429 protein-coding genes, 1 tRNA gene, 1 other RNA gene and 2 pseudogenes (1 of these 433 only partly in view) are annotated in these 458439 nt (G+C 63.5%); 206 read left to right on the forward strand and 227 right to left on the reverse strand.

Annotated features, from left to right (window positions below; genetic code table 11):
• The 4 genes from G0P99_RS24465 to G0P99_RS06550 all read left to right on the forward strand — a co-directional run.
• A partial coding sequence (locus tag G0P99_RS24465) for a hypothetical protein (protein ID WP_203583006.1) occupies positions 1-209 on the forward strand: 209 nt, incomplete at its 5' end.
• Positions 210-347: 138 nt separating this feature from the next.
• Positions 348-596, forward strand: coding sequence for a ParB N-terminal domain-containing protein (locus G0P99_RS06540; protein WP_164128594.1), 249 nt, complete (start codon positions 348-350; stop codon positions 594-596).
• 244 nt (positions 597-840) lie between these two features.
• Positions 841-1902: a DUF1214 domain-containing protein gene (locus G0P99_RS06545; protein ID WP_164128595.1), complete on the forward strand. Its 1062-nt coding sequence runs from the start codon at positions 841-843 to the stop codon at positions 1900-1902.
• A gap of 18 nt (positions 1903-1920) precedes the next feature.
• Positions 1921-2442 carry a hypothetical protein gene (locus G0P99_RS06550; protein WP_164128596.1) on the forward strand — a complete coding sequence of 174 codons (522 nt, stop codon included), beginning with the start codon at positions 1921-1923 and terminating at the stop codon, positions 2440-2442.
• A gap of 961 nt (positions 2443-3403) precedes the next feature.
• Here the strand turns inward: G0P99_RS06550 and G0P99_RS06555 are convergent.
• Positions 3404-4846, reverse strand: coding sequence for a DUF1254 domain-containing protein (locus G0P99_RS06555; protein ID WP_164128597.1), 1443 nt, complete (start codon positions 4844-4846; stop codon positions 3404-3406).
• Between the two features lie 193 nt (positions 4847-5039).
• On the opposite strand from G0P99_RS06555, the gene G0P99_RS06560 reads away from it, so the two are divergent.
• Positions 5040-6059, forward strand: a complete 1020-nt coding sequence (locus G0P99_RS06560) for an AraC family transcriptional regulator (RefSeq protein WP_164128598.1) — start codon at positions 5040-5042, stop codon at positions 6057-6059.
• A gap of 30 nt (positions 6060-6089) precedes the next feature.
• Here the strand turns inward: G0P99_RS06560 and G0P99_RS06565 are convergent, their stop codons facing one another.
• Entirely contained in the window at positions 6090-7124 is a 1035-nt protein-coding gene (locus G0P99_RS06565) for an AraC family transcriptional regulator (RefSeq protein WP_164128599.1), read from the reverse strand.
• Between the two features lie 268 nt (positions 7125-7392).
• Here G0P99_RS06565 and G0P99_RS06570 point away from each other — a divergent pair, with 268 nt between their 5' ends.
• From G0P99_RS06570 to G0P99_RS06580, 3 genes are all read left to right on the forward strand, one after another.
• The gene (locus G0P99_RS06570; protein ID WP_164128600.1) at positions 7393-8799 is read left to right on the forward strand and encodes a DUF1254 domain-containing protein; all 1407 of its coding nucleotides are present in this window, start codon (positions 7393-7395) and stop codon (positions 8797-8799) included.
• Positions 8800-8984: 185 nt separating this feature from the next.
• On the forward strand, positions 8985-9716 hold the full coding sequence (locus tag G0P99_RS06575; RefSeq protein ID WP_164128601.1) for an outer membrane protein: 732 nt from the start codon (positions 8985-8987) through the stop codon (positions 9714-9716).
• Positions 9717-9865: 149 nt separating this feature from the next.
• Positions 9866-11149, forward strand: a complete 1284-nt coding sequence (locus tag G0P99_RS06580) for a mechanosensitive ion channel family protein (protein ID WP_203583007.1) — start codon at positions 9866-9868, stop codon at positions 11147-11149.
• A gap of 433 nt (positions 11150-11582) precedes the next feature.
• Here the strand turns inward: G0P99_RS06580 and G0P99_RS06585 are convergent, their stop codons facing one another.
• Positions 11583-12026, reverse strand: a complete 444-nt coding sequence (locus G0P99_RS06585) for a hypothetical protein (protein WP_164128602.1) — start codon at positions 12024-12026, stop codon at positions 11583-11585.
• Positions 12027-12369: 343 nt separating this feature from the next.
• Between G0P99_RS06585 and G0P99_RS06590 the strand changes: the two genes are divergently transcribed.
• The gene (locus G0P99_RS06590; RefSeq protein ID WP_164128603.1) at positions 12370-13641 is read left to right on the forward strand and encodes a site-specific integrase; all 1272 of its coding nucleotides are present in this window, start codon (positions 12370-12372) and stop codon (positions 13639-13641) included.
• Between the two features lie 3 nt (positions 13642-13644).
• On the opposite strand, the gene G0P99_RS06595 is transcribed toward G0P99_RS06590, so the two are convergent.
• Positions 13645-14247, reverse strand: coding sequence for a hypothetical protein (locus G0P99_RS06595; protein ID WP_164128604.1), 603 nt, complete (start codon positions 14245-14247; stop codon positions 13645-13647).
• A 626-nt stretch (positions 14248-14873) separates the two neighbouring features.
• Between G0P99_RS06595 and G0P99_RS06600 the strand changes: the two genes are divergently transcribed.
• The 5 genes from G0P99_RS06600 to G0P99_RS06620 are packed head-to-tail and all read left to right on the forward strand — an operon-like array spanning position 14874 to position 17443.
• Positions 14874-15122: an AlpA family transcriptional regulator gene (locus G0P99_RS06600; protein WP_164128605.1), complete on the forward strand. Its 249-nt coding sequence runs from the start codon at positions 14874-14876 to the stop codon at positions 15120-15122.
• Positions 15119-15358: a hypothetical protein gene (locus tag G0P99_RS06605; RefSeq protein ID WP_164128606.1), complete on the forward strand. Its 240-nt coding sequence runs from the start codon at positions 15119-15121 to the stop codon at positions 15356-15358. Before G0P99_RS06600 ends, G0P99_RS06605 begins: the two co-directional genes overlap by 4 nt.
• The gene (locus G0P99_RS06610; RefSeq protein WP_164128607.1) at positions 15355-15750 is read left to right on the forward strand and encodes a VRR-NUC domain-containing protein; all 396 of its coding nucleotides are present in this window, start codon (positions 15355-15357) and stop codon (positions 15748-15750) included. Before G0P99_RS06605 ends, G0P99_RS06610 begins: the two co-directional genes overlap by 4 nt.
• Positions 15747-16757, forward strand: a complete 1011-nt coding sequence (locus G0P99_RS06615) for a helix-turn-helix domain-containing protein (protein ID WP_164128608.1) — start codon at positions 15747-15749, stop codon at positions 16755-16757. Before G0P99_RS06610 ends, G0P99_RS06615 begins: the two co-directional genes overlap by 4 nt.
• Positions 16758-16783: 26 nt before the next feature.
• Positions 16784-17443: a hypothetical protein gene (locus G0P99_RS06620; RefSeq protein ID WP_164128609.1), complete on the forward strand. Its 660-nt coding sequence runs from the start codon at positions 16784-16786 to the stop codon at positions 17441-17443.
• Positions 17444-17685: 242 nt separating this feature from the next.
• Here the strand turns inward: G0P99_RS06620 and G0P99_RS06625 are convergent, their stop codons facing one another.
• Positions 17686-18705: an AraC family transcriptional regulator gene (locus G0P99_RS06625; RefSeq protein ID WP_164128610.1), complete on the reverse strand. Its 1020-nt coding sequence runs from the start codon at positions 18703-18705 to the stop codon at positions 17686-17688.
• A gap of 103 nt (positions 18706-18808) precedes the next feature.
• Here G0P99_RS06625 and G0P99_RS06630 point away from each other — a divergent pair, with 103 nt between their 5' ends.
• Positions 18809-20713: a DUF3604 domain-containing protein gene (locus G0P99_RS06630; protein ID WP_164128611.1), complete on the forward strand. Its 1905-nt coding sequence runs from the start codon at positions 18809-18811 to the stop codon at positions 20711-20713.
• Positions 20714-21180: 467 nt separating this feature from the next.
• The gene (locus G0P99_RS06635; protein WP_164128612.1) at positions 21181-22452 is read left to right on the forward strand and encodes a site-specific DNA-methyltransferase; all 1272 of its coding nucleotides are present in this window, start codon (positions 21181-21183) and stop codon (positions 22450-22452) included.
• A gap of 55 nt (positions 22453-22507) precedes the next feature.
• Here G0P99_RS06635 and G0P99_RS06640 read toward each other — a convergent pair whose 3' ends face one another.
• Together G0P99_RS06640 and G0P99_RS06645 are read right to left on the reverse strand one after the other, a co-directional pair.
• Positions 22508-23074: a DUF3489 domain-containing protein gene (locus G0P99_RS06640; protein WP_164128613.1), complete on the reverse strand. Its 567-nt coding sequence runs from the start codon at positions 23072-23074 to the stop codon at positions 22508-22510.
• Between the two features lie 96 nt (positions 23075-23170).
• Entirely contained in the window at positions 23171-23401 is a 231-nt protein-coding gene (locus G0P99_RS06645) for a hypothetical protein (protein WP_164128614.1), read from the reverse strand.
• Between the two features lie 117 nt (positions 23402-23518).
• On the opposite strand from G0P99_RS06645, the gene G0P99_RS06650 reads away from it, so the two are divergent.
• From G0P99_RS06650 to G0P99_RS06690, 9 genes and pseudogenes are all read left to right on the forward strand, one after another.
• Positions 23519-24055 carry a hypothetical protein gene (locus G0P99_RS06650; protein WP_164128615.1) on the forward strand — a complete coding sequence of 179 codons (537 nt, stop codon included), beginning with the start codon at positions 23519-23521 and terminating at the stop codon, positions 24053-24055.
• Complete coding sequence (locus G0P99_RS06655; RefSeq protein WP_164128616.1) at positions 24003-26057, forward strand: phage terminase large subunit family protein; 2055 nt, start codon at positions 24003-24005, stop codon at positions 26055-26057. Before G0P99_RS06650 ends, G0P99_RS06655 begins: the two co-directional genes overlap by 53 nt.
• On the forward strand, positions 26057-26269 hold the full coding sequence (locus G0P99_RS06660) for a phage head-tail joining protein (RefSeq protein WP_164129224.1): 213 nt from the start codon (positions 26057-26059) through the stop codon (positions 26267-26269). Before G0P99_RS06655 ends, G0P99_RS06660 begins: the two co-directional genes overlap by 1 nt.
• 3 nt (positions 26270-26272) lie before the next feature.
• Positions 26273-27784, forward strand: coding sequence for a phage portal protein (locus tag G0P99_RS06665; protein WP_164128617.1), 1512 nt, complete (start codon positions 26273-26275; stop codon positions 27782-27784).
• Entirely contained in the window at positions 27784-29109 is a 1326-nt protein-coding gene (locus G0P99_RS06670; protein WP_164129226.1) for a S49 family peptidase, read from the forward strand. Before G0P99_RS06665 ends, G0P99_RS06670 begins: the two co-directional genes overlap by 1 nt.
• A gap of 30 nt (positions 29110-29139) precedes the next feature.
• Positions 29140-29520, forward strand: a complete 381-nt coding sequence (locus G0P99_RS06675) for a head decoration protein (RefSeq protein WP_164128618.1) — start codon at positions 29140-29142, stop codon at positions 29518-29520.
• Positions 29521-29546: 26 nt separating this feature from the next.
• Positions 29547-30569, forward strand: a complete 1023-nt coding sequence (locus G0P99_RS06680; protein WP_164128619.1) for a major capsid protein — start codon at positions 29547-29549, stop codon at positions 30567-30569.
• 4 nt (positions 30570-30573) lie between these two features.
• On the forward strand, positions 30574-30888 hold the full coding sequence (locus G0P99_RS06685; protein ID WP_164128620.1) for a hypothetical protein: 315 nt from the start codon (positions 30574-30576) through the stop codon (positions 30886-30888).
• A pseudogene (locus G0P99_RS06690) lies at positions 30885-31542 on the forward strand (DUF6441 family protein). Before G0P99_RS06685 ends, G0P99_RS06690 begins: the two are co-directional and overlap by 4 nt.
• A gap of 66 nt (positions 31543-31608) precedes the next feature.
• On the opposite strand, the gene G0P99_RS06695 reads toward G0P99_RS06690, so the two are convergent.
• The 4 genes from G0P99_RS06695 to G0P99_RS06710 all read right to left on the reverse strand — a co-directional run bounded on the left by G0P99_RS06695 (position 31609) and on the right by G0P99_RS06710 (position 34855).
• On the reverse strand, positions 31609-32004 hold the full coding sequence (locus G0P99_RS06695; RefSeq protein ID WP_164128621.1) for a RidA family protein: 396 nt from the start codon (positions 32002-32004) through the stop codon (positions 31609-31611).
• A 198-nt stretch (positions 32005-32202) separates the two neighbouring features.
• Positions 32203-32505 carry an SH3 domain-containing protein gene (locus tag G0P99_RS06700; protein ID WP_164128622.1) on the reverse strand — a complete coding sequence of 101 codons (303 nt, stop codon included), beginning with the start codon at positions 32503-32505 and terminating at the stop codon, positions 32203-32205.
• Between the two features lie 238 nt (positions 32506-32743).
• Positions 32744-33535 carry an ATP-binding protein gene (locus tag G0P99_RS06705; protein ID WP_164128623.1) on the reverse strand — a complete coding sequence of 264 codons (792 nt, stop codon included), beginning with the start codon at positions 33533-33535 and terminating at the stop codon, positions 32744-32746.
• Between the two features lie 150 nt (positions 33536-33685).
• A complete protein-coding gene (locus G0P99_RS06710) occupies positions 33686-34855 on the reverse strand; it encodes an MFS transporter (protein WP_164128624.1) in 1170 nt (389 codons plus the stop codon).
• A gap of 184 nt (positions 34856-35039) precedes the next feature.
• On the opposite strand from G0P99_RS06710, the gene G0P99_RS06715 reads away from it, so the two are divergent.
• On the forward strand, positions 35040-35459 hold the full coding sequence (locus G0P99_RS06715) for an acyl-CoA transferase (protein ID WP_164128625.1): 420 nt from the start codon (positions 35040-35042) through the stop codon (positions 35457-35459).
• A 13-nt stretch (positions 35460-35472) separates the two neighbouring features.
• Here the strand turns inward: G0P99_RS06715 and G0P99_RS06720 are convergent, their stop codons facing one another.
• The gene (locus G0P99_RS06720; protein ID WP_370462723.1) at positions 35473-35901 is read right to left on the reverse strand and encodes a polymer-forming cytoskeletal protein; all 429 of its coding nucleotides are present in this window, start codon (positions 35899-35901) and stop codon (positions 35473-35475) included.
• Positions 35902-35968: 67 nt separating this feature from the next.
• Here G0P99_RS06720 and G0P99_RS06725 point away from each other — a divergent pair, with 67 nt between their 5' ends.
• From G0P99_RS06725 to G0P99_RS06750, 6 genes are read left to right on the forward strand one after another with little or no spacing between them, the layout of a single operon-like run.
• Entirely contained in the window at positions 35969-36907 is a 939-nt protein-coding gene (locus G0P99_RS06725; RefSeq protein WP_164128627.1) for a phage tail tube protein, read from the forward strand.
• Positions 36908-36909: 2 nt separating this feature from the next.
• The gene (locus G0P99_RS06730; protein ID WP_164128628.1) at positions 36910-37365 is read left to right on the forward strand and encodes a hypothetical protein; all 456 of its coding nucleotides are present in this window, start codon (positions 36910-36912) and stop codon (positions 37363-37365) included.
• A gap of 41 nt (positions 37366-37406) precedes the next feature.
• Positions 37407-37592, forward strand: a complete 186-nt coding sequence (locus G0P99_RS06735) for a hypothetical protein (protein ID WP_238906384.1) — start codon at positions 37407-37409, stop codon at positions 37590-37592.
• Positions 37585-40065 carry a phage tail tape measure protein gene (locus tag G0P99_RS06740; RefSeq protein ID WP_164128629.1) on the forward strand — a complete coding sequence of 827 codons (2481 nt, stop codon included), beginning with the start codon at positions 37585-37587 and terminating at the stop codon, positions 40063-40065. Before G0P99_RS06735 ends, G0P99_RS06740 begins: the two co-directional genes overlap by 8 nt.
• Positions 40058-41740 carry a VWA domain-containing protein gene (locus G0P99_RS06745; RefSeq protein ID WP_164128630.1) on the forward strand — a complete coding sequence of 561 codons (1683 nt, stop codon included), beginning with the start codon at positions 40058-40060 and terminating at the stop codon, positions 41738-41740. Before G0P99_RS06740 ends, G0P99_RS06745 begins: the two co-directional genes overlap by 8 nt.
• Entirely contained in the window at positions 41737-42585 is an 849-nt protein-coding gene (locus tag G0P99_RS06750) for a phage BR0599 family protein (RefSeq protein ID WP_164128631.1), read from the forward strand. Before G0P99_RS06745 ends, G0P99_RS06750 begins: the two co-directional genes overlap by 4 nt.
• Positions 42586-42616: 31 nt before the next feature.
• On the opposite strand, the gene G0P99_RS06755 is transcribed toward G0P99_RS06750, so the two are convergent.
• The gene (locus G0P99_RS06755) at positions 42617-43105 is read right to left on the reverse strand and encodes a thermonuclease family protein (RefSeq protein ID WP_164128632.1); all 489 of its coding nucleotides are present in this window, start codon (positions 43103-43105) and stop codon (positions 42617-42619) included.
• A gap of 86 nt (positions 43106-43191) precedes the next feature.
• Complete coding sequence (locus G0P99_RS06760) at positions 43192-44049, reverse strand: OST-HTH/LOTUS domain-containing protein (protein WP_239059716.1); 858 nt, start codon at positions 44047-44049, stop codon at positions 43192-43194.
• Between the two features lie 206 nt (positions 44050-44255).
• Here G0P99_RS06760 and G0P99_RS06765 point away from each other — a divergent pair, with 206 nt between their 5' ends.
• From G0P99_RS06765 to G0P99_RS06795, 7 genes are all read left to right on the forward strand, one after another.
• Positions 44256-44504, forward strand: a complete 249-nt coding sequence (locus G0P99_RS06765) for a hypothetical protein (protein WP_164128633.1) — start codon at positions 44256-44258, stop codon at positions 44502-44504.
• A complete protein-coding gene (locus tag G0P99_RS06770) occupies positions 44501-44722 on the forward strand; it encodes a hypothetical protein (RefSeq protein ID WP_164128634.1) in 222 nt (73 codons plus the stop codon). The genes G0P99_RS06765 and G0P99_RS06770 overlap by 4 nt, the downstream gene beginning before the upstream one ends.
• Entirely contained in the window at positions 44715-47456 is a 2742-nt protein-coding gene (locus G0P99_RS06775; RefSeq protein WP_164128635.1) for a phage tail protein, read from the forward strand. Before G0P99_RS06770 ends, G0P99_RS06775 begins: the two co-directional genes overlap by 8 nt.
• 22 nt (positions 47457-47478) lie before the next feature.
• The gene (locus G0P99_RS06780) at positions 47479-48471 is read left to right on the forward strand and encodes a hypothetical protein (RefSeq protein WP_164128636.1); all 993 of its coding nucleotides are present in this window, start codon (positions 47479-47481) and stop codon (positions 48469-48471) included.
• Between the two features lie 44 nt (positions 48472-48515).
• On the forward strand, positions 48516-48806 hold the full coding sequence (locus G0P99_RS06785) for a DUF6127 family protein (protein WP_164128637.1): 291 nt from the start codon (positions 48516-48518) through the stop codon (positions 48804-48806).
• Positions 48807-48915: 109 nt separating this feature from the next.
• Complete coding sequence (locus tag G0P99_RS06790; RefSeq protein WP_164128638.1) at positions 48916-49590, forward strand: D-Ala-D-Ala carboxypeptidase family metallohydrolase; 675 nt, start codon at positions 48916-48918, stop codon at positions 49588-49590.
• A 35-nt stretch (positions 49591-49625) separates the two neighbouring features.
• Positions 49626-49844, forward strand: a complete 219-nt coding sequence (locus tag G0P99_RS06795) for a hypothetical protein (RefSeq protein WP_164129232.1) — start codon at positions 49626-49628, stop codon at positions 49842-49844.
• A 375-nt stretch (positions 49845-50219) separates the two neighbouring features.
• Here the strand turns inward: G0P99_RS06795 and G0P99_RS06800 are convergent, their stop codons facing one another.
• The 5 genes from G0P99_RS06800 to G0P99_RS06820 all read right to left on the reverse strand — a co-directional run bounded on the left by G0P99_RS06800 (position 50220) and on the right by G0P99_RS06820 (position 56295).
• A complete protein-coding gene (locus G0P99_RS06800; protein ID WP_164128639.1) occupies positions 50220-51107 on the reverse strand; it encodes a thioesterase domain-containing protein in 888 nt (295 codons plus the stop codon).
• A gap of 232 nt (positions 51108-51339) precedes the next feature.
• Positions 51340-51897, reverse strand: coding sequence for a hypothetical protein (locus G0P99_RS06805; protein WP_203583008.1), 558 nt, complete (start codon positions 51895-51897; stop codon positions 51340-51342).
• A gap of 365 nt (positions 51898-52262) precedes the next feature.
• Entirely contained in the window at positions 52263-52790 is a 528-nt protein-coding gene (locus tag G0P99_RS06810; protein WP_164128640.1) for a hypothetical protein, read from the reverse strand.
• A gap of 180 nt (positions 52791-52970) precedes the next feature.
• On the reverse strand, positions 52971-55475 hold the full coding sequence (locus G0P99_RS06815; protein ID WP_164128641.1) for an arylsulfatase: 2505 nt from the start codon (positions 55473-55475) through the stop codon (positions 52971-52973).
• Positions 55476-55554: 79 nt separating this feature from the next.
• Positions 55555-56295: a porin family protein gene (locus G0P99_RS06820; protein WP_239059717.1), complete on the reverse strand. Its 741-nt coding sequence runs from the start codon at positions 56293-56295 to the stop codon at positions 55555-55557.
• A gap of 137 nt (positions 56296-56432) precedes the next feature.
• Here G0P99_RS06820 and G0P99_RS06825 point away from each other — a divergent pair, with 137 nt between their 5' ends.
• Positions 56433-57563 (forward strand): AraC family transcriptional regulator, encoded by a 1131-nt coding sequence (locus tag G0P99_RS06825; protein ID WP_164128642.1) that lies wholly within the window; start codon positions 56433-56435, stop codon positions 57561-57563.
• Here the strand turns inward: G0P99_RS06825 and G0P99_RS06830 are convergent.
• Complete coding sequence (locus G0P99_RS06830; protein ID WP_239059737.1) at positions 57481-58035, reverse strand: DUF2092 domain-containing protein; 555 nt, start codon at positions 58033-58035, stop codon at positions 57481-57483. The two genes, G0P99_RS06825 and G0P99_RS06830, sit on opposite strands and share 83 nt — an antisense overlap.
• Before the next feature lie 276 nt (positions 58036-58311).
• Between G0P99_RS06830 and G0P99_RS06835 the strand changes: the two genes are divergently transcribed.
• Positions 58312-59340 carry a mechanosensitive ion channel family protein gene (locus G0P99_RS06835; protein WP_164128644.1) on the forward strand — a complete coding sequence of 343 codons (1029 nt, stop codon included), beginning with the start codon at positions 58312-58314 and terminating at the stop codon, positions 59338-59340.
• Between the two features lie 496 nt (positions 59341-59836).
• Here the strand turns inward: G0P99_RS06835 and terL (G0P99_RS24710) are convergent, their stop codons facing one another.
• Complete coding sequence (gene terL, locus G0P99_RS24710; protein WP_164128645.1) at positions 59837-60721, reverse strand: phage terminase large subunit; 885 nt, start codon at positions 60719-60721, stop codon at positions 59837-59839.
• Positions 60722-60820: 99 nt separating this feature from the next.
• Positions 60821-61528, reverse strand: coding sequence for an IS6 family transposase (locus tag G0P99_RS06845; protein WP_164128646.1), 708 nt, complete (start codon positions 61526-61528; stop codon positions 60821-60823).
• A gap of 95 nt (positions 61529-61623) precedes the next feature.
• Between G0P99_RS06845 and G0P99_RS06850 the strand changes: the two genes are divergently transcribed.
• Complete coding sequence (locus tag G0P99_RS06850) at positions 61624-62199, forward strand: hypothetical protein (RefSeq protein WP_203583009.1); 576 nt, start codon at positions 61624-61626, stop codon at positions 62197-62199.
• 450 nt (positions 62200-62649) lie between these two features.
• Here G0P99_RS06850 and G0P99_RS06855 read toward each other — a convergent pair whose 3' ends face one another.
• Positions 62650-63459, reverse strand: coding sequence for a class I SAM-dependent methyltransferase (locus G0P99_RS06855; protein ID WP_164128648.1), 810 nt, complete (start codon positions 63457-63459; stop codon positions 62650-62652).
• 126 nt (positions 63460-63585) lie between these two features.
• Between G0P99_RS06855 and G0P99_RS06860 the strand changes: the two genes are divergently transcribed.
• On the forward strand, positions 63586-64620 hold the full coding sequence (locus tag G0P99_RS06860) for a GlxA family transcriptional regulator (RefSeq protein WP_093038096.1): 1035 nt from the start codon (positions 63586-63588) through the stop codon (positions 64618-64620).
• Between the two features lie 387 nt (positions 64621-65007).
• Here the strand turns inward: G0P99_RS06860 and terL (G0P99_RS06865) are convergent, their stop codons facing one another.
• From terL (G0P99_RS06865) to G0P99_RS06875, 3 genes are read right to left on the reverse strand one after another with little or no spacing between them, the layout of a single operon-like run.
• Positions 65008-66420: a phage terminase large subunit gene (gene terL, locus G0P99_RS06865; protein WP_164128649.1), complete on the reverse strand. Its 1413-nt coding sequence runs from the start codon at positions 66418-66420 to the stop codon at positions 65008-65010.
• Positions 66413-66838 (reverse strand): DUF5681 domain-containing protein, encoded by a 426-nt coding sequence (locus tag G0P99_RS06870; protein ID WP_164128650.1) that lies wholly within the window; start codon positions 66836-66838, stop codon positions 66413-66415. Before G0P99_RS06870 ends, terL (G0P99_RS06865) begins: the two co-directional genes overlap by 8 nt.
• Positions 66835-68148, reverse strand: coding sequence for a DNA methyltransferase (locus G0P99_RS06875; protein WP_239059718.1), 1314 nt, complete (start codon positions 68146-68148; stop codon positions 66835-66837). The genes G0P99_RS06870 and G0P99_RS06875 overlap by 4 nt, the downstream gene beginning before the upstream one ends.
• A gap of 575 nt (positions 68149-68723) precedes the next feature.
• Here G0P99_RS06875 and G0P99_RS06880 point away from each other — a divergent pair.
• Genes G0P99_RS06880 through G0P99_RS06890 form a run of 3 tightly spaced genes read left to right on the forward strand, consistent with a single transcriptional unit; the run spans position 68724 to position 71040 of the window.
• Positions 68724-68951 (forward strand): DUF3489 domain-containing protein, encoded by a 228-nt coding sequence (locus G0P99_RS06880; protein ID WP_164128652.1) that lies wholly within the window; start codon positions 68724-68726, stop codon positions 68949-68951.
• The gene (locus G0P99_RS06885; protein WP_164128653.1) at positions 68951-69367 is read left to right on the forward strand and encodes a DUF2924 domain-containing protein; all 417 of its coding nucleotides are present in this window, start codon (positions 68951-68953) and stop codon (positions 69365-69367) included. The genes G0P99_RS06880 and G0P99_RS06885 overlap by 1 nt, the downstream gene beginning before the upstream one ends.
• The gene (locus tag G0P99_RS06890) at positions 69364-71040 is read left to right on the forward strand and encodes a recombinase family protein (protein WP_164128654.1); all 1677 of its coding nucleotides are present in this window, start codon (positions 69364-69366) and stop codon (positions 71038-71040) included. The genes G0P99_RS06885 and G0P99_RS06890 overlap by 4 nt, the downstream gene beginning before the upstream one ends.
• 375 nt (positions 71041-71415) lie before the next feature.
• On the opposite strand, the gene G0P99_RS06895 is transcribed toward G0P99_RS06890, so the two are convergent.
• Positions 71416-71505, reverse strand: a tRNA-Ser gene (locus G0P99_RS06895).
• A 208-nt stretch (positions 71506-71713) separates the two neighbouring features.
• Between G0P99_RS06895 and G0P99_RS06900 the strand changes: the two genes are divergently transcribed.
• The 8 genes from G0P99_RS06900 (at position 71714) to G0P99_RS06935 (ending at position 78890) form a co-directional block, all read left to right on the forward strand.
• Positions 71714-72583 (forward strand): SPOR domain-containing protein, encoded by an 870-nt coding sequence (locus G0P99_RS06900; RefSeq protein ID WP_164128655.1) that lies wholly within the window; start codon positions 71714-71716, stop codon positions 72581-72583.
• A 17-nt stretch (positions 72584-72600) separates the two neighbouring features.
• Complete coding sequence (locus G0P99_RS06905; protein WP_164128656.1) at positions 72601-73767, forward strand: D-alanyl-D-alanine carboxypeptidase family protein; 1167 nt, start codon at positions 72601-72603, stop codon at positions 73765-73767.
• The gene (gene tmk, locus G0P99_RS06910; protein ID WP_164128657.1) at positions 73764-74399 is read left to right on the forward strand and encodes a dTMP kinase; all 636 of its coding nucleotides are present in this window, start codon (positions 73764-73766) and stop codon (positions 74397-74399) included. The genes G0P99_RS06905 and tmk overlap by 4 nt, the downstream gene beginning before the upstream one ends.
• Positions 74396-75517, forward strand: a complete 1122-nt coding sequence (locus tag G0P99_RS06915; protein ID WP_164128658.1) for a DNA polymerase III subunit delta' — start codon at positions 74396-74398, stop codon at positions 75515-75517. Before tmk ends, G0P99_RS06915 begins: the two co-directional genes overlap by 4 nt.
• Complete coding sequence (locus tag G0P99_RS06920) at positions 75514-76329, forward strand: TatD family hydrolase (RefSeq protein WP_164128659.1); 816 nt, start codon at positions 75514-75516, stop codon at positions 76327-76329. The genes G0P99_RS06915 and G0P99_RS06920 overlap by 4 nt, the downstream gene beginning before the upstream one ends.
• Positions 76326-77126 (forward strand): MBL fold metallo-hydrolase, encoded by an 801-nt coding sequence (locus G0P99_RS06925; RefSeq protein WP_164128660.1) that lies wholly within the window; start codon positions 76326-76328, stop codon positions 77124-77126. Before G0P99_RS06920 ends, G0P99_RS06925 begins: the two co-directional genes overlap by 4 nt.
• 71 nt (positions 77127-77197) lie before the next feature.
• Positions 77198-78142, forward strand: coding sequence for an AEC family transporter (locus G0P99_RS06930; protein ID WP_164128661.1), 945 nt, complete (start codon positions 77198-77200; stop codon positions 78140-78142).
• A gap of 1 nt (position 78143) precedes the next feature.
• A complete protein-coding gene (locus G0P99_RS06935; RefSeq protein WP_239059719.1) occupies positions 78144-78890 on the forward strand; it encodes a CbiX/SirB N-terminal domain-containing protein in 747 nt (248 codons plus the stop codon).
• Positions 78891-78910: 20 nt separating this feature from the next.
• Here the strand turns inward: G0P99_RS06935 and G0P99_RS06940 are convergent, their stop codons facing one another.
• From G0P99_RS06940 to G0P99_RS06970, 7 genes are all read right to left on the reverse strand, one after another.
• Positions 78911-80188 carry a peptidoglycan-binding protein gene (locus G0P99_RS06940; RefSeq protein ID WP_164128663.1) on the reverse strand — a complete coding sequence of 426 codons (1278 nt, stop codon included), beginning with the start codon at positions 80186-80188 and terminating at the stop codon, positions 78911-78913.
• Positions 80189-80575: 387 nt separating this feature from the next.
• The gene (locus tag G0P99_RS06945; RefSeq protein ID WP_164128664.1) at positions 80576-81658 is read right to left on the reverse strand and encodes a GGDEF domain-containing protein; all 1083 of its coding nucleotides are present in this window, start codon (positions 81656-81658) and stop codon (positions 80576-80578) included.
• Entirely contained in the window at positions 81655-82242 is a 588-nt protein-coding gene (locus tag G0P99_RS06950; protein ID WP_164128665.1) for a heme NO-binding domain-containing protein, read from the reverse strand. Before G0P99_RS06950 ends, G0P99_RS06945 begins: the two co-directional genes overlap by 4 nt.
• A gap of 85 nt (positions 82243-82327) precedes the next feature.
• Positions 82328-84106 carry a DUF4153 domain-containing protein gene (locus G0P99_RS06955; protein WP_164128666.1) on the reverse strand — a complete coding sequence of 593 codons (1779 nt, stop codon included), beginning with the start codon at positions 84104-84106 and terminating at the stop codon, positions 82328-82330.
• 92 nt (positions 84107-84198) lie between these two features.
• A complete protein-coding gene (locus G0P99_RS06960; protein ID WP_164128667.1) occupies positions 84199-85758 on the reverse strand; it encodes a trimethylamine methyltransferase family protein in 1560 nt (519 codons plus the stop codon).
• 118 nt (positions 85759-85876) lie between these two features.
• Positions 85877-86566, reverse strand: a complete 690-nt coding sequence (locus tag G0P99_RS06965) for an HAD family hydrolase (protein ID WP_164128668.1) — start codon at positions 86564-86566, stop codon at positions 85877-85879.
• Positions 86567-86590: 24 nt separating this feature from the next.
• On the reverse strand, positions 86591-86872 hold the full coding sequence (locus G0P99_RS06970) for a DUF3572 domain-containing protein (RefSeq protein ID WP_164129239.1): 282 nt from the start codon (positions 86870-86872) through the stop codon (positions 86591-86593).
• 31 nt (positions 86873-86903) lie between these two features.
• Between G0P99_RS06970 and G0P99_RS06975 the strand changes: the two genes are divergently transcribed.
• Positions 86904-88394 (forward strand): diguanylate cyclase, encoded by a 1491-nt coding sequence (locus tag G0P99_RS06975; protein WP_239059720.1) that lies wholly within the window; start codon positions 86904-86906, stop codon positions 88392-88394.
• On the opposite strand, the gene G0P99_RS06980 is transcribed toward G0P99_RS06975, so the two are convergent.
• From G0P99_RS06980 to G0P99_RS06995, 4 genes are all read right to left on the reverse strand, one after another.
• Positions 88368-88772, reverse strand: a complete 405-nt coding sequence (locus G0P99_RS06980) for a periplasmic heavy metal sensor (protein WP_164128669.1) — start codon at positions 88770-88772, stop codon at positions 88368-88370. The two genes, G0P99_RS06975 and G0P99_RS06980, sit on opposite strands and share 27 nt — an antisense overlap.
• Before the next feature lie 63 nt (positions 88773-88835).
• Positions 88836-89201 carry a hypothetical protein gene (locus tag G0P99_RS06985; RefSeq protein ID WP_164128670.1) on the reverse strand — a complete coding sequence of 122 codons (366 nt, stop codon included), beginning with the start codon at positions 89199-89201 and terminating at the stop codon, positions 88836-88838.
• A complete protein-coding gene (locus tag G0P99_RS06990; protein WP_370462724.1) occupies positions 89191-89799 on the reverse strand; it encodes an RNA polymerase sigma factor in 609 nt (202 codons plus the stop codon). Before G0P99_RS06990 ends, G0P99_RS06985 begins: the two co-directional genes overlap by 11 nt.
• A 14-nt stretch (positions 89800-89813) precedes the next feature.
• Positions 89814-90284: an EF-hand domain-containing protein gene (locus G0P99_RS06995; protein WP_164128672.1), complete on the reverse strand. Its 471-nt coding sequence runs from the start codon at positions 90282-90284 to the stop codon at positions 89814-89816.
• 222 nt (positions 90285-90506) lie between these two features.
• On the opposite strand from G0P99_RS06995, the gene G0P99_RS07000 reads away from it, so the two are divergent.
• Both G0P99_RS07000 and G0P99_RS07005 read left to right on the forward strand, forming a co-directional pair.
• The gene (locus tag G0P99_RS07000; RefSeq protein WP_164128673.1) at positions 90507-90899 is read left to right on the forward strand and encodes a DUF983 domain-containing protein; all 393 of its coding nucleotides are present in this window, start codon (positions 90507-90509) and stop codon (positions 90897-90899) included.
• Between the two features lie 22 nt (positions 90900-90921).
• Complete coding sequence (locus G0P99_RS07005; protein WP_164128674.1) at positions 90922-91623, forward strand: NUDIX hydrolase; 702 nt, start codon at positions 90922-90924, stop codon at positions 91621-91623.
• 82 nt (positions 91624-91705) lie between these two features.
• Here G0P99_RS07005 and G0P99_RS07010 read toward each other — a convergent pair whose 3' ends face one another.
• From G0P99_RS07010 to G0P99_RS07155, 32 genes are all read right to left on the reverse strand, one after another.
• On the reverse strand, positions 91706-93373 hold the full coding sequence (locus tag G0P99_RS07010) for a ribonuclease J (protein WP_164128675.1): 1668 nt from the start codon (positions 93371-93373) through the stop codon (positions 91706-91708).
• Complete coding sequence (locus G0P99_RS07015; protein WP_164128676.1) at positions 93370-94149, reverse strand: type III pantothenate kinase; 780 nt, start codon at positions 94147-94149, stop codon at positions 93370-93372. Before G0P99_RS07015 ends, G0P99_RS07010 begins: the two co-directional genes overlap by 4 nt.
• A 12-nt stretch (positions 94150-94161) precedes the next feature.
• Positions 94162-94911, reverse strand: a complete 750-nt coding sequence (locus G0P99_RS07020; RefSeq protein WP_164128677.1) for a biotin--[acetyl-CoA-carboxylase] ligase — start codon at positions 94909-94911, stop codon at positions 94162-94164.
• A 57-nt stretch (positions 94912-94968) separates the two neighbouring features.
• Positions 94969-96411 carry an NADH-quinone oxidoreductase subunit NuoN gene (nuoN, locus tag G0P99_RS07025; protein WP_164128678.1) on the reverse strand — a complete coding sequence of 481 codons (1443 nt, stop codon included), beginning with the start codon at positions 96409-96411 and terminating at the stop codon, positions 94969-94971.
• 15 nt (positions 96412-96426) lie between these two features.
• A complete protein-coding gene (locus tag G0P99_RS07030) occupies positions 96427-97968 on the reverse strand; it encodes an NADH-quinone oxidoreductase subunit M (protein WP_164128679.1) in 1542 nt (513 codons plus the stop codon).
• Complete coding sequence (nuoL, locus tag G0P99_RS07035; protein ID WP_164128680.1) at positions 97968-100112, reverse strand: NADH-quinone oxidoreductase subunit L; 2145 nt, start codon at positions 100110-100112, stop codon at positions 97968-97970. Before nuoL ends, G0P99_RS07030 begins: the two co-directional genes overlap by 1 nt.
• Before the next feature lie 6 nt (positions 100113-100118).
• Entirely contained in the window at positions 100119-100424 is a 306-nt protein-coding gene (gene nuoK, locus G0P99_RS07040; RefSeq protein ID WP_011048465.1) for an NADH-quinone oxidoreductase subunit NuoK, read from the reverse strand.
• Positions 100421-100708, reverse strand: a complete 288-nt coding sequence (locus tag G0P99_RS07045) for a hypothetical protein (protein ID WP_164128681.1) — start codon at positions 100706-100708, stop codon at positions 100421-100423. Before G0P99_RS07045 ends, nuoK begins: the two co-directional genes overlap by 4 nt.
• Positions 100709-101311 (reverse strand): NADH-quinone oxidoreductase subunit J, encoded by a 603-nt coding sequence (locus G0P99_RS07050; RefSeq protein WP_164128682.1) that lies wholly within the window; start codon positions 101309-101311, stop codon positions 100709-100711.
• The gene (locus G0P99_RS07055) at positions 101308-101730 is read right to left on the reverse strand and encodes a carboxymuconolactone decarboxylase family protein (protein WP_164128683.1); all 423 of its coding nucleotides are present in this window, start codon (positions 101728-101730) and stop codon (positions 101308-101310) included. Before G0P99_RS07055 ends, G0P99_RS07050 begins: the two co-directional genes overlap by 4 nt.
• Positions 101727-102221 carry an NADH-quinone oxidoreductase subunit NuoI gene (gene nuoI, locus G0P99_RS07060; RefSeq protein WP_164128684.1) on the reverse strand — a complete coding sequence of 165 codons (495 nt, stop codon included), beginning with the start codon at positions 102219-102221 and terminating at the stop codon, positions 101727-101729. The genes G0P99_RS07055 and nuoI overlap by 4 nt, the downstream gene beginning before the upstream one ends.
• Positions 102222-102223: 2 nt before the next feature.
• Positions 102224-103261 (reverse strand): NADH-quinone oxidoreductase subunit NuoH, encoded by a 1038-nt coding sequence (gene nuoH / locus G0P99_RS07065; protein WP_164128685.1) that lies wholly within the window; start codon positions 103259-103261, stop codon positions 102224-102226.
• A 6-nt stretch (positions 103262-103267) separates the two neighbouring features.
• On the reverse strand, positions 103268-103654 hold the full coding sequence (locus G0P99_RS07070) for a hypothetical protein (protein WP_164128686.1): 387 nt from the start codon (positions 103652-103654) through the stop codon (positions 103268-103270).
• Entirely contained in the window at positions 103651-105675 is a 2025-nt protein-coding gene (nuoG, locus tag G0P99_RS07075; protein ID WP_164128687.1) for an NADH-quinone oxidoreductase subunit NuoG, read from the reverse strand. The genes G0P99_RS07070 and nuoG overlap by 4 nt, the downstream gene beginning before the upstream one ends.
• 3 nt (positions 105676-105678) lie before the next feature.
• Positions 105679-106089 (reverse strand): DUF5333 domain-containing protein, encoded by a 411-nt coding sequence (locus G0P99_RS07080; RefSeq protein ID WP_164128688.1) that lies wholly within the window; start codon positions 106087-106089, stop codon positions 105679-105681.
• A 98-nt stretch (positions 106090-106187) separates the two neighbouring features.
• Positions 106188-106547, reverse strand: coding sequence for a hypothetical protein (locus G0P99_RS07085; protein ID WP_164128689.1), 360 nt, complete (start codon positions 106545-106547; stop codon positions 106188-106190).
• A 26-nt stretch (positions 106548-106573) separates the two neighbouring features.
• Positions 106574-107872, reverse strand: coding sequence for an NADH-quinone oxidoreductase subunit NuoF (gene nuoF, locus G0P99_RS07090; RefSeq protein ID WP_164128690.1), 1299 nt, complete (start codon positions 107870-107872; stop codon positions 106574-106576).
• Between the two features lie 9 nt (positions 107873-107881).
• Positions 107882-108109 (reverse strand): DUF5337 domain-containing protein, encoded by a 228-nt coding sequence (locus G0P99_RS07095; RefSeq protein WP_164129243.1) that lies wholly within the window; start codon positions 108107-108109, stop codon positions 107882-107884.
• 21 nt (positions 108110-108130) lie between these two features.
• Positions 108131-108538, reverse strand: a complete 408-nt coding sequence (locus tag G0P99_RS24470) for a hypothetical protein (RefSeq protein ID WP_203583010.1) — start codon at positions 108536-108538, stop codon at positions 108131-108133.
• Between the two features lie 22 nt (positions 108539-108560).
• Positions 108561-109793, reverse strand: coding sequence for an NADH-quinone oxidoreductase subunit E (locus G0P99_RS07105; RefSeq protein WP_164128691.1), 1233 nt, complete (start codon positions 109791-109793; stop codon positions 108561-108563).
• Positions 109793-111007, reverse strand: a complete 1215-nt coding sequence (locus G0P99_RS07110) for an NADH-quinone oxidoreductase subunit D (RefSeq protein ID WP_203583038.1) — start codon at positions 111005-111007, stop codon at positions 109793-109795. Before G0P99_RS07110 ends, G0P99_RS07105 begins: the two co-directional genes overlap by 1 nt.
• A 72-nt stretch (positions 111008-111079) precedes the next feature.
• Positions 111080-111211, reverse strand: a complete 132-nt coding sequence (locus tag G0P99_RS24925) for a hypothetical protein (RefSeq protein WP_255455762.1) — start codon at positions 111209-111211, stop codon at positions 111080-111082.
• 1 nt (position 111212) lies between these two features.
• Positions 111213-111386, reverse strand: coding sequence for a hypothetical protein (locus tag G0P99_RS24475; protein WP_203583011.1), 174 nt, complete (start codon positions 111384-111386; stop codon positions 111213-111215).
• The gene (locus G0P99_RS07115; protein ID WP_164128693.1) at positions 111386-111991 is read right to left on the reverse strand and encodes an NADH-quinone oxidoreductase subunit C; all 606 of its coding nucleotides are present in this window, start codon (positions 111989-111991) and stop codon (positions 111386-111388) included. Before G0P99_RS07115 ends, G0P99_RS24475 begins: the two co-directional genes overlap by 1 nt.
• Positions 111992-112002: 11 nt before the next feature.
• Positions 112003-112536, reverse strand: a complete 534-nt coding sequence (locus tag G0P99_RS07120; RefSeq protein WP_304621497.1) for an NADH-quinone oxidoreductase subunit B family protein — start codon at positions 112534-112536, stop codon at positions 112003-112005.
• Entirely contained in the window at positions 112527-112892 is a 366-nt protein-coding gene (locus tag G0P99_RS07125; protein WP_164128694.1) for an NADH-quinone oxidoreductase subunit A, read from the reverse strand. Before G0P99_RS07125 ends, G0P99_RS07120 begins: the two co-directional genes overlap by 10 nt.
• Before the next feature lie 186 nt (positions 112893-113078).
• Positions 113079-113867 (reverse strand): crotonase/enoyl-CoA hydratase family protein, encoded by a 789-nt coding sequence (locus G0P99_RS07130; protein WP_164128695.1) that lies wholly within the window; start codon positions 113865-113867, stop codon positions 113079-113081.
• 59 nt (positions 113868-113926) lie between these two features.
• A complete protein-coding gene (locus G0P99_RS07135; RefSeq protein WP_164128696.1) occupies positions 113927-114781 on the reverse strand; it encodes a hydroxymethylglutaryl-CoA lyase in 855 nt (284 codons plus the stop codon).
• 66 nt (positions 114782-114847) lie between these two features.
• Positions 114848-116794: an acetyl/propionyl/methylcrotonyl-CoA carboxylase subunit alpha gene (locus G0P99_RS07140; RefSeq protein ID WP_164128697.1), complete on the reverse strand. Its 1947-nt coding sequence runs from the start codon at positions 116792-116794 to the stop codon at positions 114848-114850.
• Positions 116795-117766: a nitronate monooxygenase family protein gene (locus G0P99_RS07145; RefSeq protein WP_164128698.1), complete on the reverse strand. Its 972-nt coding sequence runs from the start codon at positions 117764-117766 to the stop codon at positions 116795-116797. It lies immediately after the preceding gene.
• Between the two features lie 115 nt (positions 117767-117881).
• Positions 117882-119486 carry a carboxyl transferase domain-containing protein gene (locus tag G0P99_RS07150; RefSeq protein ID WP_164128699.1) on the reverse strand — a complete coding sequence of 535 codons (1605 nt, stop codon included), beginning with the start codon at positions 119484-119486 and terminating at the stop codon, positions 117882-117884.
• Positions 119483-121015, reverse strand: coding sequence for an AMP-binding protein (locus G0P99_RS07155; protein WP_164128700.1), 1533 nt, complete (start codon positions 121013-121015; stop codon positions 119483-119485). Before G0P99_RS07155 ends, G0P99_RS07150 begins: the two co-directional genes overlap by 4 nt.
• Positions 121016-121182: 167 nt before the next feature.
• Between G0P99_RS07155 and G0P99_RS07160 the strand changes: the two genes are divergently transcribed.
• Positions 121183-121788, forward strand: a complete 606-nt coding sequence (locus G0P99_RS07160; RefSeq protein ID WP_164128701.1) for an OmpW family protein — start codon at positions 121183-121185, stop codon at positions 121786-121788.
• A gap of 59 nt (positions 121789-121847) precedes the next feature.
• On the opposite strand, the gene G0P99_RS07165 is transcribed toward G0P99_RS07160, so the two are convergent.
• The 4 genes from G0P99_RS07165 to G0P99_RS07180 all read right to left on the reverse strand — a co-directional run bounded on the left by G0P99_RS07165 (position 121848) and on the right by G0P99_RS07180 (position 125935).
• Entirely contained in the window at positions 121848-123011 is a 1164-nt protein-coding gene (locus G0P99_RS07165) for an isovaleryl-CoA dehydrogenase (RefSeq protein WP_164128702.1), read from the reverse strand.
• 168 nt (positions 123012-123179) lie between these two features.
• Entirely contained in the window at positions 123180-123842 is a 663-nt protein-coding gene (locus G0P99_RS07170) for a DUF1236 domain-containing protein (RefSeq protein ID WP_164128703.1), read from the reverse strand.
• A 163-nt stretch (positions 123843-124005) separates the two neighbouring features.
• Entirely contained in the window at positions 124006-125199 is a 1194-nt protein-coding gene (locus G0P99_RS07175; protein ID WP_164128704.1) for a DegT/DnrJ/EryC1/StrS aminotransferase family protein, read from the reverse strand.
• 73 nt (positions 125200-125272) lie between these two features.
• Positions 125273-125935 (reverse strand): HAD-IA family hydrolase, encoded by a 663-nt coding sequence (locus G0P99_RS07180; RefSeq protein ID WP_164128705.1) that lies wholly within the window; start codon positions 125933-125935, stop codon positions 125273-125275.
• A 129-nt stretch (positions 125936-126064) separates the two neighbouring features.
• Between G0P99_RS07180 and glmU the strand changes: the two genes are divergently transcribed.
• Genes glmU through G0P99_RS07200 form a run of 4 tightly spaced genes read left to right on the forward strand, consistent with a single transcriptional unit; the run spans position 126065 to position 130500 of the window.
• Positions 126065-127417, forward strand: a complete 1353-nt coding sequence (gene glmU / locus G0P99_RS07185; protein ID WP_164128706.1) for a bifunctional UDP-N-acetylglucosamine diphosphorylase/glucosamine-1-phosphate N-acetyltransferase GlmU — start codon at positions 126065-126067, stop codon at positions 127415-127417.
• Between the two features lie 2 nt (positions 127418-127419).
• Positions 127420-129243 carry a glutamine--fructose-6-phosphate transaminase (isomerizing) gene (gene glmS / locus G0P99_RS07190; RefSeq protein ID WP_164128707.1) on the forward strand — a complete coding sequence of 608 codons (1824 nt, stop codon included), beginning with the start codon at positions 127420-127422 and terminating at the stop codon, positions 129241-129243.
• A 4-nt stretch (positions 129244-129247) separates the two neighbouring features.
• Complete coding sequence (locus tag G0P99_RS07195) at positions 129248-129790, forward strand: pyridoxamine 5'-phosphate oxidase family protein (RefSeq protein ID WP_164128708.1); 543 nt, start codon at positions 129248-129250, stop codon at positions 129788-129790.
• A gap of 23 nt (positions 129791-129813) precedes the next feature.
• Positions 129814-130500, forward strand: coding sequence for a DNA alkylation repair protein (locus G0P99_RS07200; RefSeq protein WP_164128709.1), 687 nt, complete (start codon positions 129814-129816; stop codon positions 130498-130500).
• Here G0P99_RS07200 and G0P99_RS07205 read toward each other — a convergent pair.
• Positions 130488-130940 carry a hypothetical protein gene (locus tag G0P99_RS07205; RefSeq protein WP_164128710.1) on the reverse strand — a complete coding sequence of 151 codons (453 nt, stop codon included), beginning with the start codon at positions 130938-130940 and terminating at the stop codon, positions 130488-130490. The two genes, G0P99_RS07200 and G0P99_RS07205, sit on opposite strands and share 13 nt — an antisense overlap.
• Before the next feature lie 92 nt (positions 130941-131032).
• Here G0P99_RS07205 and moaA point away from each other — a divergent pair, with 92 nt between their 5' ends.
• From moaA to G0P99_RS07220, 3 genes are read left to right on the forward strand one after another with little or no spacing between them, the layout of a single operon-like run.
• Complete coding sequence (moaA, locus tag G0P99_RS07210; protein WP_164129248.1) at positions 131033-132040, forward strand: GTP 3',8-cyclase MoaA; 1008 nt, start codon at positions 131033-131035, stop codon at positions 132038-132040.
• 2 nt (positions 132041-132042) lie between these two features.
• Positions 132043-133341: a 3-deoxy-D-manno-octulosonic acid transferase gene (locus G0P99_RS07215; protein ID WP_164128711.1), complete on the forward strand. Its 1299-nt coding sequence runs from the start codon at positions 132043-132045 to the stop codon at positions 133339-133341.
• Positions 133341-134384 carry a glycosyltransferase family 4 protein gene (locus tag G0P99_RS07220; protein WP_164128712.1) on the forward strand — a complete coding sequence of 348 codons (1044 nt, stop codon included), beginning with the start codon at positions 133341-133343 and terminating at the stop codon, positions 134382-134384. Before G0P99_RS07215 ends, G0P99_RS07220 begins: the two co-directional genes overlap by 1 nt.
• A gap of 87 nt (positions 134385-134471) precedes the next feature.
• Here G0P99_RS07220 and G0P99_RS07225 read toward each other — a convergent pair whose 3' ends face one another.
• The 6 genes from G0P99_RS07225 to G0P99_RS07250 are packed head-to-tail and all read right to left on the reverse strand — an operon-like array spanning position 134472 to position 142233.
• Positions 134472-135635: a M20 aminoacylase family protein gene (locus G0P99_RS07225; protein WP_164128713.1), complete on the reverse strand. Its 1164-nt coding sequence runs from the start codon at positions 135633-135635 to the stop codon at positions 134472-134474.
• Positions 135636-135658: 23 nt separating this feature from the next.
• Entirely contained in the window at positions 135659-136828 is a 1170-nt protein-coding gene (locus G0P99_RS07230; RefSeq protein WP_164128714.1) for an amidohydrolase, read from the reverse strand.
• Between the two features lie 14 nt (positions 136829-136842).
• Entirely contained in the window at positions 136843-138006 is a 1164-nt protein-coding gene (locus tag G0P99_RS07235; RefSeq protein WP_164128715.1) for a M20 aminoacylase family protein, read from the reverse strand.
• A gap of 28 nt (positions 138007-138034) precedes the next feature.
• Positions 138035-139201, reverse strand: a complete 1167-nt coding sequence (locus G0P99_RS07240; RefSeq protein WP_164128716.1) for a M20 aminoacylase family protein — start codon at positions 139199-139201, stop codon at positions 138035-138037.
• A gap of 31 nt (positions 139202-139232) precedes the next feature.
• Positions 139233-140399 carry an acetylornithine deacetylase gene (argE, locus tag G0P99_RS07245; protein WP_164128717.1) on the reverse strand — a complete coding sequence of 389 codons (1167 nt, stop codon included), beginning with the start codon at positions 140397-140399 and terminating at the stop codon, positions 139233-139235.
• Positions 140400-140412: 13 nt separating this feature from the next.
• Positions 140413-142233 carry an ABC transporter ATP-binding protein gene (locus G0P99_RS07250; RefSeq protein ID WP_164128718.1) on the reverse strand — a complete coding sequence of 607 codons (1821 nt, stop codon included), beginning with the start codon at positions 142231-142233 and terminating at the stop codon, positions 140413-140415.
• 285 nt (positions 142234-142518) lie between these two features.
• Between G0P99_RS07250 and G0P99_RS07255 the strand changes: the two genes are divergently transcribed.
• From G0P99_RS07255 to G0P99_RS07270, 4 genes are all read left to right on the forward strand, one after another.
• A complete protein-coding gene (locus G0P99_RS07255) occupies positions 142519-144219 on the forward strand; it encodes a peptide ABC transporter substrate-binding protein (RefSeq protein ID WP_164128719.1) in 1701 nt (566 codons plus the stop codon).
• Positions 144220-144314: 95 nt separating this feature from the next.
• The gene (locus G0P99_RS07260; RefSeq protein WP_164128720.1) at positions 144315-145322 is read left to right on the forward strand and encodes an ABC transporter permease; all 1008 of its coding nucleotides are present in this window, start codon (positions 144315-144317) and stop codon (positions 145320-145322) included.
• Positions 145315-146226, forward strand: coding sequence for an ABC transporter permease (locus G0P99_RS07265; protein WP_164128721.1), 912 nt, complete (start codon positions 145315-145317; stop codon positions 146224-146226). Before G0P99_RS07260 ends, G0P99_RS07265 begins: the two co-directional genes overlap by 8 nt.
• 209 nt (positions 146227-146435) lie before the next feature.
• Positions 146436-147506 (forward strand): YeeE/YedE family protein, encoded by a 1071-nt coding sequence (locus tag G0P99_RS07270; protein ID WP_164128722.1) that lies wholly within the window; start codon positions 146436-146438, stop codon positions 147504-147506.
• Here G0P99_RS07270 and G0P99_RS07275 read toward each other — a convergent pair.
• From G0P99_RS07275 to G0P99_RS07295, 5 genes are all read right to left on the reverse strand, one after another.
• Positions 147442-148719, reverse strand: coding sequence for a DUF3422 family protein (locus G0P99_RS07275; protein ID WP_164128723.1), 1278 nt, complete (start codon positions 148717-148719; stop codon positions 147442-147444). The two genes, G0P99_RS07270 and G0P99_RS07275, sit on opposite strands and share 65 nt — an antisense overlap.
• Positions 148720-148909: 190 nt before the next feature.
• Positions 148910-150343, reverse strand: coding sequence for an NAD(P)(+) transhydrogenase (Re/Si-specific) subunit beta (locus tag G0P99_RS07280; protein ID WP_164128724.1), 1434 nt, complete (start codon positions 150341-150343; stop codon positions 148910-148912).
• 13 nt (positions 150344-150356) lie between these two features.
• Positions 150357-151928, reverse strand: coding sequence for a Re/Si-specific NAD(P)(+) transhydrogenase subunit alpha (locus G0P99_RS07285; protein ID WP_164128725.1), 1572 nt, complete (start codon positions 151926-151928; stop codon positions 150357-150359).
• 130 nt (positions 151929-152058) lie between these two features.
• Positions 152059-152508: an isoprenylcysteine carboxylmethyltransferase family protein gene (locus tag G0P99_RS07290; RefSeq protein WP_164128726.1), complete on the reverse strand. Its 450-nt coding sequence runs from the start codon at positions 152506-152508 to the stop codon at positions 152059-152061.
• Between the two features lie 188 nt (positions 152509-152696).
• Positions 152697-153644 carry an MBL fold metallo-hydrolase gene (locus G0P99_RS07295; protein ID WP_164128727.1) on the reverse strand — a complete coding sequence of 316 codons (948 nt, stop codon included), beginning with the start codon at positions 153642-153644 and terminating at the stop codon, positions 152697-152699.
• Between the two features lie 119 nt (positions 153645-153763).
• On the opposite strand from G0P99_RS07295, the gene G0P99_RS07300 reads away from it, so the two are divergent.
• The gene (locus tag G0P99_RS07300; protein WP_164128728.1) at positions 153764-154516 is read left to right on the forward strand and encodes an SDR family NAD(P)-dependent oxidoreductase; all 753 of its coding nucleotides are present in this window, start codon (positions 153764-153766) and stop codon (positions 154514-154516) included.
• Between the two features lie 222 nt (positions 154517-154738).
• Positions 154739-155932 (forward strand): kynureninase, encoded by a 1194-nt coding sequence (kynU, locus tag G0P99_RS07305; RefSeq protein WP_164128729.1) that lies wholly within the window; start codon positions 154739-154741, stop codon positions 155930-155932.
• Here the strand turns inward: kynU and G0P99_RS07310 are convergent.
• Positions 155929-156546 (reverse strand): TetR/AcrR family transcriptional regulator, encoded by a 618-nt coding sequence (locus tag G0P99_RS07310; protein WP_239059721.1) that lies wholly within the window; start codon positions 156544-156546, stop codon positions 155929-155931. The two genes, kynU and G0P99_RS07310, sit on opposite strands and share 4 nt — an antisense overlap.
• Before the next feature lie 53 nt (positions 156547-156599).
• Here G0P99_RS07310 and G0P99_RS07315 point away from each other — a divergent pair, with 53 nt between their 5' ends.
• From G0P99_RS07315 to G0P99_RS07325, 3 genes are all read left to right on the forward strand, one after another.
• Positions 156600-157064 carry a (2Fe-2S)-binding protein gene (locus G0P99_RS07315; RefSeq protein ID WP_164128730.1) on the forward strand — a complete coding sequence of 155 codons (465 nt, stop codon included), beginning with the start codon at positions 156600-156602 and terminating at the stop codon, positions 157062-157064.
• Between the two features lie 3 nt (positions 157065-157067).
• Entirely contained in the window at positions 157068-159308 is a 2241-nt protein-coding gene (locus G0P99_RS07320; RefSeq protein WP_164128731.1) for a xanthine dehydrogenase family protein molybdopterin-binding subunit, read from the forward strand.
• A gap of 199 nt (positions 159309-159507) precedes the next feature.
• A complete protein-coding gene (locus tag G0P99_RS07325) occupies positions 159508-161586 on the forward strand; it encodes a Hint domain-containing protein (RefSeq protein WP_164128732.1) in 2079 nt (692 codons plus the stop codon).
• 9 nt (positions 161587-161595) lie between these two features.
• Here G0P99_RS07325 and G0P99_RS07330 read toward each other — a convergent pair whose 3' ends face one another.
• The 3 genes from G0P99_RS07330 to G0P99_RS07340 all read right to left on the reverse strand — a co-directional run bounded on the left by G0P99_RS07330 (position 161596) and on the right by G0P99_RS07340 (position 165157).
• Entirely contained in the window at positions 161596-162375 is a 780-nt protein-coding gene (locus G0P99_RS07330; protein WP_164128733.1) for a gamma-glutamyl-gamma-aminobutyrate hydrolase family protein, read from the reverse strand.
• 122 nt (positions 162376-162497) lie between these two features.
• Positions 162498-162923 (reverse strand): heme-binding protein, encoded by a 426-nt coding sequence (locus tag G0P99_RS07335; RefSeq protein ID WP_164128734.1) that lies wholly within the window; start codon positions 162921-162923, stop codon positions 162498-162500.
• 86 nt (positions 162924-163009) lie between these two features.
• A complete protein-coding gene (locus G0P99_RS07340; protein ID WP_164128735.1) occupies positions 163010-165157 on the reverse strand; it encodes a malate synthase G in 2148 nt (715 codons plus the stop codon).
• A 222-nt stretch (positions 165158-165379) separates the two neighbouring features.
• Here G0P99_RS07340 and pepN point away from each other — a divergent pair, with 222 nt between their 5' ends.
• The 4 genes from pepN to G0P99_RS07360 all read left to right on the forward strand — a co-directional run bounded on the left by pepN (position 165380) and on the right by G0P99_RS07360 (position 170509).
• On the forward strand, positions 165380-167932 hold the full coding sequence (gene pepN, locus G0P99_RS07345; protein WP_164128736.1) for an aminopeptidase N: 2553 nt from the start codon (positions 165380-165382) through the stop codon (positions 167930-167932).
• A gap of 3 nt (positions 167933-167935) precedes the next feature.
• Positions 167936-168676, forward strand: a complete 741-nt coding sequence (locus G0P99_RS07350; RefSeq protein ID WP_164128737.1) for an SDR family oxidoreductase — start codon at positions 167936-167938, stop codon at positions 168674-168676.
• Positions 168673-169104 carry a hypothetical protein gene (locus tag G0P99_RS07355; protein WP_164128738.1) on the forward strand — a complete coding sequence of 144 codons (432 nt, stop codon included), beginning with the start codon at positions 168673-168675 and terminating at the stop codon, positions 169102-169104. Before G0P99_RS07350 ends, G0P99_RS07355 begins: the two co-directional genes overlap by 4 nt.
• A 139-nt stretch (positions 169105-169243) precedes the next feature.
• Positions 169244-170509, forward strand: a complete 1266-nt coding sequence (locus G0P99_RS07360; protein ID WP_164128739.1) for a hypothetical protein — start codon at positions 169244-169246, stop codon at positions 170507-170509.
• 12 nt (positions 170510-170521) lie between these two features.
• Here the strand turns inward: G0P99_RS07360 and G0P99_RS07365 are convergent, their stop codons facing one another.
• Entirely contained in the window at positions 170522-171364 is an 843-nt protein-coding gene (locus tag G0P99_RS07365) for an NAD-dependent epimerase/dehydratase family protein (RefSeq protein ID WP_164128740.1), read from the reverse strand.
• Between the two features lie 141 nt (positions 171365-171505).
• Between G0P99_RS07365 and gatB the strand changes: the two genes are divergently transcribed.
• The gene (gatB, locus tag G0P99_RS07370; protein WP_164128741.1) at positions 171506-173017 is read left to right on the forward strand and encodes an Asp-tRNA(Asn)/Glu-tRNA(Gln) amidotransferase subunit GatB; all 1512 of its coding nucleotides are present in this window, start codon (positions 171506-171508) and stop codon (positions 173015-173017) included.
• A 259-nt stretch (positions 173018-173276) separates the two neighbouring features.
• The gene (locus tag G0P99_RS07375) at positions 173277-173732 is read left to right on the forward strand and encodes a DUF4177 domain-containing protein (RefSeq protein ID WP_164128742.1); all 456 of its coding nucleotides are present in this window, start codon (positions 173277-173279) and stop codon (positions 173730-173732) included.
• A gap of 9 nt (positions 173733-173741) precedes the next feature.
• On the opposite strand, the gene G0P99_RS07380 is transcribed toward G0P99_RS07375, so the two are convergent.
• On the reverse strand, positions 173742-173996 hold the full coding sequence (locus tag G0P99_RS07380; protein ID WP_164128743.1) for a BolA family transcriptional regulator: 255 nt from the start codon (positions 173994-173996) through the stop codon (positions 173742-173744).
• Between the two features lie 144 nt (positions 173997-174140).
• Here G0P99_RS07380 and G0P99_RS07385 point away from each other — a divergent pair, with 144 nt between their 5' ends.
• Together G0P99_RS07385 and G0P99_RS07390 are read left to right on the forward strand one after the other, a co-directional pair.
• Positions 174141-174764, forward strand: coding sequence for a DnaJ domain-containing protein (locus G0P99_RS07385; RefSeq protein ID WP_164128744.1), 624 nt, complete (start codon positions 174141-174143; stop codon positions 174762-174764).
• Positions 174765-174787: 23 nt separating this feature from the next.
• Positions 174788-175588, forward strand: coding sequence for a hypothetical protein (locus G0P99_RS07390; protein WP_164128745.1), 801 nt, complete (start codon positions 174788-174790; stop codon positions 175586-175588).
• A 223-nt stretch (positions 175589-175811) separates the two neighbouring features.
• Here the strand turns inward: G0P99_RS07390 and betC are convergent, their stop codons facing one another.
• Positions 175812-177266 carry a choline-sulfatase gene (betC, locus tag G0P99_RS07395; protein WP_164128746.1) on the reverse strand — a complete coding sequence of 485 codons (1455 nt, stop codon included), beginning with the start codon at positions 177264-177266 and terminating at the stop codon, positions 175812-175814.
• A 189-nt stretch (positions 177267-177455) separates the two neighbouring features.
• On the opposite strand from betC, the gene G0P99_RS07400 reads away from it, so the two are divergent.
• Positions 177456-178064, forward strand: a complete 609-nt coding sequence (locus tag G0P99_RS07400; RefSeq protein ID WP_239059722.1) for an isoprenylcysteine carboxylmethyltransferase family protein — start codon at positions 177456-177458, stop codon at positions 178062-178064.
• Between the two features lie 71 nt (positions 178065-178135).
• Here the strand turns inward: G0P99_RS07400 and G0P99_RS07405 are convergent, their stop codons facing one another.
• Entirely contained in the window at positions 178136-179626 is a 1491-nt protein-coding gene (locus G0P99_RS07405) for an arylsulfatase (RefSeq protein WP_203583012.1), read from the reverse strand.
• Positions 179627-179853: 227 nt separating this feature from the next.
• On the opposite strand from G0P99_RS07405, the gene G0P99_RS07410 reads away from it, so the two are divergent.
• From G0P99_RS07410 to G0P99_RS07420, 3 genes are all read left to right on the forward strand, one after another.
• On the forward strand, positions 179854-180864 hold the full coding sequence (locus G0P99_RS07410; protein WP_164128748.1) for an AraC family transcriptional regulator: 1011 nt from the start codon (positions 179854-179856) through the stop codon (positions 180862-180864).
• Positions 180865-181020: 156 nt separating this feature from the next.
• Complete coding sequence (gene cobS, locus G0P99_RS07415; RefSeq protein ID WP_164128749.1) at positions 181021-182007, forward strand: cobaltochelatase subunit CobS; 987 nt, start codon at positions 181021-181023, stop codon at positions 182005-182007.
• A 12-nt stretch (positions 182008-182019) separates the two neighbouring features.
• Positions 182020-182721 carry an aspartate/glutamate racemase family protein gene (locus tag G0P99_RS07420; protein WP_164128750.1) on the forward strand — a complete coding sequence of 234 codons (702 nt, stop codon included), beginning with the start codon at positions 182020-182022 and terminating at the stop codon, positions 182719-182721.
• Positions 182722-182725: 4 nt separating this feature from the next.
• On the opposite strand, the gene G0P99_RS07425 is transcribed toward G0P99_RS07420, so the two are convergent.
• The gene (locus G0P99_RS07425; protein WP_164128751.1) at positions 182726-183931 is read right to left on the reverse strand and encodes a chloride channel protein; all 1206 of its coding nucleotides are present in this window, start codon (positions 183929-183931) and stop codon (positions 182726-182728) included.
• Between the two features lie 177 nt (positions 183932-184108).
• On the opposite strand from G0P99_RS07425, the gene cobT reads away from it, so the two are divergent.
• Complete coding sequence (gene cobT / locus G0P99_RS07430; RefSeq protein ID WP_164128752.1) at positions 184109-185986, forward strand: cobaltochelatase subunit CobT; 1878 nt, start codon at positions 184109-184111, stop codon at positions 185984-185986.
• A 142-nt stretch (positions 185987-186128) separates the two neighbouring features.
• On the opposite strand, the gene G0P99_RS07435 is transcribed toward cobT, so the two are convergent.
• Positions 186129-186305, reverse strand: coding sequence for a hypothetical protein (locus tag G0P99_RS07435; RefSeq protein WP_164128753.1), 177 nt, complete (start codon positions 186303-186305; stop codon positions 186129-186131).
• A gap of 138 nt (positions 186306-186443) precedes the next feature.
• Here G0P99_RS07435 and G0P99_RS07440 point away from each other — a divergent pair, with 138 nt between their 5' ends.
• Entirely contained in the window at positions 186444-187634 is a 1191-nt protein-coding gene (locus G0P99_RS07440) for an alpha/beta fold hydrolase (protein WP_164128754.1), read from the forward strand.
• Positions 187635-187640: 6 nt separating this feature from the next.
• On the forward strand, positions 187641-188810 hold the full coding sequence (locus G0P99_RS07445; RefSeq protein ID WP_164128755.1) for an alpha/beta fold hydrolase: 1170 nt from the start codon (positions 187641-187643) through the stop codon (positions 188808-188810).
• Between the two features lie 3 nt (positions 188811-188813).
• Here the strand turns inward: G0P99_RS07445 and G0P99_RS07450 are convergent, their stop codons facing one another.
• Positions 188814-189182, reverse strand: coding sequence for a hypothetical protein (locus G0P99_RS07450; RefSeq protein ID WP_164128591.1), 369 nt, complete (start codon positions 189180-189182; stop codon positions 188814-188816).
• Between the two features lie 110 nt (positions 189183-189292).
• Between G0P99_RS07450 and G0P99_RS07455 the strand changes: the two genes are divergently transcribed.
• A complete protein-coding gene (locus G0P99_RS07455) occupies positions 189293-191083 on the forward strand; it encodes an aminopeptidase P family protein (protein ID WP_164128756.1) in 1791 nt (596 codons plus the stop codon).
• Positions 191084-191153: 70 nt separating this feature from the next.
• On the forward strand, positions 191154-191498 hold the full coding sequence (locus G0P99_RS07460; RefSeq protein WP_164128757.1) for a DUF427 domain-containing protein: 345 nt from the start codon (positions 191154-191156) through the stop codon (positions 191496-191498).
• Positions 191499-191525: 27 nt separating this feature from the next.
• Here G0P99_RS07460 and G0P99_RS07465 read toward each other — a convergent pair whose 3' ends face one another.
• The gene (locus G0P99_RS07465) at positions 191526-191921 is read right to left on the reverse strand and encodes a RidA family protein (protein WP_176828106.1); all 396 of its coding nucleotides are present in this window, start codon (positions 191919-191921) and stop codon (positions 191526-191528) included.
• Between the two features lie 151 nt (positions 191922-192072).
• On the opposite strand from G0P99_RS07465, the gene G0P99_RS07470 reads away from it, so the two are divergent.
• Positions 192073-193743: a sulfatase-like hydrolase/transferase gene (locus tag G0P99_RS07470; protein ID WP_164128758.1), complete on the forward strand. Its 1671-nt coding sequence runs from the start codon at positions 192073-192075 to the stop codon at positions 193741-193743.
• 93 nt (positions 193744-193836) lie between these two features.
• Positions 193837-194469 carry a sulfotransferase family protein gene (locus tag G0P99_RS07475; protein ID WP_164128759.1) on the forward strand — a complete coding sequence of 211 codons (633 nt, stop codon included), beginning with the start codon at positions 193837-193839 and terminating at the stop codon, positions 194467-194469.
• A gap of 19 nt (positions 194470-194488) precedes the next feature.
• Here the strand turns inward: G0P99_RS07475 and G0P99_RS07480 are convergent, their stop codons facing one another.
• The 3 genes from G0P99_RS07480 to G0P99_RS07490 all read right to left on the reverse strand — a co-directional run bounded on the left by G0P99_RS07480 (position 194489) and on the right by G0P99_RS07490 (position 197118).
• The gene (locus G0P99_RS07480; RefSeq protein ID WP_164128760.1) at positions 194489-195493 is read right to left on the reverse strand and encodes a DUF1036 domain-containing protein; all 1005 of its coding nucleotides are present in this window, start codon (positions 195491-195493) and stop codon (positions 194489-194491) included.
• 40 nt (positions 195494-195533) lie between these two features.
• Entirely contained in the window at positions 195534-196445 is a 912-nt protein-coding gene (locus tag G0P99_RS07485; RefSeq protein WP_164128761.1) for a DMT family transporter, read from the reverse strand.
• Between the two features lie 67 nt (positions 196446-196512).
• Positions 196513-197118, reverse strand: coding sequence for a LysE/ArgO family amino acid transporter (locus tag G0P99_RS07490; RefSeq protein WP_164128762.1), 606 nt, complete (start codon positions 197116-197118; stop codon positions 196513-196515).
• 91 nt (positions 197119-197209) lie between these two features.
• On the opposite strand from G0P99_RS07490, the gene G0P99_RS07495 reads away from it, so the two are divergent.
• Both G0P99_RS07495 and G0P99_RS07500 read left to right on the forward strand, forming a co-directional pair.
• Positions 197210-198094: a LysR family transcriptional regulator ArgP gene (locus tag G0P99_RS07495; protein ID WP_164128763.1), complete on the forward strand. Its 885-nt coding sequence runs from the start codon at positions 197210-197212 to the stop codon at positions 198092-198094.
• 40 nt (positions 198095-198134) lie between these two features.
• Positions 198135-198827 carry a nitroreductase family protein gene (locus G0P99_RS07500; RefSeq protein WP_164128764.1) on the forward strand — a complete coding sequence of 231 codons (693 nt, stop codon included), beginning with the start codon at positions 198135-198137 and terminating at the stop codon, positions 198825-198827.
• Between the two features lie 3 nt (positions 198828-198830).
• Here the strand turns inward: G0P99_RS07500 and G0P99_RS07505 are convergent, their stop codons facing one another.
• From G0P99_RS07505 to G0P99_RS07520, 4 genes are read right to left on the reverse strand one after another with little or no spacing between them, the layout of a single operon-like run.
• Entirely contained in the window at positions 198831-200606 is a 1776-nt protein-coding gene (locus G0P99_RS07505; RefSeq protein WP_164128765.1) for an SLC13 family permease, read from the reverse strand.
• 59 nt (positions 200607-200665) lie between these two features.
• Positions 200666-202171: a tripartite tricarboxylate transporter permease gene (locus G0P99_RS07510; protein WP_164128766.1), complete on the reverse strand. Its 1506-nt coding sequence runs from the start codon at positions 202169-202171 to the stop codon at positions 200666-200668.
• Between the two features lie 27 nt (positions 202172-202198).
• Positions 202199-202627, reverse strand: a complete 429-nt coding sequence (locus G0P99_RS07515; protein WP_164128767.1) for a tripartite tricarboxylate transporter TctB family protein — start codon at positions 202625-202627, stop codon at positions 202199-202201.
• Between the two features lie 10 nt (positions 202628-202637).
• Positions 202638-203582, reverse strand: a complete 945-nt coding sequence (locus tag G0P99_RS07520) for a tripartite tricarboxylate transporter substrate binding protein (RefSeq protein ID WP_164128768.1) — start codon at positions 203580-203582, stop codon at positions 202638-202640.
• Between the two features lie 203 nt (positions 203583-203785).
• On the opposite strand from G0P99_RS07520, the gene G0P99_RS07525 reads away from it, so the two are divergent.
• The 3 genes from G0P99_RS07525 (at position 203786) to G0P99_RS07535 (ending at position 207190) form a co-directional block, all read left to right on the forward strand.
• Positions 203786-204526, forward strand: a complete 741-nt coding sequence (locus G0P99_RS07525) for a YebC/PmpR family DNA-binding transcriptional regulator (RefSeq protein WP_164128769.1) — start codon at positions 203786-203788, stop codon at positions 204524-204526.
• 199 nt (positions 204527-204725) lie between these two features.
• Complete coding sequence (locus G0P99_RS07530) at positions 204726-205460, forward strand: glutamine amidotransferase (protein ID WP_164128770.1); 735 nt, start codon at positions 204726-204728, stop codon at positions 205458-205460.
• 68 nt (positions 205461-205528) lie between these two features.
• Complete coding sequence (locus tag G0P99_RS07535) at positions 205529-207190, forward strand: FAD-binding dehydrogenase (RefSeq protein ID WP_164128771.1); 1662 nt, start codon at positions 205529-205531, stop codon at positions 207188-207190.
• Positions 207191-207231: 41 nt separating this feature from the next.
• Here G0P99_RS07535 and G0P99_RS07540 read toward each other — a convergent pair whose 3' ends face one another.
• The 8 genes from G0P99_RS07540 to mgtE all read right to left on the reverse strand — a co-directional run bounded on the left by G0P99_RS07540 (position 207232) and on the right by mgtE (position 215594).
• Positions 207232-207657: an ester cyclase gene (locus G0P99_RS07540; RefSeq protein ID WP_164128772.1), complete on the reverse strand. Its 426-nt coding sequence runs from the start codon at positions 207655-207657 to the stop codon at positions 207232-207234.
• 155 nt (positions 207658-207812) lie between these two features.
• Positions 207813-209003, reverse strand: a complete 1191-nt coding sequence (locus tag G0P99_RS07545; RefSeq protein WP_164128773.1) for a YgcG family protein — start codon at positions 209001-209003, stop codon at positions 207813-207815.
• Between the two features lie 57 nt (positions 209004-209060).
• On the reverse strand, positions 209061-209795 hold the full coding sequence (locus G0P99_RS07550) for a YbaY family lipoprotein (RefSeq protein ID WP_164128774.1): 735 nt from the start codon (positions 209793-209795) through the stop codon (positions 209061-209063).
• 103 nt (positions 209796-209898) lie between these two features.
• Complete coding sequence (locus G0P99_RS07555) at positions 209899-211677, reverse strand: SLC13 family permease (RefSeq protein WP_164128775.1); 1779 nt, start codon at positions 211675-211677, stop codon at positions 209899-209901.
• A gap of 44 nt (positions 211678-211721) precedes the next feature.
• Positions 211722-212645 carry a DMT family transporter gene (locus G0P99_RS07560; protein ID WP_164128776.1) on the reverse strand — a complete coding sequence of 308 codons (924 nt, stop codon included), beginning with the start codon at positions 212643-212645 and terminating at the stop codon, positions 211722-211724.
• A complete protein-coding gene (locus G0P99_RS07565) occupies positions 212642-213454 on the reverse strand; it encodes a TIGR00282 family metallophosphoesterase (protein ID WP_164128777.1) in 813 nt (270 codons plus the stop codon). The genes G0P99_RS07560 and G0P99_RS07565 overlap by 4 nt, the downstream gene beginning before the upstream one ends.
• Positions 213455-213631: 177 nt before the next feature.
• On the reverse strand, positions 213632-214189 hold the full coding sequence (locus G0P99_RS07570; RefSeq protein WP_164128778.1) for a 5-formyltetrahydrofolate cyclo-ligase: 558 nt from the start codon (positions 214187-214189) through the stop codon (positions 213632-213634).
• 10 nt (positions 214190-214199) lie between these two features.
• Positions 214200-215594, reverse strand: coding sequence for a magnesium transporter (gene mgtE / locus G0P99_RS07575; RefSeq protein ID WP_164128779.1), 1395 nt, complete (start codon positions 215592-215594; stop codon positions 214200-214202).
• A 137-nt stretch (positions 215595-215731) separates the two neighbouring features.
• Between mgtE and guaD the strand changes: the two genes are divergently transcribed.
• Positions 215732-217015, forward strand: a complete 1284-nt coding sequence (guaD, locus tag G0P99_RS07580) for a guanine deaminase (RefSeq protein ID WP_164128780.1) — start codon at positions 215732-215734, stop codon at positions 217013-217015.
• A 52-nt stretch (positions 217016-217067) separates the two neighbouring features.
• Here the strand turns inward: guaD and G0P99_RS07585 are convergent, their stop codons facing one another.
• The 3 genes from G0P99_RS07585 to G0P99_RS07595 form a co-directional block, all read right to left on the reverse strand.
• Positions 217068-218402 carry an 8-oxoguanine deaminase gene (locus G0P99_RS07585; protein WP_164128781.1) on the reverse strand — a complete coding sequence of 445 codons (1335 nt, stop codon included), beginning with the start codon at positions 218400-218402 and terminating at the stop codon, positions 217068-217070.
• Between the two features lie 117 nt (positions 218403-218519).
• Positions 218520-219311 carry a histidinol-phosphatase gene (gene hisN / locus G0P99_RS07590; RefSeq protein WP_164128782.1) on the reverse strand — a complete coding sequence of 264 codons (792 nt, stop codon included), beginning with the start codon at positions 219309-219311 and terminating at the stop codon, positions 218520-218522.
• 49 nt (positions 219312-219360) lie between these two features.
• Positions 219361-219732, reverse strand: coding sequence for a helix-turn-helix domain-containing protein (locus G0P99_RS07595; protein WP_164128783.1), 372 nt, complete (start codon positions 219730-219732; stop codon positions 219361-219363).
• Positions 219733-220080: 348 nt separating this feature from the next.
• On the opposite strand from G0P99_RS07595, the gene G0P99_RS07600 reads away from it, so the two are divergent.
• Entirely contained in the window at positions 220081-221037 is a 957-nt protein-coding gene (locus G0P99_RS07600; RefSeq protein ID WP_164128784.1) for an NADPH:quinone oxidoreductase family protein, read from the forward strand.
• Positions 221038-221190: 153 nt separating this feature from the next.
• On the opposite strand, the gene G0P99_RS07605 is transcribed toward G0P99_RS07600, so the two are convergent.
• The gene (locus G0P99_RS07605) at positions 221191-222069 is read right to left on the reverse strand and encodes a LysR family transcriptional regulator (protein WP_203583013.1); all 879 of its coding nucleotides are present in this window, start codon (positions 222067-222069) and stop codon (positions 221191-221193) included.
• 120 nt (positions 222070-222189) lie between these two features.
• Here G0P99_RS07605 and G0P99_RS07610 point away from each other — a divergent pair, with 120 nt between their 5' ends.
• Positions 222190-222399: a DUF1127 domain-containing protein gene (locus G0P99_RS07610; RefSeq protein WP_164128785.1), complete on the forward strand. Its 210-nt coding sequence runs from the start codon at positions 222190-222192 to the stop codon at positions 222397-222399.
• Between the two features lie 217 nt (positions 222400-222616).
• Positions 222617-223393 (forward strand): Bax inhibitor-1/YccA family protein, encoded by a 777-nt coding sequence (locus tag G0P99_RS07615; RefSeq protein ID WP_164128786.1) that lies wholly within the window; start codon positions 222617-222619, stop codon positions 223391-223393.
• A 92-nt stretch (positions 223394-223485) separates the two neighbouring features.
• Here the strand turns inward: G0P99_RS07615 and G0P99_RS07620 are convergent, their stop codons facing one another.
• Both G0P99_RS07620 and rpmG read right to left on the reverse strand, forming a co-directional pair.
• Positions 223486-223995 carry a hypothetical protein gene (locus G0P99_RS07620; RefSeq protein WP_164128787.1) on the reverse strand — a complete coding sequence of 170 codons (510 nt, stop codon included), beginning with the start codon at positions 223993-223995 and terminating at the stop codon, positions 223486-223488.
• Between the two features lie 171 nt (positions 223996-224166).
• The gene (gene rpmG / locus G0P99_RS07625) at positions 224167-224334 is read right to left on the reverse strand and encodes a 50S ribosomal protein L33 (protein ID WP_007799108.1); all 168 of its coding nucleotides are present in this window, start codon (positions 224332-224334) and stop codon (positions 224167-224169) included.
• A 527-nt stretch (positions 224335-224861) separates the two neighbouring features.
• Here rpmG and G0P99_RS07630 point away from each other — a divergent pair.
• The gene (locus G0P99_RS07630) at positions 224862-225191 is read left to right on the forward strand and encodes a GYD domain-containing protein (RefSeq protein WP_164128788.1); all 330 of its coding nucleotides are present in this window, start codon (positions 224862-224864) and stop codon (positions 225189-225191) included.
• 9 nt (positions 225192-225200) lie between these two features.
• On the opposite strand, the gene rnpB is transcribed toward G0P99_RS07630, so the two are convergent.
• From rnpB to G0P99_RS07670, 8 genes are all read right to left on the reverse strand, one after another.
• An RNA gene (gene rnpB / locus G0P99_RS07635) (RNase P RNA component class A) lies at positions 225201-225595 on the reverse strand.
• A 181-nt stretch (positions 225596-225776) separates the two neighbouring features.
• Positions 225777-226442, reverse strand: coding sequence for an N-acetylmuramoyl-L-alanine amidase (locus tag G0P99_RS07640; protein WP_164128789.1), 666 nt, complete (start codon positions 226440-226442; stop codon positions 225777-225779).
• Between the two features lie 6 nt (positions 226443-226448).
• The gene (locus G0P99_RS07645; RefSeq protein WP_164128790.1) at positions 226449-227240 is read right to left on the reverse strand and encodes a hypothetical protein; all 792 of its coding nucleotides are present in this window, start codon (positions 227238-227240) and stop codon (positions 226449-226451) included.
• A 41-nt stretch (positions 227241-227281) separates the two neighbouring features.
• Positions 227282-228769 carry an Asp-tRNA(Asn)/Glu-tRNA(Gln) amidotransferase subunit GatA gene (gene gatA, locus G0P99_RS07650; protein ID WP_164128791.1) on the reverse strand — a complete coding sequence of 496 codons (1488 nt, stop codon included), beginning with the start codon at positions 228767-228769 and terminating at the stop codon, positions 227282-227284.
• A 3-nt stretch (positions 228770-228772) separates the two neighbouring features.
• Complete coding sequence (gene gatC / locus G0P99_RS07655; protein WP_164128792.1) at positions 228773-229060, reverse strand: Asp-tRNA(Asn)/Glu-tRNA(Gln) amidotransferase subunit GatC; 288 nt, start codon at positions 229058-229060, stop codon at positions 228773-228775.
• A 76-nt stretch (positions 229061-229136) separates the two neighbouring features.
• Entirely contained in the window at positions 229137-230291 is a 1155-nt protein-coding gene (locus G0P99_RS07660; RefSeq protein WP_164128793.1) for an MFS transporter, read from the reverse strand.
• Positions 230292-230406: 115 nt separating this feature from the next.
• Positions 230407-230889, reverse strand: coding sequence for a YHS domain-containing (seleno)protein (locus tag G0P99_RS07665; RefSeq protein ID WP_164128794.1), 483 nt, complete (start codon positions 230887-230889; stop codon positions 230407-230409).
• A gap of 181 nt (positions 230890-231070) precedes the next feature.
• Complete coding sequence (locus tag G0P99_RS07670) at positions 231071-232390, reverse strand: FAD-dependent oxidoreductase (RefSeq protein ID WP_164128795.1); 1320 nt, start codon at positions 232388-232390, stop codon at positions 231071-231073.
• Positions 232391-232562: 172 nt separating this feature from the next.
• On the opposite strand from G0P99_RS07670, the gene G0P99_RS07675 reads away from it, so the two are divergent.
• Genes G0P99_RS07675 through G0P99_RS07695 form a run of 5 tightly spaced genes read left to right on the forward strand, consistent with a single transcriptional unit; the run spans position 232563 to position 237123 of the window.
• The gene (locus G0P99_RS07675; RefSeq protein ID WP_164128796.1) at positions 232563-233255 is read left to right on the forward strand and encodes a metal-dependent hydrolase; all 693 of its coding nucleotides are present in this window, start codon (positions 232563-232565) and stop codon (positions 233253-233255) included.
• Positions 233256-233259: 4 nt separating this feature from the next.
• Complete coding sequence (locus G0P99_RS25025) at positions 233260-234231, forward strand: adenylate/guanylate cyclase domain-containing protein (protein ID WP_164128797.1); 972 nt, start codon at positions 233260-233262, stop codon at positions 234229-234231.
• Entirely contained in the window at positions 234228-235202 is a 975-nt protein-coding gene (locus tag G0P99_RS07685) for an adenylate/guanylate cyclase domain-containing protein (RefSeq protein ID WP_164128798.1), read from the forward strand. Before G0P99_RS25025 ends, G0P99_RS07685 begins: the two co-directional genes overlap by 4 nt.
• Positions 235199-236167, forward strand: a complete 969-nt coding sequence (locus tag G0P99_RS07690) for an adenylate/guanylate cyclase domain-containing protein (RefSeq protein WP_164128799.1) — start codon at positions 235199-235201, stop codon at positions 236165-236167. Before G0P99_RS07685 ends, G0P99_RS07690 begins: the two co-directional genes overlap by 4 nt.
• Entirely contained in the window at positions 236164-237123 is a 960-nt protein-coding gene (locus G0P99_RS07695; RefSeq protein WP_164128800.1) for a nuclear transport factor 2 family protein, read from the forward strand. Before G0P99_RS07690 ends, G0P99_RS07695 begins: the two co-directional genes overlap by 4 nt.
• 159 nt (positions 237124-237282) lie before the next feature.
• Here the strand turns inward: G0P99_RS07695 and tsaA are convergent, their stop codons facing one another.
• Together tsaA and G0P99_RS07705 are read right to left on the reverse strand one after the other, a co-directional pair.
• Positions 237283-237762: a tRNA (N6-threonylcarbamoyladenosine(37)-N6)-methyltransferase TrmO gene (gene tsaA, locus G0P99_RS07700; protein ID WP_164128801.1), complete on the reverse strand. Its 480-nt coding sequence runs from the start codon at positions 237760-237762 to the stop codon at positions 237283-237285.
• A gap of 1 nt (position 237763) precedes the next feature.
• Positions 237764-238228 (reverse strand): nucleoside deaminase, encoded by a 465-nt coding sequence (locus G0P99_RS07705; RefSeq protein WP_164128802.1) that lies wholly within the window; start codon positions 238226-238228, stop codon positions 237764-237766.
• A 61-nt stretch (positions 238229-238289) separates the two neighbouring features.
• Here G0P99_RS07705 and G0P99_RS07710 point away from each other — a divergent pair, with 61 nt between their 5' ends.
• From G0P99_RS07710 to G0P99_RS07745, 8 genes are all read left to right on the forward strand, one after another.
• Positions 238290-239357: a pseudouridine synthase gene (locus G0P99_RS07710; RefSeq protein WP_370462744.1), complete on the forward strand. Its 1068-nt coding sequence runs from the start codon at positions 238290-238292 to the stop codon at positions 239355-239357.
• A gap of 176 nt (positions 239358-239533) precedes the next feature.
• Positions 239534-240439 carry a 5-bromo-4-chloroindolyl phosphate hydrolysis family protein gene (locus tag G0P99_RS07715; protein WP_164128804.1) on the forward strand — a complete coding sequence of 302 codons (906 nt, stop codon included), beginning with the start codon at positions 239534-239536 and terminating at the stop codon, positions 240437-240439.
• 28 nt (positions 240440-240467) lie between these two features.
• Positions 240468-241658: a toxic anion resistance protein gene (locus G0P99_RS07720; RefSeq protein WP_164128805.1), complete on the forward strand. Its 1191-nt coding sequence runs from the start codon at positions 240468-240470 to the stop codon at positions 241656-241658.
• Between the two features lie 73 nt (positions 241659-241731).
• Positions 241732-242619: a DUF2927 domain-containing protein gene (locus G0P99_RS07725; protein ID WP_239059744.1), complete on the forward strand. Its 888-nt coding sequence runs from the start codon at positions 241732-241734 to the stop codon at positions 242617-242619.
• A gap of 29 nt (positions 242620-242648) precedes the next feature.
• Positions 242649-243767: an SPFH domain-containing protein gene (locus G0P99_RS07730; RefSeq protein WP_164128807.1), complete on the forward strand. Its 1119-nt coding sequence runs from the start codon at positions 242649-242651 to the stop codon at positions 243765-243767.
• A 68-nt stretch (positions 243768-243835) separates the two neighbouring features.
• Positions 243836-244324 (forward strand): cytochrome b, encoded by a 489-nt coding sequence (locus G0P99_RS07735; RefSeq protein ID WP_164128808.1) that lies wholly within the window; start codon positions 243836-243838, stop codon positions 244322-244324.
• Positions 244325-244327: 3 nt separating this feature from the next.
• The gene (locus tag G0P99_RS07740) at positions 244328-245455 is read left to right on the forward strand and encodes a TFIIB-type zinc finger domain-containing protein (RefSeq protein WP_164128809.1); all 1128 of its coding nucleotides are present in this window, start codon (positions 244328-244330) and stop codon (positions 245453-245455) included.
• 34 nt (positions 245456-245489) lie between these two features.
• The gene (locus G0P99_RS07745) at positions 245490-245678 is read left to right on the forward strand and encodes a hypothetical protein (protein WP_164128810.1); all 189 of its coding nucleotides are present in this window, start codon (positions 245490-245492) and stop codon (positions 245676-245678) included.
• A 108-nt stretch (positions 245679-245786) separates the two neighbouring features.
• Here G0P99_RS07745 and G0P99_RS07750 read toward each other — a convergent pair whose 3' ends face one another.
• On the reverse strand, positions 245787-246692 hold the full coding sequence (locus G0P99_RS07750; RefSeq protein ID WP_164128811.1) for a LysR family transcriptional regulator: 906 nt from the start codon (positions 246690-246692) through the stop codon (positions 245787-245789).
• 106 nt (positions 246693-246798) lie between these two features.
• Here G0P99_RS07750 and metF point away from each other — a divergent pair, with 106 nt between their 5' ends.
• On the forward strand, positions 246799-247665 hold the full coding sequence (gene metF / locus G0P99_RS07755; RefSeq protein WP_164128812.1) for a methylenetetrahydrofolate reductase [NAD(P)H]: 867 nt from the start codon (positions 246799-246801) through the stop codon (positions 247663-247665).
• 61 nt (positions 247666-247726) lie between these two features.
• On the forward strand, positions 247727-248212 hold the full coding sequence (locus G0P99_RS07760) for a PaaI family thioesterase (RefSeq protein WP_164128813.1): 486 nt from the start codon (positions 247727-247729) through the stop codon (positions 248210-248212).
• 214 nt (positions 248213-248426) lie between these two features.
• Here the strand turns inward: G0P99_RS07760 and G0P99_RS07765 are convergent, their stop codons facing one another.
• Complete coding sequence (locus G0P99_RS07765) at positions 248427-249506, reverse strand: DUF2235 domain-containing protein (protein ID WP_370462730.1); 1080 nt, start codon at positions 249504-249506, stop codon at positions 248427-248429.
• On the reverse strand, positions 249481-251772 hold the full coding sequence (locus G0P99_RS07770; RefSeq protein ID WP_164128814.1) for a xanthine dehydrogenase family protein molybdopterin-binding subunit: 2292 nt from the start codon (positions 251770-251772) through the stop codon (positions 249481-249483). The genes G0P99_RS07765 and G0P99_RS07770 overlap by 26 nt, the downstream gene beginning before the upstream one ends.
• A gap of 160 nt (positions 251773-251932) precedes the next feature.
• Here G0P99_RS07770 and G0P99_RS07775 point away from each other — a divergent pair, with 160 nt between their 5' ends.
• The 3 genes from G0P99_RS07775 to G0P99_RS07785 all read left to right on the forward strand — a co-directional run bounded on the left by G0P99_RS07775 (position 251933) and on the right by G0P99_RS07785 (position 256528).
• Positions 251933-252661 carry a dienelactone hydrolase family protein gene (locus G0P99_RS07775; protein ID WP_164128815.1) on the forward strand — a complete coding sequence of 243 codons (729 nt, stop codon included), beginning with the start codon at positions 251933-251935 and terminating at the stop codon, positions 252659-252661.
• A gap of 87 nt (positions 252662-252748) precedes the next feature.
• Positions 252749-253063, forward strand: coding sequence for a hypothetical protein (locus G0P99_RS07780; RefSeq protein WP_164128816.1), 315 nt, complete (start codon positions 252749-252751; stop codon positions 253061-253063).
• A gap of 357 nt (positions 253064-253420) precedes the next feature.
• A complete protein-coding gene (locus tag G0P99_RS07785; RefSeq protein WP_164129257.1) occupies positions 253421-256528 on the forward strand; it encodes a valine--tRNA ligase in 3108 nt (1035 codons plus the stop codon).
• Positions 256529-256686: 158 nt separating this feature from the next.
• Here G0P99_RS07785 and G0P99_RS07790 read toward each other — a convergent pair whose 3' ends face one another.
• On the reverse strand, positions 256687-257469 hold the full coding sequence (locus G0P99_RS07790) for a crotonase/enoyl-CoA hydratase family protein (RefSeq protein WP_164128817.1): 783 nt from the start codon (positions 257467-257469) through the stop codon (positions 256687-256689).
• 73 nt (positions 257470-257542) lie between these two features.
• A complete protein-coding gene (locus G0P99_RS07795; protein WP_164128818.1) occupies positions 257543-258613 on the reverse strand; it encodes an SMP-30/gluconolactonase/LRE family protein in 1071 nt (356 codons plus the stop codon).
• Positions 258614-258705: 92 nt separating this feature from the next.
• Here G0P99_RS07795 and G0P99_RS07800 point away from each other — a divergent pair, with 92 nt between their 5' ends.
• Both G0P99_RS07800 and G0P99_RS07805 read left to right on the forward strand, forming a co-directional pair.
• Complete coding sequence (locus G0P99_RS07800) at positions 258706-259812, forward strand: pyridoxal phosphate-dependent aminotransferase (RefSeq protein WP_164128819.1); 1107 nt, start codon at positions 258706-258708, stop codon at positions 259810-259812.
• A gap of 50 nt (positions 259813-259862) precedes the next feature.
• Complete coding sequence (locus G0P99_RS07805; protein WP_164128820.1) at positions 259863-260042, forward strand: hypothetical protein; 180 nt, start codon at positions 259863-259865, stop codon at positions 260040-260042.
• Between the two features lies 1 nt (position 260043).
• On the opposite strand, the gene G0P99_RS07810 is transcribed toward G0P99_RS07805, so the two are convergent.
• Positions 260044-261249: an alanine--glyoxylate aminotransferase family protein gene (locus G0P99_RS07810; protein ID WP_164128821.1), complete on the reverse strand. Its 1206-nt coding sequence runs from the start codon at positions 261247-261249 to the stop codon at positions 260044-260046.
• A gap of 52 nt (positions 261250-261301) precedes the next feature.
• A complete protein-coding gene (gene speB / locus G0P99_RS07815) occupies positions 261302-262279 on the reverse strand; it encodes an agmatinase (protein ID WP_164128822.1) in 978 nt (325 codons plus the stop codon).
• A 158-nt stretch (positions 262280-262437) separates the two neighbouring features.
• On the opposite strand from speB, the gene G0P99_RS07820 reads away from it, so the two are divergent.
• On the forward strand, positions 262438-264303 hold the full coding sequence (locus tag G0P99_RS07820) for an ABC transporter ATP-binding protein (protein ID WP_239059723.1): 1866 nt from the start codon (positions 262438-262440) through the stop codon (positions 264301-264303).
• A 3-nt stretch (positions 264304-264306) separates the two neighbouring features.
• Here G0P99_RS07820 and eda read toward each other — a convergent pair whose 3' ends face one another.
• The 5 genes from eda to G0P99_RS07845 all read right to left on the reverse strand — a co-directional run bounded on the left by eda (position 264307) and on the right by G0P99_RS07845 (position 272529).
• Positions 264307-264942: a bifunctional 4-hydroxy-2-oxoglutarate aldolase/2-dehydro-3-deoxy-phosphogluconate aldolase gene (gene eda / locus G0P99_RS07825; protein WP_164128823.1), complete on the reverse strand. Its 636-nt coding sequence runs from the start codon at positions 264940-264942 to the stop codon at positions 264307-264309.
• 4 nt (positions 264943-264946) lie between these two features.
• Positions 264947-266752 (reverse strand): phosphogluconate dehydratase, encoded by a 1806-nt coding sequence (edd, locus tag G0P99_RS07830; protein ID WP_164128824.1) that lies wholly within the window; start codon positions 266750-266752, stop codon positions 264947-264949.
• A gap of 2 nt (positions 266753-266754) precedes the next feature.
• Positions 266755-268206, reverse strand: a complete 1452-nt coding sequence (gene zwf, locus G0P99_RS07835; protein ID WP_164128825.1) for a glucose-6-phosphate dehydrogenase — start codon at positions 268204-268206, stop codon at positions 266755-266757.
• 793 nt (positions 268207-268999) lie between these two features.
• A complete protein-coding gene (gene ptsP, locus G0P99_RS07840; RefSeq protein WP_164128826.1) occupies positions 269000-271243 on the reverse strand; it encodes a phosphoenolpyruvate--protein phosphotransferase in 2244 nt (747 codons plus the stop codon).
• Positions 271244-271290: 47 nt separating this feature from the next.
• Positions 271291-272529, reverse strand: a complete 1239-nt coding sequence (locus tag G0P99_RS07845; RefSeq protein WP_164128827.1) for an aspartate kinase — start codon at positions 272527-272529, stop codon at positions 271291-271293.
• Between the two features lie 182 nt (positions 272530-272711).
• Between G0P99_RS07845 and G0P99_RS07850 the strand changes: the two genes are divergently transcribed.
• On the forward strand, positions 272712-273065 hold the full coding sequence (locus G0P99_RS07850) for a hypothetical protein (RefSeq protein ID WP_164128828.1): 354 nt from the start codon (positions 272712-272714) through the stop codon (positions 273063-273065).
• Here the strand turns inward: G0P99_RS07850 and G0P99_RS07855 are convergent.
• The 5 genes from G0P99_RS07855 to G0P99_RS07875 all read right to left on the reverse strand — a co-directional run bounded on the left by G0P99_RS07855 (position 273059) and on the right by G0P99_RS07875 (position 276110).
• Positions 273059-273697, reverse strand: a complete 639-nt coding sequence (locus tag G0P99_RS07855; RefSeq protein WP_164128829.1) for an SDR family NAD(P)-dependent oxidoreductase — start codon at positions 273695-273697, stop codon at positions 273059-273061. The genes G0P99_RS07850 and G0P99_RS07855 overlap by 7 nt on opposite strands.
• Before the next feature lies 1 nt (position 273698).
• Positions 273699-274136, reverse strand: a complete 438-nt coding sequence (locus tag G0P99_RS07860) for a DUF1178 family protein (RefSeq protein WP_164129261.1) — start codon at positions 274134-274136, stop codon at positions 273699-273701.
• 77 nt (positions 274137-274213) lie between these two features.
• On the reverse strand, positions 274214-274705 hold the full coding sequence (locus G0P99_RS07865; RefSeq protein ID WP_239059724.1) for an NUDIX hydrolase: 492 nt from the start codon (positions 274703-274705) through the stop codon (positions 274214-274216).
• Between the two features lie 101 nt (positions 274706-274806).
• Positions 274807-275565: an EcsC family protein gene (locus G0P99_RS07870; protein WP_164128830.1), complete on the reverse strand. Its 759-nt coding sequence runs from the start codon at positions 275563-275565 to the stop codon at positions 274807-274809.
• 56 nt (positions 275566-275621) lie between these two features.
• Positions 275622-276110, reverse strand: a complete 489-nt coding sequence (locus G0P99_RS07875; protein WP_164128831.1) for a GNAT family N-acetyltransferase — start codon at positions 276108-276110, stop codon at positions 275622-275624.
• Between the two features lie 82 nt (positions 276111-276192).
• Here G0P99_RS07875 and G0P99_RS07880 point away from each other — a divergent pair, with 82 nt between their 5' ends.
• Entirely contained in the window at positions 276193-276798 is a 606-nt protein-coding gene (locus G0P99_RS07880) for a flavin reductase family protein (RefSeq protein WP_164128832.1), read from the forward strand.
• Positions 276798-277436, forward strand: coding sequence for a CatB-related O-acetyltransferase (locus G0P99_RS07885; RefSeq protein WP_164128833.1), 639 nt, complete (start codon positions 276798-276800; stop codon positions 277434-277436). Before G0P99_RS07880 ends, G0P99_RS07885 begins: the two co-directional genes overlap by 1 nt.
• Before the next feature lie 118 nt (positions 277437-277554).
• Here G0P99_RS07885 and G0P99_RS07890 read toward each other — a convergent pair whose 3' ends face one another.
• The gene (locus tag G0P99_RS07890) at positions 277555-279189 is read right to left on the reverse strand and encodes a SulP family inorganic anion transporter (protein WP_164128834.1); all 1635 of its coding nucleotides are present in this window, start codon (positions 279187-279189) and stop codon (positions 277555-277557) included.
• Positions 279190-279351: 162 nt separating this feature from the next.
• On the opposite strand from G0P99_RS07890, the gene G0P99_RS07895 reads away from it, so the two are divergent.
• The 5 genes from G0P99_RS07895 (at position 279352) to G0P99_RS07915 (ending at position 282853) form a co-directional block, all read left to right on the forward strand.
• On the forward strand, positions 279352-279933 hold the full coding sequence (locus tag G0P99_RS07895; protein WP_164128835.1) for a hypothetical protein: 582 nt from the start codon (positions 279352-279354) through the stop codon (positions 279931-279933).
• Positions 279934-280008: 75 nt separating this feature from the next.
• The gene (locus G0P99_RS07900) at positions 280009-280881 is read left to right on the forward strand and encodes an S-methyl-5'-thioadenosine phosphorylase (RefSeq protein WP_164128836.1); all 873 of its coding nucleotides are present in this window, start codon (positions 280009-280011) and stop codon (positions 280879-280881) included.
• A 74-nt stretch (positions 280882-280955) separates the two neighbouring features.
• Entirely contained in the window at positions 280956-281585 is a 630-nt protein-coding gene (locus G0P99_RS07905) for a LysE family translocator (RefSeq protein ID WP_164128837.1), read from the forward strand.
• A 77-nt stretch (positions 281586-281662) separates the two neighbouring features.
• A complete protein-coding gene (locus tag G0P99_RS07910) occupies positions 281663-282202 on the forward strand; it encodes an adenine phosphoribosyltransferase (protein WP_164128838.1) in 540 nt (179 codons plus the stop codon).
• 168 nt (positions 282203-282370) lie between these two features.
• Positions 282371-282853, forward strand: a complete 483-nt coding sequence (locus tag G0P99_RS07915; RefSeq protein ID WP_164128839.1) for a fasciclin domain-containing protein — start codon at positions 282371-282373, stop codon at positions 282851-282853.
• A 42-nt stretch (positions 282854-282895) separates the two neighbouring features.
• Here the strand turns inward: G0P99_RS07915 and G0P99_RS07920 are convergent, their stop codons facing one another.
• From G0P99_RS07920 to coxB, 13 genes are all read right to left on the reverse strand, one after another.
• A complete protein-coding gene (locus G0P99_RS07920; protein WP_164128840.1) occupies positions 282896-283330 on the reverse strand; it encodes a DsrE family protein in 435 nt (144 codons plus the stop codon).
• A 185-nt stretch (positions 283331-283515) separates the two neighbouring features.
• A complete protein-coding gene (locus G0P99_RS07925) occupies positions 283516-284931 on the reverse strand; it encodes an FAD-binding oxidoreductase (protein WP_164128841.1) in 1416 nt (471 codons plus the stop codon).
• Positions 284932-284970: 39 nt separating this feature from the next.
• Positions 284971-285795, reverse strand: coding sequence for an MBL fold metallo-hydrolase (locus G0P99_RS07930; protein WP_164128842.1), 825 nt, complete (start codon positions 285793-285795; stop codon positions 284971-284973).
• Positions 285796-285849: 54 nt separating this feature from the next.
• Positions 285850-287016 (reverse strand): acyl-CoA dehydrogenase family protein, encoded by a 1167-nt coding sequence (locus G0P99_RS07935; protein ID WP_203583015.1) that lies wholly within the window; start codon positions 287014-287016, stop codon positions 285850-285852.
• Between the two features lie 102 nt (positions 287017-287118).
• Positions 287119-287703: a GNAT family N-acetyltransferase gene (locus G0P99_RS07940; RefSeq protein ID WP_164128843.1), complete on the reverse strand. Its 585-nt coding sequence runs from the start codon at positions 287701-287703 to the stop codon at positions 287119-287121.
• Positions 287703-288965, reverse strand: a complete 1263-nt coding sequence (locus G0P99_RS07945) for a pitrilysin family protein (RefSeq protein WP_164128844.1) — start codon at positions 288963-288965, stop codon at positions 287703-287705. The genes G0P99_RS07940 and G0P99_RS07945 overlap by 1 nt, the downstream gene beginning before the upstream one ends.
• A complete protein-coding gene (gene thrC, locus G0P99_RS07950; RefSeq protein ID WP_164128845.1) occupies positions 288962-290353 on the reverse strand; it encodes a threonine synthase in 1392 nt (463 codons plus the stop codon). Before thrC ends, G0P99_RS07945 begins: the two co-directional genes overlap by 4 nt.
• Complete coding sequence (locus tag G0P99_RS07955) at positions 290350-291030, reverse strand: SURF1 family protein (RefSeq protein WP_164128846.1); 681 nt, start codon at positions 291028-291030, stop codon at positions 290350-290352. Before G0P99_RS07955 ends, thrC begins: the two co-directional genes overlap by 4 nt.
• A gap of 170 nt (positions 291031-291200) precedes the next feature.
• A complete protein-coding gene (locus tag G0P99_RS07960) occupies positions 291201-292016 on the reverse strand; it encodes a cytochrome c oxidase subunit 3 (protein ID WP_164128847.1) in 816 nt (271 codons plus the stop codon).
• Positions 292017-292038: 22 nt separating this feature from the next.
• Positions 292039-292614 carry a cytochrome c oxidase assembly protein gene (locus G0P99_RS07965; RefSeq protein ID WP_164128848.1) on the reverse strand — a complete coding sequence of 192 codons (576 nt, stop codon included), beginning with the start codon at positions 292612-292614 and terminating at the stop codon, positions 292039-292041.
• Positions 292614-292781 carry a hypothetical protein gene (locus G0P99_RS24480; RefSeq protein ID WP_203583016.1) on the reverse strand — a complete coding sequence of 56 codons (168 nt, stop codon included), beginning with the start codon at positions 292779-292781 and terminating at the stop codon, positions 292614-292616. Before G0P99_RS24480 ends, G0P99_RS07965 begins: the two co-directional genes overlap by 1 nt.
• Positions 292778-293734, reverse strand: coding sequence for a heme o synthase (gene cyoE / locus G0P99_RS07970; protein ID WP_164128849.1), 957 nt, complete (start codon positions 293732-293734; stop codon positions 292778-292780). Before cyoE ends, G0P99_RS24480 begins: the two co-directional genes overlap by 4 nt.
• Positions 293735-293819: 85 nt before the next feature.
• A complete protein-coding gene (gene coxB, locus G0P99_RS07975) occupies positions 293820-294656 on the reverse strand; it encodes a cytochrome c oxidase subunit II (RefSeq protein ID WP_164128850.1) in 837 nt (278 codons plus the stop codon).
• Positions 294657-294833: 177 nt separating this feature from the next.
• Between coxB and tldD the strand changes: the two genes are divergently transcribed.
• The 5 genes from tldD (at position 294834) to G0P99_RS08000 (ending at position 301889) form a co-directional block, all read left to right on the forward strand.
• Complete coding sequence (gene tldD / locus G0P99_RS07980; RefSeq protein WP_164128851.1) at positions 294834-296255, forward strand: metalloprotease TldD; 1422 nt, start codon at positions 294834-294836, stop codon at positions 296253-296255.
• 236 nt (positions 296256-296491) lie between these two features.
• Positions 296492-297640 (forward strand): DNA-processing protein DprA, encoded by a 1149-nt coding sequence (gene dprA, locus G0P99_RS07985; protein ID WP_164128852.1) that lies wholly within the window; start codon positions 296492-296494, stop codon positions 297638-297640.
• A gap of 163 nt (positions 297641-297803) precedes the next feature.
• Positions 297804-300425 (forward strand): type I DNA topoisomerase, encoded by a 2622-nt coding sequence (topA, locus tag G0P99_RS07990; RefSeq protein ID WP_164128853.1) that lies wholly within the window; start codon positions 297804-297806, stop codon positions 300423-300425.
• 130 nt (positions 300426-300555) lie between these two features.
• The gene (locus G0P99_RS07995; protein WP_164128854.1) at positions 300556-301260 is read left to right on the forward strand and encodes a CoA transferase subunit A; all 705 of its coding nucleotides are present in this window, start codon (positions 300556-300558) and stop codon (positions 301258-301260) included.
• Entirely contained in the window at positions 301260-301889 is a 630-nt protein-coding gene (locus tag G0P99_RS08000; protein WP_164128855.1) for a CoA transferase subunit B, read from the forward strand. The genes G0P99_RS07995 and G0P99_RS08000 overlap by 1 nt, the downstream gene beginning before the upstream one ends.
• Before the next feature lie 46 nt (positions 301890-301935).
• On the opposite strand, the gene G0P99_RS08005 is transcribed toward G0P99_RS08000, so the two are convergent.
• The gene (locus G0P99_RS08005) at positions 301936-302781 is read right to left on the reverse strand and encodes a lytic transglycosylase domain-containing protein (protein WP_164128856.1); all 846 of its coding nucleotides are present in this window, start codon (positions 302779-302781) and stop codon (positions 301936-301938) included.
• Between the two features lie 352 nt (positions 302782-303133).
• Between G0P99_RS08005 and G0P99_RS08010 the strand changes: the two genes are divergently transcribed.
• From G0P99_RS08010 to pdeM, 16 genes are all read left to right on the forward strand, one after another.
• Positions 303134-303358: a hypothetical protein gene (locus G0P99_RS08010; protein ID WP_164128857.1), complete on the forward strand. Its 225-nt coding sequence runs from the start codon at positions 303134-303136 to the stop codon at positions 303356-303358.
• A gap of 89 nt (positions 303359-303447) precedes the next feature.
• Complete coding sequence (locus tag G0P99_RS08015; protein WP_164128858.1) at positions 303448-303636, forward strand: DUF1345 domain-containing protein; 189 nt, start codon at positions 303448-303450, stop codon at positions 303634-303636.
• Between the two features lie 170 nt (positions 303637-303806).
• Positions 303807-304664 (forward strand): Flp pilus assembly protein CpaB, encoded by an 858-nt coding sequence (gene cpaB, locus G0P99_RS08020; RefSeq protein ID WP_164129267.1) that lies wholly within the window; start codon positions 303807-303809, stop codon positions 304662-304664.
• Between the two features lie 187 nt (positions 304665-304851).
• Positions 304852-306258, forward strand: a complete 1407-nt coding sequence (locus tag G0P99_RS08025) for a type II and III secretion system protein family protein (protein WP_164129269.1) — start codon at positions 304852-304854, stop codon at positions 306256-306258.
• Positions 306259-306274: 16 nt separating this feature from the next.
• Positions 306275-306901: an OmpA family protein gene (locus tag G0P99_RS08030; protein WP_164128859.1), complete on the forward strand. Its 627-nt coding sequence runs from the start codon at positions 306275-306277 to the stop codon at positions 306899-306901.
• 194 nt (positions 306902-307095) lie between these two features.
• On the forward strand, positions 307096-308334 hold the full coding sequence (locus G0P99_RS08035) for an AAA family ATPase (RefSeq protein WP_164128860.1): 1239 nt from the start codon (positions 307096-307098) through the stop codon (positions 308332-308334).
• Positions 308335-308358: 24 nt separating this feature from the next.
• Entirely contained in the window at positions 308359-309798 is a 1440-nt protein-coding gene (locus G0P99_RS08040; RefSeq protein ID WP_164128861.1) for a CpaF family protein, read from the forward strand.
• 11 nt (positions 309799-309809) lie between these two features.
• A complete protein-coding gene (locus G0P99_RS08045; RefSeq protein ID WP_164128862.1) occupies positions 309810-310778 on the forward strand; it encodes a type II secretion system F family protein in 969 nt (322 codons plus the stop codon).
• A gap of 10 nt (positions 310779-310788) precedes the next feature.
• Complete coding sequence (locus tag G0P99_RS08050) at positions 310789-311769, forward strand: type II secretion system F family protein (protein WP_164128863.1); 981 nt, start codon at positions 310789-310791, stop codon at positions 311767-311769.
• Between the two features lie 52 nt (positions 311770-311821).
• The gene (locus G0P99_RS08055) at positions 311822-312364 is read left to right on the forward strand and encodes a tetratricopeptide repeat protein (RefSeq protein ID WP_239059725.1); all 543 of its coding nucleotides are present in this window, start codon (positions 311822-311824) and stop codon (positions 312362-312364) included.
• Positions 312365-312394: 30 nt separating this feature from the next.
• Complete coding sequence (locus G0P99_RS08060) at positions 312395-313243, forward strand: lipopolysaccharide assembly protein LapB (protein WP_164128865.1); 849 nt, start codon at positions 312395-312397, stop codon at positions 313241-313243.
• 4 nt (positions 313244-313247) lie between these two features.
• A complete protein-coding gene (locus G0P99_RS08065; protein ID WP_164129271.1) occupies positions 313248-313793 on the forward strand; it encodes a prepilin peptidase in 546 nt (181 codons plus the stop codon).
• Positions 313794-313903: 110 nt separating this feature from the next.
• The gene (locus tag G0P99_RS08070; RefSeq protein WP_164128866.1) at positions 313904-315211 is read left to right on the forward strand and encodes an ATPase; all 1308 of its coding nucleotides are present in this window, start codon (positions 313904-313906) and stop codon (positions 315209-315211) included.
• The gene (locus tag G0P99_RS08075; protein ID WP_164128867.1) at positions 315208-316017 is read left to right on the forward strand and encodes an NAD(P)-dependent oxidoreductase; all 810 of its coding nucleotides are present in this window, start codon (positions 315208-315210) and stop codon (positions 316015-316017) included. Before G0P99_RS08070 ends, G0P99_RS08075 begins: the two co-directional genes overlap by 4 nt.
• A gap of 84 nt (positions 316018-316101) precedes the next feature.
• On the forward strand, positions 316102-318510 hold the full coding sequence (locus tag G0P99_RS08080) for a ligase-associated DNA damage response DEXH box helicase (RefSeq protein ID WP_164128868.1): 2409 nt from the start codon (positions 316102-316104) through the stop codon (positions 318508-318510).
• A gap of 41 nt (positions 318511-318551) precedes the next feature.
• Positions 318552-319214 carry a ligase-associated DNA damage response endonuclease PdeM gene (pdeM, locus tag G0P99_RS08085; RefSeq protein ID WP_164128869.1) on the forward strand — a complete coding sequence of 221 codons (663 nt, stop codon included), beginning with the start codon at positions 318552-318554 and terminating at the stop codon, positions 319212-319214.
• 8 nt (positions 319215-319222) lie between these two features.
• Here the strand turns inward: pdeM and G0P99_RS08090 are convergent, their stop codons facing one another.
• The 19 genes from G0P99_RS08090 to ruvC all read right to left on the reverse strand — a co-directional run bounded on the left by G0P99_RS08090 (position 319223) and on the right by ruvC (position 336378).
• The gene (locus G0P99_RS08090) at positions 319223-319903 is read right to left on the reverse strand and encodes a LytTR family DNA-binding domain-containing protein (RefSeq protein ID WP_203583017.1); all 681 of its coding nucleotides are present in this window, start codon (positions 319901-319903) and stop codon (positions 319223-319225) included.
• A 322-nt stretch (positions 319904-320225) separates the two neighbouring features.
• The gene (folD, locus tag G0P99_RS08095) at positions 320226-321116 is read right to left on the reverse strand and encodes a bifunctional methylenetetrahydrofolate dehydrogenase/methenyltetrahydrofolate cyclohydrolase FolD (protein WP_164128871.1); all 891 of its coding nucleotides are present in this window, start codon (positions 321114-321116) and stop codon (positions 320226-320228) included.
• 43 nt (positions 321117-321159) lie between these two features.
• On the reverse strand, positions 321160-321465 hold the full coding sequence (locus G0P99_RS08100) for a chorismate mutase (protein WP_203583018.1): 306 nt from the start codon (positions 321463-321465) through the stop codon (positions 321160-321162).
• A 56-nt stretch (positions 321466-321521) separates the two neighbouring features.
• Positions 321522-323198 carry a formate--tetrahydrofolate ligase gene (locus G0P99_RS08105; protein ID WP_164128872.1) on the reverse strand — a complete coding sequence of 559 codons (1677 nt, stop codon included), beginning with the start codon at positions 323196-323198 and terminating at the stop codon, positions 321522-321524.
• Positions 323199-323363: 165 nt separating this feature from the next.
• Positions 323364-323939, reverse strand: a complete 576-nt coding sequence (locus tag G0P99_RS08110) for a sulfurase (protein WP_164128873.1) — start codon at positions 323937-323939, stop codon at positions 323364-323366.
• 103 nt (positions 323940-324042) lie between these two features.
• Positions 324043-325956 carry an ATP-dependent zinc metalloprotease FtsH gene (ftsH, locus tag G0P99_RS08115; protein ID WP_164128874.1) on the reverse strand — a complete coding sequence of 638 codons (1914 nt, stop codon included), beginning with the start codon at positions 325954-325956 and terminating at the stop codon, positions 324043-324045.
• Between the two features lie 78 nt (positions 325957-326034).
• Complete coding sequence (tilS, locus tag G0P99_RS08120) at positions 326035-327294, reverse strand: tRNA lysidine(34) synthetase TilS (protein WP_164128875.1); 1260 nt, start codon at positions 327292-327294, stop codon at positions 326035-326037.
• Positions 327285-328100 carry a tol-pal system protein YbgF gene (ybgF, locus tag G0P99_RS08125; protein ID WP_164128876.1) on the reverse strand — a complete coding sequence of 272 codons (816 nt, stop codon included), beginning with the start codon at positions 328098-328100 and terminating at the stop codon, positions 327285-327287. Before ybgF ends, tilS begins: the two co-directional genes overlap by 10 nt.
• Positions 328101-328104: 4 nt before the next feature.
• Complete coding sequence (gene pal, locus G0P99_RS08130; RefSeq protein ID WP_164128877.1) at positions 328105-328611, reverse strand: peptidoglycan-associated lipoprotein Pal; 507 nt, start codon at positions 328609-328611, stop codon at positions 328105-328107.
• A 91-nt stretch (positions 328612-328702) separates the two neighbouring features.
• On the reverse strand, positions 328703-330022 hold the full coding sequence (gene tolB, locus G0P99_RS08135; RefSeq protein ID WP_164128878.1) for a Tol-Pal system beta propeller repeat protein TolB: 1320 nt from the start codon (positions 330020-330022) through the stop codon (positions 328703-328705).
• On the reverse strand, positions 330019-331173 hold the full coding sequence (locus G0P99_RS08140) for an energy transducer TonB (RefSeq protein ID WP_164128879.1): 1155 nt from the start codon (positions 331171-331173) through the stop codon (positions 330019-330021). The genes tolB and G0P99_RS08140 overlap by 4 nt, the downstream gene beginning before the upstream one ends.
• A gap of 9 nt (positions 331174-331182) precedes the next feature.
• Positions 331183-331659 carry a protein TolR gene (gene tolR / locus G0P99_RS08145; protein ID WP_093030886.1) on the reverse strand — a complete coding sequence of 159 codons (477 nt, stop codon included), beginning with the start codon at positions 331657-331659 and terminating at the stop codon, positions 331183-331185.
• Positions 331660-331662: 3 nt separating this feature from the next.
• On the reverse strand, positions 331663-332358 hold the full coding sequence (gene tolQ, locus G0P99_RS08150; protein ID WP_164128880.1) for a protein TolQ: 696 nt from the start codon (positions 332356-332358) through the stop codon (positions 331663-331665).
• Positions 332359-332465: 107 nt separating this feature from the next.
• A complete protein-coding gene (gene ybgC / locus G0P99_RS08155; protein WP_164128881.1) occupies positions 332466-332849 on the reverse strand; it encodes a tol-pal system-associated acyl-CoA thioesterase in 384 nt (127 codons plus the stop codon).
• Positions 332846-333469 (reverse strand): hypothetical protein, encoded by a 624-nt coding sequence (locus G0P99_RS08160; protein ID WP_164128882.1) that lies wholly within the window; start codon positions 333467-333469, stop codon positions 332846-332848. The genes ybgC and G0P99_RS08160 overlap by 4 nt, the downstream gene beginning before the upstream one ends.
• A gap of 27 nt (positions 333470-333496) precedes the next feature.
• Positions 333497-334120 (reverse strand): TIGR02466 family protein, encoded by a 624-nt coding sequence (locus G0P99_RS08165; RefSeq protein ID WP_164128883.1) that lies wholly within the window; start codon positions 334118-334120, stop codon positions 333497-333499.
• 41 nt (positions 334121-334161) lie between these two features.
• A complete protein-coding gene (ruvB, locus tag G0P99_RS08170; RefSeq protein WP_164128884.1) occupies positions 334162-335184 on the reverse strand; it encodes a Holliday junction branch migration DNA helicase RuvB in 1023 nt (340 codons plus the stop codon).
• A gap of 25 nt (positions 335185-335209) precedes the next feature.
• The gene (gene ruvA, locus G0P99_RS08175) at positions 335210-335884 is read right to left on the reverse strand and encodes a Holliday junction branch migration protein RuvA (protein WP_164128885.1); all 675 of its coding nucleotides are present in this window, start codon (positions 335882-335884) and stop codon (positions 335210-335212) included.
• Positions 335881-336378 (reverse strand): crossover junction endodeoxyribonuclease RuvC, encoded by a 498-nt coding sequence (gene ruvC / locus G0P99_RS08180; protein ID WP_164128886.1) that lies wholly within the window; start codon positions 336376-336378, stop codon positions 335881-335883. The genes ruvA and ruvC overlap by 4 nt, the downstream gene beginning before the upstream one ends.
• Before the next feature lie 332 nt (positions 336379-336710).
• On the opposite strand from ruvC, the gene G0P99_RS08185 reads away from it, so the two are divergent.
• Complete coding sequence (locus G0P99_RS08185; RefSeq protein WP_164128887.1) at positions 336711-336929, forward strand: DUF1127 domain-containing protein; 219 nt, start codon at positions 336711-336713, stop codon at positions 336927-336929.
• An 87-nt stretch (positions 336930-337016) separates the two neighbouring features.
• On the opposite strand, the gene G0P99_RS08190 is transcribed toward G0P99_RS08185, so the two are convergent.
• From G0P99_RS08190 to G0P99_RS08205, 4 genes are all read right to left on the reverse strand, one after another.
• The gene (locus G0P99_RS08190) at positions 337017-337361 is read right to left on the reverse strand and encodes a hypothetical protein (protein ID WP_239059727.1); all 345 of its coding nucleotides are present in this window, start codon (positions 337359-337361) and stop codon (positions 337017-337019) included.
• A 99-nt stretch (positions 337362-337460) separates the two neighbouring features.
• Positions 337461-338339 carry a 50S ribosomal protein L11 methyltransferase gene (locus tag G0P99_RS08195; protein ID WP_164128889.1) on the reverse strand — a complete coding sequence of 293 codons (879 nt, stop codon included), beginning with the start codon at positions 338337-338339 and terminating at the stop codon, positions 337461-337463.
• Positions 338339-339733, reverse strand: coding sequence for an MATE family efflux transporter (locus G0P99_RS08200; RefSeq protein ID WP_203583020.1), 1395 nt, complete (start codon positions 339731-339733; stop codon positions 338339-338341). The genes G0P99_RS08195 and G0P99_RS08200 overlap by 1 nt, the downstream gene beginning before the upstream one ends.
• Before the next feature lie 6 nt (positions 339734-339739).
• Positions 339740-340972, reverse strand: a complete 1233-nt coding sequence (locus G0P99_RS08205; protein ID WP_164128890.1) for an MFS transporter — start codon at positions 340970-340972, stop codon at positions 339740-339742.
• Between the two features lie 235 nt (positions 340973-341207).
• On the opposite strand from G0P99_RS08205, the gene G0P99_RS08210 reads away from it, so the two are divergent.
• The 4 genes from G0P99_RS08210 to G0P99_RS08225 all read left to right on the forward strand — a co-directional run bounded on the left by G0P99_RS08210 (position 341208) and on the right by G0P99_RS08225 (position 344049).
• Complete coding sequence (locus G0P99_RS08210) at positions 341208-342272, forward strand: YeeE/YedE family protein (RefSeq protein WP_164128891.1); 1065 nt, start codon at positions 341208-341210, stop codon at positions 342270-342272.
• Positions 342273-342382: 110 nt separating this feature from the next.
• Positions 342383-342763: a hypothetical protein gene (locus tag G0P99_RS08215; RefSeq protein WP_239059728.1), complete on the forward strand. Its 381-nt coding sequence runs from the start codon at positions 342383-342385 to the stop codon at positions 342761-342763.
• A gap of 15 nt (positions 342764-342778) precedes the next feature.
• Positions 342779-343297 carry a sigma-70 family RNA polymerase sigma factor gene (locus tag G0P99_RS08220; RefSeq protein ID WP_164128893.1) on the forward strand — a complete coding sequence of 173 codons (519 nt, stop codon included), beginning with the start codon at positions 342779-342781 and terminating at the stop codon, positions 343295-343297.
• Positions 343294-344049, forward strand: coding sequence for an anti-sigma factor (locus G0P99_RS08225; RefSeq protein ID WP_164128894.1), 756 nt, complete (start codon positions 343294-343296; stop codon positions 344047-344049). The genes G0P99_RS08220 and G0P99_RS08225 overlap by 4 nt, the downstream gene beginning before the upstream one ends.
• Before the next feature lie 144 nt (positions 344050-344193).
• On the opposite strand, the gene G0P99_RS08230 is transcribed toward G0P99_RS08225, so the two are convergent.
• Positions 344194-346389: a primosomal protein N' gene (locus G0P99_RS08230; RefSeq protein WP_164128895.1), complete on the reverse strand. Its 2196-nt coding sequence runs from the start codon at positions 346387-346389 to the stop codon at positions 344194-344196.
• 103 nt (positions 346390-346492) lie between these two features.
• On the opposite strand from G0P99_RS08230, the gene G0P99_RS08235 reads away from it, so the two are divergent.
• From G0P99_RS08235 to G0P99_RS08260, 6 genes are all read left to right on the forward strand, one after another.
• The gene (locus G0P99_RS08235; RefSeq protein WP_164128896.1) at positions 346493-347152 is read left to right on the forward strand and encodes a helix-turn-helix transcriptional regulator; all 660 of its coding nucleotides are present in this window, start codon (positions 346493-346495) and stop codon (positions 347150-347152) included.
• A gap of 153 nt (positions 347153-347305) precedes the next feature.
• Positions 347306-348343, forward strand: a complete 1038-nt coding sequence (locus tag G0P99_RS08240; RefSeq protein ID WP_164128897.1) for a calcium-binding protein — start codon at positions 347306-347308, stop codon at positions 348341-348343.
• Between the two features lie 144 nt (positions 348344-348487).
• Positions 348488-349141: a fructose-6-phosphate aldolase gene (gene fsa / locus G0P99_RS08245; RefSeq protein WP_164128898.1), complete on the forward strand. Its 654-nt coding sequence runs from the start codon at positions 348488-348490 to the stop codon at positions 349139-349141.
• Between the two features lie 242 nt (positions 349142-349383).
• Positions 349384-350091, forward strand: coding sequence for a DUF484 family protein (locus G0P99_RS08250; RefSeq protein ID WP_164128899.1), 708 nt, complete (start codon positions 349384-349386; stop codon positions 350089-350091).
• Positions 350088-351008 (forward strand): tyrosine recombinase XerC, encoded by a 921-nt coding sequence (locus tag G0P99_RS08255; protein WP_164128900.1) that lies wholly within the window; start codon positions 350088-350090, stop codon positions 351006-351008. Before G0P99_RS08250 ends, G0P99_RS08255 begins: the two co-directional genes overlap by 4 nt.
• A gap of 65 nt (positions 351009-351073) precedes the next feature.
• On the forward strand, positions 351074-351781 hold the full coding sequence (locus tag G0P99_RS08260) for a phosphatidylcholine/phosphatidylserine synthase (RefSeq protein WP_164128901.1): 708 nt from the start codon (positions 351074-351076) through the stop codon (positions 351779-351781).
• Here the strand turns inward: G0P99_RS08260 and G0P99_RS08265 are convergent.
• The 5 genes from G0P99_RS08265 to ileS all read right to left on the reverse strand — a co-directional run bounded on the left by G0P99_RS08265 (position 351747) and on the right by ileS (position 357393).
• Positions 351747-352367 carry a bifunctional 2-polyprenyl-6-hydroxyphenol methylase/3-demethylubiquinol 3-O-methyltransferase UbiG gene (locus tag G0P99_RS08265; RefSeq protein ID WP_164128902.1) on the reverse strand — a complete coding sequence of 207 codons (621 nt, stop codon included), beginning with the start codon at positions 352365-352367 and terminating at the stop codon, positions 351747-351749. The two genes, G0P99_RS08260 and G0P99_RS08265, sit on opposite strands and share 35 nt — an antisense overlap.
• Positions 352357-352815: a hypothetical protein gene (locus tag G0P99_RS08270; protein WP_164128903.1), complete on the reverse strand. Its 459-nt coding sequence runs from the start codon at positions 352813-352815 to the stop codon at positions 352357-352359. The genes G0P99_RS08265 and G0P99_RS08270 overlap by 11 nt, the downstream gene beginning before the upstream one ends.
• A 68-nt stretch (positions 352816-352883) precedes the next feature.
• The gene (locus G0P99_RS08275) at positions 352884-353336 is read right to left on the reverse strand and encodes a methylated-DNA--[protein]-cysteine S-methyltransferase (RefSeq protein WP_164128904.1); all 453 of its coding nucleotides are present in this window, start codon (positions 353334-353336) and stop codon (positions 352884-352886) included.
• A gap of 141 nt (positions 353337-353477) precedes the next feature.
• Positions 353478-354500 carry a P1 family peptidase gene (locus G0P99_RS08280; protein WP_239059729.1) on the reverse strand — a complete coding sequence of 341 codons (1023 nt, stop codon included), beginning with the start codon at positions 354498-354500 and terminating at the stop codon, positions 353478-353480.
• Positions 354442-357393: an isoleucine--tRNA ligase gene (gene ileS, locus G0P99_RS08285; protein WP_164128906.1), complete on the reverse strand. Its 2952-nt coding sequence runs from the start codon at positions 357391-357393 to the stop codon at positions 354442-354444. Before ileS ends, G0P99_RS08280 begins: the two co-directional genes overlap by 59 nt.
• A 296-nt stretch (positions 357394-357689) precedes the next feature.
• On the opposite strand from ileS, the gene G0P99_RS08290 reads away from it, so the two are divergent.
• Positions 357690-358214, forward strand: a complete 525-nt coding sequence (locus G0P99_RS08290) for a hypothetical protein (RefSeq protein ID WP_203583021.1) — start codon at positions 357690-357692, stop codon at positions 358212-358214.
• A 17-nt stretch (positions 358215-358231) separates the two neighbouring features.
• Here the strand turns inward: G0P99_RS08290 and G0P99_RS08295 are convergent, their stop codons facing one another.
• Positions 358232-358942, reverse strand: a complete 711-nt coding sequence (locus tag G0P99_RS08295) for a VIT1/CCC1 transporter family protein (RefSeq protein WP_164128907.1) — start codon at positions 358940-358942, stop codon at positions 358232-358234.
• A 132-nt stretch (positions 358943-359074) separates the two neighbouring features.
• Between G0P99_RS08295 and G0P99_RS08300 the strand changes: the two genes are divergently transcribed.
• Positions 359075-359488, forward strand: coding sequence for a group III truncated hemoglobin (locus tag G0P99_RS08300; RefSeq protein WP_164128908.1), 414 nt, complete (start codon positions 359075-359077; stop codon positions 359486-359488).
• Positions 359489-359563: 75 nt separating this feature from the next.
• Here G0P99_RS08300 and G0P99_RS08305 read toward each other — a convergent pair whose 3' ends face one another.
• From G0P99_RS08305 to G0P99_RS08315, 3 genes are read right to left on the reverse strand one after another with little or no spacing between them, the layout of a single operon-like run.
• Positions 359564-360559: a YcjF family protein gene (locus G0P99_RS08305; RefSeq protein WP_164128909.1), complete on the reverse strand. Its 996-nt coding sequence runs from the start codon at positions 360557-360559 to the stop codon at positions 359564-359566.
• Positions 360556-360996, reverse strand: coding sequence for a GNAT family N-acetyltransferase (locus G0P99_RS08310; RefSeq protein ID WP_164128910.1), 441 nt, complete (start codon positions 360994-360996; stop codon positions 360556-360558). Before G0P99_RS08310 ends, G0P99_RS08305 begins: the two co-directional genes overlap by 4 nt.
• Positions 360993-362408 carry a YcjX family protein gene (locus tag G0P99_RS08315; RefSeq protein WP_164128911.1) on the reverse strand — a complete coding sequence of 472 codons (1416 nt, stop codon included), beginning with the start codon at positions 362406-362408 and terminating at the stop codon, positions 360993-360995. The genes G0P99_RS08310 and G0P99_RS08315 overlap by 4 nt, the downstream gene beginning before the upstream one ends.
• A gap of 180 nt (positions 362409-362588) precedes the next feature.
• Between G0P99_RS08315 and gcvH the strand changes: the two genes are divergently transcribed.
• The 3 genes from gcvH to G0P99_RS08330 all read left to right on the forward strand — a co-directional run bounded on the left by gcvH (position 362589) and on the right by G0P99_RS08330 (position 364751).
• A complete protein-coding gene (gene gcvH / locus G0P99_RS08320; protein ID WP_164128912.1) occupies positions 362589-362948 on the forward strand; it encodes a glycine cleavage system protein GcvH in 360 nt (119 codons plus the stop codon).
• Positions 362949-363024: 76 nt separating this feature from the next.
• The gene (yghX, locus tag G0P99_RS08325) at positions 363025-363921 is read left to right on the forward strand and encodes a YghX family hydrolase (protein WP_164128913.1); all 897 of its coding nucleotides are present in this window, start codon (positions 363025-363027) and stop codon (positions 363919-363921) included.
• 72 nt (positions 363922-363993) lie between these two features.
• Positions 363994-364751, forward strand: a protein-coding gene (locus G0P99_RS08330) for an IS5 family transposase (protein ID WP_164128914.1) whose coding sequence is annotated in 2 segments (ribosomal slippage) — positions 363994-364312 and positions 364312-364751 — 759 coding nt in all. Because the reading frame shifts where the segments join, the coding sequence is not laid out codon by codon here.
• Positions 364752-365173: 422 nt separating this feature from the next.
• Here the strand turns inward: G0P99_RS08330 and G0P99_RS08335 are convergent.
• Entirely contained in the window at positions 365174-366109 is a 936-nt protein-coding gene (locus G0P99_RS08335) for a glyoxylate/hydroxypyruvate reductase A (RefSeq protein ID WP_164128915.1), read from the reverse strand.
• 132 nt (positions 366110-366241) lie between these two features.
• Between G0P99_RS08335 and G0P99_RS08340 the strand changes: the two genes are divergently transcribed.
• The 4 genes from G0P99_RS08340 to G0P99_RS08355 are packed head-to-tail and all read left to right on the forward strand — an operon-like array spanning position 366242 to position 369885.
• The gene (locus G0P99_RS08340) at positions 366242-367477 is read left to right on the forward strand and encodes an acyl-CoA dehydrogenase family protein (protein WP_164129277.1); all 1236 of its coding nucleotides are present in this window, start codon (positions 366242-366244) and stop codon (positions 367475-367477) included.
• 5 nt (positions 367478-367482) lie between these two features.
• Positions 367483-368274: a thioesterase family protein gene (locus G0P99_RS08345; RefSeq protein WP_164128916.1), complete on the forward strand. Its 792-nt coding sequence runs from the start codon at positions 367483-367485 to the stop codon at positions 368272-368274.
• Between the two features lie 58 nt (positions 368275-368332).
• The gene (locus G0P99_RS08350; protein ID WP_164128917.1) at positions 368333-368983 is read left to right on the forward strand and encodes a DUF1007 family protein; all 651 of its coding nucleotides are present in this window, start codon (positions 368333-368335) and stop codon (positions 368981-368983) included.
• Positions 368968-369885: a nickel/cobalt transporter gene (locus G0P99_RS08355; RefSeq protein WP_164128918.1), complete on the forward strand. Its 918-nt coding sequence runs from the start codon at positions 368968-368970 to the stop codon at positions 369883-369885. Before G0P99_RS08350 ends, G0P99_RS08355 begins: the two co-directional genes overlap by 16 nt.
• 43 nt (positions 369886-369928) lie before the next feature.
• On the opposite strand, the gene G0P99_RS08360 is transcribed toward G0P99_RS08355, so the two are convergent.
• Positions 369929-370318, reverse strand: coding sequence for a VOC family protein (locus G0P99_RS08360; RefSeq protein WP_164128919.1), 390 nt, complete (start codon positions 370316-370318; stop codon positions 369929-369931).
• A gap of 478 nt (positions 370319-370796) precedes the next feature.
• On the opposite strand from G0P99_RS08360, the gene G0P99_RS08365 reads away from it, so the two are divergent.
• Positions 370797-371339, forward strand: a complete 543-nt coding sequence (locus G0P99_RS08365; RefSeq protein WP_164128920.1) for a carboxymuconolactone decarboxylase family protein — start codon at positions 370797-370799, stop codon at positions 371337-371339.
• Between the two features lie 58 nt (positions 371340-371397).
• Here G0P99_RS08365 and truA read toward each other — a convergent pair whose 3' ends face one another.
• The 3 genes from truA to G0P99_RS08380 form a co-directional block, all read right to left on the reverse strand.
• Positions 371398-372183 (reverse strand): tRNA pseudouridine(38-40) synthase TruA, encoded by a 786-nt coding sequence (gene truA, locus G0P99_RS08370; protein ID WP_164128921.1) that lies wholly within the window; start codon positions 372181-372183, stop codon positions 371398-371400.
• Between the two features lie 450 nt (positions 372184-372633).
• On the reverse strand, positions 372634-373029 hold the full coding sequence (locus G0P99_RS08375) for a cupin domain-containing protein (RefSeq protein WP_164128922.1): 396 nt from the start codon (positions 373027-373029) through the stop codon (positions 372634-372636).
• A gap of 274 nt (positions 373030-373303) precedes the next feature.
• Positions 373304-373657, reverse strand: a complete 354-nt coding sequence (locus G0P99_RS08380) for a hypothetical protein (protein ID WP_164128923.1) — start codon at positions 373655-373657, stop codon at positions 373304-373306.
• A gap of 180 nt (positions 373658-373837) precedes the next feature.
• On the opposite strand from G0P99_RS08380, the gene G0P99_RS08385 reads away from it, so the two are divergent.
• Both G0P99_RS08385 and G0P99_RS08390 read left to right on the forward strand, forming a co-directional pair.
• On the forward strand, positions 373838-374665 hold the full coding sequence (locus G0P99_RS08385) for a bifunctional allantoicase/(S)-ureidoglycine aminohydrolase (RefSeq protein WP_164128924.1): 828 nt from the start codon (positions 373838-373840) through the stop codon (positions 374663-374665).
• Positions 374666-374789: 124 nt separating this feature from the next.
• A complete protein-coding gene (locus G0P99_RS08390; RefSeq protein ID WP_164128925.1) occupies positions 374790-376118 on the forward strand; it encodes an adenylate/guanylate cyclase domain-containing protein in 1329 nt (442 codons plus the stop codon).
• A 63-nt stretch (positions 376119-376181) separates the two neighbouring features.
• Here G0P99_RS08390 and G0P99_RS08395 read toward each other — a convergent pair whose 3' ends face one another.
• Positions 376182-377093, reverse strand: coding sequence for an AraC family transcriptional regulator (locus G0P99_RS08395; protein ID WP_164128926.1), 912 nt, complete (start codon positions 377091-377093; stop codon positions 376182-376184).
• Positions 377094-377282: 189 nt separating this feature from the next.
• Between G0P99_RS08395 and G0P99_RS08400 the strand changes: the two genes are divergently transcribed.
• From G0P99_RS08400 to G0P99_RS08410, 3 genes are all read left to right on the forward strand, one after another.
• Positions 377283-378206 (forward strand): aldo/keto reductase, encoded by a 924-nt coding sequence (locus tag G0P99_RS08400; protein WP_164128927.1) that lies wholly within the window; start codon positions 377283-377285, stop codon positions 378204-378206.
• A gap of 166 nt (positions 378207-378372) precedes the next feature.
• Positions 378373-378696 carry a hypothetical protein gene (locus G0P99_RS08405; RefSeq protein WP_203583022.1) on the forward strand — a complete coding sequence of 108 codons (324 nt, stop codon included), beginning with the start codon at positions 378373-378375 and terminating at the stop codon, positions 378694-378696.
• Between the two features lie 54 nt (positions 378697-378750).
• Positions 378751-379734 (forward strand): type I glyceraldehyde-3-phosphate dehydrogenase, encoded by a 984-nt coding sequence (locus G0P99_RS08410; protein WP_164128928.1) that lies wholly within the window; start codon positions 378751-378753, stop codon positions 379732-379734.
• Positions 379735-379842: 108 nt separating this feature from the next.
• Here the strand turns inward: G0P99_RS08410 and G0P99_RS08415 are convergent, their stop codons facing one another.
• The 3 genes from G0P99_RS08415 to puuE all read right to left on the reverse strand — a co-directional run bounded on the left by G0P99_RS08415 (position 379843) and on the right by puuE (position 383223).
• Positions 379843-381255, reverse strand: a complete 1413-nt coding sequence (locus G0P99_RS08415; RefSeq protein WP_164128929.1) for a nucleobase:cation symporter-2 family protein — start codon at positions 381253-381255, stop codon at positions 379843-379845.
• A gap of 67 nt (positions 381256-381322) precedes the next feature.
• Positions 381323-381811 (reverse strand): ureidoglycolate lyase, encoded by a 489-nt coding sequence (locus G0P99_RS08420; protein ID WP_164128930.1) that lies wholly within the window; start codon positions 381809-381811, stop codon positions 381323-381325.
• Positions 381808-383223: an allantoinase PuuE gene (gene puuE, locus G0P99_RS08425; RefSeq protein ID WP_164128931.1), complete on the reverse strand. Its 1416-nt coding sequence runs from the start codon at positions 383221-383223 to the stop codon at positions 381808-381810. Before puuE ends, G0P99_RS08420 begins: the two co-directional genes overlap by 4 nt.
• A gap of 230 nt (positions 383224-383453) precedes the next feature.
• Here puuE and uraH point away from each other — a divergent pair, with 230 nt between their 5' ends.
• On the forward strand, positions 383454-383810 hold the full coding sequence (uraH, locus tag G0P99_RS08430; protein ID WP_164128932.1) for a hydroxyisourate hydrolase: 357 nt from the start codon (positions 383454-383456) through the stop codon (positions 383808-383810).
• 190 nt (positions 383811-384000) lie between these two features.
• Here uraH and G0P99_RS08435 read toward each other — a convergent pair whose 3' ends face one another.
• Positions 384001-384924, reverse strand: a complete 924-nt coding sequence (locus G0P99_RS08435) for a LysR family transcriptional regulator (protein ID WP_164128933.1) — start codon at positions 384922-384924, stop codon at positions 384001-384003.
• 95 nt (positions 384925-385019) lie between these two features.
• Between G0P99_RS08435 and G0P99_RS08440 the strand changes: the two genes are divergently transcribed.
• From G0P99_RS08440 to G0P99_RS08455, 4 genes are all read left to right on the forward strand, one after another.
• On the forward strand, positions 385020-386249 hold the full coding sequence (locus tag G0P99_RS08440; protein WP_164128934.1) for a urate hydroxylase PuuD: 1230 nt from the start codon (positions 385020-385022) through the stop codon (positions 386247-386249).
• Positions 386250-386416: 167 nt separating this feature from the next.
• Positions 386417-388222 carry an autotransporter assembly complex family protein gene (locus tag G0P99_RS08445; protein WP_164128935.1) on the forward strand — a complete coding sequence of 602 codons (1806 nt, stop codon included), beginning with the start codon at positions 386417-386419 and terminating at the stop codon, positions 388220-388222.
• A complete protein-coding gene (locus G0P99_RS08450; protein ID WP_164128936.1) occupies positions 388222-392313 on the forward strand; it encodes a translocation/assembly module TamB domain-containing protein in 4092 nt (1363 codons plus the stop codon). The genes G0P99_RS08445 and G0P99_RS08450 overlap by 1 nt, the downstream gene beginning before the upstream one ends.
• A gap of 4 nt (positions 392314-392317) precedes the next feature.
• On the forward strand, positions 392318-394108 hold the full coding sequence (locus tag G0P99_RS08455) for a gamma-glutamyltransferase family protein (RefSeq protein ID WP_164128937.1): 1791 nt from the start codon (positions 392318-392320) through the stop codon (positions 394106-394108).
• Positions 394109-394174: 66 nt separating this feature from the next.
• Here G0P99_RS08455 and G0P99_RS08460 read toward each other — a convergent pair whose 3' ends face one another.
• From G0P99_RS08460 to xylF, 5 genes are all read right to left on the reverse strand, one after another.
• Positions 394175-395164: a Gfo/Idh/MocA family protein gene (locus G0P99_RS08460; protein ID WP_164128938.1), complete on the reverse strand. Its 990-nt coding sequence runs from the start codon at positions 395162-395164 to the stop codon at positions 394175-394177.
• Entirely contained in the window at positions 395161-396084 is a 924-nt protein-coding gene (locus tag G0P99_RS08465; protein WP_164128939.1) for a glucokinase, read from the reverse strand. The genes G0P99_RS08460 and G0P99_RS08465 overlap by 4 nt, the downstream gene beginning before the upstream one ends.
• A gap of 2 nt (positions 396085-396086) precedes the next feature.
• Positions 396087-396866 (reverse strand): ATP-binding cassette domain-containing protein, encoded by a 780-nt coding sequence (locus tag G0P99_RS08470; RefSeq protein WP_164128940.1) that lies wholly within the window; start codon positions 396864-396866, stop codon positions 396087-396089.
• Between the two features lie 34 nt (positions 396867-396900).
• Entirely contained in the window at positions 396901-398199 is a 1299-nt protein-coding gene (locus G0P99_RS08475) for a sugar ABC transporter permease (RefSeq protein WP_164128941.1), read from the reverse strand.
• A 66-nt stretch (positions 398200-398265) separates the two neighbouring features.
• The gene (gene xylF / locus G0P99_RS08480; protein WP_164128942.1) at positions 398266-399294 is read right to left on the reverse strand and encodes a D-xylose ABC transporter substrate-binding protein; all 1029 of its coding nucleotides are present in this window, start codon (positions 399292-399294) and stop codon (positions 398266-398268) included.
• 217 nt (positions 399295-399511) lie between these two features.
• Here xylF and G0P99_RS25030 point away from each other — a divergent pair.
• The 3 genes and pseudogenes from G0P99_RS25030 to G0P99_RS08490 form a co-directional block, all read left to right on the forward strand.
• Positions 399512-399601, forward strand: a pseudogene (locus tag G0P99_RS25030) (hypothetical protein); the annotation flags it as partial.
• Between the two features lie 153 nt (positions 399602-399754).
• Positions 399755-400708 carry an ROK family protein gene (locus G0P99_RS08485; protein ID WP_370462746.1) on the forward strand — a complete coding sequence of 318 codons (954 nt, stop codon included), beginning with the start codon at positions 399755-399757 and terminating at the stop codon, positions 400706-400708.
• Positions 400698-402260 (forward strand): CRTAC1 family protein, encoded by a 1563-nt coding sequence (locus tag G0P99_RS08490; protein ID WP_164128943.1) that lies wholly within the window; start codon positions 400698-400700, stop codon positions 402258-402260. The genes G0P99_RS08485 and G0P99_RS08490 overlap by 11 nt, the downstream gene beginning before the upstream one ends.
• Positions 402261-402318: 58 nt before the next feature.
• Here G0P99_RS08490 and G0P99_RS08495 read toward each other — a convergent pair whose 3' ends face one another.
• Genes G0P99_RS08495 through xylB form a run of 4 tightly spaced genes read right to left on the reverse strand, consistent with a single transcriptional unit; the run spans position 402319 to position 407321 of the window.
• The gene (locus tag G0P99_RS08495; RefSeq protein ID WP_164128944.1) at positions 402319-403617 is read right to left on the reverse strand and encodes a cytochrome-c peroxidase; all 1299 of its coding nucleotides are present in this window, start codon (positions 403615-403617) and stop codon (positions 402319-402321) included.
• Positions 403614-404579, reverse strand: a complete 966-nt coding sequence (locus G0P99_RS08500; RefSeq protein ID WP_164128945.1) for an aldose epimerase family protein — start codon at positions 404577-404579, stop codon at positions 403614-403616. Before G0P99_RS08500 ends, G0P99_RS08495 begins: the two co-directional genes overlap by 4 nt.
• Positions 404572-405876: a xylose isomerase gene (xylA, locus tag G0P99_RS08505; protein WP_164128946.1), complete on the reverse strand. Its 1305-nt coding sequence runs from the start codon at positions 405874-405876 to the stop codon at positions 404572-404574. The genes G0P99_RS08500 and xylA overlap by 8 nt, the downstream gene beginning before the upstream one ends.
• The gene (gene xylB / locus G0P99_RS08510) at positions 405873-407321 is read right to left on the reverse strand and encodes a xylulokinase (protein WP_164128947.1); all 1449 of its coding nucleotides are present in this window, start codon (positions 407319-407321) and stop codon (positions 405873-405875) included. The genes xylA and xylB overlap by 4 nt, the downstream gene beginning before the upstream one ends.
• Positions 407322-407536: 215 nt before the next feature.
• On the opposite strand from xylB, the gene G0P99_RS08515 reads away from it, so the two are divergent.
• From G0P99_RS08515 to G0P99_RS08525, 3 genes are read left to right on the forward strand one after another with little or no spacing between them, the layout of a single operon-like run.
• On the forward strand, positions 407537-408613 hold the full coding sequence (locus G0P99_RS08515; protein WP_164128948.1) for a glycosyltransferase family 4 protein: 1077 nt from the start codon (positions 407537-407539) through the stop codon (positions 408611-408613).
• Positions 408610-409581: a glycosyltransferase family 2 protein gene (locus G0P99_RS08520; RefSeq protein ID WP_164128949.1), complete on the forward strand. Its 972-nt coding sequence runs from the start codon at positions 408610-408612 to the stop codon at positions 409579-409581. The genes G0P99_RS08515 and G0P99_RS08520 overlap by 4 nt, the downstream gene beginning before the upstream one ends.
• Before the next feature lie 7 nt (positions 409582-409588).
• Positions 409589-411688 (forward strand): NAD-dependent epimerase/dehydratase family protein, encoded by a 2100-nt coding sequence (locus G0P99_RS08525; RefSeq protein ID WP_164128950.1) that lies wholly within the window; start codon positions 409589-409591, stop codon positions 411686-411688.
• Here G0P99_RS08525 and G0P99_RS08530 read toward each other — a convergent pair whose 3' ends face one another.
• Positions 411689-412447: a WecB/TagA/CpsF family glycosyltransferase gene (locus G0P99_RS08530; RefSeq protein WP_164128951.1), complete on the reverse strand. Its 759-nt coding sequence runs from the start codon at positions 412445-412447 to the stop codon at positions 411689-411691. It abuts the gene before it with no gap.
• 184 nt (positions 412448-412631) lie between these two features.
• Here G0P99_RS08530 and G0P99_RS08535 point away from each other — a divergent pair, with 184 nt between their 5' ends.
• The 8 genes from G0P99_RS08535 to G0P99_RS08570 all read left to right on the forward strand — a co-directional run bounded on the left by G0P99_RS08535 (position 412632) and on the right by G0P99_RS08570 (position 431414).
• Positions 412632-414095 (forward strand): hypothetical protein, encoded by a 1464-nt coding sequence (locus G0P99_RS08535; RefSeq protein WP_164128952.1) that lies wholly within the window; start codon positions 412632-412634, stop codon positions 414093-414095.
• A gap of 263 nt (positions 414096-414358) precedes the next feature.
• Positions 414359-420793, forward strand: a complete 6435-nt coding sequence (locus tag G0P99_RS08540; RefSeq protein ID WP_164128953.1) for a type I polyketide synthase — start codon at positions 414359-414361, stop codon at positions 420791-420793.
• A 4-nt stretch (positions 420794-420797) separates the two neighbouring features.
• Positions 420798-421805 (forward strand): glycosyltransferase family 2 protein, encoded by a 1008-nt coding sequence (locus G0P99_RS08545; protein WP_164128954.1) that lies wholly within the window; start codon positions 420798-420800, stop codon positions 421803-421805.
• The gene (locus G0P99_RS08550; RefSeq protein ID WP_164128955.1) at positions 421802-426400 is read left to right on the forward strand and encodes a MupA/Atu3671 family FMN-dependent luciferase-like monooxygenase; all 4599 of its coding nucleotides are present in this window, start codon (positions 421802-421804) and stop codon (positions 426398-426400) included. Before G0P99_RS08545 ends, G0P99_RS08550 begins: the two co-directional genes overlap by 4 nt.
• On the forward strand, positions 426397-427068 hold the full coding sequence (locus G0P99_RS08555) for a 4'-phosphopantetheinyl transferase superfamily protein (RefSeq protein ID WP_164128956.1): 672 nt from the start codon (positions 426397-426399) through the stop codon (positions 427066-427068). The genes G0P99_RS08550 and G0P99_RS08555 overlap by 4 nt, the downstream gene beginning before the upstream one ends.
• Positions 427069-427099: 31 nt before the next feature.
• Positions 427100-428047, forward strand: a complete 948-nt coding sequence (locus tag G0P99_RS08560; protein WP_164128957.1) for a hypothetical protein — start codon at positions 427100-427102, stop codon at positions 428045-428047.
• Positions 428044-430572 (forward strand): hypothetical protein, encoded by a 2529-nt coding sequence (locus tag G0P99_RS08565; protein WP_164128958.1) that lies wholly within the window; start codon positions 428044-428046, stop codon positions 430570-430572. Before G0P99_RS08560 ends, G0P99_RS08565 begins: the two co-directional genes overlap by 4 nt.
• Complete coding sequence (locus tag G0P99_RS08570; RefSeq protein WP_164128959.1) at positions 430569-431414, forward strand: glycosyltransferase; 846 nt, start codon at positions 430569-430571, stop codon at positions 431412-431414. The genes G0P99_RS08565 and G0P99_RS08570 overlap by 4 nt, the downstream gene beginning before the upstream one ends.
• Before the next feature lie 8 nt (positions 431415-431422).
• On the opposite strand, the gene G0P99_RS08575 is transcribed toward G0P99_RS08570, so the two are convergent.
• Positions 431423-432622 carry a glycosyltransferase family 4 protein gene (locus tag G0P99_RS08575; protein WP_164128960.1) on the reverse strand — a complete coding sequence of 400 codons (1200 nt, stop codon included), beginning with the start codon at positions 432620-432622 and terminating at the stop codon, positions 431423-431425.
• Between the two features lie 201 nt (positions 432623-432823).
• Here G0P99_RS08575 and G0P99_RS08580 point away from each other — a divergent pair, with 201 nt between their 5' ends.
• Positions 432824-434182 (forward strand): oligosaccharide flippase family protein, encoded by a 1359-nt coding sequence (locus G0P99_RS08580; RefSeq protein WP_164128961.1) that lies wholly within the window; start codon positions 432824-432826, stop codon positions 434180-434182.
• A gap of 18 nt (positions 434183-434200) precedes the next feature.
• Here the strand turns inward: G0P99_RS08580 and G0P99_RS08585 are convergent, their stop codons facing one another.
• From G0P99_RS08585 to G0P99_RS08600, 4 genes are all read right to left on the reverse strand, one after another.
• A complete protein-coding gene (locus G0P99_RS08585) occupies positions 434201-435475 on the reverse strand; it encodes a DUF874 domain-containing protein (protein ID WP_164128962.1) in 1275 nt (424 codons plus the stop codon).
• 96 nt (positions 435476-435571) lie between these two features.
• Positions 435572-436516: a CpsD/CapB family tyrosine-protein kinase gene (locus tag G0P99_RS08590; protein WP_164128963.1), complete on the reverse strand. Its 945-nt coding sequence runs from the start codon at positions 436514-436516 to the stop codon at positions 435572-435574.
• Positions 436517-436558: 42 nt separating this feature from the next.
• Positions 436559-437323, reverse strand: coding sequence for a sugar transferase (locus G0P99_RS08595; protein WP_164128964.1), 765 nt, complete (start codon positions 437321-437323; stop codon positions 436559-436561).
• A 443-nt stretch (positions 437324-437766) separates the two neighbouring features.
• Complete coding sequence (locus tag G0P99_RS08600) at positions 437767-438777, reverse strand: AraC family transcriptional regulator (protein WP_164128965.1); 1011 nt, start codon at positions 438775-438777, stop codon at positions 437767-437769.
• Between the two features lie 267 nt (positions 438778-439044).
• On the opposite strand from G0P99_RS08600, the gene G0P99_RS08605 reads away from it, so the two are divergent.
• Positions 439045-439941, forward strand: a complete 897-nt coding sequence (locus tag G0P99_RS08605) for a LysR family transcriptional regulator (RefSeq protein ID WP_164128966.1) — start codon at positions 439045-439047, stop codon at positions 439939-439941.
• A 28-nt stretch (positions 439942-439969) separates the two neighbouring features.
• Here the strand turns inward: G0P99_RS08605 and G0P99_RS08610 are convergent, their stop codons facing one another.
• Entirely contained in the window at positions 439970-441193 is a 1224-nt protein-coding gene (locus tag G0P99_RS08610; protein ID WP_164128967.1) for a GNAT family N-acetyltransferase, read from the reverse strand.
• Positions 441194-441195: 2 nt separating this feature from the next.
• The gene (locus G0P99_RS08615) at positions 441196-442230 is read right to left on the reverse strand and encodes a hypothetical protein (protein ID WP_164128968.1); all 1035 of its coding nucleotides are present in this window, start codon (positions 442228-442230) and stop codon (positions 441196-441198) included.
• Between the two features lie 352 nt (positions 442231-442582).
• On the opposite strand from G0P99_RS08615, the gene G0P99_RS24725 reads away from it, so the two are divergent.
• On the forward strand, positions 442583-444322 hold the full coding sequence (locus tag G0P99_RS24725) for a hypothetical protein (RefSeq protein ID WP_239059731.1): 1740 nt from the start codon (positions 442583-442585) through the stop codon (positions 444320-444322).
• Between the two features lie 54 nt (positions 444323-444376).
• On the opposite strand, the gene G0P99_RS08630 is transcribed toward G0P99_RS24725, so the two are convergent.
• The 6 genes from G0P99_RS08630 to G0P99_RS08655 form a co-directional block, all read right to left on the reverse strand.
• A complete protein-coding gene (locus G0P99_RS08630) occupies positions 444377-444895 on the reverse strand; it encodes a thioesterase family protein (RefSeq protein WP_164128971.1) in 519 nt (172 codons plus the stop codon).
• A gap of 5 nt (positions 444896-444900) precedes the next feature.
• Positions 444901-445677: a cyclase family protein gene (locus G0P99_RS08635; RefSeq protein WP_164128972.1), complete on the reverse strand. Its 777-nt coding sequence runs from the start codon at positions 445675-445677 to the stop codon at positions 444901-444903.
• A 196-nt stretch (positions 445678-445873) separates the two neighbouring features.
• Complete coding sequence (fdhF, locus tag G0P99_RS08640) at positions 445874-448651, reverse strand: formate dehydrogenase subunit alpha (protein ID WP_164128973.1); 2778 nt, start codon at positions 448649-448651, stop codon at positions 445874-445876.
• A 13-nt stretch (positions 448652-448664) separates the two neighbouring features.
• On the reverse strand, positions 448665-449195 hold the full coding sequence (locus tag G0P99_RS08645) for a periplasmic heavy metal sensor (RefSeq protein ID WP_164128974.1): 531 nt from the start codon (positions 449193-449195) through the stop codon (positions 448665-448667).
• Positions 449195-450898: an NAD(P)H-dependent oxidoreductase subunit E gene (locus G0P99_RS08650; RefSeq protein ID WP_164128975.1), complete on the reverse strand. Its 1704-nt coding sequence runs from the start codon at positions 450896-450898 to the stop codon at positions 449195-449197. Before G0P99_RS08650 ends, G0P99_RS08645 begins: the two co-directional genes overlap by 1 nt.
• 85 nt (positions 450899-450983) lie before the next feature.
• A complete protein-coding gene (locus tag G0P99_RS08655; RefSeq protein ID WP_164128976.1) occupies positions 450984-451865 on the reverse strand; it encodes a LysR family transcriptional regulator in 882 nt (293 codons plus the stop codon).
• Between the two features lie 178 nt (positions 451866-452043).
• Between G0P99_RS08655 and G0P99_RS08660 the strand changes: the two genes are divergently transcribed.
• The 5 genes in view from G0P99_RS08660 to G0P99_RS08680 are tightly spaced (each overlapping or abutting the next) and all read left to right on the forward strand, a layout consistent with a single transcriptional unit that may run on beyond the window.
• Complete coding sequence (locus G0P99_RS08660; protein ID WP_164128977.1) at positions 452044-452871, forward strand: xanthine dehydrogenase family protein subunit M; 828 nt, start codon at positions 452044-452046, stop codon at positions 452869-452871.
• Positions 452871-455615, forward strand: coding sequence for a molybdopterin cofactor-binding domain-containing protein (locus G0P99_RS08665; protein ID WP_164128978.1), 2745 nt, complete (start codon positions 452871-452873; stop codon positions 455613-455615). Before G0P99_RS08660 ends, G0P99_RS08665 begins: the two co-directional genes overlap by 1 nt.
• Complete coding sequence (locus tag G0P99_RS08670) at positions 455608-457101, forward strand: 6-hydroxynicotinate reductase (protein WP_164128979.1); 1494 nt, start codon at positions 455608-455610, stop codon at positions 457099-457101. Before G0P99_RS08665 ends, G0P99_RS08670 begins: the two co-directional genes overlap by 8 nt.
• Positions 457098-457973 (forward strand): UPF0280 family protein, encoded by an 876-nt coding sequence (locus tag G0P99_RS08675; RefSeq protein ID WP_164128980.1) that lies wholly within the window; start codon positions 457098-457100, stop codon positions 457971-457973. The genes G0P99_RS08670 and G0P99_RS08675 overlap by 4 nt, the downstream gene beginning before the upstream one ends.
• Positions 457966-458439, forward strand: the 5' portion of a protein-coding gene (locus G0P99_RS08680) for an amino acid synthesis family protein (protein WP_164128981.1). 108 nt of this gene lie beyond the right edge of the window; the window shows 474 of its 582 coding nt (coding positions 1-474); it begins with the start codon at positions 457966-457968; the stop codon falls past the right edge of the window. The genes G0P99_RS08675 and G0P99_RS08680 overlap by 8 nt, the downstream gene beginning before the upstream one ends.

The following is a 458439-nucleotide window of genomic DNA, read 5'->3' on the forward strand; positions in this document are numbered from 1 at the left end:
AACTCTACGAACAGAGAGGTTTTCGGCCGTTAATCCGCCTGAACATTAAGAGCGATCGGCTGCTTCGGGCTCGAAGCCGTCGTTCCATCACCGTTCGTCTAACAACCGCTTCCAACCGCCGAATGTCCGGGCATCGGGTCACGCCGCTGAAATCGTTGAAACATCTGCATTTCGGGAACGGCGGCTTTCGGGACGTGGTTCAAACTTGACCCTCTGTACCGCCGCAAGACCGTTTCGAGCCCAACCCCGCCGTCCGAGACCGCATCACACTAGTACTTGGTACCAAATAGTTCGTTGATCCTCACAAATAACTGGCTTGTCACGGGGAAGTGGAGCAAGCTTGACCCATGTTGGACAAGCATACTGTTGCGATCGCCGATATCCGTGTTCCTCTCAAACGAAGAAAGACACTGATAGAGATTAAGGTGCAAGAAATCGCGGAAAGCATCATCGAAAATGGACAAACCACTCCGATACAGGTGCGCGTAGATGGTGACGGTTTTGTACTGGTTGAGGGGCTCCACAGGCTTGAAGCTCTTCGCGCGTTGGGGGAGAGCTCAGTCGACGCCTACTTCGTAAAAGCTCGACTGCACTAACATCTAGTGGTGACTTACTTTGGTTATTTCGGCGTCGCTTCGTAAGACCATTTGTAGCCTCGAGCCGCTCCGGCAAATCAGTGATCGCGCAGAAAGAAGTGCGCAGCGGAGCCTCGCGATCAACCTTGTTTGATGTGCATCAATGTTGTTTCGCACGAAGCGTGACAAGACCACAGTCAGAATTTGTAAGGATCGCAAACACAGCGATCATAATATTTGAAAGCCGAATTCAGGAGCATGCTCGATGTGCAAAAACCTCAAATATGTCGCCGCTGTTACCGCAGTCACTGCCCTGCTGCCACTCAAGGCTTTGGCTGTCGATCCTGCAGATAGTTTGGCCAAGCATCTCCAGAACACGGCCGTTCCGGTAACTGTGAACAACTACGTAAGGGCAGAGACCGCGGGGCAATTTGATCGCATTCTCAAAATGACTGGCGGCATCAACAAGCTGATGAGCTTTCGAGGCCCAACTCCGCTAGACAAACAGTCCGTCATCCGAATGAACCGCGATACGCTGTACAGCTTCGCGATTGTCAACATCAGCGAAGGTGCAACGTTGACAATGCCGGAAACCGATGGGCGGTACAATTCGGCGATGATTGTAAACGAGGATGAATACATCAACAAGGTATTCTACGAACCCGGCGCACACCAATTGACTAAAGACGATTTTGATACGGATTACGTGCTTGTTGCTTTCCGAACTCTTGTAGATTCCAGTAACCCCGAGGATATCAGGAAAGCCAACGCGCTTCAGGATCAATTCAAGATCGAGGCAGCATCGTCTGCCACCTACACGCATCCCAATTATGATGAAACAAGCTACAAGGCATTGCGTGAACTGTTGTTGGGGGTCTCGAAATACCTACCGGACTCTAGCGGAGCCTTCGGTAACAAGGAAAATACGAAACAAGTTCCGCATCTTCTTGGGGCCGCTTTCGGTTGGGGTGGGCTTCCTTCGGAAGATGCCTTCTACCTTAATGTGAACCCAAAACTACCAGTAGGCAGCTACCATATTGACGTACCCAATGATGTACCGGTCAAGGCTTTCTGGTCCGTCAGCGTCTATAATAAGGACGGATATTTTCAGCAGAATGACAAAGGCGTCTACAACATCAACAGCCAATCGGGAACAGCCAACGCCGACGGTTCGATGACCGTTAATCTGGGCGGTTGTGATGATGCCTCTCGCATGAACTGCATACCGCTGACCGACGGTTGGAATTACGTGGTGCGCATGTATCGGCCAGATGAGTCAATAATCGACGGAACCTGGACCTTCCCCGCCGTGCAAAAGTCAGAATAGAACAAAGCAGAAATGCACATGACGACCGGATCGGCGACCATAAAAGCAATCGGACACGAGCTTCGCGAGATGCTTCCGCCCGTAGTTTTCTTCGGTGTTGGGTTCAACGCTCTGGTGCAAACACTACAGGTCATGTCAGAAGACAGCGGCACTCAGCCAACAAGTCATCTGACTGCCAGTCTCGGAGCGCTTTTGGTAGCAAAAGCTATCCTTATCGCTGACCTTCTGCCATTCCTGAACCGGTTCAGACATCGCGCTCGGATCTTTGAAGTAATTTGGAAGGGCGGCATTTATTACATTTCAACGGCACTGCTGCATGTTCTTGAACGTCTTGTCAGCGCCGCTCGTGCGGAAGGCACGTTCGCCTCGGGTCTTGATAAGGCTTTACAAGCATTTGACTGGTCACATTTCGCGATTGTGCAGATGTGGCTGGCGATCTTGTTGTTCTCTTTCACTGCTCTGATGTTGATGGTTCGTGACCTTGGCCACGAAAGTCTTTTCGAGGCCTTTTTCTCGGAGGGTCCGCGCAGAAGAAATTGAGTTTTTATCAATCTAGCAGTGATGCGCCTATCCAAGCATGTCAAATGGCGGCATTGGGCTGTTCAGTGCCATTCGCGCAAATGGATCGCACGACAGCTTCGTCCGCATCTGAGGCATAGGAACCTGGTGCAGCGAACGGCCGGTTAGAATTCCTGCTTGTTCGACTGTGCTCAATGACAATTCCGGAGAAGGAACGCGCTGCAATGCCGCGTCGGGTTCAATGCTCTTAGGCGGACAAGCTTTTGCCAGCACCAGGAAGCAACGATGATCCGTGGCGCCAATTTTCGCTGCAATATGAGGGACTTCGCTCCCTCTTGCTTCCACAGTGCTTCCACGGGGACCATCAACGAAAACGCCGCCCCACTGGGGCGGCGTCTAAGCGTTTGATTTAGCGCTGAATTTTGGTTGCGGGAGTAGGATTTGAACCTACGACCTTCAGGTTATGAGCCGAAACCTTCGGATTCTATCGCCCCAATGATTTCAATGACTTACAGCACAAGCCTTTGAAATGGCGCCTCCTTTGACCCGCTCCTAACCTTTTTCGCTGTCTTTCGCCGGAGCAGATCGTTCTCCAGACCGCGTTCACGGGTTGACCAGACGTTGACAAGAAGATGGACACCAAGCTCACAACTATGATCGCGTGCATCATAGATAGCACGTACGCTTCCGAACCAATATCGACACAGAGGGCGGAAAGTGTGAATTCGCTGCTGGTGCGCGTCGACAGTGCTACGAACTCGGAAGCCGACATTCCTGGAGCCATTAAATCGAGTTTCTCTCTCTCAACTGCTGCATGACCGCTCTGAGCGCGATTCAGAAGTTAAATTTGTCATATCATGTCACTTCCCGGCGAACTTGGGCAGCGGCACGTTGCTCAGACTATTTCAAGGCCCGCAACGTGCATAAAATCCAGAACTCTTTGGAACGACAAACAGACGTACTTAAGATTACCATTGGTGAATTAGCCTACCTTTTTAGCGGGTGGAATGACCCAAGAACCGTCGAGGATCGAAGGGTTACCTTCCTTCGGCCAGTACAGACGCATCATCAAAATAAACTTGTCCTTTGGCGCAGGAAGCCAATTAGATTCTTTATCTTTTCCGGGCGACTCATTCTGGATGTAAATGTCGACTGACCCGTCCGGATTTGCCTGAAGGTTCTGCCGAGCGCTGATCGAATATCGGTTCAGCGGATTGTCGACGAAGAAGTACTTTGAATTGTACATCGTGATCGACCAGAAGCCATTCGCCGGGGGCAGTTGGTCTTTCGGAAATGTCAGCACATATTTCTCTGACCCGTCATAGGCGCGGTGGATCAGTCCGCTCGCCGACTTGGTGCTGGTCGGATAAATCGCATCCTGCGGACGGTTCGCGCCAAGACCGATGGCCGTTACGAGCGCACGCTGAATGTAGTTGGTGCCGTAAAGCCCTGTCTTGGTGGTGTAGGCCCAGCCGTTGATGTCCGTAATGTCCCCGCCGCTGTCCTTGAAATGGAGCATGATACGAGCAAAAGCGATCTGCGGAACGCGACTTTGCAGCGCCACATCCAGTTTCCTGGCGTCGAAATCCTGGCCCGGGACAATCCCGATCGCTGCCATCTTCTCGATCATGGGCGCATCCGCCGCAGCCGGTGGGTTGGTCTTCATCAGCTCGCAGAAAAGCGTGAAGTACTCGACCGCTGTCAGCGCATTGACCTGATCGCGCACGGCGGTCTTCATGTCGACCGTAGCATCGACCGTGCCGACCGGTGGCGTGTAATCCGTACCGTAGGCACTTAGCGGCAACAGCGAGACGGCATCCTGAATCTTGTGAACCTCGGCATAGTCTTCCTTTGTCCCGGTGCAGTAGATTCGCCCGAGCAGCCAGACCATGCCAGTGGGCGACTTGTACTCCGTCACGCCTTCGGGCAGCGTCCCTGACCAACCTGGGCCAGTCACCGCAAAGGTCTGTGCCTTGGTTCCGGATGTACGCTTCCCAGGCACATCGAAAACATCCGTCCATCCGCTCAGCATCGGAAACAGCGCATAGCGGTCGTTCATGTCCGGCACGCTGACAACATAGGGTTCTTTTGTGACGTCGAAAAACGCGTATGTGTAGAGCGTGTCGGCATTGGGCGCGGTGACGTCCGTGAAAGAAGCATCCGGATATGCGCGCAGACGCCCAATTTGACCCATTGGGGCCTTCGTTCCCTTTGCCTCGGCGACATTTGTCATGACCCGGCGCGTGTATTCCATGGTGACCAGCGGATATGCGAATGTATACGCCTCCAGAGCGATCCAGAAGTCGACCCGGTCGAGCAGTTCGTCGCTGATCTTGGATTCTGTGGCCCGTGCCTGACCGCCCAGAAGTGCCGTCGCTGTGAGCCCGAAAGCTCCGGCCGACAATGCGCGTCGCGTGATTTTCATGTTGATGTCCTTTTCAAAGTCCCTGCCGCTCAAATCGTCGCGACTGTCAAATTGGCGAGGACGCGGACATCCCGGGTTTCACCGGTACGGATCATGCAGGTACCAAAGCGCGCCCGCGTTCCAGACAATAAGGGATGATTAAAACAGAATTTGTGGCTACGCTTCGGTTTGGGCGACAAAAGGATCAGACCAGTTGGAAATTGAAATGACGCAGAGGGCCGGGGTTCTTTGCGAACTGCCACAGGTTCTGTGTGACTTGGGAGTGGACGTTGCCACCGTGTTCCGTGGCAGCGGGGTCGATCCAAGCGAGATTAACCCGAATACCCGCGTCCCGTTCAATAGGTTGCTGAATTTGTTGCACGGGGCCGAGCAGGCAACCAATTGCCCTCACTTGGGGCTGCTGATTGGGCTCCGCTTCACCTTCGACATTCACGGACCCATTGGGCAGCTTATGTTGAGCGCAGCAACCGTTCGCGACGCCTTCAGCGATTTCGTGATATGGCAGCCAGGGTATTCAAGCGGTGCCATCGTTTATTTGAACCGGTACGGGGATGAGTATGCCATCGGCTATGGCAGTATTGCCGCTTCCTCCCCCGGCAGTAAGGTGCTTTACGATGCAATTATCGGGGTTGGCGTTCAAATGCTTCGAAAGATGACGAATGGAGCCGTAAAACCAGTGGAAATTCATTTCTCTCACCTTCCACCCGAACGTCCGTCAGACTACGCGAGGCTGCTCAAGGTTCCTGTCCGGTACAACCAGCATCGCACCTGTCTGATCCTGGACGAGGCGGGAATGCGAACGCCGCTTCCAAGCGCGGATTCAGCGGCACGGCGCGATATCCTCGCCGGGATCAGGAAGGTTGCATTTCAGACACCACCGGATGTTTCGACGAGGACAAGACAAGCAATCAGGCGAGTGATGCTTATCGCCAAACCGACATTGTCTGCAGTGGCCTTTCAAATGGGAACCCATCCGCGCACTTTGGAACGAAGACTGTCGAAAGAAGGGCAGACTTTCGGAATTATGCGCGATGCAGTGCGTTTTTCGGCGGCCAAAGAACTTCTCGAATTGACGGACATCCCTGTAAGCGACATCGCTTCACATCTCTGGTACGCGTCTCCGGGAGTGTTCTCCAGCGCATTTCGGCGCCTGAGCGGGACCACACCTTCGGCATGGCGTGCTGCAACCCCAGGGATCAAGCCGTCTGTTTGACCCGGCCGAAACATCCCCGGCAACCATTCTTCAAAGTACCGACCTAGAAGTCAATGTGTGTCGCCGCCAGGTCAAAGGCGATAGCCCGGACCACCGCCGAAACGCTGTGCTGAACACGCCAGGGGAAGCAAAGGCAAGAAAGTCACTGATTTCAGCGACCGGAACTTTTGTGAGCTCGAGCATTTCCCGTGCGACCGCGTATCGGACGGTATCGCGGAGCGCTTCGAAGGTGTTTCCCTCATCAGCCAGACGGCGTCGCAGCGTCCGGGGATGAATTGCCAGCTTGCTCGCTACTGTCGTCATCGTTGGCCCATCGTAATGCAACGAGTGTCTTATCGCGTGGCTAACTTTTTCCGATAAGCTGGGCTTGCGGTCCCAGATCCGATGTTCGATGACACCAATCAATTTTTCTCGTGCTTCGGCATTGGCGTGAGGTGGAATGATACGCATCGCCGATTTATCCACGATGATGCACGTTCTATTCTGGTTGAAAAAGACCGGTAATTTCAAAAGTCTTCTGTAGGTCGTGGGGTCGGTATCCTGGCTGTGCGCGAAATGTGCCTCTATGGGTTTGACCGTGCCATTCGAAAGTTCATGCACCATGCGCAATGCAATGCAGACGATGACATCATAGAGAACCCTGGTGCCCGGTGCGGACACCTCATATGTCCCGTACCCGACCGCGTACTCGTCGCCGAGGTTGTTCAGGTAGACAATCGCACCGCTGGAATACCCCAGTTGCCACGTCACGCAATCGACGAGAGCTTGTTTGAGGGTCGGCGCGGTGTGCATGAGCTCGCCGATGAGACCGTGGTGTTTGACGACCTCGAAACGCGCCCCGAACAAAAGCCCCAAGTGAGGACAGCCGGACATCCTTGCCGCCCGGTCCAGCAGTTTCAGCAGATCCGGAAACGGCATTCGCAGATCCGGCGTGATCGCGTCGGGATCAATCCCGCTCCCTTCGAAAATCGCTTCGACGTCCGCGCCGAGATCGCGCAGGACGCCCGGAAGTTCGGAAAGAGGACCCACGCGTTGCGTCGTTACCTGCTGAGAAACCGCGTGCATTTTGTCCTCTAAAGTGAAGCGCGTGGAATATGCTTAGAGTACCCTTCGACAACAGGCCATACAGAATTGACGCCCTGGGGAGGTCGCGCCAAGAACTTTGGGAGCCTTCGGAAGCTGCGCGACGGCGCTGGTATCCGGAATGTCGTGCCTGACGTGGCATCGGTATCTCGATTGTCTGCGAGCCTTTGCCGTTTTGCTGCCCGGCGATCTTATATGGCCGTCTTGCCAGCATTGTTTTACGGCCCTTTTGACGGAGAAATTGAACAAGATGACCAAGATAGGAATATTTGCCGGGGCGTTTGCAAGTGTTGCAATTGTCCATGGAGCGGCTGTTTTTGCTGAAAGCGGCCTGACAGCAGATGAAATCAGCGAAATTGCCAAGGACGCGACCACTTACGCGTTGCCCATGCTGATGAATTACGGAATCATGTATGAATACGCGGTCGACGTGGGCGGCAAACAATACAAAGCGCCATTCAACAGCCTTTACAGCGAGGCGAACGTCTTTACGTATAAAGATAGAGCAGTTGTAACGCCCAATAGCGATACGCCTTATTCTTTTGTGTGGATGGACCTGCGGGCTGAGCCGATGGTGCTGTGCGTGCCTGAGGTCGAAAAATCCCGGTATTATTCGGTACAGCTCATCTCGCAATACACTTACAATTTCGGCTATATTGGCAGCCGTTCGACCGGAAACGAGGCAGGCTGTTATGCGGTTGCCGGTCCGGAGTGGAGTGGCGACACGCCCAAAGGCATCGAAAAGGTCTTTCAGTCCGGGACTCAGTTTGCTCTGGGTCTTTTCAGGACCCAGTTGTTCGCAGCTTCTGATATCGACAAAGTTCGGGCTATCCAGGCGAAATACAGCGCCCAACCGCTGTCGAAGTTCCTGGGAACAGACGCACCGACCGCACCGACCGCCATCGACTGGCCCAAGATCGACAAGGATCTCGCCAAGCACGATCCATTTGGATATCTGTCTTTCCTACTTCAATTCGCACCGGCTGTCGGGATTTTCGAGGATGAGAAACCGCTGCGCGCCAAATTCGCCAGTGTTGGCATCGAACCGGCGGCACCGTTCCCGTCCAAACCGCTTACGGACGAGGAAATCGCGGGTATGAAAGCCGCGGCAGCGGAGGTGCAAAAAGAAGTCGCCTCGCTGGGCAAACTGGTGAATGGCTGGCAGATTTCCGAAGGCTTGTTTGGCGACCGTAAGATGATGGGCGACAATTATACCCTGCGGGCCGCAGCCGCAGTGGCCGGTATTTACGGGAATGATTCAGTCGAGGCGCTCTACCCGCTGGCAAAGCAGGACGCGGATGGAAAACCGCTTGACGGCAGCACAGGCAAATACACGCTGACCTTTCCGGCGGGTGAACTTCCTCCCGTGAACGCGTTTTGGTCAGTCACGATGTATGACGGCAAGACCCAACTGCTGATCGAGAACCCGATTGGCAGGTATCTGATCAACTCGCCCATGTTGCCTGATCTGAAGACAGGACAGGACGGTTCGCTGACCCTGTACATTCAGCACGACGAGCCTTCCGACCCTGACCAGAAAGCAAACTGGCTGCCGGCGCCCGATGGCCCGATTTACATGGTGATGCGCCTCTACTGGCCCAAGAAAGAAGCGTTGAGCGGCACTTGGTCGCCGCCCGCAGTGACAAAAGTGCAATAAGGCATCCTATGCTTTCCGGTCTCCCATAGTCTGATTTGTTGTGATCGACCTGTGCTCCGCCGGGGACCTTAACGAAAGAATGTCTGGCGAGACCGGAAAACCATGGAAATGATCCGCCCGTTTCATGAGGTCGACGATTGGCGTGTCACGATTGAAATCTGGACCAATGACATCAAGGAAACAACGTGAGAAATTCAACTTTCGCAGCCATGCTGGTTGCTGCGATTCCGACGGTCGGCCATGCCGAAAAGTGGGAAAAAGTCATCACGCTCTACGGGTGGGTACCCGGAATGGACACTTCGATTGCCACCGAATTTGGCGATATTGAATCCAACCCATCCGGCAGCGATGTGCTGTCTGACCTCGAAATGGTTTTCATGGGGACCTTCGAAGCCCACCGGGGACGTTGGGGTATCATCAAGGATATCATCTACGTCGACCTTTCCGACACACAAGACACGCCTTTCGGAAGGCTCTTCTCTGAAGGAACGACCGATATCACCGCTTGGGTGATGAGCGGATATCTGAGCTACCAATTGGCTGAAAGCAGTACTGCAAGATACGAAGTTTTAGGGGGCTTTCGCTACTTCGACCTCGACACCTCGGTTTCTCTCAGCGAAGGCACCCGTCCTTCTCAAAGCCGGTCATTGAACGACAACTGGTTCGATCCCGTCATCGGCGTGCGAGCGCATTGGAAGCTATCGGAAAAATGGTCCGCCAGCGGTTTCGCCGACTATGGAGGATTCTCTGATTCCAGCACCACCTGGCAAGTTGTGGGAACGCTGGACTACGACATAACCGAAGGCTTGTCTGCCCGCTTTGGCTACCGGCACATGGACATCAGAAAGACGATCAAGGGGTCAGACGTCGCCATTGGGTTATCTGGTCCGATTTTTGGCCTGACCTATCGGTTCTGACCTCTGGTCGGGCCAAGTGGGGGGATTATTCTTGAAAATTGGAACAGGTTTCCGGCCAGAGAGGATGGTTACCGAACGTCGGGCTTCGACCAATCCTAACGACGCGATTTTGATCATTGCGCAGGTTGCTGTCTGTTGTGGAGCATAGCTTGAGGATTGCCTGTCTCTTCTATTATTTGATCGCCGGACTTCTTCTTTCTCTTGCTGCGTTAAATCCGACCCCTACGCTGGCGCAGGGAAGCCCCGATAGCTACCTAACGCAACTGCGAAACCCGTACCTGACTCGGGAAGACCTTCAGGTGCTCGTCAAGCCTCTGTCAGAGGCGGAGCTTGGCCAGGTAGCTGAAATCTGGCGGGGCTACCTGCAGTCCAATCTTGAACAAATGGCCCAAACGGGTCTTGCTTCTAACCAGGGGGCAAACTCGACGCAAGAACAGCGCGGCGCCCTGCTGGACGCACAAAGATCGCTTGAACTGAAGTACCGCGATGCTCTCGCCGAATGGCGGGAAAAGGGTGCCGATGCAGCAGCGTTGAGACCGCATGAACTCTATCTGAAATCGGCATTGAAAAGCACGCTTCGGTCGTTTAACCCTCTGGAGCTCATTCGTAGTCTGGAGCGTTGGTTGTTTTCGCCGGATGGCGGAATTCAGGTTCTTTACAGTTTGATCGGCTTCTGCGTGGCTGCTTGGGCGCTTTTCCTTTGGGCCGGTTTTTCGACGCGATTGGCAGAGCGTGCGCTTGCGAAAATCTCCACCGTGTCGCGCATCCTCAAGAAGTTTCTTCTGAAGATGGTCTACTGGGTGACTTTCGTGTTGGGAGGCTTAATCCTACTCAGCTTCCTCGGAGTGAACATCACACCGTTCTTCGCAATATTCGGAGGTGTCTCGTTCATTCTCGGTTTTGCCTTGCAGCAAACGATCGGGAATCTGGCCAGCGGTTTGATGATGATGATTCTGAAACCCTTTGATACTGGAGATACGGTTCGCGTGGCGGGAGTCTCTGGTCAGGTTGACGAAATGTCGGTTGTCTCCGCTCAAATCAGAACATTCGACAACCAGATTGTTACCATTCCCAACAGCATTATTTGGGGCGACGTCATTACCAATGTGAGCGCCTCAGAAACGCGCCGGGTCGATCTTTTGTTTTCCATCTCCTATTCCGACAGCGCTGCGCAAGCGATCCAGGTTCTAGAAGACCTTGTGAGCAAAAACGAAAAGTGTCTCCAAGTCCCCGCTCCACAAATATTCGTGGGTGAGTTGGGGGAGAGCTCAGTCAACATCTATTGTCGACCATGGGTCAAACGCGAGGACTACTGGGAGGTCTTTTGGGGTCTAACCGGGGCCGCAAAGGAGTGTTTCGATGCAGAAGGTATCTCCATCCCATTTCCGCAGCGGGACATCCATATTAAATCCGAACAGGCTAAACGCTCCTGAAAAACTTACGTAATCGAGTTTTAAAGTCTCATTCCGTCCATGCAGCGAAGTTGTATCGCATTCGCTAGTTGGATCAATTCGGACGAAAGTGAATAGCGCTCTTCAGCGGTCATGAAACCGCTCTGTGGCGTGCGGCGGCTTCTTCCGGATTGTGTTGAAAAACTCGACCCGCCGAAAATCACATCCAAAATGTGGAACAATATTCTTCCGGAACGCTTACCAGAATACGATGCTTGTGAAGGACGGATTGCGAGGGAGAAAGTTCTCGTGGTTTGGTTATTCTTAGCAGGACATCGACTTTTTCAATACAATCTCGGCATACTTCCAGCTCGTCGGGCACGCAATTTCGCGCCTGCAGCGAATGGCAGGTTCGACGGGCCGCACTGTAGCGACAGAGCACCGAGGTGGGCGGCGCTATGGGCCGTTCGAGCCTTCACCGGCCCTTCGGCGTCACATCCTTCACCTCTTTCTGCAACAGCAGCGCCACCTGTTCAGCGGTGAACTTGTACCCCTGCCCATCGGGGATGCGCTCCGCAGAGATCGGGTACTTCGGCCTGCGGGGATCGATTCCCGTGATCCTGAAGGTGTCGCGGCCGGTGCTGAACTGTCGGCCAAAGTCGGCCGGCGACAGCCCGAAGGCTGCAGCGAGGGCTTCAAATCGCAACCTTTCGGGATCGAGCGCGCTCCCATCTGGGAGCGGAATGGATACGCGGAACCCTAGATCGAAACCCCAGCGCAGATCGACGCCCGAGATCTCTTTGGCTTCGACCACCAAGCCGTTGCGCGCGGCCACATCCTGGCAGGCTTGCAGCATCTCGTCCTGAAGCCGCTGGCAGAGGCCGGGTGTCAGGTTTCGGGGTGGCTTGGAGTTCGGCACGGCGCTGGGTTCCGGAAGGCAGGGGCAGACTGGTTATGCCGAAAGTGGTAATGCATCTGCCAGGTGTCATCAAACCCACCAGATGAATTCACACCGGATCTGTCGCTGCGTCCTGCAGTCGATACCGGAATTACTGCGCTCAATCTTGATCTGAGATCATCGATCCCGTTTCACGATCATAGGACGCGCTCGGCGCCGTCTTCCAGCCCCTTGATCCGATTGACCGGAACGCCTCTCCCCGCCCCAGTTCCACCTTCCGCCTGTATTCCGGTCCCTGCCTTGTGATCCGACTTGATCGTGGCGCGGGTCTACGCCTGTGTCGGGTAACAAGGAGGTGAGTTGCATGGTCAAGAGGCTGAAACTGAATGAGAAAACCCTGCGCGAGGCCGAGCCGAGGCCGGGCGCAAGCTATCAGATCTTCGACACCGAGGTGATCGGCTTTGCCGCCCGGGTCCAGGCCTCAGGCGCGCGGACCTTCACCATCGACTATCGCCATGCCGGACGGCAGCGGCGGATGACAATCGGCCGCTGGCCCGAATGGAGCGTGACGGCCGCCCGCGAACGCGCCAAGGAGTTGCGTCGTGCCATCGACGAGGGGCAGGATCCACTGGCATCGCGGGAGGAAATCCGCGGCGCCCCGCGCGTCACGGACATGATCGATCGCTACATCGCCGAACATCTGCCGAAGCTGTCCAAGACCAACGCGGGCGATCAGATCTCGATGCTGAAGAAGATGGTCGAACCTGCCTGGGGCACCAAGCTCGTGACGGAGATTACCAAGTCCGAGGTCGCGCGGTTCCTCGATATCGTGGCAGAGGGCCGTCCCCGCCCCTGCAAGCAGAAACCCAACAACCGGGCGCGCAAGCTGCAGGGCCACAAACCCACCCCGATCCGCGCCAACCGCATGGGCGAAGTGCTGCGCAAGATGTTTACGCTGGCGATGGAATGGGAGTGGCGGCTGGATAATCCGGCACAAGGTTTTCATCGGCGTATCGAGCATGCTCGTGAACGCTTCCTCTCCCCCGAGGAACTGATCCGTCTGGCAACCGTGCTCGACAACGCCGAGGATCAGCGCGCAGCCGCGATCATCCGCATCTGCATGCTGACCGGCGCCCGGGTCGGTGAGGTCCGGACAGCGCGGTTCGAACAGTTCAACCTCGACTATGCGATCTGGTCGAAACCGGCCTCGACGACGAAACAGCGCAAGATCCATCGCGTGCCGGTCTCGCAGGAAGTGGTGGCCATCGTGCGCCAGCGCCAGCTTGTCGTGCCGCGTGGCAATCCCTGGCTCTTCCCCGGCGACACTGTCGGCCAGCCGGTGCGGGAAATCCGTCGGTTCTGGGCGAGGGTCCAGAAAGATGCCGGGCTGGCCGACGTCCGCATCCACGACCTGCGCCATACCTTCGCTTCGCTGCTGGTCAGCGGTGGGTCTTCCCTGGAAATGATCGGCAAGCTGCTGGGTCACAGCCAGATGCAAACCACCCAGCGCTATGCGCATCTGATGGATTCCCCATTGCGCGCTGGTGTTGACACGGTGGCCAGCCTCCTGCGCCCGCGGCCGCGCCTCATACATGACGCCGCGCTGGGCGAGGCCGATCTCCCGAAATCGGCCTGACTATCACGCTGGCTCCTCGCCCCGCAACCGGTACCAGAGCGAGGTCAGGCGCTTGCGAATGGTGCTTTCATCCGGCACCTCGCCGGACTTCGAGTTCTGCACGAACCAGTCCTGCACCAGAACGACCAGAGCGGTCTTTGTATCGGGAATCCCCTTCTCGTAGAGAAACCAGGTCAGCCAGGCATACATCGCATCCCATTCATAGCGCGGGCTGGCTCCGGTGCTCACGGCCGGGCGGCGTAAAAGGTCCCGTTCTTCTTCGAAGTGCTGCAACGACCCTGCGGCCAAAAGCAGGTCCGACGACCGGATCGGTAATCCCTCAGACGGATCTGTTATCTGCATCCAAATCGAGCTTCCCGGTGGCAAAATCCGCCTCAGGCGTGCCTGATCCTCGCTCGGTCCATACCGGCGAAACATCGGCATCAGTTCCGCCATCGGCACTGCAACCAGCCCGGCGATTGTCTCCTCGCCGCAGCTGACCGGAGGGATGCCCGCCAGAACCTGCAAATGTCCCGCCGCGGCCCAGCCTGCAACATCGGCCGGATGGCACCCCCAGCGAACAGCGATCTCGTAAATGGAATAGAAGGCAATGGGCGGCAGGGGCATGCGGAAACTCCATTTGGGCATGCGGCATCCCGCGGCCCGAGCCGCCGGCATGCAGGTTACAAAAACCCGCTGTGCCAGGCACGCGGGCGGATTTGGGGTGCGGAGCTGGTGTTCGAGAATATCCGGCGCCAAACCAGAGCTGCCCCAAGGGGAGTGCAAGCTGCTGGCATGGTTCGTGTTTTTGATTCTGTTCGACTGCTCGCCGGGACGCTACGCAACTTCAGGATGCGTCTCAAGACTGCAGGTGGTGACATGCCGCGCGGTCAACTCCAACCCAGCGCTACGCCGCCGAATGTCGGCGGAACACGACCGGAATAACCCTTTCCGGCAATTCCGGTCCCTGTAAATCCCGCCAATCCGTCTGAATACCGGCCAATCGGCCCAACTTTGATGAGGCGGCGCCATTCGCGTGGTCGTCGCTACCTTGAAACGGCTCAAGCCTGCGCTTCAAAATGGTCGTGACCTCTCCCGTTCGCACTGCCCCACACCACGAAACCCCAATGAAACATGGGGCGGAATTGGGGGGCGGACTTCAATTCCACCTTCCGCCTGTCTTCCGCCCCCAAGGCTCTGCTTCGCTGACCCCGCGCCCCGAGTATCGGGGCGGATGTTGAACGGAGCAGATCATGAACGACCCCCTTCCGGATACCCCAGAGGATATCCCCGACCTTCTGGCCGACTGGATCAGTCGCGAGCAGCTGGCCCGCGCGCTCAGCCTCACCACGGATACGCTTTCCCGGTGGGAGGCACGTCGCAAGGGGCCGCCCTGCACCCGCATAGGCAGAAAGGTATTCTATCGCCGGGCCGCCGTGCAGGACTGGATCCGGGCACAGGAACAGGCGCATCCGGTCCGCAAATCACGGGGGCGGGCATGACAGCCCAGCCCCACAGCTCCGCCTGGCCGGCCGAGCGCCTTGCCGAGGCCCGCGCCGTCCTTGCCGATGTCGCCCATCATTCCGATCCCCTGATCCGGATCGCCTGTGACGTGCTGATCCGGCATGGCGAGACAGCGGACGAGCGTGCGGCCGCACAGCGTCTCCGCGTAGTTATCGACGCCCGGCGACCCGTTCAGCGCGCCCAGCGCGAAGATGGCGGGAGGGTGCGCTCATGAAGCGCCGTGGCACACCCGAAGCTGATCTGCAGCGGGCCGTGGTACAGGCGCTACGCTTCGTCCTGCCCCGATCTGCAATCATCCATCACTGCGCCAGCGAGGTGACCGAGGCCGGTCCCCGTGGCGCCAGGCGGCAGGCGATCCTGGTCGGCATGGGCGTTCATGCCGGCTTTGCGGACCTGATGGTGCTCTGCGAGGGTCGCGTGCTGTTCCTGGAACTGAAGTCGGTCAAGGGCAGGCTCAGCCTGACACAGGTGGCGTTTCGGGATGCGGTGCTAGCACAGGGTTTTGGCTGGGCGCTGGTCCGCAGTCTGGATGACGCGCTGGGCGCGCTGGCTGATCAAGGATTCACCACCCGCATCGCAGTACCTGTAGGAAGGACCGCGCCATGAGCCACGAGGCGACGAACTGGGCAATCCGGCAGCGCGGGTTGAAACCCACCACCAAGATCGTGCTCTGGCATCTCTGCGACCGGTTCAACCCGGACTACGGATGTTTTCCATCGCAGGCCCGGCTGGCACAGGATTGCGAGATCAGTCGCTCCACGCTGAACGATCATCTCGATCGGCTCGAGGCCGCAGGGCTGTTGCGTCGCGTGCCGCGGATCGATCCGGCAACAAAGCGCCAGTTGCCCACCCGCTACATCTTGGGGTTTGAGCCGGGCTTCACGCCGTCGGATGGGACCCCGCGTCCGAAAACCGGACACGGCGGAGAGTCTTTTTTCGATACCCCTGATGAGAGGGATTGCCTGCCCTTCGATGAGGTCATCGCCAGCCTGCCGTGCCCGGATTTCGGACATGGGATTGAGGTAAAAGCCGTGTCCGGTTTTCCGACAAAGCCGTGTCCGGAAAATCGCGAAAGCCGTGTCCGAATTCCGGACACTAACCTTGTAAGAGAACCACTAAGTAAACCAGTAAAGGAGGAGGAGGGCGCGCAAGCGCGCGCGGAAATCTCTGATCGGTTTTTTTGGGAGCTGCTCCAGGCGCTGGGCCTCGACCCTGCCGCCCTGCCCGGCTGGTGGCAGGGCTGGCCGCCCCGGCAACACGTTCAGCGCTGGCGCGACGCGTTGGGCCTCACCGAGGCCGAGATCGTCGCCACTGCCCAGGCCACCCGCCAGGACCACCCCGAACCACCAGATGGGCCGAAGGCGCTCGACCGCGCCATGCAGCGCGCCGCCCAGCGCAAGGCGGACAACGCCAGCAGGAAACGCAGACGAGGAAAACCTGGAATGTCGAAACCAGCGGCAACGCCCAGCGCCGACGTGCCGGCCTTCTATGCCGCCTGGGTGAACTCCGACAGCCATCTGCCAACCTGCGTCATCAGCAACACCATGCGCAACGCGATACTGGCCCGCGGGCTCGTGACCGCGGACCGGATGCGGGAACGCGGGGTTCTGTGAATGACCAAACTCGAGGGACCAAAACCATGAGTTACCAGGGACGGATCAACCGCACGGGCGGCACGAGGGTGAAACGGGCGCTGGGCGTGCAGGCGGCGCTGGAATGGGCCTTTCGGGTCGAGAAGGCGCAGCTCGAGCTGCCAGTGCTACAGGACGCAAACGAAGGGGGATTTGGCTTCGGCCTCGAATATGTCCTGCTGCACCGCGCGGCGCTAGGCTGCAAGATCGACGGCGGTCGACACAAGATCGGCACCTACATCCACGAGGATGCCGAGGTAATCGCCGCAACAGTGGCCGGGATGCCGGACAAGCTCGGTGGCAAGCGCATGGCGATCCGCGTGGCAGAGTTGGCGCGGGCTGGACTCACCCCCGACTGGATGCCCGGTGCTGTCCCGCGCTGCGTCCCGGTGGAGGTGAAGCGCAATCAGCATGGGGAGCGGGCAACAACGGTCGTCGTCGGGACCGAGCGCGTTCTGTCCCGCGGCAAGTGGCGCACGGTGGATGTGCTGGCTTGCCCGGTCACATACGTTCCGCATCCGCAGCAGATCGAGGCGGCGCGGCGTGCCTACGCGGACTGGTGGCAGGCGCTGGGCTGGATCCGGGATGGGCTGATCGACGGGGGTATGCTTCGCACGGTCGAGGTGACAGAGGCGATGCCGAAGGTAAGGCCGTGGAACCACAGGTGACGAGTGGAAATACCAGCACGCAGCTGTTCTTCGCGCCCGGCACCAGCGCCAGCGGGACTGACTCTTCGGACCTTTGTCCGAGTTTTCCAGATCGCCGAGATGGTCCCTCAGAAAAGCCGCAACCTCCAAACAGCGGACATCGTTGAACCAGGATGCGGTTTATGCCCTAAACAGCCCGGGGTCGGTGCGCTGCATTCTGATTCTTAACTCTTCATGCGTGCAGGCGCTCACTATGGCGAGCGTCATACTCGGCCTCGCCCCGAGGCGCGGAATTCAGACGGTGAGAGGCCGAACCGGCCCTTGAACGCACGGCGAAAACTGTTCGGCTCGATATAGCCGAGATGCCGGGAGATCGCTTCGATCGTCAGATCGGTTCCTGCCAGGAGCGCGCTGGCGCGGTCTTCAACGAACCTCGCCTTGACCTCCCGAAACGTCGTGCCTTCGTCTTTCAGGAGGCGCTGCAGGGTCCGAGTGCCCATGGCTAGCCGATTTGCGATCACGTCCTCGGAGAGGTCTCGCGACACAAGCTGGGCAAATAGCATTTCGCGAACGACATCTTCAAACGTGCGCGGGGGGGAGACGCCCATCAGCACCGGCAACTCTCGGAAGACCAGCGCGTTTTTCGCTTTGAGCGGCGTCGGGTTTGGCGCAGAGAGGCTGCGCACACCGACCGCGACGGCAGGCATCGCGCGCCCCATTTGCACCGGAGTGCCGATCGCATTCTCGAGGAACGCCCGACGGTCGGCCTCCCGCCCGGGAATCTCGATCCACGACGGCCGCCACCCGCCGCCAAGAAAGTGCCGGACGACATGTATGATTATGAACAGCGCCGCATCTTCGAGGTGCCTTCGGCCGATAACCGCGTGAAGTCCGGTCTGACGACCGATGAGCAGGTGCTCTCCGGCCTTCTGCAGGACGAGCGCCGAACCGGGGCTGATCAGCGGAAAGGCTCGCCGTCCTCGCCTTAGACCGTCGCCAAGGTTGCGTGCCCCCAGGACGTACCGGGCATAGGCCGTGTAGGCGGCATAGTCGAATTGGCCGCTAAGACGTGCCCCAAGGTGATCATCTCCCATCGCCCGTGCCACGTGCTCGAGGACCACGGCTTCCAGCCGATACGGAAGATATCCGGTTCTCTGTTCGATAGCCCTTCTGTCTAGGTCAGCTGCCGCAAGCGCGCGGTTCACCACGGCAGGCGACGCGGCCCGGTCGAGGATCGACACCATCTGCGAGAACTCGACGACGTTCACCATCGGAATGTTCATGGCGCATTCTGTCGTAAAATGATTGCCCGGGACAAGTCGGAACTATGATAGTTTCGGATCCGCGAACAGGACATTCAGAATCCTACACAAGGGAAGCCGATCGATGAAGCAATCCACCTATGCAGGTGCCTGGATCTTTCTGCTCTGGCCGGTCGCACTGACGGCTCAGACCTACGTCGGCGACGTGGCTATCCAGGAAGACGACGTCGAACTTGGGGCGCGCCACTATTCGCCCTATCTCGACCAGTCCTACCCCAATCGGGTATTCTTTGGCGATACGCACCTGCATACGTCCTATTCGACCGATGCCGGCATGATCGGGAACGTGCTGGGGCCTGACGATGCCTTTCGCTTCGCGCGCGGCGAGAAGGTGCGCGCTTCAATGGGTACATGGGCACAACTCGTCCGGCCACTCGACTTCCTAGTGGTCGCAGATCATGCCGAGAACCTCGGCCTCGCGCCGATGATCGCGGAGTCGAACACTGGTCTGCTGGCGAACGACTGGGGACGCAAGCTGCATGACATGGTCAAGGGCGGCGATCCGATCGCGGCCTATGTCGAATGGGGGGCCGCGCTCAACGAAGCGGCCGACATGATCCAGGACGACAACCTGCAGCGCACGATGTGGAACCGGATCGTCGACAGCGCCGAGCGGTTCAACGAACCCGGCGTCTTCACCGCGTTGCACGGGTTTGAGTGGTCTTCGGGACCGGACGCGAACAACCTCCACCGGGTGGTGATGTTCCGCGACGATGCCGATAAGGTCGAGGACCTCGTCCCCTTCTCCACCTATGACAGCACGGATCCCGAGGATCTCTGGGACTGGCTCGAGGCCTACGAGGAGAACACGGGCGGACAGGTCATGGCCTTCGCCCACAACGGCAACCTGTCGAACGGCCTGATGTTCGATGACGTGCGGATGAACGGTGAACCGCTCGATATTGCGTATGCCGAGCGGCGGGCGCGATGGGAGCCGGTCTACGAAGTCACACAGATGAAAGGCGACGGCGAGACCCACCCGATGCTTAGCCCCAACGACGAGTTCTCCGACTACTACACCTGGGACCGCGGCAACTTCGGCACCGAGCTGAAGACGCCGGAGATGCTGCCCCGGGAATACGCCCGTCAGGCTCTGGCGCGCGGCTTGAAATACGAGGAAGAGATCGGTGCCAACCCGTTCAAGTTCGGCATGATCGGGGCGACCGACAGCCACACCTCTCTCGCCACGACGCGCGAGGACAATTTCTTCGGCAAGGCGAGTATCGTGGAGCCGGGCACCGGCGCGGCCCGCTACGAGGACTTCATCGTCCAGCCAGTTATCCTTGGCGAAGCAATTGCGGTCAGGCACTATGAGGCGCTGGCCTCCGGTCTCGCTGCCGTCTGGGCGCGAGAGAACACGCGCGAGGCGATCTGGGATGCCTTCAAGCGGAAGGAGGTCTATGCCACCACCGGTTCGCGTATGACCGTGCGTGTTTTTGCCGGATGGGACTTCCAGGAACACGAAGTGCATCGCCCCGACTTCGCGGCGACGGGCTATGCCCGCGGCGTGCCGATGGGGGCGGACCTTTTCGCGGGGCCTGTGGGGGCCGCGCCCACCTTTATGGTTCGCGCCCTGCGCGATCCGGACGGCGCCAACCTCGACCGCGTCCAGATCGTGAAGGGCTGGCTCGGCGATGCCGGAGAGCCGCAGACAAAGGTCTTCGACGTTGCGTGGTCCGGCGACCGCGAACCGGACGCCGAGGGTAAACTTCCTCCGGTGGGAAGCACGGTCGACGGCGCCGACTTCACCAACACGATCGGCGCGGCGGCACTCGGCGGCTACTGGGTCGACCCGGAATTCGACCCGTCACAACGCGCCTACTACTACGTCCGCGTGCTCGAAATCCCGACGCCATCGTGGCTCGCCCACGACGAGGCGTTCTACGGCCCGCTCAACCTTCTCGAGGACGCCGTGATGGTCCAGCAGGACCGAGCCTACACTTCACCCGTCTGGTACGCGCCGGGGTAGGACTTCATCACCGGTGCTGAGGTCCGCTCAGGGCGCGTTCCAGCTGTTGGCTGCAAAATGCACGAAAGTCTGCTGTGCAACAAACGCCGCCCCCCCTCCTCTGGTTCCTCCCCGGCTCCAAACCTATGCGGGGGGGCTCAGCGCAGAGGTTTGCTAGCGACTGGATTCCTCACCGGGGAATCCACCTGGAAGCCACCCTGCAGGTGCCGGCCGGAAATTCGACTCCAAATCAAAGGCTTACAAAATCATGAACTGGCAGGGTGGATTCCCGGCCGGAATCCAGGGAATCCACCTTCGGGGAATCCTCCCCGGCCGGAAGCCACCCTTCTTGGAAGGCTTTGAATCCACGTCACTTTTCAGATTGACAAAGCTGCCCCCCTTGACCTACCCATCGATCATCGAAGAATAGCGCCCGGAGGAAACCCCTCTCGGGCGCTTTCGTTTTTCCCACATCCGAGACCTGCCCCATGGACCTCGTCTTCGCGCCGAGCCAGATCGAAACCTGGCCGATCGATCGACTGCGCCCCTATGCCCGCAATGCCAAGATGCACAGCGAGGACCAGGTGGCGAAGATCGCCGCCAGCATGGCCAGGTTCGGCTGGACGGTGCCCTGCATGGTGGCCGAGGATGGCGAACTGATCGCCGGCCACGGTCGGGTGCTGGCCGCCACGGCGCTGGGGCTGACCGAGGTGCCCGTGATCCGGCTCGGCCACCTCGATGATGCCGAGCGCCGGGCCTACCGGATCGCCGACAACAAGCTGACGGAACTCGGCGATTGGGACGAGGTCCTGTTGCGCGACGAAATCGCGGGACTGCTGGCCGAGGATTTCGACCTCGATGTTCTCGGCATCTGTGACGAAGAACTGGATGCCCTGCTGCGCGACCCCGAGGCGCTGGGCGGCGATGGCCCGGTCGAGGGTGAGAACGATGTACCCGATTTGCCGGTCACTCCGGTGTCGGCGCTGGGCGATCTCTGGCAGCTCGGACCGCATCGTCTGATCTGTGGCGACAGCACGAGCGCCGATGTGGTCGGGCGACTGCTGGGCGATGTACGACCGCTTCTGATGGTCACCGACCCACCCTATGGTGTGGAATATGACCCGTCCTGGCGCAATCAAGCCGGCGCGGCAAAGACCAAGCGAACGGGAAAGGTGCTGAACGACGACCGAGCCGACTGGCGCGAGGCATGGGCGCTGTTTCCCGGCGATGTCGCCTATGTCTGGCACGGAGCGTTGCATGCCACGACGGTGGCCGAGAGCCTGCAAGCCGCGGGTTTTGCCATCCGGTCACAGATCATCTGGGCAAAGGATCGTCTGGTACTGAGCCGTGGAGATTATCACTGGCAGCACGAACCCTGTTGGTATGCAGTGCGTGCCAAGGGCAAGGGCCACTGGGCTGGCGATCGCAAACAGACCACCCTCTGGCAGATCGCCAACCGGGATCAGGACGCCGATACGGTGCACGGCACCCAGAAGCCGGTGGAATGCATGCGGCGGCCGATCCTGAACAACTCGAGCCCCGGCCAGGCGGTCTATGAGCCGTTCATGGGATCTGGCACCACGCTGATCGCGGCCGAGACCACCGGTCGAGTCTGCTTCGGCGTGGAACTGAACCCGGCCTATGTCGATGTTGCCATCGAACGCTGGCAATTGTTCACCGGGGAAGAGGCAGTGCTGGCGGAAACCGACGAGAGTTTTTCAGCCCTCAAGAACAGCAGAGCCCGCTCTCCGGTAAGCTGACTTTCCGCCATTCCGGGGGATCGAGTTTCGGAGCCGCCAAAACGATACCGATAAGTCAGTTTGTGGATGGTATGGCCACGAGGTCAATCCGGTACACGGTCCCCCGGCCCTCGACCTTCTCAGCGGTGATGGGCAGGCCCAGTTTCTTCTTGAGCGCGCCCGAGATCATCCCCCGCACCGTGTGTGCCCGCCAAGAAGTCACCTCGACAATCTCCGCTACCGTCGCGCCCTCAGCCCTCTGCAACAACGCAATAACCTGAGCTTGCTTCGTGCCGGTGCGCCCAGAGGTCGGCGGAACCTCGAACGTCGCGCCCTGCTCCACCTTCGCCTTCCGCGCCCGGGCGACCGCACCCGCCGCCACCGGATCGATCCCGATGGCTGCGAGCCCGGCCTCGGTGGCAATGAGCGTCGTACCTTGCCCATCGCCAGTTTCGCGCCACAGGGGCTCGCCCCGGCGCAGGTTGGCGTCGACCTCCTCGAGCCAACCACGGGACATCATCTTTCCGACGACCGACTTGGCGGCGGCGCCATGCAGCCTGTCGGGCAGCGGAAGGGCCAGGTTCCCCGGCCGGGCTGCGGCACGGGACAGAATGATGGATTGGGTATCGGTGGGATTTGACATTGGGACCTCCGGGGTTCCGGCACGCGGCCTCGCGCACCTTCTACGGAGGCAAGCCCCGCCAGATGGCGGGGTGGGTTTCGCGCGGCCGCAGGCGCCTCAGGCGGCGTGTTCGCCCTCGCCAAAAAGGAAGTCGGTGATCTTGCGCAGATCGGCGGCGACAGAGTTGATCGATCCGACGGCACCCCAGTTGATGGCGTCCGGATCGAACTCGAAGTGGTCGGCGCTGAGGGCTGTCAGCCGCTCCAGCATGGTATCGATCTCAGCCTTGGCGGCAATGAAGGCGCTCAGGGCCTCGTCGTTGTTCCGGGTCTTGCGGCGGGGGATCATGGCAGGGTCATCCTTGGGTGAGTTGCATCGCTTTCTTGCGATCAGCGTCGCTCTGTCCCGCCGATCTATCAACTCAAATCCAAATGATATCATCGGTTTGAGCGGAGTATTCCGGCCATGCAAGGAATGAGCGAGCGGGACTATGCCGCCCATTCCGGCCTGTCGCGTGGCGGCGTGCAGAAGGCCCGCCGGAACGGGCGGCTGGTACTCTTCGACGATGGCTCGATCGATGCGGATGGCTCGGATGCGCGGCGTGCAGAAATGACCGATCCCGACCAGCAGCGCCGATCCCTGAGCGGGGACGGATTGATCAGCGGTCCGGGTGAGACCTCGTCTTATCTGAAGGCACGCACGGCGCTGACGGTCTACCAGGCGCAGGAACGCCAGCTTGCGATCCAGAAGAAGAAAGGCACGCTGGTCGATCGGGCGCGGGCGGAGACGCTGGTGTTTCGCCTTGCGCGGCAAGAGCGGGATGTCTGGGTCACCTGGCCCGGACGGGTGGCGGCCCTGATGGCGGCGCAGATCTCGGCGGAGGTGGAACGACAGACGGGGGCATCGGTCACGATCGAAACCGCGATCCTGCAGAGGGTGCGGGAAGCCCATGTCCGAGACCAGCTCGACGCCCTCGCCGATCTCCGGGTCTCCCTCGGATGATGGTGTTCTGACCGACAACGACCTGACCAAAGGTCTCGACCTCACCTTCGATGGGGCGGCGGACATCCTGCACAGCTGGGCCAGGGGTTTGCGGCCCGACCCGAACCTGACGGTGTCGGAATGGGCAGATCAGCACCGCTGGCTCAGCTCCCGGGCCTCGGCCGAGCCGGGGCGGTACCGAACGGCGCGCACGCCCTATCTGCGGGCCATCATGGATGCGCTGAGCCCGGGCCATCCGGCGCAGCGCATCAGCTTCATGAAGGCGGCACAGGTCGGGGCGACTGAGGCCGGCAACAACTGGATCGGCTTTGTCATCCATCACGCACCCGGCCCGATGCTGGCGGTGCTGCCAACCGTCGAGATGGCCAAGCGCTCCTCTCGCGGCCGGATCGACCCGCTCATCGCCGACAGCCCGGCGCTGCGCGAACGGGTCAACCCGGCCCGGTCGCGCGATGCCGGCAATTCGATGCTGTCGAAGGAGTTTCCGGGTGGCATCCTGGTGCTGACCGGCGCGAACAGTGCGACAGGCCTGCGCTCCATGCCCGCGCGCTATGTCTTCCTCGATGAGGTGGATGCCTATCCCGCCTCGGCCGACGAGGAGGGCGATCCGGTCACCCTGGCCGAAGCCCGCACCACCACCTTTGCGCATCGGCGCAAGGTGTTCATGGTCTCGACGCCCACGATCCGGGGGTTTTCCCGTATCGAGCGCGAGTTCGAAGCCAGCGACCAGCGGCGCTACTTCGTGCCCTGCCCGCATTGTGGGGCGATGCAATGGCTGCAGTTCGAGCGGTTGCGCTGGGCGAAGGGCCGGCCGGAAACGGCGATCTATACCTGCGCGGGCTGCGAGCGTCCCATCGCCGAACACCACAAGACGGAGATGCTCGCGCGGGGTGAATGGCGGGCCACGGCGGTTGGGAGTGATCCCAACGCGATCGGCTTTCACCTCTCTGCACTCTATTCCCCGTTGGGCTGGAAAAGCTGGGCCGACATCGCGCGGGACTGGCTGGCGGCGCAAGGCTCCGAGGACATGCTGCGCGCCGCGCGTAACACGCTTCTTGGCGAGACCTGGGTCGAGAGCGGTGATGCGCCGGAATGGCAGCGACTGGCGGATCGCCGGGAGGCCTGGAAAGCCGGCACGGTACCGGCGCGCGGACTCTTCCTCACCGCCGGGGCCGATGTACAGAAAGACCGGATCGAGGTCGATGTCTGGGCCTGGGGCCGGGGGCTGGAAAGCTGGCTCATCGATCACATTGTCATCCCCGGCGGCCCGGACGACCCGGAATGCTGGGACGCGCTTTCAGCCCTGCTGGGGCGCAGCTGGCAACATGCCGGTGGCGCTTACATGACGGTGGCGCGGCTTGGCCTCGACACCGGCTACGAGGCCGCGGCTGTCTATGCCTGGTCGCGCAAGGCGGGCTTTGACCAGGTGGCACCTCTGAAGGGCCTCGAAGGGTTCAATCGTTCGGCCCCGGTCTCGGGCCCGACCTTCGTCGATGCCACGGTGGGCGGCCGCCGTCTGCGCCGCGGTGCCCGGCTCTGGTCGGTGGCGACGGCAACGTTCAAGACCGAGACCTACCGCTTTTTGCGGATCGAGCGGCCGAGCGACGAAGACAGGGCGCTGGGCGTCGTGGATCCTGCGGGCACGATTCACCTGCCTGGCTGGGCTGACACCGAATGGCTGAAGCAGCTTGTCGCCGAGCAGCTCGTGACCATCCGCAACAAGCGCGGCTATGCCCGGCAGGAATGGCAGAAAATGCGCGAGCGCAACGAGGCGCTGGACTGCCGCGTCTACGCCCGCGCCGCGGCCTGGATTCTCGGCGCCGATCGCTGGGACGAGGCCACCTGGCGGCGACTTGAGGCGCAGGCCGGTGTGGAAACCCACCTGCCCGTCGCCGTGCCGACGGACGCAACACCGACAGACCCGGGCCAGCCCCGCGCCGGAACCCTGGTGACCCCGCGCCGGAAACGGCGGGTCTATACACCAAACTTCATGAGGGATTGATGGAACTCGACCGGATGGTGGCCCTTCTGGCTGCCCTGGAGGAAGCCCGCTACGCCGGGCTGCGCAGCGTCAGCTATGACGGCAAGACCGTGACCTATGGCTCGGACGCAGAACTGGCCTCCGCCATTCGCGATCTCGAGGGACGGATCGCCACCGCCTCTGCCACACCCCGCCGCCGGCGCTGGGGCACGGTGGCGACAAAGGGGCTCTGAGCCATGGCCTTCGACGCCTTCCGCCAGCGGCTTGGCGCCATCATCGGCGGGTTTGATGCGGCGCAATCCCATCGCCGCATGCGGGGCTTTCGGGCGAGCCGCGCGCATGTGAACACGCTGATCGCTGCCTCGGGCGAGACCATCACCGCCCGCGCCCGCTGGCTGGTCAGGAACAATGGCTATGCCGCCAATGCCGTGGATGCCTTTGCCAACCATGTGGTGGGAGACGGGATCAAGCCCTCGTCCAAGATTAGTGATGCGACACAGAAAGAAGAATTGCAGAAGCTGTGGCTCGCATGGACTGACGAGGCCGATGCCGAGGGGCTGACCGACTTCTTCGGGCTCCAGCGCCGGGCGGCGCGCGAGGTGTTTCTGGCGGGCGAGGTTTTCCTGCGGATCCGCAGCCGGCGGGCGGAAGATGGGCTCACCGTGCCGATGCAGCTGCAGATACTGCCCTCGGAGATGTTGCCCCTCGACCTGACCCGCCCGATGCCCGGGACCGGCTCCATCCGTCAGGGTATCGAGTTCGACGGGATCGGGCGCCGTGTCGCTTATCACTTCCTGCGCCGTCATCCCGGCGATCTGACCGACCCGGGGCTGGTGGGCGAGACGGTACGTGTGCCGGCGTCGGAGGTGATCCACATCCTCGACCCCGTCGAGGCCGGACAACTGCGTGGCGTGTCCCGCTTTGCAGCAGCGATCGTGAAGCTCTTTACCCTCGATCTCTATGACGACGCGGAACTCGAGCGGAAGAAGACCGCGGCAATGTTTGCAATGTTCATCACCTCGCCCGCCCCGGAAACCGCGCTGGAACCGGCAGAGGAGGATCTGGAGGTCGAGCCCGGTCAGGTGGTCCGGCTCGATCCCGGCGAAGATGTCTCTACGCCGGCCACCCCGGATTCCGGTTCCACCTATGAGCCCTTCCAGTACCGGACACTTCTGCAGATCGCTGCGGCGCTGGGCGTGCCCTATGGCTATCTCACCGGTGACACGGCAAAGGGCAATTTCTCGAACACAAGGATTGCGCTGGTCGACTTTCGCCGCCGCATCTCGGCCTTCCAGCATTCGGTGATGGTCTACCAGCTTTGCCGGGCAGTCTGGACGCGCTGGATGGACATGGCTGTGCTGGCGGGGGCCATCGACCTGCCGGGTTATGCCGCCGATCGCCGGGACTTCCTCGCCTGCGACTGGCTGCCCACGAAATGGGACTGGATCGATCCGGCCAAGGATGCCGCCGCGGAAATCCTGCAGATTGAAGCCGGTCTCAAGTCCCGGACGCAAGCGATCGCCGAGCGCGGCTATGACGCCGAACAGGTTGACCGGGAAATTGCAGCTGAGCGCCAGCGCGAGGCGGAGCTCGGTCTGGATTTCCGGAGACCGGGATCGCCCGCCCAGGCCGCCGACAAGACCGGCGACGCGGATCAGAACTCCGGAACCGACGCTGACGAGCAGGACCGGAACGAAGACGAAGATGACGGCGAGGACCGGGAACCGCGTCCGGGGGAAGATCGATGATGCACCACATCCAGATCGCCCAGCGTGTCTTCAACACGCCGCTGATGGTCGATCCCACCAAGGCGCTGGCCTTCCTTGCCGGTCTCGGTCCCCGTATCACAGGTCGCGAGATCAGCGTCGAAGGGCTGGAATTGCCACCAGTGGATCCGGCAGACGTCACCCTGCCCGCCCGCGCTTCACTCTTCGGCGAGGGTCTCGCCCGCCACGGGGCCAGCACCGGCGGTCCACCTTATGCGGTGGTCGAGGGAATCGCAGTGATCGGGATCACCGGAACCCTCGTCCATCGCGGTGCCTGGATCGGCCAATCCTCGGGACTGACGTCTTATGAGGGGATCGCAGCCCAGCTTCAAGCAGCGCTTGAAGATCCCGCCATCCGCGGCATCGCCCTCGACATCGATAGTTTTGGCGGTGAGGTCGCCGGCGCCTTTGATCTCGCTGATCGCATTCGCGCGGCGCGGCAGGTCAAACCCGTGCAGGCTTTTGTCGCCGATCACGCGCTCTCTGCAGGGTATGTACTCGCCTCACAGGCTGACCGGATCATACTGTCCCGCACCGGCGCGATCGGCAGCATCGGCGTGGTGGCCATGCACAGCGACATGAGCGGAGCGCTCGATCAGAAGGGCATCGCCGTCACCCTGATCAATGCCGGCGCCCGCAAGGTCGATGCCAATCCCTACCAGCCCCTGCCCGAGACCGTCCGCGCCCGGATTGCCGGCGAACTCGAGGAACTCCGTCAGCTCTTTGCCGAAACCGTCGCCGAAGGCCGTGGCAATCGCCTCGACGCGGCAAGCGCGCTCAGCACCGAAGCCGGCGTGTTCCGCGGCGAGGCGGCGGTCTTTGCCGGTCTCGCGGACGAGGTCGCCGATCCCGTCACCGCCTTCCGTGCCTTTGCCGCCGCGCCCCACGGCACCAATCCCACCAGCAGAAAGGGTCCACTGATGATCACTTCACTCACCGATGCTCCGAACCCGGCCTCGGTCGCAAACCCGCCGGAGGCAACCAACACCTCCGCGCCGCCTAACGTCGCCAGTCTTGTTCCGCCCCCATCGGCAGAAAGCCCAGACGCACTCTCGCCGGAAGCCATCCGCGCCGAGGCGGCAGAAGTGGCGCAGGTCTGCGCCCAGGCCGCCCGGCTCGGCGTGCAGATCGACGCCGCTGACGCCGTCGCCCGCGGCCTCAAGCCCGAAGCCCTGCGCGCAAAGGTGCTCGCAGAACTGGCCACCCGCAGCGATACCGCGGGCATTGTGGCTGCCGCACCAGCGGCCAGCGCAAAGGAAAGCCCCATCATCGCGGCCGCCAGGAAATCGGCCGCCGCCTCGCGCTGATCGCCTCCCCAACATCCCGGAGACTGAACCATGCCCGTTCTGACGCAACCGCCCAGCATGGGCGATGTCCTCAAATATGAGCTCAACCCGAACTACACCCGCGAGGTGGTGACCCTGGCCGCCGGGATGCCCTTCCCGGTCGGCTCCGTCCTCGGAAAGATCACCGCCAGCGGCAAACACACGCTCTCATCTGACGCAGGCAGCGATGGGGCGGAGACCGCCAGCGGCGTTCTGCTCTATGCCGTGGATGCAACCCTGGCCGACGCCGTGGGCATTGTCATCGCCCGCGGACCCGCCATCGTCTCGCGGGCAGAGCTTGCCTATGACGGCAGTGTCGATGATGCCGCCAAGATCACCGCCAAGCTCGACCAGCTTGCCGCTCTCGGCATCATCGCCCGCGACGGCGTCTGATCCTCCCTGTCCCCCGGAGCACTCCCATGACCCTGATCCGCAATCCTTTTGACGCCGGCGGCTATTCGCTGGCCGAGATGACGCAGGCCATCAACATCCTGCCCAATCTCTACACCCGCCTCGCCCAGATCGGCCTCTTCCGCTTCGAAGGTGTGAGCCAGCGCTCGGTGATCATCGAACAGCACGAAGGCGTCCTGAGCCTTTTGCCCTCGGTCTCCTTGGGCGGCCCGGCCACCGTCGGCACCCGCGAGGGCCGCGCGATGCGCAGCTTTGCCCTGCCCTGGATCCCGCATGACGATGTGCTCCTGCCGGCCGATATCCAGGGTCAACCAGCCCCCGGGACCTTTGATGCTGCCGATACACTGGTCGAGGTGATGAACCGCAAGCTTCTCTTCATGCGGCGCAAACATGCCCAGACCCGCGAATACATGGAGATGAATGCGCTCCGCGGCATCGTGAAGGATGGCGCAGGAACCACCCTTTACAATTACTTCACCGAATTTGGTCTGGCGCAGATCTCGGTCGACTTCCTGCTCGGCACAGCCGGCACCAATGTGCAGGGCAAGGTGCGCGAGGTGCTGCGGGCCATCGAGGACAATCTGCTGGGTGAGGCGATGACCAGCGTGCATGCCCTTGTCAGCCGCGAGTTCTTCGACAAGTTGATCAGCCACCCGAAGACCGAAGAGGCCTACAAGTTCTATGCCGCCACCGGCGCCCAGCCCTTGCGCGAGGATGTCCGCCGCAACTTCCCCTTCGGCGGAATCCTCTTCGAAGAATATGCCGGCACCGTCACCCTCTCGACCAAGGCCATCGAACGGCTGGTTCCAGCCAACGAGGGGATCGCCTTCCCCATGGGCACGATGGACACCTTCACCACCTATGGCGGCCCGGCAAACCTGCTGGAGACCGCAAACACCATCGGCCTGCCACTCTATGCCCGCCAGCATCTAGACGCGAAGGGGCGCTGGGTCGATCTGATGACCGAGGCCTCGATCCTGCCGGTCAACAAGCGACCCCGTCTTGCGATCCGGATCCACAGTTCGAACTGACATCATGTCTGCCTTTGCCGCCGCCATGGACCGCATCTTCGCCAATGCCTCCATGGCGGCCCCGGCCCTCTGGATCTCAGCCACCACCTCGGAGGAACGTCCGATCCGGGTGATTGTCCGCGCCCCGGACCGCATTACCGACTTCGGCGCGGGGCGCTTGGTCAGCGACACGACGATGGTGGACGTCCGGGCTGCCGACCTGCCGACCCCGCGTCCGGGCGATCTGATCGTCATCGGCGCCGACAGCCATGTGATCCAGGGCGAACCAATCCGGGATCGCGAGCGGCTGATCTGGACCCTGGATCTGCGGCCCGCATGAAGCTGAAGCTCGACATTGATCCTGACATCGTCACGATGATGGCGGCCGAGGTGAAGGCCGGCGAAAGGGCTGTGACCTCGGCCATGCGCGAGGCGGGCACCGGGCTCAAGACCGCCTGGCGCGGTCAGATCGCGCAAGCAGGGCTCGGGGGACGGCTCGCCAACTCGATCCGAAGCCAGACGTTCCCCAAGGCGGGTGAGAGCCTCAACGCCGCGGCGCTGGTCTGGTCGAAGGCGCCAGTCATTGTCAGCGCTCATGACACCGGGCCGCTGATCCGTTCGAAGGACGGGTTTTGGCTCGCGATCCCGCTGCCCGCCGCAGGCAAATCCCTGCGCGGTGGGCGGATCACGCCGGGCGAATGGGAACAGCGGCGCGGGCTAAGGTTGCGGTTTGTCTATCGGCGCCGGGGGCCGAGCCTGCTCGTCGCCGAAGGACGGCTGAACAGCCGGGGTCTTGGCGTGGCATCACGGTCGAAGACGGGCCGTGGGCGCGCGACGGTGCCGATTTTCCTGCTGGTGCCTCAGGTCAGGCTGCCGAAGCGGCTGGATCTCGGGCGGGATGCCGAAGCGGCTGGATCTCGGGCGGGATGCCGAGCGGGCGCTCGACAGCGTGCCGGGGTTGATTGTGGTGAGGTGGGTGAAAGATCGGTTTTAATTGGCGGAAGCTCAAACCAGCCCAGAGACCAGAAGACCAAATTGCCGGACCCAAAGGGTCAGTCTTTCAGCTGCCACTGCCAACGATTGCAATTGCCTCTACCTCGACCAGGAGTTCTGGCTTGATCAGTGCAGTCGTAGCATAGGCCGCACTGGCTGGAACGCCTTTTGGGAATGCCTCTGTTCGAGCTCGGCCAAAGTCCCGGTAACCAGCCATGTCGGTAAGAAACGTGGTGATCTTGACCACATCAACCATGGAGGAACCGGCACTGATGAGCGCTTCTTCGATATTCTTGAAGATCTGTTTGGCCTGAGCGTAGACGTCACCCTCTCCGACAACGTTGCCATCTTTGTCGAAAGCGACCGTCCCAGAGAGATAGATCGTGTCGCCGACTTTGACGCCGGCGGAAATATTGAGCGCCTTTGCCCAAGCCCAACCCGGGTCGATACGTTGCTGATCCATGGCTTGCTCCCTTGTTCGCCAAAACCGCCGGTCTGAAGACTGTTCTGCGAATTCCATCAAAAAGCAAACAAACCCTTCGATGCCCACCTTCCGCGCAACCATTCACGCCAAGCTCTGTGCACAGCTGTCACTGCTATTCAAGCGCGTTCCGGCCAACGGCCTGCTTGTCTTGCGCGAAGGTGAGCCGGAGGCTTTCGGTCACAGTTTCCGGAGGTATGCCCAGGATACATACCCCTGGAGCCCACGTGCTTGCTCCAGGGACACGCGGCACCAGCGCGTGCCTCCGGTTTGCTCGCATGTGTGGACGCGCAGCACGGTACCGTTCGGCAGACCAAGGATCACGCGGTACCCGGTTCCTGGGCCTGCACGCATCTTGAGCATGTCATCTCCTTCGACGCCGGAAACCTCGAAGCGTCCGAGCGACCCGGCCGTTGCAGGGTTGGAACTCAGGAGAGTTCCGATAAAAACCGCTGCAATTGCGACGAAAATGGCTTTGCGCATCGTCTTCTCCTGTAATCTGCCTCGATGAGGATCGTAGTTCGTCGGCCGGATGAAAGAAACATCGACACAATGGCAGGGTTGGACTTCTAACAACAATCTGACTGCCAAACCCACTGGATCTCGAACGCCAAGTCGAGCGGGCGCTCGATTGCGTACCGGGGTTGATTGTGGTGAACTGGGCGGAGGGCAAAATCCGGTGACGTCGGCTTTGCGGGACACGTCAGCCACCGCAGACAGATCACATTCGATACCAGTTTTCGACCGCTCGGGCGGCGGCTTCGGAGTCCATGACAGCTTCGATCGCTGCTATCGCGTCCTCTACTTCTCCGGGTGTCGCGAAGATTTCCGAAACACCACCCTGAATATCGTGGGGTGATCCGCTGCTTGTATAGAACATGTCCACATCCAGAGCCCGCGCGTTCCGGTGCTGCAGCAGATGGTCGAAGAACCGGCGATACACTGCCGTGTCATATGCGGGCGTGCTTTCGGCGTCCGCCGCTTGGACTAATCCGAGTTCGATGGACTTCTTGCAGGTCAGCTTCCAGGCCATGTCCATGGTGGCGGGAGGAGCATCCCTGGCCTCATCCGGATGCCTTGGGTTCGCGAAGGTCTCTCTCCGAAGGGCTTCCAGCTTTCCCCGCATCTCCCTGGTCGGCACTGGATAAACAAAAGCCGTCTCCTGCGATGCCAAGGTGGCCTCAACCTCATCGGGAAGCACTTTCACCAACTCGGAAAACCTGTTCCCGACGATGGGGACCTCTCCGACGAGAAGGTCCGCGTGATCCGGATGCATGTCCAGCCAGCGCGCAACGGCCTGCCGTCCCCATAATCCCGCGGCCTTTCGGACGATCGGGTGGCTTCCGTCCGCGACATCCGGGTAGCGTGCCAGGATTTCATCCGTCTGAAACGAGGCGAGGCCCGCATCCCATCGCATCAGATGGACGCGGCGCCCGGCACCCCCTGCAATCGAGAGAAGCGCACGCAGAAAGAACGATTTGCCGGACGCTGGCAGCCCGGTGAAAAAGATCATGCGACAGTTTCGGGCCATCCCGGCCAGGATCCTGCCATTCTCGGTCTCTGCGAAACCACGGTCCGTCATAGCCTTTCCTCTCAGGCCGTCATTGATCAGGCCAGGCCTGTGAGCCACGCGGCTTTGTCTTCGTCTGTCGCGATGGCCGGATCATGATCCCGCGACCTGCGGCGGAGAGGCTGTTTGCCGAAATGCCCAATGCGCAAGAATCGCGAGCAGCATCATCCCGGCGCCCAGAACGAAGGCGACGCTGACATCGCCGACGAAATCGGCAAGGGCGCCCGCCAAAGCCGGTGCGATCATCATCAGCACATAGTAGATGGAGTAGAATACGCCGGTCCCGAAGGCGCGCATGTCAGGCGTAAGAATAAGGCCGGGCATGGCGACCACGGGCCCTGGCGCCAGCCCGGCCAGCAGGCCGCCCAGCACAAGTACGGCGAGCAAGAAGCTGTTTGGCAGATAAAGAACAGCTGGAAATACGAGCATGCCGCCAATCAGACTGACGAGGATGATCCGATCGGGCTGTCCGGTCCGATCCGCCAGCCATCCTCCGACCGGAATCGATATCGCGCCGGCAATGATGTAGAAGCTGATCGCGGAACTGGCCGCGATGACCGGCATGCCGCGCTCAGCGAGAACAAGGGTGCCGAAGCTGAAGATCATCGCGAATGCGCAATTGTAGAGGCCCCACAGAATTGCGGCGAATGCCAGTGGCGTCCAGGGCAGAGCAGAGAAGCTGATCCGCGGGTTACCGGCTACCGCGCCGGGAGGCAACTTGTAGACGAAGGCGAAGAGCAGAAGCGCCGCCACGGTGAGGATCGTCAGGGCCATCCAGGCTGTCCGCAAATCCGCATTGGCAGCGATTGGTGGCAGTATCAGCAGACCAAGCGCGATCCCGACGGGCCAGGAGCTGATGAAGATCGCCAGGGCCGTTGAAACATTCCTCCCGGCGAACCAGTCGATCACCATCTTGGTCATCAGAACGTTGAGAACCAGCCCACCGACGGCTGAGATGATCCGACCGGCAACAGCCCATGCAAGAGTCGTCGTTGTCGTGAAGATCGCTGCGCCGACGACCATGAGCACCAGACTTGCGATGACGGTCCGCTTGTCGCCAAACCAGCTTGCAACCGCACCGCCCGCAACCGCGACAATGATACCGGGTCCCGAGAAGAGGCCGATCAGGATCCCTATCTCCGTCAGCGTTATCGCGAGGCTGTCCATGATGAACGGAGACAGTGCTGCCACGGACTGAAACTGGATGGCCATGACCGTTCGGGCGAAAAACAGCACAAACAGAACAACCCATCGTTTCGGCACGAGAGAAATCCTCCAAGACAACGATGCGATGTGACGTGATCTGCGGCGTGTCTCAGCCACGCTAAGTCCAAAGTCGAGAACCATGCAAGCATTTTGGCCTCGCGCACGATTGAGGCTGAGTTCCCATAGGTCCGCTTCAGCCTCCACCCCGACATTTTGTGTTTCTGCTGGTTAGCGAACAATCATGCCCACCTCCCGCGAAACCATCCTCACCGCGCTGCACGCGCGGATCTCAGTGCTGCCCGCCACCGCGCTGCGCGGCGAGGTGCTTCCCGAGCGCGTGCCGGCCGCAGGCCTGCTGATCCTGCGCGATGGCGAGCCGGGCGCGCCCGATGTGACTCTGTCGCCGCTGGCCTACCACTATCAGCACCGCGCCGAGATCGAGGCTGTGGTTCAGGGCACCGACCGTGACAGTTCCTTCGACACGCTGACCGCCAGCATCGGCGCGGCGCTCGCCGCCGACCGCACGTTGGGCGGGCTATGTGACTGGGTCGAGGCGGAAGCGCCGCGACCGGTCGATCTGGCCGTAGAGGGCGCAGCGAGCCTGAAGGCGGCCGTGATCCCGGTCGTCCTGCACTACACCACGGCCGACCCGCTGACCTGACCGAAATTGGAGGTCAGGCGCTGGCCTGCGATGCCCGGGAACAGGCCGCATTCACTTCGGCCCCGGCCTCGATGACGAGCTTGGCGTAGGTGATTTCTCCGGACACGCGGGCGCCGGATTGCAGTCGGACGTCACCGCCGACGATCCGGCCTTCGAAACTACCCTTGATCGCGATGCTTCCGGCCCGCAGCTCGCCGACAACCGACCCGCCTTCCTCGATCACGATGCCGTCGGCGACAATCGTGCCATCGGCATGTCCAAGCAGTTCCATGAGACCCGGTACAGTGAGATCGCCCGAAAGTTTCGTGCCTGCGGCGAGATGCGATCGACCACCGCGTTGGCCGGTCGGTGTTTGAGAATGCGATGATGGGTCGGTTTGCGACATGGTCTGTAATCCTCGAACGGCCTGCTGGCATGGCCAGCATCGCCGAAGTAACGGCATTCGGAGACCTTAGCGGCCTCCGTCCCCCGAAAGATAGACCAAAACATTCCTGAATAAGGAGACTACGATGGCACGAGCCCAAGGGGCGCGGGCGCAGATGGCGCTTGCGTTCGAGACCGTCTATGGCACACCGCCTGCTGGCGGTTTCACGAAGATGCCGTTTGCCAGCACCACGCTTGGCGCGGAGCAGCCGCTCTTGAACTCCGAGCTTCTCGGCTATGGCCGCGATCCGCTGGCGCCGATCAAGGATGCGGTGACGGCGGACGGCGATGTCGTCGTGCCGCTCGACGCGGAGGCCTTCGGCTTCTGGCTGAAGGCGGCCTTCGGCGCACCGACGACCACGGGCACAGGCCCCTGGACGCATGCGTTCCAGTCCGGATCCTGGACGCTGCCGAGCCTCTCCATCGAGACCGGCATGCCGGAGGTGCCGCGCTATGCGATGTACTCGGGCTGCGTGCTCGACCAACTCAGTTGGCAGATGCAGCGGTCGGGGCTGCTAACGGCGACCGTGCGGCTGGTGGCACAGGGCGAGACGGTGGGCACGGCGTCTAGTGCCGGTGCGCTGGCAGACATTGCCTTGAAGCGGTTCGGCCATTTCAACGGACAGGTCACCCGCAACGGCTCGGCGCTCGGCAATGTCGTCTCCGCGGACATCACCTATGCCAACAACCTCGACCGGATCGAGACCATTCGCAGCGACGGGCGGATCGACGGCGCGGACCCGTCCATTGCGGCGCTGACCGGCTCCATCGAGGTGCGCTTTGCAGACAGCACGCTGGTGACGCAGGCGATCAACGGTGAGGCTTGCGAGATGGAGTTCGCCTATGTGCTGCCCTCGGGCGAGAGTTTCACCTTTACCGTGCACGCTGTCTACCTGCCGCGGCCACGGATCGAGATTTCCGGGCCGCAGGGCGTGCAGGCCACATTCGACTGGCAGGCCGCCCGCGACGGCGCCGTCGGCCGGATGTGCACCGCAACATTGATCAACGACATCGAGGTATATTGAGAATGCTGACGCTCGACCTGACCAACGCGCCGCGCTGGCATGACCTCGCGCCTGGCGTCCGGCTGCAGCTGCGCCCGCTGACCACCGCGCTGATGGTCGCGACGCGAAGCGATCGGTTGGTGGAGGTGGTGCCAGAGGAGGCCTCCGACGAGGAACGTGCTGTTGCCTTCGCCAAGGCGCTGGCGCGGCGGGCGGTGCTTGCCTGGGAAGGCATCGGCGATGCGGAGGGCAAACCCATCGACCCGAGCCCCGAGGCCATCGACGCACTGCTCGACATCTGGCCGATCTTCGAGGCCTTCCAGCTGACCTACGTGTCCAAGGGCCTGTTGCTGGAGCAGGAAAAAAACGCCTCCGCGCTCTCGCCGAATGGTCCTTCGGCGGGGGCGAGCGCTACTGCGAGGGTTGCGAACCCTGCGGCGCCGGCGCGCAAGCGTGCGAAGACTGCCCGACGCGGCTGAACCAGCCGCTGACCCTCGAAGGCTGGCAAGTCTGGGACCTGGTGGGTCGCATCGGCGGCCAGCTGCGCGTCCTTCCCGGCGCGGTGATCGGCTGGGATCTGACCGCGGCACTGGCACTGAGTAATGCCCTCGGCATCCCGCCTCTGGCCACAGCCGAACTCCTCCCCGTCATCGAAGCGGTGATGGTCGCCAAATACAACGAACAGATGGAACGTTCCGATGGCTGAGAAGAGGGTCGCTGTCCGCCTTGCCGCGGTCGGTGGACGGCAGGTGCGCGCCGAACTGGAAGGCGTGGGCGAGGCCGGCGCCCGCGGCTTCGGCCGCCTCAGCCGCGAGATGGAAGCGGCGAACGCCCGGCTCGCGGGTTTTGCCCGCCGCGTGAAGGTGGCTGCGGCTGCCGCCGTCGCCGCTGCCATGGCGGCTGGTGTGACCATGGTCCGGTCCGGGCTGGAAACCGTCGATGCGCAGGCCAAGCTTGCGCAGTCCCTCGGCACCACCGTTGCCTCGATCCAGACGCTGGAGCGCGCGGGCGAACTGGCCGGCGTGTCGATGTCCGGCATCGAACAGGCGACCAAGGATCTGACGCGCCGTCTAAGTCAGGCAGCTACCGGGACCGGCCCGGCCGCCGACGCGCTAAACCGGCTCGGGCTGTCCGCCAACGACCTGATCGCGCTGCCGCTGGAGCAGCGCGTGGGCGCGATCAACGCCGCCATCGAGAGCTTTGTACCGGCCGCAGAGCGCGCCGCTGTCGCGGGCCAGCTTTTCGGCGAGGAAGGCTCCATCGCCATGAGCCGGATCGACACTGCAACGCTGCGCCAGGCGACGGAAGACGTGCGCGCCTTCGGGGTCGTCGTCTCCGAACAGGATGCCGACCAGATCGAGCGCACGAACGATGCGATCTCCCGGTTGGGCCTCATCTGGCGCGGGCTCTCGAACCAGCTTGCCGTCGCCGCGGCACCCGCGCTGGAAGCTGTGGCCAACGCCATGGCGGCAGTCGCCAGCCGCACCGGGCCATTGGGACAAGCCATCACCGGGCTCTTCGACAATATCGGCCGACTCACTACTTATGCCGCCACCTTTGCCGCCTTCCTCGCAGGCCGTTGGGTCGCTGGTCTGACGGCAGCAGCCCTCTCCATCCGCGGTCTCGCCACGGCGCTCGTTGTCCTGCGCGGCGCGTTTATCCGGACCGGCATCGGGGCGCTCATCGTCGGCGCGGGCGAACTCGTGTTTCAGTTCACGCGCCTCGTCTCGGGTGCGGGCGGGTTCGGCAACGCGATGGCTTTGCTTGGCGATCTCGCATCCGAGGTCTGGGAACGGATTGGGCTCGGCTTGGCGAGTGTAGTTGCAGCCTTCGAGGCCGGGTTTGCCGGGTTTGAGGCCGACGCCGCGTCCGCGCTGCAGGGGGCGCTTGAGGGGGTCGTGGGTTTTTCCAATACGGTCGTGAACAGCTTCGAAGGCACCTTCGAAGCGATCAAGGCGATCTGGGGCCTGTTGCCCGCCGCGATCGGCGATATCGCCTTCCAGGCCGCCAACAGCCTGATTGCCGGCGTCGAGGCGATGCTGAACGGTGTCGTTGCCCGGATCAACGGGTTCATCTCCGGCGTCAATGCCGGGCTTGAAGCGCTCGGCGTCGAACGCCGCATCCCGGTCGTGCCCGATCTCGACCTTGGCCAGATCGAAAACCGCTTCGAAGGCGCCGCGTCAAATGCCGCAGGTGTGACTCAAGCCGCCTTCGACCGCGCCTTTGCCGACAATCCGCTCACCGTGCCCGATCTTGGGCTGGTTGCTGCCGCCGATGCCGCGCGCGGTCGGGCCAACGCGGCGCAGGCCACGTCCCTCGATCTTGCAGGCCAGGCCACGGCACCGCTCACCGCACTGGATGTCTTGCGCGCGGCCGTCTCCGGGTCTGGCCAGAATGGCGACGAAACTGCCGAGGCCACAGCCGCTACAGAACGGCTGAACGCGGCCCTCAGCGAGACCGAAGCCGCACTGGGGCGGGCGCGATCTGCCGCCGGTGGCGCGGGCGGGGCGCTGAAGCAGGCGGCAGAGGCCGGGAGCAAGGCCTGGGATGGGGCGAAGAGTGCCATCGAACGCACGAAGGAGCTGGCCAAGGGTCTGGCAGAGGACATCACCGGTCCGCTGAAAGAGGCGCTCAAGTCCGGCGAGCTCAGCTGGCGCAGCTTTGCGCAGGCGGTATCCGGTATTGCTCAGAACCTCGCCAACCGCCTGATCGACTCGGCCTTCAAGCCAATCGAGGATGCGCTCTTCCGCGCCTTCTCCGGTGGCGGGGCAGGAGCGTCCGGCGGCGGTTTCTTTGGCTGGATCACCAAGGCCATCGGCGGGCTCTTCGGCGGCGGCTTTGCCAGGGGCGGTGTCTTTGCGCACTCGGGCCAGATCACCGCCTTTGCTCGCGGTGGGGTTCTGGGGAGCGGCATTGTGGATCGCCCGACCGTGTTTCCCTTTGCTCGTGGCATCGGTCTCATGGGCGAGGCCGGGCCGGAAGCAATCCTGCCACTGCGCCGGGGACCCGGCGGACGGCTGGGGGTGGAAGCCGGGACAACGCAACCCGCGCCGCAGATCGCGCCCCGGATCATCAACGTGCTCGATCCCGGGCTGGTGGGCGACTATCTCGCAACCCCGGCCGGCGAACGGGCCATCCTCAACGTGATCCGCCGCAACAGAGGGGCTTTTGATGGCTGATCTCCTCTGGCCCTTTGCCGCACATGGCCCGGCGACCGAAGTCCTGGACTGGCGCACGGATGTTTTGCAGAGCGAGGCCGGTGAACAGCGGCTTTCGCTCAGAGATGCCCCGCGCGAGGTGCTGACCCTGCGCCACCGGCTCGACGGCCCCGGTCTTGCCGAGGCCCTCGCACTGGCCCGCCGGGGTCTGGCGGGCGAGTGGATCGTTCCGCTCTGGCACATGGCCGACCGCAGTGGTGATGACATCACATTGGGAGAGACTAGCCTGAGCATCGCGGCGCGTTACGCCGATTTCCGGGCACCGGGCTTTGCCGTTGCCGCCAGCAATGGCGGGGATGCCTATCTGCTTACTCTTGCCGCGGTACATCCGGACGGAATTGACCTGACAGCTACAGCCGGGGTCGCTCTCACCCGGCCGGTGATCGCACCTGCGCAGCGGGCCCGCTTGCTGGCGCCGCTCGAGATCGAACACCGGCACGCAGATCTCGGCTTTGTCACCGCACGGTTCCTGCTGCAGGAAAGTGCCGATCTTTCCGGGCTGCGGGGAACAGCCCTCTACATTGCCGTGGATACCAGCACGTCCATGTCCGGGGCCAAGATCACCGCGGCCATGGCAGCGGTGCGGGCCCTGGTCGATGAACTGGCCGGCAGCGTGCCACCCGCCTTGCGCAACGACATCTGCATCCTGCTCTGGAACGAAACGGTCGCCGACATGCAGGTGCGCCGCGACGCCGATCGCCAGGATCTCACGTACCTGTCGGACTGGCTGGCCCAGCCGCCGGTGCTGCGGGGCGGTACGGATTTTGCCATGGCACTCAGCGAAGCCCAGGGCTTCTTTGCCGGCGGTGGAGCCAAGCGACGGATCATCCTGTTTCTGACCGATGGGGAGCCCTATCCGTTGAGTTCCGCCACCGCGGCCGTGGCCCTGCTGGAGACGATCGCAGATGTCGAAGTCTACGGGTTCAACATCGGGCTCACCAATACCAGCTGGACCGCGATGCTGGACAACACCCCGTCCGATGGCGTGCCGGTGATTGCGCCGGGTGATACCGACAGCCTGCGCGACACGCTGCTTGGGACGCTCTTCGGCAGTCCGCGCTACCGCGGCCGGGATGTGCTGATGGACCCGAGTGTCCTGCGCCAGCCTTTGGCCCAGACCCTGTCGCAGAGCTTCGAAGGTGTCGACAGCGGGCTGGGCCCGGTCGTGTTCGAACCCCTGCGTGATTTGGTGGAACATGGGTCCGTTCTGACGTTGAAGGACATGGGCCCCGCAAATACATGGTCTCGGCGGCGCTGGCTGCATCACCTGCGCGGGCGCGCCCGGGCGTTCTGGCTCCCCACCTGGGGACGGGAACTTGCCCTGCAGCAGGAGGCGCTTGCCGGCGACGATGCCCTGATCGGGACGCCGCACCTTGAGCCCTCCGACTGGATTGGCCGGCATGTGCTGCTGGACCTGCCGGGACAGCCGATCTTCCGCGTGATCACCAGCGCCAGCCTCGATCCGCTGGGCCTGCGCTTCGGGATCGACCCGCTCGACCGGGATGTGCCGATCACCACGCCGGGGCATCTCCTGACCCTGGTGCGGCTCGACACCGACCGGATCGAGATCGAGCATCGGCCTGCAGGCACAGAAGTCAGCTTTCCCGTTCTGGAAATCCCGGATCCGGCCCCATGACCTATGATGATCTCGAGATCTCGACCGCGGAAGGGCGACCGCTCTTTCTCTATCGCTTTGCCGAAGGCCCGCAGACCTGGCGCTTTGCCAGCCGGTCCTCGGACTGGGTGGTGCCCGGCGGCACGCTTTCTGACGAGCCAGAGGATACAACCTGGTCTGCCTCCGCGCTCGCACATGGCAATGTCGTCCAGAGCGGCGATCCGCGCCGGGTCGATCTGAGCCTCACCTTTCCGCTGTCTGATCCCTTCGCCCGCCGCTGGCTCGGGCCAAGGGGATCATCTGTCACCACGCTGACCATCTTCCGCGGCCATGAACAGGTGCCGGGCGAGTTGGTCGCGCACTGGAAGGGGCGCATTGTCTCGGCCCGGATGGAAGGGGTCCGGATCGTTCTCAGGTCCGAGTCGCTCTTCACCGCCATGCGCCGCCAGGGCGTGCGCGCCCGCTATCAGCGGCTCTGCCGTCATGTTCTCTATGCCGGTGGCTGCCGGCTCGATATCGAGAACTTCCTGGTGCCCGCGACAGCGACGACCCGATCCGGCCAACAGATCATCGTACCCGAGGCGGCCGCGCAACCCGACGGCTGGTATCGCGGCGGCGTGTTACGCCACGCAGGCCTTCCGGGCTTCATCACCGGGCACACCGGTGTCACCCTGACGCTCTCAGGCCGCATGCCTGCACTCGAGGCGGAAATCGACGATCCCGACGTCACCGCCAACATCCAGATCGCCCCCGGCTGCGATCTGCGCCGCGACACCTGTGCGAACCGATTTGGCAACCTTCTGAACTTCGGCGGGTTCCCGGATATTCCGGGCAGGAACCCGTTCGGGGGGACGAGTATCATTTGAGGGCGTGTTCGGACCTGAACCGCTTCTTGGGTCACCGCCAGCGGCCGCAGACCCCTTCGGCGATCAGCACCGCGCCAATGTCCTGGCCGTCCGGCAAGGCACAGGTTCCGACGACGCGATCATAGGACCGTTTCCCGGACAAGGAACAGGTCAGGGTTTCCGATCGGGCGAGCTCTTTCATCCGTGCGGTTGCCCTGTTTCCGGCCAGAGAACCCTTTTCGGCGCAGTCGAGATTGGCGATACGGATCGGGGTGCCGGAGACTTCGATCGTGTCGCCATCCCGTACATGGGTAACGGGCCCGGTCAGGCTACGCGCGCCAGAGCCAGACTGCGGACGGATGCCGGTGCTGGCGTTTCCACCGTTCAGGATACGAACAGTATTGCGTTCCGTAGATTTGAAGCTGCTGAACGGGTCATCGATCTCTACATCGAAAAGGACCAGGGCGCCCAAGGACACGAACATCGCAAACACCATGGCGTTTCGGCGGTAGTACCGCTTGTATCTGATGCTTCTGCCCATGATCCACGACTAGCCCGCGCGCGTGGCGAAAATTGGGCGAACGCCGGAAGAGGTGGTCGTTTGGGCTCGAGACGAAGCAAGACCCTTCAGTGGCTGCGCCTCTCCCGATACCAGGCAGAGCGTTGACCGTCTGTTTCGAAGTATCGGATCTCGAAGATGCGCGCCTCATGCAAAACATGTCGCCAACTGCGGCAGCCATATGCCCCGGGCAGTTGATCGGGATAGTGTTGGGCGATCCATGCGGCAGCTTCCTCCACGGAAACCCAACCCTCGACGGCGAGTACACCGACGGCTTGCTTCAGCGCACGCACAATGCCTGCGTCAGGCCAGTACACTGTGCCATTTGGGTAGATGCCGTTGACGATAAAGTTCCTGAATTCGTCGGACCGGAAGTACACCGCTGCCTGCTGATGAAGCTGAACCAGATCATTGCCCCATTCATTCAGCTGTCTCAGGTGATGATCGATCCGGGTCTGGTCATCGACCAGGACATTGCGCGCGTCATGACAACCGTCCAGCGTTCCAAGGTCATGCTGCTCGATGAAATGGTGCACCAGGGTGTTGCGTAGAACCACCAGATCTTTCAGATCGCTGGTCAATTGCGCGAACTCCGTATCCGTCAGATTCAACTGGAAGCCCATACGGATTGATAATGTGGTACCGGTTAAAGCGGGGGTCGGTTCAGCTGGACTCTCTGTTCCATTGGTCACGATCCCTGAGCCAAGCAGTTCTCCCACCAGAAGACCCAGTGTCTTGCGAGCGGTGTCGGCTATCCTGGCCTCCCGGTCCGCCCTTAGGGGCTCAGTGGACACCAAAACGGCGTGATGCGCCACGATCCACTTGAGCTGTCGTTCATAGTGCTGAAGCCGCAGCAGACAGCGCCCCAGCAAGCGCTGGACGTCGTCCTGAAGACTTTGAAGTGGCGTGTCAGACATTGCAGTCATGATGGAACTCGGTATCCAAATCCTTCGCGCCAGCCCTGCAATGGTCCAAGGCGCCGCCCGACCTGAGACCTAGCCCGCCCAAATGGCAAGAATGGGGCGAGCGCAGCGGCGCTGGGCCTTAAACATGCACAACTCCACCGAGGTTCGGCCGCGAACGGATCGGCCTGACCTGTTAACCCCTCCCAACCCCCGAAAGACTCTCTCCCATGGTCTGGAACTTTGTCGTCCAGATTGTCGCCAGCCTTGTGCTGACGGCGATCTCTTATGTGCTGGCGCCGCGTCCGAAGACGGCGCCGCCGAAGGCTGCGGGGCTCGACGCGTTCGACCTGCCCACGGCGGAGGAAGGCCGGCCGATCCCGGTGGTGTTCGGCACGGTGCTGCTGCGCGGGCCCAACGTGGTCTGGGCGGGCGATCTGAAGGTCGACCCGATCCGCAAGTCCGGAGGCAAGAAGTGACACGCGTGCTTGTCCGGGACCTGCGCGCCGCCCGGCTCTGTCTGCAGGGCGCGCGCGGCTGGTTTGCCCGCCACGGGCTCGACTGGCAGGCCTTCCTGCGCGAGGGCGTGGACGCGGAGGTGCTGGCCGCCACCGGCGATGCGCTTGCGCTGCGGGCCATTGCCGAGGCCGAACGGCGGATGGCGCGGGAGCGGGAACAGGAGCAGAGCCATGGGTAGTTCGGTGATCGTCGGCTATCGCTATGCGCTGGGGGCGCACCTGGCGCTCTGCCATGGGCCGGTGGATGTGATCCGCGAGATCCGCGTCGACGACCGCACCGCCTGGTCGCTGGCCGATGGCACAGTCTCCGGCAGTGGCGAGGGTGTCGGCGCGGTCACCACGCTGTTGGCCAATGCCACTGCCGCGGCCTTTCCGGCCGGCGAGCAAGGCACTACCGCCGCGCTCAACATCTACGGCGCGAACAGCATTCCCGGCCTCTCCCTCGGGCAGGCGCTCGATCTGACCCTGCTGGGCAGCGGCACCTCCCACCGGATCATCCTGCGCGGCATCGCCTTTGACGAGCGCGAACACCTGACCTGGATGCAGGTCGAGCCAAAGACGCTCTCCTTTGCCTTCCAACCCGTGAGCCTCAGCACCGTGCCCGGCAGCGGATCGTCCAGGGACGAGGGAGACATACCCGCGCCGGGCACCCGCATCCGTATCGACAAGCCCGAGCTCTTCGGGGGTGAAAGCCGCGAGGGCGGCATCGTCGGCGATATCGACATCCTGATGGGGGCCCCCGACCAGGGACCCAACAGCTACCTCGCCGCCCGGGCCGGAACAGACGTGCCCGGCTTCCGCGGGCTCTACAGCCTCGTGCTGCGCCAGGTCTACATGGGACTCAACCCCTATCTGAAGCCCTGGGCCGTCCGGGTGACCCGGATCCTCACCGCCGAGGATGGCGCGCCGCAATGGTATCCGGAGACGGCCCAGATCGGTGCGGTGGATCCGGAGAGTGATCCGACTTCCGACCCGGGCCCGGACATGAACCCGGCCCATATCATCCGCGAATGCCTCACCAACCGGACCTGGGGTCTTGGCTACGGGGCGGCAGATATCGGTCCCAGCTTTACAGGCGCTGCAGACCGGCTCTTTGCCGAGAGCTTTGGCCTGTCGCTGCTCTGGCAGAGCGATGCCAGTCTCGAGGAATTCCTCGGAGACATCCTGCATCACATCGACGCCCAGCTCTATGTCGACCGCCGCACCGGCCGCTGGGAGCTGAAGCTCATCCGCGATGATTACGACCCCGAGGCCGTGCCGGTCTTCGATGCCAGCAACGTGGTCGACTGGGGCGAGCTGGGTCGGCGCGAAGCGGTCGATCTCGTCAACAGTCTCACCGTCACCTTCTCGGACCTGCGCACCGACCAGCCCGGATCGGTCAGTGTCACCGACACCGCCCGGGTGCAGCTGATGGGACAGGTGATCTCCACCACGGTCGACTATCCCGGTGTCCGGCGCGAGGACCTGGCCGTACGCCTGGCCGAACGCGACCTGCGGGCCCTCTCGGCACCGCTTCTCTCCGGCGAGATCACCGTGAACCGGCAGGGCGCCGATCTCGATCCCGGCGATGTCATCCGGCTCGTCAATCCCCGCCGGGGTCTCGAAGGCGCGCTGCTGCGCGTGGTCGAGATCGATCACGGCGACGGGCGTGACAACCGGGTCCGGCTCCGGCTCGTGGAAGATGCCTTTGCCCTGGGCACAACCGCCCTTGTCGGCGGCGAGGTTGCAAGCCCGCCCACATCCTTCCTGTCTGTGCCACGCCCGTTGTCGCGCCGGCTGGTACGGGAATCCCCGTATTGGCTGCTGGTGCAGGAGTTGGGACATGCGCAGGCCGATGCGGAGCTTGCCGCGGATCCTGACGCGGGCCTCCTCATGGCCGTGGGCGAGCGGCCCTCTGCCGATGCGCTCGACGCCCTGGTCTGGGTCGATACCGGACCCGGCTATGCCAGTGACGGCGCCACCAGCTTTGCGCCAACCGCGATCCTCGATGCCGATCTCGGCGATGATCCGGAGGACGTCTTGCTGACCCTGCGGGACTGGACCGGTCTCTCGGGTCTCACCACCGGCACGCTCGCCGCCATCGGCGACGAGTTCGTCCGGGTCGATGGCCTCTCGACAAGCGCGATCACCGTCGGCCGCGGCTGTCTCGACACCGTGCCCCTGGCCCATCCGGCCGGCACCCCGGTGATCTTCTGGCAGGGCCATGCGGAGACGACGTCCGGGCGCTTTGTCGCCGGCGAGAGCCTTCCGGTCCGGATCCTGCCGCGCACCGGGCTTGGCACCCTGCCGCTGGCGCAGGCGCCGACCGACAGTGTTACGTTTGCCGCCCGCGCGATCCGCCCCCTGCCGCCGGGCAATCTCCGGGGCGATGGAGGCTTCGTGTCGCCTCTGGCCAGTCCCGAGGCCACGCTGACCTGGGCACATCGGGACCGGCTCTCCCAGACCAGTTCCGTCTTCGACAGCTACCTTGCCGGTGATATCGGCCCGGAACCCGGGGTCACCTACCAGGTCCGCATTCACTGGGTCGATCCTGACACCGGCGAGACCCTGGAGCCGGCCGCCGCGGTAATCGAGGCCGGCACCGCCACCAGCTGGACGCTGGCCGAGGCGGATTATCCCGAACCGCCGCCCGGTATCGAACAGGCAGACCTGCGGGTACGCGCCGTGCGGGGGTCTTACGAGGACCGGACCTTCCGCGCCTATCGCGTGACCCTCGGCGGCAAGGTGCAGGTCTCGGCGCAGGAGCTGACACTCATCTGTTCCGGCATCGGCATCGACGTAGTTGCACAGGATCTGATCCTGACCTGCGCCGGCCCGGGTCTCGACATTGTCGAGCAGCAGCTGGTGCTCGATCTCCGGCCGCCCGGGCTGGGCGTGACCCAGCAGGAGCTGATCGTTGAGCTCACCCCCTGATCTTCAACCACGGGACTTCATCATGACCGATTACCTGATCACCAACAGCGCAGCCCTCCTGGGCGGTGTCGAGGACGCCTCCGTGCCGGGGAGCTACAACCCGGTGTTTGCCTCCCATGCGCTGCGCTTCGAGGCCGAACAGGCCGCAAGCATCTCGCTGCCCGGTGTCACCGACATCTGGATCCGGGCGGATTGCTATTATGATGACTTCAACCGCACCACCTCGGGGGACGGGTTCTTTGCCTCTGTAGGCCTGCCCACAGTCGATATCGCCCGGATCGATCTCAACAACGGGGCGATGACCTTCGACTATGCCAACCTCAGCAACTCTGTGCCCAACCTGACCGGTGCGCCGGTCACAGGCTTCCCCGATGCCACGCTCTTCACCTTCGACATCCATATCGAGACCGGCGCTGCGGTGGCGGGCAATGTCGATGACTACAGGGTCACGGCCTATGTCGATCTGAGCCAGGTCGGGCAGGTTCTGGGCAAGGCGGACAAGGTCAATGGCGCAGGCGCGGTGCGGTTCGACTTCGGCGGCACTAATTTCCTCGATGGCAATGGCCGGTTCTTTCTCTCCAATGTGCTGGTCTCGGACCAGGACACCCGCGGCCGGCGCTTCCGCATCCTGCGGCCCAGCGGGCCGGGGGCGCTCGCCACTGCCGTGGGCGGACATGCTGAACTGGGCGATGGCGATCCCGCCACCTTTGCCTATGCCCGGGCGGCCGGGGATGCGGTGACCTCCACCCTCACGCCCGGGGCCACCCCGCCCGGTACCATCGGCCGGGTGATCCTGGCAAGCCACGCCCGCAATGCCTCGACCAACCCCAATCCGGGCCAGGTCATCAACCGCCTGCGCATCGCTGGCACCAACCATGATGCCGCCGGACAGGCCCCGGCCGGGGCGTCGCTCGAGGCCCTCACGTCCGAATGGGCGGTCAACCCTGATACCGGCCTGCCCTGGACCTGGGCCGATCTTGCGGGACTCGAGATCGGCTTTGCCGGCGGCAGCTGAGCCGGGTCAAGCAACCGGACCATCAGACGAGAGGAACACTGCCCATGTCACCGCCCCTGCGTGAGACCGGGAACCTGCGCATTCCCGAGGCCGAGTTCCAGGCCATGCTGGCCCGCGCCGCGGAAGAAGGCGCCCGGCGCGCGCTGGCCGATGTCGGGCTCGAGGGCGAGACCGCCGCGCTCGACATCCGCGACCTGCGCTCTTTGCTCGACTGCATCCGCTTCGTGCGCCGCACCGCCGTGCAGACCACCGTGCATCTCATCACCACCGGTCTCATCCTCGCCCTGCTGGCCGGCACCGTGATCAAGCTCCGGCTCTTTGGCGGCGAGCCGTAGGGCGGGCGGTGATCCGCAGGGTACGCTTCCGGCACTCCCGACATTCCGAACCAACCCCCACGTATCCGCCGCCCTCCGAGGCGGCGTTTCTGTTTCTGGAGACACCCCAATGACCACGACATTTTATGCCCACTGGCGCGATGTGCCGGAGGCCGCCTGGCGCTGGCCAAACTTCTCGCCTGCGGAAATCGCCTGCCGTGGGACGGGCAAGCTGCTGATCAACGAGGTCGCGCTCGACAGGCTGCAGGCGCTGCGGGACCGGCTGGGCAAGCCACTTATCGTACGCTCGGCCTATCGCAGCCCGGAGCACAACCGCGCCGTTGGTGGCGCGATGCGTTCCAAGCACATGGACGGTGCGGCCTTCGATATCGCCATGTCGAACCATAATCCGGCGGCCTTCGAGGCGGCGGCGCGGGAGGTCGGGTTTCTTGGGTTCGGCTTCTATCCGCGCTCGGGATTCATGCATGTCGATCTCGGGCCGGCGCGGCAGTGGGGGGAACGGTTCCCGGTGCAGGCGACTGCCTTCGCTGAAGAAACGCCGCCCGCGCGCGAAGTGCTGGCCGACAGCCGTACCATGAAGGGTGGTGGCGCGGCCGGTGTGGCCACGCTCGGCGCGGCCGGTGTCGAGGTGGCCCAACAGGTGCTGGCCGAGACCCAGGAGGCAATCCTGCCGCTGGTGCTGTATCTCGATGCTCTCCGCTGGCTGTTCATCGCCGTGGCGCTCGGCGGTATCGCGGTCACGATCTATGCGCGGCTGGATGATTGGCGAAAGGGGCAGCGGTGATTGGACGGGTCGTCGCGTGGATCGCGGGAAACGCGATGGGGCGCAGGGCGTTGCGCTACGGCATCACCGCGCTGGCGATCCTTCTGTTCCTGCTGGCGCTGCGCCGCTCCGGTGAGCGAACCGGGCGGATGGCGGAAAAGCTCGAGACGATGGAGAAGGCAAATGACGTACAAAGGCGCATGCTCGAGGCGGGGGCGCGTCGGCCTCGCTCTCGCGATGAGCTTGCTCAGCGGCTGCGCGACGGGCGGTTTTGATGGGGGTGGGGTTGGGGTGTGTCCGCCGGTTGTCGAGTACAGCGAGGACTTCCAGGAATCGGCGGCAGAGGAGCTGACTCTGCTGCCGGAGGCCTCTGCGATAGTGGAGATGCTGAGCGACTATGCCCTGATGCGGGAGCAGGCGCGGGGGTGTGGGTGAAAGTATAGCATGACGCTGAAGTAAAAGCTCGCCACACAACACGAGGCGGGAATCATCGTGCGGACCAACCGGACTGTCATACATTAAGCCAAAACTGATGCTACCGGCCACCAAATGGACTTTTGTCGCCTTGCTCAGCGTCGCAGTGTGGCTCCAGTACAACTGACGTTCGCCTGTCAAGCTGCATTCCCAGAAAGGCAATTACTTTGTGGCGTCTAATTTATCCCTACTACAGCTTTAGTTTCCCTCTTGAATAGATATGGAATCTGCCTGGATCCTATTTCAGCCTTTCCTTTGATGTTGGAAAGGTAATCGTCCATGTGGTGCTCCTTGAGCGAAAAATCAGTGATGTTTCGCCAAAAATCTCCAACAGAGATACGTTTTGCGTCGTGTTCGTCCAGAAATACGAAATCAGATCCATCGCGTAGAATTATTTCGGAGGAAAAGTGCTCGTATGGACGCGCAAGAGTGTGGGGTGGGATCATAGGTACAACATCTAAATCGTTGACGACGCGCGTCGTCACAGAAAGAACCTTTTCCGGTGGCGGCTCCGACGTGAATTTAGGCTGTCCGAAAGTGACCAAACGTGCCACCTTATAGCCTCGTTTATCGTAGTATGCGGCCAGTATCATAGCGACGGCCCCTCCTAGCGAATGGCCAGTTATGTGCAGTGGCATATCCTTACGAATATGAGAAATCGAATCATCAAAAATCGCAGTTGCATCCCTCTGAAATCCACGATGCAAAGGAATGCCAAGAATACTGTCCGGAACCAAGGTAGTTTCGATATCCTCCCAAACGTTCTGTTTCACAGCAGTGCCGCGCACAGTTAGTGTTTGTCTATTATTGATAAGATCGGTCTCAATGAAGTATCGGACGTTTACGGATTTTATTGTAACGGCATGAGTTGTCAGAGGAAATGCCCTACGAATGTCATCAATCGGATCATAAGCGGATTTGGAACGAATTGCATAGTAATTAATTTCAGCGAAATCTATCCTTTGTGGGGTGATTATGGTGAGCGATTGCTCGAAGCTCTGTGAAAGATCGCCAGCGCACCCCGACATAAGCATGAAGCAAAGATACAATTTTGATACGATCATACCAATTGATCGGCTAGTCAGTGGTGATTTCCCAAAGTGACTACCGCACTGCGCGGACATACGAATTCATCCTTCCCCCGGGTGATGTCAATGATAACCAATTCGAGACGGGTAGCGCGGATTTGTATCTTTGTTCCTAGACCAAAAGAACCCCCCTCAATGCTTGAAGTCTAGCCAAATTTCTTCCGCTTGGAAGTAATTATAGTTTGATCTTAACACACCGCACCACCGTTCAGTAGAGTGCTGCTCGCCGGAAGGCCCGACGGTCTGCGCCAGCGAAAGAGAGCGGAGTGCGTGGCATGCCGATGACATCGATAAAAATGGACACATTTTCGCCAAGCACTGGCATTTCTCCGCCGATGATCCGGACTGTATAGTGAAGGTTGCTTCCATCCAGAACCGGATCTTTCAGCACTACAACAGCCTGGAGCAACCTACCCTTTTCGAGGACCGAGACATCGGCATTTGGCGGGTCCGAAAGAAAGCTATCCTTGCCTTCGCTCCAGAAGGGTATGAAACGCTCGGTCGCCATGTTGCCGGCGATCCTATCAGGGCGATCCGAGAAAAACAGCGTAACCGGACTTACGCCTCGTAAGGTCAATCGGTTTGCACCAGCCGCGAAGGCCATAGCATCCGCAGTTTGCACAAAAAGGAAATCTGCTTCGGGCTTGTCAGCATTCTGCGCGGCCGAAGTCGTTGCCGAAGCCACCGCCATCACCGCTGCGGAACCTGCACAAACCTGTCGCCGGGTGAGGCGAGCATTCTTGTTTCCGAGTACTGCTGCTTTCATAATCGATTACTCCTTTCCATGAGCTGTGCGAGGTGCCCTGTAAATGGCGAGCCCCAAAAATGTTCCGGAAGCCTATTTTCAAATTTATCTTGACTAATTCACCAGTAATCCTGTCGCCGGTAAGGTCGACCGCGAACATGTTGGTCCTTTCCGCGAACCAAATGCATGCACTGGGCAACCTGAGCCACGTATACCCCCGACATAACGGCCTTCCGAAAACGTTTCTGCCAAAGTATTTCGGCCCGGATTTGTACTTTCGGTTACCTCAAAAGTATCTCATGGGGTCCACCGTTGTTAGTGGCCACCATGAGACACCCACTATCAATTTTTTTCGGCCAGGTTCACCTGACGTACACGCATCGCTGTTAACCAGAAGTTTCCATGTTGCATTTCCGCGTTTCTTCAATCGCGCGTTTTGTGCCGCTTAGGTCGACAACGAAAGCTCCGGTTTTTTGAGGAAATGCGACCAATTCATGCCCTTCTTCAATCGCTTTGATAAAGTCTGGATTATTGGCAAGGATATAGCCACCTTTATAGTCGCCTACGAGTTTCTTGCTCTTGATACCGTGGCTCTCTCCGGTAAAGACACTTCCATCAATGGCAATTGAAACATCCTGCTTTGACTTGATTTTCACATCTGCTGTGGTGAAAACGCCGATGTAACCATAGCCGTGATCTTTAGTCAGTCCCATCTGAAGAACGTTGCCTTCACCGTCGGCACGCTCCGCCAGGCATGTTCCTGTTGTTGCATCAGAATAGATCGTCCAGTTTTCAACTTCGCTATACGCTGTGAAGGCATCCCCACTTGAGGGCAGAACTTCGCTGGCCAGTACTTCTGCGCTGAAAAGCGTAGTTGCCGCCACAAAAGCTCCAAACATTTGCGTTGCTTTCATTTATTAATTCCTTTCGTAGGGTTGTTTGTTTTTGATGATTTTTTGGGGGGGGGAGCATTGAATTCGCCCGCATCTGAGTGCGAGCTATTGAAAAATTGCATTTATCGGCTTCCCATTCACCCGAACTTGGTTCTCGTCGGCCGGACCATGAAAATACTGGCCCGGCCAAGATGTTTTTGGTCAGTCACTCGCTTTGAGCATTGCCTCCTCAAGTCTTTTCTTGTCGGTAGCGGAAAGCTCTGGCCGGTCGATCTTGATCGACAACTTGTTCAGCTTCGCGGTCAGTGCGAACGGAGGCATATAGTCCGCATCGTTGACACCAGTCAGAGTGTCGGACCCGATGTCGAAAGCTTCGTCCCATTGCAGGATCATCGGCAGGGTGTTTTTCATCTCCTGCGATTGGATGTCTTTCCCGTCCACCCGCAGAATGCCGGTCCCGCCACGCCCAACGCCGCTGAAATCATTGAAGGCCAGCGTGCCCGAACCAAGCCCGTCGTATTTGAATTCGAACTCGACGACGTGTTTTCCGGCACTCAGCGGCTCGGACCCTTCCCACTTGATCCGCTCGAGGTCGACCATGTTCCAAAGGAATACCGGCACACCGCCCTTGAGATAGAAGCCGTAGCCGCCGAACCGGCCGCCCGAGGTGAGTATCATGCCCTCGGCGCCGCCTTCGGGCACTTCGATATCCGCCGTGATCACATACGAGGTGTTAAGCAAAAGCGGCGAGTCGCCCTGCGGCAGTCCCGTCATCGGCCGTGTGTATACGAATTCGGTACGCCCGGCGGTGATGTTTGGACGCGGCGCGACGATCCTCGCAGCAACAGAGGCATCCATCGGGAAGACCTGATATTTGTCTGCCTCCTCGATGAACTTCGCCTTCAGTTCCGCGACTTTTTCGGGATGTTCCTTCGCCAGATCACGGGTCTGGTTCATATCCCTCGACAGATCATAGAGCTGGAGGACCTGGTTGTTCAGCGGATCCTTGTTGGCCGGCCCAAAGGCATCCCATGGCGCGCGGTTGACCTCAGTGCTCAACAACCAGCCGTCGTGGTACAGCGCCCACTGGCCCATCATCTCGAAATACTGGGTCTCATGCCGCGTCGGCGCATCTGCATTCGCGGCGTCAAAAGTATAGGCAAAACTGGTGCCTTCGATCGGAGATTGCTTTATGCCATCCACTACCTCGGGTGCCTTGATGCCGGTAACTTCGAGGATCGTCGGCACCACGTCGATGACATGCATGAACTGATCACGCCGACCTCCCTTGTCCTTGATGCCATTCGGCCAACTGACGACCATGTTCTGCCGGATGCCACCCAAACGCGAAGCGTTCTGCTTGAACCAGTCGAAAGGCGTGTCAAAGGCCCATGACCAGCCAGCGGACATGTGGTTGTACGTCTGTTCGGTGCCCCAGACGTCATACCATTTCAGTTGCGTCTCGGCCGGTATCTTGTTCAACCCGTTGAAGAAAGCGACCTCATTCGGAGTCCCAAGCGGGCCGCCTTCGGCGCTGGTTCCGTTGTCTCCGTTAATGTAGATGACCATGGTGTTGTCGAGTTCACCAATGTCGGAAATCGCCTGAATCACCCGTCCTATCTCATGGTCCGAATAGGCCGCATAGGCCGCAAAAACCTCTACCTGTTTGACAAACAACTTCTTTTCGTCATCCGAGAGTTTGTCCCAAGGTGAAATCACCTTGTCCGGCCAGGGCGCAAGCGTGGCATCTTGCGGGACCAAACCCATTTTCTTCTGGTTCTCGAATATGGTCTGACGCAAGGCCTCGTATCCACCTTCGAACAGGTCCATCGCGTTGATCTTATCGACCCATTCCTTTGTCGGGTGGTGCGGCGCATGCGTCGCGCCGGGCGCGTATTTTACAAAGAACGGCTTGTTCGGTGCAATTTGGTGCAAGTTGGTAATGTGGGCAATCGCATCATCGGCCATTCCCGTCACAAGGTTCCAGCCTGGCTTCCCATCAAAGGGATATATTTGTGTGGTGTTTCGGAACAGGTTTGGCTGCCATTGATTGGCGTCGCCACCAACAAAGCCATAGAAATACTCAAAACCCATGCCAGTGGGCCACAGATCGAACGGCCCGGCCTGGCTTGCCTGGAATGCAGGGGTGTTGTGGTCTTTTCCGAACCAAGCTGTCGAATACCCGTTGTCGAGCAGGATACGACCGATCGTGGCCTTGTCCTTTTCGATAACGCTGTTGTAGCCGGGAAAGCCGGTCGATTGCTCGGAAATGACACCGAAACCTACGGAATGGTGGTTTCGCCCGGTGATCAGTGCAGCGCGCGTAGGCGAACACAGCGCCGTCGAATGAATGTTGGTATAGCTCAACCCCTCAGCGGCGAGCCGGTCCATGGTAGGCGTCGGGATAACGCCGCCAAAGGTGCTGGGCACACCAAAACCTGCATCATCGGTAATGATCAGCAAAACGTTGGGCGCGTCCTCAGGTGGTACAATGCGCGGCGCCCACCATGGGGTGGACTGAAGGGCTCCGTGTTCGATCTTACCGCCAAATTCCATCTGCGGCGCAGGCAACTGCTTTCCATCGATAGTCGTAGTCGCGTTTGGTGCCCCCAATGTGCCGGTGACTTGTGCGTGGGCAAATACCGGAAACACCAGCGCCAGGAGGCCGGAGACCAACGTCATCTTCACTGAGTTATTGACTATCATTTGAACCTCTTTCTAATACCTCGGGTGACCTAAGTTGGTTGTGGAGGCAATCCTCCAACGGCATGGGCCGCAGGACGGCCTAAAAGCGATACGTCGCGCCAAAGATTGGCCCAGACTGAGTAAACGAAAACTCGTTCGTTCCGAGCGTGTGATCGACGGTTATGTATCGATAACCGCCGCGCAGCACCCAGTTGTCGTTGATCGCGTAGTCGGCGGTCAGCAATGCTTGCCACGTTTCCTCCCCACTCTGGAAACCGCCATAATCGAAGAAAGTCGTTGCCGCCCAACGGTCAGACATCTTAAAACGGGCCCGCACCCCAATCACCGGGTTTGTCCAACTGTCGTCGACCGTATTGGAACCGCCGGGCGGTATCGGCTGCAGGGTGATCGTGGACCGCGTATCGAACCATCGAAAACCGGCAGCCACATCGAGCTGGACAGAGGGTTCCTCATAGACCCGATAAGCGACGTACCCATTGAGGACTTGAGTTTTTAGCGCTGTATCAACGCTTGAGAACACAGGTCCGGGCGGCGGGTTACCAAAGGACAGGTCCGTGAACATGTAATCCAGATACAGGCTCCAGCGTCCGTTGCTCGCACCGAACGCTCCCATAAAAGCGAAATCGAGATTTGAAAAAGCGTCGCTGAAACTGAGTTTGCTTTCGACGGTACGGGCCGGCGTTGCGATCGAGGTGGTCGTTTCGGGCGCAAAGAGGTAGATTGTACCTTCATACTCCCAGTCGCTTTGCTGGGCGATTGCCGGGGTTGTCAGCAACGAAACGGTCAAAAGGTGAAGCGTCCATTCAGCTTTGAACTGCAATTCCCGTTTCCCCCGTTATTATGTAAGCGTGCGGTTCAACAATCTTTGACATTGGCCGCACGAGAGCATCTTGCTCTACAACCTACCTGAAAAAATTCTTCGCTTCAGCGTCACACCCGAAACTACAATCCGTACCGATGTGGCCAGAATTCAACTGCGATCTCAAACCCTTCTACATGGACTCGGATACTAACTGGATTCGTTTTGATTGGTTTGCTTTTTGGGGACATAATCGAACAATGAACACAAAGAATTTTCCGTTTCGCCAGCGGGCTACCATTCTGGCCCACCTGCCTCCTCTTCTCGCCGAACTCGGTGTGCCTCTGGGGCAGGTATTTGAAGGAACCGGAATAGCCCCTGACGATCTGGTCCCGAACGCCTTTCTCCCCTACGCCGGAGTAACAGCGATGCTCGATCGTGCGACAGAGGTTTCAGGCCGTGAGGATCTTAGCGTGCTCCTAGCTCAGCGCCAAACTCTTGCCGCGCTTGGGCCAGCAGGTCAGGTCATGTGCCATGCGGCAACACTCGGCGAAGCGTTGAACGACTACGCCCAGTTCCAGATATGGAATTCGACTGGTGCGGCTGCTTACGTGTACCAAACCCCAGATGACTTCGTCTTTGGTTACGGTATCTACGATCCCGACGGGGTGGATGCGATTCATATCCACGATCTGGTCTTGGCGGCTGGGTGTATGTTGGTGTTCCTATTAACAGAACGCCAAGTGCAACCGATCGAGATTTGGTCGATGCGCCCGCCGCCAAAAGATCCGAAACCGTTCGAGAGATTTGCCGGCTGCCCGGTCTTTTACGGTCGGGATCAAAGCTGCATCTTACTATCACCCGCCGCCGCCGGCTTCCAACTCGCAGATGCTGATAGTAAGGCACATAGCGTAACATTGGCGCAGCTCGCAGCGCGTACAACCTCAGGTTCCTGGGGCACGACCGGTGCGGTGCGCCATGCCTTGAGGGCGGCGATCACAACCGGGCGCATCGGCATGCCCGAGATTGCCGCCCGGCTCCAACAACATCCGCGCAGTCTGCGTCGGGCACTCGAAAGGGAGGGAACGTCCTTCACCGCTCAGCGGAACGAGGTTCGCTATATCGTCGCCCGAGAGCTTTTGTCTTTGACTGCGCTTCCCATTGGAGATGTCGCGCTGGCATTGAATTTCGCGGATATCAGCGCCTTCACCCATGCTTTTCGGATGTGGTCCGGGACATCGCCGACAGAATGGCGGCGTATACACAACGAAACTCTTCGAGAGGGGTGACGGAAAGGGGGGAGCCGTTCAGCGCCACTTGGCGAGAGCGGGAGCACGATTGGTCGAAGTCAGGCAGGGGTCTGGCAAAATCATCCCTCAGCGTGTCGATCAAATGGTCAAGCGTGCCGGGTAGCGCGTGCCGGGCAAACAGCCCGGCGTCGGAATCTGTCAGCGACAGGGTCTGGCCATCGAAGGCCAGATCGGTGTCCGTGTACCCGGTTCTGCGCAGCACGCGGATTTTGTCTGGCCCGACCAATGCAACCGATCCGGATGCGGCAAGCCCCAGTCTTTCACCATCGCCGGTGACGATTTCATGATATTCCTCGAAATCGAAGGAAATGGCGTCGAGAGATGACACATACTCGGTCATCGACCCCAGGATCTTGCGTGCATCGGCTTCTTCGCCAACTGTTGCCCCCGCCGTGCCAAACAATAGGCTACCGGCCAGTAATGCAGTTTTGAGAAGTGATGAATTCGACATTTCCTTCACGTGACTACCTCCATGAAATCAAATGCAATTCTTCGATAGCTCTCTAAGATATTTTTGAATGGTTCAGTAAACTCGACTCAAGTCACACGAGTCGGCCGCCAGCACCCTCGTCCTGTCCATGATCGAGCATCGAACAGTAAAGCGCTGCTTTTGGTATTGATGTGGATCGAGTACGCTCTTTGCAGTTCAGATATTGGCTGGGTGTTTCGACATATTGATGTATCGCGTGCACGGATTTAGAAACCAACAGAAAGCTGGAGGACGACTTTGCAGAAACCAAAGGGACTGTACTGGTGGTTTTTGGGGTTCATCTCAGTAACTCTGTTCGGCTTGGAACTGGTGTTCGACGATGTTCTTTTGACCAGTAAAACCGACGAAATCACTTCGACAACCAAGGTCCTGATTGTACTGCTTGGCGGCAGTATCGTCGTCTTGATAGTGCTGACACTATTGCGCCGCTACCTTCTATGGCAACAAATTGAAAGATCTACGCTGGAGGGCACTGACCGCATCCAGTCCTCCCGCGCATTAAGTGTTGTTCCCCTGGTCCGAGCGATCCTGATCAGCTTTACCGTTGTAATTGCTGGTCTGACGGCACTGTCGGAAGCCGGTGTGAATATCGGGCCGATGCTCGCAGGGGCGGGGATCGTAGGCATCGTCCTTGGTATGGGTGCACAAAGCCTTCTAAGAGACATTCTTGCTGGTCTGTTCTTTGTCTTCGATGATGCTTTTCGTATCGGCGAATATGTTGAGATCGGTGAAAGGCGCGGGACCGTCGAAAACATTTCGCTTCGCTCCATGCAGATCAGACACCATCGCGGCGCCCTGCAGACCATTCCCTATGGCAAGATCGATGCTGTCTCAAACTTGAGCCGTGATTGGACGGTCACGAAGCTGAATTTTCATCTGCCGCAAGACACTAACATCATGAAGGTCAAGGAGATCGTAAAACGAGTCTCGGCGGAACTCATGAAGCATGAGGAGTTGGGACCAACATTCATCGCGCCTTTGAAGTTCCAAGGCATCTACGACATTGATCTTTATGGTTTAACGGTCCGTGTCAAATTCACCTCCATCCCAGGCGAACAATTCACTGCAAGGCGAGAAATCTATAGTCGTCTCAAGGAAGCGTTTGCCGAGAACGGTATCGAGTTTGCCCGACGCTCGGTTGCGATCGAAGGATCGCACTTGTCCGACGAACCCTCAATTCGTGTTGCCGCAGCTGCCGAAGACACCGAAAATAGTGTGGAAAGTTTCCCCAGCGTCAGCAGCGCCGCGCGCAATAGCGGCGAATAAGCAAGCTCAGGATAACCATCTGCCAGAGTACAAAACACGGCGGTCATGGCGTGATGCTGCCACAGTGAATTTCCCGCGGCCAGACGCAAAAAATGCTCCCGCGCAGAGGGCCTCGCTGAATGTTGACTGAGCGTTGACAAGAATTTCGCAAATACAAAAGCGCCCCGGAAGGTGACACATAAGTCTTTGATATTTTGTGATAAAATGGTTGCGGGAGTAGGATTTGAACCTACGACCTTCAGGTTATGAGCCTGAAGCCGCAATCGAACGCCGCACCCAGCCTAAAGGAGGTCAGGACATCCATGGTCAGCCTCAAACCCCGCGCGTTCCCTCACTTGGGGATTAACCACATAGTCGTCATCTTCGGCGTGCTGAGCCGGTCAAGAAACTGCGGCAGGCTTTCGACCTTATGGAACCGCTGCATTGTCAACATCGGCACGGCTGGCCTTCTGAACCGGATTCCTTCAGTCGCCCCTCCATGCTTGATTGATCAATTTCACGCAAACCGCATCCTGTCTTCCCGCCGAGGGCGCTCCCGATGAATTTGTCCCATGCGGCGCCCGGAATGCGGATCTGTGTCCAAGTAAGCGATCTGAGACCGACGCATGTACTCCACAAACTGGGTGAGTGCATCGACCTGGTCGTCATAACTGGCATCCGGGAATAACAGAAGCTCACGTCGGAACGTGTCAAACCAAGGCTTGTTGATGGGGATCGCAAGCTTACCGGACTTGATCCAATCGGTATGAGGGATGAACCGGTCCAGTTTGCTGTGAACCACGTTTATCGGTTGAAAGACTCCGTTCGTCTCGCGCCGGAACTCCTGAAGCAGCGCGTTGCCCATAGCGGACGCCTCGATCAAAACCTTGTCCGCGACCCAACGCTCGCGCCATCGGCGGATTGTTGACTTGAGTTCGGTGTAGTCGAGCCGTCCGCGAATGACGTCGATAAGATACCAGCGCATTTCCTGGTCATGCCAACCAAAGGTCATTCCGACCGAATAGTCACACCGAGGACCGTCCTTGGCCGCCGTATCCCAACTCTGTACGCGCCGCGTGAACAAAATTTCGTTCGGGAGGGTGTCGACCAGATGCAGATCCGACATCGACAGGAATGCGCTCTCACCGTCGGACGGGTTCTGTTGGTATTGTGCCTGGAACGCGAAGGTCCCGATATCGGCTTTGATCCTGGCGAGAACCTCCTGAGGTTCCCGTTCCGGGTTCAGGACATCCCCGGGCCGCCGCCTGAACACGCGATTGTTGTAAAGCCGGAGTTCTTCCGGGAGTTCGGCGATCGACGGCAAACACAGGTGATCAAAGGTCTCCTTCTCGAGAAGATACGCCGAAAAATCGTCGGGATGCAGGCGCTGCTGGATCGACACGATACGATCTTTTCGCTTGTCGTTCAGACGAGAGAACAAGGTCTGAGGGGCTGTCAGACGGATGAGAACCGGTCTCCGCAAGGGCAGAACCTCTGTTCCTTACGCCGCGCAGAGACCGCGCCACTCGGCGAGAGCGGCGGCGCGGTTCATCTTGAAATTCGCTCTGGAGGTGAGACTGCGTTCCGAGTTGAAATGGTTGAAGACCGAGGCATGGACGGAGGCAAACATCTGCAAACTTCGCATCCTGCGAAAGCGGAGCATCGCGCGCTCCCGTCGTCGGAATGGCAGGTGTGAATTCTCCGCCCGATTGTTCATCCAGCGGCCGGTTTCCTGCTTGTCGGCATTGCCGATGTCTTTCATCGCCGCGCCGTAGGACCTCAGCTGGTCGGTCACCAGGACATGCGGCCGACCGTGGCGCCTCATCGTTTTCTTCAGGAATTTCAATGCCGCCTTCTTGTCTCGTGTCTTCGTCACGAAGCTCTCCAGGACCTCACCTTCGTGATCTACAGCCCGCCACAGATAGTGCCGCTCGCCGTTGATCTTCACGAACATCTCGTCCAAATGCCAGCGCCACTGTGGCCAGGATCGCATCCGCTCAACTCGTTTCTTGCGGATTTCGGCAGCAAACAACAGGCCAAAACGTTGCCACCAGAACCGTACCGACTCGTGGCTCACATCGATCCCGCGCTCATGCAGGAGATCCTCGACGTTGCGGAGCGACAGCGGGAAGCGGATGTACATCATGACCGCCAGCTGGATGATCTCGCGGCTGGTTCGGAAGTATCGGAATGGGTTCGGATTCGTCATTCCCAGAGGCTACGTGCCCGCCCTGCCCCGCTCAAGCCCATCGCCTTGACAGGTCCCTGATCTGGTGTGCAGCCGAGTTGGGGCGGTTCGAAGAAGTGAAATTCGAGGTGCTCGATTGCCAGAACGATCTGGCGCATGATCGCCCGCCGTTTTTCCGGATCCTTTCAGGTGTTGCCACCGGGTTGTTTTGGCTGCGGTTCGGCCACACCGAGCTGGCTGCCGAGACGCTGCAATCGGTCCTGTCGCTGACGAAGGAGGATGAGAACCACGCCTGGTTCCATTCCGTTGCCTCCCCGCTTGGTCTCGCATTGATCCGGATGAACCGCGCGGAGGAGGCGTTACCACTTTTGCAGCAGTCGGTGGCGATGGAATCCAGCGGAGGCAGTAGCCGCGGAACGCAGGCCGTGCACCTTGCCGCTTGCTGGGCTGCTTTGGGCGACACTCGAAAAGGCGAAGACCAGGCTCGCATCGCCGTCGCCCGAGCCCGCCAGAACGGAGACCAAGGCGTATTGGCATATGCACTCCATACGCTTGGCGCGGTACTGAATCAAACCGGGCAACACAAGGTATCCCAAGTCTGCCTCAGCGAAGCTCTCGACATTGCCGAAAGTTGCAAGATGCGTCCGCTCGTCGAACAGATTTCCAAGGATGTGGCGGGTGGTAGTTCCTAAGCGTCCGGCCTGACGTTCTGCCGCGAGGGGATATAGGTGGGTATGAGTGCGCCATCCCGACGTATTGGACAGACCGTTGTCTATTCTTGGGACATATTCAGAGCGGTAATCATTTCCGTCGTATCGCCAAGATCGCCAAATCAAAATTCTGTTTGGAAGGGTAGCCCCGGAGAAAGGGCAAGATGCGCCTCTGGGAAGACCTCCGGGGCTAGTTGGTGGACAAAGTCCACGGGGAGGTAAAGGGGTCAGTGGAACAGGTCGACACGGCTTTGCATCTTGGCGCACTGCTGAAATGCACGCACCAATGTGTCAAAAATACTGGCGGGTTTTGTCGATGAAATGGTCATGGGAACCTCCACTGTATGGCCTCAGGCTAACGTGAGTCGTGGCAGGGATCTGTAATCTGCGTCACGCAACCTCTCGAACATTCATCAAAGGCTGTGCTTCGACCTAAAGTCTACGGACGGCAGAAACAGCTATGGCTGGCATCGGAACATGGTATTCCCCGTCGACTAGGAAGTCCTGCAACTGAGTTTCCCAAGTGGCATAGATTTCCGCCAGAATATCTTCAGTCTGCTTGTCCAGAATAACCGCAGCCCTTGCGGCGAAAACCCTGAAGTGTTTGGCGAATTGGCCTTTGGGCGCCTTGAAGACGAGCGGTAGCCGGACACTCGACACCTCGCGGAAGCCCGCCGGCTCGAGGGCCTCTCGCATGGAGTCTTCGGAAGAAAGCGCGAAAGGAGGCGGGGAAGGTGGTACGACCGACATGTCTGCATGCCGCTGCATCGTGCCAAAGACGATCCGGAAAAGCGGCGACTCCGGAGGACCGATCCAATGGCTCAGTGCAACTCGACCTCCAGGTTTCAGAACGCGTGCAATCTCGTTGAACATGGCCTCGGGGCTGCCGACATGCATGACCCCGAAGGAGCAAATCACGGCATCGTACGTGCCATCGCGTTTCGGGATCGCTTCAGCATCGCCCGTTTCAAAGCTCACGGATGGGAAAGCGCTCCGAGCTGCCTCGACCATCGCTGCGGAGACATCGATCCCGTCAGATTGGGCGCCAAGTGCACTTGCTGCGCCGGCAGCCCGCCCAGTGCCGCAGCAAAGGTCGAGAATGCGCTTACTAGGGGCCGTTTCGGCCATTGCTAGAAGCGTGGGAATTGCAGCCGTTGTCACCTGCCCCGTGTAGTCGTTGTAAGCAGCTGCGCGCGCGTCCCAGCCCGCTTTTTCGTCGAATTTGAAGGCCTCATAGGTCATGGTTTTCCTCGCATAATTTTTTGGGTTACTCCAAACTGATGCAGGAAGATCGATCGCGTCAGGGTCGAACTGGCCACAAGAGGGCCAATTCGGCCACCGGTCCAACAGAGGAGGTCCCGTGAATTGATGACCAGGGATTTCACCGCTGATCCTTTGCGGATCGACGTTCTGGCTGCCGAGAGTTGCAGGGGCGCCATTCTCTACGGCCTCTACGACCTGCTGACTTCGGTGGGTTCGGCGTGGTCGTATCTGACCGAAGGCACGCCCACCCCGCCCATGACACGCGTGAGGATTGTTGCGCGCACGAAAGAGCCATTCCGCTGTATCAGCGGCGTACCGGTGATGCCCGATGCGACTCTAGAGGAGGCGAATGACGCCGAGATCATCTGTCTACCCAACTTCAGGATCGGCATGCTGACCCCTCCGAAGGAAGTTTTGGGTTCGGAAATAGCGTGGGTCGTCGAGCGCCACGCGGCCGGTGCCCGTCTTGCAACAGCTTGCTCTGGCTCGGCGCTTTTGGCGGACGCCGGGCTGCTCGACGGTGAAGAGGCAACGGCGCATTGGTCGATGGCAGAAGTCTTTGAGAAGCGGTACCCACAGGTGGCTTTTTGTCCGGACCGTACGTTGACCTTCGCAGGCGAAGGTGCCTCGATCGTCATGTCGGGCGGGATGGCGTCCTGGCAGGATCTCGCGCTCTACCTGATCGCGCGATACATCGGACCTGAACACGCTGCGAAATCTGCTCGTTTCTATTGCGTGGATCCAAAGCCCGACGGCCAGCGGCATTATGCAGCCCCCATGAGACGCTTGCAGAGTGAGGACGCCGTCATTCAGGAGTGCCAGGCTTGGCTTGCCAACGCCTACAGCGAAGGCGACGCAGTGGGGCGCATGATCTCCCGCTGTGGCCTTCCGCGGCGCACATTCGACCGACGCTTCCGCGCCGCGACCGGATATAGTCCAAAAGACTATGTGCAGTCGCTCCGGATCGAAGAGGCCAAGCAGTTTCTTGAGATGGACGTTAAGAACGTTGATGCGATTTCGGAAGCCGTCGGGTATTCGGACCCGCGTGCATTCCGCCGGTTATTCAAGAAGATGACGGGGCTTAGTCCAGCCGAGTACCGACGGCGCTTTTCCAGCAGGGGCTTCCTATCAGCTCGTTGAGGCTGATCTTTGCAGCTTTGGGCTTGGACTCCGAACTGCCGATAGGTTCCGGCGGACCCGAACGCCCGGTCTTCGCGCAATTAGAAACATACCCCGTTTGGAATGCTGGTCTCAAATTGCCGACCGCTGCCTGCGATTGCAGACATACGCATACCGGTGCGGTTTTTCTGTTTTGGTGTTGATGTGGCGTTGATGTAAACGCAGGAAGGTCGACGGTATGGGAATACCATCGACTTATATATTTGATAATGCGATATAATTTGGTTGCGGGAGTAGGATTTGAACCTACGACCTTCAGGTTATGAGCCTGAAGCCGCGATCGAACTCTGCGCGCGGCCCCAAGGAGGTCAGGACATCCGTGATCAGCCTTAGACCCCGCGCTTTGCCTTACTTGGGGATTGACCACATAGCTGTCATCTTCGGCGTGCTGAGCCAGTCAAGAAACTGCGACAGGCTGTCGACCTGGTCATCGTGTTTGCCATTCGGGAAGAGGGTGATCTCGCGCTGGAATTCGGCGAGCCATGGAGCATTCTCGGGGATGGCAATGCGTCCGCCCTCGATCATGGGGGAAACCCCGAGGAGCCGCGTGGCCTTGTCGCCTTGAGGCGTTCGCCCGATGATATTCAGCCGGGAATTACGCTTGAGATCCTGGATCAGCTGAATGCCGGAGCCCGCGGCCTCGATCAACACGGTCCCCGCACCGTGACGATGCGCCTCTTGCTCGATCCGACGTCGCAGCTCCGGGAATTCCAGCCGCACCCGATGCACATCGAGCAGCCAGGCATGCCCGTTTCGAACGAGCCAGGTGGTACAGACCGAGAAATCGTTAGCCTCGTCCGCCTTGGAGGCGGTATCCCAACTCTGAACAATCCTGTCCCCGGGCCCCCGAGACGGCGCTTGAACATACTGTTTGAACCAGGCCCACTTGACGATACCGCCTCCAAGGGGCGCCGGGCGTTGCTGGTATTGCGCCGCAAATACATAGGACCCCAATTCGGCGCGGCGACGGTCCAGCAGGTCCTGCGGCAGGCGATCCGGGTAGAGCAAGTCGCCAGGTCGGAACGAGATCATCCCCCGCCGTCCCAGATCAATCTGCATCGGCTCTTCGGCAATCGCCGGGAGGTCAAGATGATCCCAGCCCCCCTGCGCGAGCAACATGCCCGCCAGGTCGTCCTCGTGAACCCGCTGCTGAATCAATACGATCGGCCCGGATCGGGGATCGTTGAGCCGGCTCAGAAGGGTGGAGCGATACCAGCTCTGAACGGCCTTTCGCTTGACCTCGGAGCTTGCGTCCTCCGGCTTGTGCGGATCGTCCAGCAGGATGATGTCGCCCCCCCGACCCGTGAGCGTACCGCCGGTCGACGTTGAGAACCGTCCGCCCCCTTTCGTCGTCCCGAAATCACCGCGCGCGCCCCTTCCACGTGCGATCCGGGTGCCCGGAAAGCAGGCCTTGTACCAGCTGGATTCGGTCACACGAAGACAATCAAGGGCCAGCTTTTCGGAGAGCCCTTCGCCATAGGAGACAGCCAGGATACGCAGCTTCGGGTTTATGCCAAGCATCCAGGCTGGGAAGGCCACCGAGGCCGAAATCGACTTCAGCGATCTCGGCGGCATCGTAATGATCAGCCGGGTGATCTCTCCCCTCGCAACCAGCTCAAGCTTGTGGGCGATCGCATCGATATGCCAATTGTGCAGATAGCGGCTCCCCGGATCGACCTCGGCGAAGACCCGCTCGATGAAACTCGACAGGTCGGTTCTCAGTCGCGCGTTCAGCACATTTATCAGATCTGTCTCATCCATTCTCGGGCGCCTCCTCATCCTTATCCGGCTGCTCTTTTGCATTGGCTTGTGCCAGCACTTCTTCTTCGAAACGCAGGAGGATCGCTGCTTCGCTCTGGCTCAGGTTCCGCCCTGCGGACTGTGCGTCCTTCTCTTCCGATCGTGTCTGCGCAAGGGCAAGGAATTGTTCCAAAGCGCGAGTATGCCCGTTGAGTGCCTTTTCTCGCAGCCTTTGCAATGCGGCTGCCCGGCTGGTGACCTTCCTTGTCTTGCCGTTTTCCGTGACCGTCACCCTCTTGCCCAGGACCTCGTCCAGGTCCGTGTTGAAATTCTGGCTCCCCTTTTTCCGGCCCCCGGGATTGCCCGATTGACCCTTCTGGAACCGGCTGTGTTTGGGAGGCCGGCCATATCCGATCTCATAATCGTCGCCGCCGCTCATTGACCTGTCTCCTTGCTCACTGCCGTTTCCAGCGATGCCAAGGTTTGCCCATCCAGGGCCCGGACCGGCTCCTGGCCGGTTGCTTCCCGCCAGCGCCGCAGGACGACGTCAACGTAGAGCGGGTCAATCTCCATGCCGTAAGCAACTCTTCTGGCTATCTCTGCTGCAATCAGCGTCGCGCCAGCTCCCAGAAACGGATCCAGCACGGTCTCGCCCGGCTTTGTGACATCTAGGATCGCGTCTTGTATCATCGCCACGGGCTTTGCCGTCGGGTGCGCCCGAAGCTCTTCCATGCGCCCCGGCCGGAACGTGTTTACCCCCGCGTAGGTCCAGACATTTGACCGGTTGCGACCGCACTTGCCGAGCTGAATATTGTTGCGATGGCCACGTTCACTCTTGCCGAACACGCAGATCAACTCATGCTGGGAGCGATAGAGGCCGCCCATGCCTGCGTTCGTTTTGCACCAGACGCATAGGTTGATCCACTTGGCGAACACCCCCGTGCAGGCCGCGTGCAACTCCGGAAGGTGCCGCCAGTCGATACACCAGTAGGAGGTTGCATTGTCCTGGCTGTACCTGGCGCTGAGGGTCGCGGCTTGCCGAAGGAACGAAACGAACTCCACGGAAGTCATTTCGCCGGAGGCCTCCACAAACTCCCGGTGTTGAACCTGGCCATTGCCGCAAACGTGACCGTTGATCGGAACGTTATAGGGTGGGTCCGCAAAGACCATATGCGCCAGGTCGTCCCCCATGAGGGTTGCGTAGTCATCCGCGTTGCGGGCGTTTCCACAGAGCACGCGATGCTTTCCGAGCAGCCAGAGATCCCCGGCTCGAGCCACTTGCGGAAGATCCGGATCAGGGAGCGGCGCGGTTTCCGGCTCGAGCCCCTCCTGCCCGCCCGCCGATCCAATCATGATATCGATCTCTCCTACCTCGAACCCGGTCACCTCGAGATCGAAATCAAGCTCCATGCTGCTGAGGTCCGCCAGTTCCGATGCCAGGATCTCCATGTTCCAGCCGGCCTTCTCGGCAATCCGGTTGTCAGCGATCCGCAATGCTCTCTTCTGCGCGTCGCTGAGATGCGTGATCCGGATTGCCGGAACCTCCTTCAACCCAAGAACTTGCGCGGCGGCCAGACGGCCGTGCCCTGCAATCAGAACATTGGCCTCGTCGATCAGAACAGGATTGCTGAAGCCAAACTGCTCAATGCTCGCGGCTATCTGCCGGATCTGTTTCCGGTCATGCGTTCGCGCGTTTCGGGGCGACGGAACGAGATCGCCGGTGGCGATCACTTCGTATGTGGCGGTCATTGCCCACTCCATGTCTGGACGTTCCGCGGCCAACCCGCTGTGGGTCAGTCGAAAGGGGCACGCAGCCCGACAGTCGCGGAACGAAAGTGTTGAAGATTGAACCGGCAGTCCATTCCAAGACATGCCGCTGCCCTTTCCAGAGCGCACCGCCACAAGCACATCCGTCTCGTGGACTTTCGCCAGAACTAGGCTCGGTTTCCTCCGAACGATCCGGGACACTGGCAGCCGTCGGATCGAAGACCCTTTTGAAAAGCTACATTAAGTCGAGGGCAATCTCAAGGTGGGGCACACAATGTGAGCCGATTTTTTTGCCAAGAAATCAAAATTTATGCCACATTATTAGTGCGTTATCGCAAATAGCGATAGTTGAGACCGGATTCTCCCTCCGCCTTCACGAAAACTATCGCAAATAGCGATATTAGATACCTGAAATCTGCCTCCAGAGAATCGCCAACCCTGAAAGGACTGGACTGACACCGCAAACCACGCATCACTGGACCCAGGCCCGACGCATTCGGGCTCTCCTCGGTACCGGGGCTGGCCTGTCGCCTCCCCCTAAGCTCGAGGAACCAGACATGTCGAAAACCAAACAGACAAAGATCGACAAGGTAACGGCGATGTTGCGACGGCCGGCCGGAGCCACGCTGGAGGCGCTCTGCAAGGCCACCGGGTGGCAACCCCATTCGGCAAGGGCGGCTCTCAGTACCTTGCGCAAGAAGGGGGCAGAGATTGAGCGGCGCCCATCGGAAAACAGGGGCTGCCCTTCGACCTACCATCTTGTTTCGGGTCCGGAGGCGAACTGATGTCAAAGTGGGTCGAGATCGCCAACCTCGAAGCCATGGGCCGCTCCCAGCTACTTGATCTTTGGCAGGAGATTTTTGAAGAGCCGGCCCCCAAGATGCTGAGCCAGCCCTTCCTGCGCCGCTTTCTGGCCTTTGAACTGCAGTCCCGCCGTCAGGGTGGGCTGTCGCAGCGTGTGCGTAGTGCCCTCGATAAGGGCCGACCCCAAAAACCGACCCCGACAAGCCCGGCGATGAAACCAGGCGGGCGCCTGCTCCGGGAATGGAACGGTGTGACCCATGTGGTCGATGTCTCAGATTCCGGGTTCAGCTGGAACGGGCGGAGCTGGCGGTCGCTCTCGGCCATTGCCCGGGAAATCACCGGGGCACACTGGTCAGGACCGCGCTTCTTTGGCCTCGGCGGAAAGGCCGCGAAATGACCGGACGCCCGAAAATCCGCTGTGCCATCTACACCCGCAAATCCTCCGAGGATGGTCTCGAACTGGAGTTCAACTCGCTTGATGCGCAATACGAAGCCTGCGCGGCTTATGTCGCCAGCCAGCGTCACGAAGGCTGGAAGCTACTTCCAGAGCGCTATGACGATGGCGGCCTTTCAGGCGGAACCCTGGAACGCCCTGCCCTTCAGCGGTTGCTGGACGAGATCGATGCCGGGCGCATCGACATGGTCGTGGTCTACAAGATCGACAGGTTGACCCGGTCGCTCGCCGACTTCTCCAAGCTGGTTGAACGGTTGGAAAAGGCAAACTGCTCATTCGTCTCGGTCACCCAGGCTTTCAACACCTCGTCCTCGATGGGGCGACTGACCTTGAACGTGCTTTTGTCCTTTGCCCAGTTTGAACGCGAAGTCACCGCTGAGCGGATCCGCGACAAGATCGCGGCCTCCAAGAAAAAGGGGCTCTGGATGGGCGGAAACCTGCCACTGGGCTATGACAGGCATCCCGATCAAACCACCAGGACCCTGGTCATCAACAAGGACGAGGCATCAACCGTGTTGCGCCTCTTTACGCTCTATGCCGAGCATGGCTGTCTTCGCCGGGTGGCGGACATAGCCGCCGCAGAGGGATTGCGATCCAAACGCCGGGTGTGTGCGAACGGGACCATCTCGGGCGACCGGCCACTGTCCCGCGGACAGATCTATTACCTGCTCCGCAACCCGGTCTACCTTGGACAGATCCGCCACAAGGACAAGATCTGGCCCGGCCAGCACCCGGCGATCATTGAGGATGATCTCTGGAACCGGGTTCAGAGCCGGATGCGGACCGCATCAACCCGGGGACGCGGTTCAAGCAACGAACCCGGTGCCGTCAATGATATCGGGGCCTGGCTGACTGGAAAGTTGCGCGACGAAACCGGTGACAAGCTGACCCCAACCCACACGACCCGGGTCGGTCGCAGGCTGCGCTATTACGTATCGAACCGGCTGATCTCGGGCGGCAAGGATCCCGCCGGCTGGCGCTTGCCTGCACCCCTGCTGGAAAAGACTGTGCTCGATGTCATGGCAAGGCACCTGACCAAAGCAGCCCATGCGCATTGGGTGCTGCTGGAGCCCGATGCAAGCACAACCGAAGCGACGAACCTGTTGGTCCTGGACCTTGTTGCGCGTTTGGCAACCAAAGGCGGCAGCCTCGGCGCCGAACTTCTCTTCTCAGGCGTCCTGTCACGCGGTCGCATCGAGCTCGACCTCGATGGCGCAACCCTTGCCCGGCTGCTCGGCGTTCCCGCTGACCTATTGCTGCCCGACCTGCTGCAGGTGACAGCCCCGTTCGATCTTCGCCGACGCGGGGTCGAGACGAAGATCATCGTCGGCGATGCGCACCCGGACCCCGACCCCCATCTCCATGCCATGCTGATCCGCGCCCATGGCTGGGCCCGGGAATTGAAATCCGGTGTCCAGCTGTCCGACATCGCGCATCGCGAAAAGGTTCCTGGTTCCTTTATCCGCAACCGCACTCAACTCGCCTTCCTGTCGCCCAAAATCCAGGCGGCCATCCTCGAAGGCACTCAGCCGCCCGAGCTGACCCTCAAGCGTCTCGTCAGCATCACACATCCGCTCGATTGGGCCGAACAGGAACGCCTCTTCGGGTTCTCCTGACACCCAATACCAGCTTTCCCTGCTGTCGGATTCCATTTCCCTGATCCCCGTTTGAACATTCCCTGCTCGCGTCAGAAAATTCCCTGTTCCATCTTTTAGGGAAATCAAATCCAAAGCCTTTGATAACCCCAAAAGAATCTTTGGCAGAAGAAGCGAAACACCCGCCAAAATGACAAAATTCCCTGCAGATTCCCTGCAAACAGGGAAATCTCGGCCAAAGCGCACCCGCCCAAAACCCGTACTGAGACTTCAAGGAAAATCCACGCCACAACTTGCTTCCACCACCGTCTCAGTTGAGGAGATGGCCGCGCAACCCACGGGAATTGTGGAAGAATTTCGACGCAGAAAGCACAGGGAAAATGAGACTCGGGTGGCTGGCGGGGAGACAGGGATTCGAACCCTGGGATGGCTCTCACCATCAACGGTTTTCAAGACCGCCGCATTCGACCGCTCTGCCACCTCCCCGACAGGTTGACGTCTAAGATCTCCGCAAAGCCGAGGCAAGTCCCTCTTCTTGTCAAAACTTGCCGAGTACGATGCAGCGGGCTTTCAAAGCCAAAGCCCTCAGGTTATGATCCGCACGACGCGGGACACCCCACCCGCAATAGCGCAATGACCGGAAAACCGGCACCGGGACAAGAATTGTCCCGAAACAGGCAAGGAAGTAGTCGACATGCAAGTTGAAATGGCGAAGGCAGGCCCCCGTATCCGCATTCTCGCCCTGGGTTTTAGCCTTGTCTTTCTTGCGGCATGCGAAGACGGCGCAGGTGTGCCTTTTCTTCAGCCGAAGGACAATGAGGCCACGACCGAGACGCGCAGCACCAAGCTGGTCGAACGCGATGTCGAGGCGCCGGATGTGTTCCAGGTGACAGAGGCCGGACTTTGGGATGGTCGCCCCTCGCTGGGCGGTGTGTGGGTCGCTCATCCAGATGTCAAGGAGCCCGAACGCGTCATCATTCGAAACGCCAGCAACGACAAATTCGTGATCGGTGCGCTGTTTCGGCGCGAGCGCGACATTCCCGGACCGAGAATCCAGGCCTCTTCCGATGCCGCGGCAGCACTCGGGATGCTCGCCGGCGCTCCGGTCCAGTTGAACGTGACGGCCTTGCGCCGCGAAGAGGTTCAGGAAGAGCCTGTGGTCGATCCGGCAACGGCTGATACTGCGTCACTTGAGGAATTGCCTGAGGTCTCGGAAACACCGCTTGATCCGGTCGCAGGCGCCGCCGCCGCGATCGAAGCTTCTGCTCCGGCCACACAGCAACCCGCCACGCCTGCACCGTCCACGGCCCCGAAGCCGAAGACTTCGAGCCTCGACAAACCCTATATCCAGATCGGCATCTTCAGTGTCGAGGCGAATGCCAAGCGTGCCGCCGACCAGATGCGTGCGGCGGGCATGGTGCCGACAGTCCGGCAGGAATCGACAAACGGCAAGCCGTTCTGGCGTGTCGTTGTCGGCCCCGCCCAATCCAAATCCGAGCGCACGGCGTTGTTGGACCAGGTCAAGTCCACCGGGTTCTCCGATGCCTATGCGGTCAAGAAGTAAGACGGAGGTTCATTCCGGTGTTGAGTTCGTTTCGTTACGCCGCCCTGGCCCTGGGGCTCGCGCTGACCGCTATACCGGCCCACGCATTCGATACGTCTGCGCGCGCGGCATATGTGCTGGATCAAAGCACCGGAACCGTGCTGCTGGCCAAAAATGCCGACGAGGCGCTGCCGCCTGCATCGATGTCAAAGCTGATGACGCTTTATGTCGCCTTCGAGGCCCTGCGTGACGGACGCCTGTCCCTGGACGAGCGCCTGCCGGTTTCTCAGAACGCGATGAGCTATGGTGGCTCGACCATGTTCCTGAACACGACCGACCGCGTCCGGGTCGAGGATCTGCTGCGGGGCATCATCGTTTTGAGCGGCAATGACGCCTGCGCGGTGATCGCCGAAGCGCTGAGCCCGGACGGCACCGAGGCCGGTTTCGCTCGGTTCATGACCAAACGCGCCAAACTGATGGGCATGACCCAGTCAACCTTCGCCAATTCCAATGGCTGGCCGGCAGCCGGGCATCTGATGTCGGTCCATGACCTTGCCATTCTCGCCAGTCGGCTCATTGCCGACTTTCCCGAGTACTACCCCTTGTTTGCCGAAACCGAATTCGCCTTTGACGGACGGGCGCCGTCTAACACGCGCAACCGTAACCCGTTGCTGCGCCTTGATATCGGGGCCGATGGATTGAAGACCGGACATACTGCCGAGGCCGGCTATGGCCTGGTGGGTTCAGCCAAACAGGGTGATCGTCGGGTGATCTTTGTCATCACCGGGCTCGAGAGCGAAACCCGTCGCGCAGAGGAGGCGGAGGCGATCGTGAACTGGTCCTTTCGCCACTTTGCCACCAAGACCGTTGCCCGAGCCGACACTCCGGTCGCCCAAGCCGAAGTCTGGATGGGAGCGAAACAATCGGTAGGTCTGGTTCCGGCAGAGGATCTGGACCTTTTGCTGCCAGTGCTGTCGGACAAGCGAATCGAGGCCGAGGTGGTCTATGACGGCCCCATCAATGCACCGATTGCCAAGGGTCAGAAGATTGCCGAACTGGTCATCAAGCCCGAAGAACTGCCTGAAATCCGCCGCCCCTTGGTGGCGTCCGAGGATGTGGCCGCTGGCGGCTTCGTTGTACGGATGAAAACAGCCGCAACAATGCTGCTGCAACAGTTCGGCAGCGGCGCGCCGGAGGCGATGTGACTGGCAAGGGGCTGTTCCTGACGTTCGAAGGGATCGACGGCTCGGGGAAATCCACTCAAGCCAGGCGGTTGGCCAAAGCTCTGACCAACCTTGGGCACCAGGTTGTTCTGACCCGCGAACCGGGTGGTTCACCCGGTGCCGAGGAAATCCGGCGTCTTGTGCTTGAAGGCGAGCCGGATCGCTGGTCGGCAGAGACGGAGATTTTGCTTTTTACCGCCGCCCGTCGCGACCATCTGGAACGCACGATCCTGCCGGCGCTGGAGGCGGGCAAGATTGTCATCTGTGATCGGTTCGCCGACAGCACCCGCATGTACCAGGGGCTTTCACGCGGCGATCTTCGACAACTGGTCGACCAGTTGCACAAGCTGATGATCGGGCGTGAACCCGATATCACCTTGTTGATCGACATGGATCCCGAGACCGGCCTGTCCCGCGCCAAGGGGCGCCAGGGAACCGAGGAAAGGTTCGAGGATTTCGGACCAGAGTTGCAACGGAAAATGCGCGCCGGGTTCCTGGAACTTGCGCAGGAGTTCCCGAACCGGTTTCATGTCGTGGACGGCAATCGTGACGCGGACAGGGTCGCCCAGGACGTATCGAACATCGTTCTGCGCGAACTGCGGTCGATGCCATGAGCGACGAGGTTCCAGCCCCGGATCAGGTTCCCGGCGCCCCGCATCCGCGTGAGACGGCGTGCCTGTTCGGGCAAGATGCGGCCGAACAAGCTTTTCTGGACGCCTATTGTTCTGGTCGGCTGCACCACGGCTGGCTGCTGACCGGTCCGCAAGGGGTTGGCAAGGCAACCTTGGCCTGGCGCATTGCCCGGTTCTTGCTGGCAACCCCACCTATGACAGACGGTGGGTTGTTTGGCGCCCCGCCGCCGCCCGACACGCTGGACATCGCACCGGACCACCCTGTATCGCACCGCATTTTGGCAGGAGCCGAACCCGGACTGGCGGCGATCACCCGGTCGGTGAACGATCAGGGACGGCTGCGATCAGAGATCGTGGTCGATGATGTCCGCAAGCTTGGCCGGTTCTTTGGCCTTAGCGCAGCAGATGGCGGACGCCGTGTCGTCATTGTCGACAGCGCGGACGAGATGAACACCAGCGCGGCCAACGCACTCTTGAAGATGCTCGAAGAGCCGCCCGCGCGGACCACTCTGCTGTTGGTCTCGCATCAACCCTCGCACCTGTTGCCAACGATCCGGTCCCGCTGTCGGACCCTTCGGCTGTCGCCGCTGAAACCCGAAGCGTTGCAAGCGGCCTTGGATCAGGCAGGAGCAGGAATGCCGGAAGAGATCGCAGATCTGGCCGTCCTGGCCAGCGGCTCGGTCGGCGCGGCGCTGCGACTGATCGAACTGGACGGTCTCAAACTTTATGGTGAGCTCCTTGCAATTCTGGCCAGCCTGCCCCGGCTGGATCGGCAGCGCGCCCTTGCTCTGGCCGAAGCAGCGGCGGGCCGGGACGCTGCGCAACGGTTCGATCTCTTGTTGAAGCTGATCGAAATCGTGCTGGCGCGGCTGGCCCGCACAGGTGCGACCGGACGGCCGCCGGAACCAGAGGTTAGACAGGGAGAGGCGAAAGTACTGGCGGGTCTCGCCCCCGATCCCGAAAGCGGTCGGCGCTGGGCCGAAATCGCCGCGACGATCTCTGCCCGGGCCCGCCATGGTCAGGCGGTCAACCTTGACCCCGCTGCGCTTGTCCTAGATACGGTATTCAAAATGCAGGATACCGCCAGTTGGAGCCAATGAGCGCAACCGAAACGACACCGGAAATCACCGACAGCCATTGCCATCTCGACTTTCCCGATTTCGAAGGGCAACTCGATGATATCGTGGCCCGCGCGTGTCGCGCGGGTGTAACGCGAATGGTGACGATCTGCACCCGTCTCAGGAATGAACCGGCTGTTCGTGCCATCGCGGAAGCCCACCCACCGGTTTTCTATGCGGCTGGCACCCACCCGATGAGCGCCGCAACAGAACCCATGGCCACGGTCGAGGAATTGACCGTGCTCAGCAAGCACCCGAAATTCGTGGGCATTGGCGAGACCGGGCTGGATTATCACTATACTGCCGACAGCGCCGAGGTTCAGAAACAATCCTTGCGTATCCACATCCAGGCCGCGCAGACAACCGGGCTTCCGCTGATCGTTCACGCCCGCGCGGCAGACGATGACATGGCCCGTATCCTGTCGGAAGAGTATCGCAACGCTCCCTACTCCTGCGTGATGCATTGTTTCTCTTCGTCGGCAGAGCTGGCCCGAGCCGCATTGGATTTAGGGTTTTATCTATCCATGTCGGGGATTGCGGCCTTTCCCAAAAGTCAGGACCTGAGAAACATTTTTGCCGCCGCGCCTCTGGACCGCATTCTAGTGGAGACCGACGCGCCCTATCTTGCCCCGCCCCCGCATCGCGGCAAACGGAACGAACCCGCCTATACCGCGCATACCGCGCGAAAGGGCGCCGAAGTCTTTGGCATCGACTACTCTGAATTTGCGGCGCAAACACAAGCCAACTTCGACCGGCTGTTCGCCAAGGTCGTTCGTTTCAGGGCTGCGGCATGACGATGGAACTGCGTTTCACCATATTGGGCTGCGGGTCTTCCGGCGGTGTACCGCGACTGGGTGGGCATTGGGGCGATTGCGATCCGTCAAATCCCAAGAACCGCCGCCAGCGGTGTTCCATGCTGGTCGAGCGCGAAGGCCCGGATGGGACCACGACGGTTCTGATCGACACCACGCCGGACATGCGCAACCAGCTTCTGGAGGCGGGAACAGGGCGTCTGGACGCTGTTGTCTACACCCATTCCCATGCCGACCATGTGCACGGGATCGACGATCTTCGCATGATCGTTTTCAACATGCGTGCGCGGGTTCCGGTGTGGGCCGATGGCGACACTCAAAACGCATTGCTGTCCCGGTTTGGCTATGCTTTTGTCCAACCCGAAGGCTCACCTTACCCGCCCATCCTTGAAATGAAGACAATCTCCGGGCCATTCGAGATCGATGGTCCCGGCGGCCCCATTCCCTTTCGTCCGTTTCGGGTTGGGCACGGTTCGATCGACAGTTTGGGATTCCGGATTCACGATCTGGCCTATCTGCCGGATGTGGCCGAGATTTACGAAGAGTCCTGGCAAGACTTACAAGGGCTGGATTGCTGGATTCTGGATGCCTTGCGGCGCACGCCGCATCCAACCCACGCGCACTTGGAAAAATCCCTGCACTGGATCGCCAAGGCAGCACCCCGTCGCGCGGTGCTGACGAACATGCATATCGACCTTGATCATGCCACCGTTTCAGCAGAAACGCCGGACCATATTGAACCTGCTTATGACGGCATGGTTATTCGGTATCCGCTTTGACAGATGAGAGTTATCCCAGCGGATATCCCGATTGACTGCTTCGCAACACGTCGACACGGATAAGGACACACATGTTTCAGGCCCTGATCGACGTCATCTTACCTGTTTTTCTGGTTATTGGTGCAGGGTACGGAGCCACTCTCGCGGGCTATTTCAAGCCTGAACACATCGACGGGCTGATGAGATTTACACAGGGCTTTGCAATACCCTGCCTGTTGTTTCGCGCAATTGCCAATCTTGATCTGAACGCCAGTTTCGACCCCGCGCTTCTCGGCAGCTTTTATGCCGGCGCCACCCTTTGTTTTGCCGCCGGGTTGTTTGGGGCCCGGTACATCTTTGGGCGCGAATGGGAGGACAGCGTTGTCATCGGGTTCTGCTGCCTCTTCTCCAACTCAGTGCTTTTGGGGCTGGCCATCACCGAACGCGCCTATGGACCCGAGAATTTGACCGGGAACTATGCGATCATCGCGATCCACTCGCCGTTCTGCTATGGCCTTGGGATCACCGTGATGGAGGTGATCCGCAACCGCGGCCGGGGTGGACGGAAGACGGCCAGTTCGGTTCTTTCGGCCATGTTCCGAAATGTGCTGATCCTGGGCATTGCCATGGGCTTCGCCGTAAACCTGAGCGGTTTCGGGCTGCCACAGATCCTGGACGACGGCCTGTCTCTGATCACACGCGCCGCCCTGCCCGGCGCTTTGTTCGCCTTGGGCGGCGTACTGGTGCAATACCGGCCCGAAGGGGATCTGCGCGTCATTGCATATGTTTGCGTGATATCCCTTATGGCCCACCCGGCGCTGGTCTGGCTTTTCGGATCGGCCCTGTCGGTGGAACAGGGCTTGTTCCGGTCCGGCGTGTTGAATGCGGCCATGGCCCCCGGTTTCAACGCCTATATCTTTGCCAATATCTACGGCAGGGCAAAGCGCGTCGCGGCCTCGTCAGTCCTGATCGCAACCGGGGCGTCCATTTTCACCGTATGGGCTTGGTTGACCCTTTTGGGCAGTTCAGCACCTTGACTTGGGAAAAGGCAGCAACACAACTCTTTCCATGATCAATTCAAAACACGCCTTGCTGGTGGCCCACGGGCAACCCTCTGATCCGAATCCCGCCGAGGATGACTTGGCGGAGATCGCAAACCAGATTCAAACCAATGTACCAGAGGTGACGGTTCATTCGGCAACACTGGCCTCTTGCGGGTATCTTGAAACCGTTTTGGACCGGCTGCCTGCATCAACCCCGATCTATCCTCTGTTCACTTCCGATGGGTGGTTTGTCACCACCGCGTTGCCGCGCAGGCTCGGGTCACGAGTGAATCCGATCATGCCGCCGATCGGCATAGACCCTGATCTGCCACAGGCAGTTGCACAGCATTTGCGCGATGCGCTGAGTGCGCGGGGCTGGCAAGCCAGGGACACTGAACTGGTTGTGGCAGCGCATGGATCGGGGCGCAGCCTGAATCCGGCGATCGCCGCGCAACGTTTTGCGGATGCACTTCAATCGTTGGCAGGCTTCGCCAGGATCAACGTTGGCTATGTCGAACAAGCGCCATCAATTGCCGATGCTGCCCGGCACTGTGGCAATCAGGTCCTGTGCTTGCCATTTTTCGCCTGTGCGGGCGGCCATGTTCAGGACGACATACCATTGGCCCTGACCGAAGCGAGCTTTCAAGGGGACACTCTGCCTGTGCTGGGCTATATCCCGTCTGTGACGTCTCTGATAGCGCGCAGGATATCCGAGTATTCAGATACCGCGGCGGGTGACTGACCCGCCGCGATACACCCCATTCAATTCCCGCTTGTCGAGACCGAGAACACCGGAAGACCGGGTGCCGCCGGAGCAGTGGACGCCTGGGACAGAACCGCGATCCGCTCCGGGTTCTGGCCAAGCACGCTGGAACCGCTTTGCGCTGCATTCAGCGCCAGACGCATCCATTCGCCTGCCCGCGCCATTCCGATGGGCGCACCGAACCCTTGCCGCAACTGGTGGCTGATAATCTCGCCATACCCAAGCTGCCCGGCAGAGGCGAGCAGCGTCGCCGATGCCAGGGTCATTTCGGCATCGTCGATCCTGTACCCCACCCCAAGACATACCTTGCCACCGGAAATCAGGCTCGGCATCTGTTGGCCCGAGTTTTGCAGGAACGTCGACGTCGAAGCCACAACTTCGGATGGCGCCTTGGTGTCGATACCCACCATTTGCGGTGCCATCGCTTGCGTCAGACCTTCGCATTGTTGCTCGATCTGAACGGATGTCATGTTCGGTATCGTCACTTCGATCTGGCTTGCCTCGACCATCGCCTGACTGCGCGCCTGACAGAACTGTTCGTTAAGCGCGAAGACGGGCTCGCGAACCTGCCCCGAACGACTCAGGCCGCCGTTCGACGTGGTCAGCAGATTGACCTCATTGCAATGCGCATTGATCGACTTCGTACCCTGTTGCGCAAACCCGAAATTCGGCAGCGCCGCTCCCGTGTCAGCACGTGCAGCCAGGGTGGGCGCGGTGGTCAGCGGCTGAGACGTCGTCGCCATATGGGTTTGAGGCTGACCCGGCTGCACAGCCTGCGGGGTTTGAATGCCCAGCTGTTCATTGCGATAGGTGCGCAACAGACCCGCCTGCCCCTGGCTTGCCAGAATCTGGTTGTACGGCGCCACATGCCCGCTGGCCAAGGCACGCTGGTGCGACGTCAGCAAGAAACCCAATTCGTGCTGATCGAGGTAGCCGTCGGTCACAAACCCCATGTCCGCCTGATACTGGGCAATCGCGCCACGGCTCCGGCGCCCAAGAGATCCGTCAACAGCCCCGGCATTGTACCCGAAATAGTTAAGAGCCGACTGTACTTCGCGGTTTTCCTGCCGCTGGGCAGAGGACGTGCCCGAACTTCGGGGTGTAGTACGGGCGGCCTGCTGTTGGCGCTGCTTGTTCTTGTGAACTTCGTTGACGATCAGACCCCCAAGCAGGGCGCCGCCAATCAGGGCGGCTGCTTCATCGGCCATGGCCCGCTGTACGGGCACAACGACCATGCTGGCCGCAACGACCGAGGCACAAAGGCGTGCTTTTGTCATCTCAATCACCTTTCTCCATGGTTTTCCAATGCGCAAGGCGAGCAGGAAAACCGGCTACGAAAATGAATTAATCTGTACTGAATGGCACCAAACCCGCAGGTGTTTGTCAAGGTTGTTGGACGGTGAAGGCGAGGCGCCTGTTTACGAACCGGAAAGGGCAATGCCTCAGGCCGGAAATGTCACCCGATCCATCTGAGCATCATGTGAAATTTTCGGTGGTCACCCGATTTCTCACCTGCATGCATCAGCCTCGATGGCGTCAAACCCTGCCCGATGATCTTTCCGGTCGTGCATTGACGAGCACTTCCATTGTGTAATGCGCGTATGCCAATCTGAGGTGTCTCCCGCAGGTCGCAACGCTTGCCTTGTTTCCCGCCGATGCCTCTCTTATCCTGGCTGCGCATCCTGTCCAGGGCGTCGTTCGGTCGCTTCACTGAAATCGTTGCCTGCGCTGCCACCATCTGGCGGCCCGTCTTCGGCCACCACCGGAAGCGTCAGGTTTCTGTTGTAGAACCTGTATGTCGCCCGGCCCTTTCGTTTTGCTGCATACAAAGCCAGATCGGCAGCATGGATGAGCTTGGACGCTTCGGGCGACACAAACTGTGTGGACAAAACAATACCGATGCTTGCCGAAATCTGGCATTTCTCTCCGTTGAAAAGGATGGGTTCCTCCAAGCGGTCGATCAATCGGCGGGCAATTCTTTCCAGCTTTTCCTTGTCCTGCAAGTGATTGAAAATCAGAATGAACTCGTCACCACCGATGCGCGCAACGGTGTCGTCTCCACGGGTTTCTTCCACCATTATCCTGGCAACCTGCTGCAACACGTGATCGCCTGCGGCATGCCCCAGCGTGTCATTGACGGACTTGAAGTAGTCAAGATCCAGATGCATCAGGCTGAAAGGCGTCACGCCATTGGTCAACCGGGCCAGGATGTGATCCATTGCACGGCGGTTCTTCAACCCGGTCAATGTATCGGTATAAGCCTGTTCCTCGGCGGCGATCATCGCCCCCTGAAGACGCAGATTCAATGTGCGTGAAGCTTCCATCGCGGCCGATTTCGCTTCGACCAGATAAAGCAGTTCGATCGCCAAGTCGGTTCCCGAAAAATCGGCGCTTGTGAGGGCATAGTCACGCACCGCGTCAAGGATAGATATCCCGAACGAAAGGTTGATGACGGCGCCCTCGTCTCCAGGGAGCGGAACGATGACGCCCTTCAAGGCCGTTCGGGGGGTGTCCCGGAACCGAAGGTGCAGTTTTGCACCTGAACTTGCGATAGCCTGCATGCTGGCCACCGACCGTGGTCGCAACAACTCGAAAACTTCCAGGAAAAGTTTTCCGACCATCTCCATTTCAGGACGCAGCTTCTGCAAGGTCGGACCGGCACTGGCTATCCTGCCCGCAGCATCAAGCAGAACAAACATCGGGCACAGTTTTTCCAGCAGGTAAGCAAGATTTTCCCTGTCTTTCATCTGGCTCGGGCCCCGAGTTCGAAGGTGCGGCCTTCGGCAAAATCCGTTTCGATCAGCGTGATCTCTATCATTTCACACTCATTGACCTGGCCCGCGTGCTCCAGCATCACCAGCGCCCCGTAGTCATCGGCCATTGCCCGAAGAATCCCCAGCAGCACATAAGAAAAGCCTCGCAACCCGCTGTGGCATGCCAGGGTGAACCGCCCGCCTGTTGATTCTGTCAACTCGAGTGCCGGCAAGTCCAAATCGGATACCGCCAGACGTGCGCGGTCAGGGAGATCATCCAGCGAATGCAGGAATTCGACATAACTCACTCCGCCAAAGCGGAGCAGTCTGCGCAAGGCTTCGGTATTCGGATTGGACACCAGGTAGGTACCAACGTCTTCGAGCACTTCCCGCTCCGGTCGCCCCAACTCGCGGCACAATTCGTCCAACACCCTGCGAGACACCTCGTCGTCATAGACAAGCATCGCCTCGAACTCGACAAACCCTAGATGCGCCGCCTCTGTCACGCGGATCCAACGGCTTTTGCCATAGGTGTTACATACAAAGGACTGTATCGCCTTGTTGATGAGGCCATGCATGAAGGATCCTCGTTACGTTCGCCACAGTCTCGCACCGGAAACATTAACAAAGCTCCAACGGGGCATCAGAGAATGATCAAAGCTCCTATTCTCTCGGAGCAATCACCTTTCCCGCGACGTCCAGGGCCTTCTGACCCGAAGGTACGATGGCAAACTGCCCACTCTGCGCCTGCATCAAGACCTCGATCGGAAACGTTTCATTTTCGTTTTCCGCTGGGGCCCCGGCGGCCCGAAGCCGTAAATCACCATTGGAACTGCGCAACAGGTGGGTGACACGCACAAATCCATCCGCATCCAGATACAACACGAACGCTTGCCCATCGGCATCTGCAACCGGACTAAAGGCGCCACGCAGGAAAAGGCAGCCCGGACGACCGTTCGGCAAGACCCGCTGGCATCCATCGTGCCAGGTTTCAAGCTGGTGTGCCGGGACATCCGTCAGATCGTTGGCATCCAATGGCCTCCGCTCCCCTGCCACCGGCATTTTTGCCAACAGCTCTGGTACAATCTCATCGGACGGCAGAAAGAAATCGGGTTCGCTGAACTGATATCGGCTCTCGATCCGGCGGGCCCGGTCGATCGTGCGCAACAGCTCCTGGTCATTGCGAACCCGTGCCATTGTCGCCAGTTGCTCAAGCCCTTGGTCGCCGGCCTTTCCCCAATCATGCGCCATTTCCCAGATCGGAAGTTCGTCAGGGCCAGCGGTAGCGGCATCATAGCGTGACACCTGGCTCGCCGTCGAAATGCGATAACCATCCAACACAGGTGTCAGCCAGATCGCCGCCAGACCGAGAAGCAGGATCGCAAAGCCCACGTTGCATCGCCGCAAACGGCTTTGCCAGTTCTCACCGACAAGAGCCAATCCGGCATAGCCGGTTGCGTAGACCGAAAGAAGTCCGGCAATCACTGCAGCCAGCATCCGGTCCGGCGTCCAACCATAGCTTGAGACACGAACCGCCAGAGCCCAGATGGCCAGACCGACCAGAATTGGCAACAGTATGGCGAGCATACGGGTCGCCCGTACGATTCCAGCGGTCTGAATGGCATGTGCGTCGTCACGGTCGACTGCCGTGGAAATAAGCGCGATCGCCGCAGACGCCGTCACCATCAGGATAGCGGCGGACGAAAGATCGCCAAACAACCCGGTCAAACCGCGCAACGGAAGGGCAATCAAGAATATGGAAACGACCCCCAACATCACCGGCACCAACAGGCGAAGCAACCGAAGCAGCGGAAACGGTGCCACTTTTTCCCTGACTTCGTGAATAACGGCCAGACCGAAGCCAATTACCGCTCCGCTCAACCCAAATGCCAACCAAGCCGTACGCATGACGATGTCGACCAATCCGATTTTGACCAGGTCAAGCAGGGCATCGGACAGAAACAGAACCAGCCAGACCATGGCCAGGAACAGCCAAACCAAAAGAAAACGGGTCGTGATCTCCCAGGCGGTCTCAAACAGGAGGCTGTAGTCGTTCCAGCGCTTCGTGTCCTTCAACCAGACAGCCAGGAATGGGGTCGCGACAAAGACCAGCGTGCTCATTGCCGAAACCAGGTTCGGGTGGTCAAGCGCATTGGTGGCCACATCGAACCGTGAGCCAACAGACAGAGCCAAAACCGTGGCCGGGACCGAGACCAGGAAAGCCCCGACCAGAGACCGCAGCAAATCCACAGTTCCCGACATGGTCAGTGATACGCCCGCATGCACCAAGACAAAAGTCAGCAGCCCAAGCCGCGCCATGTCTGGAAAAGTTGAGACTGACCATGTCTCTGCCAACGCCCAAAGCGCCAGCGCGGCCATAAAACCAGCAACAGCCTGACTCAGCCGGGCGCGGACTTCGGGCGTAAGGCGATTGTCGGGCATGGTGTCTTCCCTGCTCAGTCCATGTTCAAATGAGCCTAACCGCCAAGGCGACGGGACTCCATGGGGAGCAGCACGCTCTAGCCTGTCCCGGATCAGAAATCAGTGGGTGCGCCCCCTTCGGATTTGCGTCTGGCGACAAACTCGGCCAGTTCCTCCCGGATCGCTTCGTCGAGCGGGGGAGCTTCGAAACTGCCGATGATTTCCTTGAACATGTGATGCGCGCGTTCCGGCGTCCAGACGGCACCCGCTGCCTCCCAGCCCTCGTAGTTCTTCCAGTCGCTCAGGAACGGCTGGTAAAAGGCGGTGGTGTAACGGTCCTGCGTGTGCTGGATGCCAAAGAAATGCCCGTCATTGCCGACCGCGCGGATCGCGTCCAACGCAATATCATCGGGTGTGGTGGCATAGGTGGCGGGCTCCATGTAGCGCTGGATCTGCTGGAGCACCTCGCAATCCATGATAAACTTCTCGGGACTGGCGATCAGCCCGCCCTCCAGCCAGCCTGCGGCGTGATAGACCATGTTGGTGCCCGACTGCACCGCCGCCCAGAGCGAGTTCGACGTCTCCCACATGGCCTGGCCATCGGGCACGTTGGCGGCGCAGACCCCGGACGAGCGCACGGGCAGGCCGTAGAACCGGGCCATCTGGCCGGTCATCTGGGTGGCGCGCATGTATTCCGGCGTGCCAAAGGCAGGCGCGCCCGATTTCATGTCCACGTTCGAGGTAAACGTGCCGATCACACAGGGAATGCCCGGTCGCACATATTGGAACAGCGCGATGGCACACAGCGCCTCGGCCAGCGATTGCGCCACCGCCCCCGCCATGGTCACCGGCGCCATCGCGCCCGCCAGCGTAAAGGGCGTCACCACGATCGCCTGCCCGCGCCGGGCCAGCCGCAGACAACCGTCGATCATCGGATGGTCATGTTTCAGCGGCGAAGTCGAGTTGATGTTGGTGTACATCCGCGGCGTCGCCTCGAACTCCTCGTCACTGAGGCCCCCGGCGATGCGCACCATCTCCATCACGTCCTCGACCCGCTCCTTGCCCAGGCTATAGGCATGCATGACCTTGTCCGAGATCGTGAGCTTGTCATAAAGCACGTCGAGATGCCGAACCGAAGCATGGATATCCACAGGTTCCACCGGATAGCCGCCGGCGAAATGGATGCAGTTGAAATACTGGGTCAGTTTCAGCAGGTTCCGGCATTGCTCGCGATTGCCCGGCACCTTGCGGCCGATCTCCATGTCCCAATAGTTTGGCGGCGAAGAGACATTGCCGAACAGGATCACATTGCCGCCGATCTTGAGCGTTCTTTCAGGGTTCCGAGGTGTGATTGTGAATTCACGGGGCGCCTTGGATACCATCTCCATGACCCAGTCGCGCCCCATGCGCACCACGTCACCGTCCACCTTGCACCCGGCTTGCCGGAACAAGGCCAGCGCTTCTTCGTTGAAAAAGGCGATACCGATCTCTTCGAGAATGCGCATGGCGCCGTCGTGAATGGCCTCGACACCCTCCTGATCCAGCGGTTCGGTCGGTCTGTCGACGTTGACGGGCAAGCGCCAGGGCATTTGCTCGATCACAGCCTTGCCTCTGCGGGCGGCGGCACCAGCCCGGCCACCGCCACGACGTTTGCGGGTATCAGTGTCAGCCATGGAACCCTCCTGATCTGGACGGTTCAAAACTCTCATGTCTTGGGGACCATGCCGCCCTGACACCGACACCATATGTCGTTTTTTTCTGTTTTACTGCCGCCCTAACCGATTTTTGTGGTCAAGAGGCCAGCCAATCCCGGATATGGCCAATGTTGGGCAGGACAACATCCGCATGCGGGGCCAGTTCGTCATGTTTTGCAAGGCCGGTCAGAACGGCAACCGTTACCATCCCTGCGGCGCGACCTGCCAGCATGTCATGCGTGCTGTCGCCCACCATGGCAACTTGCGCCGGGTCCATGCCAACTGTCTTGGCAAAGGCCAACATCTGGCCCGGTCCGGGTTTGGCGCCGTGGCCGCTGTCGAAACCCGCGATGAAATCGAACTTGTCGGCCACCCCGACAGATCCCAGATGCGCCCGCGCCGGGGCCTCGCCATCATTGGTGGCAACACCCAGCTTAAGACCACGACCGCGCATTTCATCCAGAAATCCGGCCAGCGGCACCGCCTGAACCTGTGGAGCGCGGGCGCTTTCCTCGTTGATCATCGCGACCAGTTCCGCATGAGCGAAGCCGTTCAGCTCTGGCAGCAGGGCCTCGGCGATCTCGCCCGGAGTACCCGCAATCACGATACTGTCGCGCGCATACTGCCCTTGGTCAAAATCAAATCCGATCATGGCCCCCAGTTGCGCCGCACGCCCTGCGTCGCCGCCGCCGACACGGGTCAAAAATGACCGGCCGAACGCACCCCAAGTCGCCGCAAAATCGAACAAGGTTCCATCCTTATCGAACAACAAGGCGTCAATTGGCATCTGTTATGGCTCCGGTTTGAAATGTCAGGTCCAGTGCACCTTGGCTCCGGCCAGTGCAGTAAGTGCCTGCATAGGATAGTCATACGCCAAGCCCTCTGCATCGCAAAACGCGACAACCCAAGCATCGTCCATGGTGAGAAACTCCAATACCGACGCCAGGAAAGCGCGCTCGGTGGCGCGTTCCTTCATTTCGGCGGGATCAGCACCTGTCGAACCCAGAAAAACAGGCAATAGATCATCATTCCCCAACAGCCAGACCAGAGCTTTCAGGGCGATAGTTTCGGCGGCATCGGCGGAAATCGGCATAGCCATAGGGGCGGTAACGCTCGGAAAGGGTTTGTTAACCAGTCTCATAAACACTTTGACAAGAATTGAAAGCAATAGTCGAAGGACTGGTGCGGTGCATGGAACGATACTGATACTGGACGGCGTGTCCACGAACCGGATCATGCTCAAGGTCCAGTTGTCGGCGGCATGGTATCATGTTGTACAGAGCGACCGGTTGGACGGGGTGCTCGGGATCATACGCAGGGTCCGGCCAGACCTGATCCTGTGCGCATATTCGCTACCGGACGGGAATGCGCTGGATCTCAAAAGATGTCTGACCGGTACTCCGGATTGCTCCGACATCCCCTTGATCGCGATTGCACCGCAGAATGACCATTCGACGCGCCGCAAGGCGTTGGCCGCAGGCATTGACGACGTACTGAGCCAGCCGTGCGACGATGTCATTCTGCTGGCCCGGATCCGGAGTCTGATCCGCGCGCACTCCAGAGCGCTGGAGCTGCGCGAACAAAGTGGATCGCATATTATGGAACTCGATGAAAGCCCGGTCGAATACATCGGGCCGCGTCGCTTGCCCAACATCGCGATTGTAACCCAGACACCGGGAACCGGAGCAATCTGGCGCTCCCGGCTCAAGGGCCTGATGGCCTGCGACATGGATCTGCATCGGATCGAAGACGCCCAGAACCTGCTCAACGAACGGGCAACGGATGCAATCGTGGTCGAATTGAACGATGGGACGACCGGCATGCGCCTGCTCGCCGACTTGCGGGCCAGGACCATCACCCGAAATGCGGCGATCCTTGGTGTTCCAAATCCGGCCAACCCTCACTTGGCCGCCGATGCCCTGGACCGGGGGGCAGACGATGTTATGCCGGCCGGATTCGAAGTACACGAACTGGCGTTGCGTCTCGAAACTCAGCTCAAGCGCAAGGCGCGGGCGGACAGGTATCGCGACTCCCTTCGCGCCCGCGTCGAGGCCGCGATGATTGATCCGATGACCGGCCTTTACAACAGGCGCTTTGCCATGCCCGAATTGCAGAGGCTAGCGGGACTGATGGCCGATACAGGCAAACCCCTTGCCGTCTTGCTGGCGGATCTCGATCACTTCAAGACAATTAACGACCGGTTTGGTCACCCCGCCGGCGACGCGGTTCTGATCGAAACGGCGATACGTCTCAAATCCCAGCTTCGCCCGACTGACTTGTTGGCGCGAATTGGCGGCGAAGAGTTCCTGATCGTGTTGCCGGGAACAAGAGAAGACGAAGCCCTGCAAGTGGCAAACAGGCTATGTGCGCATGTCAGCCGTTCCACTTTCGCGATTTCAGACAGTGGCAGACATGTCTCGGCAAGCCTGAGCATTGGCCTGTTTGCTGCAACGGCATCGGACTTGCGTGATTTTCAACGCAATCAACTTGCAACCAAATTGATCGACCGCGCCGACCAGGCGCTTTATGCCGCCAAGGAAGAGGGCCGCAACCGGGTCTCGAAGGTAACAGTGGCACCGCTGCCCCTGTCAGTCCCGCCAGGGTTTGTGGCGTGATTTTCCGGCAAGCGATGTAAGCCGATCCGCATATTCTACGCGCTCGTCTTCGCTCATGGCCGCGATACGGCTCAACATCTCTTGCTGCATCCTGGCCAGTCTTTGACCGCGCATCGCTTCTTGTGCCTGCAAGTGAGCCGCAAAACGATCAGGGTCGAACGGGCGGGCTTTCAGCAACTCGACAATGGCCGCCATGGAATGGCTGCCACGTTCACCGGCCTCTCTTGCGCCTTGATGGGAAGCGTCCCGCAGGATTTTGCGATCCTGCTCCGGCAAGGCAAGAAAAAGGGCAATTGCCGTTGGCGGCGGCCTGTGATCCCGCCCCGGTCCATGCCTCCAGGCAATGCCGATCCCCAATCCGATCACCAGCAGGTTCAAGGCAAGGGACGTCACCAGCAGGATTCGGATGGGCCACCCGATTTTCTTTGTCGTTTCGCTCATTTACCCCTCCTCGCCCAAGACATCGACCAACCCGTAGTAGCCAAGAAATTCGCCATCGCCTTGCGTTTGATAAACCAGGTCCGAAGGATCTGGCAGGATATCCGGCGGGAACATCCCGATCCAAACCCCGGTGGCACACGCAGCGGCCATTCCGCCCAACCCCGGCCAACCGCCGAGATTGATCAGAAGGTGTCGCCAAAGGCCCGGCTCCCGTCTTTTTGCAACAGCGCGCTGACCGGTATATCTGTCCGTCTGAATCCGATCGGCGTCTGTCAGAATGCGCCCGACGAGGTCATCCGGGATGTCCTGCCGGGAATACCGCGCGGCCGCCAACAATTCGTCCAGTCTCGTCGTTTCATCCGCCATCTTGATATCCCAATTCATCTTTCCGATCAGCCAGAACAGCGGCAAGTGTCCGTTTGCCGCGCGCGGTCAGGCTTTCAACCGCTTCCACTCCGATTTCCATGATCCCGGCGATCTCAGGGTTTGAAAGCTCTTCGATATGACGAAGAACCACGGCCTGCCGCTGCCGGACCGGCAATCTCATCAAAGCATCCTGAAGCGCATCGACGCGTGCCACATGCAGCAACTGCTCCATCGCCGCAGGGCTGCCGTCTTCGGGTTCTGGAATGCCGTCGAGGTCCAATGTCTGCGTACGTCGGCGCAGATCGAGGCACAGGTTCATCACCACCCGATAAAGCCAGGTGCTGACCTTGGCCCGGCCACTCTGCCACTCTGGCGCAATCCGCCACAGGCGCAGCATCGCTTCTTGCGTGACATCTTCCGCCTCGGCCCGGTTGCCCAGAACCCGCAAGGCCACAGAGTAAGCCCGGGGGCCAAGCAGCCCGACCAGTTCACGCGCGGCCTCGGCATCCCCATTGGCATAGAGGCGGAGAAGCGTCTCCTCCGCTACAGGTTCCGCGGCAGAAGCTCCGCCGCGGTCTATAGAGCCTTTGGAGGCCATGTCCTCCATCCAGATCAGTGCTTCTTTTTCTCGCCAAAGCCATGATGCCCATGGCGCTCTGACATCCGCTGCTGCATCTGCGCAAATTCCTCTTCCGAGATCGCTCCGTCACCATCCGCATCCATCCGGCCAAAGAAACGTCCCATATTCTTGCGCGGCTCGGGCATTTCATCCTGACTCAACTGGCCGTCCTTGTTGCTGTCAAGGCGCTCAAGCATACGGGTGACATGTTCAGACGCGCGCGCTTGCGCTTCGGCCTCCAGCTCGGACCGGCTCAGCATTCCGTTTCCATCGGTGTCAGCGCCGGAGAAACGCGCGGCCCGGTGCCCCTGCATTTCCTCCATCGTGATCTTGCCATCGCCATTGACATCCAGTTCCGAGAAGCTGTGACGCGGTCCCGCGCCCGGCCCCATGGCCCAAACCGTAGAAGCGGTTGCCGCAGCCGTTACCAGTACAAATCCCGCGACCAAGCCTGCAAGTTTCATGTCGGTCATCCTTTACCTTCGGCGGCACCTTACCGCCGTTCATGATACTCAAACGCGGCAACCGCGCTTGTCCGTCGCAGGTTTCGACATTTCCTGTGGCGCTTCACGAATTGGTGAGGGCGAGATGCTTTTTTTGCGACATCCGGACGCAAGACCGCTCAGCACCCTTTCCGTCGTCGGCAAAGACAGTCAGATTGGCGCAAACACATGGATGATAAAAACATGACCGATCAGACCGCCTGCGCAGGCACCGACCGCCCGACATGGCCCGCCCTCTTTGCCGGGTTCCGCGGCAAGTGCCCCAATTGCGGCGAAGGCAAGCTGCTGCATTCCTACCTCAAGGTAAACGACTGCTGCGCAAACTGCGGGGAAGAATTCTCTCATCACCGCGCGGACGATGGGCCTGCCTATCTGACCATTCTGATTGTCGGGCACCTGATGGCCCCCTTGCTGCTGGTGGTTTTCGAAACCTGGCGACCCAGCCCGATGACCCTGTTCAGCGTCTTTGGCCTTGGCTGCGTTGCTTTATCGCTCTACCTTCTGCCGCGATTGAAGGGGACCGTCGTGGCCTATCAATGGGCGCGGCGCATGCATGGATTTGACAGTTCCATCTGACCCCGGACTGGCAGGAGGGGATATGGAGCAAGACAAATCGGCAATTCGCAACGCGGCCACGGTGATCGTCTTGCGTGACCGGGCAAGCGATCCGGCGATCCTCATGGGGCAACGGGGCGCCAAGGCGGCATTCATGCCGAACAAGTTCGTCTTTCCTGGCGGGGCCGTGGACAAGGCTGACGCAGGCATTCCGCTGGCGGCCCCCTTGCCGCAGGTCTGTGCCGATCGTCTGACCGAGCAGGCTGCCGAAGACCTGGGGCATGCTCTGGCGGTGGCTGCCGTGCGCGAGCTTTGGGAAGAGACCGGGCTGATCCTGGGCAAGCCAGGACACTGGCCCGGCGCGGTGCCCGACGATTGGACAAGCTTCGCGGCCACGGGACATCTGCCAGCCGCCGATGCCTTGCAGTTTGTTTTCCGTGCGCTCACGCCTCCCGGGAGGCCCCGTCGCTTCGATGCCAGGTTCTTTTTGGTCGACGCCGTCGAGATCTCGGGCGATCTCGACGACTTCACCCATGCCTCTGATGAGCTGTCGCATTTGCAGTGGATCCCGCTCAAAGATGCGCGCCGGTTCGACCTGCCGTTTATCACCGAGGTCGTATTGGCCGAAGTCGCGGGCCGGGTCGATGACCCAACGCCCCCGGAGTCGGTGCCCTATTTTCACAACAATGACGAAGCAAGCCTGTTTCTGCGATTGCGCGGCTATCCGATGCCTGAGGCAGGCTGACCCGGCCGGGGGAGCGCGCGACAAGATTTGAACTCAAATCTTGTCCACAAGGTCTTTCTCAAGACCTTGTCCAGCGCCCGGTTCAACGCATCCGGCTGATCACCACCGTCACCTCGGGCTTCTTGCCGATCTCTGTTTGGGCCGATTGCCGGGCGATCCGCCGCAGCGCTTCCTCCAGCCGGTCATCATCGCGCAACGTTTTCTGATTCGAGCGCATGAGAAACTGGTTCAGGTCCTCTTCCAGCACATCGACCAGCGGTGCCTTGGAGCTGCCGATCTCGGGCAGGCCGATGATGTCGCACCAGGGTTCACCCAGCGGCTCATCCTCTTCGTCCATGATCACCGTGACTGTCACGTGCCCATTCAGCGCCATTCGGATCCGGTTGCGGATCACGCCATCCAGCGCCCCGACTTGCACCGTACCGTCCAGATAGGTGCGCCCCGTCTCGACATGAGCGGCCACCACCGGCGCGTTTCCGCTGAGGTCCAGCATGGTACCATTCACCGCCACCACGCCCTGGCGCCCGCCCGCCTCGGCCAGGCGCGCATGCTCGCGCAAATGCCGGTGCTCGCCATGCATCGGGATCACCATCTGCGGGTCGATCAGCGCATGTACCCGCTCCAGATCAGGGCGATTGGCATGGCCAGAGACATGATACCGGCCGGAGCTGTCGTCGACCACATCAACGCCCTTCTCGCTGAGCTGGTTGATGATGCGGATCACTTCCTTTTCGTTGCCCGGGATGGTCTTGGACGAGAACAGGAACAGATCCCCCTCGGACAGTTCCAGCCCGCGATACTTGCCGCGCGCCAGCTGCGCGCTGGCGGCGCGGCGTTCGCCCTGGCTGCCGGTCACGATCAGCATCAGATGATCGCGCGGGATGTCCTGCGCCTCCTCAGGGCTGATCACGGGCGGAAACTCGGTCAGCACGCCGGTCTCCATCGACGCCTCGATCATCCGCCGCATGGCGCGGCCCAGCAGAACCACCGACCGCCCGGCGCGGGCGCCTGCTTCGGCCAGAGTCCGCACCCGCGCCACGTTCGACGCGAAAGTGGTTGCCACCACCATGCCGGTGGCGCCCGCCACCAGTTTCTCGATCTCGGGGCCGACCTCGGATTCCGAGCGGCCCGGATTGGGCGAGAACACATTGGTCGAGTCGCAGACCAGCGCCCGCACCCCGCCCTTGCCGACCGAGGCCCACAGTTCGGGGTCAAAGGCCTCGCCCACCACCGGGTTGGCGTCCAGCTTGAAATCGCCGCTATGCACGATCCGCCCCCCCGGCGTGTCGATGACCAACGCGGCGCTTTCCGGGATCGAGTGCGATACCGGCAGGAATCCCACGGTAAAGGGACCGGCCTGCACCTGCTCGGGCCAGGCGGAAACCGTCTGCACCGCATCCTCGGGCAGGCCCAGTTCGGCCATCTTGCGCCGCGCGATATTGGCGGTAAAGGCGCGCGCATGGATCGGTTTGCGCAGCTGGTCATAGGTATGGGCAACCGCGCCCACGTGATCCTCATGCGCGTGGGTGATGAACACCGCCTCCAGCCGGTCGGCATTCTCCCTCAGCCACGAGATGTCGGCCCAGATCAGATCCACCCCCGGCGTCGTATCCATGTCCGAGAAGGCCACGCCGATATCGACCAGGATCAGCCGTTCCTTGCCCGGCAGGCCATAGCCATAAACATAGGCGTTCATGCCGATCTCGCCGGCGCCCCCCAAAGGAAGGTAGATCAATCTCTCGCGGCTCATACGGTCCCGTTTTCCTTGTTATATCGATGGATCACGGTCAGCCCGTGCATCGTAAGATCGTCTTCGAAGATATCGAACAGAATTTCGCTTTGCTGGAACAGCGCCGCCAGCCCGCCGGTGGCGATCACCTGCATGTCACGGTCGCGTTCCGCCTTGATACGGGCGCAGATCTCCTTAACCAGCCCGACATAGCCCCAGAACACGCCAGACTGCATGCAGGCCACGGTATTGGTGCCGATCACCGCCTGCGGCTTGGCGATATCCACATGCGGCAGCGCTGCCGCCGCCATGTGCAGCGCCTCGAGGCTCAGGTTTACACCGGGCGCGATCACGCCGCCCACATAGGCGCCATCGTCATCGACCACGTCGAACGTGGTGGCGGTGCCGAAATCAACCACGATCTTGTTGCCGCCATGCCGGTCATAAGCACCGGCGGTATTGACTAGTCGGTCAGGGCCGACCGCCGTTCCGGCATCGACACGTGCCTGGACCGGTAGCAGGCAGTCGGGTTTGCCCACCACGAGCGGACGGCAGCCAAAGAAGCGGTCAGCAAAGACGCGCAGGTTGAACACCACGCGCGGCACGGTGGACGAGATGATCACATCGGTGATGTCGGTCTCGATCCCGTAATGCTTGATCAGGGTCGAGTACCAGGTGAAATAGGCATCCGCCGTGCGCGCGTGATGGGTCGAGGTCCTGAGCGTGCACAGGAACTTCTCGCCATCCCAGATCGAGAAGACGGTATTGGTGTTGCCGCAATCAATGGCCAGAAGCATGGCCCTGTCTCCCTAGAAATAGACGTCCGCTGCCGGGATTCTGACCCGGCCTTGGGCGGTGTTTAGGACAAGGTTGCCGTCTGCGTCCACCGTTTCAAAGGTACCGGTGGTTTCCGACGTTGCGGTGCGGGCGGTCACGACCTCTCCCAGACGGGCAGCGCGGGCCAGCCAGGCGCTGCGGATCGGCGCAAAACCATAGGTCAGAAACTGCGCTTCATACCGGGCAAAGGCCGCCGCCAGTTCGGTCAGAAAGAACTCCGGTTCCACCTGGGCGCCGGTTTCCGACAGCAGCGAGACCGGTCGCACCGCACCCGGCTCGACCGCGTCGGCGCTGGGGGCATCGGCCAGATTCACACCGATGCCGATGGCCAGATGGGCCACTCCGCCGCCATGTCCGGTGCTTTCCAGCAGGATACCGGCCAGCTTGCCACCGTTCAGCAACACGTCATTTGGCCATTTCAGCGCCAGCCCCTCGGCCCGCCCGGTCACCGCCACGCAGGCATCGAACAGCGCCAGCGCGGCGACAAAGCTGCGCAGCGCTGCCTGCTTGGCCTCGCCTACCGGGCGCATCACCAGCGTTGCGGCCAGGTTTCCCTCGGGTTGGGACCAGGCCCTGCCGCGCCGACCACGCGCGGCGGTCTGGCGCCGCGCCATGATCCATTCCGGACCGGACAGGGTCGATGCAATCCGGCCCGCCTCATTCAGGGTGCTGTCAACCTCGTCCAGCACCCGCTTTCCAAAGCCTTGTGGCCAATCACTCATAGCGCAAAAAGGCCCGGTCCTAGGACCGAGCCCCCCTTTGTTGGTTGTATTACGGGATCAGTTGACAAGCGTCGCCGCTGCGGCGGCTGCCGCTCCTTCGACCCCGAACTGATAGAACAGACCCACCAGCATCATTGCCGCCGACCCCATCAGCGCCGCCCAGAGCACGGGCGAGGAGCGGGTTTCGATCGGCTCTTCGTTCTCGGCCCCGAAATACATGTAGAAAACAATACGCAGATAGTAGAAGGCACCGATGACCGAGGCGATGGCCGAGGCCACGACCAGCCCCATCAGCCCGGCGTCGATACCGGCCTGCCACACGCCCAGCTTGGCAAAGAAGCCCAGCATCGGCGGCACGCCCGCCAGACTGAACATCAGGATCAGAACCGCCAGCGCCTTGCCCGGATCGCGGCGCGAATATTGGCGCAGCGCGTCGATATCGACAACCGGCTGGCCGTCCCGCTCCATCATCAGGATAAAGGCAAAGGTGCCCACGTTCATGGTGACGTAGATCGCCAGATAGATCAGCATCGCCTGCACGCCCGCCTGGGTACCAGCCGCGAGACCGATCAGGGCATAGCCCATATGCGCGATGGACGAGAACGCCATCAGTCGCTTGATGTTGCGCTGGCCGATCGCGGCCACCGCGCCCAGGAACATGCTGAGCACCGAGAGCACCACCAGAACCTGCTGCCAGTCGCTGACCGCGTTGCCGAAGGCATCGAACATCAACCGGGCAAAGAGACCCATCGCTGCCACTTTCGGCGCAGTGGCAAAAAAGGCGGTAATCGGGGTGGGCGAGCCTTCGTAAACGTCCGGCGTCCACATGTGGAACGGCACCGCCGAGACCTTGAACGCCAGACCCGAGATCAGGAAGATCAGACCAAAGAGCAGGCCCAGCGAGACCTCGCCATGATGGGCACTGACCAGGATGCCCGAGAACAGCGTGGTGCCGGTATAGCCATAGACCAGAGACGCGCCATAAAGCAGCAGACCGGAACTCAGCGCGCCCAGCACGAAGTATTTCAGGCCCGCCTCGGTCGATTTCGCACTGTCGCGGCGCAGCGAGGCCACGACATAGAGCGCCAGCGATTGCAGTTCGAGCCCCATATAGAGGGACATCAGGTCACCGGCGCTGACCATCATCATCATGCCGACGGCGGCCAGTGCCACCAGCAAGGGATATTCGAACCGCAACAGCCCGCGCCGGGCCATGTAATCCTGGCTCATCAACAGGACAGCACCGGCCGACAGCAGGATCGCTACCTTGGCAAAACGCGCGAATGCGTCATCGACGAACATGCCGCCAAAGGCCACGCGGGTGCCGCTGTCCTGGGTCGCGATCCAGATCGCCAGCACCGCCATCAGCGCCGCTGTGGTCCAGACTAGAACCGGGCCCATCCCGTCCTTGGTGGTATAGACCGCCCCCAGAAGCGCCGCCATCGCATAGAGCGCCAGAACGATCTCGGGCAGGATAATGTACAGATCAGCCTGGATCATGTTCCCAAAGCTCCCTTAATGCGATGCGACCTGGGTCGCGGTCTCGGCCGCGGCCAGGGCCGTGTCAAAGTTCGAAATCAGCGCGGCGGTCGAGGGGCCGATGATATCGGTGACCAGTGCGGGATAGATCCCGAGCAGGATGGTCATCACGATCAACGGCGCAAAGATGGCGCGCTCGCGCGAGGTCATGTCGGTGATCGCCTTCAGGCTTTCCTTGATCAGGTCCCCGAACACCACCCGGCGATAGAGCCACAGCGCATAGCCCGCCGAGAAGATCACACCCGAGGCGGCAACCGCCGCGACCCAGGTGTTCTTCTGGAAGGTACCCATCAGGGTCAGGAATTCACCGATGAACCCGCTGGTGCCCGGCAGGCCGACATTGGCCATGGTGAACAGCATGAACACGCGGGCATAGGTCGGCATCCGGTTCACCAGACCGCCATAGGCGTCGATGTCGCGGGTATGCATCCGGTCATAGATGACGCCGACGCACAGGAACAGCGCCGCCGAGATGAAGCCGTGGCTGAGCATCTGGAAGATGGCCCCGTCGACACCCTGCTGGTTGGCGGCAAAGATGCCCATGGTGACAAAGCCCATATGCGCGACCGAGGAATAGGCGATCAGCTTCTTCATGTCCTCCTGCACCATCGCCACCAGCGAGGTGTAGACAACCGCGATGGCCGACAGCCACAGGATCAGGTCTGTCATCACCTCTGCCCCCACCGGGAACATTGGCAGCGAGAAGCGCAGGAAGCCGTAACCGCCCATCTTCAACAGGATCGCGGCCAGCACCACCGAACCGGCGGTCGGCGCCTGCACGTGGGCATCGGGCAACCAGGTATGCACCGGCCACATCGGCATCTTGACCGCGAAGCTGGCGAAGAAGGCAAGAAACATAAGGGTCTGCGCCCCGCCCAGCACATGCACGCCCAGCAAGCTGAAGCTCTCGGACGAGAACTGGTGCTTCAGCAGGAGGGCGATATCGGTGGTGCCGGCATCCACATACATGGACACCATCGCCACCAACATCAGCACCGAGCCGAGAAAGGTATAGAGGAAGAACTTGAAGCTGGCATAGATCCGTTCCTTGCCGCCCCAGATGCCGATGATCAGGAACATCGGGATCAGGCCCGCCTCGAAGAACAGGTAGAACAGCACCAAGTCGAGCGCCATGAACACGCCCAGCATGAGCGTTTCCAAGAGCAGGAAGGCGATCATGTATTCCTTGACGCGGGTCGTCACCTCCCAACTGGCCAGGATGGTCAGCGGCATGATGAAGGTGGTCAGCAGCACGAAGAGAACGCTGATCCCGTCAACGCCCATCTTGTATTTCAGACCCATCAGCCATTCACCCTCTTCCACCATCTGGAAGCCGGTGTCAGCCGGATCAAAGCCGGTATAGATACCGATGGACACAAGGAAGGTCACGGTTGTCGCAAACAGCGCTACCCATTTGGCATTGCGCTGCGCAGCCGCATCCTCACCCCGCAGGAACACGGCCAGGATCGCCGCGGCCAGGGCCGGGATGAAGGTGACAATGGAAAGAATGTTGTCCATCAGTGTGCGCCCCCGCCGATCGACATCCAGGTGACCAGGGCAGCAATGCCCAAGACCATCCAGAAAGCGTAAGTAAAGATGTAGCCGGATTGAGCCTTGCCCGCGAGGCGGGTGAAATAGGGCACCACGCCCATGGCCACGCCGTTCAGGAAGCCATCGATCGTGCCGCCATCACCGCGTTTCCACAGGAACCGGCCCAGGGCCAGCGCCGGGCGGACAAAGATGGCGTCGTAGATCTCGTCGAAATACCACTTGTTCTTGAAGAACAGGTAGAGCGGACGCTGGTTGGCCGCCAGCCGCTTGGGCAGTTCGGGATTGACGATATAGAACAGATAGGCCAGCGCCAGACCCAGCACCATGGCGATGAAGGGCGAGACCTTGACCCATTTCGGAGCCGCGTGTGCATCGTCCAGCACGTGGTTGTCCGGGCCGAAATAGAGTGCGCCCTCGCCCGGAGCACCTGCAAAGCCCGCGTGATGCTCTCCCTCGGCCTTGCCATCCGTTGGCTCGGCGCCGTGACCGGTATCGGTGCTGCCATGGCCAGCCTCGCTGGTGGTTACAGTATCGGTGTCCGTGGCGCCATGGGCCGCGTTCTGACCACCCGCCGCAGCCTCGGCCACCGGGATGCCATAGAACTTGCCCACCTGATCGGCGTGGCCAAAGAAGTTGCCGTACCAGATCATGCCCGCAAACACCGCGCCCAGGCTAAGCACGCCCAGCGGCACCAGCATCACCTTGGGGCTTTCATGGGCGTGATCATGAGTATGCTTGTCGCCCCGCGCCTCGCCATAGAAGGTCAGGAACATCAGCCGCCAGCTGTAGAACGAAGTCATGAACGCCGCGATCACCAGCAACCAGAACCCATAGGCGGAGCCGCCCGCATAGGCGCTTTCGATGATCGCATCCTTGGACAGGAACCCGGCAAAACCGATGGTGGTCAGCGGGATGCCGACGCCGGTGATGGCCAGCGTGCCGATCATCATCGCCCAGAAAGTATAGGGGATCTTCTTGCGCAGCGCGCCATAGTTCATCATGTCCTGCTCGTGATGCATCGCATGGATGACCGAGCCTGCGCCAAGAAACAGAAGCGCCTTGAAGAAAGCATGGGTGAACAGATGGAACATCGCCGCCGAGTACATGCCCACGCCTGCGGCCACGAACATATAGCCCAGTTGCGAACAGGTCGAATAGGCGATCACCCGCTTGATATCGGTCTGCACCAGACCCACGGTTGCGGCGAAAAACGCGGTGGAGGCGCCCAGCACGGTGATGAACCCGGCCGCACCTGGCGCGAATTCATAGAGCGGCGACATCCGGCAGACCAGGAACACGCCTGCGGTCACCATGGTGGCCGCATGGATCAGCGCCGACACTGGCGTCGGGCCTTCCATCGCGTCCGGCAACCAAGTGTGCAGGATCAGCTGCGCCGATTTTCCCATCGCGCCGATGAAGAGCAGCACGCCGATCACCTCGGCCGCGTTCCATTCGCGCCACAGGAAGGTCAGCTGCGTTTCGGCCAGCGTCGGCACGGCGGCGAAGATGTCCGAGAAGTTGATGCTGTCGACCAGGAAGAACAGGGCAAAGATACCCAGGGCAAAGCCGAAATCGCCCACCCGGTTGACGATGAAGGCCTTCATCGCCGCCGCATTGGCGCTGGGTTTGCGATAGTAGAACCCGATCAACAGGTACGAGGCGACGCCCACGCCCTCCCAGCCAAAGAACATCTGCACCAGGTTATCCGCCGTCACCAGCATCAGCATGGCGAAGGTGAAGAAGGACAGATAGGCAAAGAAACGCGGCTTGTAGCTTTCGCCGGTACGCCATTGCGGATCGTGATCCATATAGCCAAAGCTGTAAAGGTGTACGAGCGCCGAGACGGTGGTGACAACGATCAGCATGATCGCGGTCAGCCGGTCAAGGCGGATCGACCACGAGGTCGAGAGCGAGCCGCTCTCGATCCAGCGCAGAATCTCGATCTGCTGGGTATGGCCGTCAAAGCCCAGGAACACGATCCAGCTGAGCGCACAGGCCAGGAACAAAAGGCCCGTGGCGGTCCACATGGCGGCCTTCTCGCCGATGAACTTCCAGCCGAACCCGCAGAGGATGGCGCCCACAAGCGGGGCAAAGAGGATGGTTGTTTCCATGATCCCTTACCCCTTCATCACGTTGACGTCTTCGACGTCGATGGTGCCGCGGTTGCGGAAGAAACAGACGAGTATGGCCAGACCGATGGCGGCCTCGGCGGCAGCGACAGTCAGCACGAAGAGCGTGAAGACCTGCCCGACCAGATCGCCCAGAAAGGACGAGAAAGCCACCAGGTTGATATTCACCGCCAGAAGCATCAGTTCGATGCTCATCAGCAGGACGATCACGTTCTTGCGGTTCAGGAAGAGACCGAAGATGCCGATGACGAACAGCGTCGCCGCGACCGTAAGATAGTGTTCAAGTCCGATCATCGGGCCGCCTCGTAGATTGAAAGTACTTCTCCGGCTGTATTTGCAGCGATGTAAACGCGGTCCCGGAGGTAGGTGCTATGAGCTGGATCTCCGCCCAATCCGGAGACCGTTTCCTCCGGCCAGATTTCAGCGATCAGGTGTTCATCAACCTTGTGCCCAGCCGAGTGAAGAGCCACCAGACATTCATTCAATCTCCTTTCATCAAGCGGATGCAGGATGGAGGGGTTGGCGCAAGCTACAAAGTTTTTGAACTGTTCGATTAGTTCTTGGCTAACTTCTGACATTCACAGCCCCTGCCCCGGTTTCACGTCCTTGAGTTCCATCGCCTTGGCCGGGTCGCGCATCATCTGTGCGACGATGTCCTGGCGCTTGACGTCCTGACGGTGGCGCAGGGTCAGCACGATGGCTCCGATCATCGCCACCAGCAGGATCAGACCGGCAAGCTGGAACAGAAGGAAATACTGATCATAAATGATGAGGCCAAGCGCCTCGGTATTGTGGCGATCCGCCGGTACCGGCTGGGCCAGATGCCCGGCGGCACCCTCGGCGGTTTCCCAGGCGCCATAGGCCATGACAAACTGCATCAGGATCACCAGCCCGATCAGCAGCGCCAGCGGCATATAGCGCGCCATCTCGGCCTTCAACTCGGCAAAATCCACGTCCAGCATCATCACGACGAACAGGAACAGAACCGCGACCGCGCCCACATAGACGATGACCAGCAGCATGGCCACAAACTCGGCCCCCAGGAGCACAAAGAGGCCCGCCGACGAGATGAAGGCCAGGATCAGCCACAGTACCGAATGCACCGGCTGGCGGCTGATCACGGTGAACAGCCCGCCGGTGATGGCGCTGATGGCAAAGAGGTAAAAGGCAAACACGCTCATTGATCATCGTCCCCATTATCGCCCATGACCTCTTGCGCCAGGTTCAGCGCACGGGTCATGGCCGGAATGCCGGCAAAGACCGACATCTGTCCGATCGTTTCCACGATCTCTTGTTTTCTTGCCCCCGCTTCCAGCGCGTGGCGCACGGTCTGGCGCACGGCGGTATCGGCCTGAGCCCCCTGACAGGTGAGCCCCGCCAGCGTCAGCAGCAGCCGGGTCCTGGCATCCAGCCCGTCCTTGTTGACGGTGTTGCCGAACATCAGCTCCATGACCTCTTTGGGCATGGTGGGCCACATCGCCTCGAACCCCTTGAAGGCCTCGGAGGGCGAGAAGTTCTCCAATGCCGGATTGAACGCCTTGGCCATGTCATGGGCCTGGGCGAGCATCATCTCGAACGGGTTTTTGGGCGCATCGGTCATCGGTAGGGCGCATCCAGTTCCAGGTTACGGGCAATCTCGGCTTCCCAGCGCTCGCCGTTCGACAGGAGTTTTTCCTTGTCATAGAACAGCTCTTCGCGGGTCTCCGTGGCGAATTCGAAATTCGGGCCTTCGACAATGGCATCGACCGGACAGGCTTCCTGGCAGAAGCCGCAATAGATGCATTTCGTCATGTCGATGTCATAACGCGTGGTACGGCGGCTGCCGTCCTCGCGCGGTTCGGCGTCGATGGTGATGGCCTGCGCCGGGCAGATTGCCTCGCAGAGCTTGCAGGCGATGCAGCGTTCTTCGCCATTGGGATAACGGCGCAGCGCGTGTTCGCCGCGGAAACGAGGGGAAAGCGGCCCCTTTTCATGCGGATAGTTGATGGTCGCCTTGGGGGCGAAGAAATACTTCAGCCCCAGCTTCATGCCGCCCCAGAAATCCTGAAGCAGGAAGTATTTGGCGGCGCGGGTATAGTCGATATTCGCCATGATCAGCCCCCCACGGTCCAGCGGGCGAAGAGGCCCCAGAACCAGTCGAATTTCGCCGCAAAGGCCACGAACACCACCCAGACCAGCGAGAACGGCAGGAAGACTTTCCAGCCCAGCCGCATCAACTGGTCATACCGGTAGCGGGGCGTGATCGCCTTGACCATTGCAAAGAGGAAGAAGAAGAACGCCATCTTGGCGACCATCCACAGCACCCCGTCGGGCAGGCCGGGAATGGGCGACAGCCAGCCGCCGAAGAACAAAAGCGAGGTGAGCGCGCACATCAGGAAGATGGCGATATATTCACCGGCCATGAACAGCAGGAAGGGCGTGGCGGAATATTCCACCTGATAGCCGGCCACCAGCTCCGATTCCGCTTCGGGCAGGTCAAAGGGCGGGCGGTTGGTTTCGGCCAGAGCCGAGATGAAGAACAGGAAGACCATCGGGAAATGCGGCAGCCAGTACCAGCCGAAAAAGCCCCAGCCGGTATCCTGCGCCCGCACGATATCGCCAAAGTTCATCGAGCCGGTCGACAGGATCACCCCGATGATAATGAGGCCGATCGAGACCTCGTAAGAGATCATCTGCGCGGCCGACCGAAGCGAGCCCAGGAACGGGTATTTCGAGTTCGAGGCCCAGCCGCCCATGATCACGCCGTAAACCTCGAGCGAGGAGACGGCAAAGACATAAAGGATGGCGACGTTGATGTCGCTCAGCACCCAGCCGTCGTTGAACGGGATCACCGCCCAGGCGATCATCGCAAGGACGAAGGAGGTCATCGGAGCCAGGATGAACACCGCCCGGTCGGCACCTGCGGGAATGACCACTTCCTTGACCACGTATTTCAGCGCATCGGCCACCGATTGCAGCAAACCATAGACGCCCACCACGTTGGGGCCCCGGCGCATCTGGACCGCTGCCCAGATCTTGCGGTCGCCATAGACGAGGAAGAGAAGCGAGATCATCACAAAGGCAACAACTGCAAGCACTTGTGCCAGGATGATCAGGGCTATGCCGCCTGGGGTGTTAAAGAATTCAGCCATAGGTCCTCACACCGTGGGTATTCCATTTTCGGCGCAGTGCGCGACCACGACTTCGGCGTCGATGGTCTTTGCCCCGCGCGGCAGGGATGGCGAGATGGTGTAAACAGCATCCGCCGCCCACACGCCACCCTTTTCATTCACATTCGTGCGCAAATGACGCGCAAAGCCGTAGCCCCGGATCAGGGCATATTGGGCCGCCGCGCATTCGGCATAGTCGTCAAGGTCGGCGGCGCTGCGCGCGCCGCTCATCCGCACCCCGAATTGCACCAGATCACCTTCCAGCAGCGCGGTTTCGACACCCATGTATTGGGGCGCGAAACGCGACACCTGATCCTGCGCCGGTTCGGCACAGGCCATGAGGGCCAGGGGCGATATGAGTGCTAGGCGGGTCATTCGGCGGCAATCTTCTCCGCCCGGCGCGCCTTGGCGGCGGCCGACAGTTCCGCCATCAGGGCGCTGGCCCGGGCAATCGGGTTCGACAGATAGAAATCGTCCACCGCATTGCGGAAGCTGGCCGCGCCCAGCGGGCCCTGTTCCAGGGCCTCGGCCACGTTCGCAGGCACGCTGTCGATCTGCGCCAGATGCGGCACCTCGGCCACCAGCGCCTGACGCAGCTGCGCCAGCGAATCGAACGGCAGCGTCGCGCCCAGCTCGGCACTCAACGCCCGCAGGATGGCCCAGTTCTCTTTCGCCTCGCCGGGGGCAAAGCCCGCGCGCATCGCCAATTGCGGCCGCCCTTCGGTGTTGACGAACAGGCCGTTTTCCTCGGTATAGGCCGCACCGGGCAGGATCACGTCGGCACGATGCGCACCCCGATCACCATGGCTACCCTGATAGATGACAAAGGCGCCCGCGTCGATTTCGACCTCGTCGGCACCCAGGTTATAGATCACCTCGGCCCCGTCGATGGCAGCCTCGATGCCGCCCTCGGTCACTGCGCCGATATCCATGGCACCCACACGACCCGCCGCGCTGTGCAGCACCAGCAGGCCCGAGCCCGAGATTTCGGCCATCTTCTGGGCCGCCGCCAGAACCGCCAGACCGTCGGCCTCGCGCAGGGCGCCCTGCCCCACGATAACCAGCGATTTCTTGTTCTCGCGGGTCTCGTCCGAAACGCCGTCGGCGATCATGCCGGCCAGCGTCTGACGGTCGGTCCCGGCATGGTAATAGTCATAGGTCAGATCGACGACGGGCCCGATCAGCGCCACTTCGGCGCCACGGGTCCAGGCCTTGCGGATACGCGCATTCAGCACCGGCGCCTCGTCGCGCGGGTTGGTGCCGATCAGCAGGATCATATCCGCATCGTCGATATCCTCGATGGCGGCGGTACCGACATAGGCGCCCCGGTTACCGATCGGCAGGCGGGCATTGTCGACGCGGCATTCCACCTTGCCGCCCTGCCCCTCGACCAGCTGTTTCAGGGCGAATGCGGCCTCGACCGGAACCAGATCGCCGATCAGGCCGGCGAGTTTCTTGCCCTTCATCGCAGTCGCGGCAGCCGACAGCGCCTCGGGCCAGGTTGTGGGCTTCAGCTTGCCATCGACGCGCACATAAGGCCGGTCCAGCCGCTGGCGGCGCAGCCCGTCCCAGACAAAGCGGGTCTTGTCGCTGATCCACTCTTCGTTCACGCCGTCATGGTTGCGCGGCAGGATACGCATCACTTCGCGTCCCTTGGTATCGACCCGGATGTTCGACCCCAGCGCATCCATCACATCGATGCTCTCGGTCTTGGTCAGCTCCCAGGGACGGGCGGTGAACGCATAGGGTTTCGAAGTCAGCGCACCCACCGGGCAGAGGTCGATGATATTGCCTTGAAGGTTCGAATCCAGCGTCTGGTTCAGATAGCTGGTGATCTCGGCATCCTCGCCTCGGCCGGTCTGGCCCATCTGGGTGATGCCTGCCACCTCGGTGGTGAAGCGCACGCAGCGGGTACAGGAAATGCAGCGGGTCATCGCGGTCGACACAAGCGGGCCGAGGTTCAGATCGTCCACCGCGCGCTTGGCCTCGCGATAGCGGCTGAAATCGACGCCATAAGCCATCGCCTGATCTTGCAGATCGCATTCCCCACCCTGGTCGCAGATCGGGCAATCCAACGGGTGGTTGATCAGCAGGAACTCCATCACGCCTTCGCGCGCCTTCTTGACCATGGGCGAATTGGTCTTGACCACCGGCGGTTGGCCTTCCGGCCCCGGGCGCAGATCGCGCACCTGCATCGCGCAAGAGGCCGCCGGTTTCGGCGGGCCGCCCACGACCTCGACCAGGCACATCCGGCAATTGCCCGCGATCGACAGACGCTCGTGATAGCAGAAGCGCGGCACCTCGATCCCGGCCACTTCGCAGGCCTGGATCAGGGTCATTGCGCCCTCGACTTCGATCTCGTGCCCGTCGATGTTGATCTTGCGGAGGTCAGACATGATCTAATTCGCCCTCAGTAGCGCGCCGATTGCGCTTTTGTTCGAAATTTCCAGCCGGCCCAGTCGGCACAGGTCGCCCGGCGTGTCATAGTTGAGGCCCAGCTCGGCCATATAGACGCGGCCTCTGGCCCGCATCCGTTCTTTTTCGTCATCCGAGTCCAGCACCGCGCGGATTTCGTCGTCCGAATAGCCAAGTTCATTGGCCCTTGCCCGCAGCCGACGGATCTCGCCGATCCCTTTGAAAATCCGACCGTCGATATCGTCGCATTTCTTGCGGATTTCGTTCGCCACCACGATGGTGAAAATCCCGTCTGCGATCTCGGGCACTTCGCGCAGCGGCGGCTTGGCTGCGGCCGCAGCCGCCGCGCCGAGACAGAGGGCAGTCGCGAAAGCTGCAATTACACGTTTTGGCATGGAATATCCCTTCGATTTGGAAACACCAAATCGAGGCAGTCCAGGGACGTTATTCAATAACGCCACGCCGGATCGGCAAGGATATGCCACAAACCGCATCATGGCCGTTGGCAAGTCCCGCTTAAGGTCAGCTTGTCATCGACAATTCGCAACTGTGCCGGATCACTGTCCGGGCCAAGCGACCATTCGATCTCGGACGTGCCATAGTTGCCGATGCAATACACCGTACCACCGTGCCGCCCCGCCTCGCGCGCGTCGTCAGGCGACTGGCTGGCCTTGTCCACGGTCACCGTGAAATTGGCCAGGCTGACCTTCTTGTCGACGGCTTTGGCCTTGATCGGAAAGTAGTGCCCCCCGAACAGCAAGCGGTTTTCGCGTTTTTGCAACGAACAGCCCGAGGTAACCGCCAGTGCAGCGACAAGCCCGGCAAGACCTACCCGTCCTATCAGTCTGGACATGGAAAAATGCTGACCGCTCATGTTGTTCACTCCGCCGCCATCGCGCCCATGCGGCCCGATTTCTGCGCCTTGATGCGATCCTCGATCTCGTCGCGGAAGTTGCGGATCAGGCCCTGGATCGGCCAGGCCGCCGCATCGCCCAGGGCGCAGATGGTGTGGCCCTCGACCTGCTTGGTCACGTCCCACAGCATGTCGATCTCTTCCGGTTCCGCCTCGCCGCGCACCAGACGGTCCATCACCCGCATCATCCAGCCGGTGCCTTCGCGGCAGGGGGTGCACTGGCCGCAGCTTTCATGCTTGTAGAACTTGCTGAGCCGCCAGATCGCCTTCACGATATCGGTGGATTTGTCCATCACGATCACCGCCGCCGTGCCCAGGCCCGAGCCCAGTTCGCCGCGCAGGTAATCGAAATCCATGATCGCGTCCTTCATCTTTTCCCCACGCACGCAGGGAACCGAGGAGCCGCCCGGGATCACGGCCAGCAGGTTGTCCCAGCCGCCGCGAATGCCGCCGCAATGGGTCTCGATCAGTTCCTGAAACGAGATCGACATCGCCTCTTCGACCACGCAGGGGTTGTTCACATGGCCCGAAATGGCAAACAGCTTGGTGCCCGCGTTGTTCTGGCGACCAAAGCCTGCAAACCATTCCGGCCCGCGCCGCAGGATGGTCGGCACAACCGCGATGGACTCGACGTTGTTGACCGTGGTCGGACAACCATAAAGCCCCGCGCCCGCCGGGAATGGCGGTTTCATCCGGGGCATGCCCTTCTTGCCTTCGAGGCTTTCGATCAGGGCTGTTTCCTCGCCACAGATATAGGCGCCCGCGCCGTGATGCAGGTAAAGGTCGAAATCCCAGCCCGACTTGGCCGCGTTCTTGCCTAACAGGCCCGCGTCATAAGCCTCGTCAATCGCGGCCTGCAGCGCCTCTCGCTCGCGGATGTATTCGCCGCGAATGTAGATGTAACAGGCGTTTGCATTCATCGCGAAACTGGCGATCAGGCAGCCCTCGATCAGGGTATGCGGATCGTGGCGCATGATCTCGCGGTCCTTGCAGGTGCCCGGCTCGGATTCGTCGGCATTGACCACCAGATAGGAGGGGCGGCCATCGCTTTCCTTGGGCATGAAGGACCATTTCAGACCGGTGGGAAAGCCCGCGCCGCCGCGCCCGCGCAGCCCGCTGTCCTTCATCTGCTGGATGATCCAGTCCCGCCCCTTGGCGATGATGCCGGCGGTTCCGTCCCAATGGCCGCGTGCCATCGCGCCTTTCAGCGTGCGGTCGTGCATCCCGTAGAGATTGGTAAAGATCCGGTCCTGATCCTTCAGCATGCTTCCTGCCTACCTTTGGCTGTCCTGACGCAGGCGCCAGAGTTGAAAAATGTTGATCACCGCATAGATGAAACCGGCAAGTGCTGCGAAATCGAAGAGCAGCGCATACCGGCCCGGCAGCCCCAGCGCCGGACCGATGAACATCGACAGGACAAGCCACAGCACCATGGTCACGGCAATGACCAAGGCGATATGGCGTCCCTTGCGGGCAATGTCCTGTTCCAGTTTCTCGTCCATGTTTCCAGTGCGCGCCACGGATCACGCCGTGGCACTGTTTCCTTCATATCGCCACGTGCCCTTGCGCGCGGCCAGTTCAGCTTCGCCCGGCAAGGCCTTGGACGGTTGAACCAATTTCGTTTCTTCTTCGGCCTCGACCGCTGTCGCGACCGGCTCGGGTTCCGCGACCGCGCTCGCGGCCACCGGTTCCGCCACCGGCGACGGAGCGCTTCGGGCCACATCGGTCCGCTCCTCGGCCTCTTGCACCGCGTCAGACATCCGGCTGCCGAGGTAACCGCCCGCGGCAAAGGCGAGCACACCGGCCACAGCAGCGGTCATGACACTTGTCTGACCAAACACCAGGATCACCCCAGCGACCACGAGCCCACCATAGGCCGCCCGTTTCCAGACACGTGCCGTGTCCGCCGTTTTATCCTTTGAGGTCGTCATGGTGTGGTCTCCCTGCTGTCAGTTAATCGTCGTAAATTCCGTCCTTCTTCGCCCGTTTGGCAAATTCCGTTTCCTCACCCGCCGCCAGTTGGCGAGCCTGTTCGATCCAGCCGTCGCGTTCGATCCGGCCCTTGAACTTCAGCCGTGTATCGACCCAGGCCACCTGCGCCGGGGTCCAGGCCGCGATCTGGTCGAAATGATAAAAGCCCAGCTCGTTCAAAACGCCTTCGAGTTTCGGTCCGACGCCCTTGAGCAGCTTGAGGTCATCGGCCCCGCCCTCGCGCGCGGCGCTCAGGGTTGGGGGTTGTTGCTCGCCCACCTCTTCGGTGACTGCCTCGGTCCCCTCGGCCTCGTAGCGCCAGGTGCCCTTGCGGCTGGCCAGTTCCTCCTGCCCCGGCAGTGGGGTCGAGGGTTTGAGAACAGGGTCGGCTTCAGGCTTGGGCGCGGGTTTCGACTCGGCCTTGGGGGTCTGCTTGACCGCCGGTTTCGGCGCTGCGGGTGCGGGCGGCGGGCTGACCTTGCCCGCACGGCTGGCAACCGTGCCATCCTTGCCGATCCAAGGCGTCAGCAGCGGCACCTCGGTGCCGTCGATCCGCTTCACGGTGTCACCGATATCGGTGGCCAGCTGCACGCTGGCATTATAGCGGGTCTTGCCGCTGTCATACTCGGTGAGACTGGTCAGGCCCTTAAGCGGCTCTGACGCGTAACGCCCGTTCTGGGGACCGGGCACCGGCACCTTGCCTGCGGCCAGTTCATCGAGGATTTCGCCGAACCGCTTGGCGGTCAGATCTTCGTAATAATCCTTGCCGATCTGGGCCATGGGTGCGTTGGTACAAGACCCGAGGCATTCCACCTCTTCCCAGCTGAACTTGCCATCGGCAGACAGGGTATGTGGCTTGTCGGCGATCTTTTCCTTGCAGACCGCGATCAGGTCCTCGGCGCCGCAGATCATGCAGGAGGTGGTACCGCAGATCTGGATATGCGCAACACTTCCAACCGGTTGCAGCTGGAACATGAAATAGAACGAGGCCACTTCCAGAACCCGGATGTAGGCCATGCCAAGCATATCGGCGATGGTTTCGATGGCGGGCCGGGTCAGCCAGCCCTCCTGCTCCTGCGCGCGCCACAGAAGCGGGATAACCGCGCTGGCCTGGCGGCCGTCGGGAAACTTGGTGACCTGCGCCTGCGCCCAGGCCAGGTTGGCGGGGGTAAAGGCGAAGCTGTCGGGCTGTTCGGGATGCAGACGGCGGAGCATTAGCGGTCGATCTCTCCAAAAACGATGTCCATCGTGCCGATAATGGCGGCGACGTCGGCCAGCTGGTGGCCCTTGGCGACATGGTCCATCGCCTGAAGATGCAGATAGCCCGGCGCCCGGATCTTTGACCGGTAGGGCTTGTTGGTGCCATCGGCAACCAGATAGACGCCAAACTCGCCCTTGGGCGCCTCGACGGCGGCATAGACCTCGCCCGCGGGCACATGGAACCCTTCGGTATAAAGCTTGAAGTGATGGATCAGGCTTTCCATCGAGGTTTTCATGTCGCCGCGTTTCGGAGGCGTCAGCTTGCCTCGCGCCAGAACGTCGCCGGGGCAATCGCGCAGCTTGGCAATGGCCTGACGGATGATCGAGATCGACTGGCGCATCTCCTCCATCCGGCAGAGATAACGGTCGTAGCAGTCGCCGTTCTTGCCCACCGGCACCTGGAACTCGAATTCGTCATAGCACTCATAGGGCTGCGCCCGGCGCAAATCCCAGGCCAGACCCGAGCCGCGCACCATCACGCCGGAAAAGCCGTATTGCAGGATCTCTTCCTCGGTCACAACGCCGATATCGCAGTTGCGCTGCTTGAAGATGCGGTTCTCGGTCAACAGACCGTCGATGTCATCGAGCACCTTGGGGAAACTGTGGCTCCACGCCTCGATATCGTCCAACAGCGCGTCGGGCAGATCCTGATGCACGCCACCGGGCCGGAAATAAGCCGCGTGCAGGCGCGCACCACAGGCCCGCTCGTAAAACACCATCAGCTTTTCACGCTCTTCAAAGCCCCAGAGCGGCGGGGTCAGCGCGCCCACGTCCATCGCCTGGGTGGTCACGTTCAAGAGGTGGTTCAGGATACGGCCGATCTCGGAATAGAGCACCCGGATCAGGCTGCCCCGGCGCGGCACCTCGACGCCCGTCAGCCGCTCGATCGCCAGACACCAGGCATGTTCCTGGTTCATCGGCGCCACGTAATCGAGTCGGTCGAAATACGGCAGGTTTTGCAGATAGGTACGGCTTTCCATCAGCTTTTCGGTGCCGCGATGCAACAGCCCGATATGCGGGTCGCAACGCTCGACGATCTCGCCGTCAAGCTCCAGTACCAGACGCAGCACGCCATGAGCCGCAGGGTGCTGCGGCCCGAAGTTGATGTTGAAGTTGCGGATCTTCTGCTCGCCCGTCAGCGCGTCCTCGAAGCCCTTGCCGCCATCCATCATCTGTCTCTCCTGTCCGGGCAATCCCGGATCACAATTCGCCCCAGAGCCTCGGCCCCAACGCTGGCGCGGTCAGCGCCGCTGGTTCTTTTTCGCCCCTGCCCGGATCCGGACGCGGTGCGTTTCGGCTGCCTTGATCGCGGCCCCAGCAAGGATCACCCCGAGTGCCGCCAGTGCTGCCATTTCCCCCAGGATCGCCGCCATCTTATCTGCGCTCCAACTCTTGCAGCTTCACCGCCATCCACCAGAGCAGCCCAATCGCCCCGATCGGGACCACGCAGACCGCCGCCCAGTATTTGTCGATCCCAAAGTGCGGCAGCAGCTTCAACATTGGCACGATGGTCGCAACGGTCCACACGAGCCAGAAGAGGAATTCCATCACTTGGCCTCCTTCTTCTCATCCCCCGGAAGAATGTAGTTTGCGCCCTCCCAGGGAGACATGAAATCGAACTGGCGATACTCTTGCACCAGGCTCACGGGCTCGTAAACGACACGTTTTTCCGCCTCGTCAAACCGCACCTCGGTATAGCCGGTGGTCGGAAAATCCTTGCGCAGCGGATAACCGCGGAAGCCGTAATCCGTCAGGATCCGACGCAGATCGGGGTGACCGGTGAACAGGATGCCGAACATGTCGAACACCTCGCGTTCGAACCAGTTGGCCGAGGGGTGCACTCCCACAATGGACGGAACCATGTCCTCTTCACGGATCGATACCCGCAGCCGGATGCGCTGGTTCTGATACATGCTGAGGAAATGGTAGACCACATCGAACCGCTTGGCGCGGTCGGGGTAATCGACAGCGGTGATATCGACCAGCGTCGAGAACCGGCAGGATTGGTTCGATTTCAGGAAATCGACAAATTCGACCAGGTTCGACGGTGCCACATCGACATTCAACTCGCCAAACGCGATGTCCCAAGACAACACGCAATCGGCGCGCTTGAGCTCAAGATGGGTACCCAGTTCTGTCAGTGCTTCACTCATCCCCAATCCCCTCAGCGCACGATGGTGCCGGTACGGCGGATCTTGCGTTGCAGCTGCAACAGACCATAAAGCAGCGCCTCGGCGGTCGGCGGGCAGCCCGGCACATAAATGTCGACCGGCACGATCCGGTCACAGCCACGCACAACGCTGTAGCTGTAGTGATAGTAACCGCCGCCATTGGCGCAGGAGCCCATCGAGATCACGTAACGCGGTTCGGGCATCTGGTCATAGACCTTGCGCAGCGCCGGCGCCATCTTGTTGGTGAGCGTGCCGGCCACAATCATCACGTCCGACTGGCGCGGAGAGGCGCGCGGCGCGATGCCAAAACGTTCGGCATCATAGCGCGGCATCGAGGTATGCATCATCTCGACCGCACAGCAGGCCAGACCGAATGTCATCCAGTGCAGCGACCCGGTGCGCGCCCAGTTGATGATGTCCTCGGTCGAGGTCAGCAGGAACCCCTTGTCCTGCAACTCGGCGTTCAGGACCTGGGTGGCGACTTCCTTGTCGACGCCCGCGGTGTTGGCACCCGTCATCACTGCCATTCCAGCGCCCCTTTCTTCCATTCATAGGCAAAGCCGATGGTCAGCACGCCCAGGAAAACCATCATCGACCAGAAGCCCACATCGCTCATGTCCTTGAAGCCGACGGCCCAGGGGAACAGGAAGGCGATCTCGAGGTCGAAGATGATGAACAGGATCGACACCAGATAGAACCGGACGTCGAATTTCATCCGCGCGTCATCGAATGCGTTGAACCCGCATTCATAAGCGCTGACCTTTTCGGGATCGGGATTGCGAACGGCCAGGACCACCGCAGCGAGAATCAGAACTATGCCAAGACCGGCTGCAACGACCAGAAACACGAGGATCGGGAGGTACTCCCGCAACAGCTCTTCCACGAGTGGCTCCTTTCCTGCGCGTCCCGTTTGGACGCGCCGTCAATTGGCGTGTTGACTCGACCTTCTCTAACCGCGCCCGCGCAGAGGGTCAACTGAACGAAAGCTCGCAGCGACGCATATTTCGACGCAGGCAAACATAGATTTTCGTGAATGTTTTCAGTCGGGAATCCCGGGCACGACCGGGTCCTAAATCTGAGTATTCCATGCAGGTTTCCGTTTATCAAAGAAGGCGCCGATTCCCTCATGCGCCTCTTCGGTTTCCCATCGGTCCACCAGCGCCTGAATTGTCCGGTCGATCGCGGCATCGTCGATCCGTGGGCCCAGATCGCGGATCAGCGCCTTGGCCGAGGCAACCGCACCGGGCGCACAGGCGAGATACGGGGCAACCTCCGCCTCGACGGCAGCCGAGAGTTCTTCGGCCGGGACCGCTCTGGCCAAAAGGCCCAGTTCAACCGCCTCAGACGCGCCAAAAATCCTGCCCGACATGAACACACGGCGGGCCCGCGCCTCGCCCATGCGGGCAATGACATAGGGGCCGATGGTGGCCGGGATGATACCTAGGCGGGTTTCCGTCAGACCCATTTTCAGGCTGTCCACCCCGATAGCGATATCGCAGACGCTGGCCATCCCCACCCCGCCACCAAAGGCATTTCCCTGTACCGCGCCGATCAGCGGCTTGGGCAGGGTGTTGAGGGCCTGAAGCATCTCGGCCAGTTTGCGCGCCTCGACAAAGCGGGTGGCGGCATCCGCTGCCATCTGCGCCTGCATCCAGGCCAGATCGCCCCCGGCGCAGAATGTCTTGCCCGCGCCGGTCAGAACCACGACGCGCACAGCCTCATCCACCGCCAGTTCCCCGGCGGCCCGGGTCAGGTCCGCCAGCATCTGTGCCGACATCGCATTATGCTTGTCCACCCGGCTCAGGGTAAGCGTTGCAACGCCGCGCGGGTCGGTCTCGATTGTGATGGTCTGATACATGGTCACTCCTCAACAGCCGCCTTGCGGCAGGGAAATCAGGGATAAACTGACAGTCTGGTTCAGGCGGCCCGCATGTTGCGGGCCATCTCTGCCGCTTCCTCGATCACGCCCATATCAAGCCCGGTCCGATAGCCGAGACGTTCCAGATGGGCGGCGACCGCCTCGGTCGCGACGTTGCCCGCAGCGCCCGGAGCATAAGGACAGCCCCCCAGCCCGCCAACTGCCGCATCGAACACACGCACGCCCAGCGCCAGCGAGGCGTCGATATTGGCCAGCGCCCGGCCTGCGGTGTCGTGGTAGTGCCCGGCCAGTCGCGTAACAGGAACCCTTTCGCGCACCGCCAACAGCATCCGCGCGATCTTGTCGGGCGTTGCCTGCCCGATGGTGTCCCCCAGCGAAATCTCGTAGCAGCCCAGCGAGAACAAACGGTCGGCCACCTCGGCCACCTTTTCCGGCGGCGTCGGCCCGTCATAGGGGCAATCCGTCACGCAAGAGACATAGCCGCGCACCGGCAGGTCGATATGACGCGCAGCCTTCAGGATCGGCTTGAACCGCTCGATGCTCTCTTCGATCGTGGCATTGATGTTGGCCTTCGAAAACCCCTCGGATGCCGAGGCGAACACCGCGATTTCATCCGCCTTGGCCGCCAGTGCGTCCTCGTATCCCCGCATGTTGGGGGTCAGCGCGGCATATCTGATACCCTCACCGCGCGTGATGCCTGCCAACACCTCGGCCGAGCCCGCCATCTGCGGCACCCACTTGGGCGACACGAAACTCGCCACTTCGATCCGGTTGAACCCTGCCCGGCTCAGGCAGTCCACCAGGGCGACCTTGTCCTTTACAGGGATCTCGCGCTTTTCGTTTTGCAGCCCGTCGCGCGGACCCACTTCGAAAACCTCGACAAAATCGCCCATCTGCGTACTCCTGCTTCGTTCTGGTTCAGGACACCATTAGCACGACGGAAATGAACCGTCGTGCGCTCATTCGTCCTCGGGTTCCAACCGGACCAGAGCGGCCCCGGCCTCGACCTGCGATCCGGCCTCGGCCAGCACTTCGGCCACCACGCCGTCCCGCGCGGCCAGCAGCGAATGCTCCATCTTCATCGCTTCGAGAATGGCCAGCCTGTCGCCCTCCCGTACCTCCTGTCCCGCAGTGGCAAAGACCGCCTTTACCAGACCGGGCATCGGCGCAAGGATCACGTTGGTATCGCCACCCGCGCTGCTTTCGCGCGCCAGCGGATCGACCAGACCAAAGCGATAACCATTGCCCCAGAACACGGTCAGTTCATCCCGTCCCCGGGCAACCCGCGCCTGTACCCGCGTGGCATCGACCCACCACAGGCCGCCCTTGTGTTCGACGCGGTGTCGCTCGCCGTCGCCAAGCGCCACATCGAACTGCCCTGGACCGCTGACCAGAACGCGGGCCGAGAACTCCTCGTCATGGTGGGTCAGGGTCACATCCCAACCCAGCGGTCCCCACAGCGTGAAGCCGCCCAATTCACCCGCGCCCTCGTGAAGGCCCAGCGCCGCGAGTGCCGCGATCGAGCGCGCCTTGGTACAGGCCACCGGCGCGGCGGTCAGGCTGTCGGCCTCGCGCCCGATCAGCCCGGTGTCGACATCGCCCCGGACAAAATCCGGCTGACAGGCCAAAAGCCGTAGGAACGACACGTTAGTGACGGTGCCGCCGATATCGGTCCAGCGCAGCGCCCGTTCAAGCTGGCGCAGTGCCGCGCCACGGGTCGGGCCATGCACGGTGATCTTGGCGATCATCGGGTCATACCAGGGGCTGATCGTATCGCCCGCGCGCACGCCGCTGTCGATACGGGCGCCCGCCGGAAACTCCAGATGGCTGAGCGTGCCGGTGGCGGGCAGGAACCCTTTCGGCACATCCTCGGCATAGATCCGCGCCTCGAACGCATGACCGTTGATCGACAGATCCGCCTGCCGGACAGGCAGGCTCTCGCCCGCCGCGACGCGCAACTGCCATTCCACCAGATCGACACCGGTGATCGCCTCGGTCACCGGATGTTCCACCTGAAGACGGGTGTTCATTTCCATGAACCAGAACCGGTCAGCGCGCAGCCCTTCCGAGGCGTCCACGATGAATTCAACCGTCCCGGCACCCTTGTACCCGATGGCCTCGGCGGCGCGCACGCCCGCCTGGCCCATCGCCGCGCGCATCTCCGCGGTCATGCCGGGCGCGGGTGCTTCCTCGATCACCTTCTGATGGCGCCGTTGCAGTGAGCAGTCGCGTTCGAACAGATGCACCGCATGGGTGCCGTCTCCAAACACCTGCACCTCGATATGGCGCGGCTTCGAGACATATTTCTCGATCAGCACGGCATCGTTGCCAAAGGCCGTCTTCGCCTCGCCCCGCGCGCTGTCGAGCGCCGCTGCAAAGTCCTGCGGCCGCTCTACCAGACGCATCCCCTTGCCGCCGCCGCCCGCGACCGCCTTGATCAGAACCGGATAGCCGATGGTATCGGCCGCCCCCGACAGGTGCTCGGGGTCCTGGTTGGCCCCATGATAGCCGGGCACGACCGGCACGCCCGCCTCCTGCATCAGTGCCTTGGCGGCATCCTTCAGCCCCATGGCGCGGATCGCCCTGGCCGACGGGCCGATAAAGGTCAGGCCCGCCGCCTCGACCGCATCCACGAAATCAGGGTTCTCGGACAGAAAGCCGTATCCGGGGTGGATGGCCTGAGCACCGGTATTCAGCGCCGCCTGAATGATCACGTCGCCCTTCAGATAACTGTCCGCCGGGGCCGCGCCGCCGATGTGGACAGCCTGGTCCGCCATCGCCACATGTTTGGCCCCGGCATCGGCATCGGAGTAAACCGCAACGCAAGCCACGCCCAGGCGCTGCGCCGTTTCCATCACTCGGCAGGCGATCTCGCCCCGGTTCGCAATCATAATCTTGTCGAACATCTAGCTCTTCCTTCTGTCCCAGCCGCCCGCAAGAAGGGCCTCGGCCTCGTGGGCCATCTGTTTCATGATTTCCGCCGCAGGGGCGCTGCCCTTGACCAGCCCGATCCCTTCGCCCAGCACCGGGTTGGCAACCGATGGGTCACCCGCCGCCAGCGCCGCGCCCCAGGCCGCGTGTTGCGCGGGATCGGCGCGAAGCCCGTCCAGATCATCCTGCCAGCGCGCGGTGAATGCGTTGTCGAGCACGCGGATACGGAACCGCTCGGGCCAGTCGTAGCCACGCACGATATCGACCACCTTGGTGGCAACCGTCTGATCCCCGCTGGCAGCAATACCCGCCTGCTGAAATTGCGGCGGGATCAACGCCTCGTCGCTCAGACAGAACCGCGTCCCCACCAGCACCCCGTCCGCGCCCAGCATCAAGGCCGCAGCTAGGCCCCGCCCATCGGCTATTCCCCCCGCCGCCAGCAGCAGTGTTTCAGGAGAACCCGTCCGCAACAGATCCGCCACTTCGGGCACCAGCGTCATAGTCGCCCGGTTGGCGCCATGGCCACCGGCCTCGCCACCCTGAGCGACGATCACGCGCGCCCCGGCCTCGACCGCCTCGCGCGCATCACCCAGCGTCTGCACCTGACAGATCAGCGCCGCTCCGGCCGCATGGATCCGTTCGGCAAAGGGCCGAGGGTCGCCAAAGGACAGAAACACCGCCCGCGATCCGTGATCCAGCGCCGCATCCAGCACCTGTGGCGCCTCGGCCAACCGCCAGGTGATGAAGCCGCAGCCAACCGCAGTATTCCCGGCATTGGCAAACTCGGTCTCGATCCACTCGGCCTCGCAATAGCCGCCGCCGATCAGACCCAAACCGCCCGCCCGCGACACCGCCGCGGCCAGTCGCCCGCCAGCCACCTTGGCCATGGGAGCCGACACGATCGGATAGTCTAGACCGAAGGTATCGGTAAGCCTTGTTCGTATCATGGCATCTCTCTCTTGCCGGTCTTGCCCGCTTCGACCCCGTTGGCCTGACGACAGACGACTGTCGCACCGGGGGCTCTGCCCCCGGACCCCCGGTGTATTTTTCGCGAGATGAAGCTCACATCCGGAACACGCCGAAACGTGTCTCCTCGATGGGCGCATTCAGAGCGGCGCTGAGCGACAGCGCCAGCACATCGCGGCTCTTGCGGGGGTCGATGATGCCATCATCCCAAAGCCGGGCGCTGGCATAGAGCGGATGCGACTGGCGCTCGAACATCTCAAGCGTCGGGCGTTTGAACTCGGCCTCTTCCTCGGCCGACCAGCTGCCGCCCGCGCGTTCGATCCCGTCGCGCTTGACAGTGGCCAGAACGCCGGCCGCCTGTTCGCCGCCCATGACCGAGATCCGGCTGTTGGGCCAGGTCCACAGGAAGCGTGGCTGATAGGCGCGGCCCGCCATGCCATAGTTGCCAGCACCGAACGAGCCGCCCACCAGCATGGTGATCTTGGGTACGGCTGTGGTGGCGACGGCCGTCACCATCTTGGCGCCATGGCGCGCGATGCCTTCGTTTTCGTATTTGCGGCCCACCATGAAGCCGGTGATGTTTTGCAGGAACACCAGCGGGATCTTGCGCTGGCTGCACAGTTCCACGAAATGCGCGGCCTTCTGCGCCGCCTCGCTGAAGATCACGCCATTATTGGCGATGATGCCGATCGGGCAGCCCTTGAGATGGGCAAAGCCGCAGACGATGGTCTCGCCAAAGCGCGGCTTGAACTCGTCAAAGCGCGAGCCGTCGACCAGCCGCGCGATCACCTCGCGGATGTCATAGGGGGTTTTCAGATCGGCGGGTACCACGCCCAGAATTTCCTCGGGGTCATAGGCCGGTTCCTCGGGGCTGGCCCAGTCCACCGTCAGCGGTTTGCGGCGGTTGAGCGAGCGCACCGCGCGGCGCGCCAGCGCCAGCGCATGGGCGTCATCCTCGGCCAGGTAATCGGCCACGCCCGAAAGGCGCGTATGGACGTCGCCGCCTCCCAGATCCTCGGCGCTGACCACCTCGCCCGTCGCAGCCTTGACCAGCGGCGGGCCAGCGAGAAAGATGGTGCCCTGTTCCTTGACGATGATGGTGACGTCGGACATGGCCGGAACATAAGCGCCGCCTGCGGTGCAGGAGCCCATCACAACCGCGATCTGCGGGATGCCCTTGGCGCTCATCCGCGCCTGATTATAGAAGATGCGGCCAAAGTGGTCGCGATCCGGGAACACTTCGTCCTGATTGGGCAGGTTGGCGCCGCCGCTGTCCACCAGATAGATGCAAGGCAGGTTGTTTTCCTCGGCGATCTCCTGCGCGCGCAGATGCTTCTTGACCGTCATCGGGTAATAGGTGCCGCCCTTTACCGTGGCGTCGTTGCAGACGACCATGACCTCCTGCCCCTCGACCCGGCCGATCCCGGCGACGACACCGGCCGCAGGTGCCGCGTTGTCATACATGTCAAAAGCTGCGGTGGCGCCGATTTCCAGGAAAGGAGAGCCCGGATCGAGCAGGTTGGCCACCCGGCGGCGCGGCAGCATCTTGCCCCGGCTTTCGTGGCGGGCCCGCGATTTTTCACCGCCGCCCAGACGCGCGGCCTCGGCCGCCGCCCCGATCTGCGCCAGCGCCTCCAGATGCGCGGCGCGGTTCGCCTTGAAGCCCTCGGAGGCGGGCATGGCCTTGGATGTGAGTTTCATGGATTGGCCTCCAGTTCTGCCGCAGCGCGGCGCTTCAATTCCTTGCGGATCACTTTGCCTGTCACCGTCATCGGCAGCGCGTCCAAAAACGCCACCTCGCGCGGGTAAGAATATTGGGCGAGCCGGTCTTTGACCCAGGCCTGCAGCTCTTCGGCGCTGGCCCGGGCGCCCGGTTTCAGCACTACATAGGCCTTGACGATCTCGGTCCTGAGCGGGTCGAGCTTGCCCACCACGCCCACGGTTGCGACGCCCGGATGGGTCAGCAGGCAATCCTCGATCTCCGCCGGGCCGATGCGGTAGCCGGCCGAGGTGATCACGTCATCCTCGCGCCCGACAAAGCGGAGGTAGTCGCCCTCCCACACGCCCCGGTCGCCGGTCACCAGCCAATCGCCACGAAACTTCTCGGCGGTGGCCGCCGGGTTGCGCCAGTATTCCAGCAGCATCGAGGCCGAGCCGCGCCGCACGGCGACATCGCCCTCTCCCGTCGTGGGCTGGCCCGCACCGTCGATCACCGCCACCTCGTGCCCCGGCACCGGTTTGCCGATACAGCCCGGACGCACCGGGAAATCGGCAGCACAGGACGACACGGTCATGTTGCACTCGGTCTGGCCGTAGAATTCATTGATCGTGAGGCCAAATGCGCCCTCGCCCCAGGCCAGCATCTCGGCCCCCAGCGGCTCGCCGCCCGAGGCGACCGAGCGCAGGCCGGGAATGGCCTGATCCGCGGCCTTGAGCATGCGGAGCGCGGTGGGCGGAAAGAACACGTTCCTGACCCCGCCGCGCGCAATCACATCGGCGCAGGCTCCTGCGCTGAACTTGTCCAGCCGCGCGGCCACCACCGGAATGCCCAGCGCCAGCCCCGGCATCAGCACGTCGAACAGACCGCCAATCCAGGCCCAGTCGGCGGGCGTCCACAGGCAATCGCCCGGGCGCAGGTGATTATGGCTGATCGAGACGCCCGGCAAATGGCCGGTCAGCACCCGGTGGCCATGCAGCGCGCCCTTGGCCCGGCCCGTAGTGCCCGAAGTATAGATCAGCACCGCCGGATCCTCGGGCCTTGTATCGGCCTGCGGCACCGGCTCGCCCGGCATCCCGATCTCGGCCGCCATCAGCGGGGTCGCCAGATCGCCCAGCAGGGTCGCGCCCTCGGCATCGGTCAGCACCAGACGCGCGCCGGAATCCTCCAGACGGCTGCGCAATGCTTCCTGTTGGAACAGCTTGAACAGCGGCACCGAAATGGCACCGATATGCCAGAGCGCCAGATGCGCGGCCGCGCACCAGGGCGACTGGCTGAGCAGCACGCCGACCCGGTCGCCCGGCGCCACGCGCGGCAGCAACACCCGCGCCAACCCCTGCACCATTTCGCTCAGGTCGCCATGGGTGACGTCACGCCGCCCGGGCCCGGTCAGGTCGATGATGGCCAGCGCATCGGCAGGTTGCGACAGGCATTGCCGTGCCATGTTCAGACGCTCGGACAAATCCCAGCCCCCATCAGGACGCAAACCCGGTATGCGTACCGCAAATGTCATTGGAACACCCTGCCGAAAGGCCCTTGTCCAGAAGGGATTTCAAACGTGTTTTTCAAATAAACATAATTGGTTACGCGGGGAAACTTCACTGGCTTTTGATCCAGATCAGAGAATCTGCATATGACCGGGCGCAGAACCGGGGCGTCAACTAAACCAAAGGTACTCAAATGACTCGTATCGCTGCTGCCCTGGCGCTTTCCACTGCCCTTGCCACCCTGGCCGGACCGCTCGCGGCTCAATCGCAGGGCGATTGGACCGTCGGTGTCGGTGTGGGCTATGTGAACCCCAAATCCAACAATGGCACCATGGCCGGCGGTACAGCCACCGTGGATGACAACACCCAGGCAATCTTTACCGTCGAGTATTTCATCCGCGACAATCTGGGCATCGAGCTGCTGGCCGCAACGCCGTTCAAGCATGACGTCTCGATCAGTGGCATCGGCTATGCCGGTACCGTCAAACAGCTGCCGCCCACCGTGTCGCTGAACTATCACTTCCCGACCAACTCGTCCTGGAAACCCTATATCGGCCTCGGTGTGAACTACACCACCTTCTTCGAGGAAAGCTCGCCGCTCGGCACCCTGAAACTGGACGACAGCTTTGGTGTCGCCGTGAACGCAGGCCTCGACTATCAGATCAGCGACCGGGGCGCGCTGCGTCTGAACGCGCGCTGGATCAGCATCGAATCCGACGCCACCCTGAACGGCGCCGCCATCGGCACGGCCGAGATCGACCCGCTGGTGATCGGCGTCCAGTACGTGCATCGGTTCTGATCCCTCCTCGGTAAGACAGCGGCCCGCAAGTTCCCTCGGCTTGTGGGCCGTTTGCGTTTTCAGAGCACCGTGTTCATCAGCTCGCGGCCGATCAGCATGCGGCGGATCTCCGAGGTGCCGGCACCGATCTCCATCAGCTTGGCATCGCGGAAGATACGGCTGACCGCGCTGTCCGACAGGAACCCGGCACCGCCCATTGCCTGCACCGCCTGATGCGCCTGCACCATCGCCTGTTCACTGGCATAAAGACAGCAGGCGGCGGCATCCTGACGGGTCACGTCTCCGCGATCACAGGCCTTGGCCACTTCATAGATATAGGCGCGGGCCGAATTCATCGCGGTATACATGTCGGCGATCTTGCCCTGCATCAGCTGGAAGCTGCCGATCGGTTTGCCGAACTGCTTGCGCTCGGCCATATAGGGCATGATCTCGTCCAGACAGGCGGCCATGATGCCGGTGCCGATCCCGGCCAGCACCACGCGTTCGTAATCGAGACCCGACATCAGCACGGCAACGCCGCGCCCCTCCTGGCCCAGCACGTTCTCAAACGGCACTTCGACATCCTCAAAGACCAGCTCGGCCGTGTTCGAGCCGCGCATGCCCAGCTTGTCGAAATGTTTGGACGTCGAGAAGCCCTTCATCGACTTTTCGATCAGAAAGGCGGTGATGCCCTTGCTGCCCGCCTCGGGGTCGGTCTTGGCATACACCACCAGCGTATCGGCATCGGGGCCGTTGGTGATCCAGTACTTGTTGCCGTTCAGGCGGTAATGGTCGTTGCGCTTTTCGGCGCGCAGCTTCATCGACACCACGTCAGATCCGGCACCCGCCTCGGACATGGCCAGCGCGCCCACATGTTCGCCAGACACCAGGCCCGGAAGGTATTTGCGCTTTTGCTCGTCGTTGCCGTTCAGCTTGATCTGGTTGACGCAGAGGTTGGAATGCGCGCCATAGCTGAGGCTGACCGAAGCACTGGCGCGCGCGATCTCTTCGACCGCGACCACATGCGCCAGGTAAGACATGCCCGCACCGCCGAACTCCTCGGGCACGGTGATGCCCAACAGGCCCAGATCGCCCATCTCGCGCCACAGCGCGTTGGGAAACTCGTTGGTCTGGTCGATCTCGGCGGCCATCGGGCGGACCCGCTCCTGCGCCCAGCGATGCACCATATCGCGCAGTGCGTTCACATCCTCGCCCAGATCGAATTGCATGGTAGCTGCGAACATCGCGCTCTCCTCTCCGCATTAATGAACAACTGTTCAATAATGCGATAGCAGCGTTGGTGATTCCCGTCAATCGTTCTGCGCGACCCGGGTAAAAACCGGTGTGGCAGATACGGAAACGGGCGGCCCGAAGGCCGCCCGCCGTGATCAGGATACCCCTGCGCGCGTCGTTCAGCGCAGGATGTGAATGACAATCCGGCTTTCGGGATTCACCATAACCGGCAGACCGTTCACATGGGCGAATTCGTATTTCGACTCGGGGATCGGCTGCAACTCGACCACATCGGGCAGCAGCGCGCCGGGCACAACTTCGCCCTCAAGATAGATCGGCTCCGGCATGTTGGCGCGCACAAAGGTCACTTCTTCCTCGCGCGGCTCAGGTTCCGCCGCGATGCCAAGCGCGCCACCGGCAACCGCACCGGCCACGGCGCCACCCGGGCCGCCGATCAAGCCGCCAGCAATAGCGCCCATGACGCTGCCGCCGACTACCGCACCGCTATTTGTCTCGTCCTCATAGGTCACGCTCTGATATTCCAACGAGTTGTCGGGCGAGATCACGGGAACCCAGACGGTTTTGCCAGGATCGACGAGGTATTCGCCATAGGCCCAGCCATCGGTGCCCTCGTAAGAGACCTTGCACCACTGGCTGTCCTTGATGCAGCCGACGACTTCGGTCTGTGCGTCCTTGTCGATCACGCCAATGACCGAATGGTGCGGGCCAGGGCCCGAACGCATATTCAGGTCGGTCACCGCCATTGCAGTCGGACCAGCCAGCAGCGGGGTTGCCGCAATTGCCAGAACGGATGCCGTCAGGGTCAGAACATTGGTTTTCATCGTCTTCTCCTCAGTCTCGTGCGAGATACAAGCGCCTACTCGCGCTCTTGTCTCGTCACAACCAACCGACCCGGAGTTTGGTTCCCAATATTTTTTCCGCCGCCGACGATCCGCCTGGCATGCGCTTCCCGCAGGATTGAGGAGAAAGGACGATGAACTCGGATTATCCGTTTTGCCAGACTGCCCCCACCTCGGCCCGGATGATGCGCGCGATCAGCTCGCAATCCTCCAGGCTAAAGGTCAGCGGCACCCGCATGTCGATGATCCCCGCCAGCACCCGGTCGCTGGCTGGCATCGGCGCGCTCTCGGCATAGCGCCAGCTGTCATAGCGCGAGGTAAAGCCCACAGGTTCGGGCGTGCCGAACCATTTCAGCTCGACCCCGCGCGCAGCGCAGCGGCGCAGTGCCTCCTGGACCTTGTCCGCCGCCCAGTCGAGCAGCAGGAACTGGATGGAAGAGCCGACATAGGTCTCGGCCTCGGGCCGTTCGATCACACTCAGGCCCGGCGTACCGCGCAACCCCGCCTCGATCCGTTGATAGCGCTCGTTCCAGCGTGCCACCTGTGTTGAGAGCGCGCGCAGCTGCGGCCGCAGGATAGCGGCGCGCAGATTGTCCATCCGGCCCGAGATATTGGGGGTGTGATACTTGATCCGCTCGAACACCTCAGGCCCCGGCGCCGCCAGGTGGCGTTCATAGAGCATGTAAGAGCCCGACAGCATCACTGCCCGCGCCGCAATCTCCTCGTCATCGGTGACCAGCAGACCACCCTCGCCCGAGTTCACGTGCTTGTAGGTCTGGCATGAATAACAGCCGACCGCGCCCTGCCGCCCCGAAGCCACCCCGTTCCAAGCCGCGCCCATTGTATGGGCGCAATCCTCGATCACGATGATCCCGGCCGCGTCGCAGATCTGCATCAGCCGGTCCATGTCGCACAGATGTCCGCGCATATGGCTCAGCATCAGCACCCGCGCCGCGCCCGCCTTGGCCTCCAGATCGTCAAGGTCGATGGTCAGGCTCTCGGTCACCCCCACAAACACGGGCCGCGCGCCAACCGAGGCGATGGCACCGGGCACCGGCGCCAGCGTAAAGGCGTTGGTCAGCACCGCATCCCCCGGCCCCACCCCCACAGCGCGCAACGCGGTGGCCAGCGCATAGCCGCCCGAGGCCACCGCCAGGCAATAGCGGGCGCCGGTCTGGGCGGCGAATTCCTGCTCCAGCAGGGCTGTTTCGCCCAACTCGCCTTTGGCAAGGTTATAGCGATGCAGCCGCCCGTGGCGCAGCACCGCCAGTGCCGCCTCAATCGCCTCGTCCGGAATGGGTTCCTGCTGGGTGAAACTACCCGAGAAAGTCTCTGTCATGACGATGTTTCTGAGGTCGGTCCGCCCGCCGGTCAAGAGGTCGCTTGCCGATTTGGAAAATCGAAACCCAACCTCATCCGATCAGATGTTTCACGATGCCCGGCAAGTCCTCGAAACGATCCAACAGCGCCTCGGGCTGCAAGGCGGCCATATCCGCCCCGGACGGCCCAAAGGTAACCAGAATCGAAGGCACGCCCGCCGCGCGCGCCGTATTGCGGTCGGTGTCGCTGTCGCCCACCAGCACACAGGCCGCCGGGTCCCCCCCCGCCGCCCGTGCCGCCGCGCGCAACGGCTCGGGGTCCGGTTTGCGGACCGGCAGCGTATCGGCCCCGATCATCGACGCAAACGCCCCCCGCACCCCCAGGCGCTGCAACAGCAATTCGGCCAGGGCCTCGGGTTTGTTGGTACAGATCCCCACGCCATAGCCTTGGGTCCGCAACGCCTCCACCGCATCCATCGCGCCGGGATAGACAAAGGTGTGGTGGTCGATCGCCCCTCGATAAGCCTCCAGCAAGACGGGATAGTACCGGTCGACGGTGGCATCCTCATAGGCCCCTACCCGCTCCAGCCCGCGCCGCAGCATCATGCGCCCGCCCCGCAAGGCAATGCCCGCATCCTGTCCAGGGATCAGGACATCGCCATACCCCATCTCTCGAAAACAATGATTTGCCGCCGCCAAAAGATCGCCCGACGTATCCGCCAATGTGCCATCAAGATCGAAAATCACTGTTCGCATGCTGCCTCCTTCGGCGGCTTTCCGCCTTGGCCTGTTGCAAGCCGCAATCTAGTTTGATCGCGCTAACGCTTGCGCCTTTGTTCCCAGCGGATAAAACGGGCGGCAGCAAAACAAAAGAGAAAACGCCATATGAGCACCGCATTGATCATCCTGGCCGCAGGCAAGGGCACACGGATGAACTCGGACATTCCCAAGGTTCTGCATCCAATCGCGCAGGTCCCGATGCTGGTCCATGCCATGCGGACCGGGGCCGCGCTGGCGCCCGAACACACGGTGGTCGTCGCGGGGCATGGCGCCGATGCCGTGCGGGCCGCCACGCAGGACGAAGACGAAACCGCCACTGTCGTTCTGCAAGAGGAACAACTGGGCACCGCCCACGCGGTCGATCAGGCCCGGCAGGCTTTAGAGGGTTTTCCCGGCGATGCAGTGGTTCTCTATGCCGATACGCCGTTTCTGCAACCGGGCACGCTGGAACGGATGGTCGAGGCCCGCGCCAAATACGACCTTGTCATTCTTGGGTTCCACGCCGCCGACCCGGCACGCTATGGCCGCCTGGTGATGCAGGGCGACAGCCTTGAGAAGATCGTCGAGTTCAAGGATGCCAATGACACCGAGCGCGCAATTTCCTTTTGCAACTCGGGCCTGTTAGCCTGCAAGGCCGACACCCTCTTTTCCCTGATCGCCGAAGTGGGCAACGCAAATGCCGCCGGTGAGTATTATCTGACCGATGTCGTCGAGATCGCTCGCAAACGCGGTCTCAAGGTCACCGCCGTCTCCTGCGATGAAAGCGAGACCTTGGGCGTGAACTCACGTGCCGATCTGGCCGCGGCCGATGCCGTGTTCCAGACCCGCGCCCGCGCCGAGCTGCTCGATCTAGGGGTCACCCTGATGGCCCCCGAGACGGTCTATCTGGCTGCCGACACCGTGATCGGACGCGATACGGTGATCGAACCGAACGTGGTCTTCGGCCCCGGTGTCACCGTGGAAAGCGGCGCGACCATACGCGCCTTCTCACATCTCGAAGGCTGCCATGTCAGCCAGGGATCGGTGGTCGGCCCCTATGCGCGGCTGCGCCCGGGCACCGAACTGGCCGAGAACACCCGCATCGGCAATTTTGTCGAGATCAAGAACGCCGAGATTGGCGAGGGCGCCAAGGTCAACCACCTGTCCTACATCGGCGACGCCAGCGTGGGTGCCGAGACCAACATCGGGGCGGGAACCATCACCTGCAACTATGACGGCGTGATGAAACACCGCACCACCATTGGCGCCAATGTCTTTATCGGGTCCAACACGATGCTGGTGGCGCCGGTGACACTGGGCGATGGCGCGATGACCGCCACCGGCACCGTCGTCACGCAAGACGTGGAACCCGACGCTCTGGCCATCGCGCGCGCCGTGCAGGAAAACAAGCCGGGCTATGCACGCAAGCTGTTCCAGATGTTGCGCGCCAAGAAAGCCCGAAAGCAAAAGGAAGCCTGAGCATGTGCGGTATTGTCGGCGTTCTGGGGGATCACGAGGTTGCCCCAATCCTGGTCGAAGCGCTCAAACGGCTGGAATACCGAGGCTATGACAGCGCGGGCATCGCCACGGTCAACAACGGGGTACTGGATCGCCGCCGGGCCGTGGGCAAGCTGGTCAACCTCAGCGACCTTCTGGTCCACGAACCGCTTGCCGGAAAATCCGGCATCGGCCACACCCGCTGGGCCACCCATGGCGCACCGACGGTCAGCAATGCCCACCCCCACCGCGCCGGCGCGGTCGCCGTGGTCCACAACGGGATTGTCGAGAATTACCGCGAGTTGCGAGCCGAACTGGCCGAGCTTGGTATCACCTTTGCCACCGAGACCGACACCGAAACCGTGGCGCTGATGACCGAGCGCTACATGCGCGAGGGGCTGGGCCCGGTCGAGGCGGCCTATCGCACGCTTGACAAGCTCGAAGGCGCCTTTGCCCTGGCCTTCCTCTTCGATGGCGAGGAAGACCTCATCGTTGCTGCCCGCAAGGGCAGCCCGCTGGCCATCGGCCACGGGGACGGAGAGATGTTCGTCGGCTCGGACGCCATTGCGCTCGCCCCGCTGACCGACAGGATCACCTATCTGGAGGAAGGCGACCGCGCGACCGTCACCCGCAAGGGGGCCGAAATCCGGGATGCGCATGGCAAGCTGGCCAACCGCCAGATGCGCACCATCCGCCTCGACAGCACGCGCGTCGACAAAGGCGGCTACAAGCATTTCATGGCCAAGGAGATCGCGGAACAACCGACCGTCATCGCCGAGGCGATCCGTTCGTACCTGCCAACCGGATCGGACAGCGTTCAACTGCCCGGTGAAACGATTGACTTTGCCGCTATCGACCGGCTGACCATGGTCGCCTGCGGCACCGCATATTACGCCTGTCTGACGGCAAAATACTGGTTCGAACAACTGGCTCGGCTACCGGTCGAAGTGGATGTCGCCAGCGAATTCCGCTATCGCGAGCCGCCGATCCCGGCGCGCACATTGGCCGTTTTTGTCAGCCAGTCCGGCGAGACAGCCGACACTCTGGCGGCCCTGCGGTATTGCCGGGACAAGGCGGACAACATCCTTTCCGTGGTCAATGTACCCGAAAGCTCGATCGCCCGCGAAAGCGATCTGGCGCTGCCCATCCATGCGGGTGTCGAGGTCGGCGTCGCCTCGACCAAGGCTTTCACCTGCCAACTGAGCGTGCTGCTGATGCTGGCGCTCAAGGCGGCATGTGACCGGGGAATGCTCTCTCCCACGGCGATGGCCGACCATGCCGCGGCGCTGCGTGGTCTGCCATCGGCGCTTAACGCGGCGCTGGACCAGAACGATACCGTACGGGCCGCCGCGCAGAAACTGAGCGAAGCCCGCGACGTGCTGTTCCTGGGCCGTGGCCTGATGTATCCGCTGGCCCTGGAAGGGGCCCTGAAACTCAAGGAAATCAGCTATATCCACGCCGAAGCCTACGCGTCGGGAGAGCTGAAGCACGGACCCATCGCATTGATCGACCAGCAGATGCCCGTGGTCGTCCTGGCGCCGCGCGATGCGCTGTTCGACAAGACCGTTTCGAACATGCAAGAGGTCATGGCCCGCAAGGGCAAGGTGATGCTGATCTCGGATGCGGATGGTCTGTCCGAGGCCCGCGAGGGCGTCTGGTCCACCATTCAGATGCCGCATGTGCATCCGTCGCTGACCCCCATCCTTTATGCGGTTCCGGCGCAATTGCTGGCCTATCACACCGCCGTGGCCAAGGGGACCGACGTGGACCAGCCCCGCAACCTGGCAAAATCGGTGACGGTGGAGTGACAAGATGGCCAAGCAGTTTCCCCGGATAGACGAGGCGCATCGCGCCTTCATCGAAGAGCAGCACATGTTCTTCACCGGTTCGGCCGGCCCCGAGGGTCGCGTCAACATCTCGCCAAAGGGGATGGATTCGCTGCGCGTCCTTGGGCCGAACCGCATCGTCTGGATGAACATCACCGGCAGCGGCAATGAAACCGCCGGGCATCTGCTCGAAAACAACCGGATGACCCTGATGTGGTGTTCTTTCACCACCCGGCCCCTGATCCTGCGCTGCTACGGAACCGCCAGCACCCTGCATGCCGGTGATCCGGGCTGGGACAGCCTTGCGCCGCTCTTCCCCGCCCATCGCAGCGCGCGCCAGATCTTCGATGTCTCGGTCGATCTGGTGCAGACCTCCTGCGGCTATGCCGTGCCGTTCATGGAATACACATCAGAACGTGACACGATGCAGAAATGGGTCGATGCAAAATCGGATGACGACATCCGCGCCTATTGGGTCGAAAAGAACCAGACGACCATCGACGGCAAACCCACCGGCGTACCGGTCTGAGACCGGCACCAGAGGACACCCCGATGCTAGCACACTATCTGGACCAGATCGGCGCCCATGCCGACCCTGAGCGCGCCATCGAAATGGCCGCCTATCACAAGGTTCCGCGCCGGTATCTGGGGGTCTCGAATCCCGTGCTGAACGACCTGACCAAAGCGTGGCGGCAGGATCTCGACCTGCCCGACCGTGTCGCCCTGGCCGACGCGCTCTGGCAGACCGACATTCACGAGGCCCGGTTGGCAGCGGCAAAACTCCTGACGCAGGCGCGGATCAGACCGGATGGAGAGGTCTGGGCACTGCTCACCTCATGGCTGCCGGATTTCGATGCATGGGCCGTCGCCGACCATGCCGCGATGGCAATGCAGAAACGTCTGGTTGCCGATCCGTCCCGTCTGAACGAGGTCGAAGACTGGACCCGGTCGGATCACATGTGGACCCGGCGCGCGGCACTTGTTGCCACCCTGCCCTGGGCCAAGATGAGCAACCCCAAACCCGCCGATACCGCGGCGCGCGACCGTATCCTGGGCTGGGCGGCAAACTATGTGCCCGACCGCGACTGGTTCATGCAAAAGGTCGTCGCCTGGTGGCTGCGCGACCATTCCAAACACGATCCCGAGGCGGTGCGCGCCTTTTTGGCCGAACATGGCCCGGCAATGAAACCCTTTGCCCGCAAGGAAGCGGGCAAATACCTCGGCGATCAGTTGGAATAGACGTCAAGTTCGACCAACTCGTCGATCGGTGCCAGGAGCGCGCGCATCGCCTCCAGCGACAACCGGCTGCCCGCTCCCGGATCCCCCGCGACCGGGATCAGGGTGACATGTGCCGTCGCCCCGGTCTTGCGCACCACCACGCGCCCGTTGCGTTCCTGACTGACCAGCGTTGTCTCCATCCAGCGTCCCGGAACCGTAGGATCGCCCAACCCCGCGATGGTCTGCCTTGCGCCGACCCAACCGGGCTGAATATCGGCCGCCTCCTGAACCGGCTCGGCGACCGCCTCGGGTTCTTCCGGCGCTTCGGTTTCGGATGCTTCGGTTTCCGGTGCTGCGGTCTGCGCAACCGGCTCGGAACGGTTGAACAGCTTGTCGGTGGTCGAGCGGACCCGGTCACAACCGGCCACAAGGATCAGGGAAATCAGCAAAACGTATCTCATATCGCTACCCTAATCATTGGCACCGGTGACTCGCCAGCCCTAACCCATAAGGACACTTGCCGCAGGCGGTGTGCCGCTTTACCTATGTGGCCATGACAGCTCCACTGATCGACCCTTTCGCGCGTGCCATCACCTATCTGCGTGTCTCCGTCACGGACCGCTGCGATTTTCGCTGCGTCTATTGCATGTCGGAAAACATGACCTTTCTGCCCAAGAAAGATCTGCTGACGCTGGAAGAGCTGGACCGCATGTGCTCGACCTTTGTCCGCATGGGGGTGGAGAAGTTGCGCATCACCGGCGGCGAGCCGCTGGTGCGCCGGGATATCATGACCTTTTTCAACGGCATGACCCGACATCTGGACAGCGGCGCGCTGAAAGAACTGACGCTGACCACCAATGGCTCGCAGCTGGAACGCTTTGCCGATCAGCTTTATGCCGCAGGCGTGCGCCGGGTGAATGTCTCGCTCGATACGCTGGACGATCAGAAGTTCGCCGACATCACTCGCTGGGGCCGGTTGCCACAGGTGCTGCGCGGCATCGACGCGGCCCAGCGCGCGGGGCTGAGAATCAAGATCAACGCGGTGGCGCTCAAAGGCTTCAACGAGGAGGAACTGCCGCGCATCACCGAATGGTGCGCCGAGCGCGACATGGACCTGACCTGGATCGAAGTCATGCCGATGGGCGATATCGGCAACGAGAACCGGCTGGACCAGTACTGGTCTCTCAAGGACGTGCGCGCCCGCTACACCGAACATTACACCGTCACCGATCTGGCCGAGCGCAGCGGCGGCCCCGCGCGCTATGTGCGGCTGGAAGAGACCGGGCAAAAGATCGGCTTCATCACTCCGCTCAGCCATAATTTCTGCGAAAGCTGCAACCGGGTGCGCCTGACCTGCACGGGCGAGCTGTATATGTGCCTCGGGCAAGAGGACATGGCCGACCTGCGCAAACCCCTGCGCGATCATCCGGGCAGCGAGGAACCGCTGGAACAGGCAATCCGCGCCGCCATCGGGTTGAAACCCAAGGGCCATGATTTCGACTATTCCCGCCAGCAGGTCGACGGCAGGATGTCCCGGCATATGAGCCACACGGGCGGCTGAGCATGTCCGGCCCCGGCCTGTCGCCGACCCCGCTCTATCACCTGTATCGCGCGGCCTCAGCTGTGCTGGTGCCTTTCGCCTGGCGCACGGTCCGCAAGAAACTGCGCCGCGCCGATGTGCCGCTGGAGCGTCAACACGAACGGCTGGGCCATGCCAGCCTGCCACGCCCGCCCGGGCGGATCGTGTGGTTCCATGCCGCCAGCGTCGGCGAAAGCCTGTCGGTGCTGCGGCTGATCACCCGCATGGGCGAGCGGATGCCAAACCTCGAATTCCTGATCACCTCGGGTACGCCCACCTCGGCCGATCTGATCGCGCGGCGGATGCCGCCGCGCTGTCGCCACCAGTTCGCGCCGCTCGACGGGCCGGGCCCGGTGGCGCGGTTCTATCGCCACTGGCGCCCCGACGCGGCGGTCTTTGTCGAAAGCGAGCTTTGGCCGCGCATGATCGTCGAGGGTGCTCGCGCGGGCGTGCCGCTGGCCCTTCTCAACGCCCGCCTGTCGGAAAAATCGGTGCGCGGCTGGCAACGCTTCCCGGATACCGCGCGCTTCCTGCTGGACCGTTTCCGCCTGTTCCTGACCCAGAACCAGCAGACCGCCGACAACCTCATAGCCATGGGTGCCGACCCGGCACGGGTCACGCCCGGAACCAACCTCAAGGCAATGGCCGGACCTCTGCCGGTCGATGCCGCCCTGCTGGAAGACATGCGCGCCGCCATCGGCCCCCGCCCGGTCTGGGTGGCCAGTTCCACCCATCCGGGCGAGGAAGAGGTGGTGCTGGAAGCCCATCGCCAAATGCTGGCCGACCATCCCGACCTCTTGCTGCTGCTGATCCCGCGCCACCCCGAACGGGGAACCGAGGTGTCGGCCCTGATAACAGGTGCCGGGCTCACCTCCGCCCGCCGCAGCAGCGGCGAGACCATCACCCCCGGCACGCAGGTCTATCTGGCCGACACGCTGGGCGAGACCGGCACCTGGTACGCGCTTTGCCCGCTGGTCTTCCTCGGCGGCTCGCTGCGCGAGATCGGCGGCCACAACCCGTTCGAACCGGCCCAGGCGGGCGCGGCGGTGATCACCGGACCGGGCTATTTCAACTTTGCCGAAACCTATCAGCCATTGATCGCCAGCGGCGGCGCGATAGAGGTGACGGACGCCGCTCCGCTGGCCCACGCCGTGCGTCACTGGCTGGACGACAAGCCGGCGTTCGACACCGCCCGCACCCAGGCCCGCGCACTGGTCGCCGCGCAGGAAACCGCGCTGGAGGGTGTCATCGACACCCTGACAACCCGGTTGGAGCTTGGCTGATGCCCGATCTCTTCGTCACCAATTTCAACCGTAATTTCACCGGCGTCTCGGCCACGGCGGCAAATGTGATCCGCCAACAGGTCGCGACCCACGATCTGGCACTGGTGGGCCACGCCCTGCCCGGCTGCCCCACACCGATCAGCGCCCGCGCCGCCCGCGCGCTGTCACGCACGCCACCGCCGGGCAAACCCTTTGCCATCTGGCACGTGCGCCGCAACCCCGAAATGCAGACCGCGCTCTGGGCGCGCGATGTGCTGCGCCTGCCGATCCGCATCGTCTTTACCTCGGCCGCGATCCGGCGGCATTCGGCCTTTCCGCGCTGGCTGATCAGCCGCATGGACGCGGTGGTGGCCACATCCGACGCGGCGGCAAGCTTTGTCCCGCATGTGCGCGCGGTGGTGCCGCATGGCGTCGATACAGATCGCTTCACCCCCGCCCCCGACCGCCCCGCCGCCTGGGCGGCGCAGGGCTATGGCGGCACATTCGGCATTGCCACCATCGGTCGGGTGCGCCCGGAAAAGGGCACCGATCTCTTTGTCGAGGCGATGCTGCGCCTCTTGCCCGAGATGCCGGGCGCGGTGGCGCTGGTGGTGGGCCGCGCCACCAAGGAACATCAGAAATTCGCCCTCACCCTCAAGGACAAGGTGCAGCGCGCCGGCATGATCAACCGCATCCGCTTTATCGACGAGGTGCCGCCCGACCGCCTGCCGGACCTGATGCGCGCCCTGTCGCTGGTGGTGCAACTACCGCGATACGAGGGCTACGGCATGGTCCCGCTCGAAGCGATGGCCTCAGGCGTACCCTTTGTCGGCTCGGATACCGGCTTCTTTCGCGAATTCTCGGCCCAGGGCCGGACCGGGCGGGTGGTACCGCTGGAAAACGCAGGCCTCGGGGCCGAGGCCGCCCATGCCCTGCTGGCTGACGCGGATGTCCATGGTGCCGCCGCGCTAGCGGCCCGTGATCTGGCGGTGGACAGCTTCAGCGCCGCGCGCGAGGCCGCAGGCATCGAAGCGGTCTATCGGCACCTCTGGTCACAGGGCTGACTGCCGCTTCTTTCTGGTCGCAAATACTCTCGGGGGTGAATTGGCCTGAAAGGCCAAGAGGGGGCAGACGCCCCCTCCTCCTCTTCCTCAGGCCGCAGGCATCCGCTGTTCGACGATCCCGGCCCACCAGCTGCATCCCGCCGGAATGGCCTCGTCGTTGAAGTTGTATTCGGGGTGATGCACCATCGCCGTGTCGCCATTGCCAACCAAGATATAGGCCCCTGGGCGTTCCTCCAGCATATAGGCGAAATCCTCGCCCCCCATGACCAGCGCCGCCTCCTCGCAGCCCCCCGAGACGTCGCGCGCCACCTTGGCGGCGAACTCGGTCTGCTCGTCCGAGTTCACCATCACCGGATAGCCCCGGATATAGCGTATATCGGCCGAGCCACCAAAGGTGGCCGCGATGCCCGAACATATCTCGTGAATGCGCTTCTCGGCCAGGTCGCGCATCTCCTTGGACATGGTGCGCACGGTGCCCTTGATCTGCACCCGCTGCGGGATCACGTTGAACGCCTTGGACGAGGTCTCGAACGAGGTGACCGAGACCACCACCTGATCGATCGGATCGGCATTTCGGCTGGCGATGGTTTGCAGCGCCAGCACCGCCTGCGCGGTCATCACCGTGGTATCGACCGTCTCATGCGGCTTGGCCGCATGGCCACCGCGCCCCTCAAACGTGATGTCGAACTGATCGGTGGCGGCAAAGAAGGCACCGGGACGAATCGCGAAACTGCCCACGGGCGCGCCGGGCCAGTTGTGCATGCCGTAAACCTCCTGGATGTTCCAGCGGTCCATCATGCCATCCTCGCACATCTCTCGGCCGCCGCCGCCGCCCTCTTCGGCAGGCTGGAAGATCACCACCACGGTACCGTCGAAATTGCGGGTCTCGGCCAGGTACTTGGCAGCGCCCAAGAGCATCGCGGTATGGCCGTCATGGCCACAGGCATGCATCGCGTTCGGCGTCTTCGAGGCATAGTCGAGCCCGGTCTGCTCATGGATCGGCAGCGCGTCCATGTCGGCGCGCAGTCCGATCACCTTGCCCTTGCTGTCGTTCTTGCCCTTGATGACACCGACCACACCGGTGCGGCCGATGCCGGTCACAACCTCGTCACAGCCGAACTCTTGCAGCTTTTCGGCAACCAGCGCACTGGTCCGGTGGGTTTCGAACAGGATTTCCGGGTTTTCATGGATATCCCGGCGCCATTCGGTGATCTCGGCCTGCAATTCTGCAAAGCGGTTCTTGACGGGCATAGTGTATTTCCTCTTGCGTCACATCAGGGGTTAAGCGGCATCCGCTGCTCGGCCAGCGTGGCGAACCAGCTGCACCCGGCGGGGATGGCCGCGTCGTTGAATTCATAGGCGGGATGGTGCAGATCGGCGCTGTCGCCATTGCCCAGAAAGATGAAGGCACCGGGGCGTTCGGCCAGCATGTCGGCGAAGTCCTCGCCGCCCATCACCGGGTCGATGTCGGTTCTGATCCGGCCACCGACCTCCTGTGCCGCCGCCGCCGCATATGCCATATGGGTCGGCGGGTTTATCGTCGCCGGCACCAGCTCCATATAGTTCAGCTCCGCACGCGCGCCATGCGCCTCGGCGGTGGCGGTGGCGACCGCTTCGATCCGGCTGCGGATCAGGCTTTGCACCTCGGGGTGCAGGTAACGCACCGTGCCCTTGATCAGCGCATTGTCGGCGATGACGTTATGGGCGTCACTGTCTGTGCGCAGCGAACACACCGACAAGACCGCCGGTTTCAGCGGATCGACATTGCGCGCCACCACCTGTTGCAGGGCCACGGTCAGCTGTGCAGCGGCCAGCGTGGCATCTGCCGTCAGATGCGGCATCGCCCCGTGACCGCCCCGGCCCTGCACCCGGATTTCAAAGAAATCCGTGGCCGCCATCAACGGGCCTTCGCGCAGGGCGAACTCTCCGACCGGCAGGCCCGGCCAGTTGTGCAGACCATAGACCTCGCTCACGCCGTACCGGTCCATCACCCCATCGGCCAGCATCGCCTTGGCGCCGCCGCCGCCCTCTTCGGCGGGTTGGAACAGCAGCACCACGGTGCCATCGAAATTGCGGGTCTCGGCCAGGTATTGTGCAGCCCCCAACAGCATCGCAGTATGGCCGTCATGGCCGCAGGCATGCATCTTGCCCGCATGGGTCGAGGCATGCGGCAGCCCGGTCGCCTCGGCAATCGGCAGCGCATCCATATCGGCGCGGAACGCCATCACCCGGCCCGAACCGCTTTCGCGCCCGTGAATGACACCCACAACTCCGGTCTGCCCGACCCCGGTTTCCACCATGTCGCAACCAAAGGCGCGCAGCCGCTCGGCCACCAGCGCACTGGTGCGGTGTTCCTCGAACCGGATCTCGGGATGGGCATGTATATCGCGGCGCCATTCGGCGATCTGATCCTGCAATTCGGCAAATCGGTTCTTGACCGGCATAGTCTCAGTCCTTCTCAGGCAGCGGGCATGCGGCGTTCGACCATTTCGGCGAACCAACTGCATCCGGCGGGTATGATCTCGTCGTTGAAATTGTATTCGGGGTGGTGCAGCCCGGCGCTTGGCCCGTTGCCGATCATGATGAACGCCCCCGGGCGCGCCTCTAGCATGAAGGAGAAATCCTCGCCCCCCATCACCATCGCCGCCTCACCACAGCCGCCCGAGACCAGCTCGGCCACCTCGGCGGCATGGCGGGTCTGTTCCTCGGCATTCACCGTCACCGGCACGCCGCGTTCGTAATTCACCTCGGCCTTGCCGCCAAAGGTGGCGGCAATCCCCTGAACCACCTCGCCAAGACGCCGTTCGATCAAATCGCGCATCTCCCCCGAATGGGTGCGCACCGTGCCCCGAAGGGTGGCCGCCTGCGGGATCACGTTGAACGCCTTCGACGAGGTCTCGACCGAGGTCACCGACAGAACCGCTTGCAGGATCGGGTCGGTATTGCGCGACACCACCGTTTGCAGCGCCACGATCATCTGCGACAGCATCACCGTGGTATCGACCGTATCGTGTGGCTTGGCCGCATGGCCGCCGCGTCCTTCGAGATGGATCTCGAACGTATCCGCCGCAGCCAGCAGCGGCCCCGGGCGGATCTTGAAATGACCGGCGGCCAGGCCCGGATTGTTGTGCATGGCATAGACCTCCTGCACCCCGAACCGGTCCATCATGCCGTCCTTGACCATTGCCTCGGCGCCATTGCCGCCTTCTTCGGCGGGCTGAAAGATCACCACCGCCGTGCCGTCGAAGTTCCGGGTCTCGGCCAGATACTTGGCCGCGCCCAGCAGCATCGCGGTATGGCCGTCGTGACCACAAGCATGCATGGCACCGGGAATGCCCGAGGCATAATCGAGCCCCGTCTGTTCCTGCATCGGCAGCGCGTCCATATCGGCGCGCAATCCCACGACGCGGCCCGCCGTGTCGCTCTTGCCCCGGATCACACCGACAACGCCAGTACGCCCGATGCCGGTCACCACCTCGTCACAGCCAAACGACCGCAGCTTGTCCGCCACCATGGCAGAGGTCCGGTGCGTCTCGTACAGGATCTCCGGGTGCCTGTGGATGTCGCGCCGCCATTCGGTGATTTCGGCATGCATTTCGGCAAGGCGGTTCTTGATCGGCATCCTGTGTCTTCCTGTCTGTTCGGCCCGCTCAGGCGGCGGGCATGCGTCGTTCGACGATCTCGGCAAACCAGCTGCACCCGACCGGGATCGCCTCGTCATCAAAGTTATAGGCCGGGTGATGGCATTGCGCGGTGTCGCCATTACCAAGGAACATATAGGCGCCGGGCCGCTCTTCCAGCATGTAAGAGAAATCTTCGCTGGGCATGATCGGCGGCGTATCCTCGTCGACATTGCCAGCCACCGCGCGCGCGGCCTCGATTGCGTGTTGGGTTTCGGCGTCCGAGTTTATCGTGACCGGATAGCCGGGTGCCCAGTTCACCACCGCCGTTGCCCCATAGGCGCTGGCGATGTCGGTTGCCACACGGCGCACCCGGTCCTCGGCGATGGCGCGGTATTCGCTGTCCAGCGTCCGCACCGTGCCCGTCATCCGCACCGTATGCGCAATGATGTTCGACGCGTCGCTATCGGTCTTGAACGTCCCCACGGTCAGAACCACCGATTTCAACGGGTCGATATTGCGCGACACGATGGAATGCAGCGACACCACGATCTGCGAGGCGACAAGCGTCGTGTCAATGGCATCATGGGGCGAGGCGGCATGCCCACCCTTGCCCGTCACCACAATCTCGAAATCATCGGACGAGGCCATCAGCGGCCCGGGCCGGATGGCGAAAGTCCCCACAGGAATTCCGGGCGCATTGTGCATGCCATAGACTTCCTGGATGCCCCAACGGTCCATCAACCCGTCGTCGCACATCGCCTTGCCGCCCGCGCCGCCCTCTTCGGCCGGCTGAAAGATCAGCACGACCGTGCCATCGAAGTTGCGCGTCTCGGCCAGGTACTTGGCCGCCCCCAAAAGCATCGCCGTATGCCCATCATGGCCGCAGGCATGCATCTTGCCCGGTACGGTCGAGGCATAGTCAAGCCCGGTGATCTCGGTGATCGGCAGCGCATCCATGTCGGCGCGCAGGCCAATCACCCGCCCCTTGCTGTCGCTTTTGCCCTTGATCGTCGCCACCACGCCGGTCTTGCCTACCCCTGTGGTGATGTCGTCGATCCCGAACTCCTTCAGGCGTTCGACAACGAAACCCGCGGTTTCATGCACATCGTACATAAGCTCGGGGTTCGCATGCAGATGACGCCGCCATCCGGTGATCTCGGGATGCAGATCGGCAAGTCGGTTCTTTATCGGCATATCTGTCTCTCCTGCTGTTCTGCGACAAGCATCATGCGGCCAAACGGTCGATCAGGCGGCGCATGAACGCATGTCCGGCTTCGAACTGCGCCACGGATATGAACTCGTTCGCCTGATGCGCCTGGGCGATGTCGCCCGGCCCACAGACCACGGCGGAATATCCCGCTTCCTGGAACTGACCCGCCTCGGTGCCATAGCTGACCACATGGCCGGCGTTGTCACCGGTCAGGGCGCGGGCAAGCCCCTCGGCCTCGCCTTCTTGCTCGGGCACCAGCCCCGGCACACCAAACCGGGTTTCCACATCAATGCGGGTCTCCGGGTGAATGGCCTGCATCGCCTGCTCCACCTCGGAGATACGGCCCAGGATGCGGCTCCGCCAGTCTTCATGCGGCTGGTCGGGGACCGCCCGGAACCCCAGATCGAACCGGCACTGGCGCGCGGTGATGTTCTGCGCGGTGCCGCCCTCGATCAATCCCGTGTGCAAGGTGGTAAACGGCGGATCGAACATCGCCGCCACATCCGACGGCGCGCGCGAGGCTTCCGCCGCGTTCACCTCGTTGGCCCATTGGATTACCCGCGCGGCCTCCATCACCGCGCTGACGCCGGTATGCATGATCGAGCTATGCACTTCGTGCCCCCAGACCTCGATGCGAAAGGTCTGTCCGCCCTTGTGACCGGTCACCGCCTGCATCATCGACGGCTCGCCCACGATCACCGCGCTGCCCTTGGGCAGCAGCTTCTGCATCTCGGCAATCATCGGCGGCGCCCCGGTGCAGCCAAGCTCCTCGTCGAAACTCAGCGCCAGCTGCAACGGGCGCTGCAACCCTCGATGGTGCCCCTCGACCAGCGCCCAGATCGCCAGCGCGTCAAAGCCCTTCATATCGCAGGTGCCGCGCCCGAAATACTTGCCGTCCCGCTCGACCACGGTGAACGGGTCGCCGTCCCAGTCCTGCCCGTCGACCGGCACCACGTCGCTATGCCCCGACAGAACAACCGCCCCCTCGACACGGGGGCCGGCATGCGCCATCAGCGCGGCCTTGTGCGGCTGTTCAGGGTCAATCCAGCGGTGGGTCTCGATCCCATGGCCCGTAAGATAGTCCTCAAGCCAATCCACCAGCGGCAGATTGGTGTCCCGGCTGACGGTCGGGAAAGACACAAGCTTGGTCATGATCGCCAGCGGTGATAATCGCGCGGCCATTTTCTTCACCCAATCAGTAACCGCTGTCCGTGGTCAGCACATAGTGACCCGGCTCGACCTCGTCATAACGCGACGGTTCCGGCACATAGCCGATCGGGTGGATCGGCGACGGGATCGGCTTGAAGTTCAGATCCTTCTCCGACTTCCGCTTTCTGGGATCGGCAATGGGAACCGCCTTCATCAAGGCCTGCGTATAGGGATGCTGCGGGTTCTCGAACACCCGCTCGCGCGTGCCAAGCTCGACGATACGACCCAGATACATGACGCCCACATTGTGGCTGACCCGTTCCACCACCGCCATATCATGGCTGATGAACAGATAGCTGAGGCCAAGATCGGCCTGCAATTCCATCATCAGGTTCAGAACCTGTGCCTGCACCGACACATCGAGCGCCGACACCGCCTCGTCCGCGACGATCAGCTTGGGGTTCAGCGCCAGCGCCCGGGCGATTGCGATCCGCTGCCGCTGACCGCCCGACATCTCGTGCGGATAGCGGCGCATGAAACTGCGCGGCAACTGCACCCGGTCGAACAGCGAGGCAACCCGGTCCACCAGCTCCGACCCGCTGGCAACACCATAGTTGCGCATCGGTTCGGCCACCTGCTCCAGCAACTGCATCTGAGGGTTCAACGACGCGAACGGGTCCTGGAAGATCATCTGCATGTCCAGCCGCGCCTTGCGCAGCCCCGACTGGTCGAGCTTCACCACATCGACGCCGTCCAGATTGATCTCGCCCGCCATGGGTTCGACCAGACGCAAAATGGATCGCCCGGCGGATGATTTACCACAGCCCGATTCGCCCACAAGGCTCAGCGTCTGCCCCTTGTTGAGGGTAAAGGACACGTCCTCGACCGCGTGAACATTGGCAATCGTGCGGCGAAAGAATCCCCCTTTGACCGCGAAGCGCGTCGTCAGCCCCTTGACCCGCAGCAGCGGCTTGTCGGTGCCCATTATCGGTTCGATCTTCTGATCCGCGACCCCCATCAGCTTCATTGGCTCGGGCGCGGCCTTGCCCCGCATTTCCCCCAGCTTCGGCACCGCCGCCAGCAGCGCCTTGGTATACTCGTGCTGCGGGTTCTCGAAGATTTCCTCGACGGTGCCTTCCTCGACCTTGTTGCCCCTGAACATGACGACCACGCGGTCCGCCATCTGGGCAACCACCGCCATGTCATGGGTAATGAACATCACCGCCGTCCCGGTCTCGCGCTTGAGCCGGTCCATCAATGCCAGGATCTCAGCCTGGATGGTCACGTCCAGCGCAGTCGTGGGTTCATCCGCGATCAAAAGGCGCGGCCGGCACGCCATCGCCATCGCGATCACCACCCGTTGGCGCATCCCGCCGCTGAGTTCGTGCGGATACTGCTTCAGACGCCGCTCGGGTTCCGGGATCCGAACCTCTCGCAACAGTTCCAGCGCCCGCGCCTCGGCCTGCGCCTGGCTGAGGCCGCGATGCACCCGCAGCCCCTCGGTCAGTTGTCGGCCCACCGTAAAAACAGGGTTCAGCGCCGTCATCGGCTCCTGAAAGATCATTCCGATCTCGTTGCCCCGGATGTCGCGCATCAGGTCCTGGTCGACCCTGGCCAGATCCACTTCGCCACCGTCACGGCGATCAAACAAAAGCTGTCCACCGGCGATATCACCCCCGCCGAATTCGACAAGCCGCATCAGCGACAGCGACGAGACGGATTTGCCGGACCCTGATTCGCCTACAATGCACACGGTCTCGCCGGGACGCACCTCGAACGACACGTCTTCGACCCCCACGACCGGACCATCCTTGGTCTGGAATTCGACTCTCAGTTTCTTGATCTGGGCAATAGGCTGATCCAGCACGCGCGCGCTCCCTTTGGTCGCCTTATGTTTTTGTTTGGCAAACGCTACGGCTGTCGCTGGCAAAGAGTCAAACGCATTGACCGTTTTCCCAACGGCAAGGCTTGCATTTTTTCAAAACTCTGTTTCGATACGCGACGTAACCGTTGTGGGGGAAGCAAACGACATTCGCGTAACGCGAGCTGTTTTTGGAATAACTTCCAATATCTTACGCCCGGAACGGCAACACTAGAACCGCAGTACATGCGGAAAAATCATGACACATCCGTGTCCAACAAGGAGTGTAAAATGAAAATCAGAACCCTACTCATGGGTGCGATTGCCTGTACCGCATTGGCCCCGGCGGCCTTTGCAGAGCGCGGCAAGGACGGCAATGTCAGCATCATCTACTGGCAGGCACCCTCGATCCTGAACCCGTTCCTGTCGGGCGGCACCAAGGACGTTGAATCGGCGTCGCTGGTCATCGAACCGCTGGCCCGCTACGACGAAAATGGCGGCATGGTGCCCTTCCTGGCATCCGAGATTCCCACCGTCGAGAACGGCGGCGTCAGCGCCGATCTGACCTCGATCACCTGGAAGATCGCGCCCGGCATCAAGTGGTCGGACGGCAGCGCCTTTACCGCCCATGACGTGAAATTCACCGCCGACTACTGCATGCATCCCGAAGGCGGCTGCGCGCAGCTCACCAAGTTCGAGGGCGTGACCTCGGTCGAGGCGCTCGATGACATGACCGTCAAGGTCACCTTCGACAAGCCGACCCCGTTCCCCTATGGCCCGTTCGTGGGTGGCGAAAGCCCGATCATCCAGAAGGCCCAGTTCGAGAACTGCATGGGCGCCAAGGCCCCCGAATGCACCACCGAGAACTTTGGCCCGATCGGCACCGGCCCGTTTGTCGTCACCGAGTTCAAGCCGAACGACGTGATCACCATGAAGGCCAACGACAACTATCGTGACCCGAACAAGCCGGCCTTTGCCACGCTGACCTTCAAGGGTGGCGGCGATGCCACCGCGGCCGGTCGCGCCGTGATGGAAACCGGCGAGTTCGACTATGCCTGGAACCTGCAACTGGCACCCGAGGTGATCCAGCAGATGCAGGCCGGTGGCAAGGGTACCCCGGTCGCGGGCTTTGGTCCGCTGGTCGAGCGTATCATGCTGAACCAGACCAACCCCTCGCCCGACCTGCCCGAAGGCGAACGTTCGACCGCCAAGCATCCGCATCCCTTCCTTCAGGACCCGGCTGTCTACAAGGCAATGTCGATGGCCATCGACCGGCCGCTGCTGGTTGAGATCGGCTATGGTCAGGCCGGCAAGGTCACCTGCAACTGGGTTCCGGCGCCTGCTGCCGTGAACTCCGACACCTTCTCCTGCGACACCCAGGACATCGAAGGCGCCAAGAAGCTGCTGGATGATGCCGGCATCGTCGACAGCGATGGCGACGGCGTGCGCGAAAAGGATGGCGTGCCGCTGAAAGTGGTCTACCAGACCTCGACCAACGCCGTGCGTCAGGACTTCCAGGCCCTGATCAAGGAGTGGTGGGCCGAGATCGGTATCGAAAGCGAACTGCGCAACATCAACGCATCGGTGTTCTTCGGTGGTGACCCGGGCTCGCCCGACACCTTCCAGAAGTTCTATGCCGACGTGGAAATGTACGCCAACACCTTCAACGGCACCGACCCGCAGTCGTACCTGGCCAACGGCCTGTGCGACAAGGCGCCCAAGCCGGAAAGCCAGTGGCAGGGTGAGAACATCAGCCGCTTCTGCAACGAAGAGTACGACGCACTGCATGCCGAGCTGACCAAGACCGCCGGTGCCGATGCACGCGCGGAAATTGCCAAGCGCCTGAACGACATCATGGTCGAAAACGGCGGCATGATCCCGCTGGTGCACCGTGGCCGTCTGTCGGCTCATTCCAACACGCTGGGCGGCGTCGTCCTGAACGTGTGGGACAGCGAGCTGTGGAACGTAGCCGACTGGCACCGCATCAAGTAAGGCCAACACATTCCTGCCGCGTCCCGATCCATGATCGGGGCGCGGCAATTGGCATCTGACCCAACAAAAAGACTCGTAAACAAAGGCGCACCTGAATGCTGACCTTCACCATCCGTCGCTTGGTTCTCGCAATCCCGACGCTTTTGTTCATTAGTCTTGTGATCTTCCTGCTGCTGGAACTCGCCCCGGGCGACCCGATGGCACAGGTGCCGCTGACGGTTCCGCCCGAGGTCAAGGAAAAGATGCGCGAGGCGCTGGGTCTCGGCCAGCCGATGCATATCCGGTTCTGGAAATGGATCGTGCAGTTCTTCTGGATCGAGCCGCAGGTGCTGATCGACTATTACTTCGGCACATCCTTCTCCGAGGGCAAGCTGCGGGTGATCTCGTGGCAGACCCGCTCGCCGGTGATGGATATCGTGGTGCAGCGCATCCCGCAGACCCTTTGGGTGGTCGGCACCGCCTATGTGGTGGCCATCATCATCGCCCTGCCTATCGGCATCTATTCCGCCTACCGGCAATACAGCTGGTTCGACCAGCTCGGCACCTTTGTCTCGATGGTGGGCTTCTCGGTGCCGCCTTTCTTCTCGGGCGTGCTGGTGATCGTGATCTTCTCGGTACAGCTGGGCTGGTTCCCGTCGATCTATGACACCACCCATGTGGTCAACAGTTGGGACAGTTTCGTATATCAGCTCAAACAGATGATCATGCCGGTGATGGTGCTGGCGCTCCAGATCACCGCGCAGCTTTCCCGCTTCATGCGCGCCTCGATGCTGGACAACCTGAACCAGGACTATGTCCGCACCGCCCGCGCCAAAGGGCTCAGCGAATATGTCGTCGTGATGGTTCACGTGCTGCGGAACTCGATGATCCCGGTGGTGACCGTGATCGCGCTGGGCATCCCGTCGATCTTTGGCGGCGCCATCATCACCGAGCAGGTGTTCAAGGTGAACGGCATCGGCCAGCTGCTGATCGGCGCGCTCCAGGCCAATGACCTGCCGATGGTTCAGACCCTGACCTTTATCTTTGCCGTGCTGATCGTCCTCTTCAACCTGATCGCCGACGTTCTTTACGGCATCCTTGACCCGCGGATCCGCTATGACTGAGTTGAGCCAACCCCAACCCACCAAACCGCCGCGCAGCCAGTGGTTCGACGTGTGGGACCAGTTCAAGCACCACAAGGGTGCCATGATAGGGGCGACCCTGTTCTTCCTGATCGTGGCCGCTGTGTATCTTGGTCCTTACCTTTGGGATATCGACCCAACCAAGACCGCGATCCGGGAACGCAACCAAGGGCCCAGCCTGGCCCATCCCTTTGGCACCGATCAGCTGGGGCGCGACCTGCTGGCCCGGATGATGGCGGGCGGCGCGACCTCGGTTTCGGTGGGGATCACCGCGATGTTGCTGTCGTTGTTCCTCGGCTCGTTCGTGGGTGTCCTAGCCGGGTTTTTCCGCAAGCTCGACGGGCCGCTGATGCGCCTGACCGACCTGTTCCTCGCCCTGCCCCTGCTGCCGCTGCTGCTGGTCATGATGCTGCTGTTCCGCGAGCCGTTGAACGCGGCCTTCGGCCTGGAGCGGGGGATATTCATCCTTATCGTGTCGGCCATCGGCATTACCTCATGGATGCCCACCGCGCGGATCGTGCGCGGCGATGTGCTGGCGCTGAAAGAGCGTGAATTCGTGCTCGCGGCCCGCTCGATCGGCACCACGAACACGCGTCTGATCACTCGGCATATTCTGCCCAACGTGCTGTCGCCGATCATGGTGTCGGCCACGCTGGGCATCGCCACCGCGATCATCACCGAAAGCGCGCTCAGCTTCCTGGGCCTGGGCTTCCCGCCCGACTTCCCGACCTGGGGGCGGTTGTTGTTCGATGGCGTCGACTATCTGCAACAATTCCCCGAACGGGTGATCTGGCCCGGTATGGCGATCTCGCTGACCGTGCTCAGCGTCAACTATCTGGGCGATGGTCTGCGCGACGCGCTCGACCCGCGCATCCGGGGCCGCTGAGGCGAAAAAAGAACAAAGAACAGGCCGCTCCGATCAGGAGCGGCCTTTTTGTTTCGCCCAACCAGAATGGCCGGAATAGCATCTTCGATGCCCCCCTTCATTCAGGACAGTATCCCGCCCCTGAACACCAGAACACATTCGGATACTCTTGATTGTCACCGCTTACCGCTTCATCTGGGAAAATATTCTCAATTCCCCGTGAGGCTTCCATGTTCGAGTTCCTTGGTTTCGAAGAGACCACCGCAAAAGAGGTCAGCGTTCTTCTGGGCCTGACCCTGGGCGTCCTGTTTGGCCTCCTGGCCGAGCGGACGCGGTTCTGTTTCCGCCGCGCCGTAGTGGGCGAGGATGCGCGTCAGGCCGCCGGTGTCTGGTTCACCGCACTCGCCGTTGCGATCCTGGGTACTCAGGCCGCCGTGGCGGCCGAGCTGATCGGCTTTGCCGACCATCGCCTGCTCGCCTCGGACCTGCCGATTCTGGCGGTGGTGCTCGGCGGGCTGATGTTCGGCGCCGGCATGGTGCTGACACGCGGCTGCGTCTCGCGTCTGACCGTGCTGGGCGGCACCGGCAACCTGCGGGCGCTGACGGTGCTTTTGGTCTTTTCCGTGGTGGCCCATGCGATGCTCAAGGGCGTGCTGGCGCCGCTGCGCACCAGCCTTGGCGCTGTGACCGTCGATCTGGGCGAGACCGTATCGCTGGCCGCCCTGCCCGGTGGCGCGGCGCTCTGGACCGCCGCGCTGGCGCTGGCCGCGCTGCTGGTCGCCGCGCGCTCGGGCAATCGGGCGCTTCCCTTGCTGGGCGCGGCCCTGATCGGCCTGTTGGTGCCGCTGGGCTGGGTCGGCACCGGCTATGTCCTGTTTGACGAGTTCGACCCCATCGCGATGGAGAGCCTCTCCTTCACCGCCCCTGCCGCCGACACGCTGTTCTACACCATCGCCTCGACCTCGATCACCCCCGGTTTCGGCACCGGGCTGGTGGGCGGCGTGCTGCTGGGCGCGTTGGCCGCGGCGCTGCTCTTTGGCAGCTTCCGCTGGCAGAGCTTCGACAGCCCGCGCCAGACTGGTCGCTATCTGGCCGGGGCCGCGTTGATGGGCATGGGCGGCGTTCTGGCGGGCGGCTGTACCCTGGGCGCCGGTCTGGCCGGTGTCCCCACGCTCAGCCTTGCCGCAATCCTTGCGCTCGCCTCCGTCGCGCTCGGGGCCAGGCTGACCGATGCCTTTATTCGAGACGGCGCCGGATTCGCCGCACCGACCACCACACGCCCGCCACAACCGGCAGAGTGACGGCAGCGGTCAGCATCCCCTTGCTGACCCCCAAGCCAGTCAACGGATAGAGCAGGTACCCCGCCAGCGACACCGCGTAATAGCTGATCGCCACCACCGACAGCCCCTCGACCGTGTGTTGCAGCCGCAGGGCCATATCGGCGCGGCGGTCCATGCTCTCCAGCAGCGCCTGGTTCTGGGCGCTGCGTTCCACATCGACCCGGGTGCGCAGCAGGTCGCCTGCCCGGATCGCCCGGTCCGACAGCCGCTTCAACCGCTGTTCGGTGGATTTCACCGTCCGCATCGCGGGCTCGTACCGGCGCAGCATGAAATCGGCGAAAGTCTGGCGCCCGCCAAACCGCTCCTCTCGCAGCGACTGGATGCGCTGCCCGACAATCGCCTCATAAGCCCCGGTCGCGCCAAAGCGGAACTCGGACCGCGCCGCCATGGTTTCCAGCTCGGCCGAGGTCGACAGAAGCTGTGGCAACAGCTCCTCGGCCCGGTGGTTGTCATCTGACATCTCAACCGTCAGCTCGGTCAGCCGCGCGTCAAGCTGGCCCAGCTGCGGCGCCAGATCCTTGATCCGGGCAAACCCCAGCATCGACATCGCCTTATAGGTCTCGATCTCGCACAACCGCTGGATCACCCGCCCGATCCGGCGTTCGCCGGTCTCCGGTGCAACAAAGATGGCAAAGCGCATATGCCCCGCCGGGTCGATGCGAAAATCGCCCGCCGCGACCGCCGCACGATCCAGAACATGCGCCACGGCCAGGCTTTCGGGCACGAACCAGTCGGCCAGATGCTCGCGGATCTCATCCTCCGATGGCCTTTCGACCACCCGCACCAGCGCCGATGTCACCCGCTGCCCCGGTGCGGCATGCAGCCAATCGGGCGGAAACACCTCGAAATCCACCGGGTTGAACGCCCGCTCGCTGACCCCCGTGGCAAAGGCGGTATAGGTCACGAACTCGGTATGGCTTTCCCATTTCAGCCAATGCCGCCCGATCTGCCCGGCATAATGGGTCGCATCGGGCTGCGGGTGCGGCGCACCATGACGGTCCAGCAGGTCGATCAGATGCGCCCGGTCCAGGCTGCGGTCCCGTGCGGCGGCGACGCCCGGTTGCTTGATGGCCAGATAGGCAACGGTACAGGGCGCGTCCGAGACGGGAAAGGGGCGTGCATGCAACTCGTTGGCCAGCGCAAAGCGCAAGGGATGGTCCTGAATGGGCGTCATAGGGGGCTCCGGTTTCCGCGCACTATATCCGCTCACCGCTCCACGGCAAATATTTATTTATTTCAGTTGGTTACGGGATACTGTCGCATACATCCGGCCGTTCGGGCGCAAAACCCGCCACGCCGCGCAACCCAGAAACGAAAAAGGGGCGCCTGCATGGGCGCCCCTTAACCGAACTGTTTCAGTTAGATCAGTCGATCATCGGCAACAGCTTGTCCAGCGACTGCTTGGCGTCGCCATAGAACATGCGCGTGTTCTCCTTGTAGAACAGCGGGTTCTCGATGCCCGAATAGCCGGTGCCCTGCCCGCGTTTGGAGACAAACACCTGTTTCGCCTTCCAGCATTCCAGAACCGGCATGCCGGCGATGGGGCTGTTGGGGTCTTCCTGCGCGGCCGGGTTCACGATGTCGTTCGAACCGATCACGATGGCCACATCGGTATCGGGGAAGTCCTCGTTGATCTCGTCCATCTCCAGCACGATGTCATAAGGCACCTTGGCTTCAGCCAAGAGCACGTTCATGTGTCCGGGCAGACGACCCGCCACCGGGTGGATGGCGAACCGTACGTTCTTGCCCTTGGCGCGCAGCTTGCGGGTCAGTTCGCTGACCGATTGCTGCGCCTGCGCCACCGCCATGCCATAGCCGGGGATGATGACGACACTGTCGGCATCGTTCAGCGCCGCGGCCACGCCCTCGGCGTCGATGGCGATCTGTTCGCCCTCGACCTCCATCGCCGGGCCCGTAGTGCCGCCAAAGCCGCCCAGGATCACCGAGATGAACGAGCGGTTCATCGCCTTGCACATGATATAGGACAGGATCGCACCGCTTGAGCCCACCAGCGCGCCGACCACGATCAACAGGTCGTTGCCGAGGCTGAAACCGATGGCCGCCGCCGCCCAGCCCGAATAGCTGTTCAGCATCGACACCACCACCGGCATGTCGGCGCCGCCGATGCCCATGATCAGGTGATAGCCGATGAAGAAGGCCGCCAGCGTCATGATCAGGAGCGGCAGGAAACCACCCGAGTTGAAGTACCAGATCAGACAGATCAGCGACAGCGCCGCCGCACCGGCGTTCAGCATATGACCGCCCGGCAGCTTGGTCGCGGCCGAGGTGACCTTGCCCGCCAGCTTGCCATAGGCGACCACCGAACCGGTAAAGGTCACCGCCCCGATGAAGATGCCCAGGAACAGCTCGACCCGCAGAATGTTCTGCTCGACCGGGCTCTTATGCGCCAATAGCGCGGCAAAGCCTTCCAGACCGTGACGCGCCTCTTCGCTCATCGACAGGACATTGACCAGTTCGAAATGCGCGTTGAAGCCCACGAACACGGCGGCCAGACCGACTAGGCTGTGCATCGCGGCGACCAGCTGCGGCATCTCGGTCATCTGTACGCGCTTGGCGACATAAGTGCCGATGATGCCGCCCGCCGCGATCAGGACCAGCGACAGCAGCCACAGGCCCGCACCGGGGCCGATCAGCGTGGCGAAAACCGCCAGGCCCATACCGGCGATGCCGTACCAGACGGCGCGCTTGGCGCTTTCCTGGCCCGACAGGCCGCCCAGCGAAAGGATGAAGAGAACAGCCGCAACGACATAGGCGGCAGTGGTGAATCCGAATTCCATTGCCCGCTACTCCTTACGATTTCTGGAACATGGCGAGCATGCGCCGGGTGACGAGGAAGCCGCCGAAGATGTTGATCCCGGCCATGAAGACCGACAGACCGGCCAGCAGGATCACCAGGAACGACCCCGACCCGATCTGCATCAGCGCGCCCAGGATGATGATCGACGAAATGGCGTTGGTCACGGCCATCAGCGGCGTGTGCAGCGAGTGCGAGACGTTCCAGATCACCTGGAAGCCCACGAACACCGCCAGCACAAAGACGATGAAGTGCTGCATGAAGCTGGCCGGAGCGACAAGGCCCACCAGCAGCAGCAACAGACCGCCCACGGTCAGCAGCGTCACCTGGTTCTTGGTCTGCGCCTTGAAGGCCGCAACCTCCTGCGCGCGCTTCTCCTCGGGGGTCAGCTCTTTCGGCTTTTCCTTGGACTTGGCCGCAATCGCCTGAACCTTTGGCGGCGGCGGTGGGAAGGTGATGTCACCTTCAAACGTCACCGTGGCGCCCCGGATCACATCGTCTTCCATGTTGTGGTTGATCTGGCCGTCCTTTTCGGGGGTCAGATCGGTCATCATGTGACGGATGTTGGTGGCATAAAGCGTCGAGGCCTGCGCCGCCATGCGGCTGGGGAAATCGGTATAACCGATGATAGTGACGCCGTTCTCGGTGACAATCTTCTCGTCCTTGACGGTCAGCTTGCAGTTGCCGCCCTTTTCCGCCGCAAGGTCCACGATGACCGAGCCGGGCTTCATCGCCGCGACCATGTCCTCGGTCCACAGCTCCGGTGCCTCGCGGTTGGGGATCAGCGCGGTGGTGATGACGATGTCCATCTCAGGCGCCAGCTCGCGGAACTTGGCCAGCTGAGCGGCGGCGAATTCCGGGGACGAGACCGAGGCATAACCGCCGGTGGCCGCGCCATCCTGCTGCTCTTCCTCGAAATCGAGATAGACGAACTCGGCGCCCATCGACTCGACCTGTTCGGCCACTTCGGGCCGCACATCAAAGGCGTATGTGATCGCGCCCAGCGAGGTCGAGGTGCCGATAGCGGCCAGACCAGCCACACCGGCGCCGACGATCAGCACCTTGGCTGGCGGCACCTTGCCCGCCGCCGTCACCTGCCCGGTGAAGAAGCGGCCAAAGTTGTTGCCCGCCTCGATCACCGCGCGGTAGCCCGCGATATTGGCCATCGACGACAGCGCATCCATCTTCTGGGCACGGCTGATGCGCGGCACCATCTCCATGGCGATCACATTGGCGCCCTTGGACTTGGCCGCCGCCATCCCCTCTTCGTTCCCGGCCGGGTTGAAGAAAGAGATCAGCGTCTTGCCCTTACTCAGCCGCTTCAGCTCGGTCGCATCGGGCTGGCGTACCTTGGCGACGATATCGACCTCTTTCCACAGCGCCGCCGCGGTCTTGATGATCTGAACGCCCGCCGCCTCATACAGCGCGTCCGAGAAGCCGGCAGCCGCACCGGCCCCGCTCTCGATCGCACAGTCATAGCCCAGCTTCTGCAACTGCACAGCGGAATCCGGTGTCATCGCGACGCGGTTCTCGCCCTCGAAAATTTCCTTTGGTGTACCTATTTTCACCAGTCAGGTCCCCCTATTCGGCCCGGAGATCGGACGCGTCACGGTTAGGTTTGCAAAGCAAACATGTATCTTGCGCAATTTTATTTCGCAAGCGCAGCATGCGCGACGTTAGGTCCAGTCCTGTCATGTCCTATATCCAACGCCGCGTTTTCTGTTCGTATCGGGCAAAATCCGCCCGGAATTGCCGTCGGAGGCGATTTTCCTCTGGCACAATGAAGCGTTTTTCCAGCAGCCAGACAAAGACCGGCACCAGAACCAGCGAGAGCACCGCGTCGAGATGCAGAATCACACCGGTCAGAATCAGCACGTCACCCAGATAGATCGGGTTGCGGCTGCGCTTGTAGATGCCGCTCTGCACCATGGCCGAAGGCGCGCGATGGGGGATGATGGTGGTGCGGTGGCGGCGGAACTCGGCCGCCGCCAGCAACAAGAGCACCACCCCGCCCCCGATCAGCAGACCGGCGATCAGGTCGGCGAGGCCGCTGTCCAAAGACAGGCCAAATGAGAAATAGCGCTGCTGAACCCAGGCCACGCCAATGAAGGCCGCCAGCCATATCGGCGGCAGGTCAATGCGTTGCATGGCCGTTCCTTTCCGGGCATCCGCCCGAATATCCCCAAGCGTTCATGGCGCACCTCTACCCGGTTGCGACAGGATTTGCAAAAAAACCGACCATGCTGCGACAATAAGGGATGGGGCGGCGGCAGTCCTGCCACAGCCCAGGTCAATGTTCCCGTTTTTGTGCCATATCGGAACGATTGTTCCGCCCCTTACTCCCATTCCATCTCGGCAAAGACGCGGCCCGCATTCTTGGTCGCCAGTTCCTCGAACGTGTCCAGGTTGCGCCAGCGTTCCTGATCCACGTAATAGGCGCCCGCCAGGTCGCCGCCCTCTTCGATATGGGCGCCGATCTTTTCGCGCAGGTCGGTCAGATAGTCATAGGTATAGCGCCTCACCTGATCCAGGTTGGTCGGATGGCCATGGCCCGGGATCACATAGGTGGGGGCCAACGGCTCCATCTTGGTCTCCCAGGTCTCCAGCCAGCAACTGGTGCAGGTATGTTCAAAGATCGGCAGCATCCGCTCGTGAAAGGCGATGTCGCCCGCGATCAGGATCTTCCATTCGGGGATCCAGACCTGGATATCGCCCGGATCATGCGCCGGGCCCATATGCATCACCTCGATCGCCACACCGCCCAGTGTCAGGTCGTACCGATCCTCGAATGTCACATTCGCATGTTCCACCCGCGTGCCCTCGGCCCGGTCACCATTGTACCGCTCCATCCCCATCAGGATGAAATCGCCGTTCTGGGTGGTTTCCTCGACCGCGTCCACATGGGCCAGAACATCGACCCCCAGATCGCGCCAATAGCTGTTGCCCAGCATGGCATGGCCCTGCCCGTTCTCGTTGATGACCAGAACCACGGGCTGATCGGTGACCTTCTTGATCTCGTCATGCAAGGCGGCGGCCAGTCGGGCCGAGGCCCCGGCATTGATCACCACCACGCCCTCATCCGTCACGATAAAGGACAGGTTGTTGTTGTGCCCGGCATTCTCATAGGTCGGCGGCGCGGTGGCGCCGATGGCCGAAAACACATGCGGGATGACCTCGACCGGTTTCGAATAAAGTTCGGATTGCGGGTACTGATCGGCGATATCCTCGCTCGCTCCGGCGGCACCGGCCGCCAGAATAAACAACACTCCCGAAATTCTCTGCATGGCAATCTCCTCCGCATGATTCATTCATATTTGTGCATAAGACGAAACGGAACGATACGGAACGTCTTGTCACAGGGCTGCGCGGAATTAGTCTGACGTTAAAACAGGGAGAACGCACAATGAGCTTGCAGGGAAAACATGCGCTGGTCACCGGCGGCGGCACCGGGATCGGTCTGGCGATTGCCCGCGCGCTCGCGGATCAAGGGGCGGTCGTCACGATCACCGGACGGCGGGCCGAGGTGCTGGATCAGGTAGCAGGCGACCGGATGTTCGGACTTGCAATGGATGTGCGTCACGAAGAAGAGGTCGTCACCGGCATCGCCCGCGCAGTCGAAGCGCGCGGCCCGGTGCAGATCTGCGTCGCCAATGCCGGTATCGCGGTCGGCAGGACCCTGCAAAAGACCGATATGGATTTCTGGCGCGATATCATGGCGACCAATCTCGATGGTGCCTTTCTGACCATCCGCGAAAGCCTGCGCTCGATGCTGGAAACCGATTGGGGCCGGGTGATCTCCGTCGCCTCCATCGCCGGTTTGCGCGGCGCACCCGGCGCGGGCGCCTATTCCGCCTCGAAACACGGCATGATCGGTCTGACGCGAACCTATTCCGAGGAGTTCATGGGAACCCCCTATACGTTCAACGCGCTTTGCCCGGGTTATGTCGACACACCCATCGTCGAGCGCAACACCGCCTCTATCTCGCAGCGCACCGGCCTCGGGGCCGAGGACGCGTTGAAACTGATGGTGAACCAGAACCGCCACAAACGTCTCATCGAACCCGAAGAGGTCGCCGCAGCGGCCCTCTGGCTGGTCGGTCCGGGATCGCAAAGCATCAACGGCCAATGCATCGAAATCGCGGGCGGCCAGACCTGACCGGGTTATCAATTATTGTGATGCCGCGCATCGGATTCCCGATAGCAACCGGTGCGCGGCGGCCAAATGTACAAAGAAAACAAGGTCGCCGCAGGTTTGTACAAAACGGTCAATCCCCCTGCTGGCGGGTGTCCGATTTAAACAAAAGCTGGACTTGCGGCGGTACAAGACGTATCTCCTCACAAATATGCTTTAGGCTTAAAATATCTACGTGAGGCCACCATGACCGACTTTGCCGCCACCAAAGCGATGTTCGACCTGCCCGAGGGCGTCCTCTATCTCGACGGCAATTCCCTGGGCCCCCTGCCCAAAGCAGCCGCCGACAAGGTCAGCGACATGATGACCGCCGAATGGGGTCAGATGCTGATCACCGGCTGGAACAAGGCCGGATGGATGGCCCTGCCGACCGAGCTGGGCGACCGGATCGGCCGCCTCATCGGTGCGGAACCCGGCCATGTGGTGATGGGTGACACGCTTTCTATCAAGGTTTATCAAGCAGTTGCCTCGGCCCTGGAGCTGAACCCCGGACGCAGGGTGGTGCTCTCCGACAACGGCAACTTCCCCACCGATCTCTACATGGTCGACGGGTTGCTGCGCTCGCTGGGCGACGGATATGAGCTGCGCGTGGTCGACCCCGAAGCGGTCGAGGACGCCATCACCGAAGAGGTCGCGGTCCTGATGCTGACCGAGGTCGACTATCGCACCGGCCGCAAGCACGACATGAAAGCGCTGACCGCCAAGGCCCATGCCAAGGGCGTCCTGACAGTCTGGGACCTCGCCCATTCCGCCGGCGCCCTCCCCGTCGATCTGGCCGGTTGCAACGCCGATTTCGCGGTTGGCTGCACGTACAAATACCTCAACGGCGGCCCCGGCGCCCCCGCCTTCATCTATGTCGCGCCCCGTCACGCAGACACCGCGCGACCGGCGCTGTCCGGCTGGCTGGGGCACGCCGCACCGTTTGCCTTTGACCTCGATTACCGCCCGGGCTCGGGGATCGAGCGGATGCGGGTCGGCACCCCGCCAGTGATCCAGCTGACGGCGCTTTCCGCCGCGATGGACATCTGGGACATGGCGGAAATGGCAGATATCCGCAGAAAATCGGTTGAACTGACCGAACTTTTCATCGCCGAGGTCGAAGCCGCCTGTCCCGATCTGACGCTCGCCAGCCCTCGTGATGCCGACCTGCGCGGCAGCCAGGTCTCGTTCCGCTTTGCCGATGGCTATGCCGCGATGCAGGCCCTGATCGCACGCGGCGTGATCGGCGATTTCCGCGCGCCCGATATCATGCGGTTCGGCTTCACACCGCTGTACATCGACGAGGGCGATGTGCGCGCCGCTGTCGAAATCCTGGCCGACGTGATGAACAACCGCCTGTGGGACCGGCCTGAATACAAGGTCCGCGCCCGCGTCACCTAGGCCGTCAACCCCGCCGCGACCAGCGCCGCAAGTTGTGCGGCGCGCGCGGTATAGTGGGCGTAATCGGGCGCGGTCATCTTGATCCCCTTGAGAGCGGCGGCAATCGTCGCCGCGACCTCGGTCGGATCGCCGGACAAACGGATGCGGCCCGCATCGCTCTCGCGTTGCAACCAGTCGGCGTAGACCCGTTGCAGCCCGGCCTCTCCCGCCTCGACAACGTCAGGGGCGGTCGAAGTTCCTGCGTCGAGAAGCTCCATTCCATGTGGTGAGTTCAACAAGGCGGCCACACCTTCCCCCTGTGCGGCAACGGCCGCTTGCAACAGGGTTTCCACCGGTGCGTCGGCGTTCAACGCCGCGCTCAGGGCCTGTGTCTTGGTCGTGTAATGCATCTCGACAAGGCTGCGAAAGATCGCCTCTTTGTTCTTGTAATAAAGGTACACCGCCGGACGCGACATCTTTGCGCCGCGCGCTATGTCATCCATCGAGGTCTTGCGAAACCCATAGGTCGCAAAAACCTGCCAGGCCGACTCGAGGATCGCCTTTACCTTTGGATCAATATCCGCGTCTTTCATGTCCATGAACTGACAGAAGTTCCAGATTTTGTCAATTGACATTGTGACAAATCATGACCACTTTGTCATAACCGAAACTCAGAAACGAGGCGACCATGGCAACCTCCCTGACGATCAACGGCAAGGCACACGAGGTGGACCTGCCCGACGATGTTCCCCTGCTTTGGGTGCTTCGCGACGAGATTGGGCTGACCGGAACCAAGTTCGGTTGCGGCGTCGCCGCTTGTGGTGCCTGTACCGTTCATATCGACGGCGAGGCGGTGCGCAGTTGCCAGGTCGCGCTTGGCGATGTCTGGGGGTCGGTCACCACGATCGAAGGTCTGGGCAGCCCCGAGGCGATGACCGCGATTCAGCAGGCCTGGGTTGACCATCAAGTGGCGCAGTGCGGCTATTGCCAGTCTGGCCAGATCATGCAGGCCGCCGCTCTTTTGGCAGAGAACCCCGCCCCCAGCGACTCCGAGATCGACGAGGCCATGCAGGGCAACCTATGCCGCTGCGGAACATATCCACGCATTCGCGCCGCCATTCACTCGGCCGCCGACAAACTGAAGGAGGCCTGATCCATGGCAAGTATCGGCAAGATCGCCCGCCGCGCCTTTCTGATCGGATCGGCCGCCATCGTCGGTGGCGTGGCCTTTGGCGCCTATTACGTCTCGCGCCCCGCCCCCAACCCGTTGAAGCCCGGCCCGGGCGAGGCGGCGCTCAACCCCTTTGTGCTGATCGACCAGCAGGGCGTCACGCTGTTTGCCCCGCGCGCCGAGATGGGACAGGGGGTGATGACCACCTGGGTCGCGTTGATCGCAGAAGAGCTGGACGTGATCCCCGATCAGGTGCGCGTGCTGCACGGCCCGGCGGCGGCGGCCTATTACAACAGCGCCCTGATGGGCGATGCCCTGCCCGGCAAGGGCTATGACACCTCGAATTTCCAGCACAGCCTGGGCGAGGCGCTGGGAGTGATCGGCAAGGTGCTGAGCCTTCAGGTCACCGGCGGCTCGACCTCGATGAAAGACGGGTTCGTGCGGATGCGCGAGGCCGGCGCCAGTGCCCGCGAGACCCTGAAACAGGCCGCTGCCAACCGGCTGGGCGTGGCGCGCGATACCCTGCGGACCGAGGCGGGCGCGGTAATCGCCCCCGATGGCCACCGCATCCCCTATCCCGATCTGGCCGAGGACGCGGCCAAGCTGGACCCGGTCGAGGCGCCGCTGCGCGACCCGTCCGAGTGGCGCTATCTGGGCCGTACCCTGCCCCGGCTCGACATGGTGGCCAAATCCACCGGCACCGCCGAGTTTGGTGTCGATGTGCGCCTGCCGGGGATGAAATTCGCAAGCGTGTGGATGAACCCCAATCTGGGCGGCGGCATGAAAGGCTTTGACGATAGCGCGGCCCGCGCGATGCCCGGGGTGGAAAAGGTGGTCGATCTGGGCAGCGGCGTCGCGGTCATTGCCTCCAATACCTGGCTGGCGATGCAGGCGGTCGAGGCGATCGCGGTCGAGTGGGAGGCCGCACCCTATCCCCCCGAAACCGATGCCATCTTTGCGCAGATCGCCCGCGCCTTTGACGACGGCCCCAACTCGACCATGCGCGACGACGGCGATGTCACCACCCTGCCCGAGGGCGCGACGGTGATCGAGGCCGAGTACAGCGCCCCCTATCTGGCCCATGCGACGATGGAGCCGATGAACGGCACCGCGCTTTACACCGGCAACCGGGTGGAATTCTGGGGCGGCAACCAGGCGCCGACGATCATGCAAAGCAAGATCGCCGAGACCGCAGGCCTCGAGACCGAGGCAGTCGAGGTGCACACCACCTATCTGGGCGGCGGTTTTGGCCGCCGGGCCGAGTTTGATTTCGGCGTGATCGCCACCCGCGTCGCGATGGCCCTGCCCGGCGTGCCGGTGCAGACCACCTGGAGCCGCGAAGAGGATATGCGCCACGATTTCTACCGCCCCGGCGCGCTGGCCCGGATGCGCGGCGCGGTCAAGGATGGCAAAGCGGTGATGATCGACGGGCGGCTGGCCACACAGTCGCCCTCGCGCCAGGCGATGGAACGGGTCACAGGCATGCCCGGCGCCGGTCCCGACAAGGTGCTGGTCGAGGGCTTCTTCAACCAGCCCTATGCGGTGCCCAATTACCGGATCAGCGGCCATATCGCCGATCTGGCCGTTCCGGTCGGCTTCTGGCGCTCGGTCGGGAACAGCCATAACGGCTTCTTCCACGAGACCTTCGTCGACGAGATGGCCCATGCGGCGGGCCGCGACCCGCTGGAGTTCCGGCTGGAGCTGATGCGCGCCGAACACGCGCCCTCGGCCGGGTGCCTGGACGCGGTGCGCGAAATGTCGGGCTGGACCGGCAAGACACCCGAGGGGGTCGGACGCGGCGTTGCCTTTACCTACAGCTTCGGGACCTCGGTGGCGCAGGTGATCGAAGTAGTGGACGAGGGCGGCACCATCCGCATCGCCCGGGCCTGGATCGCCTGCGATATCGGTCTGGCGCTCGACCCCGAGACGGTCAAGGCACAGATGTTCGGTGGCATGGTCTATGGCCTGTCGGCAGCAGCGTATGGCAAGATCACCTTTGCCGGTGGCGCGGTGGAACAGGGCAATTTTCCCGAATACGACGCCCTGCGCATGCACAACGCACCGCAGGTCGAGGTTCGCGTTCTGGAAACAAACCGCCATATGGGCGGCGCGGGCGAACCCGGCACGCCACCCGCGATGCCCGCCCTTGGCAACGCCTTGTTCGATCTGACCGGCAAACGGGTGCGCAGCATGCCGTTTTCGGAGCATTTCAACCTGCTGGTCTGAACCGGCGCCCGGCCCGCATCCCACTGGACGCGGGTCGGTTTTACCATAATTTTACCCAAATTTGTTTCCAGATCGGACAAAATCCGACCCCGGATTTGCCACGCCTCCTCTCTATTCCGGACCATGGCGGCAAAAGCTTTGGCTGTGCTGCCGCAGGAACAAGGAATAGGCGGCGCCGCGCCGCGATTGAGGTGAACACATGCCCAGCGGTTATCTCGTCACGCTCGGTGCCGATCAGGATCTTTCGCTTGCCGCCAGCATTGGTGGCGCGCTGGTCAGCTTTACCACTGCCGAGTCGCTGGGTGCCGGACAATGGGCCTGGACCGGCGACTATGCCGGAACCCCGTATTATAACGAGCTTGAACCGGGCCAGTATTACCTGGCCACCAATGGCAACGTCTATTTCGTTCCCGATCTGGGACCGGTCAGTAACCTTACCGAGGGGACGGCCACCGCTGCCCCGTTTTTCTCACCCGAGAACAAGGTCCAGGGCACGAATGCTGCCGACAACATGGATAGCGGGTTTGTCGATCGCAACGGCAACTCGATCGACAGCGGCGACGGGTCCGACCCGGATGGCAACAATGACGAGGTTTACGGCCTCGGTGGCAACGACACCATCCAGTCGGGCCTGGGCGCGGACACGGTCTATGGCGGGTCAGGCGACGATCTGATCGACGGCGGCGAGGGCGACGATGTTCTTTATGGCGACGGCCCTACCCCCGCGACCGAGGCGCTGAACTGGTTCGCCGAAGGTGCCGATGGCACCAACCTGGCGGGTGGGTTTACCCAGACCACCGGCCAGATGAACGTGTCGGTCTCGTTCATCAACAACGGCAACAACAACCCGCTGTTCCGGGTTGAGACCAGCGACCAGATCTATGTCGCAGGCGGTGAGGATTTCAACGATCGCTCCTCGCTCTACCTCTATGGCAATGGCGACGGCGCCACCTCGACCACCCGCATCGACTTTGCCGCCAATGCCAATTACGACGTCCAGGACGAGGTCGAGGATGTGGTGTTCCGCATCAACGATGTCGACTGGGGATCGGGCAACCACCGCGATGTCATCACGGTCAATGCCTACGACGCCGATGGCAACCCGGTCGCGGTCACCTTGACCCCCACCCCCACCGGCACCGGGGCGGACACCGTTTCGGGCAACACGGTCACCGCAGGCAGCCTGGCCGACAGCCCCAACAGCGCCACCGGCTCTGTCCTGGTCGAGGTGGCGGGACCGGTGCAGTCCATCGAGATCATCTACTCCAACGCGTTGTCGGGCACTCAGGCGATCTGGGTCAGCGACGTCTATTTCACCCCGCTCGCAGCACCGGGTGGCAATGACACCATTGATGGCGGCCTGGGCAATGACACCCTTGCGGGTCAGGCGGGCGACGACCTGCTCGATGGCGGCGAAGGCGCGGACCAGGTGCTGGGAGGAGCCGGTAACGACACCGTCGCCGCGGCCCAGGGCGACTCGGTCGACGGTGGTGATGGCGACGACCTCTTTGTCCTCACCGATCTGGGCGAGGCTGGCAGCGGCACGATCACAATCGTCGGGGGCGAGGGTAATGAGACCGATGGCGACACGCTCGACCTCAATGGCATCGCCGACCGCAACACGCTGAACCTGACCAGCAACGTGCCTGGCGAACTGGCCGGCACGGTCGAACTGACCGACGGCACGCTGGTCACGTTCTCCAATATCGAGAACATCATCTGTTTCACTCCCGGCACCCTGATCACCACCGCGCAGGGGCCGCGCCCCATCGAAACATTGCGTCTGGGCGACCTGATCGTAACTCGTGACAACGGGCTGCAACCCTTGCGCTGGATAGGAAGCCGCAACGTCGCCGCCCATGGCAAACACGCGCCGATCCGTCTGGATCCGATTCTTTTGCAGGGCGCAACTGCGCCCTTGCTGGTCTCACCGCAACACCGGCTGCTCTGGTCCGGGTCGCGGGCCCAGATGTATTTCGGCGAACCCGAAGTTCTGGTCGCGGCCAGTCACCTGCTTGAAAACCCGGCCGCCACCCGGATCGAGGGCGGTCAGGTGACTTACATTCACCTGATGCTGGACCGGCACGAGATCATTTATGCCAACGCCGCCGCCACCGAAAGTTTTTATCCCGGCGACGAAGGTCTCTCGGCCCTCAGCGATTGCGCCCGTGAAGAGATGTTCTATCTGTTTCCGGAATTGCGCAGCCACAAGGGTGCATTCGGCGCAACCGCCCGGCCCTGCCTCAAGGCGCACGAAGCGCGCATTTTGGCCGCCTGATCTCGTGTTTTACGCAGACTTCTGCATGACGGGTCTGGACCGGCCATCGGCCCAGGCGCGCACCGCGTCACCAAATGCCGTGAACAGCGGCCGCGACACCGGGTCGTTCGCGGCATCCCACTCGGGATGCCATTGAACCGACAGAGTAAAGCCCGGCGCGTCCTTGACATAGATCGCCTCGGGGGTTCCGTCGGGCGCCACACCATCGACAACCACGCGGCAGCCCGGGCACTTGATCCCCTGGCCATGCAGGGTGTTCGTCATAACCTCGCTGGCGCCGAAAAGACGGTGGAAAACACCCCCCTCGTTGACAGTGACCACATGTCGAAGGGCGAACTTCTCCTCCAGCGTGCCATCCGGAGGCATCCGGTGGTTCATCCGCCCGGGCAGGTCGCGGATCTCCGGGTGCAATGTCCCGCCCAGCGCGACATTGACTTCCTGAAAGCCACGGCAGATGCCCAGAAAGGGTTGCCCGCGATCGACACAGGCCCGCACCAGCGGCAAGACAATGGCGTCCCGTGCCCGATCGAACTGCCCGTGCGCCTCGGTCTCATCCTCGCCATATTCCTCGGGGTGCACGTTTGGCCGCCCCCCGGTCAGCAGGAAGCCGTCGCAGGTTTCCAGCAACTCCTCCACCGAGACAAACCGGGGATCCGCCGGGATCAGCAGCGGCAGGCAGCCCGCCACATTCGCCACGGCATCCGAATTCATAGTCCCGCCAGCATGGGTCGGATATTGGTCGTTGATGAGATAGGAATTCCCGATGATCCCGACGACAGGCCGCGCCATGTTTCCCCTCTTGTCACATGCCTGATACAAAGGTTATCCCGCTGTCCGGCAGCCCGCAACAGCAACAGCAGGCCCACAGGGGCGCAACCCCCTGTTCAAATGCGCACAATCGCAGCGTTGCCTCAGATTTCACCAGCAAGCCCGGCGGCCTCTATTCCCGCCATCGCGGCAATCGCGTCATTGTCCGAGGTATCGCCGGTCACGCCCACCGCCCCGATCACCGCGCCCTTCTTGTCCCGCACCAGCACTCCGCCCGGGACCGGGATCACCTTGCCGCCATAGACCCCGTTGACCGCCGCCATGAAATAGGCCTGCGCCTCTGCCCGCGCCATCTGCGCGGTTCCCGCCATGCCCAGCATGACCGCCCCATAAGCCTTGCCCTGGGCAATACCGAACCGTCCCGGCGCCGCGCCGTCCTCGCGCTCGAATGCGATCACATGACCGCCCGCATCCAGCACCACCACCGACAGCGGTTTGAGCTGCATTTCCCGGCCCTTCTCCAGCGCCTTGCGGATGATCACCCGCGCGCGCCGCAAGCTGACTGCCATCTTTCTGCTCCCTGTTTCTTTCTGGTTGAAAATACTCTCGGGGGAGCGCGAGGGGGCAGACAGCCCCCTCGCTCCCGCATTCTCAATCACGCACCAAGGCTGGCCTTCAGCTCAAGCCGCCGCGCATGCAGCACCGGCTCGGTATAGCCCGAAGGCTGCACCCGCCCCTTGAACACCAGATCGCAGGCCGCCTGAAAGGCGATGCCGTCAAACCCCGGCGCCATCGGGCGATAGGCCGGATCACTGGCGTTCTGGCCATCCACCACCTCGGCCATCTTGCGCATGGCCGCCATCACCTCTTGCGCGTCCACAACCCCATGATGCAGCCAGTTGGCGATGTGCTGGGCCGATATACGGCAGGTGGCGCGGTCCTCCATCAGGCCCACATCATTGATGTCAGGCACCTTGGAACAGCCCACGCCCTGATCGACCCACCGCACGACATAGCCCAGGATGCCCTGCGCATTGTTCTCGACCTCGCGGCGGATCTGCTCGGGCGACCATTTGCGGAAACTGGCCAGGGGGATTTCCAGGATCCCGTCCACATGCGCCCGCCGCCCACCGGCCTTGAGCGCCTTTTGCACCGCAAAGACATCGACCTTGTGATAATGCAGCGCATGCAGGGTGGCGGCCGTCGGGCTAGGCACCCATGCGCAGTTGGCACCCGCCTTGGGGTGTTCGATCTTGGTCTCGATCATCGCCGCCATCTTGTCGGGCATGGCCCACATGCCCTTGCCGATCTGGGCCTTGCCCGAAAGGCCGCATTCCAGACCGACATCGACATTGAGGTTCTCATAGGCGGTGATCCAGGACTTGCGTTTGATGAAATCCTTGCGGCTGAACGGCCCTGCCTCCATCGAGGTATGGATCTCGTCGCCGGTGCGGTCAAGGAAGCCCGTGTTGATGAAGCAGACCCGCGATTTGGCGGCGCGGATACATTCCTTGAGATTGACGCTGGTGCGCCGCTCCTCGTCCATGATGCCGATCTTGACCGTGTCGCGCGGCAGGCCGAGAATATCCTCGACCATGTCGAAGATCTCGACGGCAAAACCCACCTCTTCCGGCCCGTGCATCTTGGGCTTGACCACATAGACCGAACCCGCGACCGAGTTGCCGCCATCACGTTTCAGGTCATGCATGGCGATCAAAGTGGTACAGAGGGCGTCCATCAGACCCTCTCCGATTTCGCCACCTTCACCGTCCAGAACCGCTGGGTTGGTCATCAGGTGACCGACATTGCGAACCAGCATCAGCGCCCGGCCCTTGACTGTCAGGTCGGAACCGTCCGGCGCGGTATAGCTGCGGTCGGCATTGAGGGCGCGGGTAAAGGTTCCGCCGCCCTTGCTCACCTCCTCGGTCAGGTCGCCGCGCATCAGGCCCAGCCAGTTGGAATAGGCCAGCACCTTATCCTCGGCATCGACGCAGGCGACCGAATCCTCGCAATCCATAATCGCCGATACGGCGCTTTCCATGACCACATCCGCCAGTCCGGCCTGATCGCGACTGCCTACGGGATGCGTGCGGTCGAACACCAGTTCCACATGCAGACCGTTGTTGCGCAGCAAGACTGCCGATGGCGCCTTGTGATGACCGCGGAAGCCGACAAATTTCTCAGGATTCGCCAAAGGCTGGTCATCAACCAGAAGCGCCCCGTCATGCACGTGGTAACGTCGCGCGTCGGCGTGGCTGGTCCCCTTGATTGGAAACGCCTCGTCCAGGAACACCCGCGCCCGTGCCACAACCCTTGCGCCGCGACCCCGGTCGTATCCGCCGGCCGGGGCCGCCCCCCCCATGGCATCGGTGCCGTAGAATGCGTCGTACAGGCTGCCCCAGCGGGCATTGGCCGCGTTCAGCGCATAGCGCGCGTTGGTTATTGGCACCACTAGCTGCGGGCCAGGAACGGTTGCGATCTCGGGGTCGACATTCGCGGTTTCGATCTCGAAGGCCTCGCCCTCGGGCAAGAGATAGCCGATCTCACTCAGAAACGCCTTATAGGCCTCATGGTCGTGCGGCTGATCGCGATGCGCGATATGCCATGCATCGATGCGGGCCTGAAGATCCTCGCGTTTGGCCAGGAGCGCCCGGTTCTTCGGCCCCAGTTCGGCCACCATCCGCGCCAGACCTGTCCAAAAGGTCTCCGCCGTCACACCGGTTCCAGGCAATGCCTTATCTTCCACAAAAGCGGCCAGTTCCCCCGCCACCTGCAACCCGCTCCGATCAACCCTGCCCGCCATGCGCAGCCCTCCAGCCTCAAAATTCGTGTGCAACCGTATGCCGGTTCCAATTAGAACGAAAGTTTCCGATAGGCAACAATTCGGTAAATCTATTTGACCAATTACCAAGGTGTATTCTCTACTCCGCCCACGGGGCGACCACGTCCGGGACAGGCGCATGGCTTGCGCCCCCTTCGCGTTCTTCCTAACGTCGCGAACAATCCGTTACAGACCGAGGTTCCAATGCGCGATGCCGCCCCCGCCACCATCTATCTCAAAGACTACGCCCCATTCGGTTTTGTGGCGGACTCGGTTCACCTGACCTTCGACCTCGATCCGCATCGGACCCGGGTCAGCGCGCGGATCGAGTTTCGCCCGAACCCCGAAACCAGCGACCGCACCTTTTTCCTGCACGGCGAAAAACTTCGCCTGATCCGGGCCGCCATCGATGGTGTCGAGGTCGAACCGGATCTCACCGATACCGGCCTGACCTGCGCCGTCCCCGACGCGCCCTTTGTCTGGGAAGCCGAGGTCGAGATCGACCCGGGCGCGAATACCGCGCTCGAAGGTCTTTATCTGTCTAACGGCATGTATTGCACCCAGTGCGAGGCCGAAGGGTTCCGCAAGATCACCTATTATCCTGACCGCCCCGATGTGATGAGCACCTTTACCGTGCGCATCAACGGCCCACACCCGGTGCTGCTGTCCAACGGTAACCCGATGGCAAGCGGCGAGGGCTTTGCAGAATGGCATGACCCATGGCCGAAACCAGCCTATCTCTTTGCGCTGGTGGCCGGGGATCTGGTCGCCCATTCCGACGGGTTCACCACCGTTTCGGGCCGCGAGGTCGATCTGAACCTCTGGGTCCGGCCGGGAGACGAGGGCAAATGCGCCTTTGGCATGGAGGCGCTGAAGAAATCCATGCGCTGGGACGAAGAGGTCTATGGCCGCGAATACGATCTGGACGTGTTCAACATCGTTGCGGTCGACGATTTCAACATGGGCGCGATGGAGAACAAGGGGCTCAACATCTTCAACTCGGCCGCCGTGCTGGCCAGCCCCGAGACCTCGACCGACGACAATTTCGAACGGATCGAGGCGATCATCGCGCATGAGTATTTCCACAACTGGACCGGCAACCGCATCACCTGCCGCGACTGGTTCCAGCTCTGCCTCAAGGAAGGGCTGACCGTGTTCCGCGATGCCCAATTCACCTCGGATATGCGCAGCGCGCCGGTCAAGCGCATCCGCGACGTGATCGAATTACGCGCCCGCCAGTTTCCCGAGGATCAGGGCCCGCTCAGCCATCCGGTGCGGCCCGAGAGCTTTCAGGAGATCAACAACTTCTACACCGCCACCGTATACGAAAAGGGTGCCGAGGTGATCGGCATGCTCAAACGGCTGGTAGGCGACCGGGCCTATGCCGAGGCGCTGGACCTCTATTTCGCCCGCCATGACGGACAGGCCTGCACCATCGAGGACTGGCTCAAGGTGTTTGAGGATGTCACGGGGCGCGACCTGTCGCAGTTCAAGCGCTGGTACAGCCAGGCCGGAACGCCGCGCATCATGGTCGAGGAAGACTGGCAGGGCGGCACCTATACCCTGACCCTGTCGCAAACGACGCCGTCCACCCCAGGCCAGCCCGACAAGCTGCCGCAGGTGATCCCGGTCGCGGTGGGTCTTCTGGGGCCGAATGGCGACGAGGTGCGGCCAACCCAGGTGCTGGAATTCGCGCGTGCGCGCCAGAGTTTCACTTTCGACGGGCTGGCCGCCCGCCCGGTACCGTCGATCCTGCGCGAATTCTCGGCCCCCGTGGTACTGGAACGCGAAACCACCGCCGCCGAACGGGCCTTTCTTTTGGCCCATGACACCGATCCCTTCAACCGCTGGGAAGCGGGCCGCACCCTGGCCGAGGAATGCCTGCTGGCGATGATCACCAAAGGGGCCGCGCCGGATGCCGACTACCTGAACGGTCTGCTGGCGGTGGTGCGGGACGACACGCTGGACCCGGCCTATCGCGCGCTCATGCTCGGCCTGCCCAGCCAGTCGGAAATGGCCGCAACCCTGCACCGGTGCGGCGTGACCCCGGACCCGCAGGCGATCTGGGACGCGACCGATACGCTGCGCCAGTCCACCGCCCAGCACTTTCAGGACCTGCTGCCGCGCCTGCGCGCGGAAACGCAGGTGGATCAGCCCTTTGCCCCGGATGCCGAGCAATCGGGCAAGCGCGCGCTTGGTGGCGCGGCGCTGGCTCTGCTCACGCGCCTCGACGGTGGCGCGCAGGCGACAAACGACTATGGCCGGGCCGATAACATGACCCTGCAACTTTCGGCCCTGTCCTGCCTGCTCAAGGCGGGCAAGGGACAGGCGGAACTGGCAGCCTTCTATGACCAATGGCAGCATGACCGGCTGGTGATCGACAAGTGGTTCGGGTTGCAGGTCGGTCTTTCTGCCCCGGAAAAAGTGGCGGAAACCGCACGTGCCCTGACCGGGCACGCGGATTTCAACTGGAAAAACCCCAACCGGTTCCGCGCCCTGTTTGGCCCGCTGGCCATGCATCACGCGGGCTTCCATTTTACCGGTGGTGCCGCCTACGAGCTGCTGGCCGATTGGCTGATCCGGCTCGACCCGGTGAACCCGCAGACCACGGCGCGCATGTGTTCCGCCTTCCAGACCTGGCGGCGGTACGATGCAGGCCGGCAGTCGCTGATCGGGGGCCAGCTCGACCGCATCCTCGCCCAACCCGGCCTGAGCCGCGACACAACCGAAATGCTGACCCGCATCAAAGGAGCCTGAGCCATGCGCAAGACCCTTCTCATCACCGGCGCCAGCGCCGGTATCGGCGCCGCGACCGCCCGTCTGGCCGCCGCCCGCGGCTATGATCTGGCGCTGAACTATCGCAGCGACCACGCCGGCGCCGAGGCCGTGGCCGAAGCCGCGCGCGCGGCCGGTGCGCAGGTCATCCTCTGCCCCGCCGATGTCGCCGACCCCGAGCAGATCGAGCAGTTGTACGCCGCCGTCGATGCGACCTTTCCGCGACTCGATGCGCTGGTCAACAACGCCGGGATCGTCGACATGACGGCCAAGGTCACCGACCTGACCCATTCCCGCCTGCGTCGCATGTTCGACGTCAACGTGATCGGGGCCATCCTGGTCGCCAAAGAGGCTGTTCTGCGCATGCAGGCCCATGATCAGGGCGGCGCCATCGTCAACATTTCCTCAGCCGCCGCGCGGCTGGGCTCGGCCAATCAATACGTGGATTATGCCGCCTCCAAGGCCGCAATCGACACGTTCACCAAGGGATTGGGCGACGAGGTTGCCGGCCAGAACATCCGCGTGAACGCCATCCGGCCCGGCCTGATCGAAACCGAGTTGCACGGCAAGGGCGGCGAGGCGGACCGGGCCCAGCGTCTGGCCCATATGGTACCGATGAAACGCACCGGATCGGCAGAGGAAGTCGCCGAGGCTATCCTGTACCTCTTGTCGGATGCGGCCTCCTACATCACCTCGACCACGCTCGACGTCACCGGCGGACGGTGACCGCGCCCATCCGATACGTTCGCCATGCCCGCAGCCCCCGCAATATCGCTATCGTCTTTGCGGTCTGGGCGGGGCTGGCGGCGCTTGTTCTGCTGTTCGACGCGGCCTGGAGGCTGATGGCGATTTTTGTCCTGCCCACCCTGCCCCTGATCTGGGAGATCGCCAGCGACCGCCAGTCCGGGCTTGAGATGGACGACACCCGTCTCAACTGGTTCTCCGGTCGCATGAGCGGCACCACCGATCTGAACGAGATCGAACAGATCCGCATGGATACCCGCTGGGATTTCTCGGTTCGCACCACGCTGTGCCTCAGATCGGGCCAGCGCGTGCGTCTGCCCCAGGAATGCACTCCGCCCCATCGCGCTTTCGAGGAGGTGTTGAAAGAGCGGGGGCTGGCCGTCATTCGGCACCATTTCGCTCGCTTCTAGCGGATTGATGCCGAGACAACGGCAATCCCCGAGAGTGCCCCAAAACTTGACCTGAAACACCCAGACTGGGCCATGTTTGTGCCGCAAATCAGCATCACCCTGACGACATCAACAACACTAAGGCTGGTCGTTAAAAAGTATGCTGCACCTTGCTCGCACCTTTCTGAGTACCCTGCCGAACCTGGCCGCGCGTCGTTCCCGTCGCGCGGCCAATTTTTCGGCATCCCCGGTCGCAGCCGAGATGGGCCGCCTGGAGGATTCGCTGTCCATTCCGATCGCCGATCACAGCCGCGACGAGAATGAATGCCGCGAGGCCCGCATGCGGGGCCAGTTTCTGGCCAGACAGGACCGCTGGACCGAGTTGAGCGCTGAAATCCGCGCGGCGGATAAGGAACGTGCCCGTACCAGCGGCGGAACCCCGATCGCCGATCTTCTGGCCTTTGGCGCGCGCTGCGATGTGGTCAGCGCCCTCGAAGAGGCGTTGGAAGACAACGGCCGCAAGTCGGATGTGCCCCTGACCGCCGGTATTCGCGGGCTCGAATTCGTACTCCAGGATCATCCCACCGACCCCTATATCTCGCTGATCGTCGCTCTAGCTCACATCGACATGGCATGGATCTGGAGAGGACCTGTCCGGGACACTATCATTCCCAAATTGAACAAACAGAAATGTGCGGCCCATTTCGACCGCGCAGGCACCATCCTTGCGCGCTGGTGCAGCCTGGAATTGAACAGTCCGATCCTTCAGGCGGCCTGTTGCTCGATGCTGGCCGGCCGCAGGGAACAGGAGAGGTATGTCGCGGATTGTTACGAGGATCTGATCGACCTCGACCCGCGGAACCCGCGTCACATGCGGGCCTTGGGCAACCACCTGCTGCCGCGCTGGTTCGGGTCGTACCAGGATCTGGAGCTCGAAGCGCGCCGCACTGCCGCACGGACCCAGGATATCTGGGGCGCAGGAGGGTACACCTGGGTCTGTTTTGACGCCATCGCATTGGACGAAAACGCCTGTGCCCGGGTCGACGTCGACTTCTTTGTCGACGGGCTGCGCGATATCGTCGCCGCCCGACCCGAGCAGGAGATGGTCAACCTTCTGGCCGCCTATTGCGCGGTGACGCTGCGCGCGGGCTTCGGCCTGAGCGAGGATGCCGATATGCCCCGGGTCCGGATCTGCCAGGCGACGGAATGGCTTATCCGCGATCATCTGACCGAGGTACACCCCTTGATCTGGGCCCATGCCGCCGACGGGTTCGCGAACAACATGAGGGTGACTTCCCCCGGTCGCTTTGCGGCACGGGGACGGGCCGACGCGCTGCACGCGATCGCCGACCTTTTCCGCGACGAGATCCGGCGCGGCAACCGCGTGGTGTTTACCCCGGATGGCCCGCAACTGCACGGAATCTGAACGCCAGCGGTCTCACAGACACTGCAAGAAATCGCGGTGGGCAGGCCGCCAGCCCACCGCGGCCAGCCGGGGCGCGGCCAGTCTCTGATCCAGCATCGGCCCAAATGCGCTGTTGCCGTGGCGTGCCAGGGCCTCGGCCCGGTCCAGCACCCGGATGCGCGCATCCGGTGCGGCCACAGCGCGCGCGATCTCGCCCACCGGGCGACCCGGTTCGGCGGTCGCGAGGAAATGGCCACCCTGCCCCGGCAACCCGGCCAGCAGCAGATAGGCCTGTGCCAGATCATCGGCATGCACCAGCGGCCAGCGGATCGCCGGATCGCCCAGGATCTCGACATCGGGCGCACGGAACCGCGCCAGCATGCCGCCGCCGTCGCTGTCATAGACCGCGCCGGGATGCAGCACCGCCAGATCGACAGCATTGCTCGCGTCCAGCATCGCAACGGTGTCGAGCATCCAGCCCCAGGGCGTGGCGGGGTCAAACGGCGCGGTTTCATCCCTGACCTGCCCGCCGGTATCGCCGTAAAGCCATATGCCGCCTGTATAAATCAGGCGCGGGCGCTCTCCGGTATCACGCGCGGCCATCACCAGCGCCTCCATCGCGACGCGGTCGACCGCGCCCATATCCGGGCCGAATGTGGCCGCGGCATGGATGATGGCATCCTCCGCCACCGCCTCTGCCGCCCAAACCTCGGGCAAACGCAGATCACCGCGACAGACCTGCCCTCCGTCACGCTCGACCTGTGTGGCCGCTTGGTCGGACCGGGCCAGCCCGGTCACCTGATGCCCCGCCGCGACGCCAGCGCGCAGAACCGCGCGCCCGACCAGCCCACTGGCCCCTGTCACAAACAGCCTCATTTCCGTGCCTCCCATCTGGATTCGCTCCAACTTGCCGCCTCAACCATGGTTGAGATCAACCCCCTTTCCCCTTGCCCCCTTGCCCAACGCCGCCTGCGGGCCTAGAAGGCGGCTTGTACCAAGCGGACAAGAGGCACACCCATGCTGGACCTGACCTTCGAGACCCCCAAACCCAAGACCATCGCCGGCGCCAAGCACGACTGGGAGCTGGTGATCGGCATGGAGGTGCACGCTCAGGTCGCGTCGCAGGCGAAACTGTTCTCGGGCGCCTCGACCGCCTTTGGCGCCGAGCCCAATTCCAACGTCTCGTTCGTGGATGCGGCGATGCCGGGCATGCTGCCGGTGATCAACGAATTCTGCGTCGAACAGGCGGTGCGCACCGGGCTGGGGCTGAAGGCAGAGATCAACCTGAAATCCGCCTTTGACCGCAAGAACTATTTCTATCCCGACCTGCCGCAGGGATACCAGATTTCCCAGCTTTATCAACCGATTGTCGGTGAAGGCGAAGTGCTGGTCGAGATGGGCGACGGCACCGCGCGCCGGGTCCGGATCGAGCGCATCCACATGGAGCAGGACGCGGGCAAGTCGATCCATGACATGGATCCCAACATGTCCTTTGTCGACCTGAACCGGACCGGTGTCTGCCTGATGGAGATCGTCAGCCGCCCCGATATCCGTGGCCCCGAAGAGGCCGCCGCCTATATCGCCAAACTGCGCCAGATTCTGCGCTATCTGGGCACCTGCGACGGCAACATGCAGAACGGCAACCTGCGGGCCGATGTGAACGTGTCGATCTGCCGCCCGGGCGCCTATGAGAAGTATCAGGAAACACAGGACTTTTCGCACCTCGGCACGCGCTGCGAGATCAAGAACATGAACTCGATGCGGTTCATCCAGGCGGCCATCGAATACGAGGCGCGACGCCAGATCGCCATTGTCGAAGCGGGCGGCAAGGTGGATCAGGAAACCCGGCTCTATGATCCGGACAAGAACGAGACCCGCTCGATGCGGTCCAAGGAAGAGGCGCATGATTACCGCTACTTCCCCGATCCCGACTTGTTGCCGCTGGAGATCGAGCAGGCCTGGGTCGACGATATCGCGGCCAGCCTCCCGGAACTGCCAGACGACAAAAAGGCGCGTTTCATCAAGGACTTCGGCCTGACCGACTATGACGCCTCGGTGCTGACCGCCGAGGTGGAATCGGCCGCTTATTTCGAGGAAGTGGCCAAGGGGCGCAACGGCAAGCTGGCGGCCAACTGGGTCATCAACGAGCTGTTCGGACGGTTGAAGAAAGAAGACCACGACATCACCGACAGCCCGGTCAGCCCGGTGCAGTTGGGTGGTATCATCGACCTGATCGCATCCGACGCAATCTCGGGCAAGATCGCCAAGGATCTGTTCGAAATCGTCTATACCGAAGGCGGCGATCCTGCTGAAATCGTTGAGAAACGCGGCATGAAACAGGTCACCGACACCGGCGCAATCGAGGCCGCATTGGACGAGATCATCGCCGCCAACCCGGCGCAGGTGGAAAAGGCCAAGGTGAACCCGAAACTGGCGGGCTGGTTCGTGGGTCAGGTGATGAAGGCGACCGGTGGCAAGGCCAATCCCAAGGCGGTCAACGATCTGGTCGCGGCCAAGCTGGGCCTGTGATCTGTACCGGGTTTTGACCGTTTTGTACCCGGCCCAAACCCCGGATTGACCGTTTTGTACCGGAGATCAAGGGCGCTCTCGGGCGCCCTTTTCAATCGCAAGCGGCGGACCTCTGCCAGCCATGAAACGCAAAAGGCGGCACCCGGCCGCCCAATCGTTGCAAGGGCGCAAGCCTGAGCACAGTGCCCCCGACCGACCCTCTGGCCAATGCGCCCCGAGCTTGGTTATAAGCGGCGCACGTCATCCGAGAGGCTTCTGCATGATCCGCTATGAATACAAGGTCGTTCCCGCCCCCGCCCGCGGCACCAAGGCCAAGGGGGTCAAGACGCCCGAGGGGCGGTTCTCGCTGTCGGTGGAAAGCCTCCTGAACCAGATGGGCGCCGAGGGCTGGGAGTATCAGCGCGCCGAGCTGTTGCCGAGCGAGGAGCGGACCGGGCTGACCGGATCTGTCACCAAGTGGCGCAATGTGCTGGTGTTTCGCCGGGCGCTGGCCGAGGGCGCGGTCGCCCCGGTGGTCGAGGTTGAGGCCGAAGCTGAGTCGACGGCCAAACCCGAAACCCCGGAGCAGGAAAAGGCGGATGACGGCACCCCACGCGCCCGCCCGATCCCCGGCCCGGATGCGATGAAGGAGCAGTTGCGGGCGCCTGCCCCGATCTCCTCTCCGGTGAAGGACCCGCCGCTGCGGGTGGTCAAGTCGGAGACCGACGAGGACTGACCCCGCGCCTCATGTACCGATGTCGAGCGCCAGCGCATGGATGCGCGGCACGATGTCGCCCAGCGCCGCATGTACCGCCCGGTGCCGCGCCACCCGGCCCATTCCGGCAAATGCGGCGGCGCGGATATGGACCGAGAAATGGCTTTCGCCGCCTTCCCTGTAGCCCGCATGGCCGCGATGGCGTTCGCTGTCGTCGCTGATTTCCAGTTCTGTGGGGGCAAAGGCGGCCTGAAGGCGCGCGCGCATCTCCTCGGTGATGGGCATGTGCGGCATAACTCCTCTTTTGGTCTGGTCCTGTGCTGTTTTCCGCCCGGCGCCGGATATTTTTACCGCCGCCCTCTTCTATCTGTCGGCACATAGACTAAACTCCTGCCTCCGAGTCGAGAAGCATCAGCGAAAGGGCCCGAGATGAGCAAGCCAGATCCGTTCGGATTCGATATGTCCGTCTCTTCCGCAAAGAAGAAGAACCCGCGGGGACGGCGGGGCATGTCGGGCGCATCCGAAACCTCGGTCCGGGTCTGCGAGCACGAGGGCTGCACCGAGGCGGGCAAGTTCCGCGCGCCCAAGGCCCCGGATGTGCTGGACGACTATTTCTGGTTCTGCCAGCAGCATGTGCGCGAGTATAACCAGAAGTGGAACTTCTTCGACGGCACCACCGAGGCCGAGATGAACGCGCAGATGTCCAAGGACAAGGTCTGGGAGCGCAAGACCCGGCCGATGGGCGACCCCGAGGCGCGCGCCTGGGCGCGGCTGGGGATCGAGGACCCGCATCAGGTGCTGGGCGCCAACGCAACGCAGAACCCCGGCCGGGCGGCGGCGGGCGGCCGCAAGCTGCCGCCGACCGAACGGCGCGCGATCGAGATCCTGGAGGCCAAGGACAGCTGGACCAAGGCCGAGGTGCGGGGTGCGTACAAGAAGCTGATCAAGGTGCTTCACCCGGACATGAACGGCGGCGACCGCAGCCAGGAAGACCAGTTGCAGGAAGTGGTCTGGGCCTGGGACCAGATCAAGGACAGCCGCAACTTCAAGTGAGGGGCGGCGGGGGCGAGGCGGCCTTGGCGAGGGACGCAGGCACGCGGCCCGCAATCGACAGGTTGCTCAGGGGGGTTGCGACCGATCACGTGGAAACCCTGCGCGATGCTTGGCGGGATCTGCTGCGCGACGGCGATGGGTCGGTCGACCTTGTACGGCAAAAACTGGCGTCAGGCGCATGGGCGGAAAACCCAAGGGGGCCGCTGGCACGGTATTTTGGCGTGTTGCTTGCACTGTTGGACGAGCTGGATCGCGCGGCGTTTGCACAGGAGGTGCAGCGCCTGCGCAAGGCAAGGCTGCACCCGGCCCATGCGGCCACCCTGGACGTTCTGGCGCGGCGGGTTCTGGACAAGCCCGTCGCCTTTGCCGCCGAGGGTGTCCCCATTTATGTCGCTTCCGAGATCGCCGGCAGGACTGTGGTCGCCGCGAAGGTTCAGAAATGGAGCCGCACGCGGACGCTATCCCTTGCCAATGTGACCCGGATAGATGTCATCTCGCAGCGGGAGGACATGGACTATCTCGGGCGGTACAACCTGTTCTTTTCGGGGATCGTTCTGGCATGGCCAAAGGCGCCGTTGCGCGGGGTTTGGCGCTGGCTGCGGGATCTACAGGTCGAGCACACATTCTACCACGAGGTCGGGCACCATACCTGCGGCCATATCGAGGGCGGGCAGGTGGCGGCGCAGGAGCGGGAAGCGGACGCCTATGCGCGGTCCATGCTGCGCCTTTCGAGACCTGTGTTCATGCGGGTGGGTCCGGTGCTTTTCTGGCCGTTCAAAGCCGTGCTTGGGCGTCGGAAAGGAACGCCGGGAAACCGGCCGTGACCCAAAGCTGCCCCCGGCCGGGCCTGACCTTGGCCGGGGATTGCGTATTACTGAACAGAAAAAAGCTCGGGAGCCGTGCGCCGGTCAGTCGGCGGCTGCGGGTAGATACGAAGTGCAGGCCATTGCAGCCGCGCGACTGTGATCAGGGGCGGAGCGAGGGGGCTGTCTGCACCCTCGCGCTCCCCCGAGAGTATTTCTGACCAGAAAGAAGCAGGGCGCGGGATCAGCTGCGGATGTAGCGGGTCATGTCGCCCGGATCCGGGTGGTAATCCCATTCGGTGCCGTTTGTCGCCATGGCGGCGTTGACCACCTGTTTCTGCGCCAGCCGCTCCCAGATCTCCCGCTCGATGGCGTCGACGTCGAAGCGGTCGGAGATGACGGCGGCGAGCTCGGCCTCGATCGTGGCTGCTTCTGGCGTTCCGGCCAGGTTCTCCCATTCGCCGGGATCGACATCCAGATTGAAGAGCTGCGGGTCTGAGCGGTGGCAGTAGAGGTATTTCCAAGGGCCTTTGCGGATCATGAAACTGGGGCGCATGATGCCTTCGCCGTGGTATTCCGAGATCACCGGCACCTCGCCCAGCGCCTCGCCGCGCAGGGCGGGCATCAGCGAGCGGCCCTCCATCGGGCGGGCGGGGGTGGCGCCGACCAGATCGAGGAAGGTGGCGGGCAGGTCGATCAGCGACACCGGCGTGTCGACGCGGCGGTGCCCCGCACCGGGATATTCGACGATCAGCGGGATGCGGGCGGACCATTCATAGTGGCTGCGTTTCTGGATCAGGCCCTTTTCGCCCAGCATCTCGCCATGGTCCGAGGTCAGGATCACCATCGTGGTGTCGCGCAGGCCCTGCTCGTCGAGTACATCCAGCAGTTCGCCCAGCTTGTCGTCGATGTAATGGGCAAGCGCGGCAAAGCCGCGCCGCATGGCCAGCAGGTCCGTTTCGTTGCGGATGCTCTTGCGGTCGAGCCCGTACCAGCGCAGGAAGGCGCGGTCGAAGTCGGAATAGCGCGCGTCCATGTCCGCCGGGTAGTGCGGCAGCGGCAGGTCGGCGTTCTTGTACATCTCCCAGTATTTGCGCGGCACGATATAGGGCGGGTGCGGGTTGGTGTAGGAGACCGTGAGCATGAACGGGCGGTCAGGCGCGTGGCGCAGGTATTCCAGCGCGCGGAAATGGGTTTCCTCGTCATATTGCAGCTCGGCGCTCCACCCCGCGCCGATGTTCCGGGCCTGGTACTGGGGGGCGAAGTCGAAGGCCATCGCCGTGGGGTCGTTTTCATCGAGAAGCGGGTAAGACCAGAGGAAGCCCGAGGGGTAGATGTCGGTGTTGAGGCGGCGGCGGAAGCCGTGCAGCTGGTCGGCGCCGATGAAATGCATCTTGCCCGAGAGCACGGTGTCGTAGCCCGCATTGGTCAGGTAATGGGCGAAGGTCGGGATGAAGCTGTGATAGGGGTCGCCATTGTCGTAGCAGCCGGTGGTCGAGGTATGCAGCCCGGTCATGAAACACGACCGTGCGGGCACGCAGATCGGGCTGGGCGTATAGGCGGTGGTGAAATTCACCGCCCGGTCGGCCAGCGCCTTCATGTGTCTGGTGCGCGCGATCGGGTGACCGCAGGCTTCGAGCATGAAGGGGGTCATCTGGTCGGCCATGACCACAAGGATGTTCGGGGGGCGCTGTGACATGATGGGCCGTGTCCTGTGCAAGGGCATTGCTGGAACGCTAAGGGCGGCGCGCGGGCCTGTAAATCGGGAAAGGCCGGGCGGGCGGGCGGCGGGCTGGAGCATGTCTGTTACATTCGGCTGTTACCCCGGATCGCGGCCGCGACGGGAAGTGGGCGGCCAATGTTAAACCCGGTGATGGATGGTTCACGGATGATCCCCGATTTTGCCCTGATGTTGCACGATATCTCCCTGTCTCTAGCGCTTGGCGGTGCGCTGGCGCTGGCCGCTTATCTGGCGCAGAGCCTGCGCCGCCCGGACTGGGGCCTGTGGCCCGCCGCCAGGGGCTGGCGGCACCATGCCGCCTTTGGCCTGTTCCGGCTCTTTTGCGGCGCGACCGTCGTGTTTGCCCTGTCCGAGGTCTGGGTGGGTGGCTGGGGCCATTGGCTGCGCTATGCGGTTGGCGTACCGCTGATGCTGGCGGCGTTCGGCGTGACGCTGTGGGGGTACAGGTTTCTGGGCATCGACAACACCTATTGCGAGAGCGGCGGGCTGGTCACCGGCGGCATCTATGCCTATTCGCGCAACCCGCAATATGTGACCTCGGTCCTGGCCACGGTGGGCTTGGGCATTGCCAGCGGTTCGGTTCTGACCCTGGTCCTGGCAGGCGGACTGTTCGCGCTCTATTTCCTGTTCGTGCTGAACGAGGAGCGCTGGTTGCTCGACGGCTATGGGACCGCGTTCCGCGACTATATGGCCATAACGCCCCGGTTCCTGGACGGGCGCAGCCTGGACCGGATGCGGGACGCCCTACTGGACTGACCAAAGCCCGCAAAGACGAAGGGCGCGGCCTGGTGGCCGCGCCCCTTTGACATTGTCAAGGATCGAGCGCCTTAGCCGCCCTGGTTGGTTTGCAGGGTCTTGAGCACCTGGTCGATGGAGAAGCTCGCCGGTTCCTGACGCGGCGGGAAGTCCTTGAACGTGCCAAGGAACTGCGCCACGAAGGCCTGTGCGGGCACCAGCAGATAGGCCCGTTCCAGCCGCCATTGCGAATAGCCGATGGATTCGTGTTCGGCTCGCTCGAACGGATCGGAGTAGAGGTTCATCACCTTGGGCAGCCGCAGGAAGGTCAGCGGTTCTTGCCAGACGTCGAACCCATGGGCGCGCTGTTCGGCAAAGACCACCTTCCACTGGTCATAGCGCATGTTCACCAGATCGCCGCCGTCGGAGAAATAGAAGAACTCGCGCCGCGGCCCCTTGTCGGCCTCGCCGCGGAAGTAGGGCATGAAGTCGTAGCCGTCGAGATGCACCGGTTCGTTGCCCTCGCCGAACGGGGCCTCGGTCAGCATCCGCTCTTTCATGTCGCCATCGCCCAGCGCCGACATGAAGGTCGGGAACCAGTCGAGGTGGCTGATGATCTGGTTCGACTTGCGCCCCGGCTCGATCACGCCGGGCCATTTGATCATCATGGGCACGCGGTAGCCGCCTTCCCAGTTGTCGTTCTTTTCGCCGCGGAACGGCGTGGTGCCGCCATCGGGCCAGGAGAAGACCTCGGCGCCGTTGTCGGTGGAGTACATCACCACCGTATTGTCGGCGATGCCCAGTTCCTCGAGCTTGTCGAGCATCTGGCCAACCATCTTGTCATGTTCGACCATGCCATCGGGATAGGTACCCAGCCCGGTGACGCCTTTGCTCTCTTCCTTGAGATGGGTGAAGATGTGCATCCGGGTGGTGTTGTACCACAGGAAGAACGGCTTTTCCTCGTCATGCGCGCGCTGCATGAAGTCGAGCGCGCCTGCGGTGACCTCTTCGTCGATGGTCTCCATCCGCTTCTTGGTCAGCGGGCCGGTGTCTTCGATCGTGCCGTCGACATTGGACTTGATCACGCCGCGCGGGCCGAATTTTTCCTTGAACGCGGGATCCTTGGGATAGTCCTCGTTCTCGGGCTCTTCCTCGGCGTTGAGGTGGTAGAGGTTGCCGAAGAACTCATCGAACCCGTGGTTCGTGGGCAGGTGTTCGTCAAGGTCGCCCAGGTGGTTTTTGCCGTACTGGCCGGTCATGTAGCCCTTGGACCGCATGTATTCGGCGATGGTGGGATCCTTCTCGCTCATCCCCTCCTTGGCGCCGGGCAGGCCGACCTTCAACAGGCCGGTGCGGAAGCCCGACTGGCCGGTAACAAAGGAGGCGCGGCCGGCAGTGCAGGACTGTTCGCCATAGCCATGGGTGAACAGCATGCCGTCATTGGCGATGCGGTCGATATTGGGGGTCTCGTATCCCATCATGCCCTGGTTATAGGCCGAGATATTCCAATACCCGACATCGTCGCCCCAGATGATGAGAAAATTCAATGGCTTGTCTTGGGCGGCGGCGATGTTTCCGGTCATCGATATGCCCGCGCACATCAACGCAACGGACGCCGTTCCCCTTATTTTCTTAAATACTTTAGTAGCAAGCATCGGAATCTCCCCTTTCTGTGTTGGTTTTCCGCTGCAATTCGTGTTCGCGATAGTAAGCCTTTTGCGGAAAGATGCTTAGCATTTTCGGCCAAAATCGATAACCTTGTCACATGGCAAGAGCCGCAGACGGATCGTCATCGGCGCGGGGGATTGAAATGAACCGTCTCGACCTTGTGTATGCTCCAGCATTGAGCCCGGTCTTTGGAGCGGCCGCCCTGCCCAACAGTCTGCTGGAACGCTTTGCGGAGAAGGCCGGGCTTCCTGGCAGTATCGTGGACGATCCGAAAGGCTTCGTTCCGCTCTATGCGACCGAGTTGTTTCTGGATCTGGTTCAGCGAGAAAGGGGACAGGACACCTTTCTGTTCGACAGCCTTTCCATGGACCCGAGTGAGCGAAGCCAGGCGCAATCCGTTGTGGGGGTGCCCCTGCCAGAAGGCTTCACCAGCAAGGAAGCGTTGGAAGTCATGACCCAAACCTTCAACGGGCATGTTACCGGTGCCCGTTTCTCCAGCGAGATACAGGGGGGGCGGATCTGGGTGCTGCGCACCACCGCGGCAACCGAGTGGTCCGATGTGTGGTCGGTGCTGCAATACAATCTGAGCATCATGCTGGCAGGCGTGCGTCGGACTTTGAAGTCCGAGATACGACCGGTCTGCCTGCGGTTGCCGGCGCGCTTCAGCTCGGAGCATTTGCCAGAAATCCTGGACCTGCCGGTTGAGCTGGACGCAGGCCATTTCGGCCTCGCCTTCGATCTTTGCGACGTTATCCATGCGGATCGCATGTTGGGCCAGACCTCGGCCTCGAAAGCGGTCACTGTGGCGAACCCGTTAACCAACAATCTGATGGCTGCGCTTTCGGAATGCATGAACGAGTTCGTGATGTCTTCTCCATACAGTTGTTCGGCAGATCGGGTGGCCAACGCATTCGGGTTAAGTACCCGCAGCTATCGGCGGAAGCTGGCGGCGATTGGCACAAGCCACGCCCAACTGCTTTCGAATGCCCGTCTGAAAAATGCGTGCAGGATGCTTGCAGGACAGTCACAAAGCATCACCCAGGTCGCCTATGAACTGGGATATGGCAACCCTGGCGACTTTACCCGCTTCTTCAAAGGGCGGATCGGCTGCACGCCGATACAATACAAGCAGATGCACACAAAGGCGCTGTGACGCGCGATCAACCTGTCGCGAAGCGCCGCAGCGTTCTGGCGCAAAAAGCGCCCGCCGGGGCGCTTTTCGCCTTTCCCTTGCGGCTGGCGGCGATATGTTGCACCACGATCAGATCGGGCCCGGAGCGCGCGCGGGCCAAGCGACAAGGACGAAGGCATGGCTGACGGAATGACCGATATCAACGCAAAACCCACCGAAGAGATTTCCGTCCGCGAAGTCTTTGGCATCGACACGCCGATGGTGGTCAAGGGGTTTGCAGAGCGCAGCGACCGGGTGCCAGAGGTCGACCCGACCTATAAATTCGACCCCGATACCACGCTGGCGATCCTGGCGGGGTTCGCCCATAACCGCCGGGTGATGATCCAGGGCTATCACGGCACCGGCAAGTCGACCCATATCGAACAGGTTGCGGCGCGGCTGAACTGGCCCTGTGTGCGCGTCAACCTCGACAGCCATATCAGCCGGATCGACCTGATCGGCAAGGATGCGATCAAGCTGCGCGACGGCAAGCAGGTGACCGAGTTCCACGAGGGCATTCTGCCCTGGGCGCTGCGCAACCCGGTGGCCATCGTGTTCGACGAATACGACGCGGGCCGCGCCGACGTGATGTTCGTGATCCAGCGGGTGCTGGAGCATGACGGCAAGCTGACCCTGCTGGACCAGAACGAGATCATCACGCCGAACAAGTATTTCCGCCTGTTCGCCACCTCGAACACGGTGGGTCTGGGCGATACCACGGGGCTCTATCACGGCACCCAGCAGATCAACCAGGCCCAGATGGACCGCTGGTCTCTGGTGGCAACGCTGAACTATCTCAGCCATGATGCGGAAACCGCGATCGTGCTGTCGAAGGCGCCGCATTACAACACCGAGAAGGGCCGCAAGACCATCAGCCAGATGGTGACCGTGGCCGACCTGACCCGGACCGCGTTCATGAACGGCGATCTGTCGACGGTGATGAGCCCGCGGACCGTGATCAACTGGGCGCAGAATGCCGAGATCTTCCGCAATGTGGGCTATGCCTTCCGCCTGTCGTTCCTGAACAAGTGCGACGAGTTGGAGCGCCAGACGGTGGCCGAGTTCTATCAGCGCTGTTTCGACGAGGAACTGCCCGAAAGCGCGGCAAGCGCCAGCCTGGGCTAGGCCCGGCGCACCATGCATATCGGGCTGATCGGTGGCATAGGACCGGCAGCGACGGCGGCCTATTATCTGAAGCTGGCGGACAGGTGCCGCGCGGCGGGCGTGCCGCTGCACCTGACCATCGAGAATACCGAGATCTCTGAACTTGCGCGCAACGCGCAGACCGACCGTCGGGCCGAGCAGGCCGCGATCTATGCCCGCGCCATCGACCGGCTGGCTGCGGCCGGGGCAGAGGTTGCGGCGATCACCTCGATCGGCGGCAGTTTCTGCGAGGATGAGACCCGCGCCATTGCCGCATTGCCGCTGGTAAGCGCCTTTGGCGCGCTGGACGGCTGGTTCGTGTCCCGCGGCATTGGCACCATCGGCATTCTGGGCACCGAAACGGTGATGCGCAGCCATCTCTACGGACGGATGCAGCGGACACGCACCGTGATCCCCGTCGGCCGGGAGGCCGAGATCGGCCAGGCCTATGTCGCGACCGCGATGGCGGGGCACGCGTCGGACACGCACCGGGCGCTGTTCTTTGACGCCGGTCGGCGGATGGTCGAGGACATGGGGGCGGAAGCCGTTCTGCTGGCGGGAACCGATCTGTGCCTTGCCTTCGACGGGCAGCATCCGGGGTATCCGGTGGTGGATGCCATAGACGTGCATGTCGAACAGCTCTTCGGGTTGGCCAGCGGGGCGGTGGGACTGGACGGGACGAACCCGGCCCCTTGATCCGTCAGTGTGACGGTTTCGGGCTGAACCGTGCGGCGATCAGGCCGACGGCGACGCCGATGCAGACCGCGGGCCAGGTCTGGGTTCCTACCAGAAAGACAACGATCAGCAACGCCGCAACCGGTTTGCCCATGCCTACCGTTGTCGCGGCCGCGAGCCCGGCGGCCAGCGCCACGGCCACCTCGCCGCCGCCTTGCAGGAGATGCGCGGCATAGCCCGCTGCCCCGCCCGCGAAGATGAGCGGAAAGATAGCCCCGCCCCGCCAGCCGGTGGACAGGCAAAGCACCATCGCCAGCACCTTGAGCAGCGCGATCCCGATCAAGGCCATGGCCGTGGTCTCTGCACCCATCGCGACCATGGCGTCGAACTCGTGATGGCCAGAGAAACGCACGAAGGGAAACAGTGCCGCGACCGCCCCGAACAGCAGACCGCCCAGAGCCGATTGCAAGACCGGGCTGGTGATGCGGCGCTCGACCTGTGTGGAGACAAAGGCGCGCGCATAGAGAAAAACCGCCCCCACAAGCGCCCCGAACACGGCAGGCAGAAAGGCACCAAGCAAATCCGACCCGTCGCCCGGGCTGGCGTAATGCGGCAGGTGCAGCCGGTGAAATCCCTCTTCGAACAGGACATGCCCGGCCAGTTTGAACCCGACGAAACCCGCCACGGCGGCGACGAAGCCGAGATAGGGGAAACTGGCATCCAGTGCCCGTTGCCAGCCGGTCTTGCCCTCGTCCTCGACGGTATAGGCGTAGCCGCCGGGCGGCGACGCATAGAGGCCCGCCAGCGCCGCCGAGATACTGGCCTGCCCGATCGTCCGCGCCTCGTCGGCGCTGCGCGCCAAGATCATCGAGACAAGGACCGATATCTCGGTGATCGCGGCGATCAGCCCGGCCTCGGGGCCGAGCGCGCCACCGAATCCCACCGCAAAGATGGCGCCCAGCGCGGTCATCAGGATAGTGCGCTGCTGCTCCTTCATCGGGTCCGAGGCGGCGGCGATCTGCTCCTCAAGTGTCTGGACATGGTTGCTGCCCCGCCGGGTCAGCCCGACCAGCACGCCCCCGGCTACGCAGGCGGCCAGGATATAGAGCGGCGAGGAGGCAATGTCTCGATGCCAGACGAAATCGGTGATCCAGATCATGCCTTTGAGGACCAGCGCGGCGAAGGCACCGGCCAGCAGACTGACCAGAACGGCAATAACGGTGATACGCATGTGCTCCCCCCCGGGGCCATTCACCTTGGCAGGTCCAGACTAGCCCACCGGTACCGCCCCCGGTCAAGCTTTGGCTTTGTCGGGGCCGGAACCGCCGGTTTTTCCGACGGGCCCACTGGTCAATGGCGGACGATGGTTCTAGGTTGCCGTCCCAGAAGCGAAGAGATGCAGGGCGCCATGAGCAAACCGACCGACAACCCCGCCGATCCGTTCAAGAAGGCATTGGCCGAGGCGACCAAGGTCATGGCGCATGACCCCGAGCTGACGGTCAGCTATTCGGTCGACCCCTCGGGAGTGTCCGGCGACACCATGCGTCTGCCGCAGGTCAGCCGCCGGCTGACCCGCGACGAGGTGCTGCTGGCGCGCGGCACGGCGGATGCGCTGGCGCTCTATCGCCGTTATCACGATGACGCGACCCACAGCCGCTATGCCCCGCCGGGCGACATGGCGCGCGATCTGTACGAGGCGATGGAAACCGCCCGCTGCGAGGCGATGGGCGCCCGCGACATGCCCGGCACCGCGTCCAACATCGACGTCAAGATCACCCACGAGGCGCTGCGGCGCGGCTATGACCAGTGCAAGCAGCCTTCGGAAGCGCCGCTTGCTGTGGCGGCGGGCTATCTGGTGCGGCATCTGGCGACCGGGCGCGACCTGCCCGCGGCGGCGGCCAATGTGATGAACCTGTGGCGCGGCTTTATCGAGGAACAGGCCGGCGGCACGCTGGAGAACCTGAACGATATCCTGTCCAACCAGACCGAGTTTGCCAAATTCGCCCGCCAGGTGATCAAGGACCTCGGCTATGGCGACCAGCTGGGCGATGACCCGGACGAGATGGACGAGGATCAGGAGGATCAGGCCGAGGACGACGCCGACGAGCAGCCCGATCCGGACAGCACCGGCCAGGACGATCAGGACGAGCAGGACGCTGACGCCGACCCCGAGCAGAGCCAGGAGCAGCAGCAGGACGAAAGCCAGGCCCAGGTCTCGATGGACGAGCTGGCCGACGAGGAGCTGGCCGAAGAAACCGAGATGCCCGATGGCGAGGCGCCGCTGGAGCCGCCGCCGCCGCCGCCCGCCTCGGAGGCCGATCCGAATTACAAGGTCTATCTGGACACCCATGACGAGGAGATCGCCGCCGAGGAGCTGGCCGAACCCGCCGAGCTGGAGCGGCTGCGCGCCTATCTGGATCAGCAGCTGGAGCCGCTGAAAGGCGCGGTGAGCCGCCTTGCCAACAAGCTGCAACGCCGCCTTCAGGCACAGCAGAACCGCAGCTGGGAGTTCGACCGCGAGGAGGGCATCCTGGATGCAGGCCGTCTGGCGCGGGTTGTGGCCAACCCGACCACGCCGCTCAGCTTCAAGGTGGAAAAGGATACCGAATTCCGCGACACGGTGGTGACGCTGCTCTTGGACAACTCCGGCTCGATGCGGGGACGCCCGATCTCGATCGCGGCGATCTGTGCCGATGTGCTGGCGCGCACGCTGGAGCGGTGCAACGTCAAGGTCGAGATCCTGGGCTTTACCACCCGCGCCTGGAAGGGCGGTCAGGCGCGCGAGGCCTGGCTGAACGAGGGCCGCCCGCAGCAGCCCGGCCGCCTGAACGACCTGCGCCACATCATCTACAAGGCCGCCGATGCGCCGATGCGGCGCACAAGGCAGAACCTGGGCCTGATGATGAAAGAGGGGCTGCTCAAGGAAAACATTGACGGCGAGGCGCTGGAATGGGCGCACCGGCGGATGGTAGCGCGGCGCGAGCAGCGCAAGATCCTTATGGTGATCTCGGACGGGGCGCCGGTGGATGATTCCACCCTGAGCGTGAACCCGGCGAATTACCTGGAAAAACACCTGCGCGACGTGATCGCCATGGTGGAAAAGCGCAAGCAGGTGGAATTGCTGGCCATCGGTATCGGCCATGACGTGACGCGCTATTACCAGCGCGCGGTGACGATCACCGATGTGGAACAACTGGCGGGCGCGATGACCGAGCAACTGGCGGCGCTCTTTGACAGCGACCCGCGCGCGCGCGCCCGGGTGATGGGGATCAAACGCGCCAGTTGAGTCCGAACGGCAGCGCCTGCCGAAGCGCCGGACGCCTCCGGCGGGAGTATTTGCGACCAGAAAGAAGCGAGAGGTTTTCTGCTTCTTTCTGGTTGGAAATACTCCGGGGGGTCTGGGGGGCAGAGCCCCCCAGCTTGCGGTCTCAAGAAACTTTCATCCCATGCCAGAAGGTGAAGACGCGGGACAGGCGGTTTACAAGCCCGGATGTGAGAATGCGGCGGCGTGTAACCAGCCGGGCTGCGACCCGTTCTTCTTGCGAGAGGCGGTGCAGATGGGCGGGGCGGTGGATCATCAGCGCGGTATCGGTATGCAGGATCATGTCGGGTCTCCTTTGTATGACCCCAGCATGGCAGGGCCGGGCTCGCGGCGCTTTCAGACGGTGCTGAGAAACCCTTGGGAAACGCCTTATTTTGACTCTGGACTTGCCGAACCTTGCAAAGCCGGGTGTTAATTCTGAATGCGCTATGTGTTTTGCGATTGCGTTCTGGATACCGGGCGGCATGTCCTGCTGCGGGGCGATGCACCGGTTGCCGTAGAGCCGCAGGTGTTCGACCTGCTGCACCTGTTGGTGCGCAATCCCGGGCGGCTGGTGAGTCGCGACGAGATCCTGGCCGAGGTCTGGAACGGGAGGATTGTCTCGGAAAGCGCGATCAGCGCCCGCATCGCGGCGGTGCGCAAGGCGGTGGGCGATGACGGCAAGACGCAGCGGATCATTCAGACGGTCACCCGGCGGGGATTGCAGATGGTGGCAGAGGTTGTGGAACACTCCGACGACACCAGCTCTGCGGCTGGGTCAGAACGGCTCGAAGAGCCGCGCATTCGTTACACCACCCTGCCCACGGGGCACTCCTTGGCTTATTCGGTTTCGGGCACCGGCCCTCCAGTGATCCTGATCGGTCAGACCCGCTCGGACATTACAGCAGAATGGCGCCTGCCATTCGAACGCCACCGGTTCGAAGCCTTGTCGCGTAAGAATACGCTGATCCGGTTCGACACCATCGGAGCGGGGCAATCAGATCCCCGGCCTGATCGTTCGGCGATCAATGAGCAAGCCGACGATATCCTGCACCTTGCCGACGCTCTGCGGCTGGATCGGTTCGCGCTTTATTCCCAATCCGGCGGCTGTTCCCAGGCCATTTACATTGCGGCGCAATATCCCGACCGCGTCACCCGCCTTGCCATGATGGGCGCCTATGCCGAGGGACGCGCGGTGCGCGACAGCGCGGATGGCAAGGAGGCCGAACCCTTGCAAGCCATGTTGCACACCGCGCGATCACGGTCGGATAGCACCTTCTTCGAAGCCTTCCTGCTGGCGTATCAGCCCGAAGGACCGCTGGACGCCGTCCGGGCCTATGCCCGGATGATGCTGGACGCGGCGTCCAAGGACCATGACCTGCGCCATCGCGACGTGATCAATCATCATTCCAGCCTGCAATTCCTGCCCCGGATCACTTGTCCTACTCTGATCCTGCATTCCCGCCATGACGCGGTTCATCCGCTATCGGAAGCCCGCAAGCTGGCCGCTGGCATCGCGGACGCCGAAATGGTGGTGCTCGAGTGCGCCAATCACGTTCCCTGGCAGGGCAATGCGGCCTATGACACCTACTTGGAAACGCTAACCAGGTTCCTTGCGACGGAGGCACGCTAGACCTTCATGCGCTATGTTTTCGCCAATTGCCTGCTGGACACCGACGCACTGACGCTGGTGCGGGACACCCATGAGGTTGACGTTGAACCGCAGGTGTTCGACCTGTTGCACCTGCTGGTGCGCAATCCCGGGCGGCTGGTGAGCCGGGACGAGATCCTGACCGAGGTCTGGAACGGGCGGATTGTCTCGGAAAGCGCGATCAGCGCCCGCATCGCGGCGGCACGCAAGGCGGTGGGCGATGATGGCAAGGCGCAACGGATCATTCAGACGGTCACCCGGCGCGGTCTGAAATTCGTGGCCGAGGTGACGGCGGACACGCCGCCTGCCCTGCCCCGGCCTGTACCCATGGTCCAGCGCATCCGCTATACGCGCACAGCAGAGGGGAAGTCGCTGGCCTATGCCGTCATCGGGACCGGCCCGCCGGTGGTGCGCGGCGGCTACAACACCACAGATCTGGAGGCAGAGTGGAACACACCCTCGGAACGGGCGATGTTCGATGCGATTGCGGCACACCACAGCCTGCTGCGGTTCGATCCGATCGGGTTCGGGCGGTCGGACAGGGCGCTGGAGAAATTCTCGTTCGATACCTTGGCCGAGAACCTGAAACAGGCGGCGGATGCGGCCGGGTTCGACCGGTTCGCGCTTTACACCGAATCCGGCGGGGTGCAGGCGGCGCTGCGCTTTGCGGTGAAATACCCCGAGCGGGTCAGCCGCCTGGCCATTGTCGGCGGCTATGCCGAGGGGCGCGGGCGGCGGAACCCGGAGCTCAAGTCAGACGTGATGCACTCGCTGGTGACCGAGGGCTGGACCGCGCAGGAGATCAGCTTTGTCTCTGCCATGATGCTGAGCTATTTCCCCGAAGGTCCGCTGGAGGCGATCCACGACATGGCGCGCAACATGATCAACGCGGCGTCACGCGAGACCATGCTGAAGGTGCGGGCGGCGATCCACGATGTCACGCTGGTGCCGCTGTTGCCGCAGGTGCAATGCCCGACCCTGATCATCCATGCCCGGCATGATAATGTGCATCCGCTGTCCGAGGCGCAGAAACTGGCGGCGGGGATTCCGGGGGCCGAGCTGATGGTGCTGGAAACCGCCAACCATATCCCGATACCGGGCAACACGGTCTGGGACGAATATCAACGCGCGCTGCTGGGGTTTCTGGGCGAAGCGTAGTCGCTATTCGCCCAGCATCTCGTTGAACGGTTGGTATTTTGCGCCATAGCAGGGTGACAAGAGGCCGGTCACGTTGCGGGTTTCCAGCACGGTCTTGCCATCGGCGCTGAGCGTCACCTCCCAATAATCGCGGCCGATATATTTGCCGGTGGTGTTGCGGGCGTCCGAGGTGGCGCAAAGCTTGACGGTCTGACCATTACTGGAAAGCGGCGAGACCTGCGCCTGGCCTGGGTTTGCCGGGTCGGCAAGTTGCTTGCCGATCGCCTCGGCGGCGCTGCGGCGAGCGGTTTCGGCGGTTGGGCGCTCCTCTTCCTGCGCGGCGAGCGGCAGGGCGAGGCAGGCAAGCAGAGGGAACAGGACAAGGCGGATCATGGCGGCATGATAGGGGATGGGGCGGGCATCTCAAGAGCCGCAGCGGCAGTGCTGGACATTTCCGCCGCCGCGCCGCACCTTTCGCCGCGAAGAATGAAGGAGGCCGCAGCATGTATCAGTCGTTCGAGGTGACCGCCCGCCCGGAACAGGGGCCGCCACGGCTGGAGCGGTTGCGCACTGAGATGCGGGCCGAGGGGTTGAGCGGCTTTCTGGTGCCGCGCGCGGATGCGCATCAGGGCGAATATGTCGCCGCCCATGACGAGCGGCTGGCCTGGCTGACCGGGTTCACCGGCTCGGCCGGGTTCTGCGCCGCGCTCATGGATGTGGCGGGCGTGTTCATCGACGGCCGCTATCGCACCCAGGTCAAGGCGCAGGTGGCCGATGTCTATACGCCTGTGCCCTGGCCCGATGTGACGTTGACGGCGTGGTTGAAGGAGCAATTGCCCCAAGGCGGGCGCGTGGGGTTCGACCCCTGGCTGCATGCCGCAGGGCAGATTCGTTCGGCCGAGGCAGAGCTGGCGGGCAGCGGTATCGAGCTGGTGCGCTGCGACAACCTGGTGGACCGGATCTGGGAGGATCAGCCGCCACCGCCGATGGAGCCGGTCAAGGCGCATCCGCTGGAATTCGCGGGAGAAAGCGCGGCTGACAAGGCGGCGCGTCTGGCCGAGGAACTGCGCCGTGCGGGGCAGAAGGCGACGGTGATCACCCTGCCCGATTCGATCATGTGGCTGTTGAACATTCGCGGCGCGGATATTCCGCGCAACCCGGTGGCGCATGGTTTCGCCATTCTGCATGACGACGGGCGGGTCGATCTGTTCATGGCGGCGGCCAAGCTCTCGGGGTTGGGCGATCACCTGGGGCCGACGGTGACGCAGCATGAGCCCGAGGCGTTTCTGAACGCGGTGGCGGCGCTCAGCGGCCCGGTGCGGGTGGACCTGAACACGGTGCCGCAGATCGTTGCCGACCGGCTGGGCGAGCGGCTGGCCGAGGGCGGCGATCCCTGCGCCCTGCCCAAGGCGCGCAAGAACGCCGCCGAGATCGCGGGCGCGGCCGAGGCGCATCTGCGCGACGGGGCGGCGATGGTGGAACTATTGACCTGGCTCGACGGGCAGGCGCCCGGCAGCCTGACCGAGACACGGGTGGTCAGTCGGCTGGAAGAGTGCCGCCGCCGTGACAACGCGCTTCAGGATATCAGTTTCGAGACCATCGCGGGCACCGGGCCCAATGGTGCGATCATGCATTACCGGGTGACCGAGGAGACCGACAGCCGTCTGGAAAACGGGCATCTTCTGGTGCTGGACAGCGGCGGGCAATATCTGGACGGCACCACTGACATCACCCGCACCATTGCCATCGGCACCGTCGGGGACGAGGAGAAAGCCTGTTTCACCCGGGTGCTCAAGGGCATGATCGCCATGTCCATGCTGCGCTGGCCGGTTGGCCTTGCGGGGCGTGACATCGAATGCGTGGCGCGGCTGCCGCTGTGGCTCGCCGGGCAGGATTTCAACCACGGGGTCGGGCATGGCGTCGGCGCCTATCTGAGCGTGCATGAGGGGCCGCAGCGGCTGGCCCGTGTCAGCCATGTGCCGCTGGAACCCGGCATGATCCTGTCGAACGAGCCGGGATATTATCGCGAGGGCGCGTTTGGCATCCGCATCGAGAACCTGGTGGTGGTGGAAGAGGCCCCCACCCTGCCCGGCGGCGACGCAGAGCGCGCCATGCTGCACTGGCGCACGCTGACCTTTGCCCCGATCGACCGGCGGCTGATCGTCGCGGAGATGCTGACGGGTGAGGAACGCCGCTGGCTGAACGACTATCATGCCGAAGTCGCGGCCCGGATCGGCCCGCGCGTCGGCGAGGACGCGCGCCGGTGGCTGGATGCCGCAACCGCACCGATTTGACCGACACGAAGATGTTACACCACGGGGGCAACAGAACCCCGCAGGAAAGATGGACAGGAAGGAACCGAGAATGAGCGACCATATCACCATCCGCAAGGCGCCGGGCAAATGGAGCGTGCGCTCGGGCGGCGCGGTGCTGGGCGAAAGCGCAAATGCGCTGGAGCTGAGCGAGGGCGACTATGATCCGGTGATCTATTTCCCGCGCGAGGATATCGCCATGGCGTTCCTCGACCGCTCGGACAAGACCACCCATTGCCCGCACAAGGGCGACGCGAGCTATTACTCGATCGTCAACCGCTCGTCTGTGACCAAGGACGCGGTCTGGAGCTATGAGAACCCGCTGCCCGCGATGGAGCGGATCAAGGGCTATCTGGCCTTTGTGGTGGGCGACAGCGTCAAGGTCGAGCAGATCTGAGGCGACCAGCCCATCGGTCAGTCGAGGTCAGTCGGCAACCACCGCATCGACCTCGATCTCGACCAGCCATTCGGGGTTCACGAACCGGTTTATGGCCATGATCGTGTCCACGGGGCGCGTGTCGCGGCAGTATTCCTTGCGCGCCTCGATCGCCTGTTTCCAGTTGTCGATATCGGTCAGGATGACGCGCGTTCTGACAATGTCGTGCAGGCCGGAGCCGGCCTGTTCCAGCGCGGCCTTGATGATTTCGAAACACTGGCGCGTCTGGGCGTAGACATCGCCGATGCCGACGGTCTTGCCGTCCGGGCCCACCGGCGCCGTGCCTCCGACCGAGATATAGGGCCCCACCCTGACCGCGCGGCTGAAGCCGACGATCTCTTCCATCGGGTTACCATTCGAGATGAGTTGACGTTTGAAGGACATGGGCGCTCTCCTTGCACGACCGTGAAGGAACTGTAGCATGAGCCTTGGTTTTCCGGTTCGGCAATCGTTCGGCGCCGATGCGTCTTTTGGTGGAATATGTTAACATGTTAAAGTACATTCCACACAGACTGGCACGGACAGGAGCAGGCACATGATCCGGAACATCCTTTTCATCATGTTCGACCAGCTCAGGTGGGATTACCTGAGCTGTTACGGTCATCCGCATCTGCACACGCCCCATATCGACCGGCTGGCGGCGCGGGGGGTGCGGTTCGACCGCGCCTATATCCAGTCGCCCATCTGCGGCTCTTCGCGGATGTCGACCTATACCGGGCGTTATGTGCATTCACACGGGGCGAGCTGGAACGGCATCCCGCTGAAAGTGGGAGAGATCACCATGGGCGATCACCTGCGCAAGGCAGGCATGGGCTGCTGGCTGGTGGGCAAGACCCATATGCGGGCCGATGCCGAGGGCATGGCCCGGCTGGGGCTGGAACCCGACAGCCTGATCGGGGCGCGGGTCGCCGAATGCGGGTTCGACGTGTTCGAGCGTGACGACGGGATGTTGCCCGAGGGGCCGGATGGCGCCTATGACCCGGACGGGGCCAAGACCTATAACGAATGGCTGCGCGACAAGGGCTATGACAGCGACAACCCCTGGCACGATTTTGCCAATTCGGGGCTGGATGCCGAAGGCAACGTGCTGTCGGGCTGGTTCCTGAAGAATTCTCCCGAGGCGGCCAATATCGCCGAAGAGGATAGCGAGACCCCCTATCTGACCGGGCGCGGCATCGAATTCATGCAGCAGGCCGAAGGGCCATGGTGCTGTCACCTGAGCTATATCAAGCCGCACTGGCCCTATATCGTGCCCGAGCCCTACTCCAGCATGTACGGGCCGGAGCATGTGCTGCCGGTGGTGCGTTCGGAGGCCGAGCGGCAAAATGCGCATCCGGTGCTGAAGGCGTTCATGGACACCAAGATCGGCCAGACGTTCTCGCGGCAGGATGTGCGCGAGGCGGTGATCCCTGCCTATATGGGGCTGATCAAGCAGGCCGATGACCAGATGGGGCGGCTGTTTGCCTGGCTGGAAGAGACCGGGCGCGACAAGGATACGGTGATCGTGCTGACCAGCGACCATGGCGATTTCCTGGGCGATCACTGGATGGGGGAAAAGACGTTTTTCCACGATACCTCGACCCGCGTTCCCCTGATCATCTACGACCCCAGCCCCGAGGCGGACGCGACGCGCGGCACGGTCTGTGAGGCGCTGGTGGAATCGATCGACCTGGCGCCGACCTTTGTCGAGATCGCAGGCGGCGAGGTGGCGGGCCACATCCTGGAGGGTGAGAGCCTGATGCCGATCCTGCGGGGCGAGCGTGCGGGCACGCTGCGCGACTATGTGATCTGCGAATACGACTATTCCGGCTCGCCGCTGGCCAAGCTGTTGGGCGTTTCGGTGCGCGACGCGGTGATGTTCATGATCGCCGATACGCGCTGGAAGCTGATCCATTGCGAGGGCGGGTTCCGCCCGCTGCTCTTCGATCTGGAGAACGATCCGCAGGAACTGGTGGATCTGGGCGAGAGCGAGGCGCACGGGGACGTGATCGCGGGCATGTATGACAAGCTGTTCCAATGGGCGCGGCGGCCATCGCAGCGCACCACGCGGTCAGAGGCACAGCTGATCGAGATGCGCGGCAAATCGGGCCGGCGCGGCGTGGTTCTGGGCGTTTATGACGAGAACGACACAGCCCTGGAGCTGACGGTGAAATACCGGGGCCGCACGGCGAAACCCTGGCAGGAGATCGTCAAGCCGAAGGAGTGACCTGCCGACCCTCTTGGGAAAACATGCGACAGACACGCGGATTTGGAGTACCGTTGTGCATCCGTAGTCCGCATGTTTCGAGGGGGAAGATACATGGCGCTGGAGGTCATCGGGGCCGGATTCGGCCGCACGGGTACCAATTCACTGAGACTGGCATTGCAACACCTGGGCTTTGGCCCATGCCACCACATGTTCGAGGTACGCGACAATCCTCAACAACTGCCCGCCTGGGAGGCCGCCGCGCGGGGCGAGGCGGTGGACTGGGACGCGATGTTTCAGGGCTATCGGTCACAGGTCGACTGGCCCGGTGCGGCCTATTGGCGGCAGCTGGCGGCGCATTACCCGGATGCCAAGGTGCTCCTGAGCGTGCGCGATCCGGATGCCTGGTTCGACAGCGTACAGGCGACGGTCGGGCCGTTCATGACGGTGATGCGCGGCAAGCACAGCAACGCTCACATGAACGCGATATCCGAGATGTGCGCCGATTTCATCGCGCGGGACATCTTTGACAACCGGATGGACGACCGCGCCCATGCCACCGCCGTTTTCACGGCGCATGTGGACGAGGTGCGCGACACCCTCCCGGCCGACCGGCTGCTGGTCTACGAGACCGGCAGCGGCTGGGGGCCGCTCTGTGATTTCCTGGACGTTCCGGTGCCGGAGGAGCCTTATCCGAATACCAACAGCAGCAAGGAGTTCCGCGCACAGCAGGGCATCACGACCTGACGGCCCGGTATCCGCCGGGTCACTGCACCCGGCGGTAGCGAAGCAGGTTGCCGCGCGGCACATAGATCAGCTCGATCCGGTCGCCTTCAGGCATCTCTATCCCGTAGCAGGCGGTCTCCCCGGTCTCGATCTCGCGCAGGGCGAGATAGCGGGCGCCAGTGGGAAAGTCCTCGCACCAGTCCTGGATGCTGATGGCTTCGGCGGTGATGTAGTCGCCGTTGTAGCGGGTGACCCGCTCGGCCCCGGTGATTTCCAGTGTCTCGGCCGGGTCGTCCAGCGATTGCCAGTCGCCCTGCATGGCATCAAGCAGGCTGTCGGCCTCGGTCCAGGGGCGGGTGGTGACCGACCGCGCGATCAGTTCGGCCGAGCTGTCGTAGATGGCGGTCATGTCGCCCTCGACCGAGATCGGCGCGCCGGGGGCGAGGCCGCGCATGACGTCCATCAGATGCGCCGGTGTTTCGGGCTGGTCGTAGACATAGATCAGGAACCCGTCGGCGTAGAAGCTGCAATAGGAGCCGCCATCGCCGATGGCGCATTCCTGAAACGTGCCCGCGTTGGAATAGGGCTCGCCATAGGTGCCGGGCGGGGCCGCGGCCGGGGTCTCGGGCCTTGTGTAGGGCCCGATGTTGTAGCGGAAGTCCTTGGCGGTCTTGCCGGTGTCGATCTTGCGGAACAGGTTGGTGACATAGCCGCGCGCCTGGCAGTCCGTGTCGCCGGTGATATCGAAAGCCTGCGGGCTGACGCAGAAGGCGATATCCTCGTGATCGAAGGTCCAGCCGTCGGCGGTGGCGGTGACGTAATAGTACCGGTTCTTCAGATCGCCGGTCAGCACCGTCAGGCATTGGCCCGGCTCGAAGATGTACCAGCCTTCGCTGACCCAGTCGGCATCTTTCTTGTAGCCAAGCGCCACCGATTGGGTGGCGGTGCTGTCGTTGCAGATCTCAAGCCCCGCCAGAGCCAGGGTGGGCGTGCTCAGCAAGAGGGTCAGAAAGGAAAGCCGGGGAAAAATGGAGTTTGGTTTCATCCCGCCAGCCTAGGGTGCGCGTCGGGCCGCTGGCAAGCGTTCAGAGCTTGGGCGCGATGCTGGGCGGGGTGATCTGGCGGCGTTTCAGCACCGCCTCGCGCCAGGTGATGAAGCTGACCGAGGCCAGGATCAGCGTACCACCCGCGATCACCCAGGGGTCGATCCCCTCGCCAAAGACCAGCGCGCCCAGCAGCGTGGCCCAGATCAGTTGCAGGAAGGTCACCGGCTGGGTCACCGCCACCGGCGCGGCCTTGAGCGCGAGGGTCATGAAATAGTGCCCGGCGGTGGCGAAACAGGCGATGGTGAACAGCACCACGACCTGATGCCAGGTGGGGGTCTGCCAGACCGCCACGGCAAAGGGGATCATCGCCACCGTGACCCAGACCGACAGATGCGCGACCACCACGGCCGGGCTGAGATCATCGACCGCGACCTTGGCCAGCAGGTAGGAACCGCCCAGCGTCAGCGTGGTGCCGAGCATCGCCAGATGGCCGGGCGAGACCTCGCGAAAGCCGGGGCGCAGGATGATCGCAGCGCCGATCAGCGCCACGAAGATGGCGGTGATCCGGCGGGCGGCCAGTTTCTCGCCCAGGAACAGGGCGGCGCCGAGGCTGACATAGACCGGCGTGAGGTAGTTCATCGCCGTGACCTCGGCCAGCGGGATCTGGGTCATGGCGAAGAACCACAGCATCACGCCCGCCGAGTGGATGGCGCCGCGCACGCCGAAGATGGTCCAGTGGCGGCGGGTCAGCCGGGCAGACAGGATCTGGCGCAGCGCCGGCAGCAGAAAGACGATGCCGAAGAGATAGCGCAGGAAAGCCGACTGGATCGGGTGCATCCCCTGCCCCATCGACTTGACCAGCGCGGTCATCACCACAAAGCAGAGCCCCGCCGCAAGCATCCAGAGGATACCGGCAACCGGGCGGGAGTCGGGGGACAGGTCCAGGGTCATGCCAGAGGTTGAACACGCAATTTTCGACCGGGGCAACCCTTCACATGACAACAAGTTCCGGCGCGGGTCACGTGAGCAGGAGTTTGGCGGCGATGGTCCACATGGTCAGCGCCACCAGCGTGTCGAGCACCTGCCAGGCGCGGGGGCGGGCAAAGAGCGGCGCCAGCAGCCGTGCGCCATAGCCAAGCGCAAAGAAGAAGGTGAGGCTGGCCAGCGCCGCGCCGATGCCGAAACTGAGCCGGTCGTGGTATTGCGCCGAGATCGAGCCGATCAGCACCACGGTGTCGAGATAGACATGCGGGTTGAGCCAAGTAAAGGCCAGCACCGTCAGCAGCACCGGGCGCAGCGGCAGGCTTGCTCCGTTTGCGGGGCCTGTGTCCAGCGCCTCGACCTTGGTAAAGGCGGCATGCAGACTGCGCGCGCCGTACCAGATCAGGAAGGCCGCGCCGCCATAGCGCATCAGCGGTTCGAACCAGTCCGCCGTCTGTGTCAGGCTGCCGAAGCCCGCCACTCCGGCGGTGATCAGCAGCGCATCGGAGAAGGCGCAGGTCAGGCAGACGACGAACACGTGCTCGCGCCGGATGCCCTGGCGCAGGACAAACGCGTTCTGCGCCCCGATGGCAAGGATCAGCCCGAGGCTGAGCGCGTATCCGGCGAAGAAGGCAGGCGACATGGGCGATGGTCCTTGATTGTGTCGGGGTTTGACTAGACGGCGCACGCAGTTTAAGCCAGTTAAAGATACTGACGGTGATTTAGTTTTCCTAATGCAGTTCGATCCCCAGCATCTGGCGGCCCTGGCCGCCATCCTGCGGCTTGGCAGTTTCGAGGGCGCCGCTAGCGCGCTGTCGGTGACGCCTTCGGCGGTTTCGCAGCGGATCCGCGCGCTGGAAGAGCGGGTGGGCCTGCCGTTGATCCATCGCGGCACGCCCTGCACCGGCACCGCCGCCGGGCTGCGGCTGGCGCGACATGCCGAGGATGTGGGTCTATTGGAGGCGCAGGTGAGCCGCGATCTGGCGCTGGACCAGGGTGCCGGGCCGGTGCGGGTGCGGATCGCGGTCAATGCCGACAGCCTGGCCACCTGGTTTCTGGCGGCGATGACCGGGGTCGAAGATGTGCTGTTCGACCTGGTGATCGACGATCAGGATCATTCCGCCGACTGGCTCAGGCGTGGCGAGGTGGCGGCCGCCATCACCGCCAATGACAAGCCGGTGCCGGGCTGCGACGCGCATCCGCTGGGCGCGCTGCGCTATATCGCGACGGCCAGCCCCGCCTTTATGCAACGCTGGTTCGCGGGCGGGGTCACGGCCGAGGCGCTGGAGCGCGCGCCCTGCCTGACCTTCAACGCCAAGGACCGGCTGCAACAGCGCTGGATCGAAGTGCAGACCGGCGCGCGGCTGAGCCCGCCCTGCCACTACCTGCCGTCCTCGCAGGGGTTTGTCGATGCCGCATCGGCCGGGATGGGATGGGGGATGAACCCGCGCGCCCTGGTGCGCGGGCAGCTCGACCGGGGGGATCTGGTGCCGCTGATCCCTCACCGGCCGCTGGACGTGCCGCTGACCTGGCAGGTGAGCCGGGTGCTGACCCCAGCGCTGGCGCCTCTGACGCGCGCGGTGCGGCGGGCGGCGGCGCTGGGCTTGAACCCGGACTGAGACTGCCGGATAAGGTTGCGACAGTCTTGGAGGATCCGCCATGTTTGCCCGCGACGCTCTCAGTTATTCCGCCCTGCCCTTGCCCGACCGGGTCGAGATGAGTGACGACCAGATGCTGGCCGCGGCCGAGGCGTTTCACGACACCATGCGGCGCCGACACACGGTGCGTGACTACTCGGATCGGCCGGTGCCGCGCGCGGTAATCGAGGCTTGCATCCGCACGGCGGGCACCGCGCCCTCGGGCGCCAATCACCAGCCCTGGCATTTTGTGGCGGTGGCCGATCCGGCGCTGAAGGCGCGGATCCGGGAGGAGGCCGAGGAGGAAGAGCGGCGGTTCTATGCGGGGGGCGCGGGCGACGAGTGGATCAAGGCGCTGGAGCCCATCGGCACCAATGCGGTGAAGGAACATCTGACGGTTGCGCCCTGGCTGATCGTGGTCTTTGCCCAGCGCTGGGGCCAGTTCGACGACGGCACCCGCTACAAGAACTATTACGTGCCCGAGAGCGTCAACATCGCCACCGGCTTCCTGCTGGCGGCGCTGCATCACGCGGGGCTGTGCGCGCTGACCCATACACCCAACCCGATGCGGTTCCTGAATGACGCGCTGGGGCGGCCCGCGTCCGAGAAACCCACGATGATCATCGCGGTGGGGCATCCGGCGAAGGATGCGACCGTGCCCGAGGTGGCCAAGATCAAGAAGCCGCTGAGCGAGATCGCGAGTTTCGCCGAGTAGCGCTTACATCGGCCAGAACAGCAGGATCGCGGGGATGGTGACGACGACGATCAAGAGTTCCAGCGGCAGGCCCATGCGCCAGTAATCGCCGAAGTGATAGCCGCCGGGGCCTAAGATCAGCGTGTTGTTCTTGTGCCCGATCGGGGTCAGGAACGCCGCCGAGGCCGCCACCGCCACCGCCATCAGGAACGGATCGGGCGAAACGCCCAGCGTATTGGCCATCTGGATGCCGACGGGGGCGGCGACAATGGTCGTCGCGGTGTTGTTGAGCACGTCCGACAGCGTCATCGTCACCACCATCAGCACGGTCAGGATGGCCCAGGCGGGCCAGCCTTGGGTCAATGTCACCAACCCACCCGCGATCAGTTGCGTCCCGCCCGAGGCCTCGAGCGCGGCGCCCAGCGGGATCATCGACCCCAGAAGCACCACCACCGGCCATTCGATATGGTCATACAGCTCGGCAATGGGCAGGATACCGGTCAGCACATAGGCCACCACCACCAGCCCCAGCGCCACCGGCAGATAGAGAAGCCCGACCGAGGCCGCCAGCACCGCCGCACCAAACAGCCCAATGGCCAGCCAGGTCTTGTCATTGGCCGTCACACTCAGGCCGCGGGTCGCCAGCGGCAGGCAGCCCAGCCACTCGGTCACATCCGGGCCCCGGTCGCGCGGGCAGAGCAGCAGCAGGATATCGCCGGGCTGCACCTCGGTCCGGCGAATGTGCTGGGTGATCCGGGTGCCCTGGCGCGAGATGCCCATCAGCACGGTGTTCTGCCGCCAGCTGAGCCCCAGCCCCTGCGCGGTGCGCCCTGCAATGCGGGCGCCGTCGGTCACCACCACCTCGATCACGTCCAGCCCCTCGCCCGCCGCCGTCAGCGCCTGCTGGCGCTCCTTGTCCGAGAAATCGAGGCTGAGGGCGGCGCGGAATTCATCGAGCGCCTCGGGCGTGGCCTCGATCACCAGCGTATCGCCGGCGGCCAGGATGGTGTTGGCGGCGCGGCCATAGCGGCGCTGGCCGTCGCGGATGAGGCCCAGGAGCGCTACGTCGGCCTTTTCTGCCTCGGCGTCCAGTTCAGCCAGTCGTTTGCCGATATGGGGCGAAGCTTCGGGCACCGTCAGTTCGGCAATGTATTCGGCCAGCGCCTCGGCCGCCTCGGCAGCGCCGCCGCCGCGTGTAGGAATCAGCCGCCAGCCGATCAGCGCCACAAAGATCAGCCCCGCCAGCGCCGCCGCCCCGCCGACCGGAGCAAAATCGAACATGTGGTATGGCTCACCCAGCGCCTCGGCCCGGATCGAGGCGATGATGATATTGGGCGGCGTGCCGATCAGCGTGACCATGCCGCCGAGGATGGTGGCAAAGGACAAGGGCATCAGCGTCAGCGCCGCCGCCCGCCCCGCCTTGCGCGCGGTCTGGATATCGACCGGCATCAGAAGCGCCAGCGCCGCCACGTTGTTCATGAAGGCCGAAAGCACCGCGCCGATGCCGCCCATCAGCGCGATATGGGCGCCAAGGCCGCGCGAGGCATCGACCAGCGTGCGGGTGATCAGGAACACCGCGCCCGAGCGCACCAGCCCGGCCGAGACCACCAGCACCAGCGCCACCACGATGGTGGCGGGATGGCCAAAGCCGGAAAACGCGTCCTTGACCGGAACCAGCCCCAGCACCACCCCCAGCATCAGCGCCGAAAACGCCACCAGATCGTAGCGGAATCGCCCCCAGAGCAGCAGCGCAAAGACCGCCGCGAAGAGAGAGAAGAGCAGGATCTGGTCGATCGTCATGGGCGAAATCTCCGGCAGTCAGGTCAGCCTAACCCGCGCCGGAGGGAAGGGCCACCGGCTCAGCGCGTTTCGCTTTCGGTGTCGCGGCGGCGGGCCAGCGCCACCGCAGTGACCAGTGCCAGCGCCATCAGGACCAGCGCGAACGGGTAATCGAGCAGCTTTTGCGGCTGGCCGTTCAGCAGGGCCAGCGTCTGCGACAGCGAGATTTCCAGCCGGGGTCCAAGGAAAAAGGCGATGATGAAGACCACCACCGAGATGCCGAAGGCGGACATGACATAGGCCAGAAGCGCAAAGACCAGCATCACCCCGATGCCGAACAGCCCGCCCGAAGCCAGCGCCACGCCGACGAAACACATCAGCAGCGCCGAGGCAAAGATGAAGGGTTCCGGCGCCGAGACCACCCGCACCCAGAACCGCAAGCCAAGCTGCCCGACCCAGAGGTTGATCAGGTTGGCGATGATCATCGCGCCAAACAGGCCATAGACCAGCTGCCCCTGCTGCGAGAACAGGAAGGGGCCGGGCTGGATGCCATGGATCATGAAGGCGCTGATGATAAGCGCGGCGCTGACGCTGCCGGGGATGCCAAGGGTCAGCATCGGGATCATGTTGGCCCCCATGACCGAGGAATTGGCCGACTCGGATGCGGCGATGCCGTGCAGGCTGCCCTTGCCAAAGCTCTCGGGCTCTTTCGATGCCTGCCGGGCCGAGGCATAGGACATGAAGGCCGCCGCCGTCGAGCCGATGCCGGGAAGCGCGCCCAGAATGGTGCCGATCACCGCGCCGCGCAGCATGGTGAAGCGGCAGCCCCAGTATTCGGCCCAACTGACGCTGCGGTCGGCGCGCGGCTGGTTGCGCGGCAGGGTGATCGCGGGGCGCACGGTGCCCCTTGTCTCGCTGAGCCGTTTGAGGAGTTCCGAAATCGCCAGCATGCCGATGGCGACCGAGGCCAGCGGCAGGCCGTCGTAAAGCTCGTAATTGCCGAAAATCAGCCGGGGCGAGCCATGTTCGGGATCGGTGCCCACCATCGCCGCCATCAGGCCCAGCGCGATGGCGACCACGCCCTTGACCAGCGATTGGCCCATCAGCCCGGCGATGACGGCAAAGGCGAGCAGCATCAGGCCCAGAACCTCGACCGGGCCCATGCGCAGCGCCAGGATCGCCATCGGCGCCGAGACGGTGATCAGCACGATATCGCTGAACGTGTCGCCGGTGATCGAGGCAAAGAGCGCCATCTTGGTCGCCTTGAGCGGTTTGCCCTGTTTCGCCAGCGGATAGCCGTCAAGCGCGGTTGCCGCCGCGTCCGGCGTGCCGGGGGTATTGAGCAGCACCGCCGGGATGGCGCCGCCGACCAGCCCGCCCTTGTTCACCCCCACCAGAAAGGCGATGCCGGTGAGCGGGTGCATGCCAAAGGTAAACGGAATGGCGATGGCCGTTGCCATAACCGGCCCGATCCCCGGCACCGCGCCGACAAACTGCCCCAGCGCCACGCCGAACAGGATGAACAGCAGGTTGATCGGGGCAAGGGCATCGCCAAACCCGGCGAGTATGACGCTCAGTTCCGGCATCTTTGGCCTTTCGTCATGAGGGTGCGGTTACGGCAGCGGGCGGTCGAGCAGCACCGCCACCGTGAACCAGATCGCGGCGGGCATTCCGGCGGCCCCCAGCATCAGCCAGAGCGGTCGCCGTTCATGCGCAAGCCACATCAGCACCAGCGCCATGGGGGGTGCGACCAGGACAAAACCCAGCCACGACATCGCCGCCAGCCCCAGCACCAGAACCCCGGCAAAGAGCATGGCGCGCGCCCAGTAGAACCGCCCCGGCCGCACATCGCCCGGCGGGCGGATGAACAGCGCCAGGCCACACAGGCCCAGCACCACCGCCAGGATGCGGGGCAAAGTCCGCGGCTTGAGCCAGCCGTAATCGGCCGCCTGCGCCTGCCAGGGGATGATGCTGGCGAAAAACGCCACCCCCAGCAGGATCAGGAACAGGCCCAAGAGCCGGTCGCTTGTCTTGGCTTGCATCACCAGCGCATCACTTGCCGAACAGTGCGCCCACGTTCACCAGCCCGTCGCGCAGCATCTTTTCGGTGCCTTCGGGGCCCATGTTCTCGATCGGCGATTTCAGCGAATTCATCACCACCGTCTTGACCTCTTCGCTGTCGAGCGCTGCGGCCAGCGCCTCGGTTATCGCCATGCGGGCATCCTCGGGCGTGCCCTTGGCGGCGGCAAAGAAGAACACCGGATCGACATAGATGTCATAGCCCTGTTCCGGCAGTGTCGGCGTGTCGGGGGCATAGTTGTGGCGTGTGTTGTTCATGCTGGCGATCATCTTGATCTCGCCGCTTTCGAGGAAGGGCAGGTGCTCGCCCGCCTCGAAACCGGCGATGGCCTGACCGCCCAGCACCAGTTTCAGGTTCTCGGCCCCGCCCTTGGTCGAGAGGAACTGGAACTCGGCCCCCGATTTCGCCATCACCTGGCGCATCGCCAGTTCCTGCGGCTTGGCGTCAAAGGCCAGCGGCGCGGCCCCGTTGGCCTTGGCATATTCGATCAGCCCGGCGACATCGTCGAACGGCGCATCGGCACGGGCAAAGAGGCCCAGCTGCGCCCGCGCCGCGGTGCCGAGATAATCGAAACTGTCCAGATCGAAACCCAACTCTCCGGGCTTGTTCACCAGGTTCACCAGGATCGGCATGTTGACCCCGAGCCCGACCACCGAGCCATCGGCGGGGCGGTTGGCGATCCCGGCGAACATGGCGACGCCGCCGCCGCCCGGCTTGTTCTCGGCAATCACGTTCCAGCCGGTCTGTTCCTTCATCACCTTGGCCACGACCCGGCCGATGGTGTCGGTCGAGCCACCGGCACCGAACCCGATCTGAAGCGTCAGGTTGCCCTTGGGCGCCCATTCGGCCTGGGCGACCCCGGCCACGAATAGACTGGCCGCAGCCGCGAATGCGGCGAGTGTCTTGCGCAATGTCATGGTTCTGTTCCTCCCTGAACATGGCCTGCGTCCACGGGAGCGCCCGCGTCGCATCGTCGTAGGCTCTGCCCCGAGTAAAACATGAATTACTTAACAAGCCAACAAATTTTCGTGAGTCCGGCGGGGCGCCAAACGGGGATTGAAGCCCCCCCGGCCCTTCGTCTATAGAAGCGCGGTCAAGCCAAATACGTCGGGAGTTCCACATGGCCGGCCATTCCAAATGGGCAAACATCCAGCACCGCAAGGGCCGGCAGGACGCCGCGCGGTCAAAGCTGTTCTCGAAGTTCTCGAAAGAGATCACCGTTGCAGCCAAGATGGGCGACCCGGACCCGGACAAGAACCCGCGCCTGCGCCTGGCGATCAAGGAAGCCAAGTCCCAGTCGATGCCCAAGGACAATATCGAACGCGCGATCAAGAAGGCGATCGGCGGCGATGGCGATGCCTATGAGGAAATCCGCTATGAGGGCTATGGCCCCAATGGCGTGGCGGTGATCGTCGAGGCGATGACCGACAACCGCAACCGCACCGCGTCGAACGTGCGCTCGACCTTCACCAAGCATGGCGGCAACCTGGGCGAGACCGGCTCGGTGGGCTTCATGTTCGAACGCAAGGGCGAGGTGATCTATCCGGCCTCCGTGGGCGATGCGGACACCGTGATGATGGCGGCGATTGAGGCCGGCGCCGAAGACGTGGAAAGCTCGGAAGAGGGCCACGTGATCTGGTGCGCCGATACCGACCTGAACGAGGTATCGACGGCGCTGGAAGCGGAGCTGGGCGAATCGGATTCGACCAAGCTGGTGTGGAAACCCTCGACCACCACCGAGCTGGACCTTGAAGCGATGCAGAAGCTGATGAAGCTGGTGGACGCACTGGAAGACGATGACGACGTACAGCGCGTGACCACCAATTTCGAGGCCTCCGACGAGGTTATGGCGGAGCTCTGAGCGCGGCCGAGGCAGGGGGCGCTGCCCCCGCCGCCCGTTCCGGGCGACTCCCCCGGAGTATTTCCGACCAGAAAGAAGCAGCAGGACCTGCTCTCTTCATTTCGCCCCAAATACTCCGGAGCGCGAGGCAGAGCCTCGCTTGCCCGCTGCTGGCCATGTGCGCTTGCCCGGCAGGGCACTGCGCGTTAGACGAAGCGCCATGAAACGCTTTCTGATCCTGCAACTGCGCCCCGAAACCGATGCAGCCGATGCCGAGTTCGCCTCGATCCTCGACAAATGCGGGATCGGGCCGGAACGGGCGCATCGCATCCGGCTGGATTGCGAGGACCTGCCCGAGGGGCTGGATGTGACCGATTACGCGGGCGTCATCGTCGGCGGCGGCCCCGGCTGTGTCAGCGACGATCCCGCCACCAAGCCCGCGACCGAAGCGCGTATCGAAGCGGCGATCCTGGGGCTGATGCCGCAGATCACCGGTGCTGATCATCCCTTCATGGGCTGCTGTTACGGTCTGGGCGTGCTGGCGGTGCACTTGGGCGGAGATGTCAGCAAGGTGCGCTATGGCGAGCCGGTCGGCCCTTCGACCTGCACCCTGACCGATAGCGGCGCGACCGATCCGCTGACCGCTGGCCTGCCCCCGGTTTTCGACGCCTATGTCGGCCACAAGGAGGCGGTGCAGGCGCTGCCGCCGGGCTGCACCCATCTGGTTGCCTCAGGCCCCTGCCCCTTTCAGATGATCCGCTGGGGCGAGAATGTCTATGCCACCCAGTTTCACCCGGAAGCGGATGCGCATGATTTCGAACAACGCATCCAGATCTACAAGGATCATGGTTATTTCCCGCCCGAGGATGCCGAACGGCTGATCACGCTCTGCCATTCGGCCGAGGTCACTGCCCCGGGCGAGATCCTGCGCCGCTTTGCCCGGCGCTATGGCTGACCCAACGGCGCCGTTGCCTGTTGCCCCGCCCCCGTCCTAGGCTGACACCAGGACAAGGGAGGATGGATATGGGCGCGAATACCGCCGATGCGATCATCGTGGGCAGCGGGCTGGCCGGGCTGGTTGCCGCCGCCGAACTAGGCGACCGGGGCAAGCGGGTGATCCTGCTGGACCAGGAACCCGAGAGTTTCCTGGGCGGTCAGGCCTTCTGGTCGCTGGGCGGACTTTTCATGGTCGACACTCCTGAACAGCGCCGCATGGGCATTCGCGACAGCGCCGACCTGGCCCTGCGCGACTGGCTGGGCAGCGCGCAGTTCGACCGCGCCGAGGACGCCTGGCCCCGCAAATGGGCCGAGGCCTATGTGGAATTCGCCGCTGGCGAGATGCGGCCCTGGCTGCATGCGATGGGCCTGCGCTGGTTCCCGGTGGTGGGCTGGGCCGAGCGCGGCGGCTCCTATGCCAATGGGCATGGCAACTCGGTCCCACGCTTTCACATCACCTGGGGCACCGGGCCGGGCGTTCTGGCGCAGTTCCAGCGCCGGGTGCGGGACCACGTGGCGGCAGGCCGGATCGAGATGCGGTTTCGCCATCAGGTCAGCCATATCATCATGCAGCACGGTGCCGCGACCGGGGTCTCGGGCGAGGTTCTGGCAGATGACAGCGCCCAACGCGGGCAAAAGACCAACCGCGACGAGGTGGGAGAGTTCGAGGTCTATGCCCCCTCGATCCTGGTCACCTCGGGCGGGATCGGCGGCAATTTCGACCTGGTGCGCAAAGCCTGGCCGCGCGACCGGCTGGGAGAGCCGCCGCGCGACATGGTGGCGGGCGTGCCGTTCCATGTCGATGGCCGGATGATCGCGATTTCGGAACGGGCGGGCGGCCATGTGATCAACGGCGACCGGATGTGGCATTACACCGAGGGCGTGCGCAACTGGGATCCGATCTGGCCCGACCACGGCATCCGCATCCTGCCCGGCCCCTCGTCGATGTGGTTCGATGCGCGCGGCAACCGGCTGGCGCCGCCCTGCCTGCCGGGGTTCGACACGCTGACCACGCTACGCGAGATCCTCAAGACCGGATACGAATACAGCTGGTTCGTGCTGACCCAGAAAGTGATCAAGAAGGAATTCGCGCTCTCGGGCTCGGAACAGAACCCCGATTTCACCTCGGCCAGATGGTCCGAGGTGATCCGCCAGCGCATCCTGTCGGGTAAGTCCGCAACTGCGCCGGTGGAGGCTTTCAAGCAGCATGGCGAGGATTTTGTTGTCGCCCACAGCCTGAGCGAATTGGTGCGCGGCATGAACCAGCTGGGCGAGGTGCCGATCGACGAGGCCCATCTGCGCACCCAAATCGAGGCGCGCGATGCGCAGATGGACAACCCATTCACCAAGGATGCGCAGATCATGGCGATCCATGCCGCGCGCAACTATCGCGGCGACCGGCTGATCCGCACCGCCAAGCCGCACAAGTTCCTCGACCCCGCCAATGGTCCGCTGATCGCGGTGCGCCTGCATGTGCTGACCCGCAAGACGCTGGGTGGGCTGCATACCAATCTGGATGGCCAGATGCTGGGCGCCGATGGTCGGGTGGTGCCGGGCCTTTTTGCGGCGGGCGAGGTCTCGGGGTTCGGCGGCGGTGGATACCACGGCTATAACGCGCTCGAAGGCACCTTCCTGGGCGGCTGCATCTTCTCGGGCCGCAATGCCGGGCGGTCGCGGGCCATGGCCTGAGGATCAGGCAGAAGCCCGCATTTGGTCCGCCCCGAAAAGTCCTAGTCCATAAAACCCAGCTGGCGGACAATTGTGGCACTGTCGTAATAGTCGCGCCCTTCGACCACCTTGCCATCCCGAACACGCATGACCGAGCAATAGCGCACCTCGGCCCGCCGACCGGTCGGCTGGAAATCACCAAGGCTGGACCGCAGAACCCCGGTATGCGTCCCGGTGTTGCGGAATTCGACCGTCGCCCATTCGCCACATTGGCTGACGATCACATTCTCCACCTTGCACAGCCCGTCGGGAAAGGCCTCGCGCCAGCGATTGTAGTCAGCCTTGTAAGCTTGTTTCCCCGGCAGTTTTTCACCGCGCGCTATGTCTTCGAAATCGCAATCCTCGGCGATCACGGCTGCACCGCGCTCGGGGTCGCGCAGGTCCCAGGATTCGTGAAACTGGCGCACAACCTTTTCGGTTGGATGCATGGCTTTGCCTCCCTTGCCATATGGGGGTAAGGGTACCCGTCCGGCTTGGCTTGTGTCGAGGGTGCTCTCCTTCGAGCAGACCACCCTGCCCCCATCCTCTTGCTAAAAATATCCCGGGGTGAATGCGGCGCAGCCGCAGAGGGGCAGCGCCCCTGCTACCAGCTGCCCGAAGCGCCGCCGCCCGAGGAGGAGCCGCCGCCGAACGACGACCGCCCCGAGCCACCTCCATTGCTCTCGCTGATCCTGGGGATCGTGCGGGTCTCGCTGTTGTGATAGGCGCAATGTCGGCAATCGTAATCCACCCGCTTGCGCCCCTCGCGCGATTTGGTGGCGGCGGTCAGCACGGTCGAGGTGGTCGAGAGCGTGCGATAGTTGCATTGCGGACAGGCGCCAAAGGAAGAGAACCAGCTTTTGTACCGGTGAATGTCGATATGGCCGCATCCCGGGCAATGCCAGACATCGTAATCGACGGATTTGAGGAATTCCTCCAACCGCTGGCCGCCGTCGAGATGTTCGTCATCGGCCTCTTCCCCGGCGCGGATCATCATCGTGCGGCATTGCGGACAGGGGCGCGGGCGGGTGCGCAGATAGCGGCGCACCCAGAGCGCCAGCCCGCCCAGCGGCACCAGCACCAGCGCCAGCACCCATTCGCCGATCCTGTCGACCGCGCGCGCAATCCAGGACCAGCCGCGCTGTGCGGTGCCCATGTCCCAGGCGCCGGGATAGCTGCCGGTCAGCTCGCGCACGGTCTCGTCCACCCCGGCCTCGATCCCCTTCTGGTATTCGTCGCGACGGAAGTACGGCAGGAACCCTGTGTCGATCACCCGTTGCATCCGGGCGTTCCAGCTCATGTCGTAGCCCGCGCCGATCTCGATCCGCATGCGCCGGTCATAACGCGCGACCAACACCAGCACCCCGTCGTTGCGGCTGGCGTTGCCGATCCCCCAGGCGTTGAACAGCCCGGTTGCAAAGGGCTCGATCTCGCCTTGGTGGCCATATTGCCCCATGTTGTCGATGGTCAGCACCGTCATCTCGATGCCCGCGTAATCGTAGAGGTCGATCAGGACCTGGCGGATGCGGCTTTCCGCATCCTCATCCAGCAGGTCGGCATAATCGTTGACATAGACATCGGCATAGCCGGGATAGGTCGCGCCGTCCGCGCCGGTGACGGTGCGCGCGGATTTTTCGATTTCGGATTTAACCGTTTCCGCGGCCTCGGCAGGCGGATTGGGCGGCACGACCGAGACCGGGCGCGTCAGCAGGCCGATGCCATAGCCGATCGCCCAGCCAAGAAACAGCACCACCCCGGCGATGGTCAGCGCCATGCGGATGTCCTGTTTCGTCATGCCTGCCCTCCTGGCTTTGCCGCAGCATAGGCACAAGCCGGGCGGGCGGCCAAGGGGTTACGGCAGCCGTGTCAGGCGCAAGACCTCGGCCCCGTCCGCATCGGTCAGCATCAGGGTGTCACCGTCGACGATAAACCCCGCCACCCGCGGAAAGGCCGCCAGCAGCGCCCGGTCCAGCGCTTCGGCGGGCTCGGGGCAGGCCATCAGGGTGCCGGCCATATTGGCCGGCAGGGTCAGCTTGTTGCCCGAGATTTCGGCCTTGCCCCGGAAACTGTTGCAGGCGCCGCGCAGCCCCAGGCCGCCATCGTCGGCAAAGGCAAGCTCGGGCCGTTTTTCCGCCTCGACCGGCGCGCCTTCGAGGTGGGACAGGCGCCAGGAGCTGTTCTCCAGCGGGTTAGGGGCCGCCTGCACGACCCGGACCAGCATCAGATCCACGCTGTCGCCCGCCTCGCGGGTCAGCACCGGGTAATGCGTGTCGGTGGTGAAAAGCAGCTTGTCCCCCACCAGGATGCGGGCCGAGACCGAATAGCTCATCGCAGGGTCGATCAGCGCATCGTCATAGACCAGTTCAAAGGCCTGCGGCACGCCGGTCATCGCATAGCGGCGGGCCGACAGGACCGTGGCCGCCACATCCATCCGCGAGACGTCAAGCAATTGCACATCCAGCACCGCACCGGGTGGCAACGCGATCCGCTCGCGATACCCAGCGGTTCCGGTCACCGTTCCCGCCATTGCGCTGCCTCCGATCAGGGCGCCCAGGCAGAGCGCCGCCCATCCAAAAAACCGTTTCATGCCACCAAGACCTCTCGATTTTGAAGCGGACCCAACCCAACAGATCGGGCCAGCGCGTGTACATTCAAGTCAGGCGTGTGGAAACGCTGCGTTCCACGCCCAGTTAAAGCGGCCAGATAAACGGGATCAAGGCCGAGACCAACAGGCCCATGCTCAGGTTCAGCGGAATGCCGACCTTCATGAAATCGGTAAAGCGATAGCCGCCGGGCCCGTAGACCAGCATGTTTGTCTGATACCCGATGGGGGTGGCGAAGGAGGCCGAGGCCGCGATCATCACCGCCACCACCAGCGGGCGCGGGTCGAGCCCGGTCGCCTGCGCAAGACCGATGGCAATCGGGGTGACAACCACGGCCACCGCATTGTTCGACACCAGTTCCGTCAGAACCGAGGTCAGCAGGTAGATCGCCCAGATCACCAGGAAGGGCGGCAGGTTGCTCAGCCCCGGTGCGATGGCCTCGACGATCAGCCGCACCGCGCCAGAGCTTTCCAGCGCCGCGCCGATGGCCAGCATGGAAAAGATCAGCGCCAGCAGACGCCCGTCGACAAAGGAGAACGCCTCGTCCGCGTCGATGCAGCGGGTGGCCAGCACCAGTGCCACGGCCACGATCGACAGCATCAGGATCGGCGCAACACCCAGGCCCGCCAGCGCCACGATCCCCACCAGCGAGGCCACCGCGATGGGCGCGTGGCCACGCCGGTAGGCGCGCGCCGAGGGATGCGAGACATCGACCATCTCCATATCCGCGGCCAGCCGCTGGATATCCACGGGGGATCCTTCGAGCAGCAGCGTATCGCCCACCTTGACGATCAACTCGTCCAATTGGCGGCCGATGTTCTGGTTGCGGCGGTGCACTGCCAGCACGTAGACGCCATAGCGGCGGCGCAGGCGCAACTCGCCCAACGACCGGCCCACCATACGGCAGCCGGGCGTGATCAGCACCTCGACCGTTGTCGTCTCGACCGCCGAGACCTGGTCGACGCGCTTCAACTCCTTGTTGCGTTGCAGGCTCAGAAGCTCGGTCATCTGGGTGCGCAGCACCACCCGGTCGCCCACCTGCAACTCGACCCCCTTGAGGTTGCGGCGGAGCGACAAGTCGCCCCGGATCACGTCAATGAGCCGCACGCCGGGCCGTTTGAACAGCTGCACCCCCGTCACCTCGCGCCCGATCAGGTTGCTGTCCGGGGGGATTACCGCCTCGGTGAAGAATTTCATCTTGGACTTGTCGGACAGGAGCATCGCCATGCTGTCGCGTTCAGGCAGCAGACGGGGGGCGATGAAGCGCAGATAGATCATGCCCCAGGCCACCACCGCAATGCCCAGCGGCGTGACCTCGAAGATCGAGAACGCCTCCATCCCCTGCGACCGCGCCACGCCATCGACCAGCAGGTTGGTCGAGGTCCCGATCAGCGTCAGCGTACCGCCCATGATCGCGCCATAGCTGAGCGGGATCAGCAGCTTGGAGGCGGCGACATCAAGCGTGCGGGCGATCTGCACGAAGACCGGGATCATCACCACCACGACCGGCGTGTTCGAGACAAAGGCCGAGGCAACCACGACAAAGGCCATCAGGAGGCCGATGGCAAAGCGGGCATTGGTCTGGGCCTGCCGCTGTGCAATCGAGGTGAAGGCATCGAGCGCGCCGGTGCGCACCAGTGCCCCCATGATGATGAACATGGCCGCGATGGTCCAGGGTGCCGGGTTCGACAGCACCGGCAGCGCCGCGTCATAGGGCAGAACCCCGGTCACCAGCATCACCGAGACGCCCAGAATGGCCACCACCTCGGTCGGGAACACCTCGCGCAGAAACAGTACAAACATCGCCGCCACAATCCCCAGGGTCAGGATCGCGCTGCCGGTTTCACTCAATGTCAGGAATTGCATTTCGAACTGTTATGATCCAATCGGGCCTGGCATCAGTGCCGGCGTCAAGTTTCCCGTATCGTTCCCGTCTGGGCAAGCCCATCCTTGGGCCGGGGCTGTACCAGGAACACGCCCAGCAGGATCAGGCCCATGGCCGCCCAGATATAGGGCGAATAGCTCTCTCCCAGCAGCGCCATGGCCCAGAGCACCCCGGTCGCGGTGACGACATAGCTGACCTGAACCGCAAAGACGGCGCCGGCCTGCCCCACCAGCCAGACATAGCCCGCATAGGCAAAGACATGGATCAGCGACGAGGCGATCAATGCCCATTCGGGCGCGCGCCAGGGCGCCAGCGGCGAGATGAACTGGCCCGAGGCCAGCGCCAGCGGCAGGGCAATCGCGGCGCCCATCAGCGAGGCGCCGAACAGCACCTGGATCGCGTCAAGCCCGGCCGTGCCCCAGCGCGAGACATAATTGCCCTCGACCGCGTAGCAGAGCGGCGCCACAAGCGCCAGCGGCAGCCAGGCCAGCATCGACCGGTCGGGCAGGCTCGCCTCGGGCAGCACCAGCAGCAGGACCCCCGCCAGCCCGGCCGCCAGGCCGCCGAAACGGCGCGTGCTGAACGGCTCCAATCCCAGCCCCAGGGCAATCGGGAAAGCCATCATCGGGATCAGCGACATCAGGATCGACATCAGCCCCGACGGCAGATGCGCGATGGCCCGGTAAGAGGCCGCGTTGGGCACCAGCGTGCCCACCAGCGCGATGATCAGGCAAACCGCCAGGGTCCGCCGGGTCACCGGCAGGCCGCGCCCGCGCAGCAAGGAAACACCGGCCATGACGCCCGCACCGATCACCAGTTGCCAGAAGATCAGACCCAGCGGCTGATACCCGGTGCTGACCGCGATCTTGGTCAGCGGCTGGGTCAGGCCCCAGCCGGTCCCAAACAGCAGCAAGAGGCCGATATGAAAGGCCAGCGTGCGGCGGGTCATGGGCCGGATTGTTCCAGCCGGCCGCCCACGCGCACCATCGCGATCCGGGTCGCGGCGCCGGTGCGGTCGTCGGTCTCGACATAGACGCCCGACACCGTTGCGGCGCCCAATGCCGGAGTGAAACGGGTTTTGGCCATGCCGGTGATGAACCGGCGCATCGGCTCGGCCTTGTCCATGCCGATAACCGAATCGTAATCGCCGCACATGCCCGCGTCGCTCAGGTATCCGGTGCCGCCCGGCATCACCATCGCATCCGCCGTCGGCACATGGGTATGCGTCCCCACCACCAGGCTGGCGCGCCCGTCGCAGAAATGGCCCATCGCCATTTTCTCCGAAGTCGCCTCGCAATGCATGTCGACGATCACCGCATTGGCCATGCCGCCGCGCGGATGCGACTTCAGCACCGGTTCGATGGCCGAAAACGGATCGTCATAGGGACGCTTCATGAAGACCTGGCCCAGCACCTGCGCCACCAGCACCTTGCGCCCGCCCGGCGCGTTGAACAGGCGATGCCCCCGCCCCGGCGCGCCCTTGGCATAGTTGATCGGGCGCACGATGCGGCTTTCGCCCTCGATGTATTGCAGCATGTCCTTCTGGTCGAAAGCATGATCGCCAAGGGTCAGGCAATCTGCCCCGGCATCGAGCAGCAGCTTGGCATGCTCACCCGACAGGCCCATGCCGTTCGAGGCGTTCTCGCCATTCACCACCACAAAATCAAGCTTCCACTCTGCCCGCAGCCGCGGCAGGTGCTCAACCACCGCCGCGCGCCCGGCACGGCCCATCACATCGCCAAGAAAGAGTATCTTCATGTCCCCGGTCCTAGGCGGCGGCGCGCCTTCGGGCAAGCGGGAAATGCAGGGGGCGCTGCCCCCGGCGCCTTCGGCGCCTCCCCCGGAGTATTTTCAACCAGAAAGAAGCAGGCGCGGGATCGGGCTTCTTTCTGGTCAAAAATACTCAATGCGCGCGGGCCGAACCCGGGCGAAAGGTCAAAAGCTCAGCACCCGGCTTTCGGTGACCACCATATCAAGCGGCTGGTCGGTGGGTTCCAGCGGCAGCGCCTCGGCCTCTTGCGCGTCGAAGGCGAAACCGATGGCGAGCGTGGCGCGTCTGGCCCGCAATCCCTGCAAGGTACGGTCATAGAAACCGCCGCCATAACCCAATCTGCCGCCCTGCGCGTCAAAGGCCACCAGCGGCACGATCAGAATCTCGGGTTCCATCCAGTCGTCGATTTCCGGCACCATGGCCCCAAACGGCCCCTCGCGCAGCGGGCCGTCCGGTTCCCAGCGCGAAAACCGCAAGGCCAGCCCTGCGCCCTGAATGACAGGAACGCCCACGGGACCGTGGGCGGCGGCCTCGGCCATGGCGGGCAGCGGGTCGATCTCGGTCCGGATCGGCATGTAGCCCGACAGCGGCACGCCGCGATAGCCAGCCAGGACTTCCGACAGCCGCCCCGCAGCACCCGGGGGACGCGCATCGAAGGCCAGTTTACGGCGGGCAAAAGCCGCCTTGCGGGCAGCGGCCTTGATCTCGGTCAGGTCGTCCATGCGGGAGCCTTTACAACAGGAAGACGGAAGCCAGCCCCAGGAACGCGAAGAACCCCACCACGTCGGTAACGGTGGTGACGAATGTGCCCGAGGCCAGCGCCGGATCGACTCCGGCCTTTTCAAGAAGCACCGGAATGCCGGTGCCCGCCAGCCCGGCCACGACCAGATTGACCACCATTGCGGCAGCGATGACGATGCCCAGCATCGGCAGGCCGAACCAGACATAGCCGACCAGCCCCATCACCACGGCAAATACCAGCCCGTTGGCCAGGCCCACCACCACCTCGCGCCGGATCACCCGGCCCAGGTTCGACCCCGTAAGGTCGCGGGTGGCGAGCGCCCGCACCGCCACCGTCAGGCTCTGGGTACCGGCATTGCCCCCCATGGAGGCCACGATCGGCATCAGCACGGCCAGCGCCACGACGCTGGCGATCGTGTCCTCGAAGATCGAGATCACCAGCGAGGCCAGGATCGCGGTCGCCAGGTTGACCGCCAGCCAGGGCAGGCGCTGGCGCGTCGTCTCGACCGCCGTGTCGGACAGGCTGCTTTCCTCGCCGACACCGGCGAGGCGGAGGATGTCCTCTTCGTGGCCCTCGTCCAGTACGATCATCGCATCGTCGATGGTGATCATGCCGACCAGCCGGCCCTCGGCATCGACCACGGGCGCCGAGATCAGGTGGTACTGGTTGAAGGCATAGGCGACATCTTCCTCGTCCTGATCGACGGGAATGATCTGAAACGTCTCTTCGGCGAGGTCGGCAAGCGGGACCTCGCGCCGGGACGACATGATCCGGCCCAGGGTCACGTTGCCGATGGGATGCAGGCGCGGGTCGACCAGCACCACGTGATAGAACTGGTCCGGCAACTCGTCCGAGTTGCGCATGAAGTCGATGACCTCGCCCACCGTCCAGTGTTCGGGGGCCATCACCACCTCGCGCTGCATCAGGCGGCCAGCGGAGCCTTCGGGATAGGTCAGCGACTGTTCGACCGCGACCCGGTCGGCATCGTCCAGCGCGTCGAGGATCGCCACCTGCTCGGTCTCTTCGAGATCCTCGATCAGGTCGACCACATCGTCGCTGTCCAGTTCGCGCACCGCCTCGGCCAAGACCTCGGGCGTCAGCTGGCGGATCACGTCCTCGCGGATGCCCTCGTCAAGTTCGGACAGGATCTCGCCATCGAACTCGCGGTCGTAGAGACGGATCAGGTCCGCCCGGTCCTGGGCGTCGATCTGTTCCAGAAGGTCGGCGATGTCGGCCGCGTGCAACGGCTCCATCAACTCGATCAGACGCTCACGATTGCCTACCTCGACCGCCTCGAGAATCTCGGCCACAAGCTCGAGATCGAGCTCATAGGCGTCCTCGTCGCGGGGCTTTTCCAGATCGGGTGTGTCGGAACCTGTGCTCATGGTTAGCCCCTATGCGAATTGGCCGCGAATTTGAAGAAGCAGCTATCAGAAAACAATGACAATGGCGCAATTTACCGCCGGGCCGGGAATGTTTTAGGGTAGCGTCCGTTTTGTGATGCGCAAAGGAGGTCCGGACGATGACCGGCAAGACGATCCTCAGGGGGCAGGTCCTGTCCTTTGCCCGCTCTCCGTTCGAAGGCGCGCCCGCGGATGCGGTACAGGTCGATGAGGCCGTGCTGATCGACGGGTCGCATATCGCGGCTGTCGGCACGCTGGCTGCGATGCGCGCGGCAGCACCGGAAGCCGCCGAGACGAACCATGGCGCGCATGTCATCCTGGCCGGTTTTGTCGATGCCCATGTGCATTATCCCCAGACGGCGATGATCGCCAGCTGGGGCAAACGGCTGATCGACTGGCTCAACACCTATACCTTTCCCGAGGAGCGCAAGTTCGCCGATCCGGCCTATGCGTCCGAGATCGCCGCGCGCTATCTGGACCTGACGGCGGCGCATGGCACCACCACCATGTGCAGTTTCTGCACCATCCATCCCGAGAGCGTGGAGGCCTTCTTTTCCGAGGCGCAGGCGCGCGGGCAGCGGGTGGTGGCGGGCAAGACCTGCATGGACCGCAACGCCCCCGAATTCCTGCGCGACACGGCGCAAAGCGCCTATGACCAGTCCAAGGCGCTGTTGCAGAAGTGGCATGGGGTGGACCGGATCTCTTACGCGATCACGCCCCGGTTCTCGCCCACTTCCACACCGGAACAGCTGGATGCGATGGGCGCGCTCTGGGCCGAGCATCCCGATTGCCTGATGCAGACCCATCTGAGCGAACAGACCGACGAGATCGAATGGGTCAAGGGGCTCTACCCCGAGGCGCGGGATTACCTGGACACCTACGAGCAGCACGGGCTCTTGGGTGGGCGTGGGCTCTATGGCCATGCGATCCACTTGGAAAAGCGCGAGCGCGACCGGCTGCGCGAACATGGTGCCGGGCTTATCCATTGCCCGACCTCGAACACCTTCATCGGCTCGGGCCTCTTCGACATGGCCGGGCTGATGGGTGAGGGGCAGCGCATCGGGCTGGCCACCGATACCGGTGGCGGGTCCAGCTTTTCCATGCTGCGCACCATGGCGGCGGCCTATGAGATCGGCCAGCTGCGCGGCGTGCCGCTGCATGCGGCGCAGCTGTTGTGGCTGGCCACCCAGGGCTCGGCCCGGGCGCTGCGGATGGATCACCAGATCGGCAATATCGCAGCCGGGATGGAGGCCGATCTGGTGGTGCTCGACCTCGCCTCCACCCCCGCCATCGCCCAGCGCAGCGGGGTGGCGGACAACCTGTGGGAGGCGCTGTTTCCGACCATCATGATGGGCGATGACCGCGCCATTGCCGAGGTCTGGATCGGCGGCAGGCGGGTCTGACCGCCCTGCGGGCGGGCCTCCGGCGGGAGTATTTTTTGCGAAATGAAGGGGCTCAGCCCATCAGGGTGCGGGCGAGACTGTTCTGGCGTTCGATCATGCGCGGCAGGTCGATGGTGGTGATCTGGCCGTCGCGCACGATCTGGCGGCCTTCGACAAACAGGTGCTTGACCCGGGTAGGTCCGGCCAGCAGCAGCGCCGCCGGATCCCAGCTGCCCGCGCTATCAATGCCCGAGACATCCCAGACCGCGATATCGGCACGTTTGCCCAGCTCGAGCCGGCCGCAATCGGGGCGGCCCAGCACATCGGCGCCGCCGCGGGTGGCGATCTCCAGCGCCTCGCGGGCCGACATGGCATTGGCGCCCCGCGCCACCCGTTGCAGCAGCATCGCCTGCCGCGCCTCACCCATCAGGTTGCCGCTGTCGTTGCTGGCCGAGCCGTCGACCCCCAACCCCACAGGCACGCCCGCGTCGCGCATCGCACGCACCGGGGCGATGCCACTGCCCAGACGGCAGTTGGAACAGGGGCAATGGGCGACGCCGGTGCGTGAGCGGGCGAAGAGGTCGATCTCGGCCTCATCCAGCTTGACGCAATGGGCGTGCCAGACATCCGGGCCGATCCAGCCCAGATCCTCGGCATATTGGCCGGGGAGGCAGCCGAACTGCGCCAGACTATAGGCGATATCCTCGTCATTCTCGGCCAGATGGGTGTGCAGCATCACGCCCTTGTCGCGCGCCAGCAGGGCGGCGTTACGCATCAGTTCGCGGCTGACCGAGAAGGGCGAACAGGGGGCAAGGCCCACGCGGCACATGCTGCCCTCGCCCGCATCGTGATAGGCATCGACCACCCGGATCATGTCGTCCAGGATCGCGGCTTCACCCTCGACCAGCGTATCGGGCGGCAGGCCACCGGCGCTTTCGCCGATGCTCATGGCGCCCCTTGTGGGGTGAAAGCGCAGGCCAAGCTCGGTCGCGGCGGCGATGGTATCGTCAAGCCGCGCGCCGTTGGGGTAGAGATACAGGTGATCGGAACTGAGCGTGCAGCCCGACAGCGCCAGCTCGGCCAGCCCGATCTGGGCCGAGACGAACATCTCCTCGGGCCCGAAACGGGACCAGATCGGATAGAGCGTCTTGAGCCAGCCAAAAAGCAGCGCATCCTGCCCCCCCGGCACCGCGCGGGTCAGGCTCTGGTACAGGTGGTGATGGGTGTTCACGAGGCCCGGCGTGACCACGCAGCCGCGCGCCTCGTGCACCGCGCCGGTGGTGACGAGGCCTTGGCCGATGGCCGCAACGACCCCGTCCCGGATCAGGATATCGGCGCCGGAGAGTTCGCGGCGCTCGGCATCCATGGTCAGGATGCAATCGGCATTACGGATGATAATTTCGGACATAGCTACACACTTCCCTATCGCACCCGTTTCATAGAAGTGTGTGATGCGCCGATGGAAAACGGGGTCAAGAACCGGCACTTGCGAAGTCTACCCCAGCGGTCGGCGGACCGCAAGACATCAGACCCGGCTGAGGATCTCCAGCGCCGCCGCGTGCACCTGCGGATTGGCCGCGGCGAGCGCCCTGCCCCCTTCATGAGCCGGTCCCCCCTGCCAGTCCGTGACAACGCCCCCGGCGGCCCGGATCAGGGCAATCGGGGCCTGGATGTCGACCGCCTTCAGCCCCGCCTCGATGACCAGATCCACCAACCCGGCTGCCAGCAGCGCATAGGCGTAGCAATCCATGCCATAGCGGGTGAGTTTGACCCGTTGCGACACCGCACGGAACGCCGCCTCTTCATCGCTGCTGCCCAGTTCGGGGAAGGTGGTGAACAGTACCGCGTCATCCAGCGTGGCGCCGCGCCGGGTGCCCAGATCGCGCCGCCCCAGCGGCCCGACCATATGCGCCCCCTGCGGCGTGCCGATGAACCGTTCGCCGATATAGGGCTGGTCGACCACCCCCAGGAACGGGCCATTCTGGTCCGAGAGCGCAATCAGCACCCCCCATGTGGGCGTGCCCGAGATGAAGCCCCGGGTTCCGTCGATGGGATCGAGCACCCAGGTCCGGCCGGACCGGCCCGGGACATTGGCAAACTCTTCACCGTGAATCGCGTCCTGCGGCCGCAGATCCGCCAGGATCGCGCGCATCGCCAGCTCGGCGTCGCGATCAGCTGCCGTTACCGGATCGAACCCGGCGGCAAGCTTGTTTTCCGCGTCCAGGTCCGCCCGCCGGAAATAGGGAAGAATGGCTTGCCGCGCGGCGTCGGCAAGCTTTTCGGCGATCGCGACATCTGTCAGGTTTACGTCTGTCATGATGCTGCTTTGCCATCGAAGGCGCGGCAAAGCAACAGGCGTCGGATCGTCAGGCGACGTCGCTGAGAACGCGGGCCAGTTCGAACAGACGGCGGCGCTGGTTTTCCGGGATCGCGTAATAGGAGCGGACCAGGTCCAGCGCTTCCTTGTCGCCCATCAGATCGGCAGGCACGCTGGGCTTTTCCGAGCTGCCCTTTTGCGTCTCGTCCAGCCCTTCGAAGAAGAAGCTGACCGGCACATCCAGCGCCTCGGCGATATCCCAAAGGCGCGAAGCGCTGATCCGGTTGGCGCCGGTCTCGTATTTCTGGATCTGCTGGAACTTGATGCCGACCTGCTCGGCCAGCTGCTGCTGGGTCATACCGATCAACCAGCGCCGGTGACGGACGCGCTTGCCCACATGGACGTCAACAGGATGGGTCATTGAATTTCTCCTCTGATACACTGACAACCGCCCGGGGAAACAACCGGAGGGGCAGACTTGCCCAATTGTCCGGCATTGCCGACTAAGGTTTTCCTAATAACGTCTGGCAACCCGAACCTCACCACTTTGGAATATGACGAAATTATGGGTTGAATTCAAGTTGGTTGAATCTTCTGACCCGAAGATACACTTTTGGTTGTGCGCCATTTTGACACGTACAACCTGTGTGGAGTAGCGCCCGGCACCACCGGGAATATCGCCGCGACTCTGTGACCGCTCGACGCCCTGCCTGTTTGACAGCTGCGCCGCGCTTGGCCTTTATGGCCGAAGAATCAAGAGGTAACAGCAATGCGTTCATTCACTGTGCTCAAGGATGCCACCCAGGCCGTTCTGGTCGACAGGCCGGTTCCGATGCCCGGACCCGGTGAAATCCGGGTCGACATTCGGGCGTGCGGACTGAACTTTGCCGACCTGTTGATGCAGAAGGGTACGTACCAGGATACCCCGGCCGCCCCCTTCACCTTGGGCCTCGAAGTGGCCGGAATCGTCAATTCCGTGGGGCCGCAGGTGGACGGTTTTGCCGTCGGCGACCGAATCGCCGTCTACTCGGGACAGGGCGGATTGGCCGAACAGGGGGTGTTTTCCGCCGATCGCGCAGTGAAACTGCCCGACATGATGAGTTTCGAGCACGCCGCAGCCTTTCTGATCGCCTATGGCACCAGTCATATGGCGCTGGATCACCGGGCGCGCCTGCAACCGGGCGAAACTCTGCTGGTGACCGGAGCCGCGGGCGGGGTCGGGCTGACGGCGGTCGAGATCGGCAAGCTGATGGGCGCGCGGGTGATCGCCCATGCGCGCGGAGCTGACAAGCTCGAGATCGCACGCCAGGCTGGCGCCGATATCGTGATCGACGCGAGCGAGGATCTGCGCGCCCGGCTGCTGGAACTTGGCGGGGTCGATGTCGTCTATGACGCGATTGGCGGCGAGGTATTCAAGGCCGCCTTTCGCGCCACCAACCCCGAAGGCCGCCTGCTGCCGATCGGTTTCGCCGGTGGCGACGTGCCGCAAATTCCGGCCAATCACCTGCTGGTCAAGAACCTGACGGTGATCGGTTTCTATATCGGCGGCTATCTGAAGTTCCGGCCCGAGGTCATGCGGCAAAGTTTCGAAACCCTGTTCCGGTGGTACCAGGAGGGCAAGCTGAAACCGCATGTCAGCCATGTGCTGCCACTGGATCGTGTCGAAGAGGGAATGGAGCTGCTGCGCAGCCGCGCCTCGACCGGCAAGGTGGTGATCACCCCCTGACGCGCAGGGCGGCGGCCAGCCCCGTTGGCGCTCGGATCAATCGCGCAACAATGGCGGCCGCAGGAGTATTTAGAGCCCTAAAGAAGCAGGACGATGCGATGCCGCTTCTTTCTGGTCACAAATACTCCCGCCGGAGGCGTCCGTCGGTACCCGTCAGCCGACGGCGCGGAGGTGACCGCTGCCGAGGGTCTTGAAGTTCTGCCGCACCAGGGCGGCCAGTTCCTCGACGATCTGGCCCTTGCCATCGGCGCCGCCGTAAAGGTTGATCTTGTGTACCGGCAGGTCGGGCAGCGCGCCCGGTTCGATCTGCACCAGATGCTTGGCCTCGGTCCCGTCCAGCATGGCATGCACCGCCAGATCGGCCGAGACGGTCGCCTCGATGGTGCGGTCGTTCTCGGTCTCGACCGCCAGATCCCAGGGGATGCCTGCGGCATCCAGCGCGGCGATGACCTTGGGCCGGAACAGGCAGCGCCGCCCGAGCGCCAGCCGCAAGGGCCGCTGCCGCCAGGCCGAGCCACCGGCGGCCCCGACCCAGCGCAGGGGCAGTTCCGCGATGGTTTCGCAATGATCGCCGCCGCCAGCCTCGGTCGTCAGGATCAAGTCGCATTCGCCCCGGTCATACAGCTCCTTCAACCGCGACGAATACGAAGACAGAAGCTGCACCTTCACCCGCGGAAAGCTGGCGTTGAACTGTTGCAGCACGCGCGGAACCGCCGGATAGACGATGTCATGCGGCACGCCCAGAACCACCTCGCCCTCGAATCCCTGATCGGTCAGGCGGGCGATCACCTCGTCGTTCAGCGCCACCATGCGCCGCGCATAGGCAAGCAGTTGTTCGCCCGCCGCGGTCAAGGCAATGCCGCGCCCGGACCGGTCCAGCAGTTCCAGCCCCAGTAACTCCTCCAGCCGCTTGAGCTGCATCGAGACCGCCGACTGCGTCAAATGCAGGAAACCCGCCGCGCGGGTCACGCCGCCGCTGTCCGCCACGGTGACAAAACTGCGCAGGGTGGTGATATCGAGATTTCTAATCATCACAAGCCTTGATGTTTTGGTTCAAAACTATTCATTTCCATGATGTTTATAACGCACCATATACATCAAGGCAATTGATGAAATGCACGGCAATCATCACAACAACGAAAGGAACAGCCCATGACCGCATTTACCTCTGCACAGCGCTGCCGCCCTGCCCCCGTCTCCCGCCCGGGTGTTGTGACCCGGCTGGCAGCCCTCTGGCGGCAGCGCCGCGCCCTGGCCCGGCTGGACGACCGGGCGCTGGACGACATTGGAGTGAGCCGCGCGCAGGCCGAGGCCGAAGCGCGCCGGTCGGTCTGGGATGCGCCCGATTTCTGGCGCCGCTGAGCCTTGCCGAAACAGGTGATTTTCCCCTGACTCGGTCCGCCCCCGCGGCGGGCCGCCTTTTTATGCATCCGAAATGTAAATTTAGCCGCGAAAACAGCCTGGAAATCCGTGGATTTCCTGAGGAACGTCTTGAATTGAGGGGCAAGCTCTCCGATATTTGATCTGACCGCCGTCGGGGGAACCTGACGGCCGGAGAATGTTATTGAGGGAGACCCACATGGCTCAATTCGACACGGTCCGGTCCGCAGCCGGTTCGCGCGCCGTCCAGATCGACGAGGGCTTGCGCGCCCATATGAACAAAGTCTACGGCACAATGTCCGTGGGTATGCTGATCACCTTTGCCGCGGCCTGGGCAATTTCGGGTCTGGCGGTGACGACCGATCCCAATGCCGCCGTGGCACAGCTGAGCGCCGACAAGTTCCTCACCCAGTTCGGCTATTCGATCTACGCTTCGCCGCTGAAATGGGTGATCATGTTCGCCCCGCTGGCCTTTGTCTTTGGCTTCAGCGCCGCGATCAACCGCCTGTCGGCCGCCGCCGCGCAGCTGGTGTTCTATGCCTTTGCCTTTGTGATGGGCCTGTCGATCAGCTCGATCTTTCTGGTGTTTACCGGCGAGTCGATCATCCAGGTGTTCCTGATCACCGCCATCGCCTTTGCCGGTCTGTCGCTCTTTGGCTACACGACCAAGAAGGACCTGAGCGCGATGGGAACCTTCCTGGTGATGGGTCTGATCGGCCTGATCGTCGCCTCGGTGGTCAACATCTTCCTGGCGTCTTCGGCCATGGCCTTTGCGATCTCGGCGATCGGTGTTCTGATCTTTGCGGGCCTGACCGCCTATGACACCCAGAACATCAAGAACACCTACCTGCAAATGGCCCATTCGGGCGATCAGGAATGGCTGGGCAAGGCCGCCATCATGGGCGCGCTGAGCCTGTACCTGGACTTCATCAACCTGTTCATGTTCCTGCTGCAATTCCTGGGCAACCGCGAATAACACAGCACCGGACGCAGACACAGCTAGGGCGGGGATTTCCCCGCCCTTTTTGTTTGTTCAGGTAGAGTGCCCCAGGTTTCGGGTCGGCAACTCTAGCTGCAATTGAGCGGTACGGCCAACCCCTTGGGGCGTTTGGCGGTTCCGGCCTGATGGACCTGCCCACCGGCAAGGCAACCGGTCAGGCGCGGCACCGACTGGGCAAACCCTGCCCCGGCGCCCTCGGGCAGCCGGTCGATGCCATCCTCGGGCGTGCGCAGGACCGCAAACAGGACGCCGTTCACCTCGACCGTGCTGAGATACAGATCGACGTCACCGGCGCCGACCTCGACCGCGGTGGCCGGGCTGCGGCCGCCATTGGCGATGGCCACCCCGGCCAGACTGTTTATATCGCCCTTGTCGCTTTGCAGGCGCGGCGTCGGCTTGCCAGCCAGCTCGGCCGGCAGGCTCATCCGGCGGGCGACATAGTCGGCCGCGCCCTTCTCGGCGGTAACGGTCTTTGGCTCACCATCGATGCCGGTAAAGCCGACACCCTCACGATGGAACCAACTGCCACAGGCGGACAGGGACAGCAGGGCGGCGACGGGCAGCAGTAGATTTTTCATGTTGGGCTGGGACTTGCTGGGGGTTCGGTGGCAGATGCCCCAGCCTAGCCCCGCAAGGGCGGCCATGGCAAGCAAGACCTTTCCGCCGGGTCCCGGGGCATGCGCCGGGGCAAAACGACAAAGAGCCGCGCCTTGCGGTGCGGCCCTTCCACGAGGTCTGCAAATGCAAGATTACTTGATCTTGCCTTCCTTGTACTCGACATGCTTGCGGACGACCGGATCGTACTTACGCACGGTCATCTTTTCGGTCATCGTACGCGCGTTCTTCTTGGTCACGTAGAAGTGGCCCGTGCCCGCGGTCGAGTTCAGACGGATCTTGATTGTCGTCGGCTTCGCCATGGTTATCTCCTGCGTCCGAAAAGGCAGGGGCCTTTCGGTTGAAATCTCTCTTGAGGCTGCGCTTTTACCCGGCTGGCGGGCCGAGTCAACCGGATTCCTTGCAGTATTCCGGAAATTCCGGACAAAGCCAAAATAAGGTGCCGGACCTGCGATTTTGAAAACTCACGGTTTCGTGATATGGTCGTGATCCAAGACCCAGGAATGCCAAGCCGGATGATATCGGCGCGAGGCGACAGGCTGGCAAGACCCCCCGAGCGGGCGATTTTTCAGGCCGGACTTTTTGGGGGACATCAAGAAGGACCGAAGGAAGCGCCGCGAGGCACGCGGCGGTTGTTCATGCGTTTTCCCTTGTCCGCGCCGGATCGAGGCGATGCAGGGCCAAGGGAAGTTTTGCGGCCTTCATCTGTTTCGAAACCAGAGAGTCTGATCGGCACGCCGCACCGGCGTGCGCGCAGCCGAAGAAAGAAGGACCTCCGGATCCGGTCCGCAAGATGGATCCGAAACCTGACAGGTCAAAGGAGAATACCATGGCGCTGTTCATTACCTATGCAAGCTATTCCCAATCCGGCATCCAGGGGCTGATGCAAAAGCCCGAAGACCGCACCGGCCCCATACAGGCCTTGCTGGACAAGGTGGGCGGCCGGGTCGTGGCGCTGTACATGACGACCGGGACCAATGACGTCGTGATGATCAGCGAGGCGCCCGATGGGGCCGATACCGTGGCCGTCGGCATGGCTGTGGCGGCCTCGGGTTCGGTGTCCAAGGTCGAGACGGTACGGGCATGGACCGGGGCGGAATTTGTCGCCATCGCCAAGAAGGCCGGAACCCTGACGGGCGCCTACACGCCGCCAGGCTAAACAGAGAACGCGCGCGGAGGGCCTGTAAGCCGGATTCTGTTCCGGGGTTTCCCCCTTCGATGACCATTCCTCTGGGGCGCCTGTTACCAGGCGCCTCAAGCTGCCAACCCGACCCCTCTCGGCTGAAGCGGCCTAGCGGAGGTATCGGCCGAAACCGACGCGTCCCGCGCGGGGGTCCTATTTGGCATTGCTCCCGGTGGGGCTTGCCGTGCCGCCCCTGTTGCCAGGGGCGCGGTGGGCTCTTACTCCACCGTTTCACCCTTGCCGCGACCTGCGCGGCGGACTGTTCTCTGTGGCGCTTTCCGTCGGGTTTCCCCGCCCGGGCGTTACCCGGCACCGCTGCTTCATGGAGTCCGGACTTTCCTCGCGGGGGTTGCCCCCCACGCGGCCATCCGGCCCTCCGCGCGGCTTCGCAGTTAGGCGCTGGCGCGGCAGAGGTCAAGGGGGCGAGACAAACAGGGGCGCTGCCCCTCTTGGCCTGCGGCCAATTCACCCCGGAGTATTTTCAGCGAAATGAAGTCACATGGCGCCCGGTCTTCGTTGCGCCGCGGATGTTCCCGAGCGCGGGGCGGCGACGCGCAGGAATCACGCCCGAGGGGCGGCGGGCGCGAGCGATGCGAGATCCTCGGGCGCAAGCGGGCCGTGCGCCCAGGGTCTGTGGCGCAGGCGCACGGCGGCCAAAAGAGTGTCGTCATCGACCGGCGCGGTGAATCCGGCGGCACAGGCGCGGGCACGGAACACTTGCGGCGAGGGGTACTCGAACAAGCGTTCACAAAGGGTTGGCGCGGCCAGACCGGCACGGGCCAGCCGTGCCCAGTCGAATCGCGGACCGGGGTCGCATTTGCGCCCAGGTGCCATGTCGGAATGGCCGATCACGCCAGCGGGGGGAATGGCCCAGCGGCGCAGCACCTCGGCCAGCAGGATTTCCAGCGTGGCCATCAGCGGGGCCGAAAACGGGTGATCGCCGCGGTTGTCGAGTTCGATACCGATGGAGCGGGAGTTGATGTCATCAAGGCCCTGCCACTCCCCCGCCCCGGCATGCCAGGCCCGTTGCGCCTCGTCGACCATCTGCCAGAGCCTGCCATCGGCGCCGATCAGGTAATGGGCCGAAACCTCGGTCACCGGATCGCAGAGCCGGTCAAGCGCGGCTGCCGCGTCCTGCATGGCGGTATAGTGGAGCACCACCAGCGACGGAGACAGCCCGTCGCGGCGGGGGCCGAAATTTGGCGAGGGATGCCAGACCGGGATCACGCGGCCCTAGTTCTGCACCGCGCGGCGGAACGGCGCCGGATCCCAGGCACAGGCATAGCCGTCGCCGTCAGGGTCCAGCCCCTTGCGGTCGCGCTGCGGGCCACCGTTGGCCAGAAACTCGGCTTGTGCCTGATCGGGCGAGGCGAAGCCCGCGCAGTTGCGCTGTGCCTTGGCGGCGAGGTTGAAGCCCGACCGGCTGTACATCTGCGTGCCCTTAGGGTGGCTGGTCGAGAGCGCGTATTGCACCACGTTGGGCGTGCCGTCGCTGGTTCGTTCAGGCAGCGCGGTGGGGGCGATCACCTGGTAATTGGCGCGGTTCTGCGCGATCCGTTCGGCATCGCTCTGGATCGTCTGGCGGCTGGCCACAGCCTGAAAATCCTGTTCATCCGAGATGGACGGGCTGCTGATCAGGTCCGGCGCCGGGTTCGAGGGGCTGGCCTCGACCGGCGCGACACCGGAATTGGCATTGGCCGCCGCCAGGGCGGCGGCGGTTTCGCGGGCGATATCCTCGGCGGTATCTGTCGGCTGCGGTGCATAGGCGGTGGCGGTCGTGGTGATCGGGTCCTCGATCGGGTTGGGCTGAATCAGCCCGCCCGCCTGGGCGGGCGCCAGCCCCTCGGTCGAGACGGCAGAGGGCGGGATCAGCGGATCGCCGTTGATCGTCTGCCCCTCCAGCACCGCCTCGCGCTGGGCCTGATACTCGGGCGTGTTGAATCCGACGCCGGCCGCCGAATCCGGGACCGCCGGATCACAGGCCGTCAGCACCCCGATCACGGGAACCAGATAGAATGCGCGCATCGCTGCTGTCCTGCTCTCTTGCTTTTGCTTTGCGCGGCCTTTTACCACCATTTGCCCGGTTTGGCCAGAAATCCGGCCGCCTGTTCCAGCGCGTAGGCGGTGTTCAGCAGATCGCCTTCCTCCCACGGGCGGCCGATCAGTTGCAGCCCCAACGGCAGTCCCTGCTTGTCAAGCCCGGCGGGCACCGACACACCGGGCAGCCCGGCCAGGTTTACCGTCACGGTGAACACGTCGTTAAGATACATCTGCACCGGATCGGCATCCGCCATCTCGCCCAGACCAAAGGCGGCCGAGGGGGTGGCGGGTGTCAGGATCGCGTCGACACCTGCGGCAAAGACATCCTCGAAGTCTTTCTTGATCAGGGTGCGCACCTTGCGGGCGCGGTTGTAATAGGCGTCGTAAAAGCCCGCCGACAGCACATAGGTGCCGACCATGACCCGGCGCTGCACCTCGTGCCCGAACCCTTCGGCGCGGGTCTTTTCGTACATCTCGGTGATGCCGTCACCCTGTGCCAGCTTGGCGCGGTGACCATAGCGCACCCCGTCATAGCGGGCCAGGTTCGACGACGCCTCGGCAGGCGCGATCACGTAATAGGTGGGCAGCGCGTATTTGGTGTGCGGCAGCGAGATGTCGCGGATCTCGGCGCCGGCGGCGCGCAGCATCTCGGTGCCCTGCTGCCACAGTGCCTCGATCTCTTCGGGCATGCCGTCCATGCGGTATTCGCGCGGGATGCCGATCACCTTGCCCCGGATATCGCCGGTCAGCATCGCCTCGAAATCGGGCACCGCCAGATCGGCGCTGGTCGAATCCTTGGGATCGTGGCCGCACATCGCCTCGAGCATGATGGCGGCGTCGCGCACATCCTTGGTCATCGGCCCGGCCTGATCCAGCGAGCTGGCAAAGGCGACGATGCCCCAGCGCGAGCAGCGGCCATAGGTCGGCTTGATGCCGGTGATGCCGACAAAGGCGGCAGGCTGGCGGATCGAGCCGCCGGTATCGGTGCCGGTCGCGGCCAGGCACAGATCGGCGGCCACGGCGGCAGCCGAACCGCCCGAAGAGCCGCCCGGCGTCAGCGCCGCGTCGTCATTGCCACGGCGCCAGGGGTTGACCGCATTGCCATAACACGAGGTCTCGTTGCTGCTCCCCATGGCAAACTCGTCCATGTTGAGCTTGCCCAGCATGACGGCGCCTGCATCGGCCAGTTGCTGGCTGACGGTGGATTCGTATTCCGGCTTGAACCCTTCAAGGATCCGGCTGGCCGCCTGACTCGGCACGCCTTTGGTGCAGAACAGGTCCTTGATGCCGATGGGCAGGCCGCACATCTTGGGCGCATCGCCCGATTGCAGCCTTGCGTCGGCGGCTTTCGCACGCTCCAGCGCGATCTCGGGGGTCTTGTGGACAAAGGCGTTGAGCGCCCCTGCCCCTTCGATGGCAGCAAGGCAGGCTTCGGTCAGCGCGACCGAGGTGGTCTCGCCCTTGCGCAGCGCATCGCGCGCCTGGGCCAGCGTCAGCGTGTTCAGATCGCTCATGTCTTACTCCACCACCTTGGGAACCGCGAAAAACCCTTCGCGCGCGTCGGGCGCATTGGACAGGACCTTGGCCTGCTGGTTGCCGTCGGTCACACCATCGGCGCGGCGCTTCAGCCGCATCGGCGTAACCGAGACCATCGGCTCGACGCCCTCGACATCCACCTCGTTCAGCTGCTCGATGAAACCGAGGATGGTGTTGAATTCGGCGGCCAGCGCAGGCAGCGCTTCTTCGTCCACCTTGATCCGGGCCAGCTTGGCCACTTTGGCGGCGGTGCTTTGGTCAATCGACATCGGTTTCCCTCATCTGCGTCAGGCCCGCATTTACCGCCCCATGGGCGCGGTCGCAAGGGCAACGGAAAGGCGATGGTCAGCCGCGCCGCCTGCGCAGATAGGCCAGCGCCGCCATTGCCGCAAAAATCAGCGCCAGAACCCCGGCAAAACCGCCATTGCCGGTCAGTTGCATCGCTGCACCGGTGATTGGCCCGCCCAGCATGCCCCCCAGGCCAAAGGCGATGGCAAAGGCGGCATTGCCCGCCACCAGGTCGCTGCCGCTGAACCGGTCGCCCAGTTCCGACATCGCCATGGTATAGATGCCGCCCGCCGTGGCACCAAAGACAAAGAGAACGCCCAGAAACAGCGGCAACCGGTCAGGCAGGCCGGGCAACAGCAGCGCGCCCAGCGCGGTCAAGAGGGCACACAGCACCATCACCTGCCGACGCGAGGTCCGGTCCGACAGCCATCCGATGGGGATCTGCAACACCGTATTGCCCAGGAACGCCACCGACAGGGCCGAGGTCGCCACCGCCACAGTCAGCCCCGCTGACAGGCCAAAGACCGGAAACAGCGACAGCATCGCCCCCTCCCAGAAGGCATAAACACAGATCGCCGCCAGCAGGGTCGGCGCCCGGCGCAGGAACCCCAGCGGCGACACCGGTGCCTCGTCCGAAACATCGGGCACCTGTGCCCTGACCGCCAGCACCACGCCGATGGCCAGCAAACAGCAGGCCGCGCCAACGGCAAAGGGTGCAAACCCCTGAAACCCGATCAGCGCCAGCGTGAACGGCCCGGCACCAAACCCCACCGACAGCGCGGTGGCATAGATCCCGACCACCCGGCCGCGCGTCTCGGGGCGGGCGAGCTGATTGATCCAGGTCTCCGACACGATGAAGATGCCCACATCGGCCATGCCCAGCATCAGCCGCAGCACCAGAAACGCGCCAAAGGAGCGGGTCAGCCCCAGCGCCAGGATCAAGAGCGCCGACAGCAGCAGCGAGCCGATGGCCACCTGCCAACTGCCGAATCGCTCGATCAGGCGCGGGTAAAAAGGCGAGGCGATCATGATCCCCAGCGGCGTCATCGCCGCGTTGACCCCGATGGCGGCCTCGCTGGTGCCCTGATCCTCCAGCACCAGCGACAACAGCGGAAAGCTGAGACCAACGGTCAAGGCAAAGATGGTGGTGCAGGCAATCGCGCCCGCGATCCCGGCGCGCCGCGCCTTGTCGGTCATAACCGCCGCCGTCATCGCATCCTCCCTGCGCATCCGGGCAGATGACCGACCCGGGCGGCAAAGGTCAAGCGACCAAAACGAAACGGCCCGCGCGAGGGGTCGCACGGGCCGATCCGGGAAGCGGGCGGGATCAGAGATCCTTGGCCGCCTTGTGTTCGATCTTCTGCCAGTTGGCTGCCGCCTTGGCGATGGTGCCCGCCTTGTCCTGCTCGAACATCTTGTAGATTTCTTCGTTCAGGAAGACATAGAGCTTGCCATCGACCACGGCGGCATAGTTCGGGTCGCCGTCGAACTTCTTGCCCACCGAGACGCCGAATGTGCAGAACCCGCCGTTCTGGATCGCGTAATGGGCGGGGTTGGCCTCGAACGCCTTGAGGTTCTTCTCAGAGGCAAAGTAATAGGCCACACCGTTATGGACGGCGGTATGCGCGGCTTTGCCTTCGCGGTTCTTGCCCTTGTCGAGCAGCGCCACCGGGTCCGAGCCATGCAGGCCCAGCGGCGCGCCAGCAGCGGTCAGGCCGGGCACCACATTGGTTTCATCGGCGGCCATCGCCGGACCAAAGGCAAGCAGGGCCGACAGGGCAGCGGCGGTGAAGGGGATCATTCGGTTCATCGGTTGGTTTCCTTTTGGTTGACTGATAACGCCCAGCCACTTGATTGGCGGGTGTGTCAGGAAACTGCATCACGAGGCCGCTGCCGTGAATGTTCAGACGTTCAAGCAATACGACAGATCGTTCAAATGATTGAACGAATAATGCCAATATTCGAACCGATGGGCATGGAAAATTCAAGATTCATGACAATGAAGGGGGATTGGCCGCTCCAGTATCATGGTCAAGACGCGAAACTCCCTGCTCTGACAACAGCCTCACCAGTTCTGCGGTATCCACCTGCTGCACCGGCACACGGTCGCGGATCGCCAGATGCGCCGCCGTCCCGGTCGCCTGACCCATCGCCATGCATTGCGGCATCCCCCGGACCGAGGCAAAGGCCACCAGATCTGCCGACAGGATGCGCCCCGCGAACATCAGGTTCTCAACCGCTTTCGGCAACAGCGACCGGAACGGGATGGTGTAATAACCGCCACGCTCGACCATGGCGTCATGGGTCATCTGATCCGAGGTGCGCATCACATCGTCGATCGGGTTGTCACAGGCAACAATCCCGTCGGCAAACTTGGTTCCCGCCGCCAGATCGGCGCCGGTGACCTTGTACACCCCTTCCAGCTTGCGGGTCTCACGCACCCCCACGGTCGGCCCCAGTTGCGACATATGCGCGGCCTCGAATCCGGGCACATCCGCGCGCAGGAACTGCGCCAGTTGCAGACAGCGCCGCCGCCCCTCCTGCGTGGCGCGGGTGACGGCGGCCGGGTCGGTGCCGTCCACCCCGCGAATGGCCACCGAGTTGCAGAAGACCGTGCCCGGGTGAAACCCCTTCATCAGGTAGAGCTGCGCCAGATGTGGATGCAACCGCCCCTCGGCGATGCCCCGGGCGGCATAGCGGCGGAAATAGGGATCGTTCTCGGCAAACACCCGGTCCCAATCGGCGCCCTCCATGAAAAAGGACAGGGTCACCGCCATCATGTTGCCCTGCCCGTCACCCAGCGTGAACGGCACCCCCGCCTTGGACGAGATGTCACCATCGCCGGAACAGTCGATCACGATCCGCGCCCCAATCCGTTGCGGCCCGCGCCGGTCGAAGAATTCGACTGCGGCGATGCGGTTGCCCTCCATCACCGGGGCAAAGGCCACCGCGCCAACGAACACCCGCACACCCGCCTCTTCCAGCATCTCGAACATCATCGTGGTGGCGGCGTCGTGGTCGTACTGGATCTCGGGGCCGAAGTTTTCCAGCGTGCAGGGGCGTTTCTCGGCCATCGGCGGGTCCATCGCCATCAGCCGGCCCTCCAGTTCCTGCATCAGTCCGCCGATGCTCTCATCTTGTGGATAAGCCGCGCCCCAGGGCATGCCGGGGCAGAATGCCATGACCCCGCCCACCTTGGTCCCCGCTTCCAGCAGTACCACATCGAGACCCAACCGCCCTGCCGCCACCGCCGCGCCAAAGCCCGCGGTGCCACCGCCGATCACCAGAACATCCGCTGTTATTTCCCGCATCCCTGTCCCTCCGCCTGCTGTTTCCCGTTTGTCCTCCACAGAAACACGGCACGTCTGTCCCGTTCGCGACCGGTCCGGCCCCGAACCTATCGCGATTTCCCGCAACCTCTCCGTAGATTTTCACCCGGCCGGTGCTAGGGTGATCTGAAACGCAGTTCACGGAGAGAAACACATGAAGATCATCTGGCTGGGACATGGCAGTTTCCGGATCGAAAGCGGCGAGGCCGTGCTGCTGATCGACCCCTGGCTCAGCGGCAACCCCGCCCTGCCCGAGGATCAGCACGACGCCGCCGTCGCCGGCGCCACCCATATCCTGCTGACCCATACGCATTTCGACCATGTCATCGACGTGCTGCCACTGGCAAAACGGCTCAGGATCCCGGTCGTGGGCCAGTACGACCTGATGGGATTTTGGGGCGAAACCGAAGGGATCGAAACCATCGGGTTCAACAAGGGCGGCACGGTCACCCTGAACGGCGTGCGGGTGTCGATGGTGCCCGCCTCGCACAGTTCGACCTTCTCCACCCCCGAGGGGCTGCGCACCGGCGGATCGGAAGTGGGCTATATGATCAGCGCCGAGAAGCACACGGTCTACCACTCCGGCGACACCGCGATTATGGCCGACATGGACTGGATGGGCGAGTATTACAAACCCGATATCGGCATCCTCAGCGCGGGCGGCCATTTCACCATGGACATGAAGGGCGCCGCCTGGGCGTCCAAGCGCTTCTTCAACTTCAAGACGGTGATCCCGGGTCACTACAAGACCTTCCCGATCCTCGAACAATCGGCCAAGGCGCTGATCGACGGCCTGCCCGATGTCGACGTGATCGAGCCGGAGGTGATGCAACCCATCGAGGTCTGAGGCCGTGGCGGCCATCACCCCCTCGCCCGAGCTTGGCGCCATCGTGCGGCGATGGCTCCGCGCCTATGCGTCAGGGGACAAGGCGGCCGTGACCAACCTCTTCTCGGCCGATCCGGCGCTGGGATATATCGGCTCCTCCCATGGCGAGATCTGGCGCGGCGACACGCTGCGCCGGGGCATGGCGAGCTATATGGAGGACATCCCCAGCTTTGCCTGGGACCGGGACGAGTTTCGCGGCTTTGAATGCGGCGAACTGGGTTGGGTCGAATGGTTCGGCGAGCGGGTTTCGCTGGACACCGGCAAGGAGATCACCTTTCGCTCCACCTTCGTTCTGCATCTTGAACAGGGCGTCTGGCGGATCGTGCATGTGCACAACTCGAACCCGGTCTCGAACATGGAGGCGCTGGGATACGAATCGCGCGGGTTCGAGGATCTGCTCGAAGCAGCACTTGCCACCCCGGCCCAGTTCCAGCGCACCGGCATGGCCACGATCATGTTCACCGATATCGCCGACAGTTCGGTGCTGGCCGAAACCCTGGGCGACGCCCGCTGGTCGGTTGCCGTGCAGGCGCATCTGAAACAGGTCGAAAGCATCGTCACCGAGCATGGCGGCACGCTGATCAAGACCTTGGGCGACGGCACCATGTCGGCCTTTCCCTCGGCCTCGGCGGCACTGTCCGCGGCGGTAACATTGCAGAACATCATCACGAACACCACCGAGGAGCCGCATCTGCGCATCCGGATCGGCCTGCATACCGGCGATCTGGTCGAACAGGACGGCGACCTGTTCGGCACCGTCGTGAACAAGGCCGCGCGCGTTGCCGCGCTGGCGGCGCCGGGCGATATCTGCCTGTCGGACGCCACCCGCATAATGGTCGGCGCCGCCCGCCATTTCCGGTTCTCGCAACCTGTCGAGGTGACGCTCAAGGGGCTGGAGGGGCGGCATGTGACCTACCGGCTGGAGTGGCGAGAATGAGCGATCCCTTCACCCCATCGGCAGAACTGTCCGCCATAGCCCGGCGATGGTTGCAGCATTACGCCAGCCGCCAGTCCAAGATGGTGGCCAATCTCTTCTCGGGATCCGAAGCCTGGACCTATGTCGGCTCGGACGACAACGAGATTTGGACGGGGCAGGACCTGTGCCGGAGTTTCAACGCCTATACGGACGAACAGGCGCGGTTGATCCTCGAGGATATCAAGGTCACGGGATTCGAGGCGGGAAGTTTCGGCTGGGCCTGCGCGACCTTCACCGTCTTGTCCGAGAACCGGCAGGTCAGTTCATTTTTCCGCAGCACGTTCGTCTTTACCCTCGAAGATGCTGTCTGGAAGATCGTTCACGTCCATAATTCGGTTCCAAAGGCCAGCATGGAATCGATGGGGTACGAGTCGCGCAGCCTCGATGAACTCGCGGCCAGCGCCGATGTCGGGAGTTTTCACATAGGCCGGACCGGGATCGCGTCGGTGATGTTCACCGATATCGTCGGCAGCACCGCGCTGGCCGCCGCGATGGGGGACGCGGCCTGGAGCCGGAAGATCAAGGCGCATCTGGCGCAGATCGCCTCGGACATCCAGAAATTCGGCGGAACCCTGGTAAAATCGCTGGGCGACGGAACCCTGTCTTCCTTCACCTCGGCCCAGGCCGCCATGCGCGCGGCGCAGGCGATTCAGCGGGTCAATGCGCAGGACGAGGAGGAGCCGAACCTTTCGATCCGCATCGGCATTCACACCGGCGACGTGGTGCAGTCGGGCGGCGACTATCTCGGCTCGGTGGTCAACAAGGCGGCGCGCATCGCGGCCATCGCCGAACCGGATGAAATCCGGGTGTCGGACGCCACCCGCATCATGGTGGGCGCCGCGCCGGGCTTCATCTTTTCGGGTCCGGAGACAACACGCCTGAAAGGGTTGGAGGGGGATCATACCTTCTATCGGCTGGAGTGGCGGGAATGATCCGGTCCTCGCCCGAGCTTCTCGCCTTTGCGCGACGCTGGATCGACGCGATCCCCAACAGGCGACCGAACGATCTGCGCAACATGATGACCGAAAGGGAACACCTGCGTTTCGTCGGAACCGGCGAGAACGAGATCTGGGCCGGTGCGGCAGTACGCGAGGGGATCGGCGCATTCTTTGGTGTCATCCCTGAGATGATCAGGCATCAAGAGGTCTTTGCCGAAGCTTACGAACACAACGGCACCGGCTGGGCCTGCATGTGCCACGAGCTGATCTTTGCCAATCAGCCCGACCGGGTGTTCCGGATCCGCTCGACCCTGATCTTCACGCTCGAGGACGGCGCCTGGAAGATCGTGCATCGCCATGGATCGGTCCCGATCCCGAACATGGATTTCACCGGCGCCGCACAGACGGCCATCGCCGATCTGGTCGCCGCCGCGAAACAGGGGTTCTCGCTGGATCAGCGCGAGGGCTTTGCCTCGGTCATGTTCACCGACATCGTCAATTCGTCGCGCCTTGCATCGGCCATGGGCGACCGGCTGTGGTCGTCCGAGGTGGCCCGCCATTTCAACAGCTTGCGCGAGATCATCGAGGCGCGGGGCGGGCAGTTCGTCAAATCGCTGGGCGACGGCACCATGTCGAGCTTTCCGTCACCAGAGCAGGGGTTGCGCGCGGCGCAAGCCATATTGCGCGCGACCGAGGCCTCCGACGGCCCCGCCATCGCGCTGCGGATCGGCATCCATACCGGCGAGGTGATCCAGACCCGCGAAGATTTCTTTGGCAGCGTGGTCAACAAGGCCGCCCGCATCGCCGCCGCCGCGGCACCGGGCGAAATCGTGATCTCCGGCGCCACCTGCGATTTGACCGGCAAGGTGGCGGACCTGGTCATTCACCCGCCGGCAGAGATCCCGCTCAAGGGCTTTGACGGCCTGCACCGGGTCCATCGGCTGGAGTGGAAGGCATGATCCAGCGCTCGCCCGAGATCGAAGCCATTGTCCGCCGCTGGACCACCCTGATCCGCAGCCACAAGGTGGCCGACCTGCCGCATTACCTGTCGCAATCCGACGCGCTGGTCTATATCGGCAGCGCCGATGGCGAGCTCTGGCGTGGCCAACTGGTGCGCGACGGTCTCGCCGATCATCTGGCCGAGGTCCCCGATTTCATCGAGGACGACGTCGAGATCGAAGCCTATGAGCATGGCGAAACCGGCTGGGCCACCTATCGGAGTCATTACACCTTTCTCGGCACCGGCAGCCGTGGCACCCATCGGGTGACCTTTGTCTTTGTGCTGGAACGCGGCAGCTGGAAGATGGTCCAGCACCATATCTCGCAGGCCGACTCGAACCGCGACAAGCTGGGGATCGAGCACACCGCCTTTCAACGCCTGATCGCGGCCGCCCAGGCCGGATCGCACCGGTTCGGCACCGGTGGGCTTGCCACCATCATGTTCACCGATATCGTCGACAGCTCCGCCTTGGCCGAAGCCATGGGCGATACCGAATGGGTACGCCTGCTCGACGCCCATTTCCGCCGGGTCGAGGCGATTGTCACGGACCATGGCGGTACGCTGGTCAAATCACTGGGCGATGGCACCATGTCCTCGTTCCCGTCCGCCACCAACGCGGCCCATGCGGCATCGGCCATCCGGGCAGGGACCAAAACGCAGGACCAGCGCCTTGCCCTGCGCATCGGCCTGCACACCGGCGAAGTGGTCGAGAACCGCGGCGATTTCTTTGGCACCGTGGTCAACAAGGCCGCGCGCATCGCCGCCGCAGCCGGTCCCGGCGAGATCCTGGTCTCGGACGCCCTGCACCAGATGGCCGAGGGCGGCGCGGGATACCGTTTCTCGGACCCGGTTTCCCTACGCCTCAAGGGGTTCGAGGGCGAACACGCGGTTTACCGTCTGGAGGCGGACGGATAGCGCCCACTATGCGCCAGCGTGCTGCCCAGACAACATCCGCTGGCCTTCCACGGTCGTGCCTGTGATGCAGAATCGGAAGGCGGCAAGCGCCCTGATTTAGCCGGATTGCCCACGCCTGCTCATGTTGGGGGCGTGGCGGATGCAACCCGGCAAAAGTGCTCAGTCCTGACCGGTCTCTTTCGGCCCCGCCTTGGGCGTGAACTCACAGCGGTTGGGTTTGATGTCGATCAGCGGCGTGCCGTCCAGGCAATCGAGACCGCGCACCACCAGCGTCGTGCCCTCCACCCGCTCCAGCCGCACCCGCGACAGGCCGATCGGGTTGGGCCGCTGAGGCGAGCGCAGGGCGAAGGTACCAAAGAGCTTGCCGTCGCTCTTGGGGTTCTGGATGACCAGATCACGCCGCCCCTTGTCGAGCCAGTAGAGCACGTCGAGCCAGGTATACTCCGCCACCCCGCGCAGCGCGGGCGCCCAGCGCGCATCCAGCTCGATCCGGCATTCGGGCCCGTCCTCGCGCCCCTGCCGGGGGCAGTCCTTGCGGTCGGTCCAGGGGGTGCGGATGCGGCCGATGAAATAGACGCCCGAGTCGGTGGCCTCGGGCAGGTCCACCACCTCTTCGCCCTCGCGAAACCTGAATTCCATTTCACTCCACTCCCTTGTCCCGCCGTTCAGCAAAAAACCCGCGCAACAGTTCCGCCGCCGCCTCGCCGCCGATACCGTCATAGACCTCGGGCACGTGATGCGCCTGGCTGTGTGAGAACACCCGCGCCCCATGCGCCACCCCGCCCGATTTCGGATCCGCCGCACCATAATACACCCGCCGGATGCGCGCCGCAGCCAGCGCCGCCGCGCACATGGCGCAAGGCTCCAGCGTCACATAGAGGTCATGCCCCACCAGCCGTTCCGACCCGGCGGCGGCGCAGGCCGCGCGCAGCGCCACGATCTCGGCATGCGCGGTGGGATCGCAGGTCTCGCGCGTGCGGTTGCCGGCGGCGGCTACCACGCGCCCGTCCGGGGCCACGATCACCGCGCCCACCGGCACCTCGCCGCGCGCGCCCGCCGCGCGCGCCTCTGCCAGCGCCTGATCCATATGCGATCTGAAAACCATGCCCGACCCTGCCCCGATCATCCATCTTCCGCAAGCGCGGCAAATGGTCTATTGCGCGGGGATGAACAACACCCCTCCCCCCGGCGAGCGCATCGCCAAGATCCTGTCGCGCGCGGGCGTCGCCTCGCGCCGCGAGGCCGAACGCATGATCGAGGCCGGCCGCGTCGCGGTCAACGGCAAGGTGATCGACAGCCCGGCGCTGAACGTGACTGAACGCGACCGCGTGACGGTCGACGGCGCGCCGCTGGCCGCCGCCGAACCTGCGCGGCTGTGGCTCTATCACAAGCCCAGCGGCCTGGTGACCACGGCGCGCGACGAAAAGGGGCGTAAGACCATTTTCGACGAGCTGCCCGAAGAGATGCCCCGGGTGATGAGCGTGGGCCGTCTCGACCTCAACTCCGAGGGGCTGCTGCTGCTGACCAACGATGGCGCCATCAAGCGGCAGCTGGAACTGCCCTCGACCGGCTGGCTGCGCCGGTACCGGGTGCGGATCAAGGGTACGCCCAAGGACGAGGATTTCGCACCGCTGCGCCAGGGTTTGGTGATCGAGGGCGAGCGGTTCCAGCCGATGATTGTGACGCTCGACCGCCAGCAGGGCGCCAACGCCTGGCTGACCGTCGGCCTGCGCGAGGGCAAGAACCGCGAGATCCGCCGCGCGATGGAGGATATCGGGCTGGTGGTGAATCGGCTGATCCGGATATCCTATGGTCCGTTCCAGCTGGGCACCCTTGCGCCCGGCAAGGTCGAGGAGGTGCGCCGCCGGGTGCTGCGCGACCAGTTGGGACTGGATGCCGAGGACCAACCAACCGACGAACGCCCCGCCCGTCCCGAACGCAAGCGCAGGCCCGCGCCGGGTGCAGCCAAGGCCGCCGCCGCGCGGAACGAGGCCCGCAAACCGGGGTCCAAACCGCTTGGCAAACCGGTCGGCAAGCCGGGGACCAAACCGGTCGGCAAACCGGACGGTAAAACGTTCGGCAAACCGGGCACCAAACCGGCCCCGTCCCGGCCTGCGACCGCTGGCAAATCCGCTGCATCCAAGGGGCCGCGTCCGGCCAAAGGCGCAAAACCGGGCACCCGGCCCGGCACCCGGCCCGGCACCCGCCCCACCGGCGGCAAACCGCGGCCCTGAGCCGATTGCCCCAACCTTCCCCCTAGCAAGCCCGCGCCGCATCGCCTAGATTCCCTTCAGAACAACCACCAGGGGATTGGCTGTGTCGCAGAACAGCATTCAGAAACTGGCCTATACCGCGCTTCTGGTGCTGCTGTTCGGCGTGGCCACCGGCTGGCTGGGGGGGCTCTGACCCGATGGCCGAGCGATATGGCGGCAAATACAGCCCCGAGGCGGCCAAGCCGGACCAGGCCGAAACACCCAAACGTGGCCAGTTCGAAGGTGCCCGCGTGGACCCCGCAGGCGCGCGGGCGAACGCGATGTTCGTGCCCGCCATTCCGCTGGTCTTCACCTCGCTGAACGACGGCGCCATCGGGCTGACCCTGGGCCTGATCGCCGCCGGTCTCTGGACCGGCGCCGCCCTGCTCTTGCGCGAGGGGCTGAGGGCCGAGGCCGCCTATCACGCCCGCCGCGTGGCGCGGCGGCCCGCCTTTCCGCGCAAACTGGCGGCAACGCTGCTGACCGCGCTGGGAACCGGGGGTGCCGTCTACAAGTCCGGCCTGATGGATGGTGATGCCTCGGTCCTGGCCGCCGGTCTCTTCGGCCTTGCCGCAGGCGCCCTGCACCTGGTGGCCTTTGGCCCCGACCCGATGCGCGACAAGGGAATGGAGGGGATCGACACCTTCCAGCAGGACCGCGTCGCCCGCGTGGTGGGCGAGGCGGAAACCCTGCTTGCCGACATGTCCGATGCCATCCGCCGCGCTGGCAATCGCCAGATCGAGGCCCGCGTCGAACGCTTCCAGACCACCGCGCGCGAACTGTTCCGCACCGTCGAAGAGGACCCGCGCGACCTGACCGGCGCCCGCAAGTACCTGACCGTCTACCTTCAGGGCGCGCGCGACGCGACCGTCAAGTTCGCCGATATTCACGCCCGCACCCGCGATCAGAAGAGCATGCTCGACTATCTCGCGCTGCTTGACGATCTGGAGCAGAATTTCGCCGCCCGCACCCGCAAGATGCTGCTGGACGACCGCAGCGACCTGACCATCGAAATCGACGTCCTGCGCGAAAGATTGCAGCGCGAAGGCGTCCGGCTGGACTGACCGGCCCCGAACCCAAAGGAACCCACCGATGTCCGACAGCATCCAGAAGAAAGCCGCCGAAGCCGTCAGCCTGGTCGAGGAGGTCACCGCCGTCATCCTGCCCGAACCCACCCAGGAGGTGGTGCCTCTGGCCGAGGCCGACGCGCCCGTGGGCGCCGAGATCCGCAAGCGGATGAGCGAGATCAACATGGGTGACACCAATTCCATAGTCCGCTTCGGCTCGGGCGCGCAGGCCGAATTGCAGGAAATCAGCCAGGCCATGCTGGCCGATGTCCGCAACAAGGATGTGGGCCCCGCTGGCGACAGCCTGCGCAACATCGTCACCACCATTCGCGGTTTTTCCGTCAGCGAACTGGACGTGCGCCGCGAACGCAGCTGGTGGGAACGGCTGCTGGGCCGCGCCGCCCCCTTTGCCAAGTTCACCGCCCGCTACGAAGAGGTGCAGGGCCAGATCGACAAGATCACCGACAACCTCTTGCGGCATGAACACACGCTCTTGAAGGACATCAAGTCGCTCGACCTGCTCTATGAAAAGACGCTGCGCTTCTACGACGAGCTGGCGCTTTACATCGCGGCGGGCGAGGAAAAGCTGGACGAGCTGGACAGCCACGACATCCCCGAACTGGCCGCCGCCGTCGACGCCGCGCCCGAGGGCGACCAGGTGATGAAGGCGCAGGAACTGCGCGACCTGCGCGCCGCCCGCGACGATCTGGAACGCCGGGTGCATGACCTGAAACTGACCCGCCAGGTGACGATGCAGTCGCTGCCCTCGATCCGGCTGGTGCAGGAAAACGACAAGTCGCTGGTGACCAAGATCAACTCGACCCTGGTCAACACCGTGCCGCTCTGGGAAACCCAGCTGGCGCAGGCTGTCACCATCCAGCGCAGCGCCGAGGCCGCCGCCGCCGTGCGCGACGCCAACGACCTGACCAACGAGCTTCTCACCTCGAACGCCGCCAACCTGCGCGAAAGCAACAAGCTGATCCGCAAGGAGATGGAGCGCGGCGTGTTCGACATCGAAGCCGTGAAAAAGGCCAATGCCGACCTGATCGGCACCATTCAGGAAAGCCTCCAGATCGCCGACGAAGGCAAGGCCAAGCGCGCCGCCGCCGAGGAAGAGCTCAAGAAGATGGAGGCCGAATTGCGCGACACGCTGGCCGCCGCCCGCGCCCGCGCCGATGGCACCGGCGACAATGCCGGCACCGCGGTTCCGGGCTGATCCCTTGCCGCGACTCCTCCCGATACTCAGATTGGTCGCGCTGCTGGCACTTGGGGCGCTGGCGGCTTGCGACATGCCGCCGCGCACTTCTCCCGTGCCTCCGGCAAGGCCTGCGGGGCTGGCCCCCGCCGGGTCCGAGGTCGTGGCCGCCTCGGCCGCCAGCCAGGATCTTGCCCGCTATTACAGCGCGGTACAGAACGACCTGCTTACCCGGGGGCTTCTCCGTACCGATGGCGGCGGCCCCGACACGCCTTATGACGCCGAGGATCTGGAGCGGAATTTCGTCAACATCGCCTTTTTCAACGAGTATTCCGGCAATGCCCCGGTGCCCACCGGCGGCCGCTCCAGCGGCCGGCTCAGCCGCTGGACCGCGCCCGTGCGCATCGGTGTCGAATTCGGCCCCACCGTGCCGCTCGACCGCCGCGACAAGGATCGCGCCAGCATCCAGTCCTACGCCACGCGGCTGGGCCGCCTGACCGGCCACCCGGTCTCGACCGCCGAGCGCAACGCCAATTTCCACGTCTTTGTCGCCGGGCTGGATGACGGCCCCTTCGTGCAGGACCGCCTGCGCCGCCTGGTGCCCGGCATCAGCGAGCAGCAGCTTGACCTCTTCGTCAACCTGCCGCGCGATTTCTACTGTTTCGTCTTTGCCGCCACCTCCGCCGACGCGCCCTATACCTATATGCGCGCGGTGGCGCTGATCCGGGCAGAACACCCCGATCTGGTGCGGCTCAGCTGCGTCCACGAGGAAATCGCCCAGGGCCTCGGCCTGTCCAACGACAGCCCCGGCGCCCGGCCTTCGATCTTCAACGACGACGACGAATTCGCCCTGCTCACCAGCCAGGACGAGATACTGCTTGCCATGCTCTATGACAAACGGCTCAGTCAGGGCATGAGCGCCGAGGAGGCACGCCCGGTGATCCGCATCATCGCGCGGGAAAAGATGGGTTTGTCGCTGTGACGTCAGCGTAAGGAAAAGGACCAAGACACATGGGTATTTTCGATTTTCTGTCCGGCCAATTCATCGACGTCATCCACTGGACCGATGACACCCGCGACACGATGGTCTGGCGGTTCGAGCGCGAGGGCCACGAGATCAAGTACGGCGCCAAGCTGACGGTACGCGAGGGGCAGGCGGCGGTCTTCGTCCACGAGGGCCAGATTGCCGACGTGTTCACCCCCGGTCTCTACATGCTCGAGACCAACAACATGCCGATCATGACGACCTTGCAGCACTGGGACCACGGCTTCAAATCGCCGTTCAAGTCCGAGATCTACTTCGTCAACACCACCCGGTTCAACGACCTCAAATGGGGCACCAAGAACCCGATCATGCTGCGCGATCCGGAATTCGGGCCGACCCGCATCCGCGCCTTCGGCACCTATTCGATCCGGGTCACCGATCCGGCGCGGTTCATGACCGAAATCGTCGGCACCGACGGCGAATTCACCATGGACGAGATCAGCTTTCAGATCCGCAACATCATCGTGCAGGAGTTCTCGCGCGTGATCGCGGGTTCGGGCATCCCGGTGCTGGACATGGCTGCCAACACCCAGGACCTGGGCAAGCTCATCGCGGCGCAGGTGTCGAAACCGCTGGCCGATTACGGGCTGGAAATGCCCGAATTCTATATCGAGAACATCAGCCTGCCGCCTGCGGTCGAGGCGGCGCTGGACAAGCGCACCTCGATGGGGCTGGCGGGCGATCTGGGCAAGTTCACCCAGTATTCGGCGGCCGAGGCGATGACCGCTGCTGCCGCCAACCCCGCCGGCGGCGGCATGGCCGCCGGTCTGGGCGCCGGGATGGGCATGGCGATGGCGCAGCAGATGGCGCAACCCGGCCCCTGGGGCGCCGCCCCCGCCGCCGCCGCGCCAGCCGCTCCGCCACCGCCGCCCGTCGAACATGTCTGGCACATCGCGGTCGACGGGCAGACCTCGGGCCCGTTTTCCAAGGCCAAGATGGGCCGCATGGCGAGCGAGGGGACCCTGACCCGTGACACCTATGTCTGGACCGCCGGGCAGGATGGCTGGAAACGGGCCGAGGACGTGCGCGAACTGGCCCAGCTCTTCACCATCCTGCCGCCGCCCCCGCCGCCGCCCGGCATCTGACCCGCGCCGACGGAAACCGGGACCAGCGCCGTTACAGCCAGACATAGCTTGTCCAAGGAGCCTCCGACATGTCCCCTCGCGCCGCCTATTCCCGCCTCCAGATTGCCTTGCATTGGCTCATCGCGATCCTGATTGTGGCGACATGGCTAACGCATGAGAACATGGGCCGGGCGCTGAAAACCCGGATCGAGACCGGCGCCAGCGGGTTCGAAGGCAACACGCCGCATGTCTGGCTTGGCATCACGGTCTTTGTCCTCGTGCTGATCCGCATCGTGGTGCGCCGCGTGCAGGGCGCCCCTGACCCGCTGCCCGGCGCCACCCCGCTGATGGAACGGGCCGCCCTCTGGGGCCACCGGCTGCTCTATCTGCTGATGGTGCTCACCCCTGCCCTGGGCGCGGTGGCCTGGAACGCCCCGTCCCGAACCGTGGGCGAAATCCACGAAACGGTGGGAGGCGCGCTCATGCTGGTGGCGCTGGCGCATGCGTTGGTTGCGATCTGGCACCAATATGTCAAAAAGGATGGCAGTTTGACCCGGATCACCCGACCACAAGGCTGAGGCATGACCGATACCCCCCCGCCCCCGCCCGGTGCCGCCCCGGCCCCGGTGCAGGAGCACCGCTTTCCCTGCGCCCAATGCGGCGCCGACTACCGGTTCAATCCGGGCGCGGGCACGCTGGTCTGCGACCATTGCGGCCATACCGAACCGATGCGCGCCGACCCGTGGAAGGGCGCCAGCCTGCGCGAGCTGGATTTCGACGCCGCCATGGCCCAGACCCTGCCCGAGGCCGAGATCGAGGAAACCCGCGTCCTGTCCTGCCCCAATTGCGCGGCGCAGGTGGAATTCGACCCCGACACCCACGCCGCCGAATGCCCGTTCTGCGCCACCCCGGTGGTGACCGACACCGGCATCCACCGCCATATCAAGCCGCGCGGCGTGCTGCCCTTCTCGCTGGACGAGCGCAGCGCCCACCAGGCGATGACCGATTGGCTGGGTCGGCTCTGGTTCGCGCCGAACGGATTGAAGGAATATGCCCGCAAGGGGCGCCGGATGCAGGGCATCTATGTGCCCTACTGGACCTTCGACGCCGATACCAAATCCAGCTACCGGGGCGAGCGCGGCACCGTCTATTACGAGACCCGCACCGTGGTGCGCGACGGCAAGACGGTGACCGAACAGGTGCCCAAGATCCGCTGGTCGCCGAAATCGGGCCGGGTTGCCCGGTTCTTCGACGATGTGCTGGTGCTGGCCTCGCGCTCGCTGCCAAAATCCCACACCGACGCGCTGGAACCCTGGGACCTGGCCGCGCTCGAACCCTATCGGCCCGAATATCTGGCCGGGTTCCGGGCCGAGGGTTATACCGTCGAGCTGGCCGAGGCGCATGGAGAGGCGCGCGCGCATATGGCCCGTGTCATCGAGCGCGACGTGCGTTTCGACATCGGTGGCGACCAGCAGCGCATCCATGCCATCGACACCACCGTGTCGAATGTGACCTTCAAGCATATCCTGCTGCCCGTCTGGCTCGCCGCCTATAAATACCGTGGCACCACCTACCGGTTCGTGGTCAACGGCCGCACCGGCCGGGTGCAGGGCGAACGCCCCTGGTCGGCGATCAAGATCACCATCGCCGTGGTCCTCGGCCTGCTGCTGGCGGCCGGCATCGGCTATCTGGCCGCAACCAACCAGTAGTTGAAACCGCGCGCAGGACGCTTACCTGATCCTCATGCGACATCCCGCGCGATCAAAGGACCCCGCCATGCGCCGCCTTGCCCGCTGCACCGCCACCCTCCTCGCCCTGGCCCTGCTGGCCGGGTGCCTGCCAACGGGCGACGGCATTCCCGCCGGTGCCTCACCCGACCGCTATGAACGCGCCAAGGCCAACCGCGACAGCTACATGTACCAGGGCATCTGACCCTGCTTCTTTCTGGTCGAAAATACCTCCGGGGGAGTCGCGCAAAGCGCGACGGGGGCAGCGCCCCCTCGGCCCCTCCGGCAGGGACGCCCCCGGGTTCACCCCGCCCTACTGGCTTTGCAACTTGCGCGCCTCGGTCCGGGCCAGCCCGACCAGTTCCCGCACGAACGGTTTTTCCAGATCCTCGCGGCGCACCGCCGCATAAAGCCGCCGGGTGATTCCCGTCTCGGTCAAGGGCCGCGTCACATAATCGGAACTGTACTTCACCTCGCGCACCACCCAGTCGGGCAGCACCGAGACCCCCCGGTTCGACGCCACCAACAGCAGAATCACCGCCGTCAGTTCGGCCTGACGCACCTGCGCCGGTTCCACCTTGGCCGGGATCAGAAGCTGGCTGAACACATCCAGCCGCGACCGTTCCACCGGATAGGTGATCAGCGTCTCGCCCCGGAAATCCTCGGCCTCGATCCACGGTTTCTCGGCCAATGGATGGGTCGAGGCCGCGACAAACACCGCGTTGTAATCGAAGAGTTCCACGAACTCGACGCCGGGGATGTCCTCGGGGTCCGAGGACACAACCAGATCCACCTCTTCCTTTTGCAGCGCGGGCAGCGCATCAAACGCCAGACCGGGCCGGATATCCACATCCACATCTGGCCAGCTTTTTCGAAACGCCTCCAGCACCGGGAACAGCCATTCGAAACAGGCATGGCATTCGATGGCGATATGCATCCGCCCCGACTTCCCGTCGCGCAGCGAGGTGAACTCGGCCTGCATCGCCTCCACCTGCGGCAGGATCTGCTCGGCCAGCCTGAGCAGGCGCATTCCCGCCGCCGACAGTTTCATCGGCTTCGACCGCCGCACGAACAGCTCCACCCCCGCCTGATCCTCCAACCCCTTGATCTGATGGCTCAAAGCCGACTGGGTGATGTTCAGCTGATCGGCGGCGCGGGCCAGACCGCCGCATTCATGGATCGCCTTTATGGTCCGCAAATGCCGGAATTCGATATGCATCCTACAGTATCGCTCATGTTGTTCTTGAGTATTATGAAGTTGTTTCACAATGCTGCGGGTGCGACAAGAGGCGAAACACCGCCCCTTGCGCAGGATGACCGCACAAATGACCGCCCCCCAGATCTCCTTCGAATTCTTCCCGCCGAAAAACCTCGAAGCCTCGTTCCGGCTCTGGGATACGGTGCAGGTACTGGCGCCGCTGGCCCCCCGTTTCGTCTCGGTGACCTATGGCGCCGGCGGCACCACCCGCGAGCTGACCCGCGACGCGGTGGCCACGCTGCACAAATCCTCGGGCCTCAACGTGGCGGCCCACCTGACCTGCGTGCAGGCCAGCCGCGAGGAAACCCTCGCCATCGCCGACAGTTTTGCCTTGGCCGGTGTCACCGACATCGTCGCCCTGCGCGGCGACCCGCCCCAGGGCGCAGGCCACTTCACGCCGCATCCCGGCGGTTTTGCCAATTCGGTGGAGTTGATCCAGGCCCTGGCCGAAACCGGCAAATTCGCCATCAGGGTCGGCGCCTACCCGGACATCCACCCCGAAGCCGCCAGCGCCCAGGCCGACATTGACTGGTTGAAGGCCAAGCTGGACGCAGGGGCGGATGAGGCGCTGACCCAGTTCTTTTTCGAGGCGGAAACCTTCTTCCGTTTCCGCGACGCCTGCGCCAAGGCCGGCATCGACAAGCAGATCACCCCGGGCATCCTGCCGATCGAGAACTGGAAAGGCGCGCGCAACTTCGCCCGCCGCTGTGGCACCTATATTCCGGCCTGGGTCGAGGACGCCTTTGACAAGGCCACCCGCGACGGGCGCGAGGATCTGCTGGCCACCGCCATCTGCACCGAGCTCTGCTCGGAGCTGATCGACGGCGGCGTCGACAAGCTGCATTTCTACACGCTGAACCGTCCCGAACTGACCCGCGATGTCTGCCACGCGCTGGGCGTCACGCCCAAGGTGGCGCTCCAGAACGTCGCGTAACGGTTGAGCATCCCGCGGCCCCTGCTAGCGTTCCTTCGACCCTGAACCGGAGGAACGCGCCATGACTTTCGCCAACGGACCCGAAGAGCTGCTGGGACCGGCCGACATGGCCAATATCTCCGGGCTCGACTTCATGCAGGGCATCCTCGACGGACGCCTGCCCGCCCCGCCCATCGCGCGCACCATGGGCTATCACCTGCACGCGGTCGCCGAAGGCCGCGTCGCCTTTCGCGGCACACCGACCTTCGATGTCTGCAACCCGCTTGGCGCCGTGCATGGCGGCTGGTACGGCACCCTTCTCGACAGCGCCATGGCCTGCGCGGTGCAGACGATGGTGCCGCAGGGCGCCGCCTATACGACGCTGGAATACAAGATCAACATCATTCGCTCGATCCCGACCGGGACCGAGGTCGAATGCGTCGGCATCGCCGATCACGTCGGCCGCTCCACCGGCGTCGCCCATGGCGAGATCAGGGGCGTCGCGGATGGCCGCCTTTACGCAACCGGCTCCACCACCTGCATCGTCCTGAACATCCCGCGCGGCTAGGCCCCCCGAAGTATGTCAAACCAGAAAGAAGCAACACGCGTTCGGGCTTCTTTCTGGTGAAAAATACTCCCGCCGGAGGCTCCCTCCCTCTTCACCGGACTGACGCTGAAAAAAGCTGGCCATCCGCCCGCCACACGCGCCCGCCCGAGGCGACGGAACGGCGCCGAGACATCGTCTTGCGCCGCAAGGCGCGCAATCTGGAAACCGGCCCTACTCAGCCGAAACTGCGTGTCGGCGTATCGAGCGCGGGCAGGCCGGCCGGCAAAGCTTCGGCGCTCACGCTCTCATGCAGGCGTTCGCTGCGGTCGCGGCCGACGCGGCGGGCCGAACGGAACAGGAATATCTTGCCCCAGCCGCGCCAGGTGCCCACCGACGGCGCCGCGACGCTGGTGGGAAAGCGCGCGCGCCAGTCCGGCGGCAGCGGCAACTGATGGCGCTCCGAACGCTCCAGCATCCAGACCAGCGACAGGTTGGACAGCGGCCGCGCCGCCTCGAACCCGCCCAGCTGCCCGCCCACGTCACCGTGACAGCCGGGAAACCAGACCTGTTCCACATGGCCGTCATAACCCGGGTCATAGTCCCACAGGATCGGCTCGAACACCTGCCGCGTCTCGTGCAGCGCCAGCGCGTGATAACCGTGCCGGATGCTGCGGCCCAGCCGGTGGCTGTGAAACGCGTGCCGCTCCTCGGTCAGCCGCCACAACAGCGGCAGCCGCAAGCCCAGCGCCTTGACCGTGTCCCAGACCCCCACCATCTCGATCGGCAGGTCCGAATGGCAGTAAAGCCGCCGGAAATCCGCCGCATGGGCGCCGTTCGGGTTGCATTCGTAGTGGCGGTAAGCCTGCCGGATATTGCGCTCGGTCGCATGTTCCGCCCGCAGCAGCCCGACCAGGTCGATCACCCCCGCCAGGCTCCGCACCGCGAATGCGCCGCGTGAATAGCCGAACAGGAACACCCGGTCGCCGGGCCGGTAGCGCGAGGCGAGATAGCCATAGGCGCGCCGGATCTGCCGGTTCAGCCCGCGCCCGACCATCACGTCGGTCGTGGTCTTCCAGCTGGTCCACTGCACCCCAGCCTCGTAATAGACCGAGGCGCGCGGCCCCATCTCGCAGATCAGGCGGAACAGGCGCCCGGCATGAGTCTCGTTCCCCGGCTCCAGCGTCGACATGGTACCGTCCAGGATGATCACATGGGTCTGCGGCCCGCGCTCGCGGGTCTCGCCCGAGTGCTCGGTGCTGAGCGGCCGGCCAAGCCAGCCAAGCAGACGTCTATTCAGCCACGACAGGTTCAGCATTCAGCAGTTCCCACAATCTCAGGGGCGTGAAAGGCATGTCCGCCTGCCGTACCCCCCGGTCCCAGAGCGCGTCCTGCACCGCGTTGGCGATCGCGGCCAGCGACCCCACGGTGCCCGCCTCGCCACAGCCCTTCATCCCCATCGGGTTGGCTGTCGACGGCACCGGCACCGAGGTAAACCCAATCATGGGAACGTCGCCTGCGCGCGGCAAGGCATAGTCCATGAACGATGCCGTGAGCAGCTGCCCCTCACTGTCATGCACCACATGCTCCATCAGCGCCTGGCCCAGCCCCTGCGCCACCCCGCCATGCACCTGCCCCTCGGCCAGCAAGGGGTTGATAAGATTTCCGAAATCGTCCCATACCCGGTACCGGTCCAGATGCACGGCGCCGGTTTCCGGGTCGATCACGATCTCGGCAACATGGGCGCCGTTGGGATAGGACCGCGCCGGCAACGTCGCGCGCGCCTCATGGGTCAAGAGCTCGACACGCCCGTCGACCCGGGCCATCTCGGCTGCCTCCAGCAGCGTCGGCGTCAGGTTCGACCCCGGCGCGCGAAAGGTCTCGTTATCGAATGTCACGTCGCTCTCCTCGACCCCCATCTTGCCCGCCAGATAGGGCATGAATGCGGCGACCATGCGGTCAACCGTGGCCAGCGTCGCATGGGTCTGCACCGTGACCGAACGCGATCCGCCGGTGCCGCCACCCTGCGCGATCCGGTCGCTGTCGCCTTGCACGACCCGGATCCGATCCACCGGAATGCCGGTCTGGTCCAATAGGAACTGGGCATAAACCGTCTCATGCCCCTGTCCGTTCGACTGCGTGCCAACCAGCAGGTCCACGGTGCCATCCTCGTTGAACACGACTCGGGCCCCTTCCGAAGGGTCGCCCAGAATGCTTTCGATATAGTAACACAGGCCCTGCCCCCGCAGCAGGCCGCGCGCGGCGTCCGACGCGCGCCGCGCCTCGAACCCGGCGGTACCCGCCTCGGCCAGCGTCAGCAGCCGGTCGAACGCGCCCACGTCATAGGTCTCGCCCGTGGGCGTCTTGTAGGGAAACGCCTCGGGCCGGATGAAATTGCGCCGCCTCAACTCGGCCCCTGACACACCCAGTTCGCGCGCCGCCCGGTCCATCGCGCGCTCCAGCACATAGATGGCCTCGGGCCGACCCGCGCCGCGATAGGCATCGACCTGGGTCGTGTTGGTGTAATAGCCCTCGACCTGCAACCAGACCGATGGGATGTCATAGACCCCGGTCAGCACGCGCGAAAACAGCTGCGTCTGGATCGCCTGCCCGAAATGGCTGTTATAGGCGCCCAGATTGCAGCGGGTCCGCACCCGGTAGGCGGTGATCTTCAGATCGGCGTCAAAGGCCAGCTCCGCCACCGAGCTCAGATCGCGGCCGTGGTTGTCGGTCAGCATGGCCTCGGTCCGTTCCGACATCCAGCGCACCGGACGGCCCAATACCCGCGCCGCATGCGCGACCGAGAAATACTCGGGGTAAGGAAACGCCTTCATGCCAAAGCCGCCACCCACATCCGGTGTGGTCACCCGAAGTTCCTCGGGCGCAAGGCCCAGTTTCTCGGACAGTTGCGCCTTCAGCGCCCAGACCCCCTGCCCGCCATAGGAAAAATGCAGCCGCCCCTCGACCATCTCGGCAAAGCAGCCGCGCGGCTCCATCGAATTGGCGATGATCCGGTTATCATCGACCCGCAGCGACACCACATGCGCCGCCGCGGCAAAGGCGGCCTCGGTCGCCGCCTGGTCGCCCATCCCCCAGTCAAAGGCCCGGTTTTCGGGCGCCTCGGGGTGCAGCACCGGCCCGCCCGGACCCACATCGGTTTTCACCGGCAAGTCGCGGATATCCATGCCCATCATCTCGACCGCGTCGCGCGCCTGATCCGCGGTTTCGGCGATCACCGCCACCACCGGTTCGCCCACGAACCGGACCCGGTTGCGCGCCAGCATCGGGCGCTCGGGCGATGCTCCCTTGCTGCCGTCGCGGTTGGGCATGGCGGCCCCGGTCATGCCCACAGTGATCCCGGCGGCCTCCAGATCAGCGAGCGTCAACACCAGATGCACGCCCGGCGCCGTGCGCGCCGCGTCGATATCCAGATCCAGGATCTCGCCATGCGCCACGGGCGAGCGAAAGAACATCGCCACCAGCGCTCCACCCGGCGCGACATCCTCCATGTAACGGCCCTGTCCGGTCAGGAACCGGCTGTCCTCGACCCGGGTCACCGGCTGACTTTTTCCAAACTTTTCCATGGGTCTCTCCTGCACGGGTGCTTGCGTTCCGACACTAGCCCCGCCCGGGCCATTGTCCAGTGACCGCCCGCCGTTCCCCGGCGTTTCCGAGCCAATCCGAAAACAGAGTGTTGCAGGTGTTGATCATGGAAAAATGCGCGCATTAAGTGTATAAGCTTGCATGACCAGCTGGGAACCGGATGCACGTTTCGACTTCACCGCCGCCCTCGACGGCGGCCAGGAGGTAACGCACCCGGTTCACGTCAAGGGCAATGGTCCCGCGATCCTGATCCTGCAAGAGCTGCCCGGCATCGGACCCGAAACGCTCGACCTGGCCGACCGGCTGGTGCGCGCGGGCTTTACCGTCTACCTGCCGCATCTCTTCGGCACCTTCGGCAAGATCACCATGGCCCGCAACATGGCCCGGCTGTTCTGCATCCGGCGCGAGTTCAACATCTTCCTCAAAGGGCGGCAAAGCCCGGTCGCCAGCTGGATGCGCGCGCTGGCCCGCCACATCCGCGACCGCCAGGGGGGGCCGGGCATCGGCGTGATCGGCATGTGCCTGACCGGCAGTTTCGCCCTGACACTCATGGCCGATGACGCGGTGCTGGGCGGGGTTGCCAGCCAGCCCGCGCTGCCGCTGCTGGGCGGCGGTGCCCTGCATATGAGCGAGGCGGATATTGCCGAGACCTGCGCCGGCATGGCTGCCAAGGGTCCGGGCCTGGCGCTGCGCTATCGCGGCGACCGGATGTCGCCCGCCCGCCTGATGCGCCGGATGGAGGAGGTGTTCGGCGACGGGCTGGACACGGTCGAATACCCCGGCAACCGGCATTCCCTGCTGACGCTGCATTTCCACGAACCCGCCTACAAGCGGGTCGAGGCCTATTTCCGCACCCGCCTGGGCGCCTGATCCGGCGCCCCCCCCCCGGGTGATCCAGCAGCCAGGACCGAAACCGGCAGGCGGGCGCTGTCGCCCGCGACGGTGGAAAGCGGCTGCATGGATTTCGTGGCGGGCAGCCACAAGAACCCGATCCTGCGCATACCGATACCTATTCCGAAAACAACCTTCCGTCGCATCGGCATGGCGATCCGCTATCTCACCCCCAATGCGCGCCAGCTGGTGGCCGAGCGCGACCATGCCATGCCCGCGCGCGGCAGCGGCACTTCGGGCAATTTCATCCTTGTCGAAGCACCCGCACGCCTCTTTGTCTCCGAGGCGCTGGCGCTCTACGAGCGCATCCGCAGTGATCAGGCCAAGGCCCTGGCCCAGGGCGCCAGCAGCGCGGTGCCGCTGTATCAGACAGCAGGATAGACCCCTGCGATGCGCCCGGCCCCACCGCTACGCCATTTGAGTATTTGTAACCAGAAAGAAGCAGCAAACGAAGCGCCCCGATCCGGCGGCCGTCCGTCCGCAAGGGGATAATCCTGCCGCGGGACAGGGGCGGCTTCTTCCTGGTGCGGTCATCGGCTCTCCAGCCTGTACCGCCTCCCCAGCCTGCGGCGATTCTGGTTAACAAAGACTTGCCGCTTCGTTCTGGTCAAAAATACTCATTTCCGCCCCCTCAACCCATGATCCGGCCCGATGCAGCAAGAAAACATGGCCAGCCGCCTTTTCCTTCGCCCCGCCTTTGGGTAATTGATCCCTCGATTGACCGAAGGGATCACCACGATGGCGATGGAAAAGACATTCGACGCGGCCGAGGCCGAGGCCCGCATCACCAAGGCCTGGGAAGAGGCCGGCGCCTTCAAGGCGGGCGCGAACCGTTCGCGCGACGAAAGCTTCACCATCATGATCCCGCCGCCCAACGTCACGGGCGCGCTGCATGTGGGCCATGCCTTCAACAACACGCTTCAGGACATCCTGACCCGCTGGCACCGGATGCGCGGCTTCGACACGCTCTGGCAGCCCGGTCAGGACCACGCGGGCATCGCCACCCAGATGCAGGTGGAAAAGATGCTGGCCGCCACCCAGCAGCCCTCGCGCCGCGAACTGGGCCGCGAGGAGTTCCTCAAGAAGGTCTGGGAGTGGAAGGGCCAGTACGGCGGCACCATCGTCGAGCAGTTGAAGCGCCTCGGCGCCTCCTGCGACTGGTCGCGCAATGCCTTCACCATGGCGGGCGCCGCGGGCGACCCGCGCACCGGCCACGAAAATTCGCCGAACTTTCATGACGCGGTGATCAAGGTCTTTGTCGACATGTACAACAAGGGCCTGATCTATCGCGGCAAGCGACTGGTCAACTGGGACCCGCATTTCGAAACCGCAATCTCCGATCTCGAGGTCGAGAATATCGAGGTCGCGGGTCATATGTGGCACTTCAAATACCCGCTCGCGGGCGGGGCCACCTATACCTATTTGGAAAAGGACGAAGACGGCAACATCGTGCTCGAGGAAGAGCGCGACTATATCTCCATCGCCACCACCCGGCCCGAGACCATGCTGGGCGATGGCGCCGTGGCCGTGCACCCCTCGGACGAACGGTATGCGCCCATCGTGGGCAAGCTCTGTGAAATCCCCGTGGGTCCGAAAGAGCACCGCCGCCAGATCCCGATCATCACCGATGAATACCCAGACAAGGATTTCGGCTCGGGCGCGGTCAAGATCACCGGCGCGCATGACTTCAACGACTATGCGGTGGCCAAGCGCGGCGGCATCCCGCTCTACCGCCTGATGGACACGCGCGGCCAGATGCGGGCCGACGGTGCGCCCTATGCCGAAGAAGCAGGCAAGGCGCAGGACTATGCACGCGGCAAGGAATTCACCGAGAACGAGATCGACGCGATCAACCTCGTCCCCGACCATCTGCGCGGCCTCGACCGGTTCGAGGCGCGGGCAAAAGTGGTGGACGAAATCACCAGCGAGGGTCTCGCCGTGATGACCGTGGCCTCGGACCCGCGCCTGGGCACCGCCGCGCTGAAACCCGGCGCCGAGGGGGCAGATGCCATCGTGCCGCTGGTCGAGGCCAAGCCCATCATGCAGCCCTTTGGCGACCGTTCCAAGGTGGTGATCGAACCGATGCTGACTGACCAGTGGTTCGTCGACGCCGAAAAGGTCGTGGGCCCCGCGCTGGACGCGGTGCGCGACGGCACGGTCAAGATCATCCCCGAGAGCGGTGAAAAGACCTATTACCACTGGCTGGAAAACATCGAGCCCTGGTGCATCTCGCGCCAGCTGTGGTGGGGGCATCAGATTCCGGTTTGGTATGGGCCGAAAGTTGACCCGAACTATCCGCTGAGAGACGGCAAAGACTACGAGACGTCAGAGCGTGTACCTTTCTGCGCGCCTACTTTCCAAGAAGCTGCAGAGTTGGCGAAAGCTTACTATGGCGTCTCTCAAGTTAACGAAAGTTCGGGGGCAATCGACCTTCTGGTGGAAGTCGACGACACAGAGGCGTTCCGTCTGGTCGATGGTCAAAGCGAAAAGGACGCCAAGGACTTCGTTATCCTCTCCCGCGACCCCGACGTCCTCGACACCTGGTTCTCCTCCGGCCTCTGGCCCATCGGCACGCTGGGCTGGCCCGAGGATACCGACGAGATGCGCCGGTACTTCCCCACCTCGGTCCTGATCACCGGCTTCGACATCCTGTTCTTCTGGGTCGCCCGGATGATGATGATGCAGCTTGCGGTCGTGAACGAGGTCCCATTCCACACCGTCTATCTGCACCAGCTCGTCCGCGACGAGAAGGGCAAGAAGATGTCCAAGACCACCGGCAACGTCATCGACCCGCTGGAGATCGTCGACGAATTCGGCGCCGATGCCCTGCGCTTTACCAATGCGTCCATGGCGGCGATTGGCGGCGTGCTGAAACTGTCGAAAGAGCGGATCACCGGTTACCGCAACTTCACCACCAAGCTGTGGAATGCGGTCCGCTTTGCCGAGATGAACGGCGTTTATGACGGTACAAAACGGTCAATCATCCGTCTGGAAGACGTACAAAACGGTCAATTCGCGGTGAACCGCTGGATCATCGGCGAAACCGCCCGCGTGCGCGAAGAGGTGGACGCGGCGCTCGACAGTTACCGCTTCAACGACGCTGCAAACGCTTTGTACGCCTTTGTCTGGGGCAAGGTCTGCGACTGGTATGTGGAGCTTTCCAAACCCCTGCTGCAAGGCGACGACACCGCCGCGCAAGAGGAAACCCGCGCCACCATGGCCTGGGTGATGGACCAGTGCATGATCATGCTGCACCCGATCATGCCCTTCATCACCGAAGAGCTTTGGGGGCTGACAGCGGAGCGGGCAAAGATGCTGGTGCATGCCGACTGGCCCACCTACAAGGCCGCCGATCTGGTCGATCCGGAGGCAGATCGCGAAATGAACTGGGTGATCTCGGTGATCGAGAACACGCGGTCCGCGCGCGCCCAGATGCGTGTGCCTGCCGGCCTCTATGTCCCTATGATCGTGACAGAAATCGACGATCACGGACAGGCCGCCTGGGACCGGAACGAGGCGCTGATCAAGCGTCTGGCGCGGATCGACAGCCTGACCAAAGCGGATGTCATGCCCAAGGGCTGCATCTCGATCGCGGCCCCCGGCGCCGCCTTTGGCCTGCCGCTGGCCGAGATCATCGACATCAGCGCCGAGAAGGACCGGCTGGAAAAGGCCAAGTCCAAGCTCGCCAAGGAGCTGGGCGGGCTGCGCGGGCGTCTGAACAACCCCAAATTCGTGGAGTCCGCGCCGGACGAAGTGGTTGAAGAGGCCCGCGATAACCTCGCCGCCCGCGAAGAGGAAGAGGCCCGCATCGACGAGGCGCTGGCGCGTCTGGCGGAACTGGGATAACGTCTTCATCTCGCTGAAAATACTCACAAAAGCGACCCCACCGGCCAAGAACCGGTGGGGTCGATCAGCGACACTGACAAGAACCCAATTCCTGCAAGGAATTGTCTCAAATCCTCTCCGAGGATTTGTCTTCAGACTTTCGCGAAAGTCTGAACCCGCTACTTGAATACCGGGGCGCGACCCTGCATCTGGGCCGCGATCACTTCCATCTGATCCGGCTTGCCGATCAGCCGCGCCTGTTCCTGCGATTCCGCCAGCAAGACATCGGTTCGCTGCTCGGATTCAGCCAATTCAATCAGACGCTTGGCCGAACGTATCGCCGAGGGGCTCTTGCCCGCGATCTCTTGCGCCAGCGCGGTGGCCTCGGCCAGCGGATCCTCGGCCAGGTCGGTCACCAGACCCCATTCGGCAGCCTTGGCTGCCCCGATGGGCCGCGCCGTATAGGTCAGCAGGCGCAGCACATCGGAGCGCACCAGTTGCGGCAACAACACCATGCCCCCCATATCCGGGATCAGCCCCCATTTCATTTCGAGGACAGAAAGCCGCGTATCCGGTGCGGCAATGCGGATGTCCGCCCCCAGCGCGATCTGCAATCCGCCGCCATAAACCGCCCCGTGCAGCGCCGCGATCACCGGCACCGGCACCCGCCGCCAGACCAGCGTCACCTCCTGGAAGTCATTGGCATCGTGATGGCTGCGCGGCATCAGCATCTGGGTCGGGTCCTTGCCCGCAAAGGCCGCAAAGTTCGACACGTCGAGCCCGGCACAAAAGCTCTTGCCCTCGCCCGACAGCACCACCGCCCGCGCGTCCGAGGCCGCAACCTCTTGCCCCGCCGCGATAATCGCCTTGAACATCGCCTCGTCCAGCGCATTCATCTTGTCCCCCCGGGTCAGGGTGACAAATGCGATATGGTCCTTGTACTCGACGGATACGCGCGCCATCGGGGCCTCCATTCCTGTTTGGCGCCAGACTGCCCGCTCTTGTGGTCAAGCGCCAGCCCGACGTGGGGGCAGATCAGGGCAGGTCGGCGGCCGCCATGCGGGCAAAACCGGGGCTGTCCAGCGTCATGACATAGAACCGCTCGCCCACCTGCTTGCCGCCGGTGGTGATGCCCAACCGGCCATCGGGATCCTGCACCGTGCGCAGGATGCGCCCCTGCCCGTCGAACTGGATCAGCATGCCGCGATGGATCGGCGCGGGGCGTACCTTGGGTCCCAATCGCCAGACCACCTTGCGCAGGAAGGGGTAAGGCATCAGCGCCTCGGCCGGGACGCGCGGGCTGGCAAAGGCCAGCCAATAGGTGCCGTTGCCCTGCGCCTCGAGATTGTCGGGATAACCCGGAAGGTTGTCGAGGAACACCTCAGTCTGGCCTGCCTTCTCGCCCTTGAGCCACAGCCGGTGTACCCGCGCCCGCCCGGTCTCGTTGATCAGCAGGAAATCCTCGTCCGGCGAGAGGGCGATGCCATTGGTGTATACAAAGCCGGTGGCGATCTTCTCGACCCTGCCGTCGGGTGTGCGCCGAGCGACATAGCCGGTATCGGACTGTTCCCAGACGGTCATCACCGAGGTGGGCTTGGTGCCGCCCAGCGTCCGGGGATCGAACCGGTCGGTCGAGTTCGAGAAATAGACCGTTCCATCGCGCCCCAGATCCAGCTGGTTGGCATAGATCACCGGTGCCCCGTCGATCTGGTCCACCACGGTTTCGACCTTACCGGGGCCGGTCCAGCGCAGGATGCCCCGGAAGCTGTCGGCGATGAAAAGCGCGCCGTCGGGTCCCGCCTTGAGCCCCAGCGGCCGCCCGCCCAGCCGCTCAACCAGTTCCGGCGCCGCCCCGTCGATGCGATAGAGATTGCCCGCCAGAGAAGCGGTATAGACCGTGCCGTCCGGCATCACAGCCAGATCCTCGGGCCCGATCTCACCCTCGGGGAGCGGCACGAACTCGGCCTTGGCCAGAACCCGATTCTCGGCGAAATCACCGGTGAATCCGGGGTTTTCCGGTGGGTGATAGGCCACAGGCGCCACGGGGATCGGCCAGAACAGCAGGTAGCCAAGGCCGGCGAGCAACAGGATCAAAACGTAACGCATGGGCACCTCTTTGTATTTGCGCGTACCTTGCGAGGCGGGGCCAGCAAAGGCAAGTCTTGCCCGGCACCGCAGCTTGCGCTTATGTGGCGCGCATGACCGGACCTCGATACACCCCGCTTGCCCAATCGCTGCCCGCCACCGTGCCTTTTGTCGGCCCCGAGACACAGGAGCGTCAGCGCGGCGCGCCCTTTGCCGCGCGGCTGGGCGCGAATGAAAGCATCTTTGGCCCCTCGCCACGTGCGATTGCAGCAATGCAACAGGCGGCGGCTGAGGTCTGGATGTATGGCGACCCGGAAAACCATGACCTGCGCGCCGCACTGGCCACACATCACGGGGTGCGTCCCGACAACATCATGGTGGGCGAAGGCATCGACGGGCTGTTGGGCTATCTCGTTCGCCTGATGGTGGGACCGGGCGATCCGGTCGTCACGTCCGAGGGCGCCTATCCTACCTTCAACTATCACGTCGCGGGCTTTGGTGGCGTGCTGCACAAGGTGCCATACACGGGCGATCACGAGGACCCACGGGCGCTTTTTGCCAAGGCGGGTGAGGTCGGCGCCAAGCTGGTCTATCTCGCCAACCCGGACAACCCGATGGGCAGCTGGAACAAGGGGGCCGATATCGTCGCCGCGATGCAGGCACTGCCCGAGGATACGCTGTTGGTGCTGGACGAGGCCTATGTGGAATGCGCCCCCGAAGGTACCGCCGCGCCGGTGGACGCCGACGATCCGCGCCTGGTGCGGATGCGGACGTTTTCCAAGGTCTATGGCATGGCAGGCGCGCGGGTGGGCTATGCGATTGGTGCGCCAGACCTGATCGCCGCCTTCAACAAGGTGCGCAACCATTTCGGAATGAACAGGGCCGCGCAGGCCGGGGCGCTGGCAGCGCTGGCCGATGGCGCTTGGCTGACGCATGTACAATCCGAAATCAGCACGGCCCGCAACCGGATCGCCACCATCGCGCGGGATAACGGGCTGACACCGCTGCCCTCGGCCACCAATTTCGTGGCGATTGACTGCGGTAGTGATGGCGCGTTTGCAAAGGCAGTTTTGGATGCGCTGGTTTCGCTTGGCATTTTTGTACGGATGCCTTTCGCCGCGCCGCAAAACCGTTGCATTCGCGTCAGCTGCGGCCCCGCTGCCGAACTGGATGCCTTTGCCGCCGCCCTGCCCCGCGCGCTGGAGATCGCGCGCGGCTGATCGCCAAGGTTTTACCTGACATTTACGGGAAAGAGCCTAAACTGCCGGGCATGGACGACCATCGCATCGGGCGGGCGCCCGATTACACCAATGCGGCACTGATCATGCTGGGCGTGAACCTGACATGGGTTTTTGTCTTGATCTGGGCCCTGTGGGGCATGCTCGCGTCGATCGTGTTGGCCGTGGTCCTGAACCACGGCATCACCCGGCTGGCACAGCGGGCGAGCTAGATCAGGACGCGATGACGCATGCCGCCGCCTCAAGCGCGCCCTTGCCGTGCGGCACGTTCAACGCTGTCAGACCCGCCTGAATGCCGCCCAGCAATCCCATGACCATCTGACCGTTCAGATGCCCCATATGGCCAAGCCGGAAGAACTTGTCGCGCGCAGGATCACCCGGCGCGGCCATGCCAAGGCCGATCCCGAGCGTCAGTCCAAGGGTCTGTTCGGTCCACTGGCGCAGGGCGGTGCCCTTGCCGCTGTCAAGCCGGAGCGCCGTCACCGCATGACTGCGGAACGCAGGATCGGCCACGTTCAGGACCAGATCGCCACCCTCGGCCCAGACCTCGCAGGCGGCCCAGATGGCGCGGGCCAGCTTGGCGTGGCGGGCCCAGACATGTTCGATGCCTTCGCCATGGATCAGGTCGAGCGCCGCGCGCAGGCCATAGAGGTGATGCGTGGGCGCTGTACCGCCAAAGTACTGAAAGAACTCGTCCGGATTGGCGCGCGGTACCCAGTCCCAATACCAGGACACGCGTGGCATGGCGGCCCGTTTGGACGCCGCCTTTTCGTTGAAGTAGACAAAACCGACGCCGGGCGGCACCATCAGCCCCTTTTGGCAGGCCGTGACCATGACATCGACGCCCCAGGCGTCCATCTCGAATACGTCGCAGCCGAAAGAGGCGATGCAATCTGCCATCAACAAGGCCGGATGCTCCAATTCGTCGAGCAGCTTGCGCAAACCGGGAACATCGTTGCGGATCGAGCTGGACGTATCCACATGCACCGCCAGCACCGCCTTGATCCGGTGTTCGGTATCGGCGCGCAGCGCCTCGGCGATGCGATCCATGTCCCAGGGGTCGGATTTGCCGAAGTCGATGATCTGTGTTTCGGCGCCCAAGCCCCGTGCCATTTCCGACCAACCGTGCGAGAACCGGCCGGAGGCAGGTATCAACACCAGTTCACCGGGTGCGATGGTGTTGGCCAGTGCGGCCTCCCACACACCATGACCGTTGGCGATATAGATGGCGACATCGTGCTCGGTCCGGGCCATGCGCCGCAGGTCGGCTGTCAGCCCGGGCATCATGTCGATCAGCGCGCCGGCATAGATGTTAGGCGCGGGCCGGTGCATGGCGCGCAGCACTTCTTCGGGCATCACCGACGGCCCCGGAATCGCCAGATACTCGCGCCCCTGCGCCAGAGAGATATTGCCGGTCATGTCCATGCCTCTTGTCTGCGTTGGGCACACCCTAGCCAGCGGTTTCGCGGCGTCAATCCACCCCGCGCGACGCGGCCAGCGCCGGGGCGATGACGCAGAGTATCTCGAACAGGATGGAGGCCGCCAGAAAAGCCGTGCCGCCGCTGTTGTCGAAGGGCGGCGACACCTCGACCAGGTCGGCGCCCGCGATGTTCACGCCCACCAGTTCCCGCACAACCTGCAAGGCCTGAAAGGCGTTTGGCCCACCCACCTCTGGCGTGCCGGTCCCGGGTGCATAGGCTGGATCGACGAAGTCGATATCATAGCTGACATAGGTCGACCCGGTGCCAGCGATCTGCCGTGCCTCGGCCATCACATCCTTGAGACCACGGTCGAACAGTTCCTCGATTGTGACAATTCGTATGCCCTGCGCGGCGGCAAACTCTCGATCTTCCGAATCGTAGGCGGTACCGCGAATGCCGATCTGGATCATCCGGGCCGGGTCCAGCAGCCCCTCTTCGACAGCACGGCGGAACGGGGTGCCATGCGTGTACATCGACCCGCCGAAATAGGAATGAAAGAGGTCGGTGTGACTGTCGAAATGGATCAGCCCCAGGGGCGCGTCAGCCGCCAATGCGCGCAGGACCGGCAGGGTACACAGGTGGTCACCACCGACACAGACCGGCAGGACACCGGCCCTTCGCAACTGGGTGAGCATTTGGGTAATCCGGTCCATCGTGTCCGACAGGTCGGCCGGATTGGGTGGCACATCGCCCAGATCGGCGCAATTGACCGTTTCGAACGGACGCACGCCGCTGACCCCGTGTTGCGCGCGGATCATCGTGGACATGTCGCGCACCTGCCGTGGCCCGTGGCGCGGACCGGGGCGGTTGGTGGTTCCGGCATCCCAGGGCAAGCCGATCAAACCGATGTCGACCTGCGGCAGGCGCGGATCGTCCAGACCAATCATCGGCAAGCGCATGAAACTGGCAATGCCCGCGAACCGTGGCAAATCGAACCCCGAAACCGGTTGAAATCCTGTGTCCGCCATCCTGAGTCCTCTCCCCGGATCAACCTCTTTGACCAACACCCTGCCCGGATGCGCCGCCGGGTCAAGCTGCGCAATGCTTGCGCCACGGCGGTCTCCTGCTTAAATGGGCCGACCATGACACGCGATCTGTCCCCATTCCCCCGACCAAAGGCCCGACCATGAGCGCAAAACCGATGTCCTCGCGCGAGCTGGTGGGCTGGCTCTGGCGAAACTACCTCAAAAGCCGGATGGGCCTGCTCGGCATCGCGATGCTGTTCATGCTGCTCGAAGGCTCGATGGTGGGCGCGATCAGCTACATGATGCAGCCGATGTTCGACGAGATCTTTGTCAACGGCAACGCCGATGCGCTGGTCTGGGTCAGCCTTGCGTTTTTCGTGATCTTTTCAGTCCGCGGCATGGCCAGCGTCGGTCAAAAGGTGCTGCTGGCGCGGATTTCGCAGGAAACCGCAGCACATCTGCGGCAGGACTTGCTCAAACGGCTGATCCGGCAGGACACCGCCTTTCACCAGACCCATCCGCCGGGGTTCCTGATCCAGCGGGTGCAGGTGGATGTGGGGTCGGTCAACCAGGTCTGGCAGGTGATCATCACTGGCGCGGGCAAGGATCTGGTGTCGCTCGTTGTGCTGTTGGGTGTAGCGGTGAATGTTGATCTGGTCTGGACGCTGGTAATGCTGGTGGGCGTGCCGATCGCCTTTCTGCCGATTGCGGCGGCACAACGATACGTGCGAAAAAAGGCCGCGATGGCCCGCGATCAGGGCGCGACGCTCGCGACCCGGCTGGACGAGATTTTCCACGGTATCGTCCCGATCAAGCTGAACGGACTTGAGGAATACCAGCTCGACCGTTTCGGCGGACATATGAATACCTATGTCCGGTCCGAGGTGCGCGCCTCGTTCGGCACGGCCTCGATCACCGGGCTGGTCGACGTAATGGCGGGGCTCGGCTTCATGGGCGTGCTGCTTTATGGCGGGGCCGAGATCATCGCCGGGGAAAAGAGCGTCGGCCAGTTCATGAGCTTTTTCACCGCCATCGGCCTCAGCTTTGACCCGATGCGGCGGCTGGCCTCGATCTCGGGCACCTGGCAGGCGGCAGCAGCGGCGCTGGAACGGATCAAGGACCTGCTCGACGCGCCGATCCTGCTCTTGTCGCCGCCCAAGCCGGTTCCGGCCCCCTCGGGCCTGCCTGGAATCGCGCTCAAGGATGTTTCGCTCTCCTATGGCGACGCGCAGGTGCTGCGCAAGTTGTCCCTGACAGCCGAGGCGGGCAAGACCACCGCTTTGGTCGGTGCCTCGGGCGCGGGCAAGTCCACCATCTTCAACCTGCTGACACGTCTGGTGGATCCGCAATCGGGCAGCGTCTCCGTGGGTGATGTGCCGGTTGGCAAGATGTCACTGGAGAAGTTGCGTGGCCTCTTCTCGGTGGTGACGCAAGAGGCGCTGCTGTTTGACGAGACCCTGCGGGAGAACATCCTGCTAGGCCGTACCGATGTCAGCGAAGCGCAGCTGAAGCAGGTGCTGGATGCCGCCCATGTCTCGGATTTCCTGCCCAAGCTGGAAAATGGGCTGGATACCCTGGTCGGCCCGCGCGGCTCGGCCCTGTCGGGGGGACAACGGCAACGGGTGGTGATCGCCCGGGCGCTGTTGCGCGACACGCCAGTGCTGTTGCTGGATGAGGCGACCTCGGCCCTGGATGCGCAATCGGAAAAGGTCGTTCAGGCGGCACTGGACCAACTTTCCGGCGGTCGCACGACGCTGGTCATCGCGCATCGCCTGTCCACCATCCGCAACGCCGACAAGATCGTGGTGATGGAACGCGGCGAGGTCGTGGACGAAGGCAGCCATGAAGAGCTTCTGTCACGCGGCGGCATCTATGCCGACCTCTACCGTCTTCAATTCGAAGGCGGTAAGGAGTTGGTGGACCCGGTCGGCGCCGCGGCCCAGCGCACCCATGCCAGCGATGACCCGGATAGGTCAGGTGGCTGGTACAAACGGCTGATGTTACGGATCTTTCGCGGATCGGACTGAGACTTACCGCGCCCGCCCCAGCCGCGAGGCTGTACAGGCGAGGGCCTCGATCCCGGCCCAGTCGCCCGCCTGCACCATCTCGCGGGGGGCAACCCAGCTGCCACCGGCGCAGACCACGTTGGGCAGGCTCAGGTAGGTATCGGCATTCCCGGGGGACACGCCGCCCGTCGGGCAGAATGAGATTTGCGGCAAAGGGGCGCCGATGGCCTTGAGCGCCGGTGCGCCGCCCGATGCCTCCGCCGGGAAGAACTTGAGCATGTCATAGCCCATCTCCAAGAGGCGCATCGCCTCGCTGGCGGTGGCAGCACCGGGCAAAAGCGGCAGACCCTCCGCCTCGCAGGCGGCGATCAACCGGTCAGTGGCCCCCGGCGACACGCCGAACCGGGCACCGGCGGCCTTGGCGGCGCGGACATCTTCGGGCGTGACCAGAGTGCCGGCGCCGACCACGCCGCCCGGCACCTCGGCCATGCGCCGGATCGCTTCGAGTGCGGCAGGCGTTCGCAGGGTCACCTCGAGCGCAGGCAGACCGCCCGCGACAAGCGCTTCGGCCAATGGCCGAGCCTGCGCCGCGTCCTCGATCACCAGAACGGGCACGATCGGGGCCAGTTCACAGATTGCCCGTGTTTCGGTGGATTTCATCGCCCTACCCTCCAAAGATGCTGGCGCCGGTGTCGGCAGATCCGACAACCGCGCGGAAAGCCGAGAACAACTCGCGCCCGGTGCCAAATTGATTGCCCGACAGGTCCGCCAAGACGGGCGCACGATCGAGCGCCCCATCTGTCAGGATGTCGAGAACGCCAGTATCGGCATCGACCCGCACCATGTCGCCATCCTGCAGCTGCGCAATCGGGCCGCCATCCAGCGCCTCGGGCACCACATGGATCGCGGCCGGAACCTTGCCCGAGGCACCAGACATGCGGCCATCGGTGACAAGGGCCACCTTTTGCCCGCGCCCTTGCAGGATCGACAGGATCGGGGTCAGCGAATGCAGTTCGGGCATGCCGTTTGCCTTTGGCCCCTGGAAACGGACCACCACGACCATGTCCCCGGTGAGTTCTCCGGCCTTGAAGGCGGATTTAACCTCTTCCTGATCGTGGAAAACCCGCGCGGGTGCCTCGACGACCCGGTGTTCCGGGGCGACTGCCGAAACCTTCATCACAGCCGTCCCAAGCGAGCCGGTCAGCCGCGACAGGCCGCCGGTCTGCTGGAACGGGTCCGAGGAGGGGCGCAGGATCTTGTCGTTGAGACTGTGATCCGGGCCGTTCTGCCATGTCAGCCCGGTATCGGTCAGCTTGGGCTCCTGCGTATAGCGCTCAAGCCCCTGTCCGGCGACCGTCTGCGTGTCGGGATGCAGAAGCCCAGCCTCCAGCAAGGTATGGATGGTGTATCCCAGCCCGCCCGCAGCATGAAAGTGGTTCACGTCCGCCAGACCATTGGGATAGACCCGCGCGACCAGCGGCACGACCGAGGAAATCTCGGCAAAATCGGCCCAGTCCAGCAGGATGCCGCCTGCCCGCGCCATGGCAACAAGATGGATGAGCAGATTGGTCGATCCGCCTGTCGCCATCAGCCCGACGATACCGTTGACATAGGCGCGTTCGTCCAGGATCTGCGCAACCGGGGTGTAGCTGTTGCCCAGAGCGCTGAGCGCAAGAGCGCGGCGCGCGGCCTCTTCGGTGAGGGCATCGCGCAGACCGGTGTTCGGCGGCACAAAGCTGGCCCCCGGCAGGTGCAGACCCATGAACTCCATCAGCATCTGGTTGGTATTTGCGGTGCCATAGAAGGTGCAGGTGCCCGGCCCATGATAGGCCGCCATCTCGGCCGCCATCAGTTCGGCCCGGCCGCACTCGCCCGCCGCGAATTTCTGGCGCACCTTGGCCTTTTCATCGTTGGGCATGCCGCTGGTCATTGGCCCGGCGGGAACAAAGACGGCAGGCAAGTGCCCGAAGGTCTGTGCCGCGATCACCAGGCCCGGCACGATCTTGTCGCACACACCCAGAAACAACGCAGCATCGAAGGTGTTGTGGCTGAGCGCCACACCGGCCGCCAGCGCGATCACATCGCGGGAGAACAGCGACAGTTCCATACCGGGGGCGCCTTGCGTCACGCCATCGCACATGGCCGGCACGCCACCTGCCACTTGCGCCGTCCCACCCGCTGCCCGGGCTGCGCGGCGGATCAGGTCGGGGTAACGTTCGAACGGCTGATGCGCCGACAGCATGTCGTTATAGCTGGTCACGATCCCGAGGTTGCCCGCGGTGCCGCCCGCCAGTTTCTGCTGGTCCTCTCCGGCACCGGCATAGGCGTGCGCCTGACCCGAGCAGCTCAGATGCGCGCGCGCAGGTCCGTTGGCCCCGGCAGACTCCATCCGTTCCAGATACGCGGAGCGAGGGGCGGAACTGCGTTCCGTGATCCTGTCGGTGACGCGTTTGATGACCGATTGAACCATGCTCAACCTCCGATCTGGCGCCAGCGGCGGCCGTCGCGATGCATCAGCATGAGCGCCTCCTCGGGGCCGGAACTACCCTGATCATAGGGGAAGGGTTTGTCTCTGGTCCGCTCCCACCCTTCGATGATGGGATCGGCCCAGGCCCAGGCCGCCTCCACCTCGTCGCCGCGCATGAACAGCGTCTGGTCGCCCCGGATCACATCCATCACCAGCCGTTCATAGGCATCCTGCGGTCGGGAATCGGCGCCCAGCGCCTCGGCAAAGCTCATGTCGAGCGGCACTTCGGCCAGACGAAAACCACCCGGCCCCGGATCCTTGATCGTGGTCCGAAGGGTGATCCCTTCGTCCGGTTGCAACCGGATGATCAGCTTGTTGCCGTGAACAGGTTCCACATTGGGGAAAATCGTATGTGGCGGATCGCGGAATTGCACCATGATCTCGGACACCCGCGCGCGCAATCGCTTGCCGGTCCTGAGGTAGAACGGCACCCCAGCCCAGCGCCAGTTGGCAATCCTGACCTTCATGGCGATAAAGCTTTCCGTGCGGCTTTGCGGATCACCAACATGGTCAAGATAACCATCTTCACCTTCATCGGCGCGGTATTGCCCCCGCGCAATGTCCGTCGGCGCGACGGGATCGAGCGCCTCGATCACCTTGACCTTTTCATCCCGCACCGCATTGGGCGTGAACTTCGACGGTGGCTCCATCGCGGTCAGGCACAGAAGTTGCACCAGATGGTTCTGTACCATGTCCCGCATGGCACCGGAGTGGTCGTAATAGGCTTCCCGCCCCTCGATCCCGAGGCTTTCGGCAACCGTGATCTGGACATGGTCAATATGGGTCGCGTTCCATAGCGGTTCGAACAGCGAGTTGGCAAACCTGAGCGCCATCAGGTTCTGTACCGTTTCCTTGCCCAGGTAATGGTCGATCCGGTAAATCTGATGCTCCTGAAAGAACTTTCGCAGGCTGACGTTGAGGTCGCGCGCGGTTTCCAGGTTCCGGCCAAACGGTTTCTCCACCACGATACGGGCGTCGGGGGTTGCCATCCCGTGTTTTTCGAGTTGCCCGGCAATACCGGCAAAGAGTGACGGGCCGACCGACAGATAGAAGGCGCGCACGACATCCGGCCTTAGCCGGTCATTCAGCGCGGCCCAGCCTGCATCCGACATCGCATCGACCGACACATAATCGAGACATCCGAGAAACCGATCCAGAACTGCCACCCTGGAAGGGGTATCCGGCGTGAATTCCTCTATCGCCGCCCTGACCTCGGCTTTGAAATCATCCGGGCTCATGTCGGTACGGGCCGAACCAATGATGCGTGCGTCTTCCGGGACCTGGCCAACTTCGTAGCGGTGAAAGAGCCCGGGGAGGATTTTCCGCCGGGCCAAATCTCCGGTAGCGCCGAAGAGGACCAGATCGAAAGGTTCGACCGGAATAACACGGGATACCATTTTTCCTCCTTTTCGAGGGCTCAGACGATCACACCAAGGCGGCATCACATCCAGATAAATGTTAGCGGTAACATTGCATCATCTTCTTTACGCAGTTCCAAGAGAATATCAAGTCATGGAGAATACAAAACAGCGCTGTCGCCACCTTGGGGCCTGTCAGCGGTCGTAAACGCGCGCCAGGGCAGCCAGAAATCGGTTCAGAAACCTACCTGACGCCTTAGATACGCGATTAATTTGCGAAAAATCAATTATTTACACTTCATCTTCTCACAAATTTCGACCTCAACCTTCGTGGCGACTCGGCGATTCAGAATACCCCGAATCAGCGCGAAAAACAAAGTGAAGTAGTCCAGCTATCATTTTAATAATAAGCGTAGAATCATAGATTCTACCCAATACTTCTCTTCGCCCTTCGCTCTTTCACGCATCCTGTCGCTGTAACGTTCAGGTTAGGCGATCTGGCACCGTCACTTTATCCACTATGCGTCTGTGGATAAAATGTGCGTAATTTTGTCGATCAATCACAACAAGATAATTTGTTTTGAGTTTTTTGCCAGTTTTACAAAAAAAAATCACTAAGTGTTAATAATAGCAAACCCAAACCAGATGAAGTTACCCACAAAATCGACGTGACACGAGCTTGCGCCCACAAAGCTCATATTCACCGTCAGCGTGAGAGTCTGATCCCAATCATCTGAAATTCTGAGAATATTCAGAGAAGGGTGGCACATCTACCGTATATCGGGATTAGCCCCCATTGGAGCTTGTCAGAAAGTAGGAGTCTGGATGTTCTTCAGCCCTGCTGACGGAACCATTCGGTTATCGCGGGTCGCACGGACTGCACGCCCTTGTGACGCTCTGCAGAGATGATCTCGCGTAGTTGCCTCAAGTCTGTTCTCAATAACAAACTCTTAACCGGCCCAATTGAAGCAGGGCGCATCGAAAGAGTGCGAATTCCCATTGCGGCCAGACAGACTGCCTCGATCGGACGCCCCGCATCCTCGCCGCAAAAGCTGAGCGGCGTGCCGGACTCTTCACATCGTTCGACGATTTTTTCAATGAAAGTCAAAAAGCTACAGTTCAACGTGTCATAACGGCGTCGGACACGCTCGTTTTCGCGGTCGGCGGCAAAGAAGAACTGCTTGAGATCGTTACCCCCGATGGAGAGAAAGCCCACTTCGTCAAAGAACTTTTGCGGTGCAAACGCCAGAGATGGCGTTTCGAGCATCGCACCAATTTCCAGGGTTTCCGGCAGCTTGTGGCCCAGAATTCGCTCACGCTCGATGGTCTTGTCCACCTCGGCACGGGCGGCACGGTATTCTTCGGCTTGCGCGACGAAGGGGAACATGATCGTCAACGGACGGCCGTTGGCCGCGCGGATCAAAGCCTGCAACTGCATTCTCATGATGCCCGGCTTGTCCAGCCCGACCCGGATCGCACGCCAGCCCAGCGCCGGGTTGGGCTCGTCAGTTGGCTTCATGTAGGGCAGCACCTTGTCCGACCCGATATCGAGCGTGCGGAAGACCACGCGCTTACCCTGCGCGGCATCCAGCACCCGGGCATAAAGCGCCACCAGTTCCGAGCGTTTCGGCATCTGGTTACGCACAAGAAACTGCAATTCGGTCCGAAACAACCCAACACCTTCGGCACCCGACCCGGTCAGCGATGGCAGATCCGCCATCAGGCCGGCATTCATCACCAGATTGATGCGGTGACCATCCAGCGTGACCGCCGGTTTATCGCGAATCGAGACATAACGCGCCTGGGCATCGGCCTGCATCGCGATCTTATCGCGAAAGGCACTGACAACGCTGTCTTCCGGACGCAGGTGCACGATGCCCTGATCACCGTCTACAAGGATATGGTCACCATTCAGTGCCTCGGTCGTGATACGTTCCGCATGTACAACCAGTGGGATCGCCAAAGCACGGGCGACAATCGCGGCGTGGCTGCCGACCGAGCCCTCTTCGAGCACGATCCCCTTGAGGGAGCGACCGTATTCCAGCAGATCACCGGGGCCGATATTACGCGCAACCAAGATCGGGTCGACCGGAAGATCGGCACCCGTCTGTTTGCCTTGACCAGTCAGGATACGAAGCAACCGGTTCGAGAGATCGTCGAGATCTGCAAGCCGTTCACGGAGATAGGCATCCTGTACCTGCTCCATTCGTGCGCGGGCCTGAGACTGTTCCTTTTCGACAGCCGCCTCGGCACTCAGACCGCGCGCGATGTCCTCTTCCATCCGCCGCATCCAGCCTTTGGAATTGGCAAACATGCGATAGGCTTCAAGGACTTGCAGCTGTTCCTTGTCGCCATTCTGGGACATTTCCAGCATCCGGTCGACGCCGACCCGCAACTCTTCGATCGCCTCATTCAACCGCTCCAGTTCGCGATGCGGATCGTCGGCAATCGGGTTCGTGACAACTACACGAGGTTCATGCAGCCAAACATGGCCCTCGGCGGCGCCCTCTTGCCCGGTTCCGCCCCGGAACATCGCGGACTTCTGGTGGAGCGGTGAAAGAGCAGCGCCTTCGCCCACAAAGGCGCCCAGTTCGGCCATTTCGGCCAGAACCATGGCAACCACTTCCAAAGCATAGACTTCGTCGGCCGAAAACTCCCTGGCGATGCGGGACTGTACGACAAGCACGCCCAGTTTTTCGCCAAGCCGCTGGATCGGGATCCCGAGGAAGGAGGAGAACCGCTCTTCCCCCGTTTCCGGCATATATCGGAAGCCCTTGGCCGAAGGCGCGTCGGGCGTGTTGACGACCTTGCCCGATTTTGCCACGCGACCAACCAGACCTTCTCCCAGACGCATTCGTGTCTGGTGGACGGATTCGGGTTTCAGTCCTTCGGTGGCACAGAGTTCCAGCGTTTCGGCGTCGCGGAACAGATAGACCGAACAGACCTCGGTCCCCATGCTGTCGGCGATCAGATGGGTAATCCGATCAAGACGCGCCTGACCGGCTTCGTCCGACGCCATCGCTTCTCGCAGCCGTCCAAGCAGCTTGCGGGATTCGCTTTCCGTTCCGTCCGCCATGGGCCCCTGTGCCTTACTGTGGTCAGGCGCGCCCGGGTCCGAAAGGATCAGGCCGCCTTGTCCAATTCAAACGCATCATGCAGCGCTTGCACGGCAAGTTCCATGTATTTCCGGTCGATCAGAACGGAAATCTTGATCTCGGAAGTTGTGATGACCTTGATGTTGATCCCCTCATCCGAGAGGATCTTGAACATCTTTGCCGCAACGCCCGACTGGCTGCGCATGCCGATGCCGACGACCGAGACCTTGCAGACGTCATAGTCGACGATCAGCGACTCGAATTCGAGATGGCCCGCATCCCGCACGGCGTTCATCGCCTTCTCGGCCCGCGCCACCTGATCGGTGGGGCAAGAGAAGGTCATGTCGGTGATGCCTTCTTCGGACACGTTCTGCACGATCATGTCCACGTTTACCCCGCCATCGCTGAGCGCGGTAAAGATGGTGGCAGCAACACCCGGACGGTCCTGAACCGAAACAACGGTCATCTTGGCCTCGTCGCGGGAATAGGCCACACCGGAAACGACATTGGATTCCATGATTTCCTCCTCATCGACGACCAGCGTTCCCGCCTCGTCCGTTTGTTCCTCAAAGCTGGAGAGGACACGCAGTTTCACCTTGTAGCGCATGGCCAATTCGACAGAACGGGTTTGCAACACCTTGGCCCCCAGCGAGGCCAGTTCGAGCATCTCCTCGAACGAAATCTTTTCCAGCTTGCGCGCCTTGGAGCAGATACGCGGATCGGTGGTATAGACCCCATCCACATCGGTGTAGATGTCGCACCGTTCGGCCCCAAAGGCCGCGGCAAAGGCCACCGCCGTCGTGTCCGAGCCGCCCCGGCCCAGCGTGGTGATCCGGCCCTCGGGGCTGACACCCTGGAACCCGGCGACCACGGCAACCTTCATGCCTTCGGCGAATTTCTGGTTGATGTTGTGCGGCGGGATATCCTCGATCCGGGCCTGGCTGTGGGCGCTGTTGGTCATCAGCGGCACCTGCCAGCCCTGCCAGCTGCGGGCGGGAATATCCATTTCCTGAAGGGTCAGCGCCATCAAACCCGCTGTCACGTTCTCACCCGACGACACAACGGCATCGTATTCGCGCGCATCGAAAAGAGGCGAGGTTTCGTTGACCCAACCGACCAATTCGTTGGTCTTGCCCGCCATGGCCGAGACGATGACGATCACGTCATAACCCTTGGCCACCTCGACGCCGACGCGTTTGGCCGCGCGTCGGATACGATCGAGATTGGCAACCGATGTGCCGCCGAATTTCATCACGAGCGTTGGCATGGGGGCAAAGTCTCCGCGCCTTGGAAATGGTCTGGAGCCTCATATTCAAGGGGGGGGGCAAGATCAAGGGGGCATTCAGGGCGCACCGATTTGACGCAGGGCGCGGGCGTCGCGAACAGGGTTTACAGCAGGCGGCCCGGATGCGAGCGTCAGGTGACTGTACTCCGGATCAAGGATTGCCCATGCGTGCCACCCTTCTCGCCGCCAGCCTCTGCGTTTCTCCGCTGTCTGTGTTTGCCGCCACCGTATCAGGAACCGACGGACAGAACGCGCTGGGAACCGTGCCCTGTGCAACCGCCGGTCTTGCACTGTCGGATTGTCCGGCGGAACTGCGCCGCAAGGAGGACGGGACCGCAACACTGGCTGTCATCCTGCCCGGTGGCGAAGTGCGCAATATCTACTTCGAAGGCGGAAAACCGGTGTCAAGCAGTTCGCCCTCTTCCATCAGTTCGGAAACGATTGGGGGCACAATGCGGATCTTCATCGAACCAGGCGAAGTTTTTGAACTACCTGTGGCGGCGGTCGCGTCTCAATAAGGATGCGCCCGTCCGTCCCAGGTTTCGAAACACCCGGTCGTTTCCAGGGATAGCGCGGCAAACCGCTCTGCCAGCCCTTTAGCGGCAGCATCCACGGTGATGTCTGCGGCTCCGCCCCCCATGTCGGTCTGCACCCAGCCGGGGTGATAGATGCCCACGGCAATCCCATCGCCCGCAAGATCCGCGGCCAGATTACGGCCCAGATTCAGCGCCGCGGCCTTGGAGGCGCGATAGATATAGCTGCCGCCAGGCGCCCGCGTATGCGACGCCATTTGCGACGAGATGATCGCAATCTTGCCCCGCGCGGCGCGCAGGTTCGGCAGCAGCGCCTGAACCGTCAAGAACACGCCGGTGACATTCGCCGCAAACGTATCGGCCCACATCTGGGCCGGATATCCGTCGATCTTTTGCCCCTTGTCCAGATAGACTCCGGCATTGCAAACCAGCAGGTCCAAATCCTGCCCGGCCAGCGCGGCGGCCATGTTCCGTTGCTGTTCAGGGTCGGTCACATCGAGCGAAATCTCGCAGCTTCCATTCCGTGCGGCACCGGTTACCCGGTGCCCTTGTGCGCGGTATTGCTCGACCAGGGACTTCCCAATTCCCCGGTTCGCTCCGGTGACGACGACATGCACGTTAATTGGCCTTTCGGTTGGGCAGAAACGGCAATGGAGATACCGGAATGCCATCCTCTAGCAGGGCTTTTGCCTCTTCGACCCTTGCCTCCCCATAGATCGAACGCTCGGGCGTTTCACCCAAGTGCATTTTGCGCGCTTCCGCAGCGAAATCTTTTCCGACGTAATCCGAATTTTGTTCGATTTTCTTGCGTAGCTCCGCCAGCACCTGTTCTGCCGGACTGGCCGGAGTACTCAGAGGACGTTCGGTATCCTGCGATCCGGCCGCAGACCGCGCCGGGCGGACCCGGGGGGTCATCATCGCCTTTTCAACCTGATTGCCACCGCAAATCGCACAATTCACCAATCCAGACGCAGACAGCTTGTCGAACGCCGCCGCCGACTGGAACCAGCTCTCGAAGCTGTGGCCTTCGCTACATTTCAGAGAATATTGAATCATCAAGACATTCCCTTGCGGTCTGACAAGTAAATATCCACCGAACCGCCAAGATCAAGTGGACCTTCCGACGCGCGCGATCAAAACTGCATCTGACGCAAGTGATCCAGATCGACAGAACCAAGCAAGCGCGCCAAGTCAGGTTCACCGGCAATCTTGGCCGCCTTTGCCACTGAGAACCATTTGCGCCTGCGTTCACCACGTTCGGGATACCTGTCGGCCAGTTCGCTGACATGGATCGGATAGACCTGCACCATACAGGGGACCGGCCCTCGTTTCCCAAGGATCTTTGAATAGAAGAAAAGGCCCACGCTGCTGGCATGAACGGTTCCGATGACGCCGGCCTCTTCCCAAGCTTCGCGCGCGGCGGCGCCAGCACCATCGCGCCCCTTCATCGGCCAGCCCTTGGGGAGTATCCAGCGCCCTGTGCGGCGCGTCGTTACCATCAGCACTCTGAGCGTTTCACCTTTGAACCGATAGCACAGAGCCCCATATTGCATATGGGTCGTCGCAAGGCCGGTTTCGATGGAAAACTCTGGCTGAGGCTGTGGATTCATTGACACATCGACCATGATGACCTGCCACTCCGCCGAGCGACCGACTCGAGGGGTGACGCTGTCCTTACCTCATGGCCGCACCCCGGTACATATCTGAATTCCGGGGAATCGCCCGTTCAGCGCGCGGCAAGCGCCATACGGTCGCTCAGACGGGACACCAGCTCGCCATGCGGGATGTCCGCGTCAATCGCCAGCTTGCGCAGCCCGAAATGGACATGCGCGATCTGCTGATAGTACCGGGTATAAACATAGTTCACCGACGCACCGGCCATGGCCCCAAGGATCGGCACCGATTGAACCGCCAGTTTCTGTCCCATGGCCGCCGCCAGCCGCGGAGCAACTGCGGCGATCATCTTTTGCATCGCATTGCCGGTCAGGGTCAGCCTGAGTGAAACAAAGCCCAGGTCAGCGCCATCGTCCACTGCCAGCGGGCCCGCGGCCGAAAACACCCGGATACAGTCGAATTGCACGTTTTCCGAAGCCGGATCAAAGCCGTAACTGGCCGCCACATCCTGTATTGCCCGCAACAGAACGGTGGTTGTGACCGGCAGTTCCACAAGCGCGGTGGACAGACCGCCCAGCCCGCCCGCCGCGCCCATCGCCGTTGTCCAGACCATGTTGCCGCGTTCGGTTTGTTTCGGCACCGCGCGCCGCGACCCTTGCGCCGCCCGCATCGCCAGGGAAAGGGCGCGTTCGGTCGCCTCGGTCAGGCCGCCCCGCACCTGCTGCGGCAGCTTGTCCAAAAGCGACTCGGCCTTGCCGCCGACCGCATTCAACACCTGGATGCCGATACCGCCCGCGGCCCGATACCGCTGCGCAAGCGCATCCAGTTCGACCTCGACATCAACCGGCGCGACAATCACGATATCCTGCATGGACTCACCTCCCGATCCCGATCAACATCGGGTTTGTTCAACCGGATTTCAACGGATCACCTTGTCCAGCGGGTAACGTGGCCGGTAACGCTCTTCCAGGCATCCGGCGTCAGTTCCAGCCCCAGAACCCGATCCGGGTTCGTGGGCGGCGGCATGATCACGCCATCAAGCCGGGAGAAGCCGAACCGGCTGTAGTAAGGGAAATCGCCGACAAGCATCACCCGGTCCCAACCGCTGTTGCGCCCGGCCTCAAGCCCTTCCTGGATCAGAAATCCACCCAACCCTTCGCCCTGATGGGTCGGGTGTACCGCAACCGGCCCCAGCAAGAGTGCGTCAGCGGCACCCACGTGGACGGGCCAGAACCGGATCGCGCCCGCCATGGTGCCGTCACTGTCCCGTGCAACCATCGACAAACCGGTGACGGGCGGGACGTCGTCGCGCAATCGGTAAGACGACAGCGCCGTGCGGCCCGGAGCAAAACACAGGTCATATAGCGCCTCGACTTCCCACCAATCGTCCGGTGTTTCCGGTTTGACTTCGATCACCTTCCGCCCTGCCTCTCCTCTTGGGTGGAAATCGCCCTATCACTTCGTTACCCCTAGGGCAAACGCTTGGAGACAACCGCACATGTTCTACCGCCCCGAAGACGGACACGGCTTGCCGCACAACCCGTTCAACGCGATCATCACCCCCCGGCCGATCGGCTGGATCTCGACCCGTGCCGCGGATGGCACCAACAATCTGGCCCCCTACAGCTTCTTCAACGGTGCGGCCTATGTCCCGCCGCAAGTGATGTTTTCGACTACGGGCAGCAAACCGGACCAGGACAATACAAAAGACACCGTCGCCAATATCGAGGCAACCGGTGTCTTCTGTGTGAACATCGTCGAATACGCGATGCGCGATGCGATGAACGCAACATCCGCGACATTGCCGCGAGAGATCGACGAATTCACCCATGCCGGGCTGATACCCGAGGCGTGCGAGACCATCGCCTGCGCCCGAGTCGCAGGTGCCCCGGCGGCGCTGGAATGCAAGCTGACCCAGATCGTCACCCTGCCCGGCGTGTCAAACCGGGTGGTCTTTGGCGAGGTGACGGGCATCCACATGCGCGACGATTGCCTGAAGGATGGGATTTTCGACGTCACGACCTACCAGCCACTGGCCCGGCTCGGCTATCGCGACTATACCGTGGTGCGCGATCTCTTCACCCTTGCCCGGCCTGACGACTGATGCCGCTGCCCGAGGCCAGCCGCCGCTACCCGATCACCTTGCCCGACGGAACGGAACATGCCGGCACCGTCTTTCTGAACCGGGTGATCGAACATCCCCGGTTTCGGGCCGGGGACTACAGCTATGCCTCGGATTTCGACCCACCGGCGGATTGGGCGAACCGGCTGGCGCCCTATCTGTTCCCGAATTCCCGCGAAACGCTGACACTTGGGCGGTTCTGCCAAATCGCCCACGGGGTGCGCTTTATCACCGCCTCGGCCAATCACGCGATGGACGGGATCACCTGTTTCCCCTTCCCGGTCTTCGACCCGGCGCAAATGACCTCCTACCAACCCGACTGCCGCGATACCGTGGTGGGCCACGATGTCTGGATCGGCTATGGTGCGATGATCCTGCCCGGCGCCCGGATCGGAGACGGCGCCCTCATCGGGGCCGGCGCAGTGGTGCGCGGCACGGTGCCGCCCTATGCGGTTGTTACCGGTAATCCTGCGCGGGTGATCCGCTACCGGTTTGACCCGGACACCATTGCTGCGCTTCTTGACCTGCGCTGGTGGGACTGGACACCCGACCTCATCAGCCGGGCCGAACCGGCACTCCTGACGGGCGATCTCGCTGCGCTTACCGCTCTCGCCCTCTGATCCCTCTTTCCTCTTACCTAAAATATCCCGGAGCGCGAGGCAGCGCCTCGCATCCCGCGCCAAATGGCGCGGCAAGAAAAGAGCGCGCGCCGTTAGGCGCGCGCCGCTTGGTAACAGTTCAGTGCGCGCCCAAGATGCCGGTTCGCACCGAGTAATCCACAGCCAGCCCGTAATCGGGGTCATCGTCACTGTCGACCATCAGATGCCCGGCCTTGGTCAGCAGCTGGTGGCAATCGCGGCTCAGATGCCGCAGCATCACCTGCTTGCCCGCCGCCTCGTATTTCAGCGCCACCGCCTCGATCGCCTGCAAGGCCGACTGGTCAACAACCCGGCTCTCCTTGAAATCGACGATCACGGTGTCGGGGTCCTGTTCGACCTCGAAGAGTTCGACGAACCCGTCGGTCGAGCCAAAGAACAGCGGCCCCTGGATTTCATAGACCTTGGCGCCCTTCGCCGTGTGCGACTCGCGCGTAACCGCGTGGATGCGCTTGGCGTTATTCCAGGCATAGGCCAGGGCCGAGACAATGACCCCCACCACCACGGCAACTGCGAGGTCCTCCATCACCGTGACTACGGTGACCAAAACGGTGACAAAGGCATCGGTCAGCGGCACCTTGCGCAGGATCATCAGCGAGTTCCAGGCAAAGGTGCCGATCACCACCATGAACATCACTCCGACGAGCGCGGCCAGCGGGATTTGCTCGATCAGCGGTGCGCCCACCAGGATGAACACCAGCAGGAACAGCGCCGCCGCGATACCTGCCACACGGGTCCGGCCGCCGGATTTCACGTTGATCATCGACTGGCCGATCATCGCACAGCCGCCCATGCCGCCAAAGAAGCCGGTCACCACATTGGCTGCGCCCTGGGCGATGCATTCCTGGCTGGCGCCACCGCGCTTGCCGGTGATGTCGCCAACCAGGTTCAGGGTCAGCAGCGACTCGATCAACCCGATGGCGGCGAGAATGACGGAATAGGGCAGGATGATCTCCAGCGTTTCCCAGTTCAGCGGCACCATCGGAATGTGGAACTGTGGCAGACCGCCCTTGATCGAGGCCATGTCGCCGACCCGCGGCACATCCAGCCCGGCGCCGATCACCAGCGCCGCGACCACCGCGATGCCAGCCAGCGGCGCCGGAATGACGCGGGTGACCCGCGGCATGATCCAGATCACCACCATGGTCAGTGCCACCAGCGCCAGCATCAGCATCAGCGGCCCGCCAGACAGCCATTCCCCGCCGCCCAGCCCGTGACCGGTGTTTTCCATGCTGCCAGGCACCTTGAACTGTCCCATCTGCGCCAGAAAGATCACGATGGCCAGACCGTTGACAAAGCCCAGCATGACCGGATGCGGCACCAGCCGGATGAACTTGCCCCATTGCATGACCCCGGCGACCAGTTGCAACAGGCCCATCAGCACCACGGTCGCAAACAGGTACTCGACCCCGTGCTGTGCCACCAGCGCGACCATCACCACCGCCAGCGCCCCGGTCGCACCCGAGATCATGCCCGGCCGCCCACCGATCAGCGCGGTGATCAGCCCGACCAGAAAGGCGGCATAGAGCCCCACCAGCGGATGCACCCCGGCGACAAAGGCAAAGGCCACCGCCTCGGGCACCAGCGCCAGCGCCACGGTCAGCCCCGACAGTAGCTCGATCCTGAGCCGCGAGGCGGTCAGCGGCTCGTCCGGCATCCAGCGCAGATCGGGAATGGCGAGACGATTGGCAACACTTGCCAGGAAGGCACGGGGCATGGGTCAGATCCAGATGGGGAGTTCGCGTTCCGGGCTTTGTAACGAAACGGGACCCATCCGGCCATGGCATCACGCGGGTAGCAGCCATGCGCAGCACACATGACTACCCGGATCGCGGCAACGTGATTTGCGGATAATACATGCGCCACACAGTTTTGAGCTATGCGATTTCTGACCCCTCTCCTGTTCACCACCCTCGCTGCCCTGCCCGCACTTGCCCAAGACATGCAGGGCAGGGATACCGCTGGCAACTGGCAGGTCACCCATCACCGGTTGATCGGCATCTGGGATTCCATGTGCGACGAGCGCGTGGAACAAGGACACCTGGTACAGCGCTGCTATCTGCGGCATGTGGATGTGTTCTCGCCTCAACCCGCGTTTGCCGCGCAATACCTCTTTGTCACACCCGAGGACCAAGGCTTCGCGGTCGAGATTGGCATCGAACCGGGCACGCTGTTTGCCCCCGGGGGCATCCGTGTCGAGCGCGCTGAGAGCCGGGTCTGGCACAGCAACTGGCCCGGCTGCCTGACCGGCTTGGGGTGTAACTTCTCGGGCAGCAGCGCCGAGGAGCTGATCACCGCAATGCGTCAGGGCGAAACCTTCCGCTTCACCTTCCGCGACCGGCACGGGCTGGCGCAGGACCTTGCCTGGCCACTCGACCAGTTCGAGGCGGCCTGGCAGGATTTTCTGGCGCAATCCCGGCAGCGCAGGCTGATCTGCGAAGGTGACTGCCAGGGCGGATAAGCCGCGCCCTTGAAAAACGCGCCGGAATCCGCACAACTCGGACGCGAAACGCCCGCAACAGGAAAAGGCCCAGACATGCGCAACACCAAGATCGCCGTGATCGGCGGCTCCGGCATCTATGACATCGACGGGCTGGACGCGGCGGAATGGGTCAGCGTCGACACCCCATGGGGGGCGCCCTCGGACCAGATCCTGGCCGGGCGGCTGAGCGGGGTCGACATGGCCTTTCTGCCCCGGCATGGGCGCGGCCACGTGCATTCGCCGACCGAGGTTCCCTATCGCGCCAATATCGACGCGCTGAAACGGCTGGGTGTCACCGACGTGATCTCTGTCTCGGCCTGCGGATCTTTCCGCGAGGCGATGGCACCGGGGCATTTCGTGATCGTCGACCAGTTCATCGACCGTACTTTCGCGCGCGAGAAAAGCTTCTTTGGCACCGGCTGCGTCGCCCATGTGAGCGTCGCTCATCCCACCTGCCCGCGCCTGTCGGACGCCTGCGAGACCTCTGCCCGCTCCGCTGGCATCACGGTACATCGCGGCGGCACCTATCTGGCGATGGAAGGGCCGCAATTCTCAACCCTGGCTGAATCCAAGATGTATCGCGAACATTGGGGCGCCGATGTGATCGGCATGACCAACATGCCCGAGGCGAAACTCGCCCGCGAGGCCGAGCTTTGTTATGCCTCCGTCGCGATGGTCACCGATTACGACAGCTGGCACCCCGAGCATGGCGAGGTGGACGTGAGCCAGATCATCGCCACGCTCATGGGCAATGCCGACAAAGGCCGCGCCATGGTCAAGGGCCTGCCCACCCTCTTGGGCACCGCGCGCACGCCCTGCCCGCATGGCTGTGACCGGGCTCTGGATCATGCCATCCTGACCGCACCCGACGCTCGCGACCCGGCGCTGCTCGCCCGGCTTGACGCGGTTGCTGGCCGAGTGCTGTGAGACCGAACCGGCGCTTGACCTCGAACCAGAAAGCAGGCTGACTGCGGTCTGCACTTTCAGTTCGGAGTAATACCATGCCCCTCGATCTCTGGCTGGCTTTTGTCGCGGCCTCGACCGCCCTCTTGTTGATCCCCGGCCCGACGGTACTGTTGGTGCTGAGCTATGCCCTGTCGAAAGGGCGAGGAGTGGCCGTCGCCTCCGCTACCGGGGTGGCATTGGGCGACCTGATCGCGATGAGCGCCTCTCTGGCCGGGCTTGGCGCGCTGGTGCTGGCCTCGGCCACGCTGTTTACGGTCCTTAAATGGGTCGGAGCCGCCTATCTGTTGTGGCTCGGCTACCGTCTGTTTCGCAGTGCAGGTGCGGCCGGACTGACCCAGGTGCCGGTGTCACACGAGGTCAGCGCACGCTCGGTCTTTACTCATGCCGCCGCCGTCACCGCGCTCAACCCGAAATCCATCGCCTTTTTCATCGCCTTCGTGCCCCAGTTCCTGCGCCCCGAGGTGCCGCTGCTGCCGCAGTTCGCCGTGCTGATCGCAACCTTTGTGGGCCTTGCCTGGCTGAACGCGCTTGCCTATGCGATGTTGGCTGATCGCTTGCGCCTCTGGATCGGGCGGCCAACAGTGATCTCTGGTCTGACGCGTACGGGTGGACTCACGCTGATGGGTATGGGAATTGCAACTGCCCTGTTGCGTCGCCCGGCGTAAGACCCGCGTCGACGTGGCTAGATAGTGGTACCGATAAGACCTGCCGAGTGGCAGTCAAAGCAACTAGAGATAAGCCCATGGCCAGAACCAAATCCGTCCGCGACTACATCCGTACAATTGTCGATTTCCCGCATGAAGGGATCATGTTCCGCGATGTGACCACCCTGTTTGCCGATCCGCGCGGGTTTCGCATGGCAATCGACCAGATGCTGCACCCCTACGCGGGCGAGCAGATCGACAAGGTCGTCGGACTGGAGGCGCGCGGATTCATCCTCGGTGGTGCCATTGCCCACCAGCTGAGTGTCGGTTTTGTGCCGATCCGCAAGAAAGGCAAACTGCCCGGCACCACCATCAGCCAGGACTACAAGCTGGAATATGGCGAAGCGATTGTCGAAATCCACGATGACGCGATCCAGCCGGGGGAAAAGATCCTGCTGGTCGACGATCTGCTGGCAACGGGCGGAACCGCTGCCGCGGGCATCAAACTGATCGAACGGCTGGGAGGTGAGATCGTTTCTTGTGCCTTTATCATCGACCTGCCGGAACTTGGTGGCCGAAAGGTGCTGGAAAAGATGGGTATGGACGTGCATGCCCTGTGCGAATTCGAAGGTCTTTGATCACGACGCTTCACGAAGTTTTGACTGGCCGGATCAAAAACCTACGGCTTAGGCCGCGCTCTCTTTCCGTCAAGTGAGCGGGCCGCCAATTTGCGGACATCCGATACCCGGAATTCTGCGTAATCGACTTCGATGCCAACACCGGCAGTAAACCGAAGGAGATACCGAATGTTTCGAAAGTCAGCCCTTGCTACCGTCGCCGCTGTTCTGTTTGCCACCTCGGCCGGCGCGGGTGGAAATGCCAAGGATATCGTCGATACCGCCGCGGGCGCAGGCTCGTTCTCGACACTTGTGGCTGCTGTTCAGGCTGCGGGGCTTGTGGACACGCTGAAAGGCGATGGCCCCTTCACCGTCTTTGCCCCGACGGATGAAGCCTTTGCCGCGCTGCCGGCGGGCACGGTCGAGAACCTGCTGAAACCGGAAAACAAGGACCAGCTGATCGCCGTGCTCACCTATCACGTGGTTCCCGGCAAGGTGATGTCGACGGATCTGAGCGACGACATGACCGCAACCACAGTGCAAGGCGGCGCGGTGACCATCGACCTGGATAACGGTGTGATGGTGAACGATGCGACCGTATCTGCGGCGGATATCGAAGCCAGCAACGGCGTCATTCACGTCATCGACAAGGTCATCCTGCCGAAAGGATAAACCGTGTTTTCGGGGCCGGTTGAACCGGCCCCGTTTTTCCTGTCACGGACGCACGTAGGCGTAGCCCTGCTCTTGCAACTCGATGAGGCGGACGACGCCCGAAGGAACGACTGTTACCTCTGTCATCAGTTCGATCTCGTGCCCGGCCTTCTTGCTCATGGCAGCCTTGGTGTTGCCGCAAGCCGCGAAAGACAGGTTCTCCATCTCCAGGCTCATGACCGATATTCGGTCGGCAACGGGGCTTTTGCCGGGGATGTACATATTGAGACCCGGGCCATGGGCCACGACCTCTATGACGACGGTATCGCCCACACTTTCATAATGCTTGGTGACATTTGCCACGTTGTTTAGCGCTATGTTCATGACCTGTGGATCATTCTCGTCGACATGAACAGCAAGATAATGCGTCTTGCCTTCGGCCAAGGCTCCACTTGCTGTCGAAAAAGCCAGAGCAGCTGCCAGAAAAAGATGTTTCATTTTCGTGTTCCTCCCTGGACACATTCATTGTCTCGCATTGTCAGCAATATGCATAGAAAAATCATGTTTCGTGCATTCATATTGCCGTGACGGAGAAGCAGGCGTCCGAGGGGGAAAGGGACTTCCCGATTACCGATCCGCAAGTGGTCGAAAACACAATGCCGACACAGGTGCGGCGCCCTGTTTCAGTCGCGGAGGATAGCACCGGGGTTCATGATCCCTTCGGGATCGAGCGCTGTCTTGATCGCCCGCATCGCCGCCAGTTTCACCGGGTCGCCGTAGCGGAGCAGGTCACCAGCTTTCAACCTGCCGATCCCGTGTTCGGCGCTGACCGATCCGTCCAACGCGTGAACGAGGTCGTGAACGGCGCGCTGGACCTGCCCGGCCACTGCCGCGAACTCGGTTCGGCTGTGCCCTTTGGGCGGGAAGACGTTGTAATGCAGGTTACCGTCGCCAAGATGGCCGAAATTGTTGATCCGGAAAGGTCCGATTTCTGCGACAGCGGCAGCAGCCCGGTCAATGAAATCCGGGATGCTCGAAAGCGGCAAAGACACATCGTGGCTCGATACCGACCCGATCAGCCGATTGGCCTCGGGCAGGTGTTCGCGAACAGTCCACAGCGCGTGGCGCTGCGCCTCGCTTTGAGCGATTACTCCGTCGTCGGCGAGACCAGCGGAAAGCGCGGTCTCGAACAAATGCTCCAGAGCCTCGCTTGCGTCTCCACCGCCCGACAGACCCAGTTCGATCAGAACGCACCACTCCGGCGGAGCTTCAAAAGGCTGACGCACCGTCGGCAGAACTTCGGTCAGGAACTCAAGACCCTGCCGATGGATGAGTTCAAAAGCGCTGACCGCCTCGCCGACCTGCGCGCGCGCCAAAGACAGAAGCTCCAGCGCAGCCTTAGGCGACGACACAGAGAGCATGGCCGTACCGATTGACCCCGGCACCGGCGACAGTTTGAGCGCGGCCGCCGTAATGATGCCCAGCGTCCCCTCGGCGCCGATCAGCAGGTTGCGAAGATCATAGCCGGTGTTGTCCTTTCTGAGCCGGGACAAGCCGTGCCACACCTGACCCGAAGGCAGCACAGCCTCCAGCCCCAGGCAAAGGTCACGGGTGTTACCGTAGCGCAAGACGTTCACTCCACCCGCATTGGTCGACAGATTTCCACCGATGCGGCACGATCCTTCGGCGGCCAGCGACAGGGGAAACAGGCGGTCCACTTTCGCCGCCGCAGCCTGGATGTCGGCCAGGATGCATCCGGCCTCGGCCACCAGCACGTTTTCTTCGGGATGGACCGCACGGATGCTGTTCATCCTTTCGAGCGAAACGACAAGCGGCGCAGGGCCGTCCGGCATCACTTGCCCCCCGACCAACCCGGTTCCGCCGCCATAGGGCAATACCGGAACCCGCCACTGGTTCGCCGCCCGGACAAGGGTTGCGACGTCATCCACCGTGCGCGGCAGCGCCAGTACACCCGCCTGCCCCTGCCAGCGGCCACGCGGTTCGGTCAGATAGCGTGGCTCGACCGGGCGCAGGACGCCCTCGGGCAGCAGACCGCTTAGATGAGCGGCAAACGGGGCGTCGGCAGCATTCAGCGTCATGACCCCAGTGATGCCTCAGCGCCATTTCCCCGGCAAGCCCTATTCATCGGGGCGCAGGTAACGCGGCTCCAGCACGACCACCGTTGGACGATCCGGCAGGTTTCGCAGGCTGACCTCGATCGAGGAAACCCCATCGCGGCGAATGTCGAACTCGTTGCCAATTCCGGCCAGAAAGGCGTTCAGTGAATACCCCGAAAACCAATGCATCGGGATCACGACCGAGGATTTCAGGCGTCTGAGCACCTGCATCATTTCCGGCAGTGACATGGTCGTACCCCCATCGACAGCCGCCATGACCACATCAAGCCGCCCGAGCGCCGCAAACTGTGCATAGTCGGGTACATGGTGCAAATGTCCAAGGTGCCCGATGCACAGCCCCGCCACCTCGAAAACAAAGATCGAATTTCCGTTCGGCTCGATCCCGCTGAAATCCGACCTGATATCGGTCGAGACATTGCGCACCAGCATCTCGCCCAGGTCAAGATAATGGTCGATCCCTTCTCCAAACGGTCCCCACCCTTCGAGGACATGGGGAATCGCCGGGTCGGGAAAGGCCGTCCAGTGCGTCTCGTGCGCATGGTTCATGGTCACGATGTCGGGGATCAACGGCGCGGTGCCGAGAAACCCGGTGAAATCAGTCACTGCCGTCAGTCCTCCCTCGGTCTGAAGCAGGAAAGAGGCATGAGCGATATAGCTGATCCGCACCGCGTATTGCGGCACCGGCGATTGCCAGTTGGCCAATTGAACATACTCCATCCCCGGCGCGGCATCGGCAATCGCGATGCAATGGCTTGGACGGCGCTCTTGGGCGCTGACCGGGGTTGTGATCAGGGCAAGAAAGACAAAAACAATCGATCGCAACATCGGTATCCCTCCTGCCCGAAAGATAGCACGGCTTGGACCGTCGTCGAACCTCGCTCAATTTCCCAGCAAGTCGCGCGCGATAACTTCGCGCTGTATCTCGCTGGTGCCTTCGTAGATGCGCATGACGCGGGCATCGCGATAGAGCCGCTCGATCTCGTACTCGCGGGAGTAGCCGTTGCCGCCATGCAGTTGCAGCATTTGGTCGACGACCCGGCCGCAGGTTTCCGAGGCTACCAGTTTCGCCATTGACGCTTCGCCGCGGATCGGGATTCCGTTGTCCAGCAGGCGCGCGGCTCGGAGCATCAATAACCAGGCCTGATCCAGCGCACAGCGCATATCGGCCAGCACAAAACGGCTGTTCTGAAAGGCCGCCACCGGTTGACCGAAAACCTGCCGTTCCTGAGCGTAGGACAACCCCAACTCAAAAGCCCGTTCGGCGATTCCCAAGGATTGGGCGGCGATAGCAACCCGGCTGGGCGCCAGTGCCCCCAAAGCCACGCGGTACCCCTGCCCCACCTGGCCGACCACATTCGCCGCAGGTACCCGAACGCCATTGAAATGCAACTGGGCGGTGCCCGAGGACCGCAGGCCCATCTTATCCTCGACTCTTCCCAAGGAAAATCCGGGCGCATCCGCCTCGACGATAAAACAGGTGACCGCACCCTCGCCCGCCTCGGGCGTCTTGGCGAAGATCACAAAGACCTCGGCCCCGGCAGCCCCGGTGATCCACTGTTTGGTGCCGTCGATTATCCATGTATCGCCTTGAGAGCGCGCCGTGGTGCGGATTGCCGCGGCGTCCGACCCGGCCCCCGGTTCTGTCAGGCCAAAGGACAGTGCCCCCCGTTCGCCACGCGCCACGGGTCGCAGGAACCGGTTGCGCTGATCCTCGGTCGCGTTCGCGGCAAGGATGGCTGCCGAAAGGTTCGACGCCACCATGATCACCGCGACCGAGGCGTCAGCCCGGGCAACCGCCTCGACCGCAAGCGCATAGGCGAGATTGTCGGCCCCGGGCCCTTCGTCCATGGTGGAGGTCTTCATTGCCATCCCACCCAGTGCGGCCAATTCCGACACCAGCGCCGCCGGGAATTCTGCGCTGCGATCCCGCTCCGCCGCACCGGGCGCCAGTCGTTCAACAGCGAACCGGGCCATAGTTTCGCGTATCGCGCGCTGCTCTTCGCTGAGATCGAACCCCAGCCGCTCGATATCCGGAAACTTACCCATGCCTCGCCTTCCCCATGCTTGCTCAGGCGCAGCTTCGGCACTGGGAGTGGGTCGCGTCAAATTCTATGAATGTGACGTTGCGTTGCTGGACAGCGCGCGCCCTCAGCCCGCGTCGGTGCGCCCGCGCCGGTCCGAACGCAAGGCGGCATAAAGGACATGCGTTCGCCAGCGCCCGTTGATCTGAAGGTAGGATTGCGCGACACCTTCGTATTTGAACCCCGAGCTTTCCAAAAGCCCGCGCGACGGCAGGTTCTCGGGCAGACAGGCCGCCTCGATCCTGCTGAGGTCGAGCCGGGTAAACGCGTGGTGCACCACCGCCCCGATAGCCTCGCGCATGTATCCCTGACGGGCGTAGGCCTGCCCGGTCCAGTAACCCAGCGTCCCCGCCTGAGCCGGGCCCCGACGGATATTGTCGAGCGTAATCGCGCCAACCAGGACATCATCCGCGCGCCGGAACAGGAACAGGGGAACCGCTGTCTCACCGGCGACGGATCGTTGTGCCCAATAGACCCTGTTGGTGAAACTCTTGCGGCTGAGATGGTCTGTGGCCCATGCAGGCTCCCACGGGGTCAGATAGCCCATGGACGCCCGCCGCAGGGCCGCCCAATCGCGAAAATCGGAATGGACGGGCGGGCGCAGGCTCAGCCGCTCGGTCTCGAGTTTCAGCTTGCGCCTGCCCAACAGCATCACGCCGCGCGCCTCTCCTGCAATTCTTCCAGACCGGGTGCGCCCGCAACCGGACCGTAGAGCGCCAGCGCCGCCGGGGCGGATACGGCCATAGTCTCTGCAAAGGCGCGAACATCCGCTGTGGTCACCGCATCGATCCGGGCGACGGTTTCCTCCAGTGAGGGAACGGTTCCCCAAATCTGAACCAGCCGGGCCAGCCGCTCGGCCCTGTTCGACGGGCTTTCAAGCCCCATCAGCATCCCGGCCTTCATCTGCGCGCGGGCGCGCGCCACTTCGGCCTCTGACATGTCCTCGGCGGCACGCTTCATCTCGTCGATGGTGATCGTCGCCAGTTCACCGAGCTGTTCGGCGCTGGTGCCAGCGTAAATCGTCGTGGTACCGGTATCGGCATAGGCGCCGGTCTGGGCAAAGATCGTGTAGCAGAGACCGCGTACCTCGCGCACTTCTTGGAACAGCCGCGAAGACATGCCACCACCCAGGGCAGACGAATAGATCTGGGCGGTATAGATGGAATCGTCACGATACCCCGGCCCTTCGAAGGCCAGAGCGAAATGCGCCTGTTCCAGCGCCTTGTCGTGTCGCGCCTCACCGCCGGTAAACCGGGCAGGAGCGGGAATGAGACCCTTGCGCGGCTTGAGATGACCGAACATCTCGGTCGCCAGCCGCACCAGTTTGTCATGATCTACCGCGCCGGCGGCAGACAGGATCATCTGCTCGGGACCGTAATGCTCGGACACAAAGGCAGACAGATCTTCGCGAGAGAATGCGCGCACACGTTCCACCGGTCCGAGGATGGTCCGGCCCAACGGTTGGTCGCGATAGCTTTCTTCCTGGAGCCAGTCAAAGATGACATCATCGGGCGTATCGTGCGCCTGTCCGATCTCTTGCAGGATCACACCGCGTTCAACCTCGATCTCGCGCGGATCGAAAATCGGGTTCAGAACGATATCGCCGATCACGTCCAGACCCAGCGCAACATCGTCTTTCAGAACCCGCGCATAATAGGCCGTCACCTCGCGCGAGGTATAGGCGTTGATATAGCCGCCCACATCCTCAATCGCTTCGGCAATCTCGAGCGCGCTCCGCCGATTGGTGCCCTTGAACGCCATGTGTTCAAGGAAATGCGCAATCCCGTTCTGCTCGATCCGCTCATGACGGCCACCTGCGGTCACCCAGATGCCGATGGCCGCCGATTGCAGGCCCGGCATATGCTCGCTGACGATCCGGAAACCGTTGGCCAGTTGGTCTTGTCTTACAGTCACTCGGCGATTTGCCCTCTGATATGATCCTGGATGGCCGCCAGATCGTTGGCGATGCGGGTCAGCCGTTCCGGACGTTCATACAGGTCGGACATGCGCGGGGGAAGAGGCGGAAACACTCCGCTGGCCTGTTCCACAGCAGCCGGGAATTTTGCCGGATGCGCGGTGGCAAGCGTGATCATCGGCGCACGATCACCCGCACGAGTCTCTTCGGCGACTTTCACACCAACGGCCGAATGCGGACAGAGCAGTTCGCCGCTGGTTGCAAGCGTGGTCCGGATCGTGGCCAGCGTTTCTTCTTCCGAGGCGCGGCCCGAACTGTATGTCTCAAGCAGAATCTCCATCGCGCCCTGACTGACTTTGAAACCGCCAGATTTCAACTCCTCCATCACCTGCGACACCGCTGCCCCATCCTGCCCGTAGGCGTAGTAGAGCGCACGTTCAAAATTGGAGCTAACCTGGATGTCCATCGACGGGCTGATCGAGGGGATCGTTTCGCCCTTGAAATAGCCCTTCCCGGACAGGCAGCGGTGCAGGATGTCGTTCTGGTTGGTCGCCACCACCAGACGATCGATCGGCAGGCCCATGCGCTTGGCGATAAAGCCCGCGAAGATGTCGCCGAAATTGCCAGTCGGCACTGTGAAACTGACCTTGCGATGCGGTGCGCCCAGGCTGGTGGCGGCCGAGAAGTAATAGACCACCTGTGCCAGCACGCGCGCGAAATTGATCGAGTTTACGCCCGCCAGCCGCACCCCGTCGCGGAAGGCGAAGTCGTTGAACATGTCCTTGACCCGAGCCTGGCAGTCATCGAAATCGCCATCCACCGCCAGCGCGTGTACATTGCTGTCGGCGGGCGTGGTCATCTGCCGGCGCTGCACCTCGCTGACCCGGCCATGCGGGTACAAGATGAAGACATTGACCGCGTCGAGCCCCCGGAACGCCTCGATAGCGGCTGATCCGGTGTCGCCCGAAGTGGCACCGACGATGGTCACCGTCTCGCCGCGCCGTTTCAAAGCCAGCTGGAACAGCTGGCCGATCAACTGCATGGCAAAATCCTTGAAGGCCAGAGTCGGGCCGTGGAAAAGCTCGAGCAGAAAATGGTTCTCGTTCAGTTGCTTCAGCGGTGCGCGGGCAGCATGGCCAAACCCGGAATAGGCGCGTGCGATCGCGCCCTTGAACTCATCTTCGGAGAACGAACCGCTGACAAAGGGCCACATCACGCGAAAAGCGATCTCTTCGTAAGGCAAACCGGCAAGGCCCGCGATTTCGTCTTTGGTCAGTGTGGGTATCTCGGCCGGCAGATACAGACCGCCGTCGCGCGCCAGCCCGGTCAGCATTGCCTCTTCGAAGGTCAGTTCGGGTGCCTGGCCCCGGGTTGAGATATACTTCATGGATATCGGCCTTTCGTTCGGGCGCGGCTGCGCCACAGAAACAGGATGGTCATGGCGGTCCAGACAAGGGCCAGCGCAAACCATGTGATTGCGTATTGCAGGTGGTCGTTCGGGATACCGGCGGAATCGACTGGCAGCGGCGCGACCCCCGGATCGGTCCGTTCCCGGGCGATCACAAGGACCGGTTCGGTTCCCAGTTCTGCCGCCATCGCATCAACATCGCGTGCAAACCAGATGTTCGACTTGAGATCCGGCACCGGCGTGTAGCTGTCGATCTCATCCGGCCAGTGAAGATTGCCGGTAACCTCCATGGGCCCGGCGACGCGCGCGGTCTGCTTGTCCTCGGTCGGGATGAACCCTCGATCGACGAGAATTCGACGTCCCTCGTCGGTGACGAATGGTGCTATGATCCTGTACCCCGGCCCCACCATCTTTATCGACACCAGCACATGCAGCTCTTGAGGGTCAAATACGCCGGTAACCGCGACAGGCAAGTACTTGTCCTGGTCCGGTTCGGGAAGTGCCGGAAGCGGCATGGTCGCCCCTGCGATGCGGCTGTCGATCTCGGTCAGCAGTGCCTCTTTCCAGGCCAGCCTGCGCACCTGCCATGTCCCCAAGGACAGGAGGATGGCAAGGCCCGCGCCCCCGAAGATCAACAAAAACAAAACCCGGCCCATTATGGCTCCGACAAGAAGGTGTTCGGCCCGGCGTGGGCCGGTGCCTTGTTATGTTGGGACAGCCCGACAATGCAACCGGGCAATTGTATCGGGTGCAAAAGTTCACATTGGGCGAAAAAGAAAAGCCGCCTAGCGGGCGGCTTTCCGGGATATTGCGTCGAGCTTTGCGCTTAGAGCAGCGGCCACTGGCCCCAGATGTAGACGGCGAAGAACAGGAACAGCCAGACCACGTCAACAAAGTGCCAGTACCAGGCGGCTGCTTCAAAGCCTATGTGTTTTTCCGGTGTGAAGTCGCCCTTGAGCGCGCGCAGCAGACAGATGGTCAGGAAGATGGTCCCGATGATCACATGCGCACCGTGGAACCCGGTTGCCATAAAGAAGTTCGAGTAGAACTGGTCGCCGCCAAAGGTCCAGTCTTCGTGCAGCAGCAGCTCGGCATATTCATAACCTTGCAGGAAGGTGAACGCGACGCCAAGGACAATGCCGATCGACAGGCCCTGGATCAGCGCCTTGCGGTCGTTGTTATGCACCAACGCGTGGTGCGCCCAGGTCACCGCGCAGCCCGAGAGCAACAGCACCAGCGTGTTGATCAGCGGCAGGTGGAACGGATCGACCGCGTGGATGTTCGGTGCCACGTATTCCGTGCCGATATAGTCCTGCATCGGATACATGCGATGCTTGAAGAACGACCAGAACCAGGCGAAGAAGAACATCACCTCGGACATGATGAACAGGATCACGCCGTAACGCAGACCGATGCGCACAACCGGAGTATGATCGCCCTGGCGGCTTTCAACGACAACCTCGGACCACCACGCGAACATGACGTATAGCACAGCAACAAGGCCGGCCCAGAACAGCCAGGCCGTGATGCCATGCATCCAGAGCACGGCCCCGAACAGCATGACGAAACCGCCAATTGCGCCGATCAGCGGCCAGATCGACGGGGCCAGAATGTGATAATCGTGGTTCTTAGCGTGTGCCATCAGTGTCCCTCACCTTGCGGCGTTAGTTCGTATTGGTTTCCGTCTGCTTGTCGAGGGCGGCATAGCCCTCGGGCAGATCGATTTCGTAGAATGTATACGACAGCGTGATCGTATGCACATATTTCGCGTCCCGATCGTTTACGATCTCGGGATCGACAAAGAAGCTAACGGGCATCTGCACCCGTTCGCCCGGTTGCAGCACCTGCTCTTCGAAGCAGAAACAGGCGATCTTGTCGAAATAGCCCCCTGCCGAATAAGGCGCGACGTTATAGGACGCCTGCCCCGCCACTGGTCGGTCCGTGGGGTTATACGCCTCGTAGAAAGCCAGGCCGGTTTCGCCGATGCGCAGTTCCATTTCCTGCTGAACCGGGCGGAACTCCCACGGCATGCCGCGCTCCTTGGACGCATCAAAGCGCACCTTGATCGTCTGATCAAGGATACTGTCCGAGCCCGCTTCGGCCACGCCTGTCGTTCCACCAAATCCGGTGACCCGGCAGAACCAGTCATAAAACGGAACCGATGCCCAGGACAGTGCCCCCATTACGAGAACGACCGAGACCAGTTGAACAACCGTCTTCTGAGGTCCCTTCAACGCCATCAGTTCTGTACCTCCACATTGCCGCGCGGCGGTTCGAAATCCCCGCGGGTCACTTTGACAACGGTCAGACCGAAGACGATCACGATGAACCCCGCCAGGGTCAACGCCACGCCCAGGTTCCGGCCGAAACGCCGCTGATGCAGTTCATGGGTCGGACGCAGGCTCATTGCCAACCTCCCAGCCCATAAGGCTTGAGCAGGGCCTCGACCAAAATCGCGCCAAAATGAAGGAACAGATAGAGAAGCGACAGTTTGAAGAAACTGCGCTCGACCCGGAAATTGTCGGCCTCGGAGTCGTTTTCGTCACGACGCCAGATCCGGACAGCCCCCATCAGGAAGAGCGCATTCAACACCAAGGCAACAGTCAGGTAGACCGGGCCGCCGATATCCGAGAACGCGGTTCCCAAAGCGAGCAGCGCGAGCAGGATCGTGTAGACCAGAATATGCACCCGGGTTGCGCGACGGCCATGGGTCACGGTCAGCATCGGCACGCCCGCGTCGTCGTAATCCGAACGCATGAACAGCGCCAGCGCCCAGAAATGCGGTGGGGTCCACATGAAGGTCAGCGCGAACATCAGCCAGGGTTCAACGGACATGTCGCCGGTCGCCGCAATCCAGCCGATCACCGGCGGAAACGCCCCGGCAGCGCCACCGATGACGATGTTCTGCGGCGTCGTCCGCTTCAGCCACATGGTGTAGACGACCGCATAGAAAAAGATGGTGAAGGCCAGAAACGCGCCGGCAAAGACATTGGTGGCCAGCGCCAGCATCATCACCGACATGCCGGACAGCGCCAGGCCCAGTGCCAGCGCTTCGCCTGCTTCGACTTTGCCTGCCGGAATCGGACGTTTCTTGGTGCGTTTCATGACGCGGTCGATGTCCGCATCCCACCACATGTTCAGTGCGCCTGAGGCGCCGCCGCCGATTGCGATGAACAGGATTGCGCAAAACGCGATGAACGGGTGAACAGGAACCGGTGCCGCCAGAAGCCCGACAAGCGCAGTGAACACCACAAGCGACATCACACGCGGCTTGAGCAGCGCAAAGTAGTCGCCAAAGCCTGCCTCGTCTTGGCGGCTTGCGATCCGGGAAGGGCTGGCGTTGAAGCTTGCGTCGCTCATGCGCTCGTCTCTTTGGGCGAAAGCTGCGCGGTGGCCGCGCAGCTTGTATCAGTCACGTTTCGGCGAAGAAATCGCCGGGTGCGGATCAGTTGGAAGCAACCTGGATGGACTGCGGAATGCCCGCATACTCTTCCTTGGCGCCTTCCAGCCACTTGGCATATTCGGCTTCGCTCACAACCTTGACCGTGATCGGCATGTAGGCGTGATCCTTGCCGCACAGCTCGGAGCACTGGCCGAAATAGACGCCTTCTTTCTCGGCTGCGAACCACAGCTGGGCCAGGCGGCCGGGGACAGCGTCCTGCTTCACGCCGAAGGCCGGGATCGTCCAGGCATGGATGACATCGGCGCCGGTCACGCTCATGACCACGACCTTGCCCACAGGCACGACAACGGCGGTGTCGGTGGCAAGCAGATACTCGTCTTCGGAATAGCCGTGCTCGGCCAGGGCTTCCTTTTCCAACTTGAAGCTTTCAAAGCCAAAGCCTTCGTCGGTGTATTCATAACCCCAGTACCACTGGTAGCCGGTCACCTTGATGTGAATGTCAGCCTCGGGAATTTCCTGGTTCTTGAACAGAACCGGAAGCGAGAAGGCACCGATGAAAACCAGGACCAGGATCGGCCCCACGGTCCACAGGATCTCGACCGGGGTGTAGTGCGAAAACTTGGCAGGGGTCGGATTTGCGCGGCTGTTGAAGCGCACGATGCACCAGATCAACAGGCCAGCGACCAGGATACAGATGGCCGTGATGATGACCAGCACCATGTAATCGAGTGACTGCAATTCGCGAGCCAATTCAGTGGCGGCCGGCTGGAAACCCATGGCTGCATCTACCGGTTTCCCGATGGATTCAAGTTCCTGCGCCACTGCCGGAAGGCCGGTAAAGGTGGCGAGAAGCGCCGAAAGCGTCAAAGCGTTCTTCATGTTCTGTCCTGATCGTTTGATCTTTGCGTCCCTTACAGGCGAATAATGAATCAAGATCCACTCCGCCCGTTGTCTTTGGTCGCGTTAAAAATCATATTCCGGGAGGCAGATAAAGCAAAATGCTTGCGTCAAACAGACGCTATTTTTGATCTGGATCAAATGACGAGGTCGCAATCCATGGCGCAAGACCGTTTTCGCCCCTTTGAAACCACGCTTCCGCTGGACCAGGCACAAACCATCCTGCGTCACGCGACCGACGGGGCGGACGATGGCGAAATCTATGTCGAGCGGCGCAAATCGGAGGCGCTGAGCTTTGACGACGGGCGTCTGCGTTCCGCATCCTATGACGCATCCGAAGGATTCGGCCTGCGCGCCGTTCGCGGAGAGGTGGCAGGCTACGCACATTCGACCGAAGTCTCGATTCCCGCCCTGCGCCGCGCCTCGGAAACCGCGCGACTGGCGGTGCAAGAGGGCGGCGGCACCCTGGCCGTGGCGCCAAAACCGACCAACAAACGCCTCTATTCGGAAGACGATCCGATTGAATCGGCGACCTTTGCGGTGAAGATCGAGACCTTGAGAGAGATCGACGCGTTCACCCGGGACCTCGATTCAAGGGTTGTGCAGGTGTCGGCGTCGATTGCGGCCAGCCTTCAGGAAATAGAAATCCTGCGCCCTGACGGCGTGCACGTCCGGGATGTGCGTCCGATGACGCGCGTGAACGTATCCGTAATCGTTGAACGTGACGGTCGCCGGGAAAGCGGCAGCGCCGGAGGTGGCGGCCGGGTTGGGCTCGATGGCCTGATCGACCCGTCCTATTGGCAGGCCCAGGCGCGGGAAGCGCTGAGAATAGCGCTGATCAACCTGGATGCCGAACCCGCGCCTGCGGGCGTTATGGAAGTTGCCCTTGGGCCGGGCTGGCCCGGCATTCTACTTCATGAGGCAATTGGCCATGGGCTGGAGGGCGATTTCAACCGCAAGGGAAGCTCTGCCTTTGCGGGCCTGATGGGCCAGCAGGTTGCCGCGCGTGGAGTTACTGTGGTCGACGACGGCACCCTGCACGACCGGCGCGGCTCGATTACCATTGATGACGAGGGTACGCCCTCGGGCCGCACCGTGCTGATCGAAGACGGCATTCTGACCGGCTATATGCAGGACCGGCAGAATGCCCGCCTGATGGGGGTGGAACCCACAGGCAACGGGCGACGCCAGAGCTATGCCCACAAGCCGATGCCACGCATGACCAATACCGTAATGCTGGGCGGCAATGACAATCCCGCCGATCTGGTGGCCGAGATCAAAGATGGCATCTGGGCGGTGGGTTTCGGCGGCGGCCAGGTCGACATCACCAACGGCAAATTCGTTTTTTCCTGCACCGAGGCATACCGGGTGCGCAACGGCCGTATCGGCGCCCCGGTCAAGGGAGCCACGCTGATCGGTGACGGGCCCTCGGCACTGATGCGCATACGTGGGTTGGGCAATGACATGGCGCTCGACCCCGGCATGGGGACCTGCGGCAAGGAAGGCCAATGGGTGCCGGTGGGAGTAGGACAACCCACAGTGCTGATGGACGGACTGACGGTTGGCGGCTCGACCACCTGATCAGGAACAGCAAGAAAGAAAGGCGGCAAAGTAAACGGATTTGCCGCCGAATCGTTCACCGCAGACAGTCCGGCGCAGAAACAGACATGGGGCCATTCTGTTTTTATTTATATATTTCAAATATTTACATGTCATCCCCCTCGCGATCACAAAAAACTGCGACGAATTTAGTTTGATTCACCGCCTGTTAACGGGCCGGGCTGTAAACCGGTTCTTGCAAACAGGCGGAGCAACGGATGACCGAGGAACAGTTTTCTTCCTATCACCCCCCACTCCCACCCACCACGGAAGAGGACCGGTTTTCGTGGCTCCGCCTTTTGCGCTCGCGCAGAGTTGGCCCGACAACGTTTCGCCGACTGATGCACGAGAATGGCACGGCGCAGAACGCGCTGGCCGCGCTGCCCGAAGTGGCACGTGCCGCCGGGGTCGAGGGCTATGAAATATGCCCACCCGGTGTTGTCGAAGCAGAGCTCAAGGCCGCAAAGGCCGCGCATGCGCGGCTTTTGTGCCTGGGTGATGCCGAGTATCCGCCTCACCTGGCCAATTTGACCGATGCGCCTCCGGTTCTGTGGTTGATCGGCGATGCGACCTTGTTGCGCCGCCCGATGATCGCGCTGGTCGGCGCACGCAACGCCTCGTCGCTCGGCACCCGCATGGCGCGGGCGCTGGCGCAGGATCTGGGCGCGGCGGGCTATGTCGTGGTCTCGGGGCTGGCACGCGGTATCGACACCGCCGCGCATCTCGCCGCGCTGCCCAGCGGGACCATCGCGGTGATGGCTGGAGGTGTTGACACGATCTATCCCGCCGAGAATACGCATCTGGCCGGTGACATCGCGCGGCAGGGGTTGCGCCTGTCGGAACAACCGATGCGCCTGGCGCCACAGGCGCGCCATTTCCCGCGCCGCAACCGCATCATCTCGGGCCTCGCCCAGGCAGTGGTGGTGGTCGAGGCCGCCGCCAAATCCGGCAGCCTGATCACAGCGCGCGATGCGTTGGATCAGGGGCGCGAGGTGTTGGCAGTGCCCGGCCACCCATTCGATGCCCGCGCCGCTGGTTGCAACATGCTGATCCGCGATGGCGCCCATCTCGTACGCAATGCCGAGGATGTAATCGCCGCCTTGCCAGCCATTGCGTCACCAGAGCCGCTGCCCGACCTGTGTGATCTGATGCAACAGTCGCCACCGCCGCCGAAACGCAGCCTGCGCGAAACCACGCAACTGCACAGCCAGATCCTCGACCGGCTCGGCCCGTCGCCGGTGGCCGAGGATCAGCTGATCCGCGACCTCGCCGCCAGCCCGGGCGAGGTTGCCCCGGTATTGGTCGACCTGGAACTGGATGGTAGGATCAACCGGCAGGCAGGCGGGCTGCTGTCGCGCGTCAACTGACACTCTGCAAGCGCGCGCGCACGGCCATTTCCGGCCGGGTCGGCGGGTAACAAATCTCAGAATACCTGTGTCCAAACAGCACCGATTGACAATCGGGGCTTGCGCCCCACATGTTGCCCCGCCATAGAACGCGCCGTGTCCGATGAATGAGGTTGTAAGCTAAATGCCTGTTGTTGTTGTAGAATCCCCTGCCAAGGCGAAAACGATCAATAAATATCTCGGCTCGGACTACACGGTTCTGGCATCTTATGGGCATGTGCGCGACCTGCCGGCCAAGGACGGATCGGTCGATCCCGAGCATGATTTCGACATGACCTGGGAGGTCGCCGCCGACAGCCGCAAGCATGTCAAGGCAATCGCCGACGCCCTTGCCGAGGACAACGAACTGATCCTCGCCACCGACCCCGATCGCGAGGGCGAGGCGATCAGTTGGCACTTGCAGGAGGCGCTGACCAAGCGCCGCTCGATCAAGAAGGGCACTGCCGTCAGCCGCGTCACCTTCAACGCCATCACCAAGGACGCGGTAACCAAGGCCATGCAGAACCCGCGCCAGGTCGACATGCCGCTGGTCGAGGCCTATCTGGCCCGCCGCGCGCTGGATTATCTGGTGGGCTTCAACCTGTCGCCCGTGCTGTGGCGCAAGCTGCCCGGCGCGCGCAGTGCGGGCCGGGTGCAATCGGTCTGCCTGCGCCTGATCGTCGAGCGCGAGATGGAGATCGAAGCCTTCAAACCGGTGGAATACTGGTCGGTCAAGGCGTTGCTGGAAACGCCGCGCGGCCAGGTCTACGAGGCGCGGCTGGTCACGCTGGCGGGCAACAAGCTCGACAAGATGGACATTTCCAACGCCACCCAGGCCGAACTGGCGGTGCAGGCGATCACCAGCCGCGCGCTGAGCATCCAGTCGGTCGAAGCGAAACCGGCGGCGCGCAACCCCTCGGCGCCCTTCATGACCTCGACCCTGCAACAAGAGGCCAGCCGCAAGTTCGGCATGGGCGCGCGCCACTGCATGAGCGCGGCGCAGCGCCTCTACGAGGCCGGGCACATCACCTATATGCGGACCGACGGCATCGACATGGCACCCGAGGCGGTCATGGCAACGCGCGACGCCATTGCTGAGCGGTTCGGGGCCGAATACGTGCCCGACAGCCCGCGCATGTACAAGAACAAGGCCAAGAACGCGCAAGAGGCGCATGAATGTATCCGCCCCACCGACATGCGCAAGGATACCGCCGCGCTGAAGCTGAAAGACGAGGATCAACGCCGCCTTTATGATCTGATCTGGAAACGCACCATCGCCTGTCAGATGGCCGCCGCCCGGCTGGAGCGGACCACGGTCGAGATCGGCAGCGCCGATGGTCAGGTCGGCCTGCGCGCCACTGGCCAGGTGGTGCTGTTCGACGGGTTCCTGCGCGTCTACGAAGAGGGGCGCGACGATGTCGAGAATGACGAGGACAAGCGCCTGCCTCAGATCTCGACGGGGGAAAAGGCGGTCTTTGCCAAGGCCTCGCTGGCCGATCAGTTCGCCAAGGCGACCGGCGACGCCCCACTGACCGAGGGTTCCAAGGTTGCCAAAGAGGCGATCCTGTCCGAAAACGAGGCGGTACTGGCGCTGCAACACCACACCCAGCCGCCGCCGCGCTATACCGAGGCGACTCTGGTCAAGCGGATGGAAGAGCTGGGAATCGGCCGGCCCTCGACTTATGCCTCGGTCATCACCACGATTCAGGACCGCGAATATGTCCGCAAGGACAAGAACCGGCTGATCCCCGAGGAAAAAGGCCGGATCGTCACCATCTTCCTGCTGAACTTCTTCCGCCAGTATGTGGGTTACGAGTTCACCGCCAATCTGGAAGAGCAGCTTGATGACGTCAGCGCCGGATCGCGCGATTACAAAGACTTGCTCGGCCGGTTCTGGCGTGATTTCTCGGCGGCGATCAGCGAGACTTCGGAACTGCGTATCTCTGAAGTGCTCGACAAGCTGGACGAGGCGCTGGCGCCGCAGCTCTATCCGCCGCGCGCGGATGGGTCCGATCCGCGGATCTGCCCCAAATGCGGCACCGGCCAGTTGCATCTGAAAACCTCGCGCACCGGCGGTTTTGTCGGTTGTGGCAACTATCCCGAATGCCGCTATACCCGCCCGCTCAGCGGGGATGCAGACGAGGGTGGCGACAGGGTACTGGGTGAGGATGCCGGAGACGAGATCTGGCTGAAGTCCGGACGCTTCGGCCCATATGTTCAGCGCGGTGAGGTCAGCGAAGAAAACAAGAAGCCCCCCCGCGCCAGCCTGCCCCGAGGCTGGTCGGCCGATGATCTTGATCTCGACAAGGCGCTGATGCTGTTGAACCTCCCTCGCGAGGTCGGCGCCCATCCCGAAGATGGTGAAATGATCGAGGCCGGGATCGGTCGGTTCGGCCCCTATGTCAAACACGGATCGCTCTATGCCAACCTCAAGGAAGTCGACGAGGTCTTTACCATCGGCATGAACCGGGCGGTCGAGGTACTGGCACAAAAGGCCGCTGGCCGCGCCGGGCGGGGTGCTGCGGCAACCCCGCTAAAGGAACTTGGCGAACATCCGGAACTGGGCGGGGCAGTCAACGTCCTCAGCGGACGTTATGGGCCCTATGTCAAGTGGGACAAGGTCAACGCGACCCTGCCCAAGGACGTGGAGCCGGCGGATGTGACGATGGAGATGGCGGTACAACTGATCGCGGCAAAAGCCACGAAATCTGGAAGCGGTAAAAAGACTGCGAGAAAAGCCGCGCCCAAGAAAGCCGCTAAATCCTAAGCTGCACTGGCCCGGCTTTGACGCCGGGCCATTTCATTAGGTAGAAATACCCCCTGTTGCACGGCTCATTGACTCCGCGCTGACGCGGCGGCAAAACCGGCGCAATCACCAAGTCTTTGGGGGAGTTTCCATGAAGAAAGTCTATGCCAACGCCACCGAAGCACTCGACGGGGTGCTCCGGGATGGCATGTTGATCGCGGCCGGAGGGTTCGGCCTGTGCGGCATTCCCGAATTGCTGCTTCAGGCGATCAAGGAATCCGGCGTCAAGGATCTGACCTTTGCCTCGAATAATGCCGGCGTCGACGATTTCGGCATCGGCATCCTGTTGCAGACCAAGCAGGTCAAGAAGATGATCAGCTCTTACGTGGGTGAGAATGCCGAGTTCATGCGCCAGTACCTCTCTGGCGAGCTGGAACTGGAATTCAACCCGCAGGGCACCCTGGCCGAGCGTATGCGCGCCGGCGGCGCGGGCATCCCGGGCTTTTATACCAAGACCGGTGTCGGCACCGTCATCGCGGATGGCAAGGAGCACAAGGATTTCAACGGTCAGACCTATATCCTCGAGGAAGGCATCTTTGCCGACCTGTCGATCGTCAAGGCTTGGAAAGCGGACGAGACCGGCAACCTGGTATTCCGCAAGACCGCGCGCAACTTCAACCTGCCCGCCGCGACCTGCGGCAAGATCTGCGTAGCCGAAGTGGAAGAGATCGTGCCGACCGGCTCGCTCGACCCTGATTGCATCCATCTGCCCGGCATCTATGTGCACCGCCTGATCCAGGGCGAGCATGAAAAACGCATCGAGCAGCGCACCGTGCGCAAGAAGGAGACCGCATAATGGCTTGGGACCGCAACCAGATGGCCGCCCGTGCGGCACAAGAGCTTCAGGACGGTTGGTATGTGAACCTCGGCATCGGCATTCCGACGCTGGTCTCGAACTACATCCCCGAAGGCGTGAATGTGACCCTGCAATCGGAAAACGGCATGCTGGGCATGGGTCCCTTCCCGTTCGAGGGTGACGAAGATCCCGACCTGATCAATGCGGGCAAGCAGACCATCACCGAACTGCCGCAAACCGCCTATTTCGACAGCGCAACCTCTTTCGCGATGATCCGCGGCGGCAAGATCGCCATGGCGATCCTGGGCGCGATGGAAGTGGCCGAGAACGGCGACCTGGCGAACTGGATGATCCCCGGGAAGCTGGTCAAGGGCATGGGCGGTGCGATGGACCTCGTGGCCGGTGTTGGCCGCGTGGTCGTGGTGATGGACCATGCCAACAAGCACGGCGAGTCGAAGGTGCTGAAGGAATGCACCCTGCCGCTGACCGGCAAGGGCGTGGTCGATCGCATCATCACCAACCTTGGTGTGCTGGACGTGGTCGAAGGCGGTCTGAAAATCGTTGAACTGGCCGACGGCGTCAGCGAAGAGGAATTCCGCGCCGCGACCGAGGCAACGCTGGTCAACTGATCGACGCAGGTATTGTGACAGGCCCGCCCGAACCGGCGGGCCTTTTCTATTGCATGGCCGTGAACACGCAGCCGTCTGTGATCAGTTGCGGTGGGGTCGCGCACAGGCTGCGGGCCACCTGGTAGGCGGCCAGAACCTTTGGCACATAGTCCCGGGTCTCGGCAAAGGGCGGAACACCGCTGTGCTGGCGTACGGCCCCCTCGCCCGCGTTGTAACCGGCCAGAACCATCACGGGATCGCGCCCGAATTCTCCCATCAGCCAGTTCAGGTACTTGACACCACCTGCGATGTTCTCATCCGGAGACAGGCTGTCGGATACGCCAAAGCGCGCGGCCGTAGCAGGCATCAGTTGCATAAGCCCTTGGGCACCTGCCCGGCTGACGGCATCGGACCTGCCCGCCGATTCCACCGCGATCACCGCTAGGACAAGGGCCGGGGAAACTTCGGTCCCGATGGTCGAGCGTAAAATCGAACGCCCCTGCGCCCGGGCGATCTCCTGCAGGGTCTGCATGCGCGGGGCATCCACCCCACCGCCTGACAAAGTCACAAGTATCTCGTCGATTCGACCCGGGGCCGACTGATCCAGCGCCGGCGATACCTTGTCCCAGAACCAAGCATATCGGCCTTGCTTGTCGGGTGCCGGCAGGCTGGCGGCAATTGCGGTCTCAGCCGGTTCAGAGTCCTCGATGGGCCGTGCGCGGCCGCCGACCGGCGCCAATGCGTGTTCTTCGGCCGTGATCTGAACATCCACGCGCGGGCGGCTTCCAGGCGCCGGAGCCTTGATCCGTTTGGGTTTTACCTCGGGAAAAGGTGCCGGGGTGTCTGCCAAAACAACCATAGGCGGCGCCACCAGGGCGATTCCCGCAATCATCACGATGTATCTGAGGTCCATCTGCTCGCCTCTAGATATGTTTTTTTCCCGGTTTGTGCGCAACAACGGCGCCAAAAGCCAGAAAAACCTGCCCAAATACGGCGATTTTGCCTCATTTGAAGCCTTTTGGCATCGGCACAACCATTAGGCGTAACTTCCCGAAACATTCTTTTCTTTATAAATCAACTACTTACAAGAAAAGTGTGGGAAAAGTTAAATTCAGGCAGAAAATTTCTGGTTTTGGCCCAAATCCTGCCACGGCTGACCGGCAAATATACACCCATACCGCGACGGACATGAGCCAACGAGAGAGAGCAGGTTCAGACGGACGGCGAGGTTGAGAAAATCTTGTGATCCTTAGGAGGGACTAACCATGATCAAGTTCATCAAAAACTTCCGCAAAGACGAAGATGGCGCAGTGACCGTTGACTGGGTCGTGCTGACCGCAGCTGTCGTGGCCCTGGCCGCCGTCGCTTACAACGGCATCTCGTCCGGCACCAACACCCTGTCGCAGGCAATCAATACCGAGATGGGCACTGTGAACCCGGATGCAGGCGCAATCGGCGGCACCAGCGGCACCAGCGGCACCGGCGGCTAATCGGCTGACAAGCTAAATCAAAACGGGGCTGCGTCTTACTGAAAAGACGTGGCCCTTTTTTCTGGAACCGACGCGATGGAGGTACTGCCATGCTGAAACGCTACAAGCTCTTCGCAAGAGAAGAAGACGGCGCCGTCACGGTCGACTGGGTGGTCCTGACCGCCGCGGTCGTGTCCCTGGCCGGGATAGCCTATTCGGCAATCAATGGTCCGACCGGGGACGTCTCGTCAGCCGTTTCCAATGCCGTCGGGGGGATGACCGTAGACAGTGGTCTCTGACCCTGTCTGAGCCTTGCTGAAAAGAGACCGCAATTGTCCTCAATCGGCAAACAACCAACAAGTTCGGACCCATATTCTGACACAATTTCCGGTCAGAAATATCAAGTTGCTCCCCGCAGGTGTCGGCGATCGGTCTGACGTTCGGGCGGGTACGGAAAAGAGGTGATAGGATGCGAGCAGTATTTGGACTGGTTCTGATCGTGGGCGTCGCACTCGCCGGAGGTGCGGTGATGATGGCCCGAAACTACATTTCGGCATACCAGAGCGAGCTCGCACGCGAACGCCAGGCGCGCGCCCAGATCGTTCCGACGCAGGAAGTGATCGTTGCGGCACGCCCATTGCGCTACGGTGAACGCCTCACGGAAAAAGACGTTCGGATGGTAAAATGGCCCGTCAATTCCATCCCCGAAGGCACTTTCACGGATGCCGCCAAGCTTTTCTCGGAACGGGAGGAAGACAACCGGTTTGTCTTGCGCGCCATCGAGAAGGATGAGGCAATCATGGCCGTCAAGGTGACAAAGCCCGGCGAGGATGCGGGTTTGACCTCGCAGCTCGAACGCGGCATGCGCGCCTTTGCGATCAAGGTTGACGTCGCTTCCGGCGTGTCGGGGTTCTTGCGTCCGGGTGACCGCGTCGATGTCTATTGGACCGGCGGATTGAATGGCGCTATCGAAGGTATTCGTGGTGAAATCACCCGCCTGATCCAAAGCAGCATTCAAATCGTGGCCGTCGATCAGTCTGCGGGCGGCGACGTGACCGGCGCGACCATCGCGCGAACAGTGACGGTTGCCGCGCGTCCCGAACAGGTCGCAGCACTGGCCCAGGCGCAAACGACCGGCCGCCTGTCGCTGGCCCTGGTTGGTATCGATGATGACACCGTGGTCTCGGTCGTCGAGGTCAACCAGCGCAGCCTTCTCGGTCTTGGAGAGCTGCAATCGGCTCCGGAAGTGGTGGAAGAAAAAGTTTGTACAATTCGAACCCGTCGGGGTGCGGATGTCGTCGACATCCCGATCCCCTGCACGAATTGACACCCGGTTCGACACCACTCAAACGACCGTGCCCAGGCGCGGTCGTTTTTGTCTTGTTGCTCAATCCACACATAAAGACCGGACCCAAAAGCATTGATTCTTGCAAAAAATCGGCAAGTCGCGCACACTAAACCAAAGAGCGGGCAAAAAGACCCGCGCGTGAGGCGTGATCGGAAAGGCAGGTCACATGAATATTGACGGTTTGATCAAGGTGGCCCTCACCGGGCTTGCGTTAGCGTGGGGTCCGATTTCTGGACCAGCTTGGGCGCAGGATCTGCGTGTGGTCAAGAAGGGGATGGCCGAAACGCTGGATGTCCCGATGAACCGGGCCATCGTTGTCGAAAGCGAAACACCTTTCGCCGAACTGTCCATCGCAAATGCCGGCATCGCTGACATTTCGTCGCTTTCTGATCGCACAATCTATGTTCTGGGGAAATCTCCCGGCCTGACGACGCTCACCCTGTTCGATGCTGGTGGCCGCCTGATCACCAACGTCAACGTCCGGGTCTCTGCCGACGTGACCGAATTCAAGGAGCGCCTGAAGCAGATCCTGCCAAACGAGCGGATCGAGGTGCGGACCGCTAACGATGGCATCGTGTTGTCGGGCACGGTTTCCAGTTCCGCGCGCCTGCAACGCGCCTTGGATCTTGCGGAACGCTATGCGCCCGAGCGGGTGTCGAACCTCATGAGCGTGGCGGGCGTTCAGCAAGTCATGCTCAAGGTGCGTTTCGCAGAGATGCAGCGCGCCGTCTCCAAATCGCTGAGCGCATCGCTTGGCTTTAGTGGCGGCAATGCAATCGGCGGCCTGAACACGCTGAACAACCAACCCGCCCTGACCAATGCGCTTGGCGGCAGCATACCTGTCGCGAACGACAATACCGGAGCTATTCTCTTTGGCTTCAGCGCCGGTGCAACCCAGGTGCGTCTGCTTCTCGAAGCACTGGAGCGCAAAGGTGTGGTGCGGACCCTGGCCGAGCCCAACCTGTCAGCCCTTTCAGGACAACAGGCAAAGTTCCTGGCAGGCGGTGAATACCCCATCCCGGTTGCGCAGCGCGATGGACTGTTCTCGGTTGAATACAAGCCCTTCGGTGTGGAAATGTCTTTCATTCCGCGCGTGGTGGATGGCGATCTGATCAATCTCGAACTTCTGGCGGCAGTGTCGTCTCTGGACCCCAGCAACTCAATCACCGTGAACGGCTTTAACGTCGCTGCGTTCCAGCGCCGTGAAACGTCGACCACGGTCGAACTGCGGGATGGCGAAAGCTTTGCCATCGCGGGTCTGATCGAGGACGAGTTTCTGGACAACAACTCCCAGCTTCCCTGGATCGGCGACGTCCCGGTTCTGGGTGCGCTGTTCCGGAGCGCAAATTATCAGCGGTCGCAAACCGAGCTGGTGATTATCATCACGGCCCACCTGGTTTCGCCCACCCGGGGCGAAGCGCTGGCTCTGCCCACGGATCGCGTCAGACCGCCGAGCGAAACGGATCTCTTCCTGCGCGGCAAGACTGCACGTACGGAACGTGTGCGCAGTGGCGCCGCATCCGAGGTCGCAAGGCAGGATTTCAGCGGCTCGTACGGCTACGTGTTGGAGTGATCAAAGGATGAAACCGATGCGGAAATGGTTTGTATGTCTGGGATTGGCAGGGGCTGTTTCCGCCTGCGGCCTTGAAGCGGGTTACGAGGTAGATTCCGGTACCTTTGGCAATGCCACTCTGAATAACGTGCAGATGATGAACGGCGAGCGCAGTTATGCGCAGACGCTGGCCGACCGGTTCGCGCGTGAAGTACCCACTCAGATAAACTTTGCCTTTGACAGCGCGCAGTTGGATGCAGCGGCGCAACAGACCCTGACCTTGCAAGCCGACTGGATCCGCCAGTTTCCAGAAGTACGATTCCGCGTCTACGGGCACACCGACGCCGTGGGCTCGAGCGGATACAACAAGAGCCTTGGCATGCGCCGGGCACAGGCAGTCGTATCATTCTTCGCCAGCAGGGGAATCAGTCGCTCCCGTCTGGAAGCCGTTGTTTCTTATGGAGAAACACAACCCTTGGTCCCGACCAGCGACCGTGAACGGCGTAACCGCCGTACGGTCACTCAGGTCTCTGGCTTCGTGGACAAGCATCAGAACATTCTCGACGGCAAATATGCCCAAGTCATTTACCGCGAGTACATCAAGAGCGCCGAACCGAAGACTTCGGTCAAGATTGAGGCAACTTCCAGCGCGTTCGAACAATAAGGTTGAATCGGGCGGCATCGTCGCCCCATTCCCTACAATTGGTTCTTTTCGGCCCAAATCTCGCCCAACTTACCCGCGACATTGCTTCCAATAGGTGACGTGCGACCAGAATCTCGGTCGCATGCGGGTAAAGACGGGCCAGAGTGCTTAACGGCATCTGCGTCTGCCTCCCGCCCCGTAAAGAGGATAAGGCAATGAGCAGCGCAATGCCGCAACCGGAAACAACACCGATCCTGGCCTGTACGGTCAGCAGAGATGTGCAGAACTTCGACCTCTTGATCGAGGATATGGAAGCCGCGATGGGGGAAAGCTGGGGCGACCTCGGCTTTGCCGAAGCGCTGGCGTTTTTCGGCCAGCCCGATGCGGAATCCCTGGAATTCATCGCACTCGCGATCGATTCCGACGACGAAGACAACCTTGTTCTGATGGGCGAGATCATTACCCAGGCCAAATCCCGCGGTATCAAGGTTATCCTGATCGCCGAAGACGTCACGCCGGCATCCTTGCACCAGCTGCTGCGCAAGGGGGCGGACGAGTTTGTCCCCTACCCGCTGCCCGAAAGGGAATTGCAGTCGGCCATCGACCGGTTGAGTGAACCAGAACCGCAAGCGGAACAAACACATCACAACACGGCTCACCTGAACAAAGGCGCATCCCGCGAAGGCGCGCTGATTGTCGTTCAAGGCCTGGCAGGCGGCACCGGTGCAACAACCATGGCCGTGAACCTGGCCTGGGAACTCGCCAACATCGGGGGCGAGGACGCGCCGCGCGTATGCCTGATAGACTTCGACATGCAATATGGGTCGGTTTCGACCTATCTGGATCTGCCCCGCCGTGACGCCGTTTTTGAAATGCTGTCCGAGACCGCCAACATGGATGAAGAGGTGTTCGGTCAGGCGCTTCTGAGCTTTGAAAACAAGCTTCAGGTTCTGACGGCGCCGTCGGACATGGTGCCTCTGGATATCATCACGCCCGAAGACATCTCGCGCGTGCTCGAAATGGCGCGGGCGCATTTCGACTATGTTGTCGTGGACATGCCCAAGACACTGGTGCAGTGGTCGGAAACGGTGCTTCAGGCCGCGCATGTCTATTTTGCGATGATCGAGCTGGATATGCGGTCGGCTCAGAATGCGCTTCGGATGAAACGCGCGCTTCAGTCTGAAGACCTGCCGTTCAACAAGCTCCGTTTCGCGCTGAACAAGGCGCCCAAGTTCACCGATCTGAGCGGCAAGAGCCGGGTAAAGCGGATGGGCGAATCCTTGGGGATTTCCATCGACCTGCAACTGCCAGACGGTGGAAAGCAAGTCACCCAGGGAGCGGATCATGGGCTGCCGCTGGCGTCCTCGGCGCCCAAGAATCCTTTGCGTCGCGAAATTGCCAAGCTCGCACAGTCGCTGCACGAGCTGGGCCGCAACGACGCAAAAGCAGCCTGAACACCATAGACGAGGGGGTCGAACGTGTTTTCAAGATACAGGAAAACGGACAAGGCACAGCCAGTCGCGGCAATAGCCGCGCCGAAACAGGATATGCAGGCCGCGAAATCCGACGTCAAACAGTCCGCCAGCCTTCGCAAACCCGCGCAGAAGTCGGCGGCCGAAGCGCTCCCCTTGGATCGAGAGCGCAAGCGCAAGGAGCGGATGAGCGAGATTAAGATCGAGCTGCACCGCGATCTGCTTGAGAACCTGAACCTTGCCGCGCTGGAGCACGCGTCTGAGGCGGACCTTCGGTCCGAGATCACCGCGATCACCAACGAGATGCTTGAAACAAAAGGCATCGTGTTGAACCGCGACGACCGCGCGCAACTCAACAAAGAGCTGTATGACGAGGTCACCGGTCTTGGCCCCTTGGAAACCCTGCTCCAAGATGAATCCGTAAACGACATCTTGGTAAACGGTCCGCACCAGATCTTTGTCGAACGGGCCGGCAAACTTCAACTGACCGACATCACGTTCAAGGATGAAAGGCACCTGCTGCGGATCATCGACAAGATCGTTTCGGCAGTGGGCCGCCGGGTTGATGAATCAAACCCCTATGTCGACGCCCGTCTGGCCGATGGCTCGCGCTTCAACGCGATGGTCCCGCCGATCGCGGTCGATGGTTCGCTGGTGTCGATCCGGAAATTCAAAAAGGACAAGCTGGGCATCGACGATCTGGTCAAGTTCGGCGCTTTCACCGAAGAGATGGCCGCCTATCTTCAGGCCGCCGTCGCCACCCGGCTGAACGTCATCGTGTCGGGCGGTACCGGTTCGGGCAAGACAACCACGTTGAACGCGCTGTCGAGCTTTATCGACAATTCCGAGCGTATCCTGACCATCGAGGATACGGCTGAACTCCAATTGCAACAGACCCATGTGGGCCGGATGGAAAGCCGCCCGCCGAACGTCGAGGGCAAGGGCGAGGTTTCCCCCCGCGACTGTCTGAAGAACGCGCTTCGGATGCGCCCCGACCGCATCATCGTCGGCGAAACCCGCGGCGAGGAAGTGATCGACATGTTGCAGGCCATGAACACTGGGCATGACGGGTCGATGACGACGATCCACGCCAACTCTGCCCGCGACGGGGTCAGCCGTCTGGAGAACATGATCGCCATGGCCGGGATCGAGATGCCGATCAAGGCCGTGCGCAGCCAGATTTCAAGCGCCGTCAACCTGATCGTCCAGGCCAGCCGCCTTCAGGACGGCAGCCGCCGCATGACGTCGATCACCGAGATCACCGGGATGGAGGGCGACGTCATCTCGATGCAGGAAATCTTCCGCTATCAGCGGGTGGGCCTGACCCCCGACAACAAGATCATCGGCCATTTCACCGCCACCGGCGTGCGCAGCCATTTCTCGGAACGGTTCCGCATGTGGGGTTATGACCTGCCGGCTTCGATCTACGAACCGACCACCATGTAAGGAACCTGATCATGGAACTAAGCGCCGAACCAATCATCTACGGCCTGATCTTTGTCGGGGTCCTCGTCTTGGTCGAGGGCCTTTACCTGGTGGCTTTTGGCAAATCCATCAGCCTTAACAGTCGGGTGAACCGCCGGCTTGAAATGCTCGACAAGGGGGCCGGTCGCGAACAGGTTCTGGAGCAACTCCGCAAGGAGATGCAACAGCACATGAAATCGAAGTCGATCCCGCTGTACTCACTGCTGGCGGAAAAGGCGCAGAAAGCGGCGATCGCCTTCACCCCGCGCCAATTGATCATGATCATGGTTCTTCTGGCCTGTATCGCCTTTGTCGGGCTCAGCGTCGGCACCCAGACCGAGGTCAAGATCCGCGTCGCCATCTCGGTCGCGATCGGTATTGGTGCGGTCTACATCTGGGTCAATCAGAAGGCCAAGAAGCGCCTAGGCATGATCGAGGAACAACTGCCAGACGCGGTGGAACTGATGGTGCGCTCCTTGCGTGTCGGCCACCCGTTCGTCTCGGCCATCCAGATCGTTGCCAAGGAATCGGAAGACCCGATTGCAACCGAATTCGGCATTATCGCGGACGAATCCGCCTATGGCCGCGAGATCGGCGAGGCGCTCAAGGAAATGGCCGAACGCCTGGACATGCAGGATCTGCGCTTCCTCGCGGTCGCGGTCACCATCCAGCAGCAATCGGGCGGCAACCTGGCCGAGGTGCTCGCGGGTCTGGCCAAGGTGATCCGCGCCCGTTTCCGCCTGTTCCGCAGGGTCAAGGCCATTACCGCCGAGGCGCAATGGTCGGGCAAGTTCCTGTCCGCCTTCCCTCTGGTCGCGCTCATGGTCATCCTGATTAACGACCCCGGCTATTATGACGGCGTGCAGGATCATGAACTGTTCATCCCCGCCTGTTTCGTCGTGGGCATCCTGCTGACCGTGAACCTGTTCGTCATGCGCATGCTGACCAACATCAAGGTGTGAGGAGATCGACATGGAATTGCTGAATACAGTGAACGATTTCATCACCGCCAACCTGGGTGAATTCGGACCTCTCATCGTGGTGGGCGGACTTGGTCTGTTCATGATCCTGTTGACCATCCCGATGATGCTCAACCAGCCCGAAGACCCGCTCAAGAAGCTGAAGCGGGATCAAAATTCGAAAACGCCGCAGAAATCGAAAAAGGAACAGTTGCGCCAGGCTGGCCGCAACGAGCAGCTTCAACGTTTCGCAACCTTTCTTGAACCGCAGGACGCCGACCAGTTGTCGGCCATGCAACTGAAACTGCGGCAGGCCGGATACCAATCCAAGGATGCGGTCCGCTTTTTCCATTTCGCCCAAATGGCTCTTGGCCTTGTCGGGCTGCTTCTGGGCGTCATCTATGTGACTGTCATCAACGGCGAGCAGAACTATGACGGTCAAGCGATGCTGATCCGTGTTCTCGGGCCCGGCGCCGTGGGATACTTCCTGCCCAAGTACTGGATCACCCGGCGGGTCGACACCCGCAAGGAGAACATCACACGCGCCTTTCCCGACGCGCTGGACATGATGCTGGTCTGCGTCGAAGCCGGCCAGTCCCTTGACCAATCGATCGTTCGGGTTGCGCGCGAGTTGCGCGCGTCCTATCCCGATCTGGCGGACGAATTCGAAATCGTCGCCTATGAGATGAAAGCGGGCAAGGAAAAGGACAAGGTCCTGCGCGACATGGGGACCCGCTGCGGTGTGATCGACGTGTCCTCGTTTGTCACCGTGATGATCCAGTCATCCCAGTTTGGCACCTCAATCGCCGAGGCCCTGCGCGTCTATGCCGGGGAAATGCGGGACAAGCGCGTCATGCGCGCGGAAGAGGCCGCAAACAAGTTGCCAACAAAAATGACACTTGCCACAATGATGCTGACCGTGCCGCCCTTGCTGATCATCCTTGTCGGCCCATCGGCAAAAGGTATCATGGATCTGGGTAACATGAGCAAATAACAAAATGAAACAACAGGGTGGGCGACCTCCCACACCGAATTTGTTGACAGCTATGGCCATCGTCGCGGCAGTGACGGTGGCCAGTTGCACGAAGGATGATGCAACAGCATTGCCAGACAACCCCTTCCCCCCTGGCGTCGACCATCGGAAAGAGGCGGTAAGTGGCGTCGAAGTAGGGCAACGACTGATGGCTGCGGGCGAATATGAACTTGCCTTGGACAGCTTTACGCGCGCCGCGCTTGACGAAGGGATGACCCCCGAGATCCTGACTGGGATCGGCACCGCCAACCTGGGCCTGGGGCGTCTTGGACAAGCCGAACCGATGCTGCGCCGGGCCGTCGGCGAGACACCGGACTGGCCGGAAGCCTGGAACAACCTTGGCGTGCTCCTGATGGAAAAAGGTGAGCTGTCCGAAGCGAAACAGGTTTTTCAGAAAGCCTATGCACTGGACAATGGCGAAAGTGACTCAATCAGGGACAATTTGCGGATAGCGCTCGCAAAATCGGAAAATGTTGTTCATAATGAGCAACAACAAGAAGAATTCAAATTGGTGCAGCGGGGGCAAGGCGACTTTGTGATCCGCAAAACACCGTAACGAGGGCAAGAGCAGCAAAAGGACGCAAAAATGCGCCACCTTATCCTGATTCCGGTCATGCTGGCAGGCAGTTTGACCCTTTCGGCGTGTTCGGACAACGCCGACGAAACAGTCGAGCGAGCGTTCCAGGACGTCAACGTCGTGGATGAAACAAATCTGAACGATGTGATGCTGACGGTCGCGGACCCCAACGAGGCGGTCGACTATTTCCAGCGCACCCTGAAGGAAAATCCAGACCGCATCGACCTGCAACGCGGACTGGCCAAATCCCTGACCCGCGCTCACCGCAACACCGAAGCCGTTGTGGTCTGGGGCAAGGTCGTGAAGATGGACGGCGCCATTCCGGATGACGCCATCGATTATGCCGACGCCCTGATCCGCAACAACGAGTGGGAGCGCGCCGAGCAGATTCTGGATTCCGTGCCGCCCACGCACGAAACTTTCAACCGCTACCGGCTCGAGGCTATGGTGGCGGATTCAAACCAAGAGTGGAAGAACGCCGACACGTTCTATGAAACAGCCGTCGGCCTTACGACACGGCCTGCCGGTGTCATGAACAACTGGGGATACTCCAAACTGACGCGCGGCGACTTTGCCGAGGCCGAGCGCCTTTTCGGAGAGGCCATTCGCCAAGACAGCAGCCTGTTCACCGCAAAGAACAACCTGGTTCTGGCCCGAAGTGCCCAGCGCAACTATACACTCCCGGTTGTGCCAATGACACAAACCGAACGGGCACAACTGCTGCACACGATGGCACTTTCCGCAGTCAAACAAGGGGATATCACGACTGGAAAATCGCTGCTGCGCGAGGCGATAGACACTCATCCCCAGCATTTCGAGGATGCGGTGAGATCCTTGCGTGCGCTTGAAATCGGCTGATCCGATGGTCATTCCTGCCCAGGCGGCGCTTTGGTTTGTACCATTTGTGCTGCCGATCTGCCTCTATGTTGCCTATACCGACCTGCGCGAGATGAAGATCCGTAACCATGCCGTTACCACGCTGGCCGCGGTATTTGTCTTCATCGGTCTGATTGCCTATGCACCGTTCACCAGCGATTGGATCTCGGGTCGCATAGGCCCGATCCCGCTGGCATTGCCGACCTATGTCTGGCAGCTTTTGCATCTGCCAGTGGTGTTGCTGGTTGGCGTATTGCTGAATGCCGCGGGCGCGCTGGGGGCCGGTGACGCCAAGTTCGCGGCAGCAGCCGCACCTTTTGTCTGGACCGGTGATCTCAGACTCGCGACAGGCTTGCTGACCGCAGGGTTGCTTGCCGCCTTTGTCACCCATCGGATTGCCAAACATTCGCCATTGCGGCGGATCGCTCCCAACTGGAAAAGCTGGGACACCGGCAAGAAATTCCCGATGGGCCTGGCCTTGGGTGGCAGCCTGGCCGCCTATCTCCTGCTTGGCGCAATCTACGGCGCCTAGGTGCAAAACCTGCCCTTTGCGCGCCCTTGTGATGCCACATTGATTAGACATTCTGGTTGACGAAGTGATCGCTTCACCGAACAGCCATGGAAATTCTTCGGGTCTCAAAGATGAACATGCAGCCTACTGCCGTTCTGGCGCCTCCCGCTCCGAAACGGATGTCTGAAATGCAACTCCCCATCGTCATGATGCGGGACATTCTGCTCAAGACGATCTTTCGCAAGACCGTCGAAACCGTCTCTGAGATCGCCGAGGCTATCTGCCTGCCGGTTACGGTGGCACAAGAGCTCGTCGATATGGCGCGGACCCAGAAATTGCTTGAGGCGACAGGTACGCTCAACGCCAACAATGGCAACGAGATGGGATATCAATTGACCGATGCCGGCAAGGCCCGGGCGCTCGACGCACTCAGCCAGTCGGAATACTTCGGTGCCATGCCGGTACCGCTCGAGGTCTACCGGGAACAGGTCAAACGGCAATCCATTCGCAACATCCAGGTCACCCGCGACCAGCTGGTCAAGGCGATGGGCCATCTGGTGCTGCCCGACAGTCTGCTGGGCCATCTCGGCCCTGCTGTGAGTGCCGGCCGCTCGATCCTGATGTATGGGCCGCCGGGCAACGGCAAATCCTCGATCTCGAACGGGATCCGTGATGCGCTGGGCGACAATGTCTATGTGCCGCGCGCGATCGAGTATTCCGGCCAGGTCATCACCGTCTATGACCCGATCGTCCACACCGCCATCGAACAGGAACCCGAAGACCCGACCCAGCTGCGCCGCCGCGCCCGCTTCGACAGCCGCTATGTGATGTGCGCGCGTCCCACGGTGATCACCGGGGGCGAGTTGTCGCTGTCGATGCTCGACCTTGTCTACAACCCTACCGCACGCACCTATCAGGCGCCCTTGCAGCTTAAATCCACCGGCGGCATCTTCATCATCGACGACCTTGGCCGCCAGGCCGAGCCGCCACAGGCGATCATCAACCGCTGGATCGTGCCGCTGGAAGAGGGCAAGGACATCCTTGGCCTGCAATCGGGCGAGAAATTCGAGGTCCCCTTTGACACGCTGGTGATCTTCTCGACCAACTTCCACCCCAACGAGATCTTCGACCAGGCGGCGCTGCGGCGGATCTTCTTCAAGATCAAAATCGACGGCCCAAACCAGGAAAACTTTCTCAAGATTTTCGCCATGGTCGCCCGCAAGAAGGGCGTGCCGCTCGATGAAAAGGCGCTGGTGCATCTGCTCAAGGTCAAATACCCGACCATCGACAACATCTACGCCAATTATCAGCCGGTCTTCCTGATCGACCAGATGATCGCCATCTGCGAGTTCGAGGGCATCCCCTATCAGATGAGCCCAGAACTGATAGACCGCGCCTGGGCCAACATGTTCGTCAAGGACGAGAAGATCGTGAAATGATCGGGGTCGCGGGCTGTGGCCGCATGGGCGCGCCGATGCTGGCCGCCCTGCGACGCGCCGGGTTCCCGGCGCAAGGCTTCGATATCCGCCCACCCAGCGATTTTACCGGCGCCAGCCACCAGATTACCGATAACATTGCGGCATTTTCGCAAGGTCTGAGGACACTTATCACCGTTGTTCGGGACATTTCGCAAACTGAACAGGTATTGTTCACGGATCAGAGACTGATTGATGCAAAACACTTGGATTGCGTCATCCTCTGCTCCACCCTGTCGCCCCGCTATGTGCGTGACCTGCGAGCGCGGGTACCGGACCATATCGCTCTGATCGACGCGCCGATGTCCGGCGCGCAAGTCGCGGCTCAGGAGGCGCGGTTGTCCTTCATGCTGGGCGGCAGCCCTGCGGATCTGAATGCCGTCCAACCACTCTTCAACGCGATGGGCAGCCATTTTCACCGCATGGGGCCCTTTGGATCGGGTATGCAAGCCAAGGTGCTTAACAACCTGCTCGCCGCCGCCAATACGGCCATGACGCGGCTGGTGCTGGACTGGGCCGACGCCGCGGGCCTGGACGAGGCCGCGCTGCTTGCCCTCATCCATACCAGCTCGGGCCAGAACTGGTTTGCCAGCAATTTCGACCGGATCGAATTCGCCCGCGACGGGTTGAGCGAGGACAACACGATCGGCATTCTGGTCAAGGATGTCGAAAGCGCCCTCGACGCCGCGCCGACGGGTGCCGACACCACCCTGCCCCGCGCGGTACAAGAGCTGATCCGCAAATTGCAGCCACGCCCTTCCTCTTGCTGAAAATATCCCCGGGGAGTCACCCTGCACGGGCGGCGGGGGCAGCGCCCCCTTCCCTTGCCCAAGGCAGGTGATAATGTCACCGCCATGCCGCAGCTCCCCGCGCTCCTCACCGACTGGTTCACTGCCAAGGGCTGGTCCGTCCATCCCCATCAACAAGCGATGTTTGATCGCGCCGACCGCCCCGCGACCCTCTTGATCGCCCCCACCGGTGGCGGCAAGACCATGGCGGGGTTTCTGCCCACGCTGGCCGAACTGGCAAAGGGACAGCATCAAGGCCTGCACACGCTCTACGTCTCTCCGCTCAAGGCTCTGGCCGCCGATATCAAGCGCAACCTGCGCACCCCAGTAGACGAGATCGGCCTGGCCGTCCGGATAGAGGATCGCACCGGCGACACCTCGGCCACGCAAAAGAAACGCCAGCGCGCCGACCCGCCCCATATCCTGCTGACCACGCCTGAAAGCCTGGCGCTCCTCACCTCATACGAGGACGCGCCGCGCATGTTCGCCGGGCTGCGCCGCGTGGTGGTCGACGAGATCCACGCCTTGGCCGAAAGCAAGCGGGGCGATCAGCTGATGCTGGCGCTGGCGCGGCTGCAAACGCTCTGCCCCGATCTGCGCCGGGTGGGCCTCTCGGCCACGGTCGAGGACCCGGAGGCCATCGCCCGCTTCCTCGCCCGCCATCCCGACCCTTGCGAAATCCTGTTGGCCGATCCCGGCCCCGACCCCGATATCGCCATGCTGGAGACCGAGGAAATGCCGCCCTGGTCCGGCGGCGGTGCGGCCTATTCGATCCCCGCTGTGCTAGACCAGATCCGGCGGCACAGGACGACGCTCATCTTTCACAACACCCGCGCCCAGGCCGAGATCTTCTTTCACAACCTGTGGCTGGCCAATGACGAAGGTTTGCCCATCGGCATCCATCACGGCAGCCTCGACCGGACACAGCGCGAGCGGGTCGAGGCGGCGATGGTGCGGGGCGAACTGCGCGCCATCGTCTGCACCGGCAGTCTCGACCTGGGCATTGACTGGGGCGATGTGGATCTGGTGATCCAGATTGGCGCACCGAAGAACGTCAAGCGGCTGGTGCAGCGGATCGGACGGGCCAATCACCGTTACAATGCCCCGTCCAAGGCGCTGCTGGTGCCCGCCAACCGGTTCGAGGTGGTCGAATGTATCGCCGCGCTTGAGGCGGTGCGCGCCCACGCGCTCGACGGTGATCCGCGCGGTCCCGGGCCGAGCGACGTGCTCTGCCAGCATATCCTGATCGCCGCCTGTTCCGGCCCGTTTGACGCCGATGCACTCTTTGCCGAGATGACCTCCGCCGGGCCTTATGCCGATCTTGCCCGGCCTGATTTCGATGCCTGTCTCGATTTCTGTGCCACCGGCGGCTATGCCCTGCGCGCCTATGACCGCTGGCAGCGCCTGCAACAGCGCCCCGACGGTCAATGGCAGTTGCGCGACCCGCGCAGCGCCCAGCGGATCCGCCAGAACATCGGCACCATCCAGGACACCGACACGCTCAAGGTACGGCTCCAGCGCAATCGTGGCGGCAAGCCGCTGGGTGAGATCGAGGAGGGTTTTGCTGCCTCGCTCACCCCTGGCGATACCTTTCTGATCGGCGGCCAGATCGTGCGCTACGAGGGCCTGCGCGATATGGTGGTCGAGGTCAGCCGCCGCGCCGACAAGAAGCCCAAGATCGCCACCTTCATGGGCACCAAATTCGCCACCTCGACCCAGCTCAGCGCCCGTATTCTTGACCTGTTCGCGCGGGCGGACTGGCCCCAGCTTCCGCGTCACACCGCTGACTGGCTGGCCCTGCAACGCCGGGTCTCGCGCCTGCCCGAACGCGGGCGGCTGCTGGTCGAAAGCTTCCCCCAGGATGGGCGCGAGCATCTGTGCGTCTACGGCTTTGCCGGGCGCAACGCGATGCAGACGCTGGGCCTGTTGCTGACCAAACGGATGGAGGAAACGGGCCTGAACCCGCTGGGTTTTGTCGCCACCGATTACGCGGTCTTGATCTGGGGGCTCGAGGCTACGACCGACCCGGCGCCGCTCTTCGAAATTGACAGCCTGCGCGCCGGGCTGGAGCAGTGGCTGGCCGGTAACGCGGTGATGAAACGCACCTTTCGCGCATCGGCCACCATCGCCGGGCTGATCGAGCGCAATCTGGGCGGTCAGCGCAAGACCGGGCGGCAGGCGACCTTCAGCTCGGATATCCTCTATGACACCTTGCAGAAATACGACCCCGACCACCTGATGATGCAGATCACCCGGGCCGAGGCGATGCGTGGTCTGGTCGATTTTGGCCGGATCGAAGAAATGATCGCCCGTGTCGGCGACCGGATCGACCTGGTGCGGCTGGACCGGGTAACACCACTCGCTGCGCCGCTGTTTCTCGAGGTCGGCAAGGTGCCGGTGCAGGGCGCCGCCGAAGAGCGTCTCTTGGCCGAGGAAAGCGCCCGTCTGCTGGCCGACGCCGGTCTCTCGGTCTGAAAGGACTTGCGCAATCCGGCATCCTGCGCAAAGAACACATCATGAACGGATACGATTTCACCTTTGCCGGGGAACGGCTCACCGCACTTGGCTCGGGCGCGCTGTGGTGGGGCGCACGGCGGCTCTTGTGTGTCTCAGACCTGCATCTGGGGAAATCCGAGCGCATCGCCCGGCGCGGCGGCACCCCGCTGCCGCCCTATGAGGTGGCCGACACGCTGGACCGGCTTTCCGCCGATCTGGAGCGGACGAGGCCCAACACGGTCATCTGTCTGGGCGACAGTTTCGACGATACCGAGGCTGCCCACGTGCTGCCGGAACCGGCTCGTCTGAGAATCGCGGCACTCCAGGCCGGGCGGCGCTGGATCTGGATCGAGGGCAACCACGACCCCGGCCCGGTGACCATGGGCGGCAGCCATCTGGCCGAATTGGCAACCGGACCCCTCCTTTTTCGCCATATCGCCCGGCATGGGGCGCAGGGCGAGATCTCGGGCCACTACCACCCAAAAGCGGCACTGCGCCTGCGCGGACGTAGCCTGTCGCGTCCGGCGTTTCTGGTCGATACCGCGCGAATCGTGCTGCCCGCCTACGGTACCTATACCGGCGGCCTGCGCAGTGATGCACCTGTACTGGCCCAACTGATGCGGCCCGAGGCGCTGGCGATTGTCACCGGCGCCACCCCACATGCCGTGCCGATGCCACGCTGAAGCAAGGATCAGATAATCCCCGCCTCCTCCAGCCCGGGGCGGTATCTGCGGCTGACCGGGATCAAATCGCCATTGATCAGGCGCAGATGGATCTTGCCGCCGCTGCGCTCGACACTCTCGATTGACGCCTCCGTCACCCAGTGAGACCGATGGGTACAACGGCCGGTGATCGGTGCCATTTCGTCTATGGCATCGCCGAAGCGCGACCGGATCGTGTGAACACCCTGATCGGTCACCACATCAACACTGTGATCGCGGACGGTCAGGCGCAGGATCTGCTCCGAGAACCCCTCGGGCAGACGTTTATAGATCCGGGGTTGCGGCAGTTCCGGTTCCGGCTCTGCCGGTCCGGGCAGGCCCCGCCGGAGGATGATCAGGCCAGAGGCAAAGATGGTACCGTAGCGCGCCATGCTCCACATGTCCGGGGCAGCGTCCGCGGTGGGCATCGCGAGCAGGCGAATCAACACCCACAGCGCAGGCGTGAACAGAAGCGTCACCAGGATGACGATCAACAGATCCTTACGCAACAGCGCCGCCCCCGGCACGTGTCTCTCGACCACGGCATGGCTCAGCCGGGCGATACCACCCGCGACCCCCAGTACCAGCAACCAGAACAGAAACCGCTGCCCAAAAGACATGCCATGCCCGCCAAACGGATCAGAAATACTGGCCAGAAGGGACAAGAACACGAATGCCGGTCCAATCAGACCCCGTTTTTCGGCACTCAGAAATGATCTCAGTGTGGCAATCATGAATAACTTACGTGAACTAGTCTGACGCGGAATACCGTCATACCGCAAATCAATCCCTGCCACAAATAGCGCGACCTCTACAATTGCATAGATTGCAGCTATTTAGCGTCAGGCGACGCAAGAAAGTCACACCCCTAAGTTGATTGTGTTATTAACTAATTTCAAATGACTGCCGCGCGCTGCGGGCAGGACGACGTCAATTGGCATCAGGGCCGGCGAGGCAACACCGCCTGTCGGCCCTGATCTGCGGTTTCACCGCTCAGGCGGTCAGGCCATTTGGTTCCGGCAGGTTGTTGGCACGGGTGCATGCAGTCAGGGTATTGGCCAGCAGGCAGGCGATGGTCATCGGGCCGACCCCGCCGGGAACAGGCGTGATGGCACCCGCAACCTCGGCGCAGCTGTCGTAGTCGACGTCGCCCACCAGTTTGGTCTTGCCGTCGCGCTCGATCCGGTTGATGCCCACGTCGATCACCGTGGCGCCGGGTTTGATCCAGTCACCGGGCACCATTTCGGGCCGACCCACGGCGGCCACCACGATATCGGCGCGACGTACAACCTCCGCCAGGTTCTTGGTGCGCGAATGCGCAATGGTCACGGTGCAGCTGTCGCCCAGCAAGAGCTGTGCCATCGGCTTGCCCACGATGTTCGAGCGCCCGATCACCACGGCATCCATACCGCTGAGGCTGCCGTGATGGTCGCGCAGCATCATCAGACAGCCGAGCGGCGTGCAGGGCACCATGCTCTTTTGTCCGGTTCCCAGAAGTCCCACGTTCGAGATGTGGAACCCATCAACGTCTTTGGCCGGGTCAATGGCGTTGATTACCAGGTCTTCGTTAAGGTGTTTCGGCAAAGGCAGTTGCACCAGAATGCCGTGAACCTCCGGATCATTGTTCAGGCGGTCGATCAACGCCAGCAGATCCTCTTCCGAGGTCGAGGCATCGAGCTTGTGCTCGTAAGAGTTCATGCCGACTTCGAGCGTCTGCTTGCCCTTGGAGCGCACATAGACCTGGCTGGCCGGATCCTCTCCCACCAGGACGACCGCAAGGCCGGGGGTAATCCCATGCGCCTCTTTCAGCGTGGCGACCTGTTCAGCCACTTGCGCCCGCAGCTTGGCTGCAAAGGCTTTTCCGTCGATGACTTGCGCTACCATGCTTGTCCCTCTCCTTAATCACGAACCAGGGCCGAGCCAGCCCTTATGCAGCCCCAAGCACGCGTTCTTCGCGGGCGATGGACCAATCGATCAAAATGCGCCACAGCTGTTCGGCCAGATCCGGATCCAGCCCCTGGAACAGCGCTTCGTTGCGCACGTTCAGCACCACCGCTTCGACCCGGTCCGGGATACGAGCCGGAAGGCCCTCTGCCGGCTTCAGTTCCGCGGCGCGGTCGATATAGGTCGCGCGCCGCGCCAGCATCTCGACCAATTGGCGGTCGAACCTGTCGATCTCTGTTCTGAGGTCCCGCATCGAATGACATTGTTCCGGCGGTGTCAGAGGTGGCATCAGAATCTCCTGTGGCCCGGGGTGATCCCGGGCCACGAGTTGACGTATTTAACGGCTTAGAACAAGCCCTCGATCTGCCCTGCGTCATTCAGACGGATGGTTTCGGCGGCAGGCTTCCGGGGCAGACCCGGCATGGTCATGATCTCGCCGCAGACCACCACGATAAATCCGGCACCGGCGCTCAGCCGAACCTCGCGCACCGGAACCGAGTGGCCAGTGGGGGCACCACGGCGGTTCGGATCGGTGGTGAAGCTGTACTGGGTCTTGGCCATGCAGACCGGCAGGTTGCCGTATCCGGCCTCTTCCCATTCCTTCAACTGACCGCGGATCTTCGAGTCCGCCAGAACTTCGTCGGCACGATAGATGCGCTTGGCGATGGTTTCGATCTTTTCGAACAGGGGCATTTCGTCGGGATAGATCGGCGCGAAATGCGCAACACCCGAATCCGCCAGCGCCACGACCTTGCGCGCCAGGTCCTCGGACCCTTCCGAGCCCAGTTCCCAATGCCGCGACAACACTGCCTCGACGCCATGCGCGGTGCAGTAATCCTTGACCGCCTGGATTTCAGCCTCGGTGTCGGTGACAAAATGGTTGATCGCCACGACCACCGGCACGCCAAAGGACTTCACGTTCTCGATGTGACGGCCCAGGTTGGCACAGCCCTTCTTGACCGCTTCGGTGTTCTCGGCGCCCAGATCGGCTTTGGCGACGCCGCCGTTCATCTTCATCGCGCGCACGGTGGCGACGATCACCACGGCCGACGGGGCGATGCCCGCCTTGCGGCACTTGATGTTCATGAACTTCTCGGCACCCAGGTCAGCGCCAAAGCCTGCTTCGGTGACCACATAATCGGCAACCTTGAGCGCGGTCTTGGTGGCGATGACCGAGTTGCAGCCATGCGCGATATTGGCAAACGGGCCACCATGCACAAAGGCCGGGTTGTTCTCCAGCGTCTGCACCAGGTTCGGCTGCATCGCGTCTTTCAAGAGAACGGTCATCGCGCCTTCGGCCTTGATGTCGCGGCAATAGACCGGGGTCTTGTCGCGGCGATAGGCGACGATGATGTCGCCCAGGCGCTTTTCAAGGTCTTTCAGGTCATTTGCCAAACACAGGATCGCCATCACCTCAGAGGCAACGGTTATGTCGAACCCAGCTTCGCGCGGGAAGCCGTTCGACACGCCACCCAGCGAGCATGTGATCTGGCGCAGCGCACGGTCGTTCATGTCGACGACACGACGCCAGGCCACACGGCGGGTGTCGATATCCTGCTCGTTGCCCCAATAGATGTGGTTGTCGATCATCGCCGACAGCAGCGAATGGGCGCTGGTGATCGCGTGGAAATCGCCGGTGAAGTGCAGGTTCATCTCTTCCATCGGAACGATCTGCGCATAACCGCCACCGGCGGCCCCGCCCTTCATGCCGAAGTTCGGCCCGAGAGAGGCTTCGCGAATACAGATCATCGCCTTTTTCCCGATACGGTTCAGGCCATCGCCCAGACCCACGGTGGTGGTGGTCTTGCCCTCGCCTGCCGGGGTCGGGTTGATCGCGGTCACCAGGATCAATTTACCGTTGGGGCGGTCCTGCACCGAGTTGATGAAGTTCTGGCTGACCTTCGCCTTGTCATGGCCATAGGGCAGCAGATCGTCGCTGGCGATGCCCAGCTTTGCACCGATCTCCAGGATCGGTTTCTTGTTTGCCTCGCGGGCGATTTCGATGTCGGATTTATAGGCCATGGGTGCAATCCCTGCTTGGTGTTCCGGTATACCGACGCGCACGCGCCGGTCTTGGGCACAGAAGTAACGTCGCAAATCGCTCGGCATGATGTGGATTCCGACATTTTCGCGACGTGAAACGTCGCGACCCGATTTCGCCGGGCGCAGATCGGAAACTCGGGGCCGTCAGGGGCGCCAAGCGCGCTGATCGGGGACGAACAGGGTCAGTTGATCCCCAATGGCCAGTTTACCTGGCCTTTCGACCCAAGCCGTGATCCCTCGCCGCCCCTCTGCGGCCGGTTTGAAGGCGGCGCCATGCCCAGGGTCTTCGACCTCGATCTCGCGTCCGGGTAGAACACAGGGCCGGTTTTCCATGTCGATGGTCAGGGTGGTACCGGTCGCGGACTGAAGCCTCGACGACGGTGGCACATGGGTAAAATCAGGTATGCCGTGCAGAACCACATTGGCGCCCAGCAGCGCGGGATCAAGTAGAGGCAACCCCATCCCGGCCGCGATCACCTCCAGCTCTTCTGCGGCCAGCACAGTGAGTTGCCTGACGTTCCGTATCTCGGTGCCTCGTGGGTAGAGGTTTCGTACCCGGGTGCAGGACCCGCGATTGGTTCCCGCATGACGACCTCCGTCGATGCCATCAAAACCGAGAGCAAGCTCCTCGACTGCCATTGCCCGGAGGCTTTCACCCGCCGGGACATGGCCCAGCCATTCGATCCGCCCCAAAAACCCACTGTCTTTCAATACCGGCATCCGGCCCTGTCTCCCTGCGCGCTTGTCCGCCGGTTCTGACGGAAGTTGCCCCCGTTCGCAAAGAAAAGCCCGGCATGTGCCGGGCTTTTCCTGTCGCCTGATATCAGGCCGTTGGTTCGGGTTCCATCCCCCCGCGCGGCGCGGGTTTCGGCTTGGTCTTGGGGATCGCAGTCACGCTGGCGGCGTTGCCCTTGTCCGTATTGCCGTCATCGTCGTCCCCGGCAGTGGGCGGCTCGCCCCGCATGACGCGTTTGATTTCGTCCCCGGTCAGGGTTTCGTATTCCAGAAGACCCTGGGCCAGGCGTTCCCATTCATCATGACGCTCGGTCAGGATCGCGTGCGCCTGGTCATAGCCCTGCTGGATGAAGCGCTTGACCTCTTCCTCGATCAGTTCCTTGGTATGGGCCGAGACCGAGAAGCCAGCGGTATTGCCCGAATAGCCCTCGTGCGCTTCGGCATAGTCGATATTGCCGACCTTGTCGGACATGCCCCAGCGCATCACCATGGCGCGCGCCAGTTGGCTGGCCTGCTGGATATCGCCCGCCGGGCCGTTCGACACGTGATCCTCGCCGTATTTGAGGATCTCTGCGGCCTTGCCCGCCATAGTCATCGCCAGTTTCTGTTCGCATTCGTCACGGTGCCAGTTCAGCCGGTCCATCTCGGGCAAGCTGACCACCATGCCCAGTGCGCCGCCGCGCGGGATGATCGTGGCCTTGTAGACCGGGTCGCACATCGGCAGGGCCAGGCCCACCACGGCGTGACCGGCCTCGTGATAGGCGGTCTTTTCCTTCTGGTCCTGGGTCAGCACCATCGAGCGTCGCTCGGCCCCCATCATGACCTTGTCCTTGGCGTTCTCGAAATCTTCCATGGTCACGAAACGCCGGCCCACGCGGGCGGCCATCAGCGCCGCTTCGTTCACGAGGTTGGCCAGATCGGCGCCCGAGAAGCCGGGCGTGCCGCGCGCGATGATGCGCAGATCGACATCGGGGCCCAGCGGGGTCTTGCGCGCGTGTACGCCCAGGATCTTCTCACGCCCTTTGATATCGGGGTTGCCGACGGTGACCTGACGGTCAAACCGGCCAGGACGCAGCAGCGCGGGGTCCAGCACGTCCTTGCGGTTGGTAGCGGCCAGGATGATGACGCCCTCATTGGCCTCGAACCCATCCATTTCCACCAGCAGCTGGTTCAACGTCTGTTCGCGTTCGTCATTGCCACCGCCGTAACCGGCGCCCCGATGGCGGCCGACGGCATCGATTTCGTCGATAAACACGATACAGGGGGCGTTCTTTTTCGCCTGTTCGAACATGTCGCGCACACGGGAGGCCCCGACACCCACGAACATTTCCACGAAGTCCGAGCCAGAGATGGTGAAGAAAGGCACGCCTGCCTCGCCCGCGATCGCGCGCGCCAGCAGCGTCTTACCGGTGCCCGGAGGCCCAACCAGCAGCGCGCCCTTGGGGATCTTGCCGCCCAGACGGCTGAATTTCTGCGGATTGCGCAGGAATTCGACGATCTCTTCCAACTCTTCCTTGGCCTCGTCGATACCGGCAACGTCGTCAAAGGTCACCCGGCCGTGTTTTTCGGTCAGCAGCTTGGCCCGTGATTTGCCAAAACCCATGGCGCCGCCACGCCCGCCGCCCTGCATCCGGTTCATGAAGTAGACCCAGACACCGATCAGCAGCAGGAAAGGCAACAATGTGATGAGGAAGGACTGGAACCCCGACTGTTGCTGTTTCTCGGCGCGGACCGGAATGTCCTTGTTGATCAGCAGGGTCGTTACTTCGGCATCGCCCGGTTTGATGGTGACATAGTCGCGACCGTCGGCGGTACGGTACCTGATCTGCTCGCCATCCAGCGTCACCTTGGTCACATTGCCCGCATCCACGGCACTGACGAATTCGGAATAGGTCTTCTCCTGACTCTGAAGTGTTCCGCCCGACCCGCTGAACAGGTTGAACAAGGCGAGGATCAACAGAAACAGGACGACCCAGAAGGCGATGTTGCGTGCGTTGCCCAAGGACATTCTCCCAATACTTTCCAGCCGCACGGAGGTACGGCCAGCTTGACCCTTAAAATAGAGATGATCGGGCGAGGTTCAATGCGATAAAAGGGAAGCATAGAAGTCTTCTTCCCCACTCTCCAACCGAGCCGCCCATCCCCTTGGTTCTCCGGCCAATGGTGCGGCGACCAGGCTTTCACCCTGCCAGATGGCGGGTGTCGCTTGCAATGCCGCGTGCGGACGACCGGTTTCGCGCCAGTTCGGACAGTGCGACAATCCTTGTGGTCCCAGTGGCCTGATCTCGGCCTCCGGCAGTACTGCCCCGGACAATACCCAACGGCCATCCCAAAGCTCGCCTATTTGAACACGCGAGGTCTCAACCGCCTTGTACTCCCGGCAAATTCGCGCTCGTCTGCCCTGATTCAGGATCAGGCAACCGCCCAATTGAGCAGAGCGTTCGTGACGGATCGCGGCCATGGCCTCGGCCACCGCCGCCCGTCGGGGCGGGTACCGATCGCCGCTGATCCAGCCGACCACGTGCAGCAGCAACCGGCGGGCAATTTCTTCCGGCAGGGTGCGGAACCCGCGCAAATCCAGCAGCACATCGCCTGCATCGATCAGGGCCAGATCTTTCGCGGCAAGGAAAGTGTACCAATCCAGCGCCTCGCGCGCGCGCGCCATGTTTCCGGCGACTTCGGTCAGAACACGGGCATCCAGACCCAGCGGGCGCAGCGAATCGAGGACCTTGCGAACCCGGATACGCTCGTACCGGGCATCCATGTTCGAAGGGTCTTCGCACCACCCCAGATTCTCTGCGGTCAAAAAACTCCTAAGCGCCTCGCGGGTCACAGTTAGCAGCGGCCGGACCAGCACCACACCATCCTGCATCCGCCGGCTCGGCATGGCCGAAAGCCCGGAAACACCCGCTGCGCGACCAAGCCGCATCAACAGGGTTTCGGCCTGGTCATCCGCCGTATGGGCCAATGCAATGGTCACGATCTGGTTGCGTTGCGCCCATTGCGTCAGCAAATCATACCGCGCCCGTCGCGCGTGATCTTGCAGGTTGCCGTTTCCGTCCCACCCTCGCCAGTTCAGCGTTTCATGGGTGATTCCCAGATCTGTCGCCAGCCGCGCCACCCATCGCGCCTCGTCGGCGGCCTCGGGGCGCAGGCCATGGTCAACTGTCGCGGCAAACAGCTCTACGTCTTCGTTTGCAAAGCATCGGCTGGCCAGATGCAGCAAGGCCACCGAATCCCCTCCGCCGGATACGGCAATGCCCAGCCGTTTTGGCGGCTGGGCAGGAAACTGTGCCCTGAGGACCGAAAGAAGCTCTGCTGCGGTATTCGTCAAGAGCACCCCAGAGAAGACATTTCGCGCCCCGCGTCCGCGACCGCAGCCGCGTTCGGGAACCGTACGGACACCTCCCCGAGCGTCACGCAGGCCTGGCTGGTCTGGCCAAGCTTGCCCAGAGAGGAACCTAGCTTGAAAAGCGCCTCGGCGGCAACTGGACCCGTGCTGTCACCGGTGAAACTGGCGAGGTATGCCCGCGCTGCCTCTCGGGTATCGCCCTGGGCTTCAAGCGCCTTGCCGCGCATCAAACTCGCCTCTGCCGCCAGCGGGCTGCCGGGATAGGATTGGTCGAACTTGGAAAGAAGATCAGACGCCGTGCGATAATCTCCCGCCTCGAAAGCCTGTCTCGCCGCCTCGAACTCGGCTTGTTCGCCCACGGCAAGCTCGGTCTGAGGTTGCGGTGTGGCCGGCGCCGGGGCCGCCACCGAGGGCGCAGTCCCACCCAAAGTCGATGTTTCGGACAGTTTCCCGATATCGCAATTGGGTTCGAGTTCACACAACCGGAACTCTAGATCACCCACCCTGTTGGTGCCATCGGATACGATACGGTCGATTCGTGCATTGAGTTGCTCGGTCAGGCCGGTCAGGCGCTGCAATTCAGTCTCGATCGCATCAACGCGTTCCAGGACAGTGTTGCCAGACAGGTTGGGCGTTGGCGCCCCGGTCGTCGAGAATTCACGTTTCAGCCGCTGAATTTCGACATGCAGAACCGTCAGCTCCTGGCGGATATCCGCCAGTGTCTGCTGTTCCTGTGCCGGTGCCTGTCCCGTCAGAACAAGCGAGAGCCCGAATGCCAACGCCGCCAGTCTCATTGGGTCACCCTGTCAATCCGGCAGTCAGAACCGTCACCGCGCGGCGGTTCTTGGCATAACAACCCTCGTCGCTGCAAATCTCGATTGGACGTTCCTTGCCATAGCTGACGGTTTTCAGGCGTGCCCCGGAAACCCCGCGCGAAACCAGGAATTCGCGTGCGGCATTTGCCCGGCGCGCACCCAGCGCCAGGTTGTACTCGCGCGTGCCCTGCTCGTCGGCATGGCCTTCGATTGTGGCGGTGTAATCCGTGTTGGTCAGCAGCCATTGCGCCTGTGCCGACAGGATCGATTGCGCCTCGTCGCTCAGTGTGGATTGGTCCACCGCAAACAAGACCCGGTCGCCGATGGCCTGCTGGAAATAGGCCGGCGAAGTCGGGTCACTGGCCAGGCCGGTTCCACCGACACCATTGTTCAGATTGACCGCATCGTCGCCGCCAAGGCTGTCGGGGTTGGTGCAGGCCGCCAGAGCCACCAGGGCGGCCGCGGCTGCAAGCTTGCTCAATACGTTCATTCCAAGTGCCTCATGTGTCCTTGTTGTTAAGGCTTTCATACCACACCCCCTGCCCCATGTGAACGCGGGTGCAGGTGGGGAAAACCGGGCATTATTGCAGAAGCGGCGACCATGTCGGGTCGCTGCCGCCGTCCGGAGTCCGGACCGGGCGCAGGTTGCGGCCAGAGATATCTACCGAGTAGAGCGAGGCACGCCCGTCCGCACCCTGCGTTTCGCGGGTAAACATGATGACGCGCCCGTTCGGCGACCAGGTCGGACCTTCGTCCAGGAAGGACGCGGTCAGCAGGCGTTCTTCGCTGCCGTCGGTGCGCATGACCCCAATGTGGAACCGCCCCTTGTTCTGCTTGGTAAAGGCGATGAGATCACCTCGCGGGGACCAGACCGGCGTGCCATAGCGTCCTTGGCCAAAGCTGATCCGCTGCGCTTCGCCGCCCGATGCCGGCATGATATAGAGCTGCGGGGTGCCCGAACGGTCACTTTCAAACACGATGCGGCTGCCGTCGGGGGAATAGCTGGGCGCGGTCTCGATCGACGGTGCGCTGGTCAGGCGCGCACTTTGCCCGCTGGCAATGTTCATCGTGTAAAGGTCGGTATTGCCGCCTTGCGCCAGCGAGAACAGCACCGTCTGCCCGTCGGGCGAAAAGCGCGGTGCAAAACTCATGGTGCCTTCCTGGCTTTGCAGAACTCGTTGTTCCACCCGGCCTACGTCGAGGATATGGATGCGCGGGAAACCGCCCTGATAGCTGGTGTAGAGCACCCGGTCCCCGGTCGGAGAGAAGCGCGGCGCCAGCACGATAGAGGAACTGTCGGTCAGGTACTGCACATTCGCGCCGTCATAATCCATGATCGCCAGCCGCTTGCGGCGCTGATCCTTGGGGCCGCTTTCGGAGACGAACACGACACGGCTGTCGAAATAGCCACCCTCGCCGGTGATCCGGCTGTAAACCGCATCCGCAACCTTGTGCGCCATCCGGCGCCATCCGTCGGTGGTCCCCGCAAATTGCAGACCGCTGCCCAGTTCCGTTCCCGCGAACACGTCCCACAGCCGGAACCGAACCGTCAACCGATCCCCGGACAGGCTGACACTGCCGGTGACCAGCGCCTGCGCATTGATGGCTTTCCAGTCGGCAAACTGAACCGGCGCGTCAAAGCTGGTGACCTGGCTGATATAGGCGCTCGACGGAATTTCCCGGAACAATCCGCTGCCGGTCAGGTCTGCCGCCACGACCCGGGCGATCTGGGTGGCGTATTCGGTCGCCGCGACACCGTCAGGCACAAAATTGGGAACCGCCAATGGCAAGGGTTCGATGATCCCCTCGTCAATCGTGATCCTGAGCGGCTGGTTCTGCGCATACACCGGCGCGGCAAGCAATGTAGCGCCGACAAGCAGGCTGGTCAGAAATCTCATCATTTGATCCGCATCCTCTCGGGATTGAATGTCATCTCGATATCGCGCCAGTGATCGTATTTTTCACTGGGAAGTTCATAGCCTTTGGCCCCGCAGCGGATGATAGCGCGGCGGGCGGCCTCATAGGCCTGTTTCGCCGCACCTGTCGACCCGCCCGAGCTTTCGATCATCCGGATCGTCCCGGTATCCGGGGTTCCGTCAGCATTCATCCGCACCGACACCACAACAGTAGTATTCAATGCCTCGGTGGAAAGCGACCCGACGTTCCAGCATTGGGACACTGCCACGCGCAGCGCATCCTTTTCGCCGCTGGTCAGAGGCGGACCGCTCGGGGCAGGCGCCGCCGCCGGTTCGGATGCACCGGCCAAAGCTTCGGCCAGCGCCGCGTTGACCGCTGCATTCGGGGTCGGAGCCGGTTTTTCTGCCGGTTTTTCCACAGGCTTCGCTGCGGGCGCGGCAGCAGGTTTGGTTTCCGGTTTCGCCGCGGCGGTCTGGGTAGGTTGCGGCCGCGTCTTGGGCCGTGGCGACCGCGACGGCGCGACTTCGGTGGTCGGCTCTGCCTCAGGCGTGATCCGGTCCGTCGCTTCCTCGGGCGCGGTAGCCTGCTGTTCCGGCTGAGGCGCTTCGGCCCCCTGCTCGGCGCTGACCGGCGGGGTTTCGACCGGATCGGGCCGGGCATCGGGCGGCGGCGGTGCCACCGGCTCGGGGGCGACGCGCTCGACCGGGCGCGGTTTGGGCCGTTTACCGGGTGGCTCCGGCAGCAGAACTGTCTCGGGTTCCGGTTGCTCCAGGCTTGGAGCCTCGGCGGGTTGCGCGGGTTCCGGCGTGGGAGCAACGGCCTCGGGGGCTGGCTCCGGTTCGGGCGCGGGGGCTGGCTCGGGCTCCGGTCGGGCTTCCACCGGCTGGGGCTCTTGTACGGGTTCGACAGGTGCGGCTTGTTCTACCGGGGCCTCGGGTTGGGCGGGTTCCGCCGGGTTCTGGATAATCTCGGGCGCCTCGCGCGGTGCGCTGAGCGCGGCGAATTCCTCGGCCGAGATCACCGAGACTTCCTGAACTTCAAATGGCAACGGTTCCGAGCGGAAGGCACCGCCCAGAAAGGCCCATGCAACCAGTGTGACATGGGCGATACCAGAGATCTTGGTGCCGGTCTGCAACCCGCTGCCTCACTCTCCGCTGCCGTCAAGGCGGGGGCCGCCGGTATCCGTGACAAGCCCCACATTGGAAAACCCACCCGCGTTCAATGCGCCCATCACCTGCATGACCTGCGCATAGGGAATGTTCCCGTCCGCCCGCAGATAAACCCGGTCGCTCGTGCGCTCGGCCGCAATCGCGCGCAGGCGGGCGATGAATTCGTCCCGTGCCACTGGGGTTGTCTGAATCTGCACTTCACCTTCGGCGGTGATGGTCACGGTCAGCGGTTCCTCGTCATCAGACGGCAGCGCGCCGGCGGCGGTCTTGGGCAGCTCCACAGGCACGCCCACCGTCATCAACGGCGCGGCCACCATGAAGATGATCAGCAGCACCAGCATGACGTCCACAAAGGGCGTCACGTTGATCTCGGACATCGGCCGGGCCCGTCCGCGCCGCCGCCCGCGCCGGCGCCCGCCGCCCGCATCCGATTGTTGAACCGCAGCGCCCATGGCTCAGCTATCCAGCTGGCGCGAGAGGATGGTGGCAAACTCGTCGGCAAACGCTTCGTAGCCCGCGAGGATCCTGTCGCTGTCCGCGCTGAGCTTGTTGTAGAAGATCACCGCCGGAATGGCTGCCAACAGGCCCAACCCGGTCGCAAGCAGCGCCTCGGCGATACCGGGCGCCACAACTGCCAGATTGGTGTTCTGCTGTTCTGCGATCTGGATAAAGGCATGCATGATGCCCCAGACCGTACCGAACAGGCCCACGAAAGGTGCCGTCGACCCCACGGTCGCCAGCACCGGCAGGCCGCGTTGAAGATCCTCGGCCTCCTTGGCGATGGCCACATCCATCGAGCGGTCGATGCGCGATTGCGCCCCGGCGATCAGCCCCCCGTCGTTGCGATGCGAACGCCGCCATTCGATCATGCCTGCGGCGAAAATCTTCTCCGAGCGCCCCGAAGGCTGCGTGCCGATCTGTTCAAAGAGCTCGTCCAAAGGCTCCCCGGACCAAAATGCGTGATCGAACCTGTCCGCCTCGCGCCGGGCGGCGCGGTACGAGATGTGTTTCTGGATGATGATCGACCAGGCCCAGAACGAACTGACCATCAGCAACAGCATCACCAGCTTGACGGTAAGTGTCGCGCGGGCAAAGAGACCCCACATCGAGAAATCGATTTCCTGCGCCAGCGCCAGGGCTTCCGTTTCCATGAACCTGCTCATTTCTGCCGTTCGGCCGCTTTTTTGGCCTTGTTTCGCGGCAGGCTATAGCAGATTCTTGGCGATTTCCAACAGAACAGATGTGGCGCCGCGAAATGTTACATCAATGCGCGAATCTCCGCCGGAAGCCGCACCGGGCGGCCTTCGGCATTCATGCAGACGGCGGTCACTGTAGCGCGAAACACCTCGGTTTCGCCACGTCGCACCAGTTGCGACATAGTCAGCCGCGCGCCGGACAGCGACACGACATCGGTCTCGATCACCAGTTCGTCCTCGAATTTCGCCGTCGCCAGATAGTCGGCCTCGATCCGGCGCACGACCCAGACAAGGCCCGCGTCGCGCATGGCATTTTGGTCGTTGCCCAACTTGCGCACCCAATCCGACCGGGCCCGCTCGATATACCGCAGGTAATTGGCGTGATAGACGATGCCACCCATGTCCGTGTCTTCGTAATAGACCCTGACGTGATAGATATGGCTCATTGCGCGCGCTCCATGCGGGCAAACAGGCGAAGCGCATGGGAAGCGTCCCGCGCCGCTCCCGGCAGTACCGGATCATAGGCAGCCCGGATCAGCCCGGCAATCTCGGGCCTGAGGATCGTTGCGTCACCTGCCAGCGCCAGCGGTGAGCGGGTGGAAAACGCCTGGTCCGACCACGCCAGCATCACCTGCACAACCTGGGTCAGCGCAAGGGTCTCGGCCGGTTGTTCCGACATCTCCCGGTCCATCCGCAAAAAGACGAACGCCGCCTTGATCGTCCCGTCCTTGTCAAAGCGGAAGGCCCGGTACTGATTGGCGCCCGCCGCAACCAGCCGCTCGACCAGCGACCCCAGATCGGGGATCAGCCGGTCCAGATCGGGAACGGCCAGCAACTCCTCCCACTCGCGAAAGAAGAAGACCATGCAATTGGCACCAAGCTCGGGATCGGTCTCGGCCATCTTGTGCCCGGTTAGGGCGACAACAGCCTCGAACGCGCCCTTGATCACCGACAGGGTCTGATCCTCGACACCGAACACGATGGGCACGATCGGACGCCCCCAGCGCGCAAACAGGAAGGTGCCGTCAGAGCGGGTGAAATGTCGTGTAATCTCGGTATGGTCCATGTGCCCCGCCTACCCGATCCGCCCGGGTTATGGAAGGTACTCGTCCCGCCAGCGCAACACGATATTGAACGAAATCGAGATCCGTGCCTCGTGGCTGAGGTTCACATGCACCATGTGATGCAGGAAGGCAGGCCAGATCAGCATGTCGCCCCCCTGCGGCAGGATCCGGTGTTCGGGATCGACCTGCGGGTCGCCCTTGATCGCCAGCATGTTGGCCTGCGGGCGCGGGTCGAAAAAACTGATCGCGTTTGGGGTCCGGTCGCCGCGGCCCGGCGGTGCGTCCTCGCCTTGCGGGACCCGTACATAATAGGTGCCCGACAGCCAGGAATGCGGGTGGTTGTGCAGGTTGTGATAGTCGCCGAACCGGTTCACGTTGGGCCAGGCCTGCACCCGGAAATCCAGCGGATAGTCGATGCCGGTGCCGTGCGCATAATCCAGAACCGCCCGCCCGATACAGGACTTGAGCCAGCCCAGCGCCGGATGCGGATGTGCGAAAAGGTCACCCGACAGGTAGTCGGTGGTCATCTGGTCGTGCTCGGCATCCATCTGCTCGATCAACTGGGCAAGGATCGGGTTGGCCTGGTCTGCCCCCGGCAGGCGGATCCGCATCAGATGTGTCGGCCATAGCGCGGTAAAGTCCGGCGTGGTCATTCGTTCCCTTCCCCAAGACCGCGCCATTTTCTGGCGCCGGTTCAGAATAGCTCTGCCTGCCCAGGTGCGGAAGGTGCCGCAATTCCCAGATGGGTCCACGCCTTTTGCGCCAGCATGCGCCCGCGCGGCGTGCGCTGGATCAGCCCCTGTTGCAGCAGATAGGGCTCGATCACCTCTTCCAGCGAATCCCGGCTCTCGCTCAGCGCCGCCGACAGGGTCTCGATCCCCACCGGCCCGCCGCCGTAATTCTCTGCGATAAGCCGCAGATAGCGCCGATCGGCGCCGTCGAGGCCCAATTGATCCACCCCCAGCCGGGTCAGCGCGTGATCGGCCAGTTCGCGGGTGATGCGCCCGTCGCCTTCGACCACGGCAAAATCGACCACCCGGCGCAGCAGCCGCCCGGCGATCCGCGGGGTGCCGCGTGCGCGTCGCGCGATCTCGCGCGCGCCCGCCTCGTCGGCAGGCGCGCCCAGCTTGCGGGCGTTGCGTGTGACGATCTCAAAGAGTTCGTCCACCGTGTAGAACAGCAGCCGGGTCGGAATGCCGAACCGGTCGCGCAAAGGGGTCGTCAGCAGACCCATCCGCGTGGTGGCCCCGACCAGGGTAAAGGGCTGCAACTCGATCCGCACCGTGCGCGCGGCAGGCCCGTCGCCGATCACCAGATCCAGTTCGAAATCTTCCATCGCGGGATAAAGAACCTCTTCGACCGCCGGGTTCAGGCGGTGAATCTCGTCGATGAACAAAACGTCGCGCGATTCCAGATTGGTCAGGATCGCCGCCAGATCGCCCGCCTTGGCCAGCACGGGACCCGAGGTCATGCGGAAATTCACCCCCAGCTCGCGCGCCATGATCTGCGCCAGCGTGGTCTTGCCCAACCCCGGAGGTCCATGGAACAACGTATGGTCCATCGCCTCGCCCCGCTGCCGGGCGGACTGGATAAAGATGCGCAGGTTCGCCCGCGCCTCGGCCTGGCCGATGAACTCGCTCAGCGCCTGGGGACGCAGCGCGCGGTCGTTGTCCTCGGGCAGCGGTTCGGGCCGCAGGGTCGGGTCAGCGTCGATCATCGGTCACCTTTGGCGCGGCTGCGTGTCATGACTTGGGGGCCAGCAGTTTCAGCGCCGCCTTGATCAGCGCCGCTTCTCCCGCCTCCGGGGCCTCTGCCGCAGCCTGAGCGACGGCGCCTGCCGCGTCGGACGGGCCATAGCCGAGGTTTGCCAGCGCCGACAATGCACCCGCGGTTGCGGCGGCGGCACCGGTCGCCGCGGCAGGTTGCCGGCGGGCGGGTCGGGTCGGCTCTGGCGCCTCGATCACCTCTACTGCGCCCTCCATCGCCTGGGCCACCGTGCCGCCCATGGCCATGACGCCCGGCGCCTTATCCTTGAGGTCGAGAACGATGCGCTGCGCTGTCTTTGGACCGACACCCTTGGCCGATTTGACCGAGGCCCAGTCGCCAAGCGCAATCGCCCGGCTCACCCCGTCTGGCCCCAGCGCGCCCAAGATCGCCAAGGACACTTTGGCCCCCACCCCCTGAACCGAGCACAACAGCCGGTGCCATTCCTTTTCCGCCAGCGACGGAAAGCCATAGAGCTGCATCAGATCCTCGCGCACCACCATGTCGGTATAAAGTGCGACCACCTCGCCCACACCCGGCAAACCCGCCATGGTCCTGTCGGAGCAATAGACAATATACCCGACACCGCGCACGTCGATCAGTATATGATCGGTCGCGCGATAGTCCAGCCGCCCGGTCAGCTTTCCGATCATGCGCGCACCTCCCTCAGGCTCAATGCCTTTGCTCCGCCGTAATAGGCGTGACAGATGGCGATGGCCAGCGCGTCTGCCGCATCGGCGCCCTTGGGCAGGCAGCCCGGCAATTGCAGCTTGACCATATGGATGATCTGTTCCTTTTCGGCGTGCCCGACACCGACCACCGTTTTCTTGACCCGGTTCGGGGCGTATTCCCCCACCGGCAGGCCCGCCTGCGCCAGCGTCAGCAATGCCACTCCGCGCGCCTGACCCAGCTTGAGCGTGCCAGCGCCGTCCTTGTTGACGAATGTCTGTTCGATGGCGGCCTGATCGGGCCGGTATTCCGCGATCACCTCGACAATCTGGTTGTGCAGCGACAACAGGCGCTCTCCCAGATCGTCACCGTCGGAATGGCACAACCCGTTTGCAACATGGCTCAGGCGGCTTCCCTTCGATTCGATCACGCCCCAGCCCAATGTCCTGAGCCCCGGATCGATGCCAAGTATGCGCATGCTGCCGCCCTGTTCTGCTCTTTTTTGAAACTTTTCTCACGAACTAGCACGAAACAAGAACATTATCCAAGGGAATTGCGCTCACTCTCGTTTTCGACCCCTCGGGGTTCGTTTGCGTCATCACGCTCAAAAGCGACATGCTGCAACGCAGAAAACGACATGTTTGAAAGCCGGTTTTCACCAATGTTTCAAAGGGATTTCAGTGATTTTGACCTATGTCGAAAACGCATGCCGACCTTGCAGTTTCTGCACTTGCGCGGTTCTGAACGACCCCCTAGATGCCCGCTACAACAAACGATCACGACTTAACGTCTACGACAAGGACACAGAAAATGGCTGCACTGGACACCACCCGCACCATCACTGGCTCGAACGGCCTCGTTGGCCGGATCGCAGCCGTTTACAACGCAATCGCGACCGCAATCGTCGAATGGAACGACGCGCGCGTCACGCGCAACGCCCTGGCTGAGCTTTCGGACCGTGAACTGGAAGACATCGGGCTGACCCGCAGCGACATCGACGCCGTTGCCGCAGGCAAAGGCGGTTTCTGACCGGATTTCCCGACCTCCCTCTCGGGCAAAAGAAAACGCCGCATGCCGATAGTCCGCATGCGGCGTTTTTTTCTGCCGAGGGAAAACTCAGCGCAGAACCGAACCGGCTTGCTCCGCAAGAAACACACTCAGCGGATCGGGCTTCATGATCCAGGCACCAGCCTGTTCCACCGCCGTTCCGCCGGCAAGTCGCTCGACGCGGTAACCGTAGGTGTCGCTCCCCAGACTGGCGAGCAGAAACCCCTTGAAAACGAAAATGGCGACGACGAGGAACAGCAAAGCCCGAACCGGGAGCTTGATCCCTCCGCGGCGCGGCTTCACCTCGATCAAGCCGTCTTTGCGAATCCGACCATAATACCCACGAGTCATGGCCTCGTGCTTTTTGGTCAAACGACGGACCCGGTGGTCAAAGTCGATACGGTTATCGACCATGGCAGCCTCCATGCACTGGCCCCCACCAGCGATGAAACCAAGGTACGTCGAAATTTGGGCAAAACCAAGACCTACGCCTAAAATGCCCCTAAAACTGGACTAAATTGCGACATTTTTGGACAGCAGCAGCGTCGTCCAGTCACCAATCTCTTCCCGTTCCACCAGATTGGTTCCAACCCGTGAATAAACCTCTATCACATCATCTGCCTGTTCGTTCAGGATACCCGACAGAATCGCGTATCCACCCTCGCGCAGATGCGCCGCGACATCCGGGGCAAGGGCCACAAGCGGTCCTTTGAGGATATTTGCGAATATCAGGTCATAGGGGGCATGTGCGCCAAGCTCGGGATGATCAAATCCCGCTGCTTCCAGGCATGTGACCCTGCCCGCCATCCCGTTCGCCTTCAGGTTTGCCTCTGCCACCTCGACCGCGACGGCGTCGATGTCCGAGGCCAGCACGTCGCCGTCCCAGACCCGCGCGGCGGCCATGGCCAACACGGCTGTGCCGCAGCCGATATCGGCGACCTTGCCCGCGTCAAACCCCTGCTCGATCAACCGGTCGAGAGCGCGCAGGCAGCCCAGCGTGGTGCCGTGATGCCCGGTGCCAAAGGCCATCGACGCCTCAATGAGAAGCGGGATGGAATCTGCCGGCACCTTGTCGGCGTCATGGCTTCCATAGACAAAGAACCGACCGGCCTCCACCGGCGAAAGCTCGCGCTTGACATGGGCGACCCAGTCCGTCTCGGGCAGTTCCGACACGACGAACGGCTGCGCCCCAAACGCCGCCGCCAAGAGCGCCAGCCCAGCGGCGTCCGGGGTCTCCGTGAAGTATCCCCCGACTTCCCACAGGCCGGACCCGTCCTCGAGTTCGAATACGCCGACCCCCGTCGGTTCGGGCGTCAGTTGTTCCATGGCCTCACCCAGCGCATCGGCCTGGGATTTGCCGGTCAGTGTGGTCAGCGCGGTATAGGTGGGCATCAGCGTCTCCTGTATCTGTCGGGATGCGCGTAGGGCCGTGGCGGCGCAAGGTCAAGCGGTGGCAGCATATGGCGGCCAAGCCCGATGACGAAGCGCCAACCCCAGTACGCCGCGCCCAGCCCAACGATCAGGCTACACAAGGCCTGGGCAAAGATCACCCCCTCGGCCCCGTAAAGACCCGCCAGCCATAGCGCGGCCGGAAGCGTCAGCACTCCGTCGCGCAGCCAATTGGTCAGCGTTGCGCGCCGCGCCTTGCCCAGCGCATTGAACGCCGCGTTCGACACGAAGAGCAGCGAGGCAAACACGAAACCGCCCGCGCCCACATGGGTAAAGGCGCGCAGCACCTCTTGCGCCGGGCCTTGCAGGTCGAACACCGCGCCGATCCCCGGTGCGGCCGCGCTGAGCAGCGCCCACATGATCAGAGTGTAGCCAACCCCGAACAGCACCGCGTCCCTGTAGGTCGAGCGCAAACGCGCGTGTTCGCGCGCGCCGAAATTCTGGCCAAAGATACCGCCAATGGCGCCTGCCAGCGAGAAGATACCGCCAAAGGCCACGACCGTCAGCCGCCCGACAACCGCCCAGCCTGCCATTGCCTGATCACCGAACTGCGCCATGACCGAGGTCAGGATGTAATTGCCGACCGGAGCAGCCAACTGAGTCAGGATCGCCGCGACGGCAATCGCCATAAACGGCCGAAGCGTTCCTATCACGTCACGCCGCCGGGGCCGTGCCAGCAGGTCGTGCGGCCCGGTGGCAAAGCGAAGCGCCATCCCCAGCATGACGAAGCGCGACAGCACCACGCCCAGCGCGGCGCCGTCCAGCCCCATGCCAAGACCATAGATCAGGAACGGGTCGATCACCATCGCGACCCCGCCGGAAGTCAGGGTTACCGACATCGAGCGTACCCCGTCGCCTTCGGCGCGCAGCGCGCCATTGGCCACCATTCCCGCCGCCATCACGCCCAGCGAGGGCACCGTCATCGCAAGATACCGCGCCGCCAGCGCCGCCGTCTCGCCGGTCGCGCCAGACAGGCCGACGATCTGGTCGCGAAACACAAAGATAAACAGACCAACAAGGCTCTGGACACCAAAGGCGATCATCATCGCGCTGGTGGCGTGCCGCCGGGCGAGGCCGCGCCGTCCCTGCCCGATCCCGCGCGAGATCAAGGCCACCGCGCCGATCATCAGCCCGATGCCGACGCTGACCGACAGGAACTGGATGGCAAAGGAAAACCCGATCGCGGCCATCAGGCGCGGCTCGCCCAGCCGCGAGATCCAGTAGAGATTGGCGGCATCCACCAGGAAAACAAAGGTAATGCCCATGGCGCCGGTCAGGGTCATCCGGACCACGTGACCCATGGTCGAGCCGCTCAGGAACCTCCCGCGCCGCTCCATCCGCGCCTACTCCGCCGGGGCGGGTGCGTATTTCGACAGCACCGTTTCGTTGCCCGGTTCGGGATGGCGGGGAATGAGCAGTGACAGCGCCAGGGAACACAGTGCCATCAAAGCAGCCAGACCAAACACCGCCGAGGGTGACACCACCCACAAAAGACCCAGCAGCACCGGCAGGAACACCGCTGCGATATGGTTGATGGTAAAGGCCACGGCAGCCGTGGGGGCGATATCCGCAGGGTCGGCGATCTTCTGGAAATAGGTCTTCAGCGCCAGCGCCAGGGCGAACAGGATATGATCGATCACATAGAGAACCGCCGCGATCATCACGCCCCAGCCGAACCAGTAGATGCCGCCGTAACAGGCAAAGACCAGCGCCAGCCCCGAATATTCGAATATCAGCGTGCGCCGTTCCCCGAACCGCGCCACCGCCCGGCCCAGCATCGGCGCCGCGATCATGTTGATCACCAGGTTGACCAGGTACAGGCCGGTGAGTTCATGGACGTCGAAGCCGAACTTCTCGACCATCATAAACCCTGCAAATACAACGAAAATCTGCCGCCTGGCACCCGCCATGAACTGAAGCAGGTAGTAAAGCCAGTAGCGTCGGCGCAGAACCAGTTTCCTGACCTGCGGGGTCGGGGCCTCGAACTGCGGATAGGCCAAAAGACAGAACAGAGCCATCACCGCCGTCAGCCCGCCTGCCGCCATGAACACGGTGTTATAGCTCAGCTCGAACCGGTCCCAGGTCAGCACGATCAGCCCATAGATCACCAGCGTCGAGGCCGAGCCGGTGGCGACCAGCCATCCCAGCACCTGCGGCGCCCGGTCCTTGGGCAGCCATTGCAGTTGCAGTGACTGATTGACCGTCTCGTAATAGTGAAAGCCGATCGAGCTGAAAAGCGTCACCATCAACAGCCCGCCGAGGCTTGGGAACCACGCGGTGACGGCCGTCGCGACGCCCAAAAGGATCAATGAAACAAGGCCCAAAACCTGTTCGCGCATCACCAGCAGCACGGCGATCACACCGATGGCCAGAAAGCCCGGGATCTCGCGCACCGTGTGCAACAGGCCGATGTCGGCACCGTCGAAATTTGCGGCTTCGATGACAAAATTGTTGAGCAGCGCGCTCCAGGCGTTGAAGGCAATGGGCATGGTCATCGCCATCACGAACAAAAGCGTGATGGGGCGGCGCCAGAACGGCAGGTTTTGCGCCTCGGACAGGGGAACGAGCGATCTCATAAATTTCCTCTACGCCCAATCCAGGACCTTGGCGAGCAGAAAGCCGGGGGCGCACACAGACCTTGCGCCGATGCGCAGAACCGCCGCCGTGGTTGCAAATTGACCGTTTTGTACTGGCTCCGGAGCACCGATTGACCGTTTTGTACAGGGCTTTCGTGCCCGGGATGACATAAATCAAATCAAACATCAGAATGTGTTTCTATAAGTCATCAACCGGAATCGGATGGAGTCCGCCATGGATATCGTCAGCCTTGTCGAGCGCATCGGCGAAGCCCCCACCGCCGCCCTGTTCGGTCTGATCACCGGCATCACCTTTGGCGTTGCCGCGCAGCGGTCGCGCTTCTGCCTGCGCGCCGCAACGGTGGAGTTTGCCCGTGGCCAGATGGGGGACAAGGTGGCGGTCTGGCTGCTGACCTTTTCGACCGCGCTGGTCTGGGTGCAGGCGGCGCAGCTGACCGGGCTGATGAACGCCGCCGATGCCCGCATGATGGCGGTGCCCGGCAGCTGGTCGGGGGCGATCATCGGCGGGTTGATGTTCGGCGCCGGTATGGTGCTGGCGCGCGGATGTTCGGGGCGCTTGCTGGTGCTGGCGGCGACCGGCAACCTGCGCTCGGTGGTGTCGGGGCTGATCTTTGCGGTGGTGGCGCAGATGAGCCTGTCGGGTCTGTTGTCGCCGCTGCGCGACAAGCTGGCGGCGCTGTGGATCACCGAGGGCGGGCGCAACATGAACCTGCTCACCACCTTTGGCCTGCCGGAATACGGCGGTCTGGTGCTGGGCCTGATGTGCGCGGTGTTGGCGCTGGTAATCGCGCGCCGCAACGAGATTGGCGCCGCAAGGCTGGTCTTTGCCTCGGGCGTGGGGTTTGCCGTCGCGCTGGGCTGGGTGCTGACCTATGCGCTGAGCCAGGTGGCCTTTGAACCGGTGCAGATCGAAAGCGCCACCTTTACCGGGCCATCGGCGCATACGCTGATGTTCTTTCTCGACCGGAACGCGGTTCTGGAATTCGACGTCGGGCTGGTGCCCGGCGTATTCATCGGCGCGATGATCGCCGCGGCGCTGGCGGGCGAGATGAAGATCCAGGCCTTTGACGGGCCGGTCACCATGCGCAAGGCGATGATCGGCGCGGCGCTGATGGGGTTCGGCGGCATGCTGGCGGGTGGATGCGCGATTGGTGCGGGCGTGACCGGCGGTTCGATCTTTGTCGGTACCGCATGGGCGGCGCTGTTTTTCATGTGGGTGGGGGCCATGGCCACCGATTTCCTGATCGACCAGCGCGCCACCAGCCCCAGGGCCGCCTAGGCGCGCGATCACGAAAACGCGAGGTCGGGGATTATTTGCGACGCGCTGTCGTCCTTTGTTCTGCCGGTTGCATGAGGCGCCGGTTGCATGAGATCAGAAGGACACCCGATATGACCCTGAAACCCAGCCTTGCCCTGGCCGCCCTGTCGCTGGCCATTGCCACATCCGCCCTGGCGGGCGCCGCGATCCAGACCGGCGACACCGCCAAGGGCGCGGTGCTGACCGATGGCAATGGCCTGTCGCTTTATACCTTTGACAAGGACACGCCCGCCGTGTCGAACTGCTATGACGATTGCGCGGCGAAATGGCCGCCGCTCGAGGCCGCGAACACCGCCCGGCCGCAGGGCGCGTTCGGCATCGTGCTGCGCGCTGACGGCTCGCGCCAGTGGACCCACAAGGGCATGCCGCTTTACACTTGGGTCAAGGATGCCAAGGCCGGTGACATCACCGGTGACGGGGTCAAGGGCGTCTGGCACCTGGCCCGTCCCTGACGGCGGAGCGGTTGAATGGCGATCCTCGACCAGATCGAAGCCCTGATCCCCGACTTGCGCCGCTATGCCCATGCGCTGATGCGGGACCGCGAGGCGGGCGACGACCTGGTTCAGGATTGTCTGGAACGGGCGGTGGCGGGTCTTGCCGGCCGCCGCCCGGACGGCGCGCTCAGGGCCTGGCTGTTTCGCATCCTGATAAACCGGCATCGCGACCTGCGCCGCCGCGCGGCGCGCGCGGGCCATCTGGTGGCGGTCGAGGATCTGGTGGTGGAACCGGCCCATCCCGCCGGGCAGGACAGCCATATGGCGCTGCGCGAGACCGAGGCCGCGATTGCCCGCCTGCCCGAAGATCAGCGCCGCGCGCTCTTGCTCGTGGCGCTGGAAGGGGCCAGTTTCGACGAGGCGGCGGCGGCGCTCGACATCCCCAAGGGCACGCTGATGTCGCGGCTGGCGCGCGCGCGGGCCAATCTGAGAACCATGACCGGGCGCGGGGAACCCTCTGCTGGCCCGGCCCAAAGGGGTAAAGGCGTATGACCCAGGACCCGCTGAGCGACGAAGAGCTGATCGCCTATTTCGAGGATGCGCTGCCAATGGACGAGCGCGCCGCGCTGGAGGCGCGGCTGGCGCAGGATCCGCGCGCCCAGGCGCTGTTGTCGGACTGGGCGCGGCAAAATGCCGAGATCCGCGCGCTTTACGGCGAGACGGACGCCGAACCGGTGCCCGCGCGGCTGCGCGAGGCCCTGCGCCCGCCCCCGGCGCCGCGCGCGCCGCTGCTGCGGCAGGCGCTGGCGGCCATGGCCCTGTTGGCGCTGGGTCTTGTCGGAGGCTGGACCGGGCACGCCCGGCTGGGGCCCGGCACCCCCGCCCCGGCACTGGCCGATGCGGCGCTGACCGCGCACAGGACATATGTCGTCGAGGTGGTGCATCCGGTCGAGGTGCCGGCCAGCCAGCGCGACCATATGGACAGCTGGATGTCCAAGCGCATCGGCGCGCCGGTCAGCCCGCCAGACCTGTCAGCCTCGGGCTTTGCCCTGATGGGCGGGCGCATCCTGCCCGCGGGCGAGCGCGCCGCCGGGCTTTACATGTATGAGAATGCCCAGGGGCAGCGGATCACCCTCTATGTGGCGCAACAAGAGGCGGGCGACAGCGCCTTTCGCTTTGCCGGAGACCGGCAGACCGAAAGCCTGCAATGGGCCGATGGCGGGCTGGGATATGTCCTGACCGGCGCCCTGCCCCGCGAGGATCTGCGCCAGATGGCCACGAGCGCCTATGAGCAGCTGCTGTAACCGTGGTGAGGCTGGTCAGGGGGCGCTGCCCCCTCAGCCTTCGGCCTCGCCCCCGGAGTATTGCTGACCAGAAAGAAGCCGAACCGGACTGCTGCTTCTTTCTGGTCAAAAATACTCATGCACGCGTTCGAGGCCCGCGAAGCGTCAAAGAAAGCTCTGCGGGTCGATATCGACGCTGAGGCGCAGGTCACCCTTGAGGCGCAGCGGCGCGATCCAGCGGGCGATCGCTTCTTGCAGCGGCGCGCCCTTGGGCGCCTTGACCAAGAGCCGCACCCGGTGGCGGCCCCGGACGCGGGCGATGGGGGCGGGTGCGGGGCCGAAGACCTGCGCCCCGATCTGGCGCAGGGGCGCATCGTTGCGCGCCAGCGCGTTGCCGAGGTCGAAGACCGGCCCGGCCTCGGGGCCGGACAGGATGATTCCGGCCATGCGCCCGTAGGGTGGCACGCCCGCGGTCTGCCGCTCGGCGGCCTCGGCCTGCCAGAACCGTTCCTCGTCGCCGCCGAGGATGGCGCGGATCACCGGGTGGTCGGGCTGGAAGGTCTGCAACAGCGCCTGTCCCGGTTTCTCGGCGCGCCCCGCCCGGCCCGCCACTTGGCGCATCAGCTGGAAGGTGCGTTCGGCGGCGCGCAGATCGGAGCCTTGCAGACCCAGATCGGCGTCGATCACCCCCACCAGCGTCAGTTGCGGAAAGTTGTGCCCCTTGGCCACCAGCTGGGTGCCTATGACGATATCGGCCTCGCCCGCCGCGATCTGTTCGATCCGTTCCTTGAGGGCGCGGGCCGAACCGAAGAGGTCGGAGCTGAGCACCGCCAGCCGCGCCTCGGGAAAGGTGGCGGCGGCCTCTTCGGCGAGCCGTTCGATGCCGGGACCGACCGGGGCCAGCCGCCCTTCGGCGCCGCAATGGGGACAGGTGTCGGGGATCGGCTTGGTCTCGCCGCACTGATGGCACATCAGCCGTTTCAGGAACCGGTGTTCGACCATGCGCGCATCGCAGTGGTCGCAGCCGATCTGCTGGCCGCAGGCGCGGCAGAGCGTGACCGGGGCATAGCCGCGCCGGTTGATGAAAAGGAGCGACTGTTCGCCTTTGGCCAGCCGGTCGGCCACCGCCGCACGCAAGCTGGGCGAAATCCAGGTGCCGGAGGTCATCGCCTCGGCCCGCATGTCGATGGCGCGCATCTCGGGCAGGGTGGCGGCGCCGAACCGGGATGAAAGCTCCAGCCGTTCGTATTTGCCCGCCTCTGCATTGGCCCAGCTTTCGAGCGATGGCGTGGCGCTGGCCAGCACCACCCGCGCGCCACAGATCGCCGCGCGCAGCACGGCCATGTCGCGGGCATTGTAGAGTACGCCATCCTCCTGCTTGTAGGAGGTGTCGTGTTCCTCATCCACGATGATCAGGCCCAGGTCGCGGAAGGGCAGGAACAGCGCCGAGCGGGCGCCCACCACCAGCTGTGCCTCGCCCTGCCCCACCATGCGCCAGATGCGTCGGCGTTCAGTCATGGTGGCGCCCGAGTGCCATTCGGCGGGGCGCGCGCCAAAGCGCGCCTCGACCCGGGTCAGGAACTCGGCCGTGAGCGCGATTTCCGGCAGCAGCACCAGCGCCTGACGGCCCATGCGCAGCGCCTCGGCCACCGCCTCCAGATAGACCTCGGTCTTGCCTGCACCGGTAACGCCCTTGAGGAGCGTGGTGCCATAGTTGCCGCTGCGCAGCCCGGCACGCAACCTGTCGGCCGCGGCCGCCTGATCCTCGGTCAGCGGCTTGCCGGGCAGGTCGGAGTCGAGATGCGGATAGGGCAGATCGCGGGGGCTGTCCTCTTCGCGGACGGCGCCCTGTTTGACCAGCCCCTTGACCACGGACGAGGTCACCCCGGCCATCTCGGCCAGTTCACGCAGGGTGAAGGCCAGCCCGCCATAGTCGCGCAGCACCGCGAGCACGCGGGCCCGGGCCTCGGTCATGCGGTCGGGTTCGGCCCCGCCCAGCCGGTAGATCTTGCGCATCGAGGGCGGATCGCCCAGCCCCGGCGCACGGGTGGCCAGCCGCAGCATCGCGGGCAGCGGTGTCAGCGTATAATCGGCGGCCCGGATCAGAAAGGCGCGCATTTCCTCGCGCATGGGCGGGACATCGAGCACCCGCAGCACCGAGCGGACCTTGGAGCGGTCGAAATCACCCCGGCCCGGTCCCCAGATCACGCCCAGCACCTTGCGCGGGCCAAGCGGCACCTCGACAAAGGCGCCCGCGAAACAGCCACCTTCGGGTGCCTTGTAATCGAGGGTACGGTCGAGCGGTTGCGTGGTCAGGACCGAGACAAGGGAACCGGCATCGTAGAACGCTCCTTCTTCCATTGCCGAATGCCCCCGGATAGCCTGCTTCCAACACCGCCCGGCGGCTGCGGCCTGGGATCGACAGGGCGCAGCGGGCGGTCTCATTTGGTTCGAGGTACCGCACATGTTGCTGCAAGGGCAAGACTGGGCAAAACTCTGCCGCGCCTACCGGCACCGGCGCGGCTTGAAACAAGAGGCGATGGCACAGGATTTCAACGTCGACCAATCGACGGTGAGCCGGTGGGAGCGCGGCACGCGCGAACCCTCGTTGCCCGCGAAACAGGCGATTCTGAACGAGATGCTGGAAACCGGCCGCGCAGGCCCGGACCAGACCATGCGGTTGATGCTGGAGCAGAGCGGCTCGGCCGTGGCGGTCTGGGGTCGGGATCACCGGCTGCTGGGCTGTTCGCCACGGTTCGAGCGCGAGGCGCTGTTGGAAGGCGATGAGGGCGTCGAGGCAGGCGGGTCTCTGTTCGGCAGGGCGCATGTGATCGGGCATGTCCTGGACAGGCTGGATGAGCGGGGGTTTTTCGACGGCGCGGTGATGCTGGCCGTGCTGCGGCTGAACCCGTTTCTGCAACAAAGACGGGTCGCGGTGGGGGGTGTCATCGTGGTGTCGATGTTCCCCGTCCGCGATGCGGCGGGTGAGATCGCGGTTCTGGCCATCCATGACCACGACGTGTTCGGAACCCCGCTGGAGCGGGACACGGAGGTGATGATCTCCTTCGCCGGAAGCCGGGATGGCCATAGCCAGACGGTCTTTTCGGAATTGCCGGAGGGGTGAGACCGGCCTGTGGGGCTCGGCGGAAAGCCGCCGCAAGACCGGCAATAACCCGCTGATATATATGTCATAAATTGGCATATCGCCCGATCTGGACCGGGGTGGGGGAGCGCGCCTAGCTATGGCCCGGCAACACTCAACAGACGGGAACACACCATGGCACACATCCTGGGCGATCTATTCGCCAACCAGCTGAACGGCACCCAGTTCGCCGACCTGATCGAAGGTCTGGCCGGGAATGACACCCTCAACGGGCATGGCGGCGACGATATCGTTCTCGCCGGGGACGGTGCCGACAGCGTCAATTCCGGGGCCGGGAATGACACGGTCGAGGGCGGCGCGGGCAATGATACGCTGAACGGCGGGTCCGGCGATGACAGGGTCGAAGGCGGCGCAGGCGACGATCTGGTCAAGGGCAGTGACGGCAACGATCTGCTGTTCGGCGGATCGGGCGACGATGTGATGTCGGGCGGGCGCGATGACGACGAGGTGCATGGCGGCGACGGCGCGGACGAGCTGCACGGCAATGCCGGGCAGGACCTGTTGTTTGGCGGCTCGGGCGATGACGCCCTCTATGGCGATGCGGGCAATGACACGCTCGAAGGGGGCGCGGGCAATGACATGCTCTATGGCGGTGATGGCGACGACCTGCTCTATGGCTTTTCCTGGGGTGGAGAGCCGGTTCCGGCACAGGATGCCGGGGCGCTGGTGAATGCGGATGAGCCGGTCGAGGACACCGATTACCTGCAAGGCGGCAGTGGCGCCGATACGTTCGAATTCCGCTGGCTGATCGACGCCAAGGACGAGATCATCGCCAAGCATACGGATGCAAATGGCAATATCGACTATTCGATGAACGGCGTGGCCGGGGAAAACAGCAATGTCCATGATCACTGGGTCGAGAGCATCGGCACCAATGTGGTGACCGACTTCGACGCCGCCGAGGGCGACACGCTGGTGTTCCGCGGGCACACAGTGCAGCTCGAGAGCGCGAGTCATGCCGATTTCGATGGCAATGGCCAGGTCGACACCATTCTGGCGTTTGTGTCGAACCAGGGTGGCAATGGCGGCGCGCATGACGGCGACAAGGTGGGTCAGGTCGTCATTCTGAACCAGAAGATCGACGCGGCCGATATCGCGGTCGACGCGGGCGTGTTCTTTGGCGTCGAGGAGCCGTTCTCGGTCCTGGGATAGGACGGCACCCCCACTCACGCAGCCGTCCGAGAAGGTCCGGGGCCGGTGGCCCGGGCCTTCTCTCATTTGACAGGTGGGACTCCCGCTCGGGGGCGGGCTGCGCTAAGAGGGGCAATCCCGCGTGAATCGCTGACAGGAGCATCCATGAAATTCTTCGTTGATACCGCCGAGATCGACGCCATTGCCGAGCTGAACGACCTGGGCATGGTCGATGGCGTTACCACCAACCCCTCGCTGATCAAGAAGTCGGGCCGCGATATCATCGAGGTCACCCGCGAAATCTGTGCCATGGTCGATGGGCCGGTGTCCGCCGAGGTGACGGCGACCGATGCCGAGACCATGATCGCCGAAGGGCGCAAGCTGGTCGAGATCGCGGGGAACATCGCGGTCAAGGTGCCGCTGACCTGGGACGGGCTGAAGGCCTGCAAGGTGCTGTCGGACGATGGCCATATGGTGAACGTGACGCTGTGCTTTTCGGCCAACCAGGCGCTGCTGGCGGCCAAGGCGGGGGCGACCTTCATCTCTCCGTTCATCGGGCGGCTCGACGATATCAACCTGGACGGGATGGAGCTGATCGAGGATATCCGCACCATCTATGACAATTACGGGTTCGAGACGCAGATTCTGGCCGCCTCGATCCGTTCGGTGAACCATATCCTGGACAGTGCCCGGATCGGCGCCGATGTGATCACCGCGCCGCCCTCGGTGATCAAGGCGATGGTGAACCATCCGCTGACCGACAAGGGGCTTGATGCCTTTCTGGCCGATATCAAGGCGGCGGGGATCAAGATCCTCTAACCGGATCGTCCCCCGGAACCGGGATAAAGAAAATTCGTCGAATTTTCTTCGGCGCGCCGCGTGGCAGCGCGGCGCCCGGCCCAACGGGAGGCGCCCGATCGGCAGATCGGGCAACGACGGGCGGGAGCGGCCCGCCCCATGGGTTGCATCCACAGGTAGAAATCTGCCCAGATGTAGATTTTTTCAGCGGCAAAGCCGCGATCCCGTGTTATAAAACCGCCCAACAAGAATACGAGGCTGGAATGAGCAGTAGCCCGAAACTGGACGACACGCTGCGCGAGGCGATCCTCGCCAAACCGCAATCCGTGCTGGACGACAAGGATGTCATGCACGCGCTTGTGGCAGCCAACGAGCGCGCCATGGGCGGCAATATCATCGACCTGCGCGGCATCGCGATGGAGCGGCTCGAGGCGCGGCTGGACCGGCTGGAGGACACCCACCGTTCGGTCATCGCCGCCGCTTATGAGAATCTCGCGGGCACCAACCAGGTGCACCGCGCGGTACTGCGATTGCTGGAGGCGGCCGATTTCGAGACCTTCCTGCGTGATCTCGGCGGCGAGATCGGCGAGATCCTGCGCGTCGATTCGGTGCGGCTGGTGCTGGAGAGCGCGCAGCCGGAACAGGGCCAGGCGCTGGAGCGGCTGGGCGAGGTGCTGAGCGTCGCCGAGCCGGGTTTCATCGAGCGCTACCTGACCGGCGGGCGCGGCCCCAGTGCGCGGCAGGTCACCCTCAGGCAGATGCAGACCGGATCGCGCCAGGTCTATGGCCGGCAGGCGGACTGGATCCGCTCGGAGGCCTGCCTGAAGCTTGACCTTGGCAAAGGGCGGCTGCCCGGCATGCTGGCCTTTGGGGCCGAGGATCCGCACCAGTTCACCCCGCAACTGGGGTCGGACCTGTTGGCGTTCTTCGCCGGTGTGTTCGAACGTTCGATGCGCCGCTGGCTGTCGTGACCCTGATCTCGCCCGCCTGCCGCGACGCGCTCCAGCATTGGCTGGAGACCCGGTCGGCGCTGGCGGGCCAGGCCGAGAACACCATCGCCGCCTATCGCGGCGACGTGACCGATTTCATCGCGTTCATGACAGACCATCACGGCGGGCCGCAGGGGCTGGGCGCGCTGGCCCGGATCGGGGTGCCCGACATGCGCGCCTGGATGGCGCGGACGCGGGCCGATGGCACCGGCGCCCGGTCGCTGGCGCGCAAGCTGTCGGCGGTCAAGAGTTTCTACCGCTGGCTGGCCGAGCGCGAGGGGTTCGAGCCAACCGCCGTGCTGTCCACCCGCGCGCCCAAGTTCCAGAAGAAACTGCCGCGTCCGCTGGCCGAGGAGGCCGCGCGCGCCATGATCGACACGGTCGAGTTGCAATCGGCCAAGCCTTGGGTCGCCGCCCGGGACATGGCGGTGGTGACCCTGCTGTATGGTTGCGGCCTGCGGATCTCCGAGGCGCTGGCGCTGAGCGGGCGTGACGCGCCGCTGCCCGCGACGCTCCGCATCCGTGGCAAGGGCGGCAAGGAGCGGCTGGTGCCGGTGATCCCCGCCGCGCGCGATGCGGTCGACACCTATCTGCACCTCTGCCCCTGGCCGCAGGAGGTCAACGGGCCGCTTTTCCTCGGTGTCCGTGGCGGGCCGCTCAACGCGCGCAGCATCCAGGCGGTGGTGGCGCGGGCGCGGATGCAGCTTGGCCTGCCCTCAACCGCCACGCCGCACGCGATGCGCCACAGCTTTGCCACCCACCTGCTGGAGGCCGGCGGCGACCTGCGCGCGATCCAGGAATTGCTGGGCCATGCCTCGCTGTCGACAACCCAGGCCTATACCGCCGTCAACACCGCGCATCTTATGGATGTCTACAACCGCACCCATCCAAAAGCATGACGCCAAAGCGGGCCGGGCCGCGATCTCGGTTTGCATGATGGCGGATTTTCCGTCATGAGGAGGGCATGACTCCTCAACTCCGCGCCCTCTTCGTCCATCTCTTCACTGCCACTGGTGCCGTCTTCTCGATGCTGGCGATGCTGGCGGCGGTAGATGCCAAATGGGATCTGATGTTTCTCTGGCTGGTTGTGGCCTTTGTGGTCGACGGGATCGACGGGCCGCTGGCCCGGAAATACCACGTCAAGACCTATGCGCCCGAGTTCGACGGGGTGCTGTTGGACCTGATCATCGACTATCTGACCTATGTGTTCATTCCCGCATTTGCCCTGTTCAAATCCGGGCTTATGGACGGCTGGACCGGCTGGTTCGCGATCATCGTCATCACATTCGCCAGCGCGATGTATTTCGCCGACACGCGGATGAAGACCAAGGACAACTCGTTCTCCGGCTTTCCGGGCTGCTGGAACATGGTGGTTCTGGTGATCTTTGCGCTGGAGCCCAATTTCTGGGTCAGCCTGGTGCTGGTGACCGTGCTGGCGGTGGCGATGTTCCTGCCGCTGAAATTCGTTCACCCGGTGCGGACCGAGCGCTGGCGCAAGGTGACCCTGCCGATGGCGCTGGCCTGGACCTTCTTTGCGGGCTGGGCGGCCTGGGTCGGGTTCCATCCCGAAAGCTGGGCGCATTGGGGGCTGGTGGTGACCAGCATCTACCTGATCTTCGCGGGCATCGCCCAGATGATCATTCCCGAGAAAGACACAGCCAGTCCGTTCTGACCCCGGCCGCCCGGTTTTCCGGCTGGACCGAGGCCAGCCCGGTGCGGCAACGCAGGATGGTCAGGCCACGCCGTTCCACGTGTCTCACCAGAGCGGTCGTATCGACCGGGAACCCGGGCCGATCCGGCGGGGTCGGCCCATGGCGCAGCGACAGAACCGCCCGTCCCCCCGGCGCCAACAGACAGGCCATGCTGTCGATCGCGGTGATCTGGTCTGCGGGCGGCAGATGGTGCAGCACCCCATTGGCCAGCACCAACAGATATCGCTGTGCCGCGCCGCGCAGCACGGACAAATCCGGCAGACGGTCGTCGCACCAGTCGACGATCTCGCCATGCCGCGCCTGCCCCGCGGAGCACAGGGCCTCCACCGGCTCGACGGCGCGCGTGCGGTATCCCTGCCGCGCCAGCCAGGCCGCGTCGCGGCCCGTCCCGGCCCCGATGTCCAGCGCCGGTCCCGGCGGCGGCGGCAAGAGATCGGCCACCGGCGCAAGGATCTGTGACGAGGACAGCGCCTCGAACCGAGCGATCAACCCGGGTGCGGCCGACCGATAGCCGGCCAGGACCCGGGCGACCGTGTCACATGACATCGTCGATGACGACTTCAGCTCCGTTATGGGTAAAGCTCTCGCCGGCCTTCAATCCCGCCATCGCCAGGTAGATCGGGCTCTGTGTCGAGATCCCCATATAGGTCTTGCCATTGGCCTCGAACCGGGTGGTCGAGACGCAGACGATGAAGTTGCGGCCGCCAAACGACACCGCAGCCCCCGGCCGCACCGTGTCGGTCAGCGAGAAATCGGTATTCTCGATCGCGTCGACCTTGGCATGGTGCGCCTGTACCGGGGCATCAAAGGCGGCAGCCAGGTCGCGGCTCTCGCGCGAGGCGACGAGGTCGTCCTTGTCATGCACCTCGCGCTCGTCCAGCTGCGATTCCTTGAGATAGGCCTCGTAATGGGCCTTGGCCGCGGCCAGTTCGGCGGCCTCCAGCGACATCAGCTTGTCGTGCACGGCCTGTTTCAGAACGGCGCGGTCGGTCATGGGCGTCTCCTTGCTCTTCTTCGGCACGTTATCTGGCCGGGCTGCGGGTCAGATTGCCTTGATCTGGGTCAGATGAGCAAGCCCGCAGCGCCCTCGAGACGCAAAAGAGCCACTTTTGTCTCCACCCCGCCCGCGCCGGAAAACCCGGTCAGCCCCTTGGCGCCCATCACCCGGTGGCAGGGGATCAGGATCGGGATCGGATTACCGCCGCAACACTGGCCCACCGCCTGCGCCGAGGAGCCGAGATCGCGGGCGATCTCGCCATAAGTGCGGGTATAGCCATAGGGGATGGCGGACATTGCGTCACAGACCGCGCGTTGCAGGGCCGAGCCGCGCACCCGCATCGGCAGGTCAAAGGTCTCGCGCGTCCCCTGGAAATACGCGGTCAACTGCGCCGCCGCCTGGTCGAGCAGCGGCGTGTGGTCCGAGCCGCCCTGCCCCCATGTGGCACGGGTGATCGCGCCCTCCTCCTCGGTCAGGACAAAGGCGCCGGTGGGGGTATCGACGGTCAGGCTGGGCATATCCCGACCATGGCCGCGCCCAGTTCCCGGCGCAAGAGGTGACCGCACCAAACGCCCCTTCATTTCGCTGGAAATACTCCGGGGGGTCCGGGGGGCAGCGCCCCCCGGCCGGTCGCCGCCGTCAGGCGGCGAAACCCGGGATCAAAGCTTCAGCCCCGCCACCCGGTTGGGCCGGTCGTGGCGCGCATCGTATCCGTCCATGTCCCCCGCCATCAGCAGCGCGTTCAAGATGGCTTCCTCCGCCGCCTCGATCACCGCTTCGAACAGGGGCGAGCAGGCGTCATTTCCCAGCGGCGCGCCGGGCCCCACCGAAAAGGCCAGCGCATAATCGCCCGATCCGTTCGACAGGGACGAGCCGATGCGCGCCAGCCCGGCAAAGCTGCGGCTGGCAAGCCGGGTCAGGTTGCGGGACGAGAGCGGCGCGTCGGTTGCGATCACCAGCACGATGGAGCCGTCGGCATCCGCCTCGGGCACACCCGCGACGGGCCGCCCGTCCGCCCGCAGGGTACCGCCGAAATTGGCCTGCACCAGCACGCCCAGCATATGTTCACCGACCCGCCGCGAGGCGGTGCCGATCCCGCCTTTCAGGCCAAAGGAGATGGTGCCGGTGCCCGCCCCCACCGCGCCCTCGGCCACCGGGCCGGGGCGAGCGTTTGCAAGCGCCGCCCGCATCTCCTCCACCGTGGGCCGGGCCGCGCGGATGTCATTGAGACGCCCGTCATTGGTCTCGCCCACCACCGCGTTGATCGAGGTGACATGTGCATTGTCCGGCTGCGCCAGCGTGTGCCGCACCAGCGCCTCGACCCCGCGACCAACCGCCAGCGTATTGGTGAGCAGGATCGGCGTTTCGATCTCGCCCAGTTCCTGCACCTGGGTGGCGCCCGCGAACTTGCCGAACCCGTTCAGCACCGACAGGCCCGCGCGAGGCCGGTCGGCAAAGACATTGCCCGGATGCGGCAGGATCGCGGTGGCGCCGGTGCGGGTGCGGTCGCCCTCGATCAGGGTCACGTGACCCACGGCCACCTGCCCCACATCGGTGATCGCATTTAGCGGACCGGGCGGGAACCGCCCGATCGACAGACCCAGATCACGGGCGCGGGGCATCTCAGCCCAGCGCCGCGTCGCAGCGGCCGCAGACGCCCGCATGGGCGTGGCGACCGACATCGGGCAGGATCTTCCAGCAGCGCTGGCATTTCTCGCCCTCGGCGGTTTCGAAGACTACACCGACGCCTTCGACCTCGGGCAGGCGGAACGCCTCGGAAGGTGCCGGGTCGCCGGTCACCGTCAGGCCCGAGGTGATGCAGAGATCGTCCATGTCGAGACCGGCGAGCAACTCGCGCAGGCCCGCGTCCTCGACATGCACCACCGGGGCCGCCTCAAGGCTGGAGCCGATGACCTTGTCACGGCGCTGGATTTCCAGCGCCGAGGTCACCACCCGGCGCACGCGGCGGATGCGGGCAACGCGCGCCTCCAGCTCGGCATCGCGCCAGTTGGCGGGCGTGTCGGGGAAATCGACCAGGTGGACCGAGCTGTCCTCGCCCGGATAGCGCTCCAGCCAGACCTCTTCCATGGTGAACACCAGCACCGGCGCCAGCCAGGTGGTCAGGCGGTGGAACAGCAGGTCGAGCACGGTGCGCGCCGCCCGGCGCCGCGTCGTGTCGCCGTCGCAATAGAGCACGTCCTTGCGGATATCGAAGTAGAAGGCCGAAAGGTCCACGGTGGCGAAGGTGAACACCGCGCTATAGACGCCCTGGAAGTCGAACCCGGCATAGCCCTTGCGCACCTGCTCGTCGAGTTCGGCCATGCGGCTCAGCACCCAGCGTTCCAGCGGCGGCATCTCGGCCGGATCCGTGACCCGGTCGGCCTCGGTGAAATCCGAGAGCGAGCCCAGCATGAAACGCATGGTATTGCGCAGACGGCGATAGCTGTCGGCCACGCCTTTCAGGATCTCGGGCCCGATGCGCTGGTCGGCGGTATAGTCGGTCTGCGCCACCCAGAGCCGCAGGATATCGGCGCCGTATTGCTTGACCACCTCGTCGGGTACGATGGTATTGCCCAGCGACTTGGACATCTTCATGCCCTTCTCGTCGAGGGTGAAGCCGTGCGTGACCACGTTGCGATAGGGTGCGCGGCCCAACGTGCCGCAGGCCTGCAACAGCGAGGAGTGGAACCAGCCGCGATGCTGGTCGGTGCCCTCCATATAGACATCGGCAATGCCATCCGCGGTGCCGTCTTCGCGGTCGCGCAGCACAAAGGCATGGGTCGAGCCGCTGTCGAACCAGACGTCGAGCACGTCGAACACCTGATCCCATTCGTCGGCCTTGTAGTCATTGCCGAGGAAGCGTTCCTTGGCCCCTTCCGCATACCAGCAATCGGCGCCCTCGGCCTCGAACGCGGCAAAGATGCGGGCATTGACGGCCGGATCGCGCAGCAGGAAGTCCGGGTCGGTCGGCAGCGCGCCCTTGCGGGTAAAGCAGGTGAGCGGCACGCCCCAGGCGCGCTGGCGCGAGAGAACCCAGTCGGGCCGCGCCTCGATCATCGAATAGAGCCGGTTGCGCCCCGTCTGCGGCGTGAACTTCACCAGCTGGTCGATCGAGGTCAGCGCGCGTTCGCGGATGGTCTTGCCATAGCTGTCCTGCCCGTCATTGACGGGCCGGTCGACGCTGGCGAACCATTGCGGCGTGTTGCGATAGATGATCGGCGCCTTGGACCGCCAGCTATGGGGATAGCTGTGCTTGATCTTGCCGCGCGCGAGCAGCCCGCCGACCTCGACCAGCTTGTCGATCACCGTCTTGTTGGCATCGCCCTCGCCGCCCTTGCGGCTGAGGATGTACTTGCCGCCGAAAAACGGCAGGTCGGCCCGGAACGAGCCATCGTCCATCACGTTATAGGTGATGACCTGCTCCAGCATGCCCAGATCGCGGTAAAGCTCGAATTCCTCCATCCCGTGCGAGGGGGCACAATGGACAAAGCCGGTGCCCTCGGTATCGGTCACGAACTCGGCGGCGCGGAAATCGCGGATATCGTCCCATTCGCCGTTGCCGCCTTCGGCACCGTGCAGCGGGTGGGTCAGGAAAACCCCAGCAAGGTCACTTGCCGGAACATCTGCGGTACGTTTCCATTGACCTTCGTCAAGCCGTGCACGGCGGAACACATCCGCTGCAAGCTTATCGGCTAGGATGTATTTGTCGCCCACAGACGCCCAACACTCGTCCGGTGTCCCGGTGACCTCGTAGAGGCCGTAGGCAATATCCTTGCCAAACACCACCGCCTTGTTCGACGGGATGGTCCAAGGTGTCGTGGTCCAGATGACGACACAGGCTCCGCGCAGATAGTCTGTCTTCGAAAGGTCCGTGTCATCGTCTTGCGACACCGAATGGACCCGAAATTTCACCCAGATGGTGAAGCTTTCCTTGTCGTGATACTCGACCTCGGCCTCGGCCAGCGCCGTCTGTTCGATGGGCGACCACATAACGGGTTTCGAGCCCTGATACAAAGTGCCGTTCATCAGGAACTTCATGAACTCGTCGGCGATCACCGCCTCGGCATGATAGTCCATGGTGACATAAGGATCGGCCCAGTTGCCGGTGATGCCCAGGCGCTTGAACTCTTCGCGCTGGATGTCGATCCAACCCTCGGCAAAGCGGCGGCATTCCTGGCGGAACTCGACAACGTTGACGTCGTCCTTGCTCTTGCCCTTCTTGCGGTACTGTTCCTCGATCTTCCATTCGATGGGCAGGCCGTGACAGTCCCAGCCGGGCACATAGCGCGCGTCAAAGCCCATCATCTGGTGGCTGCGCACGATCATGTCCTTGATGGTCTTGTTCAGCGCGTGGCCGATATGCAGGTGGCCGTTGGCATAGGGAGGGCCGTCATGCAGGGTGAACGGCGCGCGGCCCGTTTTCTCGCGCAGGCGGTCATAGACGCCGATCTTCTCCCAGCGGTCGAGCCATTGCGGCTCGCGCGCGGGCAATCCGGCACGCATCGGGAAATCGGTTTTCGGCAGGTTCAGCGTATCTTTGTATTCAGGCGTTTCAGCGGTCGTGTCGGCGCACATCTCGGGCGTCCTCTGGCAAACATGTCGGTTGGGGGATATTCGGTTCGGTGCGATGGCTCAAGCACCTTTGCCCGGCGTCTCGATCTGGTCAGAGCGCCGGGGAGCTAATTCGAATAATGATGGCCGCACGGTGGGTCATGGGCGCTTTATAGGCAATTCGCGGGCGGGGTGAAAGCGCCGATATGACACAGCAGGATATCTTTGTCGGCGCAGGGCAACAAAGGCTTGCATTTCTGACGCTTGCGGTCAGACCGGCGGCTGGAAGCCACGACACAAGCGCGCACAAAGACACAAGAATGCTCAAACCCCCGTTTTCGATCGCTCCCCTGACACTCCTGCTGGCGCTTGCCGCCTGTACCGAGCCCACCCCGGCCGGCGGGCACAAGGTGCTGACCCTGTCCGATACGGTTCAGTTGACCGCCGCCGGTGCCTCGCCCGCGCCGGACAAGATCACCCCGGTGCGGATCACCTTTCCCGACAGCCGCTCCTACTCTGCCGTGCCCCCGGCCTTTCACCCCAAGACCTGCGAGTTGAGCAGCAGCCATTTCACCGCAGTGGTAAAGATCCCGGGACAGGTCAACCTGCCCTCTTACGGGGCAGGAACACCACCGATGCGGGTGCGCTGCGTCTCCGATCAGTTCGCGTTTGACGAGACGGTGAAGCCGGTGAACCTGACGCAGCAGGCCTATTCGACAGCGGCGGCGGCGCATATCCTTGTGGGGTACGGTCTGGTTGGCGCCGCCGTCACCGCCAGCCAGGCAAGCCAGCGGGACAAGTCGCAGGATGTGTATGGGTATCCGCTGAAGATCGAGCTGCAATAGACGGGCCGACACCCGCCTCAGGCGTGGAACAACAGCCCCACGCCATAGGCGATCAGCGCCGCCGCGCCGCCGATAGCCAGCGTCTCGAGCCCGGACCGCCACCAGGGCGCCAGCGACCAGAAGCTTTTCATCGTGCCGATGGCAAAGAACACCGCCCCGGTCATCCAGGCCGAGACGGTGAAGGCCTCGGCCATGCCGAACAGAAAGGGCAGGAGCGGGATCATGCCCGCCACAAGGAAGGCCGCAAATGTCGCCAGCGCCGCGCGCATCGGGTGGGGGTCGACGCTGCCCAGGCCGTATTCGCCCTCGATCATCAGCGCGACCCAGTTTTCGCGATTGTCGGTGATGGCGTCGGTGGCCTGGTCCAGCACATCGCCCGACAGGCCCTTTTGCGCCAGAATCTCGCGCACCTCGAGCCGCTCGCCCTCGGGGTAGCGGGCGATATGGCGCTCTTCGACGACGCGCAGGCGGCGGATGTTGTCCAGCTCGGCCTTGGTGCCCGAATAGTTGCCCGCCGCCATGGAAAACCCGTCGGCCAGCACATTGGCCAGCCCCAGCGCCACGATGATAAAGGGCGACAGGCCCGCGCCCGCCACGCCCGCCACGATGGCGAAGGTCGTCACCGAGCCGTCGATGCCGCCATAAACCACGTCGCGCAGCACCCCGCGCCCCGGTGGCGCGCCGATGCGGGCGGCAATGGCATCGGGTGAATGGCTGTGTTCCGGCATGGCGCGTTCCCTTGGCTGGTTCTGAACACTCTGTACCGCAATTGGACCCCGCGACCTTGCGTCAGGTCAAACCGGCTTTGCTCCGGCACAGCAATCGCTTATATCCGAGTGGTAAACTCAGGAATTAGAACCATGTCCCTGCCCAACCCGCTTGCCCGGTTCGCCATCACCGCCGCCCAGATAGACCGGGTGGTGACCCGGTTCTATGCCCGTGTCCGCACCCATCCGGTGCTGGGGCCGGTGTTTGCCGCCCATGTGACCGACTGGCCCGAGCACGAGGCGAAGATCGCCGGGTTCTGGCGCAACGCCATCCTGCGCGAGCGCAGCTATGACGGCAACCCGATGCGGGTGCATGTAACCCGACCCGAGATCAAACCCGAGCATTTCGCGGTCTGGCTGGGCCTGTTCCGCGAGGTTCTGCGCGAGGAACTGCCCGAGGACATCGCCGCGCAATGGTCCGCGCTGGCCGACCGGATCGGCGAAGGCTTCCGCACCGGTATCGTCTCGATGCGCCAGCGACCGGACGAGGTACCCTCGCTCTTCTGATCCCGCTTCTTTCTGGTTTGAAATACTCCGGGGGAGTCGCCGCCTGCGGCGACGGGGGCAGCGCCCCCTGCCCGGTCAGCCAGATTTGCCGACCAGTCCGGTCAGCGCCCGGCGCACCACCTTGCGGACCGAGGGCCTGCGGCCGCCGGAAAACGGCAGCGGACGGCAGACCTCCATCGCGGCGACGCCCACGCGCGCGGTCAGCGCGCCGTTGACCAGCCCCTCGCCGAACCGGCGCGACAGCTTGCTGAGCACCGAACCGCCCAGCACCGGTTCCAAGAGGTCGTCGCCGACGGCGACCGCGCCCGTTGCCACCAGATGCGTCAGCACCGCCCGGGTCAGGCGCCAGCTGCCCAGCACCCCGGCGCGGCCGCCATAGATCTCGGCCACCCGACGGATCATCCGGAGCGACGAGGCCAGCGCGGTGGCCACATCGGCCAGCGCCATCGGCACCAGCGCCGTTACCGTGGCGACCCGGCGCGCCGCCGCCTCGACCTCGCGCTGCGCCTCGGCGTCGAGCGGCGCCAGCAGCGTCTCTTCGGCCAGTGCCAGCAGCGTCGCGGCATCGAACTGTTCACCGGCGCGTTCGGTCAGCCGCGCGCGGCCCCAGGCGGTATCCTCGCGCCCGCGATAGAAGGCGTCGAGCCGGGTGCAGACCACCCGTGCCTCTGCCAGATCGTTCCCGGCCAGCGCCTCGTCAGCGGCGCGGCGCAGCCCGTCGACCCGGCCCAGCCGGGCAATGGCCGCCAGCTCGCGCAGCGCGATCAGGGCGCAGACCAGCACAAAGGCCGCCAGCAGAGCCGCCATGGCCCAGCCCAGCACCGGCACCCTTGAGATCAGGTCGGTGACCCAGGCCCAGGCCGCCAGCGAGATCACCGCCCCCAGAAGCGACAGCGCCAGCCCCCAGAACCAGCGCGCCAGCCGCGAGGGCGGCCGCGCCGCGATGCGCGCGGCGGCCTGCATCGCCGCCCCTTGCGGCCGGTCGAGATCGGGGACCATGGGCGCCTCGGTCACGGACGGCGGCGGCGTGGTCTCGTCGCCGAGGTCGATCAGCACCGGGCCTTGGGTCATGTGCGGCTCCATTCATAGCGGATGTCAGGCAGACGCTCGTCGTTGCGGCTGCCGTCGGTGCGTTGGGTTTCGCGGAACCCGTGCCGCTCGTAAAAACGCCGGGCGCCTGCATTGGCCTGAAAGGTCCAGAGTTCCAGCTGCTCGGCGCTGTGCTGCGCCTGTTGCAGCAGGCGCGCGCCAAGGCCGCGCCCTTGCGCCTTGCGCGCCAGGTAGAGCGAGCAGATCTCGCCGCCGTCGCGGGCGATGAAGCCCGCGACCCGGCCGTGCAGAACCGCCACCGTGACCCAGCCGCGCGCGATCATCACACCGCAGAACATCTCGGTCTCGTCGCGGCAGTGCAGCAGGGGCATCCAGTCGGTGTCGCGGGCGAAGGCATAGAGGATTTCGCCCGTGGCTGCGGCGTCGCAGGGCAACCCGGGGCGTAGCAGGGCGGTCACAGGCGGTCTCCGATCAGGAACTGGGCGGCGCGGTCAAGCCGGATATGCGGCGGGCCGTCGCCGGGTCGCAACTGCATCGGGGCGGGCGCAAAGGTCATCGCCTGAAACCCGTCGTTGAGCCATTCGGTGGCGCCGCTGCGGGCCGCGCCAAGGAGCTGACCCGGATCCTGCGGCAAGGCGCCGGGATAGAAGGCGGCCTGCCGCCCGCCCTCCAACAGGGTGCCGCGCACACAGGGCAATTCGCGTCCCTGATGCGTACGCATCTCCTCGGTGGTGACACGCAGCGCGGCCAGCGCCAGAGCCTCGGTCCGTGCGCCCGCGAATTGCGCGCGGTCGCGGGCGTCTCGGGTCAGCGCCTCGATGATCGCGGTCAATGCCGGGTGTTGCTGGTGGTGCAGGTGGTCGGCCTTGGTGGCGGCAAACAGGATGCGGTCGACCCGGCGGCCCAGCAGCAACCGGTTCAGCCAGGCGTTGCGGCCGGGGCGGAAGGCGCCCAGGATATCGGCCATGGCGCGGCGCATGTCCTCGACCGCCTGCGGCCCCTTGTGGATCGCGCCCAGCGCATCGACCAGAACCACCTGCCGGTCGATACGGGCGAAATGGTCGCGAAAGAAGGGTCGCACCACCTGTGACTTGTAGGCCGCGAAGCGGCGTTCCATCTCGCGCAGGAGTGAGCCCCGGCGCGACGCGCCCGAAACCGGCAGCGGCGCAAAGGTCAGGACCGGCGAGCCCGCCAGATCGCCCGGCAAGAGGAACCGGCCGGGAGTGCAATCGGAATAGCCCGCCACGCGGGCCGTTTCGAGATAGGCGGTAAAGCCGCGCGCCAGTGCCTGCGCCTGCGGCTCGTCATGGCGGGCATCTGGGTCGATGCCCGAGAGCGCGGTCAGATACTCTGCCGCCTCGGGCCGGGCGCGCAGGCGCGCGAGCGTCTCGGCCGCCCAGTTGGCATAGCTTTTGTCCATCAGACCGAGGTCGAGCAGCCATTCGCCCGGATAGTCGACGATGTCGAGATGTACGGTGCGCGGTCCCTGCAAACCGGCCAGCAGCCCGGCGGGGCGCACCCGCAGCGACAGGCGCAGTTCGCTGACCGCGCGGGTGCTGTCGGGCCAGTGCGGCGCAGGGCCGGTGAGCGCCGCCAGATGCGCCTCGTAATCGAAACGTGGCACGGTATCGTCGGGCTGGGGTTGCAGGAAGGCGGCCTCGATCCGCCCTTCCTGCGCGGCGACAAGGCCGGGCATCCGGCCCCGGTCGAGCAGGTTGGCCACCAGCGAGGTGATGAACACGGTCTTGCCCGAACGCGCCAGCCCGGTGACGCCGAGACGGATCACCGGCTCGAACAGCGCCTCGCTGACCGAATCCGAAACCGTCTCGACGCTGCGCACCAGACGATCTGCGATGGAGGAAATGACCAAACTCTGCCCCTGCCTATTTCCGGGTCAAGATAGAGACCACCGCGCCGGGTTGCTAGGGCCGGGCGTTATAATGGGGCTTTGGCGTCCGGGAGCGATTGAAGCGATTTGATCTATTGCCGCAATCGGGGACCGGGGCTAGGCTTGCCGCCACCATGCGTTTTTCACAGGGAAAGACACCGGATGAAATACACCGAAGAACATGAATGGCTGTTGCCCGAGGATGATCTGATCGTGGTCGGCATCACCGCCTATGCCGCCGAACAACTGGGCGATGTGGTTTTTGTCGAACTGCCCGAGGTCGGCACCGAGGTCACCAAGGACGAAGAGATCGTGGTGATCGAATCGGTCAAGGCCGCGTCCGACATCCTGGCGCCGCTGGATGGCGAGATCGTCGAGGTCAACGAGGCGCTGGCCGACAATCCCGGCCTGGTGAACGAAGACCCGACCGGCGATGCCTGGTTCTTCAAGATGCGGCCCAGCGACCTGTCGCCGATGGACGACTACATGGACGAGGCCGCCTACAAGGATTTCATCGGCTGAGCCTGACAAGACCTCCCGTGCCGGGCGGGTTTCGTGCTATGTTGCACCTGCCCGCCCCGCATCGGAGGATCACCGGATGGCACAGGCCCCCCGCAAGACCGCACAGGATTTCGATCCGCGCATTCTGGAGATTTTCGACGGCTACGTGCATGGCACCCTGTCGAAGCGCGAGTTCATCACCCAGGCCGGGCGTTATGCCGCCGCCGGAGTGACCGGGGCGATGCTGCTGGACCAGTTGCAGCCCAACTATGCGCTGGCCCAGCAGGTGGCCGCCGACGATCCGGCGATCGAGACCGCGCGCGTCACCTATGACAGCGCGCAGGGCAACGGCGCGATCACCGGGCTGATGGCACGCCCGGCGGGCGCGGCGGGCAAACTGCCCGCGATCCTGGTGGTGCACGAGAACCGTGGCCTGAACCCCTATATCGAGGATGTGGTGCGGCGCTGCGCCAAGGCGGGCTATCTTGCCTTTGGCCCCGATGGCCTCAGCCCGCTGGGCGGCTATCCGGGCACCGATGACGAGGGCCGGGCGATGCAGAAGATGCTGGACCCGGCCAAGCTGATGGCGGATTTCTTTGCCGCCTTCGAATTCCTGCGCGACCACGAGGGATCGACCGGCAAGGTAGGTGCGGTCGGGTTCTGCTATGGCGGCGGCGTCTGCAACGCCCTGGCGGTGGCCTATCCCGATCTGGCCGCCTCGGTCCCGTTCTATGGCCGCCAGCCCGCGGTCGAGGACGTGCCCGCGATCGAAGCGCCGCTGATGATCCATTACGCGGGGCTGGATGACCGGATCAACGCTGGTTGGCCCGCCTATTCCGAGGCGCTGCGCGCAGGTCAGAAGGCGTTTACCGTGCATTTCTATCCGAACGTGAACCACGGGTTCCACAACGACACCACGCCACGCTATGACGCGGAGGCGGCCGAACTGGCCTGGGCCCGGACGATGGCGTTCTTTGGGACAGTGTTGACTTAGGCTCAGGACCCATTAATCGGGTTGCTTTGACTCTATCTGCGTGATTCACGCTCCCAAACTGAAGGGGGCATGATGAGCAATCTATTCTGGCTGACCGATGAGCAGATGAACCGGCTTCGGCCGTTTTTCCCGAAAAGCCATGGCAGGCCGCGGGTCGATGATCGGCGCGTGCTGAGCGGGATAATCTTCATCAATCGCAATGGTTTGCGGTGGTGTGATGCGCCGAAGGAATACGGTCCGTACAAAACGCTCTACAATCGCTGGAAGCGATGGAGCGATATAGGAATATTCGCCCGGATTATGATGGGGCTGGCCTCCGAGGGAGCCGAGCAAACGACGCTCATGATTGACGCGACCTACCTGAAGGCACACCGCACGGCTTCGAGCCTTGGGGTCAAAAAGGGGGGCGTGGACGCCTGATCGGTCGAACCAAGGGCGGGATGAACACCAAGCTGCACGCCGTTACCGATGCGCTTGGCCGCCCGATCCGTTTCTTCATGAGCGCAGGCCAGGTCAGCGACTACATCGGCGCTCGGGCCATGCTGAGCAGCCTTCCCCTCGCCGAATGGATGATCGCCGACCGGGGTTATGACGCCGACTGGTTCCGGGAAGCGTTGAAAGACAAGGGGATACGCGCTTGCATCCCGGGCAGGAGGTCACGAGGCAAGGCAATCCGATATGACAAGCGCCGCTACAAACGCCGCAACCGCATCGAGATCATGTTCGGCAGACTAAAGGACTGGCGCAGGGTCGCCACGCGCTACGACAGATGCCCAAAGGTCTTCCTCTCCGCAATCGCTCTCGCAGCCACCGTCATCTTCTGGCTCTGAAATTCAATGAGTTTGGAGCCCAGAAGCGAGCGCAACTCTCAACGACTGATCGCACAGCCCGGATCGAGCATCCGGTGCAAAGGACTGTTCGTTCAGGTGGGCCTATCTTACCAGAGACCAACGACACGCGCGCGACCCAGCGACAAGGGCTAAGCCCAATGGTTGCAATCCGCCAGCGCCTTCGCCACTTCCGCCTTGCTTTCCGACACAACTCTCCGGCCTGGCGCTGGCACTTCCTGCCTTCCAGGAATTCGCAGTCATGGCGTTTGTATCCAAATCTGGCTTGAATCGAGAAAACGCCGATCTGCACATCATGAACATGCTGAGAGAGGGCGCGGACTGCCAAAAGGTGGCCGGATTGCAGATCGAGCTACTGGCTCGCCGGGAAGGAGGACAATTGCCGGATCTCCTCAGGCAGAAAGTCAATACCCCCGCTGGCGGTCGACCTCGTGCAGCAGGGCCTCGCCCGCGCCGAGGCGGCGGAAGTTTTCGGCCACGTCCTTCATCGCGTCGCCCAGGTGCCAGCCCGAGATATGCGGGGTGAGCGTGACGCCTGGATGCGACCAGAGCGGGTTGCCCTTGGGCAGCGGCTCGGTGCTGACCACGTCCAGGACGGCGTGGCCCGGTCGCCCAGCGTCAAGCGCGGCCAGAAGGGCCGCCTCGTCGATCAGGGTGCCGCGCCCCGCGTTCAACAGCTGGCTGCCCGGTTTCATCGCGGCGAGCAGATCTGCGTTGAAGAGGCCGTTTGTCTCGGCGGTCGAGGGCAGGATGGCGCAGACGTGGTCGCACTCGCCCAGCATCTCGGGCAGCGCCGCCGCGCCATGGCGGCAATCGACCCCGTCGATGTCACGCGCAGAGCGTGACCAGCCGCGCACCTGGAAACCGATATCGCGGAACATGCGCGCCGTGCGCCCGCCGATATGGCCCAGACCCAGCACGCCGACCACCGTGTCGGGGGTATATTTCGGCTCGATATCGACCCAGGCCGCCCGCGCCTGGTTGGCGCGGTGGGCATCCAGATTGCGATGCGCCCGCAGAACATAGACCAGGAACCATTCGGCGATCTCGCGCGCCGGATCGTCGGGTTTCAGCCGCGTGACCCGCACATGCGGCGGCAGGGCGGGATGGGCGACAATGGTTTCGACCCCTGCCCCCAGTTTCTGCACCAGCGCCAGGTTCGGCAGGCGTGCGGGCCAGTCGGCGCGCAGGTTGGCCACCGCCAACATCGTCACCTGCGCCGGATCCCCTAGCACCTCGGGCGTGCGGATATCAGCGCCGGGCAGTTGCGCGCGCAACTGCGCCGCGATCTCTTCGTTCGACATCCAGCCGGAAATTCCGGTATCGACCAGCAGGGCCATGCGCCTCTCCCTCTCACATTCAGCGCGGTGACGTTTCGTCACGCCGCTAGACTTTGCCGTGGCAGCTAAGTCATCCTTTCAGCCAAGGTAAACCCCGAATGTCGGGGTATGGGAGGCACCATGGCAAACATCATGAACATGTCCTTTGGGATGCGCGAGGAAAACCGCAAGCTCTTGGGCCGGGTCGCCGACATGATCCGCGACGAGATCATGCCGCTGGAAGACGAATACCATGCCGAAGTCGCCAAGGGGGACCGCTGGCAATATACCGACCGCCAGACCGAGATCCTGGAAGGGCTGAAGGCCAAAGCCAAGGCCGCCGGTCTGTGGAACTTCTGGCTGACCGACAGCGAGCGGGGCTTTGGCCTGTCGACCGTCGAATATGCCTATTTCGCCGAGGAGATGGGCAAGACGCCGCTGGGCGCCGAGGTGTTCAACTGTTCCGCGCCCGATACCGGCAATATGGAAGTGTTCGAGCGCTACGGCAGCGAGAAGATGAAGAAGCAGTGGTTGGAGCCGCTGCTGGATGGTCAGATCCGCTCGGCCTATCTGATGACGGAACCCGATGTCGCCAGTTCGGATGCCACCAATATCTCGATGTCCTGTGTGCGCGACGGCGACGATTATGTGCTGAACGGCGAGAAATACTGGGCCTCGGGCGCAGGTGATCCGCGCTGCAAGGTCTATATCGTGATGGTCAGGACCGGGGGCGAGGATGCGCCCAAGCACCAGCGCCATTCGATGATCGTGGTGCCCGCAGGGACCGAAGGCATCGAGGTGCTGCGCCCGATGCTGGTGTTCGGCCATGATGACGCACCGCATGGTCACATGCATATCCGGTTCACCAATGTGCGGGTGCCGGCCGAGAATATCCTGATGGGCGAAGGGCGCGGGTTCGAGATCGCACAGGGCCGGCTTGGGCCCGGCCGCATCCACCATTGCATGCGCTCGATCGGGCAGGCCGAGATCGCGCTGGAGCGCATGTGCAAGCGGGCGTTGGCGAAAGAGGCGTTCGGCAAGAAGCTGGCGCATCTGGGCGCCAATTACGACATCATCGCCGAATGCCGGATGGATATCGAGATGGCGCGTCTGTTGTGTCTCAAGGCCGCCTGGATGATGGATCAGGGCGATGCAAGGGCTGCGGCCCCCTGGATCAGCCAGATCAAGGTGGTGGCGCCGCGCGTCTCGCTCAAGGTAATCGACGAGGCGATGCAGATGCATGGCGGTCAGGGCATCAGCCAGGACACGCCGCTGGCCGCGGCCTGGACCGGCCAGCGCACCTTGCGCTTTGCCGATGGTCCCGACGCGGTGCACCGGCGTCAGATCGCCCGGACCGAGCTGAAGAAGTACACACAGGAAAAGGTCTGACACGCGTGACGGCCCCGGTCTATTTCACTGAAACCGAACCGGGGCTGTTCGTGGGTAACGATCCGGCGCGCGGGCCATGGTCTCCTGATCACTGCCACGCGGGGCCGGTTACCGGCCTTGTCGTGCGCGCCGCCGAGGGTGCCGCCGGGTCGGGAAAGATGCTGACGCGGTTGACGCTTGATGTGCTGCGGCCCCTGCCGCTGTCCGGCCTGCGGGTCTCGGTCAGCGTGCAGCGCGACAGCCGCACGCTGACCACGACGCGGGTTGCGGTGCATGACACTCATGGCACGCTGTGCCTGTCCGGCACCTCGATGCACCTCGTTCGCAAGGACCTGGGCGACGTTCCGACGGCGGATGTTGCCGGGCCCGATTTCGGCGAGGCCGAGAGGGGGGAGCCGCTCTTGGTGGGCAAGCTGCATGACAGGCCCGCCTTTGGCCAGTTCATCGAGATGGCCTATCCCCAGGGCGAAGACCTGGGTCCGGGGCCGAAAACCGTCTGGATGAAGGCGCCGCATCTGCTGGCGGACGAGGGGCCCTCGCCCATTCAGGCGATCTGCCCGCTGGCCGATTGCGGCAACGGCATTTCCTGGAACGAGCCGCCGGTGCGGTTTGGCTTCATGAACACCGATCTGACCCTGCAAATCCACCGCGAGCCGCAGGGAGACTGGTTCGCGGCGCAGGCGGTGTCGCATTGGCAGCCCAATGGCGTCGGCATGTCGCAAGCGGTGCTCTATGATGTGGTCGGGCCTGTCGGCATGGCGCTTCAGACCATTGTCCTGCATCCGATGGCGAAATAGCGCCAACGCCGCGCACGCCCGGATTGCCAGCCCCGCGCCTGCGCCCTATCGTCCGGCCATGCGCCGGATTGCCCTTATCCTCTCGACCCTGTTTCCCGCGTCCCTCGCGGCGCATCCGCATGTCTTTGTCGACACCGGGTTCGAACTGATCTTTGACACCGAAGGGCGGCTGAGCCATGTGCGCGTCACCTGGGCCTATGACGATTTCTATTCGCTGCTGATCCTTGAGGATATGGGCCTTGACCCCGATGGCGACGGCGTGCTGACGCCTGAGGAACAGGCGCAGCTGAGCGGGTTCGACGCGCAGTGGATCGAAGGTTTTACCGGCGATCTCGACATGCGGCTGGACGATACTGCGCTGGAGCTTTCCGGCCCGCTTGAGCCCACCGCCACCACCGAGGCCGGGCGGATCGTGACAACGCATCTGCGGGCGGTGACCGGCACCCCCCGGTTGGACGGCGCGGCGCTGTCCATCAAACCCTATGACGAGACCTATTACACCGCCTATGAGGTCGCCCGTCCCGTCACCCTGACCGGGCGGGACGATTGCACACTGGAGCGGTTCGAGCCGGATATCGACGGGCAACTGGCGCAGATGCAGCAGATGCTGTTGCGCATCGACGCCGATGCCGACCTTGAAGAGATGGACATTCCCCTGATGGGGGCAGAATTCGCGACCGAGATCCGGGTGACATGTCCCGGCTCGTGATCCTGCCGGTGGGTCTGGCGCTGGTGGCGTTGGGTCTGTTCTGGGCCAGCGGCGGCTTTGACCAGCTGGCGCTGTGGGCGGCGGGCGAACAGCGCGCCTTTCAGAACCAGATCGCCCAGGCGCTGCGCGGGCTGCGCAGCGGGCAGGCGGGCGCGCTGGCGCTGCTGTTGTCGGTCTGTTTCGCCTATGGGTTCTTTCACGCGGTCGGTCCCGGCCATGGCAAGGTGCTGATCGGCGGCTATGGGCTGGGCCGCCGGGTGCCGGTGCTGCGGCTTACGCTGATCGGGCTGGCTGCCAGCCTTGGGCAGGCGGTGACGGCGGTGGTGCTGGTCTATGCGGGTGTGGCAGTGTTCAACCTGTCGCGCCAGCATCTGGTCGGCGTGACCGAGCAGGTAATGGCCCCGGTCAGCTATGCGGCCATCGCGCTGATCGGGTTCTGGCTGGTCTGGCGTGGGGTGCGGCGGCTGGCGGCGGCCCGTCGGGGCCGCGACCCTGACGCTCATCACGACCACCATCACCACCACGATGACGGCACCTGCGCCCAGTGCGGTCACAGACACGGACCGGAACTGGCCGAGATCGAACAGGCCGGAACCCTGCGCGAGGCGCTGATCCTGATCGCCAGCATCGCCGCGCGCCCCTGTACCGGGGCGCTGTTCGTGCTGATCCTGACCTGGCAGATGGGGATCGCCGGCGCCGGTATCGCAGGCGCCTTTGCCATGGCGCTGGGGACGGCCAGTGTCACCATCGGAGTGGGCCTCGCCTCGGCCGGGCTGCGCGGCGGGCTGGTGGGCGCGGCCTCGGCCTGGCGGGTGGCGGGGGTCGCGCTGCCGATGGTCGAACTGGCAGCCGGGCTGGTGGTTGCGACCATCGCGGGCGGACTGTTCCTGCGCGCGATCTGATGCCCGCAGGCCCGCGCGGCGCGGATCCCGCGCCGCACCGGTTTTACCCCGAAAATCCGCCGTGCACGATTTCCAGCTTGTTGCCCCAGGGATCGCGCAGATAGGCGGCAAAGACATCCGGCATCGGATAGGCGTCACGCACGCCCGGTGCGCCTTCGTCCGTTGCCCCGGCCGCCAGCCCCGCGGCGTGGCCCGCCGATACCGCCTCGCGGCTGGGAGCGGCAAAGGCCACATGCGCGCCGTTGCCGGCGCTGGCCGGTCCACCGTCAAATGGCGAGAGCAACAGGAACGCAACCCGGTCCCTGCCAAAGGCGGCAAAACCCGCGCCCGAGGCGAGGCAGTTGATCCCGAGGGTCGCAAGAAACCCGGTATAGAACTCTTGCGCCGCCGGTACATCGGGAACGCCAAGGCTCAGGTGGTCTATCGTGGTCATGTGTGTCCTTTCCAAACTTCTGCTGTCAATCGGCCAAAGGCGGCGCCGGTATCCCGTCCGCAGCCCCGCCGCGCGCTGCCCTGGTTTCAGGGCATCCGCATCCCCCAACTGCCCCAGGACGTCGGCCGGTTGAATGCCCGGGCGTCCGGAGTTTCTGCCGGATCGTCCGGTGATCGCTTGTCCTTCCGGCGGCAGCCGCCCCAGGAACCCGAGAACCGGCTCGGCGGGCTTCGATTTCATGCCAGAGATACAGGAGTTTGAACGATCTACACATTTGTTTGAACAATCAGGCATACAACGTTCAGGTTCGCCACCCTAGCTTGGCATCACGGCAACCGGCCCTCTATTGCGGGCATCTCAAGGAAGACCCCTCATCATGCTGTCCGATACCAGCGCCTTTCCCCGGTGGGATCGGTCCCGGCATGTCCGGGCGGTCCGGTTCCGGTACACCTCCCCTGCCAAGTGAAAGGACGATTTCATGGCACGTCTCACCCAACTCTCCGACACCGCCGCAAGCCCCGAGGCGGCAACCCTCTTTGCCGCCATCAAGGGCAAGATCGGCATGGTGCCGAACCTCTATCGTGTGGCGGGCAATCAGCCCGCGGTCCTGTCCGGGATGCTCGGCCTGAGCGAGGCACTGGGCGGTGGCGCCTTTGATGCCCGCACCCGCGAGGCGATCGCGCTTACCGTTGCCGGTGCGAATGCCTGCGACTATTGCGCCTCGGCCCATGCCGCGATCTCGGCGGGTCTCAAGGTCGCGCAGGACACCATCGATGCGCATCTGGCCGGTCGCTCGGACGACCCGCGCACCGCGGCCATCCTGACCCTTGCCGCCGCGATCGTGGCCACCCGGGGCCAGGTGTCGGACGCGGAGCTGAAAGCGGCGAAAGACGCCGGGCTGACCGAAGCGGATATCGTCGAGACCACGGCGAATGTGGTGGCGAATATCTTCACCAACTATCTCAACCATGTCGCGGGCACCGATATCGACTTCCCCGTCCGCAGCGCCAAGGCCGCATGACAGGCGGCGGCCCGGCTCCTTTTGGACCGGGTCGCCCCCTCACTGTTGTGACGGGAATTCAGCTCAGGACCCTGGCGCTCTCGAAGACCGGTTCCGGATAGCCCACCCGCGCCAGATAGAGGCCTTGGGGCGGGCAGACGGGGCCGCAGGCGGCGCGGTCGCGGGCCGCAAGCGCGGCGCGCACCTGATCAGGGCTCCAGGCCCCTGCCCCCACCCGTTCGAGCGTGCCGACGAAACTGCGCACCTGGTTGTGCAGGAACGAACGCGCCCGCACGTGAAAGCGGATCTCGGGACCCGAGAAACTTTCCACCTCTTCGACACGCAATTCGTCCAGTGTCTTGACCGGGCTGGCCGCCTGGCAGATCGACGAGCGAAAGGTGGTAAAATCATGCCGCCCGACCAGCAGATCGGCGGCCGCCTGCATCGCGGCGGCGTCCAGGCGGTGACCCACCTGCCAGACCAGTCCGGCATCATGCGTCGCCGGTGCGCGCCGCATCAGCAGGCGGAACAGATACTGCCGCTCGGTGGCCGAGAAGCGGGCATGCCAGTCATCCGCCACCCGCGCCGCCGCGACGATCGCCACCGGCAACGGCTTCAGATGCCAGTTCAGCGCCTCGGACAGGCGGAACGGATCCCAGTCCCTGGACATGTCGCAATGGGCGACCTGGCCCAGCCCGTGCACCCCTGCATCGGTGCGCCCGGCGGCGGCAATCGTGTGCGGTCCCGGCTCCAGTCGGGCCAGCGCGTCCTCGATGGCGCCCTGAACCGACGGCAGCTCCTTCTGCCTTTGCCAACCGGCAAAGGGAGCGCCATGGTATTCGACTTTCAACGCGTATCTGGGCATGGCGCGCTGGTATCGCGCGGGCGCCGCCCTGTCCAGTGGGGGGCGTTGCCCCCGTCGCCTGACGGCGACTCCCCCGGAGTATTTCAGGCGAAATGAAGCGGCAGAGCCTTGCAAAAAACAGCGCAGCGGCCGGGCACCCCGGCCGTGTCAGGAGATCAGCCGCCAAGCGTCGCCTGCCGTTTGCACAGGCGGATGCCGGTCGGCCTGGCCTGCTCAGCCGCAGCCGGGTGGACCGTGAGAAGCGGCGTGGCGAAAAACTCACGGCAACCATCACCCTGGGGGTCATTCAGCTTTACCAAGATCCGTGCGACGGACCCGACCTTATCGCGGTGTGGTCGGCACGGGTGTTTCCCGCAATTGCAATCCGAAGGATACCCCCAACGGCCGATCCCCATGCCAAAGGCTGACTGTCCGGGCCTCGGATTGGTCGCGGCGGGTGTGCATACCGGGTCAGCTTCGCTCCGGTCCCGGTATCCAGCGCCGTATGATGTCTTGGCTGTCGTCGAAATGGGCTTCGAATATTGGGGAGGCGAGGATTGCCAGCATGTGCAGCTGGCCGTCGCCGACATTGCGGAAACCATGACGTCGTGTCGCGGGTATCAGTGCCGAATGGCCGGCCCTTGCCTGAAGCCGTTCCCCTTCGAACCAGATCTCCGCCTCGCCTGACAGCACCGTCAGGACCTCCTCCACCGGATGCCAGTGGGTCGGAGCCCCGAGTCCCGGCTCACACCACTGTTCGAAAATGGAAAGGGCGGAAGCGCCTGTCAGGGCCGAGACGCGCATGCGTGTCGAGACACCTGGACGCCAGTCAAGACAGGCTTGACTGTCATGATCGATCAAATCCATGCCAACACCTCCCATGGGCGGGCGGAACTGGCCCGCTGCATTCGACCCGGCCACACTCCGTCCATCGCCCCCGCACCCCTGAACCAGGGATGGCGGTTGGCATTTTCCGGGTGCCTCCCCCCGAGCTCCGGAAAGAACGCCCTTGCCTGCAAGATATCATGTCCTGCGAGATCGCACACGAGTTTCGGCTCTGGCTGGAAGTATGCATATGCCGGGAAAGATCCGAATGACCGCCAGAGGCCGTTCGTGGAGATAATTGAGAACGGTCTGACTATTACGGCGTCAGCATCCACCCCCCGTCCGCCCCCTTGCACAGCCGGGTGCCGATCAGCTTGGCCTGCGCGGCGCCAGCCGGGTGAATGGTGTGGTGCAGCACCGCGCATTCGCCCTGTACCGCGTCCACCCGCACCGCCCCGCGCGAGTCGGTTCCGGCGTTCTCCCAGGTCGCTTCGCGCCCGACAACGGGGCGGTCATCAACCACCAGCTGGCGCGAGGCCGCGCCCATCAGCTGGAAATCCTCGGGCGAGAGGCCGATCTCGGCAATGATGCGCGACAGCGGCTTGGCATCGGCGGCAGCGGCAAGGCTCAGGGCGGTGGCGGTCAGCAGAAAAAGGAAGGCGCGTCTCATCTGGTCCTCGAAATCGGTTCAGGTCTGTGGCCATCGTTACACGCCCCGACCGCACAGACCAAGATGCCGAACTGTCCCGGGTATCTTCAAAATATCCCGAAGGAACCTATCGGGTCTTTTGCCCTAGGACCGGGGGAATGCTTGTCCCAGATTGCCGGGTAACACAGGTACGAGGCACAGATGGCACATCCCACCTATTACGCGCCCCAGGGCGGGCATCCGGGGCAAGAGCAGCTCTTGACCGACCGGGCGATGTTCACCACCGCCTATGCGGTGATCCCCAAGGGCACGATGCGCGACATCGTCACCAGTTTCCTGCCGTTCTGGGACAAGACGCGGGTCTGGGTGCTGGCGCGGCCGCTGAGCGGGTTTGCCGAGACGTTCTCGCATTACATCATGGAGGTGCATCCCGGCGGCGGCAGCACCCGGCCCGAGACCGACCCGGGCGCCCAAGGGGTGCTCTTTGTCGTCGAGGGCGCGGTGACGCTGACCATCGCGGGCACCGATCACGTGCTAGAGCCGGGCGGATATGCCTATCTGCCCGCCGGTTGTGACTGGCACCTGCGCAACCATGCGGGGCCTGCGGCGCGGTTCCACTGGATCCGCAAGGCATACGAGGCGGTCGAGGGGATCGACCGGCCCGAACCCTTTGTCACCCGCGAGCAGGATGTCGCCCCACGCGAGATGCCGGGTACCGAAGGGCGCTGGTCGACCACGCGCTTTACCGACCCCGAGGACCTGCGCCACGACATGCATGTCAACATTGTCAACTTCCTGCCCGGCGGGGTGATCCCCTTTGCCGAGACCCATGTGATGGAACACGGGCTTTACGTGCTCGAAGGCAAGGCTGTCTATCGGCTGAACCAGGACTGGGTCGAGGTCGAGGCGGGCGATTACATGTGGCTGCGCGCCTTTTGCCCGCAGGCGTGTTACGCGGGTGGTCCGGGGCGGTTCCGCTACCTGCTCTACAAGGACGTGAACCGGCACATGGCATTGCCGCGCCGGTAGGACGGTTCCCACCAAAGCTGGTTTTTCCGGTCAAGCTCAAGTACCCTGAAGGTCTCGCGACATTCAGGGTTTTTTTCGACCTGTTCGCCGCCCCCCTCTGACGCCACGGAAAATCGGAAACGTCATGAAGCGACCCAAAACCCGCTACGCATTGGCCGGGGATACGCATATCGCCTACCAGGTTTTTGGAGACGGCCCGGTCGATCTGCTATGGGCGCAGGGCTGGGCCACACATATCGAATATGCCTGGGAAAGCCCCGACTACGCCCGGTTTCTGACCAAGATGAGCCGGTTTGCCCGCATCATCTTCTTCGACAAGCGCGGCGTCGGCATGTCGGACCGCGACGTGGGATACCCGACGTTGGAGGAAAGATCACAGGACATCACAGCCGTGCTGGATGCCGCGGGCACGGATCGCGCAGCCCTGTTCGGAATGTCCGAGGGCGGTGCGATTTCAAGCGTCTTTGCCGCGACTCACCCAGAGCGCGTCAGCCACCTGATCCTGAATGGCAGCCGGGCCTGTTACAAATGGCATCCCGATTACCCCATGGGCTTGAAACCCGACGCGCTGCGGGCCGAGATCGAGAAGTTCAGTAAACCATCAGACAATGCCGACCGAAAGGTCGATGGGGCTCCGAGCATTGCCGACGATCCGGCGGCAATCGAGTGGCTGGACACCTACTTCCGCTATGCCGCCAGCCCGCGTGCCCTGGCGAAACTGGCGGTGCTGAACTACGACATCGACTATCGCAGCGTGCTTTCGTCGATCCAGGCGCCCACGCTGTTGCTGCAGCGCGAAGGCGACCGCTGGTGCAGCCCGGATCACGCGCGATTCCTGGCCGAGCACATCGCAGGCGCCGAACTGCGTATACTGCCCGGAGAGGATCACATCGCGTGGTATGGCGACCAGGACCAGCTGGTGTCCGAGATCAGGGCATTCGTGACCGGTGAACGGATTTCGGCGCCACCGGAACGGGCGCTTGTGACGCTGGTGTTTCTGGACCTGGTAGGGTCCACCGAGCACCTGACGCATATGGGCGACGAGCGGTGGCGCAGCGTTCTGGAACAGCTTGACCATACCGTCGCCCGGCGTATCGCGGTGTTCGGCGGCAGACAGGTCAAGCATACGGGTGACGGATATCTTCTGTCCTTCCGCGGGCCAACCAGCGCGGTGGAATGTGCCCGGACCTTGCGCCAGGACGTGGCCGGTTTGGGCCTGCAATGCCGAACAGGTGTGCATACCGGGGAATGTGAGATGCGCGGGGAAGATCTGTCCGGCATATCGGTACACGTCGCTGCCCGCATCCAGTCCGAGGCCGGGCCAGATGAGATCCTGGTGTCACAGACCGTCAAGGACCTTTCCCTCGGTGCACAAATGGAGTTCGCAGCTCTCGGTTCCCGCCAGCTTCGCGGTGTGCCGGGCGATTGGCCGCTGCACAGGTTGACGGACTGACACCCAAGCAGGTGTGAGCGCTTGCCTTGTTCCGGGCGGGTTTCTTCAACAAACCTTCGAAGGTTAGATCGAATTTGACAGGGTTTGTGGCCTGCCCGGTTCTCGCGCCGTGCTACGGTCTTCGCGCGGGGGGCGCCCGAATTTCCGGGCGTAGTCGCGGCTGAACTGTGCGGGGCTTTCATAACCGACATCGAATGCGACCGAGGCCACGGCCGCGGTGCTGTCCAGGATCAGGCGCCGCGCCTCGAGCAGGCGGATGTCCTTCTGGTACTGTCCAGGTGTCAGCCCGGTCACCGCCTTGAAATGCGCGTGAAAAGACGACGTGCTCATGCCCGCATGCTCGGCCAGCGCCGACACTTTCATCGGCGCGTCGATCGAGGCGCGGATCGAGGCGATGGCCCGCGCGACGTGGTTCGAAGGGTCCTCGCGGTAGAGGAACCGTCTGAGGATCGCCCCCTGCGGCGAGAGCAGAAGCCGCGCGTGGATCTCGCGCAGCAGGATCGGGGCCAGAAGTGGAGCAGCGGCCTGCTGTCGGGCCAGCGCCAGGAACCGGGCAACGGCATCGCTCAATTCACGTTCGGCCGGGCAAGCCATTAAAGCCGCCGGGTTGTCCGCGCCCTCGGCGATGTCCGGCATCTGGTCGAAGAAACCGCGCAGCAGGCCGAGGTCCAGCGGCAGCACGACGGCGATGTAAGGTTCCGCCGGAGAGGCCCGGGTGATGCGCGACAGAACCGGCAGGTCGTGGCTGACGATGATGGCATGCCCCGCCGGGCAATGAACCGACAGGGTCCCTGCGGTGACCTCCTTGGCGCCTTGCAGGACCAGGCAGAGCAAGGGACGGTACAGTGTCCCCTCAATATCCGAGGGGCGGGTGCGCCGCAGCAGGGCCGCCCCGCCCAAGCCAAGCCGGGTCACGCCATCGACCGCATCGGGCGCTGCCAGTTCACTTGCCAGATGAATGAGTTCCGATTGCATGGGACCCCCCTGAGACCTTTCTTGGAAGCCGCATAGCACAAAGCTGACCGGGCAGAGGATATTCTCCGAGTAATTGGAGAATATGGCAAGACAAAACGACAAATTGACAAATTTTGAGTTAAGTAATCGCTACAACTTCTCCAATAAAGCAAGCCATAGCTTTTCCAGAGCACCTGTCGGAGAAACCAGATGACCAGCACCCACAACGACACCCCAAATACAGCCGCCGGCCTGCCCCTGGTCGGGTTCGGCACTTACCTCATTTCCGACGCGGATGCCGTCGCAGCGGTCGCGGCGGCCATCGGTGCCGGGTATCGCCACATCGACACGGCGGCGGGGTATTACAACGAGGCTGGCGTGGGCCAAGGCATCCGCGACGGTCTTTCGGCGGCCGGGCTTGACCGGGCCGACGTGTTTGTGACGACAAAGCTCTGGCCCGGCAACCCGGCCTGGGGGGATGCGCCCAAAGGTTATGACGAGACCATCGCGGCCTTTGAGACGTCGCGCGCGGCGCTGAGGCTGGACCATGTCGACCTTTACCTGATCCATGCCCCTTCCGGCGGGTCAGAACGGGTCAACGAATGGCGGGCGCTGGTCGACCTCAAGGAACAAGGAAAGGCGCGCGCCATAGGGGTCAGCAACTATACCGAAGCCCATATCGAAGAGATCCGGGCGGCTGGGCTGCCGATGCCCGAGTACAATCAGATCGAGCTGCACCCCTGGTCACAGAAACCCGAATTGCTGGCATTCATGGCGGAAAACGGCATTGCGCCGATTGCCTACAGTTCGCTGGTGCCACTGTCCACCTGGCGCAGCGAGCCCGGGCAAGCCAGCGGCAAGACCGCCGAGATGCAGGCAGAGGGCAGCGATGCGGGGTCTCCGTTCAAGGCGATGGCCGCGAAATACGGGGTGACCGAGGCGCAGGTGCTGTTGCGTTGGGGCGTGCAAAAGGGCTTTGCGGTCCTGCCGAAAAGCCTCAACCCCCGGCGGATGCGCGAGAACATGGATCTGTTCGGATTTGTGCTCGACGCCGATGACATGGCCCTGATCGAAACGATGGACCGGGGCGATGGTGTCGCCTGGGCGACGGGCGATCCGCGGTTCATGGGGTGAGACCGCGCAACACACCCCAGTTGGGGGCGGAATGCTGCTGATCCTTTCGAACGGGTGTTCCGCACAGCCAAAGCCATGCCCCAAGCTTATCCATGCAAAGGCTTCTCAGGCCGCGTGCAATCTGTTCAACTTGTCACAGGATTTCACGTTTTAGAGGAGGCCCACCATGAATACGCGCCCCAAGCGCCCGAACACGGTCGCCCTTGTCGCCCTATGCGCTCTCTGGCCCGCGATTGCCACGGCACAGGACGCATCGGTCACCGTTCACGTGATGAGCCGGAGCTGGGCTGTCACCCAAGTGTCGCAGGATCCGCTCATGTATCGCGCCACGCGGGACATGAACAACCTCAACCCCTTTGGCCCGCCCGCCCGGCTGCGGACCCATCAGGCAATTGCCGCCGTGCAGCAAGCGACCGGCTGCACGGTCGACCGCAAGACGCTCTACCAGAACATCTCGGGCCAGTTCTTTGCCCGGGTCACGTGCAAGTGAGATCCGTCAAACCGGGGCATTGAGGTTGGTCAACGCTCCTGCCATAGCTTGTGCATGAAAATCGCGATCAACGGATTCGGCCGCATCGGCCGCACCATCCTGCGGCAGCTGATGGCTCGGCCGCGGGTCACCGATATCGAGCTTGTGCTGATCAACGATATCGCGCCGCTCGACACCTGCGCCTATCTCTTCGAATACGACAGCACCTTCGGCCCCTGGCGCGGCAGCGTCGAAACCGGGAATGAGACGCTGGTGGTGGACGGGGTCGAGATCCCGATGAGCCATAGCGCCGATCTGGCGCGGGTGGATCTGTCGGGGGTGGATGTGCTGCTCGATTGCACCGGCATCGCGCGCACCTCGGATGTGGCCGCGCGCGGTCTTGCCGCCGGGGCGGGCAAGGTGCTGATCTCGGGGCCGTCGCCGGCAGCCGAGATCACCGTCGTGCTGGGCGCGAACGAGGCGCGGCTGGGCAATGCCCGGATCGTATCGAACGCGTCGTGTACCACCAACGCGCTGGCGCCGCTGGCGCGGGTGATCGACGAGATCGCGGGCATCGCCAGCGCCCATATGACCACGATCCACTGCTATACCAACAGCCAGCCGATGGTCGACGCGCCGCGCGGCGACGCCGCGCGCTCGCGGGCGGGGGCGCTATCGATGGTGCCGACCACTTCCAGCGCCACCCATCTGATCGACGAGGTGCTGCCGCATCTGGCGGGCCGGATCTCGGGCGCGGCGGTGCGGGTGCCGACGGCCAGCGTTTCGGCCGTGGATCTGGTGGTACAGTTGCAGCGCCCGATGTCGGAGGCGGAATTCGATACCACCCTGCGCAGCGCGGTTGCGGCCTCGCTGGTGCTGGGCTGGACCGACAAGCCGCTGGTCTCTTCGGACCTGCGCGCGCGGCCGGAATCGCTGGTCATTGCGGGCCCCGAAACCCGAATGGTGGGTGACCGTCAGGTGCGCGTCTTTGGCTGGTATGACAATGAATGGGGGTTCTCGGCGCGGATGCTGGATGTGGCGCGCCTGATGGCGGGCTGAGGGCGAGAGCCGCGCGCGGGGCTTACGCCCCGCGCGCCCGGCCCAACCGGGGCCAACGCATCTTTGATGCGGCGGAACCGGGCGGGAGCGGCCCGCCCGGTGATAGGCTTACCGACGTCCGTGTCCGGCCATGCCGCCCGAAACCTCCTCGGTCGCCTCTTCCCCCAACTCCTGCGGCAGGATGAGGTTCAGAACGATGGCGATGACGGCTGCAGGCAACAACCCGCTGGTCATCAGGATCCGCGCGGTATCGGGCAGGTGCTGCACCGCGCCGGGCTCCAGCTGCAGGCCCAGTCCAACCGACAGCGCAATGGCAAAGATCACCATGTTGCGCCGGTTCCAATGCACATCCGACAGCATCGAGACACCGGCCGCCACGACCATGCCGAACATGACGATGACACCGCCGCCCAGCACCTCGATGGGCACGGTACGGATGATCGCGCCCACCTTGGGCACCAGCCCGCAAAGGATCAGAAACAACGCCCCGATGGTGACCACATGGCGGCTCATCACCCCGGTCATGGCGATCAGGCCTACGTTCTGGCTGAACGAGGTGTTGGGGAAGGCGCCGAAGAGGCCCGCAACCGCGGTGCCCAGACCGTCAGCATAGGTGGCACCGGCAATTTCCTTGTCACTCGCCTCGCGCCCTGCGCCGCCCTTGGTGATGCCCGAGACATCGCCTACCGTCTCGATGGCCGAAACGACCGCCATCATCGAAAACCCGATCACCGCGGCGAGCGAGAACTCGAACCCGTATTTGAACGGCACCGGCAGGGCGAACCCGGCCGCGCGGCTCCAGCTGGTGCCGATCGCCTCGAAGGTCACCATGCCCACCATCAGCGCATAGACATAGCCCACGATCAGCCCCAGCAGCACCGCCGAAACCGACAGCATGCCGCGGGTGAAGAACTTGAGCCCCAGCGTGACCAGGATCACCACCAGCGCCGCCGACCAGTTGAGGAGCGAGCCGTATTCCGGTGTGCCGATGGCGGGCACGCCGCCCGCAGCGTACTGGATGCCGACCTTGACCAGTGCGAGACCGATCATCGTCACGACAAGGCCCGTGACAAGTGGCGGCAGGGCAAAGCGGATGCGCCCGATGAAGAAGCCGAGGCAGAAATGAAACAGGCCGCCGATGATCGCGCCGCCAAACAGGGCCGCCAGTGCGTCCACCCCCTTGCCCGCGACCAGTGGGATCATGATCGGCAGAAAGGCAAAGCTGGTCCCCTGCACGATGGGTAGGCCCGCGCCGACCGGGCCCAGTGTCACCGTCTGCAACAGCGTCGCCACACCGGCAAACAGCATCGACATCTGGATCAGGTACAGAAGCTGCGGAAAATCGGGCGAGTTCGAGCCAAAACCAAAGCCCGCCGCTCCCGCCACGATGATCGCGGGCGTGACGTTCGAGACGAACATCGCCAGCACATGCTGGATACCCAGCGGCACCGCCTTTGCCAGCGGCGGGGTGTAATTCGGATCGCGGAGCTGATCCGCTGTCCCTATCGAAGTGTCGGCCATGATATCACTGTCCTCCCTGTGTGGATCATGGGGGTCTTGCCGCCTCTTTTATCGTGGGCAGCTTCATCTATCCGGCGACCACCTCCCAAGGGTTGTCGAACCAGAATTCCTCAAGGTTGGCACCGGGGCCGATGCGGTCGACCACCGCAAAGAGGCCGGGTGCCGCAAGCGGCGTCAGCACCCCGTGCCAGGTGCCACGATGATAGTTCACCGCCTGTCCCGGCTCGGTGACAAAGGCGCGCGGTGTGCCGGGGCGGCCATCCTCGTCGGGGGCCACGATCACCAGAAAGGGCTGATGGCTCATCGGGATGAAGGCCTGGCTGCCATCGGGATGCCGCTCGACCATGTCGAGCGTGTAGGGCAGCGCGCGCGGGTTGGCGTCGAACAGGCTGATGCCCGCGCGCCCCTCGATGAAATCGAGCCGCGCGCGGTCATGATAGCGCCCGCACTGGCCCTGATTGATGATCTTGTCCGGTGCGCCCGAGACCGACAGCAGATCGCCGAAAGGCGCGAACGCCGCGACCGTGATCGGCTCTGTCACGATGCGACGGTTCATGAGGGCAGCACGTCGCGCAGGCGGAACTCGGCGATGCGTTCGACCTGGCGGCAGGCCTCGGCGAATTCGGTCTCGCGGTCATTGCCGATGCGGCGCTGAAACGCGGCAAGGATCGAGGCCTTGTCATGGTCGCGCACCGCGATGATGAAGGGAAAGCCGAACCGCGCCACATACTCTGTGTTGAGCCGGGTAAAGGTGGTGCGTTCCTCGTCGGTCAGCGCATCCAGCCCGGCCGAGGCCTGTTCCGAGGTGCTTTCCGCCGTCAGCCGTTTGGCCTGCGCCAGCTTGCCCGCCAGATCCGGGTGGGCGGTCAGCACACCCAGCCGCTCCTCGGCACTGGCCGAGCGGAACATGCGGCAGAGCGCATTGTGCAGCCCGCCAGCAGTATCGTGGGCGGGGCCAAGCTCCAGCCCATGGGCGCGTTCTGCAATCCAGGGGGAATGTTCGAAAATACCGCCATAGGCCGCGATAAACTCCGCCTGCGCCATCTCGGACGGACGGGTGCGCGCCACCGGCGGGTGTTCGCGCGCCCAGTGTTCGGCGATTTGCAGGCGGGTGGCGAACCAGACATCCGCGTGCCCGCGCGCATAGTCGAGGAAGCGTTTCAGCGCCATCACCCGGCCCGGTCGCCCGATCAGGCGGCAATGCAGGCCGATGGAGAGCATCTTGGGCGCGCCCTCGGCCCCTTCGGCATAGAGCGCGTCGAAGCTGTCCTTGAGATAGGCATAGAACTGATCGCCCGAGTTGAACCCCTGCGGCGTGGCAAAGCGCATGTCGTTGCAGTCGAGCGTATAGGGCACGATCAGCTGGTCGCGCCCGCCCAGCCGTTTCCAGTAGGGCAGATCGTCGTCATAGGTGTCGGCGATGTAATCCATCCCGGCCTCGGACGCGAGGCGCACGGTGTTCATCGAACACCGCCCGGTGTACCAGCCGCGCGGGCGGCTGCCCGTCACCTCGGTATGCAGGCGGATCGCCTCGGCGATCTGGGCGGCTTCCTCCTCCTCTGGCATGTCCTTGTGTTCGACCCATTTCAGCCCGTGGCTGGCAATCTCCCAACCGGCCGATTTCATCGCCGCGACCTGATCGGGCGAGCGGGCCAGCGCGGTGGCCACGCCATAGACGGTAACGGGCAGGTCCCGCATCAGCCGGTGCAGACGCCAGAACCCGGCCCGCGCGCCGTATTCATAGATCGTCTCCATGTTCCAATGGCGCTGGCCCGGCCATGGCGCGGCACCGACGATCTCGGACAGGAACGCCTCGGACGCCGCATCGCCATGCAGGATGTTGTTCTCGCCGCCCTCTTCATAGTTCAGTACGATCTGCACCGCGAGCTTTGCGCCGCCCGGCCAGTTCGCCTTGGGCGGCATGGCGCCATAGCCGATCATGTCGCGGGGGTATCGGGGGGCGGTCATGGGCAAGGTCCTGCGTTTTACGGATATCCGATTTCCTCAATAGCTCAGAAAATCACGACCGTTTATCAAATGCAATTTGACGCAGCTTTTGGAAATGACAAAGAGCGCGACGCGAAGAAGGCGCGGCGATAGGCGCGATCTTCAAAAAGGAGCAGAAACTGTCTCGCCGGATCGGGGTTTGCATGTTTCCTGCCCAATGTGAAATCTGAAGCGAACGACAGGAGACCGGGATGAACGGATATCTGACCACACATGTTCTGGACACCGCGCGCGGCTGTCCCGCCGAAGGGCTGACCATCACGCTTTTCCGGCTGGATGGGGGAGCGCGACAGCAACTGGCCGAAATGCGCACCAATGACGATGGGCGCACCGACAGCCCGATCCTGCCCAAGGAGGAATTCGTACCCGGGGTTTACGAACTGGTCTTCGCCGCGGGGGACTATCTGCGGAGAACCGGCCAATCCGGCGATGAGCCGCTGTTTCTGGACGAGGTGCCGATCCGGTTCGGGATCACCGATGGCGCGGCGCATTACCATGTGCCGCTGCTCTTGTCGCCCTTCGGCTATTCGACCTATCGCGGCAGCTAGGGCGACGGGGCACTCCCGCCCGTCGATCGGGCATCAAAGATGCCCTCCTCCTGTTGGGCCGGGCGCCTCGCCCAAGGGCGCGGCGCGGTCACGCTGGGGGCAACCTTGCCGCTTGGACCGACCGCGCCGGACCCAACTCCGGGCATCGCCCGGCAGGGCGGTGACCCGGAGGCGGGAGCGCTTGCCGCGCTCAGGCGGCGCGCGCTTCGGCGGCTTTGACTGCACGACCGATCCGTTCGGTCATGAACTCCATCAGCAGGCGCGTCTTGGGATCCTGGTGCCGCCGGTGGGTATAGAGGCAAGCCATCTGCACCGGCACCGGCGGTGTCTGCGGCGCCACCGGCACAAGACGGCCGTCCTTGAGGTGCTCGGCCACTTCGAAAACGGGTTTCAGCGCGATCCCCTGCCCGGACAGTGCCCAGTCGGTCAGCACATCGCCATCATCGCATTCATAGCGCCCCGAAACGGCAAAGCGGCGCGGGCCATCCGGGGTCTGAAGCATCCATTGAAACTCGGTCGCGCCGGGAAACCGCAGGTTGAGGCACTCGTGACGCTGGTCGATCAGCGCCTGTCCGTGTTCGGGCAGGCCACGGCGCGCAACATAGTCGGGGGCCGCGCACAGCACCCGCCGGCAATCGGCGATCTTGCGGATACGCAGGTTGCTGTCCTCGGGCTGGCCGAGGAAGAAGGCGAGATCCAGCCCCTCGGTGGTCAGATCCACGGTGCGGTCGGTCAGGCGCAGGCGGATGTCAATCTGGGGATATTGCACCAGGAATTCCGGCACGTTCGGTGCCAGCAGCCGCCGCCCCAGACCCAGGGGCGCAGCGACATAGATCGCGCCGCGCGGCGCCTCGGTCAGGTGCATGACCTGCGCCTCGGCCTCGTCCACCGCTTCGAGCACTGCAACTGCCCCGGGATAGAACGCCCGCCCCTGTTCAGTGGGCGTCAGGTTCCGGGTGGTGCGCTGGAACAGTCGCACGTTCAGGTGCTCTTCGAGCTGCGAAATCCGGGCCGAGGTTACCGCCGGCGAGATCCGCAAGTCGCGTCCGGCGGCCGACATGCTGCCCAGATCGTAGACCCGCACGAAGGTTCGGATATTGTCGAGATAGGACATTGTTCCGGATTTTTTGATACAGCTTGGCAATATGCTGGAATACCGGAAAAAATGGCTCTTGCATAGTCTGGTGAAAACAGTTCGGAGACCGTCTCATGTATGATCTTGCCGTGTTCTGGGAATGGCTGGGCTTTGGCGTGCGCTGGCTGCATGTAATCACCGCCGTGGCCTGGATCGGATCATCGTTTTATTTCATCGCGCTCGACCTCGGGCTGCGCAAGGCGCCCGATCTGCCGCCCGGCGCCCATGGCGAAGAATGGCAGGTACATGGCGGCGGGTTCTACCACATCCGCAAGTTCCTTGTCGCGCCCGAGCGGATGCCGGAACACCTGACCTGGTTCAAATGGGAAAGTTATTCGACCTGGCTCAGCGGTTTTGCCCTGTTGATGATCGTCTATTGGGCGGGGGGCGAGCTGTATTTGATCGACCAGTCCAAGGCAGAGCTGGCGCTGTGGCAGGGCATCCTGATCTCGGCGGCGACGCTGTCGGTCGGCTGGCTGGTCTATGATCGGCTGTGCAAATCCGGCCTGGCCGAGCGCCCGACCCTGTTGATGGTGCTTCTCTTTGGCCTGCTGGTGGTGATGGGCTGGGCACTGAACCAGGTGTTCACCGGGCGGGCCATGATGCTGCATTTGGGTGCCTTTACCGCCACGATCATGAGCGCCAACGTCTTCTTCATCATCATCCCCAACCAGAAGATCGTGGTGGCCGACCTGATGGCCGGGCGCGCGCCCGATCCGAAATACGGCAAGATTGCCAAGCTGCGCTCGACCCATAACAACTATCTGACGCTGCCGGTCGTGTTCCTGATGCTGTCGAACCACTATCCGCTGGCCTTTGCCACCCAGTACAACTGGATCATCGCGGCGCTGGTGTTTCTGATGGGGGTGACGATCCGGCATTATTTCAACTCGCTGCATGCCCGCACCGGCAACCCGACATGGACCTGGTTGGTGACTGCGCTGCTGTTCCTCGCCATCATGTGGCTGTCCACCGCCCCGATGCACCAGCCGCTGGAAGAGGCCGAGGCGCAGCCAATGACCGCGACCGAGCAGCGCGTCGCAGCCGCCCCCGGCTTTGCCGAGGCGCATGACGTGGTGCTGGGGCGCTGTTCGATGTGCCATGCCCGCGAGCCGGTCTGGGAGGGCATCCTCTGGGCGCCCAAGGGCGTATTGCTGGAAACCGAGGCCGATATCGTCCGCAATGCCCGGGCGATCTATGTGCAGTCGGGCGTGACCCATGCGATGCCCCCGGCCAACGTGACCTTCATGGAGCCCGAGGACCGGGCCGCCATCGTTGCCTGGTACCGCGCCGCCACCGAGTAACAGCGGCATATTGCCTGTTCCGGCATCGCACCTACTATCCTTTGGGGTGCGGGGCGCATTCTGCGTTCCTATTGCGCGCGGGACTGTGTTATCCCGGATATGTCTTGCGAGTCATCCTTGGGGGGAGGGCCCGTACTGTTGAGGCGGAGCTGTCTGGAGCCGGTTGAATGACGTTCAAAGGCGCTATTGGTGCCCTGTCGCGTGGCCTTGTGGCCGCGGGTTTTCTGTTTGCTCCGGGGGCGGCCACAGCGCTCGAAGCGACCTTGACGGCCCCGGGCGCATCAGAAGAACTGATCGAGAGATTGGAACAGAGTTCTGCGGCCCTGTCAGCGCCGGCGCGCGGTCTCGATTCGCCGCTGGAACTTCTGTCCTCGGCGCTGGCCGACTATCGGACGCTGATCCAGATCCTCTATGACGAGGGATACTTCAGCCCGGTTGTGCATATCCGGCTCGACGGTCGCGAGGCTGCCAGTATCGACCCGATCCAGACACCAGCCCGGATCGACCGGATCGAGATCAGCGTCGAAACCGGCCCGCCCTTCCGCTTCGGGACGGCGCGGATCGACCCGATCACACCCGGCAACATGGTTCCACCTGAGTTCGCACCAGGACAGCCTGCATCGACCGAGGTGCTGCAATCGACGGTACGCGCCAGCATTTCGGGCTGGCGCGATGCGGGTTACCCCAAGGCGAAGGTCGGTGATCAGCGTATTCGGGCACGTCATGCCGAGGCCGAACTGGACGCCGAGATACGCCTGTTACCGGGACCGCAACTGCGGTTTGGCCAGATGCATATCGACGGCGAAACCGACGTCAAGCAGGACTCCATTCGCAGGATCGCCGGTTTTCCAACCGGCGAAATCTATTCGCCGGCCCATGTGCAAAAGGTCGGCACCCGTTTACGCCGGACCGGAACCTTCAACCTGGTTTCGATCAAGGAACGCGAAACGCCCAACCCCGACGGCACGCTCGATTTTGACGCCACCTTCGAAGACCTGCCAAAACGCCGGATCAGCTTTGGCGCGGAACTGTCGTCGCGCGACGGGCTCGACCTGTCCACAGTCTGGATCCACCGCAACCTGACGGGCCGGGCAGACCGGCTGCGGCTGGAGGCGACGGTCCGCAACATCGGCGGCACCGAGGATATCGACGGCCGCATCGGTTTTCGCCTGGAGAAACCCGACCGGCTGGGGCCGGATGACAGCATCTTTTACGTCGGCGAGGCTGAACGCCGCAACCGGACGCATTACAATATCACACGCGCGGTTCTGGGTGTGGGCGCGCGGCGCACCTTTTCAGACGAACTCTATGCCGAGGCGGCCGTCGGCTTCAGCTATGGCGATGCGTCTGACGCCTTCGGCTCGGGCCGCAAGTTCCGCTATTTCGGGTTGAATACCACTTTCGAATGGGACAAGCGCGACAACAAGGTCAGCGCGACGCGGGGGTTCTACCTGAATGCCGGGCTTACCCCCTTTATCGGGCTGTCCGGTACCAAGTCCGGCGCGCAGCTTCTGGCCGATGGCCGGGTCTATTGGGACATCGGCACCGAGGGCCGGCTGGTTCTGGCGGGGCGGATGCAGCTCGGCTCGGTCGTCGGCCCGTCGCTGTCCGAGGTATCGCCGGAACTGCTGTTCTTTTCCGGCGGCGCGGGCACGGTGCGCGGCCAGCCGTATGAAAGCCTGGGCATTCCCGTTGGCGCAAACACGGCGGGCGGCCGGTCGTTCCTTGGCCTGTCGACCGAGGTGCGCGGCAGGGTGACCCAGAACATCTCGCTGGTCGGCTTCTATGACTTCGGAATGGTCGGCGACTCGGCCTTTGTCGGCTCCGGCTCCGACAGCCATGCGGGCGCCGGTCTGGGCGTACGCTATGATCTGGGCGGGTTCGGGCCGCTGCGGCTCGACCTTGCCTATCCGACCAGCGGCGCGACCGGCGACGGTCTGCAATTCTACATCGGTATCGGGCAGGCATTCTGATGAAACAGCTCACCTATCCCCTTGCCGTGACGCTGATGCTGACCCCCTCGGGCATGGCCATGGCGCAAAGCCTGGAGGAAAGCGGCGGCCTGCTGGTCGATTTCCTCGAGGACACGCTGTCAGGCGACGGGCGCAACATCAAGGTGCGCGGCCTGAGCGGCGCGCTGAGCGCCAAGGCCACCATCGAAGAGATCACCGTTGCCGATGATGACGGGGTTTGGCTGACCATCCGCGACGCGGCGCTGGATTGGAACCGGCTGGCGCTGATCCGGGGGCGGTTCTCGGTCAACGAGCTGACTGCGGCGGAAATCCGCATCGACCGCACCCCCCTGCCCGGCCCCGAACAGGAAGACCTGCCCGATGCCGCTGCGACCCCGTTCCAATTGCCGGAACTGCCGGTGGCGATCGAACTGGGCGAGATCCGGGTGGACAAACTGACGCTTGGCGCACCGCTGGCGGGTGTGGCGGCGGAGCTTTCGGTTCTGGGCAAGCTCACGCTGGCGGACGGGACGCTGGACAGTGCGCTAGACATCACGCGGCTGGACCGTCCGGGGGACAAGGTGGACCTGATCGCTGGCTTTGCCAACGAGACAAGCCAGATCACCCTCGACATGCAGGTGACCGAGGATGCGGGCGGGCTGATCTCCACCACACTTGGCATTCCGGATGCGCCCGCGCTGAAACTGACCGCAGCGGGCGAAGGCCCGGTGACCGATTTCACCGCCGATATCGCACTGGCCAGCGAAGGCACCGAACGGGTCGCAGGCCAGGTTCGGTTGCAATCGGCCCTGCCGGTAACCGGCACGGCGCAGCCGGGTATTGCCTTTACCGCCGATCTGGGCGGCGACCTGACCCCGTTTCTGGACGCGGAATACGACCCGTTCTTCGGCACCGAGACCCGCCTTTTCGTGACCGGGATCAGCTCTCCCGGCGGCGCGCTGGATGTGGACGAGTTCACCCTTGCTGCCCAGGCGCTGCGGCTGGAGGGCGAAATGTCCATGGCCGCAGGTGGCCAGTTGCTGCATGCCGCCTTGCAGGGGCGGGTGACACCACCCGATGGCGACCGCGTGATACTGCCTGTGGCAGAGCCGCGCATAACACTGAAATCGGCGCAGATTTCGGGGCTTTATGACAAGTCCAACAGCGACGGCTGGGTGCTGAGCCTGACCGCCGACGAGGTGGCAACACCCGGCCTGCGGCTGGGCCGCGCGCGCATTGCCGCCGAAGGCACTTTGACCACCGGTCCCGAAGGCGCCCATGTTACCGGCGATCTGCAATCGGCGCTGGCGGGGCTTACCTTTGCCGACCCGGCGCTGAACCGCGCGCTTGGCGCTGCGATCACGCTGGACGGTCAGTTCGACCTGCCGGCAAACCAATCGCTGACACTCAGCGGAGTCGAGCTGAAAGGCGCGGATTTCACAGCCACGGCGGATGCGGTGATCGACGGGCTGACATCGGGCTTTGCCATGGATGGCAAGGTCACCCTGTCCGCCGATGACCTGGGCCGGTTTTCCGACCTCGCCGGGCAGTCCCTGGGCGGGTCTGTCAGTGCCGAACTGACCGGCAAGGGCGCGCCCTTATCGGGCTCTTTCGATTTCGTTCTGGATGCGGTTGGCCGGGACTTGGTCAGCGGCATGGCCGAGATTGACCCGCTTCTGACGGGAAGCAGCACCATCCACCTGGACGCGGTGCGCAACACGACCGGGATGACCGTTCGCGAACTCAGGCTGGACGCGCCTGCGGTCCGGGCCGAGGCGGCGGCGATGGTGACCCAGCCGGACGGCGTTCTGACGCTGGATGGCCGGGCCCGGGTCGAGGCACCGGACCTGGCGCCCTTCTCGACGCTTGCGGGTTACGACCTGACGGGATCCGTGGTGGCCGAAGTGACCGGCAAGGCGACGCAGACGGGCGAAGATTTCGATCTGGTGCTGGATGTCGACGGGCGCGGGCTGTCGACCGGCATGGCCCAGATCGATCCGCTGATCACCGGCCCGGTCACCCTGCATCTGGATGCCAGCCGCGAAAGCGACGCCCTCGATCTGCGCAAGGTGACGCTGGACAGCCGCGCCGCGACGGCCGATGTCACGGCGCTGATTACCGATCTCACCGGGGCGCTGGTCGTGGATGGCAAGGCCAGGCTTTCGGCCCCGCGCCTGTCGGTCTTCTCGGCCCTTGCGGGCCGCGAGTTGGGCGGATCGGTGACGGCCGCGCTGGATGGCCGGGCACAGGTGGTCGACCAGACCTTTGACATGCGGCTCGATCTCGACGCCATGGACCTGAAGGCGGGGATCGAACAGCTCGACACGCTGATCGCCGGGCACACCCGGCTACATTTCGACGGGCTGCGCGACGATGCGGGCATGGATATCCGCGACTTCACCCTGAATGGCAATGCGCTCAGCGCCGAGGCCAAAGGCTCCTTCCGGTCGGCAGACAGCGAATTGCGGTTCAAGGCGGCGCTCGACGATCTGGCACGCGTCACCACTGCCGTGTCGGGGCCGCTGAAATTGGCGGGTACGGTTTCGCCCACGCCAACGGGCATCCGCACAGACGTCTCGCTGAACGGGCCGGACAGCTCTTTTGCGCGCCTTGACGGCACCATCGACAGCGACGGTGCGGCGGACCTGGATTTCGACGCGGAACTGGCCCGGCTGGAACGGTTCGTGCCGGACATGCCGGGCAGCCTGACCGCACGCGGCACAGCGGACCGTTCCGGCGGCGTCTGGACGATCAATGGCAACGCGCGCGGGCCGGCCGGGCTGGCCGCCGATGTCGGCGGAACATTCGACGAGGCCAGCGGACAGGTCGACATGACCACCTCGGGCCAGCTGAGCCTGGGCATCGTAAACAAGGCGCTGTCGCCCAACAAGATCGACGGCAGCGCGCAATTCAACATGGCGATGAAGGGCACCCCGGGCCTGAGCGCGCTGAGCGGCAGCATCACCACCTCGGGGACGTCGCTGGTGATACCGGACGCCGGGCAGACCATCACCGGCATCGGCGGCACCGTGCGGATCGCCGATCAGGCGGTGCAGATTGCCATCAACGGCGGTGTTCGTGCCGGTGGCGGGTTCACCGTGTCTGGCCCGGTGTCGCTGCTGCCCCCCTTTGACGGGCGGATCACCGTGGCACTCAATGACCTGGTGATGACGGACAACCTGTCCTACGACAGCCGGCTTGGCGGCCAGATCACGTTGGCCGGGCCGCTGACCGGCAACAGCTCGCTGTCAGGGCAGATCAATGTCGGGGAAACCAATATCAACCTGAATACCGCCGGGGGCGCCGCCGGGGCGGCGCCGATCCCCGATATCGCGCATAGCGCCGAACCCGGCCCGGTCTATGCCACCCGCCAGCGCGCAAAGCTTGTCGATACCGGCAACGGCGGCGGTGGCGGTTCGTCAATGTCGCTGGACATCGCCATCGACGCTCCCGGTCGGGTCTATGCCCGAGGGCGTGGGCTGAACGCCGAAATGGGCGGCCGCATTCACATTGGCGGCACCACCGCCGCGGTGGTGCCGTCCGGTCAGATCGGTCTGATCCGGGGCGATTTCAACATGCTCGGCAGACGGCTGAAGCTGAGCAAGGGCATCATCACGCTGCAAGGCGACCTTACGCCCTTCGTCGAGTTCGCCTCGACCACCACCACCTCGGAGGGGCAGGCGTCGCTTCAGATCATCGGGCCACTGGACGCACCCGAAATCAAGGTGACCGCGGATCCCGACCGCCCTTCTGAAGAGGCACTGGCCATGCTGCTCTTCGGCAACCAGTTCTCGGACCTTTCGCCTTTTGTCATCGCGCAGATGGCGGCCTCGCTGGCACAGCTGTCGGGCGCCGGGGGCGATGCGACCAAGGGCGTGCGTAGTGCGACGGGGGCGGATACCATCGAAATCGGCGCTGATGCCGACGGCAAGGCGCAACTGGGCGCGGGCGCCTACCTGGGCGAGAACCTCTATACCGATTTCACAGTCAACACCGCCGGTGAAACCGAGGTGAACCTGAATCTCGATGTCACCGAGAACCTGACGCTCAAGGGCACGGTGGACAATGCGGGCGACACATCGGTCGGGATCTTCTTCGAACGGGATTACTGAACCGATGCACTTCACCACCCGACCCGAGATTGCCGGTACATTCGGCGTGGCCACCTCGACCCACTGGATCGCCTCGGCGGTCGGGATGAGCCTGCTGGAGAAGGGCGGCAACGCCTTTGACGCAGCGGCGGCGATGGGGTTTGTGCTGCATGTGGTCGAACCGCATCTGAACGGGCCACTGGGCGACATGCCGATGCTGATCAAGCCCTCGTGCGACACGGTACCGACCCTGGTTTGCGGCCAGGGCACCGCACCGGCCCGCGCCACGATCAGGCATTACCGGGACGAGGGCCTGACCCGCATCCCAGGTTCGGGACTGCTGGCCACCGTGATCCCCGGCGCTTTTGACGCCTGGATGATCACGCTGCGCGACCATGGCAGCCTGCCCTTGCGCGATATCCTGGAACCGGCGATCCACTATGCCCGGTCGGGCCACCCCGCGCTGGCGCGGGTATCGGCCACGATCTCGGGGCTCGCCGCGTTCTTTCGGGACGAATGGCCGACCTCCTACGACACCTGGCTGCCGGGCGGGTCCGCGCCGCAACCCGGCGCGCTGATGAAAAACCCCGCGCTGGCCGACACCTGGACCCGGCTTCTGGCCGAGGCCGAGGCGAAACCGGGCCGCGAAGCGCAGATCGAGGCGGCGCGCGACGCCTTCTATCGCGGCTTCGTGGCCGAAGCGATCGACCGCTATCTGCGCGACGCCTGCGTGATGGATGCCGCCGGAGGCCGCCGCAAGGGTGTGCTGACTGCCGAGGACATGGCCGGCTGGCAGGCAAGCTACGAGGCCCCGATCTCGACCCGCTACAAAGGCTGGACCGTGTGGAAAGGTGGGCCCTGGACCCAGGGCCCCGCCCTGCTGCAATCGTTGCAGATCCTCGACGGGTTCGACCTGGATGCGCTCGACCTGAACGGCGCCCGGTTCGTGCATCTGGTGACCGAGGTCATGAAGCTGGCCTTTGCCGACCGCGAGGCCTATTACGGCGACCCGGACCATACCGACATCCCGATGAACACGCTTTTGTCGGAGAAATACGCCGAAACGCGGCGCGCGCTGATCGGCGAGATGGCCTCGGTCGAACAGCGACCGGGCCAGCTGCCGGGCCATGAGACCTGGACTGCCGCCGCGCTGCGCCATGCGAGCGACGACTATGTTTCGGGCGGCGGTACCGGCGCGGGCGAGCCGACCATGGCGCACCTGTCGCAGCGCCGGGGCGATACGGTGCATATCGACGTGATCGACCGCTGGGGCAACATGGTCTCGGCCACGCCCTCGGGCGGTTGGCTGCAAAGTTCGCCGGTGGTGCCGGGGCTGGGCATGCCGCTCAACACGCGTGCCCAGATGTTCTGGCTGGACGAAGGGCTGCCTACCTCGCTGGCGCCGGGACGCCGCCCGCGCACCACCCTGTCACCGTCGATGGCGCGCGGACCGGACGGGACCGAACTTGCCTTTGGCACACCGGGCGGCGACCAGCAGGACCAATGGCAGCTCATATACCTGCTGCGGCTGGTGCATGGCGGCCTGAACCTGCAACAGGCGGTGGATGCACCGCTGTTCCATACCGGTCACTTCCAGGAGTCCTTTTACCCTCGCCCCGCAAGGCCCGGCCACCTGATGATCGAACCCGCCTTTGGCGAGGCGGTCATCGCCGAGCTCCGCCAGCGCGGCCACGCGGTCGAGGTGGCCGAGCCCTGGTCCATCGGGCGGCTCACCGCCGCCAGCCGCAATTCCGACGGGCTATTGCGCGCCGCCGCCACGCCACGCCTGATGCAGGCCTATGCCATCGGGCGCTGATGCGCTTCTTTCTGGTCTGAAATACTCCGGGGGTGAGGCCCGCAAGGGCCGAGGGGGCAGAGCCCCCTACTCTCCCCCATGCCGGGCAGCCGCACCGTAAATTGCGTCGATCACCTCTTGCACACCGCGCGACATTTCCAGCGGAAACACTTCGCCCGTGCCCCGGGTGGCGCGCACGAAAGCATCCATCTGCGCCTCGTATTGATTGACGCCGGGAAAACGGAATACCTGCCGCGACAGCGCCTTCTGGTCATGCAGCACGACCTCGTCAAACCCGTAAAGCCCCGCGTTGAACGGGGTGAGCACGTCAATCCAGCCGGTTTCGCCGAAAAAGCGCATCGACTGATGCGCGCCCATCTGCGTGGCCACGTGGAAATTCAGGTCGAACCCGTCAAAGCCCACGGTGGCACGGGCAAAAAAATCGGTGCCGAATTCCTCTGAATACGCGATCCGTGCCTCGGCCCGGCGCATCTCTGCCCCGGTTGCCAGAAGCGTCGTCACCACCGGATAGACCCCGATATCGGGCAGCGCGCCGCCCCCCAGCTCGAGCCGGTTGCGCATATTGTCCGGATCGGTGTTGTGATAGGAAAACCCGCCGGTGACCTGCCGCAGCGCCCCGATGGCGCCGCTGGCGATCAGGTCGCGAACCTTGTGCCATTGCGGGTGATACCAGACCATGAACGCCTCGGACACGACCCGGCCCGAGGTATCACGGGCCGCGATCACGCGGTCGATCTGGTCGGCCTTCAACGCAATGGGTTTCTCGCAGAGAACATGTTTGCCTGCCTCCGCCGCGCGGATCGCCCATTCGACATGCTGCGCCGTGGGCAGCGGGATATAGACCCCGTCTACATCCGGATCGGACAGCAACGCATCGTAACCGTCATACCAGCGCGCGGCCGAAAACCGCGCCGCCTGTGCCTGTGCCCGGCCCGCGTCGCGGCTGGCGATGGCGTGGATCACGCCGGTTTCCGACCGCGCAATGGCGGGCATCACGTGCTCGCGCGCGATCTTGGCCGTCGACAGGATGCCCCAGCGGAACAAGGGTTCGGTCATGCGCTGTCCTCCATCAGCCGGGCCGCGCCGCTCAGTGCTGCGGCATCGTCGGCGATCAGCCGCACCGGCACCCGGTCCAGATGGTCGGCGAACCGTCCCCCGGCTTCAAATGTTGACAGGAACTCTGCCCGGGCCGCCGAGCCGAGGATGCCGCGCGCGGCACCACCCGCGAAATGGATGCCGCGGAACGGCAGATACTGGAACACCAATTCCCGGGCAAAAAGTCCCAGCAGGCGAGCGGTCAAAGTCACCGCGGCCGCCGCCTGAGGATCAGCGCCGGTGGCGAAATCCGCCAATATGTCCTGCCCACGTTTATTCTTATTTGTCAGTATGTTGTGAAGCCGGGAAAGACCCCGGCCCGAGAACAGGCATTCATTTGTACGAAACCCGGAAGCCGCGTCGCCCAGCTGTGCGCGCAGCTCCTCGGCGATGGCCAGTGGCAGGCTGGCATGGCCCAGTTCCGCCTCGACCACCGACCCGCCCTTGAGCAGGCAGGCGTTGAAACCGGTGCCCAGCCCTGCGACCAGCGCCTGGTCGTTCGAGGGCTGCGCGGCACCGGCACGGATCACGTCGAGCTGCGACGGCACAAGCCCCGGCAGGGCATGGCCCAGCGCCACCAGATCGTTGATCAGCCGTGCGGGAATTTCCGCCTGTTCCGGCAGCGGCGTTGCCAACCCGGATTCGTCGAAGTGCCAGTTTCTGTTGGTCAATTCGGCGCGGCCAGCGGCGACCGGGCCCGCCACAGCCACGCAGATGCCGCGCAGGGCCGGCAGGTTGTGGCCCCGCGCATAGGCCGACAGCACCTCGGCGAACGACGCGTAGGCGTCGTTGCCGAAGCGGGCAAGCTGGGACAGGCGCCCGGCGCTGGCCAGTGCCACGCGGGTATTGGTCCCGCCTACATCTGCGACCAGAACCGGCATGGTCACGCCTCGGCCTGCGCACCTGGGTGCTTGCCCAGGATGATCATGCCCAAGAGATCGTCGTCGGTGACCTTGTCCACGTCCACCGTTCCGACCAGTTTTCCGTTCTTCATGACGCTGGCCCGGTCGCACAGTTTCATCACGTCGTGAATGTCGTGGCTGATCAGAAAAATCCCTATTCCCTGGGCCTTTAGCTGCTCGATCAGCTCGGCGACCATCTGCGTTTCATGGGGTCCGAGGGCGGCAGTGGGTTCGTCCATGATCAGGATGCGGGCGTCGAAGTAGACCGCGCGGGCGATGGCGACCGACTGACGCTGGCCGCCGGACAGGGCCGAGACCGGCACGTTGAACTTCTTGAAGTTGGGGTTGAGCCGCGCCATGATCTTGCGCGTCTCGGCCTCCATCGCGTCGTCATCGACCAGCCCGAAGGGCGTCACCAGCTCGCGCCCGAGGAACAGGTTCGAGCTTGCATCGAGATTGTCCGCCAGCGCAAGTGTCTGATATATCGTCTCAATATTGTAACGTCGTGCATCGCGGGGATTGTGGATCTCGGCCTTTTCGCCGTTGATGCGGATCTCGCCCGAGTCCATCTGGTAGGCGCCCGAGAGGATCTTGATCAGGGTCGACTTGCCGGCGCCGTTATGGCCCAAAAGGCCCACGACCTCGCCCGGATATAGGTCGACGCTCACGTGATCGACCGCATGCACGCCGCCGAAGGAGATGCAGATGTCGCGCATCTCGACCAGAGGTGTACCGCGCTTTGACTGTTTTGTACCTGTCATGACGCACCTATTGACCGTTTTGTACACTGTTCCATCACGCCACCCCCGCCCTTTTGCGATAGAGAATGTCGATCAGCACCGCCAGCACCAGCACCGTGCCCACGACGATGTTCTGCAAGGGCGCATCGACGCCGACCATGGCCATGCCCGATTGCAGCGACTGCATGATCAGCGCGCCCAGGATCGCCCCGTGGATGGTGCCGAAGCCGCCCGCCAGCGCGGTGCCGCCAATGACGGCCGCCGCGATCACGCGCAGTTCGTCCAGCGTGCCGATGTCGTTGGAGTGGTTGGTCAGGCGGGCCGAGGCCACCACCGCCGAGATGGCGCAGAGCGCGCCCATCAGGGCAAAGATCTTGACCGTCAGAAGCCGCGTGTTGATGCCGCTGAGTTCCGCCGCGTCGGGGTTGCCGCCTGTGGCGAAGATATAGCGGCCCAGCCGGGTGCGCCGCGCCAGCATGGTCATACCGACGGCGATGAAGATCAGCAGCAGCACCGAGATCGGGATACCATAGGCCTCGGTATAGCCTTCGGGCAAGGTGAGACCCTGCGCCTCGAAATCACGCTTCAACCGCGCGGTCGGCACCTCATAGGCATTCAGGATCGCCACAAAGCCAACGATCGCCGCCGAGATCAGCCCGGCCAGCACGCCTTCGGCCCAGAGCGGTTTGACCGGGAAGCCATGGCGGATCTTGTTGCGGCGGCTCATCCAAAGGCCATAGAGGGCAGCTACCAGCGCCAGCAGTCCCACGACCCAGGACCAGCCCGCGCCCAGTGTGCCGTTGATGCCGCCGAACTTTTCAAAGGTCGGGTCCAGCGGCCCGATAGTCTTGCCGCTGGTCAGGTACCAGCCGGTGTTGCGCCAGACCAGCAGGCCGCCCAGCGTGACGATAAAGGCGGGGATGGTCAGGTAACCCACCAGCCAGCCGTGAAAGGCGCCGATCAGCGTGCCGATCAGCAAGCCGACAAGGATGGTTACCCAAGGGATCAGCGGATGGCCCAGCCCCAGGCCCAGCATGTTGGGCAGGATCTCGGTCTGGGTCATCGCCATCACCGCCGAGCAGGTCGCCAGAAGCGCGCCGACGCTCAGGTCGATATGGCGGGTGACGATGACGAAAACCATGCCGGTGGCCATGATCGCGACCGAAACGGTCTGGATCGTCAGGTTGAAGATGTTGCGCGGTGTCAGGAAACGGCCGCCGGTCACAAGGTCGAAGCCGATGCACAGGATCGCGAAGGCACCGATCATGCCGAGAAGGCGCAGATCAAGTTCCAGCGTCTGAACAAAGGATTTCTTGGGATGTGCCGGGGACAGCTCCGCCTCGGAATGAGTCATGGGATGTCCTGCGATTTTGGGGGTCTCACCCCGATGAAGGGTGAGACCGGTCGTGTTGGAAAAGGATCAGTTGCAGGGTGCGGGACCGTTGGTCACGCCCTGGCACAGGGTTTCCTGGGTGATCCAGCCAGCGTCGACGACAACCGACAGGTTGTCCTTGGTGATCGGCAGCGGTTCGAGGAACAGCGCGCTCATCTTGGTGCCGCCCGGCGAGGTCCAGTCGTCGGCTCCGCCGATGGCGTTCATCTTGGTGCCTTCGGCCAGCGACACGGCGATGCGCGCGGCGGCGCGGCCGAGGTCGCGGGCGTCCTTCCAGACCGATACGGTCTGGGTGCCCTTGGCCACCCGGTTCAGCGCGGCATAATCGCCGTCCTGGCCCGAGACCGGGATGCCTTCCATGCCCTGCGCGGTCAGCGCCGCCACAACGCCACCGGCGGTGCCGTCGTTCGAGGCGACAACCGCGTCGACACCGTTGTCGGTGGCGGTCAGGATCTGTTCCATGTTGCGCTGCGCGTTGGCGGGCAGCCAGCCGTCGGTATAGGCCTCGCCCACGATGGTGATGTCACCCTTGTCGATGGCGGCTTGCAGCACTTCCTGCTGGCCACCACGCAGGAAGTCCGCGTTCGGGTCGGTGGGCGAGCCCTTGATCATCACGTAGCGTCCGGTGGGCGCGGCCTCGAGCACGGCGCGGGCCTGCATCCGGCCCACTTCGACGTTGTCGAAGGTCAGGTAGAAGGCGCGGCTGTCCTCGATCAGGCGGTCATAGCCCACGACCGGGATCCCCTCGTCGGCTGCGGCCTGCACGGCGGGGCCGATGGCCTGCGCGTCCTGCGCCAGGATGATCAGCGCGGTGGCGCCTTGTGCGATCAGGCTTTCCACGTCCGACAACTGCTTGGCCGACGAGCTTTGCGCATCCGCCGAGATATACTTGGCGCCCTTGGCCTCGAGCTCGGCCTTGATCGCGGCCTCGTCGGTTTTCCAGCGCTCCTCCTGGAAGTTCGACCAGCTGACGCCCACGACGACATCGGCCGCCCAGGCCGCAGTTCCCAGCATGGCGCTGACGATCACCGCAGATGCGGTTGCATAGAGTTTCATTCTGTCCTCCCAAATCGGTTGCAGCCGCACGCCATTCCTTGCCTCGGGCGGGGCCGGTGCAAGGATCGTGTGTCATTTTAATTTGAAAGTCAAATTAAATAAGATAGGCTGGTCTTGCCCGCTGTGTTGCGTTCTGCCTTGGCCTTGTTTGCCGGGATGGGTACGATCCGGAGATTGGGCAGGACAGGTTCAGGGAGGCGTCGGGCAAATGGCTGTTATGCAACGGGAATACGGGCGCCGCACCCTGCTGCGCGAAATCCGCAGGGCGGGCCGCATCCCCCGGATCGAGCTGTCGGACCTGACCGGGATCAGCCGCGCCACCGTCACCACGATCACCGCCGAGTTCCTATCGGACGGACTGGTTGAGGAGGTGGCGCGCGACGAGGGCGAGCCGGATTCCCGGCGTGGCCGGCCGCGGGTGGATCTCAAGATTCGCGGAGCGGCGCATCTGGTGGCGGGGGTGAAGATCTCGCATCACAAGCTGTCGCTGGTTCTGCTGGATTTCGAGGGCGAGCAACTGGCGACTGAAGAGTGCGACCTGCGACACCCGGTCAGTAGCCCCGAAGACCTGGCCGCCAAGATAGGGGAGGCCGTGGCCCGGCTGGCCGGGCAGATCGGCCGCGCGCCGGGCGAAATCTCGGGCCTCGGGATCGGTATCGCGGGGATTGTCGAGGCCAATGACGGGTTCGTGCACTGGTCGCCGTCGCTGTCGGCGCGCAACATCGAGTTCGGCGCGCTCTTGACCCGCACATTGGGCGTGCCCTGTTTCATCGACAACGACGCCAACCTGGTGGCGGTGGCCGAACACGCCTTTGGCCTGGGCCGGGAGCACAGCGACTTTCTGGTTGTGACCATCGAAAGCGGCGTGGGTCTGGGCATGGTGATCGGCGGCGCGCTTTATCGCGGTACGCGCGGATGCGGTGCCGAGTTCGGCCATACCAAGGTGCAGCTGAACGGCGCGCTCTGCCGCTGTGGCCAGCGCGGCTGTCTGGAGGCCTATGTCGCCGATTACGCGCTGTTGCGCGAGGCGACGCTGGTGAGCGGCCAGGATGCCAATGCCGATCCGGCCAAGCGGGTCGAAACCCTGCTCGATGCGGCGCGGGCGGGCGATGCCACCGCGCGCAGCATCGTTGAACGGGCGGGCCAGATCTTTGCCATGGGGCTGGCCAACCTGGTCAACATCTTCGACCCCGAGCTGATCATCCTCGCGGGCGAGCAGATGCAGTTCGACCATCTCTATTCCGACGCGGTGATCGAGGCGATGCGCAAGTCGATCGTGCAGGTGGACAAGGCCCCACCCGAGGTGGTGGTGCATAAATGGGGCGATCTGATGTGGGCGCGCGGGGCGGCGGCCTATGCGCTCGACAAGGTGTCGGAACTGGCGCTGGAAAGGCTGGGCGAAAATGCGGCCTGAGCTGTTCGCACTGGCGCTGGCGACCACACCGGCCCTCGCCGGGCCCGCGTTCACGCCGGTACCGGTACCCGAGCATGTCTATGCCGGCGGGTGGGAGCATTTTGTGGGCGGTGGGCTGGCGGTGTTCGACTGCGACGGCGATGGCTTGCCCGAGCTTCTGGCGGCGGGCGGCGAAAACGCCGCCACGCTGTTGCGCAACCGCTCGGATGCGGGCGCGCTGCGGTTCGAGGCGGACACGCCCGAGACCCTGACCGAACCGGGGATGATCGGCGCCTATCCTCTGGATATCGACAGTGACGGTTACATGGATCTGGCGGTGCTGCGGGTCGGGCCGAACCGGCTGTTGCGCGGGGGCGCAGATTGCAGTTTTGCCCCGTTCGAGGGACTGGGATTCACCAGCGGCGACCGTTGGACCACCGCCTTTTCCGCCACATGGGAGGCGGGGCAGAGCCTGCCGACGCTGGCCTTTGGCAATTATGTCGACCGCAGCAACCCGAACGGCCCCTTCGGCACCTGCGACATCAACCTGCTCTACCGCCCCGAGGGCGACCGGTACGGCCCGCCCATCGAACTCAAGCCGGGGTATTGCCCGCTCTCGATGCTGTTCAGCGACTGGGCGCGGCAGGGCCGGACCGACCTGCGGATCAGCAACGACCGGCATTATTATGTCTCTGACGGCGAGGAACAGATGTGGGCGATGGGGTCCACGCCCCGCCTGCTCGGCCCCGCCGATGGCTGGATCAGCCACAAGCTCTGGGGCATGGGCATCGCCCAGCGCGACCTGGACCGCGACGGGAACCAAGAGGTGTTCCTGTCCTCGATGGGCGACCAGCGGTTGCAGCGGATGACCGGGAACGGGGCGGAATTTGCCGATGTGCCCTATGCCATGGGCACCACCGCCCACCGCCCCTATACCGGCGGCGACGGGCGGCCCTCGACCGGTTGGCATATCGGTATCGGCGATGTGCAGAATGACGGGCTGGACGATATCTTCATCACCAAGGGCAATGTCGAACAGATGCCCGATGCAGCGATGGACGACCCCAACAACCTGCTGATCCAGCAACCCGACGGTACCTTTGCCGAAGCCGGAGCGCGCGCCGGTATCGCCAGCCTGCATCGCGGGCGCGGCGGCGCGCTGGTCGACCTGAACGGCGACGGGCGGCTTGACATCGCGGTGGTCAACCGCCGCGCGCCGCTGGAGGTCTGGCAGAATGTCACGCCAGAGACCGGCCATTGGCTGGCGCTGGCGCTGGAACAGCCCGGCCCCAACCGCAACGCTATCGGCGCCTGGATCGAGCTGGAGGCGGATCATGGCCATGATCATGGGCACGAGGGAACCGAGGAAGCCGGCTGGATGCGCGAGATCACGGTGGGTGGTGGCCATGCCGGAGGTATGGCGGGGTTTGAACATTTCGGTTTGGCGGAAGCTGGAGAGATCGGCATTCGCGTGATCTGGCCCGACGGCGCCAAATCCGAAACCGTCTATGTCGGCCCCAATCAGTCCTTGACGCTGATCCGCACCGCCAAGGGCCTGAAAGCACGGCGATAGCCCCTTCATTCCGCCAAAAAATACTCCCGCCGGAGGCAAAGATTTTTCGACGAAAAATCTATCTTGGCACCTTGAGCCCGCTGGGGACATTATCCGGAATACCAAGGCGCCCGGTCAGCGCCACCGGATCGGTCAGCGTGCCGAGAAAGGCCAGCAGCGCGTCGACCTCCGCTTCGGTCAGCATTATCGGCTCCAACCGGTTGGCAGCGGCGATTGCCGCTCTCTCTGCCGCGTCGTCCAGAACTGCCCGGTCACTGACAAAACCACCCCCCGGCAAGAGCGCCGAGGCGATGTCATAGGCCGTGAGACTGGCCACCGGATCCAGATGGTGTTCGACCAACGCGCGCAGGCTGGCAAAGGCGCCGCTGTGCCCATAGGGCGCGGTTGCGGTCACATTGCGCAGCGACGGCGTGCGGAAGGCATAAGCGTCGGCCGGATCGCCCGTTACCCGCATCCGCCCGATATCGCGATTGTGACGCTCGAACCGGGCCGCCTTGCCTGGCCCGATCTGCGGCATGGCGATGGCGTGAAACCCGTGATCGGTCTGGAACTGGCCCGCGTGGCAGGTCGCGCATTGCGCCTTGCCATAGAAGAGGTCCATCCCCGCTTTCGCCGCTTCGGGCAGATCCCCCTGCCCGCGCAGATAGCGGTCGAACGGGCTGTCATCGGCACGCCATTCGAACACCATGAAATCGGCGATCACATTGGCAATGTCGGCAAATGTCACCGGGCGCGGCCCGATGACCGCGTCAAAGGCGCGGCGGTAGTCGGGGATCGACTCGACCCGTGCCGCCAGGATCGCCCAGGCCCCGCCTGGGCCGGTGAGCTTGCCTTGCCGCACCGCCTGGGCCACGTCGTTTTCCGAGTAATGCCCCGCCATCTCGTCGCCCGAGAGCACCGGGAACATCGCCTGTGCGGCCAGCGCCGAGGCGAAGCCCTGCTCCATATCGGCACCCAGCGGCGTTCGGATGCCCGAGGGGCGTGTCGGGTCGCTTTCCAGCCGGCCATCGTGAAAGAAATGCGTGAACTCTTCGGCGCCGAGGTTGAACAGCGCCGGCGCGTTGCGCGGGATGCGCTGTTCGGGCGGGTTTTCCGGGTCGAGGCGCATGTCCGGGCCGATCCCCAGCGCGCCGTCGCCCAGGCCCAGCGACACCCCGTCCGAGGTACCAAACCGCGGATGGTGGCAACTGGCACAGGCGACAGTCCGGTTGCCGCTGAGGATGGGGTCATAGAACAGAAGCTGCCCCAGCCGTACCGCCTCTATCCCGGGTTCGGCAAAGACCGCATCGGCGCGCGGCAGCGGTTCGGCGAGCAGTGGACTGGCCGCGATGCTCAGCAGTACGATCAGCCGCTTCATGCCGCGTCCTGTTCGCGAATGCGCACTGTCGTGCGCTGGCGGTAGGGGTGATCGGGGGTGACCAGCGGGCAGGGAAAGCCAGGCGTGTTCACTGCATTGGGATAGCCCTGCGGCTCCAGACAGAGGCCCGAAAAGGGCGCGTGGCGCTGGCCCGGCAAGGGAGAATGCAGCGCGCCCAGGTATTGGCCGGTATAGAGTTGCAGGCAGGGCTGGTCGGTCTCGATCTCCAACACCAGCCCGTTGCCGGTCACCCGCGCCTGCCCCCGGTCGAGTACGAAATTCATATCCAGCCCCTGCGTGTCCGGGTCCGCCTCGGATATGCGCCGCCCGGTCCGGAAATCGAAAAGTTGCCCCGTCGTCGGAGCGATCTCTCCGGTCGGGATCTTGGCCGCATCGTTGACGGTATGGCGGCTGGCAGGCAGGGTCACGCGGAAATCGCGGCAGGTCTCGGCTCCCAGCGAATAATAGGAATGCTGCGCAAGGTTCAGCAGGGTCGGCCGGTCGCTGACAGCGCGCATGTCATAGGTGAGCGCGTCACCCTCCAGCCGGATCGTCACCGTCAGGTCGAGCCGCCCGGGGTATCCGCCCTCACCATGTGGGGACACCAGCGTCAGCCGCACGGCGCGGGGGCCGTCCGCCTCCATCTCCCAAAGGCGCGCATGCAGCCCCTGAGGCCCGCCGTGGATATGGTTCGGCGCCTCGTTGGCGGGCAGGTCATAGCGCACCCCGTCCAGAGTGAAGCCCGCGCCCGAGATGCGGTTGGCCACCCGGCCCGCGATGATCCCCAGACTGCGGGGGTTATGGGCGTAACCGGCCGGGTCGGCATAGCCCAGCACCACCGGTACCCGGGCGCCACGCAGCGGCACCTGCCAGTCCTGCGTGATACAGCCCCGGTTCAGGATCGCGACCGAAACGTCGCCCTCCTCCAGCACGTGCCGCCGGATACCGCCCCGGTCAGACAAAGCGGTTCACATGGTTTTCCAGCACCTCCTGCCGGCCCGAGCGAGGCTGCGGGTCGATCTCGCCCGCCAGCACCCGGGCAAAGAGGCTGTCAAGATCGCTCTCCAATACGCCCTGCCCATGGTCGCTGTCCCAACCGGCATAGCGGTCGCGCAGCGCGGCCTCCAATCCGCCGTCCTCGATCATCGCAGCGGCAGCTTTCAGCCCGCGCGCGCAGATGTCCATGCCGCCCACATGGGCCGCGATCAGGTCGGTTGCATCGAGCGACTGGCGCCGGAGCTTGGCGTCAAAGTTGGTGCCCCCGGTGCTGAACCCGCCCGCCCGCAGGATATGGTAATAGCACAGCGCCACCTCGGGCACGTTATTTGGGAACTGATCGGTATCCCAGCCCGACTGGTAATCGTTGCGGTTCATGTCGATGGAGCCCAGCATGCCCTCGGCCGCGGCCACCGCGATCTCATGTTCGAACGAATGCCCGGCCAGGATTGCGTGGCCCTGCTCCAGGTTCAGCTTCACCTCGCCTTCCAGCCCGTATTTTCGCAGGAAGCCGATGCAGGTGGCGGCGTCGAAATCGTATTGATGTTTCGAGGGTTCCTGCGGTTTCGGCTCGACCAGGATCGCGCCCTTGAAGCCGATCTTGTGCTTGTAATCCACGACCATGTTCAGGAAACGGCCCATATGATCCAGTTCGCGCCCCATGTCGGTGTTGAGCAGCGTCTCATACCCCTCGCGCCCGCCCCAGAGGACATAGTTCTGCCCGCCCATCCGGTGGGTGGCGTCCATGCACGCCTTCACCGTCGCGGCGGCATAAGCGAACACGTCCGGATCCGGGTTGGTCGCGGCGCCCGCCATCCAGCGGCGGTGGCTGAACATGTTGGCAGTGCCCCACAGCAGGCGGGTCTTGCGGTTTTCCATTTTTGCAAGGAAATAGTCGATGATTTCCTCGAAGTTCCTCAAGCTTTCGGCAAAGGTCGCGGCTTCGGGGCGGATATCGGCATCGTGCCAGCAGAAATAGGGCACGCCCAGGATATCGAACATCTCGAACGCAGCATCGGCCTTCAACTTGGCGCGCGCCATGTCGTCCTGCGGCTGCCAGGGACGGATCAGGGTCTGGCCGCCGAACGGGTCGCCCCCCTCCCACGCGAAGGAATGCCAATAGGCCACGGCAAAGCGCAGGTGATCTTCCATCCGCTTGCCCATGACCATCTCGTCGGGGTCATAGTGGCGAAAGGCCAGCGGATTGGCGCTGTCTGCCCCCTCGTAACGGACAGGGGCGATATCGGCGAAGAACTCGGTCATGGCAGGACTTTCAGCTTGGGGTAAGTGGCGGCGAAATCGGCATGGGCCTGTGCATAGGCCTCTGCCAGATCGGCGCGCGGGTCGATGGTTTCGGCAATGTCAGGGCGGGTCATCACCTGTTCCGGGTCGGCCCCGGTGACGCCGCAGATGGCCAGGCGCGCGGCGCCAAGCGCTGCGCCGAAATCGCCCTGTTCGGGCAGGTCGAGCGGCAGGCCCAGAGCGGTGGCCAAGAGTTCCACCCAGTAGCGCGAGCGAGTACCGCCACCGATCGCCAGAAGGCGCGGCAGATCGGCGCCGGTGGCGCGCAGGGCGTCGAGACTGTCGCGCAGGGCGAAACTCACGCCTTCGACCACGGCGCGGGTCAGGTCGGTGCGGTCCTGCGCAATGTCGAGATGCAGAAAGGCGCCGCGCATGGCGGCATCGTTATGCGGCGTCCGCTCGCCGGAGAGATACGGCAGGAACCGCACAGGACCGGGCGCGCCCAGCGCGCCCAGCTCGCCCGTCAGGGTCGCGGCCTCGGCTCCGGTGATCCGCGCCAGCCAGTTCAGGCTGTCGGTCGCGGCCAGGATCACGCCCATCTGGTACCAGCGCCCCGGCACCGCGTGACAGAAGGTATGCACCGCGCTGGCAGGGTCCGGGTAAAACCCGTTTCGCGCCGCCAACAGCACGCCCGAAGTGCCCAGCGAGACAAAGCCGTCACCCTCGGCCAATGCGCCCACGCCACAGGCGGCGGCGGCATTGTCGGCGCCCCCTGCCACCACCTGCACCCCATCAGGCAGGCCCAGGTCTGCGGCAAGGTCGGGGCGTAGAGGCCCCACATTCCCGGTCCCCTCGCGCAGGTCCGGCATCTGGTCGCGGCGCATCCCGCCCGCCTTGAGCAGCCGGTCGGACCAGTCGCGCGCGCCCACATCCAGCCAGGCGGTGCCGGCGGCGTCGGACATCTCGGACCCCATAACGCCGGTCAGCCACCAGGCCAGGTAATCCTTGGGCAGGAGCACCTTGGCCACGCGGGCAAAGACCTCTGGCTCGTGCCGGGCAAGCCAGAGCAGTTTCGGCGCGGTGAAGCCCGGGAACACGATGTTGCCCGAGAGGTCCCGCACATCCGCCATCGCGTCCAGTTCCGCCGCCTCGGCAAAGCTGCGGCTGTCGTTCCACAAGATCGCGGGCCGGATCACCGCCCCGCCCGCATCAAGCAGCACCGCCCCGTGCATCTGCCCCGACAGGCCGAGCCCCGCGACCCGCTCCATCGCCAGCGGGTGGCGCTGTGCCAGCGAGACCAGGGCAGTGCGCGCCGCCGATACCCAGTCGGCGGGGTCCTGCTCGCTCCAGCCCAGGGCCGGATGGCGGGCGCGCAGCCCCGACTCGGTGCTGTCCAGAACGCTGCCGTCCGGGCGTACCAGCACGGCCCGCACCCCGGATGTGCCCAGATCCAAACCGATGAACATGTGACCTCCCAACTCTGAACCGACTGTCTCATATTTAATTCGCGTGTCAAATTAAAAAATCGCCCTCTGCCCCGGTTGCGCCATGGTCCCGACGCAATACTGTCCATTGGGACGGTTAATCCCCGCCCTGCGCCGAAATCCGCGTGCAGCTTCCCGGCCGCGTGCCAGGAAAAACGGGTCGGGCGGGCATCGGCAGACCAGAAGGAGAAGACCGCTTGCGCATCACGTTCCTCAGTCCCCGCTCCAACCTTTCGGGTGGCCTGCGCGTGATCGCGGTCTATGCCGGGGTGCTGCACGCGCGCGGGCACGAGGTGACGATCGTGACCCCAGCCAAGGCCCGCCTTAGTCGGCAGCAAAGGCTGCGGGCCCTGCTGCGCGGTCAAGTGTCGGCACCGGCAGAGACAGCCGGACATTTCGAGGGTCTGGGCGTGCCGGTGATCGAGGGGCGCCGCTCTGATTTCCTGTTCGATGCCGGGGATATTCCCGATGGTGACGCGGTGGTGGCGACCTGGTGGGAAACCGCCTTTGCCGCAGCCGCCCTGCCGCCCGAGAAGGGGCGCGGGTTCTACTTCGTGCAGGGCCACGAGGTGTTCGACTTTCTGCCTTGGCAGATCTCGCGCGCGACCTATTACCTGCCCTTGCGGCAGATCGCAGTGTCGCAATGGCTGTCGCGGATGCTGGCGGATACATACGGGCTGCCTGCCCCGCCGGTGGTGCCCAATGCCATCGACCATGCCTCCTTTGCCACGCCCGGGCGCAACCGCAATGCCAGCCCAGTCGTGGGGTTTGTCTATAGTCAGGGCGCGCTGAAAGGCGCGGGCGAGGCGATCGCGGCGCTGCACCACCTGCGCGCACGCTATCCGGATCTGGGGATCGTTGTCTTTGGCGCCGAACCGCTGGCCGCCGAGCATGCCCTGCCCGAGGGGGCCGCGTTTCACCTGCGCCCCGCCCAGGCGGAGATCCCGGCACTTTATGCCCGCTGCGACCTGTGGCTGTGTCCCAGCCATTCCGAAGGCTTCGGCCTGCCGATGCTGGAGGCGATGGCCTCGCGCTGCCCGGTGGTAGGCACCCGTGTCGGCGCGGCCTTTGACCTGATCGAGCCGGGACAGACCGGGCAGTTGTGCGATGCAGGCGATGTCAGTGGACTGGTGCAGGGGGCAGAGGCGATCCTTGACCTTTCACCAGAGGATTGGCGCGCCATGTCTGATGCCTGCCATGCCCGCGCATCGGGCTTTACCTGGGAAACCTCGTGCGACCAGTTCGAGGCGCTACTGGCCGGGGGCGCGGGATGAGCGCGGCCGTCGACCTGGTCCTGATCGGCCGCAACGAGGGGGCGCGGCTGGAACGCGCCCTACGGTCCGCGCAAGGACAGGCGCGGCGGCTGGTCTATGTGGATTCGGGTTCGACCGACGGCAGTGTCGCCGCCGCCCGCGCCGCCGGAGCCAGGGTGGTGGAACTGGACATGTCGGTGCCGTTCAGCGCCGCCCGCGCGCGCAACGCCGGGTTCGAGGCGGCGCAGGCCGACGACCCGGCGCCTTTTGTCCAGTTCATCGACGGCGATTGCGCCCTGGTGCCCGGCTGGCTGGCCGCCGCCGAGGCGCGGCTGAGCCAGGACATCAGCCTTGGCCTTGTCACCGGTTGGCGGGCGGAGATCGCGCCCGAGGCGAGCCTTTACAACCGCATCTGCGACCATGAATGGCGCCGTCCCGCCGGGCCGATCCGGGCCTGCGGCGGTGACATGATGGTGCGGGCCGAGGCGTTCCGGCAGGTGGGCGGGTTCAACCCCGCCGTGATCGCCGCCGAGGATGACGATTTCTGTCTGCGCCTGGCCGCGGCGGGATGGGCGCTGGAACGGCTGCCGCTGGAAATGACCCGCCACGACGCCGCGATCACCCGGTTTGGCCAATGGTGGCGGCGGGCGGTGCGGGCCGGGCATGGCTTTGCCCAGGTGGGCGCGCTGCATCCCGGCCATTTCCGGGCCGAGCGGCGCCGGGTGCTGGCCTATGGCCTGATCCTGCCGCTGATCGCCCTGATCGGCGCGGCGCATGGCCCGGTTGTGCCTGTGCTGGTGGCCGCCCTTTATGCCCTGTCCTGGCAGCGCAGCGCCCGTGGCTTGCAAACCGAAGGCATGGCACCCGGCGAGGCGCGCGCGCAGGCCGTCTTCCTCACCCTGTCCAAGTTTCCCAACCTCTTGGGGATGGGCAAGTATTGGCTGACCCGGCTGGCCCGGCGCAGCCCCGAAATCATCGAGTATCAGTGAGCCGCTTATGACCCGCCCCCCCCTTCGCATCGGCCTGATCGGCGCCGGATATATCGCCAGCTGGCACGCGGACGCCCTGCGCGCCGCGCCCGAGGTAACGGTGAGCGCGGTCTGCGACCCCAACCTGGATCTGGCCGAGGGGCTGGCCAATGGCCATGGCGCGCGCGCCTTTGCCAGCGCCGAGGAGATGATCGGCGCCGGGGTCTGCGACGGGGTGCATATCCTGACGCCCCCCGACCAGCATCACCCGCTGGCGCTGCAATGCCTGAAGGCGGGCCTGCATGTGCTGGTGGAAAAGCCGGTGGCGCTGAACGCCGCCCAGACGCAGGAAATCGAGGCGGCGGCGCAGGCCGCGAACCGGCGGTTTCACGCCGGGCACAACTTCCTTGGCTTGCCGAGTTACGAGCGGCTGAAGCGCGACATGCGGCGCGGGCGTCTGGGGCGGGTCTCGGGCGCCGAGATCCGCTGGTGCTATCCCTTCGCGCCGCTGCGCTCGGGGCCTTATGGCATCTGGCCGCTGCGCGAGACCCGCAATCTGCTGCTGGAGCTTGGGCCGCATCTGGTGAGCCTGGCGCAGGATCTGTTCGGTACGGTCGAGATCCAGCATCTGGAGCTGAGCAAGCCGGTTGCCCTGCCCGGTGCGGGCACGCGCCCGCAGGGCTGGCGCATATTGGCGCGGGCCGGATCGGTTGACCTGACCCTGACCCTGTCGCTGGTCGAAACGGTCGATGACCGCTCGGTGACGGTGCGCGGGTCTTCGGCCCGCGCCCGGTTGGACCTGGCCGCCGATACGCTGGTGATCGACGGTGAAAACACCGCCGATCTGGTGGCAAACCCGCTCTGGCGGCAAGTGTCACTGTCGGGGCAGCATCTGGGGCAAGGCGTGGTGAATGCCGCGCGTCAACTTGCGTCGCTCAATCGCAAGTCGCCCTATGCACTGAGTTTCAGCGGGCTGGCGCGCGGCGTCTGGGGGCCGCTGGCGCGCGGCGAAGGGGCCGATCCGCGCTGGTCGGGCGCTTCGGCAGTGGCCGTGATGGCCACGCTCGACGATGTGATGGCCCGCTGCGACTGGCCGGTGGCGACGGTTCCCGCCGCAACCCGGAAACCGGCGCCAAAGGCGATGGTGATCGGCGGCACCGGGTTCATCGGCCGGGCGCTGACCCGCGAACTGGTGGCGCGCGGCACCGATGTGCGCGTCGTCTCGCGCGGGCGGCGGGGGCCGTTTGCCGATCTGCCAGACGCGGTTGAAACGGTCTCGCTGTCGCTGACGGATACCGAGGGGTTGACCCGCGCGATGGAGGGGATCGACACGGTCTATAACCTCGCCCGTTCGACCGATACCAGCTGGGAAGACTGCCTGAAGAACGATGTCGCCGTGGCCGAGGGGATCGGCCGGGCGGCGTTGGCGGCGAAGGTGCGGCGGCTGGTCTATACCGGCACCATCGCCAGTTTCGACATGTCCGACCCCAAGGGGCGGATCACCGACGACACGCCCCTGCCCGACGAGATGGAGGAGCGCAATCTTTATGCCCGGTCCAAGGCGGAATGCGAACACCGGTTGATGGCGCTGCACCGGCAGCACGGTCTGCCGCTGGTGATCGCCCGGCCCGGCATTGTGGTGGGCGCGGGCGGGCCGTTGCAACACTGGGGCATCGGGCGTTGGCATGGCGCGGGGGCGGTGCGGCTCTGGGGTAACGGGCGCAATCCGCTGCCCTTCGTGCTGATCGGCGATTGTGTCGACGGGCTGATCCGCTGCGCCGAGACCGAGGGGATCGAGGGGCGCAGTTTCAACCTTGTGGGTCCGCCGCTGATGAGCGGGCGGGACTATTTCGACGCGATTCACGATGCTCTGGGCGCGCGGCTGAAGGTCAGTTCCGGCAATCTGCACCTGATGTATGCCGCAGATGCGGTGAAGCACCAGCTCAAGTCACGGGTGCTGCGGCGGAGCGGGCTGACCCGGCCGTCGCGGGCGGACTGGCTGTCGCGGGCGCATCTGACCGCCTTCGACAACAGCCGGGCAGAGGTCGACCTGGGCTGGCATCCCTGCGCCGACCGGGATGAATTCGTGCGGGTCGCGATCACCGAGGCCGGGCTGTTCGGGTTCTAATCAGCGACCGGCGCGGCGCAACCGGCGCGCGGCGGCGACCTGCCCCGGCAGGATCGCGGCGCAGCGGGCATAGCGGGGCACCAGGCGTCGCGGGCTGCTGAGCATCCGCCAGAGCCATTCCAGCCCCAGCCGCCGCATCCAGCGCGGCGCGCGGATCTGATGGCCGCCGAGAAAATCGAGCCCCGCCCCGACCGAGGCAAAGCCGACGCCCGGCGCCAGTTCGCGGCCGCGCAGCGCCAGCATCTCTTGTTTCGGCGCCCCCAGCGCCAGAAAGCACAGGCCGACGTCGCGCGCGGCCAGTTCCGACAGAATCGCCGCCGCCGCCTCGCCGCCGGGATCGAAACCGTATTCTGGCGCGTGGGTCCAGACCACGCGGAGGCCCGGCGCGCGCGCCTCGAGCACCCGGCGGGCATCGGCCAGCGCCTGTTCGGAACTGCCCACTAGCGCCACCGGCACAGTCTCTGCGGCAGCCAGCTCTACCAGCGGGAACACCAGATCGGAGCCCGGCAACAGCTCGACCGGGCGACCGGCCAGCCGCGACAGGGCGACGATGGGCCGACCGTCGGCCACCACCAGATCCTGCGCCGCATAGGTGCGAGCAAAGGCGGGGTCGTCGGCCAGCTTGACCAGGTGATCGAGGTTGATCGTTGCCAGCGCGAACCCCTCGCCCGCGCGGAACCGCCGCCGCACCTCGTCCATCAGCGCGGCGCGTGTCGGCATGTTGACCGTGATGCGATACGGTCCGAAGTCGAATTCCACCTGACGCCTCTCCTGCTGTTGCGACCTGCTTAGCGGATGCGCGGGCACGATGCCAAGTCTTGCTGCGAAAGCGTGCCGTTCCTGCCACCGGATCGCCCCATTCGGGCACTATCCCGGGACAGATCCCTGCCGGTCTGATAGGTTCGACCGGCGTTTGCGACCGGAACCAGCCAGACGGACCTCAATGCCAAACCCAGTCGCCTATATGATGCTGATGCTGTGGCCGCTTGTCTGCGTGACCCTGTTCGCGCGCCTGCCGGTCAGACGTGCCATTATCTGGGGCATTCTTGGCGGCTATCTGATCCTGCCGCCGGTGGCCGAGTTCGACCTGCCGCTGGTCCCGTCGATGAACAAGGATTCGATCGCCTCCTTCGCCACGTTTCTGGGCTGCGTGCTGATCGCGCGGCAACCGGTGTCGATGTGGTCGCGGGTCTGGCCTGTGCGCCTGTTGCTGCTGGGATTCGTACTCTGCGCCGTGCCCACCGTGCTGACCAACCGCGAACCGCTGATCTTTGAGGTGCTGGCGGGCAGCGAGCCGATCCGGTTCATCACCAATGTCGTGCCCGGGCTCGGGCTGCGCGACATTCTGTCGATCATGATCGGGCAGGTGATCGTGCTCTTGCCCTTCTTTCTGGGCCGGGCGCATCTGTCGGACGAGGCAGGTCTGCGGGCGATCATCCTTGCGCTGGCGGCCGCCGGTCTGGCCTATTCCCTGCCGTCGCTGTTCGAGATCACCTTTGCCCCGGTGATCAACATCTATGTATACGGGTTCTTCCAGCACGATTTCAATCAGATGATCCGCGAGGGCGGTTTCCGGCCCATCGTGTTCCTGCCGCACGGGCTGTGGCTGGCCTTTTTCATGGCAACCGCGCTGATCTCGGCCGCAGCGCTGACACGGGTTTCGCAGGACAGCCTGCGCCTGAAATGGGGGTTGACCACGGTCTATCTGGCGCTGGTCCTGAACGCCTGCAAGAGCCTTGCCGCGCTGATGTATGGCGTGGCGCTGGTGCCTGTGGTGCTGTTCCTGCGGCGCAATACGATCATCCGCCTGGCCCTGATTATCGCCTTGCTGGCAATCGCCTATCCGGCCCTGCGCAATCTTGGCCTGATTCCGCTCGACTCGATTCTGGAAAAGGCGGCAAGCATCAGCGCCGAACGCGCCCAGTCGCTGGAATTCCGCTTCACCAATGAGGAACTCCTGCTGGACCGCGCCCATTCCAAACCCTGGTTCGGTTGGGGCGGCTGGGGCCGGAACCTGGTGCTGGACCCGGAAACCGGCATGATCGTGACCGTCCCGGATGGCGCTTGGATCATCGTGTTCGGCACCTTTGGCTGGCTGGGTTATATTGCGCAAATGGGCCTGTTATCCGCGCCGATCATCATGGCGGCGCTTTATGCACGCAAAGCAAAATCAGCGGAGATCTCGAGCTTCGTGCCGCCGATTACGCTCATTCTGGCCGCAACGATGACGGATATGCTGCTCAATGCCACGCTGACGCCGTTCACCTGGCTTTGCGCCGGGGCGGTGCTGGGCTATTTCGAGCGTCAGCTTTACCCGGATTGGAACCGGCGTCGGCGCAGCCTGTTCGGCGCCGGCCCCGCGATTGGCGGCAAGACGCAGCCGGACGCCCGGAAAACCGCCATCTGACAGTGGCGGCCTTACCTCAAACCGGCCGCAAAAGGCCCATAACTGTCCCTAATCCAGTCACAATCTTCTGGAAAAACAGTGTTTGTCACCAAGTGGGAATAGGACACATTCCAGACCCTTGAGGTTTTGTGGCACTATTACAGGGGTTTAGAAAAAATCAGGGAAATCTGATAAAATTGGAACCTTTTCAGGATCGCTTGCCCCTGCTTACGGTGTGCGTGGGTTGGCGGGCTGAATAACCAAATGGATCGTTCGGTCAGACCATGACAACGCGTACTTCAAAGAGTGAACAGGGCGACATTGCTGTCGTCGGTATGTCGGTACATGTGCCCGGCGCCGCTTCGGCCGCCGAGTTTTGGGACAATCTCAGGGCGGGGATCGAATCGATCCGGCCGCTGGACGACGCGGCGCTGCTGGCCGCGGGCGAGCGCCCAGACCTGATGGCGGACCCCAATTATGTCCGCGCGGCGGCGCCGCTGGACGGGTTCGACCGGTTCGATGCCGATTTCTTTGGCTTCTCTCCAAAGGAAGCCGCGATTCTGGATCCACAACACCGTCAGTTCCTGGAAACCGCCTGGGAGGCGATGGAAAACGCCGGTCACCCGCCGGAATCGGTATCCGGGCCAATTGGCGTCTATGCCGGTTGCGGCATGGGCAGCTATTTCTATTTCAACATCTGCTCGAACCCCGGTCTGGTCGATGATGTGGGCATGTTCCTGTTGCGCCACACCGGCAACGACAAGGATTTCCTGTCGACCCGGGTCAGCCATGTGTTCGACCTGCACGGGCCGAGCGTGAACATCCAGACCGCCTGTTCCACCTCGCTGGTCGCCATCCACTATGCCTGCAAGGCGCTGCGCGAGGGCGAATGCGACATGGCGCTGGCGGGCGGGTCCACCATCGAACTGCCGCAGGGGCGCGGGTACCTTTACAAGGAAAACGAGATCCTCAGCCCCGATGGCCATTGCCATGCTTTCGACCACCGGGCGCAGGGCACCGTGTTCGGCTCGGGCGCGGGCGTGGTGGCGCTGCGCCGGCTCGAGGACGCGCTGGCCGATGGCGACCATATCTGGGCGGTGATCAAGGGCAGCGCCATCAACAATGATGGCGCCGACAAGGCCGGTTATCTGGCGCCCTCGGTCGGTGGTCAGGCGCAGGCGATCAGCGCTGCGCTGACGGCGGCGGATGTGCCCGCCGAGACCATTGACTACATCGAATGCCACGGCACCGGCACCTATCTGGGCGACCCGATCGAGGTTTCGGCCCTGACCCAGGCCTATCGCGAACAGACCGCCGAGAGCGGGTTTTGCAAGATCGGTTCGGTCAAGACCAATATCGGCCATCTCGACACCGCCGCCGGGGTCGCGGGCTTTGCCAAGACCGCGCTGGCGCTGCATCACAAGCAGATCCCGCCGTCGCTGGGGTACGAGGCGCCCAATCCGGCGATTGATTTCGAGACCAGCCCGTTCCGGGTGAACGACCGGCTGAGCGACTGGACCCCGCACAAGGGGCCACGCCGGGGCGCGGTCAACAGTCTGGGCGTGGGCGGCACCAACGCGCATGTCATCCTGGAGGAAGCGCCCGAGCGCGCCGCCTCGGAAGAGAGCGATTTTCCGTTCCAGATCCTGTGCCTGTCGGCACGGTCACGCGCCGCGCTCGATGGCAATGCCAAGGCGCTGGCCGGTTGGCTGCGCGCCAACCCAGACGTCAACCTGGCCGATGTGGCCTATACGCTGAAAGAGGGCCGCCGCGGGTTCGAGAAACGCCGCGTGCTGGTGGCCGAAACCGCGCTTGAGGCCGCCGACCTGCTGGACCAGGGCGATCCGCGCCGGGTGTTCACCCATGACGCGCTGGGGGCCGGGGCCGATGTGGTGTTCATGTTCCCCGGTGGCGGGGCGCAATATGCGGGCATGGCGCGCGACCTCTACGAGGTCGAGCCGGTCTTTGCCGAATGGATGGACCGGGGGCTGGCGCATCTGCAAAAGAGCCTCGATTACGACATCCGCGCCATCTGGCTGCCCGAGGGCGATACCGCCGAGGCCGACGCGCGGCTGAAACAGCCCTCGGTGCAATTGCCGCTGATCATGATCGTGGAATATGCGCTGGCGCAGCTGTGGCTCAGTTGGGGCGTGCGGCCCGCAGCCCTGGTCGGCCATTCCATGGGCGAGAACACCGCCGCCTGTCTGGCCGGTGTGATCGGATTCGAGGATTGCATCGACCTGGTGCTGCTGCGCGGACGGCTGTTTGACACTGTGGCGCCGGGCGGCATGCTGTCGATCTCGCTGCCGCTGGACGAGGTACAGGCGCTGATCGGCGAGGATCTGGACATTGCCAGCGTCAACGCCCCCCGCCTGACCGCTGTCAGCGGCCCGCAGGCGGCACTGGACAGGCTGGCCGAGGTGCTGCGCGCCCGCGAGGTCGAATATCAGCGCATTCAGATCGACATTGCCGCGCATTCACGGATGCTGGAGCCAATCCTGAAGGAATACGGCGATTTCCTGCGCGGTCTCACCCTGAGCGCGCCGCAAATCCCGATCCAGTCGAACCGCACCGGCGCGGTGCTGACCGAGGCCCAGGCCACCGACCCCGACTATTGGGTCGCGCAGTTGCGCAACACGGTCCATTTCGCCGCTTGCATCGACGCCCTGTCCGAGGGTCGCGACCGGGTGTTCCTGGAAGTCGGTCCCGGCAAGGCGCTGAGCTCGCTGGCGCAGATGTCGCCCGGCGTGTCGCCCGGCCAGGTGCTGAGCAGCCTGCGCCACCCCGATCAGGACATCGCCGATGATGCCTATTTCATGGGGGTTATCGGGCGGCTCTGGGCCTGCGGGATCGAGGCCGACTGGCCGCAGATCTGGGGCGAGGCCAAACGTCATCGCCTGCCGCTGCCGACCTATGCGTTCCAGCGCAGCCGCTATTTCATCGAACCGGGTACCCAGCGGGCGGAAGAACCGCGCGCGGTTCTGACCCGCAGCGACGATCTGGCCGAATGGGGCTGGCGCCCGGTCTGGCGGCCACGTCTGGCCGAATGCGATATCGACGTCGAGACCGAACTGGATCGGACCGAACCGCTGAACTGGCTGATCTTCCTCGATGCCGGGGGGCTGGCCGCTAAGGCGGCCGACCGGCTGGAGGCGGCAGGTCACTGGGTGGCGCGGGTCAGCTCCAGCGACAGCTATGTCAAACAGTCCGACACCCGGTTCGAGCTGGCCCCGGAGCAGGGGCGGATGGGCTATGACCTGATGCTGCGCGATCTGGCGGCACAGGGGCGCCTGCCCGACCGGATCGGCCATTTCTGGCTGGTGACCGAGGGCGAAAGCTTCCGCCCAGGATCGAGCTTCCATGACCGCAACATGGAGCACGGATTCTTCAGCCTGACCTGGCTGGCGCAGGCGCTGGGGCAGGTCGAGCTGCCCGGCCCGGTGCATATCACCGCCTTCACCACCGGCGCGGCACAGGTACGCGCCGAGGCCCTGCCCTATCCGGCCAAGGCGACCATCGCCGGGCCGCTGGGCGTGCTGCCGCACGAGATGCCGGGGATCACCTGTGCCTCGGTCGATATCGAGCTGCCCGCCCGCCTGCGCCCGCCACTGCTGGCGCGGCTGCGCGGTGCCGCGCCCGAGCAGGACGAGGACCTGACCCCGCGCCTGCTGGAGGAACTGCTGGCCGAGCCCGGCAATAGCATCGCCGCCTGGCGCGACGACAAGCGGTTCGGGCGCAGCTATCGCCCCGCACCGCTGGAGGATGAGGCGCCCGTATTCCGCGAAGGCGGTACCTATCTGATCACCGGCGGCTTTGGCGGCATCGGCCTGACGGTGGCCCGCCACCTGATGCAGAACCACGGGGCCAACGTGATCCTGCTGGGGCGCGAGGAGCTGCCCGCCGACCGCGCCCGATGGCTGGCCACGCACAGCCCCGCCGACAAGACCAGCCGCCGCATCCGCACACTGGAAGAGCTGGAGGCACTGGACAAGGGCCAGATCACGGCGATTGCCGCCGATGTCTGCAACATCGGCCAGATGCGCGCCGCGCTTGGTGCCGCGCAGGACCGGTTCGGCGCGCTGACTGGCGTCATTCACGCCGCCGGTCATATCGAGGACGGGCCGGTGCTGGCCAAGACCGAGGCCGGGATCGACCGGGTGCTGGCGCCGAAGATGACCGGCCTCAGGGTGCTGGACGAGCTGTTCCCCGACGGCGTGCTCGAACTGATGGTGCTCTTTGCCTCCTCCTCGACGGCAAGCCGTCCGGCGGGGCAGGTCGATTATGTCGCGGCGAACGAATATCTCAACGCCTTTGCCAGCAGCCGCAGCGGGGCCAAGACCCGCGTCGTAGCGGTGAACTGGGGCGTCTGGGCCGATGTGGGCATGGCCGCCGACGCGCGTGCCGCGCGGCTCGGCGGCGATCCAGCCGAGGCGCGCGCCGCGACCGACCAGCCGCTGTTGCAGGAGGCCGGGTTCGATGAGGCCGGCAACCGCCTGTTCGTGTCCCGGCTGAGCGCCGAGCACTGGGTGTTCAACGAACACCGCACCGCCGCAGGCGATGCGCTGCTGCCGGGGACCGGCTATGTCGAACTGGCGGCCGAAGCCCTGCGGGCGCAGGGCGTCAGCCATCCGTTCGACATCCGCGACCTCTATTTCTTCCGCCCGCTGCGGGTCAACGGCGCCCCGCGCGAGGTGATCGTGCGGCTGGAACCCACCGCCGAAGGCTATGGTTTCAGCGTGCACAGCGCCCTGCCCGGCGGCGGTTACGCGCAGAACGCCCAGGCGATGCTGGTGCTCGACCCCGAGGCACGGGCCGGAACGCTCGATCTGGCCGCGATTGCCGCGCGCTGCCCGCAGGCGGCGACAGCCCCGCTTGGCGAGGTGCTGCATACGCCGCAGGAGGCGCATCTGAAATTCGGCCCGCGCTGGCAGGTGCTGCGCGCCACCGCGCGGGGCGAGGACGAAGGCCTGGCCCGCCTGTCCCTGCCCGAGGAATACCGCCGCGATCTGGATCAGGGGTACCAGATGCACCCCGGCCTGCTGGATCTGGCCACCGGCTGGGCCATCGAACTGGCGCGCGGCTATCAGGGTCGCGCGCTCTGGGTGCCGGTCTCCTACCGCTCCTTGCGGGTCTTTGCGCCGCTGCCTGCGGATATCCGCAGCTGGATGCGCCCGACGCCGGGCGCCACGCCTATCGACGGCTTTGCCTCGTTCGACATCACCCTGACCGATCCCTCGGGGCGGGTGCTGATCGATATCGCCGGGTTCCAGATGCAGCGTACCAACGGCACCATCGACCTGACCGAACCGGCAAAACCCGATGCCGACGCCGCCGCGCTGGGGCTGGAACCTGCCCGCAAGTCGGTCACGCTGTCGCCCGAGGAACAGCGCCTGCACCGCAACATCGCACAGGGCATCCGCGCCAACGAAGGTGCCGCGGCACTGACCCGGGCGCTGAACAGCGGCCTGAGTCAGGTGGTGGTCTCGTCGCTCGACCTGCCGCGCCTGATCGCCGAGGCCGATCAGGTCTCGGCCCCGGCCGAGGCCGGGCAGAGCTTCGAGCGGCCGCAGCTCGATACCGAATATGTCGCGCCGCAGACCGAGACCGAAAAGACGCTGGCGGGTTTCTTTGAAACCCTGCTGGGCGTGTCGCAGGTGGGCACGCAGGACAGTTTCTTTGACCTTGGCGGTCACTCGCTGATCGCGGTGCGGCTCTTTGCCCAGATCAACCGGGCCTTTGACGTCGAATTCCCGATCTCGGTCCTGTTCGAGGCCCCGAGCATCGTCCGCATCGCCGAGAAGATCGACGCGCGGATCGGCCGGTCGGCCGCCCTCTCCGGCGACGGCAATGCCGATGGCGCTTCGCAACACGCCCCCGCCTTTACCCATGTCGTGCCGCTGCATGATGTCGGGTCGGGCGGCCAGACGCCCTTCTTCGTGGTCGCGGGCATGTTCGGCAACGTGCTGAACCTGCGCCATCTGGCGCTGATGCTGGGGCGCGACCGGTCGGTCTATGGGCTTCAGGCGCGCGGGCTGGTCGGCGACGAGGCCCCGCATGACACGATCGAGGCGGCGGCCGCCGACTATATCGCCGAGATGCGGCAGGTGCAGCCGCACGGGCCCTATCTGCTGGGCGGCTACTCGGGCGGCGGCATCACCGCCTACGAGATTGCCCGACAGCTCGAGGCGGCGGGCGAAGAGGTCTCTCTGTTGGCATTGATCGACACGCCGCTGCCGGTGCGCCCGGCGCTGGGCCGACGCGACCGCGCCATCATCAAGCTGCGCCAGTTCACCGAACGCGGGCCCCGCTACCTGCTGGATTGGGTCAGAACGCGACTCGCCTGGGAGGTGCAACGCCGCCGCGCCCCGGTCGGGGATGCCGGTGGCGCCGCGTTCAACAATGCCCGGATCGAGGCCGCCTTCCTCGGGTCGGTCGCCCGCTATCGACCGCAGCCGTGGAGCGGCGCGCTGTTGATGTACCGGCCGCCGCTGGACCGGCGCTGGAAGGTCACCGGCGGCAACTGGGTCAGCAGCGAACGGCAGTACGTGTACGACGACAACGACTGGGGCAAGTTCGCCAGCTCCATCGAGGTGTTCGAAGTGCCCGGCGATCACAACAGCATGGTGCTGGTGCCGAATGTCTCGGTCCTGACGGAACACCTGCGGCAGAGATTGCATGAGACGGACGCAGTCCAGCCGCTTGGCAAGGCCGCGGAGTAGGCACATGACCGAGCCGACCGTCCTCACGGTTATCCTGAACTATCGCACCCCGGATCTGACGATCCGGGCCTGCGAGGCGGCCCTGCGCGACATGCAGGACCTGCCCGGCGAGGTGATCGTGGTCGACAACGCATCGGGGGACGGGTCGGTGGACCGGCTGCGCGAGGCCGCCGCCGCGCAGGGCTGGGACACGGGCGGCAGGTTTCGCATCGTCGAAAGCGGCCGCAACGGCGGGTTCGGCGCGGGCATGAACTTTGGCATGCGTGCCGGGCTGAGCAACGGATCGGCCCCCGATTTCTATTATCTTCTCAACTCGGATGCCTGGCCCGACCCGGGTTGCATCCGCGGGCTGCGCGATTTCCTGATCGCGACGCCCGGGGCCGGGTTGGCCGCCAGCGCGGTGCGCGGGGTCGACAACGACCCGCATCGCACCGCGTTCCGCTTCCCCTCGGCCAGCGGCGAATTCGAGGCCGCCGTGCGCACCGGCCCGATCTCGCGCCTGCTGCGCAACAGCATCATCGCCCTGCCGCAGCCGCAGACCCGGACGCGGGTGGACTGGGCCGCAGGCGCCAGCCTGATGATCCGGCGCGAAACCTTTGCGGCGACCGGCGGGTTTGACGAACACTTCTTTCTCTATTTCGAGGAAACCGACCTGTGCCGCCGCGCCGCCTTGGCGGGGTGGGAAACCTGGTACCTGCCCGACGTCGGCGTGATCCATATCGGCTCGGCGACCACCGGCATGAAGGCCTGGCACCGCACGCCGCAATACTGGTTCGATTCCCGGCTCTACTATTTCATCAAGAACCATGGCCGCGTCTACACCGTGGCCACCACGCTCGCCCTGATCGCGGGCACCCTTCTCTGGCGGTTGCGCCAGATGATCCGCCACAAACCGAATTCCGATCCGGACGGTTTCCTGACCGACCTGATCACCCATGCGACACGCCGCGCCCTGGGCCTTGCACCTGCGACCAAGACGCCCGTTGCAGCTTTTCCGGAGGACAGCAGATGAGTTTGACCCATGTTGTGATCGGTAACGAGTCCCTGCTGATCGGATGCAGCGAAATGCTGCTCGACCGCGGGCACCGAATTGCCGCCGTGATCTCACAGGATGACGAGATCCGAAACTGGGCCCGGGGCAAGGGCCTGCCGCAGGGCGAGCGGATCGCCGATCTGGCCCAGCTGGCGCCGGGTGGCTTCGACTGGCTCTTGTCCATCGCCAATCTCTCGGTGATCCCGGATGCGGTATTGGCCCTGCCCGCCAAAGGCGCGGTGAATTTCCACGACGGGCCGCTGCCGCGCTATGCCGGGCTGAACACTCCGGCCTGGGCGCTGATGGCGGGCGAGACCCGCTATGGCGTCACCTGGCACCTGATCGAGGGCGGCATCGACGAGGGCGACATTCTGGCGCAACAGATGTTCGACATCGACGAGGACGAGACCGCGTTTTCGCTGAACTCGAAATGCTATGGCGCGGCGCTGGACAGTTTCGCGCGCGTGGCCGACCAGCTGGAACAGGGGTTGGAGCGGCAGGCGCAGGACCTGAGCCAGCGCAGCTATTTCGGGCGCGACGACCGGCCCGCCGCTGCCGGGCGGCTGGATTTCACCAAACCCGCCGAGGCGCTGGCCGCACTGGTGCGCGCGCTCGATTTCGGCGATTACGCCAATCCGCTGACCTGCGCCAAGATCGCGGTTGCGGGCCAGGTGCTGGCCGTTTCCACCGCGCGGGTTCAGGGCCGCTCAGGCGCGCTGCCCGGCACGGTACAGGCGGCGTCCACCGATACCCTGACCGTGGCGACGGGCGAGGGCGATCTGGTGCTTGGCGGGCTGCGCGGGCTGGACGGAACGCCGGTTGACCTGACAGGGATGATCAAGCCGGGCGACCGGCTGCCTTCGCCCACCGGGGCCGAGGCGCAGGCGCTTGCCGCTGCGCTGACGGCGGCGTTGCCCGCCGAACGGCACTGGCGCAAGCGGCTTGTCGGGCTGCGCCCGCTGCCGGTGCCGCTGGCGCATGTCGGCCCTACCGGACCGGTTGTCGCCAACCGCATCTCGGTGCCGCATGGGCTGGGCGAGGACCGGCTGGCCACCGCGGTGCTGATCTGGGCGCTGCGCAGCAGCGGCGAGGAGTTCGGCGATATTGCCATGACCACCGGAGCCATCACCAAGGCCGCCGCAGACGGGTATCTGGGCGCCTGGGTGCCGCTGCGCCTGACCGAGGCCGCAACAGTTGAAGAGGCGCTAAAGCGCACCGCCGAAGGACTGGCAGGCGCGCGCACCAAAGGTGCGCCGCCCGCTGACCTGCCCCTGCGCGACCCGCGCATTGGCCGCTGCCCGGTGCCGCCGGTGGCGCTGGCGGTGGACGGCGGGGCACCGGTTCCCGGTGCGATCCTGACCGTGGCGCTGGCCGACGGCACCGCGACGTTGCACGCCGACAGTGCCCGGCTCGACCCCAAGGCGGTCGAGATCCTGGCCCGCCGGCTGGAAACGGTGATGTATGCCCTGACCCGCGCCAGCGGAGCGGATGGCGTGGCGGATCTGACCGTCCTGCCCGCCTCCGAACGCTCGACCATGCTGAGCGACTGGAACCGCACCGCGCGCGACTATGACCGCACCCTGACCGTGCATCAGGCGTTCGAGGCACAAGCCCTGCGCACACCCGAGGCAACGGCGCTGGTGTTCGAGGGCCAGAGCCTGACCTATGCCGCGCTCGACGCCCGTGCCAACGCTGTCGCCGCCCGGCTGCGCGACCTGGGTGTCGCGCCCGGCAGCCATGTGGGGGTCTATCTGGACCGCTCGCCCGAGTTGCTGATCGCCGCACTTGGCGTGCTCAAGGCGGGCGGCGCCTATGTGCCGCTCGACCCGGCCTATCCGGCCGACCGCATCGCGCACTACGTCAGCGACAGCCGCGCGGCGGTGATCGTGACGAGCGGCGCGCGCAAGCCCGGCCTGCCCGCGACCGAGGCCCATGTGCTCGACCTCGGCACCCTGTCAGAGGCGCACGCGGAACCTGTCGACGGCGGCGCCACCGCCGACGATCTGGCCTATGTGATCTATACCTCGGGTTCGACCGGCACGCCCAAGGGGGTGATGGTCGAACACCGCAACGTGGTGAACTTCTTTACCGGCATGGACGACCGCATCGACCATGCCAATGGCGGCGTCTGGCTGGCGGTCACCTCGCTCAACTTCGACATCTCGGTGCTGGAACTGTTCTGGACGCTGGCGCGCGGCTTCAAGGTGGTGCTGAGTTCCGACGAGAACCGCGCCGAAGTGTCAAAAGGCCCGATCGCGGTCAGCGACCGGCCCATCGACTTCAACCTGATGTATTGGGGCAACGATGACGGGCCGGGGCCGAAGAAATACGAACTGCTGCTCGAAGGCGCGAAATTCGCCGATGCGCATGGGTTCAACGCGGTCTGGACGCCGGAACGCCATTTCCACGCCTTTGGCGGCCCCTATCCGAACCCCTCCGTGACCGGCGCGGCGGTGGCCGCGGTGACGAAAAATCTCAGCGTGCGCGCAGGCTCCTGCGTCGCTCCGCTGCACCATCCCGCCCGCATCGCCGAGGAATGGGCGGTGATCGACAACCTGACCGGCGGGCGCGCGGCGCTTGGCATCGCCTCGGGCTGGCAGCCTGACGATTTCATCCTGCGCCCGGAAAACACCCCGCCGCGTAACAAGCCTGCCATGTTCGAGACCATCGAAACCCTGCGCAGGCTCTGGCGCGGCGAGGCGGTGGAGTTCGCCAAGGCCGACGGCACCATGCATTCGGTCGTCACCCAGCCGCGCCCGGTGTCGAAGGAACTGCCGCTCTGGGTTACCACGGCGGGCAACCCGGAGACCTGGCGCGAGGCCGGGTCCATCGGCGCCAACGTGCTGACCCACCTTCTGGGCCAGAGCATCGACGAGGTGGCCGACAAGATCCGCATCTATCACGCCGCCCTGCGCGAGGCGGGCCACGACCCGGCCGATTTCAAGGTGACGCTGATGCTGCACACCTATCTGGCAGGTACCCGCGAAGAAGCCGCGCGCGTCGCGCGCGAGCCGATGAAGGACTACCTGCGGTCGGCCGCCGGGCTGATCAAGCAATATGCCTGGGCCTTCCCCGCCTTCAAGAAGCCCAAAGGCGTGACCAACGCCTTTGAAATGGATCTGGGGGTGCTCAGCGGCGACGAGCTGGAGGCGATCCTCGATTTCGCCTTCGAGCGGTATTTCGAGGACTCGGGGCTGTTCGGCACCATCGGTGATGCGGTGGCGCGGGTAGAACAGCTCAAACGCATTGGCGTGGACGAGGTCGCCTGCCTTATCGACTATGGCATCGACCCCGCCGTGGTGCTGGAGGGACTGAAACCGCTGGCCGAGGTCTTGCGGCGGGTGCGCGCGCCCAGCGCGCTGGCCGAGGATGATTTCTCGCTGGCCGCGCAGATCGTGCGCCACGGCGTGACGCATATGCAATGCACCCCCTCGATGGCGCGGATGATCGCCATGAACGACGAAGCACGCATGGCACTTGGCCGGGTGAAGCACCTGCTGCTTGGGGGCGAGGCGCTGCCGGGCGATCTGGTCGAGGATCTGCGCGAGGCGACCGGCGCCCGCATCCTGAACATGTACGGGCCGACCGAGACCACGATCTGGTCCACCTGCGCGGCGGTGGGTCCCGGCGCTACAGGCACGGTGAATGTCGGCACCCCCATCGCCAATACCGCCGTCTATGTGCTGGACGCAGGCGGCCAGCCCTGCCCGATCGGGGTGCCGGGCGAGCTGTGCATCGGCGGCGAGGGCGTGACGCGCGGCTATTGGCAGCGCTGCGACCTGACCGAGGAGCGGTTCCCGCGCGACCCGTTCGCGGCCGAGGCCGGGCTGACCGTGACCGCCGCGCCGCAGATGTACCGCACCGGCGATCTGGTGCGCTGGCGCGCCGACGGGCGGCTCGACTTCCTTGGCCGCACCGATCATCAGGTCAAGATCCGCGGCCAGCGGATCGAGCTGGGCGAGATCGAGGCGGCGATGGCAGCTTATCCCGGCGTCACGGGCGCGGTGGTGATCGCCCGCGAGATGGGCGGCGATACAAGGCTGGTGGGCTATGTCACAACTGGCGGCCCGGTGTCGGACGCCGCGCTGCGCTCGCATCTGGCCGCGCGCCTGACCGAGGTAATGGTGCCCGCCCATATCGTGACGCTCGACGCCTTTCCGCTGACGCCGAACAAGAAGATCGACCGCAAGGCGCTGCCGGAACCGGTGCCGCAGCGCACGGTGCCGGCGGCCCCCTCCGAGCCGCCGACCGGGGCCGAGGCACAGATCGCCGCGATCTGGTCGCGCATCCTGGGCGTGGGCGACATTCGGCCGTCGGACAATTTCTTTACCCTTGGCGGGCATTCCCTGCTGGCGGTACAGGCGCATCGCGAGATCCGCGCGGCGCTGAACGTGCCGACCCTGCCGATCACCGACATCTTCCGCTTTCCGACGCTTCAGGGGTTGGCCGCGCATCTGTCGCAGGGCGTCGCACCTGCGGAACCGGCACAGCCGGTGGTCGATACCGCCGAGCGGGCCGACACCATGTCGCGGCGGCGCGCGATGCGCGCAAACCGGCAGGAACGGGTCAGGTGAGCGGCCCCGGCCCGACCGAGGCGCTGCTGCTCGCCTCGCCTCTGCTGGGCCGGGGGGCCGCCATTGCGGCGGCCGATCCTACGCGGGATTACAAGGTCTATCCCGAGGAACTGGCGGCGATCCCCGGCGCGGTGGACAAGCGCCGACGCGAGTTCTCGGCCGGGCGAACAGCCGCCCGGCTCGCCCTGCGCGAGCTGGGCGCGCCCGCCATGGCGGTGCCGATGGGCACCGACCGCGCCCCGATCTGGCCGCCGGGCCTGTTGGGGACGATCACCCATACAGGCACCGCCTGCCTTGCCGCCGTCGCCTGGGAAGGGGAGTTGCGACTGCTCGGCCTGGACCTCGAAGAGGACAGCCCGCTGGATCCCGACCTGATGCCGACGATCTGCACCCCGTCTGAGACCGCCTGGCTCGCCGGGCAGGACAACCGCGGACACTGGGCCAAGCTGATCTTTTCGGCCAAGGAATGCGCCTATAAGGCGCAGTACCGCATCAGTCGGACGCTGTTCGGCTTTGACACGCTGCGCATCACGCTCGACACGGCGAACAGGGGGTTCACCGCCACGTTCCGAACGGGCGTGCCCGGGTTCAAACGCGGCGACATTCTGCGCGGGCGTTTTGCCACCGGTCACGGGCTGATTGTCACAGCAATAGCCGAGAGTGCGTGATATCCCGGTGTGGCTGACCTAAGTGTAAACCATGACCCGATTGTTCGTTCTTATCCTTCTCGTTCTGGGCCTGCTGGCCTCGGCCTTCTGGTGGTTGTGGCTGCGGCCACGCCTGCCCGATCCCGCCGTCGTGGCCGCCGCCTATGCCCGCCCCCTGCCGCCGCCGCCGGGGCCGATGGCCGTGTTCCACCTGGGCCACAGCTTGGTGGGACTTGACATGCCCGCGATGCTGCAACAGCTCGCGCCACAGGGCCACAGCTATGACAGCCAGCTGGGCTGGGGCACCCCGATGAAGGCGCATTGGGAGGAGGACGAGCCGATCAAGGGCTTCGACGTGATGAACGCCCACCCCCGCTATCGTCCCGCGGACGAGGCGATCGGTTCGGGAGAATACGATGCCGTGATCCTGACCGAGATGCTCGAACTCAGGGACGCGATCAAGTATCTCGACAGTGACGACTATTTCACCAAATGGGCCGATCTGGCCCGGCAGGGGCGCCCGGACACGCGGGTGTTCCTGTACGAGACCTGGCACTGGCTCGACGATCCCGACGGCTGGCTCAACCGGCTTGACCGCGATCTGGTCGAGCTGTGGGAAAACGGCATCCTGCTTCAGGATCTCGCCCGCAACCCAGACCAGCCCGCGCATGTCATCCCGGTCGGACAGGTGCTGTCGCGCTTTGTCCGCGAGATCGAGGCGCGCGGCGGTGTCGGCGGCATCACCAGCGCCGAGCAATTGTTCGGAATCGACCCCGAGGGCAAGCTCGACCCGATCCACATGGGCGATCTGGGCAATTATCTGGTGGCGCTGACCCATTACGCCGTACTGTATCAGCGCTCGCCCGTAGACCTGCCGCATGAATTGCTGAAGGCCGACGGCACCCCGGCACAGGCCCCCACGCCCGAGGCCGCGCGCCTGATGCAGGAGGTGGTCTGGCAGACCGTGACCAGCTATCCCAAGACCGGAGTTCCGCAATGAACTGGATTGCCTCCCTGATCGGGGTCCTTTTCATCGGCCATTCGCTGTTCGGCCCGACCAATCCCGACATGCTGTCGGCGGTACTGGAGGATACCGGTGTCCGGGTCGAGGCGCAGATCATCAACGGTGCGCCGCTGTCCTACAACTGGGAAAACGGCGAAAAGGCCGAGGGCGTGAACGCGCAGGAGGTGCTCTCGGGCGGCGGCTTTGATGCCGTGATCCTGACCGAGGCGATCCCGCTCGCCAACCAGATCCAGTATAACGACAGTGTCGGTTATGCCCGGCGCTACTATGATCTTGCGGTCACGGCCAACCCGCAGGCGCGGGTGTTCCTGCAAGAGACCTGGCACGACCTGCGATCCGGCAGCGGTGCCCGGATCGAGCATGATGCGGGGGCGGAATTCCCCTGGCGCGAGCGGATCGAACAGGATCTGGCGCAATGGCAATCCATCGTCGACGGGGTGAATGAAACCCGCCCGACCGGTGCCCCGCCGATGCGGCTGTTGCCCGCCGGACAGGCGATGCTGGCCCTGACCGACGCCATTGCCGAGGGCACCGTGCCGGGGCTCGACCGCATTTCGCAGGTGTTTCATGACGACATCCACCCCAACGACCTCGGCTTCTACTTTCTAACCATGGTGCAATACGCGGCGCTGACCGGGGAGAGCCCGGTGGGCCTGCCGCACCGGCTGAAAGACCGCTGGGGCCGCGCCTTTGACGCGCCCAACCCGGCGCAGGCGGCCCGCCTGCAAACCATCGCCTGGGAGGCGGTGCAGGCCTATGTCCCTCCCGCCCCGCCCGCTCCGGTCGCGCCGAAACCGGAGCCGGAGCCGGAGCCGGTTGCTGTCGCAACCGAGACCGCCACGGCGCTGGAGCAAGGCTATGTCCCACCGCCCGAACCGGACGGGCCGGTCGCCCTCGCCATCGGGCTGGCCGGGGTCAACGACTGGTCGGTGCAGCAGCCCTTTCTCGACGTGTTCAAGACCGCCCGCCCCTGGATCGGCCACCTGCCCCGACAGTTCGGCGGCGCCAGCTATGACGATTTGCAAGCGGCAGGCTATCTGGACGAAAACGGCTGGCCGCAGGCGATCCCGCCCGAGCTGGGCTCGGTCGGCACGCTGATCCTGACTGACCTGCCGGTCGAGGCGACCTCAGTCGCCGGGCGCTATGTGCTGCGTTACGACGGCCAGGGCATCGTCGAGGTCACGGGCCGGGCCGAAAACATCCGCTATGGCAAGAACCGCGTCGAGTTCGATTATACCCCCGGCCCCGGTCTGGTCGATATCCGCATCCAGCGCACCCATCGCGGCGGCGACTATGTGCGCAACATCACCGTGGTGAAGGAAGAGAACCTGGCTGCCTTTGACGCGGGCGCGCGGTTCAACCCGGACTGGCTGGACCGGCTGCAAGGGTTCCGTGCGCTGCGCTTCATGGACTGGATGCAGACCAACAACTCGCAGCAAGCGGCCTGGGAGGGTCGTCCGAAACCAGCGGATTTCTCCTGGGCCGTCAAGGGCGTGCCGGTCGAGATCATGGTGGACCTCCTGAACCGTACCGGCGCGGATGGCTGGTTCAACATGCCCCACCTGGCCGATGACGACTATATCCGCCGCTTTGCCGAAACGGTGCGCGACACGCTCTGGATCGAACAGCGCGCCTATGTGGAACTGTCCAACGAGGTCTGGAACTGGCAGTTCACCCAGGCGCAATGGGCCGAGGATCAGGCCCGCGCGCGCTGGAACAAGAAGGACCACTGGGTCAGCTATTACGCCGCCCGCGCGGTCGAGATGGCTGATATCTGGACAGAGGTCTATGGCGATCAGGCCGAGGCGCGGCTGGTGCGGGTGATCTCGACCCAGACCGGCTGGATCGGGCTGGAAGAGATGATCCTTGACGCGCCTGCCTGGGTGGCCGAGGAACCGGGCCGGGCCGCGCCCGCCAGCCATTTCGACGCCTATGCCGTGACCGGCTATTTTGGCGGCACGTTGGGCTGGGAACAGCGCCTGCCGATGCTGCGGCAATGGCTGGCCGACAGTCGCGCCGAGGCGGCGGCGCAGGCCGAGGCCAAGGGGCTCACCGGGGCAGAGCGCGACGCTTACGTGGCCGAGCACCGGTTCGACCTTGCCACCTCGCTGGCCTGGGCCGAGCTGCGCGACGGCGCGGCCAGCGGTGACGCGACCGATACACTGGCCCAGAACCTTGGCACCCAACTGCCCTATCACGCCGCTGTGGCGGCAAAATACGGGCTGGACCTGATCATGTACGAGGGCGGCAGCCATGTGGTGGGGCTTGGCCCGCTGATCGACGACGAGGAGATCACCGCCTTTTTCACCCATTTCAACTATTCGGACGAAATGGGTGATCTCTATACCGATCTGATCCGGGGCTGGCATGCGGCGGGCGGCAAGTTGTTCACCGCCTATGCCGATGTCTACCGGCCCAACAAATGGGGCAGCTGGGGGCACCTGCGGCATCTCGACGATGCCAACCCGCGCTGGGACGCGCTGGTGGAGTTCCTCAGGTGACCCGGCACCTCAGCGTCATCATCCCGGCCCATAACGAGGCCGAGTGGATCGGCGATTGCGCCCATGCGCTGCTCACCTCCGATCCGCTGCCCGAGGGCTGGCGGGCCGAGGTGCTGGTGGTTGCCAATGGGTGCAATGACGACACCGCCGCGCGCGCCCGCGCGCTGGCGGGTCTTGCCGGTGAACGCGGTTGGGGCTGGACGGTGCTGGAACTGGCCGAGGGCGGCAAGCTCGGTGCGCTCAACGCCGGAGACGCCGCCGCGCAGGGGCCGCTGCGCGCCTATCTCGATGCGGATGTGCGGGTCGACCCCGGTTTGATGGCGGCGCTGGTGGCGGCGCTCGACACCGATGCGCCCCACTATGCCAGCGGCACGCCGCGCGTCGCCCCGGCCCGCAGCTGGATCACCCGCGCCTATGGCCGGTTCTGGCAGACCCTGCCCTTTGTCACCACCGGTGGGCCGGGGTTTGGCCTGTTTGCGGTGAACGCCGCCGGGCGCGCCCGCTGGCAGGGCTGGCCCGATATCATCTCGGACGACACCTTCGTCAGGCTCAGCTTTGCCCCCGCCGAGCGGCTGCGGGTCGCACCCGGCTACGACTGGCCGATGGTTGAAGGCTTTGCCAATCTCGTCCGGGTGCGCCGCCGCCAGAATGCAGGCGTGGCCGAGGTCGTGGCGCTGTACCCAAGCCTGACGGTAAATGACGGCACGCCCCGCCTGGGGCTGTCCGGCCTGACCCGCCGGATGCTGCGCGATCCGGTCGGGTTCGCGGTCTACGCCACCGTGGCGCTGGCGGTGAAAACCCCGCTTTTCCGCACGCGCAATCGCTGGGCGCGAGGCCGCTGAGGCAGGCGTCAGTGCTCCGGGAAGAGGCTCGCCAGTTTCGCCGCTTCGGTATCAATATCATGCCGCTCCAGCACCCGCGCGCGGCCCGTCTGTCCCATCCGGTCCAGCGGCGCCTGCCCGGCCTCGGCCAGCTCTGCCAATGCATCGGCCAGCGCCGCCGGATCCCCCGCCGGCACCAGCCAGCCAGTCTGGCCGGGCCGCACCAGCTCGGGCGTGCCGGCGACATAGGTGGCCACCACCGGACGGGCGGCGGCCATCGCCTCCATCACCACCATCGGCAGGCCCTCGGCAAAACTCGGCATCACCAGCGCATGCGCGGCGTCCAGCGCCGCGCGCACCCCCTCCTGATCGAGCCAGCCGGTGAGCGTGACATTGCCGCCCAGACCCAGCCCCGCAATCGCGCGCTCCAGATCGCCGCGCATTTCGCCGTCGCCCACCAGATCCAGATGCGCCTGCGGATGGGTCCGCACCAGCCGCGCCATCGCCTGCAACAGGATCATCTGCCCCTTCTGCTCGACGAAGCGCCCCACCGCGACCAGCCGCAGCGGCCCGCCCGGCACCGGCACCGGGTCGGCAAAGGCCGCGGGTTCGATCCCGCAATGGACCACCCGCAACCGGTCCCAGCCCGCAAACGCGGTCCATCGGCAAAGCTGGCTGCGGCCGAACTGGCTGACCCCTACGGCAAAGCGGGCGCGCGCCAGTTTCTCGGGCAAGGACAGCGCCGCCGGGGCGTCGAACTCCTCGGGCCCGTGCACGGTAAAGGAAAACCCCGGCCCGCCCAGCGCCTCGGCCAGCATCGCCACGGTTGCGGAATTGGTACCGAAATGGGCATGCAGATGGGTGACCCCGGCCGCGTGGCAGCGCTCTGCCACATGGGCCGCCTCGCCCAGATAGATCAGGTGCCGGAGCCGCCCCGCCGGGGACACCCCGCCACAACGCAACGCCAGCCGCAAAGCGGCAAAGCCCCGGCCCGGCGCCGCAAGGAACCGGCGCAACAGCGCCGCCCCCAGCCCCAAAGCGCCGCGATCCAGCACGTATTCGGTGCGCTCCGCCTCGGCCCGGTCGCGCGCGTCGACCAGCGGCGCCGCCGCGCGGCGCATCGCCAGCCGCAGGACCGGGACGCCCTGCCGCTCCAGCGCCTGCACCTCGCGCCGGATGAAACTGTGCGAGGGTTGCGGATAGGTATTCAGAACATATGCGATTGTCACGGCGGCGGGACCTGCGGCGTTGGCTTGGCCAAGACCTAGCGCGCGCCGGGCGGCGTGCCTACCCGCCGCCCTCAACCCGGCGCCCGCCTGTGGACCCCACGCCACAAGCGGGCGCGCGTCTCCTTCACTCTGATTGACCCGGGGCGGCCCGCTTTCTAGCGTGGCGCCACAAGGGCCAAAGGCCACCAGCAGGGATCCCATATGTCGCGTCTTTTCTCCGCCTTCAGCGGTTCCGGCCTGATGGCCCGCGTCCTGCGCAGCGCCTCGTGGCTGATGGTGGGATATGGCGGCAGCCAGGCCCTGCGGCTGGCGGCGAACCTGATCATGACGCGGCTGCTCTTCCCCGAGGCCTTTGGCATCATGACCCTGGTCACCGTGGTCATCGTGGGCCTCAGCCTGTTTTCCGATATCGGCGTCGGCCCCGCAATCGCGCAGAACCCGCGTGGCGACGACCCCGACTTCCTCAACACCGCCTGGACGATACAGGTGTTCCGGGGTTGCATGCTGTTTGCGGTGGCCTGCCTGCTGACGATCCCGGTCGCCCGGTTCTATCACGAGCCGGACCTGGTCAAATACCTGCCGGTGGGCGCGCTGGCGCTGCTGGTTTCGGGCTTTTTCCCAACCCGGATCGAAACCGCCCACCGCCACCTGTTGGTCGGGCGCCTGACCGTGCTGGACCTGGCAAGCCAGGCTATCGGCATCGGCTTCATGGTGATCTATGCGGAACTCACCCAATCGGTGATGGCGCTGGCGCTGGGGGGCGTGGTCTCGGCCGTGGCCAAGCTGATCCTGACCCATTTCCTTCTGCCCGGCCCGGTGAACCGGTTCCGCTGGGAGCGCGCCGCCGCCGACGACCTGATCCATTTCGGCAAGTGGATCTTCCTGTCCACCGCGCTGACCTTTGTCATCAGCCAGGGCGACCGCGCCATTCTGGGCCGCTATCTCAGCATCGACATGCTGGGGATCTACAATATCGGCTATTTCCTGGGCAGTTTCCCGATGATGGCGGGGCTGTCGATGATCGGCCGCATCATGATCCCGGTCTACCGCGACAAGCCGCCCGCCGAAAACGCGACAAACCGCCGGCATCTGAACCGGCTGCGCGCCGGGATGAGCCTGTCGATCGGGCTGGCGCTGCTCTTGATGGCCGCAATCGGGCCGCAGCTGGTCGGGCTGCTTTATGACGACCGCTACCAGCTGGCCGGGCCGATGGTGACGCTGATCTCGCTGGCCTTCTATCCCCGGCTGGTCATCCTGACCTATGACAATGTGGCGCTCGCCATGGGCGACAGCCGGTCGTATTTCATCGTGATGATGGTGCGGGCGGTGTTCCAGATCCTGTGCATCCTGGTGGGGCTTGCGTATTTCGGACTGGTCGGCGGCATCGTGTCGATGGCGCTGGCCACCATAGCCAGCTATCCGGCGGTGGTCTGGCTGGCGTTCAAATACGGGGCATGGGATGCACGCCACGATATCGTGGCGGTGCTGGCCGGGGTATTGGCCACAGCCCTGATCCTGTGGATGCACTGGGCCGATATCGCCCTGCTGTCGGGGTACTGAGGTTTTCGGTCGGCGTCGCTATTCCGCCGGCGCGCGGGGCCCACGGAACCGGCGGGTCAGGCGCTGCCACAGCGACCGGCGCGGCGCGCTGGCATCGAGATAGGGCACCACTACCACCGGGCGGAAGCCCAGTTCACGCTCCATCTGGTCGGCGCTGCGGATCACCGGATTGCGCCACTCCAGCACATAGGCCAGGCCCAGGGCCACGCCGATGCTGCCGGCCAGACCCAGAAGCGCGATCTTCTTGCGGCTTTCGGTCACCGGGTAATCGGGCAACGAGGCCTCCTCGATCACCGTCAGGCGCTCGGCCTGACGCTCGGCCTCGATCAGGAACCCCATCTCGGCCTCGTTACGACGGCTCACCACCTGCGCCAGCTGATCCCGCAACTGGTCGAGACTGCGGTCATAGGCGCCCAGCGCGCGTTCCACCTCGGGGCTGCTCTCGATCAGGCGTTCCAGGGCGTTCTTGCGCCCCTCCAGCAGGTCGCGCTGCGCGTCCAGGGTCGCCAGTTGCTCACTCAGATCCTTGCGCAGACGCTCTGCCGTGGCGGGCCGCTCGCTCTGCGCCGCCAGTTCCATCGACCGTTCGATCTGGATACGCTCGCGCGCGATGTCGAGCAGCCCGTCGTTGATCGTGCTGATCTCGTCGCGCCGCGCCTCTACCGCGCCCGGCAGGCTCAGCTGATGGGTGGCGCGATAGGCTTCGATCTCGGCGTCGAGCGCTTCGATGTCCTGCTCCAGCGCCGCCTTCTGCGCATCAAAGAAATTCAGCGTCGCCCGCGCGTTCTCGATCCGGGTCTGCTTGCTCAGCTCCACCGTGCGATGCCCGAACTCATGCGCCACCTGCTGCGCCAGCTCGGGCGTCGGCATCCGGGCGGTTATGCTGAGAACCGAAATCGCACCATCGTCGGAATAGCCCTCGCGCGCTGCCGCGATCCCCTCGATCCGCACCGCCGAGCGCAGCATGTTCACCTTGGCCTGCGGCTTGAGCCCCGGCAGATCGTCATAAAGCCCGTATTTCTCGATGATCTCCAGCATCGTGCCACGGGTGGTCAGGATCTGCTGGATCAACTGCAACCGCCGCGCCGAGGACCCCTCGACCGTGCTGCGCGCCAGTTCATCCGACACCACCGGGCGGGCGATCTGGATGACTTCGTAGGATTCGTATTCGTGCTGATGGCGCATGGCCATGATCAGCGACAGCACCGAGCCCAGCAGGATCACACCAAGGATCAGCCGCGCCCTGCGGCGCAGCATGTCGATCGCATCGCTGATCGAATAGATCGGCCCCATACCTGCTATCTCACTCGTTCCAAATGCCTGCTCTGGTCCACGAACCAGACCACGGCATACCGACTAAAATATGGCAACCGGTTGCAAAAACGAAGGTCAAACCACGTAGTTTTCCTGACCGGCCTCGCGCCCCCGGTTCAGAACGACACCCACCAGCGGGACATCCACGCCCAGCACCTGCTCGCACCGGCGCACATGTTCGGATGTCGTCATGGTGCCGTCAGCCACCAGCAGGACGCCATCGACACTGCCGACAAAGGCCGCCAGATCGTCATGCGCCAGCACCGCCGGCATGTCGCACAGGATCACGTCCGGCTTCAGTTCCTCTTGTATCTCGTCCAGCACCTCTCCGGCCACCTGCGAATGCAAGAGCTCCGAGGCATCGCGCACCGGCCCGGCCCCCAGGCCCAGGGCCAGCGTGTCGCCGCAGCGGAACAGATGATCCAGATACGAGGTCTCGCGGCGCAGGAGGCCGCGCATGTCATCCTTTGCCGGCATGTCCAGTGCAGCGGCAATGCCGGGGTCGCGCATGTTCATGTCCAGCAGCACCGTGCGGCTGCCTGGAACCCGCGCCATGCTCAGCGCCAGATTCACCGCCGTAAAGGTCGCGCCGCAGCCCTCGGTCGGCGCCGAGATCGCGATCCGGGTCCAGCCCTTTGCCTTCAGCGTCTGAAGCAACCGCGTGCGCATCACGTCAAAGGCCTTGGCAGCGGGATCGGCGCGGAACAGGTTGACCAGCGGCATCCGGCCCTTTTGCGGCAGGCGCAATCCCAGCGAGGTCTGCCGCAACCGCAACCAGGGTTCCGGCAGGGCCATCGGCAGCGTCTGCCGCTTTGCCGGTTCCGGCGCCGGTTCGGCCTTGGCCGGTGTCGCGACCGCCTCGGGCTCGACCATGGCCGGACGCCGGGCCTCGGCGATCAGCGCGGCCTTGCGCCGGAACGGGCGGTTTTCCGTCCGGTCGTCGTCCATGCCGTCGTCCTGATCGCGCATATCCGCAGCCTCGTTCCACTCCGGAGCCAGTTTCTTGTCATGATACGCCATTTGCCAGCTCCTGACCGATGATTACCAATTCACCCTAACCGTTCAATAACCGGTGCGCCGCACCACCACCGATGTTGTCCGCAGCAGCAGCGCCAGATCGTAGCCAAAGCTGAGATCGCGGGCATAGTCCGCATCCAGCTTGCAGCGATAGTCAAACCGCGAGTTGTTCCGGTCCGATACCTGCCACACGCCGGTAATGCCCGGGCGCACCGAAAAATACGCCTTGGCGCAGCCATACAGCGGCAATTGCTCGGGCATCATCGGGCGCGGACCGACAAGGCTCATCTCGCCTTTCAGCACGTTCCACAGCTGCGGCAGTTCATCCAGCGAGGTCCGGCGCAAAAACCCGCCCACCCGGGTGATCCGCGGATCCTGCTTCAGCTTCTGGGTCGCGTCCCATTCCGCCCGCATATCCGGGTTTTCCTTGAGCAGCCGGGCCAGCCGCGCGTCTGCGTCCATTACCATCGTGCGCAGCTTGACGATCTTGTACTGCTTGCCGTTCCGGCCCAGTCGTGCCTGCCAGTAGAACGGGTTACCGCCCTCCAGCCACAGCGCCAGCGCGCAGAATGTCACGATCATCGCGGATACCGGCAACGACAGGAAAACGAAGGCCACATCCAGAACGCGCTTGCCAAAGAACGCGTACCAGCCAGGCTGGCGGACAACCTGCCCCCCCAGGTTTTCCCGCGACGTCCTCGGCGCTACGGCCCCCCGGCCCGTCGTGCCCGCATAGACCTGGATCATGGCCGGCCCCGAGGTGCCGTGCACTGAAACCGCAAGCGATGCGTCTTGGATGTAGTCCTTCATTTCCCCCCCTTTTCAACAGGGATCAGGGCCGCCGCATACCGCAACTCAATCTGCGGAACGGCAAAGCCGAAACACTCTTTACATTCGTCCGGGCCTAGGCAGCTCGCCCGGATTTTTCAGCGGCTTCCCTTCCGGATACGTTTGCGCCCTACGCGCCCAAATCCGTCAGGATCGTGACCAAGTTCGGCCACATTTCCGCCACGATCAAACTACCTCGGCTCAGTGAAAAATTTTAAGGAAATCCACGTAAACAGATTGTTTCCATTTCTAACCGCCTAAAATACTGGAGTCTTCCAAATTTCGCATGAACCAATCACGCGCAACGCCTGCCATTGTCTTGATTTCATGATCAATCAATACGGGGAATCATTGTATCCGCTTTCTAAGGCCGCCAATAGCAACTCGCGCCACAATTGTGACAAAAACCTGCCCATGGGCAATTTTCAGCCGGTGCGGTACTGCCCCGGCGACTGGCCGGTCCAGCGCTTGAACGCCTCGCTGAAACTGCTCAGCCCCGAATAGCCCAGCAAAAAGGCGATCTCGGCAAGCGACAGGTCGCTGTCCCTGAGATAGCTGGACGCCAGCGATGCCCGCAGCTGTTCCACGATCTTCTGAAAGGTGGTCTTCTCCTCGGCCAGACGGCGCGACAGGGTGCGCGCGCTCATGCCAAGATCGCGCGCGATCTCCTCCTGAGCCGCCGTGCCCGAGGCCAGCCGGTCGGCAATCGCCCGTTCCACATCCACGATGATGGCGGGCATATTCCGCGACTTGCTGGTCAGGACCAGCTCGCAATGGTCGAGCAGAACCGAATACAGCTCGTCATCGGCGGTCACCAGCGGCGTATCCAGCACCTCCTGGCTAAAGACCACCTTGTTCCCCGGCTGACCGAACCGGACCGCGCAGCCAAAGAACCGGTCGAACTCCGTCAGGTTGGTCTTGCGCGGATGCGCAAAATCTACCGAGACCATCGAAAAGCGGCGATTGCTGGCCTGTCGCAGGTCATGTATCAGCCCCGATGCGCCAAACTCGACGAATTGCCGCCGCCGCACATTCGACGGAACCGCGTAATGCCATCGCAGCAGGCCCTCTCTGTCCAGCCGCTGCACGTCGATTTCAACCGCGTCAGAGAACACCCTGCGATAACGGGCAATGTTCACCAGCGCCGTGCGCACGGTGGGCGAGGACATTCCGACATACCGGATCAGGCCCATGCGGCGCATCTCGCTGACTGTGCCCATGCGGAACCCAAGCGCATCGTCACCGGTCAGGGCGGCTGCGTGTTCGAAAAACCCGGCGATCTCTTCAAACGCGGCAACCGGCTTTGCCTGCTCCAGCAGGTCCGGGCCGAACCCGGTGCCCGCAAACACCTTGCGGGCGGGATATCCCTGTTTCAGCAGCTCTGCGGCCAGGGTCTTCACATAGACCGCGCCATGCATGGGTCTTGACCGTTTCAAAACTTCGCTTTCCTTCTTGCCGTCTGGCCGCCTTTCGCCATTCCCCAAACTTACCGGACTATGCCCCCAGCCACCGCCCCGACGCAAGAAATGGCGGGTTTTCCAAAGAACTTGGCGCGAATTCTCGGTAAACAGTGTTTTTCCATCCCCATTTCCAGGCTGCGGGGCAAGCGGCACGGCAGTGTCTGACGCTTGCCAGAGCCTTGTTCCAGCCATGCCGCCGCCGCGGGCTGGGCACCCTTGAATTACGGGATCAGGAGGATCCGAATGTCACGGCTGACCGAAATGGAAGCCTTCGCCACGGTGGTGGAAGAAGGCGGCTTTACCGATGCCGCCCGCAAGATGGGCGTGTCGAAATCCGCGGTGTCCAAGCATATCTCGGCGCTGGAATCGCGTCTCGGCACCCGCCTGCTCAACCGCACCACGCGCCGCGTGAACCCGACCGAGATCGGGTTGGCCTATTATGACCGCGCCAGCCGCATCCTCAACGATGCCGGCGCCGCCGACGCGCTTGTCGCGCAATTGCACGGGTCGCCCTCGGGGCTGCTTCAGGTAAATTGCGACCGCGATTTCGGGGCGCATGTCCTGTCGCCGATGCTGGGCGCGTTTCTGGCGCAATATCCCGACATCCGCGTGAACCTGGATCTGGGCGATGCCCAGTCCGAGATGATCGGCGACGGGTTCGACATGGCCATCCGTCGCGGCCCGCTCAGCAACTCGACCCTGCGGGCACGCAAGCTGTGTACCTACCGCCTGCTGCTGGTTGCCAGCCGCAACTATCTGGACCGGGCCGGGCGACCGCAGACACCGGCCGATCTGGTCCACCACCGGCTTCTCGGCATGTCCCAGCGTGCCGGTCAGAATACCTGGCGGCTGCTCGACAGCGATGGCACCCAGCGGCAGGTGCCCGTGCAGGGCGACGTGGCGGTCAACGACAGCCCCGCGCTGCTGTTGGCGGCGATCAATGGCATGGGGGTGGCGCTGCTGCCCGATTTCCTCTGCGCGGCGGCGCTGGCCGAACAGCGGATCGAACGTGTGTTGCCCGATCTGCCCGACCAGACGCAAGAGATGTTCGCGCTCTACCCTGCGGGGCGCTATATTCAGCCAAAGGTCCGTGTTTTCATCGACTTCCTGGCCGCCGAACTCTCCCCGGACTGCACCTGATCGGCCCGTGCGCCGACAAGGATGCAGGCTAGATCAGATCCAGCAACTGGCGGCAGCCCGCCGCCGCCTCGGGGGTCTTGCCCGCCTCGACAAAGGACAGCACCCGGGCCAGCGCATCTTTGCGCGACATCGGGTCCAGCGGCCCGCCGGGCCCCGACGGGTCCCGGCGCCGCACGGTGAAATAGGCAAGCCTGGTTTCCTCGGAGCCGAAACTGTACTTGTAGGGCTCGTTGCCATGGCAGAAATCGTAGATGTCATGCCCCTGCCCGATGGACCATTCGATCGCCTTTGCATGCAGCAGCAAGCCGATGAAATGCCCCTCGGCGCTTTCGTCCCGCCCGGCCACGATGAAATGCACCCGCCGCATGCGTGGATCGACAACGTGGCCCAGCGCGCCCAGAACCTTCCCGTCGCGTTTCAGAACAGGCAGGTACAGCAGCCCCAGCTGGCTCGCCGCCGTCAGGATCCGCAGGTAATTCGCCGCCACCTGCCGCGCGACCTCCGATCCCTTGACCGGCGCCCATTTCCGCATCCACAGCCTGAGCAGCGCCGCGATGTCGGATTTCAGCTCGGGCCCCGAGGCATGGGTCAGCGTGCATTCGCCGCTGTCCAGATACCTGCGGGTAAAACGGCGGATCTTCTGGCGCGCGTTCTTGCTGGGACCGGTGGACAACCAGTCCTCGTAATCCGCGGGCAACCAAACCCGCGGGCAGATCAGGTTGTCGGTCTCGCCCTTGTTGATGAAATAGTCCCGGTGCCGCGCCGAAAACGCCTCTGCGGGAAAGGCGGCCATGAACTTGGCCGCCCGTGCCCGCGACCCCTCGTACCGGATCGACAGCCGGACCCAGGGGCTCTGCCGCAGCGTCTCGGCCAGGGCGGCAAGCGCCTTGTCCTCGTAGGCCGGTTCGCACAGGAACCCGGTATACTCGCTCCACAAGAGCCGCCCGCCCGCCTCGATCTCGGACTGGAACTCCTGCCGCGAGGCGCTCCAGTGCACCCGGTATTTCAACGGAAACACGCAGACCAGGCGCGGCCCGTGAAACACCGCTAGCACCCGCCAGCGGCCCGGGTTGGCGGAAAACGCCTGCGCCAGCCAGTCCCAGGACAGATAGACCGTGCCCTCGGGGTCGCGCCCCTCCAGCGCCCGCCACCGGTCGCGCAGCGCGGTGAAATCCTCCATCCGCTCGATCGCGGCCACCCGCAGCCCGCGCGCCTCTATGGCAAGGCTCAGGATATCGGTGGCGCCATCCATGGTCAGGCGCTTTTCAGCGAGCGCCCATCCTTCAGGATCGCCCGGAAATAGTCTTGCGCCGCCTCGAAATTGCGTGCCAGCACCTCGGTCACCGGCGACTGCGCCGCGTAATAGGCGCCGACACCGCAGATCTGCATGGCGAACTCGGGATGCACCCCGGCGTCGTCATATTTGCGCACCCGCTCCTTGGACAGCCAGCCGCGCTTTTTCGCCTCTTTCGTGATCAGCTTCAGCCGCTGGATCGCGTGGAATGTCAGATAGACCGACAGGTAATCCAGATAATCGCCAATCTCGTGGCCACAGCCGGGATCGAAGGCGTCGATCATCACGTCGGCCATCTGGTCGGGTCGGACCGGCCAGGCCTCGTCGCCGATCAGCCAGGCAAAATCCTCGGCCCCGTGGCGCAGGCCCGAATACTCGAAATCGAACCAGCGCAGCTTGCCCGTCCGGTCCAGCGCGGCATTGCCCGACCGGCAATCCCATTTCACGAACTGCCGCCCCGGATAGGCCAGCCGTTCCGCCGCCGCCGTGCGGTCGAATTGCGGCGAGATTCCCATCGAATATGGCTGCAATGTGTCAACCGCATCGACCAGATTGGTCACCCAGCCGTCATTGGCGCCCAGATGCGGCAGCATCCGGCCCAGGTCGGTGCGTCGGGCCGCGCTCTGGATGCGAAAGATCGCCGCGACCGCCTCGGCCGCCAGGTCCAGACGGCCCTTTTCCTTGTGCCGCACGATCTCCTGGTTCAAGCGCCTGCGGCCGACATCGGACTGGAACATGACCTCGCCGACCACGCCCAGACACTCGGGCAGGTCGTCGGTATGGGCGCGCAACTGTTCCAGCACAAAGGCTTCCAGATGGGTCCGGCGAAAGTTCGGGCGCAACGTGGCGATCACATCCATATCATTGAAATGCAACCGGAAACTCGACCGTCCCTCGCCGCCCGGTGCGGTCACTTTCTGCACCGGCCGCCCGAAATGGGCCTCTGCCGTCTCCACGATCCGGGTCAGCCTGTTGCTCTTTCTGCCATCCGCCATCTGTTGCCTCACTGCGTCACCAATACCAGTCATCCACTCTGCCGGGCGGCCTCGGTCCGAGGGCGCGACCCGTGGACATCGGCGATAGCACGATTGCCGATTCGCCCGCAGAACAAGCGCGATTCCCGGCCGTATTGGCGGCCTCTGCCCGGCCAATTCCCGGCGGTTCCAAAGATTGTTTCCGGTCGCACCCGCTCCGTCACTCCTTGAGCCACAATTTTGACACAAATTTGCCCGAGCTCGCCACATTTCCCTAATCTGCTCGTCACGCAAAACGGGTCGGCCACCTGACCGGCTCAACCGCAGGGCATTCGTGAGTGTCGAATGCCGGAACCATTTGGGGATTTTTGTTATGGGTTACGGAAGATGGAACTGGCACGGTGGCCAGAGCGGCTGGGGCACCAACAGCTATTATAACGGCGGGATCGAGGGGCAGGGATTCTCGTCCTGGTACGACTCGCATATGGGTGGCCGCTATTCGTTTTCACGCTGGCAGAGCAAGGATGACGAAGAGCACGACGGCTCTGGCGGCACCAAGGGCTCCGGCGGCACCAAGGGTTCCGGCGGCACCAAGGGCTCCGGCGGCACCAAGGGTTCCGGTGGCACCAAGGGCTCCGGTGGCACCAAGGGCTCCGGTGGCACCAAGGGCTCCGGTGGCACCAAGGGCTCCGGTGGCACCAAGGGCTCCGGTGGCACCAAGGGCTCCGGCGGCACCAAGGGCTCCGGTGGCACCAAGGGCTCCGGTGGCACCAAGGGCTCTGGCGGCACCAAGGGCTCCGGTGGCACCAAGGGATCTGGCGGTACCAAGGGATGCGGCGGCACAAAGGGTTCCGGTGACGGCGGTACGCCGACCGATGGCAAGATCTCCACATCCTTCCAGGTTGGCGAAGACGGTCAGGTCACGGTCGAGGTCTCGCAACTGGCCAGCGGAGAGCTGTTCTTCCGCCTCTCACCCACGACCTTTGACGGCACCGAACCCGATCTCGACGGCTTCTTCTTCAATATGGCCGACGATGCCGCGGTTTCCGGCCTCAACTTCCACCCCTCCGACAACCAGGGCCAGGTGACCGGTCATCAGGGCCTGGCCAACGGGGTCAACGGCCTGGCCAACGGGTTCAATACCGGCGCCAATTTCGATGGCGCGTTCCAGTTCGGAACCGGCGCGGATTCCAGCACCGGCGGCGCGGTACACGACGTGAACTTCACCCTGTGGTCGAACAACGGCCCGCTCACCTTGCAGGACATCGACCTGAGCAGCATTTCGGTCGCGGTCAACACCGACGGGGCCAACCCCGAGCTGCTGACCCGCGCCGACGCGCTGAACGCGGCCGCCAGCGGCACCGACTCCTATCACAACGGCGGGGTCGAGGGAGGCTGCTTCGACGACTGGTATCAGCACACCCTGGCGGGAACCCAAACCGACCCGAACGGCTCCGGTGGCACCAAAGGCTCTGGCGGGACCAAGGGGTCCGGCGGAACCAAAGGTTCCGGTGGAACCAAGGGATCTGGTGGAACCAAGGGCTCCGGTGGCACCAAGGGATCCGGCGGTACCAAGGGCTCCGGTGGAACCAAGGGATCCGGCGGCACCAAGGGGTCCGGCGGAACCAAAGGTTCCGGTGGAACCAAGGGCTCCGGCGGCACCAAGGGATCCGGCGGCACCAAAGGCTCTGGCGGCACCAAGGGCTCCGGTGGGACCAAGGGCTCCGGCGGCACCAAGGGCTCCGGCGGTACCAAGGGCTCCGGCGGCACCAAAGGCTCCGGTGGGACCAAGGGCTCCGGCGGCACCAAGGGCTCCGGCGGCACCAAAGGCTCCGGCGGCACCAAGGGATCCGGCGGCACCAAAGGCTCCGGTGGAACCAAGGGCTCCGAGATCGGCTGGGACGCGCCCTCGAACGCCCTGCCCGCCTTTACCGGTGAACCGTCCGATTGTAACGGAGAGGGCGAAACGGTGGTCTATGCCAGTGGCGGCACCTCGGGGCAGCACCCGACGCTGAACGACATCTTCGGGCTGATGACCCAGCCGATGGAGGATGACGAGATGCCACCCGAAGACCTGCTGGAAGATCCGGAAATGGATTTCGAAGCGGTCTGACCCAACCACGCAAACAGAAAGGACCGGCCCCGCGCCGGTCCTTTTCGTTTCCGCTCAGTCGCGCCGAATGGCCAGCCGCGCCCCAACCGCCGGATCGGGCGGCAACGCCCCATGCGCCGCCGCCATCCGCGCAATCCGCGCCTGGGCCCAGTCCGGAAACGGCGCGCCGCGCCCGGTCTGCTGGCTGACATTCATCAACAGCGCCTCCTGCGTGGCGCACAGGGCATCGTCCCGCTCCGAGAACATCCGGGCGAAATAGATCATCCGCTTGGCATCGTGATCGAGCAGCCGGAACTCCACCCGGAACCCCTCGCCCTCCAAAAGCTCGCGCCGGAACTGGACATGCGATTGCAGGATGTAAGGCCCGGCCCCCGCGGTCTCGGCATAGGTCTTGCCGGTGCCCAGATGCTCCTCCAGCATCACGTCCAGCGCCTGATCGAAGGCGACGCCGTAATAGCCCACATTCATGTGACCGTTATAGTCGATCCAGTCTGGTCTGACGGTGAAACCGCGCACATCGACCGGCGCGGGATAGGGGCCGTCATGGCCGCTTTGTGGGGTCTCTGCCACCATCGCGCTCAATCCTCGAAAATCGCCACCGCGCGGGTGAACCCCGCGCTTGCACCTTTGATCTTGAACGGAAAACAGGAAATGGTGAAGCCTGTGGGCGGCAATTGGTCCAGGTTCGCCAGCTTCTCCATGTGGCAATACCCGATCTCCATCGAGGCGCGGTGCCCCTCCCAGATGATCGAGGCATCGCCGCTTTCGGCATAGGTCCGCGCGGTCAGGGGAAAGGGCGCGTCCCAGGACCAGGCATCGGTGCCGGTCACCCGCACGCCCCGTTCGGTCAGATAGAGCGTCGCCGCGCGCCCCATGCCACAGCCCTTGATCAGGTAATCCGGCTGACCATAGCGCACGCCCGCCGAGGTATTGACCACCACGATATCGAGCGGTTGAAGCACATGCCCGATGCGTTCCAGCTCGGCCTCGACATCTTCGGCGCTGACGACGTAACCATCCTGGAAGTGACGGAAATCCAGCTTGACCCCGGAGTTGAAGCACCACTCCAGCGGCACTTCGTCGATGGTGATCGCCCGTTCACCGTTGTTCATCGTCGAGTGGTGATGATAGGGCGCGTCCAGATGGGTGCCGTTATGGGTCGCCACGCTCAGCCGCTCCACCGCCCAGCCCTCGCCACCCGGCAGATCCTCGCGCTTCAGCCCGGGGAAAAAGGACATCACCTGTTCGGCGGTCTGGTCATGCGTCAGATACTCGATCTCGGGCAGCATGATCGGCGGGTCGGAAACGATACCTGTTTCCAGCGGGACGGACAGATCGACAAAACGACGGGCCATGGACATTCCTTTGCGCAACTTGCGCAGAGGTTAAAAGCGCCCGCTCGGCCCGGCAAGACGCAAAGGGGGCGCTGCCCCCTCGGCCCTGCGGGCCTCACCCCCGGAGGTATTTTTGACCAGAAAGAAGCATATGCGCGGTGCTGCTTCTTTCTGGTTCAAAATACTCCGGAGCGCGAGGCAGAGCCTCGCAAAAAACCTACTCCGCCGCCAGCGCTTCGGCCTTCTCGACGCGCACGGCCGAGTACTTGAACTCGGGAATCTTGCCAAACGGGTCGAGCGCCGCATTGGTCAGGATGTTGGCCGCCGCCTCGACATAGGCGAAAGGCAAGAAGACGTTGTCCTCGGCCACCGCCCGGTCAGCGCGCACCATCACCTGCACCGAGCCGCGCCGTGTGGTCAGCCGGATCATATCGCCCGGCTCGACCCCCATGGCGCGCAGCGTGCGCGGGTGCATCGAGCAGTTGGCCTCGGGCTCGACCGCGTCGAGCACCGTGGCGCGCCGGGTCATCGAGCCGGTATGCCAGTGTTCCAGCTGCCGCCCCGTGATCAGCACAAAGGGATAGTCCGCATCGGGCCGCTCGTCGGGCTCGACGATCTTGGCCGGAGTGAACCGCGCCCGCTTGTTCGCACGCGGGAAGCCGTCGCCAAAGACGATGGCCTGACCCGGATCCTCAGGGCTGAGCGAGGGATAGGTCACCGCCTCGCCCTCGAGCCGCGCCCAGGTGATATTGTCCAGCGATTTCATGTTGCGCTTCATCTCGGCAAAAACTTCGCTGGGATGGCTATAGCTCCAGTCAAGCCCAAGACGTTTCGCCAGCTCCACCTCGATCCACCAGTCCTCGCGCGCCTCGCCGGGGGGCGTCACGGCGGGGCGGCCCATCTGCACCTGGCGGTTGGTATTGGTCACGGTGCCGGTCTTTTCCGCCCAGGCGCTGGCAGGCAGGATCACGTCGGCATAGTTCGCCGTTTCCGTCAGGAAGATATCCTGCACCACCAGATGCTCGAGCATCGCCAGCGCGGCGCGGGCGTGATCCACATCGGGGTCCGACATCGCCGGGTTCTCGCCCAGGATATACATGCCCCTGATGTCGCCATGATGGATCGCATGCATGATCTCGACCACGGTCAGCCCCTTCTGGTTCGAGAAGTCGCCCGAGTTCCAGACAGAGGTAAAGGCCGAGCGCACACCGTCATCGGTGACCGACTGGTAATCGGGCAGGAACATCGGGATCAGTCCCGCATCCGAGGCGCCCTGCACGTTGTTCTGGCCGCGCAGCGGGTGCAGGCCCGCGCCGGGCTTGCCCACATTGCCGGTCATCAGCGCGAGACTGATCAGGCAGCGCGAGTTGTCGGTGCCATGGATATGCTGGCTGACGCCCATACCCCAGAAGATCATGCCCGCCTTGCCCGCGGCGAATGTGCGCGCCGCTTCACGCAACTCCCCGGCCGGGATGCCGCAGATGGCTTCCATCTTCTCCGGGCTATAATCGGCCAAATGCGCTTTCATCTCTTCCCAGTTCTCGGTGAACTGGTCGATATAGGCCTGGTCATACAGGCCCTCTTCGACGATCACGCTCATCATCGCGTTCAGCATCGACACGTCCGCGCCGGGCTTGAACTGCAACCGGTGGGTGGCGAACTTGCCCATGCCCACGCCGCGCGGGTCGCAGACGATCAGCTTGCCGCCGCGCTTGGTGAACTGCTTGAAATAGGTGGCCGCAACCGGGTGGTTCTCGATCGGGTTGCAGCCGATCACGATGGCCACATCCGCATTCTCGATCTCGTTGAAGGTCGCGGTCACCGCGCCCGAGCCCACATTCTCCAGCAGCGCCGAGACCGAGGAGGCATGGCACAGCCGGGTGCAATGGTCGACATTGTTATGGCCAAAGCCCTGGCGGATCAGCTTCTGGAACAGATAGGCCTCTTCGTTCGAACATTTGGCGCTGCCGAAACCGGCGACATAGCTGCCCTTCTCGGCGCGCAGATCGGCCAGGCCCTTGGCAGCGAAATCCAGCGCCTCGTCCCAGCTCGCTTCGCGGAAATGGCTCAGCGGGTTGGCCGGATCGACGTTCAGCCCCTTGGGCGCGCCTTCTCGCCGGATCAGCGGCTTGGTCAGCCGGTGCGGGTGGTCGATATAGTCGAACCCGAACCGCCCCTTGACGCACAGCCTGTTCTCGTTGGCCGGGCCATCGACGCCGGTCACGTATTTGATCTTGTCGTCCTTGATCTTGAAACTCAGCTGGCAACCTACACCGCAGAACGGGCAGACGGAGGTGACCTCGCGGTCGTAATCCTTGCTGTCGCCATGCTGATAGCTGTCCAGCACCGTGGCGGGCATCAGCGCGCCGGTGGGGCAGGCCTGCACGCATTCGCCGCAGGCCACGCAGGTCGAGGCGCCCATCGGGTCATTCTGGTCGAACACCACCTGCGCCGTATGCCCGCGCCCGGCCATGCCGATCACGTCGTTGACCTGTACCTCGCGGCAGGCGCGCACGCAGAGATTGCAGTTGATGCAGGCATCGAGATTGACGCGCATCGCCACATGGCTGTCATCCAGAAGAGGCACATGCGCCGCGTCGCGGGCCGGGAACCGACTGTCGCTGACGCCATTGGCCGCCGCCATGTCCCAGAAATGGCTGGAGACGTCATGCGCCACCTCCGGCTGGTCGGCGACCAGCAGCTCGACCACCATCTTGCGCGCCTTCTCGGCGCGGGCGCTGTCGGTCTTCACCACCATGCCCTCGGCCACCGGTCGGATGCAGGACGCGACGAGCGTCCGCTCGCCCTCGACCTCGACCATGCAGGCGCGGCAGTTGCCGTCCGGGCGATAGCCGGGACTGGGCTTGTGGCACAGATGCGGAATGACCAGCCCCCGGCCATGCGCGGCCTCCCAGATGGTCAGACCCTCGGGGACCGTCACGTCCTTGCCGTTCAGATTGAATGTCACCTGCTGGATTGCGTTGCCGTCTGGCATGGGTGAACTCCTGTCAATGGCCGGTATGACCTGCATGACCATGGCTGTCGCCATAGCCGCGCAGGCTGTTATATGTCATTTTCTGGTGCCGGGTCAGAACCGGCCCCAGCGCGAGATGGGCGGACAGATGGGTCTGGCGCAGCTCGGCCCGCGCCCGTTCGGCCGCGCCCAGCAGCTCGACAAGACTGTCCTCGTCGATCTCGCCACTGGCAAAGGCCGCGTCCAGCGCCGCCTCGGCGGCAATCAGCGCCTGCCCCTGTTCGACCGCCTGCGCACGCATGGCGTCATAGACCGCCTGCACCTCGTCCTGCTGCGCCTCGCTCAGGCCCAGCTCGTCGGCCAGATCCAGCACATGGCGCGGCCCCGGCCAGCCGTTCAGCTCGGCAGGTTTGGCCAGGCCCCAGCCCGCGCCCGCGCGCAGCTGCTCCAGGTCCTCGGCGGAAAAGGAGGTCACCTCCCGCTCCTGCTGACCGGTATAAGGCGCGGTCTGCGCCAGCGCCGGGCCGGCGGCCAGAACCAGCGACAGGAGAACACCGCCGCGCATCAGATCTCGTCCGCGAAATGCTTCATCACCAGACGGATCGGGTTCGGCGCCGCCTGCCCCAGCCCGCAGATGCTGGCATCGGCCATCACCTGGCACAGATCCTCCAGCAGCTCGGTATCCCAGCGCTCGGCCTGCATCAGCTGCACCGCCTTTTCACAGCCCGCCCGGCAGGGCGTGCACTGGCCACAGCTTTCATCCTCGAAGAACCGCAGCATGTTCAGCGCCGCGTCGCGCGCGGTGTCCTGATCCGACAGGACCACCACCGCCGCCGAGCCGATAAAGCTGCCCAAGGGCTGCAAGGTGTCAAAATCGAGCGGGACGTCGTCGATGCGAGAGGGGAGGAGGCCCGACGACGGCCCGCCCGGCTGATACGCCTTGAAGCTGTGGCCCGCAGCCATGCCTCCCGCCGCATCAATCACGTCCAGAATGGTCGATCCCGCCGGCAGCAGGTAGACGCCGGGTTTCGCCACGCGGCCCGACACCGAATAGCTGCGCAGCCCCTTGCGACCGTTCTTTTCAACCGAATTCAGGATCTGCGGCCCCTCGCGGCAGATCCGCGCGACCCAGTATAGGGTCTCGACATTGTGGACCAGCGTCGGCCGATCAAAGATCCCCACCTGCGCCACAAATGGCGGCCGGTGGCGCGGCAGGCCGCGCTTGCCCTCGATCGACTCGATCATCGCGCTTTCTTCGCCGCAGATATAGGCGCCCGCGCCCCGGCGCAGGTCGATATAGCCCGGCGCCACCAGCCCCGCGCCCTCCAGCGCCGCGATCTCGCGCCGCAGGATCTCCAGCACCGCCGGATACTCGTCGCGCATGTAGATGAAACAGGTCTCGGCCTCGACCGCCCAGGCGGCGATCAGCATGCCTTCGAGGAAGAGATGCGGCGTGCGCTCCAGATAGAAGCGGTCCTTGAACGTGCCCGGCTCACCCTCGTCGCCGTTCACCGCCAGATAGCGCGGCCCTGCATTGGCCCGCACAAAGCCCCATTTGCGGCCAGAGGGGAAGCCCGCGCCGCCCAGGCCGCGCAGCCCGGCGGACAGCACGTTTTCCTGCACCGCCTGCCAGTCGCCGTTTGCGCGCAGCGCCTTCAGGCTCTCGTACCCGCCCTCGGCCACATAGGCGTCGAACGCCTGATAGTCGGGCAGATGCGCGTGGGTATGCCCCGCCGCAATCGCCGCCATCACCTTCTCCGGCGTCGCGTGGTCGATATGGTTATGGCCGATCTCCAGCACTGGCGCGGTGTCGCAGCGACCCATGCAGGGTGCCCGCAGCACCCGCACCTGGGTCGGGTCCAGCCCATCCTCCAGCGCCTTTTGCAACTGCTGCGCACCCGCCATCTCGCAGCTCAGCGAATCGCAAACCCGGATGGTCAGCGCGGGCGGCGGCGCCTCGTCTTCCTTGACCACGTCGAAATGCGCGTAGAATGTCGCGGTCTCATAGACCTCGGCCTGCCCCACCTTCATCTCATAGGCCAGCGCCGCCAGATGGTCGGCGGACAGGTGGCCATGGGCATCCTGGATCAGGTGCAGAAACTCGATCAGCAAATCGCGTCGGCGCGGGCGGTCACCCAGCAGGCGCTGCACCTCGGCCAGTGCCTCGTCCGAATAGATGCGGCCCTTGGGCGTGCGCCGCCCCTTGCCCTTGCCCGATTTCCAGACGCCCTGCCCGTCGCCCGCAGGCTTGCTGTCCAATGGTGCCATGATGCCCTCCGATTCAGAGCCCGTGTCTCATCAGCCATGCATATCGTCAAATCGTCATTATCAATCGCACGATAACGACACCTTATCACCGCAAAGAGGTCACCACGTCCCTCAGCGCCGCCAACACCGGCAGTTCCGGGTCGCGCTGCAAGGTCGCCATACAGATCGGTTTCGACACCACCGGATCGACCAGCGGCAGCACCCGGCATCCCTCCAGCGCGCCCAGCGCCCGCACCAGAACACGCGGCACCACCGCCGCCGCCAGCCCCTCGCGCGCCATCACCATGGCGGCGGTAAAGCCGCTGGTCTCGGCCACCACGCGCGGATGCAGCCCCTGCTCGGCAAAGATCCGGTCCAGGATACGCCGGTTCTGCATCTGCGGCTCCAAGAGGCACAGCGGAAACTCGGCCACCCGCGCCCAGGGGATCGGCCCGGTCGCATCGGTCATGTGCCCGGGCACCAGCAGCACATAGGTTTCCTCATACAACGGCTGCACATGCCGCAGATCCGTGCCGATACTGTCGCCATAGGTGATGCCCGCGTCGATCGTGCCGTCATCCAGCCCCTGCTGGATCGCGGTCGAGGACATCGAATCGATCCGCGCCACGATACGCGGATGCGCCTGATGCAGACGCCGCACCAGCCGCCCGGTAAAGGCCAGCGCGGTCGGGATCACCCCCAGCACCAGCGCGCCCGAGATCTCGCCCCGGATCGCCGCCACCTCCTGTTCCAGCGCCCGTGCATCCCCCAGGATGCGGCGGGCGCGGCGCACGATCATCTCGCCCTCTTCGGTCAGCCCCTGAAACCGGTTGGCCCGGCGCACGATGGTGACGCCCAGCCGCTCCTCCAGGTTGCGGATGCGCATGGAAAAGGCCGGTTGCGAGATACCGCAATCCTCGGCCGCCTTGGCAAAATGCCGGTGCCGCGCCAGGGCGCTGAGCAGTTGCAGGTCGCGCAGTTCGATCAAATGCCCAGGCTCCGGTTGCAGGTTTGCCCAACAATAGCGCAGGTACAGGCGGGTGAAACCCTCCTTCCGCATGCGGCCAACACAGGGAATGGAACTGGGGATTGACACGAATCGAACCCCGGACATACCGTTAGCATACTAACAAGATTGGCAACCACAGGACGGGACCGATCCAAGGATGCACTATCACGCGCCCGAGACACTGGACGATGCCCTGACCCATCTGACCACCGGCAACGTGACCATCGTGGCGGGGGGCACAGATGTTTATCCCGCGCGCGGCGCGGCGCCGCTGAAACGCGACCTGCTCGATATAACCCGCATCGCGGGCCTGACCGGCATCACCCACGGCCCCGGCGGCTGGCGCATCGGTGCGACCACCACCTGGACCCGGATCGCCCGCACCGACCTGCCCGCTGCGTTCGCCGGGCTGCAAGCCGCCGCGCGCGAGGTGGGCAGCATCCAGATCCAGAACGCGGGCACCATTGCGGGCAATCTCTGCAACGCGTCACCCGCCGCCGATGGCGTGCCGCCGCTCTTGACACTTGATGCGCAGGTGGAACTGGCCTCGCTCGACCGCCGTCGGCTGCTGCCGCTGTCCGAGTTCCTGACCGGCGTCCGCCGTACCGCGCTTGCCCCGGCCGAGATGGTCACCGCCATCCTGCTGCCCGATCCGCCCGCCCATGCGGCGGGTGCCTTCGACAAGCTCGGCAGCCGCCGCTATCTGGTGATCTCCATCGCCATGGTCGCGGTGGTGATCGGGCGCGACGCCAGCGGCCGGATCGACCATGCGCGCGTCGCGGTCGGCTCCTGTTCACCCGTCGCACAACGCCTGACCGAGCTGGAGGCCGACCTGATCGGTCAGTGCCTCGGAGACATCCACGTCACCCCTGCGCATCTCACCCCGCTCTCGCCCATCGACGACGTGCGCGGCAGCGCCGGATACCGGCTGGACGCGGTGGCCGAACAGATCGCCCGCGCCATCCGCGCCGCAGGAGGACAGTGATGGATCGTCCCTTGTCCACAACAACAGATTTCACCCTGAACGGCGCGCCCGCGCGCGCCACCCCGCAACCGGGCGAACGCCTGTCGCGGATGTTGCGCGAGCGTTGCGGCGCGCGCGAGGTAAAGGTGGGCTGCGACGCGGGCGATTGCGGCGCCTGTACCGTGTTGGTCGACGGCGCCCCGGTCTGCGCCTGCCTGACGCCCGCGCATCAGGTGGCGGGCCGCCGGGTGGATACGCTCAAGGGGCTGGCGACTGATCCTGTGGCGCAAAGGCTCAGCGACAGTTTCCTCGCCCATGGTGCGGCGCAATGCGGCATCTGCACGCCCGGCATGATGGTGGCGGCCACCGCGCTGTTGCGGGAAACGCCCGCCCCGACCGAGACACAGGTTCAGGATGCACTTGGCGGCGTGCTTTGCCGCTGCACCGGCTATCGCAAGATCATCCAGGCGGTGATGCAGGCGGGCGCACCGCTGCCCGCCCCCCTTTCGGACGACGGGCATTCCGGCGCCGCCATCCCCCGGCTCGACGGCGCGGGCAAGGTGGCGGGGACCGAGGCCTATGGCGACGATGTCGCCCCCATGGGCACGCTGGAGATCCTGCTGGTGGGCGCGCCCTACCCCCGCGCGGGCTTCACGCTGGGCGATATCGAGAGCTGGCACAGCGCCAATCCCGGCGTGGTGGCGGTGCTGACCGCCGCCGACGTTCCGGGCCGCAACCGGTTCGGCGTGATGCCGGGGTTCGAGGATCAGCCCGTGTTTGCCGAAACGGAGACCCGATTTCGCGGCGAACCGGTTGCCGCCATCGTCGCCCCGCCCGATGTGGCCGCAACGCTCGACCTCGCCCTCTTTCCGGTGACATGGACCCGCCTCGACGCGGTGGAAAACGTCGCGGACGCCACCGCCCCCGGCGCACCCCTGCTGCACCCGGACCGCGCGGGCAATGTCATGGTCACCGGGTTTGTCGCCTGCGGCGATGCCGAGGCGGCGCTTGCTGCCTCGGACGTGGTGGTCGAGGGGCGCTATGCCACCCCCTTTGTCGAACATGCCTATATCGAGCCCGAGGCGGGCTATGCCTATCTGGACGGTGACAAGGTCGTGGTCCACGCCTGCACCCAGGCCCCGGTGCTGGACCGCGACGGGCTGCAAATGGTGCTGGGCTTCGGCTCTGATCGTATCCGCATCATCCCCACCGGCGTCGGCGGCGGTTTCGGCTCGAAGCTTGACATGTCGGTGCAGCCCTATCTGGCGATAGCTGCGCTGAAGACGGGGCAGCCGGTGCGGCTGGCCTATAGCCGGGTGCAGTCGATGCAGATGAGCACCAAGCGCCACCCCTCGGAACTGCTCCTGCGCATCGGCGCCACGGCCGACGGGCGGCTCAAGGGGTTCAGCCTGCAAGGCCGCTTCAACACCGGCGCCTATGCCAGCTGGGGCCCGACCGTGGCCAACCGGGTGCCCGTGCATGGTTCCGGCCCCTATTTCATCCGCGATTACCGGGCCGAGGCGCAGGGCATCCACACCCATTGCCCGCCGTCGGGCGCGTTTCGCGGCTTTGGCGTGCCGCAGGCCGCCATCGCGCAGGAAACCCTGTTCGACGAACTGGCCGGGAAACTGGGGCTGGACCCGCTGGAGTTCCGCCTGATCAACGCGCTGACAACCGGCCAGCCCACCGTCTGCGGTCAGGTCTTTACCCAGGGCGTCGGCATCCGCGCCTGTTTGCAGGCGCTAAAACCCGACTGGGCCCGCGAACGCGCCGCGGCCGAGGCATTCAACGCCGAAAACACGGTCCTGAAACACGGCGTCGGCATCGCCGCGGGCTGGTATGGCTGCGGTAACACCTCGCTGCCCAACCCCTCGACCATCAAATGCGGCATCCGGGCCGATGGCACACTCGTGCTGCATCAGGGGGCGATGGATATCGGCCAGGGCGCCAATACCGTCATCACCCAGCTTTTCGCCACCGCGCTTGGCATCCCGACCCACCGGATCGAGCTGATCGGCCCCGATACCGACCTGACCCCCGACGCGGGCAAGACCTCGGCCTCGCGCCAGACCTTTGTGACCGGCAATGCGGCAAGGCTAGCGGGGGCGGCGCTGCGCGCCGCGATCCTGACCCGCGTCAATGCCGGGCCCGAGGCCACGTTGACGCTCGACCAAGGCCGGATCCATGTCACCGACACGGACCGCACCCATGTGATCGACCTGACCGAACTTGCCCCGGACGCCGACGGCTATGTCCTCGGCGCCTCCGAGACCTATGACCCGCCCACCAAACCGCTCGACAAGAACGGCCAGGGTGTGCCCTACGCCCAGTTCGGCTATGCCGCCCATCTGGCGGTGGTCGAGATCGACACAAAGCTTGGCACCCTCCGCCCACTGCGCTTCACTGCTGCCCATGACGTAGGCCATGCCGTAAACCCCGCCCTGGTCGAGGGCCAGGTCGAGGGCGGCATTGCCCAGGGTCTCGGCATGGCACTGATGGAGGAATATATCCCCGGCCGCACCGACAACCTGCACGACTACCTGATCCCCACCATCGGCGACGTGCCCCCGATCGAAACCCTGATCATCGAGGACCCCGACGAACACGGGCCATACGGCGCCAAGGGCTTGGGCGAACACGCCCTGATCCCCACCGCCCCCGCACTCCTCAACGCGATCCGCCACGCCACCGGCGTGGCGCTCCGCCAGACCCCCGTCACCCCCGCCCGCCTGCGCGCCGCGCTGAAGGAAGCCGGACATGACTGACCGTATCCGCCCCGAAAAGATCCGCTGCGACGCCTGCCCGGTGCTCTGCTATATCGCCGATGGCAAATCCGGCGCCTGCGACCGCTATGCCAACCATGGCGGCGAACTGGTCCGCCTGGACGCGCTCACCGTGATCGAAAGCGGCAGCACCCGCGTCGTGCCCTTCCTCAAGGACGCGCAGACAGGCGATGACTGGGACGGCAACATCGTCCAGCAGAACCGCGCCTTTGTCACCGCCGTGGGTGCCGGCACCACCTATCCCGATTACAAGCCCGCCCCCTTTATCGTCAGTCAGGAGGTCGAGGGAGTCGACATGGTCACCGTGGTGACCGAGGGCATCTTCTCCTATTGCGGCGTCAAGGTGAAGATCGACACCGACCGCCATATCGGCCACGAACGCGACGTGGTGCGGGTCGATGGCGAACCCATCGGTCATGTGATGACCAGCGAATACGGCTCCAAAATGCTGTCGCTGGGCGGCGTCGAGCACCTGACCGGCGGCTCCAAGAAAGAGGGCCGCGTCACCTGTGACGCACTCCTGCGCCTGTGCAATTGCGAAGCGGTAGAGATGGTGATCGGCGAGCCGGGCCATGAAACCACGCTGATCGTGCAGGCAGGCCGCGCCCCCATCATCAACGGGGTCGAGGAAAAGCTGATGCGCGTCGGCTGCGGCTCGGCCGCCATCGGCATGTTCGCGAAACAATGGCTGGGTCATGCCGATGACGTGGTGGTGGTCGACGACCACATCACCGGCGTGCTCAGCGAGCATCAGGCGGGCAAGATGCTCGACGTGCCGCCCACCGGCATCCGCATCAAGGGCCGCCGCTCCACCCCGGGCCGCTATTTCCAGGTGGCCGATCCAGGCACCGGCTGGGGCGGCACCGATGTCGAGGACCCGCTGGTCATTCTCGACAAGTTCAAGCCAGACGTGGCCTGGCCCGGCCTGCGGCTGATGATGGTCTCCACCACGGGCGAGCAATTCGCCTATTACGAGCTGGACGCCGATCTGGTGCCGCAGCCGGTTCCGGTCCCCGAGAAACTGCGCGCCTCAGCCGAGTTGATCGCGGAAAACTGCGAACCCTCGGTCTGTTCGGTCCTGTTCATGGGCGGCGCGGGCGGCTCCTTGCGCGCAGGCGTAACAGAGAACCCGGTGCGCCTCACCAAATCGGTGAAATCCTCACTCACCCATGTCTCCTGCGGCGGGGCGGCGGCCTATGTCTGGCCCGGCGGCGGCATTACCGTGATGGTGGACGTGACCGAGATGCCCTCGAACTCTTTCGGCTATGTGCCCACGCCCGCGCTGGTGGCGCCCATCGAGTTTACCATGCGGGTCAGCGATTACGGCACGCTCGGCGGGCATGTCAGCGAGATCAAACCGGTGGCGCAAGTGGTCTCGGAACGCGACCGCAAGCTGGCCAGGCGCGAGAAACAGCCCGACCCCAACGCGCGCGAGAACTACCGTTGGTCGCGGGGGGATGCCGGATGACCGGACCCACAGCCGCCCTCTTGCCCGACAGCAAACGGCTGCATTTGCAGCACGGGCCCATTGACCTGATCATCGGGGCCGAGGGCGGACCGGGCGCGCGCGAGGCGGCGTTTGCCGCCTCGACAGCACGGTTTGCAACGGTGCTAGAGGAACTGGTCAGTGAACTACCGCTCCTGAAAACCGAACTTGTGCCTGACGCGCCCCTGCCCCTTGGTCCGGTTGCGCTGCGCATGGACGCCGCCTGCCGCCCGCTGTTGGCTTTGTGCCTCACCCGAATGGCCGCCGTTGCCGGTGCCGTGGCCGACGAGGTGCTGGCCGCAATGCTCTCCTCTACGCCGCTGACCCGTGCCTATGTGAACAACGGCGGCGATATCGCCCTGCACCTGACAGGTGCTGCCCGTTTCACCCTCGCCATGGCCACGCCCGACGGGCGCGACCTTGGCCGCATCTCGGTCGGCGCGGGTGACGGGGTCGGCGGCATCGCCACCTCGGGTCTAGGCGGGCGCAGCCTCAGCCTCGGCATCGCCGAGAGCGTCACGGTGCTCGCCGGCAGCGCCGCCGCCGCCGACGCGTCGGCCACGCTCATCGCCAATGCAACCGACCTGCCCGGCCACCCCGCGATCCGCCGTGCACCTGCCAACACGGTGAAGGATGACAGCGATCTGGGCGACAGGCTGGTGGTCACGAACTGCGGTCCGCTCACCGAAAGTGAGGCGGAAACCGCTGTACAAAACGGTCAATCGCTGGCCGAATCCCTGTACAAAACGGACAGAATCCGCGCCGCCCACCTGTACTTGCGCGGTCACGCCGCCATGGCGGGCGCGCCCAAGACGATAACCCCAATCCGCCGGGAGACCCTTGAACATGCCTGACGTCATTGTGCGCAAGACCGTGTCTGCGCTGGAGGAGATCTATCACGAAGGCGGGCCGGTGGCGGAAACGCCGCTGCGCCGGGCCTCGGTCATGACGATCATAAAGAACCCGTTCGCCGGGCGCTATGTTGTTGATATTCAACCCTTTATGGAAGACCTCAAGCCCCTTGGCCTGAGCATGGCGCAACAGCTTCTTGATATGCTGGGCGGCCCCGACAACATCCAGGGCTATGGCAAGGGCGCCTTGATCGGCGAGGCGGGCGAGCTGGAACACGGCGCGCTCTGGCACGCACCGGGTGGCTACGCCATGCGGCAGCTGCTGGGCAAGGCCAACGCGATCGTCCCTTCTGCCAAGAAAGTCAGTGGCTTAGGGGCACGGCTCGACGTCCCGATCACCCATATCAACGCGGCCTATGTGCGCAGTCATTTCGACAGTATGGAGGTCGGCTGCAACGACGCACCGCGC

It is taken from the genome of Ruegeria sp. PrR005 (assembly GCF_010500245.1).
Lineage (GTDB): Bacteria > Pseudomonadota > Alphaproteobacteria > Rhodobacterales > Rhodobacteraceae > Ruegeria_B > Ruegeria_B marisflavi.

Bases quoted from the DNA above. Each gene is read 5' to 3' on its own strand.
- G0P99_RS08205 (WP_164128890.1), bottom strand. From the start codon at position 340,972: ATGAGATCGCTCGTTCCCCTGTCCGAGGCGCAAAACCTGCCGTTCTGG.
- G0P99_RS08650 (WP_164128975.1), bottom strand. From the start codon at position 450,898: ATGGCACCATTGGACAGCAAGCCTGCGGGCGACGGGCAGGGCGTCTGG.
- G0P99_RS08415 (WP_164128929.1), bottom strand. From the start codon at position 381,255: ATGGCCGACACTTCGATAGGGACAGCGGATCAGCTCCGCGATCCGAAT.
- G0P99_RS08355 (WP_164128918.1), top strand. From the start codon at position 368,968: ATGTCCCGGCTCGTGATCCTGCCGGTGGGTCTGGCGCTGGTGGCGTTG.
- G0P99_RS06680 (WP_164128619.1), top strand. From the start codon at position 29,547: ATGACCCTGATCCGCAATCCTTTTGACGCCGGCGGCTATTCGCTGGCC.
- G0P99_RS07510 (WP_164128766.1), bottom strand. From the start codon at position 202,171: ATGCCGGAACTGAGCGTCATACTCGCCGGGTTTGGCGATGCCCTTGCC.
- G0P99_RS07470 (WP_164128758.1), top strand. From the start codon at position 192,073: ATGATCCGGAACATCCTTTTCATCATGTTCGACCAGCTCAGGTGGGAT.
- G0P99_RS08445 (WP_164128935.1), top strand. From the start codon at position 386,417: ATGACGTTCAAAGGCGCTATTGGTGCCCTGTCGCGTGGCCTTGTGGCC.
- G0P99_RS06920 (WP_164128659.1), top strand. From the start codon at position 75,514: ATGAGCGCAACCGAAACGACACCGGAAATCACCGACAGCCATTGCCAT.
- G0P99_RS07545 (WP_164128773.1), bottom strand. From the start codon at position 209,003: ATGACGAAACAGGACATCCGCATGGCGCTGACCATCGCCGGGGTGGTG.
- ruvC (WP_164128886.1), bottom strand. From the start codon at position 336,378: ATGCGCATACTTGGCATCGATCCGGGGCTCAGGACATTGGGCTGGGGC.
- G0P99_RS07920 (WP_164128840.1), bottom strand. From the start codon at position 283,330: ATGAAACATCTTTTTCTGGCAGCTGCTCTGGCTTTTTCGACAGCAAGT.
- betC (WP_164128746.1), bottom strand. From the start codon at position 177,266: ATGTCACAGCGCCCCCCGAACATCCTTGTGGTCATGGCCGACCAGATG.
- G0P99_RS07445 (WP_164128755.1), top strand. From the start codon at position 187,641: ATGCGCTATGTTTTCGCCAATTGCCTGCTGGACACCGACGCACTGACG.
- G0P99_RS07675 (WP_164128796.1), top strand. From the start codon at position 232,563: ATGAAGATCATCTGGCTGGGACATGGCAGTTTCCGGATCGAAAGCGGC.
- G0P99_RS07290 (WP_164128726.1), bottom strand. From the start codon at position 152,508: ATGCAACGCATTGACCTGCCGCCGATATGGCTGGCGGCCTTCATTGGC.
- G0P99_RS07020 (WP_164128677.1), bottom strand. From the start codon at position 94,911: ATGAGTGATTGGCCACAAGGCTTTGGAAAGCGGGTGCTGGACGAGGTT.
- G0P99_RS08050 (WP_164128863.1), top strand. From the start codon at position 310,789: ATGGAATTGCTGAATACAGTGAACGATTTCATCACCGCCAACCTGGGT.
- G0P99_RS07170 (WP_164128703.1), bottom strand. From the start codon at position 123,842: ATGAAAACCAATGTTCTGACCCTGACGGCATCCGTTCTGGCAATTGCG.
- G0P99_RS06995 (WP_164128672.1), bottom strand. From the start codon at position 90,284: ATGAAACTTGCAGGCTTGGTCGCGGGATTTGTACTGGTAACGGCTGCG.
- G0P99_RS07915 (WP_164128839.1), top strand. From the start codon at position 282,371: ATGTTTCGAAAGTCAGCCCTTGCTACCGTCGCCGCTGTTCTGTTTGCC.
- nuoI (WP_164128684.1), bottom strand. From the start codon at position 102,221: ATGGCGAATATCGACTATACCCGCGCCGCCAAATACTTCCTGCTTCAG.
- G0P99_RS06565 (WP_164128599.1), bottom strand. From the start codon at position 7,124: ATGCACGCGGTTTCTCAGCAGGTAACGACGCAACGCGTGGGTCCTCTT.
- G0P99_RS06760 (WP_239059716.1), bottom strand. From the start codon at position 44,049: ATGACTGCAATGTCTGACACGCCACTTCAAAGTCTTCAGGACGACGTC.
- G0P99_RS08215 (WP_239059728.1), top strand. From the start codon at position 342,383: ATGACCCTGAAACCCAGCCTTGCCCTGGCCGCCCTGTCGCTGGCCATT.
- G0P99_RS24725 (WP_239059731.1), top strand. From the start codon at position 442,583: ATGGGTTACGGAAGATGGAACTGGCACGGTGGCCAGAGCGGCTGGGGC.
- G0P99_RS08225 (WP_164128894.1), top strand. From the start codon at position 343,294: ATGACCCAGGACCCGCTGAGCGACGAAGAGCTGATCGCCTATTTCGAG.
- moaA (WP_164129248.1), top strand. From the start codon at position 131,033: ATGACAGCTCCACTGATCGACCCTTTCGCGCGTGCCATCACCTATCTG.
- G0P99_RS07940 (WP_164128843.1), bottom strand. From the start codon at position 287,703: ATGCTGTTGGGCAGGCGCAAGCTGAAACTCGAGACCGAGCGGCTGAGC.
- nuoH (WP_164128685.1), bottom strand. From the start codon at position 103,261: ATGGCTGAATTCTTTAACACCCCAGGCGGCATAGCCCTGATCATCCTG.
- G0P99_RS07730 (WP_164128807.1), top strand. From the start codon at position 242,649: ATGGGTATTTTCGATTTTCTGTCCGGCCAATTCATCGACGTCATCCAC.
- G0P99_RS08545 (WP_164128954.1), top strand. From the start codon at position 420,798: ATGACCGAGCCGACCGTCCTCACGGTTATCCTGAACTATCGCACCCCG.
- pdeM (WP_164128869.1), top strand. From the start codon at position 318,552: ATGAACGGATACGATTTCACCTTTGCCGGGGAACGGCTCACCGCACTT.
- G0P99_RS08165 (WP_164128883.1), bottom strand. From the start codon at position 334,120: ATGACCACGCCGGACTTTACCGCGCTATGGCCGACACATCTGATGCGG.
- G0P99_RS06880 (WP_164128652.1), top strand. From the start codon at position 68,724: ATGTCGAAAACCAAACAGACAAAGATCGACAAGGTAACGGCGATGTTG.
- G0P99_RS06670 (WP_164129226.1), top strand. From the start codon at position 27,784: ATGCACCACATCCAGATCGCCCAGCGTGTCTTCAACACGCCGCTGATG.
- G0P99_RS07800 (WP_164128819.1), top strand. From the start codon at position 258,706: ATGACCGGACCTCGATACACCCCGCTTGCCCAATCGCTGCCCGCCACC.
- G0P99_RS07175 (WP_164128704.1), bottom strand. From the start codon at position 125,199: ATGACAGAGACTTTCTCGGGTAGTTTCACCCAGCAGGAACCCATTCCG.
- cpaB (WP_164129267.1), top strand. From the start codon at position 303,807: ATGCGAGCAGTATTTGGACTGGTTCTGATCGTGGGCGTCGCACTCGCC.
- G0P99_RS06970 (WP_164129239.1), bottom strand. From the start codon at position 86,872: ATGCCGATTTCCGCCGATGCCGCCGAAACTATCGCCCTGAAAGCTCTG.
- G0P99_RS07310 (WP_239059721.1), bottom strand. From the start codon at position 156,546: ATGTCAATTGACAAAATCTGGAACTTCTGTCAGTTCATGGACATGAAA.
- gatB (WP_164128741.1), top strand. From the start codon at position 171,506: ATGCTGGACCTGACCTTCGAGACCCCCAAACCCAAGACCATCGCCGGC.
- folD (WP_164128871.1), bottom strand. From the start codon at position 321,116: ATGGTAGCGCAAGTCATCGACGGAAAAGCCTTTGCAGCCAAGCTGCGG.
- speB (WP_164128822.1), bottom strand. From the start codon at position 262,279: ATGGCGGACACAGGATTTCAACCGGTTTCGGGGTTCGATTTGCCACGG.
- G0P99_RS08210 (WP_164128891.1), top strand. From the start codon at position 341,208: ATGGATATCGTCAGCCTTGTCGAGCGCATCGGCGAAGCCCCCACCGCC.
- G0P99_RS08635 (WP_164128972.1), bottom strand. From the start codon at position 445,677: ATGGCCCGTCGTTTTGTCGATCTGTCCGTCCCGCTGGAAACAGGTATC.
- G0P99_RS07380 (WP_164128743.1), bottom strand. From the start codon at position 173,996: ATGCCCATCACCGAGGAGATGCGCGCGCGCCTTCAGGCCGCCTTTGCC.
- G0P99_RS08410 (WP_164128928.1), top strand. From the start codon at position 378,751: ATGAAAATCGCGATCAACGGATTCGGCCGCATCGGCCGCACCATCCTG.
- G0P99_RS07860 (WP_164129261.1), bottom strand. From the start codon at position 274,136: ATGATTCAATATTCTCTGAAATGTAGCGAAGGCCACAGCTTCGAGAGC.
- G0P99_RS08030 (WP_164128859.1), top strand. From the start codon at position 306,275: ATGCGGAAATGGTTTGTATGTCTGGGATTGGCAGGGGCTGTTTCCGCC.
- xylB (WP_164128947.1), bottom strand. From the start codon at position 407,321: ATGTTCATCGGTTTGGATCTGGGCACATCCGGGGTGCGGGCCGTGCTG.
- G0P99_RS08455 (WP_164128937.1), top strand. From the start codon at position 392,318: ATGCACTTCACCACCCGACCCGAGATTGCCGGTACATTCGGCGTGGCC.
- G0P99_RS06650 (WP_164128615.1), top strand. From the start codon at position 23,519: ATGCAAGGAATGAGCGAGCGGGACTATGCCGCCCATTCCGGCCTGTCG.
- G0P99_RS06855 (WP_164128648.1), bottom strand. From the start codon at position 63,459: ATGACCTATGAGGCCTTCAAATTCGACGAAAAAGCGGGCTGGGACGCG.
- G0P99_RS08605 (WP_164128966.1), top strand. From the start codon at position 439,045: ATGTCACGGCTGACCGAAATGGAAGCCTTCGCCACGGTGGTGGAAGAA.
- tolR (WP_093030886.1), bottom strand. From the start codon at position 331,659: ATGGGCGCTGCGGTTCAACAATCGGATGCGGGCGGCGGGCGCCGGCGC.
- G0P99_RS06800 (WP_164128639.1), bottom strand. From the start codon at position 51,107: ATGATCGTATCAAAATTGTATCTTTGCTTCATGCTTATGTCGGGGTGC.
- tldD (WP_164128851.1), top strand. From the start codon at position 294,834: ATGGCGCAAGACCGTTTTCGCCCCTTTGAAACCACGCTTCCGCTGGAC.
- G0P99_RS07515 (WP_164128767.1), bottom strand. From the start codon at position 202,627: ATGCAAGCCAAGACAAGCGACCGGCTCTTGGGCCTGTTCCTGATCCTG.
- G0P99_RS07910 (WP_164128838.1), top strand. From the start codon at position 281,663: ATGGCCAGAACCAAATCCGTCCGCGACTACATCCGTACAATTGTCGAT.
- G0P99_RS08000 (WP_164128855.1), top strand. From the start codon at position 301,260: ATGGCTTGGGACCGCAACCAGATGGCCGCCCGTGCGGCACAAGAGCTT.
- G0P99_RS07235 (WP_164128715.1), bottom strand. From the start codon at position 138,006: ATGCCGATCAAGAACCGCCTTGCCGAAATGCATGCCGAAATCACCGAA.
- G0P99_RS08460 (WP_164128938.1), bottom strand. From the start codon at position 395,164: ATGACCGAACCCTTGTTCCGCTGGGGCATCCTGTCGACGGCCAAGATC.
- G0P99_RS08110 (WP_164128873.1), bottom strand. From the start codon at position 323,939: ATGCCGGTATTGAAAGACAGTGGGTTTTTGGGGCGGATCGAATGGCTG.
- G0P99_RS06940 (WP_164128663.1), bottom strand. From the start codon at position 80,188: ATGACAAAAGCACGCCTTTGTGCCTCGGTCGTTGCGGCCAGCATGGTC.
- G0P99_RS06915 (WP_164128658.1), top strand. From the start codon at position 74,396: ATGAGCGACGAGGTTCCAGCCCCGGATCAGGTTCCCGGCGCCCCGCAT.
- G0P99_RS08250 (WP_164128899.1), top strand. From the start codon at position 349,384: ATGAGCAGTAGCCCGAAACTGGACGACACGCTGCGCGAGGCGATCCTC.
- G0P99_RS07015 (WP_164128676.1), bottom strand. From the start codon at position 94,149: ATGCTTCTGGCCATTGATTGCGGCAACACCAATACCGTCTTCTCGATC.
- G0P99_RS08035 (WP_164128860.1), top strand. From the start codon at position 307,096: ATGAGCAGCGCAATGCCGCAACCGGAAACAACACCGATCCTGGCCTGT.
- G0P99_RS07385 (WP_164128744.1), top strand. From the start codon at position 174,141: ATGAGCAAGCCAGATCCGTTCGGATTCGATATGTCCGTCTCTTCCGCA.
- G0P99_RS07775 (WP_164128815.1), top strand. From the start codon at position 251,933: ATGACCAGCTGGGAACCGGATGCACGTTTCGACTTCACCGCCGCCCTC.
- G0P99_RS07560 (WP_164128776.1), bottom strand. From the start codon at position 212,645: ATGACCCGCCGCACGCTGGCCTTTCATATCGGCCTCTTGCTGCTGTTT.
- G0P99_RS06705 (WP_164128623.1), bottom strand. From the start codon at position 33,535: ATGATCTTTTTCACCGGGCTGCCAGCGTCCGGCAAATCGTTCTTTCTG.
- G0P99_RS06875 (WP_239059718.1), bottom strand. From the start codon at position 68,148: ATGACCGCCACATACGAAGTGATCGCCACCGGCGATCTCGTTCCGTCG.
- G0P99_RS08525 (WP_164128950.1), top strand. From the start codon at position 409,589: ATGACCCGCCCCCCCCTTCGCATCGGCCTGATCGGCGCCGGATATATC.
- G0P99_RS07570 (WP_164128778.1), bottom strand. From the start codon at position 214,189: ATGGACGACCTGACCGAGATCAAGGCCGCTGCCCGCAAGGCGGCTTTT.
- G0P99_RS08380 (WP_164128923.1), bottom strand. From the start codon at position 373,657: ATGAGACGCGCCTTCCTTTTTCTGCTGACCGCCACCGCCCTGAGCCTT.
- G0P99_RS08435 (WP_164128933.1), bottom strand. From the start codon at position 384,924: ATGTCCTATCTCGACAATATCCGAACCTTCGTGCGGGTCTACGATCTG.
- G0P99_RS07325 (WP_164128732.1), top strand. From the start codon at position 159,508: ATGCCCAGCGGTTATCTCGTCACGCTCGGTGCCGATCAGGATCTTTCG.
- G0P99_RS06755 (WP_164128632.1), bottom strand. From the start codon at position 43,105: ATGGGCAGAAGCATCAGATACAAGCGGTACTACCGCCGAAACGCCATG.
- G0P99_RS08560 (WP_164128957.1), top strand. From the start codon at position 427,100: ATGACCCGATTGTTCGTTCTTATCCTTCTCGTTCTGGGCCTGCTGGCC.
- G0P99_RS07750 (WP_164128811.1), bottom strand. From the start codon at position 246,692: ATGCATATCGAATTCCGGCATTTGCGGACCATAAAGGCGATCCATGAA.
- G0P99_RS08610 (WP_164128967.1), bottom strand. From the start codon at position 441,193: ATGGATGGCGCCACCGATATCCTGAGCCTTGCCATAGAGGCGCGCGGG.
- truA (WP_164128921.1), bottom strand. From the start codon at position 372,183: ATGCCCAGATACGCGTTGAAAGTCGAATACCATGGCGCTCCCTTTGCC.
- G0P99_RS07135 (WP_164128696.1), bottom strand. From the start codon at position 114,781: ATGGGCGATTTTGTCGAGGTTTTCGAAGTGGGTCCGCGCGACGGGCTG.
- G0P99_RS07550 (WP_164128774.1), bottom strand. From the start codon at position 209,795: ATGAAACGGTTTTTTGGATGGGCGGCGCTCTGCCTGGGCGCCCTGATC.
- G0P99_RS08520 (WP_164128949.1), top strand. From the start codon at position 408,610: ATGAGCGCGGCCGTCGACCTGGTCCTGATCGGCCGCAACGAGGGGGCG.
- G0P99_RS07080 (WP_164128688.1), bottom strand. From the start codon at position 106,089: ATGCCAAAACGTGTAATTGCAGCTTTCGCGACTGCCCTCTGTCTCGGC.
- G0P99_RS08160 (WP_164128882.1), bottom strand. From the start codon at position 333,469: ATGGACCATACCGAGATTACACGACATTTCACCCGCTCTGACGGCACC.
- G0P99_RS07565 (WP_164128777.1), bottom strand. From the start codon at position 213,454: ATGAAGATACTCTTTCTTGGCGATGTGATGGGCCGTGCCGGGCGCGCG.
- G0P99_RS07520 (WP_164128768.1), bottom strand. From the start codon at position 203,582: ATGACATTGCGCAAGACACTCGCCGCATTCGCGGCTGCGGCCAGTCTA.
- G0P99_RS07340 (WP_164128735.1), bottom strand. From the start codon at position 165,157: ATGGCGGGCAGGGTTGATCGGAGCGGGTTGCAGGTGGCGGGGGAACTG.
- G0P99_RS07685 (WP_164128798.1), top strand. From the start codon at position 234,228: ATGAGCGATCCCTTCACCCCATCGGCAGAACTGTCCGCCATAGCCCGG.
- G0P99_RS08645 (WP_164128974.1), bottom strand. From the start codon at position 449,195: ATGCGCGGCGGTGTTCTCCTGTCGCTGGTTCTGGCCGCCGGCCCGGCG.
- G0P99_RS07450 (WP_164128591.1), bottom strand. From the start codon at position 189,182: ATGATCCGCCTTGTCCTGTTCCCTCTGCTTGCCTGCCTCGCCCTGCCG.
- G0P99_RS08390 (WP_164128925.1), top strand. From the start codon at position 374,790: ATGAAGCGACCCAAAACCCGCTACGCATTGGCCGGGGATACGCATATC.
- G0P99_RS06785 (WP_164128637.1), top strand. From the start codon at position 48,516: ATGTCACCGCCCCTGCGTGAGACCGGGAACCTGCGCATTCCCGAGGCC.
- G0P99_RS06540 (WP_164128594.1), top strand. From the start codon at position 348: ATGTTGGACAAGCATACTGTTGCGATCGCCGATATCCGTGTTCCTCTC.
- G0P99_RS08660 (WP_164128977.1), top strand. From the start codon at position 452,044: ATGCACTATCACGCGCCCGAGACACTGGACGATGCCCTGACCCATCTG.
- G0P99_RS07740 (WP_164128809.1), top strand. From the start codon at position 244,328: ATGACCGATACCCCCCCGCCCCCGCCCGGTGCCGCCCCGGCCCCGGTG.
- topA (WP_164128853.1), top strand. From the start codon at position 297,804: ATGCCTGTTGTTGTTGTAGAATCCCCTGCCAAGGCGAAAACGATCAAT.
- G0P99_RS08450 (WP_164128936.1), top strand. From the start codon at position 388,222: ATGAAACAGCTCACCTATCCCCTTGCCGTGACGCTGATGCTGACCCCC.
- G0P99_RS24925 (WP_255455762.1), bottom strand. From the start codon at position 111,211: ATGGCGGCGATCCTGGGGGAAATGGCAGCACTGGCGGCACTCGGGGTG.
- zwf (WP_164128825.1), bottom strand. From the start codon at position 268,206: ATGGTATCCCGTGTTATTCCGGTCGAACCTTTCGATCTGGTCCTCTTC.
- G0P99_RS08280 (WP_239059729.1), bottom strand. From the start codon at position 354,500: ATGTCGGTCGCCACGCCCATGCGGGCGTCTGCGGCCGCTGCGACGCGG.
- xylF (WP_164128942.1), bottom strand. From the start codon at position 399,294: ATGAAACTCTATGCAACCGCATCTGCGGTGATCGTCAGCGCCATGCTG.
- G0P99_RS08300 (WP_164128908.1), top strand. From the start codon at position 359,075: ATGTCCCTGCCCAACCCGCTTGCCCGGTTCGCCATCACCGCCGCCCAG.
- G0P99_RS08400 (WP_164128927.1), top strand. From the start codon at position 377,283: ATGACCAGCACCCACAACGACACCCCAAATACAGCCGCCGGCCTGCCC.
- G0P99_RS06810 (WP_164128640.1), bottom strand. From the start codon at position 52,790: ATGAAAGCAACGCAAATGTTTGGAGCTTTTGTGGCGGCAACTACGCTT.
- G0P99_RS08230 (WP_164128895.1), bottom strand. From the start codon at position 346,389: ATGGAAGAAGGAGCGTTCTACGATGCCGGTTCCCTTGTCTCGGTCCTG.
- dprA (WP_164128852.1), top strand. From the start codon at position 296,492: ATGACCGAGGAACAGTTTTCTTCCTATCACCCCCCACTCCCACCCACC.
- G0P99_RS08470 (WP_164128940.1), bottom strand. From the start codon at position 396,866: ATGACAGGTACAAAACAGTCAAAGCGCGGTACACCTCTGGTCGAGATG.
- G0P99_RS07885 (WP_164128833.1), top strand. From the start codon at position 276,798: ATGCCGCTGCCCGAGGCCAGCCGCCGCTACCCGATCACCTTGCCCGAC.
- G0P99_RS07630 (WP_164128788.1), top strand. From the start codon at position 224,862: ATGGCGCTGTTCATTACCTATGCAAGCTATTCCCAATCCGGCATCCAG.
- G0P99_RS07760 (WP_164128813.1), top strand. From the start codon at position 247,727: ATGACTTTCGCCAACGGACCCGAAGAGCTGCTGGGACCGGCCGACATG.
- G0P99_RS08065 (WP_164129271.1), top strand. From the start codon at position 313,248: ATGGTCATTCCTGCCCAGGCGGCGCTTTGGTTTGTACCATTTGTGCTG.
- G0P99_RS06605 (WP_164128606.1), top strand. From the start codon at position 15,119: ATGACAGCCCAGCCCCACAGCTCCGCCTGGCCGGCCGAGCGCCTTGCC.
- cyoE (WP_164128849.1), bottom strand. From the start codon at position 293,734: ATGAGCGACGCAAGCTTCAACGCCAGCCCTTCCCGGATCGCAAGCCGC.
- pal (WP_164128877.1), bottom strand. From the start codon at position 328,611: ATGAACGTATTGAGCAAGCTTGCAGCCGCGGCCGCCCTGGTGGCTCTG.
- fdhF (WP_164128973.1), bottom strand. From the start codon at position 448,651: ATGCCAGACGGCAACGCAATCCAGCAGGTGACATTCAATCTGAACGGC.
- G0P99_RS08675 (WP_164128980.1), top strand. From the start codon at position 457,098: ATGACCGGACCCACAGCCGCCCTCTTGCCCGACAGCAAACGGCTGCAT.
- G0P99_RS07420 (WP_164128750.1), top strand. From the start codon at position 182,020: ATGCATATCGGGCTGATCGGTGGCATAGGACCGGCAGCGACGGCGGCC.
- G0P99_RS08565 (WP_164128958.1), top strand. From the start codon at position 428,044: ATGAACTGGATTGCCTCCCTGATCGGGGTCCTTTTCATCGGCCATTCG.
- G0P99_RS08335 (WP_164128915.1), bottom strand. From the start codon at position 366,109: ATGGCCCTGCTGGTCGATACCGGAATTTCCGGCTGGATGTCGAACGAA.
- G0P99_RS07505 (WP_164128765.1), bottom strand. From the start codon at position 200,606: ATGACGATCGACCAGATCCTGCTCTTCTCTCTCTTCGCGGCGGTCTTT.
- G0P99_RS07200 (WP_164128709.1), top strand. From the start codon at position 129,814: ATGCTAGCACACTATCTGGACCAGATCGGCGCCCATGCCGACCCTGAG.
- G0P99_RS07935 (WP_203583015.1), bottom strand. From the start codon at position 287,016: ATGGGTAAGTTTCCGGATATCGAGCGGCTGGGGTTCGATCTCAGCGAA.
- G0P99_RS06885 (WP_164128653.1), top strand. From the start codon at position 68,951: ATGTCAAAGTGGGTCGAGATCGCCAACCTCGAAGCCATGGGCCGCTCC.
- G0P99_RS07205 (WP_164128710.1), bottom strand. From the start codon at position 130,940: ATGAGATACGTTTTGCTGATTTCCCTGATCCTTGTGGCCGGTTGTGAC.
- nuoN (WP_164128678.1), bottom strand. From the start codon at position 96,411: ATGATCCAGGCTGATCTGTACATTATCCTGCCCGAGATCGTTCTGGCG.
- fsa (WP_164128898.1), top strand. From the start codon at position 348,488: ATGAAATTCTTCGTTGATACCGCCGAGATCGACGCCATTGCCGAGCTG.
- G0P99_RS07315 (WP_164128730.1), top strand. From the start codon at position 156,600: ATGGCAACCTCCCTGACGATCAACGGCAAGGCACACGAGGTGGACCTG.
- G0P99_RS06730 (WP_164128628.1), top strand. From the start codon at position 36,910: ATGCTGACGCTCGACCTGACCAACGCGCCGCGCTGGCATGACCTCGCG.
- G0P99_RS07120 (WP_304621497.1), bottom strand. From the start codon at position 112,536: ATGGCAGTGATGACGGGTGCCAACACCGCGGGCGTCGACAAGGAAGTC.
- G0P99_RS06555 (WP_164128597.1), bottom strand. From the start codon at position 4,846: ATGAAAATCACGCGACGCGCATTGTCGGCCGGAGCTTTCGGGCTCACA.
- gatC (WP_164128792.1), bottom strand. From the start codon at position 229,060: ATGTCGATTGACCAAAGCACCGCCGCCAAAGTGGCCAAGCTGGCCCGG.
- coxB (WP_164128850.1), bottom strand. From the start codon at position 294,656: ATGAAGAACGCTTTGACGCTTTCGGCGCTTCTCGCCACCTTTACCGGC.
- G0P99_RS07335 (WP_164128734.1), bottom strand. From the start codon at position 162,923: ATGGCAGTCAGCTTGCGGCGCGCGCGGGTGATCATCCGCAAGGCGCTG.
- G0P99_RS07010 (WP_164128675.1), bottom strand. From the start codon at position 93,373: ATGAGCCGCGAGAGATTGATCTACCTTCCTTTGGGGGGCGCCGGCGAG.
- G0P99_RS07960 (WP_164128847.1), bottom strand. From the start codon at position 292,016: ATGGCACACGCTAAGAACCACGATTATCACATTCTGGCCCCGTCGATC.
- G0P99_RS07615 (WP_164128786.1), top strand. From the start codon at position 222,617: ATGGCTCAATTCGACACGGTCCGGTCCGCAGCCGGTTCGCGCGCCGTC.
- eda (WP_164128823.1), bottom strand. From the start codon at position 264,942: ATGAAATCCACCGAAACACGGGCAATCTGTGAACTGGCCCCGATCGTG.
- cobT (WP_164128752.1), top strand. From the start codon at position 184,109: ATGAGCAAACCGACCGACAACCCCGCCGATCCGTTCAAGAAGGCATTG.
- G0P99_RS07610 (WP_164128785.1), top strand. From the start codon at position 222,190: ATGACCGCATTTACCTCTGCACAGCGCTGCCGCCCTGCCCCCGTCTCC.
- G0P99_RS07745 (WP_164128810.1), top strand. From the start codon at position 245,490: ATGCGACATCCCGCGCGATCAAAGGACCCCGCCATGCGCCGCCTTGCC.
- ybgF (WP_164128876.1), bottom strand. From the start codon at position 328,100: ATGAGACTGGCGGCGTTGGCATTCGGGCTCTCGCTTGTTCTGACGGGA.
- G0P99_RS07535 (WP_164128771.1), top strand. From the start codon at position 205,529: ATGGGCGCGAATACCGCCGATGCGATCATCGTGGGCAGCGGGCTGGCC.
- G0P99_RS08195 (WP_164128889.1), bottom strand. From the start codon at position 338,339: ATGCCCACCTATACCGCGCTGACCACACTGACCGGCAAATCCCAGGCC.
- G0P99_RS07525 (WP_164128769.1), top strand. From the start codon at position 203,786: ATGGCCGGCCATTCCAAATGGGCAAACATCCAGCACCGCAAGGGCCGG.
- G0P99_RS06780 (WP_164128636.1), top strand. From the start codon at position 47,479: ATGACCGATTACCTGATCACCAACAGCGCAGCCCTCCTGGGCGGTGTC.
- G0P99_RS06930 (WP_164128661.1), top strand. From the start codon at position 77,198: ATGTTTCAGGCCCTGATCGACGTCATCTTACCTGTTTTTCTGGTTATT.
- argE (WP_164128717.1), bottom strand. From the start codon at position 140,399: ATGGCCGCGCGATTATCACCGCTGGCGATCATGACCAAGCTTGTGTCT.
- G0P99_RS06745 (WP_164128630.1), top strand. From the start codon at position 40,058: ATGGCTGATCTCCTCTGGCCCTTTGCCGCACATGGCCCGGCGACCGAA.
- glmS (WP_164128707.1), top strand. From the start codon at position 127,420: ATGTGCGGTATTGTCGGCGTTCTGGGGGATCACGAGGTTGCCCCAATC.
- mgtE (WP_164128779.1), bottom strand. From the start codon at position 215,594: ATGAGCACAGGTTCCGACACACCCGATCTGGAAAAGCCCCGCGACGAG.
- G0P99_RS08015 (WP_164128858.1), top strand. From the start codon at position 303,448: ATGCTGAAACGCTACAAGCTCTTCGCAAGAGAAGAAGACGGCGCCGTC.
- G0P99_RS08190 (WP_239059727.1), bottom strand. From the start codon at position 337,361: ATGGTCGATAACCGTATCGACTTTGACCACCGGGTCCGTCGTTTGACC.
- G0P99_RS07665 (WP_164128794.1), bottom strand. From the start codon at position 230,889: ATGAACCGAATGATCCCCTTCACCGCCGCTGCCCTGTCGGCCCTGCTT.
- G0P99_RS08495 (WP_164128944.1), bottom strand. From the start codon at position 403,617: ATGAAGCGGCTGATCGTACTGCTGAGCATCGCGGCCAGTCCACTGCTC.
- G0P99_RS08275 (WP_164128904.1), bottom strand. From the start codon at position 353,336: ATGCCCAGCCTGACCGTCGATACCCCCACCGGCGCCTTTGTCCTGACC.
- G0P99_RS07735 (WP_164128808.1), top strand. From the start codon at position 243,836: ATGTCCCCTCGCGCCGCCTATTCCCGCCTCCAGATTGCCTTGCATTGG.
- G0P99_RS08055 (WP_239059725.1), top strand. From the start codon at position 311,822: ATGGCCATCGTCGCGGCAGTGACGGTGGCCAGTTGCACGAAGGATGAT.
- G0P99_RS06900 (WP_164128655.1), top strand. From the start codon at position 71,714: ATGCAAGTTGAAATGGCGAAGGCAGGCCCCCGTATCCGCATTCTCGCC.
- G0P99_RS24470 (WP_203583010.1), bottom strand. From the start codon at position 108,538: ATGACGACCTCAAAGGATAAAACGGCGGACACGGCACGTGTCTGGAAA.
- G0P99_RS06700 (WP_164128622.1), bottom strand. From the start codon at position 32,505: ATGCGCAAAGCCATTTTCGTCGCAATTGCAGCGGTTTTTATCGGAACT.
- G0P99_RS07240 (WP_164128716.1), bottom strand. From the start codon at position 139,201: ATGCCGATAAAGAACCGACTTGCCGATCTGCATCCCGAGATCACCGGA.
- G0P99_RS06635 (WP_164128612.1), top strand. From the start codon at position 21,181: ATGGACCTCGTCTTCGCGCCGAGCCAGATCGAAACCTGGCCGATCGAT.
- G0P99_RS07900 (WP_164128836.1), top strand. From the start codon at position 280,009: ATGCGCAACACCAAGATCGCCGTGATCGGCGGCTCCGGCATCTATGAC.
- G0P99_RS08615 (WP_164128968.1), bottom strand. From the start codon at position 442,230: ATGGCGGATGGCAGAAAGAGCAACAGGCTGACCCGGATCGTGGAGACG.
- G0P99_RS06620 (WP_164128609.1), top strand. From the start codon at position 16,784: ATGAGTTACCAGGGACGGATCAACCGCACGGGCGGCACGAGGGTGAAA.
- G0P99_RS07085 (WP_164128689.1), bottom strand. From the start codon at position 106,547: ATGTCCAGACTGATAGGACGGGTAGGTCTTGCCGGGCTTGTCGCTGCA.
- G0P99_RS08405 (WP_203583022.1), top strand. From the start codon at position 378,373: ATGAATACGCGCCCCAAGCGCCCGAACACGGTCGCCCTTGTCGCCCTA.
- G0P99_RS07215 (WP_164128711.1), top strand. From the start codon at position 132,043: ATGTCCGGCCCCGGCCTGTCGCCGACCCCGCTCTATCACCTGTATCGC.
- G0P99_RS07600 (WP_164128784.1), top strand. From the start codon at position 220,081: ATGCGTTCATTCACTGTGCTCAAGGATGCCACCCAGGCCGTTCTGGTC.
- G0P99_RS08290 (WP_203583021.1), top strand. From the start codon at position 357,690: ATGCTCAAACCCCCGTTTTCGATCGCTCCCCTGACACTCCTGCTGGCG.
- G0P99_RS07660 (WP_164128793.1), bottom strand. From the start codon at position 230,291: ATGACGGCGGCGGTTATGACCGACAAGGCGCGGCGCGCCGGGATCGCG.
- puuE (WP_164128931.1), bottom strand. From the start codon at position 383,223: ATGACCGCCCCCCGATACCCCCGCGACATGATCGGCTATGGCGCCATG.
- G0P99_RS06570 (WP_164128600.1), top strand. From the start codon at position 7,393: ATGACCAAGATAGGAATATTTGCCGGGGCGTTTGCAAGTGTTGCAATT.
- G0P99_RS07365 (WP_164128740.1), bottom strand. From the start codon at position 171,364: ATGAGGCTGTTTGTGACAGGGGCCAGTGGGCTGGTCGGGCGCGCGGTT.
- G0P99_RS24480 (WP_203583016.1), bottom strand. From the start codon at position 292,781: ATGAGCCTGCGTCCGACCCATGAACTGCATCAGCGGCGTTTCGGCCGG.
- G0P99_RS07645 (WP_164128790.1), bottom strand. From the start codon at position 227,240: ATGCGCGCATTCTATCTGGTTCCCGTGATCGGGGTGCTGACGGCCTGT.
- G0P99_RS07195 (WP_164128708.1), top strand. From the start codon at position 129,248: ATGGCCAAGCAGTTTCCCCGGATAGACGAGGCGCATCGCGCCTTCATC.
- G0P99_RS08045 (WP_164128862.1), top strand. From the start codon at position 309,810: ATGGAACTAAGCGCCGAACCAATCATCTACGGCCTGATCTTTGTCGGG.
- G0P99_RS07965 (WP_164128848.1), bottom strand. From the start codon at position 292,614: ATGGCGTTGAAGGGACCTCAGAAGACGGTTGTTCAACTGGTCTCGGTC.
- G0P99_RS08420 (WP_164128930.1), bottom strand. From the start codon at position 381,811: ATGAACCGTCGCATCGTGACAGAGCCGATCACGGTCGCGGCGTTCGCG.
- G0P99_RS07460 (WP_164128757.1), top strand. From the start codon at position 191,154: ATGAGCGACCATATCACCATCCGCAAGGCGCCGGGCAAATGGAGCGTG.
- rpmG (WP_007799108.1), bottom strand. From the start codon at position 224,334: ATGGCGAAGCCGACGACAATCAAGATCCGTCTGAACTCGACCGCGGGC.
- G0P99_RS07280 (WP_164128724.1), bottom strand. From the start codon at position 150,343: ATGGAATTCGGATTCACCACTGCCGCCTATGTCGTTGCGGCTGTTCTC.
- hisN (WP_164128782.1), bottom strand. From the start codon at position 219,311: ATGACAGACGTAAACCTGACAGATGTCGCGATCGCCGAAAAGCTTGCC.
- thrC (WP_164128845.1), bottom strand. From the start codon at position 290,353: ATGAAGTATATCTCAACCCGGGGCCAGGCACCCGAACTGACCTTCGAA.
- G0P99_RS07255 (WP_164128719.1), top strand. From the start codon at position 142,519: ATGAAAATCAGAACCCTACTCATGGGTGCGATTGCCTGTACCGCATTG.
- G0P99_RS07410 (WP_164128748.1), top strand. From the start codon at position 179,854: ATGAACCGTCTCGACCTTGTGTATGCTCCAGCATTGAGCCCGGTCTTT.
- G0P99_RS08100 (WP_203583018.1), bottom strand. From the start codon at position 321,465: ATGCCACCTCTGACACCGCCGGAACAATGTCATTCGATGCGGGACCTC.
- G0P99_RS07820 (WP_239059723.1), top strand. From the start codon at position 262,438: ATGAGCGCAAAACCGATGTCCTCGCGCGAGCTGGTGGGCTGGCTCTGG.
- G0P99_RS08490 (WP_164128943.1), top strand. From the start codon at position 400,698: ATGCGGCCTGAGCTGTTCGCACTGGCGCTGGCGACCACACCGGCCCTC.
- G0P99_RS08010 (WP_164128857.1), top strand. From the start codon at position 303,134: ATGATCAAGTTCATCAAAAACTTCCGCAAAGACGAAGATGGCGCAGTG.
- G0P99_RS07895 (WP_164128835.1), top strand. From the start codon at position 279,352: ATGCGATTTCTGACCCCTCTCCTGTTCACCACCCTCGCTGCCCTGCCC.
- G0P99_RS07440 (WP_164128754.1), top strand. From the start codon at position 186,444: ATGCGCTATGTGTTTTGCGATTGCGTTCTGGATACCGGGCGGCATGTC.
- G0P99_RS06750 (WP_164128631.1), top strand. From the start codon at position 41,737: ATGACCTATGATGATCTCGAGATCTCGACCGCGGAAGGGCGACCGCTC.
- G0P99_RS06830 (WP_239059737.1), bottom strand. From the start codon at position 58,035: ATGTCGAATTCATCACTTCTCAAAACTGCATTACTGGCCGGTAGCCTA.
- G0P99_RS07880 (WP_164128832.1), top strand. From the start codon at position 276,193: ATGTTCTACCGCCCCGAAGACGGACACGGCTTGCCGCACAACCCGTTC.
- G0P99_RS06825 (WP_164128642.1), top strand. From the start codon at position 56,433: ATGTGGCCAGAATTCAACTGCGATCTCAAACCCTTCTACATGGACTCG.
- G0P99_RS06945 (WP_164128664.1), bottom strand. From the start codon at position 81,658: ATGAAAGACAGGGAAAATCTTGCTTACCTGCTGGAAAAACTGTGCCCG.
- G0P99_RS08365 (WP_164128920.1), top strand. From the start codon at position 370,797: ATGGCACGTCTCACCCAACTCTCCGACACCGCCGCAAGCCCCGAGGCG.
- G0P99_RS07455 (WP_164128756.1), top strand. From the start codon at position 189,293: ATGTATCAGTCGTTCGAGGTGACCGCCCGCCCGGAACAGGGGCCGCCA.
- G0P99_RS06870 (WP_164128650.1), bottom strand. From the start codon at position 66,838: ATGAGCGGCGGCGACGATTATGAGATCGGATATGGCCGGCCTCCCAAA.
- xylA (WP_164128946.1), bottom strand. From the start codon at position 405,876: ATGACCGAGTTCTTCGCCGATATCGCCCCTGTCCGTTACGAGGGGGCA.
- G0P99_RS07955 (WP_164128846.1), bottom strand. From the start codon at position 291,030: ATGGGCCGGGTTTTGTTTTTGTTGATCTTCGGGGGCGCGGGCCTTGCC.
- G0P99_RS08360 (WP_164128919.1), bottom strand. From the start codon at position 370,318: ATGACCACGATAGACCACCTGAGCCTTGGCGTTCCCGATGTACCGGCG.
- glmU (WP_164128706.1), top strand. From the start codon at position 126,065: ATGAGCACCGCATTGATCATCCTGGCCGCAGGCAAGGGCACACGGATG.
- G0P99_RS07845 (WP_164128827.1), bottom strand. From the start codon at position 272,529: ATGCCAACGCTCGTGATGAAATTCGGCGGCACATCGGTTGCCAATCTC.
- G0P99_RS08665 (WP_164128978.1), top strand. From the start codon at position 452,871: ATGGATCGTCCCTTGTCCACAACAACAGATTTCACCCTGAACGGCGCG.
- G0P99_RS08550 (WP_164128955.1), top strand. From the start codon at position 421,802: ATGAGTTTGACCCATGTTGTGATCGGTAACGAGTCCCTGCTGATCGGA.
- G0P99_RS08070 (WP_164128866.1), top strand. From the start codon at position 313,904: ATGAACATGCAGCCTACTGCCGTTCTGGCGCCTCCCGCTCCGAAACGG.
- G0P99_RS08025 (WP_164129269.1), top strand. From the start codon at position 304,852: ATGAATATTGACGGTTTGATCAAGGTGGCCCTCACCGGGCTTGCGTTA.
- G0P99_RS07720 (WP_164128805.1), top strand. From the start codon at position 240,468: ATGTCCGACAGCATCCAGAAGAAAGCCGCCGAAGCCGTCAGCCTGGTC.
- G0P99_RS07805 (WP_164128820.1), top strand. From the start codon at position 259,863: ATGGACGACCATCGCATCGGGCGGGCGCCCGATTACACCAATGCGGCA.
- G0P99_RS07890 (WP_164128834.1), bottom strand. From the start codon at position 279,189: ATGCCCCGTGCCTTCCTGGCAAGTGTTGCCAATCGTCTCGCCATTCCC.
- G0P99_RS08535 (WP_164128952.1), top strand. From the start codon at position 412,632: ATGCCAAACCCAGTCGCCTATATGATGCTGATGCTGTGGCCGCTTGTC.
- G0P99_RS08305 (WP_164128909.1), bottom strand. From the start codon at position 360,559: ATGACCCAAGGCCCGGTGCTGATCGACCTCGGCGACGAGACCACGCCG.
- G0P99_RS06595 (WP_164128604.1), bottom strand. From the start codon at position 14,247: ATGCCCCTGCCGCCCATTGCCTTCTATTCCATTTACGAGATCGCTGTT.
- guaD (WP_164128780.1), top strand. From the start codon at position 215,732: ATGACCGGCAAGACGATCCTCAGGGGGCAGGTCCTGTCCTTTGCCCGC.
- G0P99_RS07360 (WP_164128739.1), top strand. From the start codon at position 169,244: ATGCTGCACCTTGCTCGCACCTTTCTGAGTACCCTGCCGAACCTGGCC.
- G0P99_RS08580 (WP_164128961.1), top strand. From the start codon at position 432,824: ATGTCGCGTCTTTTCTCCGCCTTCAGCGGTTCCGGCCTGATGGCCCGC.
- G0P99_RS07795 (WP_164128818.1), bottom strand. From the start codon at position 258,613: ATGCGTTACGTTTTGATCCTGTTGCTCGCCGGCCTTGGCTACCTGCTG.
- G0P99_RS07865 (WP_239059724.1), bottom strand. From the start codon at position 274,705: ATGGTCGATGTGTCAATGAATCCACAGCCTCAGCCAGAGTTTTCCATC.
- G0P99_RS06615 (WP_164128608.1), top strand. From the start codon at position 15,747: ATGAGCCACGAGGCGACGAACTGGGCAATCCGGCAGCGCGGGTTGAAA.
- G0P99_RS06675 (WP_164128618.1), top strand. From the start codon at position 29,140: ATGCCCGTTCTGACGCAACCGCCCAGCATGGGCGATGTCCTCAAATAT.
- G0P99_RS07785 (WP_164129257.1), top strand. From the start codon at position 253,421: ATGGCGATGGAAAAGACATTCGACGCGGCCGAGGCCGAGGCCCGCATC.
- ileS (WP_164128906.1), bottom strand. From the start codon at position 357,393: ATGTGCGCCGACACGACCGCTGAAACGCCTGAATACAAAGATACGCTG.
- G0P99_RS06645 (WP_164128614.1), bottom strand. From the start codon at position 23,401: ATGATCCCCCGCCGCAAGACCCGGAACAACGACGAGGCCCTGAGCGCC.
- G0P99_RS08590 (WP_164128963.1), bottom strand. From the start codon at position 436,516: ATGGCGTATCATGACAAGAAACTGGCTCCGGAGTGGAACGAGGCTGCG.
- G0P99_RS06655 (WP_164128616.1), top strand. From the start codon at position 24,003: ATGTCCGAGACCAGCTCGACGCCCTCGCCGATCTCCGGGTCTCCCTCG.
- G0P99_RS06955 (WP_164128666.1), bottom strand. From the start codon at position 84,106: ATGCCCGACAATCGCCTTACGCCCGAAGTCCGCGCCCGGCTGAGTCAG.
- G0P99_RS07030 (WP_164128679.1), bottom strand. From the start codon at position 97,968: ATGGACAACATTCTTTCCATTGTCACCTTCATCCCGGCCCTGGCCGCG.
- edd (WP_164128824.1), bottom strand. From the start codon at position 266,752: ATGGTTCAATCGGTCATCAAACGCGTCACCGACAGGATCACGGAACGC.
- G0P99_RS07715 (WP_164128804.1), top strand. From the start codon at position 239,534: ATGGCCGAGCGATATGGCGGCAAATACAGCCCCGAGGCGGCCAAGCCG.
- G0P99_RS07780 (WP_164128816.1), top strand. From the start codon at position 252,749: ATGGATTTCGTGGCGGGCAGCCACAAGAACCCGATCCTGCGCATACCG.
- terL (WP_164128649.1), bottom strand. From the start codon at position 66,420: ATGGATGAGACAGATCTGATAAATGTGCTGAACGCGCGACTGAGAACC.
- G0P99_RS07070 (WP_164128686.1), bottom strand. From the start codon at position 103,654: ATGACCCGCCTAGCACTCATATCGCCCCTGGCCCTCATGGCCTGTGCC.
- tolB (WP_164128878.1), bottom strand. From the start codon at position 330,022: ATGATGAGATTTCTGACCAGCCTGCTTGTCGGCGCTACATTGCTTGCC.
- G0P99_RS08075 (WP_164128867.1), top strand. From the start codon at position 315,208: ATGATCGGGGTCGCGGGCTGTGGCCGCATGGGCGCGCCGATGCTGGCC.
- G0P99_RS06640 (WP_164128613.1), bottom strand. From the start codon at position 23,074: ATGTCAAATCCCACCGATACCCAATCCATCATTCTGTCCCGTGCCGCA.
- G0P99_RS07400 (WP_239059722.1), top strand. From the start codon at position 177,456: ATGATCCCCGATTTTGCCCTGATGTTGCACGATATCTCCCTGTCTCTA.
- G0P99_RS08475 (WP_164128941.1), bottom strand. From the start codon at position 398,199: ATGACTCATTCCGAGGCGGAGCTGTCCCCGGCACATCCCAAGAAATCC.
- G0P99_RS07050 (WP_164128682.1), bottom strand. From the start codon at position 101,311: ATGAGCGTGTTTGCCTTTTACCTCTTTGCCATCAGCGCCATCACCGGC.
- G0P99_RS07140 (WP_164128697.1), bottom strand. From the start codon at position 116,794: ATGTTCGACAAGATTATGATTGCGAACCGGGGCGAGATCGCCTGCCGA.
- G0P99_RS06890 (WP_164128654.1), top strand. From the start codon at position 69,364: ATGACCGGACGCCCGAAAATCCGCTGTGCCATCTACACCCGCAAATCC.
- G0P99_RS07595 (WP_164128783.1), bottom strand. From the start codon at position 219,732: ATGACCCATCCTGTTGACGTCCATGTGGGCAAGCGCGTCCGTCACCGG.
- G0P99_RS07870 (WP_164128830.1), bottom strand. From the start codon at position 275,565: ATGCAGGATATCGTGATTGTCGCGCCGGTTGATGTCGAGGTCGAACTG.
- G0P99_RS08375 (WP_164128922.1), bottom strand. From the start codon at position 373,029: ATGGATTTGATCGATCATGACAGTCAAGCCTGTCTTGACTGGCGTCCA.
- G0P99_RS07585 (WP_164128781.1), bottom strand. From the start codon at position 218,402: ATGTCCGAAATTATCATCCGTAATGCCGATTGCATCCTGACCATGGAT.
- G0P99_RS06950 (WP_164128665.1), bottom strand. From the start codon at position 82,242: ATGCATGGCCTCATCAACAAGGCGATACAGTCCTTTGTATGTAACACC.
- G0P99_RS07925 (WP_164128841.1), bottom strand. From the start codon at position 284,931: ATGACGCTGAATGCTGCCGACGCCCCGTTTGCCGCTCATCTAAGCGGT.
- G0P99_RS24475 (WP_203583011.1), bottom strand. From the start codon at position 111,386: ATGGAATTCCTCTTCTGGCTCGTGTGGACCGTTGCGACCATCGTGCCA.
- G0P99_RS06550 (WP_164128596.1), top strand. From the start codon at position 1,921: ATGACGACCGGATCGGCGACCATAAAAGCAATCGGACACGAGCTTCGC.
- yghX (WP_164128913.1), top strand. From the start codon at position 363,025: ATGGCACAGGCCCCCCGCAAGACCGCACAGGATTTCGATCCGCGCATT.
- G0P99_RS07485 (WP_164128761.1), bottom strand. From the start codon at position 196,445: ATGACCCTGGACCTGTCCCCCGACTCCCGCCCGGTTGCCGGTATCCTC.
- G0P99_RS07160 (WP_164128701.1), top strand. From the start codon at position 121,183: ATGACTCGTATCGCTGCTGCCCTGGCGCTTTCCACTGCCCTTGCCACC.
- G0P99_RS07155 (WP_164128700.1), bottom strand. From the start codon at position 121,015: ATGACATTTGCGGTACGCATACCGGGTTTGCGTCCTGATGGGGGCTGG.
- G0P99_RS06805 (WP_203583008.1), bottom strand. From the start codon at position 51,897: ATGAAAGCAGCAGTACTCGGAAACAAGAATGCTCGCCTCACCCGGCGA.
- G0P99_RS07765 (WP_370462730.1), bottom strand. From the start codon at position 249,506: ATGCTGAACCTGTCGTGGCTGAATAGACGTCTGCTTGGCTGGCTTGGC.
- G0P99_RS06790 (WP_164128638.1), top strand. From the start codon at position 48,916: ATGACCACGACATTTTATGCCCACTGGCGCGATGTGCCGGAGGCCGCC.
- G0P99_RS07165 (WP_164128702.1), bottom strand. From the start codon at position 123,011: ATGTTCGCAGCTACCATGCAATTCGATCTGGGCGAGGATGTGAACGCA.
- G0P99_RS08395 (WP_164128926.1), bottom strand. From the start codon at position 377,093: ATGCAATCGGAACTCATTCATCTGGCAAGTGAACTGGCAGCGCCCGAT.
- G0P99_RS07130 (WP_164128695.1), bottom strand. From the start codon at position 113,867: ATGTATCAGACCATCACAATCGAGACCGACCCGCGCGGCGTTGCAACG.
- pepN (WP_164128736.1), top strand. From the start codon at position 165,380: ATGCGCGATGCCGCCCCCGCCACCATCTATCTCAAAGACTACGCCCCA.
- G0P99_RS07055 (WP_164128683.1), bottom strand. From the start codon at position 101,730: ATGACCGATGCGCCCAAAAACCCGTTCGAGATGATGCTCGCCCAGGCC.
- G0P99_RS07995 (WP_164128854.1), top strand. From the start codon at position 300,556: ATGAAGAAAGTCTATGCCAACGCCACCGAAGCACTCGACGGGGTGCTC.
- kynU (WP_164128729.1), top strand. From the start codon at position 154,739: ATGACCGACTTTGCCGCCACCAAAGCGATGTTCGACCTGCCCGAGGGC.
- uraH (WP_164128932.1), top strand. From the start codon at position 383,454: ATGAACGGATATCTGACCACACATGTTCTGGACACCGCGCGCGGCTGT.
- G0P99_RS07270 (WP_164128722.1), top strand. From the start codon at position 146,436: ATGTTCGAGTTCCTTGGTTTCGAAGAGACCACCGCAAAAGAGGTCAGC.
- G0P99_RS08235 (WP_164128896.1), top strand. From the start codon at position 346,493: ATGTTGCTGCAAGGGCAAGACTGGGCAAAACTCTGCCGCGCCTACCGG.
- G0P99_RS06965 (WP_164128668.1), bottom strand. From the start codon at position 86,566: ATGCCAATTGACGCCTTGTTGTTCGATAAGGATGGAACCTTGTTCGAT.
- G0P99_RS07150 (WP_164128699.1), bottom strand. From the start codon at position 119,486: ATGAAACTCACATCCAAGGCCATGCCCGCCTCCGAGGGCTTCAAGGCG.
- G0P99_RS06775 (WP_164128635.1), top strand. From the start codon at position 44,715: ATGGGTAGTTCGGTGATCGTCGGCTATCGCTATGCGCTGGGGGCGCAC.
- G0P99_RS08585 (WP_164128962.1), bottom strand. From the start codon at position 435,475: ATGGGGCCGATCTATTCGATCAGCGATGCGATCGACATGCTGCGCCGC.
- G0P99_RS07770 (WP_164128814.1), bottom strand. From the start codon at position 251,772: ATGGAAAAGTTTGGAAAAAGTCAGCCGGTGACCCGGGTCGAGGACAGC.
- G0P99_RS06685 (WP_164128620.1), top strand. From the start codon at position 30,574: ATGTCTGCCTTTGCCGCCGCCATGGACCGCATCTTCGCCAATGCCTCC.
- G0P99_RS07480 (WP_164128760.1), bottom strand. From the start codon at position 195,493: ATGAAACCAAACTCCATTTTTCCCCGGCTTTCCTTTCTGACCCTCTTG.
- G0P99_RS08595 (WP_164128964.1), bottom strand. From the start codon at position 437,323: ATGAAGGACTACATCCAAGACGCATCGCTTGCGGTTTCAGTGCACGGC.
- G0P99_RS08220 (WP_164128893.1), top strand. From the start codon at position 342,779: ATGGCGATCCTCGACCAGATCGAAGCCCTGATCCCCGACTTGCGCCGC.
- G0P99_RS08270 (WP_164128903.1), bottom strand. From the start codon at position 352,815: ATGACCGACCGCGCCGTTCTGAAACAGGCCGTGCACGACAAGCTGATG.
- G0P99_RS07265 (WP_164128721.1), top strand. From the start codon at position 145,315: ATGACTGAGTTGAGCCAACCCCAACCCACCAAACCGCCGCGCAGCCAG.
- ruvA (WP_164128885.1), bottom strand. From the start codon at position 335,884: ATGATCGGAAAGCTGACCGGGCGGCTGGACTATCGCGCGACCGATCAT.
- G0P99_RS07500 (WP_164128764.1), top strand. From the start codon at position 198,135: ATGTTTGCCCGCGACGCTCTCAGTTATTCCGCCCTGCCCTTGCCCGAC.
- G0P99_RS06985 (WP_164128670.1), bottom strand. From the start codon at position 89,201: ATGGCGGATGAAACGACGAGACTGGACGAATTGTTGGCGGCCGCGCGG.
- G0P99_RS06795 (WP_164129232.1), top strand. From the start codon at position 49,626: ATGGGGCGCAGGGCGTTGCGCTACGGCATCACCGCGCTGGCGATCCTT.
- G0P99_RS06600 (WP_164128605.1), top strand. From the start codon at position 14,874: ATGAACGACCCCCTTCCGGATACCCCAGAGGATATCCCCGACCTTCTG.
- ybgC (WP_164128881.1), bottom strand. From the start codon at position 332,849: ATGAGCCATATCTATCACGTCAGGGTCTATTACGAAGACACGGACATG.
- G0P99_RS07620 (WP_164128787.1), bottom strand. From the start codon at position 223,995: ATGAAAAATCTACTGCTGCCCGTCGCCGCCCTGCTGTCCCTGTCCGCC.
- G0P99_RS07180 (WP_164128705.1), bottom strand. From the start codon at position 125,935: ATGCGAACAGTGATTTTCGATCTTGATGGCACATTGGCGGATACGTCG.
- G0P99_RS06990 (WP_370462724.1), bottom strand. From the start codon at position 89,799: ATGGCCTCCAAAGGCTCTATAGACCGCGGCGGAGCTTCTGCCGCGGAA.
- G0P99_RS07690 (WP_164128799.1), top strand. From the start codon at position 235,199: ATGATCCGGTCCTCGCCCGAGCTTCTCGCCTTTGCGCGACGCTGGATC.
- G0P99_RS07375 (WP_164128742.1), top strand. From the start codon at position 173,277: ATGATCCGCTATGAATACAAGGTCGTTCCCGCCCCCGCCCGCGGCACC.
- G0P99_RS08670 (WP_164128979.1), top strand. From the start codon at position 455,608: ATGACTGACCGTATCCGCCCCGAAAAGATCCGCTGCGACGCCTGCCCG.
- G0P99_RS08185 (WP_164128887.1), top strand. From the start codon at position 336,711: ATGGCTGCACTGGACACCACCCGCACCATCACTGGCTCGAACGGCCTC.
- G0P99_RS07810 (WP_164128821.1), bottom strand. From the start codon at position 261,249: ATGACCGGCAATATCTCTCTGGCGCAGGGGCGCGAGTATCTGGCGATT.
- G0P99_RS07295 (WP_164128727.1), bottom strand. From the start codon at position 153,644: ATGCAGAGAATTTCGGGAGTGTTGTTTATTCTGGCGGCCGGTGCCGCC.
- G0P99_RS07705 (WP_164128802.1), bottom strand. From the start codon at position 238,228: ATGGTTTTCAGATCGCATATGGATCAGGCGCTGGCAGAGGCGCGCGCG.
- G0P99_RS06715 (WP_164128625.1), top strand. From the start codon at position 35,040: ATGCCCACCTCCCGCGAAACCATCCTCACCGCGCTGCACGCGCGGATC.
- G0P99_RS07710 (WP_370462744.1), top strand. From the start codon at position 238,290: ATGAACAACACCCCTCCCCCCGGCGAGCGCATCGCCAAGATCCTGTCG.
- G0P99_RS06860 (WP_093038096.1), top strand. From the start codon at position 63,586: ATGACCAGGGATTTCACCGCTGATCCTTTGCGGATCGACGTTCTGGCT.
- G0P99_RS08265 (WP_164128902.1), bottom strand. From the start codon at position 352,367: ATGTCATGTGACACGGTCGCCCGGGTCCTGGCCGGCTATCGGTCGGCC.
- G0P99_RS06925 (WP_164128660.1), top strand. From the start codon at position 76,326: ATGACGATGGAACTGCGTTTCACCATATTGGGCTGCGGGTCTTCCGGC.
- G0P99_RS07465 (WP_176828106.1), bottom strand. From the start codon at position 191,921: ATGTCCTTCAAACGTCAACTCATCTCGAATGGTAACCCGATGGAAGAG.
- G0P99_RS08340 (WP_164129277.1), top strand. From the start codon at position 366,242: ATGAACATGTCCTTTGGGATGCGCGAGGAAAACCGCAAGCTCTTGGGC.
- G0P99_RS07605 (WP_203583013.1), bottom strand. From the start codon at position 222,069: ATGATTAGAAATCTCGATATCACCACCCTGCGCAGTTTTGTCACCGTG.
- G0P99_RS08350 (WP_164128917.1), top strand. From the start codon at position 368,333: ATGCGCCGGATTGCCCTTATCCTCTCGACCCTGTTTCCCGCGTCCCTC.
- G0P99_RS08005 (WP_164128856.1), bottom strand. From the start codon at position 302,781: ATGGACCTCAGATACATCGTGATGATTGCGGGAATCGCCCTGGTGGCG.
- G0P99_RS06630 (WP_164128611.1), top strand. From the start codon at position 18,809: ATGAAGCAATCCACCTATGCAGGTGCCTGGATCTTTCTGCTCTGGCCG.
- ruvB (WP_164128884.1), bottom strand. From the start codon at position 335,184: ATGATCGACGCTGACCCGACCCTGCGGCCCGAACCGCTGCCCGAGGAC.
- metF (WP_164128812.1), top strand. From the start codon at position 246,799: ATGACCGCCCCCCAGATCTCCTTCGAATTCTTCCCGCCGAAAAACCTC.
- G0P99_RS07260 (WP_164128720.1), top strand. From the start codon at position 144,315: ATGCTGACCTTCACCATCCGTCGCTTGGTTCTCGCAATCCCGACGCTT.
- G0P99_RS06740 (WP_164128629.1), top strand. From the start codon at position 37,585: ATGGCTGAGAAGAGGGTCGCTGTCCGCCTTGCCGCGGTCGGTGGACGG.
- gcvH (WP_164128912.1), top strand. From the start codon at position 362,589: ATGAAATACACCGAAGAACATGAATGGCTGTTGCCCGAGGATGATCTG.
- G0P99_RS07275 (WP_164128723.1), bottom strand. From the start codon at position 148,719: ATGACGCCCATTCAGGACCATCCCTTGCGCTTTGCGCTGGCCAACGAG.
- G0P99_RS07145 (WP_164128698.1), bottom strand. From the start codon at position 117,766: ATGATACGAACAAGGCTTACCGATACCTTCGGTCTAGACTATCCGATC.
- G0P99_RS07220 (WP_164128712.1), top strand. From the start codon at position 133,341: ATGCCCGATCTCTTCGTCACCAATTTCAACCGTAATTTCACCGGCGTC.
- G0P99_RS07790 (WP_164128817.1), bottom strand. From the start codon at position 257,469: ATGGCGCGCGTATCCGTCGAGTACAAGGACCATATCGCATTTGTCACC.
- ptsP (WP_164128826.1), bottom strand. From the start codon at position 271,243: ATGGCGGACGGAACGGAAAGCGAATCCCGCAAGCTGCTTGGACGGCTG.
- G0P99_RS07405 (WP_203583012.1), bottom strand. From the start codon at position 179,626: ATGACCGGAAACATCGCCGCCGCCCAAGACAAGCCATTGAATTTTCTC.
- G0P99_RS07225 (WP_164128713.1), bottom strand. From the start codon at position 135,635: ATGCCCGTCAAGAACCGCTTTGCAGAATTGCAGGCCGAGATCACCGAA.
- G0P99_RS07320 (WP_164128731.1), top strand. From the start codon at position 157,068: ATGGCAAGTATCGGCAAGATCGCCCGCCGCGCCTTTCTGATCGGATCG.
- G0P99_RS07300 (WP_164128728.1), top strand. From the start codon at position 153,764: ATGAGCTTGCAGGGAAAACATGCGCTGGTCACCGGCGGCGGCACCGGG.
- G0P99_RS07330 (WP_164128733.1), bottom strand. From the start codon at position 162,375: ATGGCGCGGCCTGTCGTCGGGATCATCGGGAATTCCTATCTCATCAAC.
- G0P99_RS07005 (WP_164128674.1), top strand. From the start codon at position 90,922: ATGGAGCAAGACAAATCGGCAATTCGCAACGCGGCCACGGTGATCGTC.
- G0P99_RS08440 (WP_164128934.1), top strand. From the start codon at position 385,020: ATGTATGATCTTGCCGTGTTCTGGGAATGGCTGGGCTTTGGCGTGCGC.
- G0P99_RS07670 (WP_164128795.1), bottom strand. From the start codon at position 232,390: ATGCGGGAAATAACAGCGGATGTTCTGGTGATCGGCGGTGGCACCGCG.
- cobS (WP_164128749.1), top strand. From the start codon at position 181,021: ATGGCTGACGGAATGACCGATATCAACGCAAAACCCACCGAAGAGATT.
- G0P99_RS07930 (WP_164128842.1), bottom strand. From the start codon at position 285,795: ATGTTGCGATCGATTGTTTTTGTCTTTCTTGCCCTGATCACAACCCCG.
- G0P99_RS07350 (WP_164128737.1), top strand. From the start codon at position 167,936: ATGCGCAAGACCCTTCTCATCACCGGCGCCAGCGCCGGTATCGGCGCC.
- tsaA (WP_164128801.1), bottom strand. From the start codon at position 237,762: ATGGAATTCAGGTTTCGCGAGGGCGAAGAGGTGGTGGACCTGCCCGAG.
- G0P99_RS06845 (WP_164128646.1), bottom strand. From the start codon at position 61,528: ATGACGAATCCGAACCCATTCCGATACTTCCGAACCAGCCGCGAGATC.
- G0P99_RS07850 (WP_164128828.1), top strand. From the start codon at position 272,712: ATGCGTGCCACCCTTCTCGCCGCCAGCCTCTGCGTTTCTCCGCTGTCT.
- G0P99_RS06590 (WP_164128603.1), top strand. From the start codon at position 12,370: ATGGTCAAGAGGCTGAAACTGAATGAGAAAACCCTGCGCGAGGCCGAG.
- G0P99_RS07110 (WP_203583038.1), bottom strand. From the start codon at position 111,007: ATGGATGGCGGCAAGGGCTTCGAGGACGCGCTGACGGGCGAGCAGAAG.
- nuoL (WP_164128680.1), bottom strand. From the start codon at position 100,112: ATGGAAACAACCATCCTCTTTGCCCCGCTTGTGGGCGCCATCCTCTGC.
- G0P99_RS07425 (WP_164128751.1), bottom strand. From the start codon at position 183,931: ATGCGTATCACCGTTATTGCCGTTCTGGTCAGTCTGCTGGCCGGTGCC.
- G0P99_RS08630 (WP_164128971.1), bottom strand. From the start codon at position 444,895: ATGGTGGCAGAGACCCCACAAAGCGGCCATGACGGCCCCTATCCCGCG.
- G0P99_RS08240 (WP_164128897.1), top strand. From the start codon at position 347,306: ATGGCACACATCCTGGGCGATCTATTCGCCAACCAGCTGAACGGCACC.
- G0P99_RS06765 (WP_164128633.1), top strand. From the start codon at position 44,256: ATGGTCTGGAACTTTGTCGTCCAGATTGTCGCCAGCCTTGTGCTGACG.
- G0P99_RS08080 (WP_164128868.1), top strand. From the start codon at position 316,102: ATGCCGCAGCTCCCCGCGCTCCTCACCGACTGGTTCACTGCCAAGGGC.
- G0P99_RS07540 (WP_164128772.1), bottom strand. From the start codon at position 207,657: ATGCATCCAACCGAAAAGGTTGTGCGCCAGTTTCACGAATCCTGGGAC.
- tolQ (WP_164128880.1), bottom strand. From the start codon at position 332,358: ATGGAAACGGAAGCCCTGGCGCTGGCGCAGGAAATCGATTTCTCGATG.
- G0P99_RS07105 (WP_164128691.1), bottom strand. From the start codon at position 109,793: ATGCTCCGCCGTCTGCATCCCGAACAGCCCGACAGCTTCGCCTTTACC.
- G0P99_RS06665 (WP_164128617.1), top strand. From the start codon at position 26,273: ATGGCCTTCGACGCCTTCCGCCAGCGGCTTGGCGCCATCATCGGCGGG.
- G0P99_RS08295 (WP_164128907.1), bottom strand. From the start codon at position 358,942: ATGCCGGAACACAGCCATTCACCCGATGCCATTGCCGCCCGCATCGGC.
- nuoG (WP_164128687.1), bottom strand. From the start codon at position 105,675: ATGTCTGACCTCCGCAAGATCAACATCGACGGGCACGAGATCGAAGTC.
- G0P99_RS06695 (WP_164128621.1), bottom strand. From the start codon at position 32,004: ATGGATCAGCAACGTATCGACCCGGGTTGGGCTTGGGCAAAGGCGCTC.
- G0P99_RS07045 (WP_164128681.1), bottom strand. From the start codon at position 100,708: ATGTCAGAAGTTAGCCAAGAACTAATCGAACAGTTCAAAAACTTTGTA.
- G0P99_RS07230 (WP_164128714.1), bottom strand. From the start codon at position 136,828: ATGCCGGTCAAGAACCGATTTGCCGAATTGCAGGATCAGATCGCCGAA.
- G0P99_RS07095 (WP_164129243.1), bottom strand. From the start codon at position 108,109: ATGGACGAGAAACTGGAACAGGACATTGCCCGCAAGGGACGCCATATC.
- G0P99_RS07475 (WP_164128759.1), top strand. From the start codon at position 193,837: ATGGCGCTGGAGGTCATCGGGGCCGGATTCGGCCGCACGGGTACCAAT.
- G0P99_RS08465 (WP_164128939.1), bottom strand. From the start codon at position 396,084: ATGCCGGTTCTGGTCGCAGATGTAGGCGGGACCAATACCCGCGTGGCA.
- G0P99_RS07000 (WP_164128673.1), top strand. From the start codon at position 90,507: ATGACCGATCAGACCGCCTGCGCAGGCACCGACCGCCCGACATGGCCC.
- G0P99_RS06725 (WP_164128627.1), top strand. From the start codon at position 35,969: ATGGCACGAGCCCAAGGGGCGCGGGCGCAGATGGCGCTTGCGTTCGAG.
- G0P99_RS07905 (WP_164128837.1), top strand. From the start codon at position 280,956: ATGCCCCTCGATCTCTGGCTGGCTTTTGTCGCGGCCTCGACCGCCCTC.
- G0P99_RS06660 (WP_164129224.1), top strand. From the start codon at position 26,057: ATGGAACTCGACCGGATGGTGGCCCTTCTGGCTGCCCTGGAGGAAGCC.
- G0P99_RS07495 (WP_164128763.1), top strand. From the start codon at position 197,210: ATGCAGTTCGATCCCCAGCATCTGGCGGCCCTGGCCGCCATCCTGCGG.
- G0P99_RS06610 (WP_164128607.1), top strand. From the start codon at position 15,355: ATGAAGCGCCGTGGCACACCCGAAGCTGATCTGCAGCGGGCCGTGGTA.
- G0P99_RS08385 (WP_164128924.1), top strand. From the start codon at position 373,838: ATGGCACATCCCACCTATTACGCGCCCCAGGGCGGGCATCCGGGGCAA.
- G0P99_RS06625 (WP_164128610.1), bottom strand. From the start codon at position 18,705: ATGAACATTCCGATGGTGAACGTCGTCGAGTTCTCGCAGATGGTGTCG.
- G0P99_RS07530 (WP_164128770.1), top strand. From the start codon at position 204,726: ATGAAACGCTTTCTGATCCTGCAACTGCGCCCCGAAACCGATGCAGCC.
- G0P99_RS08060 (WP_164128865.1), top strand. From the start codon at position 312,395: ATGCGCCACCTTATCCTGATTCCGGTCATGCTGGCAGGCAGTTTGACC.
- G0P99_RS08540 (WP_164128953.1), top strand. From the start codon at position 414,359: ATGACAACGCGTACTTCAAAGAGTGAACAGGGCGACATTGCTGTCGTC.
- nuoK (WP_011048465.1), bottom strand. From the start codon at position 100,424: ATGATCGGACTTGAACACTATCTTACGGTCGCGGCGACGCTGTTCGTC.
- G0P99_RS07725 (WP_239059744.1), top strand. From the start codon at position 241,732: ATGCCGCCGCGCACTTCTCCCGTGCCTCCGGCAAGGCCTGCGGGGCTG.
- G0P99_RS08105 (WP_164128872.1), bottom strand. From the start codon at position 323,198: ATGGCCTATAAATCCGACATCGAAATCGCCCGCGAGGCAAACAAGAAA.
- G0P99_RS06720 (WP_370462723.1), bottom strand. From the start codon at position 35,901: ATGCCGTTACTTCGGCGATGCTGGCCATGCCAGCAGGCCGTTCGAGGA.
- G0P99_RS06960 (WP_164128667.1), bottom strand. From the start codon at position 85,758: ATGGCTGACACTGATACCCGCAAACGTCGTGGCGGTGGCCGGGCTGGT.
- G0P99_RS07115 (WP_164128693.1), bottom strand. From the start codon at position 111,991: ATGAGTGAAGCACTGACAGAACTGGGTACCCATCTTGAGCTCAAGCGC.
- G0P99_RS06815 (WP_164128641.1), bottom strand. From the start codon at position 55,475: ATGATAGTCAATAACTCAGTGAAGATGACGTTGGTCTCCGGCCTCCTG.
- G0P99_RS07490 (WP_164128762.1), bottom strand. From the start codon at position 197,118: ATGTCGCCTGCCTTCTTCGCCGGATACGCGCTCAGCCTCGGGCTGATC.
- G0P99_RS07695 (WP_164128800.1), top strand. From the start codon at position 236,164: ATGATCCAGCGCTCGCCCGAGATCGAAGCCATTGTCCGCCGCTGGACC.
- G0P99_RS08260 (WP_164128901.1), top strand. From the start codon at position 351,074: ATGACTCCTCAACTCCGCGCCCTCTTCGTCCATCTCTTCACTGCCACT.
- G0P99_RS07555 (WP_164128775.1), bottom strand. From the start codon at position 211,677: ATGCAATTCCTGACATTGAGTGAAACCGGCAGCGCGATCCTGACCCTG.
- G0P99_RS07435 (WP_164128753.1), bottom strand. From the start codon at position 186,305: ATGATCCTGCATACCGATACCGCGCTGATGATCCACCGCCCCGCCCAT.
- G0P99_RS08200 (WP_203583020.1), bottom strand. From the start codon at position 339,733: ATGGAGCGGCGCGGGAGGTTCCTGAGCGGCTCGACCATGGGTCACGTG.
- G0P99_RS06545 (WP_164128595.1), top strand. From the start codon at position 841: ATGTGCAAAAACCTCAAATATGTCGCCGCTGTTACCGCAGTCACTGCC.
- nuoF (WP_164128690.1), bottom strand. From the start codon at position 107,872: ATGCTGAAGGATCAGGACCGGATCTTTACCAATCTCTACGGGATGCAC.
- gatA (WP_164128791.1), bottom strand. From the start codon at position 228,769: ATGAGCGATCTGAACACGCTGACGCTGGCCCAGGCGCGCGATGCGCTG.